Raw genomic sequence first — 461,373 nt, forward strand, 5'->3', positions numbered from 1 at the left:
GCGACAAGTACAGCCGCCGCGGCGCCCTGGTCACCGGTCTGGTGATCTTCGCGGGCGGTTCGGTGATGGGCAGCCTGGTCCACGAGACGGGGCTGGTGATCGCGGCCCGCGCCGTCATGGGCGTCGGCGCCGCCGTCGTCATGCCGGCCACGCTGTCCCTGCTGGTGGCGGTCTTCCCGAAGGGGGAGCGGGCCCGTGCCATCACGGCCTGGACGGCCACCTCCGGACTCGCCATCGCCGTCGGGCCGCTGGTCGCCGGCTGGCTCCTGGAGGACCACGCCTGGGGATCGACCTTCCTGGTCAACGTCCCCGTCGCGGTCCTCGCCGTCGTCGGCGCCCTGATCCTCGTACCGCCGTCGAAGGCGGCCGGCGCGGGCCGCATCGACTATGTCGGCGGGCTGCTCTCCATCGTCTCCGTCGGCAGCCTGGTCTACGCGACCATCGAGGGCCCGCACTTCGGCTGGGGCGCAGGTCCCGTCACCGCGGCCGTCGTCGCCGCCGTCGGCCTGACCGGCTTCGTGGCCTGGGAGCTGCGCCACCCGCACCCCATGCTGGACGTGCGCAGGTTCCTGCTGCGGCCCTTCAGCGGCTCCATGCTCGCGGTGCTGTTCTTCTTCTTCGGCACCTACGGCGCCATCTACTACGCCACGCAGTTCCTGCAGTTCGTGCTCGGCTTCGGCGCGCTGGAGACCGGCGTGCGGCTGCTGCCGCTGGCCGGTGCCGTGTTCGTCGGTGCCGCGGTGACCGGACGGCTGACCCCGAAGCTCGGTGTGCGGGCCATGGTCGGTTCCGGCATGGCGATCGGCACCGTCGGCGTCTTCCTGCTGGTCCTGATCGACCAGGGCTCCACCTACGCCGACTTCCTCGCCCCGATGCTGCTGCTCGGCCTCGCCATCGGCCTCAGCGTCTCCCCGGCCACCGACACCATCATGGGCTCCTTCCCGGAGAGCGAGCTGGGCGTGGGCGGCGGCGCCAACGACACCGCCCTGGAACTCGGCGGCTCCCTGGGCATCGCCGTCCTGGGCTCCCTCCTCGGCACCTCCTACCGGGACGAGCTGTCCGGGCTCGTCGGCGACCGGCTTCCGGCCGCCGCCCTCGACACCGCCCAGGACTCGGTCGGCGGCGGACTCGCCGTCGCCGAGCGGCTCGCCACGAACCCGGCCGCCGGACCCGAGCAGGCGCAGGCCCTCGCCGACGCCGTGAACAGGGCCTTCGCCCACGGCGTCTCGACGACCAGCCTCGTCGGCGGCGTCATCATGGCCGTCGGCACGGCCGTCGTCCTCGCCGTCCTGCCGGGTCGCCGGGCCCGCCGGGCCGCCGAGGCGACCGCTGTGGCGAGCCCGGAGCAGGGGCAGGCGGAGGGGCAGGCGCAGGAGCGGGAGCAGGACGCCGAGCTGAGCCGTCCCCGGGGCTGAGCCCCGTCCCGACGGTCCCGTCAGTCGGCCAGCGCCGCCAGCTCCTCCGCCGTACGCGGGCCGGGCGCCGAGTCGGGCAACAGCCCCCGCGCCCGCAGCAGTCCGGCCGCCGCGACGCCCCACGGCAGCCGCAGACCGGCCCGGCGGAGCAGGTCGGTACGGGCCAGCGTCGGGGCGGTCGGGCCGGTGCGGACACCGTCCGGGGTGAGCAGGGCGGCGTCGTCCGACCAGCGCAGGGCCAGGTCGACGTCGTGGGTGGCCATCACGACGGTGGTGCCGGCGGCCCGCAGCCGGTCCAGGGTGGCGAGCAGCCGCTCCTGCCCGTCCGGGTCGAGCCCGGCGGTCGGCTCGTCGAGGATCAGCACCCGGGGCCGCATCGCCACGGCCCCGGCGATCGCGGTCCGCTTGCGCTGCCCGTACGACAGCAGGTGCGTGGGCCGGTCGGCCAGCGCCGCGATGTCCAGCGCGGTCAGCGCCTCCGCCACCCGGGACCGGACCTCCGCGTCGGGCAGCCCGAGGTTCAGCGGCCCGAAGGACACGTCCTGGCCGACCGAGGCCGCGAACAACTGGTCGTCCGGGTCCTGGACCACCAACTGCACCGTGGTCCGCAGCCGGGTCAGCCCCTTGCGGTCGTACGTCACCGGCTCCCCGGCGACCGCCAACGTGCCCGCGCGCGGCCTCAGTCCGCCGCTGAGCAGCCGCATCAGCGTGGTCTTGCCACTGCCGTTGCGGCCGAGCAGCGCCAGCGCCCGCCCCTCGCGCACCGCGAAGTCCAGGCCCGCCAGCACGTCCGGACCCTCCTCGTAGGCGAACGAGGCGCCCCGCAGGGCGACCAGGTCCGGGGCCGGGTCCGGTTCGGACGGCCGCACCGGTTCGCTCACGACAGGGGTCCTTCCAGTACGAGGGTGAGGCCGGCCAGCGTCGCGAGGAGCGCGAGGCTCGCCGCCGTGAACGGCACCGAGACACGGGCCTCGGGCACCAGCACGCGCAGGGTGCCGTCGTAACCGCGCCCGGCGAGCCCCGACTGGAGCCGCGCCGCCCGGTCGAAGGCCCGTACGAACGCGGTGGCGCCGAGTCCGCCGAGCGAACGCCAGGCCGCCGCCCGCGTGGTGTGGCCCAGCCGCGCCGCCTGCGCCTGCCGGATCCGGTGCACGGAGTCCAGCAGCAGGAAACTCATCCGGTACGTCACCAGCGCCACGTCCACGACCGGCGCGGGCACCCCGGCCCGCACCAGCCGGGGCAGCAGGTCGGACATCGGCGTGGTGAACGCGAACAGCAGCACCCCCAGCGAGGCCGCCGAGGTGCGCAGCAGCAGCTCACCCGCGCGCACCGCACCGCCGTCGGCCGCCGACAGGAACCCCTCCGGGCCCCCGACCTGCACGAGGAGCGGCAGCGCCCCCGTCACGCAGAAGCCCAGCGGCACCCGGTAGGCCCGCCACAGCCGGCGCCCCGGCACGCCCGCCGGGCCGAGCAGCACCGTCAGCGCCGTCACCAGCACCAGCGCCGCGCCCGGCCAGGGCGGCAGCGAAATCGCGAGCACGGTCAGACCGAGACCGAGCACGGCCTTGTCCACGGGATGGCGGCGGCGCCAGCGACTGGCGTGCGCCGCCGCGTCGATCGGCAGCACTCAGTCCCCTTCGGGGGTGTTCCCCGGTGCCGTCGCGTCCCCGGAAGCCGTCAACGCCCGCTCCTCGCCCTGCCGCCGGCCCCGGCGCAGGCCGAAGTAGTACGCCAGCACGCCCGCGCCGAGCGCGGCCTGAAGTGCGAACAGCGCCGACTCCACCTCCCCGGACGGCGGTTCGTACAGCGGGGAGAACCACGGCTCGTAGTCCGGCTCGATCTCGGTGATCGCCGTCTCCGCCTCCGCGTCGGCCCCGGCGAACGGCTCCTCCTTGTGGTCGCCGAGCCCCAGCACCAGCGGCAGCACCGCCAGCGCGGCCACGGCGAGCAGCAGCAGGGCGTTGATCCTCGCGTTCCGGCTCATCGGGCCACCGCCCCGGACTTGGCGGCCGCGGTGGCCGACTTCGTCAGCAGCACGCCCAACCGCGTCAGTTCGCCCCTGCTGGACTGCACGAGCAGCCGCATCACGATCACCGTGAGCAGACCCTCGCTCACCGCCAGCGGGATCTGCGTGACGGCGAAGATCGACCCGAACTTGCCGAGCGCGCCCAGGAATCCGCTGCCCGGGTCGGGGAAGGCCAGCGCCAGCTGCACGCTGGTGACGCAGTACGTGGACAGGTCGGCGACGAACGCGCCGAAGAACACGGTGACCATCAGCGGCACGTCCCAGCGGCGCAGCAGCCGGTAGACGCCGTACCCGGCCCAGGGGCCGACGATCGCCATCGAGAAGACGTTGGCGCCGAGCGTGGTCAGCCCGCCGTGGGCGAGGAGCAGCGCCTGGAACAGCAGGGTGATGGTGCCCAGGACCGCCATGATCGGCGGCCGGAACAGGATCGCGCCCAGACCGGTGCCGGTCGGATGCGAGCAACTCCCGGTGACGGACGGCAGTTTCAGGGCCGACAGGACGAACGTGAAGGCCCCGGACGCGCCGAGGAGCAGTGTGCTCTCCGGGTGCTCCCTGACCTCACGGGTGAGTGACCGTACTCCGTGGACGACGAACGGCGCGGACGCGACACCCCAGGCGATCGCGTGCGCCGGTGGCAGAAAGCCCTCGGCTATGTGCATGGCTCAGCAGACCCTCTCCAGCACCTCGTGGATGGACGACGCGCCTTGGCCGGTCTCCTGGCTTACGGGTACCACCGCCCGTGCTCCGCCTTCCCGGACCGCAAGCGATCCAGTGGCTGCCCGTTAGGGCCTGTCGTCACATTCCCGCCTGCCCGGCGACGCCATGCACGCACTCTCGCCGCACCGGGCGCCGACCACGTACAACCAGTACGCCGGTCGACGCTCGGCACGCCGAGAGCACGCACCTGACGCCGCCGGGCCCGCCCTTCGGGCGGACGACGGGAATGTGACGACAGGCCCCAGGGCCGGAGCCGGACTTCCCGATTCACAGTGGCGAGGGCCGCACCGGCATCACACCGGATTTCCCGTTCACCAAGGCGTGGCGACAGTAGTGCTCCCACGGGGGTGCGCACAACCACGCCCCGGGCCCGCCCCGCACCCGGCCGGACCGTCCGGCAGGCCCCGGGGCTGCGGAAACGCCCGGCCCCGCCGGTCCGGCGGCCGCCGTCGCCCGTCCTCGCCCGGGGTGGCGAAGATCTCCCCGCGCCTGTGGTGCCGGGCACCCCGCCTCAGCGGGACCGGCCCCGCTCGGGCCGGCGGACCACCATGTCCCGCAGCCGGGTGGTCAGCGCGGTCGCCGCGGCCGTGAGGAAGACGAAGCTGTAGGCGATCTGAAGGACGGTCACCAGCCGCGCCGCCTGGCCCCGCGGGGTGATGTCCCCGTACCCGACGGTGGCGAGCGTCACGACGGTGAAGTACAGCGCGTCGAGCCGGGTGTGCAGTCCGCTGAACTCGCCCGGCTGCTTGGCGAGGGCGTAGTACGTGGCCGAGAAGACGTGCACGGACAGCACGATCAGCAGCGAGATGACCACCCCCGGCCGGCTGTCCGGACGGTCCAGGAGGACGTGCCGGATCTGCCGGAGCAGCAGTACGGCCACGACGGTCAGCAGCAGGGCGAACAGCACCCAGCTCAGCACGGGCCGCTGCGGGCCCAGGTGGTCCAGGGGGAGCAGGAAGTAGGCCACGACCACGGCGACCGCGATCCCGGCCCGTACCAGCCAGGGCCGGACGGCGTCCCAGCCGGTACGGCGGCCGGCGCGCGGGCGGGGCTCGCAGCGGGGCGCGGGGCGGCGGCCGGTCACCGTGCCGCTCCCGGCGCCGGTGCTCCGCCGGGCGCCGTCCCGCCCGTCTCCGGCACGGTCCGGCGTACCAGCTGGGCGACGACGAAGGCGACGACCGACGCCATGACGATCAGCGGCATCTGGTCGTGGGCGTCCCGGCCCATCAGCAGCACCGCCAGGACCGCGCTGGCCAGGGGCAGGCCCGTCACCGCGGCCGCCGCGGCGGAGATGCCGAGGGCGAGGGCCGGTGTCGCGCCGAACCCGGGCAGCCCGGAACAGGCCAGGGCGGTCGCCGCGCCCAGCAGCACGGACGGGAAGATCGGGCCGCCGCGCAGCGCGCCCAGCGCGATGCCCCAGGCCAGCCCCTTGCACACGACCAGGGCGACCAGGGCCCCCACCGACCAGGCGTGCGGGTGTGCGGCGAGCTGGGCGAGGGTGGCCTGGCCGGACAGCGCCGCCTCGGCCGGGGAGCGGCCGGTGATCAGCGCGTACGCGGCGACACAGACACCGACCGCGGTGGCGCAGGCGACGGTGCGGGCGGCCGTGCGGTGCCGGGTCCAGGCCACGGTCCGGTGCCCCAGGCCGCGGGCCAGCGTGACCAGTACGGCGATCAGGGCGGCGGTGGGCAGGCCCCACAGGAAGTCGCCCGCGTCCGGACCGGCCTGCGGCGGCAGCTCGGGCAGGGCCAGCGCGCCGATCTCGAGCCCCGTCCACTGCCCGAAGCCGGTGAAGACCAGGGCGCCCGTCGCGCTGGCCAGCAGACAGGGCAGCAGCAGGGCGACCAGCTGGGTGCCGGCCAGCCCGGCCCCCTCGATCAGCAGGACCGCCGCCGCGATCGGCCCCCCGAGGATGGTGGAGATCGCGGCGGTGGAGCCGGCCGTGGCGAGGATCGCGCCCGCCCGCTGGTCGCCGCCCGCGCCCGCCCGCCGCAGGGCCAGCAGGGCGAGCCCGCTGCCGACGGCCATGAGCGGAGCCTCCGGGCCCAGGACCACGCCCAGCGGCAGCGTGGCCAGCGCGGCGAGCACCGCGCCGGGCAGCGCGCGGGGGCCGACGGGCGCGCCGCCCAGACCGTTCACCGGCAGGTGGCCGCCACCGCCCGGCATCCGGGTCACGATCGGCGCCAGGACCAGCCCGGCGAGCACCAGCGCGGGCAGCGGCCACCACCACGGCGGGGTGTCGTATCCGGCCGCCTCGGGCAGCGAGGTCCACACCCAGTGCTGCAACTCGTGCTGGAGCCCTACGAAGAAGAAGCAGGCCAGCGCGATGGGAACGCCCAGCAGCACGCACAGCAGCAACAGCCGCCGGTAGCCGGGGCTGAGCAGGGTCTGCCGCAGGGACTGCTCGGCCCGTTCCGGGACGGCGTTCGCCGGCGCGGTCACGGAACCCGCCCCCGCGGGCCCCGCCGGGGCAGCCGCCGACTCGTCACACGCCCTCCTTCTTCCGCCCCGAGGTCCCTCGGTCAGCCGTGGCCCTCGGGTGCCGTTCAGTTAACGCGAGGCCGGGGACGCCCGCACGCGCACGTCCGGTGCGCGGTTCACCCGTCCGGCGGACCCACGTGGCCGGGGAGGGCGGACGCCCGCAGGCTCTGAACGACCCGTCGGTGCCGTCGGCGCAGGCGGTCAGCTGCCCCGTACGGGGGACACAGAAAGGACTCCGCTCATGAGCCAGCACGCCGAACCTTCTCCCGGCCGGCCGTCCCACGGCGGCGACGCCTCCTGGGCCCAGCGCTCGGGCGACCGCAGCAGCGGCTGGGTGACCGGCGGTGTCGTCTTCGCGGGCGTACTGCTCCTGCTGAGCGGTGCCCTCGCCGTCCTCCAGGGCATCGCGGCCATCGCCGAGGACGACGTGTACGCCCGCATCGGCACCTACGTCTACGAGATGAGCCTGACCGGCTGGGGGATCGTCCACGTCATCCTGGGCGCCCTCGTGTTCGTCACCGGGTACGGCCTGCTCAAGGACATGACGTGGGCGCGCATGGCGGGCATCGTCCTCGCCTCGCTGAGCCTGATCGCCCAGTTCCTGTTCCTGCCGTACTCGCCCGTCTGGTCCGTGATCATGATGGCGATCGACGTGTTCGTGATCTGGGCCCTGGCCAGCCGCCAGGACAGCGCCTCCCGGGCCTGAGACCTCAGCGGCGGCGCAGGCCGCGGGCCAGTGCCGCCGCCCCCGCGACGCCCGCGGCGGCGGCCACCGCCGTGCCCGCCAGGGCCAGCGCCCGTGCCCGGCGGCCCGGAGCCGCCGGCCGGGCGCCCGGCGCGGTGCCGTACGCGCTGCCCGGGACCTCCGGGCCGGCCGCGGGACCGGCCGGCAGCGCCGACGCCAGCAGCTCCGCCAGGTGCACGCCCTCGTGGCCGCCGCTGTCGAACTCGTGGATCTGGGTGCGGCAGCTGAACCCGTCCGCGAGGACGACGGTCGACTCGTCCTCCTCCCGCAGCCGAGGCAGCAGCACCCGCTCCGCGCACGCCTCGCTGACGTCCAGGTGGCCGCGCTCGAAGCCGAAGTTGCCGGCCAGCCCGCAGCAGCCGGAGTCCAGCCGCTCCGCGTCCACCCCGGCCCGGCGCAGCAGCTCCCGGTCGGCCTCCCAGCCGAGCACCGCGTGCTGGTGGCAGTGCACCTGGGCCAGCGCACGCGCGGAGCGGTCGGGGACCTGCGGCGGCTCGTAGCCGGGGGAGTGCTCGGTGAGCAGCTCCGACAGCGTCACCGTCTGCTCCGCCAGCCGCAGCACGTCCTGGTCGCCGGGGAACAGCTCCGACGCGTCCGCCCGGAACACGGCCGTGCAGCTCGGCTCCAGCGCCACCACCAGTCCGCCGGACCGCACGTGGCCGGCCAGGGCGCGCACGGTACGGGTGAGGACCCGCTCCGCCGTGCCGAGCTGCCCGGTGGAGATCCAGGTCAGCCCGCAGCACAGCGGCTCGTGCGGCAACTCCACCCGCCAGCCCGCGTGTTCGAGGACCCGTACCGCCGCCCGGCCGATGTGCGGGTGGAAGTGGTTGGTGAAGGTGTCCGGCCACAGCAGAACCGGCCCGCGGTGCCCGTCGCCCTCCGGCTCGTGGTCCGCGAACCACTGCTCGAAGGTCCGCTCCGCGAACAGCGGCACCTCCCGGTCCGCCACCCCCGCCACCAGCCGCGCCGCCTCCGACAGCAGCGGGGCGTGCGTCAGCGCGTTGACGACCGGCCCGAGCCGGGTGCGGCCCACCACCTGCGCGAGCGCCGGCAGCCAGCCCATCGACCAGTCCGAACGAGGCCTGCGCCACGGCCGGCCCGCGTAGTGGTGGGACAGGAACTCCGCCTTGTACGTGGCCATGTCCACGTCCGCCGGACAGTCTTTCTTGCAGCCCTTGCAGGCCAGGCACAGATCGAGGGCGTCCTTGACCGCCTCCGAGCGCCAGCCGTCCCGGAGCGCGCCGTCCCCGTGCCCGTCGAGCATCTCGAACAGCAGCCGCGCCCGGCCTCGCGTCGAGTGCTCCTCCTCCCGCGTCACCTGGTACGACGGGCACATCACCGTGCCGTCGCTGGTGTGCTGCCGGCACTTCCCGACGCCGACGCAGCGGTTGGCGGCCTGGGAGAACGAACCCCCGTCGTGCGGGAACCGGAAGTGCAGGTCACGCGGCTCGAACGGGGCCCAGTCACCACCGAGCCGCAGATTCTCGTCCAGCCCGTACGGTGCGACGACCTTGCCCGGGTTCATCCGGTTCCCCGGGTCGAAGACGGCCTTCAGCCGCCCGAACGCCTCGACGAGCCGGTCGCCGAACATCCGGGACAGCAGCTCCCCCCGGCTCTGCCCGTCCCCGTGCTCGCCGGAGAGCGAACCGCCGAACTCGACGACGAGGTCCGCCGCCCGCTCCATGAACCTCCGGTACGTCGCCACCCCGTCGGCGGTGTACAGGTCGAACGGGATCCGGGTGTGCACGCAGCCCTGCCCGAAGTGCCCGTACAGACTCGGACCGGTGTCGCTCAGGTACCCGAACTCGTCGAACAGGGCCCGCAGTCGCCGCAGGTAGTCGCCCAGCTTCTCCGGGGCGACCGCCGAGTCCTCCCAGCCCTCGAAGGTGTCGGGCTTGCCCGGGATGTGCGCGGTGGCGCCGAGCCCGGCCTCGCGGACCTGCCACAGGTCCTGCTCGTGCGACGGGTCGTCCAGGAACGCGCAGTCGGCGTCGTGCTCGGAGCGGTGCAGGGCCTCCAGCAGCCGGTGCGACCGCGCGTCGGCCTCGTCGACGGTGTCCCCGCCGAACTGCACCATCAGGTAGGCGTTGCCCTCGGGCATCTCGGCCAGCGCCTTCGGGTTGAGGTGCTTGATCCGCTCGTCGCGGACCAGCCGGGCGTCGACCCCCTCCAGCGCGATCGGCTCGTGCGGCAGGATGTCGGGCACCGCGTCGGCGGCCTTGTCGATGGTGTCGAAGCCCAGGACCAGCAGCGAGCGTTCCTTCACCACCGGCACCAGTTCCAGCTCCGCCCGCACCACCGTGACCAGCGTCGACTCGCTGCCCACCAGCAGCCCCGCCACGTCGAAGCCGTACTCGGGCAGCAGCGAGTCCAGGTTGTAGCCGGAGACCCGGCGGGGAACGTCCGGGAACCGGCGGCGGACCTCGTCCCCGTAGGTGTCGCGCAGCGTCCGCAGCCGCCGGTAGACGGCCGCCCGCAGATCCCCCTGCCGTTCGATCTCGGCGTACTCCTCGTCGCTCGTCTCGCCGCACCAGAAGCGGGTGCCGTCGTACAGCAGCACCTCGAGACGGGCGATGTTGTCCACCACCTTGCCGTGCGCCTGCGCGGTGGCCCCGCAGGAGTTGTTGCCGATCATCCCGCCGAGGGTGCAGTTGGGGTGGGTGGCGGGCTCGGGCCCGTAGCGCAGGCCGTACGGCGCGAGCCGCCGGTTCAGGTCGTCGAGCACGATGCCGGGCTGTACGACGCAGGTGCGGGCGTCGGGGTCGACCGACTCCAGCCGCGTGCAGTACTTGGACCAGTCGAGGACCACGCCCGCGTTGGTGCACTGCCCGGCCAGGCTCGTTCCGCCGCCGCGCGAGAGCACGGGCGCGCCGAACTCCCGAGCCACAGCCACGGCCTCTGCCCCGGCCTCCGGGGTGCGCGGGACGACCACGCCGATGGGGGTCTGGCGGAAGTTGGAGGCGTCCGTGGAGTAGGCGGCCCGGCTCCCGGCGTCGAAGCGGATCTCGCCGTCCACCCGTGCGCGCAGGGCCGCCTCGAGGGCGGCGGTGTCGACCGGCGGCGGTGCCCCTTCGCGCGTGACGGGCTCGGGCAGATCCAGCGCACCCATGGGCACTCCTCCGTGTGACGGTGTACGTCCGTCGGCACGGCGGCGGTGCCCGCCCGGGCCGACGGCGGTCGCTGAGTACCCGGCCCCGCACCGCGCAATCACCGGACACGGAGCGTCGCCAACCGTGTCGCTGTTGGGCCGAACGGGTGACTTGGCGTAAGAATTGGCTGGTGCAGGCAATGAAGGCGAGTGAAATCGGGGGAGCCGGTGAACAGCCACGACGTCACCGATGAACAGTGGGAAGGGCTCGCCCAGGTCGTTCCGTTGCGCGGGCGCGATGCCTGGCCGTCGGCGGTCGGTCACCGGGCGATGCCGGAGGCGGAGACGGAGCGGCGCCGCCGGTTCGTCGTGCTGCGGGTCAACGTGTTCGCGGACGCCCGCGAGGTCGCCGAGACCCTGATGGCGGGCATTCCGGTCCTCCTCGACCTGACCAGCGCAGAGGGCGACGTCGCCAAGCGGGTCCTGGACTTCAGTACCGGCGTCGTCTTCGGCCTGGCCAGCGGGATGCACCGGGTCGACCGCAACGTCTTCCTGCTGACCCCGGCGGGGACCGAGGTGAACGGGCTGATGGAGGGCGCGGTGGGGGTGCCGGGGATGTGACGGCCCGCGGGCGGGGAAAGAGGCGTGGCCCCGGGCCGGGAGGAGGCGTGACCGGTGAGGGCGGAGTTCCCGGGGAGTGACGGTGGCCCCCGGCCCTGACCGCCCGGTCCCCCGATCGTAGGAAAGCCGTCCGGGCAAAACGGTTCGCCGTCCCGCGGAGTTCTACGGTCCGCATATGGCAGCGTCACCTGCGTCCTTCCCGTCACCGGCGTCCGCCGGGGCCACCGCGTCCGCCGGGTCCACCGCGTCCGCCGCGTTGTTCGGGGCCGCCGCGGCGCCCGGGTCCGTCGCGTCGCCGGCGTCCGTCGCGGCGAACGCCGACCGGCCCCGTGTCACCCAGTTGAGGCTGGCGGCCTTCGCCGGGCACCGGCGCGCCGTGCTGCGGCTCGGTCCGCTCACCCTGCTCGCCGGGCCCAGCGGCAGCGGCAAGACCAGCGCGCTCAGGGCGTACGACGCGCTGGCCCGGCTCGGCGGCGGCGCGGAACTCGGCGCGGTGTTCCCGGACGCCGGTGCCTGCGTGCCCGAGCGTGCCCGGCCCGACGCCCAGCGCCGCCGGGGCTTCCGCATCGGCTGCACGGCCGACGGGGCCGAGGGACCGGTGCACCTGGACGTCGCCGTGCAGGCCGAGCCCGAGCTGCGCATCGTGGGGGAGCGGCTGTCGGCGGACGGCGTCGTGCTCCTCGAGACGGCCCTGCGCGACCCGGGCCGCCGCGCCGTGCAGGCGGCCTGGCACACCGCCGGGTCGGCGCCCGTGACCCGCGCCCCCCTGCCGGACGACCGGCTCGGCACCCCGCTGCTGCCGCTGCGGGTGGCCGGCAAGACGGACGGGCAGCGCAGGGTGCTCGCGGCGGCCGAGCAGATGGTGGTGGCCCTGCGTTCCGTCTTCGCCTGCGACCCGCGCCCGGAACGGATGCGCGAGCCCGTGCCCACCGGCTCCGGACACCTGCTCGGCGGCTGCGACAACCTCGCCGACGTGCTGTGGCGCACCCGCGCCGAGTGCGGCCGGCGGCACGCGCAGTTCGTCGCGGCGGTGCGCACCGGATGTGCGGGTCCCGTCGAGGACGTCCTGGCCGAACCGGACGCCGGCGGCGTGGTCCGCGCGCTGATCGACCGGGGCGACGGCACCCGCACCGGACTCGCCCGCCTCGGCTATGGCGAACTGCGCTACCTCGCCCTCGCGCTGGTGCTGTTCACCGGCCCCGGCGTACTGGCGGTCGACCCGGCCGGCGAGGTGCCGGCCGCTCTGCAGACGCTCACCGTCCTCGCCGACGGCTTCGACCGCGGCCTCGACGTGTGCCAGCGTGCCGAACTGCTCCGGCTGGCGGCGCGGATGTGCGACCGCGGGCACATCCGCCTCCTCGGGGCGGTCGCCGACGCGTCGTGGGCGGAGCGGGCGGCCGGGGAGGCGGGGACGGCACGGACGGGCGGGCCGGGCGGTGTCACGGTGGTACACCTGAGCCCGTGACCGATGATCCCCGTGACCTCGTGGCCCTGCGGCGCAGGCTGGCCGAGTTCGCCGCCGCGCGCGACTGGCAGCCGTACCACACCCCCAAGAACCTGGCCGCGGCCCTCAGCGTGGAGGCCTCCGAACTCCTGGAGATCTTCCAGTGGCTGACGCCCGAGCAGTCGGCCCGCGTGATGACCGACGCGGACACCGCCCACCGGGTCCGGGACGAGGTCGCCGACGTGCTGGCGTACCTCCTCCAGTTCTGCGAGGTGCTCGGCGTCGACCCGCTGGCCGCGCTGGAGGCGAAGATCGAGCGCAACGAGAGCCGCTTCCCGGTGGCGGGCGAAACGGGCGCACCGGAAGGCTGAGCCGGAGGAGTCGATGACTCCGTTATCACTCTCCGCAGTCGCGATCCGGCCAGAAATCACAAAGGTGTCCGAAGATTTCCGCCTTCCTCTAGCTTTTCGCCCCACACGCCTTCACTCTGGGTAGTGGACAACGGAGTTCGGGCGGACGCGCCGCGCGCGCGTCGGAAAAGACGGGGGCAGCGCATGGACGCTGTGCGGCTCATCGTGACGAGTGGGCGTGCCCTGGCCGCCGGCGGCGAGGTGCCGGAGGTCCTGACGGAGGTGTGGCAGGTGCAGGCACTGGCGCAGGCGATCGGCAGTCGGCTGGCGGTCCACGGACCACCCGAACTGCGCGGCGAGGCCATCGGGTTGACCGAGCTGGCGGGCCGGGGCTGCGGGGTGCTGCGCACTCCGGAGCTGGCCCCGGGTGAGCTGCGCGCCTCCCAGCTCACCGAACTGGGTGACGCCCGGCAGGCCCTGATGCGCCTGGGCACCCTGCTCGGCGAGACCGGCATCGCCCTGGTGGCCGTCGCCTGCGCCGCCGGCGACGAGGCGACGTACTGGCAGTGCATGGAGGCCATCGACGCGGCGGACGAGTCACGGGACCGCGTCCTGGAGATGCTGCGCAAACTGGCGGACCGCGACGCGCACTTACCGGAGCGGGAGGCGGGGTAGGCCCCCGCGTTCCGCGCGCCGCGACCGGAGCCTGTGCCGTACCCCCGCGCCGAGCAGGCAGGATGGGAGTCATGGATCTCCGTATCTTCACCGAGCCCCAGCAGGGGGCCACCTACGACACCTTGCTCACCGTGGCCAAGGCCACCGAGGACCTCGGCTTCGACGCCTTCTTCCGCAGCGATCACTACCTCCGCATGGGCGCCGCGGACGGCCTCCCCGGCCCCACCGACGCCTGGATCACCCTCGCCGGACTCGCCCGGGAGACCAAGCGCATCCGCCTGGGCACCCTCATGACCGCCGGCACCTTCCGGCTGCCCGGTGTCCTCGCCATCCAGGTCGCGCAGGTCGACCAGATGTCCGGCGGCCGCGTCGAGCTGGGCCTGGGCGCCGGCTGGTTCGAGGAGGAGCACAAGGCGTACGGCATCCCCTTCCCGAAGGAGAAGATCGGCCGGCTGGAGGAGCAGCTGGCGATCGTCACCGGTCTGTGGGCCACCGAGGCCGGCAAGACCTTCGACTTCCACGGGAAGTTCTACGACCTCACCGACTCGCCCGCGCTGCCCAAGCCCGCGCAGGCCAAGGTGCCCGTGCTCATCGGCGGCCACGGCGCCACCCGCACCCCGCGGCTGGCCGGTCAGTACGCCGACGAGTTCAACATGCCGTTCGCCTCCATCGAGGACACCGAGCGCCAGTTCGGCCGGGTACGGGCCGCCGCCGAGGCGGCCGGCCGCGGCGCGGACGCCCTCACCTACTCCAACGCCCTCGTCGCCTGCGTCGGCAAGGACGACGCCGAGGTCGCCCGGCGCGCCGCCGTCATCGGCCGCGAGGTCGAGGAGCTGAAGGCCAACGGCCTGGCGGGCTCCCCGGCGGAGGTCGTCGAGAAGATCGGCCGGTACGCCGAGGCCGGCGCCCAGCGGATCTACCTCCAGATCCTCGACCTCGACGACCTGGACCACCTGGAGCTGATCTCCTCCCAGGTCCAGTCGCAGCTGTCCTGAGCCCCTGCCGGACAGCCGGAGAGCCGGCCCCGACAGCCGGAGAGCCGGACCCGACAGCCGGACAGCCGACCGTCGAATAACCGAAGGCGCCGGTCACCCGCCCTGTGCGATCGTGTGACCGGCGTCCTGCCGGAGCCCTCGGGGTACCGCCCCGGGGGCTCCCGCACGTACGGCGCCGGCATTCGTCCGTCGCACCACCGACCCGGCCGGAGAGGCCCATGTTCCTGACCGTCACCACCACCGGCACCCCCGAGCACCCCGCGACCGACCTCGGTTTCCTGCTGCACAAGCATCCGGGCAAGGCGCAGGCGTTCTCCACCTCCTTCGGCACGGCCCACGTGCTCTACCCCGAGGCGGAGGAGCAGCGCTGCACGGCGGCGCTGCTGCTGGAGGTCGACGCGGTGGCGCTGGTCAGGCGCGGCAAGGGCAAGGGCCGCGGCGGCGCCCCCGACGCCGCACTCGCGCAGTACGTCAACGACCGCCCGTACGCGGCCTCGTCGCTCCTCGCCGTCGCGCTCAGCAACGTCTTCTCCAGCGCGATGCGCGGCGTGTGCAAGGCCCGCCCCGAGCGCGCCGACCGGCCGCTGCCGCTGCGCGTGGAGATTCCGGCGCTGCCCGCCCGCGGCGGCCCCGACCTCGTACGCCGCCTGTTCGAGCCGCTCGGCTGGGCGGTCGACGTCGAGTCCGTCCCGCTGGACACCGCGTTCCCCGAGTGGGGCGACTCGCGCTACGTCCGTCTCGTGCTGGAGTCCGAGACCCTCACCCTCGCGAACGCCCTGCGCCACCTGTACGTCCTCCTCCCGGTGCTCGACGACGCCAAGCACTACTGGGTCGCCCCGGACGAGGTCGACAAGCTGATGCGGGCCGGCGGTGCCTGGCTGTACTACCACCCCGAAGTGAAGCTGATCACCAGCCGGTACCTCTCCCGCCGCTGGTCCCTGACCCGCGAGGCGATGGACCGGCTGGAGCTGATCCGGCTGGCCGAGACCGACGACAGCGAGGTCGAGGAGATCGACAACGCGGTCGAGGCGGAGGCCGAGCAGGAGCCGAAGCCGACCCCGCTGGCCGTGCACCGCCGCGAGGCGATCCTCACCGCGCTGCGCGACCATGCGGCCGCCCGCGTCCTCGACCTCGGCTGCGGCGAGGGGCACCTGGTGCGCGAGCTGCTCAAGGAGCCGCGCTTCACCGAGATCGTCGGCGTGGACGTGTCGGTGCGCGCCCTCACCATCGCCTCCCGGCGGCTCAAGCTGGACCGCATGGGCGAGCGGCAGGCCGCGCGCGTCCGGCTCTTCCAGGGCTCCCTCGCCTACACCGACAAGCGTCTCAAGGGCTACGACGCCGCCGTGCTGAGCGAGGTGATCGAGCACCTCGACCTGCCGAGGCTGCCCGCCCTGGAGTACGCCGTCTTCGGCTCCGCCCGCCCCCGCACCGTCGTCGTCACCACTCCCAACGTCGAGTACAACGTGCGCTGGGAGACCCTCCCGGCCGGTCACGTCCGCCACCGCGACCACCGTTTCGAGTGGACCCGCGAGGAGTTCCGCACCTGGGCCGGGACGGTCGCCGAACGGCACGGCTACGACGTGGAGTTCCGCCCCGTCGGACCCGACGACCCCGAGGTCGGCCCGCCCACGCAGCTCGCCCTGTTCACCCTGAAGACCACGACCGGGACCCCGACCACCACCGCGACCGCGACCGCGACCGAGAAGGAGGCGAAGGCCGCATGAGCACCGCAGACACCACCGGCACCACTGGCAGCACTGAGGACACCTCCGTGCGGGCCCGCGCCCTGCCCGTCACCGACCTCTCCCTCGTCGTGCTGATCGGCGCCTCCGGCTCCGGCAAGTCCACCTTCGCCCGGCGCCACTTCAAGCCGACCGAGGTCATCTCCTCCGACTTCTGCCGGGGCCTGGTCGCCGACGACGAGAACGACCAGAGCGCCAGCCGCGACGCCTTCGACGTCCTGCACTACATCGCGGGCAAGCGGCTCGCCGCCGGCCGCCGCACCGTCGTCGACGCGACCAACGTGCAGCAGGACGCCCGGCGTCAGCTGATCGACCTGGCCCGGAAGTACGACGTGCTGCCCATCGCCGTCGTCCTCGACGTGCCCGAGCAGATCTGTGCCGAGCGCAACGCCGGCCGCACCGACCGCGCCGACATGCCCCGCCGGGTCATCCAGCGCCACACCCGCGAACTCCGCCGCTCCCTGCGTCACCTGGAGCGCGAGGGCTTCCGCAAGGTGCACGTCCTGCGCGGCGAGGCGGAGATCGAGCACGCCACCGTCGTCACCGAGAAGCGGTTCAACGACCTCACCCACCTCACCGGCCCCTTCGACATCGTCGGCGACGTCCACGGCTGCGCCGCCGAACTGGAGACCCTGCTCGGCAAGCTCGGCTACGGCACCGACGGCGTCCACCCCGAGGGCCGCACCGCCGTCTTCGTCGGCGACCTCGTCGACCGCGGCCCGGACAGCCCCGGCGTGCTGCGCCGCGTGATGTCCATGGTCAGGTCGGGCAACGCGCTGTGCGTGCCGGGCAACCACGAGAACAAGTACGGCCGCTTCCTCAAGGGCCGCAAGGTCCAGCACACCCACGGACTCGCCGAGACCGTCGAGCAGATGGACGGCGAGAGCGAGGAGTTCCGCGCCGAGGTACGGGAGTTCATCGACGGCCTGGTCAGCCACTACGTCCTCGACGGCGGCCGGCTGGTGGTCTGCCATGCCGGTCTGCCCGAGAAGTACCACGGCCGCACCTCCGGCCGGGTCCGCAGCCACGCCCTCTACGGCGACACCACCGGCGAGACCGACGAGTTCGGCCTGCCCGTGCGCTACCCGTGGGCCGAGGACTACCGGGGCCGCGCGGCCGTCGTCTACGGCCACACCCCCGTCCCGGAGGCCACCTGGCTCAACAACACCATCTGCCTGGACACCGGCGCCGTCTTCGGCGGCAGGCTCACCGCGCTGCGCTGGCCGGAGCGCGAGCTGGTCGACGTACCGGCCGAGCGGGTCTGGTACGAGCCGGCCAAGCCGCTGCGCACCGAGGCGCCCGGCGGGCACGACGGCCGCCCGCTGGACCTGGCCGACGTCCAGGGCCGCCGGACGGTGGAGACCCGGCACGCCGGGCGGATCACCGTGCGCGAGGAGAACGGCGCGGCGGCCCTGGAGGTCATGAGCCGCTTCGCCACCGACCCCCGCCTGCTGCCGTACCTCCCGCCGACCATGGCACCGACCGCGACCTCCGGCGTGGACGGCTACCTGGAGCACCCGAAGGAGGCCTTCGCGCAGTACGCGGCGGACGGCGTCGCGCGGGTGGTGTGCGAGGAGAAGCACATGGGCTCGCGGGCCGTGGCCCTGGTCTGCCGCGACGCGGAGGCCGCCCGCGCCCGGTTCGGTGGTGGGGGTACCTCCCGCTCGAGCGCAGCCGAGAGTGGGGGAGGCCCCACCGGGTCCCTCTACACCCGTACCGGCCGCCCGTTCCTGGACGACGCGTCGCTCACCGAGGAGATCCTCGACCGGCTGCGCACCGCGGTCGGCGAGGCCGGCCTGTGGGAGGAACTGGCCACCGACTGGCTGCTCCTCGACGCGGAGCTGATGCCGTGGTCGCTCAAGGCGTCCGGCCTGCTGCGCTCCCAGTACGCCGCCGTGGGCGCCGCCTCGGGCGCGGTGTTCCCGGGCGCGCTCGCCGCGCTGGAGGGCGCCGCGGCGCGCGGCGTCGACGTGGGCGACCTGCTGGCCCGCCAGCGCGACCGGTCCGCCGACGCGGCCGCGTTCACCGACGCCTACCGCCGCTACTGCTGGCCCACCGACGGCCTGGACGGCGTCCGCCTGGCGCCGTTCCAGATCCTCGCCGTCCAGGGCCGCAGCCTGGCCGCACTGCCGCACGACGAGCAGCTCGCCCTCCTCGACCGGCTCGTCGAGCACGACGGCAGCGGCCTGCTGCGGACCACCCGGCGGCTGTACGTCGACACCGGCGACCCGGAGTCGGTCGCGGCGGGCGTCGACTGGTGGCTGGAGATGACCGGCCGCGGCGGCGAGGGCATGGTCGTCAAGCCCGTCGGCGCCCTGGCGAAGGACGGGAAGGGCCGCCTGGTGCAGCCCGGCATCAAGTGCCGCGGCCGGGAGTACCTGCGGATCGTCTACGGCCCCGAGTACACCCGCCCCGACAACCTCGCCCGGCTCAGGCACCGGTTCCTGAACCACAAGCGGTCCCTGGCGGTCCGCGAGTACGCCCTCGGCCTCGAGGCCCTGGACCGCCTCGCGGACGGCGAGCCGCTGTGGCGCGTGCACGAGGCGGTGTTCGGGGTGCTGGCGCTGGAGTCGGAGCCGGTGGACCCGCGCCTGTGACGCACGTTTTCGGCCGAGTCGCCCACCAGGGGCGGCTCGGCCGGACCGACGCCGCCCGAACCCCACATGTCCCTGGTTAACCGTCAGTTCCCGTGCTAACTTCGCAGGTCGGTCAGGGACGTACCGACTCATGGGGGACAGTCGGTGGAGACAGCCACGGGATTCGGCGGAGCCGAGGGCGATTCCGGGCATGCACGCGGGCTGGCACTGCTGCTGGAGCTGACCGAGGCACTGTGCGCACTCGGCTGCACGGACGACCCGCAGGGGCGGGTCCAGTTCGCCGCGGTGCTCGGGGACCAGCTGGGCCGCACCGTCGACCTGCGCGGTGTCAAACAGCGCGAGGACGTGGTCACCCTGGTCCGCGCCGCGCTGAACGTGGCGGGCGGGGAACGCGTACTCGTCACCGTGGTGCGCCTCCTCGAAGGACCGCTCGCCGGCGACGAACTGGACCGGCTGATCACCCCCGGCCAACCCGCCGGCCCCGACGCACCGCCGGGCCCGCTGGGCAGCGACGACGAGGCCGCCGCGCGGGCCGTCCTCGCGCGGGGCGAACTGCCCGCCGGCCGGCTGCGCGACGACCTCGCCGAGGAACTCAACGGCCTCGACCTGCCGAGCGGGCTCTTACCCGAACAGCTCTTCCTCCACGTCCTCGCGTGGAACACCCAGCCGGACGGCCTGCCGCCCGCCGTCCTCCTCCTCGACCGTGCGGCCCCGCTGGCCGCCACGCGAGGCCACCGCACCGCGCTGACCGACTGGGTCGACGACTGGGTGAAACGGGCCGGTCTCCCGCGAGAGCTGGAGCGGCGCCGGCAGGCCCGCGCCCACATCGTGCAGGACCCCGACATCCCCCGCGCCCTGATCGTCGCGGTCGAGCCCGCCCGGGACGGCTCCGACGACGTCGTCGTACGGCCCTGGCTCAACACCGCTCCGGGCCGGTGGGATCCGCAGCCCGGCGCGCCGGCCGTGACCACCCTGGACGCGCTCGGCCCGGCCGTCGACGACGCGCTGCGGCAGGGCGCCCGGATGTGGACCGGACCGGGGGACCCCGGCTCCGGTGGACGCGGGCAGCCGTCGGCGTACGTGGAGTTCGTCCTTCCGTACGACCTCCTCAACCACGATGTGGCGAGCTTGACGTACCGCGTCGGCGACGGGCGGCCGTTGCCGCTCGGGCTGAAGTACGGGGTGCACCTACGCAGCCTGGAGCGGATGCGCACCGACGACGCACTGGTGCGGCACCAGTGGCAGGAGCGCTGGCACGCACTGCGCCGGCACGGGGTCGGCGTGCACGGCTGGAGCGAGCCGGACGCGCGACGGCTCGACGCGTGGCAGGCGACACTCGCGGGGGACACCAGGCACACGGCGGTGGTGCTCGACGCACCGGCCCACGACCCCGCCATGGAGGCGCTCAAGGCCGCCATAGCCGAAGGCATCGGCCTGGCGGTGTGGGACCGCAGGGGGGCCTTCCCCGAGGAGCGGCGCGAAGTGGTGACCGCCGTGTTCGCGGCGGTGCCCAGGCCCGGGCAGATCCCGCTCGCCATCCACCGCCTGCGGCAGAACGCCGAACTGAACCAGCAGGGCCCCGGCCGTCTTCTGGGCCGCCACATCGGGTTCTTCTGGGACGATCCCACCCGAGTCGTCGACATGCACACAAACGACCCCGGCGAGAGCGCCGGCGAGGAGGCACCGGCATGAACACGCAGGAACAGACGTCCCCGAACGGCTGGCGCGTGTTCCACGGCACCGGCCGGCCGCCGGCCGTCGCGCCCCCGCTGCCCGAGGCGCCGCCGTGGCGGCGTTTCCTCGGCGTACCGTCCCAGCCCGCCCCGCCGGACGAGCCGGAGGCCGCGGTGCGCCGGCTGGGTCCCGGCGACGTCACTCCCCAGCTGGGCCCCGACGAGATCGACACCGTCAACGCGGCGCTGCTGCTGCGCCGGCCGCTGCTGATCACGGGGCCGCCCGGTATCGGCAAGTCCACCCTCGCCTACGTGATCTCCAGGGAACTGGGCCTCGGCAGGGTCCTGGAGTGGAGCATCGTCAGCCGGACCACGCTGCGGGACGGGCTGTACACCCACGACGCCATGGGCCGCGCCCAGGCCATCGCCGCCTGGCAGGCCGGACCGCGCGGCACCGCGGCCCGCGAAGCGGACGCGACCGGACCGGCGGCGGCCACCCCGGAGGGTGCGGACCCCGTGGCGGGCGACGCCGACCCGTCAGTCGTATCAACACACAGTCAACTGCCGCCTGTTCTGGGGAACTTCATCACCCTCGGGCCACTGGGCACCGCGCTGCTGCCCTACGATCGGCCCCGGGTGCTCCTTGTCGACGAACTCGACAAGAGCGACATCGACCTGCCGAACGACCTGCTGCACGTACTGGAGAACGGAAGCTATGACGTCCCGGAGCTGGTGCGCGACGCCGCCGACACCGCGCGCGTCCACACCAGCGACCCCAGCGGCCAGGCGCTGGTGCGAAGCGGCCGCGTCGAGTGCCGGGAGTTCCCGGTCGTGGTGATCACCAGCAACGGAGAGCGCGAGTTCCCCGCCGCCTTCCGCCGCCGCTGCCTGCCGCTGGAGCTGCGCATCCCCGGCCGCGAGCAGCTGCTCGCCCTGGTGGAAGGGCACCTGGGAGTCCGGCCGGAGGGCACCGAGCTCCTGGTGGACGAGTTCCTGGGCCGGATCCGGTCCGGCGGCACCCACTCCCTGGACCAGTTGCTCAACGCTGTCCAGATGACTACCGCGGGTGGTTTCCAGGCGCACGGTGACGGGCGTAAGCTCGTGGAAATGCTGCTCCGCGACCTCGCGAAGGGCCGCTGAATGACCGGCTTTCCCAGGGAGCGCGCATCCGGACCGGGCGACGGTGACGCCGTATCAGGGACGTCGCCTCCGTCGGCGTTCGCCGAGTCCGTCGAAGGCGCGAGTGGGCACGGAGCGGCGCACACCTCTGCCCTGCCCGAGGGACCGGCCGTCCGCGAACAGCGGGGCGCGGACGCCCCGGAGCCGGCCGACGCGCACTGGCGGGAGGTCGCCGAGGCGGTCTGGCTCGCAGCGTACTGGGATCGCCACGGCGGCCCCGGCACGGTCCACCCGGAACCGGCGACGGGACCCGACGCCGCACCACCGGCCCACCCGGCCGCCACCGGGACGCCCACCCCGTCCGACGGCGATCCCCGGCCCGGGAGCGACGTCGGGGACGCGGCCCCACCGGTGCCGTCCCCGGCGGCGGGCGACGCGCGTGCCGCCGACGCCGCGCCGCTCCCACAACCCGACGTCCCCGGCCAGGGCCCGGGCACCCGGCCCGCACCGCCGTCCGACCTCACGGACCGGAGCACGTCCATCGGCCCGCCGACCGCGGTGGCCGTCGAACGAGCCGCCGGGCCACGGTTGTTACCCGACCACGAGGGCACCTTCACCCTGCACGCCGGGCAGCCGCTGCTGCCCCCCGAGGAGCGCCCGCAGCCCGGTCCCGGCCGCACCACCGCGCTGCTCGCCCGAGCCCTGCACCAACTCGCCCGGCGCATTCCCTCCCGTCACACGCTCGAGCTCGACGAGGAGGCCACCGCCGAGCAGGGCCTGTCGGACGGCCTGTGGCTGCCCTTCCTGCGCCCCGCCCGGGCGACCGCCTTCGACCTCGTCCTGCTGATCGACGACGCCCCGACCATGCGGATCTGGCAGGAGACCTGCGCCCGCCTCACCGAGGCCGCCGAACACAGCGGAGCCTTCCGCGGTGTCCGAGCCGTCCGGGTCCACGTACCACGCACCGGGACCGCCACCCTGCGCCGCTCCGGCGACGGAGCCGCCGCCGACCCCGCCGAACTCCTCGACGGCCGCGGTGGCCGGGTCTTCCTGGTCGTCACCGACGGACTCGCCCACGGCTGGGCGGCTCCGGCCGCGGACGACCTGCTCGGCCGCCTCGGCCACGCCGGCCCGACGGCACTCGTCCACCTCCTGCCGCCGCACCTGCGTCACCGCACCTCCCTCTACCCGTACCAGGCGGTCCTGGAGGCCGGCGGGTTCGGCGCCGCCAACGAGGGCCTCGGACACTGGGCGCCGCCCGGCGGCCCCGACCCGCTGCGCCCGCTGCCCGAAGCCGGCGACGGCTCGGTACCGGTGCCGGTGCTCTCCCTCAAACCCGGCTCCCTCGGGACCTGGGCCGATCTCGTCACCGGCGAGCGGGGCGTGCGCCGGTCCCTGCCCGTCGTCCTCGCGGGCGCCCTCGCCAAGGGCGCGCCGGCGCCCGGTCTGCGCGCCCCGCGCCTCTCGCGCGCCGCCACCGCGGCCGTACGGCGCTTCTTCACGCTCGCCACTCCCGCCGCACGACGCCTCGCCACCCAACTGGCCGCCATCCCCTTCGAGTTCGACCTGGTGGAACAGATGCGGCGGCGCACCATGCCGGAGACCGGCCCCGACCACCTCGCCGAGATCCTCATGGGCGGCCTGATCGACTGGGACAGCGGCGGCGAAGGCCGCCCCGAGTTCGCCGACGGGGTGCGCGAGGCACTGCTCGCCACCACGACCCGCAGCCAACTCGCCCGCACCGTCAGCATGGTGGGTGAACTGCCGGCGGCGGGCCGACGCGGCGTCGCCCTGCGCGCGGCGCTGCACGACCCGGCCGGGGCCGCTCTGCCCGACCCGGCCGAGCACGGCTGGGTGCGCAGTGAACTGGCCGTGATGCGCGCTCTCTCGGGGCCCTACTCCGAACGGGCCAGGCGCATCGAACCCCGAATCTCCGGGCGCCGGTCGCCCGGTGCGGCCGAACGGGTGGGCGCCGGTTTGCCCGCGGGTACACCCACTGAGGTGAACCCTGCGGGCGGCGGGGGATCATCCGGCGGCCGAGAAGGCAGTGATCCAGCGTCAGGCAACCCCGACGACCCTGGAGACCACGTGCCGCCCCTGGTAACCGACGCGACCCCACTCGAAGCCCCGGAGGCTGAGCAGCTCATGCAGAGCACCACGACTGCGACGTCCGCCCTACTGGTGAACGTTCCCCTGCGGAACACCTCGTTCGTCGGCCGGCAGGGGCTGCTGAGGGCCGTGGAGGAACAACTGAGTGACCAGGACACGGCCGCGGTCCTTCCGCACGCGCTGCACGGTCTCGGCGGCGTCGGCAAGTCCCAGCTCGCCCTCGAGTACATCTACACCCACCAGCACGACTACAAGGTGATCTGCTGGATCCCCGCCGAGCAGGAGAGCCTCATCCTGGCCGCGCTGGCCAACCTGGCCGGCCGGCTCGGCATCGCTCCGTCCGGCCACGAGCGGGGTGCCCCGGCCGCGAACACCGCGGTCCCCGCCGTGCTGGAGGCACTGAGTGCCGGCACCCCGCACGCCGACTGGCTGCTCGTCTTCGACAACGCCGAGGACATCGACGTGGTGCGCCAGTACTTCCCCGCCAACGGGCCCGGGAAGGTCATCGTCACCTCCCGCAACCGCGGCTGGGAGCGGGTCGCGAACCCGCTGCCGGTGAGCGTCTTCGAGCGGTCGGAGTCCGTCGAGCTGCTCCGCAGGCGCTCGCCCCACCTGACGACCGAGGACGCCGACCGGCTCGCCGAGGCCCTCGGCGACCTGCCGCTGGCCGTGGAGCAGGCGGGCGCCTGGCGCGCCGTCACCGGCATGCTGGTCGACGACTACCTCGACCTGCTCGCCCAGCGCAGCCCCGAAATCCTGGAACTGGACCCCAATCCCGACTACCCGGTCTCCGTCGCCGCGGCCTGGGACCTCTCCCTGGAGCGCATCCAGCAGAACAACCCGGGTGCCAGGCAGCTCCTCGACATCTGTGCCGGCATGGCCCCCGAGCCGATCCCGCGCTCGATCCTGCGCGGCAGCCGCGGCGTCAGCATCACCGCCGAGATCGACCCCCTGCTGCGCGACTCGATCAAGCTCAACCGCGCCATCCGCGACCTCAGCCAGTTCTCCCTGATCAAGGTCGACACCCGCTCCAACACCCTCCAGATGCACCGCCTGCTGCAGACCGTGCTCCTGGCCAAGCTCGGTCCGCAGGAGCGGGAGCGGATGCGGGGCGCCGCGCACCAGCTGCTGTCGGCCGCCAAGCCGGGACCCTACGGCTCTCCGCTGGAATGGGCCGAGTACCAGTCGCTGCTGCCCCACCTCCGTGCGTCGCACGCGGTGACCAGTACCGACACCTGGGTACGGGACCTCGTCGCCGACAGTGTGTGGTTCCTGTACTACTGGGGTGACCACGACGGTTCCGCGGAGTTCGCCCGGCAGACCTACAGCGCCTGGCTCGCGGCCTCCGGCGAGGAGGACATCCACGTCATCCGGATGGCCAAGTGCCTGTCGTTCCTGCTGCGGCAGACCGGGCACGTGCCGGAGTCCATCCCGCTGGTGGAGAAGGCGCTGGAGACGTCCCGCGGGCTCGGCGTCGAGCCCGAGGAGCTGATCGACTCACTGTGCGAGACGGCCGACGCCCGCCGCTACCAGGGCCGGCTCCAGGAGGCGCGGAGGCTCAGCCAGGAGGCCACCGAACTGGCCCGGTCCCTGTTCGGCCTCGACGACCCCTCCACCCTCCGCGCGACCCACTCGTGGGGGGTCGACCTGCGGCTGTGCGGAGAGTTCCGGGAAGCACTGCCGCTGGACCAGGAGAACGCCCGGCTGCGCGACGTGCACTTCGGGTCCACCAGTTTCTACACGCTCAACACCCTCAACTGCGCGACGATCAACACGCGGGAGAGCGGCGACTACCCCGGTGCCCGCGAGGCCCAGGAGGACGTGTACCGCCGGGCGTGTGCCGCGCTCGGTGACGAGCATCCGCTCGCCCTGCGCACCGCCCGCAACCTCGCCGTGTGCCGACGCCGGGACGGAGCGCTGGCAGCGGGTGCCGAGCTGGCGCAGGAAACCCTGCGGCACTTTGTCAGCCGCTACGGGGAGGATCACTTCGACTCGCTGGCCACGGCGACCAACGTCGCCGTCGACCTGCGCCTGGCCGGGGACCTGGAGGGCTCCCGGGAGCTGGCGGAGCGCACCGTGCGGCGCTATGTGCAGAGGCTCGGCGAGGACCACGTGTGCACCCTGCTGGCCAGGGTCACCCTGGCAGCGACGCTGCGGACGCTCGGAGCCCTGGACAGCGCGCAGGAGGAGGAGGACGGTGCGGCACGCCGGCTGACCGAGACGGTGGGGGAGCGGCACGTCGTCAAGCTGACCGCCGACGTGGGACGGGCCGGTACGGCCTACGCACGCCTGGACTTCGACCGGGCCCGCGACATCGACGAGGCCAATCTGCCGCTGCTCGCGGAGGTCGCCGGCGAGGACCACCCGGTCACCCTGTCCTGCATGGCCAACCTCGCCCTCGACCTGCGCGGTCTGGGCAGGGGCGCGGAGGCCGACGAGCTGCAGCGCAAGGCCGTCGAGGGCTTCACCCGCGTGGTCCGCGCCGACCACCCCTGGCTGCTGGCGGCCCGTCAGCGCCGGCGCATCGAGTGCGACATCGCGCCGGTCCCGATGTAACCGGCCGCCCGGCCGCCCGCCCGCCCGGCCGCCCGGCCGCCCGCCCGCCCGGCCGCCTGCCCGCCCGGCCGCCCGGGCAGCCGGGTTCGCTCAGTTCACGTCCGCCGCCGGCGCCGTCGACGTCCCGTCCTGGGGTCGCGGGGCCGCGGGGGACCCGTGCACGGGGTGTGCGGGCCGGCTCCGTTCGGCCAGGCGGCGGGTCAGGAGCAGAAGCGGCTGGGTGAACAGGGTGGTGGCGAGGGCCATGAAGACCAGCACCGTGTAGAACGGGGCGCTCAACAGACCCGCCTGGCGCCCCGCTTCGAGGGCGATCAGCTCAGTGAGGCCCCGGGCGCTGAGCAGTACGCCGACGGTTCGCGCGTCGTGCCGGTCCAGTCCGCTGAGCCGGGCCGCGAGCGTCCCGCTGCCGACCTTCGTCGTGACGGCGAGCACGGTCACCGCCAGCAGCACGGCCCAGCCCGTGCCGTTCATGCTGTTCAACGCCACGGACTGCCCCGAGACCACGAAGAAGAACGGCAGCAGCAGCGAGCTGACGTCGTGCAGTGGTCGCAGCAGGTCCGCCTCGAGCGTGCCGTCCTCCCCACGCGGGACCACCACCCCCGCGAGCAGGGCACCGAAGATCACATGCAGCCCGAGGGAGTGCGTGACCCACGCGGACCCGAGGGCGAAGCCGATGAGCAGAGCCAGCCGCAGCGAGGGCTCCATCCGCGTCCGCCACAGCAGCCGGCGCAGCACCGGCCGGGCCGCGAGCGCCATCACGGTGACGAAACCGACGGCGAGCGCCACCCGCCACGGCCAGTCGAGCGTCGCCTCCCCGCCGCCGCCGTGGATCAGTGCGGCGGCCAGCACGACCCAGCAGACCGCGTCGAGCACCCCGGCCGCCGCGACCGCCACCACACCCGGCACGGAGCGGGACAGTTCGTTCTCCCGCACGATGGCCGTCAGCACGGGTACCGCCGTTATCGACAGGGCGACCCCGGCGAACACCACCATGGCGGGGGAGAGGTCCCTCGGCATGCCCAGCTCGTGCAGCCGCTCGCCGAACAGCAGCGCGCCCCCGCAGCCCACGGCCATCGGCACCGCGAACGAGGCGAGGGCCACGGTCAGCGAGGCGCGGGCCCGGTCGCCGAGGATCTTGAGATCCAGCTCGTAGCCCACCGCGAACAGGAAGACCACCAGCGCGAACTGCGCGAAGCCGGTCAGCGCCGGGGCGATCTCCTCCGGGAACAACGACGCGTACGCGTCCGGCGCCACCGTGCCGAGCAGGGAGGGGCCGAGTGCGATGCCCGCCGACAACTGGCCGACGATGTACGGCTGTCTCAGCCGCCGGGCCAGCCACCCGGCGGCGTGGGCGGCCACCAGGACGAGAGCCGAGGCACCCACGAGGTGCGTGATCGTCGCGTCCGGGCTCAACTGTGCCTCCGCAGAGTTCACTTGTTCGCGGGCCAACCTCTGCCCGCTTGCGCCAACCTCCCTAGACTGAGGGAGGCGTGGTATTTCGTCGCAGGTCGTACAGCGGTCTTCACCAGGAGCACGGGGGGCACATGACGGCGGTCGTCTTCATCCACGGCACAGGAGTTCGCGAACCGGGCTTCTCTGCGCTCGCGGGGCGCTTCTCCGTTGGGGTGACGGGCCTGCGCGACGGACTGCGCGTCGTGCCGTACTACTGGGGTGGCGAGCACGGGGCGACGCTCGCCGCCGACGGGGCGAGCCTGCCGCCGGTCTCCGGTGCCGGCCGGCGCGGCCCCTCCGTACCGGGCGCCGGTGACGACGACACGGAAGCCTGGGCCGCCCTCTACGCCGACCCGTACGCCGAACTCACCCTCGCCGCCGGCTCCGGGACCGCTGCCGGAGCCGCCCCGGCGGCCGAGCTGCCACCCGGTTCCCTGCCACCGGACCAGCCCCTCAGGACCCGGCTGGCCACCCTCGCCGCCCAGGGCGACGCACCGGCCGCGGACCTGGGGCCCGGGCTGGCGCGGGCCGCCGCCGGCCTGGCCGCCCACCCGCTGCTCGGCGCCGCGGCGGCGGCCCTCGCCCCCCAGGACCTCCCCGGCCTCGCCGCCCGCTGCCTGACGGCCCAGGTCATCGCCCAGATCCTCGACGACGACCTGCCCCTCGTCCCGGCCGGCGCCACCCGGGACGCCGTCACCGACCGGCTCGCCCGGGCCCTCGGCGCACCGGCCCTCGGCACGGAGCGCGGCGTGCGCTCCCTGGCACTGCGGGTCGCCGGCTCCGCCGCCTCCCGCGCCGTCGTCCGCCGCCGCCGCGCGCTCACCGAGGCCGCGCACCCGGCCGCCGGGGACGTCCTGCGCTACCTCAGCCGCGGCGAGGCGGTCCGCGCCGGACTGCGCACCCTGCTCGCCGGGCTGGAGCCGCCCGTCGCCGTCGTCGCCCACAGCCTCGGCGGCATCATCGCCCTGGACACTCTGGTCCTCACCCCGCTGCCCCAGGTGCGGCTGCTGGTCACGGCCGGTTCCCAGGGGCCGTTCCTGTACGAGTCCGGGTCCCTGCCCTCCCTCGAACACCCCGCGCCGCTGCCGGACCACTTCCCCGACTGGCTGAACCTCTACGACCCCCGTGACCTGCTCTCCTACCTGGGCGCCGGCTTGTTCCCGGGCCGGGTGACGGACGTCGCCGTCGACAGCCGGCAGCCCTTCCCGGCCGCGCACAGCGCCTACTGGACCAACCCGGCCGTGTACCGGCACATCGTGGACCGGCTCCCGTGACCGGCCCGGTCCCCGCCCCGGACCCGGCGCGGGTGCACGCGCTCGTCGTCGGCGTCGAGACCTACGACGCCGGCACCGGCTGGGACCTGCCCGGCCCCGCCCGGGACGCGGTCCGCTTCCACCGGCTGCTGCGCGCCGCCGGCGTGCCCGGGGACAACATCCGGCTGCACCTCGCCCCGCTGCCGCCGTACGTTCCCGAAGTGCCGTACGCGCCCGCCGACCACGCCACCCTGCGCCGTGCCCTGGTCCGTGAACTCCCCGCCGTGCGGGGCGACGTGCTCTGGGTGTGGTGGGGCGGACACGGCGTCCTCGACCGGTCCGGGCAGCTGCGGCTGTTCTGCGCGGACGCCACCACCGAGGACAAGCTGGGCATCGACCTGGACTCGGCGCTCGCCCGGTACGCCGGCGACGCCGTGCCCGGCTTCGCGGACCAGCTGTGGATCGTGGACGCCTGCGAGACCTTCGAGGAGGCGCTCGCGTTCCGGGAACCGCTGCCGCCCGACGCGCTGCCGGTGGGACGGCGCAGCACCGCGCACCGGCAGACCGTGCTGCGGGCCGCCGGGCGGGGCCGGACCGCCGCCAACGACCCCGTGCGCGCCACGGGCCTGTTCTCCGACGTCCTGCTCGCCCTGCTGGCCGACCGGACCTCCGTACTGCCCGCCCCGCCCGATGCGGAGGAACTGTTTCCGGCCGTACGAACGCGTATCGCCGCCCTCAGGGACGCGGGTCGAACTCTGCAGTATCCCGAGATCCGGCTGCGCAGCCCCGAACGCACCGAGATCCTCACCCCGGTGGGGCCGGGGGAGCGGGAGCGGCAGGTCTCCCCGCTGCTGCGGGCCGTCGAGGCCCTCCTCGCGTATCCGCTGATGAGCGACCCGACCGAGCGTCAGACGGTGGTCGCCACACTGGGCCCGCGCGTCACCGGGACCCTGCCCCGCCACACCAAGGCGCGTACGGACGCCACGGGCATCCTCAACGGGCTCAGGCGGCACCATCCACGCGCGTTGTGGGAGCTGTTCGACGCGGTGGTGTCCGTCGACGACGATCCGGCACGGAAGGGGGAACTCGCCTCGGCCCTGCGGGAATTGACGGACTCCGCGGAGGGGCCGCGTACCGGCGGTTGATCGGGTGGCGTGATCGTACGGTTTTCGACATGGGTCGGAATGGTCATGATGGAAAAAGGACACGGGGCATCGAGTGCCACCGTGCGAGAAGGGGGAGCATCTTGGACCGGCCGCCCGCTCTGTGCCATGCCGAAGTCGCCACCCGTGAACAGCCGGTCGCCCCAGGGCGCGTCGACGTCTGGGAGTCGGATCTGGCGGACGTAGCGGCGCTGCCCCTGACCGCCGTGGACGGACTCGCACCGCTCCGTCCCACCGCCCGCCTTCTCGAGGAGGTCCTGCGCGCACGCGGCAGCATCAGGGGCGGCGAGGGCGGAGGTGGCGGCGCCCGGGCCGAATAGGCACCGACCGCGCCCGTCGACGGAGCCCGACGACAGAGCCCCGAAGGCACCGGAGGACGGAACCCGAGGACGCCGCCCCCGGCGGGGCCACGCGCCCGCCGGGACCCCCGCATGCCCGCCCCCGACCGGAGGTCCCCGCCCATGACCAGCGAGCCGCGCCCCGCCCCCTTCCGCGTGCCGGACCGGCTCTTCGCGGAACTGGCCGCCGGAGGCGGATCCGCGGAGGCCGTCGCCTTCCTGGAACGCGGTGAGCGGGCGCGGCGGCTGCTCCTGCTGCGGACGCTGCTGGACCGGCTCGCGGAGCTGCCCACACCGCTGACCCCGGTCGCCGAGGCCTGGGACACGTTCAAGGCGGCCGCCGAACGGGCGCCCGAGCCGGTCGACCGGCTGCTGCTCGCGCCGACGACGGGTGGCTGGATCGCCCACATGCTGCGCCGGGTGCACGGCACCGCGACGGGGCCGCCCCTGTGGGCGGAGGCAGGCCGGCTGAACGTCCTGGCGCTCACCGCGGCCCTGCGCGCCGGTACGGAGACGTCGCTCACGGTCCCCCTCACCGACGGCGCCCTGCACCTGCCGGTCCTCGGCCTGCTCCGGCTGCCGGCCGCACCACCGGGACCGACCGTCGCACGGGCCACGGCGAAGGCGGGCGAACTGACCCTCTCCGGACCCCCGGCACCCGACGGCTCCCGCGCCTCCGTGACGTGCCGCCCCACAACATCACCGGCGGACGGAGGCGAGCCGGACGGACCACGCCCGTCCGGCCCCGGTCCGTCCGGCCCGTGTCCGGCCGGAGTGCCGCCCGCTCCCCGTCCGGCCGGAGTGCCGCCCGCTCCCCGTCCGGCCGAAGCTCCGCCGGCCCCCGCGGCGGGCTCCGCCCCGGGTACGGGGGCCGCCGCAGCCGCCGCCTGGCTCCCCCTGCGCACCCTCACCCACACCACCCCCACCGGCACCGTCGCCATACCCCTCGACGACCTGGACCCCTACCGGGACCTCGACGACCCGGTGGCGCCCGCCCGGCTCGCCGCCGGTGAGGCGGCTCAGTGGCAGCGGGTCTTCGACGACGCCGTCGCGATCCTCGCCGGGGCGGGCACCGGCCAGGGTCCGGGGCGGCTGGACCCGGCGGCCGTCCGGGCCGTCGTGCCGTACGGCCGCACCGCTCTCACGCCGCCCGCCCCACCGACCGTCGCCGTCTCCGCCTCCAGCGGCGACTCCTTCGGCGCGATGGTGATATCCCGCCCCGGATCCGCCCTCGCCCTCGCCGAGACCCTCGTCCACGAGTTCCAGCACAGCAAGCTCGCCGCCCTGCTCCACCTCTTCCCGCTCCTCGACGACGACCGCGAGGAGCGCTACTACGCCCCTTGGCGGGCCGACCCGCGCCACCTCACCGGGCTGCTGCACGGCGCCTACGCCTTCACCGGCGTCGCGGGCTTCTGGCACGACCGGCTGACCGATCCGGCGCACGCCGAGGCCGCCGCGTACCACTTCGCACTGCGCCGCCTGCAGTGCCGGCTGGTCGTGCGCACCCTGCTGACCAGTGCCCGGCTCACCGCGCCCGGGCGCCGGCTCGTCGAGGGCCTCGCCCGGACGCTGGACGGCTGGCTGCGCGTACCCGTCGACCCGGTCGCCCTGCGCCGGGCCCGCACGGCCGCCGTCCTGCACCGCACCCAGTGGCGGCTGCGCAACGTCGCCGCGCCGGACGACGACCGCGCGCCGGCCGGACCGGACGACGGCGCCCTCCGCCTCCGCCCGGACCGCGGCTTCTGGTCCGACACCCGCACCCACGCCTTCGCGCTCCGCCCCGCGGCCCCCCGCACCCCCGACGAGCACCTCGCCGCCGGAGATCCGGCCACCGCGCTGGACGGCTACGCCAAGGACCTGGCCCGTGACGCCACCGACCCTCGCGCGCTGTCCGGCTGGATCGTCGCCCGCGCGGTCCTGGACCCGGGTCGGTCGACCCGCCGCCCGCTCGCCCGCCCGGAGCTGCTCCTGCCCCGGCCCGGTCGCTGACCCGGGTCGCACCGGTCTGCGAAAGCAGGGGGTGAACACCCGCCCGATTGGTCAGGATGGAGGCATGGGATTCCAAGTCGACTCCGAAGCCGGGCGGCTCACCCGCGTCATCCTGCACCGGCCGGATCTCGAGCTCAAAAGGCTCACCCCCAGCAACAAGGACGCCCTTCTCTTCGACGACGTGCTGTGGGTGCGCCGGGCGCGCGCCGAGCACGACGGGTTCGCCGACGTGCTCCGCGACCGCGGGGTGGCGGTGCACCTCTTCGGCGACCTGCTCACCGAGACCCTGGACGTCCCGGCCGCACGGCGGCTCGTCCTGGACCGGGTCTTCGACGAGAAGGAGTACGGAGTGCTGGCCACGGACCACCTCCGGGCCGCCTTCGAGACCCTGCCCGCCCACGAGCTGGCCGAGTGGCTGGTCGGCGGCATGACCAAGCGGGAGTTCCTGGACGCGCACCCGGAGCCGACCTCCGTGCGTTTCCACGCCATGGAGCTGGACGACTTCCTGCTCGGCCCGCTGCCCAACCACCTCTTCACCCGGGACACCTCGGCCTGGATCTACGACGGGGTCTCCATCAACGCCATGCGCTGGCCCGCCCGGCAGCGCGAGACGGTCCACTTCGAGGCGATCTACCGCCACCACCCGCTGTTCCGCGACGAGACCTTCCACCTCTGGTCCGAGGGGCAGGCCGACTACCCCTCCACCATCGAGGGCGGCGACGTCCTGGTCATCGGCAACGGCGCCGTGCTCATCGGCATGAGCGAGCGCACCACGCCCCAGGCCGTCGAGATGCTCGCGCACAAGCTGTTCGCCGCCGGGTCCGCCCGGACCATCGTGGCCCTGGACATGCCGAAGCGGCGCGCCTTCATGCACCTGGACACGGTGATGACGATGGTCGACGGCGACACCTTCACCCAGTACGCCGGGCTCGGCATGCTCCGCTCCTACACGATCGAGCCGGGCGCCGGCGAGAAGGACCTGAAGGTCACCGACCACCCGCCGGAGCACATGCACCGCGCGATGGCGGCCGCCCTCGGGCTCGGCGAGATCCGGGTCCTGACCGCCACCCAGGACGTGCACGCGGCCGAGCGCGAGCAGTGGGACGACGGCTGCAACGTGCTGGCCGTCGAGCCGGGCGTCGTCGTCGCCTACGAACGCAACGCCACCACCAACACCCACCTGCGCAAACAGGGCATCGAGGTGATAGAGATCCCGGGCAGCGAACTGGGCCGGGGCCGGGGCGGGCCGCGCTGCATGAGCTGCCCGGTGGAGCGAGGGCCTGTATAGAGACCCGCGCTGTATAGCGAACCGCCCTGCACGGAGACTGGCCCCGACGGAGACTGGAGCCGACGGAGACTGGCCCCGCATAGAAATTCAGAAGTTCGTATAGACTTCCAGAAGTCAGTCCCCGACCTGCACCTCTGGAGCGCCCCCATGGCGACAGTCCCGACCGTCCTCACCGGCCGCCACTTCCTCAAGGAGGTCGATTTCACCGAGGAGGAGTTCCGCGGCCTGGTCGAGCTGGCCGCGGAGCTGAAGGCCGCGAAGAAGGCCGGGGCGGAGACGCGGTACCTCCAGGGCAAGAACATCGCGCTGATCTTCGAGAAGACCTCGACGCGCACCCGCTGCGCGTTCGAGGTCGCCGCCGCCGACCAGGGCGCCTCGACCACGTACCTCGACCCGGCCGGCTCCCAGATCGGCCACAAGGAGTCCGTGAAGGACACCGCCCGCGTCCTCGGGCGCATGTTCGACGGTATCGAGTACCGCGGCGACAGCCAGACCAAGGTCGAGGAGCTGGCGGCCTTCGCCGGCGTCCCCGTCTACAACGGCCTGACCGACGACTGGCACCCCACCCAGATGCTCGCCGACGTGCTCACGATGACCGAGCACAGCGACCGCCCGCTGCGGGAGATCACCTTCGCCTACCTCGGCGACGCCCGCTTCAACATGGGCAACTCCTACCTGGTCACCGGCGCCCTGCTCGGCATGGACGTGCGCATCGTCGCCCCGAAGTCCTACTGGCCCGCCCAGGAGGTCGTCGACCGGGCGCACCGGCTCGCCGGGGCCAGCGGTGCGCGCATCACCCTCACCGAGGACGTGGCCGAGGGCGTGCGCGGCGCCGGATTCGTCGTCACCGACGTCTGGGTCTCCATGGGCGAGCCCAAGGAGGTCTGGGCGGAGCGCATCAAGGCCCTCGCGCCCTACGCCGTGACGATGGACGTCCTGCGCGCCACCGGCAACCCGGACGTCAGGTTCCTGCACTGCCTGCCCGCCTTCCACGACCTGGGCACCAAGGTCGGCCAGGAGATCTTCGAGGCCCATGGGCTGGACTCCCTGGAGGTCACCGACGAGGTCTTCGAGTCGGAGCACTCGGTCGTCTTCGACGAGGCGGAGAACCGCCTGCACACCATCAAGGCCGTCCTCGTCGCCACCCTCGCCTGAGTCTCGTCCACACCGCCTCCCCCACCAGGCCCTATGCTGACCGGCGGCTCCGGAGCCACCCCTTCCGGCGCCGCCGGCCGCGACCACCGTCGCGCCCCCCGCACCACCAGAAACGAGCACCACCCGTCATGCCCGCTTCCCGCGTCAAGTCCCCCCACCTCCTGATCGCCGAATCCGGCACCGACCGCGAGGGCCACGGCCTCAAGCGCACGATGGGCCTGTTCCAGCTCGTCTGCTTCGGCGTCGGCGCGATCGTCGGCACCGGCATCTTCGTCGGCCTGTCCGACTCGGTGGCCGAGGCCGGCCCGGCCGTCGTCGTCTCCTTCGTCCTGGCCGCGATCACCTGCGTGTTCACCGCGTTCGCCTTCGCCGAGCTGGGCGGCGCGATCCCGGTCTCCGGCTCCTCGTACTCCTTCGCCTACGCCGGACTCGGCGAGCGCACCGCCTTCCTCGTCGGCTGGTGCCTGCTCCTGGAGTACGGCGTGTCCGTCTCGGCGGTCGCGGTCGGCTGGAGCCAGTACGTCAACGAGCTGCTCGACAGCGTCCTCGGTCTCAGGCTCCCGCAGGCACTGTCCGCGGGCCCCGGCGACGGCGGCGCCGTCAACCTCCCCGCGGTGATCGTCATCGCCCTGGCCTGCGTGCTCCTGGTGCGCGGCGTGCGGGAGAGCGCCCGCGCCACGGCCGCCATGGCCGTCCTCAAGCTGGCCGTACTCCTCGCCTTCTGCGCCATCGGCTTCTACGCCTTCGAGGACGGCAACCTGACCCCCTTCTCGCCGGCGGGCCTCGGCGGCATCGGCGCCGGCACCACGGCCGCCTTCTTCTCGTACATCGGCTTCGACGCGATCACCACGGCCGGCGAGGAGGCCAAGAACCCGCGCCGGGACATCCCCGTCGCGATCCTGGTCTGCATCGGCCTGGTCACCCTGCTCTACTGCGCGGTCGCCGTCGCCGCGATCGGCGCCGTGGGCGGCGACCAGGTCGGCGACCGGCCCGCCGCGCTCTCCTACGTCGTCGACGAGGTCACCGGCTCGGCGATCGGCGGGGCCGTGGTCGCCTTCGGCGCGGTCGTCGCCATCGCCTCGGTGGTGCTCGCCGTGATGTACGGCCAGACCCGCATCCTGATGTCGATGTCCCGGGACGGCCTGATCCCGCGCGTCTTCGAGAAGGTCTCCCCGCGCACCTCGACGCCCGTCGCCGGCACCCTGATCGTCGGCGTGGTCTTCGCGCTCCCCGCGGCCTTCGCCCCGCTCGACGCGGTGGTCAACCTGTGCACCATCGGCACCCTCGCCACGATGGCCGCCGTCAACGTCTCGGTGATCACCCTGCGGCGCCGCGAACCGGGCCTCGCCCGCACCTTCCGCGTCCCGCTGTACCCGGCGACGCCCCTGCTCGGCGTCGGCTTCTGCCTGTACCTGATGTACGAGACGGGCGGGGCCACCTGGCTCCAGTTCGCGGCGTTCCTCGCGGTGGGCCTGCTGGTCTACACGGCCTACGGCCGCCGCCACTCCCGCCTGGCCCGGACGACGGCCGTCAGTGCCGACGACGCTGAGCGGGTACCGCAGGAAGCCTGAACCAGACCGCCTTGCCCGCCCCGGCGGGCCGGTGGCCGCAGGACGAGCTGAGCGCGCGGATCAGCAGCAGACCGCGCCCGCCCTCGCGCCACGGGTCGGGCGGCTCCACGTCCGTGCGGGTGAGGTCGGCCGGCGGCGCCGGGTCCGGGTCGTGCACCTCGACCTGGCAGCCGGTCGGCCGCAGCTCCACCACCAGCTCGATCGGCGTCCGCCCGACGGAGGTGTGCTCCACGGCGTTGGCGACCAGTTCCGCCGTGAGCAGCTCCGCGGTGTCGCCGTCCGCCGTGTGCTCCAGCTCGGCCAGGGCGTTGCGCACCAGGGCACGCGCCACCGGCACGGCCGCGGCGGAGTGCGGCAGCGCGATGCGCCAGGAGGCTGGAGCGGGGGAGTGATCGTGCACGGCGGGTCCGTTTCGTGGAGCAGGGGCGTCCTGTCCTGCTTTCAACCTTATGAATGGTACGGCGCCACCCGGCAGAGCCGTTCGACGGGCACCCCCAGGGACCTAAGACCCTCGACACCGACGCTCCGACGTTCTATCGCGCACCCGTGACGACAGTCACGAAAGAGTGATAACTTCGAGTGTCATGAGTCCCTTCACCGGCTCCGCCGCCCCCACTCCCGACTGGCGGCACCTGCGTGTCGAGATCACCGACGGCGTCGCCACCGTCGCCCTCGCCCGCCCCGACAAGCTCAACGCGCTCACCTTCGAGGCCTACGCAGACCTGCGCGACCTGCTCGCCGAGCTGTCCCGCGAGCGGTCCGTACGGGCGCTGGTCCTGGCCGGCGAGGGGCGCGGCTTCTGCTCCGGCGGCGACGTGGACGAGATCATCGGCGCCACCCTGTCCATGGACACCGCCCGGCTGCTCGACTTCAACCGGATGACGGGCCAGGTGGTCCGGGCGGTACGGGAGTGCCCGTTCCCGGTGATCGCCGCCCTGCACGGGGTCGCGGCCGGCGCGGGCGCGGTCCTCGCCCTGGCCGCCGACTTCCGCGTCGCCGACCCGTCCGCCCGCTTCGCCTTCCTCTTCACCCGCGTCGGCCTCTCCGGCGGTGACATGGGCGCCGCGTACCTGCTGCCCCGTGTCGTCGGCCTCGGCCACGCCACCCGGCTGCTGATGCTCGGCGACACGGTCCGCGCGCCCGAGGCCGAGCGCATCGGCCTGATCAGCGAACTGACCGAAGAGGGCCGTGCCGACGAGGCCGCCCACACCCTCGCCCACCACCTCGCCGACGGCCCGGCCCTGGCCCACGCCCAGACCAAGGCCCTCCTGACCGCCGAGCTGGACATGCCGCTGGCGGCAGCGGTGGAACTGGACGCCTCGACCCAGGCCCTGTTGATGACGGGCGAGGACTACGCCGAGTTCCACGCGGCCTTCACGGAGAAGCGCCCACCGAAGTGGCAAGGGAGGTAAGGCGATGGTGTCGACACGGGGGAGCATGGCAACCTCAGGGGCGCGGGGAACTGCGCGAGCAACCACAACAGACCCGCACTCGCCCGCGAAGACAAGCCACCCCCTGCACGCGGCGATCGTCGGCGGCGGCCCCGGCGGCCTCTACACCGCCGCCCTCCTCAAACGCCTCGCCCCCGACCGCGAGGTCACCGTCTACGAACGCAACGCCCCCGACGACACCTTCGGCTTCGGCGTCGTCCTCTCCGACGAAACCCTCGGCGGCATCGAACACGCCGACCCGACCGTCTACGAGGCCCTCAAGGCCCACTTCGTCCGCTGGGACGACATCGACATCGTCCACCGGAACACCCGCCACACCTCCGGAGGGCACCGGTTCGCCGCCCTCGGCCGCCGCCGCCTCCTCGAAATCCTCCACGACCGCTGCCGCGACCTCGGCGTGGACCTGCGCTTCCGTACCGTGGCACCGCCCCCGGACCGGCTCGCGCGGACCCACGACCTCGTCGTCGCGGCCGACGGAGTGCACAGCGCCACCCGCGAGGCCTACCGCGACGTGTTCCGGCCGCACCTCACCCCCCACCGCTGCCGCTACATCTGGCTCGCCGCCGACTTCGCCTTCGACGCCTTCCGCTTCGAGATCGCCGAGACCGAGCACGGCGTGATGCAACTGCACGGCTACCCCTACTCCCGCCCGTCGCCCGACCACCACCCCTCAACGAGGCCCTACGGGCCGCAGAACGAAGCCGCCTCCACCGTCATCGTCGAGATGCGCGAGGAGGTCTGGCAGTCGGCCGGCTTCGACGAACTCGACGAAGCGGAATCCAGCGCCCGCTGCGCCAAGATCTTCGCCGACGCCCTCGGCGGCCGCCCCCTGCGGTCCAACAAGTCCGCCTGGACCACCTTCCGCACGGTCGTCAACGAACGCTGGTCGCACGGCAACATCGTCCTGCTCGGCGACGCCGCCCACACCGCCCACTTCTCCATCGGCTCCGGCACCAAACTCGCCGTCGAGGACGCCCTCGCGCTCGCCGCCTGCCTCGAGGAACAGCCCACCCTCCCGCGGGCACTCGCCGCCTACGAGGAGGAGCGGCGCCCCGTCGTCGCCTCCACGCAGCGGGCGGCGAAGGCCAGCCTGGAGTGGTTCGAGGACCTGGACCGGTACCTCGGCCAGCCGCCGCGCCAGTTCGCCTTCAACCTGCTCAGCCGCAGCCGCCGGGTCACCCACGAGAACCTGCGGCTGCGCGACGCCGGCTTCACGGACTCCGTCGAGCGCGAGTTCGGCTGCCCGCCGGACACGCCCCCGATGTTCACCCCGTTCCGCCTGCGCGGTCTGACCCTGCGCAACCGCGTCGTCGTCTCCGCGATGGACATGTACTCGGCCACCGACGGCGTCCCCGGCGACTTCCACCTGGTCCACCTCGGGGCCAGGGCCCTGGGCGGTGCCGCCCTGGTGATGACCGAGATGGTGTGCGTCAGCGCCGAGGGCCGCATCACGCCCGGCTGCGCGGGCCTCTACACCGGCCGGCAGGGCGAGGCGTGGCGGCGGATCACGGACTTCGTGCACGCCGGCGCACCCGGCACCGCGATCGGCGTACAGCTGGGCCACAGCGGCCGCAAGGGCTCGACCCGGCTGATGTGGGAGGGCATGGACGAACCGCTGCCCGACGGCAACTGGCCCCTCGTGGCGCCGTCCCCGCTGCCGTACCGGCCCGGCAGCCAGACGCCGCGTGAGCTGTCCCGGCCCCAACTCGTCGAGGTGCGCGAGCAGTTCAGGTCGGCCGCCGAACGGGCCGCGCAGGCCGGCTTCGACCTGCTCGAACTGCACTGCGCCCACGGCTACCTGCTCTCCGGCTTCCTCTCCCCGCTCACCAACCACCGCACCGACGCCTACGGCGGCTCACTGGAGAAGCGGCTGCGTTTCCCGCTGGAGGTCTTCGACGCCGTACGCGAGGTCTGGCCCGGTGAACGGCCCATGACGGTACGGATCTCCGCCACCGACTGGGCCGAGGGCGGCACGAGCGGCGAGGAGGCGGTGGAGATCGCCCGGGCCTTCGCCGCGCACGGCGCCGACGCCGTCGACGTGTCCACGGGGCAGGTGGTGTCCGGTGAACGGCCGGAGTTCGGGCGGTCGTACCAGACGCCGTACGCCGACCGCATCCGGCACGAGGCGGGCGTCCCGGTCGTCGCCGTCGGCGCGATCTCCTCCTGGGACGACGTCAACTCGCTGATCCTGGCCGGACGCGCCGACCTGTGCGCGCTGGCCCGCCCGCACCTCTACGACCCGCACTGGACCCTGCACGCCGCCGCCGAGCAGGGCTACGACGGCCCCGGCGCCGTCTGGCCGGCGCCGTACCGGGCGGGCAGCCGGCCGCCGCGCACCGGGCGCACGGACGCGCCCAAGCCGAGGCTCACGCTGCACGGCCCGCGTCAGGACGTGTAGCCCCAGGCCGCGCACATCGCGCGCAGCCGCTCGGGGATCTCCTCCTCCCCGGGCAGCGCGCGCCCCGGCTGCACGGTGCCGGTGCGGATGTTCTCGCGCCAGTCGCCCAGGCCCCTGACCAGCTCGGCGTTGCCCTTCCTGCCGTAGCTCAGCATGGCCGGCGTGTAGTCGACGTCCAGGTACGCGCACAGGCGGCGCATCTCGCGCCCGGGGTCGTCGGTGATGTCCTCGTAGCGCACGGTGAAGCCGTCGGCGTCCGCCGTACGGGCCTCCTCGACGGCCGTCATGTAGCGCAGCACGTCCGTGACGGCCGTGTCGTGCGGCCGCTTGACCGGGTCGGTCTCGTGCCAGGAACGGGCGATCGACACGGGGTGCCGCAGGAGGAAGACGAAGCGCGCGTCGGGCCAGCAGTCCTTGAGGCGCTGGTACATGTACGCGTTGGCCGGGGTCTTCTCGACCACGAAGTCCTTGCCGGACCGGGTGAGTTCGCGGTGCAGGACGCGGTCCCACAGCAGGTGCTCCAGGTCGCCGCGCCGGAGGTCGAGGGCGCCCATCGCGCGCTCGGAGAACCAGTTGGCGCAGGTGACCTCCAGCCGGCCGATGTGCAGCTCGTGCGGGGCGTGCAGCCGCGGATGGGCGCCCAGCATCATGCGCAGCAGCGTGGAGCCGGAGCGGATGGACGAGATGATGAAGACCGGCCGCCGCAGCAGCCGCTCGGTCGGCAGTTCCTCGGCCGACGGACATCGGTACGCGGCCTCCTGCCGGGCCGCGGGCCGCGCGTCGGCCGGCCTCTTCCCCGGCCTTCCCTTCGGCTTCCCCTTCGCCGCCTGGGGGGCTCTCCGTACCTGGAGGCCGGTGGTGACGGTGAGGGCCCGGTTCAAGTTGCGCGCGAGACTCATGCGTCCGCACGGTAGGTGAGAAACCTGAGAAGAGGGTCTGAGAGAGCTGAGGGTTCGCCGATCCCGCGAAAATGTGACGCGACTCACTGTCCGGGGAGTGAGGTCGGACCCGTCTCCGGTCCCATGCCCGCGTAGCGCGCGCCCGCGTCGCGCAGCCGCTCGTGCAGCGCCCGGAAGACGGCCGCCGAGCGGGTGCCGGGCCAGTCCACGGGCAGCAGCCGGGCCGGCAGCCCCGGGTCCACGTAGGGCAGGTGGCGCCAGGAGTCCAGGGCGAGGAGATAGTCGCGGTAGGCCTCCTCGGGCGGGGTGTCCTTCCGGCGCTCCCAGTCGTGCAGCACGCGCGCGTGCCGGTCGAGGAACGCCTCGTGCTCCTTGGCGATCGCGGCCAGGTCCCACCAGCGGGCCACCGCCCCGGCGGTCGCCGTGAAGCCCAGGTGCTCGCCGCGGAAGAAGTCCACGTAGGAGTCCAGGCCCAGGCGGCCCAGCGCGTGCCGGGTCTCCTCGTACAGCCGGGCCGGGGCGATCCACACACCGGGCGCCGCGGTGCCGAAACCGAGGCCGGCCAGGCGCGAGCGCAGGACGTGCCGCTTCTGCCGCTCCGACTCGGGCACCGAGAACACGGCGAGCACCCAGCCCCCGTCCTCGTGGGGTGCGGCGGTGGCGTAGACGCGCCGGTCTCCGTCGTCCAGCAACTCGCGGGCCTCGGCGGAGAGTTCGTACCCCGCCGCGCCCTCGGCCGTACGGGCGGGCAGCAGCAGCCCGCGCCGCTTGAGCCGGGACACCGACGAGCGTACGGAGGGCGCGTCCACCCCGACCGCGGCGAGCAGCCGGATCAGCTCGGCGACGGGCACCGGGCCCGGCGCGAAACGGCCGTACGCTCCGTAGAGCGTGACGATGAGGGACCTCGGGGCGTGCTGTACGTGCTGGTCGGACACGTTGATCATCTTATGTCGTCGGCGTCAGGCCCGGCCGCCCAGGGGATCCGGACGAGCACCGGGGGCCGGGGCGGGGCCGGGGCCGGGCGGGTCGAGGAGGCGGTAGCGCTGGAGCTTGCCGGTCGCCGTGCGGGGCAGCGCGTCCAGGAAGACGATCTCGCGCGGGCACTTGTACGGCGCCAGCTCCGACCGCAGGAACTCGCGCAGCGCGTCCGCGTCCCGCCCGGCCCCCTCCCGCGGCACCACGTGGGCCACCACGACCTGCCCCCGGCGCTGGTCGGGCCGGCCCACCACGGCCGCCTCCACCACGTCCGGATGGCGCAGCAGCGCGTCCTCCACCTCGGGTCCCGCGATGTTGTACCCGGAGGAGATGATCATGTCGTCGGCGCGTGCCACGTACCGGAAGTACCCGTCGGGCTCGCGGACGTAGGTGTCCCCGGTGACGTTCCAGCCGTCGCGCACGTACTCGCGCTGGCGCGGATCGGCGAGGTAACGGCAGCCGACCGGCCCGCGCACCGCGAGCAGCCCCGGCTCCCCGTCGGGCACGGGCGCGCCGTACTCGTCCTGCACGCGCGCGTGCCACCCCGGCACCGGGACGCCCGTCGTGCCGGGCCGGATGGCGTCGTCCGCTGCGGACACGAAGATGTGCAGCAACTCGGTGGCACCGATGCCGTTGATGATGCGCAGGCCGGTGCGCTCGTGCCAGGCCCGCCAGGTGGCCGCGGGCAGGTTCTCGCCCGCCGAGACGCAGCGCCTGAGGCTGCTCACGTCGTGCGCGTCCAGCTCGTCGAGCATCGCGCGGTACGCCGTCGGCGCGGTGAACAGCACCGACACCCGGTGCTCGGCGACCGCCGGCAACAGCTGCCTGGGGCCCGCCTGCTCCAGCAGCAGGGCACTCGCCCCGGCCCGCATCGGGAAGACGACGAGACCGCCGAGCCCGAACGTGAAACCGAGCGGCGGGCTGCCCGCGAACACGTCGTCCGGCCGCGGCTTCAGCACGTGCTCGGAGAAGGTGTCCGCGATCGCCAGCACATCGCGGTGGAAGTGCATGCAGCCCTTGGGGCGCCCGGTGGTGCCGGAGGTGAAGGCGATCAGCGCCACGTCGTCGGCGGCCGTGTCGACGGCCTCGTACGGCGTGCCGGGCGCCGCGCCGGACGCCGTGCGGGCCTCCAGGTCGTCCGGCGCGTCCCCGCCGTACGTCGTGATCCGCAGGCCGTCGATCTCCGCCTTGGCGAGGTCGTCGACGGACCGGACGTCGCACAGCGCGTGCCGCACCCCCGCGATCCCGCAGATCGCGCGCAGTTCGTGCGGGCGCTGCCGGTCCAGCACGGTGACCGCCACCGCGCCCGCCTTCAGCACCGCCAGCCAGCACGCGGCCAGCCACGGGGTGGTGGGGCCGCGCAGCAGCACCCGGTTGCCCGGGACGACGCCGAGGTCGCCGGTCAGCACGTGCGCGATCCGGTCGACGCACTCCCGCAGCCCGCCGTAGCTCCAGGTGTCCCCGGACGCGGTGCGGAAGGCCGGGCGGCCGTCGGGCGGGCCGGTGAGCAGCTCGGCGGCGCAGTTCAGCCGGGCGGGGTAGCGCAGCCCGGGCAGGTCGAAGAGGAGCTCCGGCCACTGCTCGGGCGGTGGCAGGTGGTCGCGCGCGAAGGTGTCGACGTGGGCGGAGCGGTGCGGGTCCGCGTGGCGCGGATCGGCCATGGCGGTTCGCCCCCTTTGTCGTGGTGGGCTCGCGCAACGAGCGTATCGTGTTGGTGACGACAGTCAACGGGGCGCGATAACCTCGGCCGTGGCCCGAGGCCCGTCCGGTGGGCGGGGAAGCACGCAGGGGAGCAGGGGAAGGGACCGGCGATGACCTCATTCTCGCTCGAACCGGCACAACTCACCTGGTGCGAGGAGCTGCGCGCCCTCGCCGCCGGACGGCTGCGCCCGCTCGCGGAGAAGGGCGAGCCGGGCCGCGTCAACCGAGCCCTGGTCGCCGAGCTCGGCTCCCTCGGCCTGCTGCCGCGCCTGTTCACCTCGGGCGCCCTCGACCTGTGCCTGATGCGGGAGTCGCTCGCCCACGCCTGCACGGAGGCCGAGACCGCCCTCGCCCTCCAGGGCCTCGGCGCCCACCCCGTGCACGCCCACGGCACCGATGCCCAGCGCGCCCGCTGGCTCCCCCGCGTGAGCGACGGCACCGCGGTGGCCGCCTTCGCCCTCAGCGAGCCCGACGCGGGCTCGGACGCGGCGGCACTGTCGCTGCGGGCGGAGCCGGAGACCGGGCACGGCGCGGGAGCCTCCGCTTGGCGGCTCACCGGCGAGAAGTGCTGGATCTCCAACGCCCCCGAGGCCGACTTCTACACCGTGTTCGCGCGCACCACCCCCGGCGCCGGGTCCCGCGGCGTCACCGCCTTCCTCGTCCCCGCCGACCGCCCCGGCCTCACCGGCACCCCGCTCGACATGCTCTCGCCGCACCCCATCGGCGCCCTCGACTTCGACGCCGTGCCCGTCACCGCGGACGACGTCCTGGGCGAACCCGACCGCGGCTTCCGGGTCGCCATGGACACCCTCAACCTGTTCCGCCCCAGCGTCGGCGCCTTCGCCGTCGGCATGGCGCAGGCCGCCCTCGACGCGACCCTCGCGCACACCACCGCCCGCGACGCCTTCGGCGGCAAGCTGCGCGACCTCCAGGCGGTCTCCCACCAGGTCGCCGAGATGGCGCTGCGCACGGAGGCGGCCCGCCTGATGGTGTACGCGGCGGCCACGGCCTACGACGCCGGCGCCCCGGACGTCCCGAAGCGCGCCGCGATGGCGAAACTCCTCGCCACCGAGACCGCCCAGTACGTCGTCGACCGCGCCGTCCAGCTGCACGGCGCCCGCGCCCTGCGCCGCGGACACCTCCTCGAACACCTCTACCGAGAGGTGCGCGCCCCGCGCGTCTACGAGGGCGCGAGCGAGGTCCAGCGCGGCATCGTCGCCAAGGAGCTGTACCGGACGCACCAGGTGCCCCGGACGCACGAGACCGACACCACGACCGAGGAGGCCGGAGCATGACCGCCGAACGGGTGAACCCGCCCGAACTGTCCCCGCCCACCGGCTTCTCCCACGCCGTCGTCGCCACCGGCACCCGCGTCGTGTTCCTGGCCGGCCAGACCGCCCTCGACACCGACGGCAGGATCACCGGCGACACCCTCCCCGCCCAGTTCGAGCAGGCCCTGACCAACCTCCTCACCGCCCTGCGCTCGGCCGGCGGCACCCCCGCCGACCTGGCCCGCGTCACCGTCTACGCCACCGACGTCGCCGCCTACCGCACCCACGCCGCGGATCTCGGCCGCACCTGGCGCGAACTGGCCGGCCGCGACTACCCGGCGATGGCGGTCGTGGAGGTCGTACGGCTGTGGGACGAACGGGCGTTGGTGGAGATCGACGGGTTCGCCGTACTGCCGTAGGGCGCCCCCGCCTTCTCCCTTCCCGGACCTCACATGTTGATCATGTGACCCGCGAGGCCGTGGATCGCCTCCTTGACCGCTTCGCCGAGCGTGGGGTGCGCATGCACGTTGCGGGCGACCTCGTGCACGGTGAGGTCCCACTGCTGGGCCAGGGTCAGCTCGGGCAGCAGTTCGGTCACCTCGGGGCCGATGAGGTGCGCGCCGAGCAGCTCGCCGTGCCGGCGGTCGCTGATCACCTTGACGAAGCCGACCGGCTCGCCCAGGCCGTGTGCCTTGCCGTTGGCGGTGAACGGGAACTTGGCGACCTGTACGTCGAAGCCGGCCTCGCGGGCCTGGGCCTCGGTGTGGCCGAAACTCGCGATCTGCGGCTGGCAGTAGGTGGCGCGCGGGATCATCCGGAAGTCGTCGATCTCCATGGTCTCCGCCCCGCCGATGGTCTCGGCGGCGACGACGGCCATGGCCTCGGCCGCGTGCGCCAGCATCAGCTTGCCGGTGACGTCGCCGATCGCGTACACGTGCGGCACGCTGGTGCGGCCGCGGGCGTCGACCTCGATCTCGCCGCGGTCGCCGACCCGCACGCCGGTCGACTCCAGGCCGTAGCCCTCGACCCGCGGCGCGAAGCCGATGGCCTGGAGGACCTTGTCCGTCTCCAGGACCTTCTGGGTGCCCCCCTGGGTGACGGTCACCCGGACCGGGCCCGACGGGTCGGAGTCGTCGATCGCGTCGACCCGGGTGGAGGTGAGGATCTCCACGCCCAGCTTGCGGTAGTGCCGGGTGAGTTCCTTGGAGACGTCGGCGTCCTCGGCGGGCACGATCCGGTCGGCGTACTCGACGAGGGTGACCTTGACGCCGTAGTTGTGCAGCACGTAGGCGAACTCGACCCCGATGGCCCCGGCGCCCGCGACGACGATCCGCTCGGGCAGTTCCTCGGTGAGGATCTGCTCCTCGTACGTGACGACGCGGGCGCTCAGCTCGGTGCCGGGCAGCAGGCGGGTGGTGGCGCCCACCGCGATGACGCAGTGGTCGAAGGTGACCGTGGTGCTCGTGCCGTCGGACAGCGCGACCCGGAGGGTGCGGTCGTCGGTGAAGGTGCCGCGGCCGTCGTACTCGGTGATGCCGTTCTTGCGCATCAGATAGTGCACGCCGGCGACACGGCCGTCCGCCACCTCCCGGCTGCGCTTGAAGGCCGCGCCGAAGTCCAGGGTGATCGGACCGCCGCTCCGGATGCCGTAGGTGTCGGCCTGCCGGGTCAGGATGTGGGCCAGTTCCGCGTTGCGCAGCAGGGCCTTGGAGGGGATGCAGCCCACGTTCAGGCACACCCCGCCCCAGTACTTCGGCTCGACGACGGCCGTCCTCAGCCCGAGCTGCGCGCTGCGCACCGCCGCGGTGTAGCCGCCGGGGCCCGCTCCCAGTACGACGACGTCGAAGTGCTCGCTCGCTGTCATCCGTCTTCCCTCTTCCGTAGGTGAGATCGAGCTCGCCGCGCCGAACTCGTTCGGGGCGGCCATCGTCTCAAGTCTCGGCGGGGTCACTGTTCTTCCCGCGGACCGGCGACCACGGCCGGCCGGAGGAGGACGGCCGGCCGGAGGAAGACGGCATCCTCTGCTTCTCCGGGTACGGAGTGCCGAGCCGGCCGTAGAGTGCCGTCATGCCGGACATCGAACTGAGAGCGGGAACGATCGAGTACGAGGACACCGGCGGCGACGGCCCGACCGTCGTCCTCCTCCACGGCCTCGTCCACGACAGGACCGTCTGGCGCAAGGTCCTCGCGGACCTGCGCACCGACCACCGGGTGATCGCGCCGACCCTGCCCTACGGCGCCCACCGCCGCCCGATGCGCCGCCCGCCCACACCCGACCTGGTCAACGAGATGGTCGCCGAGTTCCTCGACCGCCTCGACCTCACCGACGTCACCCTCGTCGAGAACGACTGCGGACGCGCCCAGACGGTGGCCGCCCGGCACCCGGAGCGCCTCGCGCGGCTGGCCCTCGTCGCGTGCGAGGCGTTCGACAACTACCCGCCGGGCCTGCCGGGAAAGCTGATCGGCGTCGCCTGCCGGATGCCCGGCGGGGTGTCCGCACTGGTCCGCACCCTGGGCCTCAAGCCGCTGCGCCGCCTGCCCGTCGGCATCGGCGCCCTCACCAAGCGGCCCGTGCCGGACGCGGTCGTCGACGGCTGGCTGCGCCCGCTGCGCACCGACCCGGCGATCAGACGCGACTTCCGGCACTACGGCACCCACGTCCGCCGCGACGAACTCCTGGAAGCCGCCCAGGGGTTGCGGAGGTTCGACCGGCCCGCGCTGGTCGTCTGGGCGACCGAGGACCTGATGATGCCCCGCGCCCACGGCCGGCGCCTGGCCGAACTCCTCCCGCAGGGGCGGCTGGTGGAGGTGGAGGACGCCCGGACGCTGATCCCCGAGGACCAGCCGGAGCTGCTCGCCTCCCTGCTGCGGGAGTTCATCGCCGAGAAGCACTGATCCCGGGGCCGCTGCCGCGCCCGCGGGGCGGCAGCGGTCAGGCGGCCACCGCCGGGCGCCCGCCCGGCACCCGGTGCGGGGCGACGGCCAGGCCGTCGGGCCGCAGTTCGCCGGTGTCGTCGAACACGATCGTGCCGTCGCACAGCAGCTGCCACCCCTGCTCGGGGTGGGCGGCGACGACGTGCGCGCGGGTGTCGGTCGCGGGGCAGGAAGGCCGGTGGGCACACATGGCGCACCTCCACGTCGGGAGACCGTCCCGTCGTCGGGACCGTCGCGTGCACCGACCGTGCACCCGCCGGCGAGCCGCCGCCAAGACCCGGGTGGCGAGCGTGACAACACCCGGACATGCCGGCGACGGTTCCACGACGGTCGACGCGGACTCGCCACCGAAGGGGTGACGGTCACTGCCGCCCGCCCCTTCGCCCGGTACCAGTGGAACCCCTCATTCCGACCGACCGGGAGGTTCCCACCATGCGCGTACGATCCGCCGCCCTCACCGCCCTCACCGCCACCGCCGGCGCCGCCCTGCTCCTGCTCGCCGCGCCCGCCGCCCCGGCCGCGCCCGCCGCCCCCGACGACGCCCGTCTCGTCGCGGAGTCGGTGACCGTCGACCCGGTCGGCCGTATCGCCGCCGACGGCAGCGTCACCCTCTCCGGCACCTACCGCTGCACCGGCGGCAGCGGCCCGGTCTTCGTCAGCTCCACCGTGAGCCAGAGCGACCCGTCCGTCCGGTACGGCGTCGGCGGCACCCGCGCGGTCTGCGACGGACTGGAGCACCGCTGGGTCAACACGGGCACGCCCGACACGGTCGTCCTCAAGCCGGGCGCGGCCCGCGTCGAGGCCACCGTGATGGAACTGCGCCCCATGGGCATCGTGCCCCTCCCGAGCTTCCACGCCCGGCAGGCACAGGACGTGACCCTGACGGCGTCCTGACCCGCCGCGGCGGCCGCGGACCCGCCCGGAAGACGACCGAAACGACTTCCGGATTTCCTTTCCGAACGTTTTCCTTTCCGGGCAGTCGCCGGAGGGAAATGGAAGCCTGTTTCGGTCGCCCTGTTTCGTCGCCCTGCTTCGACCGCCTCGTTCCGATCCGGGTCAGATTCTTTTCCCGGGGCCCGTGCCCGGCCGCGGCGACCGCACGGGATTCTGCCGCTGCTGCGGAAGGGACACCGGGTCGGCGGCCGCTTTGCCCGACGGATCGTCACCCGGCGTGACCGCGGCACGCTGCCGGTGACGCGGCACCGCCCGCCGGGGCGGACGGGTGAGCGTGATCTGCCGGATGACCTGCTGGAAGCAGACCAGGGAGGCCAGACCGGGCAGGGCGGCCGCCGCGGCGTCGCTGACGGTCCTGGGCGCCTCCGCGACGCACAGCAGCATCGCGATGGCCGAGAACAGCAGGACCACGGCCCAGGAGTGCACCGCACGGCGCTGGTGCAGCGCGGCCCGCAGCACCGCCAGTGAGGCCACCAGCCAGGGCCCGTACACCAGCAGCGGCCACCACGACACGACACTGCCCCGGGTGCGGGTCACGGCGGCCAGGCGCAACGGCTCGTAGGCCACCATGCCGCCGAACAGGCTCACGGAGGCCGCGATGACCGCGGCGAGCGCGGCGACGAACAGGCTCGCGGCGCGCAGCCGGCTCACCTTTCTCCCTCTGCGGACCCTGCGGTGACTCGTCGGGGACTCCCTCAACGGGGGCAGCTCCGCCGTGATCTCCTGGAGATTGCTCAGCGGTGTGCCCGGGGCGGGTGCGAGCGCCGAAGTGTCCGTGGCGGAGGGAGAGGGAGAGGGGACGCCGGTCTGCTGCTCCATCGCGTCCTGGAGCAGGAACGCGAGTTCCTCGGCCGGGTCCCAGCCGGGTTCGGGCGGAACCAGGGTTTCCTGGAAGGCGTCCTGGGGAGCCCGGTGCCGGCCCGTGCCCGTGGTACGGAACGACCCTTCGCCGTACGGCATGCGGGGGTGAGTGTGATCTTCGTACACGAGGAGCCGGTCACTCCGCCCTGGTGCACGTGAGGGAGCCCTGCGCCCGGCCCCACCGTTCGGCGAGGCCGCTCTCCAACTCGGTCATGACGTCGAGGAAGCGTTGCAGGACCGGTTCGGTCACACGGAGAGGGACGGGGTGCCCGCCTCTGGTCAGAGTCCCGTCGCTCGGTGACGGACAGTGAGATCTGCCGGGCCTGTAGGTGTACGGGCCAAGCGCCGTCAATTCCCCGTGTTCCTCGGTCATATCCGAAGTAACGTCTGCCTACTCCGTCGGATGCGCGGCAGTCGAGTGAACGATTTCTGCGATACTTACCCAATCCCGAATTCACACCGGTTCGATCGTGACCGGTACGAAAAGCGTCAAAGGACCCCTTGAGGCGCCGGAGCCGAACCGCCCGGGGCGCCCCGGGCGGCGGCCGACGGAAAGGGTGCGCCCGGTGGGTCCCGGCCCCTGGGGGACCGGGCACCGGCGCGGGTGACCTAGGCTGGCCGCGACACGAACAGCGCGGGAGCGGCGATGAGGCGAGCGGTACACGGGCGGGCACACGCCCGGTTGCGTGGTGCGCTGGCTCTGCTCGTGGGCGTGGTGGCGCTGCTGTGCGTCTTCGGACACGCGGAACGCGCCGGGCAGGACACGCAGCCGCCCACCGCCGAGCGGGTACAAACCCTCGTCGTCGCCTCCACCAACGCCGTCGCCGCCGAACCGCCGGACGACGCGGCCGCCCCGTGCGGCAAGAAGGCCGTCTCGGACCACAACGTGCAGCGGGCAGAGAACCCTCCGCCGCCGTCCGCCTCGGGAGGCCGGTCAGGTCTCGCGTCCCCGCACACCGATCCCGCGCCTCTCCCGTCACAGCACTTCGGTCCGTCGGCGGGCGGCCCCGATCCGCCCCCGGCGACCCTCCACTCCGTTCTGCGGATTTAGACCGGCCCGTAGGCCGCGTCCCTCAATCCTCGGAAACGGAGTTCTTCGGCATGTCCTCTTCCCCGCGCTCCTTCAGGCGGGCGGGTGAGGCACTGCGTGGTTGGCGGTCCCGACAGTGGGCGGTGGCAGGCGCGGGTGCGCTGGCCACGGCGGTCCTGGTCGGCGCGCCCACCGACGTGGTACCCAATCCGCTGTTCGGCCGGTCGGTCCCCGTGCAGTGGTGGAACTACCCCGCCCTCGCCGTCACGGCCGTACTGGCCGGCATCGTCCTGAGCACCTATGTACGGGGGCCCGCAGTGCGCGAGCCCTCGTCCTCCCCGGAGCCGCAAGCCGCCGACGGCGGCCGTCTCGGCGCGATCGGCGGGGTGCTGTCCTTCTTCGCAGTCGGCTGCCCGGTCTGCAACAAACTCGTCCTCGTGCTCCTCGGGGCCTCCGGCGCCCTGAGCTACTGGGCTCCGCTGCAGCCGCTGCTGGCCGTCCTGTCGGCGGGTTTGCTGGCGGAAGCGGCGCTGCGTCGGCTGTCCTCCCGGACCGAGTGCCCGGTCACGCCTTCCGCCTGACCCGAGGCCCGGTCCCACACCCTTCCCCTTTCCCTCCCTCACCATCCGAGGTGCCCCATGACCGGATCCACCGGATCCACCCCCTCCCCGTCCCGCCGCAACCGCAGGCGGACCGTCGGCGCCGTGGCGGTGCTCGCCGCCGCCGCGGTGACCGCTTCCTTCGCGCTCACGCTCGACGGCTCGGACACCAGCGGGAAGAAGGCCGGCGAATCCGCGGCCGTCACCGGCTCCGCCGACCCCGCCCCCGCACCCGCCGACCCGGGCCTGCTCGCCCTCGCCCGCCGCGACGCGTCCGACCCGCTGGGGGTCGGACGCGCGGACGCCCCGGTCGTCCTGATCGAGTACTCCGACTTCCAGTGCCCCTTCTGCGGCCGGTTCGCCCGGGAGACCAAGCCCGAACTGCTGCGCTCGTACGTGGACAAGGGCGTCCTGCGCATCGAGTGGCGCAACTTCCCCATCTTCGGCGAGGAGTCCGAGCGGGCCGCGCTGGCCGGCTGGGCGGCCGGGCGGCAGAAGAAGTTCTGGGAGTTCCACGACGTCGCCTACGGCAAGCCGCGCGAACGCAACAGCGGCGCGTTCGACGCCGAGAACGTCATCGCCATGGCCCGCGAGGCGGGCGTCGCCGACATCGAGCGCTTCCAGGCCGACATGGCCTCCGAACAGGCCCGCAACGCCGTGCTCCAGGACCAGGAGGAGGGCTACAACCTCGGCGTGACCAGCACCCCGGCGTTCCTGGTCAACGGCAAACCGATCCTGGGCGCCCAGCCCACGGACACCTTCGAGGAAGCCGTCGAGAGCGCGGCGAAGACGGCGAAGGCGGCGAAGGAGGCCGGACGATGAGCGAGGCCGGCCTGGCGATGGCCTTCCTCGGCGGGCTGCTGGCCCTGCTCAGTCCGTGCAGCGCGCTGCTGCTGCCCGCCTTCTTCGCCTACTCCTTCACCAGCCGCACCCGGCTGGTGACGCGCACCGGCCTCTTCTACGTCGGGCTGTGCACGACACTCGTGCCGCTCGGCGTGGCCGGCTCGTTCGCCAGCCGCCTCTTCTACGGCCACCGGGACGCCCTGGTGACCGCGGGAGGGTGGACGGTCATCGCCCTCGGCGTGGCCCAGATCGCCGGGCTGGGCTTCGGCTCCCGCCGGATGGCACAGGCCGCGGGCGGGCGCCGCTCGGGCTCCGCGCTGTCGGTCTTCGCCCTGGGCGCGGTGTACGGGCTGGCGGGATTCTGCGCGGGACCGATCCTCGGTTCCATCCTGACCGTGGCGGCTGTGGACGGAGACCCCCTGCACGGCGGTGTGCTGCTCGCCGTCTACGCGCTCGGCATGGCGGTTCCGATGTTCGTACTCGCCCTGCTGTGGGACCGGTTCGACCTGGGCCGCAAACGCTGGCTGCGGGGCCGCACCTTCCGGGCGGGCCCGCTGACCCTGCACAGCACCGCCCTCGTCGGCGGCCTGTTCTTCGTCGCGCTCGGGGTGGCGTTCCTGGCCTTCGACGGCACCTCCGCGCTGCCGTCGCTGCTCAGTACCGACACCGAGTTCGCCCTGGAGGAACGGCTGTCCGACATCGGCGCGGCGGTCTCCGACCGGCTGGTCCTGCTGATCCTGGCCGGGGTGGCGGCCCTCGCCGCGCTGCTGGTCCTGCTCCGGCCGGCCGCGCGACGAGACGCAGCCCCGCCGCACGACGCGGAACGGGCCGGGCCGGAATAGCGGACGGGCCCGGACGACGCGATCGCGGCTGCCTGAGTCACGGAGTCGCAGGAGCCCGTGTTCCTGGACGCCGACGGGGGATGCCGACGAGTCCGTGGAGCCGATCCTCGTGGCGATGCCGGAAGCCGTGGGTGTGCGCTCCGCGTCCCTGTCCCGACCGCGGGAATGTCAGCCGATGGCGATACGGGGATGGGCGGACGGTTCGATCCAGTTCATGAAACGGTCCATGGTGGCCCGCGGGACGGAGACACAACCTGCCGTGGCACCGCTGCCGTTGACGTGAAGGAAGATGCCGGCGCCGCGGCCGGGGGTGGCGGGCCACCGGTTGAAGTTGATGACGAGGGCCTTGGCGTACTGGGTGGGGTAGCCGATGAGGTGTTCGCTGCCGCGGTCGCCGGATTCGGTCAGCGGGAAGTCCGCGCCCTGTGCGCTGTGCATGGAGTTGTAGAACTTCGACTCGGGGTCCTCCACCCACCAGTCGTCGTCCGTGACGACGTGGTACGGCATGCTCGTGCCGCTCGCCTCCACGCCGAAACCCTCGGTGATCGTGTACGTCCCGGTGGGGGTGGTCCAGGTGCCCTGCCGCCGCGTCGCCCCGTTCGTGACGCCGTTGGACCCGACCCGCCCGGAACCGGTGGAGAACTGCTCCTTCCAGCCGGCGGATCCCTTGGCCCACGCGGTGACCGTGGCGTAGGAGCCACGGGCCTCGACTGTGATCAACTGCGTGGCGTTGCCGGCCTCGACGGGGACGGGGAAGTCCGGGGCGTCTGCGCCAGGTGCCGGTTCCGGCTGAGTACCGGTGCCGGTGCCGGTGCCCGAACCGGAACCGGAACCGGGTCGAGTTCCTCCCGCCGTGTCGCCGTCCGCCGCGTCGTCGGCTTCACCGGCTTCACCGGCAACCGAAGGGGTCGCGCTGGTGGTCGGCGAGGTGCTGTCGCTCGGGGTGGCCGACGCCGAAGGGGAGGCGGACGCGGATTCGGACCCGCTGGGGGATGCCGCGGCCGTCGCGCCCGGTTCGGTCGAGCCTGGTCCCGCGTCTGCTGCCACCTGCTCCGACGCCGTGTCGCCCTCGTCCGTACCGCAGCCCGCGGTGAGGAGCAGGGCACCGCAGGCGGCGACGGCGACGGCGAGTCTGTGGGGGCGTACGGGCAGAGTGGCGTGTTCGGGCAGCACGAAGAGGTTCCTTCATCGAGGACGAGTACGGGGGCGAATACGGGAACTGGCCTATCGGGTGGTGAAGCGTGAGGCGCCGGCCGCCGTGCGGATGGCGGGCAGGGCGTCGTAGAGGGCCTGTCCGGGGCACAACGTGGCGTATCCGTCGCGGTGGCCGGAGACGGTGTGCAGGGTGGCCTTCTCGCCGGTCTCGTACACGCCGGTGTCGCCGGCCGCGGTGAGGGTGACCTCCGCCCGGGGGTCGACGCCGTGGAGATTCAGTTTCCAGGCGGCGAGGTCGGCGATGGCCTGCTTCGCCGCGGCGCTGGGGGTGCCGCCGTTCTCGTAGTCGCCGAGGAGCGAGACACCGGCCGAGTAGCCGTTGAAGCCGTAGGTGTGGGCGCCGCGGACCGGCTTGTCGACGCCGCCCGCACGGCCCTCGAAGACCGTGCCGCACTTGTCGACGAAGAAGTTGTAGCCGATGTCGTTCCACCCGTTGGTCTTCACGTGGTACGTGAGGATGGCCCGGACGACGGCCGGCGAGTCGACGCAGTCGTAGGCGTTGGTGCCCGCCGTGTGGTGGACGAAGACCGCGTCGACCTTGTCCAGGTAGGAGGGAGGGTCGGCGACGAGCGACTCGTCGGCGCCCCACTCGGCGCGGCTGACGATCGCGGGGGCGGCGGGGGCGGCCGGTGACGTGGCCCCGGTCGGCTCCGGCTGGGCGCTCGGCTCCGCGGTGGGCTCGGTGGTCGGGGCCGAGGTGGGCTCCGAGGCCGGCTCCTCGCTCGGCGCGGGGGTGGCGGCATCCTCCGTCGGCTCCTGCGTCGCCCCCTGCGTCGGCTCCTGCGTCGCCCCCTGCGTCGGCTCCTGCGTCGGTTCGGCCGAGGGCGCCGGTGTCGTCGGCTGCTCGTCCGGGCTGCTGGGCGCGGAGGCCGGCGGCTCCTCGCTCGGGGCCGGGGCGCTGGGCTCGGCCGTCGGCTCCTGGACCGGCTCCTCGGAGGGGGCGGGGGAGCCGGAAGCGGCCGGCTGTCCGGTGGCCGGGGCGTCCGTGGGCTCCCGGGTCGGCTCGGCCGACGGCTCGGGGGCGGTGGTCGGCCCGGCGTCCCCGGCGGAGGGCGGGGCACCGACCGTGGCGGAGGCGCTCTCCCCGGTGGCGGGCCCGGCGGAGGGCTTGCCCCTGCCGTTCCCGTCGCCGTTGCCGCCCTTGCCGCTGCTCCCGCCCCGGCCCTTGCCGCCCCGCTCGTCACCCGGGTCGATCATGTCGAGCCGCAGCGCGTCCGGCACGGCCGTCTCCTTGCCGTCGGCCATCACCCGGGCCTCGACCGCGTCCGACGGCCCCACCCACAGGGGTTCCGAGGCACCGCGGACGCCCGAGGCGTCGCCCTCCTCCGTCTCCGGCGCCCGGATGCCGAAGTCGAGGTCGCGCCAGCCGGTCCACGTGCCGCTCTCCGCGCTGCGGGTACGGATCTGCGCGGTGCCCTCGAAGTCGTCCGCGCCGTCCTCCCAGGAGACACCGACCAGGGAGAACAACTGCGTCTCTGTGCGCGGCAGTTCGCGCTTCTTCGCGTCCTTGCCGTCCAGCGCCAGCGTGTGCGCCCGCGCGGGCCGGGAGGTGTCGTCGGCGCCGGTGCCCCCGGAGCCTCCGGTCACGGACACCGCCGTCACTCCGGTACCTGCCAGGACGACGGTCCCGGCCGCCAGCCAGATCGTGCGCTTCGGCACCCCGGAACGCCGTGCGCGGATTCCCCTCGGGCTCATGCCCACCCCTCGTGAAGTGTGTACGCCGTGATCAGTTGCCGTCGGCGGGCAGAGCGCCCGTGCAGGTGGCACGCCCGAACTCGCCCATGGCCGTCGCCCGTTGCACGTGCCGGCCGCGGATCGCGAGCGTGCAGGCCGCCTGTCCGCCCTCCTCGCCGAGTACGACGGCCACGGTGGGGGTTTCGCCGAGCGGCACCTGGACGGTGTGCTTCCAGGGCAGTTCGGCGTCCCGTACGACGGAGGCTCTGCCGTCCTCGTCCGGGCCGAGGTAGGAGATCTCGGCCGTGCCGTCGCCGGTGACTTCGTAGGTCACGGCGGCGGTCGGGGTCGCGGCCGGCTTCGGGTCGTCCTCGGTGTCGAGCAGTCCGTAGCCGACGAGGCCGGCGCAGGCGAGGAGCAGGAAGACGGCGATCAGGACACCGGCCCGGCTGCCGTCCGCTGTGTTTACCGAGGATTCATTGGCTGACATGAACGGGGCTCAGCTTTCGATGGTCCGGATCGATGCGACTTGCAACTGAAGTTGAACCGGGCGGTTATACAACACCCGGAGTGCACAACGCGAGCGAGTGGACATAAAGGGGCGAAGCAGCAGCGTTTCGTCCTTTCAAATGCGCGGTATGTCCGGTCGCTTGACATGTCCTCAGTCACTCGGTCGATAATCCCGCCGCCATGCCCCGCGAGCCGATGTTTCGCCTGCTCGCAGGGTGCTGCACAGCTATGCACAAAGCCGGGCGGAACTCTCCGCGACGGCTCGTTCGGCGCGCCCGTTTCGCGTTCGGCGGACTGGGCCGCCGATGGCGAAAGGTATGCACGTGAAGGTGCCTTACAGGAGATATCTCTCCTGTCTGGTGGCTGCGGCGATTGCGGGCACGCTATTGCCGCAGGTCGCTTATGCGGCCCCACCGTCCAATTCCGGAAAGGATGGTGACAAGGGATTCATCGACACCGTCTCCGGCTGGCTCGGGGACGACGAGAAGGAGACCCCCGAGCCGCCGTCGTACGGCGGTCTCGGCATGGCCGACCGGCAGAAGCTTCCCAAGGGGAAGAACGCGCCGAAGGCGAAGCGGGTCAAGGAGCTGACCTCGCGCCGCACCCCGACGGCGCGTTTCTGGCAGTTGTCCGACGGGCGGGTGGAGGCGGAGCTGACGGCCGCGCCGACCTCGTACAAGGACCCGGCGGGCATGTCCTGGAAGGCGATCGACACCCGGGTGGCCGAGACCAGGGCCAAGGGGTTCGACTTCGCGAACAAGAGCAACACCGGCCGCAGCTGGTTCGGGTCCGACCCGGACCGCCTGCTGCGCTTCGAGGCCGGTGACGGGGGCCAGTCGGTCACCCTCGGCCTGGAGGGCGCGAGCGGTCGGCTGAAGCCGGAGGCCAAGGACGCCACCGTCACGTACAAGGACGCGGTCGGCGGCGCCGATCTCTCCTACGTGGTCGGTCCGGGCCGGGTGAAGGAGAACATCACCCTGTCCGAGCGGCCCGCCGGTCCCGTGACGTACACGTTCACGCTGGACACGGAGGGGCTGACACCGAAGGCCCGCGAGGACGGCTCGATCGCGTTCTTCGGGGAGCTGCCCAACACTCCGGTGCTGGTCATACCGGCCCCGTACATGACGGACGCGAAGAAGTCGGCGTCGTCGCCGTACGGGTACGCGTACAGCGCCGAGGTCACGCAGAAGCTCCGGCGGGACGGTGACGGCTGGAAGCTGACCGTCACGCCGGACGCGAAGTGGCTGGCGGCGAAGGAGCGGCAGTATCCGGTCGTGATCGACCCGACGATCACGATCGCGCCGTCACCGTCGGGTTCGCAGGACACCATGGTCCTGTCCGACCAGCCGGGGGTGAACTTCAACTCTTCCTGGAAGCTGGCGGCGGGCAAGACGTCCGCGTCGGCCACCTCCCGTTCGCTGCTGAAGTTCCCCCTGGACGAGATCCCGGACGGGGTGAAGGTCGACGGCGCCCGGCTGGGCGTCTACTTCGACCAGTCGCACACGACGAACGGCAACGACGTCACCATCGAGGCGCACCGCGCGACCGGCGCCTGGGACGAGTCGACGGCGACCTGGTCCAACACCTCCGGCCTGGTCGGCGAGTTGTCCGGCACCAGCGTCCAGGCGGACGACGGCGACGCGGGCACCACGGCCGCGAAGGGATCGTGGCCGGCCTCCGGCTCGACGCTGACGCAGTACGCGATCGGCGACGACTACCACTACAACAAGGACACGGTCGCCGGGGACACCTACACCTGGCAGCCGAAGGTCACCGACAGCGGCACCTACCGCATCGACGTGCACTACGTCGCGGCCTTCGACCGGGCGACGAACGCCCCGTACACGGTCACGCACCGGGACGGCACCCAGACCTTCACCGTCGACCAGACGGCCGGCACCAACGGCGTCTGGGCGTCGCTGAACGGCGGCGGCCAGCTGCCGTTCACCAAGGGCACGGTCGGCAAGGTCGTCCTCGGCGACGGACCGGCCTCGTCCTCGACGGCGGTGCTCGCGGACGCGGTGCGGCTGGTGAACCCGGCCCAGATCGTGAAGAACAAGGGCGAGTACAACCAGTGGCACGAGTTCCCGGTCGCCGACACGGTGCAGAAGTGGGTGAGCGGCACCGCCGCCAACCACGGCTTCGTGCTGACGGCGAAGGACGAGTCGTCCACCGGACCGCTCGGCGGCCCCCGCTACGAGGCCGGTGACGGTGCCTACGGCGGCGAGACGTCGACCGTCCCGCGGCTGACGGTGACCTACGGCAAGGTCGGCACCTCGCTGAACTCGCCGACCGTGGTGCACTCCACCGGCCCGGAGCTGTCCTGGAAGGCGTACGCCAACACCACCGGTGACGCGGGCCTGGACATCGTGGAGTACCAGCTGCACCGCTCCACGCAGCAGGCCTTCACCCCGTCCGCGGCGACCCTGATCGCGCCGATCGGCGCGTCGGAGACCACCTACACGGACACCACCGCCGTCCCGACACCCGACTCGGCCGCCAACGAGATCGACAAGTCGTACTACTACCAGATCGCGGTGAAGACGAAGAGCGGGGAACTGCTCGGCTCCCCGACCCGCATCGTCGGCATCCCCAAGGCCGGCCGGACGATGAAGATCATCCAGGGCAGCCAGGGCGGCGTCACCGACACCACCCTGTCCTCCGCCCAGCCGTCCACCAACCAGGACACCATCCGCTCCTGGGACGTCGACCAGAAGTGGCTCAGCGTCGGCAACAACTCCGGCACCTACGGCAGGACCCGGGCCGTGCTGAAGTTCCCCACCGACGACATCCCGTCCACCGCCACGGTCATCAACAACCGCATGTACATGTGGGGCGCGGAGACCACCACCGACACCGACGGCGCGATCTACGAACTCCACGCCCTCACCCGGGACTTCTCCGAAACCCAGGCCACGTGGAACAACGCGGCCTCCACCACCGCCTGGTCCAGCGCGGGCGGTGACATGTCCGCCGCCGTCTCCGACACCGTGGCGAGCGTGTCGGACGTCGGCCGCCACTGGTGGGACGCGACCGGCCTGATGCAGAGCTGGATCGACGACCCGGCCGGCAACAAGGGCGTCGCGGTGAAGCTGAAGGACGAGTCCGCCTCCGGCCCGCAGGAGCGCACCCTGTTCCTGTCCGCCGAGGCCGCCGATCCGCAGCTGCGCCCGTACATGCAGGTCATCTACGTCGACTCCACCACCGAGGACACGTACTACGCCCCGCAGACCCCGTCCCGGATGACCCCGAACACCACCTACACGGTGGACTTCACGGTCACCAACACCACCTCCGCCCAGTGGGCGGAGGGCGAGCGGGAGCTGTCCTACACCTGGAAGCTCCCCGACGGCACGGACGTCACCACCGGCGGCAACCAGCTCGCCACCCCGATCCCGGCGCTGCTGCCGGGCAAGTCGGCCACGATCCAGGCGAAGGTCTCCACACCGGTCAACTCGGACTCGGGCAACAAGCGCGGCGAGTACGCGCTCGGCTGGGACGTCCGCAAGACGGCGGACGGCAGCTGGCTGTCGGCCGGCACGAACGCCATCCCGCCGCTGAAGCAGAGCGTGGCGGTCGAGGACCCCACCTCCAACCAGCTGGGCCTGGAGAAGTTCTACTCCTACACCGGCAAGAACACCGGCGCCGGTTCCACGGTCATGAACAACCTGGCCTCCGGCAACAGCGTGTGGTCCTACAACGCGTTCACCAACCCGGGCCGCGGCCTGACGACGTTCGCGCGCTTCTCCTACAACTCGCTCGACACCTCCGACACCGTCTCGGGCGCGGGCTGGTCCGCACAACTCGCCGGTCCCGTCCGCCTGGGCGCGCCCCTGGACTTCCACCCCAACCCGAACCCGACCGAGGTGCGCCTCCCCGACGGCGACGGCACCACCCACGTCTTCCGCAAGCAGGACGACGGCACCTGGAAGGCCCCGGCGGGCGTCCACTACCGGCTGTCGGCCAAGGCCGGCCTGGACTGCAAGCCCAGCAAGGACCCCGTCCCGGACGCCTGGACCCTGCTGCGCCCGGACGGCACCCGCTTCCTCTTCGGCTGCGACGGCTATCTGACCTCGACGGTCGACAAGAACGGCAACACGCAGACGTACACGTACGAGGAACGCAAGTCCAACAACAAGCCGACCAAGTTCCTCAAGTACATCACCGACCCCGCCGGCCGGAAGTCGCTGACCGTCGCCTACTACGACAAGGCCGACGCACCCTTCCCGAAGGTCGCGGACCACGTCCGGTCCATGACCGACGTCTCGGGCCGCAAGCTGACCTTCGAGTACTCGGACAAGGCGCTGCTGACCAAGCTGACCGACGGCGCGGGCTCCGCCCAGCCGAAGGTCTTCGCCTTCACCTACGACGCCACCCAGGGCAACAAGAACGTCAAGCTGGTCACCGCCACCGACCCGCGCGGCAACGGCACCGACCTGGCGTACTACGCCCCCAAGACCGGCGACGACCCGAAGTACCACTGGTGGACGAAGACCCTCACCGACCGCCTCGGCGGTGACACGGGCTTCACCTACGCGGCGGACGCGGCGAACCCCAAGTTCACGGACGCCACCGTGACGGACGCCGAAAGCCACGCGACGAAGTACGTCACCGACGACTACGGCCGCCCCGTCCAGACCACCAACGCCAAGTCCCAGACCACGAAGATGAGCTGGGACGCGGACAACAACGTCACCTACCTGGAGGAGGCCAACGGCGCGAAGACCGCCTACTGCTACGACCAGAAGACCGGCTACCCCCTCTGGTCACGTGACGCCGAGAACAACAAGTCCGGTGTCCCGGACGCCTCGGAATGCGCTCCGGGCACGCACCCGGCGAACGCGGCCACGTACGACTACCAGACCCGCGCCGACGGCTTCGCCGCCGACCTGTGGCGCAAGACCTCGCCCGAGGGCCGCGCCTGGCAGTTCGGCTACGACACCTTCGGCAACCTGAAGACGGTCACCGACCCCAAGGGCGTCGCGACGGCCACGGCCGACGACTACACGACGACCTACGAGTACAACTCCCACGGACAGCTGACCAAGGCCGTCGACGCCAACGGCAACCCGACGACCTACAGCGCCTTCGACGCGACCGGCAACCCGGAGACGATCACCGACGCGCTGGCCCACGCCACGGACTTCGTCTACGACGAACGCGGCCAGGTCACCAAGGTGACCGACGCCTACGACAAGGTCACCACGCAGACGTACGACACCTTCGGCCGCCCCCTGGTCAGCACGGTGCCGAAGAACCAGGACGAGGGTGACCTGATCACCACGCCCGCCCCGGAGTACGACGCCAACGACAACGTCACCACGTCGACGGCGCCCAACGGAGCGGTGTCCACCGCCGTGTACGACGCCGCGGACCAGATCACCTCGGCGACCGCGCCGAAGGACACCACCACCTCGGACGAGCGCAGGACCACCTACACCTACGACAAGGCCGGCCATCTCACCGCGACCACCGAGCCCAAGGGCACGCTGACCACGTCGGACCCGGCCGACTACGTCACGACGAACCACTACGACGAGATCTACCAGCTCACCTCCGTGGTCAACGCGGACGGCGACACGATCAGTTACGGGTACGACAACGTCGGCAACACCACCGAGGTCGTCGACCCGAAGAAGAACGCCACGGCCGACACGGCCGACTACACCACCAGGACCGCCTACGACCTGAACCACCGCGTCACCTCGGTCACGGACGCCGCGGGCAACACCACCAAGCGGGCCTACGACAAGGACTCCCTGGTCACCTCGGCCACGGACGCGGAGAACAACACCACGCTCACCACCTACGACGAGCGCGGCAAGACCGCCGAGGTCAAGGTCCCGCACAGCGGCACCACGACGATCACCTACCGCACGACCCGGTACGAGTACGACGAGGTCGGCAACACCACCAAGGTGATCACCCCGCGGGCCGTCGCGGCGGACACGACCACGGCGTTCACCGCCCGCACCGAATACGACGCGCTGAACCGGCCCGTCAAGCAGTACCAGCCCTACGACCCGGCGGACGCCCGCCACAACGACCCGAACGTCTACACCGAGACCGTGTACGACAAGGTCGGCCGGGTGGCGAAGACCTCGCTGCCGCCCTCCGAGGGGCAGACGGTCCGCAACACCACGGTGTTCGACCACTTCGACAACGGCTGGGTGAGGTCCTCCACGGACCCGTGGTCCATCGCCACGACCTACGACTACAACGACCTGGGCCGGCAGACCGCCCGCACCCTCACATCGGCGGGCGGATCCTCCAACCGCACGATGACGTGGTCGTACTACCCCGACGGCAAACTCAGGTCCAAGGCGGACGACGGTGTCCCGGTGGGCAGGTCGGTGGTCCTGGTGGACAACTCCGACACCCAGAACACCGCCACCACCGGCACCTGGGCAGCGGGGGACAGCACCGGCCAGCAGGGCTACGACCACCGTACCCACGCCGCCGGCACGGGCACGGACGCGTTCACGTGGACGCTGAACGTCCCCGAGGACGGCACGTACACCGCGTACGTGAAGTATCCGGAGGTGACCGGCGCTGCCACGGCCGCCGAGTACACCCTCACCCACGGCACCACCACCGAACCGGCCGTCACCAGGAACCAGACGACCGGCCCCGGCACCTGGGTCGCCCTCGGCGACTACGCCCTCGAGCAGGGCGAGGACACCGAACTGAAGCTGGAACAGAGCGGCACGGGCACCGTGGTGGCCGACGCGGTCAAGCTGGTCCGTGACAACTCCGCCGACACGGACACCGAACAGAAGACGTTCACCTACGGCTACGACGTCAACGGCAACCTGACCTCGATCGACGACACGTCGTCCGGGACGCGGACCGACGCCTACACGGTCGCCTACACGGGCCTCAACCAGGTCCAGAAGGTAACGGAGTCCCTGTCCGGCACGGAGAAGAAGGCCACGTCGTACACGTACGACGCCAACGGGCAGCCGGAGACGGTCACCCACCCCAGCCAGTTCTCCCAGTACACCTACGACCTGCGCGAACTGGTCAAGACCGTCTCGGTCGGCAAGACGGCGACCGACACCGACCCGAAGGTGACGTCGTACACGTACACGGCCCGCGGCACGAAGCTGAAGGAGACCAAGGCCAACGACAACACCGTCGACTACACCTACTACCTCGACGGCGCCCTGAAGTCGACGACGGAGAAGAAGGCGGACGGCACCACGCTGGTCGCCTCCCACACCTACGCCTACGACCCCAACGGCAACAAGGCGCAGGACGTCGCGAAGAAGATGGACGCCGACAACCACGCGGCGTACCTCGACTCCACGACCAACTACACCTACGACCCCGCCAACCGGCTCACCGAGTCCGTCAAGACGGGCAACGGCGCGGGCACGGAAACCTACGTCCACGACGACAACGCCAACGTCGTCAGTCAGACGGTCAAGGGCACGACGACCGCCTACCACTACGACCGCAACCGCCTGCTGACCGCGACGACCTCCGGCGTCACGGCCGACTACACCTACGACCCCTTCGGCCGCCAGCAGTCGGTGACGTCGCAGGGGCAGATCATCTCCCGGAGCGTGTACGACGGCTTCGACCACGTCGTGGAGTCCCAGAAGATGGACGACACCGGCGCGATGAAGTCCACCACGTACACCTTCGACCCGCTGGACCGCACCGCCTCGAAGACGGCGGACGGCAAGACCACCGACTTCGAGTACCTCGGCCTGTCCGGTGAGGTCCTCGACGAGAAGGTCGCCGGCGAGCTGACCAAGTCCTACCAGTACAGCCCGTGGGGCCAGCGCCTGTCGCAGATCAAGCACAACACCGACGGGACGACCGAGGACGGCTACTACGGCTACAACAGCCACACCGACGTCGAAACGCTGACGGACGACAACGGCGACACGAAGGCCACCTACGGCTACACCGCCTACGGCTCCAACGACGAGTCCGAGTTCACCGGCATCGACAAGCCCGACACCACCGACCCCACCAAGGAGGACTACAACCCCTACCGCTACAACTCCAAGCGCTGGGACGCCCAGTCCGGCACCTACGACATGGGCTTCCGCGACTACAACCCGGGCCTGAACCGCTTCACCACCCGGGACATGTACAACGGTGCCCTCGCCGACATGGGCCTGGGAACGGACCCGTTCACCGGCAACCGGTACGCCTTCACCGGCGGCAACCCGGTCAGCAACGTGGAACTCGACGGCCACATGCCCGCGCCGATGGATGGCGGTGGCAGCAGCACTCCGTCGGGTGGCTGCGGGACGCCAGGATTCATCGGGCCGTGTGCCACAAACAGCGGCTCGACATCTGCAAAAGCGGCTGGGGCCGGTACGAGCATGCACAACGCGGCTCAGGACATCATGTGGCTGTACCTGGTGGGCCTCGCCGAGGCCAAGTACGGTCCGTCGGGGATCACGCGTGTCCAGATGGAGGCCCCTGTGCTGGGCGGCTCCAAGGAGGGCACCGGCGAAGACGGAGGTGCGGATATGACGTACCGAGACGGGAACACACTCTATGTGTGGGAACTCAAGCACAAGGCGCGGATGCCGTGGACGAACGACCGTTTTGCGCCGGCCGAAGGCTACGGAAAGGACGACGTGGAATGGTATATAGATTTCATGCGTCGCGATCCGCAGTACGCCGGTCTCGACATCAAGCCCGGTTTCCGGCTTCCGCATCCGCTGGTTGGGCCCGGAGTGAAGCGGGGTCAGTTCCTCGAACTGGACAATTCCGATTTCTTCGGCGGTATGGCTACTGAACATGGAGTAGTCAATTATCAAGAGTTCTACATGGCGACCTCGCGTCCGGAGCCCAAACCCGTGCGCGTGCCTGAGCCGGTGAAGGTCGGCGCAGGTGCCGCAGCTCTTGGTACCGCACTCTGGTGGGGTGCGAAGGTATTTGCGCCGCTGTGCGGGCCGGCAGCACCTGCTTGCGCGATTGCCTTCTAATAGGGCAGACTGACGGGCGGGTGCGCTTTCTGACAGGTGCGCCCGCCCGTCTTCGCAAGTCAGATTTTCCGAGAATGGAGAAATGTTTTGGGGGCGTCTCGATGGCATTACTTCATCGAAGGTTGTGACGGCGCGCAGTCCGCATTGGACGAGCTGCGGGAGCGTGAATTCGTAAAATCCTGGAGCGACTTCGACCCTTCGATTGCATCGCTTTCCGACTTGGTGAGCAGTGGTGCGCTCGAGGAGGAGGGGGCTCACTCGATCATCGACGTCGATCGTGTCATCGAATCCGATGATCCCGAATACGATGAAGACGGAACGGTTCGACTGCTCCTTCCGCAAGAGGTTGTTCAGTATTTCGGCACGGACAAGCCCACGCGGGAAATTGTGGAATCTGTCTATGCGACCGCGAGGCGGCGCCTTCCGCCAGTGCTTCGCGGGTCCGGTTGCTGCACCGCCATCTATGAACAGGGTGCACCCTGCGGATTCGCCTTCTGGGGAATGACGGGTGATTGACCAGAATTCCTGAGACCGTCAACTTCGACTCGTCGGAGGGACTGGTCGGATGACAACGACACGAGCCTCCTCCGTCATCAAGTCCTGGGGTGCTGCCGTGCTGTACGCGGTGGCGGCGGCCCTGGTGCTGTTCAGCTTCGCCATGACGGTCGAAACGGACAATCCGGCTGCGTTCCCGGGACGGCGGGACAACGACGGGGCATTCGGAGCGCTGCTGTGCGTCGGTATCGCCGCCCTTTCGGCGGCGGTGGCCGTGACGTCGCTCTCGCGACGCCCGCTGTCCAAGTCCGTCTGCGCGGCGATCATCCTCGTGTGTCTCTATCGAGTGGTCGGCGTCGCCGGACAACTCTGACGCGAAAGGTGACTGCGCCGTTTCGTGCAGTGAGGAAGCTGTCTCCGCAGGGTGACCAGAGATGGTCGCTGGGTGACCGGCTCTGTGAGGGCGCGCACAGGGCTCACGTCACACGGGACCGGAGTTAGTAGACGTCCGACGGCCGCTCGCCCCCGTAATCGTCGGCCGTCCGGACGAGTGGGGCGGCCGGTCTGCGAAGCGGCGTAGTAGGTCACACACTTGTCGCGACGCCGGAGCGTTCCGCAGTGTGTTCTGCGTACCGGGGAGCCGAGCGCCGGGACCGGACGGGAGAAGAGCCCGTCCGTGATCCAGACACCGGCCCTGATGACGCGAAGCCGCGTCCAACGCGGACACCGCGTCGCCGACCCCCCGTCGGCCTCCCCATCACGTTCCCGAATGGAGAGGTACACCCGTGCACGCCCTCATGCGCCGTCCCCACATCCGCAAGTCCGCCGTTGCCTCCCTCGCCGCCGCGGGCGCCGCCGCCGTCAGCCTCACCCTCGTCCCGAGCCCCGCGCACGCCGCCGAGCCGGCCAAGGCGTCCACCGCGCAGACCCAGGCCCAGACCGACAAGATCAAGGCCATCGTCAAGGCCGGCGAGAAGAAGCACGGCGACGACCTCGACGGCTGGATCCGCACCGCCCTGGACGTCATGGACGCGAAGAACATCCCGGGCACCTACGAGGGCCTGCACCGCAACATCATGCGCGAGTCGTCCGGCAACCCGAAGGCGCAGAACAACTGGGACGTGAACGCCCAGAACGGCATTCCTTCGAAGGGCCTGCTCCAGACGATCCAGCCCACCTTCGACGCCTACCACGTCAAGGGCACGAAGGACTCCATCACCGACCCGGTCGCCAACATCGTCGCCGCCTGCAACTACGCGGCCGACAAGTACGGCTCCATGGACAACGTCGACTCCGCCTACTGACCGGCGGACCCACCGACCGCCTGAGCCCCCGGGACAACCGGTCCCGCGCGGAGGCCGGCGGGGCCCAGGCAGCACGGCGGGGCCGGAGGGACGACACGTCCCTCCGGCCCCGCCTGCGTCGCACCCCGTGCGCCCCGGAAAAGTCGCTCTCAGATGTCCCGGGAGAGACCAGCCAGCTCGGTGACCTGTAACGTTGTGCGGGAATCGGCTGCTGACCTGGGTGAATGGTCTTGCAGCTGTTTCACGCTCGTGCCGGTTGATGGAGCTCCGAGAGGGCGTCGCCGCACATCCCGTACGACTTCTCCAGTTTCTTCAAGTTCTTCGGGACCCCCGAGAACTCCTCCTTGAAGACCGTGGCCGACTTGCCCGCCCACTCCGCGAGCGTGCTCTCTCCCGCCATGCCCTTGACCAGGCGCAGGGCGTCGGACACGTCGTCAGCGAAGTCGTGCAGGACTTTCGCCAGCCTGCGCACTCGTTGCGGATCGCCGGGGGTCGGGTCCTTGTCCAGATCAAGGACATGCCAATCGGTTGGCCGGTTTCCCACGTTCTTCCCCCGTCGCACGGCTCCACTCAAGGCACTTATGCCTCAGCAAAGTTACTTGATCTCCTGCTCGTAGACTCGGAGCGTGAGCCACAACGAAGAGACGCCCGGCGGCGCCACTTCCGAACGGCATCGTCAGGAGCGGCCCGGGCCGGAGTCGCAGCATCTGGCTGAGCTCGGGCCGGAAGGAATGTACGAGGCGGCGGAGCGGCTGTGCCGGACGGTGGCCGGCGAAGGGCCCCGTGGAGCCTCTGCGGCGCGGACCGTCGGGCGGATCGCCGAGACCCTTGCCGACACCCGTTCGCGGGACTGTGTGACGTTCGCTGCGGACCTCGTGAGCCGGCTGCTGCCCGAAGAGGCCATTCCCCCTGGCGAAGGCGATCGATTGCTGCGCTCCGTGGCCGCGAAGCTGGTCAGGACTCAGCAACTGCGGGACATCGAGCCTCTGTTCCGCGAGTTGCCGGACGGGGTCCTGGGACGTGCGGTCGAGCTGCGGGCCTGCCTCCTCGGAGAGCTGGCACTGATCGGCTCGGGGACTGGCCGGCGCTCCCTGGACGCGTACGCCGAGAAGCTGGGTGAGCTGGGGCACCCGCTGGCTCGGCTGCCCAGAACGCGACTGGACATCGAGCATCGGTTCACGACTCGTGTCCGGGGACTGGGGTCGATCAAGACCGCGAAGCAGCTCCGGTCGCGTTTCCCCGAGGCTCCCTCGACCGACGGCGGTGCGGTCGCCGGTCGCGGTGCCGTGAACACTCTGGACGACGGACGGGCGAACGCCGCTGCCCAACCCTTCAAAGCCGGGGGGTGGACCCGTGAGCCCGAGGCACGGTTCTTCACGCTGCCGAGCCCGCTCAGCTCCGACGACTTCGGCATCTCCTTCATCAAGGAACTGCCCCTGCGCTGCCTGGCGGGTGCGGGCAGCCGCCGGGGGAGCGCGCTCGCCTGCGAGACGACACCCGACGATGTACTCAACGAACTCTTCTCGGCTTCGTACGTCGGCGGAGTGAACGGCCAGGGGCAGGGCGGTGCGTACGCCAGGCTGTACGCCTGGGAGAGTCTCTACGCGCTGATGGGGTCGCCCGCCGGGGTACCTCTCCTTGAAGTGGTGCGGCGCGCGGCAGATCACCGGTGGCTGCGGTTCATGGCGTTTACGGACTGGTTCCACCACGACACCTCGGACCTGGCTTTCGCCGTGCTCGATCCCACCCGGACTCGGGTCGCGGTGCTGGCGGCGACCGATACCGATGTCCACCGCGATGCTCTCGGATAGCGGGAAGTCGTCCCTGGCACCTTCTTCGCCTTTGTCGTCAGAGTGGGCCGAGATCCTTCCGGCCCTGTGAAGAAGGACGCGGGCGTCACCAGCACCGTGCTGCGGACCCGCCGCCGGATTCCGGTCGCAGGGGCGGAGACCACGCTGCTCTGGCCGGACGTGACGCTTGGGGTCTTCGGGCGAGGCGCTCGGAGCGTCAGCTTGCTCGCGCTGGCCTGCGGCTGTATCACCTGGCCCCTGGTGAGAACCGTTCTCGATGAACGCACACGTGACGTGTATGTCCCAGAGAAGTCCCAGGGGCAACTGCGAGTTCCCCCCTGCCCTGCATCTGTGCAGGTAAGGGGGGGTTCGCGCTGCTTTTCCTCAGACCCTTCAGATGTCCCGGGAGGGACCGGCCAGCGCAATAACCTGCAGTGATAGTCGATCGCGGGACACTGACCTGCGCGAATGGGCTTTCGGTTGTTTCACGTTCGTGCCAGTTCTTGCAGCCGGAAGTCCCAGAAGAGTCCCAGGGGACTCCCCTTGCTCATGGCCGACCACCCTTCAAGGGGTCTGACCGACCACGAGCATCAGGAAGCGGACACTCGCGTCACACCCTCACCAGCCACTTGCCCACATCGGCCACGCGGGCCGAAATCTCCCTCTTTTCAACTGCTCCGAGGCGGATGGACCCTGGCGGGAAGGGACGCTCACGGACGGTGCCGAGGGGGGAACCGCGATGTCCGGACCGCTCTACGTTCCCGTTCTGCCGACGAAGCCGCATGCGGCCGGGGCCTTCCGGCGGCTCTGGCCGGACGTCCAGGTTGCGATTAGTCCGCTGTGGAACCTGCCGCCATTGCCAGGGGTGCTGCCGGAGACGCTGGCTGCGGTGGTCGGCACGTACATGGATCGGGTGAGTGCCGTGAGCCGTCGCGGCGGATGGATCGACGCTCCCTTCGGTGAGGACGCTCAAACCGCCGCTATCGCCGAAGCACTGACCGTCTACTGCGAATTGGGACGGCTGCGACCGGTCACCGGGCCGGAGAGGACCGCGGAGCAGCAGGCGGCGGCCGTGGAGACGGCCCAGCGCTGCCTGCGCGGCCTGGGCGTACGGGTGCGGGTCACGGGGGAGTGGGACGGCCGCCTCGGGGAGGGCGTCAGGGGCCTGCTGGCGCTGACCGGTCCGGAGATGCCCCTGCATCTGCTGCTCGACATGGGCGCGGTCCTCGACGACCGGCCCGACGCGGGCAAGGAGGCGCTGCGCGCCCTCGACGCGCTGACGCCCTTGGCCGTCTGGCGGAGCGCCGCCCTGCTCGGAGGCGGCTTTCCGCGAGCCACCGCCGACATGCTGGAGGAGGGATCGTGCGAGGCGCCGCGGGCGGAATGGCGCATGTGGCACGAGGTGCGCGCGACGGGCCGGGCCTACGCTCCGCTGCTTGGCTACGGCGATTACGCAGTGCAGCCCCCCGGCGCCCTCGCGCAGGCCCCGGCGCCGGGGAGGAAGGGCGGCCCACCCTGGGGGGCGCTCCGTTACACGACCGACAGCTCGTACTTCGTCGTCAAGACGCTGACCCGAGGGCCGGACCGGGTCGCCGTCAACCGCGCCGCGGCCCGCCGGGTCATCGAACTGGCTGAATTCCGGGGTTCTGGGGCCGGGCCGGGTGAGGAGTGGCTGAGTGACTGTGCGAACGGCCCGCTCACGAGCAGTGAGGGTGTGGGCGGGCCCACGGAGTGGCTGAAGGCGGGAAACCTTCAGCACATGACGCACGTCGTACGGAGCCTGTCCGACGGTTGAACGGGCCGTCGGCCAGGCTCCGAGGAAAGGTCGGCCGTCCTGTGCGCGGCTCAGTCGATCAGCGGTGCCAGCGCGTGCTCGCCCGACAGGATCCGCCAGGCGGGCACCCGCACAGTCCGGCTCACCAGGCAGGGTTGAGCGCCGTGGCCCCCGGAGGGCAGGCCGGTGAGCAGGTCACCTCGCGCGTGGAGGAGCCGGAGGCGCGGGGTCCGTGCTGGGTCTCGGTCCAGGGTCGTTGAGCACCGCCGTATCCTCGCCGGCGTCGGTGAACAGCAGGTCCACCAGGTGCCCGCCCACTTGCACGGTCCGCTCCAGATCAGTGATACCCGTCCGGTCAGGTACCGCTGCAGGTGGTCGGCCAGGTCCTCGCGGGCCTCGGCCGCAGGGTCGGGCGTGCCCGCTTCGGCCGGAGCGCCGTCGTCGCCCGCTTCCAGCGGCGCCGAGCGTGCGGGGAGGAGGGCCGGCAAGCCGCTCTGCTCCTGCCACAACGCGAGGCTGCCGACGGTGAGCAGCTGCGACTTGGCCCGGATGACCGTCACATTCCACAGGTCGACCTGGCTCGCGACCCAGTGCCTGGTCCGGGGCGGGGTGTTGAGCGCCGCGTCATTCTTCGTCGGCCGTGCCGGCGCCGTTGTCCGGCTCAGCGGTCGGAGCCGGCGTCGGCGGAGCCTGAGTCGGCTCGGGCCGATTGCCGACGGGCCGGTACCCCCTCTTCCCGTTGGGGTCCAACTGTGGTCGTGTCTCGGTCACCTGCCGTGTCCCCTTCTTCGGCCCCGGGAAGCACCTCGATGAAGTCGAGGAACTCCACATCATCCATCCGAATATAGATTCCGCCGGAACGCGGCAGTGGACGTTCGAAGGATCCGGCGCCGGACATGGCCCATGCGGTCTGCAAGTACAGGTCTGCGGCTTCCGGATAGCCAGAGCTGTAGGACCGCTCGCCGTAGTACCCGCCCACCCAGAGGCCGCTCTTCAGTCGGGCGCGTACCAGACAGTGGCTCCTGCGCTGGAAGACCTTGTCCCATGCGGTGGGGGTCGGGTCGTAGGTGGACCGGCTTCCTCGCGAGCCCAGCCATGAGGTGAGCCAGGCGGCAGCGGCCGGCACCACGATCAACAGGGTCGTCGCCGTCAGCGCGGCGACGCGAGGGTTGTCGGCCGCGCCGGTCAGCCAGCCTCGGCGACGGTCGTAGACGAGATGCACCAACCATGGGCCGGCGAGCAGGACGTAGAGGGTGTCGAGAGCGATACCCGCGGTCACGGCTCGGAGTATGCGCTCTCCGAGGTCTCTGTGACCCGGGACCGGGCCACGGGCGCGTTCGCGGACGAACTGGTAGGTCACGCCGGGGAGCACCAGAAGAAGAACGATCACTACCTGGGTGACTGTGGTGGGCGCGTGCGGCATCGTCGTATGCCCTTCCGAACAGCGGGTGCAGGATCCTGACGAACTGATGGCCCAATGTCGCCTGATCCCACGATGACTTGCAGGTACCACAGACATACTGGCGTGATGATTGCCCACTGTTGGGGAGGCTGGGACAACTGATGCAGGACCATCTGCTGCGCCTACGCACCACGTGGGTTGACAGTCTGGCAGCTCGGGTCTGCCACGGTCTCAGGCCCGAGACATGCCGGTCCGACGTGTTCCCCTCATGGGTCGCGGATGATCAACTGACACTCGCCACTGTGCTGACCCGCGTCGCGACGGACGATGTTGAGTGCCGCTCTCCGCAGACCATTAGCGATCGACTTCGATCGACCGGCCTCGTCCTCCTAGGAGTACCCGGATCGGTGGTGGCCCGCGACCTTGTCATGCCGGTCCTCCGCACGGTCCGCAAGGGCGGCGTGCCGTGGGAGCAGTGGTGGGATGTGTACGGACTGCACGCCTTGCTGATCGAGTTGTGGGCGGGACGCCGACTGTCGACACATCCACCGGAGAAGGTCCGCGACGAGCTCAAGGCAGTCTGGTGCCTTGAGGACGACCGGGTTGTAGACGCCGTCCTGGACAACACGGAGGACCCCTTCACCTTCCTGCCTACGGATCTCCTGCACGAGTCCGCCACCGGAACGGCGAGGGGGTGCACGCAGTTCCTCGTCACCAGAGGCTTGATGAAGATCACCCTCCCGGACGCCTTCCTGAGCACCAGGCCAGGGCTGGCCGACAGACCGGAGCTCACGGAGGTTCTGAACCGCTGGTACCACCGCGTCGATCTAGAAGAGACTGTGCAGCGTGTCCGGGGTCTTTCGCCAGACCTCTTGATGGGATTACGCAGAGATTTCGAAGCGTGGGATGCCCGAATGGGCCAACTGGCCTCTCACTTGACGGCACAAGAGGTCAAGCTGTTCACGCCCATGACGGAGGATGAACGGTACGGCGAGGAGTGCCTTCGGGCGGGCTGGGGCCTGCATCGAGCCGAACTGGACCCAGACGACGCTTTATTGTGGCAACCGGATTCCGGCGCCCGGGACTCCTCGGTGCCCGATTGGGCGGCCGAGGAAATCATCACGTGCGGTACCCGCTTCTTCCACAGGCAGGCAGGTCCTCACCCCGTCTGGTTGGCCACAGTGGAGACGGACGCGCATATGGCGGCCGTGCGAATGCTGATGGAGCCGCCAACACGGCACGGCTTCGAGGTCGAAGACTACGATGACGGTCTGAGACTGTGGTTCCAGTTCCCCGCACATCCGGCCGACCCCGCCCCTCCCTTCCAGGCCCCCTACACCTACTCCCTCTCCTGGGTGGAACATGCTCTGGAACTGCTCCATCTTGCGACCGTTGGGTACGCCCGTCTCAGCGTCGTCCGGCTGGTAGGCGACGGTGAGCTCAGGGCAGTGGGCAGTATCCGGCTCGGTCTTCCGGAAGAGGTGTGCGCCCGGGCAAAGGAAGCCTCGATCGCAGCGCTTCGTCGGCTGGTCGGTGACGAGACGCAGACGATAAGGCAGAGGATCGCCCTTGAGGGCCGAGACCAGGCCGCAGAGGTCGCCTTCCAGACCTGTGAAACCGCCAAGGGCGAGGACATTCATGACGAGCTGGCCCTGGAGTCCGACGCCCCTGAGTACCAGTCCTTCATCGCAGCCGCACGCCATCTCGCCTGGCTTCGCTCTCGGTATGCCGCCGACCTGCTCGACGGAAAAGGGCCGTTGGAGGGAGATACGGAACTGAAGGCCGCTGCCGAGGACAGGCAGAGAGTTCTGGAACTGCTTCGGGCGGCCACGGGGCGTGGGAAGGGCAAGCCACGATGGACTGACCGCTCCGACAGACCCTCCGTGGACGAACAGAGTGCGTTCGTCCACCTCATCAACCGGTACGGAACTCTCCAGCTTGCGGTGTGCCGGACCAGTGCGGGCCACTCGCACTTCGATCTAATTACGTGTGACGGGTTTCCCCTCGTACCTCTCGCCGGTGCGGTCGATGAATGGAGGCGGCAAGCACCGGATCACCCCCAACGTAAGTGGCACGACTACCTGGAGCACTTGGTTACTGAGTGCGGTGGGCCGGCACAAGCCATCATCGAGACGGTTACGCCCCATGAAGTCCGTCGGTTGGTGCTCAGCCCCACAGCTCCGCTGGAGCTCCTGCCCCTTCACGCAGCTCCGCTCGGCAGCGCGCGCACCCCCACCTTGATCGATGCTTTCGAGCAGGTGGTCTACGCCCCTACGGCTCGACTCGTGTCCGCCATCGAGAGTTCCCAGCGGCAAGCGGCTGTGGTCGAGGTGCTGGTAGTGGCACACGGCGGTGGTCACCTCCCCGGCCTCGAGCTGATTGGCGGCCCACTGTGCGAAGCCCATGTGATCGAAGGTCTTCACGACAGCGTGGAAGTTGTCATGGAAGAGGAGGCGACTCCGGCCCGCGCTTTGCACATGATGCCCATGGCCCGGATCGTCCACGTCGCGGCACACGGCTTGACCCACCCGAATCGCTGGGCCGCCGGACTCGCCCTGCACGGCGGTTCGCTCGGGAAGGCCATGCTCACTTCCAGTGGGATCCTCGCAGACGGAATCTTCTCCAGTGTCGACCTGGTCATCCTGAACGCTTGCAGAACAGGCACGCACGAAGGCACCGGCCGTACCGTGCAGACCTTGCGCAGCATCGAGTCCGTGTTCCTCGCCCGCGGAGCGAAAGCGGTCATCTCCACCCTGTGGGACATCACGGACCTGCAGGGTGTCGTGTTCTCCGCCGTGCTCCACGCACACCTCGGTGCTGGATTGGACTCCCACAGCGCTTACGCCGACACCATCCGCTACCTACGTGAGTATCGGTGGCACGTGCCCTCTGGGGCAGGTCCGGCGGGCGCCGCCGAATCAGCCATCGACACGATACTTCCGGACTGGCGGAGCCACCTTGACCAGCAGGTCGCCGAGAATCCGCTGTTCTGGGCCGCATTCAAGATCACTGGAGTCGTCTGAGTCACGCGCTCACGGTCGCAGCTTCGCGCGTGCTGTTCAGCACGGACAGGGAAGTCTCAAGGAGAGCGGTGTCCGGTCTGGCTGTGATGGAACTCGACCTGAGTTGCCACGGTGTGGCCGCGGTATTTCGCCTCGGTCAGGAGTTGAGCGAGCGGGCCCGGCGTCCGCACCTGGCGGCGAACGTGCAGCGCGCGGCCTTGCATAGACTGGCTGCGTTCTGGGCCGGTCCGCCTTCCATAGCAGCGGTCGCAGGTCACGCAGGGGAGGCTTTGGCGACGTGGAACCACTGAGGGACGAGGACCCGAGGGAGATCGGGGGCTTCTCGCTCGTATGCCGGATCGGGTCCGGCGGCATGGGAGAGGTGTTTCTCGGGGAGTCCGCGGCCGGCCACCAGGCCGCCGTGAAGGTCATCAAGCCGTCTGTCCTCGATGAGGACACCCGGGCGCGCTTCGTGTCCGAAGTGGACAGTCTGCGCACGGTGTACGGGCCTTTCGTCGCCGCGTTCGTGGGCGCGGACGCGGACGCGGACCAGCCTTGGCTCGCCGTGGAGTACGTCCCCGGACCGGACCTGCGCACGCTCGTCACCGGACATGGTCCGCTGCCGCTCGCCGAGACCGCCAGCCTGGGCGCGTTGCTGGCGGAAGGGCTCGGCACGGTGCACGACGCGGGGCTGCTCCACCGGGACCTGAAGCCGCCGAACATCCTGCTGTCCCCGTATGGTCCGAAGGTGATCGACTTCGGTCTCGCCGTGCTCGCGGAACGCCGTACCACCCTGACGGCGACCGGCTTCGTCGTCGGCAGCGTGCTCTGCATGCCGCCGGAGCAGGCCCGGGGCGAGCACCGGCTGGACCAGTCGGCCGACGTCTACGCACTGGGTGCGGTACTGCTGTTCGCCGCGACCGGGCACTACCCGTACGAGGGGCCGACCTGGCAGGCCGTCGCCCTGAAGATTGAGGACCCGCACACCCCGCCCAACCTCACGGGTGTCCCACCGGAGCTGGCATCGCTGATCACGGACATGCTGGCCCCGGATCCGACTGCGCGGCCGGCCCTGCCCGAGGTCATCGAGCGGTTGGTACGGGCCATCCGGGACCAGGGGCTGACCGCTCTCCAGGCCAAGCGTCGTCTGACCGACCTGACGCCCGAAACCGTCGTGCCCCACCTTCCCGCGCCGCCCCCCGGCCAGGCGTCCGGAACCGACACCCACGCCTACACGCCCGGCGCCATCGACCCGACGGCGGCCGAGGACGGGGAGCGGCCGGACGCGTCGGTGCCCGCCGGGACTGGGCGGGACGACGCCGACGCCGAAGCCGGCGAGGAAGCCGGGAACGCCGTCTCCCCCGCCCCGCGGGAGACCGTTCCCGAGGAGAGCGGGGCCCCGCCACGAAGCCGCGGGGCCATCGGCGTCCCCCCCTCGGCACCCCTGAGGATCGCCGAGCGGATCCGCGCCGCGTACGCCCGAGAGGCACGCTTCTGAGCAGCCGCGGTCCGCGCCCCGAAGCCCGTACGGACCCCTCCGCTTCCGTGACAGACTTGCCGTCGCAGGACCGCACGACGCACGGGAAGACGAAGGGGCCGCGGGTGACCGACCAGGGGGCGACACAGGAGGGGACCCGGTTCCCGCCGGGGGCGCAGATCTCCGTACGGGACGAGGAGTGGCTGGTCCGCAACACCACCACGACCGACCACGACGGGGAACGGATCGAGGCGGTCGGCGTCTCGGAGTTCGTGCGCGATGAGGAGGCCGTCTTCTTCAGCGGCATCGACGAGGTGGAACTGCTCGATCCGGAGAAGACCCGCCTGATCCCCGACACCTCTTCGTACTTCCGCAGCAGCCGCCTCTTTCTCGAAGCCGTCCTGCGCAAAACCCCGCTGCCCCAGTCGGAGCGCGGCCTCGCCCTCGCGGACGGCTTCCTGCTGGACCCGCTCGTCTACCAGCAGCGCCCCGCCGAACTGGCCCTGTCGATGCGCAATCTGCGCCCGCGGGTCCTAATCGCCGATGTAGTGGGTCTCGGCAAGACGCTCGAGATCGGCCTGACCCTCGCGGAGCTGATCCGTCGCGGTCGGGGCGAGCGCATCCTGGTCGTGACCCCGCAGAGCATCCTGGAGCAGTTCCAGCACGAGCTGTGGACCCGCTTCTCGATCCCGCTCGTGCGGCTCGACTCGCTCGGCGTCCAGCGCATCCAGCGCGAGCTGCCGGCCGGCCGGAACCCGTTCACGCACTACAAGCGCGTGATCATCTCCGTGGACACCCTCAAGAACATCGGCCAGTACCGGCACCACCTGGAGCGCATCCGCTGGGACGCCGTCGTCATCGACGAGTCCCACAACCTGATCAACCCGGGCAGCCAGCGCCGCGCCCTCGCCGAGATCCTCGCCCCGCGCACGGACGCCCTGCTGCTGGCCAGCGCCACCCCGCACAACGGTGACAAGCGGTCCTTCGCCGACCTGATCTCCTTGCTCGACCCGGCCGCCATCGCCGACCGCGACCACTATGACCCGGCCGAGGACCTCGGCCACCTCTACATCCGGCGCACCAAGATCAGCCGCGAGGTCCGGGACGAGATGGGCACCGAGTGGCCCGACCGCGGCCCCACCGTCTCCCTCCACTGTGCCGCCACCGAGGCCGAGGAGCAGGTCTTCGCCGAACTGGCCGAGCACTGGATTCCCGCTGCGCCGAAGAGCACGGAGTTCGGCACGGCGGACGAGGATCCCGCCTCGGTCGCCACCGAAGCCGTCTTCGCCTACAACCTGCTCAAGACGTTCCTTTCCTCCCACGTCGCTCTCGGCGAGACGGTCGCCAACCGCATCACCGCGCTGGGCGACAGGGTCCGCAGGGCCGAGGAGAAGGGGCTGCGCCCCGACCCGGCCATCGCCGGAGAGCAGGCCGCCCTCGCCCGGCTGCGGGAGATCGTCGCCGGTATGGGAGACGGCAGCGCGCCCGGCGACTCCGCCAAACTCGACGCGCTCGTCCAGCAGTTGCGGGAGATCGGCGTCGGCCCCCGGTCTACCACGCGGGCCGTGATCTTCTCCGAGCGCGTCCGCACGCTCAAGTGGCTGGCCGAGGTCGTCCCCGCCCGGCTGGGCTTCCCCGTCGCGGCCGACGGCACGGCGAAGGCCGTGTCCGTGATGCACGGCGGCCTCAGCGACGATGAACAGGGCGACGTCCTGGAGGCGTTCGGCCTCGCCGACACCCCGGTCCGGCTGCTGTTCACCGGCGACGTCGCCTCCGAGGGCGTCAACCTGCACCGCCAGTGCCACCACCTGATCCACTACGACATCCCGTGGTCGCTGATCCGCATCGAGCAGCGCAACGGCCGCATCGACCGGTACGGGCAGACGTACGAGCCCCAGTTCAGTGCGCTGATCCTCACCTCGGCCGTACCCGGCGCCAAGGACGACCGCACGGTCGCCGAGAAGCTGCTCCGCCGTGAGGAGGAGGCGCACAAACTGGACGGCACCGCCGAGGCCGTGTCCGGTTTCTACCGCGCCGAGGAGGAAGAGCGCCGGCTCATCAAGGAGCTGGTCCGCGGCGGCACCGTCGAGGAATTCCTGGACGACGGTCCCGGCGCCGACGACACCGCCCTGGCCGACCTGTTCGGCCAGGTGGACACGATCACCGAGCAGGAGCTGCCCGCACGCGCCGAACTGATCTCGCTCTTCGAAGGCGACACCGCCGCCTTCGTCTCCACCGCCCTCGACGAGGTCTACCAGGAGCGCGCCGAGGACGCGATCGGCCTTTCCTCCGGCACCGACGCCAAGGGCGGCGCCTATTTCTCGCTCTCTCCCGCCCAGGCCCCCGACCTGCTCCACCGCCTCAAGGCCCTCCCGCCCTCCTATCTCAAGGAGCAGCGGGTCGCCGAGCGGATGCTGGTCACCTTCGACCGTACCCTCGCGCAGCGCAAGCTCACCGAGGCCAGGGACAGCAGCACCAGCATGTGGCCGGAGGTCTCCTTCCTCACCGACATCCACCCGGTGGTGGAATGGCTGACGGACAAGGTCCTCGTCGAGTTCGGCCGCCAGGAAGCCCCGGTCATCACCACGCCGCACGTGGACAGCCCTGTCTTCCTGGTCCAGGGCATCCACTCCAACGCCCTGGGCCGCCCCACCGTGGTGCGCTGGATGGCCGTCACCGGGCTCGACGCCGACGGCACCGGCACACCCGAGGTGCGGCCCATGGCCGACGCGCTGCGCGATGCGAAGGTCGGCCCCCGGCTCGCCCGCACCGGCGGCCCGCGCGACCTGGACCGGCTCCAGACCCTCGTGCCCGCCGCCGTCGCCGCGGCCCGCCACCACCTGGACGAGGGTAGGGCCCAGTGGGAGGAGCGGATCAGCGAGCCTCTCGCCGCCTACCGCGCCCACGTCGCCCAGTGGCGCGCCGACTCCCTGCTGCCCGGAGTCACGGGCCGCCGCGAACGCGTCGTCGAGGAGACCGCCGACGAACTGGCCCGGCTCCTCGACCAACTGCACACCACCGGCCGCCCGCTGCTGCGCGTCCTCGCCGTCCTCGCCCGCCCCGGCGGCCCGGACACCCCCGAAGCCGACGAGCCCGCAGCCGACGCCCACCCGTCCGACGCCCAGGCGGAGAACTGACGTGACGTACGACTCGCTGGTCAACCACGGCGACTACCTCTCGCCCCACTATCTCGCCGAAGTCCTCCCCAAGGATCTCAAGGCGAAGGACGGCCTCCTCTCCCGCTGGGCCGCCTTCGAGGAGGACGAACGCCGCCGCCACGCCGACGCCGTCGCCGAGGCCGATCGCCAGGGCCTCGGCCGCGACTCCGTACCGCCGCGCGCCCGTACCCCCCGCGAGGGCCTGCGCGCCCTGCACGGCCCCTACTTCGCGGGCCGCGCAGCCCTCGCCAAGGACGCGGAAGCCCTCGCCGAACCCGGCGCTCCCCAGCCCGAGGGCTGGCGCAAGCGCTTGACCGAATCGCATCTGGACACCCTGCACGCCCTCGGCTATACCGCCGCGCACGAGCAGCCCGTCACCGTCCACCGCACCGATCACGCGTACGCCGTCCAGGTCGTGCACGCCGAACCGGGCCTCTACGCGGTCTCCTGCGGCTGGACCACCCAGCCCGACGCCGCCCTCGACCCGGACGGCGCCGGCCGACTGCTCCACCCCGTGACACTGGAGCAGTCGGCGCCTCCCCTCCAGGACGCCAAGGCCCTCACCGACTTCCTCTTCGCCTGCGACGCGCCTCCGCGCTACGTCCTCCTGCTCGTCGGCGGCGTCATCGTCCTCGCCGACCGCCTCGCCTGGCCAGAGGGCCGCTACCTCGCCGCCGACCTCGACGCGTCCCTCCACCGCCGTGACGACCGCCACGGCGGCGAACTCGACACACTCGCCGCCCTCTTCGGCGCCGACGCGCTGCGCGTCCCGACCGAGGGCGGCACCGCCCCCCTCGCCTCCTTCGTCGACCGGTCCGGCAAGCACGCCGTCGGCGTCTCCACCGAACTCCGCGAGGGGCTGCGCCTGAGCGTCGAGTGGATCGCGAACGCCGTCCTGGAACGCCTGCGCGACCCCGAGAACGGCATCACCCCCGCCGACCTCGACGACCCGGCGCGCCTCGCCAAGGAACTCAGCCGAGAGTCCCTGCGCTACCTCTACCGCATCCTGTTCCTGCTCTACGCGGAGGCCAGCCCCACCCTCGGCATTCTGCCCTCCGACTATCCCGAGTACGAGCAGGGCTACGGCCTCCAGCGCCTCGGCGACCTCGTCCTGCGCGACCTCGTCGGCGAGCGCTCCCGGCGCGGTTTCCACCTGTACGAGTCGCTGGACCTGCTCTTCGACAAGGTCGAGAAGGGCCACCGCCGCTACGGCACCGAGCCCGAGGACCTGGCCGCCGAGACCGCCGCCCGCGCGGCCGCCGAGGCGGAGCGGGAGGCGGCGCGGCTCCTGGCGGTCGGCGAGATCACCCCGGCCGAGCACACCGAACGCGTCCGCGAGGCCGACCGCGCCCGCCGCGCCGCCGCCCGCAGCACGAGCGCGGGCCTGCGCTTCGAGGCCCTGCACTCCGAGCTGTTCACCAAGGACGCCGTCCGTCTCATCGCCGACGACCGCATCGAGAACCGGGCCTACCGGGGCGGCGAAGGTGAGAAGCGCCTCCCGTTCCTGGACACCCGGCTGCGCAACGAGACCCTGCACAAGGTGCTGCGCCGCCTGATGCTCACCAAGGGCCGGGGCAAGGAGCGCGGCGGCTTCATCTCGTACGCCCAGCTCGGCATCAACCAGCTCGGCGCGGTGTACGAGGGCCTGATGTCCTACACCGGTTCCATCGCCGAGGAGGAGCTGTACGAAGTCGCCAAGAAGGGCGACGAGTCGGGCGGCAGCTGGACGATCCCCGCCTCCCGTGTCCAGCACTACGACGACAAGGTCTTCGTCACCCGGACGGACGAGGAGACCGGCCGCAAGGACCGCGTGGTCCACCCCACGGGTTCGTTCGTCTACCGCCTGGCAGGCCGCGACCGCCAGACCTCCGCCTCCTACTACACCCCGAAGTCCCTCACCGAGGTCACCGTCGAGCTGGCCCTCAAGCACCGGCTGGACCAGCACGGCACCGTCACCCCGGCCAGGGAGCTCCTGACCTGGACGATCTGCGAGCCGGCCCTCGGCTCCGGCGCCTTCCTCAACGAGGCCATCGACCAGGTGGCCGCCGAGTACCTGCGGCGCCGCGAACGCGAACTGGGCCGCCGAGTCGACCCCGAGCTGCGGCAGCTCGAACTCCAGAAGACCAAGGCCTACATCGCCCTGCACAACGCCTACGGTGTCGACCTCAACGCCACGGCGGTGGAACTGGCCGAGGTCTCCCTCTGGCTCAACTCCATGCATCCCGGCATGCGGGCCCCCTGGTTCGGCCTGCACCTGCGGCGCGGCAACTCACTCATCGGCGCGGGCCGCAAGATCTACAAGGCGGACGCTCTGCCGGGCGGCGGGTGGCTGGCGAAGAAGAACACTGTCCCGCCGACCGACCTGCCCTTCCGGGCCGGCCCGCTGCCCGACGGCGCGGTCCACCAGTTCCTGCTGCCCGCCATCGGCTGGGGCGCGGTCGCGGCAGAGTCCGAGGCGAAGAAGCTCGCGGAGGACGAGGCCAAGGTGCTGGGGGCGTGGCGCAAGGGCGTCCAGAAGGCTCCCAAGGCGCCGAAGCCGTTCCAGGAGCGCGGCGCCGAGACCGCCGAGGCCCGGCAGAAGCGCTACGACCGGTGGCGCAAGGCCGCGGACAAGACCGAACTGGGCCGGTTGCAGGCCCTGGCCCGCCGCGCCGAGTTCCTGTGGTCGCTCGTCGCGACGCGCCTCGAACTCTCTGAACGGGCGGTCTCCCGCCGCATCGACGTGTGGGGCGCGGACTGGCTGGAGCAGACCTCGCGGGCGGAGGCGGAGGACAAGCAGAAGGTCCTCGACGACCTCACCCGCCACGGCACGCCGTACTGGCGCCTCAAGACCGTGATGGACGCGTGGTGCGCGCTGTGGTTCTGGCCGCTGGACAAGGCCAGCGAACTCGACGGCACGGACCCGGTGTACGAGACGGGCGGCACGCTGGTCGACGAGGGGTCGGTGGCTGGGCTGCTCGCCTCCGCCGTGCGGCCGGTGGAGCCCGTGGAGCCGGTGGAGTCTCCCGTGGACCGCCGCTTGTGGCGGGCGGCCGGGCTGTTCGACCATCCGGACGGTGAACAGGGCGAGTTGGGTGCGGCGGACGAGGAGGCCGGCCTGGAGACCCGGAGCAAGCGCGGTACGACGGGCCGCGAGGCCCGGATCACCGACCCGCGCCGGCCGTGCATCCCCTTGCGGAACATGGGGGACTGGCTGGACTTCCTGGAGGCCCTGCTCGGCACCAGGGACCCGGAGGGCTCACCCCTCGAAGGCATCGAGGACATGCCGGTGGACCGGGCACTGGAGTTCCTGTCGGACATCGAGGTACGCCTCGACGGCATCCTCGGCATGGACGCGCCCGGCCGCCTGCCGTTCCGTTTCCCCTGGCTGAACACGGTCGAGGACATCGCGGGCACGACGGAGAAGGACATAAAGGCGGAGGACGGCCACGGCTTCTTCCACTGGGAGCTGCACTTCGCGCATGTGTTCCGGGGGCCGGGGGGCGGGTTCGACCTTCAGGTGGGGAATCCGCCTTGGGTGCGGCCGGACTGGAACGAGAGCGTGGTGCTCGCCGAGTTCGAACCGTGGTTCCAGCTCGTGGAGAAGTCCTCGGTCACGGCACGAAGGGAGCGCAAGACGGCGGTACTGGAGAATGCCGCTCATCGCGCGGCATACCTCCGTGACTTGACCGCGACGACGGGCACGGCCGAGTGGCTGGGGAGTGCCGTGACGTATCCGCTGATTTCGGGAACACGTCCGGACTTGTATCGAGCGTTCATGTGCCGTACGTGGGAGCACTTGTCTCGGAACGGCACGGTGGGACTTGTCCATCCAGGCTCACACTTCAGCGGCGACAAGGAAGGACGGCTGCGCGAGGCCGCGTACACCAGGCTGCGGGTACACGGCGACTTCGTGAATCAAGGGAACCGCTTCTTCCCGCCGCCCGTTGGTCACGCGAGCCACTTCGGCGTACACATTTACGGGTCGGAAGGTGAGATCGGCTTCGATCACCTTTCTTGGCTGGTGTCCGTGGACGCTCTGCGATTGTCAGCTCAGGATGACGGTACGGGACCGGACCCGGGGATCAAGTACGCCGGGCGTTGGGACGAACGTCCGCACTACAAGCGGATTGTCCGGGTGGATGAAGCGACACTGGCACGGTGGAAGAACCTGGCGGGTGAAGAAGCACAGCCCGTCCGGCAGACGAGGCTGTTGTCGCCGGTCAGTACGGCTGAGGCTGAGGCTATTGAGGCGCTCGCCGCTTATCCGGTGCGGTTGGGTGATTGGGACCCGCAGATCACGAGCGGCTACAACGAGAAGACAGCCAAGGACGACGACCTCATCGACTACAACACGCCGGATGACTCGGGCGTGATCCGACGGCCGGCCGACTGGTCCGAGGTCATCCTCAAGGGCCCGCAGATCGGCCTCGCCAACCCGATGTTCAAGCAGCCGAGCCAGGGCAGCAGCGACCTTCTGGGCCTCAACCCGATGACGCTGCCGGACGAAGCCATGCCCGAGTCCGAGTACGTCTACGTCGCGAAGCCTGAGGTGTACCGGGCCGCACAGGACGTGTGGAGCGACGGCCGGACTCTGGAGCAGCTCAAGGCGTCCGCACGTGAGGTGACACGGGCGCGGAACGCTGCCGCAGGGCGCTTCGGGGTGGCGGCGTCGGAGGTCACCGAGGAGCAGGTGGAGGCGGAGCTGCTGCGGCGGCTGCGGAGGCCGTACACGGAGTTCTACCGGGTGGCGTGGCGCAAGATGATCGCGCCCGACACGGAGAGGGCCCTTTACACAGCTTTGCTGCCCCCAGGCGCCGCACACATTGATGCGTTGCGCAGTGGCGCGCTGTCTGCCAACCGAAGCACTGCCCTGCTAGCCGGCTTCTGGGCTTCACTCCCGGTGGACTACCTGCTGCGCACAACCCGAGTAAGGAACCTTGATGTGGCTCCGGCCAGGCGGCTCCCCGCGCCGGCCGCCGACCACCCGCTGGCCTCGGCACTCTTGTTGCGAACCCTGCGCCTGAACTGCCTCACGGCTGCCTACGCGGAGTTGTGGGAGGAGCTGTACGAGTCGACTTGGCCCGGCTACGAACCCTGGGCAGTGGAATGGCCAGCCATGCAGCCTCTCCACGAGGTCGGCCCAACGTGGGAGCGGTCGACCCCGCTGCGCAGCGAGCGGGCGCGCAGAGCCGCGCTCGTGGAGATCGATGCCCTTGTCGCGGTCTGGCTCGGAGTGAGTGCAGACGCTCTCGCTGCCATGTACAAGTCCCGCTTCCCGATCATGCAGGAGTTCGATGCGGTCACCTGGTTCGACGCCAACGAGCGGAAGATTGCGGGCGCTCGGCATACGTACGGCTTCGGCCAGACCAAGGACCACTACGAGCAGTTGCTCGCCTACCAGAAGCAGGGCCGCGCCGAGCCCCCCGAGGGCTACACCGCCCCCTTCTACAAGGCCGAGCGCGAGAAGGAGATGCGAGAGGCGCACGCCTACTTCACCGCGCGGCTACAGGAAGCCACAGCCAAGGGCAAGTGAAGGGCAGCGCCCCGCGTCGGACGGCTCCGGCGCGGGGCGTGAGGGTCAGTTCTGGCCGGCGTAGGAGACGAAGTCGCTCCACGCGGCCGGGGAGAGGGCAAGTTCGGGGCTCCGCTGGTCCTTGGAGTCCCGGACGTGGATCGCGTGCGTGCCGTTCGCCACCTCGATGCAGTCGTCACCCTGCGAGCCGCTGTAACTGCTCTTGAACCAGGCCAGGTCGGACGTGTTCATAGCGCTCCTCGCAATCGCTTCAACAGGCCCAAGGAGTCCTCGGGGGTCAAGGCCTGCGAGCGCAGTTTCGCATACCGCTGCTGGAGCAGACTGATCTCTTTCGCATGGGCGATCAGCCGTCCGTTCTGCTGCCCTTCGGAGTAGGCGAACCACTGGTTGTCCGGTGTCTCGGCCAGACGCATCGGCCCGTCCGCCCCCGCATGCGACGGCTGCCGCAGCGGCATCACCTGAAACTCCACATTCCAGTTCCCCTCGACCACCCCCAGCAACCGGTCAAACTGCTCCCGCGTCACCGCCTCCCCACCCGTCCACCGCTCCAGCACCGCCTGCTCCACAATGAAGCTGAACGCTGTCGGCGGCTTCCGCGTCACCGCCAGCAGCTCCTGCCGAGCCATCCGCGCCGCGATCCGCTCCTCCAGCTCCTCCGGGTCGGGCAGCGGCGGCACGTTCAACGACACCGCCCGCGCGTACGCCTCCGTCTGCAACAGACCCGGCACCACCCGGCACTCGTAGGTGTACAGGCTGATTGCCGTCGCCTCCAGCCGAGCCCACTGCCGGAACCAGCTCGCCAGCCCCGCCTGCCGCGACAGATGCGGCGCCGCCTTCCGCAGTGCCCCCGTGTTGCCGAGGGCTTCCTCCGCGCGCTCCACGAAGTCCCGGTCCGGCATCCGGCGCCCCTGTTCAACCGAGGCGACCGTGTGTTTGGAGAAGCGGACCAGGGCGCCGAACTCCTCGCGGCTCAGGCCCGCGTGCTCCCGCAGGGCCTGGACGACCGCGCCGAAGGTGCGCAGACTGTCCGACGCCCCCGGTTCCGCGCCGCTCGCCCCGGTACCGCCGTCCGTACATTCGTAGGCCACCGTCGGCCACCTCCCGCGCACCGTCACCGCCCGTACCGCTTCTGGCTCGGCTCCATCGTCACGCGGAGTGACACGTACTGTCCACCGAATGTGTGCGTACGCTGACTCTGCGTACGCGGGTCGGCGCTGGCGAACCGCCCGAGCCCGCAGCCAGATTGGGCATATGACACCACCGCCCACCCCCGCGACCCACCAGGCGCCCGTCACCGTACGTGTGTTCACCCAGCGGTTCAGTTCCACCCCCCGTGGAGCACGCCTCGCCCGCCGGCTTGCCCTGCACCAGCTCGACACCTGGGGCGTCCCGCACGGCAGTGAGGCGTCCGACACCGCCGCTCTGCTCGTCGCGGAACTCGCCGCCAACGCCGTCACGCACGGCCGGGTGCCCGGCCGTGACTTCGAGGTCACCGTCAAGCTCCTCGGCCGGACCCTGCGCATCGAGGTCTCCGACACCCGAGGTGAGCTCCGGCCCCCGGCTCCCGGCGTCGCCCGCCCCGAAACGGAGCCGCTCGCGGAGAACGGCCGGGGCATGCTCCTCGTGGAGGCGCTCGCCGACCGGTGGGACGTACTCGACCGCGTCCCCGTCGGCAAGACGGTCGTCGCCGAGCTGGACCTGTCGCGCTGACAGACGGGAAGGCCCGTCTATAGGCTGGACCAGTACGGCATCGGGCGGCTGCGGAGGGCGACGGGGAGCATGGCGGACCTGGAGGGCAGTGCCGACGGCCGGGGCGCCGGGCGGGACCGGTCGGCGGGGAGCCGCGGGTACGCCGTCGCGGCGGACGTCGACGACCCGGACGCGCTCTTCCTACCGCTGGGCGCACCCCTCGAGATCGGGTCCGACGGCCGGCCGACCGGTGTGGAGCTTGAGCTGCCCGCCGACGAGGAGGACGAGAGCTACACCGACGCCGACGGCATCTCCGCCCCCTTCCGGCCCGACAGCATCAAGATCCACACCGAGACCACCACCGTGGACCTGCTGCTGTCCCGGCTGCGGGAGGGCATGATCGACCTGGCGCCGGACTTCCAGCGCCGGGCCGGGGTCTGGAAGGACCGAGACCAGAGCAGGCTGATCGAGTCGCTGCTGCTGCGCATCCCGATCTCCAACTTCCACATGGCCCAGGACGGCGACGACAAGTGGGCCGTGGTGGACGGAGTGCAGCGGCTCACCGCCATCGCGCGGTTCATGGAGCCTGGGCTCACCGGACTGGGGCCGCTCACCCTCCGGGGCCTGGACTACCTCTGGAACTTCCACGGCAGCACGTACCAGGACCTGACCGGCCGGCTGAAGATCCGGCTGCGCGAGACCCAGTTGACGGTCCACATCATGCAGCAGGGTACCCCGGAGGTCGTCAAGCACAACGTGTTCTCCCGGATCAACACCACGGGCCTGCCGCTGACACCGCAGGAGCTGAGGCACGCGCTGGTGCGGGGAGTGGTCCGGGAGTACCTCGCGGACCTCGCCGAAGACCCGGCGTTCGGCGAGGCCACACGGTGGAGCGTGTCCAACGAGCGGATGGCCGACCGGGAGATGGTGCTGCGCTTCCTCGCCTTCCGCCTGAGCAATCCGGCCGAGCACACGGCGAAGGACTTCGACCAGTTCCTCACCAGCACCATGTACGACGTCAACGCCCTCACGGAGGAGCGGCGGAAGCAACTGGCACGGGAGTTCCGGGTGGCCATGCGGTGCGCGCGGGAGCTGTTCGACGAGCATGCCTTCCGCAAGTGGCGTGGCGGTAAGCGCAGTTCTCCCGCCATCAACAAGGCACTGTTCGAGACGATCTCCGTCCATCTGGCACTTCTCGACGATCACGAGCGGGCCAGGCTGGTAGCGTCGCGCATGACGGTGCGCTCCAGGTTCGTCGAGCTCATGGACGACTGGGACTTTGACCGGTCGATCTCCGTGGGCACCGGGGACCCGGCGAGGATCCGCACCCGCTTCCAGCACGTGGCACGACTGTTCCGAGGGGTGGCCGAACAGTGATCGACCGACTGACGCTGCGCAACTTCAAGGCGTTCCAGGACATGTCACTGCCCCTGGGCCTCCTCACCCTCCTCACCGGACTGAATTCGTCCGGCAAGAGCAGCGTCCTCCAGTCGATCGCACTGCTGCGCCAGTCGTACGAGACGGGCAGCCTGGAGATCTCCAGGCACCGGCCTGAAGCACAGAGCCCTGACCTCCGTCTGGACCGCCCCAACCAGGGCTTCCTGCTCAACGGAGAACTCGTGGGCCTCGGCACCGGGGACGACGTTCTGCACGAGGACTTCGCGGGAGACAAGGCGCGGATCGGTCTCGGCGTCGACGAGGGACCGTACCGCTACGGCTGGACCGTCGGATACGAACTCGAGCAGAACCTGCTGCCCCTGTTGGACGTGGACCTGCCGTCCACCTCGGAGGGAGTCGCCGCGCCCACAGGGCCCGAGGCTGTGGCTCCCTCGTTCCTCACCGCGCCCTTCCAGTACCTGCACGCCGACCGAATCTCGCCCGCCGAGTTCTACCCGCGCGACCATTACGCGGTCATCGGCCGCGGCTTCCTCGGCGTACGCGGCGAACACACCGTCAACTTCCTGCGCCATCACGCCCGGGACGAGGTGCCCGAGGGACCCCTGCATCACCCGAAGGCCGCATCCGACCTCCTGATCGACCAGGCCACCGCCTGGATGGGCGACCTGTGCCCGGGCGTGGACATCCAGGCGCACGCCATCGAGGGCGCCGACGCCGTGCGCCTCTCGTACGGCTTCCAGGGCGCGCTCGGCCCCACCCGGCGCCGCCGTCCCAGCAACGTCGGCTTCGGCCTCACCTACGTCCTGCCGATCGTGGTGGCCTGCCTCTCGGCCCGTCCCGGCTCCCTGGTGCTCCTGGAGAACCCCGAGGCGCACCTGCATCCGCAGGGTCAGACGCAGATGGCCACGCTGGCCGCAGCGACCGCCGCGCAGGGCGCGCAAGTGATCATGGAGTCGCACAGCGACCACGTCATCAACGGCGTGCGGCTCGCCGTCAAGCAGGGACGGATCACCCCTGCGCAGGCGGTGTTCCACTACTTCCGCGGCGACGGAACCGGCGTGGAGGTCGTCACCCCTCGGGTCGACTCGGACGGCATGCTCGACCAGTGGCCCACTGGGTTCTTCGACGAGCTGGAGAACACGCTCGACCAGCTCATCGGCTGACACACCCGCCTGGGGAGGCGGGGCAGCGCACACCATCGCGGAGGGGGAGACGTGCCGCAGCTGTTCCTGAACGAGAAGTCCTGCGAGACGACGGCGGACCCGGACCGGGTCAACCGCGCCATGACCGAGCTGGTGAAGGCTATCGTCGCGGTCGCGAGGGTGGACCGGCCAGGCACGGTGCTGGTAGCCCGGGAGCCCGTGAACGCCTTACGGCTGGCGAAGGATCATCCCATCGCCAAGTGGGTCGGGAGTCCGGGGGCCAAGGAGCTGTGGCAGCGGCTGCTGCTGATGCAGACCAAGTACCCGCACGAGGACGTCTACCCCGACGGGGAGACCTTCTCCGACGTCGCCTACAGCCACGAGGGCGTACCGGTGACCGGACTCGGCGCCGCGCACCTGATGGGCGGCGCCGGTGTGTCCCTGCTGCTGGAGCCCCGCTGGAACGCGGACCGGGTTTTCCTCCGACGGGAAGAGCTCCTCGACGAGGAGGACGGCGGATCGGCGTTCTCTGAGGTCGAGGTCCCGCACGCCGCCACCCGCGAGCACGTCGACACGCACCTGCCCTGGATCCGAGAGGAGACGCAGGCCGCACTGCGCGACAACCTGAGCGGCATCCGCACCGGAGCCGAGCTGTGGGAACAGTGCCCGGACCTCTTCCCTCACCTGTCTTTCCTGCCGCACGTCGAAGAGCAGCTGCGGGGCCTGAAACAGTACTGGGTCCACCCGGTCCGCAAGCGCCTCGCGGAGATGGACCGCGCGATCCAGCTCTGGGACGCCGCGGGCGGCCTCGACGAGCCGCAGTGGGGTTCGTTCGTGACACCGGAACACCCGACCCGCAAGCGTGACTACTGCGAGTTCACCGACATCGACGGCACGCAGCAGTACTTCGACACCCACCTGCGCTTCACGCCCGGCGCGGGGCGGCTGCACTTCCGGTTCCTGAAGGCCACCCGCAGGGTGCACATCGCCCATATCGGACACAAGCTCGGCAGCTGAGGCGGCCGGAGCCCGCCCGGCCGCCCCGGCTAACGTAGGCCCCTGACCGGCCGCCCGCCGGAACCATCCGCACCAAGGAGGACCGCGCGTGCGTCCCACTCTCGCCGCCGACCAGGTACGGGCCAGCCTGAGCCAGTACCTCGCGACGACGTACGCGCTGGCCGACGAGAGCACCCGCCGCGCCCTGGAGAACTTCCTGGGCGACCCCGAGGACGGCATCTTCCGCGGCCCCTACCTCCGCGTCCGTACCCCCTTCCGCACCGCCGTCGGCACGGACTGGAAGCGGCATCTGACCTGGCACCCCGAGCTGACCCCGTACCGGCACCAGGAAGCCGCCTGGGAGCGGCTGTCTACCCTGCACGGCACGGCCCGGCCCACCCTCGTCACCACCGGCACCGGATCCGGCAAGACCGAGTCGTTCCTGGTCCCGATCCTCGACCACTGCTACCGCCAGCGGCTGGCCGGGCAGGAGGGCGTCAAGGCGATCCTGCTCTACCCGATGAACGCCCTGGCCACCGACCAGGCCCACCGCATCGGCAAGCGGCTGAACGACCCGAAGGACACCCGGCTGCGGGAGGCCGGGGTGGGCGCCGGGCTCTACATCGGGGACCGGCCGTCGCAGGAGTTCAAGCAGGCCAATCCGGCGATCACCGTGGACCGGGACGAGATCCGGCGGACCATGCCGGACATCCTGATCACCAACTACAAGATGCTCGACCTGCTCCTGCAACGGCCCGAGGACCAGCGGCTGTGGCAGGACTCGGCGCTCGCCTACGTCGTCCTCGACGAGTTCCACACCTACGACGGCGCCCAGGGCACGGACGTCGCCATGCTGCTGCGCCGCCTCGGCTCGGTCACCGGGCTCGCCGAACCCGGACGGCCACTGGGGCCGGTCTGCCCCGTCGCCACGTCGGCCACCCTCGGCGAGAACGGCACCGGCGCCACCGACAGCGGCGCGCGGGGCGCGGCGGCCCGCCCCGGCGGCGGCCCCGGCATGCTGGAAGTCGCCGAGCAGGTCTTCGGCGTGCCGTTCCCGCCCGACGCGGTCGTCGGGGAGGACCGGCGCTCCACCAAGGACTTCACCGGCGAGAGCGACTTCAGCCTGCCGTTCCCCTCGCCCCAAGAGGTCGCCGGACTCGGCGACCCCACCCGCGACGCGGGCGCGATGGACGACCTCGTCACCGCCTTCACCGGGCTGAGCGGGCCGAGCCCGGAGGATCTCGGGGCCGTGCTGCGCCGGCACCGGCTGACCGCCGCCGTCCTCGAGATTCTCGACGGCACGCCCAGGACGATCGCCGAGATCACCGAGGTGCTGCCCCGCTACGCCTACCACTGGGGCATGGCCGTGCAGCAGCAGCCGCGGGTCGCCGCCCAGGGCCTGGCCCGGTACATCGCCCTCCTCTCGTACGCCCGAGACCCGGACCACCCCGGACGGCCGCTGCTGTCCATCGAGATCCACCACTGGGTACGCTCGGTCTCCCGTGTGCTGCGGGGCATCAGCGCCGCCCGCGCCGAGTTCCGCTGGGACGACGAACGGGTGACCTCCGGCGGTGCGCTGACCCGCAAGGACCCCGGCCCGGCCGCCCAGCCGTCCCCGTACGACGGGGAGGGACCCGCCGTACCCCTCGACGCCGCCGAGCAGGCCGCCGTACCGGCCGACGACAGCGCGCCCCCGCCCGCCGAGGTTTTTCTGCCGGCCGTGTTCTGCCGCGAGTGCGGACGGTCCGGCTGGGCCGCGTACTCGCCCGAGGTAGACCCCGCCGAGCTCGAACTGAACGCCACGAAGATCCGCCGCGCCTCCGTCGGCCGGGACAAGCGTCGGGTGCGCAACATGATCGCCGCGACTTCGCGAGAGGTGCACGAGGCCGCCTTCGGGGCGGGGGCGGAGCGTCGGCGCGGCGGCCCCTCCGTCATGGTGCTGGAGGGCCACGGCGGGCGGCTTCGGCCCCTGTCACCCGACGCCGACTTCACCGCCCCGACGGACGGCGAGGGACCGCGCCGACCACGCACCCTTCACAACGCCGCGTTCGTCCACGCCGACCTCGACGGCGACCGGGCCGCCGAACGCGACCAGTGCCCCGCCTGCCGCACCTTCAACTCCGTCCGCTACCTCGGCACCGGCCTCGCCGCGCTCGCCGCCGCCGCCGTCACCCAGCTCTTCACCGGCGGCGAACTCGACAAGAACCTGGGGGAGGACAAGACCCTCCTCTTCAACGACTCCGTACAGGACGCCGCCCACCGCGCCGGATACGTCGCCAGCCGCTCGTACACCTTCTCGCTCCGTGCTCTGCTCGCCAGCCGCATCGACGAGGACGAGCCGATCACGCTGAACGACCTGGCCGCCGACCTGATGGCGGACGTCGTCGACAGCAAGGCCGTACAGGCCGCCGTCATCCCACCCGACCTGCACCTGGTCAGGGGTGTGGACACGCTGCTCTCCGGCCGCAGCCGCGGCTCCCGGCCCACCTGGGAACTGATCGCGCAACGCCTGGCGTTCGCCACCGTGATGGAGTTCGGCCTGCGCTCCAGGCAGGGCCGCACCCTGGAACTGACCCGCACCGTCGCCGCCGACGTGCCCCTCCAGGACCCCGACGCCGTGGCGGAACTCGTACGGGAGACACTCCTCACCACGCCGGGAGAGATCGCCCTGCCCGACGGGTCCGTGCCCGGATACAACCGGCATATCGGCTTCGTCCGGGGTCTGTTGGAGCGCATGCGCATCCGGGGAGCTGTCCGGCACGCCTGGCTGGACCCCTGGCTGGACCAGGCCGGGGTCCGTCGATGGGCGATCTGGGGCGGACGCGAGAACGGGATGCCCGCCTTCCCCCGGGGGGTCTCCGCGCCCGCCTTCCTGCTGGGCAGCCCCAAGCAGGGCAGCGAGGATTTCGACGTCCTCACCGGACGGCTCGGCTGGTACCAGGACTGGGCCGTACGCTCCCTGGGCCTGCGCCCGGAGGCCGCCGCCACGTTCCTGAGTCGGCTGCTGCCTGCGCTCGCCGAGGTCGGTGTCGTCTCCGCGCGCACCGCGCTCGACGGTGCCACCCGCGTCTACGGACTCCAGCCCGGCCACATCCGGGTGCGCAGACTCGCCGACGACACGCTGCCCGACGCCACCGCGCACTGCCCGCGCTGCTTCTGGGAACAGACCATCCACCCCGACCTGGCCGGCCAGTGGCACGGTCAGCCCTGCCCCCGCTACCGCTGCGGCGGCACTCTCGGCACCGGCCGCGACCTGGACAGCGGACTGAGGCAACGGGACTACACCGACGACTTCTACCGGCGCATGTACCGCGAGGCCGGCGTCTTCACCATCAACACCGCCGAACACACCGGCACCCTCAGCCGCGCCCGGCGCGAGGCGGTCGAGAAGGCCTTCCGCGACGGCACCCGCGTCCACTACGCCAACCCGCAGGTCCTGTCCTGCACCCCCACCCTCGAACTCGGCATCGATATCGGCGACCTCTCGGCGGTCGTCCTCGCCTCACTGCCCAAGGGACCGGCCAACTACATCCAGCGGGTGGGCCGCGCGGGCCGCTCCACCGGCAACGCCTACCTGCTCACCATGGTCGACCGGGGGCCGCGCGACCGCTACTACCTCGAAGAACCCCGCCTCATGATCGCCGGGGAGGTCCGGCCGCCCGGCTGCTACCTGTCCGCGGCCGAGATCCTGCGCCGACAGTACCTTGCCCACCTCCTCGACCTCGCCGGCGCCGGACGGCTGACCGCCCCCGACGGGACACCGCTGCGCCCGCTGCCCGGGCGGGCCACCGAACTGTTCGGCGCCTCCGCCTGGCAGGCCGACTTCACCGAGGCCGCGCTGGCCGACGGCGAACGACTCGTCCGGGGCTTCCTGGACCTGTTCCCCCCGTACGACGAGAGCCGCGGCACGGGCGTCAGCCCGCAGGCCCGTACCGCCCTCACCGCCTACGCCACCGACCCCGGCGAGGAGGGACTGGCCGGCGCTCTGGTCGCCGCGTGCAGGCGCTGGGAGGAGCGCCGCGCGGACCTCCAGCGCCGCACCGAGGCCATCGACCGGGCGCACGGGCTGCTCGTCGCCGGCGACCCCGACCACGCACGGCAGGGGCGCGAGTTGCGGGCCGAGCGGCGCGAGGTAGGCCGCATCTCCCGGGAGATCAGCCGTACCACCGCGCACGGCGCCCTGGTCGACCTCGGCCTGCTGCCGAACTACAGCCTCATCGACTCGGCCACCGAGCTGGAGGCCACCCTCACCTGGACCGAGAAGACCGCCGACGGCGGCCGAGAGAACCACAGCAAGACCCTCCGCCACAGCCGCCCCGCCCGCCTCGCCCTCACCGAGTTCGCGCCCGGCAACCACTACTACGTCCAGGGTTACAAGCACCGCGTCACCGGAGTGGACATCGGCGGGCCCGGCCGTCCCGCCTGGCTCTGGTGGCGGGTGTGCCCCGACTGCGGCCACGTCCGCACCCACCTTGCCGAGGACGACGCGTCCTCCTGCCCCCGCTGCCGGTCCGCGGCCATCGGCGACGTCGGCTGCCTGCACAAGGTGCTCGTGCCGCGCCGCGTCACCTCCCGGGACGAACGCGACGACGTCCGCGTCCGCGACGACAGAGACGAACGGGAGCGGCGCCACTACACCGTCGTCCCCGCCGTGGACATCGACGCCGACGACGTCGAACAGGCCTGGAAACACGAACACGCCACCTTCGGCTGGGAGTTCACCCGGCAGGCGCACGTCCGGCACCTCAATGTCGGCGCCGCCCGCGTGGACGGCGGTGCGGACACCGCCTTCGCCGGACAGGAGGTCCGCCTCAACCCCTTCTGGGTCTGCGACGCCTGCGGCTACGCCGACCCGGACGGCGGACCCGCCGCGCACGACGCCGGCGACTCCTCGGCACACGCCAAGTACCACCGGCCGTGGTGCCCCAGACGGCGCGCCGGAGCCGACGCCGTACGACGCGGCGAGCGGGTGCTGCTCGCCTACGAACTGCGCACCGACGCACTGCGCATCCTCATCCCCGCCGTCACCGCCCACACCCGGGAACGGCTCGCGTCCTTCAAGGCGCTGCTGCTGGCCGGCATCGCCCGCAGCTACGGCGGCGACCCCGACCATCTCGCGGTCGTCACCGACTCCATGCCCGAGGAACGCGGTGAGACCCCGCTCCGCCGCCACTTCCTCGTCCTGTACGACACGCTCCCCGGCGGCACCGGCTACCTGCACCGCCTCGCCGGCCGGGAGGGCCTCAAGGGCGTCCTGGACGAAGCCCGGCAGGTCATCGAGACGTGCGTGTGCGTCGGCCAGGGCCGGCCCGCGTGCCACCGCTGCCTGCTGCGGCACGTCACCGACGGCGAGTACGAACTCGTCTCCCGCGAGCACGCCCTCGACATGCTCGGCGACCTGTTCGGTCGCACCGCGGACCACTGGAGCGTCGGACCGGTGGCCACCGCTCGAGACATCACCCTGGTGCACCAGGTGGAGAGCGAGCTGGAGGCACTCTTCCGGCGCGGGCTGCTCGAATGGGCTGAGCGCGTGGACGACGTCAGCGTCCGCACCGCTCTCACCCCCGACGGCACCCGGGACACGACCCTGCGCTTCACCGCGCCCGACGGCACCGTCCGCGGCTGGCAGATGGAAACCCAGACCCCGCTCGACTACACCCGGCCGGACGTGGTCTTCCGCAGCACCGACGACGACCACCGGGTAGCCGTCTACCTCGACGGCTACCGCTACCACGCGAGTCCCGAGCACCTCACCGCCGAGGTCGACGCCGTCAAGCGCGCCAGGTTGCGCGCGGAGGGCTGGCAGGTCTTCCAGCTCACCTGGGACGACGTACAGGCCTGGACCGGCCGGACCACGCCCCGGGCCGACCCGCCGTGGAAGCCGTATCCGAACACCGCGCAGCAGACAGCCATGGACGTCCACCGGCGCATGCACGCCGGAGACACCCGCGACCTGCCGAGGCTGGTGTGGGCCAACCCGGTCGAGACGCTCATCGGCTACCTCACCGACCCCGACCCCGACGCCTGGCGGCGCCGCACCCAGAGCGCCCTCGCGGGCTTCGCCGCCGTGTCGGCGACCAGCAGGGCCCTGGCCGCCGGCAAGGAGACCGGGCGCAGGATCAGCGAGGCGCTGCACGGTCACCGGCTGGCCCAGGGACAGGGCGCCGTCCAGGTCATGGCGACGCGGGACGCCTCGGGGTGCCCGCTCACCATCGCGCTCGACCTGCGCGGGGGCCAGAGCGCGGCTGCCTGGACGGCGCTGACCGTCCTCGACGACAGCGCGGACACGGTCAACGCCGACGAGACCGCCCACCGCAGACGCTGGCAGGCGTGGCTTTACTGGAGCAACCTGCTTCAGTTCCTCGACGCCGGGGAGGGCGACGGGGTCCAGCTCACGACCGGCATGCTCCCCGCGTTCGACCCGGCCGAGCTGGCGGTCACCGGCGGCGCTGGATGGCTCAGCTCACGGCGGCACCGGCAGGAATCTGTTCCGGATGGACGGCAGCCGATCGCCGGATCGCAGTCGGTCCTCGGGCGGCAGCCGGTCGCGGAGGGGCAGGGCTCCGAGGAGGCTCCGGCCGCCGTGCGCGACCCCGCCTGGGACGAAGTCATCGAGTACCTCGTCGACGAGCCGGGCCTGCTGGCCCTCACCAGGGCGCTCGCCGACCGGGGCCTGCCCGCCCCGGAGGCCGGCTACGAACTGGGAACGGCCGCCTGGCCCGCCGAACTCGCCTGGCCCGGCCCCCGCGTGGGCATCGTCCTCGCGCACCGACCGGACCCCGCCACCCGACGCGACATCGACGCCGAACAACGGGACCGGGCCTACCGGGACGCGGGCTGGCAGGTCCGTACCGCGGTGGAATGGGACCTCGACGAACTCGCCGCGCTGGCCGGCCACGACGCGGACAGAGCAACGCACGACCACGAGGAGAACGAGCGATGACGGTCACCGGCGCGCCGAGGACGGGCGTGACGCTGCGCCTGCTGGACAAGGCCGACAAGGAGATCGTCAAACTGGACCGCGCGGTCCTCGGGGCGTTCTACAAGTTCCAGCACGACTTCCGCCGCAACCCCGACGCCGGCGGATTCAACCTCAAGCAGCTGGAAGGCCACGACCGTCTCTGGTCGGCACGCGTCAACCGCGAGTGGCGGGCCCTGATGATTCGCCTCGGCGGTGACGACTGGCTGCTCGTCTCGGTCAAGCACCGCAGCCACGTCCACAAGAACCTGGACCGGCTCAACTACGGCATCAACCACATCACCGGCGCCATCGAATACGTCGACCTCCAGGTCGTCGAGGAGAGCGTGCTGCGCCGCGGACTCACCCCGCCCGCCGCTCCAGTCCCGGCTCCGACGCCCGTGCCCGCTCCCGAACCGGCCCCTCCGAAGCCGTTGGAGGAGCCGGAAGAACCCCTCTTCGGGACTTACACCGACGAGCAGCTCGCCGATCTCGGCGTCGCCGAACCGCTCATCCCCATCGTCCGGAAACTCACCACGGACGACGAACTGCTCGGCCTCGCCGAGTACGCGCCCCGCCACACCGGGGAGGTCCTCCTCCGGCTGCGCGACGGTGCTTCCTACGAAACGGTCATGGACGAGGTTACCGCGCCCGTCGCGGTCGAAGAGCCGGAGAGCAACCTCGACCCCGCCGACTGGCAGGCAGCCGTCGACCGCTCACAGACCGTGGCGATCACCGACGACGAGTTCCTGCAGAGCATCCTGGAGGAAGGCGACTTCGGGCGCTGGAAGATCTTCCTCCACCCCACCCAGGAGAAGCTGGTCCACCGGCGCTACTCCGGCCCGGCCCGGGTCGGTGGTGGCCCGGGAACGGGCAAGACCATCGTCGCCCTCCACCGTGTCTGCCATCTGGTGCGACAGCTCCCACCAGGCCACACCAAGCCTGTCCTGTTCACCACGTTCAATCGGAACCTTGCCGCCGACCTCCGCTCCCGGCTCCTCTCCCTCGGCGGACCCGACGTACTGGCCAGGGTCGACATCGCGCACGTCGACCAACTCGCCACCCGCATCGTCAGCGAGGCCGACCCGGGCAACGCAAAGCGGCGCATCGACGACACGGCGGCGCTCCGCGAGTGGCGAGACCTGCTGGTGGAGGCGGGAGAGACCCGCTGGAGCGCCGAGTTCCTCAGCGACGAATGGAACCAGGTCATCCTCGGCCAGGCCGTGGCCTCCCGGAGCGACTACTTCACCGTGCGGCGCGCCGGCAGGGGGCGCAGCGTCACCCGCGCCGAGCGCGCCGGCATCTGGCAACTCGCCGAACGCTTCACGCAACGGCTGGAGACCAAGGGGCTGGAGACCCACCGCCAGGTCGCCGAACGGGCGGCGCGCCTGGAGATGGCCCGCAGGGCGAGGATCGACAGACGGTCACAGGAACGCGAGGACCGCGGCGGCCTGGACAACCTCCACGTCGAGGCCGGCTCCGGCGCCCGACTGCGCCATCGGTACCGGCACATCGTGGTCGACGAGGCCCAGGACCTCAGCGCCGCCCACTGGAAGATGCTGCGCTCCATGGCGCCGTCCGAGGCCGACGACATCTTCCTCGTGGGCGACACGCACCAGCGGATCTACGACAACCAGGTCACCCTCGGCAGCCTCGGTGTCCACATCCGCGGCCGGTCCTCCCGGCTGACCCTCAGCTATCGCACGACCCGGGAGATCCTCCGCGACGCGATCCGGGTGCTGGGCGACGCCGACTACGACGACCTGGACGGTGACAGCGACACCCTCGCCGGGTACCGCTCGGTCCTGCACGGCCCGGCTCCGTCGTTGCGCGGTGCGCGGAGCTGGGACGAGGAGATGGACCTCGTCGTGGAACAGCTGCGGGCCTGGCAAGACGTGCCCCGCGAGTCCACGGCGATCTGCGTCCCGACCAACGACATGGTCACCCAGCTCGCCGAACGCCTCACCCGGCGCGGCATCACCCCGACCGAGATCACGCAGGACGGGCCGCGCGGTGATCAGGGCGTCCACATTGGCACCATGTACCGCTTCAAGGGACTGGAGTACCGCTGCCTGATCATCGCCGGGGTGGCCGAGGGCCTCGTCCCCCGCACCTCCGTGGACACGTGGGAGCACACCGACCCGAGCCGCCATCGGCGAGAGCTGCACCGGGCGCGCTCGCTGCTCTTCGTCGCGGCCACCCGCGCCCGTGACGCCCTTGCCATCACCTGGCACGGAGAACCGAGTCGCTTCCTGGCGCCGTTGCTCCCGCATCGAAACGGTACCTGAGGCGCACGCTCGACCAGGCGCGGCCGCTGTAGCTACATCCGGTGGCTGGCTGAGGTCCTGGATCTGGAGATTACGAGAAGCCTGCTGTATGAGGCTGACTTCGATTTCCGATGCAGGCAGCCTGACGCCCGGGGCCGAGGCTCGGGAACGCGAAAAGTACCGTCGACGGTACAGACGTTCACCCTCTGTGCGGAGACTCTGATACTCGATGCGAGGAGGCGGCTCGATGGGATGGATAGCCGTGGGGTGCGGGGCCATCTTGGCGTTGGGCGTGATGGCTCTCGTCCGTGCCTGGAGTTCGTGACTGTTGTGAGAGGCGCGAGGCGGGCCACTCGCCGTTGAGACCCGTGCATGTGCGCGTGTTCCGGGCAGTCGCGAGTTGGGGCCTGGGCGCCAACTATGCCCATGTCTCGCAGTCCTCACCAGTGGCACGCCTTGCGGTCACACCACCTCGTGAATCGCCCTCACAGTCATCCAACGAAAGATCGCGATCACATCTGCCGGAGCCGCGTGTGCAGCCCCGGCATGTGCCGTGCAACTCGTCCGCCTCCGGCAGACGTCGTCGGAGCTTCTCCGGTACAGCGCGAGACCCTCGGCAACCGCGTCCGCATTTCCTCGGCCCGGCCCGAAAGTCCCTGAGAAGTCCCACAGACGAAGCGGAGACCCTTCCCGTCCCGCATTTCTGCAGTTCAGGGCGGGTTCAACGCTACTCTCTTCTCAGAGTTTTCAGATGTCCCGGAAGATCTCGATCTGCGCCCCGATCGAGTTCAGCCGCTCCGCGAGGTCCTCGTAACCGCGGTTGATGACGTACACGTTGCGCAGTACCGACGTGCCCTCGGCCGCCATCATCGCCAGGAGGACGACCACGGCGGGGCGCAGGGCCGGCGGGCACATCATCTCGGCGGCGCGCCAGCGGGTGGGGCCCTCGACCAGGACGCGGTGGGGGTCCAGGAGCTGGAGGCGGCCGCCCAGGCGGTTCAGGTCGGTGAGGTAGATGGCGCGGTTGTCGTAGACCCAGTCGTGGATGAGGGTCTGACCCTGGGCCGAGGCCGCGATGGCCGCGAAGAAGGGGACGTTGTCGATGTTCAGGCCCGGGAAGGGCATCGGGTGGATCTTGTCGATCGGCGCTTCGAGCTTGGAGGGGCGGACGGTCAGGTCCACCAGGCGGGTTCGGCCGTTGTCGGCGAAGTACTCCGGCGTGCGGTCGTGGTCGAGGCCCATCTCCTCCAGGACCGCCAGCTCGATCTCCAGGAACTCGATCGGGACCCGGCGCACCGTCAGCTCCGACTCCGTGACCACCGCGGCGGCCAGCAGGCTCATCGCCTCGACCGGGTCCTCGGAGGGGGAGTAGTCCACGTCGGCGTCGATGACCGGCATGCCGTGCACGGTGAGGGTGGTGGTGCCGATGCCCTCGACGCGGACGCCCAGGGCCTCGAGGAAGAAGCAGAGGTCCTGGACCATGTAGTTGGACGAGGCGTTGCGGATGACGGTGACGCCGTCGTGGCGGGCGGCGGCCAGGAGGGCGTTCTCCGTCACCGTGTCGCCGCGCTCGGTCAGGACGATCGGGCGGTCCGGGCGCACCGTGCGGTCGACCACCGCGTGGTAGTGGCCCTCGGTCGCGGCGACGTCCAGGCCGAAGCGGCGCAGCGCGATCATGTGCGGCTCGATGGTGCGGGTGCCGAGGTCGCAGCCGCCGGCGTAGGGCAGCCGGAAGCGGTCCATGCGGTGCAGCAGCGGGCCGAGGAACATGATGATGGAGCGGGTGCGGACGGCGGCCTCGGCGTCGATGGCCTCCATGTCCAGCTCGGACGGCGGCACGATCTCCAGGTCGGTGCCGTCGTTGATCCAGCGGGTGCGCACGCCGATGGAGTTGAGCACCTCCAGGAGGCGGTAGACCTCCTCGATGCGGGCGACCCGGCGCAGCACCGTGCGCCCCTTGTTGAGCAGCGAGGCGCACAGCAGGGCCACGCAGGCGTTCTTGCTGGTCTTGACGTCGATGGCGCCGGACAGGCGACGGCCGCCGACCACGCGCAGGTGCATCGGACCCGCGTACCCCAGGGAGACGATCTCGCTGTCCAGCGCTTCGCCGATACGGGCGATCATCTCAAGGCTGATGTTCTGGTTGCCGCGCTCGATGCGGTTGACGGCGCTCTGACTGGTGTTGAGCGCCTCCGCAAGCTGTGACTGCGTCCAGCCGCGGTGCTGCCGGGCGTCACGGATGAGTCGGCCGATGCGTACGAGGTAGTCGTCTGCCATGGGGTTGAGGCTATCTCAGATATGAGATCGCACATCTCGGGGGGTCCGTTCGGGTGACGCGGGGTCAAACCTCCCTCGTCGGAGGTTCGGAGAATCGGCGGTGCCGGTTCGCCGTGGTGCGGCGTCGGCCGAAAGGTCCCGGCAAATCCATCGATGTCGTACGACGTCCGGCTTGCTGTCGGTGAGGGCGCCGCATCGGATACCCCCGTCCGGCGTAGTCATGGCCGTACGGGTCACCCGGGGTGGGGCGTACGCCACACGGCGCCCGGACATGACCGGGCCGCCCCTATGTACTAGAGTTATCTCGACATCGAGATATCTGCCGAGGCGTGCCGCAGCCACACGCTGCTGTCGGTCCGACGGTAAGGGTTACCTAACTTAGCCTTACCTTAGCGGATCGGCCAAGAGGGCGTGGCGGCGGGATGCGGTGGTACGCGCACATAAATGAAGGAGACTGTCGTGTCGGCGAACAGCTTCGACGCCCGCAGCACACTGCAGGTGGGCGACGAGTCGTACGAGATCTTCCGGCTGGACAAGGTCGAGGGCTCCGCGCGCCTTCCCTACAGCCTGAAGGTGCTGCTGGAAAACCTGCTCCGCACCGAGGACGGCGCGAACATCACCGCCGACCACATCCGCGCCCTCGGGGGCTGGGACTCGCAGGCCCAGCCGTCGCAGGAGATCCAGTTCACGCCGGCCCGCGTGATCATGCAGGACTTCACCGGTGTGCCCTGTGTCGTCGACCTCGCCACCATGCGTGAGGCCGTCAAGGAGCTCGGCGGCGACGCGAACAAGATCAACCCGCTCTCTCCGGCCGAGATGGTCATCGACCACTCCGTCATCGCCGACAAGTTCGGCACCAACGACGCCTTCAAGCAGAACGTCGACCTGGAGTACGGCCGCAACCGCGAGCGCTACCAGTTCCTGCGCTGGGGCCAGACCGCCTTCGACGACTTCAAGGTCGTCCCGCCGGGCACCGGCATCGTCCACCAGGTGAACATCGAGCACCTGGCCCGCGTCGTCATGACCCGTGACGGCAAGGCCTACCCCGACACCCTGGTCGGCACCGACTCGCACACCACCATGGTCAACGGCCTCGGCGTCCTCGGCTGGGGCGTCGGCGGCATCGAGGCCGAGGCCGCGATGCTCGGCCAGCCGGTCTCCATGCTGATCCCGCGCGTCGTCGGCTTCAAGCTCACCGGCGAGCTGACCCCCGGCACCACCGCCACCGACCTGGTGCTGACCATCACCGAAATGCTGCGCAAGCACGGTGTCGTCGGCAAGTTCGTCGAGTTCTACGGCGAGGGCGTGGCCGCCACCAGCCTCGCCAACCGCGCCACCATCGGCAACATGTCGCCGGAGTTCGGCTCCACCGCCGCGATCTTCCCGATCGACGACGAGACGCTGAACTACATGCGCCTGACCGGCCGCAGCGAGCAGCAGGTCGCCCTGGTCGAGGCGTACGCCAAGGAGCAGGGCCTCTGGCTGGACCCGAAGGCCGAGCCGGACTTCTCCGAGAAGCTGGAGCTGGACCTCTCCACGGTCGTCCCCTCCATCGCCGGCCCGAAGCGCCCGCAGGACCGCATCGTCCTCGCGAACGCCGCCCAGCAGTTCAAGTCGGACGTCCTCAACTACGTGGACGTCGTCGACGAGGCGGGCAAGGAGTCCTTCCCGGCCTCCGACTCCCCGGCCGTCACCCCGAACGGCGCCCCGTCCAACCCGGTCCCGGTGACCGCCCCCGACGGCACGACCTACGAGCTGGACCACGGTGCGGTGACCGTCGCGGCCATCACCTCCTGCACCAACACCTCCAACCCGTACGTCATGGTCGCCGCCGCCCTGGTGGCCAAGAAGGCGGTCGAGAAGGGCCTGACCCGCAAGCCGTGGGTCAAGACCACCCTCGCCCCGGGCTCCAAGGTCGTCACCGACTACTTCGAGAAGGCGGGCCTGACCCCCTACCTCGACAAGGTCGGCTTCAACCTGGTCGGCTACGGCTGCACCACCTGCATCGGCAACTCCGGCCCGCTGCCGGACGAGGTCTCCAAGGCCGTCAACGACCACGACCTCGCCGTCACCTCGGTGCTCTCCGGCAACCGCAACTTCGAGGGCCGGATCAACCCCGACGTCAAGATGAACTACCTGGCGTCTCCGCCGCTGGTCGTCGCGTACGCGCTCGCGGGCTCCATGAAGGTGGACATCACCAAGGACGCCCTGGGCGCCGACCAGGACGGCAACCCGGTCTTCCTCAAGGACATCTGGCCCTCCGAGGCCGAGGTGAACGACGTCGTCGCCAACGCCATCGGCGAGGACATGTTCTCCAAGTCCTACAGCGACGTCTTCGCGGGCGACGCCCAGTGGCAGGCGCTGTCCATCCCGACCGGCGACACCTTCGAGTGGGACGCCGAGTCCACCTACGTGCGCAAGCCCCCGTACTTCGAGGGCATGGGCATGGAGCCGGCCCCGGTCGAGGACATCTCCGGTGCCCGGGTGCTCGCCAAGCTGGGCGACTCGGTGACGACGGACCACATCTCGCCCGCCGGTGCCATCAAGGCCGACACCCCGGCCGGCAAGTACCTGACGGAGCACGGCGTCGAGCGCCGCGACTTCAACAGCTACGGCTCGCGCCGCGGCAACCACGAGATCATGATCCGCGGCACCTTCGCCAACATCCGCCTGCGCAACCAGATCGCGCCGGGCACCGAGGGCGGCTACACCCGCGACTTCACGCAGGACGGCGGCCCGGTGTCGTTCATCTACGACGCCTCCCGCAACTACATCGAGCAGAACATCCCGCTCGTCGTCCTGGCCGGCAAGGAGTACGGCTCCGGCTCGTCCCGCGACTGGGCCGCCAAGGGCACCGCGCTCCTCGGCGTCAAGGCCGTCATCGCCGAGTCGTACGAGCGCATCCACCGCTCGAACCTCATCGGCATGGGCGTCCTGCCGCTGCAGTTCCCGGAGGGCCGCACCGCCGAGTCCCTCGGCCTGACCGGCGAGGAGTCCTTCTCCGTCTCCGGCGTGACCGAGCTGAACGACGGCACCACCCCGCGCACGGTGAAGGTCACCACCGACACCGGCGTCGAGTTCGACGCGGTCGTCCGCATCGACACCCCGGGTGAGGCGGACTACTACCGCAACGGCGGCATCCTGCAGTACGTGCTGCGCAGCCTGATCCGCAAGTAGGCGGCGGCGCACAACGGTTGAGGGCCGCATCCCCGGTGACGGGGGTGCGGCCCTCGCGCTTGCCTTCTAGAAGGCAGTGCTCACGGCTTTAGAACAGGATGCGGTACGTGTTCCAGCCGCCGCTGCCGATCTTCACCCGGGACTTGTACGGGGAGGCGGCGTTGCCGGTGCCCTTGTACAGGTACAGCGCGCCGTTCTTGTCGCGCGCGACCAGGTCCGTGATGCCGTCGATGTCGATGTCGCCGACAGAGAGGATGTTGTTGTACGTGTTCCAGCCCCCGCCGATGCGGGTGCGGGACGTGAACGGCGCCTTGTAGTTGCCGGTGCCCTTGTAGAGCCACAGCACGCCGGACGAGTCCTTGGCGACGATGTCGTTCTTGCCGTCACCGGTCAGGTCTCCCTGTCCGGCGATGTGGGTGTAGGCGTTCCACCCGCCGCCGACCCGGTAGCGCTGGGTCAGCTTGCCGTTGCCGTAGCCGAGGTACAGCCACAGCACGCCGGACTTGTCCCGCGCCAGCAGGTCGTCGGCGGCGGCGCCACCGAGGTCGCCGGTCGAGAGGAGCCGGTCGTAGATGTTCCAGCCGTTGCCGACGAGAAGCTGCTGGTCGGTGCCCCACTGGGTGTAGTAGAGCTGGCTGCCGGTGACGTCCCAGATACCGTCCGAGAAGCCGTCGGCGTCGTGGTCGACCTGGGTGATGAAGCGCGAGTTCTGCCAGCCGTAGCCGTTGTCGACGCGGGACTCCAGGCCGCCATCACCGTTGGGCACGTAGGCCCACATGTCGCCGGCCGAGTCCACGCCGTACAGGCCGTTGATCGGTGCGTAGTCCTCCTCGGCGGAGGTGCTGAACTTCGAGGCGTCGGACGCCTTCACATCGACGGGAGCCTTCGACGCGGAACGTCCAGGTCCGTCCGCGGCGACGGCGCTGCTCGCACCGGTCGCCACCAGTGCGGCGGTGAGCGCCGCAGCCGTGGCACGCGCCAGGGCGCGACGCGTGTTCAGGCCGGAGCTTTTGGCCACGTGGGTCCTCCATATGGTCATGCGGAAGGGATCGGGTGCCGGGATCGGGCACAGCATGATCCCGATAACTCCGTGATCCTTACACATGGCTTTTACATGTCAATCGGATTACATGAAATTGATACGGGAAGGAGCCGCAAACGCACCGAAAGGGCAAGGAAGTTGCCTTAGTCGGTCGCCCAGACCCCTGCCAGCCACCCCAGTTGACGCCGCACATGTACCGCGTCCCCGCCCTCGTGCCCGTTGAAGGGGTAGGCGTGGATCTCCTTGCGGGGCTCCGCGCCGGACAGCTCTCCGTACCGGTTGAAGGCGGCGTACGCCCCGCTCGGCGGGCACACCGTGTCGCGCAGGCCCACGCCGAAGTGGGCCGGCGCCTGGGCGCGGCGGGCGAAGGAGGCGCCCTCCAGGTAGGAGAGGGTGCGGTAGGCGGCGCGCTCGGCGCCCCGGTGCACCGACAGGTACGCGGCGATCTCGCCGTAGGGCCCCGCGTCCGTGAGGTCGAGGGCGCGTCGGATGCCGCACAGCAGGGGCGCGGAGACCAGGACGGCCGCCAGGTCCGGCACCAGGCCCGCGACCGCCAGCGCCAGCCCGCCCCCCTGGCTGTTGCCGACGGCCGCGACGCGCGCCGGGTCCACGCCGGGCAGTGCCCGCACCGCGGCGACCGCGCGTACGGCGTCGGTGATCAGACGTCGGTAGTGGTGGTCGTGCGGGTCGAGCAGCCCCCGTGCCGCCGGGCCGGGGCCGCCGGGTGCGTCCGCGTGCGGGTCCGGGGTGTCGCCGCCGCAGCCGTACTGGTCGCCCTGGCCCCGGTTGTCCATCAGCAGATGCGCGTACCCGGCGGCCACCCAGGTCAGCCGCTCGTGGGGCAGGCCGCGTCCGCGCCCGTACCCGGCGTACTCGACGACCGCGGGCAGGGGCTCTTCCGGCCCGCCCGCCCCGGCGGGTCTGCTGAACCAGGCGCGCACCGGGTCGCCCCCGAAGCCCCGGAAGGTCACGTCCCAGGTCCGCGTCAGCCGCAGTCCCGTCTCCACCGGGTGCGCCGACACCAGGAATTCGCCGGGCGGTGACCCGGTGAGGGTGGCGTGCCAGAAGGCGTCGAAGTCCTCGGGTTCGTCGAGGTCCGGACGGTGGTGTGCCAGTTCCGTCGGCGGCAGGTCGAAGGCGGGCACGGCGGCACCTCGCAGCGGGCTCGGGAAGGACGGGACAGCGATCGGACGACCGATCGTTGCGGTGCAGGTCCAGAAAGGTGCGGTCGACGGTAACAGCTCCGCGCGACTCTTCCCAGGTGTCGACCGGCCGTCCCGCCCAGGGTTCACCGTGCCCTGCGCGGTCTGCGAATCAGGCATGCACAGGTCATTGACACCGCTTTCTTCGTAGCTCTAGGTTGCCGCGAAGTTACCGACGGAGGACCGAATGTTTCGGTCTTCCGTATCCCACGGGGAGGCCGACTCATGAGCACCTCCACCGCGCCGCCCGGCTGGCGGCGTGCGCTGCGCCGCGACTGGCAGCTGTACTCACTGGCCCTGCTGCCGCTGCTGTTCTTCCTGGTCTTCCGCTATCTGCCGATGATCGGCAACGTGATCGCGTTCCGCCGCTTCGAACCCGGCGGGTCGATCCTGGGGGAGCAGTGGGTCGGGCTGCGCTACGTGGAGATGTTCCTCAGCGACCCCACCTTCTGGCAGGTCTTCCGCAACACCCTGTGGATCGGCGGCCTCACCCTCGTCTTCTGCTTCCCCATCCCCATCGTGCTCGCGCTGCTCCTCAACGAGGTGCGCACGCGGGCGCTGAAGCGGTTCGTGCAGTCGGTGTCGTACCTGCCGCACTTCCTGTCGATCGTGATCGTCGCCGGCATCACCCTGCAGATGCTCGCCACCGACGGCCCGGTCAACCACGTGCTCGGCTGGTTCGGTCAGGACCCGGTCCGGTTCATCCAGGAACCCGAGTGGTTCCGCACCATCTACGTGGGCTCGGAGATCTGGCAGACCGCCGGCTGGGGCACCATCCTCTACCTGACCGCGCTCACCACGATCGACGACGACCTCTACGAGGCGGCCCGCATCGACGGCGCGAACCGCTGGCGGCAGATCTGGCACGTCACCCTGCCCGGCATCCGGCCCACCATGATCACGCTGCTGATCCTCAACATCGGCACCTTCCTGGCGGTCGGCTTCGAGAAGATCCTGCTCCTCTACAACCCGCTGACCTACGAGACGGGTGACGTGATCTCCACCTACCTCTACCGCACCGGCGTGGAGTCCAACAGCTTCAGCTACGCCGCCGCCATCGGTCTGTTCGAGGCCGTCATCGGCCTGGTGCTGATCACCACGGCCAACCTGCTCTCGCGCCGCACGGTGGGGACCAGCCTGTGGTGAGCGTCGACCGGCCCACCCGCGGCTACCGCGTCTTCCAGGGCGTCAACGGGCTGATCCTCACCGGCGTCGTGGTGGTGACCCTCTACCCGTTCCTCAACATCGTCGCCCGCTCCTTCAGCGGGGAGCGGCAGATCCGGGCCGGCGAGGTGACGCTGTGGCCCAAGGGCTTCAACCTCACCACGTACGAGATCGTCTTCCAGGACGGCACCTTCTGGCGCAACTACGGCAACACCGTCTTCTACACGGTCGTCTCCACCGCCATCGCCATGGTCCTGACGACCTGCTACGCCTACGTCCTGTCCAAGAAGCACCTCAAGGGGCGCGGAGTCCTCGTCGGCATCGCCGTGTTCACCATGTTCTTCTCCGGCGGGCTCATCCCCACCTACGTGCTGATCACCAGCCTCGACCTGAAGAACACCGTGTGGGCGCTGGCCCTCCCGAACGCGATCAGTGTCTTCAACCTGCTGGTGATGAAGGCCTTCTTCGAGAGCCTGCCGGACGAACTCGAGGAGGCCGCCCAGATCGACGGCCTGAACACGTACGGCATCCTGTTCCGGATCGTGCTGCCGCTGTCCAAGGCGGTCGTCGCGACCATGGTGCTGTTCTACTCGGTGTCCTTCTGGAACTCCTGGTTCGGCGCCTTCCTCTACATGGACCGCATCGAGCTGATGCCGGTCACCGTCTATCTGCGCAACCTCATCGCGGGCGCCACCGGGGGCACCGCCGCCGGCGCGGGCACCGAGCAGCTCACCCAGGTCGCGGCCAACATCCAGGCCGTCACCATCGTGCTCACCGCCCTGCCCATCCTCTGCGTGTACCCGTTCGTCCAGCGCTACTTCGTGTCGGGCGTGATGCTCGGCGCCGTCAAGGGCTGAGTCCCAGCCACACCGAGGGAGCAACCGTGAAGAACGCAGCACCCCTTTCCCGGCGGCAGGTCCTGGCGGCCGCGGGCTTCGCCGGTCTCGCCGCGCTGACCGGCTGCGGCAGCGGCGACGACGGCGGGGACTCCAAGGACCTGTCGAAGAAGCGAGACGGTGCGATGAAGGAGTACCGGACCGGCCAGCGGTTCAAGGCCGCCAAGCCGCTCAGCTTCTCGCTGCTGCACCTCAGCAACCCCAACTACCCGCCGAAGGACGACTGGCTGCTCTGGAAGGAGCTCGACAAGCGCACCGGCGTCACCTTCGAGCGCACCGACGTGCCGCTCAGCGACTACGAGAAGAAGCGCAGCCTGCTCATCGGCGCGGGCGACGCCCCGCTGCTCCTGCCCAAGACCTACCCCGGGCAGGAGACCCCCTTCGTGGCGTCGGGTTCCGTCCTCGCCGTCAGCGACTACGTGGAACTGATGCCCAACTTCCGCGACAAGGTGCGCCGATGGAAGCTGACGCCGGAGGTGGACTCCCTGCGCCAGTCCGACGGCAAGTACTACCTGCTGCCCGGGATGCACGAGCGGGCCAAGGCCAACTACTCCCTCGCGCTGCGCACCGACGTCCTCGGCAGGCTGGGCCTGAAGCCGCCCTCCACCCTGGAGGAGACGGCCGAGGTCTTCCGGGCGCTCAAGTCGGAGTACCCCGGCAGCCACCCCTTCTCCGACCGCTGGAACCAGCCCGAGCCGGGCGGCGCCCTGCTCGGCTACATCGGCCAGGCCCACGGCGTCCGGGCCGGCTGGTCGTACCTGAACACCAGTTGGGACGCGAAGGCCGGGGCGTTCGTCTTCACCGGCGCGACGGACGGCTACCGGCAGATGATCGAGTACCTGCGCGGGCTCGTCGACGAGAAGCTGGTGGACCCCGAGGGCTTCACCCAGAGCGACGACGAGGCGGTCAAGAAGCTGCTCTCCGAGAAGTCCTTCGCGATCAGCGCCAACCCGCAGGAGCTGGTGCAGAACTACCGGTACAACCTCCAGCGGCAGGTCGAGGGCGCGAAGATCGAGATGGTCCCCGTCCCGCTCGGACCGGCGGGCCCCGTGGTGCTCGGCGGCTCCCGCCTGGAGAACGGCATGATGATCTCCAGCGACGCCCTGGACCGCGACGACTTCGTCGCCCTGATGCAGTTCGTGGACTGGCTCTGGTACTCCGACGAGGGCCAGAAGTTCACCAAGTGGGGTGTCGAGGGCGTCACCTACAGCGAGTCCGGCGGCGGCTACCGGGTCGCCGACGGCATCAGCCTCATGGGCTCCGACCCGGACGCACCCAAGGACCTCCAGAAGGACTACGGCTTCTACAACGGCGTCTTCTCCTACGGCGGCAGCTGGGAGCTGGTCTCCTCCGCCTTCAGTCCCGACGAGAAGAAGTTCCAGGAGGTCATGTCGCGGCGCGAACAACTCCCCGTCGACCCGGCCCACCCCCTCCAGTCCGTGGAGCAGGAACAGGCCACCCTCTGGGACACGCCCCTCAAGGACCACGTCCGGCAGAACACCCTCCGGTTCATCCTCGGCAAGCGCCCCATGTCGGAATGGGACGCCTACCTGACCGAGCTGAAGGCCAAGAACATGGACCGGCTGGTCGACGTGCACAACAAGGCCCACGAGCGGTTCAGGAAGGAGCAGGGGTGACCCGCGTCCACGTCCCCGCCGAGGCGGCCGGAGCCCTTCCCGACGCCTGGCGCACCTGCGTCGGCACCGGCCGCCTCGACCTCGCCCTGCGCCGCGACCACCAGGACTCCCTCGCCCTGCTCCAGCACGAGATCGGCTTCCGGTACGTCCGCGGCCACGGCCTGTTCAGCGACGGCATGGCCGTCCACCGCCCCTACACCCACCGGGGCACCCGGTACGTCCACCACTCCTTCACTCACGTCGACCAGGTCGTCGACGCGTGGCTGGCGGCAGGCGTCCGTCCCTTCCTCGAACTCGGCTTCATGCCGGGCGGCCTGGCGAGCGGCGAGCAGACGGTCTTCTGGTGGCGCGGCAACGTCACCCCGCCCCGCGACCTCGCCGAGTGGACGGCGCTCGTCCAGGCGACGCTCGCCCACCTCGTCGACCGCTACGGCCTCGACGAGGTGCGCACCTGGCCCGTCGAGGTCTGGAACGAACCCGACCTGCCCGACTTCTGGCAGCACGCGGACCAGGACGCCTACCACCGCCTCTACGAGGCCACCGCGCACGCCGTGAAGGAGGTGGACGCTGAACTCCAGGTGGGTGGCCCGGCGGTGTCGCCCGGGGCCGGGCCCGACTGGCTGGAGCGGTTCGCCGCGTTCACCGAACGCCGGGACGTCCCCGTCGACTTCGTCTCCCGCCACGCCTACAGCTCCGGGCCCGCCCAGCACGTCCCCTTCGGCGTGCACCAGACGCTCGCCCCGGCCGGGAAGCTGCTCGACCAGTTCGCCGAGCCCCGCCGCACCCTCAAGGGCACCCGGCTCGCGGACGCGCCCGTGCACATCACCGAGTTCAACTCCTCCTACCGGCCCGACAACCACGTCCACGACACCGCCTTCCACGCCGCCTACCTCGCCCCGGTCCTGGCGGGCGGCGGCGACCTCGTCGACTCCTTCTCGTACTGGACGTTCAGCGACGTCTTCGAGGAGGCCGGCGTCCCCACCGCCCTGTTCCACGGCGGCTTCGGGCTGCTCACCCACCGGCAGGTCAGGAAGCCCACCTTCCACCTGTACGCCTTCCTGGCCCGGATGGGCCCCGACCTGCTGACCCGCGGCGACGACCACCTCGTCACCCGGCACCCGGACGGCCGGGTCACCGTGCTGGCCTGGGCGCCCGTCGACCCGACCGGCGCCGCCCCCGGGCCGGAGGCGCACGTACTGCGGCTGTCCGTGCCGGTCGGCGCACAGGACGCGGCCGGTGGACGGGGCGAGGCGTTCGTCCGGCGCCTGAGCGTGGACGAGGAGCACGGCAACGCGTACACCGCCTGGCGCCGCATGGGCAGCCCGCGCTCGCCCCACCCCCACCGGCTCGACGTCCTCCACGAGGCCGCCGAGCCCGCCCGCACCCACCGGAGGCTGCCGATCGAGGACGGCCGGGTCGACCTGCCCCTCACCCTCGCCCGGCACGAGGTCACCTTCGCCGAACTGAGCCCCGTCGAGGACGAGACCCCCACCTGGTGGGACGAGCGCCGCCTGCTCGGCCGGGACCCGCAGCTCGGCCGGAACCCGGAGCCGGGCCGGAACCCGGAGCCGGGCCGGGACCCGCAGCCGGGCCGGGACCCGGAGCCGGGCCAGGACCCGGAGTGAGCACCGCGCGCACCGCCGGCTTCGGCACCGGCGTCCTCTCCCGCGCCGCCGCCCTGGTCCACACCCTGCTCACCGTCGAGGCCCTGCTGCTCCTCGCCTCCGCACCCGGCCTCGCCGGTCTCCTCCTGCTCGCCCCCGACCCCGCCAACCTCCCCCTGGCCGCCCTGTGCCTGCTGCCGCTGGGCCCCGCCCTCTCCGCCGCCGTCTACGCCCTGCACCACCGCAGCGCCGACCTCACCGAACTCCACCCGGCCCGCGCCTACACGCGCGGCTGGCGGCTGGGCGCCCTCCCGGCGCTGCGGCTGTGGGCGCCGCTGCTGGCCTGGCTCACCGTCATCGCCTTCACGCTCACCCACTTCGGCGCCACCGGCCTGCCCGGCTGGTGGGCGGCACTGCTCGCACTGGTGGGCGCCGGGTCCCTCCTGTGGGGCGCGCACGCCCTCGTCCTGACCTCCCTGTTCACCTTCCGCGCCCGCGACACCGCCCGCCTCTCCGCGTACTTCCTGCTCCGGCACCCCCGCGCCACCCTCGGCGCGGCCTCGCTGCTGCTCCTGGCCGCCGCCCTGACCGCCCTGCTGACCGAGGCCCTGCCCGCCCTGCTGGCCGCGCCCCTGCTGCTCTCCCTGCTGCACAGCAGCCGGCCGGTGATCGACGAGACCCGGGAGGAGTTCACGGCATGACCGTCAGGCGCGGCGGGGAACTAGGGCCGCCGCCAGTTCCTCTGCTAGTTCCTCTGCAGGACGCGGGTGACACCCGCGACGACCGCGGTCGTCAGCACCCAGCCGAGGGCGATCAGCAGGTAGGCCAGCCACTGGAGGCCGCTGTCCGGCCAGTACCAGGCCGTGCGCTGGCCCAGGCCGCCGATGGGGATCAGGAGGTCGAGTGTGTAGACGAGGGGCTGGAACGGGGCGCCTTCGCCCCGTTTGACCGGAACGGGGGAGTGAGCGCCGAAGACCAGCGTGCCCAGCGAGGTCAGTGCGAGGAGCCAGACACCGGCCAGCCAGGGGCGGTAGCCGTAGCCGACCGTGGCGTCGAGCAGGTGGCCCCAGACTCGGGCGGCCCGGGGCAGCGTACGACGCCGATGGCGCTGTCTGGCCAGGAGGACGCGGCGGGCGTCGTCGTCGTGGCCGGCCTTCCGGTACCAGCCCGCCAACTGCTCGTAGGGCTGGGGGTGGTAGCCGGGGCTGCGGCGGATCCACGCCACCCGGCGGGCCACGGAGTCCCGCCGCCCCACCGCCTCCCGTCGCTCCCCGGCCTCGTCCACCGTGACGGAGCCGTAGACGAAGCCGTCCAGCTCCACCACGTCCGGCCAGCTGTGCTCGCCGTCGTGGAGGCTGGACACCTGTGCGCCCCGCAGGTCCACGGCGCCGGACGGAACGCGGGCGAGGGTGAGGTCGACATCGGCGGCCTGCATCGAGGGGGCGGCCAGGGACGGGCCGCGGCCGTCACCCGGCCCGCTCAGGACGGCGCGTGCGAAGGTCAGGCTGTCCGAGATCCGGGCGCCCCGCAGCCGGACGGTCCCGTTCGCCACGAACCCGTCGGAGAAGTCGAACGTCGAGCCCACGGCGTTGTCCAGGGTGAGAGCCGCCCCGGTCGGGCCGGGGCTCAGCAGCTGGGCCCCTCGCATGAACAGTCCGCCCGGCAACTGCGCCCCCGGCAACCGCACTTCCCCCCGCACGGCGAACCCGCCCCGGCAGGTCAGGCCCCCTTCCATGACGAGGCCGCCGGCCGCCACGGCCCACCCTCCGGGTGCGCTGATCTCCGCCCCGTCGAGGAGCAGGCCGCCGGTCACCCGGGCGTCGCTCAGGGACAGGGCGGTGCTCACGTGGTTGAAGGGCGAGGAGCCGAGACGTTCCACCACGGAGCGCCGCAGGTCGAGCGTTCCCTCGATGCGGGCCGCATAGGCTTCGACGCCCGGTATGCGGCTGCCCGTGATCACGAGCGTGCGCGTCGAGGCCCCGAGCAGGTCCACCGACTCCTCGAACCAGCAGTCCTCGAGCCAGAGGGCGTGACCGACCTCCGCGCCGGCCAGGTCGAGGCGCCCCGTCAACCGCGCCCCGGCCAGCCTGAGACCCGCGACGGCCCCCGGCTGTGCGGCGTTCGCGCCCAGCAGGAGCGCCACGACCACGGCGGCCCGGACCGTCCTCCCGGGGCCCCACCGGACGCCCCCGGCGGCACGGTCGTCAGCGGCCACTCCCGTGCGCAGGTCCACGCGGCGCCCCTGCGGGAACGCGTCCCACAACTCGCGCTCCGGCGAGGTCAACCCGTCGTATGAGAACACTCGGGCAGCCTAGTGAGGGAGCATCACCGGCACCGGCCGCTCACGGCGCCGAGCCCTCAGTGGATCGTCCGCCCCCGCTCGTCCGGCACCCCGGACTTGCGCAGGAAGTAGCTGTTGACCTGGTCGCGCCACTCCCGGGCGGAGCGGACCTGCTCCTCGTACCGCTCCGCCACCCGCGCGTGCCGGGCGGGCTCGACCAGGTCCGCGAGGCCCGCCCACACCCGGCGGGCCTCCTCGGCCTCCTCGACGCCCTCGAAGTGGGTGTCGTAGATGTGCTGGATCACGGTCTTCCCGCTGTGCAGCACATGGCCGTAGGGCACGTGGTGGAAGAACAGCAGCAGTTCGTCGGGGCAGGTCCCGGGCGACTCGAACAGCTTCGCCCAGGGCTCCGCGTACTGCGCCGCGTACCCCGTGCCGGTTGCCGCGCCGCGGTTTACGCCGACGCCGTCGCGGTCGGCGAAGTGGTAGGTGCCCCAGGGGCTGTACTCGTAGCCGTCCACGCTCGGCCCGTAGTGGTGCCCGGGCTGCACCATGAAGCCGACGCCCAGCGGGGCGGTGTACTTCTCGTAGGCCGCCCAGGAGCCGTCGAGGACGGCGTGCAGGCCCTCGGTCAGCCGCCGCCCGGCGCCCGGATGGGTCAGCGCGATCCACTCGTCCAGGACGGCGCGGGGGTCCGCCGCCGGGTCCCAGGCGAGCCGTCCGAAGGTGTACAGGTTGGCCTGCGCGAGCGGGTGGCCGGTCCAGAACGGGTCGTCGCCCACGTTGGACACCGCCACCAGGGCGTCCGCCAGCCGCCCGACGGCCACCTCGCCGTCCGGCCGGAAGCGCAGGACCTCGCTCCACATCGGGCCCAGCCAGCACACGTGCCGCTGCTGCCCCGTGTACTCCTGCGTGGCCTGCATCTCCACCGCGAGCCGGGTGCCCGGCATCGCGCCGATCAGCGGCGACACCGGCTCGCGCACCTGGAAGTCCATCGGGCCGTGCTTGACCTGGAGCACCGCGTTCGCGGCGAACTCGCCGTCCAGCGGCACGAAGTGGTCGTACGCGGCCCGGGCGCGGTCCGTCGACCGGTCCCGCCAGTCCTGCCGGTGGTCGTAGACGAAGGCCCGCCAGTGCACGGTGCCGCCGTACGGGGCGAGTGCGGCGGCCAGCAGGTTGGCGCCGTCCGCGTGGGTGCGGCCGTACGCGAACGGGCCGGGCTGTCCCTCCGAGTCGGCCTTCACCACGTACCCGCCGAAGTCGGGGACCGCCTCGTACACCCGCTCCGTCACCCCGGCCCACCAGTCCCGCACCCGCGCGTCCAGCGGGTCGGCGGTGGGCAGCGGGCCGAGGACGGCCGGCGCGGCGAAGGTGACCGACAGGTGCGTGCGCACGCCGTAGGGCCGCAGCGCGGCGGCGATCGCCGCCACCTCGCCGATCCGGTCGGTGAGCAGGTGCGCCTCGGTCTCGTGGACGTTGACGTTGTTGACGCAGACCGCGTTGATCCCGCAGGCCGCGAGCAGCCTGCCGTACGCCCGTACGCGGTCCAGGGCGTCCCGGGCCCGGCCGTCGGACCAGAACAGCGAGCCGCCCGCGTAACCCCGCTCGACCTGGCCCATCACCGGGTGGACGGCCACGTTGTCCCAGTGGTCCAGCATCCGCAGCGCGAGAGCGGGGCGGTGCTCCTCACGGACCGGACCGCCCAGGAACGCGGCCTCGCCGAGCCGCACGACGTGGAACAGGCCGTACAGCAGGCCGCGCCCGCCGGACGCCGTGACGGTGGCCCGGCCGTCCGCACGGGCGTAGCCGAAGCCCTCGTCGCCGAAGTCCCCGACGCCCCCGGGCCCGACTCCGGAGGCGCCCCCGTCGGTCAGCTCCAGCACGAGGCCGGCCGGGGCGCCCTCGTCCACGAGGGCGCCCCCGAACCGCGCACAGGCCGCCGCCACTTCACCGCGCACGGTGTCGGCGAGCGGTCCGGTGCCGCGCACGAGCGTGCGCCGGGTGCCGACCGCGCGGAAGGCGTCGTCCGGCAGCCAGGCCGGGTCGAGGGCGTCGGTCATGCCGTCAGGCGACCGCCCCGCCGGTGCCGCGCGCGGCGGCGATGTAGTCGGAGCGGCCGGAACCGTCGTAGACCGTGAGGTCCACGGACGCGCCGTCCGGGATGCTGAAGTTCTTGACCGTCATGTCCACGGTGGCCGAGGTGCCCGGCGCCGAGTACGTGCCCAGATCGTGGTACGAACCGCCCGACGAGTAGCCGATCGCCACGTAGAACCCGTCGCCGTCGTTCTTGGTGTCGTACACCCACAGCTTCTCGCCGTCGGGGTGGAACTCGACCTTGCCGATGAACCAGCCCGCGTCGTTCAGCTCCATCTTGACGGCCGTGCCGCCCGCGTCGTGCGCGAAGTAGGTGCCGTCGAACGGGTCGCTGAGGCTGCCGCCGCTGCACGGGCAGCTGCTCGTCTGGCGGTAGTACGTCGAGACGCTGGGGTCCGGGCTGTAGGCCTGGGCCGGCGCGGCGGTCGCGAAGAGCGCCCCCGCCGCCAGCAGTGCGCCCGTGACCAGCCCCGTGACGCGTGTGCCGATGGATGTCCGCATGTGCTCCCCCTGACGATGCGTGACGCGCCCCGGCGGCCGCCGACGGCGCCCGCTCATCCTGGTGCATGCACCGGCTCAGGGGAATGGGGCGGCACGAGCGGGCGGCGGATTCAGGCCGAAGCCCGGACCCGCCGCCCGCCCGTCCGTCCGTTCACCGGCCGGGTGTGCCGGCTACGCCAGCAGCTCCACCTCCGCCAGCGTGTGCTCGCCGTCCAGCACCAGCCGGTACTTGGCGTACGAGCCCGGGGACTTCACCGAGAACGCCCGCGTCTGCCGGTCCCAGGCGAAGGACTCGCCCGAGCGCTCGTCCAGCGTCCGCCAGGTGGTGCCGTCGGCCGAGCCCTGGAGCTTCCAGCCGGTCGGCGCCTGCGCACGGTCCGCCGACGAGGTGAGCGTGTACTGGACCGCCTCGACGCCCTTGTCGGACACGGGCAGGTCCACGGACGTCACGCTCGCGTCCGTCCCCGACGTGTTGTCGAACAGGGCGCCTGCGCCGGTGATCGCGTCGGCGCGCGGGGTCGCCACCTCGTCGTCCTTGGTGATCGACGGCGGCGCCGCGTTCTCACCGGTGCCCCACGAGGAGGGCTTCGCGCCCATGTCGAACTCCAGGACGCCGCCCTTGGCGAGCAGCGAGTGGGGGAGCGAAGTGGATTTCCAGCGCTTGCCGTTGACCTTCAGGCCCTGCACGTAGACGTTCTTCGTGCTGTTCTTCGGCGCCTTGACGACCAGCTCGCGGCCGTTCTCCAGGTGCACCGTGGCCTTGGTGAACAGCGGGGACCCGACGGCGTACTCGCCGCTGCCCATCACCAGCGGGTAGAAGCCGAGCGAGGAGAAGAGGAACCAGGCCGACTGCTCGCCGTTGTCCTCGTCGCCGTGGTAGCCCTGGCCGATGTCGCTGCCGGTGTACAGCCGCTGGAGCACCTCGCGGATGTTCTTCTGCGTCTTGTACGGCTGCCCGGCCGCGTCGTACATGTACAGGGCGTGGTGGGCGACCTGGTTGGAGTGCCCGTACATGCCCATGCGGACGTCGCGCGCCTCGACCATCTCGTGGATGACGCCGCCGTAGGAGCCCTTCAGCTCCGGGGAGGCCGTCTCCGGGGTGGAGAGGTACTCGTCGAGCTTGTCGCCGAGGCCGTCGCGGCCGCCGTACAGGTTGGCGAGACCCCGGCTGTCCTGGGGGGCGGTGAAGGCGTAGCCCCAGCCGTTGGTCTCCGTGTAGTCGTAGCCCCACACGCGCGGGTCGTACTTCTCGGAGTCCACGCGCCAGTTGCCCTTGGCGTCCTTGCCCTGGAAGAAGCCGGCCTTGGCGTCGAAGAGGTTGACGTAGTCCTGGGCGCGGTTGAGGAAGTACGCGGACTCGTCCTTGTACCGCTTCTCGCCGGTCTCCTTGTAGAGCGTTTCGCCCATCTTCGCGATGCCGTAGTCGTTGAGGTAGCCCTCCAGCGCCCACGACAGGCCCTCGTGGGTCTCGGTGCTGGTGTAGCCGAGGAAGGGCGAGGTCTCCATGCCCTTGCGGCCCACGCCGGAGGACGGCGGCACCACGGTGGCGTTCTTGACCGCCGCGTCGTACGCGGCCTTCGCGTCGAAGTCGACGCCCTTGACGTAGGCGTCGGCGAAGGCCACGTCGGAGGAGGTGCCGGTCATCAGGTCGGCGTAGCCGGGGGAGGACCAGCGCGAGGTCCAGCCGCCGTCCTTGTAGTGCTGCACGAAGCCGTCGACCAGCTCACCGGCCTGGGAGGGGGTCAGGAACGAGTACGCGGGCCAGGTGGTCCGGTACGTGTCCCAGAAGCCGTTGTTGACGTAGACCTTGCCGTCCACGATCTTCGAGCCGGTCTCGGTCGGGGTGTCGTCCTTGACCGCCTTGGAGAACGGGGAGGCGTACTTGTACTTCCCGTCGACCTTCTCGTGGCCCGCGTTCGGGTACAGGTAGAGGCGGTAGAGGCTGGAGTACAGCGTGGTCAGCTGGTCCTGCGTGGCGCCCTCCACCTCGACCTTGCCGAGGATCCGGTCCCACTGCTTCTGGGCGTCGCGCTTGACCTTGTCGAAGGAGGCGCGCTTCGGGATCTCCTGGCGCAGGTTGTCCTTCGCCTGGTCCACGCTCAGCAGTGAGGTCGCGATGCGCAGCGTCACGGCGTGGTCCCGGCCGGCGTCGAAGCGCAGGTGGCCCTTGACGCCGCTGGAGTCGCCGCCGGTCACCCTGCTGTCGAACTCGCCGTAGACGAAGAGGCGGGTGGCGCCGGTGGACAGCCCGGACTTGACGTCCGAGTAGCCCGAGAAGGTGCCGTTCTCCTTGTCCAGGGTCAGGCCGGCGCTGTTCTCCACGTTGTCGAAGATCACGCTCGCGTCGTCACCGGGATAGGTGAAGCGCATCATCGCCGCGTGGTCGGTCGGCGTCATCTCGGCCTTGACGCCGTTCTCGAACCGCACCCCGTAGTAGTACGGCTTGGCGGTCTCGTTCTCGTGCCGGAAGGCCAGCTCGCGGGCGTCGCGGCCGGTGTCCGGGGTGCCGGAGGCGGCCGACGGCATCACCTGGAAGGTCTGCCGGTCGCCCATCCACGGGCTCGGCTCGTGGCTCGCGCTGAACGCCTGGAGGGTGGGCAGGTTGGCGTCGTTGTTGCCGCGCGCGTACTCGTAGAGCCAGCTGAGCGAACCGGCGTTGGTCACCGGCGTCCAGAAGTTGAAACCGTGCGGCACGGCGGTCGCGGGGAAGTTGTTGCCGCGCGAGAAGCTGCCGCTGGAGTTGGTGCCGCGGGTGGTGAGCGCGTAGTCGGACAGATGGGCCTTGGGACGCTCGGGCTTGGCCCGCTTGATCTCCACGTCGTCCAGCCAGCCCCGGAACTTCGCCGGGCCCTTGGGGGAGTCGTACGCCACCAGGATCCGGTCGACGGTCTTGCCCGCCGCGACCGTGCCGATGCCCGACTCGACGCTGTTCCACTGGTTCACGTAGAGGATCTTGGCGTCGCCCTGACCGCGCGGCGTCAATGGGAACCCGTGCTGGTCGGTGGCCTTGAGGTCGCTCAGGTAGGTGCCGTCGGTGAAGGCGAGGTCGACCGAGACGTTCGTGGCGTCGTAGTCGAGGTCGCCGTCCGCCATCGACGGGAAGATCTTGTACGACAGCTCGGTGCGCCGGTCGACGCGCACGTCGACGTCGAAGACCTTGTTGTACGAGTAGGCCCGGCCGTCCGCCGTGTGGCGGCCGGCGTAGCGCAGTGCGTGGGTGCCGGTGAAGCCGGCGTTCGCCTTCGCGGTGGGCGAGCCCGCCGGGCCGTCGTCCACCCCCGAGAGCATGTTCTCGGGGGCGGGGACCTCGGTGTCGGCGGTGGCCAGCTGGACGTCGGCGAGCTGGAGGGCGTCGCCGGCCCCGTTGTTCCTGGTGATCTCCAGCCGGAAGTGCTGGAACTCTCCGGTTTCGGACAGTTCGTACGTCTTCGTCTGGAAACGCTCGCCGAAGCTCTCCCCGGAGCGGGTGTCCAGCGTCTGCCAGTTCTCGCCGTCCGACGAGCCCTTCAGCGTCCAGTCCACCGGGTCGCGTTCGTCGTGGTCGTTGGCCGAGGTGAGCGCGTACTTGGCGATCTTCTGCGGGGCGTCCAGGTCGAACTCGACCCAGCCGGTCGGGGCGAAGGTCAGCCACTTGGTGCCCGGCTCGTTGTCGACGAGGTTCTCCTTCACCTCCCCGCCGCCCGTGTTCTCGGCGCTGGCCCGCACCCCGGTGACGTGCTCCGTGACGTTGCCCGGTATGCCGGTGCTGAACCCGCCGTCCACACCGGAGGCCCGCTTGCCGCCGTCCGCCCCGGTGTCCACGGTGTCGGTCCAGTCCGGGGCCGGGTCGCCCTTCTCGAAGGACGACGAGAACTCCCGGTCGGCCTTCGCGGGCGCGCCGGGCAGGGCGACCGCGGCCCCCTGCGAGCCCACCGCCAAGGCGAAGGCGGTCGCCGTCACGACCGCCGGACCCCATCTGTGCCGAACTCTGTACTGCATGTCCTGGCCACCCTCCCAGCGCTGGGGACAACGTTGTCAATTCAACTGCGCAAGGACCAGTAGGGGTCAAGTGGCAAGTGATGTCAAGGGTGTTGGATGTGGCGTTCGGGGGTTATGGCGGGGATTCCTACGGCATGCGATGCACGGGGCACTCATATTTCCGGGAGGTCTCAACTCGGAAAAGACGTACCGGGAACCTTGCATTCGATCTTGCTCCGCCGACGGAAAGTGGACTATACCTGTCGCCCATCGGGGGATACGGGGGGAACCGCGACGAGGAACCGCCCAAGCGCCCGAACAGCGGTGACGGTATCCGTGACCGCATCGAAGAACCTGCGTTTCCAGTACGGCCCAGCAAGAATCAGCACGACCCAGCGTGACCCGATCGCGGTGCCGGGGAGGATCCGGTTCACCGCCTGAGTCCTGGAGAAGGCGAGGACTTGAGCATGGGATCCACTTCCGCCGAGAACAACGGTACGGGCGTCGGCCGCCGCGATCTGATCAAGCGGTCCGCCGCGCTCGGCCTGGTCTCCGTACCGGCCATGGGCTTCCTGTCCGCCTGCGCGAGCGGCGGCGGGGACGACCAGAAGAAGGCCGAGGCGGGCGAGAAGTCGGCGAAGAACCCGCTGGCGGTCAACGAGAGCGCCAAGATGGAGTTCGTCCTCTTCGACGGAGGCTTCGGCAAGGAGTACGCCGAGGACGCCGTCAAGCTGTACGAGAAGGCCTTCCCGAAGGCCGAGGTGAAGTTCTCCGCCACCCAGAAGATCCAGTCGACCCTCCAGCCGCGCTTCAACGGCGGCAACCCGCCCGACCTCGTCGACAACTCCGGTGCCGAGCAGATGGACATGGGCGTCCTGGTCGGCAAGAAGCAGCTCGCCGACCTCACCCCGCTGCTCGACGCCCCGTCCTACGACGACCCGAACAAGAAGGTCCGCGACACGCTGCGCCCCGGCATCGTGGAGATGGGCCAGTTCGACGGCGACCCGGTCTGGATCCTGTACTACGCCTACACGGTGTACGGGAACTGGTACTCGCAGAAGGCCCTGGACTCCCTGGACGCGGAGTACCCCAAGACCTGGGACGAGATGCTCGCGGTCTGCGCCAAGGCCAAGAAGAAGGGCATGGCCGGCTGGACCTACGCCGGCAAGTACCCGTACTACATCCCCTTCTCGATGTCCCCGATGATCGCCAAGGTCGGCGGCGTCGAGGTGCTGAACGCCATCGACAACCTCGAGCCGAACGCCTGGAAGCACCCGGCGGTCAAGACGGTCTTCGAGGCCTGGTACGAGCTGTTCAAGAAGGGCTACGTCCTCAAGGGCACCCCGGGCCTGGACCACATCCAGTCGCAGACCGCGTGGGCCAAGGGCGACGCCCTCTTCATCCCCAACGGCTCCTGGGTGGAGAACGAGTCGGCCAAGGTCATCCCCGCCGACTTCGACCTCGCCGTGTCCGCGCCGCCCGGCATCGACGACTCCGACAAGATGCCCTTCGGCACCATGTGGGCCTCGGGCGGCGAGCCCTTCATCGTCCCCGCCAAGGCGGCCAACGGGTCCGGTGGCATGGAGCAGCTGCGCATCATGCTCAGCGAGGCGTCCTCCAAGAACTTCACCAGCAAGGTGAAGTCGCTGAGCGCCTACAACGGCGGCACCGACGGCATCGAGCTCACCCCGGGCCTCAAGTCCGGTGTCGCGGCCCTGGAGCTGGCCGGCGACAACGTGGTGAACCCCCGCATGCAGGACTGGTACGTGCAGCTCCAGAAGGAGAAGATCGGCGTCGGCTGCCTCGGCGAGATGATGGCGGGCCGGATGACCCCGGCCGAGACCATCAAGAAGATCCAGGGCTACGCCGACGAGGCCGCCAAGGACTCGTCGATCAAGCACTACAAGCACCAGTGAGGACGCGTCACCAGGGCCTGTCCGGCGCCACCGCGCCGGGCGGGCCCTGGCGGCGCCGCCCGCACGCAGATCGGGGTCGGTAGCAATGCAGCACGGCAAGTACCGGTTCATCGTGGGGTTCCTGGCGGTTCCCCTGGGGCTGTACGCGCTCTTCGTCATCTGGCCGTTCATCCAGTCCATCTACTACTCGTTCACGGACTGGACGGGGCTGAGTCCCGAGTACAAGATGGTCGGCTTCGACAACTACTCGCGGATGCTCGACGACGACATCTTCTGGAAGTCGTTGCAGCACAGCGTGATGTTCGCGCTGCTGGTGCCGCTGGTGACACTCAGCCTGGCGCTCTTCTTCGCCTTCATGATCAACGTGGGCGGACGGCGCCGCCGCGGCGGCCCGGCGATCACCGGTGTGCGCGGCTCCGGCTTCTACAAGATCGTGTACTTCTTCCCGCAGGTCCTGTCCATCGCGATCGTCGCCCTGCTGTTCCAGTTCGCCTACAACCCGGACAGCGGCGCGATCAACTCCCTGCTGCGCGGAATCGGCCTGGACTCCCTCCAGCCGCTGTGGCTCGGCGACCCCAACATCGCCCTGTGGTGCGTGATGGCGGTGCTGGTCTGGTCGACGGTCGGCTTCTTCGTGGTCCTCTTCTCCGCGGGCATGGCCTCCATCCCGGCGGAGCTGTACGAGGCCGCGCTGCTGGACGGGGCGGACCGCGCCACCACCTTCTTCAAGGTGACCCTGCCGCTGCTCTGGGACACCGTGCAGTCCGGCTGGGTCTACATGGGCATCCTCGCGCTGGGCGCCGAGTCCTTCGCCGTCGTGCAGATCATGACGACCGGCCCCGGCGGACCCGACTACTCGACCACCGTCATGGTCCTGTACGTGTACCAGAAGGCGTTCCGTGACGGTCAGGCCGCCTACGCCACCACCATCGGCGTCGCCCTGCTCCTCGTCACGCTGGCCTTCGCCGCCGTCGTGATGCGACTGGGCCGGCGCGAGCGGCTGGAGTACTGATCAATGAAGACGACCGAGACCCCCGCCCCCGTGCCCGCCGAGCCCGGCACGCCCGTCCTGAAGACCGAGGCCGCCCCCGGCGGACTCAAGGAGGGGAAGAAGGAGGGCACCACCCTCAACGTCTTCTCCCACGGCGTCCTCGTCATCTGGGCGATCATGGTCGGCATGCCGCTGGTGTGGGCGGTGATGACCTCCTTCAAGGACGACGCCTCCATCTTCGGCTCGCCCTGGTCGCTGCCCGACAAGCTGAACTTCGACAACTGGTCGCGGGCCTGGTCCCAGGCGCACATGAGCGACTACTTCCTCAACACCGTCCTGGTGGTGGGCGGTTCGCTCGTCGGCACCCTGGTACTGGGTTCCATGGCGGCCTACGTACTGGCCCGGTTCGACTTTCCCGGCAACCGGTTCATCTATTACTTGTTCATCGCCGGCATGAGTTTCCCGATCATGCTCGCCCTGGTCCCGTTGTTCTACGTCGTGGACAACATGGGAATGCTGAACACCATCCACGGGCTGATCCTGGTCTACATCGCCTATTCGCTGCCCTTCACGGTGTTCTTCCTGACCGGGTTCTTCAGAACCCTGCCCAGTTCGGTGGCCGAGGCCGCCTTCGTGGACGGGGCCTCGCACACCCGGACGTTCTTCCAGGTCATGCTGCCCATGGCCAAGCCCGGCCTGATCAGCGTGGGGATCTTCAACTTCCTGGGCCAGTGGAACCAGTACATGCTGCCGACCGTGCTGAACACGGACCCGGACAAGCACGTCCTCACCCAGGGCCTGGTGCAGCTGGCGGTCAGCCAGGGGTACAAGGGCGACTGGTCGGGCCTGTTCGCTGGCCTCGTCATGGCGATGCTGCCGGTGCTGGCCGCGTACATCGTCTTCCAGCGCCAGGTGGTCCAGGGGCTCACCGCGGGTGCGCTGAAGTAGCGCCTCCGGCCCCGGGAAAACCCCGGAAACCTCCTCCGCATGCCGCTCCCGGAACCCCGGGGGCGGCATGCTCGTATGTGCGGTGCCGCCCACATGGGATACCCGGATGCGGTTCAACCTCTTGACGGTAGGTGACCCGAACGGCTCTGCTTAGGGTTCACTAGTTGCACATGGAAGGGGCCTCATCGAAGCGGCCCCGCGCGCAGGAGGTCGTCGTGGAGACTCCGGGGTCGCAGTCGTCGCTGCACCGAGCCAACCTGGAACGCGTCGTACGGGCGGTACGGCTCGCCGGTTCGCTCACGCAGGCGGAGATCGCGAGGACGACGGGCCTGTCCGCGGCCACGGTCTCGAACATCGTCCGGGAGCTGAAGGACGGCGGGACGGTGGAGGTCACCCCCACCTCGGCGGGCGGCCGGCGGGCCCGCAGCGTCTCGCTGAGCGGCGACGCGGGCATCGTCATCGGCGTGGACTTCGGGCACACCCACCTGCGCGTCGCGATCGGCAACCTCGCCCACCAGGTGCTCGCGGAGGAGTCCGAGCCCCTGGACGTCGACGCGTCCGCGGCCCAGGGCTTCGACCGGGCGGAGCAGCTGGTCAGCCGGTTGATCGCGGCCACCGGCGTGGACCGCGCCAAGATCGCCGGAGTGGGGCTCGGTGTACCGGGCCCGATCGACGTGGAGTCCGGCACGCTGGGCTCGACCGCGATCCTGCCCGGCTGGGGCGGCACCCGGCCCGCCGAGGAGCTGCGGGGGCGGCTCGGCGTGCCGGTGCACGTGGACAACGACGCCAACCTCGGCGCCCTGGGCGAGCTGGTCTGGGGCAGCGGCCGGGGGGTGCGGGACCTGGCGTACATCAAGGTCGCCAGCGGTGTCGGCGCCGGTCTGGTGATCAACGGGAAGATCTACCGCGGTCCCGGCGGCACGGCGGGAGAAATCGGGCATATCACCCTCGATGAGGCCGGCCCCGTCTGCCGGTGCGGAAACCGGGGTTGCCTCGAGACCTTCGCGGCAGCACGCTATGTGCTTCCGCTCCTCCAGCCCGGCCACGGCCCCGATCTGACGATGGAGGGCGTGGTGCGGCTGGCCCGGGACGGTGACCCCGGTTGCCGTCGGGTGATCGCCGACGTCGGCCGCCACATCGGCAGTGGAGTCGCCAACCTCTGCAACCTGCTCAACCCGAGCCGGGTCGTCCTCGGCGGCGATCTCGCCGAGGCCGGCGAGCTGGTGCTCGGGCCGATAAGAGAGTCCGTCGGGCGGTACGCCATCCCCAGCGCGGCGCGCCAACTCTCCGTGCTCCCCGGGGCCCTCGGGGGCCGTGCGGAGGTGCTCGGGGCGCTCGCCCTGGCGCTGAGCGAGATGGGCGATTCGACGCTCTTGGACGGGTCTGCGACCGGCGCTCTGCCGGCGGCCACGCCTGCCTTCACTTAGAGCACGGATGGCACCGTTGTCATCTCGTTAAGGATTTACTTCTTGACGTCGCACGTGTGGCCGAGTTGACTTCCAGCCACCTCGGCCGCAACGTCGCGGCCTCGTCAGGGAGGTTTGTGAAGTGAACACGCGTATGCGTCGTGCCGCCGTTGCCGTTGCCACCACCGCGATGGCCGTCTCGCTCGCCGCCTGTGGCAGCGCCAAGGAATCGGACGGCGGCAGCGACTCGTCCGACTCGGCGGCGAAGAAGGGCGACGACATCAAGGTCGGTCTGCTCCTTCCGGAGAACCAGACCGCGCGGTACGAGAAGTTCGACAAGCCCATGATCGAGAAGAAGGTCAAGGAGCTCACGAACAACAAGGGCGAGGTCGTCTACGCCAACGCCAAGCAGGACGCCAGCCTGCAGAACCAGCAGGTCGACACGATGGTGACCAACAAGGTCGACGTGCTGATCATCGACGCGGTGGACTACAAGGCCATCGCGGGCTCGGTGAAGAAGGCCCACGACGCCGGCATCAAGGTCGTCGCCTTCGACCGCCTGGCCGAGGGCCCGATCGACGCCTACACCTCGTTCGACAACGTCACCGTCGGCAAGACGCAGGGCGAGGCGCTCCTGAAGGCGCTGGGCGACAAGGCCAAGGACAGCCAGATCGTCATGATGAACGGCTCCTCCACGGACCCGAACGCCGCCCAGTTCAAGGAGGGCGCCCACTCCGTCCTCGACGGCAAGGTCAAGATCGGCCGCGAGTACGACACCAAGGAGTGGAAGCCGGAGAACGCCAACGCCAACATGCAGGCGGCCATCTCCGCGCTCGGCAAGGACAACATCGACGGCGTCTACTCCGCCAACGACGGCATGGCGGGCGGCTCCATCACCGCCCTCAAGCGCGCCGGCATCAAGAACATCCCGGTCACCGGCCAGGACGCCGAACTGGCGGGCGTGCAGCGCATCGTCACCGGTGAGCAGTACATGAGCGTCTTCAAGTCCTACCCGAAGGAGGCCGAGACCGCGGCCGAGATGGCCGTCGCGCTGGCCAAGGGCGAGTCGCTCGACTCCATCGCCAACGACAAGGTCGACAGCGCCACCACCAAGGGCGTTCCCGCGGTCATCGTCCCGGTCGTCTCGCTGACCCAGGAGAACATCAAGGAGACCGTCATCAAGGACGGCTTCTACACGATCGACGAGATCTGCACCGACAAGTACAAGGCCGCCTGCGACAAGATCGGCCTCAAGTAAGCGGATCCGCGTCCCGTGCCGCGTGAGCGGCCCGGACCGCCCGCCCCGGCTCCTCCGGCGCCCCGCACTCATCAGCCCCGCAAGCTACGCGGGGCGCCGGACGGAACACCCCCCCCAACAAACTTCTGCACAACCTCCCGCCGGGTCAGGCGGCGAAGGAGATGGTTCACGTGTCCGCTACGCCCGTGCTGGCGTTGCGCGGGGTCTCCAAGCGATTCGGTGCCGTCCAGGCGCTCACCGACGTAGAGCTTGAGGTCCACGCCGGTGAGGTGGTCGCCCTGGTGGGCGACAACGGAGCCGGAAAGTCCACGCTGGTCAAGACGATCGCCGGCGTGCACCCCATCGATGAGGGCGCCATCGAGTGGGACGGCAGGGCCGTCTCGATCAACAGGCCGCACGACGCCCAGAACCTCGGCATCGCGACCGTCTACCAGGACCTCGCGCTGTGCGACAACATCGACGTCGTCGGCAACCTCTACCTGGGCCGGGAGATCCGCAGGCGCGGCGTCCTGGACGAGGTGGAGATGGAGCGCCGCTCCCGCGAGCTCCTGGACACGCTGTCCATCCGCATCCCCAGCGTGCGCATCCCGATCGCCTCGCTCTCCGGCGGTCAGCGCCAGGTGGTGGCGATCGCCCGGTCCATGCTCGGCGAGCCCAAGCTGGTCATCCTCGACGAGCCCACCGCCGCCCTCGGCGTCGAGCAGACCGCGCAGGTCCTCGACCTCGTGGAGCGGCTGCGCGAGCGCGGCCACGCCGTCATCCTCATCAGCCACAACATGGCCGACGTCAAGGCGGTCGCCGACAAGGTCGCCGTCCTGCGCCTCGGGCGCAACAACGGCGTCTTCGAGGTCAAGTCGACCTCGCAGGAAGAGATCATCTCCGCCATCACGGGCGCCACGGAGAACGCCGTGACCCGTCGTGCGGCGCGCACCAATGGGGAGATCAAGAAGTGAGCATCGACAAGACCTCCACTCCCGCCGAGGACCAGGCGGTCGAGAACCCCGCCGCGGCCTCCGGCGCGGCCACCGCGGTCGACCCGCGGCTGCTGGTGCGCGAGCAGGGCTTCGCGGGCTACATAGGCGAGTTCAAGCGGAAGATGAAGGCCGGTGACCTCGGGTCCATCCCGGTCGTCGTCGGACTGCTGGTCATCTGGGCCATCTTCACCAGCCTGAACTCCAACTTCCTCACCGCCGGCAACTTCTCCGACATGTCGGTCGCCATGGTCGGCACCGGCATGATCGCCGTCGGTATCGTCTTCGTCCTGCTGCTCGGCGAGATCGACCTGTCGGTCGGCTCGGTCAGCGGTGTCGCGGGCGCCACCTTCGCGGTGCTGAGCGTCACGCACGGGATGAACGAGTGGCTCGCCCTGCTGCTCTCGATCCTCACCGGCACCGTGGCCGGTGCCATCCACGGCTTCTTCTTCGCCCGCATCGGTGTGCCGGCCTTCGCCGTGACACTGGCCGGACTGCTGTTCTGGCAGGGCTTCATGCTGCAGATCCTGGGCAGCAACGGCACGGTGAACCTCGACTCCGAGGGCATCGTCGTCAAGATGACCAGCTACTTCTTCAGCGACGTGGCCGCCGCCTACGGCCTGGCGATCGTCGTGACCGCGGGGTACTTCCTCACCGCGTTCTTCGACAACCGCCGCCGTGCGGCCGCCGGGGTGCCGTCCCGGCCGCTGAACGAGATCATCGTGCGCACGGTGCTGCTCGCGGTCCTGGCCTTCGTCGTGGCGTTCGTCTTCAACCAGTACAAGGGCCTGCCGCTGGCCGTGGTCATCTTCCTGGCGTTCCTGCTGCTCACGGACTTCGTCCTGCGCCGCACCGCCTACGGTCGCATGATCTTCGCCCTCGGTGGCAGCGTCGAGGCGTCCCGCCGTGCCGGTATCAACGTGGAACTGGTCCGGATCTCGGTCTTCGCGATCGCCGGCGGTTTCGCGGCGCTGGGCGGTCTCTTCGTGGCCTCGAAGATCGCCGCCGCCAACCAGGGCGCGGGCACCGGTGAGTTCCTGATGAACGTCATCGCCGCGGCCGTGATCGGCGGTACGTCCCTGTTCGGCGGCCGCGGCCGCACCTGGAACGCGCTGCTCGGTGTGATGGTCATCGTCTCGATCCAGTACGGCCTCGCCCTGGAGGGCGTCGGCTCGCCGGTCCAGTACATGATCACCGGTGGCGTGCTGCTGGCGACCGTCGTCATCGACGCGGTCACCCGCAAGACGCAGAAGACGGCCGGTCGCGCGTAGCAAGCCGCCGCACGGCCGACGACGGTCCGCCCGCCCAGCTGAGCCCTGGACGGGCGGACCGCTTCGTTTGCGTCTCCGCCGGCTCTCCTGTCGCCGGTGTGCCGCTCAGCAGGCGCCGAGGTCCTGCCAGACGCCCCACTGGCCCGTCGTCCCCGGCTCCTCGCCGGTCGTCCACCACTTGGCCTTCCAGGTGTGCCCCTCGTGGGACACCTGCTGCCCGCCGGTGTAGATCGCGCCCGAGTCCCACGGGGCGGCCGTGCACTGGCTGCCGTTGCCGCCGGTGACGGTCAGGGAGTACGTGGTGCTGTGGCTGCCGGACGGGCTGGTCCCGGTGACGGTGACGGGGTACGTCCCGGAAACCGCCCGGTCGGTGGTGGCCAGGGTGAGCGTCGACTGCCCGCCCGCCGTGACCGAGGCGGGGCTGAAGGACGTGGTGACGCCCGCCGGGACCCCGCTCGCGCTGAGCCGCACCGTCTCCGCCTCGCCGGACTTCACCGCGGTCTTCACGGTGGTGGTGGCCGAGGCGCCCGCGGTCACCGTGCCGGAGGCCGGGCCGGCGGAGAGGGAGAAGTCGTTCGCCGGGGCGGTGCTGCCGCCGGTGAACGGCGCGAAGATGTGCGAGAAGTCCCAGGTGTTCTGCTGGATGCCGGAGCAGTTGTCGGCCGCGCCGCCGCCCGCGCAGCTCCCGTTGTCCCGCTGGAGCGCCCAGAAGGAGAGGGTGTTGATGCCCTGCTTCAGGGCCCAGTCGTAGACCGTGCGGGCGTTGTCCAGGGTGAAGGTCTCCGCCGGTCCGAAGTCGTCGACGCCGATCATCTCGATGACGCCGATCATGTGCCACAGCTCGGCGGAGGACTTGTCCGGGTGGAGCCGGGCCAGGACGTCGTGCAGGCCCTGGGTGGCCGTCTGGGTGTCCTTGGCCATGTCGTGGGGCTGGTTGTCGTAGTAGTCGAACGTCATGAGGTTCACGACGTCGACCTTCGTGCCGTTGCGCACGGCGTTCTCGAGCAGGGCGACGCCGTTGCTCGCGAGGCCGCGGGTGGTCGTGGGGAGCGTGTAGGAGATCTCGAGCTCACGGCCGTTCGCGGCGGCCCAGTCCTGGACCAGCTTGATGGCCTTGTTGCGGCGGTCGATGCCCGCGGTGTTGTCCAGCGCGTCGATCTCGATGTCCATGTCGAGCCGGGAGACGTCGTAGGTCGTGATGACCTTCTCGTAGGCCGCGGCGATCTGCTGGACGTCGGTGCAGCTGTCGGCGATCTCGGTGCCGGTGGTGTCGGCCGTGTAGCCGCCGAACGAGGGGATGACGTCGCCCCCGTTCGCCTGGATGGTGTCGAAGTCGGCGCCGAAGGTCGACTGCGCGATCGGCATCGACGTGTCGCCGTTCCAGTACGGCGTGCAGGAGCCCGGGGTCGCCGTCTGGAGGAAGGCCATGGTGAGGTGCTTGGCACCCGACTGGGCGGCCAGCGCGGCCGGGCTCTCGCCGGTCCAGGCCTCGAAGTACGGCGCGAAGACCCGGTCCGGCAGCGGGGTCGCCGCCTGGGCCGGGCCGGTGCCGGACAGGGCGAGGCCCATCGCGGCCACGGCGGTGGCGGCCGCGGTGAGGGCCGCGCGGATGGAACGCATGCGTCTCATGTCAGTCCCGGTGTGTGTGGGGGTGGAGCGTCGATACCCGTGCTGTGCAGGGGTGTTGCCGGATACGGGGATATCGCCGGAGCGCCGGGGGACGCAATGGTCTGGACCAGAATGGGACTAGACCAATATGCCGGGGCGGGCGTCGCCGGGCCTGGACACCGTGCGTCCGGCCCACTGGACCATCCGGGTAAAGGTGTCCCCAAGCCGGAGCCGTCGGCGGAGAGCCGGACACCGCAGGCCGGGATGAGGTGCGGCGGACCGGGGACACGTAGAACCGTCCGCCGCTGGGTAAGGCCGAACGCGTGACGTACGACGCACCGCCCGGACACGTTCCGCCGGAGCGGAACATTAGACTCGACGAGCCCGGCAACAGCTCTACTGCAAGGAGGCACGGGTGCCGCTGCTGACCCGCATCACGGGACCGCGCGATCTGGACCGGCTCAGCCTGGAAGAGCTGACTCAGCTGGCCGAGGAGATCCGTACCTTCCTCGTCGACGCCGTCTCCAAGACCGGCGGCCACCTCGGCCCCAACCTCGGCGTGGTGGAACTCACCCTCGCCCTGCACCGGGTCTTCGACTCGCCGAAGGACAAGGTGCTCTGGGACACCGGCCACCAGTCCTACGTGCACAAGCTGCTCACCGGCCGCCAGGACTTCTCCAAGCTGAAGATGAAGGGCGGCCTGTCCGGCTACCCCTCGCAAGGAGAGTCCGAGCACGACGTCATCGAGAACAGCCACGCCTCCACCGTCCTCGGCTGGGCCGACGGCATCGCCAAGGCCAACCAGGTCCTCGACCGTGACGACCACGTCGTCGCCGTCATCGGCGACGGGGCCCTCACCGGCGGTATGGCCTGGGAGGCGCTGAACAACATCGCCGCCGCCAAGGACCGCCCGCTGGTCATCGTCGTCAACGACAACGAGCGCTCCTACGCCCCCACCATCGGCGGCCTCGCCAACCACCTGGCGACCCTGCGCACCACCGACGGCTACGAGCGCTTCCTGGCCCGCACCAAGGAGGTCCTGGAGCGCACCCCGGTCGTCGGCCGCCCGCTCTACGACACCCTGCACGGCGCCAAGAAGGGCCTGAAGGACTTCATCGCCCCGCAGGGCATGTTCGAGGACCTCGGCCTCAAGTACGTCGGCCCGATCGACGGCCACGACCTCGAGGCCCTGGAGTCCGCCCTCACCCGCGCCAAGCGCTTCGGCGGCCCGGTGATCGTGCACTGCCTCACCGAGAAGGGCCGCGGCTACCAGCCCGCCCTCCAGGACGAGGCCGACCGCTTCCACGCCGTCGGCAAGATCCACCCCGACACCGGCCTGCCCATCTCCACCTCCGGCGCCGACTGGACGTCGGTCTTCGGCGACGAGATGCTCAAGCTCGGCAAGGAGCGCCAGGACGTCGTCGCCATCACGGCCGCGATGCTCCAGCCGGTCGGCCTCGACAAGTTCGCCAAGGCCTTCCCCGACCGCGTCTACGACGTCGGCATCGCCGAGCAGCACGGCGCGGTCTCCGCGGCCGGCCTCGCCCACGGCGGCGTCCACCCGGTCTTCGCCGTGTACGCCACCTTCCTCAACCGCGCCTTCGACCAGGTCCTGATGGACGTGGCCCTGCACAAGTGCGGCGTGACGTTCGTGCTGGACCGGGCCGGCGTCACCGGCACCGACGGGGCCTCCCACAACGGCATGTGGGACATGTCGATCCTCCAGGTCGTCCCCGGGCTCAGGCTCGCCGCCCCGCGCGACGCCGACCAGGTCCGCGCCCAGCTCCGCGAGGCCGTCGAGGTGGACGACGCGCCGACCGTGGTCCGCTTCTCCAAGGGCGCCGTCGGCCCCGCCGTACCCGCCGTCGGCCGCGTCGGCGGCATGGACGTCCTGCGCGCCCCCGGCACCGACACCCCCGACGTGCTCCTGGTCTCCGTCGGCGCCCTCGCGCCGATGTGCCTGGAGGTCGCCGGCCTGCTGGACAAACAGGGCATCTCCACCACCGTGGTCGACCCGCGCTGGGTCAAGCCCGTCGACGAGGCCATGGCCCCGCTCGCCGAGCGCCACCGCGTGGTCGTCACCGTCGAGGACAACTCCCGCGTCGGCGGCGTCGGCTCCGCCGTCGCCCAGGCCCTGCGCGACGCCGGCGTCGACGTGCCGCTGCGCGACTTCGGCATCCCGCCGCGCTTCCTCGACCACGCCTCCCGCGCCGAGGTCCTCGCCGAGATCGGGCTCACCGCGCCCGACATCGCCCGCCAGGTCACCGGCCTCGTCGCCAAGCTCGACGGCCGGTACGACCGTGCGAGCGCCGGGGTGGACCAGGTGGAGGCCGCCCGCGACTGACGCCGCGGACCGCGCGACCGACACCGCGCACCCGGAAAGTCTCCGCGTTCCGCCGGATGGGCCGGTCGCGCCACTCGTTGCAGTGGCGCAACCGGCCCATCCGCGTGAAATCGCCCACGCCGGGGCATACGCAGTACGCCCCCTCTCGATCATGTCGAGGACGACAAGCGTGGGAGGTCCCCGTGAGCAACACCCTCTTCAGGACCAAGAAGATCGAGCAGTCCATCCGGGACACGGAGGAACCGGAGCACGCGCTCAAGAAATCCCTCTCGGCGCTGGACCTGACCGTCTTCGGTATCGGCGTCGTCATCGGCACCGGCATCTTCGTACTGACCGGCACCGTCGCCAAGGACAACGCCGGCCCCGCCACGGCCCTGGCGTTCGTCGTCGCCGGAGTCGTCTGCGCGCTCGCCGCGCTGTGCTACGCCGAGTTCGCCTCCACCGTCCCGGTGGCTGGCTCCGCGTACACCTTCTCCTACGCCTCACTGGGCGAACTGCCCGCCTGGATCATCGGCTGGGACCTGGTCCTGGAGTTCGCGCTCGGCACGGCGGTGGTGGCCGTCGGCTGGTCCGGCTACATCCGCTCGCTGATGGACAACGCGGGCTGGCACATGCCGGCCGAGCTGGGCGGCAGGGACGGCGCCGAGGGCTTCGGCTTCGACATCCTCGCCGCCGCCCTGGTGCTGGTGCTCACCGCCGTCCTCGTGCTCGGCATGAAGCTGTCGGCGCGGATCACCTCGGTCGTCGTCGCCATCAAGGTGGGGGTCGTCCTCATCGTGATCATCGCGGGTGCCTTCTTCGTCAAGGGCGCCAACTACGACCCCTTCATCCCGAAGTCGCAGCCCGTCGAGGCGGGCGGGGGACTGCACTCACCACTGATCCAGCTGATGTTCGGATGGGCGCCGTCCAACTTCGGGGTGATGGGCATCTTCACGGCCGCCTCGGTCGTCTTCTTCGCCTTCATCGGCTTCGACATCGTCGCCACCGCCGCCGAGGAGACCCGGAACCCGCAGCGCGACATGCCCCGCGGCATCCTCGGCTCCCTGATCATCTGCACCCTGCTGTACGTCGGCGTCTCGATCGTCGTCACCGGCATGCAGCACTACACCGAGCTCTCCGTGGACGCCCCGCTCGCCGACGCGTTCAAGGCCACCGGGCATCCGTTCTTCTCCGGCGTCATCAGCTTCGGCGCCGCGGTCGGCCTGACCACGGTCTGCATGATCCTGCTGCTCGGCCAGACCCGCGTGTTCTTCGCGATGAGCCGGGACGGACTGCTGCCGCGCTTCTTCTCCCACGTCCACCCGAAGTTCCGCACCCCCTACCGGCCGACCATCCTGCTCGGCGTGATCATCGCGATCGTCGCCGGCTTCACCAGCCTGAGCGAGCTGGCCGAACTGGTGAACATCGGCACGCTCTTCGCCTTCGTCGTCGTCGCGATCAGCGTGATCATCCTGCGCCGGACCCGGCCGGACCTGCCCCGCGCCTTCCGCACCCCGCTGGTCCCGCTGCTGCCCATCGTGTCCGTGGCCGCCTCGCTGTGGCTGATGCTGAACCTGCCCGCCGAGACCTGGGTCCGGTTCGCCATCTGGATGGCGATCGGCTTCGTCGTGTACTTCTTCTACGGCCGCACCCACAGCCGCCTGGCCCGGGGCGAGGAGGCACCGGCCGAGCCGTCGGGCCCGAAGGGCACGTAGCGTCGCCGACCCCTCGCACCACCGCCGGGGGCGGGGCCCCGGCGCCGTGCGCGACCGGTTCTCACCTTGGCCGCACCGTCCTGGGCCCCGCCACCTCCGCGCCCAGCTCCGTCACCCGGCGGCGCAGCTCGCGGTCGGCCGTGACGACCAGGACGGCGCGGTCGTCCGCCGCCCGCGCGACCAGCTCGACCATGTGGTCGTCCCCGCTGCCGGGCGCCGACTCCACCCGTACGCCGGGCACGGACTCCACCCCGCGGGCCGCGCCCTCGACCACGAGCACGACCTCCACCGGCCCGGCCCGCCCCGGCACCCCGTCCGCCGCCAGCCGGTCCCGCAACCGCTCGGCGGCCCCGCGCCGGTCCCGCCACCAGCCGTCGGGCACCGAGCCGACGACGTTCGCGGCGTCGACGATCACGAGCAGGGGTGCGTTGCCTTCCATCCCGTCAGGGTCGCACGCCCCGCCGTCGTCCCCTCCGCGCACGGGGACGGCGGCACCCGACCGACACGGAGCCGACGGCCCCGCTTAGAGTGATGCGGTGAATGGCGACTGGCTTCTTACCGGCCGCGACGGCCGCCTCAGTGTGTACCTCCCGTCGAACGACGCCGCCCTGTGGCGTGCCGAACGCGCCCCGGCCGGGCCGTGGGAGCCCCCGCGCCGCATCGGCGGCGACCAGGAACTGCGCCCGGACGGCGGCATCGCGGTCGGCCGGGGACCGGACGGCTACACCCATCTGGTCGCCTGGCGCCCCACCGGCGCCGGCCGCTGCGCCCTCGTGCACACCACGCACTTCCGGCCGCTGCTCGCGCCCCTGGACTGGCAGCCCGCCGGTCACCCCAACAAGCAGGGCGACCGCACCGGAACCCCCGCCGTCGCGGTCGACGCACAGGGCCGCGCCCACGTCTTCGTCCGCAACGGGGGCGGTGGCCTGAGCATGGTGGCCCAGCAGGAGAAGGGCGGCTGGGAGCCCTGGCGGGACCTGAAGGGCCGCGGCGTCAAGGAGGCACCGGCGGCCGTGACGGCCGACTCCGGCCTGGTCGAGGTGTACGCGCCCGTCGAGGGCGGCATCCTGCACTGGCGCCAGGACAAGCCGGGCGCGCGACCGGTGCCGGGGGAGCGCCTCGACGCGGCGGTCCGCCCGGGCACCCTGCGCGCCCTGGCGACCTCCGCGGAGCACACCACGGTCTTCTACACCGACGACGGCACCGGTGAGCTGTGCGCCTGGCGCCCCGGCGGAAAGCCCGTACCCCTGGTGTCCGCCGCCGGCCCCGGCCCCGTGTCCGCCGTCCGCACCGTCATAGACGGTCACGACTGCACGCTGGTCGCCCAGCGCGCGGCGGCCGGCGGCCGCGTCGCCTTCGCCGCGTACCCCTCGGAAATGGAGGAGATGGGCGCGGCCTGGACCGAGTCGGGCCCCGCCCTGCCGTCCGACGCGACCGTCTCCCTGACCCTGGACATCGACGGCCGCCTGGTGGCCGCGACCCTGTCCCCGTCGAGCGGACAGCTGCTGCTGAGCCGGCGGAAGGACGAGGCGGGGCTGGCACTGGGGGCTTGGGAGGCGGTCTGACCGCCTGGCGACGGCCTCGTGACCAGCCCATGGGGAACTGGTGAACGAACGGCATATGATGTTCGGCGTTCGACGGTCCCTGTCCGAGATGGGGCGGGCTTCAGGAAGGTGCAGCAGGCCATGCGGAGAAGGTCGGCAGGCCCCGTCGGCGCCGCCCGCCGGACCGGTCCCGGTGACGAGGAGCGGACACGCGGTGCCGCGCCGACACCGGCCGGTGACTGGCTCACCCTGGGCAGGGACGGGCGGCTCAGCCTCTACGTGCCCACGGACGGCGGCCTGGTGCGCTGGACCGAGACCGCGGTGGGCGGCCCGGAATGGAGCGGACCGCACTTCGTCCCGGTGAAGGGACTGACCCATCTGACGGTGGTTCAGGGGTCGGACACCTACGTTCACTTCCTCGGCCGCAGAGAGCGCGAGCGGTCCGACGGCCGCACCGGCGTGGACGTCGTGCACGCCATCCAGTACCAGACCGGACTGGCCTTCACCGAGTGGCGCTCGCTCGGCAACCCCCATCGCGACCCGGAACAGGGCCGGGACCTCGGACGGCCCCTCGGTGCCGTCGCGGCCGACGGCACCGTGCACGTCTTCGTGCCGAACGCGCACGGAGGTCTGGCGCTGCGCCGTGAGGCCCCGAACGGCAAGTGGCGGGCCTGGGAGGATCTGCGGGGCGCCGGCGTGGACGCCCCGCCCGCGTGCGTCTCCCTTGCCGGGGGGCGGCTGGAGGTCTGTGCCGCCACGGAGTCGGGCGTACTCCTGTGGCGCCAGACCGCGCCCGGCGGCGACTTCGAAGGTCCCCAGGGTCTGGCGCTGCGACCGGTGCCGGGCACGGTCACCGCGCTGGAGACCGCACCGGAGCGCGCCACGTACTTCTGGACCGACACCGGCAACGGCGGTGTGGGCGCCTGGCGGGAGGGCGACTGGCCCGTCTCGCTGGGCGGCGCGCCGACCGGAGAGCCCTGCGCCCGCCTGCGCACGGTGGTGGACGGCTACGACAGTGTCGTCCTCGCCGGCCGGGACCGCGACGGCTCCGCCGTGCTCGGCGTGGGCGGTACCGAGAACGAGGCGGCCGGGTTCTGGTGGTACGCACTGGGGGAACCCTGCCAGGGCGTGCCCGCGCTGGCCCGGGACGGACACGGGCGGGTGGTGATGGCGCTGGTCGGAGACGACGGCGCGCCCAGGGTGGCCCGTCAGGACGCCGCCGGGGGCCTGTCCCTCGGCCGGTGGGAGTCCCTCGGGCACTGAGCGGGAGCACCCGGGCACTGAGCGGGAGCCCCCGGGCACTGAGCGGGAGTCACCGCATCCCCGGCACGCAGCGCGCGACGGGCCCGCGGGTCGATCCCGCGGGCCCGTCCTGGCGAGGTCCGGGGGGTCAGCCGCCGGTCGCGGGCGACTTCTTGGCGGACTCGGGGATCTCGGAGTCCGAGCGCACGGCCTTCCACAGGTCGCCCGCCTGAGGTTCGGCGGCCACGACCCGGTTCGGATCGATCTTGTCGTAGGCCACCGGAAGCATGATCGTCTCCATGGTCGCCGGGTCGACCCCGTTCATGCTGCGGGCGAAGTCCGCCAGGCTGGTCAGCGAGGCCAGGTCGGAATCCGTGGTGAGTGCCGCGGTGAGCGTGTCGGCGATCTTGTAGGTCTTCGTGGGGCTGCCGAACAGGTCCTGCTTCTTGACCTCGCTCAGCAGCGCGATCAGGAACTGCTGCTGGAGCCCGATGCGGCCGAGGTCGCTGCCGTCGCCGACCCCGTGCCGGGTCCGCACGAAGGCCAGGGCCTCGGTGCCGTCCAGGGTGTGGGTGCCGGCACTCAGGTCGAGGCCGCTGGAAGTGTCCTTGATGGGTTCGTCGATGGTGACGGGCACCCCGCCGATGGCGTCGACCAGTCCCTTGAAGCCGGCGAAGTCGATCTCCATGTAGTGGTCCATCCGCACCCCGGACATCTTCTCCACCGTCTTGACCACGCAGGCGGGTCCGGCCAGCGAGTACACGGAGTTGAACATGACCCGCTTCGCCTCCGGGAGGGCGGAGCCGTCGGACTTGGTGCATTCCGGGCGGGTGACGAGGGTGTCGCGCGGAATGCTCACGGCGACGGCCTGCTTGCGGCCCTCGGGTATGTGCACCACCAGGGCGGTGTCCGAACGCGCCCCGGAGACCTTGCCGGTGCCGAGCGACGCGTTGTCCCCGGACCGCGAGTCCGAACCGAGGACCAGGAGGTTCTGTCCCGACGTCGGCAGCTTCTCGGGGCGGTCGTCGCCGAGGGCCTTGTCCAGGTCCACTCCGTCGATGTTGCCGTTCAGGCTGCTGTAGAGCCAGTAGCCGGTGCCGCCGACGGCGAGCAACAGCACCACCAGCGACAGCAGGACGATCCGGCCCCAGCGCCTTCGGCGGCGTGGTGTACGACGGCCGCCGTCCGGCGCGGCCCGGCGGGCACGCCGGGGCTCCGTCGTGGCGCTGTGCGACATGGTGTTCGGTTCCTCTCCTCACGGGCTCCGCGGAGGCGGAGTCGCAGGGCCCGGGTGGGGGGAGGCCGGCCCGCTATGCGGTCTGTCAGTGCGAGAACTATATGCGCCCACACTCAGGGATTTTTACGAACGGGGAACCATAGCGGGTAACAGCGATGTACGCCACATTAACTGGCCTTGACCGTCCTTAAGAGTGACATAAGATGTGGCGGACCTGTGACGGCCGTGAAGGGGGGCTTTCCGGCCGTCAGGGGTTTTGCCGGTGGCGCACGAGGCGGTGCAGGGGGCCCGCGAGCCGCCACCGGCCAGGGGTGGGGATGTCCAGTGTGGACCGGCAACAGCCCGCTGGGCGCGAAATGTCTTGGTAGGAGTACGAGTTGGTGGATCATCCGCGTCTGAGCATTGTCGTGCCCTTCCAGGACGTCGAGAGCTATCTCGCCGAGTGCCTGGAATCGATCGCACGGCAGTCCTTCCGCGACTTCGAGGTGATCCTCGTCGATGACGGCTCCACCGACGGCTCGACACGCATCGCCGCCGACTTCTGCGCCGCCGACCCGCGCTTCCGTCTGATCCGCCAGCACTCGCAGGGTCCCGGACACGCGCGCAACACCGGGCTGCGGGCCATGCACCCCCGGGGCGAGTTCCTGGCCTTCGTGGACGGCGACGACGTCATCCCCGAGTACGCCTACGGCCTGCTGGTCCGCACCCTCGAGGGATCCGAGTCGGACTTCGTGTCGGGCAACGTGCAGATGATGAACTCCACCAAGAAGTGGCAGTCACCGCTGCACAAGGGCCCGATGCAGAAGAACCGGCGCGGCACCCACATCACCAGGTTCGAGGCGCTGATCTACGACCGGACGGTCTGGAACAAGATGTTCCGCCGGTCGTTCTGGGACTACCACTACATCGCCTTCCCCGAGGGCGTCATGTACGAGGACTCCTGGGTCAACATGTACGCCCATTTCCGGGCCGCCAAGGTCGACGTCATCACCGACATCGTCTACTTCTGGCGCCGGCGCGAGGGCGGGGCGGCACCGTCCATCACCCAGCGCCACACGGAGCTGTCCAACCTGCGCGACCGGGTCGCGGCGGTGCAGTCGGTCAGCCGCTTCCTCGCGGACCGGCGCTCGCGCCAGTACGAGGAGAGCAAGCGCAAGTACGACATGGCCTGCCTGAAGTCCGACCTGATGCTGCACCTCAAGGTGCTGCCGGACGCGGACGACGAGTACCGCCAGTCGTTCATGCAGTGGGCCAACGACTTCCTCGACGAGGCCGACCTCACCATCATCGACGAACTGCCCGCGGACGCCCGGGTCAAGTGGCTGCTGGTGCGCGAGTGGCGGCTGACCGAGCTCCTGGAGGTCATCGAGTTCGAGCGCCGCGGCGGTCCGATGCCGGTCCAGCGCCGCTTCCACCGCTACCTGAAGTACCCCTACCTCGGCGACCGCGGTGTCGGACTGGACAAGAAGGCGTTCCGGCTCGACAAGGAACTCTCCCTGCACGGTTCGCTCGGCGAGGCCCGCTGGAGCACCAACGGCCACCTGCTGACCCTGAGCGGGACCGCGTACGTGCGCTTCATCAACGTGCACAAGCGGCACATGTCGGTGAAGGCGATCGCCCTGCGGAACAAGAAGCAGGGACGCATGGTGATCACCACGGCGAAGACCACCTACGCGCCCCAGGCCACCGAGCGCTCCAACCAGAATCGTTACTGCTACGACTGGGCCGGCTTCGAGGCCCGGATCGACACGACCCGCCTGAAGCGCAAGGGGGAGTGGGTCGAGGGAACCTGGGACGTGGCCACCGGCGTCCTCAGCCGCGGGCTGTTCCGGTACCGCGGCATCGACCGGGGCGGGGCCGGAACCGCGGCCAACCCGCCGTACCGCTACGTCGACAAGAACACCCGTATCCTCCCGGTCTTCCTCCAGGGCAAGCTGAAGCTCCGGGTGGAGATCGTCCGCTGCCGGATCACCGCGCACCGCGTCGTCGGCGACCAGCTGGAGCTGCGCGGCGTGTACCTCGGTCCCCGCGTGCCCGAGTGGGGCAAGCTGCGCGTCACCAGTCTGAGCGGCTCGGGCCAGCACGACGGCAAGGTCTACTTCACGGCGGGCGGCGACGGCTGGTGCACCTTCGCGGCCAGGCTTCCGCTGCGCTCACTGGTGCCGTCCTTCCGGGCCGACGCCGACGCGGGCACGGACATTCCGCAGTCCTGGAGCATGGGCAGCAACGGCTGGAAGACGACCCTTCACGTGGAGGGCCGCAAGACGGCCATCTACCCGGTCATGGCCGAGGAGACGCCGGACGGGCACTACCGCATGCCCGACTCCCTCCAGACCCGGGAAGGCGACCGCGAGGTCGTGGTCCACCGCAACGGCTCCGGCTACCTGGTGCTCTTCGAGCGGGCCACCCTGCCCACGGCGAAGGCGTTCTCCTGGCGCGCCGACGGCGTGCTGGAGATCCACGGCCAGTACCTGGCCGCCGACCGCCTGTCGCCGCGGGAGTACCAGGACGCGCACCTGGTGGTCCGCTCCCGCGCGCACGGCGCGGAGCGCGAGGTCCCGGTGGAGTGGAACGGCAACGAGTTCCGGTGCCTGCTCAGCCCCGCCGCCATGCGGACCCTGGCCGGGGACATCCCGCTCGCGGCCGGCCGCTGGGACTTCTTCCTGCGCCGCCAGGACCTGTCGTCCGTGGCCAGGGAAGACCGCCTCGAAGACCTCATGGTCAAGATCGAGCAGGACCTCATCCCGGCCTTCCCCGAGGACTACGAGGCGAACGAGCGGCGCTACGAACTGGAGGCCGAGGCCTACGACCGGCTGTCCCTGCTGGTCCACTCGGCCATGCCCGACCATGCCCGCGGCCCCTACCGGCAGAAGCTGCTGCGCACCAAGGCGTACCCGGCGGCCCGCCGGCAGCGGGTGCGCCCCGCCGTCCTCTTCGACGCCTTCAAGGGCACCCAGTACTCGGACAGCCCCCGTGCCCTGCACGAGGAACTGCTGCGGCGCGGCACCGACCTCGAACACCTGTGGGTGGTGCGCGACGACCAGGTGGACGTGCCGCACACCGCGATCCCGATCCGCATGTGGTCGCCCGAATGGTACGAGGCCCTCGCCACCAGCAGGTACGTCGTCGCCAACAACCACCTCCCGGACTGGTTCCAGAAGCGGGAGGGGCAGATCGTCGTCCAGACGTGGCACGGCACCCCGTTGAAGAAGATCGGCCACGACATCGAGTCCATCCACTTCGCGGACCAGCGCTACCTGGAGCGGGTCGAGAAGGAGGTGCAGAACTGGGACATGCTGGTGTCGCCCAACAGCTTCTCCACCCCCATCCTCCAGCGCGCCTTCGGCTTCCCCGGCGAGATGGTGGAGTCGGGCTACCCGCGCAACGACATCCTGCGGCTGTCCGGTACCGAGCAGCGGGAGCAGGAGATCCGGCGCCGGATCGGCCTGCCCGAGGGCAAGCGGGTCGTCATGTACGCCCCCACGTGGCGCGACGACCAGTACTACGCGCCGGGCAAGTACAAGCTGGACTTCCGCATCGACCTCGCCGACGCCCGCGCGAGGCTGGGCGACGAACACGTCCTGCTGGTCCGCCGCCACCCCAACGTCGTGGACCCGGTGCCGGGCGCGGGCGACGGGTTCGTCTTCGACGTCTCCGACTACCCGGACATGGCCGACCTCTCCCTGATCACCGACATCATGATCACGGACTACTCGTCGCTCATGTTCGACTTCGTCAACACCGGCCGGCCCATCCTCTTCTTCACCTACGACCTGGAGCACTACCGGGACACCCTGCGCGGCTTCTACTTCGACTTCGCGGGCAGCGCCCCCGGACCCCTGCTGGACACCTCCGAGGTCCTGGTGTCGGCGGTGGAACAGATCGACCGGGTCCAGGAGGCCTACGCCGAGCGGTACCGCTGGTTCCAGCGGGAGTTCTGCGACCTGGACGACGGCTACGCCTCGGCCCGGCTCGCCGACCGGATGCTCGTGGCGGGCGGGGACCTCGCGGCCGGTCAGGCCCACGCGCCGGCCGTCGGCACCGTCGACACCAGGCACTCGGGGCGCCCCATGACCCCGGTGCGGGGGCACACGAGCAACTGGTTCTCCGCACCGCGCCGGCCGGTGCCCGCCGGAACCGGTCCGGACCGGGCCGTGAGTGCCCTGCCCGCGCTGCCCGCACCGCCCGGCCCGGAACACACCTCCGAGGCGTGGACCGGCCCGGCGAGGACCGGGCAGCCGGCCTGCACCCCATGACCACGCCGTCGTCCACGCGTCCGGCGCCCGGCCCCGCCCTCCGAGGCGGGGCCGGGCGCCGCTCCGGCGTCGCCTCAGCGGGTCGCCACACGCATCAGCAGCGCCCGGTGGTCGGAGACGCCGGTGTCGCGCACCGTGCAGGCCGACTTGGGCAACCCGGTGAAGAGGTAGTCGAGTTTGTGGCCCGACACGTGCGTCGGCCTGGCCGACCGGTCCGGCGCGGCGCTCTGGTCGCACTCCCGGTACGTGTCGTAGGCGACGGACGGCCACACCCAGCCGGAGGCGTTGCGGGCCCCCGGCGGGTTCAGGTTGAAGTCGCCGCCGAACACGGAGCGCCGCCCCGGCACCGCCGCGACCAGCGCCCTCAACTGGTCGTCCCGGTACTCCCACGTGGGGTGCGCCCGGTCGGCGTCGGGAACGCTCAGGTGCGCGTTGCACACCCGGACGTCGACGGCCGCGACGCTCGCGCACAGGATGCCGCGTCCCACCCCGGCCACGGGCTGACGCGAGGGCACCGACCGCACCGAGGACAGCGGGCGGGCCGAGAGGATCGCGATGCCGGCGGAACCCAGGCCCTGCCCCTCGCAGCGGACCGTTCCCCCGTGCCCGGCGCCGGTGCGCCAGGTGTAGGAGCGGAAGGCCAGCTGCCAGGAGTCACCGAGCGCGGCGCGCACCGACTCGGCGTGCGTGGCGCAGGCCTCCTGGAGCAGTACGACGTCGGCGCCCGCCCGCACCAGCCGCTCCACCGCCCGCCGCTTGGCCGCATCGCTGCCGGTGTCCGCGCAACCCCACTGCCGGACGCCGCACATGTTCCAGGTGGCGACCGTCAGGGTGCCGTCGGAGAGCCGCGGCCGCGCACGGTGCGCGCCGTCCGGGCTCAGCACCGCCGCCAGGAGGCCCGACACCGCGAGCACCGACGCCAGGGCGAACAGGCCGAGGCGTCGGCGACGGCGAGGCGTGAGCGGGGAAGCCGTGGGAGGCATCCCGACATCATGTCCGATCAGATGATTCGGAGCCAATCCGACGATCTGCCCCTGAGAGTGGAGTTCCGTACATGTCCAAAGCACCCTCGAGCGGCCGCAAGCTGTTCAACGGGATCGAGGCGTCGGGGGCGTTCCCGGTCGAGTACCGGTTCTCGTACGCCAAGAGCGGCAACCGTCACCTCGTCGTCGTGTTCGCCAACTTCTCGGCGCCCGAGGACTACGGCTGGTCCAACGGCGTCTTCGACAACGTGCGCGCCAACATCCTGTGGATTCGCGACCGCTTCGACGGCATGAACGCCTACTACCTGTGCCGGAACATGGACTTCGGCCTGGCGGACTCGGTACAGAACCTCATCTCGAACGTCATGCGGTCGCTGGGCCTCACGCCGGACCAGGTCACGCTGTGGGGCGGCTCCAAGGGCGGCAGCGCGGCGTTCTACTTCGGGCTGCGCTACGGCTACCGGAACGTCGTGGCGATCGTCCCGCAGTTCCTCATCGGCGACGCCCTGGAGAAGCGGCATCCCAAGGTCTCCGCGTACATGCTCGGCGAGGGGGCCCAGGCGCCGCACAACGCCCGGGTCCTGGACGCCCTCCTGCCCGACCTGGTGCGCGGCGGGGCGAACCCCGGGGCCAACATCTACGTGCTCTCCTCGCCGCAGGACGAGCACTACACCGTGCAGGTGGAGCCCTTCCTCGGGATGTTCCAGGGCTACGAGAACTTCAACTTCATGTACAGCGAGTCGCCGACGATCACCGGCCACGCCACGGTGACACGACGGAACGTCCCCGCGCTGGTCGGTCTGCTGAACCTGCTGGCCGACGGTTACGCCCCGCGCCTCGGGTTCGTGCGGCACGCGGCCGAGGAGTTCGACCGCGACCAGTCGGACATCGCCGCCTACCTCTCCGCCACCTCGAAGGTCCAGGACACCGACGCGTTCGCGCCCCCGGTGGTGACCGCGCCGGCCTTCAACGGCCAGGTCCCGGACACCGGCGTCCGCTTCGAGGGGCTCGCCCCGGGAGCGGTCCGGGTGAGCATGTGGAAGAACGGCAAGTTCGTGGCGTCGCCGGACGTGGCGGCCGACGGTACCTGGTCCTGGCAGGCGGCCAAGCCGTGGGCCGCGGGCAAGCACCTGGTCAAGATCTTCGCGGTGGACCCGGCCGGTTTCCACTCCGGCCGGATCGAGGTGCCCTTCACGGTGGTGTCCGGTCCCGCCGCGGGCCCGGCCGCGCCCGCCGCGCCGGTCGTCTCCGTCCCCGCGCCGCAGCAGCAGGTGGGGGCGTCGGTCGCGTTCCACGGCACCGCGCCCGGCGCGGTACAGGTGGGTTTCCGGGAGAACGGCGTGTTCCTGGGCGCGGTGGCGGTCGCGCCGGACGGGATCTGGGGCTGGGACGCGGGCCGGCCGTGGCCGCAGGGGCCGCACCTGGTCGAGGTCGTGGCGGTGGACGCGTACGGCAGCCAGTCCCCGCCCGCAGCGGCCGGCTTCACCGTGGTGAACGCCTCCGCACCCGCCGGGCACTACCCGCCGCCGTACTGACCCGCACGGCCGCCGAACCGGATCAACCTCACGAGTGGAAGCCGCACATGCCCAAAGCAGCGTCGAAGGGGCGCCAGATCATCACCGGGATCGACACCTCCGGTGCACACCCCGTCGAGTACAGGTTCGCCCACGCCAAGAAGGGCAACCGTCACCTGACCGTGGTCTTCGCCAACCTGGCGGCTCCGGACGACTACGGCTGGTCCACCGGTGTCCTCGACGACCTGCGGTCCAACATCCTGTGGATCCGTGACCGTTTCGACGGCGGGCTCACCTACTACCTGTGCCGCGAGATGGACTTCTCCGTCGAGCGGTCCGTCGCCGATCTCATCGCCAAGGTGATGCGCGCCCTCGAGCTCACCCCGAACGACGTCACGCTCTGGGGCAGTTCGAAGGGCGGCAGCGCGGCTCTCTACTTCGGGTTGCGCTACGGGTTCCGCAACGTGGTCGCCTGCGTCCCGCAGTTCCTCATCGGCACCTTCGTGCGCGAGACCTATCCGAAGGTCGGCCGGTCCATGCTGGGAGAGGGCCTGCCGGCGGAGAACGCCCGGGTCCTGGACTCGGTCCTGCCCGACCTGCTGGCGTCGGGGGCCGGCCTCGAGTGCCACATCTACCTGGTGTCGTCACCGCAGGACGAGCAGTACCGCAGCCAGGTCGAGCCCTTCCTCGAACCGCTGCGCCGATACCCGAACTTCAACTACCTCCACAGCGAGTCCCCCTTCATCCGGGAACACAACCAGGTGACGGTGCGGAACGTGCCGCCTCTCCTGGGGCTCGCCTACCTCCTGGTCGAGGGGATCACCCCACGCCTCGGACTGACCCGCCACGGCTACGAGGAGCCCGACCGGGACACCTCCGCCATCGACGACTTCCTCGGTGCGACCGCCAAGGTCAAGGAGCAGGGAGCCTTCGGGCCTCCGCTGGTGACCGTGCCGGCGGCCGGCGGGCAGCTGCCCCGGACGGGCTGGCGGTTCACCGGTACCGCCCACGGAGCGGTGCGGGTGAGCCTGTGGGAGAAGGGCAAGTTCCTGGGCTCTCCGCAGGTCGCCGCCGACGGCAGCTGGCTGTGGGAGCGCGGCGGGCCGTGGACCGAGGGAGAGCACCGCGTCAAGGTCTTCGCGGTCGATGCGTCGGGTTTCCACTCGCCGACGACGGAACTGGCCTTCACCACCACGGACGGGGTGGCGGTCCCGGGGATGCTGCCGCCCGTCGTCTCCGTGCCCGCGGCGCATCAGGAGGTCGCGGACACGGCGGTCGGCTTCCGCGGCATCGCGCCCGGAGCGGTGGAGATCCGGTTCTACGAGAACGGCGCACTGCTCGGCGCCAACGGGACCCTGCCCGACGGGACCTGGGCCTGGAACCCCGGCGTGGTGTGGCCGCAAGGGCAGCATCTGGTAGTGGTCGTCGCGCTCGGCCCGGACGGCACGGAGTCCGCTCCCGCCCAGGTCCCCTTCACCGTCACCCCCTCCTCAGCACCGGCCGGGTACGTCATGCCGCGGTACTGACCGTCCGAGCGACCCATGCCGAACAACTCATGAGTGGAAGCCGCACATGCCCAAAGCACCGTCGAAAGCAAGAGAGCTGATCAGCGGGATCGACACCTCCGGGACCCATCCCGTCGAGTACCGGTTCACGCACGCGAAGGGGGGCAACCGCCACCTCGTCGTCGTGTTCGCCAACTTCGCGGTCACCGACGACTACGGATGGTCGAACGGTGTCCTGGACCCGGTACGGGCCAACATCCTCTGGATCCGTGACCGCTTCCACGGCATGAACAGCTACTACCTGTGCGAGGGCATGGACTTCGGCCTGGAGCAGTCCGTGGTCGGGGTCATCTCCAAGGTGATGAACGCCCTGGGGCTGACCCCCGACCGCGTCACCATGTGGGGCGGCTCCAAGGGCGGCAGCGCGGCCCTCTACTTCGGCATGCGGTACGGCTTCGGCAACATCGTCGCCCTCGTGCCGCAGTTCCTGGTCGGCACCTACGTCAGGACGGTGCACCCCAAGGTCGCCCGCTTCATGCTGGGCGAGGGGGTGCCCGAGGAGAACGTCCGTGCCGTCGACGCGATCCTGCCCGACCTGGCGCGCTCCGGGGCGGGCCGGCACTCCAACATCTACGTCCTGTCCTCGCCGCAGGACGAGCAGTACGCGGAGCAGGTCGAGCCGTTCCTCGGCCTCTTCCAGGGGCACGACAACTTCAACTTCATCTTCAGCGAGTCCCCCTACATCACCGGCCACGCCCAGGTCACCCGGCGCAACGTCCCCTTCCTGATGGGGCTGCTGAACATGCTCGCCGACGGGCTCCCGCCGCGGCTCGGGATGGTGCGCAACGGCTTCGAGGAGCCGGACCGGGACACGTCGGCGATCGAGGCGTACCTGTCCGACACCTCGCGGGACAAGCCCACCGGCATCGCCCCGCCCACGGTGACGCATCCGCTTCCGGGTACCGAACTGCCCGTCAACGGCGTGTACTTCAGTGGCGTTGCCCGTGGAGCCGTGCGCGTGAGCCTGTGGGAGCACGGCAAGTTCCTCGGCTCGCCGTCGGTGGCGACCGACGGCACGTGGTCCTGGCAGCTGAGCAAGCCGTGGAGCAAGGGCAGGCACCAGGTGAAGGCCGTCGCCTGGGACGCCGACGGGGGCCACACCAAGGGCGTCGTCGTAGCGTTCACCACGGTGGACGCCGCCGTGGGCGGTGCCGCCCCGGCAGCGGCCCCCGCGTCCGCCGGAGCGCCCCTCATGGAGGGGCAGGGACAGGGACAGCTGCCGGCCCCGACGGTGCACTCCCCGGTGGCGTACGAGCAGATCGCCGGGACGGCGGTGCGCTTCACCGGCCTCGCCCGGGGCGCGGCGCAGGTGGGCTTCCGAGCCGCCGGCACGCTCCTGGGCGGGGGCCCGGTCGCGGTCGACGGCCGCTGGACCTGGGACTCCGGGTGGCCCTGGCAGGAGGGCAGGCACAGCGTCGAGGTGTTCGCCGTGGACGCCGTCGGGACCGAGTCCCCGGCCACCTTGGTGCCCTTCGCCGTCGCCCACGCCACGACGGGTGCCGCGCCCTACGGGTACTGAGCGGCGCCACGGCACGCGAAGGGGCCCCACCGGTCTTCCGGTGGGGCCCCTCCCGGGCTGCGAGCAGTGTGCCTACGCCGGCACGCTCGCCACCCCCGCCTCCAGGAACCGCTTCCCGTTCACCCGCTCGGCGACGCCCTCGCGGTCCAGGTACGGCGTGATGCCGCCCAGGTGGAAGGGCCAGCCGGCGCCGGTGATCAGGCAGAGGTCGATGTCCTGGGCCTCGGCGACGACGCCCTCGTCGAGCATCAGGCCGATCTCCTGGGCCACCGCGTCCAGGACGCGGTCGCGGACCTGCTCCTCGGTCAGGACGGAGTCGCCCTGCTTGAGGAGGGCGGCGACCTCCGGGTCCAGCTCCGGCTTGCCGCTGTCGTAGACGTAGAAGCCGCGCTTGCCCGCCTCCACGACCGCCTTCAGGTTCGGGGAGACCGTGAAGCGCTCCGGGAAGGCCCGGTTGAGGGTCTCCGAGACGTGCAGGCCGATGGCCGGGCCGACCAGCTCCAGGAGGACCAGCGGGGACATCGGCAGGCCGAGGGGCTCCACCGCCTTCTCCGCCACCGCGACCGGCGTGCCCTCGTCGATGACGTTCTGGATCTCGCCCATGAAGCGGGTCAGGATGCGGTTGACCACGAACGCCGGGGCGTCCTTGACCAGGACCGCGGTCTTCTTCAGCTTCTTGGCGACGCCGAACGCCGTGGCCAGCGAGGCCTCGTCGGTCTGCTCGCCGCGCACGATCTCCAGCAGGGGGAGGATCGCGACCGGGTTGAAGAAGTGGAAGCCGACGACCCGCTCGGGGTGCTTCAGCTTCGACGCCATCTCGGAGACGGAGAGGGAGGAGGTGTTCGTGGCCAGGATCGCGTGCGCGGGGGCCACCGCCTCGACCTCGGCGAAGACCTTCTGCTTGACGCCCATCTCCTCGAAGACGGCCTCGATGACGAAGTCCGCGTCCGCGAAGCCCTCGGCCTTGTCCAGGACGCCGGTCACCAGGGCCTTGAGGCGGTTCGCCTTGTCCTGGTTGATACGGCCCTTGCCGAGCAGCTTGTCGATCTCGGCGTGGACGTAGCCCACACCCTTGTCGACGCGCTCCTGGTCGATGTCCGTGAGGACGACCGGCACCTCCAGGCGGCGCAGGAAGAGCAGCGCCAGCTGCGAGGCCATCAGGCCGGCGCCGACGACGCCCACCTTGGTGACCGGGCGGGCCAGCGACTTGTCCGGGGCGCCCGCGGGGCGCTTGCCGCGCTTCTGGACCAGGTTGAAGGCGTAGATGCCGGAGCGCAGTTCGCCGCCCATGATCAGGTCGGCGAGGGCCTGGTCCTCGGCGTCGTAGCCCTGCTGGAGGTCGCCGTTCTTGGCGGCGGCGATGATGTCCAGGGCGCGGTAGGCGGCCGGGGCGGCGCCGTGCACCTTGCCGTCGGCGATGAAGCGGCCCTTGGCGACGGCCTGGTCCCAGGCCTCGCCGCGGTCGATCAGCGGACGCTCGACGGTGATCTCGCCCTTGAGGACGGACGCCGTCCACAGCAGCGACTGCTCCAGGAAGTCCGCACCCTCGAAGATCGCGTCCGCGATGCCGAGTTCGTGGACCTGCTTGCCCTTGAGCTGCTTGTTCTGGTTGAGGCTGTTCTCGATGATCACCGAGACGGCCTTGTCGGCGCCGATCAGGTTCGGCAGTAGCGTGCAGCCGCCCCAGCCGGGGACCAGGCCGAGGAAGACCTCGGGGAGGGAGAAGGCGGGGAGCGCCGCGGACACCGTGCGGTAGGTGCAGTGCAGGCCGATCTCCACGCCGCCGCCCATGGCCGCGCCGTTGTAGTACGCGAAGGACGGCACCGCGAGGTTCGCCAGGCGCTTGAGGACGTCGTGGCCGCCCTTGCCGATGGCCAGCGCGTCCTCGTGCCGCTTGAGCAGCTCGACGCCCTTGAGGTCGGCGCCCACCGCGAAGATGAACGGCTTGCCGGTGACGCCGACGCCGACGATGTCGCCGTCCGCGGCCTCCTTCTCGACCTGGTCGAGCGCGGCGTCGATGTTCGCCAGCGACTGCGGGCCGAGCGTGGTCGGCTTGGTGTGGTCGTGGCCGTTGTCCAGGGTGACGAGGGCGAAGCGCCCGGCGCCCAGGGGCAGGTCGAAGTGGCGTACGTGCGCCTGCGTGACGACCTCGCCGGGGAACAGCTCGGCCGCACCCTTCAGCAGCTCTGCGGTGGTGCTCACTTGTCCCCCTCGAAGTGCGGGTTCTCCCAGATGACCGTCGCGCCCATGCCGAAGCCGACGCACATGGTGGTCAGGCCGTAGCGGACGTGCGGCTGCTCCTCGAACTGCCGGGCCAGCTGCGTCATCAGCCGGACGCCGGAGGAGGCCAGCGGGTGGCCGAAGGCGATGGCGCCGCCGTACTGGTTGACGCGCGCGTCGTCGTCGGCGATGCCGTAGTGCTCCAGGAAGGCGAGGACCTGGACGGCGAAGGCCTCGTTGATCTCGAACAGGCCGATGTCGTCGATGGACAGCCCGGCCTGGGCCAGGGCCTTCTCCGTGGCCGGGATCGGGCCGTAGCCCATGACCTCCGGCTCGACGCCCGCGAAGGAGTACGCGACCAGGCGCATCTTCACGGGGAGGTTGTTCTCGCGGGCGAAGTCCTCGCTCGCGATGAGGGAGGCGGTGGCGCCGTCGTTCAGACCGGCCGCGTTGCCCGCGGTGACCCGGCCGTGCACGCGGAACGGCGTCTTCAGGCCCGCCAGGTTCTCCAGCGTGGTGCCGGGGCGCATCGGCTCGTCGGCGGTGACCAGGCCCCAGCCCGTCTCGCCAGCCTCTTCGTTGGTGCGGCGCACCGAGACCGGCACCAGGTCGGCCTGGATCTGGCCGTTGGCGTAGGCCTTGGCGGCCTTCTCCTGCGAGCGCACGGCGTACTCGTCGGCGCGCTGCTTGGTGATCGACGGGTAGCGGTCGTGCAGGTTCTCGGCGGTCATGCCCATGAACAGGGCGGACTCGTCGACCAGCTTCTCGCTGACGAACCGCGGGTTCGGGTCCACGCCCTCGCCCATCGGGTGGCGGCCCATGTGCTCGACACCGCCCGCGATCGCGACGTCGTACGCGCCGAAGGCGACCGAGCCGGCCACCGAGGTGACGGCGGTCAGGGCGCCCGCGCACATGCGGTCGATGGAGTAGCCCGGGACCGAGGTGGGCAGGCCCGCCAGGATGCCGGCGGTGCGGCCGATGGTCAGGCCCTGGTCGCCGATCTGCGTGGTCGCGGCGACGGCGACCTCGTCGATCTTCTTGGGGTCGAGACCGGGGTTGCGGCGCAGCAGCTCCCGGATCGCCTTCACGACCAGGTCGTCGGCGCGGGTCTCGTGGTAGACGCCCTTCGGGCCCGCCTTGCCGAACGGGGTGCGGACGCCGTCGACGAAGACGACGTCCCTGACGGTACGAGGCACGATGGCTCTCCTCCAGGGTGCGGGATGGCACTGCTGCGGCACGCATGCACTGAGCGCGCGCTCAGCCCCATGCTACTTATGAGTAACGTAGCTGCCCAGTCCCCCCGGCGGGAGCGGCGAAGGTCACACCGCCCGTCACACCACCGGAGGACGTGCCGCACCCCGACCTTGGCCGGAATCCGCCGGTCCGGCTACGAGGTCTCCCCGCTCAGCGCCGCCACCAGTACGGGCGTCACCTGCTCCACCTGCCAGGGACGGGCCCCGTGCCCGGCGAGGGCCGCGCCCACCGACTCGGCGTCGACCGTCGCGGGCGGCTCCCAGCAGACCCGGCGCACGGTGTCCGGCGTGATCAGGTTCTCCTGGGGCATGCTCAGCCGCTCGGCCAGCGCCGTCACGCCCGCGCGCGCCGCGGTCAGCCGGGCCGCGGCGGCCGGGTCCTTGTCGGCCCAGGCACGCGGCGGCGGCGGGCCGGTCACCGGCTGGCCGGGCTGCGGCAGCTGCGACTCGGACAGCACCCTGGCCCGGTCGACCGACACCTGCCACTGCTCCAGCTGCCGGCGGTTCACCCGCCCGAAGCCGTTCAGCGCGGCCAGTGCGTGCGCGTTGGGCGGCAGCGCGAGTGCCGCCTCGACGATGGCCGCGTCCCCGAGCACCTTGCCGGGGGAGACGTCCCGGCGCTGCGCGATCCGGTCCCGGGTCTGCCACAGCTCCCGCACCACGGCGAGCTGACGGCGCCGGCGCACCTTGTGCATGCCGGACGTGCGGCGCCACGGGTCCTTGCGCGGCTCGGGCGGCGGGGCCGAGGCGATGGCGTGGAACTCCTGCCGGGCCCACTCCAGCTTGCCCTGCCGGTCCAGCTCCTTCTCCAGGGCGTCCCGCAGGTCGACCAGCAGCTCGACGTCGAGCGCGGCGTAGCGCAGCCAGGGCTCGGGCAGCGGGCGCGTCGACCAGTCGACGGCCGAGTGGCCCTTCTCCAGGACGAAGCCCAGGACGTTCTCCACCATCGCGCCGAGGCCGACACGCGGGAACCCGGCGAGCCGCCCGGCCAGCTCGGTGTCGAAGAGGCGGGTGGGCACCATCCCTATTTCGCGCAGGCACGGCAGGTCCTGGGTGGCCGCGTGCAGCACCCACTCCGTGTCGGCGATCGCGGCGCCGAGACCGGAGAGGTCGGGGCAGGCCACCGGGTCGATCAGCGCCGTCCCGGCGCCCGCGCGGCGCAGCTGCACCAGGTACGCGCGCTGGCCGTAGCGGTACCCGGAGGCGCGCTCGGCGTCGACGGCGACGGGGCCGCTCCCGGCGGCGAAGGCGGCGGTCACCTCGGCGAGGGCGTCCGCGTCGGCGATCACCGGTGGAATGCCCTCGCGTGGTTCGAGCAAGGGGATCGGCGCCCGGCCCACAGAAGATCCGGCGTCTTCCGGAGGGGCGCCTCCGGTGGTGCGCTGTGGACGGTCTGCTGCGGTTTCGTGGGCGTCGGTCACCTGTCAAGGGTATCGGTGGATCGACGGCGCCCGCCGACGGAACGTTCCGTCGGCGGGCGCCGGGGGGTCGTAAACCAGTCAGGTCAGTGAAAGATCGGCTTCACCGGACGTCGTCGGGGGAGCGGGGGGCGGGGAGCGGGGAGTGTCAGGACGGGGGTCGGAGCGGTCAGTGGATGATGCCCGTGCGCAGGGCCACCGCGACCATCCCGGCGCGGTCGCCCGTGCCGAGCTTGCGGGCGATGCGGGCCAGGTGGCTCTTGACGGTCAGTGCGGACAGGCCCATCGAGACGCCGATCGCCTTGTTCGACTGGCCCTCCGCGACCAGGCGCAGCACCTCGACCTCGCGGCCGGAGAGCTCGCGGTAGCCGCCCGGGTGGCTCGGGGCGCCCGGGGGGCGGCGGTGCAGACGGGCGGCGGCGGCGCCGATGGGGGCGGCGCCCGGCCGGGTGGGGAGCCCGACGTTGGTACGGGTGCCGGTGACGACGTAGCCCTTGACGCCGCCGGCGAGGGCGTTGCGGACGGCGCCGATGTCGTCGGCCGCGGACAGGGCGAGCCCGTTGGGCCAGCCCGCGGCGCGGGTCTCCGACAGCAGGGTCAGGCCGGAGCCGTCGGGGAGGTGGACGTCGGCGACGCAGATGTCGCGGGGGTTGCCGATGCGGGGACGAGCCTCCGCGACGGACGAGGCCTCGATGACGTCGCGCACACCGAGCGCCCACAGATGGCGGGTGACGGTGGAACGGACGCGCGGGTCGGCCACGACCACCATGGCGGTCGGCTTGTTCGGGCGGTAGGCGACCAGGCTTGCAGGCTGCTCGAGGAGAACGGACACCAGGCCTCCTGGGGTGCGGGGACGGAGCCGGCTCATGGGGGTGAAGCCGGGATGAACCGTGCTTTCAAGGTCACAGTCGTCTTCGGCACCGAACGCGTCCGCCTTTAGAGAATGATCACGATCTGGTGAGTAACAATCCGAGCAATTCGGACACGCTGTCGATCATTCGAAGATCGAACGGTTTCACACTTTGTCGATACGAGGCCGAAAGTGGCCGTGTCGACAAAGTGACGGAACCTCCTCCGGGCGTGCGCACCCCACGCCCGGAACGATGAACGCCCGCTGGTGGAGTGTCAGCGCGACTGCGGGCCGCGCCGCTGCGGCAGCGTCACGACCGAGGCGTCGCCCGGCGCGGCCGGCGGCAGGCCCGCGACCTGGGCCAGCAGGTCGCACCACGAGGAGAGGTGCGCCGCGGTGTCCGGGACGCCGCCCAGACCCTCGCGCGGCGTCCAGGACGCCCGGATCTCGATCTGCGAGGCGGACGGCCGGGCCGAGAGCCCTCCGAAGTAGTGGGAACTCGCACGCGTGACCGTGCCGCTGGGCTCCCCGTACGTCAGCCCGCGCGCCTGGAGCGCGCCGGTCAGCCAGGACCAGCACACGTCCGGCAGCAGCGGGTCCGCCGCCATCTCCGGCTCGAGTTCGGCCCGCACCAGCGTCACCAGCCGGAAGGTCCCGTGCCAGGCCTCGTGCCCGGCCGGGTCGTGCAGGAGCACCAGCCGCCCGTCGGCCAGGTCCTCGTCGCCGTCGACGACGGCGGCTTCGAGCGCGTACGCGTGCGGGGCGAGCCGCTGCGGTGCGCGGGTCGCCTCCACCTCGATCTGCGGCCGCAGCCGCGCGGCCCTGAGTGCCTCCACGGCGGCCGCGAAGGCCGGCGGCGCCGTACTCCCGCCACTCCCGCCACTCTTGCCGTTCCCGCCACTCGCGCCACTCGGGTCGTTCCCGTTGTGACTCCCCTTGTGCCGGGCCTCTTCCTCGGTCCCCTTCGCGTCGTCCATTCCGCCAGCGCCGTCCGACAGTCGTCCCTGAGCCGCAGCCATGCGGGGAACATTAAGCGGAACGGCGGCCCGGCGCAGGGAGGGACACCCGCGTGCGGGCGCGATGTCCGGATCACGCGGTCCCGCGGGGGCGCGGGAGCCGTCCCACCCACGGTCCGGCGCCGTGCGGGGGACATGCGAGACTTGCCCGTGTGAGTGCCAACCAGAGCCCCGCGGGCAAGCAGCCGACCGCCACGTACGACTCCGCGTTCCTCAAGGCGTGCAGGCGTGAGCCGGTGCCGCACACGCCCGTGTGGTTCATGCGGCAGGCCGGGCGCTCACTGCCGGAGTACCTCAAGGTGCGCGAGGGCATCCCGATGCTCGAGTCGTGCATGCGGCCGGAACTGGTCGCCGAGATCACCCTCCAGCCGGTGCGCAGGCACGGCGTGGACGCGGCGATCTACTTCAGCGACATCGTGGTCCCGCTCAAGGCCATCGGCATCGACCTCGACATCAAGCCGGGCGTCGGCCCGGTCGTCGCCGACCCGATCCGCACCCGCGCGGACCTGGCGCGGCTGCGCGAGCTCACCCCCGAGGACGTCGCCTACGTCACCGAGGCCTTCGGCCTGCTCACCCGCGAGCTGGGCGCCACCCCGCTGATCGGCTTCGCGGGCGCGCCGTTCACCCTCGCGAGCTACCTCGTGGAGGGCGGCCCGTCCCGCAACCACGAGCACACCAAGGCCCTCATGTACGGCGACCCGCAGCTGTGGGCCGACCTGCTCGACCGCCTCGCCGGCATCACGGCCGCCTTCCTCAAGGTGCAGATCGAGGCGGGCGCGAGCGCCGTCCAGCTCTTCGACTCCTGGGTCGGCGCGCTGTCCCCCGCGGACTACCGCCGCTCGGTGCTGCCCGCCTCCCGCAAGGTCTTCGAGGCCGTCTCCGGGTACGGCGTGCCGCGCATCCACTTCGGCGTCGGCACCGGGGAGCTGCTGGGCCTCCTCGGCGAGGCGGGCGCGGACGTCGTCGGCGTCGACTGGCGCGTCCCGCTGGACGAGGCCGCCCGGCGCGTCGGCCCCGGCAAGGCGCTCCAGGGCAACCTGGACCCGGCCGTCCTCTTCGCCGGGCGGGAAGCGGTCGAGACCAAGACCCGCGAGATCCTGGACGCGGCGGCGGGGCTCGAGGGCCACGTCTTCAACCTCGGCCACGGCGTCCTGCCGACCACCGACCCGGACGCCCTGACCCGCCTCGTGGAGTACGTCCACACGCAGACCGCGCGCTGACGCACTCCGTGCCGGGGCCCCGTACAGAAGGGCTGCGACTCAGCCCGCGGACCCGTCCGTGAGCACCTCCGCCGCGGCCACCCCCGAGGCCGCGCTCGCGCCGTGGGTGAAGACCTGGGCGGCCGCGGCGGGCGTGGTGCCCGGCAGGCCCATCTCCACCACGATCGCGTCCGGACGGGCGGCGGTCAGACCGGTCACGGCACGGCTCATCCACGCGTGCCGGGCCGCGTCGCGGGCCACGATCACCAGCGGGCGCCCCGCGGCCGGTGCGAGGGCACAGCTCTCCAGCGCCACCGTCCCCTCCTCCAGCTCCTGTCCGCGCACCCGCACGGAGGTCGTGCCGGGCAGCCGCTCGCGCAGCGGTTCCGCCACGCCCCACGGGGTCTCCTTGCCGATGGCCATGTTGGTCACCGGCGCCAGCTCGACCACGTGCGGCGCGGCCGTCAGCGGCAGGGCGGCCCGCGCGGCGCCGGTGAGCCGCACGGCCCGGCGTGCGGCGACGTGCCCGATGCCGTCGCCGGCCGGTTCGCCCGCGGACCCGGCCGCCCGCAGCCCGGCCGACCAGCGGGCGAACTCCCGTACCCGGCCCGCCGCTTCGGCCAGCCGCTCCTCGGGCAGCTCCCCGCCGGTCAACGCGGCCGTCAGCGCCTTGGCCAGCAGTGCGACCGTGGCCTCCTCGGCGCTCTCGCCGCCCACGCAGACGGCGTCCACCCCGGCGGCGACCGCCTTCACCGTGGCGCCGTCGATGCCGTGGCGGCGGGTGACGGCGCCCATCTCGATGGCGTCGCTGACGACCAGGCCGTCGAAGCCCAGCTCCTCGCGGAGCAGGCCGTGGAGGATGGCCCGGCTCAGCGTGGCCGGGAGGCCGGGGTCGTAGGCGGGCACCAGCAGATGGCCGCTCATGACCGCGCGCACCCCGGCCGCGACGGCGGCCCGGAACGGGGGCAGCGCCTGGGCGGCGATCTCGTCCCGCCCGGCCGGGTAGGACGGCAGGTCGTGGTGGGAGTCGACGGCGACGTCCCCGTGGCCGGGGAAGTGCTTGGCGCAGGCGGCGACGCCGGACGACTGGAGGCCGCGGACCCACGCGGCGGTGTGCCGGGCGACCACGTCCGGGTCCGAACCGAAGGAGCGCACGCCGATGATCGGGTTGTCCGGGTTGGAGTTGACGTCCGCGCTCGGCGCGTAGTCGAGGCTCACCCCGGCGGTGCGCAGCTGCCGGCCGAGGTCGGCGGCGACGGCCTCGGTCAGCTCCGCGTCGTCGACGGTGCCGAGGGCGAAGTTGCCCGGCCGGGACGAGCCCGTGGCGGACTCGATGCGGGTGACGTCTCCCGCCTCCTCGTCGATCGCGACGATCAGGTCGGGGTTCTCGGCGCGCAGCTGAGCGGTCAGCCGGGCGACCTGCTCGGTGGAGACGATGTTGCGGGAGAAGAGCACGACGGAGGCCAGTCCGTCGCCGATGTCGCGCAGGATCCAGTCGGGGGCCTCGGTGCCCACGAAACCCGGTTGAAGGACGGAGAGCGCGAGCCGACGCAACTCGCTGCTGTGCTTGCTGGAGGACATCGACCGCGCCTTTCGGATGACTTCTTGGTATAGACCAAGGGGGTGCGCGTTCAGGTTAACCAGACGTGTCAAGGGTGCCGTCGCCCAACTCGGAAGTAACAACTTGCCTAGTCCGGAGGGGTGTTGACACCTTCCCTTGGTCTAGTCCATTGTGAGGCGCAAGTTCGGCGAGGGGCCCATGTGACTCCAGTTACCGCGCCGGACATCAGCCTCGGCCGGACTGCGCAACCGCTGCCGTGGCGACGACTTCCGTGACGACCACCCCGGACGAGACGACCATTCCGGACGAGGGCGCGGACCGGGGACCACCCCGTCCGAGCCGCCCCGTCGCCCCGCTCCCGCCCCCGTGCCGCGAGCGGGCTCCCGCTGCCACCACCGACCTCATGTGCGACGGCCGACCACCGTCGTGCGCACCGCCGTCGCCCGCACGGGGCGACGGCGAGGATCTGGAGCACCCCATGGCGACGCCCGATTCCTACCTCCACCGAGCACCGTCGGACCTGCCCTACTTCAGCGCGGACGCCGACACCTACCTGGCCCGCACCCAGCTCCGCGACCTCGACAAGACCCGTCCGCTGCGGGTGCTGTCCGAGGAGGACTTCGCCCACTGGCAGACATACGGCTACGTCGTCGTGAAGGAGGCGATACCCGCCGGCTCCGCGCGCCGGCTGCTCGACTTCGCCTGGGAGTTCCAGGGCCTGGACCCCGAACGCCCCGACACCTGGTACCAGGACCGCGAATACCGCTCCGACCTCGACCGGGAACTGCACATCTACGGCTTCGTCGAGGCGTACCAGCACCAGCTCATCTGGGACAGCCGCCAGACGCAGCGCGTCTACGACGCCTTCGTCGACGTGTGGGACTGCGAGGAGCTGTGGGTCACCCTGGACCGGCTCAACCTCAACCCGCCCAACACGGGCAACCGCGACCGCGCCCTGATCGACAAGCCGGACCGCGGCTTCGACATCGAGCTGCACTGGGACGTCGACACCACGCTCGGCGTCCTGCCCCAGCGCGTCCAGGGCATCATCGCGCTCAACGACACCAAGCCCGACCACGGCGGCTTCCAGTGCTGCCCCGAGCTGTTCCGCCGCTTCGACCGCTGGAAGGCCCTCCAGCCCGAGGACCGCGACCCGATCCGGCCCGCGATCGACCGCGAGGACATGCCCGTCGTACGGCCCGACCTGGAGGCCGGCGACCTGCTCATCTGGAACGGCCTGCTGGCCCACGGAGTCGCCCCCAACGTCTCCGGCGAGGGCGTCCGGGCGGTCCAGTACCTGTCGATGATGCCCGCGCTGGAGACCCACCGCACCCTGCGCGACTCCCGCGTCGACTCCTGGCGCACCCTCGCCACCCCCGACTGGAACGCCACCCTCCTCGGTGACGCCCACCGGCACGAGTCCGAACGCTACGGTCCCGCCGAACTGACCGAACTGGGCGCGAAACTGCTGGGCCTGACCTCCTGGCACGGGGACGCCGGCACCGACGGCGACCGCACGGACGAGGCGACCGACGAGGCCACCGGGGACGCCGCATGCGCAGCATCTGCCTGACCCTCCCCACCAACCGGCACTGCCCGGACACGATCACGGCCCTGGGCGCGGAAGCCGCCCACGCCGCCGACCACTTCGACATCGATGTCCACCTGCTGGTCCTCGACTCCTGCCCGGCCGAGGACCGCGCCGCCCACGCCGACGCCTTGCGGCTCCTGCCGGACCACCCCCGGATCACCGTCCACCACCTCGACGAGGCCGCCCAGCGCGACTTCCTCACCCGGGTGACGGCACGCTCCGGCAGCACCAAGCCCGGACTGCTCCTCGACCTGATGCTCCCCGACGGGCTGTCCTACGGTGCCTGCACCAACCGCGCCTTCCTGATCGCGGCCGCGCTCGGCTGCGAGTCCGTCCACCGCAGGGACTCCGACAGCCGCTACCAGAGCGTGGACGGCCGTCCGGTCTTCCCCGTCCACCACGAGCTGCTGTCCCTCGGCGCACGCGCCGCCGACGCCGTGCCCCACGTCACCGAGTCGACCCTGACCGGCGCCCTGCTGGAGCGGCGGGTCGCCATGGTGGGCAGCTCCTTCGTGGGGGAACTCTCCGTCGACATCGCGCGGATACGGGACGCCGACCCCGACGTCTACCGCGACGTCGTCTCCCTCTGGGCGCCCGAGGGCTGGTCCGCCGAGCGGAAGCACGCACTGGTCGAGGAGTCCTTCACCGGCGCCGGCACCGAACCCTTCGCGGCCGACCACGCGCTGCTGACGGTGGTCGACCCGATGCGCGTGGACATGTGCAACATCGCCTTCCACGGCGCGACGGTCGCCGAACGCGTTCCGCTGCCGCCCGCCCGGGACACCATCGGCAGCGACTACTTCCTCATCCACCTCGTGCACGACGCCCGGCTGCCCGGTGTGCTGCACAACCGCAACATCGTCAACTACCACACCGGCGAACGCAGGACCGGCCCCGGCTTCCTCGCCTACCAGACCCGCTTCGCCAAGTTCCTGCTGTCGATGCTCTACTTCCACTTCGTCTACGACCGCATGGCCGAAGCCGGCGACGCGCTGCTGGACGAGCACGGCCGGGCCCGCCCCGGCGCCGTCGCCGCCCTGGCCCGCGAGAGCACCGGCCTGGACACCGGGGAGAACGTCCGCAGGCTCGACGCCCTCGACACCGCCTACCGGCGGCTCGGCGGCAGATACGCCGACGTCGCCGACCACCTGGCCGGCCGCCGCGCCCACCTCCTCGACGAGGCGCGCGACGACATGGCGGACTTCGCGCTGCTCACGGAGGCGTGGGAGGGGATGGTGACCGCCGCCAGGGCCACCCCCGTCGAGCTGCCCGAGGGACAGCCGCGGTGAGCGCGCCGACGGCCGCGGGCCTCAGCGCGCCCCTCGCCGCCGCCCTCGCCGCCGCCACCGAGGACCGGCTCGTGTACGACCTGGCCGGCATCGAGGAGCGCCACGACGCGCTCCTGCGTGAACTGCCCGGCGTACGGGTGCGGTTCGCGATGAAGGCCTGCCCGGTCGACGAGGTCCTCGCCGCCCTGGCCCGCCGGGGCGCCGGGGCCGACGCGGCCGGACCCGGCGAGGTGGAGCAGGCGCTGCGGGCCGGCATGCCGGTCGGACGCGTGCACTACGGCAACACCGTCAAGTCCGACCGGAACATCGCCGAGGCGTACCGGCTGGGCGTGCGCACCTTCGCCACCGACAGCCTCCAGGACGTGGCCGCCCTCGCCGAACACGCCCCCGGCGCACGCGTGTTCTGCCGGGTGGCGACCGGCGGGGCGGGCGCGGTGTGGGGACTGAGCAACAAGTTCGGCTGCCCGCCCCGCGACGCCGTCCGGGTACTGGAGGCGGCCCGGGACGCCGGGCTGGTGCCGGCGGGCCTGTCCGTCCACGTCGGCTCCCAGCAGATGACGGGCGAGGCGTGGCACGGCGCCGTCGAGGACCTGGGCGAGGTCCTCGGCACCCTCGGCCGGCGCGGCATCCGCGTCGACCACGTCAACCTCGGCGGCGGACTGCCCGCGCTCGGCTACCGGGACCGGCGCGGCACCCCTCTCGACCCACCGCTGGACAAGATCTTCGCGGTGATCCGGGAGGGCATGGACGAACTGCGCCGGATCCACGGCGGTCCCCTGGACTTCGTCGTCGAACCGGGACGGCACCTCGTCGCCGACCACGGGGCGATCCGCGCCCACGTCGCCCGGCTCACCGAACGCCGGGCCGCGGACGGCGAACGGCAGCACTGGCTCTACCTGAGCTGCGGCAAGTTCAACGGCCTGTACGAGATGGACGCCCTCCAGTACCGGCTGGTCTTCCCGGGCCACCCCGACGGCCCGTACGTCCCGGCCGTGGTCGCGGGACCCACCTGCGACAGCGACGACGCCTACTCCCACCAGGAGGGACTGGTCCCGGTGCCCCGGGCGCTGGCCTCGGGCGACCCGGTCTGGGTGCTGTCCTGCGGCGCCTACGCGACCAGCTACACCACCCTCGGCTTCAACGGCTTCGCCCCGCTGCCGTACGCCTGGGCGGGCGGCCAGGAGGGGACCGGCGCCGATGGCTGACACCGTACGCGTACGCACCCTGGCCGACGGGGACTGGGACGCGGTCGTCACGCTGGAGCGGGACGCCTACACCGGCCTCGGCCTGTCGGAGGGCCGGGCCGCGCTCCAGTCCAGGGCGGCGGCGTCCCCGGACACCTGCTTCGTCGTGGACGTCGGCGCCCGCACGGCCGGCTACCTGCTCGCCCTGCCGTATCCGCCGCACCGCTACCCGGACCTGGCGCGGGGCGAGCAGCGGACCGCGACCGCGTGTCCACCCGGGAACCTCCACCTCCACGACATCGTCGTCGCCCCCGGCCTGCGCCGCACGGGACTCGCACGGCACCTCCTGCACCACCTCACCGGCACCGCACGGGCGCGCGGCGACGAGCGGATCTCCCTGGTCGCCGTGGGCGGCACCGAGCCCTTCTGGACGGCGCGCGGCTTCGTGCCCGAGCCGGGCGTCGTGCCGGCCGGCGAGTACGGCGGCGAAGCCGTCTACATGTCCAGGCCGGTGGCGGCCGCCCGGCAGACCCGGCCCCGCCCGTCCCTCTCCCCGCCCCCGCCCGCCCCCACCCTGCGCGAAGTGAGCTGATTGCGCGTGTCCCGTCTCCACGATCCGTTCCGGCGCGGCCAGCTGGCGATCGCCGCACTGTTCCTGTCCCTCGGCTTCCAGTACGCCACCTGGGCCGCGCGGATTCCCGCGATCAAATCCGACCTCGGCCTGAGCGCGGCCGAGGTGGGGGTCCTCCTCATGGCCGCGGGCGTCGGCGCGGCGGTGTCCTTCCCCGCGGTCGCCTGGCTGATGCGCCGCATGGGCTCGCGCCGGCTGTCCCTGCTGTCCCAGCTCGGCCTCGCCCTGCTGCTGCTCGCCCTGGCGGCGGCGCCGAACTACCCGGTGGCCCTGCTGGTGATGTGTGCCGACGGCGTCCTCGTCGGCTGCCTGAACGTGGCCATGAACGCGCAGGGGGCGGCCCTGGAGGCACGGCACGAACGCAACACGATGGCGAGGCTGCACGCCGTCTTCAGCGCCGGCTCCCTGCTCGCGGCCCTGCTCGCCTCCGGCATGACCGCCGCCACCGGATCGGTCGCGGCGCACTTCGGGGTCGCCGTCGCGCTGCTCGTCGCCCTCGGTGCCACGGCCCGCACCGGACTGCTCGACGACGCGACCACGCCCGACGGGACGGAACCGGCCGCCGCGGAAGCCCCCGCCGACCCGGAGCCCGCCCGCCGTCGCTGGACCCTCCCCTCCCGCCCGACCCTGTGGATGTGCTGCGCCATGGTCTTCGGCACCGTCGCCGAGGGCGCCATGAACGACTGGTCCGCCCTCTACCTGAAGGACGTCGCCGAGGCGTCGGCGGAACTCGCCCCGCTCGGCATCGCCGTGGTGTCCGGGATGATGGTCGTCGCCCGCCTCTTCGCCGACGGCTGGCGCAGCCGCTTCGGCGACGGACGGGTCGTCCTCCTCGGCAGCGCCGTGGCCGCCACCGGCCTCGCCGCCGCCCTGGTCAGCGGCGGCGTCGCCCCGGCCCTGGCGGGCTTCGCCTGCATGGGCCTGGGCATCGCGGCCGTGACCCCCTGCGTCTACGCGGCCGCCGCCCGGCAGGGCTCGGACGCGCTGACGCTGGTCGCCGCCATGGGCACCACGGGACTGCTGGCCGGACCGCCGCTCATCGGCTTCGTCGCCGGTGCGAGCAGCCTGGCCTGGGGCATGGGCGCCGTGGCCGCCTCTGCGGGCGCCGTCGCGCTGTGCGGCACCCGCATCCGCTGGACCGCCCCCACCGCCCCCGTCGCGCGGAGCGAGGCGACCCCGGCCTGACCCCACGGGGGCATGCCGTGCCCGCCACTCACCACCCCGGTCGCGCCCGCCTGCCGAACAGCAGCCCGCGCGGCTCGGGCGGGGGACGGGTGCCCCGCCGCAGCGGCCAGGCGATCAGCATGCCGACGACGAAGCCGACGACGTGGGCCACGTACGCCACCGTGCCCGCGTCGGACACGGCCCCGCCGGAGGAGTAGACCGCCTGGAGCCCGAACCAGAAGCCCAGCACCAGCCAGGCCGGCAGCCGCAGCGGCAGGAAGATCAGGAAGGGCACCAGGACCCAGACGCGGGCCCTCGGATACAGCACCAGATAGGCGCCGAGCACCCCGGCGATCGCGCCCGACGCGCCGATCAGCGGAGCGCCCGAGCCGGAGTTGAGGAGGGCGAAGCCGTAGGTCGCCGCGTAGCCGCAGACGCCGTAGAAGAGCAGGAAGGGGACGTGGCCCATCCGGTCCTCGACGTTGTTGCCGAAGATCCACAGGAACAGCATGTTGCCCAGCAGGTGCAGCCAGCCGCCGTGCAGGAACATCGCCGTCAGGACGCTCAGCTCCGGCGACTTGTCGTAGCCGGGCGGCGCGACCACGCAGCCCGGCCCCTGCGGGCCGACCCCGACGGCGCCGGTGGGCACCAGGCGCGGCATCCGGTGCTGGAGCAGCTCCTGCGGCACCGCCGCCCAGTGGTCCAGAAACGCCTGGAGGTCGCACATCTGCGCGAGGCTGCCGTCGCCCGTCGCCGACCCGGTCATGCCGGGGGTGAACAGGAACACCAGGACGTTCGCGAGGATCAGGGCGTACGTCACCCACGGGGTGCGGCGCGCCGGGTTCACGTCATGGACGGGGATGACCACGAGACACTTCTGCCCGCCCGGCGGACGGCGAACCGGTTCGCCCGTTGAACGCCCCCGTCCGTGTGTACGTATGCCCTCTCAACCGCCCGCGGCCCGGGGAAGGCGGGGCGCGGGGACGACGTGAGGAAACAGGCGATGAACGAACGGGTCACACCGGCTCCCGCGCTGCACGCCCTGCCCGACGGCGAGGCCGAGGTCGCCCTCGTGCTCCGGCTGCCCTGGGAGGACGTCGCCCGGCTCGGCCAGGAGGCGGGGCGGCTGGCCGCGCAGACGCAGCGGCCGGTGACACTGGACGAGGCGGTGAGCCACCGGCTGCGCTCCACGCGGGCCGCGTCCCACGCCAGGCCGGCCGGTGAGCAGCCGCCCGCGGTGGGCTCCCCGGTGCCGGCGACCGCGCCGGCCTCGGTGTCCTCCCTGCCGGCCCGGCCCCCGGCCGAGCAGGCGCGGCAGGCCATCGACCGGATCAACGGAACGGCGTAGCGCCCGGCACGGTCGCTCGGCTGCGTCACTCAGCCCTGCTGTTCGGCTGAGCCGCTCCCGCGCTCCCGCGCTGCCGCTCGGCTACGCCGCTCAGCCCTGCTGCTCGACCGCCCGCACCGTCTTGCGGGCGGCCACCAGCACCGGGTCCCACACCGGGGAGAAGGGCGGTGCGTAACCGAGGTCCAGGGCGGTCATCTGCTCGACCGTCATCCCGGCCGTGAGGGCCACCGCGGCGATGTCGACCCGCTTGCCCGCGCCCTCACGGCCGACGATCTGCACGCCGAGCAGCCGCCCGGTGCGCCGCTCCGCCAGCATCTTCACCGTCATCGGGGAGGCGTTCGGGTAGTAGCCCGCGCGGCTGGTGGACTCGATGGTCGCCGTCACGAACCGCAGCCCCGCCCGCAGCGCGTCCTTCTCCCTGAGGCCGGTCCGCGCGATCTCCAGGTCGCACACCTTGCTGACCGCCGTACCGACCACGCCCGGGAAGGTGGCGTAGCCGCCGCCGGCGTTGGTGCCGATGACCTGCCCGTGCTTGTTGGCGTGCGTACCCAGCGGGATGTGCCGCTCCTGCCCGGAGACCAGGTCGAGCACCTCCACGCAGTCGCCGCCCGCCCAGATGTTCTCGTGGCCGCGCACCCGCATCGCCAGGTCCGTCAGCAGCCCGCCGTGCGCGCCGAGCGGCAGCCCCGCCGCCGCGGCGAGCCCGGTCTCGGGACGGACCCCGATGCCGAGCACCACCACGTCCGCCGGGTACTCGGCGTCCTTGGTCGCCACCGCCCGGACCCGGCCGTCGTCCCCGGTCAGCACCTCGGTGACCTCGGCGCCGTTCACCATGGTGATGCCCAGACCCTCCATGGCCGTGCGCACCATGCGGCCCATGTCGGGGTCGAGCGTGGCCATCGGCTCCCGGCCGCGGTTGACGACCGTCACCTCGTAGCCGCGGTTGATCAGCGCCTCGGCCATCTCCACGCCGATGTACCCGGCGCCGACGACCACCGCGCGACGGCCGCGCGTGCGGGCCAGCGTGTCGAGCAGCGCCTGCCCGTCGTCCAGCGTCTGCACCCCGTGCACGCCGGCCGCGTCGACGCCCGGCAGCTCGGGCCGGACCGGCCGCGCCCCGGTCCCGATCACCAGCTTGTCGTACGACGTCCAGGACTCGGCCCCGGAATCGACGTCACGCGCGCGTACCCGCCCGCCGGCCACGTCGATCTCCGTGACCTCGGTGCGCATCCTGAGGTCGATGTCCCGGGCGCGGTGCTCCTCGGGCGTGCGCGCGATCAGCGCGTCCCGTTCGGCCACGTCGCCGCCGACCCAGTACGGGATGCCGCACGCCGAGAACGAGCTGAAGTGACCGCGTTCGAACGCCACGATCTCCAGCTCGTCCGGGCCCTTCAGCCGACGCGCCTGCGACGCCGCGGACATCCCCGCGGCGTCGCCGCCGATCACGACCAGCCGTTCCCTCTTCCCGCCGCCAGCGCTCATGTTCATGCGAACACGCTACGTGGGCGGGATCCTTCAGTCCCCCGCCCCGGGTTCTTGCCCGCTCGGCGCCTGCGGACGGCGCGGCAGCCGGGGGCGCACGACCCGCAGCCACAGCAGCGCGAGCAGCGCCGCCACCATCGCGAACGGCAGCACCGCGCCGAGCACCACCGCCAGCCAGCGCAGCATCGTCACGAAGGCGTCCCAGCCGCCGGCCAGCGCGTCCAGGAACCCGGGGTCCTCGTCCTCCTTCTTCTCGACGTGCTTCACCGGCGTCTCCGACAGGGAGAGGGTGACGGTGGCCAGGCTCGTGCGGTCCTTCAGGGAGGCCTGCCGGGCGAGCAGTGCCTCCAGCTCCGCCTGACGGGTGCTCAGCTCGCCCTCCAGGGTCACCACGTCGTCCAGCTCCGTCGCCCGGTCCATCAGCTCGCGGACGCGGGCCACGCTGGCGCGCTGCGACTTGACGCGGCTGTCCACGTCCACCACCTGGTCGGTGACGTCCTCGGCCTTCGCCTCGCGCCGCAGCAGCTTCCCGGCGCCCTCCAGCTCGTCGAGGACGTCCTCGTATCGCTCCACGGGCACGCGGAGCGTCACCTCGGTGCGCTCGTGGCCCTCGGCGTCCCGGCTGGTGCTCTCGTCACCGACGTAACCGCCGGCGTTCTCGGTCGCGGTGCGGGCCGCGTCGAGTGCCTTGGACGTGTCCTTGACCTGAACGCTCAGGGAGACGGTGCGGATGAGGTGGGCCGCGGCGAGCTCGGGCGGCGCGCTCTCCCCGGCACGGCCGGACCCGGCCTCACCGGCCGCGCCTGCCTTGCCGTCGGCCTGCGAGCCCTCCGCCTGCGAGCCCTGCTGCGGCGCGGCGGCCTTGCCGCCCCCGTCGGAGCCGGCGTCCGAGGCGCTGCATCCGGTGAGGGCGAGCGCCGTCACCAGCAGCAGGCCGGCCAGGGCCCGGGCGGGCGGCGCGGACCTCCTCGTGGTCGCTCGTCGTGCCTGCATCGCGGGTACCCCCCGGGGTCGTAGCGGCTGATGTCTCTACGACGCGCGCGGAGGGTCGTGCGACGGCGCGGAACGGTCCCGAAGAGATCACGGTCCGGACTCGCGGCCGGACTCGCGGCCGGACTCGCGGCCGGAAGGGCGCCGGACGGGCGAACGGGTCGCGCGGGAACCTGTGGGCCCGGGGCCTGGGCCGTCCGGCCCCGGGGCGGTGTCGGTGGCGTCTGAGACGCTGGGGGCATGAGCGCAAGTGAGACCCCGGCGGGCGAGTTCCCCCCGGAACAGGGCCCCGGACACGTAGTCGTCGTAGGAGCCGGCATCGCCGGACTGGCCGCCGCCCACCGCCTCCTGGAGGCCGGCGCCCGGGTGACCGTCCTGGAGGCGTCCGACCGCGTCGGCGGCAAGCTGCTGCCCGGCGAGATCGCCGGCGTACGCGTCGACCTCGGCGCCGAGTCGATGCTGGCCCGCCGCCCCGAGGCCGTCGGCCTGGCCCGCGCGGCCGGACTCGCCGACCGCCTCCAGCCGCCGTCCACCGCGACCGCCTCCCTGTGGACCCGCGGCGCGCTGCGCCCCATGCCCAAGGGCCACGTCATGGGCGTCCCCGGCACCGCCGCCGCCCTGTCCGGCGTGCTCTCCGCGGAGGGCCTCGCCCGCATCGGACGCGACGCCGAACTGCCCCGCACCGAGGTCGGCGACGACGTGGCCGTGGGGGAATACGTCGCCGCGCGCCTGGGCCGCGAGGTCGTCGACCGCCTCGTCGAGCCGCTGCTGGGCGGCGTCTACGCGGGCGACGCCTACCGCATCTCGCTCCGCTCGGCCGTGCCCCAGCTCTTCGAGGCCGCCCGCACCCACACCTCCCTCACCGAGGCCGTCCGCGCCCTCCAGGGCCGCACGGCCACCTCACCGCCGAGCGGCCCGGTGTTCATGGGCATCGAGGGCGGCATCGGCACCCTGCCGCCCGCCGTCGCCGACTCGGTCCGCGCGCGCGGCGGCGAGATCCTCACGCGGGCGCCCGTCACCGAGCTGCGCCGCACCGCGTCCGACGGCTGGCGGATCGTCGCCGGCGACCGGGTGCTGCACGCCGGCGCGGTCGTCGTCGCCGTCCCGGCCGGTCCCGCCGCCGAGCTGCTGCGCGCCGAGGCGCCCGCCGCCGCGGCCGAGCTGTCCGCGGTGGAGTACGCCTCGATGGCCCTGGTCACCCTCGCCTACCGCCGCTCGGACGCCGCCGCGCTCCCCGAGGGCAGCGGCTTCCTCGTACCGCCGGTCGACGGGCACACCATCAAGGCGTCCACCTTCGCCTCCCGCAAGTGGGGCTGGATCGCCGACGAGGACCCGGACCTGGTCGTCCTGCGCACCTCGGTGGGCCGGTACGGCGACACGGAGATCCTCGGCCGCGACGACGAAGGCCTCGTCGCCGTCTCCCGGCACGACCTGGGCGAGGCCACCGGCCTGACCGCCGCGCCGGTCGCCACCCGTGTCACCCGCTGGCAGGACGGCCTGCCGCAGTACCCCGTCGGCCACCACGCGCGCGTGGCCCGCGTCCGCGAACACGTCGCGAAACTCCCGGGCCTCGCGGTGTGCGGCGCGGCGTACGACGGCGTCGGCATCCCGGCGAGCATCGCGAGCGCGTACGCCGCCGCCGACCAGATCCGGGGCGACCTGCGCGGTGTGGAGGAGCTCACGGCCCACCCGGTGCGGAGTCTGCACGGCGGAGCGGGAGAATAGGGCCATGAGTGACGACGCCTCCACCCCCGCCGCCGAGCGGATCCCGAACAAGGGCAAGCTGGCCAAGGACCTCAACGAGGTCATCCGGTACACCCTCTGGTCCGTGTTCAAGCTCAAGGACGGCCTCCCCGAGGACCGCGCCGGGTACGCCGACGAGGTCCAGGAGCTGTTCGACCAGCTCGCCGCGAAGGACGTGACGATCCGCGGCACCTACGACCTGTCCGGTCTGCGCGCGGACGCCGATCTGATGATCTGGTGGCACGCCGAGACCGCCGACCAGCTCCAGGAGGCGTACAACCTCTTCCGCCGCACGAAGCTCGGCCGTGCGCTGGAGCCGGTCTGGTCGAACATGGCGCTGCACCGCCCCGCCGAGTTCAACCGCTCGCACATCCCGGCCTTCCTGGCCGACGAGACGCCGCGCAACTACATCAGCGTCTACCCGTTCGTGCGCTCGTACGACTGGTACCTGCTGCCCGACGAGGACCGCCGCCGCATGCTCGCCGACCACGGCAAGATGGCCCGCGGCTACCCGGACGTGCGTGCCAACACGGTCGCCTCCTTCTCGCTGGGCGACTACGAGTGGATCCTCGCCTTCGAGGCCGACGAGCTGCACCGCATCGTCGACCTCATGCGCCACCTGCGCGGCTCCGAGGCCCGCCGCCACGTCCGCGAGGAGATCCCGTTCTTCACGGGTCGTCGGAAGGACATCGGCGAGCTGGTCGCCGGGCTGGCCTAGTCAGGCCTTCGGCGCCGCGGCCTGCCTCGGCTCCGGTTCCGGGCGCGGGGCGCACGACGTGTCCCGCGCCGGGAGGCGGCCGTCGAGGAGGTACGCCTCCAGGTGGCCGTTGACGCAGTCGTTCGGCCCGCCCGCGATGCCGTGCGTCCCCGCGTCCCGCTCGGTCACCAGCACCGAGCCCGACAGCCGCCGCCGCAGCTCCAGCGCGCCCTCGTACGGCGTCGCCGCGTCCCGTTCCGCGGCCAGGACCAGCGTCGGCGGCAGCTCACCCGGCGCGGTGCGCACGTCGAGGGGCTGCTGCCGGGGCACCCGCCAGTAGGCGCACGGCAGGTTCGTCCACACGTTGTCCCAGGTCTCGAACGGCGCCCGGCGGGCCAGCCGGGTGTTGTCCCGGTCCCAGACCTCGAAGTCGGCCGGCCAGGGCGCGTCGTTGCACTCGACGGCCGTGTACACGGCGTTGGAGTTCTCCGCCGCGACGGCGCCCTCCTCGGTCCGCGTCCCCGCCTGGTCGATCAGCGGCTGCGGGTCGCCCTTCAGATAGGCCGACAGCGCCTCGGCACGGTGCGGCCAGTAGTCGTCGTAGTACCCGGCCTTCAGCATCGCGCCCTGCAACTGCGCGGGCCCCACCGTCCCGCCCGCGGGCTCCGCCGCCAGCCGTGCGCTCGCCTCCTCGTAGGCGTCCTGCACCTGCCGCGCCGTGTCCCCGAGCCCGTACACGGCGTCGTGCCCGGCGACCCACTCCTTGAAGTCGTCCCAGCGGTCCTCGAACGCCTCCGACTGCTCCAGGTTGTTCCGGTACCAGACCTGCTCCGGGTCCGGGTTCACCACCGCGTCGAACACCATCCGCCGTACGTGCGAGGGGAACAGCTCGGCGTACAGCGCGCCGAGGTAGGTGCCGTACGACGCGCCCATGAAGGTGAGCCGCCGCTCGCCCAGCGCGGCGCGGACGACCTCCAGGTCACGGGCGTTGTTGAGCGAGTGGTAGTGCCGCAGCGCGTCCCCGCCCCGTTCCGCGCAGTCGCGCGCGTACGCCTCGGCCTCGGCGGCCCGCTGCTCCTTGTACGCGTCCGAAGGCCGCGTCGGGGCGGGGCGCGGCCCCTTGAAGAAGTCGCCGGGGTCCTGGCAGGACAGCGGCGCGGAGGGCGCGACGCCGCGCGGGGCGTAGCCGACGAGGTCGTAGGCGGCGGCGATCCGCTTCCACTCGGGCACCATGCCGACCAGCGGGAAGTACAGCCCGGAGGCGCCGGGGCCGCCCGGGTTGTAGAGGAGGGCCCCCTGTCCGTCCACCCGGCGTCCGCCGCCCTCGGGGTCCTTGTGGGTGGCCCGCACCCGGCTCACGGTCAGCTCGATCCGCTTCCCGTCGGGGTGGGCGTAGTCCAGGGGCACGGACACCGTGCCGCAGCGGATGCCGTCCGGCAGCTTCTCCGCCCTCGGGCACGCCCCGAACTCGATCCCGGCCGCCGCCGCGCGCCGGGCGGCCACGGCGGTCCCGCTCGCCTCGGCGGACCCGGGCCCGGCCGCGGGCGCCGGGGTGGCCTCCGCGGGCACGGCGGCGAGGGTGGTCAGCAGCAAGGACCCGGCGGCCGAGTAGAGGGCGGCAGCTCGCATCGCGTATCCCTTCGGTGCACGGTGTGACACAAGGGATGTTTGGTGCGGCGGCCCGGCGGGGCAAGCACCGCCCGCGGGTGTCGCCGCCGAGTGCCCCCCGCACGCCCCCGGCGCGTCAGGCCCGGCGCTCCCAGTGGTCCCCGGCGTACTTCTCGCGATGGGCGAAGGCCGCCCGCAGGTCCGGCTCGCCGATCGCGTGCACGCCCCGCACGGCGACCGAGGTGAGGAAGGTCCGGTCGTCCGCCGTGCCGTCCGCCTGCCGGACGAGGGCGCCGACCAGCCGTTGCCCGGCCGGGGAGGCCCAGCGCGCCTGCGGGTGGATCTCCATGCGCGTGATGGCGAGGCACCCGAGCGTCAGGGCGAGCGGCAGCGCGAACCAGAGGGCGATGAGCGGGCGTGGCTCGGTGGCGGGCAGCGGCAGCGCCAGAGCGGCCAGGCCGAGCGCGCACACGGCCACCGCGGCGACCCGCACCCGCCGCACCCCGGCCGTGACACCGCCGGTGCCGCCGTCGGGTACGGCGAGGCCCGCGCCGACCAGCCGGTCGGCCAGGCCCCGTACCGCGTCGGCGGCGGCCGCGGCGGCCCGTACCGGCGCTATCCGGGACTGTCCCCCGGGGCCTATCGCCCCTATGACCGACCGCTCCATGTCGTCCCGGCCGCACGGGTCCACGACCGTCGCCCAGCCGGTGTGCGCGAGCAGCAGCCGCCGCTGGCGTGCCATGGAGACGAGGGTCAGGTCGGCCACCCGCCGCGGGCCGCCGGACAGGAACGCCGCCTCGTACAGGGTCAGCGTGTGCTCGGGAGCCGCGGCGCGCGGGCCGACGGCGGCCGCGCGTACGGCGGCCAGGCACAGCCGCAGACAGGCGAGGCCGGCGACGGCCCAGGCCGACAGGAGGAAAAGGACCCAGAACATGCCGTATATCTATGCCAAGGCTTTCGCCGGCGCCACGCCCTGTTCACATTCCGGGACACGGTGTTGTGGGTATGTGACGTTCCGTTTGGTGATGTCCCCCGAGGCCGTCCCCCGGCTCAGCGGCGCAGCAGAACCCGCCTGGTCGCACGGGCCAGCCGGGCCCCGGGACGCCTGGAACGCGGCACCGGCCCCGACCGGTCCAGCCACCACTCCCGCAACGCCCTCCGCACGGCCGGGTCCTCGTCCCCCGGCGCCGTCCGCAGCACGTGCGCGGCGAAGTCGAGGGCGTCCCGCCGGTAGCCGCCGGTCAGCGGGGACCCCTGCGCGTAGGCGAGGAAGGCCGGCCGGTACCGCGCGCCCAGGATCACCGGCAGCTCCGGCGCGACCTTCCCGACCACGTCGGCCCGCTTCCCGGCGAGTGCCCGGGCCTGCACTCCCAGCCGCACCCGGTCGAACCCCTCGGGCACCGGCGTCCCCGCGACCAGCGCGGACAGCAGCGCGGCCTGCGCGAGCCCGAGCCGCTGGCGTACGGCGTCGCCGGCAGACCCGGACCCGGACCCGGACCCGGCGCCAGAGGAGGTGCGTGGCGCCGCCCCGCCCGTCACGGCCGCGCAACTCCCCGCCCGCCCCTTCGCGACGGCGGTGCGGATCGCCTCCACCTCACCGCTCAGCCCGTCGCCGTCGGGGAAGTTCTCGTCCCGCTCCAGCAGGACGCCCGGCGGTGCGACACGCGAGGCGAGGTCGGTCAGGATGTCGAGCACCGGCTGCGCGACGGGGTGGGCGTGGCTGTCGTGCCAGACGCCGTCCCGCTCGAAGCCGCCCGCGACATGGACGTAGGCGAGGGCCTCCAGGGGCAGTTCGGCGAGCGCCTCGGCCGGGTCCGCGCCGAGGTTGACGTGGTTGGTGTGCAGGTTGGCCACGTCGATCAGCAGCCGCACCCCCGTCCGGTCGGCCAGCTCGTAGAGGAACTGGCCCTCCGTCAGCTCCTCGTCCGGCCAGGCGACGAGCGCCGCGATGTTCTCCACGGCGAGCGGTACGGGCAGCGCGTCCTGCGCGATGCGCACGTTCTCGCACAGCACGTCGAGGGCGTCACGGGTGCGCGGCACGGGCAGCAGGTGCCCCGCCTCCAGCGCCGGTGAGGCGGTCAGCGCGCCGCCCGCCCGGACGAACGCGATGTGCTCGGTGACCAGCGGCGCCCCCAGGACCTCCGCCCGCTCGGCCAGCGCCGCCAGCCGCCCCGCGTCCGGCCGCTCCGCGCCGCCGAGCCCGAGGGAGACCCCGTGCGGTACGACGGTGACCCCGCGCTCGCGCAGCCGCAGCAGCGAGTCGGGCAGATGCCCGGGACACAGGTTCTCGGACACCGCCTCGACCCAGTCGATGCCGGGCATCCGCTCGACGGCGTCCGCGATCTCCGGCCGCCATCCGATTCCGGTGCCCAGTCGCGCCGTTCGCCCCATGATCGCGTCCCCCTTCGCCGCACACATGCCGGGGATATCGCCCGCCCGGCCCGGGCCGAACCACGGGCGGGGCTTGTTCAGAGCAACATCTGAGGTTCCTACCGCCGCAGCGCCGGATGGTCCGCGACCACCGTGCACGAGCCCGGCGCGATCTCCGTGAAGCCGGCGTCGCGCACCACCGGCAGGCCGCCGGTGGTGAGGCCGCCCCAGCGGGCCGGGTCCGCGGTGCGTACCGACAGCGGGAAGCCCGCCTCGCGCCACGCCGACCGCTCGCCGTCGGACAGCGCCCACCAGGCGAGCTGCGCCCCGTGGCCGGCCTGGGCCATCGCCTTGCCCGCCGACATGTCCAGGTCCGGGTTCATCCAGAGCACCGGCGCGGCGGGGTCGGCGGCGGCCGGCGGCTCCGGGTCGTCGAGGTCGGTGCCGGAGACCTGGAGGCGGGCCAGGTCCTTGGGCCAGCCGTCCAGCGGGACCGGCGGGAAGACCCGCACCTCGGCGCTCTTGCCGGTGACCGTGATGCCGGGCAGTGCCTCGGCCCGCCGCCACTCCGCGCCCCGGGCCCGGCGTACGACCTTGCGGATGCGCGCGTCCTGCCAGTCCCGCATCGCCCGCGCCCACGCGCCGTCACCGGTCGACCGCTCGTCGCCGAGCATCACCAGCACCGCGCGCGCCGCGGTCTCCAGCGCGTCGGTACGGGGTGGCGGCGCCGCCCGCTCGATGCGCACGACGAGCGGGAGCACGAACTGCGGCGCGAGGTCGCGGTCGCCGGGCTCGGCGCGGAAGGGACTGTCGGGGGTCGGCGCCGCGGCCGGGGCCGCGGCTGGGACGGAGGCGGGGACGGGCGTCGTCGGGTCGTTGCTCACGCCCTACAGTCTGCCAAGTCGCCCGACCGGGGCCGCCGGGCCTCCCGCCCGCGAGAGTATGAGCCCCATGCAGAGCGAGCTACGGCTGGACGGCGTGGGCCGCCGGTACGGCATCCGCGGCCCCTGGGTGCTGCGCGGCGTCGACCTCGGCGTGCCGCCAGGAACCCTCGTCCGCGTCGAGGGCACCAACGGCACCGGCAAGTCCACGCTGCTGCGGCTGCTCGCCGGGATCGACGCCCCCACCGAGGGCAGGGTCACCGGCCGCCCCCGTACCGCCTACGTCCCCGAACGCTTCCCGCCCGCCCTGCCCTTCACCGCCGCCGGGTACCTCACCCACCTCGGCACCGTCCACGGGCTGTCCCGCCGGGCGGCGGCCCGTGCGGCGGGGCAGTGGCTGGAGCGGCTGGGGGCCGCCGGGTACGCCGGCACACGGCTCTCCCGGCTGTCCAAGGGCGGCAGCCAGAAGGTGGCGGTGGCGCAGGCGCTGGTCGCCGAGCCGGAACTGCTGGTCCTCGACGAGGCCTGGACCGGGCTCGACGCGGGCGCGCGGGGCGAGCTGGAACGGGCGGTCGCCGAACGGGTGGCGGGGGGCGGTGCCGTGGTCTTCGTCGACCACGATCCGGGCCGCCTGGCCGGGGCGCCCGACGCCGTGTACACCGTGCGCGACGGCACGCTGCACCGCCGTACCGGTCCCGCCCCGGCGGCCGCCGGACCGCGGGTCGTCGTCCGGGTACAGGGGCCGCCGGGCGCCGCACTGCCCGCCGACGCGTACCGGACGGCCGCCTCGACGGAGGAGACCGGCCCCGGGTCCCACACGATCGGTGTCCCCGCCTCGCACTCCGACGTCCTGCTGCGCACGCTCCTGACCGCCCGTCCGCCCTGGCACGTGGTGAGCGTGCACGCCCCGGAGGACCCCCGATGACCGCTCTCCTGCGCTACCAGGCGGCCCTCCTGCTGCGCTCCCAGCGCTGGCTGCCGCCCGTCGTCCTGTATGCCGCCGCGCTCGGCGTCGGAGTACAGGGAGGGCAGCCGGTGCTCGACTCGCTGGGCTGGGCGGCGGCCGTGCTGCTGCCGGTCGCGGCCTGGCTGGTGCGGATCTGCGTCACCGGTGAGCCGCCCGCCGCGCGGGGGTGCGTGTCCGCGGCCCGCGGTCCCGCGCGGGCCCATCTGGCCTCCGTGCTCGTGGCGCTGGCCGCCGCGACCGTCCTCGGCGCGGTGGCGACCGTCGTCGTGACGCTGATCAGCGACCCGGTCAGCACCGGTCACGGCACGCGCGTACCGCTGCTCCCCGCCGGCGGCGCCGGACTGCTCGCCGCGCTGGTGTGCGCCCTGCTCGGCACCGCCGTCGGCGCGCTCACCGCCTGGCCGGTGCTGCGCTCGCCAAGCCGCGCGGTGCCCGCGCTGCTGCTGGCGGCCCTGCTGGCGCTGGTGGCGTCGGGGTCCCCGGCACGGGCGGCGGTCGGCGGCCTGGTCACCGGGTCGAAGTCGGGCGCGGTCCCGCTGCCGCTGCTGCCGCTGGCCGGGGCGGCGGTCGTCGCCGCGGCCGCGACCGCCGCGGCCTGTGCGCTCAGCTCGCGCAGGACGTCAGCCTGAACAGGCGGTCCGCTGGGCCTCCTGCCACTCGCAGACCGGGCAGAGCGTGATCCCCTTGTACGACTCCGGGTACTCCGTCGGCTCCCGGCACACGACGCAGTCCGCGTACGGCGGGCCGTCGGCCCTGGGCGGCCGGGGCGCCGAGTCGATCAGGGAGTAACCGCCGGGCTCGCAGCCGGAGCCGGAGCCGTCCGGGCCTTGGTCGTGGTCGCTGGTCATGTCTCCAGCGTAGGACGTCGGCGCGGGACGTCAGCCGCGCCCGTTCGCGGCGCCGATCAGTTCGGAGACCTTGACGAAGCGGTAGCCCCGGCGGCGCAGCTCGGGCACGACCGCCCGCACCACCTTTTCGGTCACCGGGGCGGCGCTGCGCGTGCAGTGCATGACGACGACCGACCCCGGCCGCACCCCGTCGAGGACCTGCCGGGTCACCGCGTCGGCGTCCGTCGCGAACGCGTCCCCGCTCACCACGTCCCACTGCACGGCGGTGACACCCGTTGCCGACAGCTCCTTGAGGGCCGCCTTGTCGTAACAGCCGCCGGGGAAGCGGAAGTACGGCATCGGATTCGGCACTCCGGCCTTCTCGAAGGCGGCGTACGCGCGCTCCAGGTCGGCGCGCATGTCGTCCTTGGAGACCGTCGGCAGGCCGTAGCAGTCGTCGGTGTAGGCGTAGTGGCTGTAGGAGTGGTTGGCGATCTCGAACCCCGGGTCCCGGCCGAGGGAGCGGGCCTGGTCCGGGTACTCCTCGGCCCAGCGGCCGGTCATGAAGACCGTGGCCGGCACCCTCAGCCTCCGCAGCGTCGCGATCAGTTGCGGGTTGTCGAACCGTTCGCCCGATGCCGCTCGCGGCCCCTGGTCGGCGGTCATGTCGGCGTCGAAGGTGAGGGCGACCGTTTTGCCGTTCTTCCTGCCGTCCTTCGCGCCGTCGGTGCGGGGCCCGTGCTCGAAGACGGGGGTGAGGCCGGCGGGGCCCGGGGCGAGGGTGGGCGTCCGGGAGGCGGACGGGGAGGAGGAGGGGGCGGGGGCCGAGGGTGCGGGACGGGGGGTCTGACCGGTGCCGGAGGTGCCGCAGGCGGCGAGGGCGGCGCCGAGGACGCAGAGTGCGGTGGTACGTCGTACGAGACTGATCACCGCACGAACGTAGAAGTGAGATGTTCGGTTCGTATGACTATGTGGGTCGACGTGCCGACCCGGTCACCCACCCGGCTCAGACCCCCGGCGTCAGATGTCCCGCTGCTCCAGCGGCTTCGTCGCCGGGCCCTCGGTCACCTTGCCGTCCGTGTCGAAGCGGGAGCCGTGGCAGGGGCACTCCCAGGCACGCTCGGCCGCGTTGAAGCCGACCAGGCAGCCCAGGTGGGTGCAGCGCGCCGAGACGGCGTGCAGCGTGCCCGCCTCGTCCCGGTAGACCGCCAGCCGGTCACCGCCCGCCCGGACCACCGCGCCCTCGCCCGGCGGCAGCGCCTCCACCGGCGGGGTGGGCCGCAGCCGGTCGCCGACGAAGTGCCGGGCTACCTCGGCCTGCGTCTTGAGCAGCGCCGGCGCCTCGCGCACCGCCGTGCGCAGCCGGCGCGGGTCGTACAGCCCGCTCCACGCGCACTCCTCGCCGGTGATCTGCGCGGTCAGCAGCCGGCCCGCCATGATGCCGCCGCTCAGCCCCCAGCCGCCGAAGCCGGTGGCGACGTACGTGTGGTGTGCGCCCGGGTGCAGCGGGCCCGCCATCGCCACGGTGTCGGTGGGGTCGATGTCCTGCGTGGCCCAGGCGTGGGTGCGCTCGACGCCGGGGAAGTGCTCGTCCGCCCAGGCGGCCAGGGTCGCGAAGCGCTCGCGGGTGTCGCCCGTGCCCGGCGTGAAGTGCTCCCCGGTGACGAGGAGCAGGCGGCGGCCCGCGTCGTCCAGGGGTGCCGTGCGCACCGAGCGGGTGTTCTCCTCCGGGGTGATGTACATGCCGTCCACGTCGCGGTCCGCCTCGACGGTCCCGGCGACGACCAGCTCGCGGCGCGGGGAGAGGCGGGCGAAGAGCAGGGCACGGTCGAAGACCGGGTAGTGGGTGGCGACCACGACGTCCCGGGCGGTGACCGTCGCCCCCGCCTCCGTCCTCACCCGGCAGGGCTCGCCCTCGTCCAGGCCCTGGACGGTGGTGTCCTCGAAGATCCGCCCGCCGTGCGCCTCCAGGTCCGCGGCGAGCGCCCGCAGGTACTTGAGGGGGTGGAACTGCGCCTGCCCGGTCACCTTCACGGCGCCCGCCACCGGGAACGGCAGCCCGGTCTCCGTCACGAAGGACGCCGGCAGCCCCGCCTCCTTCGCGGCGGCCGCCTCGGCCCGCACCTCGTCGACGCGGCCCGGGTCGCGCACGTACGTGTACGCGTCGCGCGCCTCCCACTCGCAGTCGATGCCCAGCTCGGCGACGATCCCGGCGGCGCGCTCGATCGCCTCGGACTGCGAGCGGGCGTACAGCCGGGCGCCCTCGGGGCCGCGGGTGCGGCGCAGCCTGTCGTAGACCAGGGTGTGCTGCACGGTCAGCTTGGCGCTGGTGTACCCGGTGACGCCGGCGGCGACCCGCCCGGCCTCCAGGACCGCCACGCTCCGCCCGGCCCGGGCCAGCTCCCAGGCCGTACTGAGCCCGGCGACACCCGCGCCGATCACGGCGACATCGACGTCGAGATCCTCGGCGAGCGCGGCACGGGGCGCACCGCCCGGTGCCGTCTGAAGCCAGTACGAGCCGTTGACCTGCACGTTCTGAGTCATGCGGCCCGGGTACCCCGGGGTGGCGGCTTCAGTGACCGGACGGCGCGCCCTGCCTGTGCCCCGCCGCTACCCGCGCCAGGGGCCGGTCACCGCGAAGGTGGTGCCGGGCGTGTAGCAGTTGACGTACATCGTGTCGCCGTCGGGGGAGAAGGTGACGCCGGCGAACTCACCCCACTCGGGCTCCTCCTCCGTGCCGATGTTCTGCGCGCCCCGGGCCATGGCGTACACCTCGCCGCGCCGGGTCACACCGAAGACGTGCTGCGCCCCGTTGCCGTCCTCGCAGACCATCAGGCCACCGCTGGGCGCGAGGCAGATGTTGTCGGGGGACTCGCCCGGCAGTTGCACGTCGGTGTCCGGGCCGAAGACGATCACCAGGGTGAGCCGGCGCCGCTCGGGGTCGTAGCGCCAGATCTGCCCGTAGTGGTCGGCGGCCGAGCCCTCGTCGCTGTGGGCGAAGGACGACACGAAGTACACGCTCCGCCCGCCCCAGTAGCAGCCCTCCAGCTTCTGCGCGTGGGTGATGCCGCCCCGGCCGAAGTCCTGGAAGCGGATCGGCGTCCCGTCGGCCAGTGGGTCGGGCACGTCCACCCACTCGATGCGGTCGAAGGTGGCGCCCGTCTCCTGGATCGAGGACAGGTCGGGCACGCCCGGCACGCGCATCGCCTGGAGCCTGCCGCCCGCCCGCAGTGAGCCCCGGCCGCCCAGCGGCTTCTCGGGCAGGAAGCGGTAGAACAGTCCGAAGGGCCGGTCGAAGGCGTCCTCCGTCTCGTAGACGACCCCGCGTCGCGGGTCCACGGCGATCGCCTCGTGCTGGAAGCGGCCCATCGCGGTCAGCGGCACCGCGCCGGTGCGGTGCGGTTCGACCGGGTCGACCTCGAAGATGAAGCCGTGGTCCTTCGTGTAGCCGTTGGTGCCGGCCCGGTCCTCGGTCTCCTCGCAGGTCAGCCACGTGTGCCAGGGCGTGGGTCCGCCCGCGCAGTTGACGGCCGTGCCGGCGATCGCGACCCGCTCGGACAGGACGTGGTTGCGGGAGTCCAGCTCCAGCGCCGTACAGCCGCCCTTGCCCTCCGGGTCGTACGTCAGGCCCTTGACGGTGGGGACGGGGACGCGGCCGTCGGCGCGGTTCTCGTGGTTGCGGACCAGGTGGGTGCGGCCGTGTCTGCCCGGGAAGGCCGACATGCCGTCGTGGTTGGACGGCACCGGGCCCTCCCCGGAGCGCAGTTCGTCGCCCTCCCGGGACAGCACGCGGTAGCGGAAGCCCCTGGGCAGGTCGAGCAGACCGTCGGGGTCGGGGACGAGGGGGCCGTAGCCGGTGTGGCCCAGGGACTGGGCGGCAGCGGTGCCGGTGAAGAGCTCCGAGAGGGCGCCGGTGAAGGCGATGCCTGCGCCCAGGGCTCCGGTACGGGCGAGCACCTGGCGTCGGGTTGCGGACATGACGGTGACCTTCCTGCTGGCGGACAGGATTGTGACCCCGCCGTGTCTATCACCTGCCAGGAGCCCCGGGAACCACGCGTGTCGCTCGTGTCACCGCTCGACCGGGTGGGGACCGGACGGGGAAGCCGCCCGGCACTTCCCTGCGGGGGCGCGCGGGAAGTGCCGGGCGGGGTCGTCGCGCTACACCCCCGCCTTCTCCGGTTCCGTGACCTTCACCGGGTCCGTGCCGGCGGCGCTGTGCCGTTCGGCCCAGTTCTCCAGGGCCGTGCGGCAGGCGTGGTCCAGGTGGTGCAGACCCGACAGGTCCAGCTCGACCGGGCGGTCCTGGGGCAGGGCCTCCAGGCTCTCCAGCAGCTTCGGCAGCCGCAGGAAGGTCGCGTTGCCCGTGAGGTGGACCTGGACGGGTCCCGCGCCCTTGTCGACGGTCTCCATCCTGAGGTGCGAGGTCTCCCAGGCGGTCTTGACCACGGACAGGGCCAGACCGATCAGCACGCCCTCGAACATGTTGACCGCGACGATCGAGACGGCCGTGACCACCAGGATCAGCGCCTCGCCCCGGTGCCCGCGCCACAGCGACACGAGCCCGCGGAACGGGATCAGCTTCCAGCCCGCGTGCACCAGGATCCCCGCCAGCGCGGGCAGCGGTATCAGGGCCAGCGTGGACGGCAGCAGCGCCGCGAACAGCAGCAGCCACACGCCGTGCAGCACCCGGGACGCCTTGGTCCGGGCGCCGGCCCCGACGTTCGCCGAGCTGCGCACGATGACCGCGGTCATCGGCAGGGCGCCGAGCACACCGCAGACCGTGTTGCCCGCGCCCTGCGCCATCAGCTCCTTGTCGTACTCGGTGCGCGGCCCGTCGTGCAGCCGGTCCACCGCCGCGGCGCTGAACAGGCTCTCGGCGGAGGCGATCAGGGTGAAGGCGACGATCGTGCCGAGGAAGCCCACGTTCGCCAGCTCACCGAAGGCGTCGGTGCCGGGCGGCTGGACGACGTCCAGCAGGCCGCTCACCTCGACGGTCGCGACCGACAGGCCGAACGCCGCCGTGACCGCCGTGGCCAGGCCGACCGCGGCCAGAGCGCCCGGCACGGTCTGCGCCCGCTTCGGCAGCCGCTTCCACAGCACCAGCACGGCGACGGTGCCCGCGCCGAGGGCGAGCGAGGTGAGCGCCTCCGTGCTGCCGAGCACGTCGGCGGCGGCCCCGGGCAGGCCGGTGAGCTTGTCGATGCCGGAGGCGGGGGCCTCCAGACCGGCGGCCGAGTAGAGCTGACCGGCGATGAGCACCAGGCCGATGCCGGCCAGCATGCCCTCGACGACCGACAGGGAGATCGCCCGGAACCAGCGCCCCAGCCTCAGGGCGCCCATCACGAGCTGGACGACCCCGGCGGCGAGCACGATCACGCCGAGCGCGGGCAGTCCGTACTGGTCGACAGCGCCGAAGACCAGCACGGTCAGTCCGGCGGCCGGGCCGGAGACCTGGAGGCTGCTGCCCGGCAGGAATCCGGTGACCAGGCCGCCCACGATGCCGGTGACCAGGCCCAGTTCGGCCGGGACACCGGAGGCGACGGCCACACCCACGCACAGCGGGAGCGCGACCAGGAACACGACGAGGGAGGCGGTGAGGTCCTGCCGCCAGTGCGGGAACTTCCGGTTCCGGTCGGACACGAGTGACATGCCGGCGCTCACAGGGTCTCGAACGTGTCGGTGTCCGCGCGGTGTTGCCGCACGAGACCGGTGTGGACCTCGTAGTACCAGCCGTGCATCCGCAGCCGGCCCTCAGCCAGCCGCCTCTCGACGCAGGGGTAGGAGCGCAGGCGCAGCAGCTGCGCCAGTACGTGGTGCTGTACGGCCTCCGCGACCGTCGGGTCGGCGGGATCGCCCGGCCTCGGCTCGTCGGCCGCGTGCGCCAGCCAGTCGCGCACGGCGGGTACGGCGGTCAGGTCGTCGCCGCGGACGAGTGCGCCGACGGCGCCGCAGTGCGAGTGGCCGCAGACCACGATGTCGCCGACGCCGAGGACCTGGACGGCGTACTCGACGGTGGCCGCCTCACCGGAGGGGCGCTCGGAGTCGTGGGGCGGGACGATGTTGCCCGCGGTGCGCAGCTCGAAGAGCCGGCCGGGCCGGGCGCCCGTGATCAGGGCCGGGACGACCCGGGAGTCGGAGCAGGTGATGAACAGGACTTCGGGCGACTGGCCTTGGGCGTGCCCGGCGAACTCCTCAGGGCGCTGTCCGAACGTACGGGCGTTGTCGATGAGGGGTTGCATGATTCGGTTTCCTCCTGGCGCGCGTGGGGGCGCGTCGGACGGGCGGGACAGAGACGGGGGTGTGCCGTCCGTCCGTCAGCAGCGGAAGACCTGGAGTGCCGCGGGGGAGTGGTCCGGCGCGGGTCTGGACCGGTGGTGGGCCGCCGCGCCGGACGCGAGGGGTTCGCCGGTGGCCGGGGTGTGCCGGTGCGAGAGCGGGCGCTCGGGCGGCTCGGGCTGGGGCGCGGCGGCGGTGCGGTGCCGGTCGCGGACGCGCGCGGGTCCGTGGGGGTGGCCCGGCCGGCCGGTGTGGTGGCACGTGACCCGTTCTTCGTGCGACGCCGGGCCGGAGAGGATGATTCCGGGCTGGGTGTTGGCCATGACGTCACGGCCCGTGTGCGCTAATGCGAAGGATGCCGACGGAGCGAAGAACTGGAGGGCCACCAGGAGGACGGCGAGGAGCGGGAGTCGTGTCCGCGTCGTCGCGCGCAGGAACATGTGGCCCCCCTCCAGGAACTTCACGCCTCAACCGTGGGCCGGTGCATGGTCGGCGCACCGTCATGACTCGACCAGCGCGTGGTCAATGAATGGTCAACGCACGGTCAAGAAACACGTTAACCCTGCAATGGGCTTTGCAGGGTTAACGTGATGTTACGGGCGGAAGAGAGCCTGAAAATCGCGGGTGGGTTGGCGCGAACGGACTGTTCTCAGGCCGAGTCGACGAGCCGCGCCGCGTCCCGGGCCAGCGCGGTGAGCCGGGAGATCGCCCGGAAGTACTTCTTGCGGTACCCGCCCTTCAGCATCTCCTCGCTGAAGAGCCGGTCGAAGGGCAGCCCGGAGGCCAGGACGGGCACCTCACGGTCGTAGAGCCGGTCCGCGAGCACCACCAGCCGCAGCGCCGTCGACTGGTCCGGCACCGGGCGCACCCCGGTGAGGCACACGGCCGTGAGACCGTCGGTCAGGGCGCCGTAGCGGCTGGGGTGGACGCGGGCGAGGTGGTCGAGGAGGGCGGGGAAGTCGTCCAAGGAGGCGCCTTCCGTGGCTTGTGCCGCGCGGGTCACCTGGTCGTCGGAGTACGGCGCCGGAGCCTCGGGCAGACCGCGGTGGCGGTAGTCCTCGCCGTCGATGCGCAGGGCGCGGAAGTGGGCGGACAGGCCCTGGATCTCGCGCAGGAAGTCGGCCGCCGCGAAGCGGCCCTCGCCGAGCTTGCCGGGCAGCGTGTTGGAGGTGGCGGCGAGCGCCACACCCGCCTCCACGAGCCGGGCGAGCAGGCTGGAGACGAGGACGGTGTCGCCGGGGTCGTCCAGTTCGAACTCGTCGATGCACAGGAGACGGTGCCCGGACAGGGTCCGCACGGTCTGCTGGAAGCCGAGGGCGCCGACGAGGTTGGTCAGCTCCACGAAGGTGCCGAAGGCCTTGCGGGAGGGCTCGGCGGGGGTGGCGTGCCACAGGGAGGCCAGCAGGTGCGTCTTGCCGACGCCGTAGCCGCCGTCGAGATACACACCGCGGGGGCCGGCCGGGGCCTTCGGCGTCTTGCCGCGGCCGAACCCGAAGAACCCGCGCCTGCCGCCGGACGCCGCGCCGGGGGCCTCGCCGAGTCCGCCCGCGAAGCCCTCCAGGACCCGCACGGCCTCGGTCTGGCTGGGCTGGTTCGGGTCCGGGATGTACGTGCCGAAGCGGACCGAGTCGAAGCGGGGCGGGGGCACCATCTCGGCGACCAGGCGGTCCGCGGGGACGTGGGGCTCGCGGGCGCACAGGGACAGCGGGGCGGACTCGGACGCCGCCCCGGCTATGAGGGGGCGGCCGGAGGGGGTGGAACCGGGGGCGGGGGAGGAGGAGGACACGGGGGTCCATGGTAGGCCCTGCTCGGGGGCGGGTGTCGCTGTGACGGGGCGCTGCGCGGAGGTGTGGGGGTGGGGGTGCGGTGGCCGGGGGTGGTGTGTGGGCGTCCGGCGTCGCTGCGGAGCGGGGGTGGGGCGCGTGACCCGGCGTTGCGGGGTGCCGCCGCGCCCACCCGTGCCGCCCCTGGCGGCACGATTGCCCGCGGCTGGGCGGCTGGGCGGCTGCGGGCAGCTCCGCGGTTGCGCGGCTGGGCGGCTGCGCAGCGGTGCAGCTAGGACGGCGGTGCAGCTAGGACGGCTGCACGGCTGGGGAGGCTGGGCGGCGGCGGGACGGCGGGACGGCGGGGTGGTGGGACGGCGGGGTGGTGGGACGGCGCGCAGCTGGGGCGGCTCGGTTGGCTGGGCGGCGGGGCGGCGGGGCGGCGCGGCTGGGGCGGCTCGGTCGGCTGGGCGGCTGCGCGGCGGTGCAGCTAGGACGGCTGCGCAGCTAGGACGGCTGCGCGGCTGGGGCGGCTGTGCGGCCGGGTGCGTGGAACACTGCACGGCATGCGACGCCTGTTCCCTGCGCCCCCCGTGCCCCCTGTGACCGACCGGACAGCCGGCCCGGGCCTCGACGGTACCGACCGGGAGTGGAGCCTCGCCGAGCTGGCCGCGGCCTACGCCTACCCCGAGCCGGACGGGCGGCGGGGGGCGTGGCTGCGGGCCAACATGGTCTCCACCCTCGACGGCGCCGCCCAGCACGACGGCCGCTCCCAGCCCATCTCCAGCGCGGCCGACATGCGGATCTTCGGCACCCTGCGCGCGCTGGCGGACGTGGTGGTCGCCGGCGCCGAGACCGTACGCCAGGAGGGGTACCGTCCGGCACGCGCTCGGGCGGACTTCGCCGAGGCGCGGCGCGCGGCCGGCCAGGCACCCGTGCCGGCGATCGCGGTGGTCAGCGCGAGCCTGGAGCTGGACTTCTCCCTGCCGCTGTTCACCTCCCCCCTCGTACCCACCCTGATCCTGACCGGCGCCGCCGCGGCCCCCGACCGGATCGCGGCCGCCGAGAAGGCCGGGGCCCGGGTGGTGATCGCCGGGGACGGCGTCGGCGTCGACCCGGCCCGTGCCGTCACGGCGCTCGCCGGGCTGGGGCACACCCGGCTGCTGACCGAGGGCGGACCGCGGCTGCTGGGGCAGTTCGTCACGGCCGGTGTGCTCGACGAGCTGTGCCTGACCGTCTCCCCGATGATGACGGCGGGGGACGCGCAGCGGATCGCGGGCGGACCGGCGGTCGAGGTCCCGCGGCGGTTCGCACTGGCGTCCCTGCTGGAGGAGGAAGGTTTCCTCTTCAGCCGGTACCGGCGTGACTAGGACGATCCCGGGCATGCGTGGGCGGCGACGACCGGACAGCCGTTCGGTCGTTACCGCACATCCGGGAATCGGCGGAATCTTCCGTTCCGTTTAGTCCGCGCCGGGCACACTGAATCCGGCAGTACCCGTGCGATGGCGGGGCAGGATGGTTTCCGCAGGGTCCGGTACGGCCTACGGAGGGTGGGCCCACGGGCCCTCGAAGGAGAAGGGGCGCCTGGTGTTCACAAGCGTTTTGATGATCGAGAAGGCCCTGACGTCCGCCGACGTGGAGTTCGTCACGACCTTGCACGGGGACGAGCAGGTCGCCTTCCACGTGCTGCTCCAGCCGCGCGGCGATCAGGCCGACCGGCTGCTGCGGGCCATCGACGACGTCGCGCTCGGCGAGCTCGACGACGCCGTACGGGAGGGGGAGACCCCGGAGGGGCGCGAGGCGCAGAGTGTGGGGGAGCGTGCCCTGGAGGTGTCCCTCGCCGCCCTGCGCGCGTCCGGCGCCCGGGCCGAGGGCCGGCTGATCGAGAACCACCCGCTGGAGGAGCTCAAGGCCCTGGTCATGGAGATCGCGGCGGACGAAGTGATCGTCCTGACCGATCCCCACTACGTGGAGGAGTTCTTCCATCGGGACTGGGCCTCCCGGGCCCGGCACAAGGTCGGCGTACCGGTCCTGAAACTCTTCTCCCACAGCAAGGCATAGGCTGGTGCCGCGCCCCCGCCGAGGGGGCGCGCCCGTCAACGGATCACGCACGGATCACCCTGGGAGAACAGCGCATGGCACCCGGCCTTCCTACCGCCATGGACCGACCGCACTTCATCGGCATCGGCGGCGCCGGAATGTCGGGCATCGCCAAGATCCTCGCCCAGCGCGGCGCCGCCGTGGCGGGCAGCGACGCCAAGGAGTCCGCGACCGCCGAGGCGCTGCGCGCGCTGGGCGCCACCGTGCACATCGGGCACGCGGCGGACCACCTCGCCGACGACGCGAGCTGCGTGGTCGTGTCCTCGGCCATCCGCGAGGACAATCCGGAGCTGGCCCGCGCCGCCGAGCTGGGCATCCCGGTCGTGCACCGCTCCGACGCCCTGGCCGCCCTGATGAACGGCCTGCGCCCGATCGCCGTGGCCGGCACCCACGGCAAGACCACCACCACCTCGATGCTGGCGGTCTCCCTGTCCGCGCTGGGCCTGGAGCCCTCGTACGCGATCGGCGGCGACCTGGACGCCCCCGGCTCCAACGCCCTGCACGGCGACGGCGAGATCTTCGTCGCCGAGGCGGACGAAAGCGACCGGAGCTTCCACAAGTACGCGCCCCAGGTCGCCATCGTCCTCAACGTCGAGCTGGACCACCACGCCAACTACGCCTCGATGGACGAGATCTACGAGTCCTTCGAGACCTTCGCCGACCGGATCGTCCCCGGCGGCACCCTGGTGATCGCCGCCGACCACGACGGCGCCCGGGAGCTGACCCGGCGGCTGGCCGGCCGGGTACGGACGGTGACGTACGGGGAGTCGGAGGACGCCGACGTGCGCATCCTGTCCGTCGTCCCGCAGGGCCTGAAGAGCGAGGTCACCGTCGTCATCGACGGGGCCGAGCTGACCTTCGCCGTCTCCGTCCCCGGCCGCCACTACGCCCACAACGCGGTCGCCGCCCTCGCCGCGGGCGCGGCCCTCGGCGTCCCCGCCGCCGAGCTGGCCCCCGCGCTGGCCGCCTACACCGGCGTCAAGCGGCGCCTCCAGCTCAAGGGCGAGGCGGCCGGCGTCCAGGTCGTCGACTCCTACGCCCACCACCCCACCGAGATGACCGCCGACCTGGAGGCCATGCGCGCCGCGGTCGGCGACGCCCGCATCCTGGTCCTCTTCCAGCCGCACCTCTTCTCCCGCACCCAGGAGCTGGGCAAGGAGATGGGCCAGGCGCTGAACCTCGCCGACGCCTCGGTCGTCCTCGACATCTACCCGGCCCGCGAGGACCCGATCCCGGGCATCACCAGCGAGCTGATCATCGAGGCGGCCCGCGCCGCGGGCGCGGACGTCACGCCGGTCCACGACAAGGACGCGGCGCCCGCCCTGGTCGCGGGAATGGCGAAGGCCGGTGATCTCGTTCTCACCATGGGCGCGGGCGACGTCACCGACCTCGGACCGCGCATCCTCGACGAGCTGTCGAGCAAGCCGAAGCAAGAAGTAAGGGGCTGAGGACTCATGTCGTACGACGTCGAGAAGCCGGACGAGCAGTGGCGGGCGGAGCTGGCCCCGGCCGAGTACGCCGTGCTGCGCCAGGCCGGCACGGAGCCGGCCTTCACCGGTGAGTACACCGACACCAAGACCGAGGGCGTCTACTCCTGCCGCGCCTGCGGTGCGGAGCTGTTCACCTCCACGACCAAGTTCGAGTCGCACTGCGGCTGGCCGTCCTTCTACGACCCGAGCGACACCGACGCGGTCGAGCTGATCGAGGACCGCTCCCACGGCATGGTCCGCACCGAGGTGCGCTGCGCCAGGTGCGGTTCGCACCTCGGGCACGTCTTCAAGGGCGAGGGCTACCCGACCCCGACCGACCAGCGGTACTGCATCAACAGCATCTCGCTGCGGCTCGCGCCCACGGAGGGCTAGGGCCTGTCGTCCGGGTCACCGCCGGCCGGCCGGGAGCGTCACCGTGAACACCGTCGCTCCCGGCCCGTCGGCCAGCTCGATCGTGCCGCCGTGCGCCCGCACCAGTGAGGCGGCGACGGACAGGCCCAGGCCGCTGCCGCCCCGGTCGCGGCTGCGGGCCTTGTCCACGCGGTAGAAGCGGTCGAAGATCCGGTCGCGGTCGGCCGCCGGGACACCGGGGCCCGTGTCGGCGACCGACACCCGGGCCGTCCCCGGCGCGCCGGAGACCGTGACCGAGACCTTGGTGCCGGGCGGGGTGTGCACGGCCGCGTTGGTGAGCAGGTTGTCCAGCACCTGCCGGATCCGCTGCGGGTCCAGGCGCAGCAGCGGCGCCTGCGGCCCGGACGCCACCGTCACCGTGAGCGGACGGTCGGGCCGGGCGGCGCGGAAGGCCTCGGCCGCCTGCCGCACCAGCTCCGCCAGGTCCGCCTCCTCCCACCGCAGCGGCGCCTCCACCTCGTCCGCGTCCAGCCGGGCGAGCAGCAGCAGGTCGTCCAGGAGCGTCCCCATCCGGGCCGCCTCGGCGCGCAGCCGGGCCAGGTGCCGCTCCCGCTCCCCGGGGGCGTTGGCCGGCGCGTACTGGAAGAGGTCGGCGTAACCCCGTACGGACATCAGCGGGGTGCGCAGCTCGTGGGAGGCGTCCGCGACGAACCGGCGCAGCCGCTGCTCGGCCCGCGCACGCACCGCCAGTGACGCGTCGATGTGCTCCAGCATCGTGTTGAACGCGGTCCGCAGCTCCGCCACCTCCTGGCCGCCGTCCCGCCCGTCGGCCCGCAGCGAGAGCCGGGCGGCCGACTCGGTCAGGTCGTGCGAGGCGATGCCGTGGGCGGTGCTCGCCATGTCGCTCAGCGGCTTCAGACCGCGCCGCAGCATCCGCCGGCCGAACACCACCAGGGCCGCCAGCGCCAGCCCGAAGACGACTACCTGCACCGTGATCAGCTGCTCCACGGTGTCCTCGACGTCGCCCAGGGGCGCCGCGCTCACCAGCACCACCCCCGGTTCGACCTCGCAGGCCCGCAGCAGATAGGGGCCGTGCCCGCCGATGCGCACGGTACGGGTGAGGTCCTCGTCCGAGCGGGCCATGGTCCGCGCCAGGGCGGCCAGCGCCCCGCTGTCGGCCGGCACCTCGGCGGGCGTGCGCAGGTCCGCCGAGCCGCCGGACACGTCGTACACGGCCGTGTACCAGCCGTAGTACGGCTTGCGCTCGACCGTGCCGTGCGCCGCCGCGTCCTTGGACTGCACCACCTGCACCAGCTTCATCTGGTCGGCGAGCTGGCGTTCCAGGTACTCCCGCATGTAGGTCGTCAGCACCGTGCCGACCACGGCGAACACCACCAGCGACAGCACCCCGAGCCCCAGCGCCAGCCGGGTGCCGAGCCGCGAGCCGCGGTAGGCGCGCCACCACCGGCGTATCACCCGGCCGCCTGCCGGATCACATAGCCGAAGCCCCGCACCGTCTGGATCAGCGGCTCACCCGAGCCGGCGGTGCCGTGGGCACCGTCCAGCTTGCGGCGCAGCCGGCTGACGACCAGCTCCACGACGTTGGACCGGCCGCCGAAGCCGTACTCCCACACGTGGTCGAGGATCTGTGCCTTGGTCAGCACCGCCGGCGACTTGCGCATCAGGTAGCGCAGCACCTCGTACTCGGTCGGCGTCAGCGCCAGCCGCCGTTCGCCGCGGCGCACCTCACGGGAGTCCTCGTCCATCACCAGGTCCGCCACCTTCAGCACCGAGCGCCGGAAACCCGGCCCGGTGCTGCGCCGCAGCACGGTGCGCAGCCGGGCCATCAACTCCTCCACCGCGAACGGCTTGACCAGGTAGTCGTCGCCGCCGCGGGTCAGCCCCGCCACCCGGTCGGCCACCCCGTCGCGTGCGGTGAGGAAGACCACCGGCACCATCGTCCCGGCGCCGCGCAGCCGGTCCAGGACCCCGAAGCCGTCGACGTCGGGCAGCATCAGGTCGAGCACCACGATGTCCGGCCGGAACCCGGCGGCCAGGCGCAGCGCCTGTTCGCCCGAGTTGGCCGTGACCGCCTCCCAGCCCTCGTAGCGGGCGACGGTGGCCACGAGGTCGGCGATGGGCGGGTCGTCGTCCACCACGAGCAGGCGTACTTTCTCCACCCGCTCATACTGCGCCACCGGCCGCCCGCGTCCCAGGGCGTGGGGACCGTCCTCGCCCGATCGACAGCAGACCGACAGGTGACCGACAGCTGACCGGAAGGCGGCCGCCGGGCCGGGAAGCGCCCGCGGATTCCGGTGTGAACCCCCGGGCAGCGGGAAGGAGTCGCCCCGGAGCAACGGGGGCCCCGCGGATCAGCCGTCTACACTCGACCGGCGACGGCCCCGCAGACCGCGGCCGGAGCGGGCAGCTTCTGCCAGTCCCGAAGGGTTTTCGGCGTTTTGATACGGATGGACTCAGTCACCAAGCGGTACCCGGACGGCACCGTGGCGGTCGACCGGCTGACGCTGGAGATACCCGACCGCTCGATCACGGTCCTCGTCGGACCCTCGGGCTGCGGCAAGACCACCACCCTGCGGATGATCAACAGGATGGTCGAACCGAGCGAGGGAACGATCCTGCTCGACGGCGAGGACCTCCAGCGGCAACCGGTCACCACGCTGCGCCGGTCGATGGGGTACGTCATCCAGAACGCGGGGCTCTTCCAGCACCGCACGATCCTCGACAACATCGCCACCGTGCCCCGCATGCTCGGCCGGGGCAAGCAGAAGTCCCGCGAGCGGGCGGCTGAGCTGATGGAACGCGTGGGGCTCGACGCCTCCCTCGGCAAGCGCTACCCGTACCAGCTCTCCGGCGGCCAGCAGCAGCGGGTGGGCGTGGCCCGGGCGCTCGCCGCCGATCCGCCGGTGCTGCTCATGGACGAGCCGTTCTCCGCCGTCGACCCCGTGGTCCGCAAGGGACTCCAGGACGAACTCCTGCGCATCCAGGACGAACTGGGCAAGACCATCGTCTTCGTCACCCACGACATCGACGAGGCCATCAAACTGGGCACCATGGTCGCGGTGATGCGCACCGGCGGCCGGCTCGCCCAGTTCGCACCGCCCGCCGAGCTGCTGTCCGACCCCGCGGACGACTTCGTCGAGGATTTCCTCGGCGCCGACCGCGGCATCCGGCGGCTCTCCTTCTTCCCCTCCGCCGCCCTGGAGCTGACCACGGGACCGGTCGTGCGCGCCGACGCCGGCGCCGAGCAGCTCGCCGCCGCCGACGGAGCCGCGCACCTGCTGGTGACCGACGCGGACGACCGGCCGCTGGGCTGGGCCGCACCGGACGACCTGAGCGCCGGGGACCTCGCGGCCGGCCGGCTGCTGCCCTACGGGCGGCCGTTCGTGCCCGGCACCGACTCGCTGCGGGCCGCCCTGGACTGCGCGGTGCTCTCCCCGACCGGCTGGGCCGTCGCCGTGGACACCGACGGGCGGGTCACCGGCGTCGTCTCCCAGCAGGCCATCGGCGAGGCGATCCGCACCGCCCACGGAGCCGGGAACCCCGGCGACGCGCGGGCCGAGGAGCCCGCCGACATCACGAAGGTCGCCCCGTGAACGGCTTCTTCGACATCCCGAGCGACCTCGACAACACCTACTTCGGACTGATCGGCCTGCACCTGCGCGAGGCACTGCTGCCGGTCCTGGCCGGCCTGCTCGCCGCGCTGCCCCTCGCCCAGCTCTGTGTGCGCTTCCGCTGGCTGTACCCGCCCGTGCTCGGCGTGACGACCGTCTTCTACGCCATCCCGTCGCTGGCCGTCTTCGTCGTCCTCATCGACTACACCGGCCAGACCGAACTGACGGTGATGATCCCGCTGGCCGTGTACAGCCTGGTGGTGCTCGTCCCGGCGATCGTCGACGGAGTGCGGTCGGTGCCCGAGGAGACCCTGGCCGCGTCCACGGCCATGGGCTTCGGGCCGCTGCGCCGGTACCTCCAGGTGCAGTTGCCGATCGCGGTGCCCGCGATCCTGGCCGGACTGCGGGTCGCCGTCGCCTCCAGCATCTCGCTGGTCAGCGTCGGCGCCCTCATCGGCAACCAGGGCGCCCTCGGCAACCTGCTCGCGGACGCCCAGAAGTACGGCCGGCCGGAACTGGCGGTCAACTCCGTCCTCACCACCGCCGTACTGGCCATCCTGTGCGACGCGGTCCTCGTCCTGGTCCGCAACCTGCTGACCCCGTGGATGCCGCGGGGCAGGCGGCAACGCCCCAAGGAGGCCGCCGCGCGGCCCGAGCCCCGGGAGGCGGCCGCCAAGTGAACGTCCTGAACTTCGTCAACGCCTTCTTCAGCGACAGCGCCCACTGGCACGGCTACGACGGCATCCCCACGCGCCTGGTGGAGCACGTCCAGTACACGCTGATGGCCCTCGGCCTCGCCGCCGCGATCGGGCTGCCCGTCGGGCTGCTCACCGGCCACACCGGACGCGGCGGCAACGCCGTCGCCTTCGTCGCCACCGCCGCCCGCGCCCTGCCCAGCTTCGGTCTGCTGGTGCTGATCGCCGTCGTCGTCGGCATCGGTCTGCTGCCCGTGATGGTCCCCCTGGTCGTGCTCGCGATCCCGCCGATCCTGGTGACCACCTACGAGGCGGTCCGCTCCGTGGATCCCGCCCCGGTGGACGCGGCGCGCGGCATGGGCATGCACGAGACCGGCATCCTCTTCCGGGTCGAACTGCCCGTCGCCCTCCCGCTGGTCCTCAGCGGACTGCGCTCGGCCGCCATCCAGGTCGTGTCGACGGCGACCATCGCCGCGTACGTCAGTCTCGGCGGGCTCGGCCGGTACATCATCGACGGGCTCTACCAGCGCGACTACGAGAAGGTGGTCGGCGGCGCCACGCTGACCGCCCTGCTCGCACTCGTCACCCTCGCCGTGTTCTGGGCGGCCGGGCGGCTGGCCGTGTCGCCGGGAGTGCGCCGGCGCTGACCACGCACCCGGTGGCCGGGAAACCGTAACCAGGCCGTTCTTGACTGATCGGCAAGTGGCTCGTTTGGATCGACGGATGACTTTCACCGCCAAGAGCAGCAGGTCCAGGACGAGGCACACCGGCGCGGCCGCCGTCGCGCTCACCGCCGCGGCGGCGCTGCTCGCGGGCTGTTCCTCCGACTCCGACGACACGTCCGACAATCCGCTGGCGGGAGAGAAGGCGGAGGCCGGCACCGTCGTCGTCGGCTCGAACAACTTCGCCGAGAGCACCCTGCTCGCCGACATCTACGGAGAGGCCCTCAAGGCCAAGGGACTCAAGGTCACCTACAAGCACAACATCGGCAGCCGCGAGACCACGTACGGCCTGATGAAGAACGGGTCCGTCACGGTGCTGCCGGAGTACAACGGCTCGCTCCTCGCCTACCTCGATCCGAAGGCCGAGCAGGAGTCCGCCGACGCGGTCAACGAGGCGGCGAAGGCGAAGCTCGACAAGAAGCTGACGCTGCTGGAGTCCTCACCGGCCGAGAACAAGGACTCGGTGAGCGTCAACGCCGAGACGGCGAAGAAGCACGGACTCACCGCCGAGTCGACCCTCGCCGACCTCAAGGACGTCGCACCGGACCTGGTGATCGGCGGCTCCCCCGAGTTCCAGACCCGGCAGCAGGGCCTCAAGGGGCTGGAGTCGGTGTACGGGCTGAAGTTCAAGTCGTTCAAGGCGCTCGACGCGGGCGGTCCGCTGACCCAGTCGGCGCTGACCAAGAACACCGTGCAGGCGGCGGACGTCTTCACCACCGACCCGACCATCATCAAGGAGAAGTTCGTCGTCCTGAAGGACCCGGAGAACCTCTTCGGCTACGCGAACGTCACCCCGCTGGTCAACAAGGAGGGGCTGTCCGAGGAGGGCGTGGCCACGCTCAACGCGGTCTCCGCCAAGCTGGACACCAAGACGCTCCTCGACCTCGACGCCCAGGTCCAGCTGGACAAGAAGGACCCGCTGGACGTGGCCAAGGAATGGCTCAAGTCCGCGGGCCTCGGCTGACCGCAGCCGCTGCCGGAGCCGTCGCCGGGGCCGCCGTCACGACGCCGCGGTCCCGGCCGCGGCGTCGATCAGCTGGTCGATCAGGGCGATGAGGACGTCCCGGCTGGAGGTCCGCTCCCGCGCGTCGCACAGCAGCACCTGCACGTGCTCCGGCAGCGCGAGGGCCTCGCGGATCTCCGCGGCCGGGTACGGGTGCCGGCCGTGGAAGCCGTTGACGGCGACGACGAACGGGATGCCCCGCCGCTCGAAGAAGTCGATCGCGGCGAAACTCGACTCCGGCCTGCGCACGTCCACCAGGACCACCGCACCGAGCGCCCCGATCGCCAGGTCGTTCCACATGAACCAGAACCGCTGCTGACCGGGCGTACCGAAGAGGTACAGCACCAGGTCCCGGCCGATGGATATCCGGCCGAAGTCCAGCGCCACGGTGGTGGCCCGCTTCTCCTCGATGCCGGCGAGGTCGTCGACGCCCAGGCCCGCCGCGGTCAGCGGTTCCTCGGTGCGCAGCGGGGCGATCTCGCTGACCGATCCGACCATCGTGGTCTTGCCGACGCCGAAACCGCCCGCGACGAGGATCTTCACCGCGTCCGGCGCGGCGGAGCGTGCGGGTGCCGTGGACGCCGTCTCGGCGACGCGCTCAGAGCCGGCCAAGGCCGTCCCTCACTTTCTGCAGCAGGTCCAGGTCGGGAGTGGCACGGGAGACGAGGTGCGGCGGCCGGGCGGTGATCCGGCCGGCCTCCAGCAGGTCCGAGAGCAGGATGACGACCACGCTCACCGGCAGGTCGAGACGGGCCGCGACCTCCGCCACCGCGAGGGGCTCGGCGCACAGCCGCAGGATCCGCAGGTGCTCGGGCTGCGGCCGCGCCGCCCGGACGGGCTGCGGTTCGACGGCGGTCACCGTCGTGATGAGGGTGAAGTCGGCGCGGCTGGGCCGGGTCCGGCCGCCGGTCAGGGTGAACGGCCGCACGAGCCGGCCCCCCGCGTCGCCTCCGGTCACGTCACTCGCCGGGTCCCGCGGTGGCCCGCGGTGCCGCGCTCAGGTGCTCGCCGATCTTCTTCACCAGCATGTTCATCTGGTAGGCCACCACGCCGACGTCGGCGTTCGGCCCGGTGAGCACGACCAGGTGCGCGCCGGGGCCCGCGGAGGTGAGTATCAGGTAGCCGTTGGCCATCTCGATGAGCGCCTGGCGCACCGGACCGCCCCGGAAGTCCATGCTGACGCCCTTGCTGAGGCTCATCAGGCCGGACGCGGTCGCCGCCAGCCGCTCGGCGTCGTCGCGCAGGAACCCGGTGGACTTGCTGACGACGAGTCCGTCCTCGGAGAGCACCACGGCCTGGTTCACGTCGGCGACCCGCTCCACGAGTCCGGTGAGCAACTGGTCCAGCTCGGTGTGCGTGGCGGGGGAGGGTCGGGTCATCGCGAGTCCTTCGTCGGCGGTCGGCGGTCGGCGGGGGGAGTCGAGGGGGCGGCGGAGGCGGCGGAGGGCGCGGGCCCGTCGGCATCGGTGCGGATGCCGGGGTCCGTGGCGTCCGTGTCGGCCGTGTCGTCGTCGGTGTGGGCCCGCAGCGTGCCGCGCTGGAAACCCGCGAGGGACGAGGCGGCGCGCTCGGCCGTGAAGTCGGCGTAGTCGTCGCCGGACGGACCGTGCGCGCCGTCCCGCCGGCCGTCGTGGTCCTCGTCGCGCAGCTCGGCGGCGAGGCTGGTCTGCGGCACCCGGCGGGGCAACGGCGTCAGGCCGCCGCGCTCCTCGGCGGTGCCGCCCGGCGAAGCGTCGCGGGAGCCGCCCGGGGCGCCGGCCAGGACCGCGGACCGGCTCGGCGGCGCCGGCCGGGACGACCGTACCGGCCGCGCACCGCCGGCCGGGACGACCGCCGGCACCGGGCCCGCGTCCGGCACCGGCTCCGCGCCCCGCACCGGCTCCGCGCCCCGCACCGGCTCCGTGCCCGGTTCCGACGAGGACGGGGCCGACGCCGGAGACGGGTCGGCCGGGGCGGGTGCGGGGACGTGCGGGAACCCGGCGGTCCGCGGCGTGCCGCCGCCGTTCGCCGGAGTGCCGGTGCCGTCCGTCCCGCGCACCACGATGTCGTGCGGGATCAGCACGATCGCCGTGGTCCCGCCGTACGGGGAGGGGCGCAGCGTGACGGTGATGCCGTGCCGGTGCGCCAGGCGGGCGACGACGAACATGCCGAGCCGCAGGTCGTCGGCGAGCGCCACCACGTCGAACTGGGGAGCCACCGCCAACTGGGCGTTGAACGAGGCGTAGTCCTCCTCCGACAGGCCGAGCCCGCGGTCCTCGATCTCGACGGCCAGGCCCTTGGCCACCAGCGCCGCGCGCACCCCGACCGGGTTGGGCGCCGGCGAGTAGGAGGTGGCGTTGTCGATCAGCTCGGCCAGCAGGTGGATCACGTCGGCCACCGCGGGCGGGGCGAGGGCCACCTCCTCGTCGGCGTGCAGCTCCACCCGCTGGTACTCGGCGACCTCGCCCACGGCGCTGCGCAGGATGTCCACCAGCGACACCGGCTCGCGCCACGTACGCCGGGGCTGCTCACCGCTGATGATGACGAGGTTCTCCTCGTAGCGCCGCAACTGACTGGCCGTGGAGTCCAGTTCGTACAGGCCCCTGAGGATGTCGGGGTCCGTGTGCTCGCGCTCCAGGGCGTCCAGCTTGCCGAGCTGCATGTTGACGAGGTTCTGGCTCTGCCGCGCGATGCCCAGGATCACCTTCTGGAAGCCGCGCCTGGTGTCGGCGAGTTCGACGGCGGTGTGCACGGCGGTGCGCTGCGCGGTGTTGAACGCCTGCGCCACCTGGCCGAGTTCGTCCTGCCCGTAGTCCAGCGGCGGCGTCGCCGACTCCACGTCGACCTTCTCGCCGCGCTCCAGCCTCGCCACCACGTCGGGCAGCCGTTCCTCGGCCAGGCTCAGGGTGGCCAGCCGCAGACCGCGCAGCCGCCGGGACAGCGAGCGCGTGATGCGCCAGGACATGACGATGCAGAGCAGCAGCGCGATCAGCCCGCCCGCGCTGAGGATGCCGGCCTTGATCAGCAGGCCCCTCGCTTCCTCGGCGCTGCGGTCGAGGAGGCCGTCCGTCTGCTGCCGGACGAGCTGGGTGTACTGGGCGGAGATCGCGTCGAAGGCCGTGTTCCAGCGCTGCCGCGCGTCCGGCAGGTCGATCCGCCCGTGCTCGTCCCCGTCCGCCGCACGGGCCTCGAGCACCTGGTCCTCGACGTCCTGGAGGGACTTCCACTCGGAGCTCGCGAGGATGCGTTCGGTCTGTGTCTTCGCGGAGCCGGTCAACGACGGCAGGATCTGGTCCCGCACCAGCCAGCGGCGGGTGTGCACCAGTTGAGTGAAGGCGGTCCACTGCTCCTGGTCCATCCGGTCGGACGGCCAGGCGAGGGTGAGCCGGGCGTCCTCCTGGGAGGCCAGCTCGGCGGCGTGCTCCAGGGCGACCAGCGGGCCCGCCCGGGAGGTGAGGTCTCCGTCGTCGACCTGGGACAGCTCCTGGAAGGCGTGGATCTGCTCGTCGACGATCGAGGTGTACTGGTCGAGTGCCTGGTCGGGGGTGATGTCGGTGGGGTCGTCCACCTGGTTGCGGTAGTACTCCAGGCTGCCCACCGAGCCGAGTACCGAGTACATCCGGTCCGAGATCCGGTCGGGAGCGCTCTCGATCGCGTCCGACTGGCCCACGAGCTGGGCGACCGCCTCGTCCGTCTTCTTGCGCTGCGCGTCCAGCGCCGCCCGGTCGCCGCCCGGTGAGGCGAGCCAGGCGGCCGACAGACTGCGCTCCTTCTGCAGGGCGAGGGCCGCCTCGGTGCCCATGGCCCCGGTGTCGCGGCTCAACTCGGTCTGCGCACGCAGCCGCAGCCCCTCCGAGAACATCTGGGTCGTCGTGACGCCCCACACGGCCGCGAGGGTGACGCCGGGCACCAGGGCGAGGAGGATCAGGGAGAGACGTATGGAGCCGAGGCGGCGCCGGGCACCTTTCCGTACAGACATCGTCGTCCTAGGCGATCAGTGGGGGAGGGGAGCGGAGGCGGGCGCGTGCCGTCGGCCGTGGGACCTGGGGGGTGTCGTTTGGATCTTGCCGGGGTCGCGGGGCCTGGCACGCACATCTGCGGCGTTGTCGTCGGTTGCCAACTCCCCCGCGCTCGACTGCGCTCGCGCGGGGGGACCCCCGTCGCGTTGCCGCCCTCCTCCGCCTTGCGGCTGCACGCACCAGCCCCCGCTCGGGTAGGCAGCAAGGCACCGCTGCCTGGAGCCGACCTGATCCGAACGACACCCCCTGGTCGCCCCGGTCACCGGGTGCCGCCCGCGGCGAACTCCGCGACCGAGTCGGCGTTGGTGCGGGTCACGAACGCCGGGCCGGTCAGCACGGGGGCCACCCCGCCGCCGCTGACGTTGCCGTTGGTGCGGTACAGCCAGAGCGCGTCGACGGCGAGGTAGCCCTGGAGGTACGGCTGCTGGTCCACCGCGAACTGGACGTCCCCGCGTTTGACCGCGGCGACCAGGTCGTTGTCGAGGTCGAAGGTGGCGACGTGCGCCTTGCTGCCCGCCTCGTCGACCGACTCGACCGCGGTGAGGGCGAACGCCGCGCCGTTCATGACGACTTCGTCGATGCTCGTGTCCTGGCGCAGCCGCGCCGTGACGGCCGCGCCGACCGCCTTCATGTCGGTGCCCTCGACGTAGAGCATCTCGGTCTCGCCCTCGAAGGTCTTCTTCACCCCGGCGCAGCGGGCCTCCAGGGCCACGTTGCCGCGCTCGTGGATGACGCACAGGGCGTGCTTGGCCCTGAGGTCGTTCAGCTTGTCGCCGACGGCCCGGCCCGCGACGCTCTCGTCCTGCCCGAAGTACTCCAGGAGCCCCGTGGAACGCCAGGCGTCGATGCCGGAGTTGAGGCCGACCACCGGGATCCCGGCCGCCTTGGCCTCGGCGACCACCGCCTTCATCGCCTGCGGTTTGGCCAGGGTCACGGCGATGCCGTCGGCCTTGTCGCGGACGGCGTCCCGCACCAGGTCGGCCTGGTCGGCGGTGTCGGCGTCCCCGGCGTAGGTCAGCTCGACGCCGTCCTTGGCGGCCGCCGCCTCGGCGCCCTTGCGCACCCGGTCCCAGAAGGCGTCCCCCTCACCGCCGTGGGTGACCATGACGATCTTCATCCGGTCGCCGCCCGGACCGCCCGCGGCGTCGGCCGCCGGGCCGTCCTCGTCCCCGCCCAGGGCGGAGCAGCCGGCCGCCAGCAGACAGACGGCGGCGGCGAGGGCCGCGGTGCGCAGGGGGGCGGGGGAGCGGGTGGGCGGGGGAGCTGTACTCATGGGGGCGGGGGCACCTCGCTGTGCGGCCGAGCAGGAGGAACGGGACGAGGTGGCCCGGAGCCGCGGGTCAGTGCGCCAACCGGGTGAACTCGCCTGGCCGGAGCAAACCGTGTGTGACGGCTGGTAGTCAAGTGACCAGCGAACCGTTGCCAGTTGTCGGTGCCGCATCGTGATGATCGGGACGGCGAAAGCGGGCGGAAGCGGAATCCCGGACGGTACGGAGGCCGATCTGATGGGCAGTTAGTCAGTGAGTTATCGTGTACAGGGGGTAAAGACAGGCGGCACGGTCTGTCGAGTTCCAGCCCAGGAGAGTTCAGCCGATGGCGAGGCAGCTACGCGCCGAGCAGACCCGCGCGACGATCATCGGTGCCGCGGCCGACCTGTTCGACCGTCACGGCTACGAGTCGACCAGCCTCAGTGAGATCGTCACCCACGCGGGGGTCACCAAGGGCGCCCTGTACTTCCACTTCGCGGCGAAGGAAGACCTCGCCCACGCCATCATGGAGATACAGTCCCGCACCTCCCGCCGGCTGGCGAGGGACCTGGACGGGCGGGGCTACTCCTCGCTGGAGGCCCTGATGCGCCTCACGTTCGGCATGGCCAGGCTCTGCGAGGAGGGCCCCGTGCTGCGGGCCGGGCTGCGGCTCGCCACCGCGGGGGTGCCGGTCCGGCCGCCGCTGCCGCACCCCTTCACCGAGTGGCGGGAGATCGCCATGTCCCGGCTGCTCGACGCCGTGCGGCAGTCCGACGTGCACCCGGACATCGACGTCGACTCCGTCGCCCACACCCTCGTCTGCTCCGTCGTCGGCACCCGCGTGGTGAGCGGCACCCTCGAACCGGCCGGGCGCCAGCCCCGCCGCCTCGCCCAGATGTGGTACATCCTGATCCGGGGCATGGTCCCGGTGACCCGGCGCGCCCGCTACCTCACCCTCGCGTCCCGTCTGGAACGGGAGACCGGCGCGCCCTGACCGCCCGCGGCCCAACCGTCCGGGAACGCGGAGGCGCGCGGTCCGGCCGGTACGGTGACGTGCATGCCCGACACCCCGTCCGTGCCCGCCCCCGTCATCCTCGGCGACGAACCCGGATCCTTCCCGCACGGCGTGCTCGCCGAGCGGCACCCCGCCATCGTGCGGCAGGTGCGGGACGCCTTCCCCCTCGACCCCGAACGGCGCCACACACTCGACGCGCTGCTCGCGAGCTGCGCCGACGGCGTGGTCGAGCCGCTGCCCGCCGACGCCGACCCCACCGGCCGCGACCGGGACCGCTGGGCCGCCTGGGGCATGGACGCGTACGCCGGCCGCTCCTGGTACGACGTGCCCTGGCTGTGGGCCGAGAGCCACTTCTACCGCCGCCTCCTCGACGCCGTCGGCTACTTCGGCCCCGGCCCGTGGCAGGGCGTCGACCCGTTCCGGCCCGCCAAGCTCGCCGAACTCGACGCGCCGGAGACGGACGAGGAACTCGCCGCGCTCGACGGCCTGGACGGGCTGCCCGCCGACGAGCGGAACCGGGCCCTGCTGCACGGCTCGCTCTGGGGCAACCGCGCCGACCTCGGCTTCCGCCTCTCCGACCGCGGCGCCGCCACCGGGACCGACACGGAACCACTCGTCGCCGACGACAGCGACACCCTGTGGTCCCTGCTCCCGGCCCCCGGTACGGGCGCCCCGCGGCAGGACCCGGTCTCCCTGTGCCTCGTCGCCGACAACGCCGGCCGCGAACTCGTCCCCGACCTGCTCCTCGTCTCGCACCTCCTCGCCGAGGGCCGCGTGGACCGGGCCGTCCTGCACGTCAAGCCGTATCCGTACTACGTCTCCGACGCCACGCCCACCGACGTGCTCGACGCCCTGCGACGGCTCGTCGGAGCGGGCGGTACGGCGGCCGCGTACGGCGAGCGGCTCTGGACCGCGCTCACCGACGGCAGCGTCACCGTCCGCGCCCACCCCTTCTCCTGCGCCCCGCTGCCGTACGCGGACATGCCCGCCGACCTGCGGGAGGACTTCGCCTCGGCCACCGTGACCGTCCTCAAGGGCGACCTGAACTACCGGCGCCTGGTGGGTGACCGGTGGTGGCCGCCGACCACCTCCTTCGCGGACGTCACCGCGTACTTCCCCGGCCCGGTCGCCGCGCTGCGCACGCTCAAGTCCGACGTGATCACCGGGCTCGACGCGAAGACCGTGGCCGCGCTGGACGAGAGCGGTGAACGGCGCTGGCGGACGAGCGGAACGCACGCGCTGATCCAGGTCAGGCGCTGAGGCAGCACTGCGGGAGTACTGCGGGGCTGCCGAGGGCGGTACTGCGGGAGAAGTTCCCGCATTCCGGGCCGATTCACGCGATGGTGTGATCATGTGCCGCCCGGTGGATGCCCCCGGAGGGCCGTGGGTAGTGCCCGGCCATGACGCAACAGCCCTTCCAGCTCCCGCACTTCTACCTGCCACATCCCGCGCGGCTCAACCCGCATCTCGACGAGGCCCGCGCCCACTCGACGACGTGGGCGCGCGAGATGGGCATGCTGGAGGGCTCCGGGGTCTGGGAGCAGTCCGACCTCGACGCCCACGACTACGGACTGCTCTGCGCCTACACCCACCCCGACTGCGACGGGCCGGCGCTCTCCCTCATCACCGACTGGTACGTGTGGGTCTTCTTCTTCGACGACCACTTCCTGGAGAAGTTCAAGCGCAGCCAGGACCGCCTCGCGGGCAAGGCCCACCTGGACCGGCTCCCGCTGTTCATGCCGCTCGACGACGCCACCGGGATGCCCGAGCCGGAGAACCCGGTCGAGGCCGGTCTCGCCGACCTGTGGACCCGCACGGTGCCCGCGATGTCGGCCGACTGGCGCCGCCGCTTCGCCGTCGCCACCGAGCACCTGCTCAACGAGTCGATGTGGGAGCTGTCCAACATCAACGAGGGGCGCGTCGCCAACCCCGTCGAGTACATCGAGATGCGCCGCAAGGTCGGCGGCGCCCCCTGGTCGGCAGGGCTCGTGGAGTACGCGACCGCCGAGGTGCCCGCCGCCGTCGCCGGGACCAGGCCGCTCAGGGTGCTCATGGAGACGTTCTCCGACGCCGTGCACCTGCGCAACGACCTGTTCTCCTACCAGCGGGAGGTCGAGGACGAGGGCGAGCTGAGCAACGGGGTGCTGGTCCTGGAGACCTTCTTCGGCTGCACCACCCAGGAGGCCGCCGAGCTGGTCAACGACGTCCTCACCTCCCGGCTGCACCAGTTCGAGCACACCGCGTTCACCGAAGTGCCCGCCGTCGCCCTGGAGAACGGCCTGACCCCGCCGGAGCTGGCGGCGATCGCCGCGTACACGAAGGGTTTGCAGGACTGGCAGTCCGGCGGCCACGAATGGCACATGCGCTCCAGCCGCTACATGAACAAGGGCGAGCGTCCGGTGGCGGGCTGGGAGTCGCTGACCGGACCCGGCACCTCCGCCGCGGACGTCGGCGCGCTGCTCGCCGCGGCGGCCACCCGGCGGGCCCGCCCCTACACCCACGTGCCCTACCGCGAGGTCGGCCCGTCCGTCATCCCCGACATCCGCATGCCCTACCCGCTGGAGCTGAGCCCCGCCCTGGAGGGCGCCCGGCGGCACCTGTCCCAGTGGTGCCTGAGCATGGGCATCCTCAGCGAGGGCGTCTGGGACGAGGACAAGCTCGAGAGCTGCGACCTCCCCCTGTGCGCCGCCGGCCTCGACCCGGACGCCACCCAGGACCAGCTCGACCTCGCCTCCGGCTGGCTGGCCTTCGGCACCTACGGCGACGACTACTACCCACTCGTCTACGGCCACCGCCGGGACCTCGCCGCCGCCCGGCTGACCACCGCCCGCCTGTCGGCCTGCATGCCGCTCGACGGCGAGCCCGTCCCCCCGCCCGCCAACGCCATGGAACGCTCCCTGGCCGACCTGTGGGCGCGCACGACGGCCGGCATGACGCCCGAGGAGCGGCGCCCGCTGAGGACGGCCGTCGACACGATGACCGAGTCCTGGGTGTGGGAGCTGTCCAACCAGATCCAGAACCGCGTCCCCGACCCCGTGGACTACCTGGAGATGCGGCGCGCCACCTTCGGCTCCGACCTCACCCTGGGACTGTGCCGCGCCGGGCACGGCCCGGCGGTGCCGCCCGAGGTCTACCGCAGCGGTCCCGTCCGCTCCCTGGAGAACGCGGCGATCGACTACGCATGCCTGCTCAACGACGTCTTCTCCTACCAGAAGGAGATCCAGTACGAGGGCGAGATCCACAACGCGGTCCTCGTCGTGCAGAACTTCTTCGGCGTCGACTACCCGGCCGCCCTCAACGTGGTGCAGGACCTGATGAACCAGCGCATGCGCCAGTTCGAGCACGTCGTCGCGCACGAACTCCCCGTGGTCTACGACGACTTCCAGCTGTCCGACGAGGCGCGCGCCATCATGCACGGGTACGTCACCGACCTCCAGAACTGGATGGCGGGCATCCTCAACTGGCACCGGAGCGTCCCGCGCTACAAGGCCGAGTACCTGGCGGGGCGCACCCACGGCTTCCTCCCGGACCGGATCCCGGCCGCGCCCGTGCCCAGGCCGTTCCCCGCGCCGGTCACCGTGCCGGGGAGCAGCCCCGTTCCGACGCCCTGACCGGCGTTCAGTCTCACTCTTTCGTGGCTCGTCACGCGCCGGTGCGCCGGGTAGAGCACCTGCCGGAGGCGATCCATGGAACAGACAGCGTTGCGTCCCAAGCCGATGCCCGGCCGGGACCCCGGGCCCGGCACCGGACCCGACACGACCGGACCCTGCCGTGCCGGGCGCCGGCGACGGCCGGTCACCCTGCTGCTCGGCGTGCTGGCCGCGGCCACCCTCGTCCTCGCGGGCGTGGGGCTCGGCACGGTGGGTGCCACGGTGATCGGCATGAGCAAGCTGGCCGAGATGAGGCAGCAGGCCGGGGCACCGGGGCCGGACGGAGCAGGAGGCGGCACGCGGGCCGCGCCCGCGGACCCGTCGCCCGGGGCGTCCCCGTCCGCCGCACCGGCCGGCGCGACCCTGGGCGTGGAGGCCGTGGACGACGAGAAGCCCGGGGCCCGGGTGGTGGGCGTCCACGTGCCGGGCCCCGGGTACGCGGCGGGCCTGGTGCGGGGCGACGTCCTGCTGACGGTCGGCACGATGCGCGTCGACTCGGCCGCCGACCTCGCCCGCGCGGTGGCCCGTGCCGAGCCCGGCGAGGAGGTCGAGCTCACCGTGCGCCACCGGAGCGGCGGCTACCAGCAGCTGACCGCCGTACCCGGTGTCGTCACGTGAGCGTGCCGTCAGGCGACCGTACGAAAGTGGCTCGTGAGCCGTCCGGTGTCGTCCAGCACGTGGTAGGCCAGCCCGACCGGCGCGTCCCGGTCCGCGACCTGCTCGCCCTCCCAGGGCAGCCGCAGCGTCCACGTCACCCCCGGGCCCACCGCCAGCGGCCGCCCGGCGAACACGGTGGCGGCGGGGGTGTGGGCGTGACCGGTGATCAGCCCGGCGACCCCCGGCCTCCGTTCCAGCAGCGCGGCCAGGCGCTCGGGGCGGCGCAGCGGGTAGGAGTCGGGCAGCGGGTGGTGCAGGGGAACGGGCGGGTGGTGGAAGGCGAGCAGGGCCGGAAGGCCGGCGTCGAGTCCGTCGAGCGACGCCTCGATCCAGCCGTACGTCTCCTCGTCCAGCTCGCCCTCGTCGCTGCCCGGGACGCTGGAGTCGCACATCAGGACCGCGCCGCCGTCGAAGGCGTGCAGGGCGTTGACCGGCCCGTCGGCGGCGGGACGGCCGAGCAGCGCCTTGCGGTAGGGGGCGCGGCTGTCGTGGTTGCCCGGGCAGGTCAGCACGGGGAACGGCGCGGAGCCGTCGCGCAGCCCCAGGATGCCGGCCGCCTCCTCGTACTCCGCCTCCGTGCCGTGGTCCGCGATGTCCCCGGTGACCAGGAGCGCGTCCACCCGCCCCGGCAGCCGCCACAGCCGGTCGCGCACCCGCTCGGCGCGCTCCGTGGCCCGCGGGCTTCCGTCCAGGTGCAGATCGCTGATGTGGGCGAGTACGAGCACGGTGCCGGCCTCCTCCGGGCGCCCGGACCGCGTGACGGCCGCGACGCCCCCGATGTTAATGCTTGGCTGGCATCCAACCATTAGCCGGGCGGGCCGGGCAATGCCAATCGGCTCGCGTCGCAGGCGTCCTGAGGGCAGGATGCTGCCCGTGGTCCCTTCACTCTTGTGCCCCGGGAGGCCCGGATGACCGGCAGCAGGCCCGCCGCTTCCTTCACCGCCGACGACTACCGGGCCCGCATGGAGCGCGCCGCGCGTGCGGCCGCCGATGCCGGCCTGGCCGGGCTGCTTGTGGCCCCGGGCCCCGACCTGGTGTGGCTCACCGGCTACGCGCCGACGGCGGACACCGAGCGGCTCACCCTGCTCGTCCTCGCCCCGGACCGCGACCCCGTGCTCGTCGTCCCGACGCTCGAGGCACCCGACGCGGCGAAGGCGGCCGGCGCGCCCGCCCTGACCCTGCGCGACTGGACCGACGGCAAGGACCCCTACGAGGCCACCGCCGCCCTCCTCGACGGGTCCGGACGGTTCGGCATCAGCGACAACGCCTGGGCGATGCACCTGCTGGCCTTCCAGCGCACCCTGCCCGACACGTCGTACGCCTCCCTGACCGAGGCGCTGCCCATGCTGCGTGCCGTGAAGGACACGGCGGAGCTGGAGCTGCTGGCGGCGGCGGGCGCGGCCGCGGACGCCGCCTTCGAGGAGATCCGGAAGGTCCGCTTCGGTGGACGCCGGGAGTCCGAGGTGGCCGACGACCTCGCCGGCCTGCTGCGCCGGTTCGGGCACTCCCAGGTCGACTTCACCATCGTCGCCTCGGGACCCAACGGCGCCAACCCGCACCACGAGGTCGGGGACCGCGTCATCGAGGTCGGCGACATGATCGTCCTCGACTTCGGCGGCCTGAAGGACGGCTACGGCTCCGACACCTCCCGCACCGTCCACGTGGGTGAACCCACGGACGAGGAACGCCGGGTGCACGACCTGGTCCGCGAGGCGCAGGAGGCCGGTTTCCGGGCGGTGCGGCCGGGCGCCGCCTGCCAGGACGTCGACCGCGCCGCCCGCGCGGTCATCGCGGACGCCGGATACGGCGAGTACTTCATCCACCGCACCGGACACGGCATCGGCGTCACCACGCACGAACCGCCGTACATGATCGAGGGCGAGGAGCGGCCCCTGGTGCCCGGCATGTGCTTCTCCGTCGAGCCCGGCATCTATCTTCCCGGGCGGTTCGGGGTACGCATCGAGGACATCGTCACCGTCACCGAGGACGGTGGCCGGCGGTTCAACGACACCAGCCGGGAGATGGTCATGGTCGAGTGAGAGCGACCGACGGACCCCGAACGCCCCGGCAGACCCGGAAGACGACGGCGCGAGATGACCCAGGCACCGACACCCACCGCGGACACCGTCCGCCGGCTCGTCCGCTCCCTGCTGGGCGGGAACACGGAACCCGACGTCCGGCCGGTCACCGACGGAGTCGGACCCGGCACGTGGTGGGTCGGCACCCGGCACGTCCTGCGGCTGGCCCCCGACCGGGAGACCAGCGTGTGCAGACGCCGCGAACTGCGCCTGCGCGAACTGGTCCGGCCGTACGTCCCGGTCGCGGTGCCCGCCAGCGTGGCGCACGGCGAGTGGGCACCGGGCCTCGCCTACACGCTGGACGCCAAGGTGGCCGGCGGCTCGGGCGAGGACCACGACGTGTCCGCCCTGGGCGAGGCGGACCTCGCGGCGCTGCTCACCGGCCTGCGCGAAGTGCCTCTGCGCCAGGCCGAGACGCTCGGGGTGCCGCGGGCGGCCCCGCGCTCCCTGGAGACCCTGCGGCAGTCCGCCGAACGCGCCACCCGCCGCCTCGCCGCCGCGGACGAGTTCGACGCCGCGCGTCCGGAGCGGCTCACCCGGGAGGCGGCGGCCCAGCTCGGCGTCCAGCCGGGCGCGGCGGTCCTCGTCCACCACGGGCTCACCGGGTCGCACCTCGTGGTCGGCGCCGACGGCCGGGTACGCGGCGTCCTCGGCTGGAGCGACGCGGTACTCGGCGACCCGGCCGAGGACATCGCCGGCCTCGCCCTGTCCGTCGGCTCACCGGCCGCGGTCCGCGCCGCCACCCTCGCCGGTTACGGCGCCCGGCCCTGCCTGCGCGGCCTGTGGCTGGCCCGCTGCGACGCGGTCGTCCACCTCGCGGAGGCACTCGGCGGCCACTCCGGCGGGCCGCTGCCCGCGACCGTGCCCCTGCTCAGGACCCGCTTGCGGCACGCCTGGGAACCGATCCTCCTGGAACGCGTGACGGAGCTGCGCGAAGAGGGCCGGGACGAGACCGCCTGACGGCCCGGCCCCCGGCTCACTCCTGCACCAGCACCACGCTCGACTCGCCCGGCACACGCAGTATCCCGTTCGACCCCGGGCCCTCCACCGGTTCCCACGCCGCGAGCACCCGCGCGGGGCGGTTGCCCAGGGGGATCACCGCCGGTTCGGTGCCCAGGTTGACGGCCACCCGGATGTCGCCGCGCCGGAAGGCCAGCCAGCGCGCCGTGCCGTCGTACGCCACCCTGGTGTCGGCCAGGTCCGGGTCAGTCAGGTCCGGCTGCTCGGCGCGCAGGGCGATCAGCCGCCGGTACCAGTCCAGGACGCGCGCGTGGGGCTCCCGCTCCGGCTCCGACCAGTCCAGGCAGGAGCGCTCGCGCGTCGCCGGGTCCTGCGGGTCGGGCACGTCCTCCTCGCGCCAGCCGTGCGCGGCGAACTCCCGCCGCCTGCCGCGCCGTACCGCCTCCGCGAGCTCGGGGTCGGTGTGGTCGGTGAAGAACTGCCACGGAGTGCCCGCCGCCCACTCCTCACCCATGAACAGCATCGGCGTGAACGGCGCGGTCAGCGTCAGCGTGGCCGCGCAGGCGGCGAGCCCGGGGGAGACCAGGGACGCCAGGCGGTCCCCCTGGGCGCGGTTGCCGACCTGGTCGTGGGTCTGGCTGTAGCCGGTCAGCCGGTGCGCGGCGACCCGGCCGCGGTCCAGCGGGCGGCCGTGCGAGCGGCCCCGGAAGCCGGAGTAGGTGCCGTCGTGGAAGTACCCCCGGGTCAGCGTCTTGGCGAGTGCCGCCAGCGGATCGCGCGCGAAGTCGGCGTAGTAGCCCTGCGACTCCCCGGTCAGCGCGGCGTGCAGCGCGTGGTGGAAGTCGTCGTTCCACTGCGCGTGCACCCCCAGACCGCCCTCCGCGCGCGGGGTGATGAACCGAGGGTCGTTCAGGTCGGACTCGGCGATCAGGAAGAGCGGCCGGTCCAGGTCGGCCGCCAGGGCGTCCACGGCGGCCGACAACTCCTCCAGGAAGTGGCACGCGCGCGTGTCCACCAGGGCGTGCACCGCGTCCAGGCGCAGCCCGTCGATCCGGTAGTCCCGCAGCCACGCGAGCGCGCTGTCCACCAGGTACGCCCGCACCTCGTCGGAGCCGGGCGCGTCCAGGTTGACGGCCACGCCCCACGGTGTGTGGTGGGTGTCGGTGAAGTACGGGCCGAAGGCGGGCAGGTAGTTGCCGGACGGGCCCAGGTGGTTGTGCACCACGTCCAGGACCACGCCGAGACCGAGGTCGTGCGCCCGGTCGACGAACCGTTTCAGCGCCTCGGGCCCGCCGTACGGTTCGTGCACCGCCCACGGCGAGACCCCCTCGTACCCCCAGCCGTGCCGCCCGGGGAAGGGACACAGCGGCATCAGCTCGACGTGCGTGACGCCCAGCCGCACCAGGTGGTCGAGACGCGCGGCGGCGGCGTCGAGCGTCCCCTCGGGCGTGTACGTCCCCACGTGCAGCTCGTACAGCACGCCACCGGGCAGCGGACGCCCGGCCCAGTCGGCACGCCACGCGTACCGCCCGTGGTCGACGACCGCGCTCAGCCCGTCGGGACCGTCCGGCTGGCGCCGCGAACGCGGGTCCGGCAGTACCGGCCCGTCGTCCACCGCGAAGCCGTACCGCGAGCCGTCCCGCGCCCGGGCCTCGCCGCTCCACCACCCCGGCCGTTCCGGATCGCGCTCCAGCGCGCGCGTGGCGCCGTCGCACTGCAACGTCACCCGGCCGGCCTGCGGTGCCCACACCTCGAACTGCACGGACGGTTCCCCTTCGTCTGCGGCCCTGACCCGTCCATGGTCCTCCACCGTGGATCATTCCGCTGGGGATTCCCTCCGTGCGGCGGTGCTCGCGCGCCGCGGTGCCCGGCCCGGCCGTCCGCCACCGGACCGCACCGGAACCGGGCACCGGCACCGGGGTCAGGCCGTACGGAGCAACGGGGCTCCGGTGCCCGGGACGGTCCGGAGGGCGGGGATGTCCGCCCAGGCGAGGCCGAGGGCGCGACCAGGACCCGCCCGCCCGCGTCGGCAATCACCTGGATCTCCGCGCGGCCGCCCACGACCGCGAACACCGCGTCCCCCACCTCTGCTTCAACCTCATGTACTACCTCCCCATCGAGGACGCCCACGCCCACGGCACGACCGCCCTGCACGCGGGCACGACCACGATCGGGGCCAAGCGGCGCCGCGGCGCCCGGGTGTCCCCGCTGTACGCCCTGGCAGACGGGCCGTCTGCTGGACACCCCGGCCCCCGCTGACCGACAATCAGCTGTGTGACGTCGTCCTTCGAGTTCAACACGTATCCCGCCCGGGTGTCGGACGCGGAGCGCGACAAGGCGCTGAGTGTGCTCCGGGACGGCGTCGCCATGGGACGCCTGTCGCACGACACGTTCATCCGCCGGATGGAGCTGGCGCTCGCCGCCCGCCGCCTCGAGGAGCTGGCCGTGCTCACCGCCGACCTGCACAGCGAGGGCCGGCTGTCGCGGATGGTGTTCGGCACCGTCGAGGCCGTGTCCGGGTTCGGCGCACGGCTCGGCCGGGCGTGGCGGGCCGAGCGGCTGCCCAAGCTGCTGCTGCCCCACCCCGGCTCCGGCCACCCCCTGCGCATAGGGCGCGACCCGGCGAGCGGGCTGCGGCTGAGCCACGAGACGGTGTCCCGGGTGCACGCCGAGCTGAGCCGCCAGGGCGGCATGTGGGTGCTGCGGGACCTGGGCTCCACCAACGGCACCACGGTCAACGGGCGTCGGGTCATCGGCGCGGCCGTCGTCCGCGAGGGCGATCAGATCGGCTTCGGCCGGATGGCCTTCCGCCTCGCGGCGAACTGACGCGCCCGGATCCTCTTTGCTTTTCGCGGTGTTGACGTACCCCCCAAGTCGTGACTGACTGTGCGTACACCACGCACACCAGGTGAACCGACGGCCCGCTTCGTGGAGGTGTGCTCTGCCGCCCCTCCTGCGCTACCCGACCGTGGACGAACTGGGCGCCCGGGCCGCCGCATTCGTCGCCCGGCATCCCCGGCACGCCCGCTTGCGCCGTGTCGGCACCTCCCGCGCGGGTCACCCACTGCTGCTGCTCTCCGTCGGCCACGGCAGCCGTCAGGTCCTCGTCGTCGCCGGACCGCACGCGAACGAACCGGTGGGCGGCGCCACCACCCTGCGGCTGGCCGAGCGGGCCGTGGCCGACCCCCGGCTCACCGAGGGCGCCGACGCCACCTGGAACCTGCTGCTGTGCGTCGACCCCGACGGACTGCGCCGCAACGAGGGCTGGCTGACCGGCCCCTACACCCTCGGCCGCTACGCGCGGAACTTCTTCCGGCCCGGCTTCCTGGAACAGCCCGAGTGGCTGCCCGACGGCCCGGACCGCGCCACGCTGCCGGAGACCCGCACCCTGCTCGCACTCCAGGAGGAACTGCGGCCCTTCCTCCAGTGCTCCCTGCACGGCGTGGACGTCGGCGGCGGCTTCGTCGAGCTGACCCACGACCTGCCGGGCCTCGCCCAGCGCGTCTCCCACACCGCCGCCCGGCTCGGCGTACCCCGTGAACTCGGCGCCTACGACACCCTGTACTGGCCCGACCTCGGCCCCGCCGTCTACCGCATCCCACCGCCCCGCCGCGGCGACTTCACCGCCGCCATCACCGAGGCCGCCGTCGACTCGACGTGGTGCCACCCGCGCCGCTACGGCACCGTCACCGCGGTCGTCGAGGCACCCATGTGGGGGGTGGCGGCCGTGTCGGACGGCTCGCCCCCGGCCGACCGAGACGCCGTGCTGCGCGCCGTGAGCCGCACCCTGCGCCACGACACCCGGCGCCTGCACCGCGTCCTCGCCCGCCTGCGGCCCCACCTCGCCACGGTGCCGGAGGCGGCCCACCTGCTCGCGCCGGTCGACGACTACCTGCTGGTCTGTCCCCGGCTCGCCGACGCCTGGGACCCCGACACCGACGACGGGACGGGCCGCTCGCTGCCGCCGATGAACACGTCCCACCTCGCCGCGCTGCGGCTGGCCGGACGGCGCCTGTCCCTGCGGACCGCGGGGCTGCTGCACCAGCTGGTCACCCGCACCGGGGGCGATCCGGCGGGCGTCCTGCCCGAACTGGACCGGCTCGTCGACGAGGGCTGCGCCGACTACCGCGACGGCTGCGCGGCGCACTGGATACCGGTCGGGCGGCAGGTGGAGTACCAGACACGGGTCGTGCTCGCCGCGTTCGAACTGGCCGGCCGGCGCTCCGCCGCGGGCTCCCGCACGGGCGACCCCGGCCGGGGGCCCGAGGCCGCGGTCCCGATGCACCGCGACTGACCCCCGCGACCCCGACCCACCCCGACCCACCCCGAACTCCGTCCGGGCCCGCCCGCCCGTCTCCGTCCCCGGCGGTCCTCAGCCGCCGTGCTCCTCCGTTTCCTCCACGCGCTCCAGCAGTGCCACCGGCGTGTCCGCGAAGAGGTCCGCCACGCGCGCGTGCCCCGTGAAGTGCCGCCCCGGCGCCAGCGTGTCGGCCCACCGGCCGGGTGGCAGCGGCAGCGTCGTGCCGCGCCAGCCTCCCGCCTCGGCCAGCCGCAGCGACAGCCGGGTCACGGCCGTCACGGCCCCGCCGGAGCGGGCGAACGCCACGCAGTGCGCCGCCGCCGGGCCTTCGGCGGGCAGCGGTTCGTACGTCGCGGCGTCACCGAACGTGCCGGGCCGCCGAGCCCGCAGCGCCAGCGCCGCCCGTGTCACCGCCGCCTTCTCCCCGGCTTCTCCGTGCCCGGCCCCGGCGGCCGGGAAGTCCACCGCGCGGCGGTTGTCCGGGTCCACCAGCGCCAGGTACTCGTGCTCGGTGCCCTGGTAGAGGTCCGGCACGCCCGGCATCGTCAGATGGACCAGCGCCGTGCCGAGGACGTTGGCCCGGATGTGCGGCTCGAGCGCTTTGCGGAGGGCGGCCACCCGGGCGCCCGGCGCGCCGCACGGCCCCGACGCCACGAACCGGGCCACCGCCTCCTCGTAGGAGGGGTCCGGCTCCGTCCAGCTGGTGTGCACGCCCGCCTCGCGCACATGCTTCAGCAGCGCCTCCCGCACGCGCTCCTCGTCCGCCGGGCCCAGCCCGAACACCGTCTGCCACGCCGCCCACGCCGCCTGGCCGTCCGGCAGGCCCCCGCCCGCACGGGCGACCTCCGCCAGGACGTACGCCCACCGCTCGGGGCACTCGGTGAGCACCGCGAGCGCGGCGCGGACGTCCGCGCTCCGCTTGGTGTCGTGGGTCGAGACCACCGTGCCCGTCGCGGGCCAGTCGCGCTGCACGCGCGCGCAGTACCCGTGGAACTCCTCCGGGGACACGGCCGGACGGCCGGGGTCGCCGCCCACCTCGGTGGCCGACAGCAGCGGCACGTAGCGGTAGAAGGCCGTGTCCTCGACGGACTTGGCCCGCAGCGCCGACGCGGTCTGCGCGAACCGGGTCCGGAACTCCACGGGACCGGGACCGTCCCCGTACCGCCCCAGCACCAGGTCCCGTACGACGTCCACCGCCCCGGCCTCCTCGGGCACCGCGAATGCGAGCCGCGCCTCGGCCGCCGCCTCCTCGGTGACGACCGTCGCCGGGTCCACCGACGCGTACGGCCGGTACACCTCCATACGGACCAGCAGTTCCCGCAGCGCCGTGCGCAGCGCCCAGGGCGCCCGGTCGCGCAGGGCGGGTTCCGGCGCGTCCACGCACAGGCGGTGCGCCACCCGGGTCAGCCGGTCCAGCTCGGCGGCCAGCTCGTGCCCGAGCACCTCGTACGCCGCGCACCGCACCGTCGCCGCCCAGTCCCCGCCCCGGTCCGCCCGGGGGGCGGCGAACCCGCGGTACCGCTCGAGCAGTCCCCCGTACCCCTCGGGGTCCGTGAACAGCCCGTCGACGTGCCGCAGAGCGTCGTACCCCGTGGTGCCGGCGACGGGCCAGGCGGCGGGCAGCCGCTCACCGTCCGCGAGGATCTTCTCCACCACCGTCCACCGGCCACCACTGGCCTCGTGCAGCCGCTCCAGGTACCCGTCGGGGTCGGCCAGGCCGTCGGGGTGGTCGACGCGCAGGCCGTCGACCACGCCCTCGCGCAGCAGCCGCAGGACCGTGCCGTGGGTGGCGTCGAACACCTCCGGGTCCTCCACGCGGACGCCGATCAGCTCCGAGATGCTGAAGAAGCGCCGGTAGTTCAGCTCGGTGCGGGCCAGCCGCCACCACACCGGGCGGTACCACTGCGCGTCGAGGAGCCGCGGCAGCGGCAGGCCCGCGGTGCCCTCCCGCAGCGGGAAGGCGTGCTCGTGGTAGCGCAGTACGTCCCCGTCGACCCGGAGGTCGTCCAGCACCTCGCCGACCGGGGCGCCCAGCACCGGCAGCAGCAGCCGGCCGCCCTGCGCCCGCCAGTCGATGTCGAACCACCGCGCGTACGGCGACCCGGGCCCCTCGCGCAGCACCTCCCACAGGGCGTGGTTGTGGCGCGGCGACATCGCCATGTGGTTGGGCACGATGTCCAGCACCAGGCCCAGACCGTGCTCCCGCGCGGTGCGCGACAACGCGCGCAGCCCCTCCTCGCCGCCCAGTTCGGCGCGCACGCGCGCGTGGTCGACGACGTCGTATCCGTGCCGCGAGCCGGGGACCGCCTCCAGGACGGGGGACAGGTGCAGGTGCGACACGCCGAGCGAGGCCAGAGACGGCACGGCCGCCGCCGCGGCCCCGAACGGGAAGTCCGGCTGGAGCTGGAGCCGGTAGGTGGCCGAGGGGACGGGGGAAGAAGGAGAGACGGCGGAGGCGGGAGAGACGGCGGAGGCGGCGGAGGCGGGGGAGGCGGGGGAGGCCGGGGACGGCACCGGGTCGGGTCGCTCAGGTGTCATGGAAACCTACGTACCCGCCCCGATGCCTTTCCTGTCACCGGCCCCCCTGCACGGGTGCAGGGGGGCCGGACCGGGGCAGGGTCCCTACACGGGTCGCTGGAGCACCGTCAGGCTGCGGTCCAGCAGGGTCAGCCGGTCCCCGGCCTGCACCTTCGGACCGGTGCCCGCGGGCACCCCCTCCGTCAGCGCGGTGTCGACGACCACCTCCCACTGCCGGCCGTGGTCGACCGGCACCACGAAGTCGAGCGGCTTCGGCGAGGCGTTGAACATCAGCAGGAACGAATCGTCGGCGATGCGTTCCCCGCGGGGGCCGGGCTCGGAGATCGCGTTGCCGTTCAGGAACACCGTGAGCGCGGAGGCTCGCGCCGAGTTCCAGTCCCGCTGGGTCATCTCGGCGCCCTCCGGGGTGAACCAGGCGATGTCCGACAGCTCGTCGTGCGTGCCCTGCACGGGACGCCCGTGGAAGAAGCGGCGCCTGCGGAGGACCGGGTGGTCCTTGCGCAGCCACACCATCGCGCGGGTGAACTCCAGGAGGTCGTGGCCGTTCTCGGGCCAGGCCACCCATGCCAGTTCGTTGTCCTGGCAGTAGGCGTTGTTGTTGCCCCGCTGGGTGCGGGCGAACTCGTCGCCGTGGCTGATCATCGGGACGCCCTGGGAGAGCAGCAGGGTGGCGGTGAAGTTGCGCATCTGCCGGGCCCGCAGCTCCCGCACCGCCGGGTCGTCGGTGTCGCCCTCGACGCCGCAGTTCCAGGAGCGGTTGTGGCTCTCGCCGTCCCGGTTGTCCTCGCCGTTGGCGTGGTTGTGCTTGTCGTTGTAGGCCACCATGTCGTGCAGGGTGAAGCCGTCGTGGCAGGTCACGAAGTTGATCGAGGCCAGCGGGCGGCGCCCGTCGTCCTGGTAGAGGTCGGACGAACCGGTCAGCCGGGAGGCGAACTCCGCCAGCGTGCGCGGCTCCCCGCGCCACAGGTCCCGCACCGTGTCCCGGTACTTGCCGTTCCACTCGGTCCACAGCGGCGGGAAGTTGCCCACCTGGTAGCCGCCCTCGCCCACGTCCCACGGCTCGGCGATCAGCTTCACCTGCGAGACCACCGGGTCCTGCTGCACCAGGTCGAAGAACGACGAGAGCCGGTCCACCTCGTGGAACTGCCGGGCCAGGGTGGCCGCGAGGTCGAAACGGAAGCCGTCGACGTGCATCTCGGTGACCCAGTACCGCAGCGAGTCCATGATCATCTGTAGGACGTGCGGGGACCGCATGAGCAGGGAGTTCCCGGTGCCCGTGGTGTCCATGTAGTAACGGGGATCGTCGGCCAGCCGGTAGTACGAGGGGTTGTCGAGGCCCTTGAAGGAGAGCGTCGGGCCCAGGTGGTTGCCCTCGGCCGTGTGGTTGTAGACGACGTCGAGGATGACCTCGATCCCGGCCTCGTGCAGCGCCTTGACCGCCGACTTGAACTCCAGCACCTGCTGGCCGCGGTCGCCCCACGAGGCGTAGGCGTTGTGCGGGGCGAAGAACCCGACCGTGTTGTAGCCCCAGTAGTTGTTGAGGCCCATGTCCACCAGCCGGTGGTCGTTGACGAACTGATGCACCGGCATCAGCTCCAGCGCGGTCACCCCGAGTCCCGTGAGGTGCTCGATGAGCGCCGGGTGCGCGAGGGCCGCGTAGGTGCCCCGCAGCTCTTCGGGCAGGCCCGGGTGCCGCATGGTCAGACCCTTCACATGGGCCTCGTAGATCACCGTGTGGTGGTACTCCGTACGAGGACGGCGGTCGTCGCCCCAGTCGAAGTACGGGTTGACCACGACCGACGTCATGGTGTGCGGGGCCGAGTCGAGGTCGTTGCGCCGTTCGGGTGCGCCGAAGTGGTAGCCGTACACCTCCTCGCCCCACTGGACCTCCCCGCTGATCGCACGCGCGTACGGATCGAGGAGCAGCTTGGCGCTGTTGCAGCGCAGCCCGCGCTCCGGGGCGTACGGGCCGTGCACGCGGTACCCGTACCGCTGGCCCGGCATCACGCCCGGCACGTACGCGTGCCGCACGAACGCGTCGCTCTCCCGCAGCTCGATCGCCGTCTCCGAGCCGTCGTCGTGCAGCAGACACAGCTCTACTCGGTCGGCGGCCTCCGTGAAGACCGCGAAGTTGGTGCCGGCGCCGTCGTACGTGGCACCCAGTGGATACGCCTCTCCAGGCCAGACCTGCATGAACACGACTCTTTCAGGTGTGGGGCGCCGGTGCGGACGCCTTGGCTCCGAGTCCCCCGGAAGTCTCCCCGAAAGTGAGGCGACCACCTAGCACGTACGTCCTCCTACCCACCCGGGAGGCGTTCCCTCGGTCCGCTCCCATGGCGGGCGCGGAGCCGCCGTTCCGGCACCCGGCCACGTCACCGCTATGAATCCGCTCACTCCCCGGTGTGAGCGCCGGAGGAACACGCCTGTGGATCAAGGAGGTTGGTGAAAACCGGCCCGTCCATCGGGCTGCACCGCGGACCGCTGGCGGAGTACCCTTCCTTGATCGTTGGGACGGGGTGTCCCCGGCAGTGACCGGGGGAGCGGAAGGCGGTACTCGGGTGGGCTCGGGAGGGCTGGAGCTGCCGCCTGGTGACGAGGGTCATCAGGGGGACTCCGCGGACGTCCCGCCCGGTGCGGTGTCCCTGGCGCGGCCGATGAGCGCGGGCGCGATCGGTCCGGAGCTGGACTGGGACTCCGACGCCTGGCACGAGGTGCGCACCCGCGCCCAGCGGGCGGGCCGGGCCTACATCTGGCTGAACCTCGTCGAGCAGCGGCTGCGCGCGGTGGTGGCCGCCGTCCTGCGGCCGGTCTACGAACCGGTGCACGGCGACGACTGGGTGGTCGCCGCCGCCGGACCCGCCGGCCAGGAGTGGGTGCAGCGCGCGGTCGCGGTGCGCGAGGTCAGCCGCCGCAAGGGCTATCTCCTCGACCCGGCCGACGACAACGTCCTCAGCTTCCTCACCCTGCCCCAGCTGCGCGAGCTGATGGTGCAGCACTGGCCCTGCTTCGAGCCCTACGTGGACGAGCGCCGCGACGTCGAACTGGCCCTGGACGAGCTGGAGGTCACCCGCAACGTCGTCTCCCGCAACCGGGCCCTGTCCGAGGCGGTCCTGAACCAGGCCGAACGGGCCTCCGCGCGACTGCTCGAGGTGCTCGGCGCGGGCAGCGACGTGCCGTCCGCGCGCCGGCTCCCGGTGGACGCGGTGGAGGACCTGGTCGGGGACCGCTACGCCGACGTGGTCGCCGTGCACTCGGACCGGGTGCGGCTGCTGCGCCAGTTCCCGGCCGAGGACCTGTTCGGCAGCGCGCGCCGCGTGGACGCCCTCGGCATCGGCCTCAACCTGCTCGTGCAGAACTTCTCCGGCCGCCGCCTGCTGCGGATGGCCGAGGCAGGCGGCCGGGTGCGGCTGCTCTTCCTGAACCCGGCCTCCAGCGCCATCAAGCGCCGCGAGCGCGAACTGGGCATCAAGCGGGGCGAGCTGAGCCGCGCCGTGGAGATGAACATCCTGCACATGCGCCGGGTGCGGGCACGGCTGCGGGACCCGGGCGCCTTCGAGATCCAGGTCTTCGACGAGACACCCCGCTTCACGGCCTACCTCGTCGACGGGGACGGCGCCGACGGCGTCGCGGTCGTGCAGTCCTACCTGCGCCGCACCCGGGGCATGGAGGCGCCGGTCCTCGTCCTGCGCAACGGACGCAACGGCGGAAAGGTGGTGAAGTCGGACCGGCTGGACGAAGGCGGACTCTTCCCCACCTATCGCGAGGAGTTCGAGCTGATGTGGGCGGATTCGCGCCCGGTGTCGTGAACGCCGTCCGTTCCGGGGCCGACACGGGGCCGGGCGGGCACAAGCGGAATGCGGTCCTCTGATTGTCAGTGGCCCGTGCGAAGGTGGAGACCACTGGGGGAACGCACCACCAAGAAGGGGGACCGCCCATGGGCTGGCACCGGGAGCTGCTGATCGGCTTCGACCTGGAGACGACGGGCACCGATCCGCGCGAGGCGCGCATCGTCACGGGGGCCGTGATAGAGGTCAGGGACTCGGAGCCGCTCGGCCGCCGGGAGTGGCTGGCCGACCCCGGCGTGGAGATCCCGGCGGACGCGGTGGCGGTCCACGGCATCAGCAACGAACGCGCGGCCAGTGAGGGCCGCCCCGCCGACCAGGTCGCGGACGCCATCGCCGGCGTCCTCACGGACCACTGGAAGGCCGGCGTCCCGGTCGTCGCGTACAACGCGGCCTTCGACCTCACCCTGCTCTCCGCCGAACTGCGGCGCCACGGACTGCCGTCCCTGCGCGAGCGCCTGGGCGGCCTGGACCCCGCCCCCGTCATCGACCCGTACACCATCGACCGTTCCGTCGACCGCTACCGCCGGGGCAAGCGCAACCTGGAAGCGGTCTGCCGGGAGTACGGCGTCCCGCTCGACGCCGCCCACGACGCCACGGCCGACGCCCTCGCCGCCGCCCGGCTGGCCCGCGCGATAGCCGGCCGCCACCCCAAGGTCGCGGCCCTCGGCCCGGCGGACCTGCACCGCCGCCAGATCGAGTGGTACGCCGAGTGGGCGGCGGACTTCCAGAGCTTCCTGCGCCGCAAGGGCGATGCCACGGCCGTCGTCGACGGGACCTGGCCGCTGCGCGAGCCGGCCGAGGAGCCCGCCGACCAGCGGGTGTGACCCCGGCCCCGCACACACCCACGGGTCAGACGCGCACACCCACGGGTCAGAAGGGGTACCAGCGGACTCCGGGGTCCTCGTTCCGCAGCGACGCCACCCTGCGTTCGAACTCGGCCAGCGCCTTCGGGTTGCTCGGCGCGTGCTGGGCCACCCAGGCACAGCTCGCGGTCTCCCGGGCGCCGCGCAGGACCGCACAGCCGTCCCACTCGCGCACGTCCCAGCCGTAGGTCGCGGTGAAGGCGTCGTACGCCTCGGCGGGCAGCCCGTAGCGGTCCCGGCTCAGCGCCATCACCACGAGGTCGTGCTCGCGCAGGTCGGCGGAGAAGGTCTCCAGGTCGATCAGGACCGGCCCGTCGGGACCGACGTGCACGTTGCGGGGCAGTGCGTCCCCGTGGATGGGTCCCGGCGTCAGCCGCGGGGTGAGCGCGGCGGCGGCCGACGCGAAGCCGTCCCGGCGCTCGCGCAGATACGCGGCGTCCGCCGGGTCGATCACGTCGCCCGCCAGGCGCAGCCAGCGTTCCACACCGCCCAGCAGTTCGCGGGGCGGCAGCTCGAAGGAGGAGGGGAGGGGCAGCTCGTGGACCAGCCGGAGCAGCGCGGCCACGTCCCGGGGCTCGGTGGGCCGCACGGGGTCGGGCAGCCGCCGCCACACGGTCACCGGGTGCCCGTCGACGATCAGCGCCGTCGGCTCGGCCGCCCGCACCGCCGGCACGCCCGCCTCCTCCAGCCAGAGCGCGACGGCCAGTTCCCGGCGCGCCCGTGCGAGGAGTTCGGCGTCGCGGCCCACCTTGACCGCCAGGCCGCCGGCGGCGAACACCGCGTTCTCGCCGAGGGCCAGCAGCCGCGCCTCCCGCGCCGGCCCGGGCAGCACGTCCGCCGCGGCCAGCACCTCCCGCGCCCGTGCCTCGTCCATCGTCTCGCGCCTCCGTGCCCTCGGTGTGCTCTGTGTCCCGCCGGTCGCGGTGTTCCCGCCGTCCGTCGGTCAGTGTCGCATTCGCACAGGTGGGAGCGTGTACGCGGGCCCTTGACGGGACACGGTCACTTCACGACCATGGCCAGGCCCGTCCGGCCCGCGCAAAGGGGTTGATTACGTGACATTGGTGACCGAGTCGAGGAGACCGGCGCGCAGTGCGCCCGGCCCGGACCGTCCACGGGGCGGACCGGACCACAGTGCCTGGTTCCTGGTGCTGCCCGCGCTGATCCCGATTCTGGTCCTCAGCGTCGGGCCGCTGCTCTACGGCATCCTGCTGGCCTTCACCGACGCCCAGTCGGGCCGCACGGAGCCCACCGAGTGGATCGGCGCCCTGAACTTCCGGGACCTGCTGCACGACACGCTGTTCTGGGAGTCGTTCCGGATCGGCCTGGTGTGGGCCGTCGGGGTGACGGTCCCGCAGTTCCTGCTCGCACTCGGCCTCGCCCTGCTGCTCAACCAGAACCTCCGGCTGCGCTGGGCGGCCCGCGCCCTCGCGATCATCCCCTGGGCGATGCCCGAGGTCGTCGTCGGCATCATGTGGCGGCTGGTCTACAACCCGGACGCCGGCATCCTCAACGAGACCCTGCGCGACCTCGGCCTCGGCAACGGCCACGACTGGCTCAGCGGCCTCGGCACCGCCCTGCCCGCCGTCGTCGTCGTCGGCGTCTGGGCCGGCATGCCGCAGACCACGGTCGCCCTGCTCGCCGGACTCCAGAACACCCCGCGCGAACTGCACGAGGCGGCCGCCGTGGACGGCGCGGGCGCCTGGCGCCGCTTCCGCACGGTCACCTGGCCCGCCCTCAGACCCGTCGCGCTCGCCATCACCGCGCTCAACCTCATCTGGAACTTCAACTCCTTCGCCCTGGTCTACGTGCTGACCAACGGAGGCCCCGGCGGCCGCACCCGCCTGCCCATGCTCTTTGCGTACGAAGAGGCCTTCCGCTACGGCCAGTTCGGCTACGCGGCGGCGATGGGCTGCGTCATGGTCGCCGTGATCTCGATCCTGCTGGCCGTCTTCCTCGTCGGCCGGCTCCGCGGCGGAACCAAGGGAGGTGACGAGGCGTGAGAACCTCGACCGGGGCCCGCGTGGGCCAGTACGCCGCGCTGCTCGCGTATCTGGTCTTCCTGGCCTTCCCGTTCCTCTGGCTGATCTCCATCGCGTTCAAACCGCCGCGCGAGCTGGCCAGTCTGCACCCCACCTGGATCCCGGAGCACCCCACCCTCGACAACTTCCGGCAGGCCTTCGACGAGCAGCCGCTGCTGCGCGCGGGGCTCAACTCCCTGCTCGCCGCGCTCGGCGCCGCCGTGATCGCGGTGCTGATCGCCACCCCGATGGCGTACGTCATGGCCCGCCGTCGCGGCCGGCTCACCAAGGCCGCCACCGGGTGGGTCGTGGTCAGCCAGGCCTTCCCCTTCGTCCTGCTGATCATCCCGCTGTTCCTGGTCCTCAAGAACCTCGGCCTGATCAACTCGGTCCCCGGCCTGGTGATGGTGTACGTCGTCTGGTCGCTGCCGTTCGCCCTGTGGATGCTCGCCGGATACGTCCGCGCCGTGCCGCGCGAGCTGGAGGAGGCGGCCGCCGTCGACGGCGCCGGACGGCTGCGGACCCTCGTCTCGGTGACCGCGCCGCTGCTCGCCCCGGGGATCGTGGCGACGGCCCTGTTCGCCTTCATCACCGCGTGGAACGAGTTCTTCTTCGCACTGGTGCTGCTGAAGACCCCGGAGAAACAGACGCTGCCCGTGATCCTCACCCACTTCATCGGCGCCGAGGGCGTCGCCGACCTCGGACCGCTCGCCGCGGCGGCCTTCCTCGCCACGCTGCCCTCGCTGCTCGTCTTCGCCCTCATCCAGCGGCGGATCACGGGCGGCATGCTCGCCGGGGCGGTGAAGAGCTGATGACGCGGACGCGTACGAGGATCCTCACCCTGTTCGCCTGTGCCGTCCTGCTGCTCGCGGGCTGCTCGGGCGGCGGCGACGGGGCGGACGACGGCCGGATCACCCTCCGCTTCCAGTCCCTGGCCTGGCAGGACGAGTCGGTGAAGGCCAACAAGGAACTGGTGCGGGAGTGGAACGCCGGCCACCCCGACGTGCGCGTCGAGTACGTCCAGGGCAGCTGGGACAGCGTCCACGACCAGCTCCTCACCTCCTTCGAGGGCGGCGAGGCGCCCGACATCATCCACGACGCCTCCGACGACCTCGCCGACTTCGCCTACGGCGGCTACCTCGCCGACCTCACCGAACTGCTGCCCGCGCGGCTGAAGTCGGACATACCGGAGCGCAGCTGGGAGACGGTCGCCTTCGGCGACGGCATCTACGGCGTGCCGTTCCTCCAGGAGCCGCGGGTGCTGATCGCCAACGCGACCCTGCTGAAGGAGTCGGGCGTGCGGATACCGACGCCGGAACACCCCTGGACCTGGCCGGAGTTCCGGCAGGTGACGAAGGAGCTGAGCGGCGACGGGACGTACGGGGTGGCCTGGCCGCTCAAGGAGCCCGTGTCCGCCACGCTCAACCTCTCCCTGTCCACCGGCGGAAAGCTCTTCCACCGCGGCGCCGACGGCAAGGTGACCGTCCGCTTCGAGACGGGTGACCAGGTGGTGCCCCGCACCGTCCACGACCAGGTCGACACCGACCACAGCGCCTCGCCCACCACCCTGGGCAGCGGCGGCTCCGACACGCTGCCCGGCTTCTTCGCGGGCAAGTACGCGATGGTGCCGCTCGGCTTCTCCTACCGCCAGCAGATCGAGCAGCAGGCCCCCGAGGGCTTCGACTGGCAGGTGCTGCCCGCCCCGGCCGGTGCCGACGGGCTCGCCCAGGGCGTCAGCCCGCAGACCCTGTCGATCGCCGAGGACAGCCCGCACAAGAAGGAGGCCGCCGCGTTCGTCGACTTCCTCCTCCAGCCGGACAACATGGTGCGCCTCGCGCTCGGCGACTGGATGCTGCCCACCGGTGAGCAGGCCCTGAAGGATCCCGCCCTGCACACCGACGAGCACGGCTGGGCCACCGGCACCGCCCTCGCCGAGCACCTGCGCCCGGCGCCCGCGCAGTCCGTACGGGGCTACGCCGAGTGGAAGGACAAGGTGGCGACCCCGGCGCTCCAGGAGTACTACAGCGGGGCGATCGGCATGGAGGACCTGCGCCACAGACTCGAGGAGGACGGCAATCTCGTCCTCGCCCGCTACCAGCGCTGACGCCGCCCGCGGGCGGTCCGCCGAGGGCCGCCCGCGCGAAAACCGGTTGCCCGCCGGGCGCCCGCCCGCCTAGCGTCGCGTCCGTGGCAGCTTTCAACGCGATCTTCAACTCCGGTCTCGGCCGGGGCTGCACGTACTCCATCAGGATGCGGCGCGGACCCGGAGCCCTGACCGGCCCGGGGTCCCCCCGCCGCTGACGCACCCGACGCGCCCGACGCGTCCCCTGCGCGTGCGGCGGGGCTGAGCCTCCGCGTTCCTTTTTGCCTTCGTCTTCCGGTCAGGGCCTTCGGCTGCCCTTTTCCCCTCCTGTCACGGAAGACAAGGACCGCAGGCCATGGCCCGCCCCACCCAGCGTGCCCGCACGCTCTCGCAGAACTTCCTCGCCGACCGCTCCACCGCCGAGCACGTCGCCCGGCTCGCCGCCGCCGACCGCTCACGCCCTCCCCTCGTGCTCGAGGTGGGCGCGGGCAAGGGCGCGCTCACCGAGCCGCTCGCCCGCCGCAGCCGCGAGCTGCACGCCTACGAGATCGACCCACGGCTCGTCCCCGGACTCCGCGCACGTTTCGCGCGCAGCCCGCACGTCCGCGTCGTTCCGGGTGACTTCCTCGCCGCCCGGCCACCGCGCACACCGTTCTCGGTCGCCGGGAACGTGCCCTTCTCACGCACGGCCGACATCGTCGACTGGTGCCTGACCGCGCCCGGCCTCACCGACGCGACCCTCATCACCCAGCTCGAGTACGCCCGCAAACGCACCGGCGACTACGGCCGCTGGACCCTGCTCACGGTCCTGACCTGGCCACGGCACGAGTGGCGGCTGGTGGGCCGGGTGGGCCGCCTCCGCTTCCGCCCGGCGCCGCGCGTCGACGCCGGCATCCTCCGCATCGAACGCCGTCCCGTCCCCCTGATCGGCGCCGCCGCCGGACACGGCTGGGCGGACCTGGTCGAGCTGGGGTTCTCGGGCGTCGGCGGCTCACTGCACGCCTCCCTGCGGCGCGCCCACCCACGGCGCCGGGTGGACGCGGCCTTCCGTGCCGCGCGGCTCGACCCCGGCGCACTCGTCGGCGAGGTCGCGCCCGAGCGGTGGCTGCGGCTGCACGAGGAACTGGCGCCGTGAACCGAAAGGAGTCCCACGAGATGAATCCGAAGGAGCCGCACGGGATGAACCCGAAGGAGTCCCACGGGATGAACCCGAAGGAGTCGTGCGAGATGGACCCGAAGGAGCCGCACGAGATGAACACCGAGGAGCCGCACGAGATGAACCGAAAAGAGTTGCACGAGACGTCTCGTCTCGCGTACGGTCGTGGCATGACCAGTCGCCCCGCGCACATCGCCATGTTCTCCATCGCCGCCCACGGCCACGTGAACCCCAGCCTGGAGGTGATCCGCGAGCTCGTCGCACGAGGGCACCGGGTGACGTACGCGATCCCGCCGCTCCTCGCGGACAAGGTCGCCGAGACGGGCGCCGAACCCAAGCTCTGGAACAGCATCCTGCCCGGCCCCGACGCCGACCCGGAGGCGTGGGGGAGCACCCTGCTGGACAACGTCGAGCCCTTCCTCGACGACGCGATCCAGGCACTCCCGCAGATCGCCGAGGCCTACGAGGGCGACGAGCCGGACCTGATCCTGCACGACATCGGCTCCTACCCCGCCCGCGTCCTCGGCCGCCGCTGGAACGTGCCCGTGATCTCCCTGTCGCCCTGCATGGTCGCCTGGGAGGGGTACGAGCAGGAGGTCGGCGAGCCGATGTGGGAGGAGCCGCTGAAGACCGAGCGCGGGCAGGCGTACTACGCCCGCTTCCACGCCTGGCTGGAGGAGAACGGGATCACCGACCACCCCGACCCGTTCGTCGGCCGCCCCGACCGCTCCCTGGTGCTGATCCCCAAGGCGCTCCAGCCCAACGCCGAGCGGGTGGACGAGAAGGCGTACACCTTCGTCGGCGCCTGCCAGGGGGACCGCAGCGCCGAGGGCGAGTGGACGCGTCCCGAGGGCGCGGAGAAGGTCGTCCTCGTCTCCCTCGGGTCGGCCTTCACCAAGCAGCCCGCGTTCTACCGGGAGTGCGTCAAGGCCTTCGGCGAGCTGCCCGGCTGGCACACCGTGCTCCAGGTCGGCCGGCACGTCGGCGCCGCCGAGCTGGGCGACGTACCGGACAACGTGGAAGTGCGTTCCTGGGTACCGCAGTTGGCGGTCCTCCAGCAGGCCGACCTGTTCGTCACCCACGCGGGCGCGGGCGGCAGCCAGGAGGGACTGGCGACCGCCACCCCGATGATCGCCGTACCGCAGGCCGCGGACCAGTTCGGCAACGCCGGCATGCTCGAGGGCCTCGGCGTCGCCCGTACCCTCGCCACCGAGGAGGCCACCGCCGAGGCGCTGCGCACCGCCGCCCTCGCCCTGGTCGACGACCCGGAAGCGGCGGGGCGGCTGAAGGAGATCCAGGCGCAGATGGCCCAGGAGGGCGGCACCCGGCGGGCCGCCGACCTCATCGAGGCGGAGCTGGCCGCGGCGCGCGTCTGACCCGGCACAACAAGGCCGGAGGGCCCGTCGGTTCCCCCGGAACCGACGGGCCCTCCGGCCTTGGCGGCGAACCGGTCAGACCCCGACCGGTTCGCCCCGCTCCCCGCGCTCGCCCTGGCCGTCCCGGACCGTCGGCGCGATCGCCTCGGGCGACTCGTCGTGGGTCAGGTCGGGCAGCCGGTGCAGCCACTTCGGCAGGTACCAGTTGCGCTCGCCGAGCAGCGACATCACGGCCGGCAGCAGGACGCCCCGGATGATCGTCGCGTCGATCAGGACCGCCGCCGCCAGGCCCACGCCCATCTGCTTCATCGACTGCATGGACAGCGTGCCGAAGATGGCGAACACCGCGACCATGATGACGGCGGCACTGGTGACGACGCCCGCCGTGGTGACCACACCGTGCTGGATCGCGTCCCGGGTGCTCCGCCCGCGCAGCCGCGCCTCGCGGATCCGGGAGACCACGAATACGTGGTAGTCCATCGACAGGCCGAACAGGATCACGAAGAGGAACAGCGGCAGCCACGTGATGATGGCGCCCACGCCCTCGGCGCCCACCAGCGAGGCGCCCCAGCCGTGCTGGAAGACGGCGACCAGGATGCCGTACGCCGCGCCCACCGACAGCAGGTTGAGCACGATCGAGGTGAGCGCGACCGTCAGCGAGCGGAAGGACAGCAGCATCAGCAGGAAGGCGAAGACCACGACGAAGGCGAAGACCGGCAGGACCGACCCGACGAGCTGGTCGTTGAAGTCCTTGTTGCCCGCCACCTGACCGGTGATCGGTGCCTCGACGCCGTCGACCTTCCCCAGCGTCGCGGGCCGTACCTCGTCGCGCAGCTTGTCCAGGCTCTCGCCCGCCTTGTCCTGGTCGGAGCCGCCCACCAGCGGGACGTACACCAGCGCGACGTTCTGCTCGTCGTGCATCGTGATGTCCACCGGGCCGCGCGACGCACCCGAACTGACCGCCCGCTCCCGGAAGTCGGCGAGCGCCGCCCGCACCTCGGGCGCGTTGATGTCGTCGGCCTTCACCACCACCTCGGCCGGGTCGGAACCACCCGGGAAGGCCTCGTTGACCCGGTTGTACGTCTGCACGATGGGCAGCGAGTCGCCGAACTCCTGGTCCAGTGTGAGGTTCTGCGTCTTCATGCCCAGCGCGGGCGCGGCGACGGCCAGCAGCGCGCCGACGGCGACCACGGCGGCGAGGAGCGGCTTGGCCAGTACGCGCTTGAGCACCGCCGTCCAGAACCGGCTGCCCTCACTGGTGCCGCCGCTCGGCCGGCGCCGGCGCAGGAACGGCACGCGGCCCTTCTCCACCCGCTCGCCCAGCAGGGACAGCAGCGCCGGCAGGACCGTCACCGAGCCGACCATGGCCACCGCGACCACCATCAGCGAGGCCAGGCCCATCGCCTCGAACTCGGCGATGCCGGTGAACAGCATGCCCGCCATCGCCACGCACACCGTGACACCGGAGACGACGATCGCCCGGCCACTGGTGGCGGCGGCGATCCTGAGCGCCGTCTGCGCGTCCCGGCCGGCGGCCCGCTCCTCGCGCTCGCGGCGCAGGTAGAACAGGCAGTAGTCGACGCCGACGGCCAGACCGACCAGCAGCATCACGGAGTTGGCGGTCTCGCTCATCGGCTGGACGTGGCTGACCAGGCCCATCAGGCCCATCGTCGCGACGATCGCGGTGATCGCCAGCGCCACCGGGACCAGCGCCGCCACCAGCGCGCCGAACGCGACGAGCAGGATGCCGAGCGCCACCGGCACCGCCGAGTACTCGGCCTTCTTGAAGTCGTCGCCGAACGCGTCGTCGAACGTCTTCATCATGCTGGCGCCGCCGATCTCCTCGATCCGCAGCGCGTCGTGCTCCTTCTGGACGCCCTCGACCGCCTTCAGCACCGGCTCGACCCGCTCGCCCGCGGTGTCCGCCTCGCCGCGCATGTCGAACTGCACCAGCGCGCTGCGGCCGTCCTTCGAGATCGTCTTGGCGTCGTAGGGCGAGGTGACGCCCGTGACCTTCCCGGTCTCCTCCACCGCCGCGACGACCGCGTCGACCGCGGCCCGGAACTCGGCGTCCGTGGCCTTGACGCCGCCGTCCTTCGCCTGGATCAGGACGGTCTCGCCGGCCGGCTCGTCGATCCCGGCGTCCTCGACGATCCTGGCGGCGGTGTGCGTCTCGCCGCCCATCTGGTCGCTGTCCTTGACGTCGACCCGGCCGGCCGCCGAACCGAGCCCCATCGCCAGGACGACGAACAGCACCCAGATCCCGACGGCGGCCCACCGGTGCCGGGCGCTCCAGCCGCCCGCCCGGGCGGCTATGCCCCGCACCCGTGTCTCTCGGTTCCGCATGACCGGCCTGCCCCCTCATGAGCGGTGCCGGCCCCCTGCCGCCACCTTGCGTTTCGAAGGTATGGGCCGCATAAGGCCGTCGCGTCGTGCTCTCCGGTGACGTGCGGCGGCGTCGCACTCATCCCTCCGTACCGCCGCACTCACCGCTGAGGAGGATCCCGGCCCCTTACATCTACCGGGCGATCCCAGGGGCGTTGATCAGGGTGCGGTGGCGTGCCGGAGCCTTTTGGAAGAGTTGTTGATTAAGTCACAGGCGTGTGTAGTGGTTGAACCCCGCGCACCGCATCGGCGAGAGTGACGCGCACGTGCGCCCGGCGCGCGGACCCGGCCGTCGTGCCCGCCCCCACGGGGCACGACGGCCGTTCTATGGTGTGCGGATGACGACCATGTACGCGGCCCTGCTGCGCGGGATCAACGTGGGCGGCAGCCGGAAAGTCCCGATGGCCGACCTCCGCGCGCTGCTGACCTCCCTCGGCCACGACGCCGTACGCACCCATCTGCAGAGCGGACAGGCCGTCTTCGCGTCCGGCCACGGCGACGAGGACACCCTGGCCGCGGAACTGGCGGAGGCGATCGAGAAGCGGTTCGGCTTCCCCGTGGACGTGATCGTGCGCGACCACGCCTATCTGAAGGGGATCGTCGAGGCGTGCCCGTTCCCGGCCGCCGAGCTGGAGGGCAAGCAGCTGCACGTCACCTACTTCTCCGCGCCCGTCGACGCGGACCGCTTCGCGGCGATCGACGCCCCGGCCTTCCACCCCGAGGAGTTCCGCCTCGGCGACCGCGCCCTGTACCTCTACGCACCGGACGGCCTGGGCCGCTCCAAACTGGCCGAGGCCCTCGCCAAACCCCGCGTCAACAAGGGCCTGATCGCCACCAGCCGCAACTGGAACACGGTCACCAAGCTGGTGGAGCTGACGGGCGCCTGACGAGTTCCCGGTCTCAGGCCCCGACCGCCAGCGCCACCGGCACCCGCGCCGCGTCGTACCGCTCCAGCAGGACCCGCGCCACCTCCGGCGCGGGACCCAGGACGTCCGCCAGCACGTCCGCACCGGCCGCGCCCCGGGCGATACGGTCCGGCAGGAAACCCGGCGCCAGGACGTACGGGGCGACGGCGACGCGGGCACAGCCCAGCTCGCGCAACCGCCGTACCGCGTCCTCGGTGCGCGGAAGGGATGCGGAGGCGAACGCAGGCCGCACGGCGCACCAACCGGTGTGCCGCCACTCCCGCGCGATTTCAGCGATCACTGCGATCGCCTCCGGGTCGGAGGACCCCGCCGAGGCCAGCACGACCCCGGTCGAGGACTTGTCGGCGGGCGTCAGGCCCGCCTCGTACAGGCGCCGTTCCAGCGCCGAGACCAGCAGCGGCGAGGGGCCGAGCACCTCCGCCTGCCGGATCCGGAGCCGCGGCGGCGCCGCCGCCAGCACCGCCGGGATGTCCGACTTGGCGTGGAAGGCGCGCGTCAGCAGCAGCGGGAGCGCCACGACATCCCGCACCCCCTCCGTCTCCAAGGACTCCAGCACGCCCTGCACCGAGGGCACGTTGAAGTCCAGGAAGCCGGTCTCCACCCGTACGTCCGGACGCAACGCCCTGACCCGGCGGACCAGGGCGTGCACGGTCGCGGCGTGCCGCGGGTCGCGGCTGCCGTGGGCGATGACGAGAAGCACCGGCGTGGACATGGCGTACCTCAGCCCTTCACCAGCAGGCCGCGGCTGCGCAGGACCCAGCGCTCGAGCGGGCTGAAGATGAGCAGGTCGATGGCGATGCCGACGGTCAGGATGAGGAGGATGGCTTCGAAGACCATGGCCATGTCGCTGGCGTTGCGGCCGTTCTCGAGGAGTTGTCCCAGGCCGACGCCGAGGTCGGGGAAGGAGGCGATGATCTCGGCGGCCATCAGGGAGCGCCAGGAGAAGGCCCAGCCCTGTTTGAGGCCGGCGACGTAGCCGGGGAGTGCGGCGGGCAGCACGATGTGCCAGGTTCCCTTGAGTCCGGTGGCGCCGAGGGTGCGGCCGGCGCGGAGGAAGATCGGGGAGACCTGGTCGACGCCGGAGACGAGGCCGTTGGCGATGGAGGGCACGGCGCCGAGGAGGATGACGGCGTACATCATCGTGTTGTTCAGGCCCAGCCAGATCACGGCGGGCGGCACCCAGGCCACCGACGGCAGGGACTGGAGGCCGGAGAGGATGGGGCCGATGGCCGCGCGGACGAACTTCACGCGGGCGACGAGGAGTCCCAGCGGGGTGCCGATGAGGAGGGCGAAGCAGAAGCCGAGCAGGCCGCGGGAGACGCTGGTCCAGATGTAGCCGAGCAACTCGCCCTGGAGCCAGGCCTGGTGGACCACGTCCCACACGTCGGAGGGGGCGGGCAGCTTGGTCGGATCGTCGACGATCTCGAAAGAGACCAGGCCCTGCCACACCGCCAGCACGAGGAGCACGGCGACGGTGGGCGGCAGGACCTTCTCGACCAGGGTCTGCCGCAGTGGGGTGCGTCCCTGCTGCACCGACTCCAGTGCGTCCAGGCCCGCCTCCAGACCGGCGAGGTCGCCGTTCTCCTTCGCGGGACGCGTCGTGTCAGTGCTGGCCATGGCGGCGGATCTCCCCACGCAGTTCTTCGGTGATCTCGACGGACAGCTCGGCCACGGCGGTGTCCTCGATGCGGCGCGGCTGCGGGATGCCGACCGTCCACTCGCGCGCGACGCGTCCGGGGCGGGAGGACAGCAGGACGACCCGTTCGGCCAGGCGTACGGCCTCGCGGACGTTGTGGGTGACGAAGAGGACGGACAGCTGCGTCTCGCGCCAGATGCGGGTGAGCTCGTCGTGCAGGACGTCGCGGGTGATGGCGTCCAGTGCGGCGAAGGGCTCGTCCATCAGCAGCAGCTTGCTCTCCTGGGCGAGCGCGCGGGCCATCGCGACGCGCTGGCGCATACCGCCGGACAGCTCGTGCACCCGCTTGCCGTATGCGCCCTTGAGGCGGACGAGTTCGAGCAGTTCCTCGGCCTTGTCGCGGCGGTCCGTCTTGGGCACGCCGCGCAGTTTCAGGGCGAGTTCGATGTTCTTGCCCGCGGTCAGCCAGGGGAACAGGGCGTGCTCCTGGAACATCAGGGCCGGTCGCCCGTCCGTGGTGATGCCGCCCGCGCTGGGCTTGTCCAGGCCGGCCACCAGGTTGAGCAGCGTTGACTTGCCGCAGCCGGAGGCGCCCAGGAGGGTGACGAACTCGCCGGGGGCGACATCGAGGGTGATGTCGTCCAGGACGAGCTGCTGCCCGGCGGGGCCCGCGAAGGACTTCGAGACGTGCTCGATCCGGGCGGCGTACGTGGCCGGCTCGATGCCGTCGGCGGCCTTGGCGAGGGTCGTGGTCGTGGCCATGGTCGTCACCTCCTGGGTGGTCGGGTTCCGGGTGGGTGCTCTACTCGACGCCGAGTCCGGCGTCGTCGACCGGGGGCTTGCCCTTGGCCTTGAGGACCTTGTTGAGCAGGGTGAGGTCGTAGATGCCGTTCAGGTCGGGCTGCTCGAGGAGGCCGGCCTTCACGGCGTGGTCCGCCTCGGCGTCGAGGGTGGCGGCCAGCGGGTCGTCGGTGACCCTGATCGATTCCCACGCCGGGTCCAGGACGTCGGCGGGCAGGGCCTTGCCGGAGTCCTTCTCCAGCTGGGCGTTGGCCGCGGCCTTCGCCTCGTCGGGGTGGGTGGTGATCCAGGCGTTGGTGTCGACCGACGCCTGGAGGACTGCTTCCACGGCCTTGGGGTGCTCGTTGAGGAACTTCTGCGACACGATGATGTTCGTGATCACGAACTTCTCGTCCGGCCACAGTGCCGACTCGTCGAGCAGGACCTTGCCGCCCTCGGCGACCAGCCGGGACGCGGTCGGCTCGGGCACCCAGGCACCGTCGACGGAGCCGGACCTGTAGGCGTTCGGGGTGACCTTGTTGTCGCTGCGGACGACGGTGACGTCGCCCTTGCCGCTCTGCGCGTCGACCTTCCAGCCCTGCTCGGCGATCCAGTTGAGGAACGCGACGTCCTGGGTGTTGCCCAGCTGCGGGGTGGCGATGCGCTTGCCCTTGACGTCCTCGAGGGTCTTGATCTTGTCCGGGTTGACCACCAGCTTCACGCCGCCCGAGGCGGAGCCGCCGACGATGCGCAGGTTCCTGCCGCCGGACTTGGTGTAGCCGTTGATCGCCGGGGACGGGCCGATCCAGCCGATGTCGATGGAACCGGAGTTCAGCGCCTCGATCTCGGACGGACCCGCGTTGAAGACCGCGTACTTGGCCTCGGTGCCGCCCAGCGCTTTTTGGAAGAAGCCCTTCTGGTTCGCGACCAGCGGGGTGGCGTGCGTGATGTTGCCGAAGTACCCGATCCGGACGGAGTCGAGACCGTCGGTCTTCTCGGCGCCCGCGGCGATCTTCGCCGTGTCGTCGTCCTTCGCCTGCGAGCCGTAGCCGCAGGCGGCCAGCGTCAGCAGGGGAAGGGCGGCTATGACCGCCAGCGTGCGGCGCAGGGCGGAGGTGGCAGGCACGGGAGGGGTTCCTCTCGTTGGTCCGGCACGCACGCCTGTCGGTTCGTCCGAGGTGTCAGGTCGTGGCCGGGAGGTCGGCAGGTCTTCGGCTGTGGAGGGTGAGGGCGCGCGAGCGGTGCGCGTACGTCAGCGCGCACATCGCGCCACTCCGCCCTGCCCGCTGCCGAGGAAGCCGCTGCCGACGCGGCCGCCCTCCTTGGCGAACGTGGAGTAGAAATCGGGGGAACCCATGCTCAGAAGTCCCACCCGTCGGCTTCGGCCGCGTCCTTGACCGGTTCCGGCGCGGCGAAGGACTCCCCGGCCATGCCTGCGGTGAGGGTGGTGCCGTCGGCGGGGTCGATGAGGATGAAGGAGCCGGTGCGTCGGGAGTCGGCGTAGGAGTCGGCGGGCAGGGGTTCGGCGGTGCGGATCTTCACCCGGCCGATGTCGTTGGCGACGAGCTGCCCGGGGTGCGGGTGCAGGGAGAGGTCGTCCAGGGTGAGCCGGGCGGGGATGTCCTTGACGATGGCCTTCACCGTGCGGGTGCCGTGTTTGAGCAGGACCCGGTGGCCGACGGTGAGGGGCGCGTCGGCGACGTGGCAGACGGTGGCTTCGACGTCCTGGCTGGTGGCCGGGGCGTCCTCGCGGGGCACGATCAGGTCGCCGCGGGAGATGTCGATGTCGTCCTCGAGCAGCAGTGTCACCGACTGCGGTGTCCAGGCGGCCTCGACGGGGGTGCCGAGGAGGTCGATGCCGGACACGGTCGAGGTGCGGCCGGAGGGCAGCACGGTGACCTCGTCGCCGACACGGAAGGTACCGGCGGCGATCTGGCCCGCGTAGCCGCGGTAGTCGGGATGCTCGGCGGTGCGCGGCCGGATCACGTACTGCACCGGCAGCCGGGCGTGGCAGTGCGCCAGGTCGTGGCTGACCGGCACGGTCTCCAGGTGTTCGAGGACGGTGGGGCCGCCGTACCAGTCCATGACCGACGACGCCTCCACCACGTTGTCCCCGGCGAGTGCGGAGATGGGGATGGCGGTGACCTCGGGGACGCCCAGTTCGGTGGCGTAGGCGGTGAACTCCTCGGCGATGGCCGCGAACACGGACTCCTGGTAGTCGACCAGGTCCATCTTGTTGACGGCGAGGACGACGTGGGGGACGCGCAGCAGGGCGGCGATCGCGGCGTGGCGGCGGGTCTGCTCGACGACGCCGTTGCGGGCGTCGACCAGGATGACGGTGAGTTCGGCGGTGGAGGCGCCGGTGACCATGTTCCGCGTGTACTGCACGTGCCCGGGGGTGTCGGCGAGGATGAAGCGGCGGCGGGGGGTGGCGAAGTAGCGGTAGGCCACGTCGATGGTGATGCCCTGCTCGCGCTCGGCCCGCAGGCCGTCGGTGAGCAGCGCGAGGTCCGGGGCGTCCTGGCCGCGGCCGGCGGAGGCCCGCTCGACGGCCTCGAGCTGGTCGGTGAGGACCGACTTGGAGTCGTGCAGCAGCCGGCCGACCAGCGTGGACTTGCCGTCGTCGACCGACCCGGCGGTGGCGAACCGCAGCAGCGTCGACTCCGACAACTGCCACACCGACACCGGCTCGACGGGCTCTTGGGTGCTGGTCATGGTTAGAAGTACCCCTCGCGCTTGCGGTCTTCCATCGCGGCCTCGGACATCTTGTCGTCGGCCCGCGTCGCACCGCGCTCGGTGAGCCGGGTGACGGCGATCTCCGCGATGACCTTCTCGATGGTGTCGGCGCCGGAGTCGACGGCGCCGGTGCAGGACATGTCACCGACCGTGCGATAACGCACCCGCCGCTTCTCGATCGTCTCGCCGTCCTTCGGCCCGCCCCACTCACCCGCGGTCAGCCACATCCCGGAGCGGGCGAAGACCTCGCGCTCGTGGGCGTAGTAGATCTGCGGCAGCTCGATGCCCTCCCGGGCGATGTACTGCCACACGTCCAGCTCGGTCCAGTTCGACAGCGGAAAGACCCGGACGTGCTCGCCGGGGGCGTGCCGGCCGTTGTAGAGGTTCCACAGCTCGGGGCGCTGGCGGCGCGGGTCCCACTGGGAGAACTCGTCCCGCAGCGAGAACACCCGCTCCTTGGCCCGCGCCTTCTCCTCGTCGCGGCGCCCGCCGCCGAAGACCGCGTCGAACTTCTCCGCCTGGATCCGCTCCGTCAGCGGCAGCGTCTGCAACGGATTACGGGTCCCGTCGGGGCGCTCGCGCAGCACCCCGCGGTCGATGTAGTCCTGCACGGAGGCGACGTGCAGCCGCAACCCGTGCCGCTCGACCGTGCGGTCGCGGTACTCCAGGACCTCGGGGAAGTTGTGCCCGGTGTCCACGTGCAGCAGCGAGAACGGCACCGCCGCCGGCGCGAACGCCTTCAGCGCCAGGTGCAGCATCAGGATCGAGTCCTTGCCGCCGGAGAACAGGATCACCGGCCGCTCGAACTCGCCCGCCACCTCCCGGAAGATGTGCACCGCCTCCGATTCGAGGGCGTCCAGGTGGGAGAGGGCGTACGGACCCGCCGTGCCCTCCCGCGCCGCTTCGGCGGTCGTCGTCATGCCAGTCCCCTTTCGGTGAGCAGGGCGTGGACCGCCGCGGCGGACTCCTGAACGGTCTGGTCCTGCGACTCGATGCGCAGGTCGGGCTTGACGGGCTCCTCGTAGGGGTCGTCGACCCCGGTGAGGCCGGTCAGCTCGCCCGCGGCCTGCTTGGCGTACAGGCCCTTCACGTCGCGCACCGAGCACACCTCCACGGGCGTGGCCACGTGCACCTCGACGTACGCCGTGCCGTTCGCCTCGTGACGCCCGCGCACCGCCTCCCGGCTGTCCGCGTACGGCGCGATCACCGGGACCAGCGCCGTCACACCGTTGCGGGCGAGCAGTTCGGCGACGAAACCGATGCGCTGCACGTTGGTGTGCCGGTCCGCGCGGTCGAAGCCGAGGCCCGCGGAGAGGAACTCGCGGATCTCGTCGCCGTCGAGCAGTTCGACGCGCCGGCCCTCCTCACGGAGGCGGTCGGCCAGCTCGCGGGCGATCGTGGTCTTGCCGGCGCTGGGCAGCCCCGTGAGCCAGACGGTGGCTCCGGTCGTCACGTGGTTCTCCCTGGATCTCGATGGTCCGGTGGTCGTCGGCCCAGTGGCCGTCGGTCCCTTGGTGGTCGTCATGTCAGCCGTGCAGCCCGCACTCGGTCTTCGAGCGGCCCGCCCAGCGTCCGGCTCGGGCGTCCTCGCCCTCCAGCACACGACGGGTGCAGGGCGCGCAGCCCACGGAGGCATAGCCGTCCATCAGCAACGGGTTGGTGAGGACGCCGTGCTCGGTGACGTACGTTTGCACATCTTCCTGTGACCACTTGGCGATGGGCGAGATCTTCACCTTGCCCCGCTTCTCGTCCCAGCCGACGACCGGCGTGTTCGCCCGGGTCTCCGACTCGTCGCGGCGCAGCCCGGTCGCCCAGGCCAGGTAGCCCCTGAGCCCTTCTTCCAGCGGCTTCACCTTGCGCAGCGCGCAGCACAGGTCGGGGTCGCGGTCGTGCAGCCGCGGGCCGTACTGGGCGTCCTGCTCGGCGACCGTCTGGCGCGGGGTGAGCGTGATGACGTTCACGTCCATCACGGCCTCGACCGCGTCGCGGGTGCCGATGGTCTCCGGGAAGTGGTAACCCGTGTCGAGGAACACCACGTCCACGCCGGGCAGGGCGCGGGAGGCGAGGTGGGCGACGACCGCGTCCTCCATGGACGAGGTCACGCAGAACCGGTTGCCGAACGTTTCTGCCGCCCACCGGAGGATCTCCAGCGCGGAGGCGTCCTCCAGCTCGCGGCCCGCCCGCTCGGCGAGTGCCTTGAGTTCCTCGGTCGTACGTTCTTCCTGAACCGCGGTCATGCCGGTTCCCCTCCCGTGGAGTTGGGCTGAAGGCCCCGGGCGAGCAGCCCGAGGAACTTCACCTGGAATGCGCGGTTGCAGGCCCCGCATTCCCAGGCGCCGTGGCCCTGCTCACCGGGACGCAGGTCCTCGTCGCCGCAGTAGGGGCAGTAGAAGGGCGCGGCGCGCTCGCTCACGACAGGGCCTCCTCGGAGGCCCGGGCCGCCCAGGCGGCGAAGCGCTCGCCGTCCTCGCGCTCGGCCTGGAAGCGGGTGAGGACACGCTCGATGTAGTCCGGCAGCTCGTCCGAGGTCACCTTCAGGCCGCGCACCTTGCGGCCGAAGCTCGGCTCCAGGCCGAGGGCGCCGCCCAGGTGCACCTGGTAGCCGCCGACCTGCCGGCCCTCGGCGTCGGTCATCAGCTGGCCCTTGAGGCCGATGTCCGCGGTCTGGATGCGGGCGCAGGCGTTCGGGCAGCCGTTGATGTTGATGGTGATGGGCTCGTCGAACTCGGGCATCCGGCGCTCGAGTTCGTCCATCAGGTCGCTGCCGCGTTCCTTGGTCTCCACGATGGCGAGCTTGCAGAACTCGATGCCGGTGCAGGCCATCGTGCCGCGCCGGAACGGCGAGGGGTTGACCCGCAGGTCGAGCGCCTCCAGGGACTCCACGAGCGAGTCGACCCGGTCGCCGGGCACGTCGAGGACGATCATCTTCTGCTCGACGGTGGTGGAGACCCGGCCCGAGCCGTGGTTCTCGGCCAGCTCGGCGACCTTGGTGAGCACGGAACCGTCCATGCGTCCCACGCGCGGCGCGAAGCCGACGTAGAAGCGGCCGTCCTTCTGGCGGTGCACACCGATGTGGTCGCGCCACTGCTGCGCGGGCATCTCGGGCGCCGGGCCGTCGATCAGCCTGCGGCCCAGGTAGTCGTCCTCGAGCACCTGGCGGAACTTCTCCGGGCCCCAGTCGGCGACCAGGAACTTCAGGCGGGCGCGGTTGCGCAGCCGCCGGTACCCGTGGTCGCGGAAGATCGAGGTGACGCCCTCCCAGACGTCCGGGACCTCGGCCTCCGGCACCCAGGCGCCCAGCCGCACACCGAACTTGGGGTTGGTGGACAGTCCGCCGCCGACCCACAGGTCGAAGCCGGGGCCGTGCTCGGGGTGGACCACGCCGACGAAGGAGATGTCGTTGATCTCGTGGGCGACGTCGAGCAGCGGGGAACCGGAGACCGCGGTCTTGTACTTGCGCGGCAGGTTGGAGAAGCGCGGGTCGCCGAGGTAGCGGCGGGCGATCTCGTCCAGGGCGGCCGTGCCGTCGATGATCTCGTCCTCGGCGACGCCGGCCACCGGGGAGCCGAGCATGCCGCGCGGGCAGTCGCCGCAGGCCTCGGTGGTGGACAGGCCGACGGCCTCGAGACGTTCCCAGATGCTGGGCACGTCCTCGATGCGGACCCAGTGGAACTGGATGTTCTGCCGGTCGGTGATGTCGGCGGTGCCGCGGGCGTAGGTCTCGGAGAGCTCGCCGATGGTCCGCAGCTGCTCGGTGGTGAGCCGGCCGCCGGTGACGCGGACGCGCAGCATGAAGTACTCGTCCTCGAGCTCCTCCGGCTCCAGCAGGCCGGTGCGGCCGCCGTCGATGCCGGGGCGGCGCTGCGTGTACAGGCCCCACCAGCGGAAGCGTCCGCGCAGGTCGTTGGGGTCGATCGAGTCGAAACCGCGCTTGGAGTAGATCGTCTCAATACGTGTCCGAACGTTGAGACCGTCGTCGTCCTTCTTGAACTGCTCGGCACCGTTGAGCGGGGTGAAGTGTCCGGCCGCCCACTGGCCCTCGCCGCGGTGACGGCTCACCTTGCGGCGGGGGCTCGCGGCAGCAGGCTTCGGCGGAGTGGCGGCCATGGTTGACACGTCCTTCGGGAACAGCATCGAGTGGGGGTCGGCGCGCAGCGCCGTCGATGAGGGGCGGTGGTCGGGTGGCGGGTGGGAGGCTCTGACCTGCGCGCATGGCGCATGGCACTACGTGGGCGTACGTAGGGATACGTGGGACACGCGTGCGCGTCATTGCGCGGGAGCGAGGTGAATGCGGGGGATCCGGAGGTGCTGGAGGGTGCTCTCAGCGGCCCGGACAGATGGCGCTGGACATGCGGCCGAGGTCGACGTGCCGCCGACTCACCAAGGCAATTCCAGTTCCAGGCATGACGGAAGATTGGCACGGCGATCTGGACCAGGTCCAGCTTAATCCAAAATGTGGACACCCTTGTCTCGTACAGCGAGACAAGGGTGTCGTTGGTCACACGAGCGGCGGCCCGTCGGCCGGACGGCCGAAAACAGACGTGTCGGCGCAGGTCAGGCGGGGAAGGCCCCGGGCCACGGACCCGGAGTGGCCACGTCCGCCTCCTCCTCCACCTTGGTGTCGAACAGGCGGAAGCCGCGGCGCTGGTAGTTGTCCATGGCGTACTCGCCGTCCTTGCTGCACGTGTGCAGCCAGACCCGCTTGGTGGTGGCCAGCCCCGGCCAGCGCTCCGCGAGGTCCCAGGCGCGGGCGGTGCCGTACGAGAGGAGATGGCCGCCGATGCGCCGGCCGCGGAAGGCCGCGATCAGGCCGAAGTACTCGATCTCCACCACCCCGTCGTCGCCGGGCGTCAGCTCCACGTATCCGGCGGGCGTGCCGCGGTCGTGGGCGACCCAGGTCTCCACGCCCGGCCGCTCCAGATGCTCCCGCCACCGCGCGTGGCTCCAGCCGAGCCGGTCCGTCCAGCGGATGTCGCCGCCGACCGAGGCGTACAGGAAGCGGCTGAACTCGGGGGAGGGCACCTCGGCGCGGACGATCCGCACGTCCCCCTCCGGGGCGGCGGCCGGCAGCAGATCGGTGGGCGCCGTCTGCTCCAGGGACCACGTGGTCACGGCGATGTTGGTCATGCCGGTCAGGGAATCATCCGCTCCGCGGATCTGTCGATTCCCGCCCGCGCGGGCCGGTGCGCCGCCCGCACCCGCGACGGCGGGTCAGTCGAGCGCGTCCTCGATCGACGACAGCGGCAGTGCGAACAGCATGCGGCCGGACTGGGACCAGACCTCGCCGGTCCGCTCCGAGTAGGACAGCGAGCCCGCCGGTCCGCTCCAGCACTGCTGCGACCGGTCCGCGCCGCACTCCGAGGCCCGCGCGCCCTCCCGGTCCTGGCGCCACAGCGTCCCGCGTCCGTCCTGCCCGCCGGCCGCGCGTCCCAGGTACCAGTCGGTCCGGGCCGTGCCCGGCGGGTGGTACGACAGCACGCCGCCGACCTCGGCCGCCCCGGTCTCGTACGCCTCCACCGCGTTCACGTGCCCGGTGGGGTCGGTGACGGGCAGCCCGCCGCGCTCGACGTCGGTGGTGGGGCGCAGCGCGTAGCGCCACAGCCGGGTGGGCCGGTCGCCGTCCGCGTCGACGTGCTCGCTCGCCACCAGGCTGTCGGGGGTCGTGCCGCGGTCCAGGGAGATCGCGCCGGGGCGGGCCGCGTCGTCGGTGTCGGGGAGCCGGTAGGAGGCGATGGCGGGGAGCACGTACCGGTGGCCGCCCGCCGCCCAGCCGCCGGGCACCCGGCCGACGGCGTCCGCCGCGGTGGTGGCGCGCTGGATGCGCTGCACGTCGTACACGTAGAGCGCGTCGCGGTCCCCGGCGCCCGCGGTGACCAGCAGCTTGTCCTGGTACCAGACCATGCCGGTGACGGGGGAGGCGAGCCCCCGGTAGTCGTGGCCGCCGTCGACCGGGACGGCGAGGAGTGCCGAGGTGTAGCCGAGCCGGCCGGGGTCGTCGGCGTTGACGAAGGAGACCCGGGCGAGACCGCCCTGGGGCGTGCCGTCGTCGAGGGACCAGGCGGAGAGGATGACCCGGTGGCCGGCCCAGCGGCCGTCCTCCTCGGCCTCTCCCGAGGTGGTGACCGCGCCGGGGCGCCAGCCGTCGGTGTCGGCCTCGTCCCAGCAGTAGGCGCGGGTGGCGGCGGGGGAGACCGGCAGCGACTCGCGCTCCCCGGCCGTGCAGTCGGCCCCGTCGCGCAGCGTGCGGTCGGCGGAGTCCAGGACGGTGTCGACGCCCACCGGGTCGCCCATCGCGGCGGAGAGCCGGTCGAGCCATTCCGCCGGCACCCGGCGCTCGGTCAGCCGCAGCGCGTCGGTGTCGGCGGCGGAGGTGAGGGGCTTGAGGGTGCCGGGGTCGTCGGCGACCGTGGCCTGCGAGGCGCTGATCAGCGTGGCGGCACCCGTCAGCGCGAGGGCCGCGCCGGTCAGGGCGGCGCGCAGCGCCCTGCCCCGTCTGCGCCGGCGGTGTCTGCCGCGCTGCTTCATAGAACCTCCACGGACACCGGACCAACTGTGCTCGACGGTGGTCGCGTTGACCGAGGAGCGGATGAGGCGGTCCGTGGACGATGCTACGGCAGACGGGCGGCCCGGTGGACGCAGACGATGCAAATATGCGAAATCGACCCGTCTTTACAGTCGAACGGCCCGCCCCTCCACCACCGCCGGCGCCGTGGAGTGCGGGAGCAGGTCACGGGGGTCGGCCGGGAGCAGGACCTTGACCTCCGCGTCCTCGCAGAAACGATACGGCCGGTGCTCCAGGTAGGCCCCGAGGTACCTCCGCACCCGCGACATCTCGGCCCGAACCGTCACCGTGCGGGCCGGGTCGCCGAACATGTCCTCGGCCAGCCCGGCGGCACTGCGCCCACTGCGGTGCACCGCCAGCAGGTAGAGCAACTCCGCGTGCCGCGGGCTCAGTTCCCGCGCCCAGTCCTCCGCGCCCCCCAGTACCCGCACCGACCAGCGGCGCGGCTGCCCGAGGTCGATGACGATCCGGGTGGCGCCCTGCGGCACCGGCCCCGCCGTGGCCCGCACCAGCCAGCCCTCCGCCAGCGGCTCCACCGTGCACGCCCCGAACGCCGGCAGCCACCGCGCCCCCGCCTCCGGCGACTTGGGCAGCACCACCCGGTCCAGGTACGGCATCCCCGTCACCGCCGCCGTCCAGCCGTCCCGGTCCGCCACCAGCGCCCGCCCCTCCAGCCGGGCCAGCACCGGCGCCGCCACCGCCCGCAACCGCTCCAGGGACCGGGTGTGCAACTCCCGCAGCCGGGCCTCCGCCAGCTTGGCCACGGAGTCCACCCAGGCCAGCGTGGCCGGATGCATCGTCTCCAGCGGCCCGCTCACGTCGACCACACCGAGCAGCCGCCCGCTGCGCGGGTCGGTGATCGGCGCCCCGGCGCAGGTCCAGGTGGCCTGGGACCGGACGAAGTGCTCGGAGGCGAAGACCTGTACGGGCCGCCGGGTGACCGCGGGCGTCCCCACGCCGTTGGTGCCGACCACCTCCTCCCGCCAGTCCGCCCCGAGCTCGAAGCCGAGCCCGTCCGCCCGGCGCAGCACCCGCGCGCTGCCCTCCCGCCACAGCACCCGGCCGTCCTCGTCCGCGACCACCATGATGTGGTGGGCCACGTCCGCGACCGGCAGCAGCGCCTCCCGCAGCACCGGCAGGACGTGCCGCAGCTCCGAGGACGCGCGCCGCCGCCGTACCTCGTCCGGCGCCAGCAGCCCGGAGCGGAAGTCGTGCTCCGGATCGACGCCGCTGCGCAGCATCCGGTCCCAGGACTGCTCGATCACCGGCCGCGGCGCCACCGGAGCCCGCCCGCCGGAGAGTCTCGCGGAGCGGACCTCGCTGAGCATCCGGGCCGCGCGCGCCGTGTCGACGGCGGCGAACTGCGTCACGTCCATGGGCGAGAGCGCCACGGGACCTCGTCCTTCCGGAAGCCGAATGTTCGTCTCATAGTGACCGGTTGCCCATGCCCGGCGGGCACGGTCCGCACACAGCCGACCGCAAGTTGCAACCCCCTGCAACCCTGGTGGACCGCCTCGCGGGTGTCCAAACTTGAACCACGCCGTCCCGAGCGGCGTACGCGGCCTGATCGGGCCCGTGTGGCGGGGGTGGTGCCGTGTCGGCGCAGCACCACCCCCGCGCCACGCGGCCGGGATCAGGCCACCGGCCGGGCCCGCTCCACCACCGCCGCCAGGTCGAGCGTGGGCGGCAGCGTGCCGAAGGCCGCGCCCCCGTCGCCGCCCAGCCGCGAGGCGCAGAACGCGTCGGCGACCTCGGCCGGCGCGTACCGCACCAGCAGCGCGCCCTGGAGCACCAGCGCCAGCCGCTCCGCCAGCAGCCGCGCCCGCCCCTCGGCGGCCGCGAGGTCGGCCAGCTCCGTCAGCAGCCCCCGGATCGCCGCGTCCAGCCGGTGATCGGCCCCGCGCGCGGCGCCCACCTCCGTCAGATACGCGTCCAGTGCCGCGGGCTCCCGCTCCAGCGCCCGCAGCACCTCCAGTGCCTGCACGTTCCCGGCGCCCTCCCAGACCGAGTTCAACGGCGACTCGCGCACCAGGCGGGGCATCCCGGACTCCTCGACGTACCCGTTGCCGCCCAGGCACTCGGCCGCCTCCACCACGACCGGCGCACACCGCTTGGCCACCCAGTACTTGGCCGCGGGCACCGCGAGCCGCAGCAGCGCCCGCTCCCGCTCGTCCCCGGCCTCCGCGGCGTCGCAGGCCGCCGCGAGCCGCATCCCGAGCACCGTGGCCGCCTCCGACTCGAGCGCGAGATCCGCCAGGACGTTGCGCATCAGCGGCTTGTCGGCGAGCTTCCCGCCGAAGGCCTCCCGGTAGGCGCAGTGGTGCACCGCCTGCGCCACCGCCTGCCGCATCAGCCCCGCCGACCCCAGCACGCAGTCCAGCCGCGTCGCCTCCGCCATCCCGGCGACGGCGGCCGTCCCGCGCCCCTCCTCGCCGACCCGGCGCGCCCAGGTCCCGGCGAACTCGACCTCCGCCGAGGCGTTGGACCGGTTGCCCAGCTTGTCCTTGAGCCGCTGGATCAGGAACGCGTTGCGGGTGCCGTCCGCCAGCACGCGCGGCACCAGGAAGCAGGTCGGCCCTCCACGAGCCCGGGCCAGCACCAGGAAGCCGTCCGACATCGGCGCCGAGCAGAACCACTTGTGCCCGGTCAGCTCGTACGTCCCGTCCTCGGCCAGCGGCCGCGCCGACGTGGTGTTCGCCCGCAGGTCGCTGCCGCCCTGCTTCTCCGTCAGGCCCGTCCCGAACAGCACCCCGGCCTTCAGCCGGGCCGGCCGCAGCCCCCGGTCGTAGACCCGGGAGGTCAGCAGGGGCTCCCACTCGGCGGCCAGCCCCGGGTCGGCGCGCAGGACGGGCACCGCCGCGTGGGTCGTGGACAGGGGGCCGCAGACGCCCGCCTCCACCTGGGTCCACAGGACGAACCCCGCCGCACGCCGTACGTGCCCGCCCGGCCGCGACCGGGCGTCGGTCAGCCCCGCCGAGACGCCCTTGCCGAGCAGCCGGTGCCAGGAGGGGTGGAAGTCGACCTCGTCGACGCGGTGGCCGTACCGGTCGTGGGTGCGCAGCACCGGGGGATGCGCGTCGGCCTGCGCACCCCACTCCTGGGTCTGCGGCGCCCCGCAGCCGCGGCCCGTCCCGGACAGCTCCGCGACCGCCTCCTCGCGCAGCTCCGCCGCCAGATGCCGCTCGACGGCCTCCGTCAGGGCCCGGTCGGCGGCGAACACGTCGTAGCCGGTCAGCGGCGGCGCCTGATTCGTCACGGTGTGGGTACTGCCTGCCATGGACGTGAACCTACCCTGCCCCGGGGCCGCGGCGGACCCGGTCCGGGATCACCGGGCGTCCGTGGATGAGTGCCACCCCGAGCGCCGGATACCTTTAGGGCGTGCAGCCAGCAAGTGACTCCCCCGAACGGCCCTCGGGCCGGCTCCACCGTGCCCGAGTTCTGTACCGGAACGTCTCCAAACGCAGGACCGCCTGGCTGCTGCTCAAGGACACGGTCAACTCGTGCATGGAGTACCGCATCCTCGGCCTCGCCGCCGAAGCCGCGTTCTTCACCCTGCTCTCGGTGCCGCCCCTGCTGCTGAGCCTCCTCGGGCTGCTCGGCTACGTCGACTCCTGGATCGGCGCCGACACCACCGAGAGCCTGCGCACCAACATCCTGGACGCCTCCCGCGCGGTGCTCTCCGAGAAGGGCGTCAAGCAGATCACCGAGCCGATCCTGGACGACGTGATGAAGGGCGGCCGGCCCGACGTCATCTCCATCGGCTTCCTGTTCGCCCTGTGGTCGGGCTCCCGAGCGGTGAACGTCTTCATCGACACCATCACCGTGATGTACGGCCTCGACGGCGTCCGGGGCATCGTCAGGACCCGCCTGATGGCCTTCCTCCTCTTCATCGTCGCCCTGCTGATCGGGTCGATCGCGCTGCCGCTGATGGTGGCGGGACCGGACGCCGTGGTGCGGGTGGTGCCCTGGTCGACGACGGTCGTGCAGGTCCTGTACTGGCCGGTCGTCATCATCCTGTCCGTGGCCTTCCTGACCACGCTGTACCACGTGTCCGTGCCCGTGCGTTCCCCGTGGATCGAGGACGTCCCCGGCGCGCTGGTCGCCCTCGCCATGTGGGTGCTGGGCAGCTTCCTGCTGCGCATCTACCTCACCAGCACCGTCGAGGGCCCCACCATCTACGGCTCCCTGGCCGCGCCCGTCGCCGTACTGCTGTGGATCGGCGTGTCCGCGTTCGCGGTGCTCGTCGGCGCGGCGGTCAACGCGGCCATCGACCGGGTGTGGCCGGCCGCCGCCACCGCGGCCGCCCGCGAGGCCAACGAGCGGCTGCGCCAGGCCCAGGTCGCCGAATACGTGGCCCGCACCTCCGCGAACGGCGAGGGCGACCCGGACATGCCCTCCGAGTTCCCGGAACGCTGGTCCCGCTTCCTGCCGCCCGAGGACGTCACGGCCCGCCTGCGCACCCACCCGAAGAGCGCGCCGCCCGCGCACCACAACCACCATGACGGCGGTCACGGGCACGGGCACGGCCACGGCCACGACAAGCCCGAGGCCTCCTAGTACGCCTGTCGAGGGGCGGGCTCAGCGGCCGGTCAGCTCGTGGCGCGCCCGGGCCGCCGCGCCCAGCGGCACGGCGTCGTTGCCCAGAGCCGCCCGCAGCAGTTTGACGGGGTGCCCGCTGATCGGCGGTTCCGCGGCGAGCCGTTCCTGGATCAGCGGTTCGAGCAGTGTCCAGGCGCCGCTGACGCCGCCCCCGACCACGACCGTGCCGATGTCGACGAGGCCGGCGGTCATCACGATCGCGCGCGCGATCCCGGCCCCCGCCGCCGCGTACACGGCACGGGCGTCCGCGTCCCCGGCCCGGGCCGCGTCGGCCACCTCGCGTGCGGTCAGCTCCCGCCCGGTGCGCTCGCCGTAGCGCGCCCGCAGGGACCGGGCGGAGGCCAGCGTCTCCAGGTGGCCCCGGCCCCCGCAGGTGCACGGCAGGTCGCCGAAACCGGGGACGTGGCCGATCTCGCCGGCCGCGCCGTGGGCTCCGGTGCGCAGCTCTCCGCCCGTCCACAGCGCCCCGCCGACGCCGGTGCCCAGGGTCATGCCGAGGACGTCCTCCTCGCCCGCCGCCGCGCCGCACGCGATCTCGCCGCGCAGGAACGCGTTGACGTCGTTGTCGAGGAAGGCGGGCACACCCAGCGCGGTCCGCAGGGCGGCGGTCACGGGGAAGCCGGCCCAGTCGGTGAAGGAGTCGCTCGCCACCAGGACGTGACCGGAGGCGGCGTCCACCACTCCGGCGGCGCCGACCCCCACGGCGGCCAGCCGTCCCGGCGTGCGCGCCCGTACGACGGCGAGCGCGTCGAGTGCGGCGGCGATCATCGCCCGGCCGCCGCGGCCGGCCGGAGTGGCCGTCTCCGCACGGTCGAGCACCGTCAGTTCCCCGTCGCAGAGCACCACCTGGGTGCTGGTGCCGCCGATGTCCACCCCGGCGAAGACCGGCGTGTCGTGCCTGCTCACCCCTGCTCCTCCGTCCGCCCGGCGGCGAGGGTCGCCAGCCGCTCGGCCCGGCGGCCGCGCTGGACGACCGGGTCGGGCACGGGCACCGCCGCCAGCAGGCGCCGGGTGTAGTCGGTCTCCGGGTGGAGAAGGGTGGCCGACGTGAGTCCCTGTTCCTCGGCCCGCCCGGCCCGCATCACGACCACCCGGCGCGCGAACTGCTGTACGACGGCCAGGTCGTGGGAGACGAACAGGCAGGCGAAGCCCAGCTCCTCCTGGAGTTCGCGGATCACTTCGAGGACCGCTTCCTGCACGCTCACGTCCAGGGCGCTGGTGGGCTCGTCCGCCACCAGCAGCCGGGGTTCGAGGACCAGCGCACGCGCGAGGCTCACGCGCTGGCGCTGGCCGCCGGACAGTTCGCGCGGAGCGCGCCGGGCCATCTCCCGCGGCAGCCGGACCCGGTCGAGGACGTCGGCGACCAGCGCCTCCCGTTCCCTCCGGGACAGTCTCCGGCGGTGCACCCGCAGCGGTTCCGCGACGCATTCGCCGACCGTCATCCGGGGGTCCAGCGAGGCGACCGGGTCCTGGAGGACGACGCCGATGCCGGCGCGCAGCGCCCGCCGGGCCCGCGCACGGGTGGCGGCCAGGTCGGCGCCGAACAGGGTGACGGAGCCCGCCGTGGGGCCGATCAGGCCGAGCGCCACCCGGGAGGCGGTGGACTTGCCGGAGCCCGACTCGCCCACCAGGCCCAGGGTTTCCCCGGGGTGGACGGCGAAGGAGACGCCCTTCAGGGCGTGCACCGCGTGCTTCCCGCGGCCGAAGACCACGGAGACGTCCTTCAGTTCCACCGCCGGTTCTCCGGCGGCCGCGGCGTCGGGCTCCGGCGCCGGCCGCTCACCGGGCCCGTCGGCCTCGGCGACCGAGAGCCGCGGCACGGCGGACAGCAGCCGCTTGGTGTAGTCGTGCGAGGGACGCAGCAGTACGTCCTCGACGGACCCCGTCTCCACGAGGGCGCCCTGGTACATCACCGCGACCCGGTCGGCGAAGTCCGCGACGACGCCCATGTTGTGGGTGACCAGCAGGACCCCGGTGCCGGTCTCCGCCGCCAGCCGCCGCAGCAGGTCGAGGATCTCGGCCTGCACCGTCACGTCGAGCGCGGTGGTGGGCTCGTCGGCGATCAGCAGCGCCGGTTCGTTGGCGATGGCCATGGCGATGACGACGCGCTGACGCTGGCCGCCGGAGAGCTGGAAGGGGTAGGAACGGGCCCGCTGCTCGGGCTCCGGGATGCCGACCCGGCGGAGCAGTTCGACGGCGCGCTCGGCGGCGTCCGCCGCGGAGATCCGCCGGTGGTTGCGGATGACCTCGGCGATCTGCTTGCCGACCCGGCTGAGCGGGTCGAGCGCGGTGGCCGGCTCCTGGAACACCATGGAGACGGTCGAGCCGCGCAGCCCGGACAGCCGCTCCTCGTCGGCGCCGACGATGTCGGTGCCGTCCACGACGGCCCTTCCGGTGGCGCGGGCGTTGCCGGACAGCAGTCCCATGGCGGCCAGCGCGACGGTGGACTTGCCCGAGCCCGACTCGCCGACCAGGGCGAGCGTCTCGCCGGGCGCGACGTGCAGGGACACGCCGCGCACGGCCCGTACCGTGCCGGTCTCCGTGGTGAACTCGACGCCCAGGTCGTCGAGGTCGAGGATGTGCTCCCCGGCGACGGGAGCGGCCGGTCGTCGAACGGCGCTCATGCGCGCCCCCTCACGTCGAATGCGTCCCGGAGTCCGTCTCCGATCGCGTTGAACGCCCACACCACCAGGATGATGGCGAGGCCGGGTGGCACGATCAGCCACCAGTAGCCCGAGTAGGCGGCGGTCATTCCCGTGGAGAGCATGCCGCCCCAGTCGGTGGACGGGGGCTGGACGCCCAGACCGAGGTAGGAGACGTAGGCCACCAGCAGGATCGCGTCGGCGATCTGGAAGGTGGCCGCCACGATGACGGTCGACACCGAGTTCGGCAGGATGTGCCGGACGATGGCCCGCCCGTGGCCGCCGCCGATCGCGCGGAGGGTGAGGACGAAGTCCCGGTTCTTCAGCGTCAGGGTCTCCGCCCGCACCAGCCGCGAGGGCACCAGCCAGGAGATGAGGCCGAGGATGAGGACCAGGCCGGTCAGGTCCGGGGTGGTGATCGCGGAGACCACCAGCAGGATGAACAGGGCGGGGATGGCGATGCCCGCGTCCACCACGCGCATCATCACCGCGTCGATCCAGCCGCCCGCGTATCCGGCCGCGGCGCCCCACAGGGTGCCGATGACCGTGGCGAGGACACCGGCCGACAGACCGACGATCAGGGACACCTTGCCGCCGTACATCAGCCGGCCCAGCTCGTCGTGGCCGACCGCGTCGGTGCCGAGCCAGTGGGCGCCGCTCGGCGACTGGTTGACCTGCTGGAGCAGCGTGTGCGTCTGGTCGGTCTCGTAGACCAGCGGGCCCACGAAGCAGAACAGCACGAAGAACACCACCACGCCGAGCCCCACCACGGCGAGGCGGTTGCGCAGGAAGCGGCGGACCGCGAGCCGGGTGCCGGAGACGGCGGGCGCGGGCTTCGACTCGAGCCCGTCCAGGGAGGCGAGGGAGCTCATGACCGGCCTGCCTTCACTCGGGGGTCGATGACGCGCTGCAGGATGTCGGCCAGGAGGGTGCCGGTCACCGTGGCGATCGAGATGACCAGGACGCATCCCAGCAGCACGGGATAGTCGGAGGACTGGGCGGCGGTCCAGAACAGCAGGCCCATCCCGGGGTAGTTGAAGAGCTGCTCCACCACCAGCGCGCCGCCGAAGAGGACCGGTACGTAGTAGCCGAGCATGGCCACCACGGGGGTCAGCGAGTTGCGGAAGACGTGCCGCGTCAGGATGGCCCGGGGGCGGGTGCCGCCGGCCCGCGCCGTGCGCACGTAGTCCTCGGTCAGGTTCTCCAGCGTGGCCGAGCGCATGTAGCGGCTGAAGACGGCGACCATCGTGGCCGCGCCCGCCACCACCGGCAGCACCAGTCCCTGGGGCTGGGCGAGGATGTCGGCGACGCTGTTGCCCTGGGGTGCCTGGGCCGGGAACCAGGGCAGGACCTGGCTGAAGACGAGGACCAGGATCAGCCCGAGGAAGTACACGGGGGTGGAGTAGGCGATGAAGCTGAGCGTGGTGATGACGTAGTCGGCCGGCTTGTTGCGGCGGACCGCCTGCCACACGCCGAGCGGCACCGCGAACAGCAGGCCGATGACGGCCGACAGGACGGTCAGCAGCAGCGTCTTCGGCAGCCGCTCGGTGATCAGCTGGGAGACGGGTTCGTTGAGGGTGTAGGACATGCCGAGGTCGCCGTGGACCAGCTGGTTCAGGAAGTACAGGTACTGAACCGGCAGCGGCTTGTCGAGCCCCTGTTCGTGGTTGAAGGCGGCGATCTGCGAGGCGGTGGCCTGCGGGCCGAGGATGCCGCGGGCCGGCCCCCCGGGCAGGGCGTGCAGCAGGCAGAACACCACGACGGTCACGAGGAGGACCACCGCCAGGGCCTGGAGGACCCGCCTGATCAGGAAGGAGTAAGTGCTCATGGTTTTCCGGGTGGCTGGATGCGGACGGGGCGGCTGCGGGTGAGGCGGACCGGGCCCGGGCTCACTTCGTCCACGCCCACATGGCGGGATGGAAGTTGGCGAGGGAGTCCTGGGCGAACCCGCCGAGCCCGTCCCTGATCACGGAGACCTGGTAGTCGGGCTCGGGGAGCCAGATCACGGGCAGGTCCTCGGCGAGGGCCTTGCTGTAGGCGAGCATGGCGTCGGACGACGAGGAGGTCGTCGTCCGGTCGATCAGCCGGTCCACTTCGGGGTTGGAGTAGTTGCCGAAGTTGGAGCCGCCGCCGCTCGCGAAGAGCGCGTCACCGCTGGGGTAGGCGGGGAAGTACCAGCTGCCCGCGCTGCCGAAGAAGGAGAGCTGCCACTTGCAGGCGGGGTCGTCCGGCTCGCACTGCCCGGTCTGCGAGAGGACCGAGTTGACCGGCGCGGTCTTGATCTCGAAGTCGATGCCGGTCTCCTCGAAGGAGGACTGGAGGGCGCTCATCATGTTGTCCGTCTCCGTGGAGCCGGACTGGGCGAGCACCCGCATCCTGAACTCGGTGCCCTCCTCGACCCCCTCGCCGCAGTGCCCCGCGCCCTCGCCCGGAGAGGTGCACACCATGGTGCCGTCCTGCTCGGTCCAGCCGTGGTCCGTCAGCAGCTTGCGCGCCTCGGAGTTGGAGAACGGGTACGGCTCCGCCTTCTGCTCCTCGGAGAGGAAGGCGGACGGCTGCCCCTGCGGGACGGGACCGTACGTGGGGACCGCGGTGCCGTTGTAGAGCACCTCGGACAGGGTCTTCTGGTCGACCGACTTCTGGATGGCCTGCCGGGCGTACAACTGCTTGAAGACCGGGCCCATCTCCGGGTTGTTGAAGTTGTACGGCATGTAGGTGACGGCCCAGCCGGACCAGCGTTCGACGTGGTAGCCGAGGTCCGTGAAGGACTTCTTGATGCCGAGGTCGGAGGCCCGGATGTAGCCGTAGTCGACGGTGCCGGCCCGCAGCGCGTTCTCCTCGGCGGCCACGGTGGTGAAGGAGAGCAGGTTGATCTGCTTCACGTGGGCCGCGCCCCCGCCGTCGTACTTCTCGTTCTCGATCAACTCGACCCGGCCGGAGGTGGAGAAGGACTTGAGCCGGTACGGTCCGCTGACCTTCTTCCACAGCGGGTCGCTCGCGTAGTGGGAGATCTTCTTGCCGGCGTCGATCAGGTACGTCCAGACCTTCTTGGCGCCGGCCGCGGTGCGGTCGAGGTCGGAGACGGGCCCCGAGTCGCTGGTCTTGTCCCACGCGTGCTGGGGCATCACACGGATCATGCTCAGCTCGTCGGCGAGCATCCACTGCCGGTTGTAGGCACGGTCGAACTCGAGGGTGAAGTGCCGGTCGTCGAGGGTCTTGAAAGAGGTCCAGACGTCCGGTGCCTTGCCCGGACTGTAGCTGGCCCACGCCTTCTTGTTCGCCCTGACCAGGTTGTACCAGAACTCGACGTCCCGGGAGGTGACCGGTTCGCCGTCGCTCCAGTGGCGGTCGCCGAGGGTGATGGTGACGCTCTTGTTGTCCGCGGCGAATTCCGCGTCCGTCGCCAGGGAGTTGTCCTTGTTCCAGCCGATCTCGCCGGCGGAGCCGTCGTAGGCGATCAAGGGCTCCCACATGGCCTGGGATATGGAGGAGTTGTTGGTGTTGAGGTGCCCCGGCGTTCCGATCGGGACGATCCAGTTGGGGGTGAAGTTCGCCGGGAGGGCGTAGTTGATCTCGTTCTTCGAGCCCGACGGGGCGGAGACACCGCCCGTGCAGCCGCTGAGCAGCACACCCACGGCCGCGCATGCGCCGGCGACGAGCGCCCGGCGTCGGCGTGTCGCTGTGCGAGCAGGGGACATGTATCTCCTCCAGGTGAATGGCGTGGAGGTCAGCTAACGCCTGCCTCGGCGCAGGTACAAACAAAGTTGGGTAACAACTAAGTATCTCCGGTTCTGAAAAAAGTCCGGACGCTGTCACCGTGGCGATTTACTGGGCGAATACCCATTCACGGGACGGCGTTTCAGGCGTACTGTCTGCATCGGACCGACCGTGGGGAAGTAAGTACGTACATGAATGAAATAAGTACGCGGAGCCGGAAGACGGCCGGCACCTCGGCGCTGGCGGCGCGCGCCCTCGAACTCGTCGCCTCCGGCCGGGCGACCTCCCGGGCCCAGCTCGCCGAGCTGCTCGGTGCCGCGGCCTCCAGCGTCTCGGTGGCCGTGGCCCAGCTCGTCGAGCACGGCCTGGTCGCCGAGGAGGGGACCCAGTCCTCCACCGGCGGACGCCCGCGCAAGGTGCTCAGACTCGGCGGCCAGGACGAGTTCGCCGTCGCCGCCGACCTGGGCGGCAGACACGCCCGCGTCGGAGTGGTCCTGCCGGGCGGCGAGCTGCGTGACGTCTCCACCGTGCCGCTGGTGATCGCCGAGGGCCCGCAGGCTGCCCTGACCGGCCTCGCCGCCACCCTGGAAGAGCTGGTCGAACGCCACGGCAGGGCGCGGCTGCGGGGCGTCGGACTCTCCCTGCCCGGCCCGGTCGACACCGCCACGGGACGCGTCGTGCAGCCCTCCCGCATGCCCGGCTGGAACCGCTTCCCCGTCGAGTCCTGGCTCCGGGAGCGCTTCGCGGTCCCCGCAGTCGCCGACAACGACGCGAACTGCATGGCCGTCGGCGAGCACACCGCCCGCGAGGGCCGCCACCAGCAGGTGATCATGGTGAAGACGGGCACCGCGATCGGCGCCGCCGCCCTCGTCGACGGCCGGCTCTACCGCGGCGGCACGGGTGCCGCCGGGGAGATCACCCACATCCGCATCGCCCGCGGCGACCACGTGCCCTGTTCCTGCGGCAACACCGACTGCCTGGAGACGGTCGCCTCAGGTGCCGCCCTCGTCCGGGTGCTGCGGGAGGAGGGCGTCGATGTCAGCAGCGCCGAGGACGTGGTGCGGCTGGCCACCGACGCGCACCCGGAGGCCAACCGGGCGGTGCGCAGGGCGGGGGACTACCTGGGCCAGGTGCTCGCCGCCAACGTCAACTTCTTCAACCCGGACGCCGTCTACCTGGGCGGCATCCTCTCCACCGTCGAGCCGTTCGTCGCCGCCGTCCGCAGCCAGCTGTACGAGAGCTGCCACCCGCTGGTCACCGAACACCTCGCCATCGAACGCGCCGTCCTCGGCGCCGACGCCGGCCTGCTGGGCGCCGGACAGTTCGCCCTCCAGCGGGCGCTCGCGCAGGCGCTGCGCGAGGTCGGCGGAGCCCAGCTCGACCCGGACCGGTTCCAGACCCCCGCCACTCCCTGAGCGATCCCCGCACCACCCGTACGAGCACCACTCGCACGAGCATCACCAGCACGAGCATCACTCGCACGAGCACCACCCGCACGAACGAGGAGCCATGTCCCACCCCAGCACCCCCGCCTCCGCCCCCTCCCGCCGCCCGGTCGTCGCCATCGCCGGACTCGGCATCGAGTCGTCCACCTTCTCGCCCGCCCGCACCCAGGCCCCCGCCTTCCACCCCTCCCGCGGCCAGGAGGTCCTGGACCGCTACCCCTTCCTCGCCGCCGGCGAGGAGCTGCGCGAGGCGGCCGACTGGCACGGCGCCCTGGTCGGCAAGTCGCTGCCCGGCGGCACCGTCACCGCCGCGGCCTGGGAGGAACTCACCGGGGAACTCCTCACCCGGCTCGCCGCCCTGCCCCCGCTGGACGGCCTCTGGTTCGACATCCACGGCGCCATGACCGTCGAGGGCGTCGACGACGCCGAGGCCGTGCTCCTCGAGAGGGTGCGCGCCGTCGTCGGCGACGACGTGATCGTCTCCACCTCCATGGACCTGCACGGCAACGTCTCCCGCGCCCTCGTCCACCGCAGCGACCTCATCACGTGCTACCGGATGGCCCCGCACGAGGACCACATGGAGACCAAGGAACGAGCCGTCCGCAACCTGCTGACCCACCTCGCCTCGGGCGCCCCCCGCCCGCTGAAGGCGTGGGTGCCGGTCCCCGTCCTGCTGGCCGGTGAGCAGACCTCCACCCGGATCGAGCCCGCGAAGAGCGTGTACGGGGCCGTTCCCGAGGTCGAGGCCGACGAGGGCGTGATCGACGCGGCGATCTGGGTCGGCTACGCCTGGGCGGACGAACCCCGCAACCGGGCCGCGGTCGTCGTCACGGGCCACGACGAGCGGGCCGTGTCCGCGGGCGCCGAACGGCTCGCCCGCGGCTTCTGGGACGCCCGCCACGACTTCGACTTCGTCGCCCCCACCGGCACCTTCGACGACATCCTCGACGAGGCCCTGGCCGGCGAGCGACGCCCGTACTACGTCAGCGACACCGGCGACAACCCGACCGCGGGCGGCGCCGGCGACGTCACCTGGGGCCTGGCACGCCTGCTCGCCCGCCCCGAGTTCCAGAAGGAGGACGGGCCGACCGTCCTGTACGCCTCGGTGCCGGGCCCCGAGGCCGTCCGGCACGCCGCCGAAGCGGGCGTCGGCGCCACGGTGACGGTGACGGCGGGCGCCGAGGTCGACGACCGCCACGCCGGACCCGTCACCCTCACCGGTGTCGTGCACGCCGTCCGGCTCGGCGACCGCGACGCCCGCACCGAGGTCGTCGTACGCGTCGGCAGCGCCTACGTGATCCTCACCGAGCTGCGCAAGCCCTACCACCACGAGCACGACTTCACCGGCCTGGACCTCGACCCGCGCGGCGCCGACGTCGTCGTCGTGAAGATCGGCTACCTGGAGCCCGAGCTGTTCGCCATGGCCGCCGACTGGAAGATGGCCCTCACCCCGGGAGGCGTCGACCAGGACCTGGTCCGCCTCGGCCACCACCGCGTCCGCCGGCCCCTGTTCCCCTTCGACCCCGCCATGGCCGACCCGGACCTGACCGCCCGCCTGATCCCGGCCGCCGACCGGCCGCTGACCGGGGACGACGAATGAGCCCCCGACCCAGCCTCGAGATCGCCGTCGTCTCCCCGGCCGGCGCCCGCACCGCCCGCGAGAACGGGGCGGACCGCGTCGAGCTGTGCACCGCACTGGAACTCGGCGGCCTGACCCCCTCGACCGCGACGGTCGAGGCGGCCGTCGAGTCCGGGCCGCCCGTCCACGTCCTCGTCCGCTGCCGCCCCGGCGACTTCGTGTACGACGCCGAGGAGATCGCCCTGATGGCCGCCGAGGTGCGCAGCGCCCTGCGCGCGGGCGCCCGCGGCGTCGTCGTCGGGGCGCTGACCGCGGACGGCGGTCTCGACACCAGCGCCCTCACCGCCCTCGCCGACGCGGCTCGGGACACCGACCCCGCCGCTCAGGTCACGCTGCATCGCGCGGTCGACCAGGCGAGCGATCCCGTGGCCGCCGTCGCGGCGCTGCCGGGGCTCGGCATCACCCGCGTCCTCACCTCCGGCGGCGCGCCCACCGCGATCGGGGGAAGCACGGTGCTGGGCGCCATGGCCGCGGCAGCTCCCGGGACCGACGTGGCCGCCGGGGGCGGAGTACGGACGGACGACATCGCCGCTCTGCTGGCGGCGGGCGCCACCTCGGTGCACCTCTCCGCCAAGACCCGGGCGACCCCCCGGCGCGCGGCCGGCTGGGTGCCCCTCGGCGCCGGCGGCACCTCGGCCGACGACGACACCCACTTCCTCACCGACGGCACCGTCGTCGCGGCGGCCAGGAGAGCGCTCGACGACGCCGCCGCACGGAGTGAGGAGGTCCCGGGCACCCCTCGGTGACGCCCGGCGCGCCGAACCGGGACACTGGCACCGTGGACGCACTCGCCGGACTGCTGGAGGGCCCCAGGGCCCGTGGAGCCTTCATGATCCGCGCCTGCTTCGACCCGCCCTGGGCCGTGCGCGTCGAGGACGGGGCGCCGCTGACCGTGATGCTGATGGTCCGCGGCGACGCCTGGATCGTGCCGGACACGGGGGAGCGGCTGCGCCTGCGGGCCGGGGACCTGGCCGTCGCGCGCGGCCCCGACCCGTACGTCTGCGCCGACGACCCCGCCACCGCACCGCAGGCGGTGATCCTGCCCGGCGGTGCGTGCAGCTACCCCGACGGACGCCCCCTCAACGGCTCGATGGACCTCGGCGTACGCACCTGGGGCGACCGCGCCGACGGCGAGGCGGTCCTGCTCATCGGCACCTACCTCGTCCGCGGCGAGATCGGCGGCCGGCTCCTCGACGCGCTGCCGCCGCTGTTGTCCCTCACCTCAGAGGCGTGGGACAACCCCCTCACACCGCTGCTGATGAACGAGGTCACGCGGGACGAACCGGGCCAGGAGGTCGTCCTGGACCGGCTTCTGGACCTGCTGGTGATCGCCGCGCTGCGGGCCTGGTTCGCCCGGCCCTCGGCCGCGGCACCCGCCTGGTACCGGGCGCTGGGCGACCCGGTCGTCGGCCGGGCACTGCGGCTGCTCCAGGACGACCCGGCACACCCCTGGACCGTCGCGACCCTGGCCGAGCGGACCGGCGTCTCCCGCGCCGCGCTCGCCCGCCGCTTCACCGACCTGGTCGGCGAACCGCCCATGGGATACCTCACCGGCTGGCGCCTCGCCCTGGCCGCCGACCGGCTGCGCGACAGCGAGGACACCCTCGGCGCGATCGCCCGCCGGGTCGGCTACGGCAGCGCCTTCGCCCTGTCCACCGCCTTCAAGCGGGTGTACGGCGTCAGCCCGCAGGAGTACCGGGTCCCGACTCCGTCTCCGTCTGCCGCTCCCGCTCAGGCCCCGGCTCAGACCCCGGCCCCGGCGTAACCTGGCAGGCGTGTACGCGGAGCGGGCGTCCCGGCTGACCGGCGCGGTGGTGTGGACCAACATGCCGTCCGGGTCCGGTCCCGGACGGGTCCTCCCCGACGGCTGCATGGACCTGCTCTGGTACGACGGCCGGCTCCTGGTCGCGGGCCCCGACACCCGCGCCCATGTCACCGGGAGCGCCCAGGGACCGTGGGCCGGCGTCCGCTTCTACCCCGGCACCGCACCCGCCCTGCTCGGCGTCCCCGCCGACGCCCTGCGCGACCGCCGCGTCGACCTCACCGACCTCTGGCCGGCCGACCGCGCGCGGCGCCTGACCGACCGGGTGAACGCGGCCCCCGACCCGGCGACCGGCCTGGAGGAGGCCGCCCTGTCCCGGGCCGCCGACACCGCACCCCCGGACCCGCTTCTCGGCCGGATCGTCGCCGCCCTCGACGCGGGCCGCCCGGTCGCCGCCACCGCCGACGCGCTCGGCATCGGAGCCCGGCGCCTGCACCGCCGCTCCCTCGCGGCCTTCGGCTACGGTCCCAAGACGCTGGCCCGCGTCCTGCGTCTGCAACGTGCCCTCGCCCTGGCCAGGAACGGCACGCCCCTCGCCGAGACGGCCGCCCGGACCGGCTACGCGGACCAGGCCCATCTGGCGCGGGACGTACGCGAGTTGGCGCGTGCGACCCCCGGCGAGCTACTGCGCGGCTAGCGGCGCGAACAGGTCGACGCCGTGGCCGTCGGGGTCGTTGACGACGGCGTACCGCTGCCCCCAGGGAGCGTCCCAGGGCTCGCGCTCGCCCTTGCACCCGGCTCCGGTCAGTTCGTCGTAGAAGGCGTCCACCTCGGCGGGCGTGTCGCACAGCAGGGCGAGCGAGTGCCGCCCGCCCCCGGCCGGCGGCTGCCACCCCGGCGTGAAGGAACGGACGGACTCCTCGGTGTCCAGCAGCAGCCGGATCCCGCCCGGCAACCCGGCCTCGGCGTGCGGCTGCTCCTCGCAGCCCGGCGGGAAGGCGAAGCCGAGCCGGCGGTAGAAGGTCACGGAGGCGGCCATGTCGGAGACGACGAGGCCGATGGCGTTGAATCGTGCGGTCATGACGTCACCGTAGGCGGGGACGCGGCACCGGTCTTGAAGAAAACGGACGCCGGACCGGCCCGTCACGACGGCCGCCGGCCGCGGACCCGTACGGGGGACCGCGGCCGGCGGCCGGTCGCAGGCGCGGAGCTACGCTGCCGGCGTCACAGGGTCGTCTCTCCGGCGAGGCCGAAGAAGTCGTGCCACTTGCGGCCGTCGACGAACCCGTCCCGGCCGTTGGACACGTTCACGTACACGTCGGCTAGGTCGTTGTGGGTGAACGTGACGATGTCGGCGTTGCCGTCGCCGTCGTAGTCGCCGACGTACGGGAACTCGCCGTCGGGCGCGAAGAAGTCCGCCCACTTCTGGCCGCCGCCGAACACGGCGCCGTCCGACAGCGCCACGTAGACGTCCGCGGCCTCGCCTCCGGTGAAGGTGACGACGTCGTCGAAGCCGTCTCCGTTCACGTCGGCGACCCTGGGCCGCTCGCCCTCCGGCGCGAAGTGGTCGTGCGCCTTGTACGGGGCGCCGAACTTCCCGCCCTCGTTCAGGGCGACGTACACGTCGTTACTGGCGTCCTGGGTGAAGGCGACGATGTCGTCCAGGCCGTCACCGTCGACGTCGCCGACGGCCGGGAACTGGGCCCACGGCGCGAAGTCGTCGTGCCACTTCTGACCTGCGCCGAAGGCGCCGCCGTCCGAGAGGGCGACGTACACGTCGGCCGTGTCCTCGCGGCTGAACGTGATGATGTCGTCGATGCCGTCACCGTCGAAGTCGCCCACCGCGGGCACCTCGCGGCCGGGGGCGAAGTGGTCGTGCCACTTCTGGCCCGTGCCGAAGGACTTGCCGTCGGAGGCGGCGACGTACACGTCCGCGTTCGCGCCGTGGGTGAAGGTGACGACGTCGTCCTTCCGGTCGCCGTTGAAGTCGCCGGTCAACGGTGTCTCCCCGCCGGGCGCGAAGTGGTCGTTCCACTTCACCTCCCGGCCGTCGAACCCGTCGCCCGTGGACCTCGCGACATAGACGTCCGCCCGGTCGTCCTGGGTGAAGGTGACGACGTCGTCCTTCTGGTCGCCGTCGAAGTCGGCCGGGGAACCGCCCGCCATGCCGCCGCCGGTGAGCCGCACCCGCATCAGGAAGACGTTGTAGGGCTGCCACTGCGACATCGCGAAGTACAGGTAGGGACTGTTGGAGTCGGCCGACCAGGGGTGGATGAACGATCCGTACAGCTGGGGGTAGTCGGCGCCCGACGCGACCACCTGCTTGCCGCTCCACGGCCCCCACGGGGTCGCCGAGGTCCGCATCACGACCGAGCCGCCCGGGTCGTCCAGGTACATCATCACGAACCGGCCGAGATAGCGGCTGTACTGCACGGACAGTTCACCGACCGGACCACCGGCGACCGGCGTCGCGGCGTACGAGTCGGTCACCCAGTCACCGCCCGTCCAGTACCGGTAGGCACCGGGCTCCAGAAGCTGCCCCTCGGGGACACGGGACAGGTACGCGTCGCCGAAGCGGCCGTTCTTGGTGCCGTACAGGTAGACGTAGCCGCCCTGCTTGAGCATGGCCGCCATCTGGAACTTGTTGCCGAAGCCCGCGTCGTTCTGCCAGCGGGCGTCGGCGTCCTTCACCCAGTTCTCGCCGTTGTCGTCCGAGTAGGCGATGCCCGAGTAGTTGGTGAACCACTCGCCGCCCTTCGCGCTCCAGCGGCGCACCGACATGTAGTGCATGTACTGCCGGTCGCCGACCGAGATGCCGGCCGTGGGGATGGTGGTCAGCTCGTCGTTGTCGACGCGCTTGCACGGCAGGACCTGCTTGGCGTGGCCAGGACGGTCCGTCGCCATGCTGTCGATGTTCATGCCGTCGGCCAGATTGTGGTCCCCGCTGCGCGCCACCAGGTTGCAACGCCAGTCGAGGGTGGCCGGGTCGCCGACTGCGGCACCCGGTCCCGTCCAGCCGTTGCCGTACGAGTCACCGAACGCGGTGAGGATCTCGCCCTTGCCGTTGTCCCACATGATGCCGAGGTCGGTCGCCTTCAGCTGCCAGCGGGCATCGGTGGCGCTGGTGGAGCCGGGCCCGGTCAGCTTGGCCACTCGCTCGGCGCGCGACAGCACACCGGCGGCCTTGACGTCGGCGGTGGTGACTGCCTCGGTGGTCACGCCCGGTGCCTTGTCGTGGCCGGGCAGTTGTGCGGACGACGCGGTACCCGCGCCGGCGAACAGCGAGCCGACGACCAGCGAGGCCAGCGACAGTGCGGCCGGGAGGAGTCTCCCGGGTCTGCGATTCACAGAGGTTCCTTTCGTACTGGTCAGAGGCTGGTTTCGCCGGGGGTGCCGAAGAAGTCGTGCCATTTGCGGCCGTCGACGAAGGCGTCGGTGCCGTTGGAGACGGACACGTAGACGTCGGCGTCGGTGTTGTGGGTGAAGGTGACGATGTCGTCCTTGCCGTCGCCGTCGTAGTCGCCGACGTAGGGGAACTCGCCGGTGGGGGAGAAGAAGTCGTTCCAGCGGACGCCGGGGCCGTACTTGTTTCCGTCGGACAGGGCGACGTAGACATCCGACTCGGTGCCTTGGGTGAAGGCGAGGATGTCGTCCTTCTTGTCGCCGTTCACGTCGCCGATGCGGGGCAGTTCACCGGCCGGGGCGAAGTGGTCGTGCACGAGTTGGCCGGTGCCGAAGGCGTCCTTGCCGTTGGAGAGGGCGGCGTAGACGTCGGCGGTGGTGCCCTGGGTGAAGGTGATGAGGTCGTCGTCTCCGTCCCCGTCGATGTCACCGAGGGCGGGGAACTCTCCGGCGGGGGCGAAGAAGTCGTGCCAGACCGTGGCGGTGTGGAAGCCGTCCTTGCCGTTGGACAGGGCGACGTAGACCTTGGCGTCGGCGTCGTGGGTGAAGGTGACGATGTCGTCGAAGCCGTCGCCGTTGACGTCACCGACCGCCGGGACTTCGCCGCCGGGTGCGAAGTGGTCGTGCCAGACGGTCGCGGTTCCGAAGGTGTTGCCGTTGGAGAGGGCGACGTATACGTCGGAGTCGGGGCCCTTGGTGAAGGTGACGACGTCGTCCTTGTGGTCGCCGTTGAAGTCGCCGGTGAGAGGGATCTCGCCGCCGGGGGCGAAGAAGTCGTGCCACTCCTTGGCCTCGCCGAATCCCGCACGGGTGGACGGCGCGACGTAGACGTCCGCCTCCGGGTTCTGGGTGAACGTCACGATGTCGTCGACACCGTCACCCGTGAAGTCCGTCGGCGAGCCGCCGAACAGGCCGGGGCCGCCACCGCTGGTGACGAGCTGCATGTAGTAGTCCCAGTTCCAGTGCGGTCCGGGATCGGTGTGGTCGTTGCCCGGCAGTTCGTTGTGGCCGAGGATGTGCGCGCGGTCCTTCGGGATGCCGTGCCGGTCGCACAGGTGGCGGGTCAGCGCGGCGGAGGAGCGATACATGGAGTCGGTGAACCACGAGGGGTTGTCGACGTACCCCTCGTGCTCGATGCCCAGCGACGAGGGGTTGGCGCTGCGGGCGTGGTACGCGGTGTCGGCGTCGCGCACCATCTGCGTGACGTCGCCGTCCGAGGAACGGACCACATAGTGCGAACTCACACCCGCGGAACCGTTCTGGAACCAGCTGATGGACCCCGCGTACGAGCCCTGGGTGACGTGGATGACGACCTTGTCGATCGGCGCCGAACGCCCCGGCTGGTAGTTGTTCGGGTGCGCGGCGACCCAGTGGGCCGGTCCGTAGTCGCTGCTCAGCACGGACACTTCGGCCTGCTCGCCGTCACCGGTGGAGACTCCGGGCGGGCGTGCCTTCTCGTACTCGCCCCGGTCGGGTTCGACCTTCCGCGGCTCCACGCCGACGCGCTCGCCGCCGGCTGCCCGACGGTTCAGTCCCTGGTTGAGGAGGCCGTAGACGGTGTCGGCGTACAGCCGTGCCGTGCCGGCCCGATCCGCACCGCCGTACTCGGCGACCACCGGGTACCACTCGCCGATACGGTCCCGCTCACCGGCGTCGAGACCGAGGGAGTCGGCGTAGGAGCGCAGAACGGCGGCGCCGCCCCGGATGTTGGACGGGGTGTCGCGCTTCAGCGCGGCGGCCGGAAGACCGGTCAGCTCGGCCGCCCTCTCCAGCGTCCGGCGCTCCGGGTTGCTGACGAGGTGCATCACGCCGTAGCCGCCGGCCGCGCTGGGCTCGCCCGCGTGGCCGTCGAGGTGGGTCTCGCCGTAGCCGACGGCGACCAGGAGATCGCGCGGGACGTCGAACTCCTCACTCGCGGCGGCGAAGGCGTCGTTCATGGTGGAGCCGTCGGCCGAGGCGGCACTCGCGCTGCCGGCCAGGCTGAGCGAGGCCGAGACGAGCGCGGCGGCCAGGAGGGCGGCGCCGGTTCTCAACTGTCTGCGATGGGACAAGGGTTCCCCCTGAGGTAGGAGCTAGAGGCTGGTTTCGCCGGGGGTGCCGAAGAAGTCGTGCCATTTGCGGCCGTCGACGAAGGCGTCGGTGCCGTTGGATACGGACACGTAGACGTCGGCGTCGGTGTTGTGGGTGAAGGTGACGATGTCGTCCTTGCCGTCGCCGTCGTAGTCGCCGACGTAGGGGAATTCGCCGGTGGGGGAGAAGAAGTCGTTCCAGCGGGTGCCGGGGCCGTACTTGTTTCCGTCGGAGAGGGCGACGTAGACGTCGGATTCGGTGCCTTGGGTGAAGGCGAGGATGTCGTCCTTCTTGTCGCCGTTCACGTCGCCGATGCGGGGGAGTTCTCCGGCGGGGGCGAAGTGGTCGTGGACCAACTTGCCGGTGCCGAAGGCGTCTTTGCCGTTGGAGAGGGCGGCGTAGACGTCGGCGGTGGTGCCCTGGGTGAAGGTGATGAGGTCGTCGTCTCCGTCGCCGTCGATGTCACCGAGGGCGGGGAACTCTCCGGCGGGGGCGAAGAAGTCGTGCCAGACCGTGGCGGTGTGGAAGCCGTCCTTGCCGTTGGACAGGGCGACGAAGACCTTGGCGTCGGCGTCGTGGGTGAAGGTGACGATGTCGTCGAAGCCGTCGCCGTTGACGTCACCGACCGCCGGGACCTCGTGCCGCTGCGCGAAGAAGTCGTGCCAGACCGTCGCCGGACCGAACCCGTCCCCGTTGGACAGCGACACGTACACGTCGGCCTCGGGACCGTGCGCGAAGGTGACGATGTCCGCCTTCTGGTCGCCGTTGAAGTCGCCGGTCAGCGGGGTCTCCCCGCCCGGGGCGAAGAACTGCTGCCACACCTTCGCCTCGCCGAACACATCACCCGTGGACGATGCGACGTAGACGTCCGCCTCCGCGTTCTGGGAGAAGGTGACGATGTCGGCCTTGGCGTCACCGGTGAAGTCGGTGGGGCCTCCGCCGAAGAGGGCGGTGCCGCGCTCCGCCTCGGCCAGCAGTGCGCGGGCCTTGGCCTCCGCCTCGTCGTAGCGGGAGGGGAAGGCGGAGCCCTGGACGAGTTGTGCGAGCTGGCCGGCCGTGGCGCCGGGGTTCGCCCGGTCCTTGACGATGGCGCGGGTGACGAACTGCGTCGCCGCGTACCAGGGGTCCATGATCTGCTCGACGGTTCCCCAGCCGTAGCTGGGACGCTGCTGGAAGACGCCGATGGAGTCCTTGTCGCCGCAGGGCAGGTTGTTCATGTGCGACTCGACCCAGCCTGCCTCGAAGGCCGCCAGGGTGACCTTCGGGTTGGCGTTGTGGGCGCGGGCGACGCGCAGGACGTTCACGAGGACGCTCGGGTCGTGGGTCGGCGGCACATAGCAGGAGGCGTCCAGGACCTCGGCGTTGGCCAGGTTCTTGGGCGGCTTCGGCGTCGGATCGGCGGCCTGGGCGGGTGCGGCGCCGACGGCTATCAGGAGGCCTGCCGGGGCGAATCCCGCGGCGCAGGCGGACAGACGTCTGGGACGGGGCATGGGTGTGCCCTTTCGATGTGGGTACGGGTGGTGGCTAGAGGCTGGTTTCGCCGGGGGTGCCGAAGAAGTCGTGCCATTTGCGGCCGTCGACGAAGGCGTCGGTGCCGTTGGAGACGGACACGTAGACGTCGGCGTCGGTGTTGTGGGTGAAGGTGACGATGTCGTCCTTGCCGTCGCCGTCGTAGTCGCCGACGTAGGGGAATTCGCCGGTGGGGGAGAAGAAGTCGTTCCAGCGGGTGCCGGGGCCGTACTTGTTTCCGTCGGAGAGGGCGACGTAGACGTCGGATTCGGTGCCTTGGGTGAAGGCGAGGATGTCGTCCTTCTTGTCGCCGTTCACGTCGCCGATGCGGGGGAGTTCTCCGGCGGGGGCGAAGTGGTCGTGGACCAACTTGCCGGTGCCGAAGGCGTCCTTGCCGTTGGAGAGGGCGGCGTAGACGTCGGCGGTGGTGCCCTGGGTGAAGGTGATGAGGTCGTCGTCTCCGTCGCCGTCGATGTCACCGAGGGCGGGGAACTCTCCGGCGGGGGCGAAGAAGTCGTGCCAGACCGTGGCGGTGTGGAAGCCGTCCTTGCCGTTGGACAGGGCGACGTAGACCTTGGCGTCGGCGTCGTGGGTGAAGGTGACGATGTCGTCGTAGCCGTCGCCGTTGACGTCACCGACTGCCGGGACTTCGCTGCCGGGTGCGAAGTGGTCGTGCCAGACGGTCGCGGTTCCGAAGTTGTTGCCGTTGGAGAGGGCGACGTAGACGTCGGAGTCGGGGCCCTTGGTGAAGGTGACGACGTCGTCCTTGTGGTCGCCGTTGAAGTCGCCGGTGAGAGGGGTCTCGCCGCCGGGGGCGAAGAAGTCGTGCCACTCCTTGGCCTCGCCGAATCCCGCGCGGGTGGACGGCGCGACGTAGACGTCCGCCTCCGCGTTCTGGGTGAACGTCACGATGTCGTCGACACCGTCACCCGTGAAGTCCGTCGGCGACCCGGCCAGCAACGGCTGGGGTGTGCCGCAGTTGCCGCTGGTGTGGCGGGCGGCCGTGGCGCTGTAGCGCAGTGCCACGCGGTCGACCACAATGGGCATGTTCTGGCCGTCGGCCTCCTGCTCGTAGTGCAGGTGGGCCCCGAACGACTCGCCCGTGTTGCCGACCTTGCCCAGCTCGTCGCCGGTGCGGACGTACTGGCCCTTGGCGACGGAGATGCGGTCCAGATGGGCGACCAGGCTGGTCCAGCCGCCCCCGTGGTCGACGCGCACGTAGTTGCCGTACCCGGAGCTGTTGGGCATGGGCACCGCGTCGATCACGGTGCCGGACGCCGAGGCCAGGGCCGGGGTGCCGAGGTCGGCCGAGCCCGCGATGTTGAAGTCGATCGCGTTGTGGACCTCGGAGGAGTGGTGGTAGTAGTCCCGTCCCTCTCCGCACGGCCAGGGCGCGCGGAAGTCCGGGCGGGGGCCGGCGGCCGAGGCCGGCTGGGCGGGAAGCAGGAGGGAGCCCAGGGCCAGCACGGCGGTGCCGGCCAGGCCCAGACTGAGCTGCCGTCTTCGCACTTCGGAAGTCCTTCCTCGGGAACGGCGGTCGCCGTCGGTCGGTGTGGGCGCACGACTGACCGGAGCGCGCGCCCGAGCAGGGGCGCGCGTCCGGAAGCCGTGGGTACGGGGGAGAGGGTTGGGGTCAGGGAGAGCGTCGGGGCGTTCAGAGAGAGGTCTCGCCGGGGAGGCCGAAGAAGTCGTTCCACTTCCTCGACGCCCCGAAGGCGGTGCCGGTGGAGAGCGCCACGTGCACGTCGGCCCCGGGAGTGTGGTCGAAGGAGACCACGTCGTCGCGGCCGTCCTCGTCGAAGTCACCGACGTACGGGAAGGCGCCGGGACCCGAGAACGCCTCGTGCCACACGCCCTTGGTGACGAAGCCCTCGCCGTCGGACAGGGCGACGCGGACCTCGGCGTCGGCGTCGGCGGTGAAGGAGGCGATGTCGTCGCGGCCGTCCCCGTCGAAGTCGCCCACGCGCGGCAGTTCGGCGCCGGTGGAGAAGCCGGTGAGGACCTTGCGCGCGGGCCCGAAGGACTCGCCGTCGGAGAAGGCGACGTAGACGGCGGCCTCGGTGCCCTTGGTGAAGGTGATGACGTCGTCCTTCCTGTCGCCGTTCACGTCGCCCACGGCCGGGAACTCGCCGCGCGGCGCGAAGTGGTCGTGCCATTTCCCGCCGGTGCCGAAGGTCGTGCCGTTGGAGAGGGACACGTAGACGCCGGCGGTGTCGCCCTGGGTGAAGGTGACGATGTCGTCGGTGCCGTCGCCGTCGAAGTCGCCCACGGCCGGGACCTCGTCGCCGGGTGCGAAGTGGTCGCTCCACTTCTCCCCGGTGGCGAACGAGGTGCCGGTGGAGGGCGCGACGTAGACGTCGGCGGTCGACCCCTGGGTGAAGGTGATCGCGTCGTCCTTGTCGTCCCCGTTGAAGTCACCGGTGAGCGGTGTCTCCCCGGCGGGCGCGAAGTGGTCGTTCCACTTGCCGCCGCCGGTGAACGCGGTGCCGTCCGAGGGCGCCGCGTAGACCTCGGCGCCGCTGCCGCGGGTGAACGTGACGACGTCGTCCTTGCCGTCACCCGTCACGTCGGTCGGTGAGCCGCCGAGCATCAGCCCGCCCGCGTCGCCGTAGTGGACCTCGAGTTCCGCGATCGAGGTGAAGGTCCGGTCGCCGCCCGGCCGTCCGACGATCCGCACGCCGTCGCCCGCCGTCGGGTCGAAGGAGAACGTGTAGGTCCGGTGCGGGCCCGCGGAGCTGCCGTACGGGTAGTCGGGACCCACGCGCTGCCCGGAGACGTCCACCCACCGGTTGTCCCGCCGTACCTGCACCCTCAGGTCGGCCGCGAACCAGCCGCCGTCGGCGAACATGTCACCGGTGGTGTAGGTGACCCTGTTCATCATGTACTGGCGCGGCCAGGTGTAGCCCCACCAGCTCTCCGTCTTGCGCTCGTCGTTCCAGTCGTCCTCGCTCTGGTCGCGGTTGCCGTCGGCGTAGTACCCGTCCTTGCCGAAGTGGGTGGCCCGCTGGACGGGCACGGTGCCGGGCTCGCGGGCGAGGTTGCGGTTCGGGTCGGCGGCGTTGTCGGGGACGGTGTCGCGGCGCGGTTCCAGACTCAGTTTCCGCAGGGAGAAGGTGTACGCCCAGTGGTCGCCGGCCGGGTAACCGCCGCCGCAGGGGCAGACGTTGGACTGGAGCCACATCGACTTGCCGTCGGCGCTGATGTACTTGGAGGGGATGGTGGTCGCGTAGCCGCCGTGCTTGGTGTGGGTCCAGGGGTAGCCGCCGAAGTCCTTGGACGCGAAGTGCTTCCAGGGCCCCCAGGGGGTCGGGGACTCGTAGAACTCGAAGGTGTACTCGGTCCACGAGGTGTAGACGTACCGGTCGAGCGGCTTGTTGTAGACCACGCCGCCCTGCCCGAGGACGGTCATGTTCCGCGCCCGGCCGGGAGTGAACACGTCCTGGTAGACGCGGCGGTCGTCGTGCAGGACCGGCTGCCGCCGGGCGATGTCCGCGGACCAGACCGGGTTGCCGGAGGCGTCCGTACCGGAGGCGTACTGCCAGGCGTTCTCGTCCATGACGGAGTTCTTGTACACGCGGGCCAGGTACAGGTCGACCGGGTCGGGGACGGTGTCGTCGAAGGAGTCCCGCCAGTTGTGGTCCAGGCCGTACGCGTAGACGTAGTCGTCGGGGGCGTTGGCGTAGTTCTTGCCGTAGTCCAGGAACATCACCGTGGTGAAGACACCGCCGCCGAACATGGGGCGGCTGCGGTCCCAGGTCCAGGTGCGGCCCTTGTCGGTGGACCTGGCGATCGTCGCGGCGGGGGCGTCGTTGAAGTCGTGCGCCAGGTCCTGCACCGCGAGGTAGAGGTCGCCGTTCACGCAGGCCATGCCGGTGGGCTTGCGGTTGTGGCCGGCGTTCCATATCTGGCCGACGTCCGTGGAGAGCTGGGTGCCGCTCAGCCCGCCGGGCATGCCGGAGATCTTCGCCACGCCGATGTCGCTGCCGACCGTGCCGAAGCCGACCCCGTCGCCGTACGCGGTGTACACGTTGTCGTCGTCGGCCCAGCAGTTGGGCCAGAGGTCACCGTGGGCCTGGTTGTCGCCGGCCGCGGGGGCGCCCACGGAGGCGGCGGGGTCCACCGCGACGGTCGAGAAGAAGTCGCCGGCCGGAGGGGAGCCGGCGGCGAGGGCGGAGGCCCGTACGACGGGTGGCTCCGGGGCCGGAGCATCCGCTGCCGTGCTCGACGGCAGGGCGGTCAGCATCATGCCGAGGGCGACGGAGGCCGTGGCCAGGGCACGGCTCAGGACTCTCGCGGGTCTGCGAGGCGGGGCGGATCTGGGCATGGGTCTCTGCTCCCGGTGCGACTCGGGTCGGCCAGCTTAGAAATCGATTTCAGCGGACGGTACTAGGGCGCTGTGGGCACGTCAACTGGGCTGCTGAGCACCAATGTTGGACGCAAATCGGGAGGAAGGGTCGCTTTGGCCCGGCGTGTGGTGCGGGACCACCGGAGCCTGCATCGCCCGCGGGGAATCGCCGATGTGGTCTGGTGAGGTATACGTGAAATGGATTTCTCGAACACCGGAAGTCACCCGGAACCGAAGTGACCGGGACTCCACGGCGTGGAACGCCGGTGCGGCAGGATGGCCGCATGATCCGTCATGCGCGCGTCCTGCCGGTGCTGTTGCTGGCCCCGCTGCTTCTCACCGCCTGCGGCTCCGAGAAGGCGGACGCGGGCGCACCGTCCGGGGCCGCCTCGGCGACGGTCGTGGAGGAGACCCCGGACGAGTCCCCGGCCGAGGCACCGGGTGAAGGGGAACTGACCGTCCGCGCCCAGGCGATGGGCGTGGCCCCCGAACTGGTCTACGTCACCGAGGCCCCCGGCTTCACCCTCGCCGAGCAGTCCGTCGGCGTCCTCGGCGACGACGGGTTCTCCGCCACCTGGGTCGACGGCGACACCAACGCGCTACTGCGCCTGGCCGTCGACCGGGGCTCGATCACCGCCGGTACCTGCCCCGGCCAGCCCGTCGGCGACATGTCCGGCGAGCACACCACCTGCGAGCGCGACGGTGACGCCTGGTACCGCACCGGCGCCGGACGGCACGAGTACGCGCTGCCCGAGGAGGGGCACGTCGTACGCGTCTCGGCCGAGCAGGACGCCGTACCGCGCGACGTCCTGCGCGCGGCCGCCCTCGCCGCCCAGCGCCCCGACGCCGCCGAGACCGACCGCCTCCTGCCCTCCGCCGAACCCGCGCCCGCCACGCCGGTCGAGCGCGGCGACCTGCCGCCGTTCGGCGACGGAGCCCCCGACAACCGCGTGGACGAGGGCGGCTGATCGGGCGCCCCGGTGGATGCGGTGGATGCGGCTACGCCGTGAAGGTCGCCACCGTGTCCAGACCGGCCTGCCGCAGCGTTCGGTGGACGGCCGGGCGGGCGCCCCGGACGGTGAGGGCGACCGGTTCCGGCGTGCGCGTCACCGTCCGCAGCAGCGCGTAGGCGCAGGCCAGGTCGATGTGGTCCAGGCCGCTCATCTCCAGCGTCCAGGCCCCCGGCTCGCGCAGCCGCGGGTCGAGGAGCAGCTCCTCCAGCACGCCCAGCGCGGGCGCGTCCAGGTCTCCGGAAAAGGCCAGTACCGCGTGCTGCCCGTCGGCCTCGGCGATCCTTACGGGTGCGTCCGTCACGGCAGCCTCCTCGGTCGCGCATCGCGTGCGTGGTCTCCATTGTCCCCCAGCCGTGGCGACCGGGGCCTCCCGGAATAGATCCCCGGTCGCGTGGCGCTATGCCTTGAGCGGTACGAGAGTGCGGCGAAGGGCTGGTGGGCGCATGCGGTCAGGCCAGACGAACCCCGTGGTCAGGACGGTTCACGGCGCGGTACGCGGCAGGTACGAGCACGGTGTCGCCGTCTTTCGCGGCATCCCCTACGCGGCACCCCCCTTCGGGCCGGGCCGTTTCCGCCCGCCCGTACCCCCCGAGCCCTGGGACGGCGTCCGCGACGCGGGGTCCTTCGGCCCCACGGCCCCGAAACCGCCGTACTCCGAGGCCTTCGCCCGGTACCTGTCCGACCCGGCGATCGCCGGCGACGACTGCCTCAACCTCAACGTCTGGACCCCCGAGCCCGGGCCCGGCGCCCGCCTGCCGGTCCTGTTCTGGCTGCACGGCGGCGCGCTGACCAGGGGTTCCTCGGCCGTACCGGTCTACGACGGCCACACCTTCGCCCGCGACGGCGTCGTCTGCGTCTCGATCAACTACCGACTGGGTGTGGAGGGCTACGGCCTGTTCCCGGACGCCCCCGCCAACGCCGGCCTGCGCGACCAGATCGCCGCCCTCCGGTGGGTGCGGGACAACGTCGCGGCCTTCGGCGGCGACCCCGACCGGGTCACCGTCGCCGGACAGTCCGCGGGCGCCATCAGCACCGGCGCGCTGCTCGCCGCGCCCGCGGCCCAGGGGCTCTTCCGGCGCGCCGTGCTCCAGAGCGGCGCACCCGAGGCCGCCGACCGCGACAAGGTGCGGCGCATGGTCCGGCGCATGGCCGCCCGCCTGAAGATCCCCGCCACCGCCGAGGCCTTCGCCGCCGCCGACCGCGGGCAGCTGCTGCGGGCCCAGGCCGAGGTGGGCCGGTTCAGCAGCCCCGTGCTCGGCGGCCCCGGGTTCGGCCTCGTCGTCGACGGCGACGTGCTGCCCCGCGACCCTCTGGAGGCGCTCGTCGACGGCGACGCGGCACCGGGCGTCGACCTCATGCTGGGCTGGACCCGCGACGAGTACCGGCTCTGGCTGGTCCCCGGCGGCCTCGTCGAACGCGTCGACCGTCTCGGCGCGGTGGCCCTCGCGGGCGCCCGCGCCCGCTGCCACTGCGGCAACGAGGTGATCCGCGGCTACCGCGCGGCACGCCCTGACGCGGGGACCGCCGAAATCGTGGGCCAGCTGGTCACCGACCACCTGCTGCGCATCCCGATGCACCGCGTGGCCGACGCGCGGCCCGGGTCCTCGTACGTCTACGAGTTCGCCTGGCCGTCCAGCCTGCCCGGCCTCGGCGCCTGCCACGCCCTGGAGCTGGGCTTCGTCTTCGACTCCGGCGACGGCCCCGACGCGCGCAGACTCGCGGGCGAGGGGGCGCCGCAGGAGCTGGCCGACGCGATGCACGGGGCGTGGGTGCGGTTCGTGGAGTCCGGCGACCCCGGGTGGGAGGCGTGGGACGCCGCGCATCCCGTACGGGTCTTCGGCGACGGCGCCCCGCACACGGCCTACGGCCCGCTCGACCCCGAGTACGACCTGTGGAAGGCCGACGTCACCGGGCCCCGAGGAACGCGGCCCAGGCGTCTGGTCCGACGGTGACGTGTCCCTGCGGGGCTTTGGAGTCGCGGATGTGGATGGCGGTGGGTTCGACGGCCACCTCGACGCAGTTGCCGCCCTCGTCGCCGCTGTAGCTGGACCTGTGCCACTCGTAGGCGACTTCGATGCAGTTGCCGCCCTCGCTGCCGCTGTAGCTCGACTTGAACCACCGAAGTGCGGTGCTGCTCATTGCTCTCCCAGGAGACGGTCCAGTAGATCCCTCGTGTCCTCGGGGGTGAGGGCCTGAGACCGCAGCATCGCACATTTCTGCGTAAGGATCGCCACCTCATCCGGGTCGGCGATGAGTTGGCTGCCGCGCTGGTTCTCCGTGTAGGCGAGCCGCTGGTGTTCGGGGGTTTCGAGCAGGACGAACGGGCCGTCGAGAGACGCGTGACTGGCGCGGTCCAAGGGCAGCACCTGGAACATGAGCCCGGGTAGCTCGGAACACACGCGAAGGTGACGGAGCTGCTCTGCCCACACCTGTCGCCCGCCAAAGGGCGCGTGCACGACCGGCTCCCACACCACGAAGCACGTGATCGGCGGCTCCTTGCCCTGAAGGATTCCCTGCCGCTCGATACGTGCCGCCGCCAGCCGGGCGATCGTGTCTTCGTCGTAGAAGGGCACGCGGCTGCGGAACACCGCCCACGCGTACGCCTCCGTCTGGAGCAGACCCGGCAACACCTGGTTCTCGTACGACGAGATGGCGATGGCCTCCCGCTCCCGGTCCAGGAACTCCTCCGCCCACAACGGGACCAGATCCACCTCCGGCATCTTGCTCAGCGCGATCGACAACGCCCCCTTGGTCTGGAGGAGTTCGTCGAGCTGCTCGGCGAGATCCGGCTTCAGCGGGCGTCGGCCCTGTTCGATCGAGGCGATCTGCTGCTCGCCGATGACGAAGCGATCGCCCAGGGACCGTTGGGTGTGCCCGGCCGCCTGCCGGTAGAGGGCGAGCAGCGCGCCCACCATCTTCATCGCGGAGGCGTTCCTCCGTGTCGTCGTGCCCATGAGGTCGAACTCCCCACCCGCGCGCGTACGTTCACCAACGCGCACCCGTACAACCCGGATGTACGGCCATGCGCACTGTCCCATCATGGCCACGGAGCGTGACCCTCGTCACGTGAACAGTGAAACTCCACCCCCGTCCCCACGTGAGCGCCTCTACCGCCGTGAGCGCCGGTCCGTTCCCGCCGCGCGGGCGTTCGCGAGGGAGACGCTCGCGGACTGGGGCGTGCGCGGGCGCGCGGACGACGTGGTGCTGTGCGTCAGCGAACTGGCGACCAACGCCCTGCTGCACGGCGTACCGCCCGGCCGGGGCTTCCTGCTGCGGCTGTGGCTGCTGCCCTGCGGGGACGGCGTGCGCGTCGAGGTCCACGACAGCGGGGACGGTGTGCCGGCCGTGCCCCTGGACTCCGGTGGGTCGGACGAGGGCGGACGCGGGCTGCTGCTGGTGTCGGAGCTGGCGGACAAGTGGGGCGTGACGGAGCGGGAGCCCGGCAAGGCCGTGTGGTTCGAGTGCGGTGTCCCGGCGGACTGACGGGGCACGCCCGCCTGCCCCCGGGGGCCTTCACCGGATCTCCACGCTCCGTCACGTGCGACGCGTCAGGCCCAGCAGCCGTTCACGGTCGCGGCGAGGCCGTCCATGGCGTCCTTGATGTCGCTCGGGTCGGCCGTCGAGTTGTTCTCGATGAAGGAGAAGATCCGCCAGTCGCCGTCGTCGGTCCGGGTGACGCCGCTCAGGGCGATGGCGCCCGTCAGCGTGCCGGTCTTCGCGTGCACCTTGCCGACGGCGCACTCGGAGTTGGGGTCGTCGAAGCGGCCCCACTCCGGGCCGAGGCTGGCACCGGCCTCGCCGGAGACCGGCAGGCCCTCGAGGATCGAGCCGAGGGCGGGGGACTCCGTGATCGCGTCGAGGAGCTGCGCGAGGGTCGCCGCCGGGATGCGGTCGGCGCGGGAGAGGCCGCTGCCGTCGTGCATCTCGAAGTTGTCGAGGGAGATGCCGTACGAGCTGAGCACCTGGCGGACCAGCGCGGTGCCCGCCTCGAAGGTCCCCGGCTTGCCCAGCTCCACGGCCGACATGCGGAGCAGGGTCTCGGCGATGTTGTTGTCGCTGGTCTTGAGCATCTTCTTGACGATGTCCGACAGCGGCGCCGACTTGTGCTGGGCCACCGGCACGTCGGACTGCTTGGCCGTCGTGCGGGACACCTCGCCGTCGACCGTGATGCCCTGCGCGGCGAGCTTCTTCGCGAAGACCTTGCCCGCGTCGATCGAGGTGTCCTGGACGGCGGCACCGTCGACGACGAGGGAGCGGACCGGCGCGACCTCGGTGGGGTAGTAGCCCTCGTTCCAGCCCTCGGCGAGGCTCGGGTCGGCGAACAGGCTGTCGTCCACCCGGACCTGGACGTCGGTGCGGCCGGCTGCCTTGAGGCCGTCGGCGGCGGTCCTGGCCAGCTCGGCGACGTCGTCGCCCGTGAGGGTGCGGTCACCGCCGCCGACGAGGGTGAGGGTGCCCTCGCCGTACACGACCTTGGTGGTGAACTCGTGGTTGGCGCCCAGCAGCGTCAGGGCCGTGGTGGCCGTGGCGAGCTTGGCGTTGGAGGCGGGCATGAGGGCAGTGGAGCCGTTGTGGTCCCACAGGGCGGTGTCCGAGTCGGCGTCGAGCACGACGCCGCTGACGTCGGTGCCCAGACGCTCGTCGGCGAGGCGCTCGTTGAGGTTCTCGACCAACTGCGCGTCCTCGGCGGCGAGGTCGTCGACCGAGATGCCCTGCTGCTGCGGGGCGTTGCCGTCGGCGGCGAAGGCGGAGGTCCCGGCCAGCGTGGCGGAGGCCACGGGCACGGCCATCGCGAGCACGAGGGCCCGGCGTGCGCCGACGCGGCTCACTCTCGCTTTGCGGTGCCTGCGCCGTCCGCCGGGGGTGAAGGTGTGCGTGGGGGTCTCGTCCGGCGTACCAGTCATGAAGTGAAATCCAAAGATCGGTTACTTCGTTCTGTGGGGGTGAAGCGCTGGGCACGCTACCAGCGCCATATGAAGGGCGCGGACGGAAATTGACGGGGTGTGAAAGTCCTGCGACCGAATCGCGGAACGGCTGTCCGGGGGATTGCGTGAAAGGGGATCTCCCGGCGCCGAACGGGCAATGCCGCTGCCCTTCAGGGCGCCGGGACACCGGATTCCGGGGCATCGCCGCGCCACCGCGCCCGCACCGCCCGGCCACCGGCCACCGCGAGGGCCGCCACCGCCCCGGCGGCGATCAGCCGTCCGAGCCCGGAGCCGGTCCCGCTCACCGGCACCGCGGCGGCGGCCGCCACGACTCCCGCTCCCGCGCAGGCCGCCAGCGCCTCGACCCACGCACGTGCGGTCCCGCGGCCCCACCGCCACGGCCACGTCTCACTCGTCACCAGGTAGGCGACCAGCAGTACGACCACGCAGCCGGCCTCCCACCAGGCCGGGTCGCCGAACGCCGCGATCACCACCACGCCCGCCGCGAGCAGCGTCGTCCGGTGGCGCAGCAGCCGGGCGGACCAGCCGGCCGCCACCGACGGCCGCCGGTCGAGCGAAGGCGCCGCCCACGCCGCGAAGGCGATCGCGCCGACGAGCGGCACCGCCTGACCCGCCGTGGTCACCGTCGCCCACGGCCGCCACGCCAGCACCACGGCAGCCACCGCGATCACCCGCACCGGCACGGTGCCGATCCAGTACCCCAGGTACTCCCGAAGGCCCACCCGGGACTCCAGCGCCGTCATCCCGCGCGCCCCCTTCCGCCGACCCGCCCCGACCGCAGCGGCGCCAGCGCCAGATCCAACGACTCGCCCGCCGTGTGGCGGAGCACCGGCACCCCGCTGTCCCGCAGGGCGAACCGCATCGCGTCGCGCTCCGCGCGCCACAGCCGCAGGCCCAGCTCGCCCGTCTCGTCCCCGGGTTCGACCTGCGGGTCGCCGCTCGGGATCTCCACGACGACCGGGCGGCGCCCGCGCGCCTGGACGTCCCGCAGCACCGACAGGATCCGTGCGTCGCTGAGCGGGGTGAACACGTACACGAGGGCACCCTCCGGCAGCGCGGGCGGCGGGACCCGCTCCAGCCCGTCACCGCCGAAGGTGCGGTCCTTGCGGACGTCGAGGACGCTCTCGACGATGCGGTAGAACGCCGCGTCCCCGGTGCCCGGCGTCAGCCAGCGGGTGGTGCCGCCGGTCGAGACGACCCCCACCCGGTCATGGGTGCGCAGATAGGCCCGGGTGAGTCCGGCGGCGGCGCGTACCGTCTCGTCCAGGGAGGACAGCCCGGTCACCGGGTCGACGACGTCCCCGAACGCGTCGAGCAGCATCACGGTGTCGGCGGCCCGCTCGGCGGCGAACCGGTGCAGCTGCACGGCGTCGCGCCGGGTCGTCGACGGCCAGTGGATGCGCCGCTGCCGCTCCCCGGGAACCCAGGGCCCCACCCCGATGACCTCGACGCCCTCCCCGGGCTGCGGCGAGGCGTGCTCGCCGAGCCGCTGCGGCAGCCGTACCGGGATCGGGGTGAACCTCGCCTGTGCGGCGTGCGGGAACACCGACACCTCGGGGACCTCGACCCGCACGGTGCGGCGCACGGTGCCGCCCAAGTCGTACACGTCGAGGTCCACCGGGCCGAGCGACCAGCGGCCCCAGGTCGACGCCGTATGACGCAACGTCACCGAGGACCGGCCGACGGCCACCTCGTCGAGGCGCAGGCCGGGACCGAGCGTGACGCCCGGGTCGAGGCGTACGGCGTCGCCGTCGTGGGCCACCTCGACGCGGACGGTGACCGTGTCACCCTCGAAGCAGCGCCTCGGCTCGACGGTCACCGACGTCTCGACGCGGCGGGCGGGGGTGCGGGGCAGCGCCAGCGCGAGCAGGACCAGCGGCGCCGCCGCGAGCGCGAGCAGCCAGCCCCGGCCGGTGAGCAGGGCGGCGGCCAGCGCCACGGCGGCCACGGTCAGCAGGCGCAGCGTCCGCTCGCCCGGACGCGGACCTCCGGGCGGCCGGGGCGGCGGGGGCGCCGGCGCGGTGCGGCCCTCCAGGGCGCGGTCCACCAGCGCGTCCGGCCGGGGCCCCGCGGCCGGTACCGCGTCCGGTACCGCGTCCGGTGCGGACGGAGTCACGACGGCACCGCGGACGTACGCCGCGTCGTCGGCGTACCGACGCTGTCGACCAGCTCGCGCAGCACGTCGTCCGTGGACAGCTCGCGCACCCACAACTCGGGCCGCAGCGACACCCGGTGGGCCAGCGCGGGCACCGCGAGGTCCTTGATGTCCTCCGGGACGACGTAGTCGCGGCCGTCCAGCACGGCGCGGGCGCGGGCGAGCTGGACCAGGGCGAGTCCGCCGCGCGGCGAGGAGCCGATGCTGATCTGGGGGTGGCCGCGGGTCGCGCCGACGAGCGCGACGGCGTACTCCAGCAGGTCGTCGTCGATCTCCACCCCCTCGACGACCGCCCGCCACGCCAGCACGTCCTCCGGCCCCGCCAGCCTTTCGAGTACGGCCTCGGGCGCGGCCCGGTCGATGCGGGCCCGCAGCATCGCCAGCTCCTCCGGGGCGGTCAGGTACCCCATCCGCACCCGCAGCTGGAACCGGTCGAGCTGGGCCTCGGGCAGCGAGTAGGTGCCCTCGTACTCCACCGGGTTGGCGGTCGCGATCACCAGGAACGGGTCGGCGAGCGGCCGGGTCTCGCCGTCCACGGTCACCTGCGACTCGGCCATCGCCTCCAGCAGCGCGGCCTGCGTCTTGGGCGGCGTCCGGTTGATCTCGTCGGCGAGCAGGAGGTGGGTGAAGACCGGGCCCGGGTGGAACACCATCTCGCCGGTGCGCTGGTCGTACAGCGGCGTCCCGGTGACGTCGGAGGGCAGCAGGTCGGGGGTGAACTGGATGCGGCGGAAGTCCAGACCGAGCGTGGTGGCGAAGGAGCGGGCGAGGAGCGTCTTGCCGAGACCGGGCAGGTCCTCGACGAGGACGTGGCCGCCCGCCAGCACGGCCAGCATCACCTGCTCGAGGGCGTCCTGCTTGCCGACGACGGCACGGCCGATCTCGCGCAGTACGGCACCGGCCTGCTCGCCGACCTGCTCGGCGGTGCGGAGCGGGGGCGTGGAGGTAGTCGTCACTTCGCTTGGTCCTTACCGGTACGGGGAGTGCGGGTGCGGGTACGGGTACGGCTGCTGGTGCGGGCCGGCGCGTGGTCGTGGTCGCGGTCGCTGTCGCGGGGTGCGCCGAGGGCTTCGAGGCGGTCGACGAGGCGGCGCAGTACGTCGGCGGGCACCTCGCCCTCGGGCCCGGTGTCCGGCGGTACGGGGCCCAGCCACGGCCACAGTTCGGGGCCGATCAACTCGGCGGCCCGCTCGGGCTGGTGTTCCAGGGACACGTGGTGGTGCTCGGCGAGCGCGGCGGCGTACAGGCGCCGCAGTTCGATCCGGAGCACCGCGCGGTAGTACAGGGCGCCGTCGGGTCCGGTGGAGGTCTTCACGTTGCGCCGCCACTCGCCCATGCCCGGGGCCCGGGTCCGCAACAGCCGCACCTCGTCCCGGTACGCGGAGTCGACCGCGTCCGCCCCGGTGACGTACCGGGCGACGAGCACGGCCACGGCGACGATCAGCGCCACCAGCGCACCGGCGGCCTCGGGGCCGTCGAGGAGCAGGACGAGCAGCAGGCCCGAGCCGGCGACCGCGCCGCCCAGCAGTCCGAGCCGGGACAGCGTCAGCATGTCCTGCCCCGGACCGTCCTCCAGGAACCGGTTCACCGCTCGGCCTCCCCGTCCCGGACCGGGTCGGGTGCCCGGTCCCCGAGCAGGGACGCGATCTCCTCCAGCGCGGCGGCCGCGGCCGCCCGGTGCGCGCCGTCCATCGGGTGCGAGGAGTAACGGGCCTCGCGGAAGAGGGCGGTGAGGCGCGGCCCGGCCGGGCCCGGGGCGAAGCCCGCGTCGGCGGCGCGGGTGAGCAGGTCGGCCGGGCTGTCGGAGGCCTGTCTCCGCACACCGGACGCGGCGAGGGCGTCCTCCATCGCGGCGTAACAGGCGATGACGGCGGCCCGGGCGTCGTCGTCGGTGCCGGCCAGGGCACGGCGGCCCGAGTGCACGGCGGACAGCAGCAGTCGCGCGTCGTCGTCCTGCGGCGCCGTGCTCCGCAACGGGCCCGGACGGTACGGCAGGCTCAGCCGGTACCTGCGCAGCCGCCGTACGACGGCCACCACGACGAGCACGACGACGACCGCGGCCAGCACGACGAGCACGAGATGCAGCGGCAGGGAGGAGTGGTCCCCCGGACCGGGCGGGCGCTCCTGGGGCGGGGGAGTGGCGAACGTCGGCTCGGGGACCGGCTCCGTCGCCAGGGGCGGCGGCGGGCCGGGCGTGCCGTCGCCGGTGGAGAACCGGTGCAGGACCAGGGCCAGTACGCCGATGACGGCCGTCGCGGAGAGCAGCAGCGGCGCGGCGGCCTCCCGCAGCCTCTCCTGGACCGGCGGCAGCTCCATGCGCTCGGCGCCGAACCGGGGGCGAAGGCGCCGGACGGCCGTCCAGACCCCGATCGTCCAGACGGCGGACGCCCCGATCGCGACGATGCCCCACTGGCCGAGCGGCCCCCGGCCCGAGTGCAGCAGCTCCTCCGCGGGCCGCAGCGCGAGCGCGGCGACCGCCAGGGCGCCGACGACTCCGACGGCGACCACCGCCCCCGGCGCCGCGCGGTGTCCGGTCCGCCCGCCCCGATCCATGCCGTTCGCTCCCCCCGTCGAACCCCTCGAAGCCGTCGCCCCGTCGAAGCCGTTGCCCCCGAACGCCTGTTCAGCGCCATCTTGGCACATGCCGTACCGGCCTCCCCAGGGCAGCGCCACCGCGCCCGAGGCGGCCGAGCGCGGGCGCTCCCGGCGTCGGCCCGTGCCGATCAGCCCCGGTAGCGGGCGCGGCCCGCGGCGGCGGCCACCGTCAGCGGGACGGTGAGCACCGCCGCGGTGAGGAACAGGCCGTGGTAGGCGTGGTGTTCCGCGGGACCGGCGGCGAGGGCGCTGGCCAGGGCGCTGCCGACGTAGAGGGCCACCCCGAACATCGCGACCCCGGTCGCACGGGCCGCCGGGGACAGCGCGGTGGCCCAGGACTGGATCGTGGAGTGCATGAATGACCAGCCGCCGCCGAGCAGCAGGGCGCACACCACCAGCGCGGGCACCGACCGGTCGGCCGCGGCACAGCCGAACGCCACCGTCATCTGCACCCCGCCGGCCACGATCAGCCGGACCGGCGTCCACCGCCCGACCAGCCGCTTGACCAGCTGCGCCGCGGCCATCGAGCCCACGCCGTACAGCGCGGTCACCGCACCGGCCAGGGCGGCCGAGGCGCCCTGGGCCTCCAGCGCAGGCGCGATGTACGTGAGGAAGCCCAGCAGCACGGCGCCCTCGAACAGCGCGACGGCCATGACGTACCACTGCCAGCGGGAGCGCAGGACGATCGCGAAGGGGGCGAAGAGCGCGCCGGGTTCCGCGCGGGGCGGTTCCGGCAGCCGGCGCAGGGCGACGACCAGGTAGGCGGCGATCAGGCCCGGCAGGGCGAAGACCACGCGCCAGCTCGCGTAGTGGGCCAGTACCCCGGCGACGACGGTGGCCACGGCGGTGCCCAGCGCGAAGGCCGTCATCAGCTCGCTGAGCGGCCGCTGGCGGACCGCGGCGGGCACCGTGTCGCCGACGTAGGTGATGGACGCGGCGATGGACGCGGCGAAGCACGCCCCCGCCACGACGCGCGCCACGATCAGCACCGTCGCGCCGGGCGCGAGCACCGAGGCGAGCGCGGCGACGGCGGCCCCGGCCAGGGAGATCCGCATGACCCGCACCCGGCCCAGCCGGTCGCTGGCCAGTCCCCAGACCGGCTGCATCAGGCCGTAGGCGAGGAAGTAGCCGCTGGCGGCGAGCATGACCGTGGTCAGCGGGACGCCGAGCCGGGTGCCGATGACCAGCAGCATGGGGGTGATGCAGAACCGGTCGAAGTTGCTGACGAATCCGGCCGTGCGCAGCAGTCGCAGGGTGGCCGCGGGCATGGGCGTCGCCGGAGGCACGGCGGCCGGGTCGGCCGGGTCGGCGGGGTCGGCGGGAGGCGGTGCGGAGGTGGTCGGTGACGAGTCGGCCGGGTCCATGAAAGTGCTCCTCGAGTGGTGTTCGCCGGACGGTCCGACCGGCCTGTCCAGCTCATCACCGCGGCCGGCCCGCCCGGCCCCGCAGCCGATTACCCTTGCTCACAGCCTGGGGCGCGGTGCGTCGCGCCGGCCCGGGCCGGTGGCGCGGGGAGAACCGAGGAGGACCGAGGACGTGAACGGCGGGGGAGCCGGCGACCCGCGGCGCGAGCTGGGAGCCTTCCTGCGCTCCCGCCGGGAGCGGCTCGGGCCGGCCGACGTGGGGCTGCCCGGCTCACCGCGACGGCGCACCCCGGGACTGCGGCGCGAGGAGGTCGCCGAGCTGGCCGGCGTCAGCGCGTCCTGGTACGCCTGGCTGGAGCAGGGCCGGGTCCGTACGTCGGAGCAGGTGCTGCGGTCGTTGGCGCGAGCCCTGCGGCTGAACGCCGACGAAACCGCGCACGTGCTGTCCTTCGTCGAACGGGCCGCGCCGGCCGGGCCGCCGCCGGGATGGGTGTCGCCGAACCTGCTGTCGCTGGTGGAGTCGCTGGCACCGCATCCGGCCGCGGTGCTCGACCCGCACTGGGACCTGCTGGCCTGGAACGCGGGCTACTCGGGGCTGCTGACCGACCTGGCACGGCTCGCGCCCAAGCAGCGCAACCTGCTGTGGCTGGTGTTCCGCTGGCCGCCCGCCCGTACGCTGCTGGCCAGTTGGGAGTCCGAGGCGCGGAGTCTGCTCGGCCAGTTCCGGGCGAAGGCGGCCCGGCACCCGCAGGACGGCCGGTACGCCGAGATCACCGGGGAACTGCTGCACGACCCGGACGCCGCCCGCTGGTACGGCCGCCGGGAGACGGCGGCGTTCCACCCCGCCGTCCGCCATTTCCGGCACCCGGTGGCCGGCGATCTCCGCCTGCGGTACGTCAAACTCGCCGCCGTGGACGAGCCCGGCCACCACCTGCTGGCCTACCTGCCCGACGACCGGGCGACGGAGGAGGGGCTGGAGCTGCTCGCCGGGCAGCGGTGACGGCCCGGCCGCGCGGGGGGCGGCTGCCGGGCCGTCGGGTGCACCGGGACGGGCGGCGTCAGGACGTGAGTACGGCCTTGATCACCGACCCGTCGGCGACCGCGTCGAGCGCGTCGGCATGCCGTTCCAGCGGGAACGGCGTCACCAGGCCCGCCAGGCCGAACCGGCCGGTGAGGGCGGGCAGCAGCCGCACGTACTCGACGAGATGGGCACCGGTGAAGGCCCAGGAACCGACCACGTCGAGTTGCCGGTGGACGATCTGGTGCGGGTTGAGCGTGGTGTCCCCGGCGTCGGTGTACTGGCCGATGACGAGGTAACTGCCGCCCCGGCGCGCCAGGCCCAGGCCCTGGCCGACGGCGGCCGGCACACCGGCGCACTCGATCACCAGGTCTGCGCCGTCCCCGCCGACCGCGGCCCGCGCCCGGCGCAGGACGTCCGCGGGATCGTCGGCACCGGCGATGTCCAGGTGGACGTCACCGATACCGGCGTCGGCGGCCCGCTCCAGCCGGCCGGCCGGGCCGCCGACGATCACCACCTTGGCGGCCCCGGCCAGCTGCGCGAAGGCGGCGGCCGCCAGCCCCACCGGACCGCTGCCCTGCACCACCACGGTCTCGCCGAGCCGCACCGGCCGCCTCTCGTGCAGCGCGTGCGCCACGGTGGGCCCGGCGCAGGCCAGCGACATGGCGGCGAGCGGGTCCGTGCCGTCGGGCACCTTGATCACGGCGGTGCCCGGCTGGAGCACGATGTGGTCGGCCCAGGCCCCGGACAGCTCCGGCCCGTCGGCGAGGGCCCGGTTGACGCCGTAGGTGCGGCGCCGCTCGCACAGGGTCGGCTCGCGGTGCAGCCGGCAGGGCGGGCAGACCCCGCAGGAGATGGAGGACGCCCACATCACCGTGTCACCGGCCGCCAGTGGTGTCCCGGCGGCGTCCCGGTGGGTGCCGGCACCCAGCTCCCGTACGACGCCCAGCCCCTCGTGGCCCAGGACGAGGGGGACCGGGATGTCCAGGTGGCCCTGGCACAGGTGCAGGTCGGTCCCGCAGACACCGCCGTAGCCGCAGGCCACGACCATGCCGCCGGCGGGCGGCCCGGGCAGCGGGAACGTCCGCAGCGACAGCGGCTTGCCGAACTCCTCCAGGACGACGGCGCGTCCGGTGGCGGCGGCCGTCGCGGCGCGGGCGGTCACGACGCCACCGCGCACGGTACCTGGGAGAACGGGGCCGCCAGCGGGCGCAGCGGCGCGGTGTCCCGGCACACCACGTACTCCGGACGGGGCTCGCCCTCCGGCCGCGGAAGGTTCGCGGTGTCGTTGTAGGTGGCGATCAGCAGCCGGCGTGCGAACGGCGACATGTTGGGGGAGGAGCCGTGCACGATCTCCGGGGAGAACAGCACGACGGAGCCGGCGGGACCCTTGGGGCTGGTCATGCCGTGGCGGTCCACGTACTCCGCGAGCTGCCCCGGCGACAGCGATATGTCGTCCGGGTCGAGGTGCTGCTCGGACCTGGCGGACGCCGACCGGCCCTCCCGGACCAGTCCGCGCCGGTGCGAGCCGGGCAGGAAGATGACCGGGCCGTTGAACTCGGTGACGTCGTCCAGGAAGACGCCGATGTTGACCTGGCGCGGGGCGGGCAGACCGTCGGCGATGCGCCACGCCAGGAAGTCCTGGTGCCAGGCCCACTTGTCGCCGCCGAAGGGCGGTTTGGCATTGATCTTGAACTGGTAGACGTAGACGTCGTCGCAGAGCAGTTGACGCACCGGTGCCAGGATCCGCGGGTCGCGGACCAGTCCGGCGTACTCCTGCTGCCGTTGGTGCGAGGAGTAGACGGCGCGGACCTCCGTGCCGCCGTCCTCGGTCACCACCTGCGGCCCGGGGACCTTCGCGTCGCGCTCGAAGGCGGCGCGCAGTGTCTCCACCTCCTGAGCGTCGAGGAGGGATTCGAGCATGAGGAAGCCGCGCTCGTGGTATTCGACGGCCTGTTGCTGGGTCAGTCGCATGCGCTTCTTCTCCTGGTTGGTCGGGGGACGGGGGGACAGGGGACGGGGACGGGGGACAATGCGGAGGTCATCCCATGAAGTGGCCGCCGTCGACGACGAGTTGCTGCCCGCTGACGTAGCCGCTGCGCGCGCTCACCAGGAACTCCAGGGCGTCGGCCATGTCCTCGGCCGTGCCGAGCCTGCCGCGCGGAATGGCGTCCAGGACGGCGCCGAGCCGCTCCGGGTCGTCCAGGCGGTAGCGCTCGGTCACCTCCTCGGTGTCGGTGAACCCGGGCAGCAGGGCGTTGACCCGGACGTGCGGAGCGAGTTCGAGGGCCAGGCACCTGGTGAGCTGGAGCAGGCCCGCCTTGCTCGCGCAGTAGTTGGCGCCGTCGGCGCGCGGCCGGATCGCCGTGGTGGAGGCGACGTTGACGACGCAGCCCCCGCCGGCCTCCACCATCGCGGGGGCCAGTGCGTGGGTCAGGTGGAAGGGACCGGAGAGGTTGGTGGCCAGGACCGTGTCCCAGTCCCGGTCGGTCATCGACAGGAACGGCCGGTCGCGGTTGACACCGGCGTTGTTGACGAGCACGGAGGGTGCCCCGTGGCGGGCGGTGAGCGACGCGCAGACCGCCCGGACCTCCTCCGGCCGGGCCAGGTCGCAGCGCAGCGCCTCGATCCGGCCGTCACCGGCCTTCTCGGTCCGCCGCGCGGCGTCGTCGTCACCGCGGTAGAGGGCGACCACCCGGTGCCCGAGGGCGGCGAGCCGGAGACTCAGGGCTCGTCCGATGCCGCGGGTGCCGCCGCTGACCACGGCGAGGGTCATGACACCTCGGCGACGAGGTCGCCGCGCTTGAGACCCGAGCCCGCGGGTACCTCGGCCGGGTCCGAGCCCAGGCCGGCGACGGCGTTGTGCTCGTCGACGAACACGACGTCGGGAACGAAGGAGGCGGCCTCCTCGTCGGTCATGGCGGCGTAGGCGATGAGGATGACGAGGTCGCCGGGGCTGATGAGCCGGGCCGCGGCTCCGTTGATGCCGAGGACGCCGGTGCCGGCCGGGCCCTCGATGACGTACGTGGACAGCCGGGCGCCGTTGTCGATGTCGACGATGTCGACCTTCTCGCCGGGGAGCAGGCCGGCGGCGTGCATGAGGTCGGAGTCGACGGTGACCGAGCCGACGTAGTGCAGGTCGGCCTGGGTGACGGTGGCGCGGTGGATCTTCGACTTCATCAGGGTGCGGTACATGCGGACTCCTTCACGGGGCGGGGAGATGGACGGAACGGTGCGGGCCGGGGCGGCCGGGTCAGACCGGCCAGGTCGCGTAGCGGCGCATGCCGTACAGCAGGGGCGCGGCCTCGGCGGCCGGGACGTGTGTCTCGGTGTGCAGGACCTCGCCGATCACGATGGTGTGGTCGCCGGCCGGGACCGTCCGCGCGACTCGGCACTCGGCGGTGGCGTGGGAGTCCTGCGGCAGTACCGGCAGTCCGGTGAGGTGCCCGGGCCGCCAGGGGACTGTGGTGAACCGCTCGGCGGCCGGACCGGCGAACGCCTGGGCGGCGCGTCGCCCGCTGCCGTGCAGGAGGTTCACGGTGAAGGCCCCGCGGGCCGCGAGGACGGGCAGGGTGCTTCCGCCGGCTGCCGCGCACACCAGCAACTGCGGCGGATCGAGGGAGACGGAGCACAGTGCGGTGCAGGTGAAGCCGTACGGTGTGCCCCGCGCGTCGGCCGTGGTGACGACGGCGACACCGCCGGGGTGCGAGCCCATCAGGGCCCGGAAGGCGTCGTGCGGCACGGCGTGTTCGTCCCCGGCGTGGGGCGCGGGGGTCATCGAGGCGGTGGTGCTCGCGGGGGTCACCACGAGAAGGTCCGGGCGTCGTAGAGGTTGACGCCGGTCGCGGCCTTTCCGAGGTACTCCAGGCACTCGTGCGGCTTGGCCGGCATCACGTGCGCGAACTGGACCTCGCGGATCAGCCGTTCCAGCGTCTGACCGCGGCTGACGGCGGCCGAGCCGCACAGCCGCAGCGCGTCCTGGGCGAGTCGCGGGCCGGTCTCGCCCACGACGTACTTGGCGGCGTGCACCATGGCGTTGGCCTCCAGGCTGCCGCGTTCCGCGGTGACCAGGTCACCGGCTTCGTGAACGAGGGCGCGGGCGGCCCGCAGACGGGCGGACATCCGGCCCAGTTCCTGCTGCACGACGGGCGAGCCGGCGCGGCCGGGGGCGGCGGTGACACGGTCCACGGTGTGCCGGTAGAGGGCCTCCGCCATGCCCAGGTAGGCGCCGGTGTAGCCGGCGAACATCCAGTGGGGCTCGCGCACCACCTTGAACAGGGACATGCCCTCGACGCCGAGGTAGAGGCGGGAGCGGGGCACCGCCACCTCGTCCAGCGTCATCGGCGCGGTGCTGGTGCCGTACATCGCCGACATGTGCCGCACCGGGCCGAAGCCGACGCCCGGGTCGTCGGCGGCGACGACGAAGTGCGAGACCTCGGCGGTCCCCTCGTCGTCCCCGTCGGCGGCGGCCACGACGTAGTAGTCGGCGGCGCCGGCCAGGGACACGAAGTCCTTCCTGCCGTTGAGGACGTAGTGCGTGCCGTCCTCGGAGCGGCGGTAGCGGGTCCGCATGCCGCGGAGCTTCGCGCCGCGTCCCGCCTCTGAGGTGGCGGAGGCGAACATCTTGCGCCCGTCCACCACCTCGCCCAGCATCCAGGTCCGGAAGGCGTCGGCGGCAGGGGACAGCCGGGTCCCGGCGGCTTCGGCGAGCGCGCCGATCACGACGTGGTGCATGTTGAAGCCGAGGGCCGCGGCGCCGTGGTGCGCGCCGAGTTCGGCCAGCACCCGCCAGTAGTCGCCGAAGCCGAGGCCGGCGCCGCCGGCTTCCCGGGGCACGAGCAGGGCGAGCAGCCCGGACTCGCGCAGGACGCGGTAGGCCTCGTGGCCGTCGTCGTCCGCGGCGTCGGTGCCGGCGGCGAGCGGGGCGATCACGGAGCCGGTGTCCGCGGCGAGTTTGAGGAGATCGTCGAAGTGGGTCGGCAGCGTCATCGAAGTCCTTGGGGGTCGGTGCCAGGCCGGTGGGTGGGTCGTCTGCCGACCGGGTCTCGATCGGTCGGTTCTCGGCCGGTCGGATGCCGGCCGGTCGCGGTGTCGATCGGCCGGTTGACGGGTGAGGGGCCGTCGGCCCGTCAGTTCTCGACGGGCAGCCCGAGTTGCCGTGCCACGGCCACCCGGAGCAGGTCGTTCGGACCGGCGTAGGTGAGGGCCGCCATGGGGCTCGACAGGTCCGCGGCGAGGTCGAAGCCGGGCAGGAAGGCCCGGACTCCGGACAACGCGGTGGCGTGCTCGGTCATCCGCACGTAGTCCTCGGACACGGAGATCTTGGTGAGGGCGGCCTCGGCGGCCAGCTGCCGGGCGGGTGTGCCGGCGTCGAGCCGGGCGGCCATCGCGTAGAGCTGGACGCGGGAGCGGTGCAGCGCCAGGGCCATGTCACTGACGCGTGCGGCGACCTGGTGACTGGCGCCCATGCGCCGGCCGAAGTGGTCCCGTCCGGCGGCCCACTCGACGGTGCGCGTCAGCAGACGGTGCATCGGGCCGAGGGCGTACCCGAGGACGACGGAGCGCTCCCAGGCGGTGGTCGAGGCCATCACCGCCAGCCCGGAACCCTCCTCGCCGAGCAGCGCGCCCGCGGGCAGCCGGGCGCCCTCGAAGACCAGCTCTCCCATCGGCACGGTCGGCAGCGCGGTCTTGGCGAAGGTCTCGCCGCGCCGGACCCCCGGAAGATCGAGGGGGAGGAGGAAGGCGGACAGCGCGAACGGTGAGCGCCCCGGGGCGGTACGGGCGAAGACGATCGCCCGGTCGGCCACGGGCGCCGCGGTGATGAACGTCTTCGCGCCGTCGAGCACGAAGCCGTCGGCGTCGCGCACGGCGCGGGTCTCCATGGAGAACGGGTCGCTGCCGCCCCCGCGTTCGGTCAGCGCGTGGCAGAGCAGGGTCCGGCCGTCCTGGACGTCGGCGACCGCGTCCCAGGCCGCTGCCGGGAGCGTGGCCCGCAGCGGGAACTGCATCCCGAAGACCTGGGAGGCCAGCGCGTAGCACAGGCCCGGGTCGACGCCCGCCAGCCCGATGCCCTCGATCATGGCGAGCGCGCGGGTGACCGGTCCGGGCGCCGCGGCGTCGGGCGGGGCGAGGCGGAGCACACCGAGGTCGGCCATCGCCCTCCACCCGGCGGTGAAGTCCGCGTCCCGGATCCGCTCCGCCACCGGCGCGGCCAGGTCCCGGTGGGCGTCGACGATCTCTTCGGTCTCCGGTGCGCACGAGCGCGGTGCCGCGGTGGTCGTCGCGCTCATGGGCGGCCCTCGACGGCGAGGCTCTCGATCGCGGCCCACAACGCCTTGGGGCTGCGGAAATTGGCGGCGACGATCTCGGTGTCGGGCAGGGTGACGCCGGCCTCCTTGTCGAGCGCCGCGACGATCTCCATGATCGCCAGCGAGTCGACCAGGCCCATCTCGAGGAGCGGGGTGTCGGCGGTCAGGGAGCTCGCGTCCTCGCCGGGGCCCCAGGTGATGCGGCTGCCGATCAGGACGCAGAGTTCTTCGACGCTGTTCATACGGTGACGTCCTCCGGGTGCGCGGGGCCGGCCGTGCCGCTCAGGGCGCGGCGGTCGACCTTTCCGCTGGTGGTGGTGGGCAGGGTGGTGAGCGGTACGACGCGGTCGGGCAGCATCCGCTTGGGCAGTACGCCGCGCAGCGCGGCCAGGACCTCGTGCTCGGTGGCATCCGTCTGCGCGTAGGCCCAGATCTCGACGGTGCGGGAGCCGTCCGGGCCGCGGGGGCCCTCCTTGGCGACGACGGCGGCGGTGCCCACCTGCTTCAGCTCCAGGACGGCGTGTTCCACGTCCATCAGATCGATGCGGTGGCCGCGCCGCTTGACCTGGTGGTCGCGCCGGCCGCGCAGCAGCACCTGTCCGTCGGGCCGCATCCGGCCGAGGTCACCGCTGGCATAGGCGCGGCGGGCGACGCCGTCGCGGAAGACGGCGGTGACGGTGGGGTCTTCGGGCGCCCCGCCGCGCAGGTAGCCCTGGAAGACGACGGGGCCCGCGATGTGGATCTCGCCCTCACCGTCCGTGGGCCGGCCCTCGTCGTCGAGCACGTCGACGTGGACGCCGCCGATGCCCCGGCCGATGGGCAGTTCCCGGCCGGCCGTCCAGTCGGCCGGCACCCGGTAGTAGGTGCAGGCGTTGGTCTCGGTGGGCCCGTACAGGTTGTAGAACGGCACCCCGTCGAACAACCTCAGGTACCGCTCGAGCAGTTCGGGGGCGAACGGCTCCCCGCCGAAGGCCGCGATCCTCAGGGTGGCCGGCGGGGCGTCCGCGACACCGCCCTGCTGGAGCATGGCGTGGTAGAGGGACGGCACGGCCATGAAGGCGGTGACGCGCTGTTCGGTCAGCCACGCGACGACGTCCCGCGGGAAGACCCGCAAGGGGTCCGGCATCAGGACCGTACAGGCTCCCGCGGCGGCGGCGCTGAACAGGTCGAAGGTGGTCAGGTCGAAAGTGAGGGCGGCCTGCGAGCCGATCCGGTCGTCCGGGGTGAGCCCGAACTCCCGCGCGGCCCACAGCGCGTAGTGCGCGACGTTCTCGTGCGAGAGCAGGACGCCCTTGGGCCAGCCGGTGCTGCCGGAGGTGAACAGGATGTAGCCGCCCTGGTCGGTCGGCGGAGGCAGTGGCGCCGGCCGCTCGTCGGGGCCGAGGCAACGCAGCAGGTGCAGGCCGTGGTCGAGGGCCTCCGCGGTGGCCGGCGCGTCGTCGCAGGGGCGGCCGTCGCGGGCGCGGGCGACGGCCCGGCGGGCCCCGGTCAGGGTGCGGTCGACGGTCAGCAGCGCCGACAGACCCGCGTTGCGGATCATCCGGGCGGTTCGCTCCGGTGGGTCCGCGGTGTCCAGCGGTGCGGCCACCGCGCCGGCCCGCAGCACCGCGTACAGGGCGACGACGGTGGCGGGGGACTTGGGCGCGTGGACGCCGATCCGGTCGCCGGGGGCGACGCCGGTGGCGGCCAGCCGGGCGGCCAGCGCGTCGACGGCCCGCTCCAGCCGGGCGTACGTCCAGCTCTCGCCGGCGCCCTCCAAAGCGGTGCGCCCGGGGTGGTCGCGTGCGGCGCGGGCCAGCAGGGCGTCGAGGCGGGGCGTGGTCGTCGCGGTCACCGGCCGGCTCCCGCGGACGGTATCCGATCGGTGTGCGCCGCGTGCGCCGCGTGTGCGGCGTGTGCGGCGTGTGCGGCGGAGGTGGCGGGTTCGGCGAGGAACCCGCGGACGGCGTCGACGACGAGTCCGGGCCGGACCAGATGGGGGTAGTGGTCGCAGCCTTCGGGGACCAGGCGTACGAACGGGCCGTCCACCGCGCGTTCGACCGCGTCGACCTGGGCCAGGGTGCCGTACTCGTCCGCGTCGCCCTGGATCGCCAGCACCGGTGCGGTGACGTCGAGTTCGCCCTCGATGGACCAGTCGCGGAAGGCGGGCGAGAGCCAGACCCCGCTCCAGCGGTCGAACACCCCTCGGGGGTCGTCGTGCACCATGGCCAGCTTCCGGGCGAGCGGACCCGCCGCGTAGGAGGCGCGGGCGTTCTCGATGCCCCGGCGGTTCTCCTCCTCGAAGTACAGGTGCGGGCCCATCCCGACGACGGCCCGTACCGGGTGCGCCGACGCGTGCAGCAGCGCCATGGAGGCGCCGTCGCTGTGGCCGACCAGGACGGGGCGGCGCATGCCCAGCGCGTCGAGCAGTTCCGGCAGCACCTCGTGGGCGTGCTCGTGCATGTAGCGGACGGTGCGGGGGAGCGGGTCGGGTCCGCTGCCGCCGTGGCCGTTGCGGGAGTAGACGAGGGCACGGCGTCCGGTGGCGGCGGCGAGCCGGGCGGGGAATCGTCCCCAGGCCGCGAGGCAGCCGAGTCCGCCGTGCAGAAAGACCAGGGGGGAGAGGTCGGGATCGCCGTCGATGACGACGTGTTCCAAGGGACCGTTGCGCATGGTGATGACCGGCACAGCACAATCCTTCTCAGTGTTTACGGTGGCGGAGCGGGCATTCGGGCAGGGCGAACGGACGGCGCGCCGTGCCGGTATCCGGTGACGCGGCCGAGGCCCCGGCAATGCGCCGGGAAGCCGAACGGAAATAGTTGAGGGAATAACCATCGGGGGTGGGCGGACATCGCGTCCGCGGGACGGCCGGAAGCCGGCGCCTTTGCTCGCCCTTTGGTCGATCTTTGCGCCATGTCGATTGACGGTGCACGTCAATATCGCTGCACAGTAACCCCGTTGCCGTCGAGCGCACGGTCCGCCCGGCGGCACCACGAAGACTAGACGCCGCGCAAGGTGTGGGAGAAATGACGTTACCGAACCACCTATACGCTCAACGAATGAATGTCGAACTGCGTCACCTCCGTTGCTTCCTGGCCGTTGCCGAGGAGGGGGGTTTCACGGCCGCCGCACACCGGCTGCATCTCGCCCAGCCGACCCTGACGCGCAATATCAGGACACTTGAGGAGTCTTTGGGCGTGCGGCTTTTCGAGCGCACCACCCGCAGAACGGAACTCACCGGCAAAGGAGAGGCCCTGCGGGAAGCCGTCGTCCCGCTTCTGCGCCAACTCGACTGCGCGCTGACCGACCTGCGCAACGGGGACACACTGCGCGTCGGGTTCAGCTGGGGACTGCCCGAGGGCCTGTCGCGGCTCGCCGCCCGGTTCACGGAGGCGACCGGCACCGGGGTCGAGTTCATCCGCTGCGACACCCCCCGGGCCGGACTCGACACCGGCCGGGCGGACGTGGCCCTGCTGCGCAGCGCGCCGCTGCCGAAGGGGCTGCGGGGTGTCCTCCTCTACGAGGAGCCGCGCAGTGCGGCCGTCCCCGCCGGCTGGAAGCTGGCCGAGCGCAGCGAACTCGACTGGGCGGAGCTGGCCGGGCTGCCGCTGATCGTCAACATCGTCAGCGGCACCACCTTTCCCGACATGTGGCCGGCCGGCAGCCGGCCCGTGGTCGGCTCCGAGTGCCGCAACTTCGACGAATGGCTGGAGCAGGTCGCCGTGGGCCTCGGCGTGGGCACCGCACCCGTCTCCGCCGCCCGCCGCTACACGCACCCCTCGGTGCGCATCATGCCGCTGACCGGCGCACCCACCGTGCCCGCCTACCTCACCTATCCCTCGCACGGTGCCCACCCCCAGGCCGCCCGCTTCACCGACCACGCCTGGCGCGCCGCCGAGGAGTTGCAGCCCGCCTGACCGGCGGCCGGGACACGGGGCCGCGTCCGCGGCCCCCGAGCGGCGTCTCATCACGATTCGTGATCGTGGCCAGAGCGGACTGCGTCTTGGACGGCCCCACGCCCGGTGCTGGACTTGGACCACAGCGACACCCCGGCCCACGGCGCCGGGGCGTAAGCCGTTGTGTCCGCAGTCCAGAACGAACCCCGGAGCACGTCATGCCCCTGATCCACGTGCAGCAGACCCCCGGCAAGACCGCCGAGCAGAAGAGCGAGCTGGTGCGCGCCCTGACCGACGCCTATGTGAACGCCACCGGCAGCAAGCCGGAGAGCGTGTGGGTGACCGTGCAGGAGATCGCCACCGACAGCTGGTCGATCGGCGGGGACACCCTCGCCGCCCGCGCCGCCAGGAGCTGACGGCCCGCAGCCGCCGTTCCCGCCGGGAACCCGTCCCCCTCGTTCCCGCCGGGGACGGCATCCCCCTTCGCAGAGAGTCGCCATGAGAACCGCATCGACACCGGTACCGAGACCCGCGCGGACGTCCTACGGGCTGCTGCTGGCCGTGCTGTGCTCGCTGAACGCCGGTGGTCTGTTCGCCTCCGACATCAACCTGCCGGGCGTGCCCGACACCGCGCAGGCCTTCGGTGCCCAGGTCGCGTCCGTGCAGTGGACGTTCAGCGCGTTCATGATCGGCATTGCCGTCTCGCAGGCGGTCTACGGTCCGATCTCGGACGCGTACGGGCGTAAACCCGTCATCGTCTTCGGGCTCGGCCTGTTCGTCGCCGCCTCCCTGGTCTGCGCGGCGGCCCCCACCATCGAGGTCTTCGGGGCGGGGCGCCTGCTCCAGGCGCTCGGCGCCGGGTCCGGCATGGTGCTCGGACGGGCCGTGATCAGCGACCTGTACGAGGAGAAGGACGCGGCGAGGACCTTCGCCACGGTCATGCCGATCGTGGGTGTCTCCCCGTCCGTCGCGCCGTTGATCGGCGGCTATCTGACCTCGTACGTCTCCTGGCGGGCCCCGTTCGCGGTGACCGCGCTGATCGGGCTGGCGACGCTGGTCGTCATGGTCGCGCGCATCCCGGAGAGCCTGCCGCCGCAGCGGCGCAGCAAGCACCTGGCGGCCACGCTCAAGGGCTACCCCGGCCTGCTGACCCGCCCGCTGTTCTGGGCCTACACCGTCAACCTCGCGGTCGCCTACGGCGGTTACTTCGGCTACCTGGCCGCCTCGCCGCTGGTCTTCCAGAAGATGGGCCTGGCGACCGAGACGACCAGTTACTGCTACATCACCGTCTCGGTCGCCTACGTGGCGGGGAACCTGACCTCGCGCTCCCTGGTCCGCAGGCGTCGCATCGACGAACTGCTGTGGGTCGGTCACGGGTTCTTCCTGGCCGGCGCGCTGCTGATGCTCGGGCTGGGACTGAGCGGTGCGGGCGGGCGGTGGGGCCTGCTGGTGCTGGTCTTCATGCCGGTGATGACCTTCGGCAACGGCTTCCTGCTGCCGCTGTCGATGAGCGCCGGGGTGACGGCCTTCCGTACGACGGCCGGCTCGGCGTCCGGGCTGATGGGCGCGCTGCAACTGCTCGGCGCCTCGCTCGGCATCTACCTGACCAGCAGGCTGCCCGCCGGTGACCTCCTCGCGCTGGGCTGGTTCGTGCTGGCCGCGTCGATGGTGGGCGTCGTCCTGTTCGCCCTCTTCCTGTGGCTCGCGGCCCGGCGACGCGCGACCGGGAGCCCCCGGTCCGACGATGCCGCGACCGTGGTGACCGCCGCGACCGCCGCGACCGACTCGGGCGAGCGTCCCAAGGAGGTTCAGGAGGCCGTCGCCGAGTAAAAGGACCGGACCGGTTCCGTCGCGGCATCGGCGAAATCCTCACCGAACCGCCACCCGAAGAACCCGTCGTGTCGCTGCCCGCCGTGAGCGGCCCTCCCCCGGGAGGTGCCGCTCCGCGGTATGCGAGGATTTCCCTCGCGGCGCCCCCACCCGCCTGTGTTCGGCATATTCCGTAAAGGGGTCGCCGGCCGCAGAGGGGGACACCGTGGAACTGCGTCAGATTCAATACTTCGTCGCGGTCGCCGAAGACCTGCATTTCGGCCGCGCGGCCGAACGCCTGCATATCGGTCAGCCCGCGGTCAGCCAGCAGGTGCGCCGCCTGGAGCGCGAGCTGAGCGCCGAACTCTTCGACCGTTCGGGCCGCACCGTCACCCTCACGCCCGCCGGCCGGGCACTGCTGCCCGAGGGCCGTGAGGTGCTCAGGGCGATGGACTCCTTCGCCGCGACGGCCCGGCGGCTGGCCGCCCAGGGCGACGCCACCTTCCGCGTCGGCATCAGCTCCGCCCTCGGGCAGCGGCTCGACGACTTCCTGGACGCGCTGCCCGACCGGGGCGCCGGGACCCGCTTCGAGTTCCAGACCCTGGACGCCCACACCCGGCTGGAAGAGGTGCGTGCCGGACGCCTCGACGCGGCCTTCGTCCGCGGCCTCGAAAGCGCTCCTGGCCTGCTGCTTCTCAGCCTCTGGCAGGACCCGCTCGTGGTGGCGCTGCCCGCCGCGCACGAGTTGGCCGGCCGGGACCGGCTGCGCCTGGCCGACTTGGCCCGCCTGCCGCTGCGCATCGCCCCCCGCGCCGAGAACCCCGTGCTCTTCGACACGGTGGTCCTCGCCTGCCGCAAGGCGGGTTTCGAGCCCGCCCTCGGCCCGCCCTCGACCGGTCTTCAGGAGACCCTCGCCGAGATCGGCGCGGGGGCGGGCGGCTGGATTCCGATGTACCCGGCGGCGGCCGGCACCGTCTCCTCGCGCCGCGTCGCGGTGCTGCCCCTCGACGGCGAGCCCGTCGCCATTCGCATGTCCCTGGCCCTGCGGGCGGACGCGGATCCCGAACGGCTGAAACTGCTGACCGAAACCAGTGCACGCGTGCATGGGAAGTCCGCGGGTAAAGAGACCTCCGTCTGATTCTTTACCCGGGCATTAAGGTCGCGCTCGCATCGTGGGATAGCGTGTCCCGTGTCGAAGAACTTCCTTCAGTGCAACGCTGGTTGAATATCGAAGTTCTTCGCGGTTTATCAACGGGGTGATGCGGAGCGGGTCCATCGGGACCCCCCGCAACAGAATGAACGGTTTCCCAATTCTTTGTCGGCCCGTGCGGAAAGCCGCGCGGGCCGTCGCCCCGCCTGTTGCATGCGCCATTCATGGAGGGGTAGAAATGGTCATCAATCTTGATGTGACGTTGCGCGACGGCGGCTACCGCAACAACTTCGACTTCCCGCTCGACTACGCACGCCACCACGTCCGGGAGAGCGTCGCGGCCGGCATCGAGTGGATCGAGATCGGCTACCGCAACGGCTCGTTCAAGCCGCGGCCGGGCATCGGCCGGACCGGACTGGGCGCGGACGACTACATACGCGCCCTCGCCGAGGTCGTCCCGCCGGAGCACCTGTGCATGATCGTGCACCCGAAGAACATCACCGAGGACGACCTGCCACGCATGTACGAGGCGGGCGCGCGCATGGTGCGCTTCTGCCTGCCCTCCGGTACGCCCGAGGCCGGACTCGCCCTGCTCGCCCGGGCCGTGGACCTCGGGTTCACCACCACCGTCAACATCACCCGCGTCAGCCAGCTCGACGGCCGCCGCCTGGCCGAACTGGCGGCCATGTCGGGCGACTCGGGCGCCGACGTCGTCTACCTGGCCGACTCCAACGGCAGCATGCTGCCGCGCGAGGTCTCCCGGCTGGTGACCCTGGTCCGTTCGGTGACCGACGCGGCTATCGGCCTGCACGCCCACAACAACCTCGGACTGGCCCTGGCCAACGCCATCGCCGCCGTGGAAGCGGGGGCGACGTGGATCGACTCCTCCGTCCTGGGCATGGGCAAGGGGCCGGGCAACCTCGTCACCGAACAGTGGCTGGCCTACCTCGGCCGGGGCGGGCGCACCGAGGGCCACGACCTGGGCCGGATCCTCGCCCTCGCCCACCGCATGGAGGGCGAGTTCGCGGAAGCCGCACCCTCCCTGCCCCTGCCCGACCTGGTCCTGGGCCACTTCGACCTGTCCGTCGAGGAGCGCGCCAAGCTCCCCCAGGGCCGTATCTCGGACGCCTTCTCGGCGGCCCGCGAACTCACCGCCACCGGCGCCCGGTGACCCGGCCCGGTCCACCGTCCGAGCCCACGCACGACACGGCGCCGGTCCCGGCCCACGCCGTGCTGGGTCCGGCCGGCGCCCCGCGCCACGCGATCGTCCTCGCCCCCGTCCTCGCTCGGTGGGACCACGGCGCGTTCTTCCGGCGGATCGCCGGCCCGTTCCTCGACTCGGGCCACCGGGTCACGATCTACGACACCCTGTCCCTGCTGCGCGACGGCGACGACCTGGGGAGCCTCGTGCACCGCTGGGTCCGGTACCTCGCACCGCGGGAGGACCCGGGCCCGGCGTCCGGCGTGCACGGTCCGTCGGGGCACGCGCCCCCGGACGTCCTCGTCGGCAACGCCCTGGGCGGCGCCGTCGTCCAGGGCATGCTCGGCGAGGAGTGGACCCACCGGGCCAAGGTGCTGCTGCTCTCCGGACCCACGGTCGCCGACCACCGGCTGAACACCACACTCGAACGCATCGCCGCGACGGCCGACGCCGAGGGCCTGCCGGCGGCCACCCGCCTGCTGGAGGACGTGGTGCGCGGACCCGACGGACCGGCCGCCGCCGCTCACCAGCGGCCCGCCGCGCCGGACGCCCCCGCCCACACCCCCGCGCCGGACGCCCCCGCCCACACCCCCGCGCCGGACGCCCCCGCCCGCACCCCCGCGGCCGACGAACCGGCGGCGGCCCGCCGGCTGGCCGCCGGACTGCGCCTGCTGCACGACGCCGACGCCCGGCTCCCCGTACGGGACTTCCCCGGGCCGCTGCGGCACGTGTACGGCGAACGGTCCCGGCTCGTCGGGCGCGAACACCTGGCGACGGGACCGCTGCCGCACCACCGCCTCGTCGCCGTACCGCGGGCCGGGATGCGCCCGCACGCCGACCGGCCGGACCTCGTCCGGCACACCCTCACCCGCTTCCTGGGAGCTGAACTCACATGAACCGCAAGACCGTCGCCGTCCTCCCCGGCGACGGAATCGGACCGGAGGTGCTGGACGCCGCGTTGCCGGTGATCGACGCCCTCGACCTCCCCCTCGACCTCGAATTCGGCGACATCGGCTGGGAGTGCTGGCGCGCCGAGGGCACCCCCGTCCCGGACCGCACCTGGGACCTGATCGACCGCAGCGACGCCGTACTGCTCGGCGCCACCACCACCAAACCGCGCGGCGAGGCACTGGCGGAACTCGCCCCCGAACTGCGCGCGAGCGCCCCGCGGTACGTCTCACCGATCATCCAGCTCCGCCGCCGCCTGGACCTGTTCGCCAACCTGCGCCCGGTGGAGAACTACCTCGGCGGCACCACCCCGTACCGCTACTGCGTGGTGCGGGAGAACACCGAGGGCCTGTACGCGGGCCTGGACTTCAGCCCCGTGCCGGACGCGCTGTGGCCGCTGGTCGCCGACCACCCCAACGTCCGCCGCTCCACCCGCACCGGGGCGGCCGCCTCCGTGCGCCTCCAGACCGCGCACGGCCTGGACCGCATCCTGCGCTTCGCCTTCGAGACCGCCCGGACCCACGGCTACGGGCGGGTCACCCTCGCCGACAAGCCCAACGTCCTGCGCGACTCCAGCGCGTACGTCCTGAACCGCCTCGAAGACATCGCCGGCGACTACCCGGAGATCCCGTACGAGGTGCTCAACGTGGACGCGGTCGCCCTGTGGATGACCCGGCGCCCGGAGCGGTTCGGCGTGATCGTCGCCGAGAACATGTTCGGCGACATCCTCTCCGACCTCGGCGGCGGCGTCATGGGCGGACTCGGCCTGGCGCCCAGCGCCAACATCGGCGAGAACGGCAACTACTTCGAACCGGTGCACGGCAGCGCCCCCGCCCTGGCGGGCCGGCAGCGCGCCAACCCCACGGCCGCGTTCCTCACCGTCGGACTGATGCTCGACCACCTCGGGTTCACCGAGGAGGCGGGCGCGGTCAAGGACGCCGTACGGCACGTCACCCGCCGGCGCGACCGGGTCACCTACGACCTGGGCGGCTCGGCCACCACCGCCGAGGCGGCCGAGGCGGTCGTCGACGCCTGCCGCGCGCTCCCGCACGCCCCGACCGCCGCCGTCGTCACCGTCGGCGACGAACTCCTGCGCGGCGACCTGGAGGACTCCAACGCGGGCCACGCCTCCCGCCTGCTGGCCGAACGCGGCATCCCGGTCCGCGCCCGGCACACCGTGGGCGACGACGAGGCCGGCATCGCCGACGCGGTCCGCTCCTGCCTGGGCCGGGACGACGTCGTCGTGGTCATGGGCGGACTCGGCCCCACCTCCGACGACGTGACCCGCGCCGCCGTGGCCCGGGCGCTCGGCCGGCCGCTGGAACACCGGGAGGACGCCTGGCAGTCCGTCGTGGCCCGCCTCACCCGCTTCGGCGTCGCCGTCCACGACGACAACCGCCGCCAGGCGCTGTTCGCCGAGGACGCCGAACTGCTGCCCAACCCCAACGGCACCGCCTGGGGCTGCCGCGCCGAGACGCAGGGCAGCACCGTCCTCATGCTCCCCGGCCCGCCGCGCGAATGCCTGCCCATGCTGGAGGAGTCGCTGCGCGACGGCCTGCCCCACATCCCCCGCCCGCCCGAGACCACCACCCTCTTCCGCCGCACCCTCGGCGTCATCGAGGCGGACGCGGCCGCCCTGGTCGACGCCCTGGTCAAGGAGTACGGCGGCCCGGCCAGGACCGCCTACCGCTGGCACTACCCCTACGTCGACATCCGCGTCACCTGCCCGCCCGAGGACGCCGCGGACCTCGCGCGGCGCCTCGACGCCACGCTGGCCCGCCACGTCGTCACCGACCGAGATCGCACCGCCGTCCAGGAACTGGCGGCCGTGCTGGACGAGCACGACGTCGTCCTGGACGTGGACGACCGGCTGACCGGGGGCCTCTTCGCCGCCGAACTGGCCCGCGCCCGCGCCACCGGCGACGGCTCGCGCTCCCTGCGGGTCACCCTGTCCGGCCGGTGGGACGGCGGGGACCGGACGACCTACACCGGCACCGTCGCCCTGGACTGCACGGTGCGCGACGGGACGGACGAGCGGACGGACACCCTGACCGTCCCCAACCGGGGCGCCGAAGTCACCGCCTGCGCCGCCCAGTACGCCGCCTGGACCCTCACCCGGCACCTCACCGGCCACCCCCACCCGAAGGACCCAGCATGACCACCGCCACCGCACCTTCCGGCGACACCGGCGAGCTGCGCCGGAGGCTGGCGCGGCTGGACACCGCCGCCCTCTCCGACGCCATGGACAGCCTGCGCACCCCGCCGTGCGTCCTGCCGGGCATCCGCCCGCGCACTCCGGGCACCCTCGCCTGCGGCCCGGCCTTCACCGTCCGCTACCGCCCGCTGGACCCCGACGCCCGGGGCTTTCGCAACGCGGCCGACTACATCGACGAGGTACCGGCCGGCTCCGTCGTCGTCGTCGACAACGGCGGCAGCCTCACCTGCACCAACTGGGGCTCCCTGCTCAGCTCCGTCGCCCTGCACCGCGGCGTCTCGGGCACCGTCGTCCACGGCTCCGTGCGCGACGTGGCGGAGAGCCGCGCCGCCGGCTACCCCCTGTTCAGCACCGGCGTCACCATGGTCAGCGGCAAGAACCGGGTGGTCCTGGACCGGACGGGCGTGAGCGTGGACGTGGCGGGCACCACGGTCGACCCCGGGGACTGGATCGTCGCCGACGACAACGGCGCGCTGCGCGTGCCCGCCGCGCTGGCCGGAGAAGTCCTGCGCCGTGCCGAGGCGGTCGACCGCACCGAGGCGCGCATCCGCGCCGCCGTGCTCGACGGCGACCGGCTCGACGGGGCCCGCGCCCGCTTCGGCTACGCGCGCCCGTGGGAGGACGGGGGCCGCCATGACGGCCGCTGACGGCGGGGCGCGGACCGCCCGCTTCATCGACGTCCACTACCACTGCGGCCCCGACGCGTACGTGCGGCGCCACACCGCGACCACCGCGGCCGCGCGCTACGCCGAGCACGGCGGCTGGGTGGTGCTCAAGAACCACCTGGGATCCACCGCCGCCCAGGCATGGGAGGCCCGGCAGCAGGGCCTGCCGGTCTCGGGTTCGATCGTCCTCAACGACCTGGCCGGCGGCTTCGACCCCAGGGCGGTGGAACAGGCCGTCGTCCAGCACGGCGAGGACAGCGGCCTGCGGCTGATCGTCCACCTGCCCACCGTCACCGGCCGGGCGCACCGCAGCCGCCTGGCCCGCACCCCCTCCCACCCCCTGCTCGCCGGCGGCCAGCGTCCGCTCACCGTCACCGACGACAGCGGCACGCTCCGCCCCGACGTCCGTGAACTCCTGCGCGCCGCCCGGGACCTCCCCGTGGTCGTCTCCACCGGACACGCCGACGGCCACGAGGTGCGACTGCTGATCGAGGAGGCCGTACGGCTCGACCTGCCCCGCCTGATGCTCAACCAGCCCGCCAACCCCATGACCGGGCTGACCTGCAAGGACCTCGCCGATCTCGTCGGCGCGGAACAGGTCTTCACCGAACAGACCGCCCTGACCCACCTCCTCGGCTACCAGCCCTGGAGCGATCTCGCCGACGTCCTGACCCTGCTGCCGAGGGTCGTCTACAGCTCCGACCTGGGCCAGCCGTCCCAGCCGGACATCACCCCCTGGCTGACCCGGAGCGCCGAGTGGTTCGACCGGGCCGGCCTGACCCCGCGACGCGTCGAGGAGGTCACCCGGGACACGCCCCTGGCGATGCTCTCGCTGTGAGTCAGGACGAATCCGAGGAGGGCGCCGACGCGATCGACCTGATCGCGTCGGGCCCCACCCGGCAGCACCCCCCGACCAGCCGGGCCCCGGCCGCCCGCCACTCCCGCACCAGCCGGGGCGCGAACAGCGAACGCCCCCGCCAGGCCCGCGCCCGCGCGTCCCAGACCTCCCCGCTGTTGGGGTAGGCGACGACCGGCTTCCCGGTGACCCGGGCGGCGGTCCGGACCGCGCCGGACACGTCCCCGGGAGCACAGCAGTTGACGCCGACCGCGACCACCTCCTCCGCCTCGGCGGCCAGGCCGAAGGCCTCCTCCAGCGGCTGGCCCGCCCGGGTACGGTCCCCGTCGACGGTGTACGACAGCCAGGCGGGCACGCCCAGACCGCGCACCGCCCGCAGCAGCGCCACCGCCTCGACGGTGTCCGGGACCGTCTCCAGCGCGAGGACGTCCGGCCGTGCGGCGGCCAGGACCTCCAGACGGGGCCGGTGGAAGCGCTCCAGCTCGCCCACGTCGAGGCCGTACCGACCCCGGTACTCGGAACCGTCCGCGAGCATCGCCCCGTACGGGCCCGCCGACGCAGCCACCCACAGTCGGCGGCCCGCTCCGCCCGCCGGGCCCACCCGCGCCCGGCGGGCCGCCTCCCGGGCCGACTCCACACTGAGCGCCAGCAGTTCGGCCGCCCGCTGCCCGCCGATGCCGCGCCGGGCGAAGCCCTCGAAGGTGGCCTGGTAGCTGGACGTGATCACCACGTCGGCGCCCGCCTCGAAGTAGGCGAGATGGGCCCGCGTGATCGCCTCCGGGTCGTCGGCGAGCAGCCGCGCCGACCACAGCGCGTCGCCGAGGTCGTGCCCGGCCGCCTCCAGTTGGTTGGACAGCCCGCCGTCGAGCACGAGCGGGCCCGAGGCGAGGGCGTCGGCGAAGTCGCTGGTCATGGCACGAGGCTACGACGAGCCCACCCGGGTTCCGGGCCCTTGTCCCCCGTGCGAGCTACACACAGGTGTCCACCGTGAGGTGACGATCTCCGGCCGCCGGATCCGTAGCGTCCATGGCAGCCCGCGGCACTCGAGTCACGGGCCCTACCAAGGAGTTCCCGTGAGATTCGTGTGGCAGTTCCTGGCCGTGCTGGCGGCGTACGCCCTCGGCGGCATCGCCGTCCAGGCGGTGAAGGACAACGACTGGCTCACGCTGGTGGTCGGTCTCACGTCGGCCGCGCTGGTGGTGTTCGTGTACGCCTGGGTGGTGCGGCGGACCGAGCGCCGGCAGGCCCTGGACGTGGCCCGGGAGGGCGCCGCGGCCAAGACCGGCTGGGGAGCACTGATCGGCTTCGGACTGTTCGGGGCCGTCATCACGAACCTCTTCGCCTCCGGGTACTACGAGGTCGACGGACTCGGTTCGGTGCAGGGCGCGATCGGGCTCGTCGGGTTCATGGCCGCCGCCGCCGCGACCGAGGAGGTCGTGTTCCGCGGGGTCCTGTTCCGGATTATCGAGGAGCACATCGGCACGTACCTCTCGCTGGGCCTGACCGGCATCGTGTTCGGCCTCATGCACCTGCTCAACGAGGACGCCACCCTGTGGGGCGCCCTGGCCATCGCCGTCGAGGCCGGCTTCATGCTCGCCGCCGCCTACGCCGCCACCCGCAACCTCTGGCTGGTGATCGGCGTGCACTTCGGCTGGAACTTCGCCGCGGGCGGCGTCTTCAGCACCGTGGTCTCCGGCAACGGCGACAGCGAGGGCCTGCTCGACGCCACGGTGTCGGGCCCGAAGCTGCTCACCGGCGGGGACTTCGGCCCGGAGGGCAGCGTGTACTCGGTGGGCTTCGGGGTGCTGCTCACCCTGGTCTTCCTGTGGCTGGCGCACCGGCGCGGGAACATCGTGGCGTTCGGCTCGCGACGGCGTGCCGCGGGCGTCGACTCCGCCGCTACACTGCCCCGGTGATCGATCGCCGAGGGATCGTGGAGCGGTGGCACCGGCTCGACGTCACGGTCCGGGACCTCCCGCTCGGGATGCTGCTGCTCCTCGCGTCGCTGGTGCCCTCGCTCCAGGGACAGGGCACGGAGATCGGCGGCCTGCCGACCCGCCCCGCCGACGCGCTGGCCGGGGTGGCGGCCGTCCTCCAGTCCATCCCCCTGGCCGTGCGGCGCCGGTGGACACTCGTCTGCCTCGCCCTGGTCTCGGTCGGCTTCGCCCTCGACCAACTCCGCGGCTACCACCTGTTCGCGGGCGCCGCGCTCCCCATCGTGCTGATCAACGCCGGCTCCCACCAGGAGAAGTACCGGCGTGCCACGCAGATCGCCGGCACCCTGGCCTACGTGGCCATGGCCGTCGGGCTGAACGCGCGCGGCGGCGACGAGACGCTGGTCGAGTACGTGACCTTCTACCTGATCCTCGCCCTGGCATGGGGCATCGGCGCGTGGATGCGCTCCGCGCGCGCCGCGGAGGACGAACGCCGCAGGCGGGTCGCCGAGGACGCCCGCACCGCCGAACGCACCCGCATCGCCCGCGAGTTGCACGACGTCGTGACCCACCACGTCACGGCGATGGTCGTCCAGTCCGAGGCGGCCCGCTACCTGACCGCCGCACCCGACCGGCTCGACGAGACGCTGGCCGCCGTCAGCGACACCGGCCGCCGCGCCATCACCGACCTGCGGCACCTGCTCGACCTCCTCAACCCCGACCACGGCACCGCCGAGCCCAGGACGCCACCCGTCGGCCGGGTGCTCACCCTGGTCGAGCAGACGCGCCGGGCCGGGCAGCCGGTCGAGTTCACCGAGGAGGGCACCCCGGCGGCGGCCACCGGCAGCTCCGACCTCGTGGCCTACCGCGTCGTGCAGGAGGCCCTGACCAACGCCCTCAAGTACGACCACGGCGCCCAGACCTCCGTCCTGGTGCGCCACGGAGAAAGAGAGATCACGGTGGAAGTGGGCACGGACGGCTCCGGCACGGGGGCCGCGTCCCCCGGCGGCAGCGGGCGGGGCCTGGCCGGCCTGCGGGAACGCGTCGACGTACTGGGCGGCGAGTTCAGCACGGACCGTCCGGGAGGCGGCGGATTCGTCGTCCGGGCCCGGATACCCGGGGGGAGCACGGCATGAGCGCGCCGGTCCGGGTCGTGATCTGCGACGACCAGGCACTGATCCGCACCGGCCTGGCGACGATCGTCGACGCCCAGCCCGACCTGGAGGTGGTCGGAGAGTGCGGGGACGGGCAGGCCGGGGTCGACCTGGCACGCGAACTGCGCCCGGACGTCGTGGTGATGGACATCCGCATGCCGGTCCTCGACGGCCTCGAAGCGACCCGGCTGCTGGCCGGCGCCGGGGTGCAGCACCCCGTCAAGGTGCTCGTGGTCACGACGTTCAACCTCGACGAGTACGTCTACGAGGCGCTGCGCGCGGGCGCGAGCGGCTTCCTGCTCAAGGACGCGCCCCCGGACCGGCTGCTGCACGGCATCCGCACCGTGGCCATGGGCGCCGCGCTCCTCGACCCCGACGTGACACGCCGCCTCGTGGGCCGCTACGCCGCCCGGATCCGGCCCGCCGAGGGCAGCACCACCCGCGACCTCCCGCTCACCCCGCGGGAGACGGAGGTCCTGCGCCTGATCGCGGACGGGCTCTCCAACAGCGAGATCGCCGCGACCCTCGTGATCAGCCCCGAGACCGTCAAGACCTTCGTCTCCCGCATCCTCACCAAGCTCGACCTGCGCGACCGCGTCCAGGCGGTCGTCTTCGCCTACCGGCACGGGCTGGTGACCTGAGCCGTCGCACGGGAGCCGCCGCACCCCCCCCCGACGGCAGTCCGGCGCCGGATGCGAACAGCCCGGCGCGCTCCGCCAACCGCGGGCCGCGGGCCATCGTGGCCCGCGGCGGGCGCGGTCGGACAGCGTGTTGTGAGCCATCGGCCGCGGACGGGGGCGGGGCCGTTCGAGAAGGGGCCGGAACACTTCGGCCGGCGCCGAAACAACCGGCCCATAGCGTGCGGGACATGAACCACACGCCAACCGCCACGACCTCCCGCACGCCCGCCGCCGCGGTCACCGGCATGGTCGACCACGTCCTCGCCCTGGCCGCCACCTGGACCCGCTGGGACGGCCGGCCCGCGCACGCCGACGGGCGCGTCCACACCCCGCACAAGGCGATCCGCCGGGTGGCCGACCACATGATCGACCACCTCGCGGAACTGGAGGCCCGGCTGGCGGGGGAGGAGACGCAGCCCGACCACTGGCACGCCTCCGCGGTCACCACGGACGCCGACCGCGCCCGCTTCACCGGCGAGGACCTCGACGAGGCCCGCAGCCGCCTCACCCGGCTCGCCCGGATCTGGGCCAACCGCCTCGACGCGCTCACCGACGAGCAGCTCGACCACTCGCCCGGCGAGGGCTGGAGCTTCCGCGAACTCGCCCTCCACCTGGCGGAGTCCGTGTACTACGCCGACGCGGTGGGTGACCTGTCGTGACCGCGTTCGCCCAGCTCCACCGCCCCGGCGAGCCGTTGCTCCTCCCGTGCGCCTGGGACCACGCCTCCGCGCTCGCCCTCGCCGGGCACGGCTTCTGCGCCGTCGGCACGACCAGCCTCGGCGTCGCGGCGGCGGCCGGGCTGCCCGACGGGGCGGCGGCCACCCGCGACGAGACCCTGCGGCTGGCCCTCACCCTCGGCTCGGCCCCCCTCCTGCTCTCCGTCGACGCGGAGGACGGGTTCAGCGAAGACCCCGACGAGGTGGGGGAGCTGGCGCGGCAGCTGGCCGCGGTCGGCGCCGTCGGCATCAACCTGGAGGACACCCTCGGGCCCGCCGCCCGGCACGCCGCGAAGATCACCGCGGTCCGCCGGGCCGCCCCCGGCCTGTTCGTCAACGCCCGTACGGACACGTACTGGTCGGGCGACGGCGACTGGTCCGAGACCCTGCGGCGCCTGGACGCCTACCGTGAGGCCGGAGCCGACGGCGTCTTCGTCCCCGGCCTCACCGACCCCGCCCGCATCGCGTCCCTCACCGCCCGCTTCGACGTCCCCCTCAACATCCTGTACACACCCGCCGGCCCCTCCCTCGCGCACCTCGCCGACCTCGGCGTGGCCCGCGTCAGCCTCGGCTCGCTGCTCTACCGGCGGGCACTGGGCGCCGCCCTGGAGACGGCCGCCGGCCTCCGGGCGGGCCGGGATCCGGGCGGTCCGGCGCCGACGTACGACGAGGTGCGGGCGCTGACCGGCTAACCGGCGGCCCCCACACACTCCCCGTCCCGGTCCGCCCGCGGCCAGTTCTCCAGCGCCACGTGCAGGGCGTCGACCGCCTTGTCCCAGGACGCCCGCACGTCGCGCGGGGCGCCGAAGCCCCCGGAGGCCTCCAGCGCGCAGTAACCGTGGAAGGTGGAGCGCAGCAGGCGTACGGCATCGGTGAGGTCGGGTTCGGTCAGGCCGTAGGCGCGCAGCATGCCGTAGGTGATCTCGGCGGTGCGGCGCAGGGCGGGGGAGTCGGCCACCAGGGCCTGGTCGACGCGGATCTGGGTGGCGGCGTAGCGGCCGGGGTGGCGCAGGGCGTACGCCCGGTAGGCGCCGGCGAAGGCGGCCAGCGCCTCCTTCCCGGCCCGGCCGGCCACCGCCTGCGCGATCTCCTCGATCAGCTCCCCGCCGGCCAGCAGCGCGACCCGGACCCGCAGGTCCTGGAGGTTCCTGACGTGCGTGTACAGGCTGGCGTCGCGCACTCCGAAGCGCCGGGCCAGGGCGGAGACGGTGACCGCTTCGAACCCGGTCTCGTCGGCCAGGTCGGCTGCCGCGGCGACGACGCGGTCCGTGGTAAGACCCACTCGGGGCATGGGCCACCTTCCTGCAACCTGGGATTCCTAGGTTTCATGCTAGGTCAGGGCGGGCGGCAGTCGCGGCTCACCCGTACGTCGTTCAACGTTCACCTTCCGCGCCGATTCTCCTCGGAGCCGCGCACGGCGGCGGTAATCAGGAGGAACACGCATGGGGCACGGACACGGACACGGACACGCGCACGGCCACCACCACGGACACCCGCACGGCCACGAGCACGACGCCCCGTCGGCCCTGCCCGCCGCCTTCGACACCAGCGTCCCCGACGAGGCACTGAGTCCCGAACAGCAGTCCCGCCGCGGGCTGCTCCGTCGCGCGGGGCTGCTCGGCGCCGGACTGGCCGCCGGATCCGTCCTCGCCCAGACCGCCACCGCCGCCCCGGCGCGGGCCGCGGGCAACGGCCGCCGCGGCAAGGGTTTCCTCTGGCTGGCCGGCGACCACCACATCCACACCCAGTACAGCAGCGACGGCAAGTACCGCGTCGTCGACCAGGTCCGCCAGGGCGCCCGGCACGGCATGGACTGGCTGGTCATCACCGACCACGGCAGCGCCACCCACGCGAAGATCGGCGTGGAGAAGGTCAACCCGGACATCCGCGAGGCCCGCGACGCCCACGAGGACACCCTCGTCTTCCAGGGCCTGGAGTGGAACATCCCGGCCGCCGAGCACGGCACCGTCTTCGTCCACCCCGGCAAGCACGAGGTCTCCGTCCTCAAGCAGTTCGAGACCGACTACGACGGCGGCGTCAAGGGCGCGGGCGACTCCACCCCCGCCAACGAGGCCCTCGCCATCGCCGGACTCTCCTTCCTCGCCGACCAGGTCAAGCGGCGCAAGGTCAAGGACGCCCTGATGCTCGCCAACCACCCGGCGCGCAAGGGCATCGACTCCCCGCACGAGATCCGCGCCTGGCGCGACGCCACCTCCCGCGGCCACCAGATCGCCGTCGGCTTCGAGGGCGCCCCGGGCCACCAGGCGGGCGGCCTGCCGAAGCCGCTGGGCCCGGGCGGCGCCCGCGGCATCTACGACGGCAGCCCGGGCGCCAACTCCTTCGCCGGCTACCCGCTGGAGAGCTACCGCACCTGGGGCGGCTTCGACTGGATGACCGCCACCGTCGGCGGCCTGTGGGACAGCCTCATCGCCGAGGGCCGCCCCTGGTGGATCACCGCCAACTCCGACTCCCACCAGGTCTACGCCGACACCGGAGCCCGCGGCGGCGGCGACTTCAACGCCAACGGCCGCTACGACGACCCGGTCTACGCCGGGCAGATCGACATCACCCAGAACGACTTCTGGCCCGGCCAGTACAGCCGCACCCACGTCGGCTCCGACGGCTTCTCCTACGCCGCCGTCATGGACGGCATCCGCGCCGGCCGCGTCTGGGTCGACCACGGGCAGCTCATCAGCGGCCTCGACGTCCGCGTCTCCGGCGGCGGCCGCTGGGCCACGCTCGGCGGCGCCCTGCACGTCCGCAGGGGCACCCGGGTCACCCTGTCCGTCGACGTCGCCCTGGCCGGCGGCCCCAACTGGGCGGGATTCGTACCCAAGCTGGCCCGCGTGGACGTCATCCAGGGCGACGTGACCGGACCGGCCGCCGACAAGGACACCTTCACCGCGCCGTCCGCGCGGGTCGTCAAGTCGTACGAGGTCAACAAGGACAGCGGCACCGTCCGCCTCACCTACGACCTCGGCCGCGTCGACCGCCCCGTCTACGTCCGCACCCGCGGCACCGACGGCAACCGGTCCGCCGTCGGCGCGCTGGGCGCCAAGGTCGACCCGGCGGGCCCCGCCATCGACGTCGTCGGCGACGCCGACCCGTGGCGCGACCTGTGGTTCTACTCCAACCCGGTGTGGGTCCTCCCGTCGTGACACCCGCCGCCTCCGTGCCGTACGTCCTCGGCCTCGACACGGGCACGACGACCCTGCGCGAGGCCGACCACCTGCTCCGGGCGCTCGCCGCCGAACTCGCTCTTCCGGAGGGCGTCTTCGGCTGCACACACCTGGTGCGGGACGGTCGTCCGCGCGTCTCCCTGTCCCTTGCCGCCGAGGCGGAGCCGGTCCTGCGCACCGTCCGGGACCGGCTCACCGAGCAGGGCTACGAGGTGAGTGAGGGCGCTCCCGACGAAACCGGCCGTGCCGTCCTCTTCCCGGGTGCCGACGTCCTCACCGGCACGCTCACGCTCGCCGAACTGCTGGCACGCTCCGCGATCGACCGGGTGACGGTGCTGGGCACGCCGGGCGAACCGGCCCCGGAAACCCGGCTGGTGACCCGGGAGCACGTCCGGCCGCACTGGCAGGACGGCCGCCTCGTCCTGGCCGCCATGCCCGCCACGGGCGGCATTCTCGTGCCCTTCGAGGACCCAAACCCGACACCGTGCTGCGCGGACCACTGACAGGGTCCGGGACCGCGGTGCGCGGACCGACGACAGGTCCGTAACCGCCGTGCGCGGACCACCGACGGCTCCGTAAGGTGGCCGCGGACCTGACAGCGGGCGGCGGGGGAGGCGACCGGCATGCGGCGGCGGGGGAGAGCGGCGGCGGGCCGGTGACCCAGGAGGCACGGGACACGGGGCGAGCGCCCGACCGTTCCTCCGGGGAGCGCCGGCCGCTGTGGCGGCAACGGGACTTCGGCGTCTTCTGGGCTGCGCAGACCCTCTCCGTCCTCGGCGACTCCTTCGCGCTGATCGCCCTGCCCCTGCTGGTGCTGGAGGCGACCGGGTCGATCGCGCGGATGGGGCTGCTGACCGCCGTCGGCGGCGCGGCGGCCGTCCTCGCCGCCGTCTTCGCAGGTACGGTCGTCGACCGCGTCGACCGCCGTGGACTGCTCATCGGCTGCGACCTCGCGCGCATGGTCCTGTACGGGCTGATTCCCCTGGTGTGGCTGCTCGGCCCGCAGGTCTGGCTCCTGTACGCCGTCCTGCCGCTGTGCGAGGCCGTCGGCATGTTCTTCGCCGTCGGCTACGTCACCGTCGTGCGCGGCCTGGTCGGCACCGAACAGCTCACCGAGGCCAACGCACGCCTCAACGCCACCGCGGCGGCGGCCGGGGTCCTCGGGCCGCTGTGCGCCGGCGTGGTGGCCGCCTGGTCCGGACCGGCCGCGGCCGTCGGCGTGGACGCCGCCAGCTTCGGCGTCTCGGCCGGCCTCGTCGCCGCCGTCCGGTTCCGGCCCCGCCCCGCCGACGACCCGGAAAAGGGAGAGCGCCCCGGACTGTGGCAGGACCTGCGCACCGGCGTCGCCTTCCTGCGCGGCCAGCCCGTGCTGCGCGCGCTCACCGTGCTGTTGTGCTGCTTCAGCTTCCTCACCCTCGGTCTGAACGACCTGGTGATCTACCACCTCAAGCACGACCTCGGCCACGACGACGGCACGGTCGGCACCGTCATGGCCGTCGGTGCCCTCGGCACCATCACCGGCGCGCTGTTGGTGGCCCCGGTGCGCCGGACGCTCGGCTTCGGACGGACCTGGACCGGCGCCGTGGCCGTGTGCGGCCTGGCTTTCGCGTGCCTGGGCCGGGCCGGTGGCGTGCCCGCCGTCGCCCTGCTCAGCGCCGCCTTCCTGGCCTGCGTGGGCATGGCGGGCACCTGCTCCATGTCCCTGCGGCAGGAGGTGACCCCGGAGTACCTGCTCGGCCGGGTCACCTCCGCCTACTGGACCCTCCAGTACTCCGCCGCCCCCGTCGGCGCGGCGGTGCTCACCTGGGCGGCGGAGGAGCACGGCACCACACCGGTCGCCCTGGTGGCCGGAACCTGCTGCGTCCTCATCGCCGTGGCCGCGCTGTTCACCCCGGTCCGCAGGGCCGGGCGGGCCTGAGCCCGCCGGTGCGGTTCAGTCGCCCAACACCCCGCGCACGAACGCGTTGGTGAACTTCCCCGCCGGATCCAGCTCCCCGGCCAGCGCCCGGAAGTCGCCCAGCCGCGGGTACAGCGCACGCAGCCCGTCCGCCGGAGTCGCGAACACCTTCCCCCAGTGCGGACGGGCCGCGAAGGGCGCGAGCGCCTCCTCCAGCCGCCGCACCACCGGCAGCACCGCCGCCGTGTCCTCGACCCAGGTGAAGTGCGCGGCCACCGTGTCCCGCCCGTAGGCCGGGCTCAGCCACTGGTCGTCGGCGGCGACCGTGCGGATCTCGCAGGTCTGGAGCACCGGCGCGAGCACGTCGCGTATCGCGTCCGTCGCGTGCAGCGCGGCCAGAGCGTGTTCCCGGGGCATCAGGTACTCCGACTGCAACTCGGCACCGCTGCTGGGCGTGAACTCGGCCCGGAAGTGCGGCAGCCGCTCGTGCCAAGGGCCCGGCACCCCGAACTGCTCCGTGCAGTTGACCGCGGGCATGCCCGGTACCGGATGCATCTTCTCGGCGGCGGCCTCCGCGTACGGGAACTCGTCCAGCGGCTGGTCGGTGCGCCGCTTCAGCCACACCTGCCGGAACCCGGGCGCCCGCCAGTCCGTGAACAGGCTGACGCTGTACGCCGCCGCCATCACGGTCTCGAACGTCGCCGTGTCCAGGCCGTCCAGCGGCAGCTCGGTGAAGACGTGCTGTTCCACCTCGTAGGCCGGTTCCAGGCCGAGGGTGAGCGAGGTCACCACGCCCAGGGCGCCCAGTGAGGTCACCGCCCCGCCGAACCGCTCGTCACCGCGGGCGATCACCACGGTCGAACCGTCCGCCGCGACCAGTTCCACCTCGCGCACCACCGACGCCAGCGGGCCGTTGCCCACCCCGGAGCCGTGGGTTCCGGTCGCCACCGACCCGGCGACCGAGATGTGCGGCAGCGACGCCATGTTCGGCAGGGCCAGCCCCCACGCGTGCACCAGCCGGGCCAGCTCCGCGTACCGCACACCGCCGCCGACCCGCACCGTACGGGCCGCCGTGTCCACGTCCACCTCGGACGGCAGGTCCGCCAGCGACAGCAGGACGCCCTCCGCGCCCGGCTCGGCGATCTCGTTGAAGGAGTGCCCGCTGCCCAGCACCCGCACCCGCTCGCTCCCGGCCACCAGGGACCGCAGGGTGTCCAGTGAGTGCGGCCGGAGCAGTTCCTTGGCCGTGTACGTGATGTTGCCGGCCCAGTTGGTCACCGTGATGTCGCTCATAGCGTGGAAACCTACCCGGCGGGCCTGGAAGGGGCCCCGCGCGGGAAGCCGCACCCGCGGGGGCATACCGTGAGAAGTCGAACGCCGCAGCTGGGAGGAGACACGGGATGGACAGCCGTACCGCGCTGGTCGAGGATCTGATGGAGCGGTTCCCGAACGTACCGCGCGAGGCCGTCTTCAAGGAGGACCTGCTGCGCGGCGGCGTCGCCTTCGACCCCTCCGCACTCAGTGACAACGAGAGCGGCGAGGTCAAGCCGAAGTCGTACTTCATCTTCTCCTTCGACCACGGCACCCTGCCCGAACTGGGCGAGGCCGCCCTGCGCCGCCCGCCCGAGGAGATCATCCTCACCGGCGGCCCCTACGACCTGCGCCGCACCGTCGTCTCGGTCCGCGTGAACCCGGCCTCCCCCTACCGCGTCGCCGCGAACGAGGACGGGGTCCTCGGCCTCTACCTGGACGGCAAGCGGATCGCCGACGTCGGTGTGCCGCCCATGCCCGAGTACTACCGGCACAAGCTGTCCAACGGGAAGTCGGTCATGGAGGTGGCCCCGACCATCCAGTGGGGCTACCTGATCTACCTGACCGCCTTCCGTGTCTGCCAGTACTTCGGCGCCAAGGAGGAGTGCCAGTACTGCGACATCAACCACAACTGGCGCCAGCACAAGGCGGCCGGGCGGCCGTACACGGGCGTGAAGGACGTCGACGAGGTCCTCGAGGCGCTGGAGATCATCGACAAGTACGACACCGCCAAGATCTCCACCGCGTACACGCTCACCGGCGGCGCGATCACCTCGAAGGTCCAGGGACTCGACGAGGCCGACTTCTACGGGCGGTACGCCAAGGCCATCGAGGAGCACTTCCCCGGCCGCTGGATCGGCAAGGTCGTCGCCCAGGCCCTGCCCAAGCCGGACGTCCAGCGCTTCAAGGACTACGGCGTGCAGATCTACCACCCCAACTTCGAGGTGTGGGACGAGTACCTCTTCAAGATGTACTGCCCCGGCAAGGAGCGCTACGTCGGCCGCGACGAGTGGCACCGGCGCATCCTCGACTCCACCGAGGTCTTCGGCGCGCGCAACGTCATCCCCAACTTCGTCGCGGGCGTGGAGATGGCCGAGCCCTTCGGCTTCAAGACCGTCGACGAGGCCATCGATTCCACCACCGAGGGCCTGCGCTTCTTCATGTCGCACGGCATCACGCCCCGCTTCACCACCTGGTGCCCCGAGCCCACCACCCCGCTGGGCAAGACCAACCCCGACGGCGCTCCGCTCGAGTACCACATCCGCCTGCTCCAGGCCTACCGCCAGACGATGGAGGACTTCGGCCTCTCCTCGCCCCCCGGCTACGGCCCGCCCGGCGCCGGCAACGCGGTCTTCTCGGTCAGCTCCTTCATGGACAGCCTGCCGGCGGACGCGCCCGTGGAGGTCTGAGCCACGGACGCGCCCCGCGGCGGCCCGTCGGTCAGGGGTTGGCCTGCATCTGCACGGCGACCCGGTCGAAGCGGCGGGCGGCGAGGTCCTGGCGGGTGATGGTCCAGTACAGGATCGACATGGGGAAGCCCGCCCACTGCGCGAGCAGCACCCAGGCGTCGCGGTCCGAGAGCGGAGCCTCGTCGTCCGGCTCGGCGGAGCCGGCCACCGGGTCGCCGTAGTCGTCGAAGTTGGCGGCGTGACCGCCGAGCTGCCAGCCCCCGCCGCCGTCCCGCTGGTCGGACCACACCTCCCGCAGCGTCTCGGCGTGGGGGTGCCGGGCGAGCGTCGCGGCGTCGGGCGGTGTGGTCGGCAGGGACACCCCGGGCACGAGCCGCAGGTCGCCGACGTCGCGCAACTCGGCGTCCAGTTCCTCCGGGGTGTCGTACTCGTAGACCTCGTAGTCGGGGGACGACTCCCGTTCCTCCACCGGGACCCCGGCCGGCACGTACACGGCGCCGCCCTCGGGCCAGGGCTCCAGATCGGCGTTGACGAACAGGAGCAGGGAGCCGTCCGGCGGGAGCGGCAGGTCGGTCGCCCCCGGGGGCACCGCGGAGAGGTCGAGCGTCGCGATGAGCTGGTGGTCCGACGCGTACTCGTCCTCCGCGCCGGCCGCCCCGTGGCGGTCGCCGGGGGTGGGGACGTCCGGCGGGAGCATCAGCGGGCCGCCGAGCCTGCCCACCACCGGGCCGTTCCCGTCGGCCGCCATCCGCAGCATCGGGCGGGCGAGGCCGAGCCACCGGTCCACGTCGGGCGCCGGAACGCCCCGCTCCAGGGCCTGCTCCCGGAAGCGGTCGAGCCACCACAGCGTCGCGGGCGGCAGGGTCCGCGCGGCCGGGGCCAGCACCCCCTCGCCGAACTCCCAGCCCGGTTCCGGCGCCACGACGCCCGGCTCGCCCCGACCGGCGAGCCACTCCGCCGCCGACCGGCGCGCCGTCTCGGACCCGCCGTCCAGCGCCGTCCGCGCCGCGTCCCGGGCGCCCGCGTGGTCGCCGAGCACCCGGCGCGCGGCCAGGCGGTGCCGCGAGGCGCCGAGCGCGATCGACGTCAGCCGGGGGACCAGTGTCCCGGGCACCTCGGGGAAGCACTCGAGGACGGTCAGCATCAGGTGGATGGTGTCGACGGCCTCCTGATCGGGGTGCGTCCTGGTGTCGAAGCCGTCCAGGTACTCGGCCACCAGGTCCGGCCGCTCGGCGAACAGCGGCCACCACCGCACGGCGTCCCCGGGGGTCAGGACCGCCCCGACGGGCCGGCCGAACGCCCCGGTGGTGCGGGTGGTCAGGAGCGCCGCTACCCGCCGGTCGGCGTCGGTCGCCCCGGCCTGCCGCAGGGCGTCCCGCAGCACGCGGACGTCGGACGTCCGCGCCAGCCACCGCTCGACGCCGGGCCAGAAGGAGGCGCCCTCCAGGCGGGCGGCGGCGACCCGGGTGTCCAGCTCCGCGAGGAGTTCGGCGTCGCCCGGCGGCACCGTCCGCGGGACGGGGACCGCGGCCCCGGGCCCACTCGCCAGGGCCGCCCGGTCGGCCGTCCGGCGCAGCTGCCTCGCGCGCTCCGCGTCCAGCGGCCGCCCTTCCGGCGCTTCCAGCGCGTCCTCGATCGCCGCGCAACCGCCGTCGAGGTCGGCCAGACGTCCCAGGACACCGGCGAGCCGGTCCGGGGCCGCGGCCGGCAGGTGCGGGCGCAGCACCGCCACCTGGCGGGGCCCCTCCAGCCAGGCCAGCGAGGCGAGTGCGTCGGCCCGCACCCCAGCGTCCTCGTCCACGGCCAGCGCGGCGAGCAGGGCGGCGTGCCGTTCGACGTTCGAAGCGCACCGGACCGCCGCGAACCGGCGGTGGTCGGTGTCCGCCGCGGCGACGACCTCGGCGACGGCCTCGGCGTGCCGGGCGAGGAACGCGTCGCCGGCCTCGTTCGCCAGGAGCGTGCGCCGGGGCGGCCAGCGTCTGTCCGGGCGTATGCGGAGCAGCGTCGTCAGTGTCGTGTGCACGGGCGTGCGCCCGCCCGCGCCGCCGACGCGGGCGACTTCGGCCAGGAGGGCGGGCGTCCACCGCGCCCGCACCTCCTGGGACTCGGCGGACCGCGCCCAGACGGCGTCCACCACGTCGTCGGCCAGCGTGCCGAGCCAGGCGGCGGAATCCGACCGGTCGGATCCGGCGACCGCGTGCAGCAGCCGCCCGAACCGGGCGAGGACGCCGGCCGGCGCGTCCCGGTGGACCACGAGCCGAGCGGCGTCGGCGGCCTCCGGGTCCGCCTCCGGCCGCCGGTCCGCGACGCCGTCGCCCTCGTCGCCGCCGTCGCCCGGTGCGTCCAGGACCTCCGGCCCCGTGCCGTGCAGGACGTACGCGACCGCGCCGTCGAGGACACGCCCCGGCGTCAGCGGTGCCAGGCGGGTGCGCAGCGCGGCCGCGAGGCCGGCCGGCGCACCCGTCACGAGCCGGACGCCGCCGGTGTTCTCTGTCTCTTCCTGTGCCATGCGGAAATCCTAGGGAGCACCCGGAGGTAAATCGGTGGTGCGCTCCCGCGGACGGTGGTTAGAGTGGTCAGCGTTCAGGTGGCCGCTTCGCCGCGCCACTCACTCCTACGGGATCTCGGAGGTGTTGACCGATGGCTGTCGTTGAGCCGGGCACTGCCCGCATCCGGAAGTTCGTCAAGTCCACCTCCGTGGCCGCCGGCTGACACCACCTCACTTCCCGCGTACGCACGCGGACGCCGGGGCCGCCCTGTGAAGGGTTTCCCTTGAACCTCGCTTCGTCTCTCTCCTCTTCCGCCTTCTCCTCCTCGCACCCGCTCGCCCCGTACGGCTGGGACGCGGACTGGGAGTCGGAGTTCGCCCCCTACGCCGCCGAAGGGCTGCTGCCGGGCCGGGTCGTCCGGGTCGACCGCGGGCAGTGCGACGTCGTCACCGCGGACGGCCTCGTGCGGGCCGACACCGCGTTCGTCACCCCCAACGACCCGCTGCGCGTGGTCTGCACCGGCGACTGGGTCGCCGTCGACCCCGAGGGCGGCACCCCGCGCTACGCACGGACGTGTCTGCCGCGGCGTACCGCCTTCGTGCGCTCCACCTCCTCCAAGCGGTCCGAGGGGCAGATCCTCGCGGCCAACGTCGACCACGCGATCGTCGCGGTGTCGCTCGCGGCCGAGCTGGACCTCGCCCGCATCGAACGGTTCCTCGCCCTCGCCTGGGAGTCCGGGGCGCAGCCCCTGGTCGTCCTCACCAAGGCCGACCTCGTGCCCGACCCGGTGACCCTGGCGTACCTCGTCCAGGACGTGGAGACCGCCGCGCCCGGCGTGCCGGTGCTGTCCGTCAGCGCCGAGCAGGGGGAGGGGCTCGACGTGCTCGCCGCCATCGTCTCCGGCGGCACCGCCGTGCTGCTCGGACAGTCCGGCGCCGGCAAGTCCACCCTCGCCAACGCGCTGCTCGGCGAGGACGTCATGGGCGTCCAGGCCATCCGCGACGTCGACGGCAAGGGACGGCACACCACCACCACCCGCAACCTCCTCGCCCTGCCCGGCGGGGGCGTACTGATCGACACCCCCGGGCTGCGGGGCGTCGGGCTGTGGGACGCGGGCAGCGGCGTGGACCAGGTGTTCGCCGAGATCGCGGAGCTGGCCGAGGAGTGCCGGTTCCACGACTGCGCCCACGAGAGCGAGCCGGGCTGCGCCGTCCTCGCCGCCATCGACAGCGGCGCACTGCCCGAACGGCGGCTGGAGAGCTACCGCAAGCTCATGCGGGAGAACCAGCGCATCGTCGCCAAGACCGACGCCCGCATGAGGGCCGAGATCCGAAAGGAGTGGAAGCGCCGGGGCGCCATCGGCAAGGCGGCGATGGAGGCCAAGAGGGGCGGCCTGCGGTAGCCGACAGGCCCTCCGGACCCCTCCAGCGCGATGTCCGATTTCCGCCAGCCCGGATTTCCGGTCTGGCGGAGACTGGAGGGCGTGACACCGACAGCGGAGTACGAGAAGACACGCGAAGACGGCAGGTACGAGGCCGTGCGGAGCCGGGACGCCCGATTCGACGGCGCGTTCTTCTTCGCCGTCGAGACCACCGGCATCTACTGCCGGCCCAGCTGCCCCGCGGTCACCCCGAAGCGGCACAACGTGCGGTTCTTCGCGACGGCCGCCGCCGCGCAGGGCTCCGGTTTCCGGGCCTGCCGGCGGTGCCGTCCCGACGCCGTGCCGGGCTCCGCCGACTGGAACGTCCGCGCCGACGTCGTCGGCCGGGCCATGCGGCTGATCGGCGACGGTGTCGTCGACCGCGAGGGCGTCGCCGGACTCGCCGGACGGCTCGGCTACAGCGCCCGCCAGGTGCAGCGCCAGCTCACCGCCGAGGTGGGCGCGGGGCCCGTGGCCCTGGCCCGCGCCCAGCGGGCGCACACCGCGCGCGTCCTGTTGCAGACCACCGGACTGCCCGTGACCGAGATCGCCTTCGCGTCCGGCTTCGCCAGCGTGCGGCAGTTCAACGACACGATCCGGGCCGTGTACGCGGCCACCCCGAGCGAGCTGCGCGCCGCCGCCCCGGCCCGCGACCGGGCCGCCCGGCGCACGGCCACCCCCACCGCCGGCGTCCCGCTGCGCCTCGCCCACCGGGGCCCCTACCAGCCCGGCCCGGTCTTCGACCTGCTCCAGCGGGAGGCCGTCGCCGGGGTGGAGGAGGTGAGCGGCGAAAGCGGCCGACGCGTCTACCGGCGCACCCTGCGCCTGCCGTACGGCACCGGGATCGTCGCCGTCCAGGAACGGACGGGGCGGGCCGGGCGGCCCGGCACCGGCACCGGCGGCTGGCTGGAGGCCCGCCTCCACCTCACCGACCTGCGCGACCTGACCACCTCCGTACAGCGGCTGCGGCGGCTGTTCGACCTCGACGCCGACCCGTACGCCGTCGACGAGCGGCTCGGCGCCGACCCCCGGCTCGCCCCGCTGGTCGCCGCCCGCCCGGGACTGCGCTCACCGGGCACCGCCGACCCCGACGAACTGGCGGTACGGGCCCTGGTGGGGCGCGCGGAGGCCGAGCGGCTCGTCCAGCGGTACGGCAAGGTGCTCGACGCACCCTGCGGCACCCTCACCCACCTCTTCCCCGAACCGGCCGTCCTCGCCGAGGCCGCGCCGGACGGCACCGCGGGCGCCCTCGCCGCCGCCCTCGCCGACGGCGCCGTACGCCTGGACCCGGGCGCCGACCGGGACGACGCCGAGCGCGCCCTGCTCGCCGTGCCCGGCGTGGACGCCCGTACCGTCGCCGTCGTGCGCACCCGCGCCCTCGGCGACCCGGACGTCGCCCCGCCCGGCACCGACGTGCCCGACACCTGGCGCCCCTGGCGCTCGTACGCACTGAACCACCTGCGCGCAGCAGGAGACTGGGAGAACGACCGATGACCACCCCGACCTACTGGTACGAGACCGACAGTCCCGTCGGGCGGCTGCTCCTCACCGCCGGCCCCGACGGGGCGCTCACCTCCCTCTCCGTGCCCGGGCAGAAGGGCGGCCGGAGCGTCCAGGACGGCTGGCTGCGCGACGCCGGGCCCTTCCGGGCGGCAGCGGAGCAGCTCGCGGCCTACTTCGCCGGGGAGCTGACGGAGTTCCGGCTGCCGCTGCGCGCCGAGGGCACCGCCTTCCGGGAGCGCGTGTGGGCCGCCCTGGACGACGTGCCCTACGGGGCGACGACGACGTACGGCGAGATCGCCGCCCGCATCGGCGCCTCGCGGCCGGCGGTACGCGCCGTCGGCGGCGCGATCGGCGCCAACCCGCTGCTGATCCTCCGCCCCTGCCACCGGGTGATCGGCGCCGACGGCTCCCTGACCGGGTACGCGGGCGGTCTGGAACGCAAGACGCGGCTGCTGACGCTGGAGGGCGCCCCGGTCAGCCGGCCAGCACCGCTCCCAGCCACGCCCCGGTGATCAGCAGACACGCGAACAGCTCCGTCAGCAGATCGGCGCCGCCGTGGCGCATCGCGGTCCGCAGCGACGCCATCGCCTCGCCGTGCCGCCCGAGCCGCAGCCGCTCGGCGAGGTAGATGCCGCCCAGGAAGCCGGGGATCGCGCCCAGCACGGGGACGACCACGAAGCCGAGGACGGCGCCCGCACCCCCGTACGAGGTCAGCCGGCGCATGGCCTCGTCCCGGCGTCTGCGGCGGGTTGGCAGCGCCCAGCGCACCGCACGGGAGAGCAGCAGGACGACGGTGGCGCCGACGAGGACCGCCCACGCCAGCGGCCGGGGATCCTTCAGCGCCCACCACAGGACCCCGGCCCACACCAGCCACGACCCGGGTACGCCGGGGAGCAGGATGCCGCACAGCCCGAGCAGAATGACCAGGCCGGTCAGGAGGAGGTCCCACGCTCCCATCTGTCCAGGGTGCCGGAGTCCGGCCCGGCCCGCAGAAGTCCGGCACGGCGTCCGGGGCTCCTCCGCCTCCTCTCGACCGCTCCTGGCTCCTTCAGCGCTCTCCGTGCTCCCTGGGCTCTCTGGCCACCCACTCCCGCTCGTAGGCGTGCCAGCCCAGCTGGAGCCGGGTGGTGACCCCGGTCAGCTCCATCAGGCGCTTCACCCGCCGCTGTACCGTGCGCAGGCCCAGGTCGAGCTGCTTGGCGACGCTCGCGTCGGTCAGACCGGCGAGCAGCAGGGAGAGGATCTCGAGGTCGGTGCCGTCCGGGCCGTCCGGGCCGTGCTCGGTCACGCCGGCGGTGCCCAGGCGCAGCGGGAGGGCGTCCCGCCACACCGCCTCGAAGAGGCCCGACAGCAGCTCGAGCAGTCCGCTCGCGTGCACGACCAGCGCGGCGGGCTCCGAGGAGTGCGCGGTGAGCGGCACCAGGGCCAGGGAGCGGTCGGCGACGACCAGTTTGGTCGGCACCCGGTCCACGACCCGGACCTGCTCGTCGCGGGCCAGCGCGGCGGTCAGCTCCGTGACGCCGGTCGGCAGGTCGAGCACCGACCGCTCGACCACCACGCGGTAGCGGACACCGCGTCCGGTGGCCTGCTCCTCCGCGTCGTTCTCCATGCCGGTCACGGCGACCGGCCGGTCGGTGACCAGCGCGCAGACCTCGTCGTTCGCGCCGAGTTGCAGCTGGAGGAAGCGCCGGGCGACGGCCGCGGCGCCGGTCACCACCTCCACCAGGTCGTGCACGGCGGGCTCGGCCGCCGCCGCCCGGTACTCCTCCGCCAGCAGGGCCGCCGCCAGCTCCGCCCGGTCCAGTTCGTGCCGCTGTTGGGTCAGCAGGGCGCCCAGCGCGACGCCCGGCGGAGCCGCGACCCAGCGTCCCGGGCGGGCCGAGGACTGGGCGGCGAGCCCGTTCTGCTCCAGCCTGCGCAGCGCGCGCTCGGTGTCCTGCTCGCCGAGCTCCAGCCGCCGCGCCAGGTCGGACACGTCGGCCGCCCCCACCGACACCAGCGCGCGGTACGCCGACTCCTGCGCGTCCTCCAGCCCCAGCACTCCCAGCATCAGGCGTCGCCCCTCCCCGGAACCATGATCATCTCTGCCGGCGGGGACGTCCATGGCGGAAAACGGCCACGGCACAAACCCGCCCGCGGACATCATCGCCGTACCGCCGGTCACTCTGCCAAGGTGGCGTCGCCGAGCGGTCCTCCCGTGGGGGGTGGGGCCGCTCGGCCACCCCACCTCGCAGAACCGTTCGACGCGTCCCCCGACACGCCGCCCGGCGCGCGACGGTCCGCCCGAATTTCCCGATGCCCCGTTTTCATCCGGCTCCCTCGGTGGACAATCAGGAGCATGAGTCAGCAGGGGGGAAGGCCCACCGGTCCCACCGGTCCCACCGGTCCTGAGGACGACTGGTGGGGGCAGCTGTACGACGACTCCACCGACGACACCGGCCCCACGGCCGCACCCGATTCCCTGGACGACCGCTTCGCCTCGGCGTCCGGAACGGTGGCCCGCCGTCCCGGCCCCGGCCCCGACGACCCGGCGGCACCGCCCCCCGCCCCGCCCGAACCCAGGACCCCTCGGTGGGCCCCGGCGAAGCCCCCGGGCGTCCCCGGCCCCCGCACGGCGGGACCGGCGCCGGGGCCCGCACGGCCCGGCACCCCACCGCCCGCAGCGCCCCCGCCGGCGTCCGGGACCGCAGAGCCCTCGCCGCCCCCGCCCCCGCCCCCGCCGTCCCCGGCGTCCGGCGGCCGGAGCCGGGGTGGTGATCCGCGAGGGCTCACCACCTCGGGGAGCGGCGCCGCCGACCTCACCGAACCGCCCGCCGCCGTTCCGCCGCCCCGGACCGCGTCCGGCCTGCCCCCGCTGCCGTCCTCGTTCGCCCCCTCGCCGCCCGCCGGACCGGACGGCGCCGACCGCGACTATGTCGGCAGCGGGCCGCCCACCTACGACGCCGAGCCCACCGCGCTGCCGCCCGCCGATCCGGACGGACTCGACGGGCTGGTCCCCGACACCGTGCTGGAAGGCGCCCGGTACGGGGCGTGCACGCTGCGGGCCGTCTCCGTGCGCGGGGACTCCGCCCGGTACCGGGGGGAGCCGCGGCGCGACGCGCTGCTCGTCGCCCGGTTCGGTACCGGCGAGCAGGCGCTGGTCCTGGTGGCGATGGCGACCGGCGCCCGCGCGACCGCGGGGGCGCACCGGGCGGCCGCCGAGGTGTGCCGGTGGATCGGGCGGGCCGTGGGGCGCAGTCACGCGCGGCTCGCCGAGGACCTGCGGGCCGCCCGGCGCGGCGACCTGAAGTCCGGCCTGCACCGGCTCACCGACCGCAGCCTCGGCCGACTCCGCGCCGGCGCCGCCGAACAGGGCCTCGCTCCGGACGAGTACGCGGCCACCCTGCGCTGCCTGCTGCTGCCCGCCGACCCGGAGTGCCGCACCCGGGTGTTCTTCGGCGTCGGCGCGGGCGGACTGCTGCGACTGCGCGACGGCATCTGGCGGGAAATGGAGCCGGACGCCGGTGACGTCACCGGCGAGCCCGTCCTCGGCTTCGGCTCCACGCCCGGAGGAACGCCCGGGAGCACCACCCCGGGCGGCGCCCTCTACGACGCGCCCAGCGAGACACCCGAGGGCGACCGGCTCACCATGGACCTCGGCATCACCCCGGCCCCGGGGCCGTACGACGGCCCGCCCGCGGAACCGCCCCGCGCGCCCTTCCGCTTCCGGGCCTCCGTAGCCCGCCCGGGTGATGTGCTCCTGATGTGCACCGCGGGCCTCGCCGAGCCGCTGCTGAACGAGCCCGGGCTGGGTGAACTCCTCGCGCGGAGGTGGGCGGGCCGCCCGGCGCCCGGACTCGGGGAGTTCCTCGCCGACAGCGGCGTGCGGGTCAAGGGATACGCGGACGACCGTACGGCCGCCGCCGTTTGGGAGGCGTGAGGCCGCTCGCTGTGGCATAGCTGGAGCCATGGCCAAACAGAACGTCGCGGAACAGTTCGTCGACATCCTCACCCGCGCCGGGGTGGAGCGCCTCTACGGAGTCGTCGGGGACAGCCTCAACCCGATCGTGGACGCCGTGCGCCGCCATTCCGGCATCGAATGGGTGCATGTGCGGCACGAGGAGACCGCCGCCTTCGCCGCCGGCGCGGAGGCCCAGATCACCGGGAAGCTGGCCGCGTGCGCCGGCTCCTGCGGCCCCGGCAACCTCCACCTCATCAACGGGCTCTACGACGCCCACCGCTCCATGGCCCCCGTCCTCGCCCTGGCCTCGCAGATCCCGTCGAGCGAGATCGGCCTGGGCTTCTTCCAGGAAACCCACCCCGACCAGCTGTTCCGCGAGTGCAGCCACTACAGCGAGCTGATCTCCAGCCCCAAGCAGATGCCCAGGCTGCTCCAGACCGCCATCCAGCACGCCGTCGGCCAGGGCGGCGTCAGCGTCGTCTCCCTGCCCGGCGACATCGCCGACGAGCCCGCCCCGGAGAAGGCCGCCGAGACGGCCCTCGTCACCTCCCGGCCCACCGTCCGGCCCGGCGACGAGGAGATCGACCGCCTGGTGCGGATGATCGACGACGCCGAGCGGGTCACCCTGTTCTGCGGCAGCGGCACGGCGGGCGCGCACGCCGAGGTCATGGAGTTCGCCGGGAAGCTCAAGGCCCCGGTGGGACACGCCCTGCGGGGCAAGGAGTTCATCCAGTACGACAACCCCTACGACGTCGGCATGAGCGGACTCCTCGGCTACGGCGCCGCCTACGAGGCGACCCACGAGTGCGACCTGCTGCTCCTGATCGGCACCGACTTCCCGTACAACGCCTTCCTCCCCGACGACGTGAAGATCGCCCAGATCGACGTCCGGCCCGAGCACCTGGGCCGGCGTTCCAAACTGGACCTCGCGGTGTGGGGCGACGCCCGGGAGACGCTGCGCTGCCTGATCCCGCGGGTGAAGGAGAAGAAGAACCGCCGCTTCCTCGACCGGATGCTGAAGAAGCACGCGGACGCCCTGGAGGGGGTGGTCAAGGCGTACACCCGCAAGGTCGACAAGCACGTCCCGATCCACCCCGAGTACGTGGCCGCCGTGCTGGACGACATGGCCGACGACGACGCGGTGTTCACCGTCGACACCGGGATGTGCAACGTCTGGGCGGCCCGTTACATCTCGCCCAACGGCCGTCGCCGCATCATCGGTTCCTTCTCCCACGGCTCGATGGCCAACGCCCTGCCGATGGCGATCGGCGCCCAGTTCACCGACCGGCGCCGGCAGGTCGTGTCGATGTCCGGCGACGGCGGCTTCACCATGCTGATGGGCGACTTCCTCACCCTCGTCCAGCACGATCTGCCGGTGAAGGTCGTGCTGTTCAACAACTCGTCGCTGAGCATGGTCGAGTTGGAGATGCTGGTCGCCGGCCTGCCCTCGCACGGCGTGGCCAACAAGAACCCGGACTTCGCCGCCGTCGCCGAGGCCTGCGGCGCCTTCGGGGTGCGGGTGGAGAAGCCCAAGGACCTGGCGGGGGCGCTGAAGGCGGCGTTCAAGCACAAGGGTCCCGCCCTCGTCGACGTCGTCACCGACCCCAACGCCCTGTCCATCCCGCCGAAGATCAGCGCCGACATGGTCACCGGCTTCGCCCTGTCCGCCTCGAAGATCGTCCTGGACGGCGGCGTCGGACGCATGGTCCAGATGGCCCGCTCCAACCTGCGCAACATGCCCCGGCCGTGACCGTACGGACCCCCGGCCCGAAACTCGATGACTGCCGGGGGCCCGAACGGGCAAGGCTTTCCCCGTGAAGATGTTCGACCCGGACGGGACGGACCGGACAGACAGGGGGAAGCGACATCAGCGCGCCGACGGGGGACATGAAGGAGGAGGCGGTGTCACAGCTCAGGCGATTGCTCGGCCGGGCCGACCTGCGGGCGGTGCCCGAGGCCCGGCGGGCCCTGCGTGAGCTGCTGCGGCACTGGGGCGGGCCCGGACAGTCGGAGGTCGCGGAGCTGCTCACCAGCGAGCTGGTCACCAACGCGCTCGTCCACACCGACGAGGGCGCCGTCCTGACCGCGACGGTCGGGCCGCGTGCCCTGCGGGTCGAGGTCCGGGACTTCGTGGGCCGGGGCGGACAGCCCCGGCCGCGCGCCCCGCAGGAGGGGAGCACCAACGGCAGGGGGCTGGTCCTGGTCGAGTCGCTCGCCGACGCCTGGGGCGTACGGCCCTGCGAGGTGGGCAAGTCGGTCTGGTTCGAACTGGGCGCGGAACCGGGCGAGGAGGCAGGCGCCGAAGCGGCCTGAGGCGCCGGGGTGACCCGGCGCCTCAGCGTATCGGTGCGGTGCGCCCGTCCTAGCCGAACTGCTGCTCCAGATCCTTGAGCTTGCGCTCCAGGGAGTCCAGGCGGGGCAGGGCCTGGGTGTCGTCCTCCGCGGTGAGGTCCACGGTCTCCACGGCCATCTGCTCAGACCCGCTCCGCACGGGCTGGAGGGAGGGACGCCGGGTTCCTGCGGGCAGTTGCTCCGGGGTCGATATGGCAGGCTCCGCGGTGGCGCGTTCCGAGCCCCGCTCGACCTGCTGCACCTCGACCTCGACCTGACGGCCGCCACGGCCCGGGAAACCGCGGTGGCCGTGGCCCCGGCTGATCGCCTTGAGCTGCGCCCGCTCCAGCCGCTCCTGCTCGCGCCGCCGCAGCTTCTTCTCCTCCTTCTCGCGCCGGTCGTCGCGCACCTCCTCGACCGCCTCGTCCAGGCTGCGCACGCCCTCCAGGAGCATCAGCGACCAGGCGCGGTACGTCTCGCGGGGCGCGCGCAGCCAGCGGACCATGCGGATCTGCGGCAGCGGACGCGGCACCAGGCCCTGCTCGCGCAGGGCGGCCCGGCGGGTCTGCTTCAGCGCCCGGTCGAACAGCACCGCCGCCGACAGGGACATGCCCGCGAAGAAGTGCGGGGCACCCGCGTGACCCAGGCCGCGCGGCGCGTGCACCCAGTTGAACCAGGCCGCGGCGAACGCGAAGGCCCACACGAGTATCCGCGAGCCGAGCGCCGCGTCACCGTGGCTGGCCTCGCGCACCGCGAGGACGGAGCAGAACATCGCCGCACCGTCGAGGCCGAACGGGACCAGGTACTGCCAGCCGTCGCTCAGGCCGAGGTTCTGCTCGCCGAAGCCGACCAGACCGTGGAAGGAGAGCGCCGCGGCGACCGCGGCACAGCAGAAGAGCAGGACGTAGGAGAAGGTGCCGTAGAGGGCCTCCTTGCGCCGGCGGCGCTCCTCCATGCGCTCCCACGAGTCGTCCGCGCCCGCGTCCTTCCCCGAGGAACGCTTGCCGCGCGCGAGCACCGCCACCGCCGCCAGCATGCCCAGGAGCAGCACGGCGCCCGGAAGCAGCCAGTTCAGCGATATGTCGGTCAATCTCATCTGGGGTCCCTTGCAGTGGGATAGGGCGTAACGCCCGCCATGGTGGCCCAAACCCAGCGGCCCTCAGGGGGTTTCGGGGCAAGAGGCCGCCAAGGGAGTGCAGAGGGGGTGCCCAGGGCGGCGTTCTGCTCGAACTGCCGCGTGAGGGGCGGGAGTTGAGTTCGATTAAGACTACCCGTACGGGTGGTTCCACGGAAAGTTCCCGCCACGCGTGGGGGAGTTGTGGAACAACGTGGACGATCTTAGCTGACGGGCACTCAGCCCGCCGCGGCGAGCAGCTTGTCGACGCGGTCGGCGTCGCAGGTCCGCGGGCAGGTGGCGCAGGTGTCCTCGGGGCGCAGGGTGTAGAACATGCAGCAGCTCGCCCGGTCCCGGGTGTGCAGCGGGGTGCCGTCCGGCCCCTTGAGCTCGCGGAAGGCCGCGTCCCCGACGTAGGGCTTGGTGGCGCCCGGCAGCAGCAGCTCCAGCTCGTGCCGTGCCCGCTCCTGCTCGCCGAGCAGGTGGGCGACGTACCACAGGCCCTCGACGATCTCGTCGGTCGCCATGCCCCACAGGGCGCGTCCGCGCCGCCGCATCCGGGGGCCGAATCCGGCCAGGACCGGCTCCAGGTGCTCGGCAACCGCGGCCCGTACCTCGGCGCGCAGCGCCTCCTCGTCGGCGACCACACGGGCGCCGGGCAGGGCGGCGGCCGGATCGCTGGGCAGGCAGGCGAACGAGGTGGCCCGTACGGCCATCCGGCCGAGGGGGAGACCGGCGGCCGTGCGGTCGTAGGCCACGTCGGCCGCGGGGTGGCGGGGCACCCGGCGGTGCAGGAACCAGGGCACGGTGATCAGCAGGCAGGCCGGCCACGCGTACCGGTGCAGGCCGAAGCTCGCGATCACGTCCGGCCGGGCCCGCTGCCCGTAGTCCCGCAGCACCTGCGCCTCGTCCCGGGCGAGGAACGCGGCCAGCTCCGGACCGCCCGCGGCGAGCGAGGCGGCCGTGACCCAGCCGTCGCCGCCCGGGACCCCGTCGGCCGCGGTCAGTTCGGTCACGCCCAGCCCGGGCAGGACCTCGGACAGGCGCGCGTAGGCGTCCGTGAAGGCCGTACGGGCGACAGGCATGCGGGACCACCGATCCACGTCGGAACAACGGGCTGCTTAAAGGTAAGCCTTACCTTACCCATGATCCTTCGGATTTGAACTGACGCCCCCTGCGCTTATGGTGCTTGACGGACAGGTGACAAGCCGCCGTAATGACCTCAAGTACCGACACGTCCCGCAGGAGGACCCGTGGAGCACAGCGCGCAGGGCGCCGCAGGAACGGGTACGGGTGCGGGTACGGCCGACGAGGCGGTGCGGATCCCGGTGCAGCCGGGAGCGGCGGACCGGGCACGGGACCGGGCCCCGGGCACCGGGGAGCCGGACGGCCCGGCGCGCGGCGAGCACACCCACGGCGAACCCCCGGCGCCCCCCGCGCGCGCCCCGGTCCGGCGTTCCTCCGTGCGCGGGCAGATCCTCGACGCCCTGCGCACCGCGCTGGTCACCGGCGAGCTGCGGCCCGGCGAGGTCTACTCGGCGCCCGTGCTCGGCGAGCGGTTCGGCGTCTCGGCCACCCCCGTACGGGAGGCCATGCAGCAGCTCGCCCTGGAGGGCGCCGTCGAGGTCGTGCCCAACCGCGGCTTCCGCGTCGTCGAACGCGGCGACCGCGAACTGGCCGAGCTGGCCGAGGTCCGGGCCCTCATCGAGGCCCCGGTGTGGCTCCGCCTGGCCCGTACGGTGCCCGCCGGACACTGGGCGCGGCTGCGTCCCCTCGCCGAGGCCACCGTCCGCGCCGCCTCGTCGGGCTGCCCGGCCACCTACGCCGAGGCCGACCGCGCCTTCCACCGCGCGGTGCTCGCGCTGGCCGGCAACGAGCAGCTCGTCCGGATCGCCGGTGACGTGCACCGCCGCGCCCAGTGGCCGCCGGCCGACTCGCCCTCCGTGCGCGGCCGCGCCGACCTGGTCGCCGACGCGCACGAGCACACCGCGCTCCTCGACGCGCTGATCGCCGGCGACCAGGGCGTGGTGCGGAGCCTCGTCGGGCAGCACTTCACCAACGCCCGCTGAACGCGGACGCCCGGCAGCGCGGGCGCCCCCCTGAGCGAGGACACCCGCACTGCCGGGCCGGGCGGGTCCTGGAGAACCTCCCGCCGTTCCGTGCGGGTCCTAGAGAACCTCCTGCCGTTCCGTGCGGCTCGCCGGCACCTGCTTCCCGGTCTTGCCGGACTTCGCCGCGCCGCGCCCCTTGCCGCCCTTGCGGCGCGCGGAAGAGGACCCGGCGTCGCGGTTGTACAGCTCGATGGCGAGCGGGGAGGCGGTGAAGACCGAGGAGTACGTCCCGACTCCCACGCCGATCAGCAGCGCGAGCGCGAAGTCGGTGAGCGAGTCGTCGGCCAGGACCGCCAGCGAGGCGAGGATGAGCACCGCGCCCATGCCCGTGTTGACCGTGCGGGGCAGGGTCTGGAGGATCGCGTCGTTGGTGAGCCGGCCGAACGGCGTCTTGCGTTCCTTGCCCATCAGCTCCCGGACGCGGTCGAAGAGCACCACCGAGTCGTTGACCGAGTAGCCGATCACGGTCAGCAGCGCGGCCAGGAACACCCCGTCGATCGGCTTGCCCTGCCAGGCGAACACACCCACCAGGATGACCACGTCGTGGGCGAGCGCACTGACCGCCGCCGTGCCGAACAGCATGCGGAAGCGGACCGCGAGGTACGCCAGCTGGGCGGCCAGGGCGAGGCCGAGGGCGATCAGGGCGTCCCGGCGCAGCTCCTCGCCGAGGCTCGGGCCGATCAGCTCGTCGCGGAGCTTCTCCGTCTCGCCGCCCAGCTCGGAGACGGCCTTGGTGACGGTCGCCGCCTCGGCGTCGGTCAGCTCCTCGGTGCGCACCGTGAGGTCGCCGTCCCCGGAGGACTGGACGACGGCGCGCGGGAAGCCGGCGTCGGCGAGGGCGTCCCGGGCCCGGTCGGGATCGACCTGGTCGGCGGTGGAGTACTCGATGAGCCGGCCCCCGGTGAACTCGATGCCGAAGTTCAGGCCGCGCACCAGGATGCCGGAGCCCGCCACCACCATGACGATCAGGGAGGCCGCCAGCCAGCGGCGCGGCCGGCTCATCAGGAACGGGTTGCGGCGCAGCAGGGCGTCCCGGACCGGTCCGGTGGTCGAGATGCCGGTGATGCCGGGACGGCGGAAGACCGCCGGGCGGCTCGCGGCGAACTCGGCCAGCACCCGGGTGATCACCAGGGCGCTGACCATCGAGGCCAGCACGCCGATGCCGAGCGTGACGCCGAAGCCCTTCACCGGGCCGGAGGCCAGGAAGAACAGCAGGGCCGCGGCGATCAGGGTGGTGACGTTGGAGTCCGCGATCGCGCTGAAGGCGCTGCGGAAACCGGCGGTCAGCGCCGACCGGGTGCTCGGCCGGGTCCGGGCCGCCTGTTCCTCCCGGGCCCGTTCGAAGACGAGGACGTTGGCGTCCACCGCCATGCCGATCGCCAGGACGAAACCGGCGAGGCCGGGCAGCGTCAGGGTCGCGCCGACCGCGGCCAGGGCGGCGTAGGAGATCAGGCCGTAGCAGAGCAGGGCCACGGTCGCCAGGGCGCCCATCAGGCGGTAGACGAAGATGATGAACAGCGCGGTCAGCGCGGTGCCGATGACGGCGGCCCAGGCGCCGGCCGAGATGGCCTCGTCGCCCAGGGTGGCGCCGATGGTCCGCTGCTCGATGGTCTCGACCGGCACGGGCAGGGCGCCGCCCTTGATGAGCAGGGCCAGGTCGCGGGCCTCGGCGGCATCGAAGGAGCCGGTGATCTGCGTGGAGCCGCCGGTGATGCCCCCGCCGCAGGACACGGAGGGGTCGACCTGCGGCGAGGAGATGATCTTGTTGTCGAGGACGATGGCGACCCTGCGCTGGGGATCGCCGGCCGGGTGACAGGCCGCCTCGCCGGTCACCTTGGCCCACCGGTCGCTGCCGGCGTCCTTGAAGTCGACGGTGACGGTCCAGCCCGCGCCGTTCTGCTGGTCGAAGCGGGCGTCGGCGCCCTTGACGTCCTGCCCGGTCAGCGTGGCGTCCTTCAGCCGCAGGGACTGCCCGGACTCGTCCGGCAGCACCCGCTCGCCGTCCTTGGCGGCCCGGCCGTCCTCGCCCTCCTTGCCGGTCTCGCCTTCCTTGCCGGTCTCGCCGGGCGGGGTCTCCGTCGCGCCGAGCACCGAGTGGACGGTGAGCTGGGCGGTGCGGCCCAGCACGTCGGCCGCCTTCTTCGGGTCCTGTACGCCCGGCAGCTCGACGACGACGCGGTTCTCGCCGGAGCGGACGATGGTCGGCTCGGCGACACCGAGGGCGTCGATGCGGCCGCGCAGCACCTCCACGGTGCGGTCGGTGGCCTCCCGGTCGGCCTTGGTGGTCTCGGTGGACTGGGTCTCCAGCACGATCTGGGTGCCGCCGCGCAGGTCGAGCCCCAGGCGGACCGGCATGGTCAGGGCGATGGCCACGGACGCGGCCAGCACGGCGAGTGCGAGGAGCGCGCGGACGTTCAGGGAGCGGGAACGCGAGCGCGAACGGGTGCGGGAAGGGGGACGGGAGCGTTTCAACACGGGCCTCCGGCGGGCACACCGCGGCGGCGGCCGAGCGCGGCCGCGGCGGAAGAAGGGGAAGGGTCGGGTGTGGTGTCTCAGATGCCGGAGGAGACGGGTGGCGCCCGGCCGCTGTCGTGGCTCGTGCGGCCGGGGGAGGCGGGCACCGGGCCGGGCGCGAACGACGTCCGTGCGTGGCCGCCGGGGGCGGCGCAGCCCTCGGGGTGCGCGGTGGTCGCCGGATGCTGGTCCGGTGCCGTCGGACGACCGGCCGGCAGGTCGTGCCGGGCCCGGGGCTGGGCGGCGCAGACCGGTGTGCAGCCGTCGTCGGCGTGGAGGTCGAGGGCCGGATGCGGCACGGCCGTGGCGGCGGCCGCCGCGAGGGGGCCGCGGGCACCGGCGTGCGAGCCGGCCGCGGGCCAGGCGGGGACCAGGGGCAGCAGGACGGTCAGCAGGACGGTGAGCACGGTCGCGAGCCGTCGGCGCATGCACCGTCCCCTTTCGTGGTGGATGAGCGGGCCTGGGGTGGGGGAAGCCCGGGGCTCCGGCCGGGGAGTGGGCGGCCAGAGCCACGGGCGGTTCATGGGGTCCGTCAGGGCTCGATCAGCCCGGCCCGGATGGCGTACCGGGTCAGCTCCAGGCGGTCGCGCAGCCCGAGCTTCTGGAGCAGGTTCGCGCGATGCCGCTGGACGGTCTTGATGCTGATGAAGAGGATCTCGGCGATCTCCTTCGACGAGTGGCCCTCGGCGACGAGTTTGAGGACCTCCTCCTCGCGCGGGGTGAGGATGTGGTCGGAGGTCTCCTCGCCGTGCCGCACCCGGTCGAGGTAGTTGCGGATGAGCGCCGTCACCGCACCCGGGTACAGGAACGGCTCGTCGCGCATCGCGGCCCGGCAGGCGGCCACGAGGTCCCGGTCGGCGACGGACTTGAGCACGTAGCCGCAGGCACCCGACTTCAGCGCCTGGAACAGGTACTGCTCGTTGTCGTGCATCGTCAGCATCAGGATGCGCAGTCCCGGCTTCAGCGCGGCCAGTTCGCGGGCCGCCTGGAGGCCGGTGAGGCGGGGCATCGCGATGTCCAGCACCGCGAGGTCGGCCTCGTGGGTCCGCGCCATGTCGATGGCCTCCGCGCCGTCGCCGGCCTCGGCGACCACCTCGAGGTCCGGCTCCCGGTCGAGGATGAGGCGCACCCCGCGGCGCACCAGCGCGTGGTCGTCGGCGAGCAGGATGCGGATCTTCGCCGGGGCGGACGCCTGGGACGGGCCGTACGCGGACGCCGACGTCGCGGAGGTCGCGGAGGTCGCGGACGTCGCGGAAGCCGCGGACGCCGACGTCGCCGAGGCCGGGGAGGAGGCCGGCGTCGTGGCGGCGGGGCGGCCGGAGGCGGACGGCTCGGGCAGGGACGGGTCGGACATGGTCGGGAGCTACTTCCTGGGAAGGGGTGCGGTGAGCCGGATGCGGGTGCCGGCGCCGGACGCCGACGTGATGTCGAGGGCGGCCCCGATGAGCAGGGCCCGTTCACGCATGCCACGGATGCCGGCGCCCTCGTGCGCCGCCTCGATCCCGCGGCCGTCGTCGGTGATGGTGAGCGTCACCGCGCCGTCCGCGTGGGCCAGACCCACCTCCAGCCGTTCGGCGTCCGCGTGGCGGGCCGCGTTGGTCAGGCTCTCCTGCGCCACACGGTAGAGGACCAGCTCGGTCTCGTGGTCCAGGGCCGGCAGATCGGCGTCGAAGCGGCGCACCACCCGCAGACCGGTGTGGGTGGCGAAGTCGTGCGTGAGCGAGGACAGCGCGCTGATCAGACCGAGGTCGTCCAGGACGCCCGGACGCAGCCGGCGCACCAGGCGGCGGACCTCGTCCAGGCTCTCCCGGGTGATCTCCTGCGCCTGGTGCAGCTCGTCGCGCAACGGCTCGTCGGCGTCGTCCGCCGCACGGCCCAGGACCAGCAGGATCGCCGTCATGCTCTGCCCGACCTCGTCGTGCAGCTCCTGCGCGATACGGCGCCGCTCCGCCTCCTGGGCGAGCAGCACACGGGCACTGCTCGTGGCCCGCTCCGCCTCCAGCCGGTCCAGCATCGCGTTGAAGGTGCGGATCAGCTCCGGGACCTCGCCACCGCCGGAGATCGGCAGCCGCTGGCCGGGACGGAGCAGGTCGACGGTGGTCATCAGCTTGGTGAGCCGCTCCAGCGGCGCCAGGCCCCACCGCAGCAGGGCGCCGTTGGCCACCAGCATGACGCCCATGCCGAGCACGAGGACGACGGCCTCGGTCAGCAGGATCGGCACGGAGACGGTCACCGGAGCCCACAGCAGCAGCGCCGTGGCGAAGCCCAGCACCACCGCGTTGAGCCCGAAGATCCGCCAGAACAGGGACACCGGGGGTACGCCTCCTTCAGCGACGTGTCGACTTGGTACGCCTCTACTGTCGGTCATCGCGCACCCTCGGTGGGAGCTGCGGCCCAGGTAGCGACCGAGCAAGCGACCAGCGTGCCCCTCCGGGACCCGTCCGGTCGATGGGGCCCGACCCCCATTTCCGGCTCGCGGCATACCCATACGGCCGCACCGGCGCACCGTCGAGTGGATCCCGCGCCCCCACGCAAATGGGTCCTGCGCCCGATGGGTTTCCCGGCACGGCCCGGCCAGGGTTGAGGATGACCGGGCCCCATCGGCCCGGCGCTCGGCATACCCGCGGAACCTTCGCGATGCCGCAGAAGCTCGCGATTGCGCAGAACCTTCCGAGAACCCGCAGAACCTTCCGAGAAAAGGACCCTTCACCGTGTCGCTCGACGCCTCCCGCATCGAACCCCGCCCCGAGCGGCTGACCGCTCACGAGGCGCGCCAGCGTCTCGAACACGCCCGCAACACCCGCGTCACCCAGTTGCAGGCCCTCGCCGAGAGCGGCCAGGCGGACGACCAGCTCATGTCCGCGCAGAAGACCGCGATCGAGCGGGTGCTCAAGGAGATCGACGAGGCCTTCGCCCGGGTCGAGGACGGCACCTACGGCACCTGCCTGGGCTGCGGCAAGCCCGTACCGGGGGAGCGGCTGGAAATCCTCCCCTACACGCGGTACTGCGTCGCCTGCCAGCGCCGCGCCGCCACCTGAGCACGCCCTTCCGTCCCGTACCAGTCCCTCCCGCCCTGCCCAAGGGGTGAAGTGGTGAACAACCAGATCATCGACGACCGCGACACACGTCTGTCGCCCCTGTCGCCCGAGGACCTCGCCGCGCTCCGGGACAACCTCCAGGAGCAGCGGCTGTTCCGCGAGGACCAGCTGCGGCAGATGGCGGCGGTCCCGTCCCGCACCGACGCGCTGATCCAGCGGCGGTCCGCCGCGCAGACCGAGGTCCGGGTCAAGCTGGCGGCCTCCGCGCGCATGGTCCTCGCCGACGTCGAGGCGGCCCTCGACCGCATGGACGAGGGCCGCTACGGCCGTTGTCACCTGTGCCGGCGCACCATCGACCGCGACCGGCTGATGATCGTGCCGCAGGCCCGCTACTGCTCCCGCTGCCAGCAGGTGCGGGAGGCCGGACGATGACCCTGCTCCGGCGGCCCCGCGCCGTGCTGTCCCGGCACCGGCCCTGGCCGCTGTGCCGGCAGTGCAGCGGCGTCGCCCTCGACATGGGCAGCGCCCGTACCCGCGCCTGGGTCTCCGGACGCGGGATGATCCTCGACGTGCCGACGGTGACCTTCCCCGGCGCGGGCGCGGTGTACCCCATCCAGCGGGGCTCCATCGTCGACACCCAGGGCACCGCCCGGATGCTCGACCGGCTGCTGGGCCACCGGCTGCCCCGCTTCACCCGCCCGGTGGTCGTGGTCACCGCGCCGGTGCTGGGCGGGCCGGCCTACCGGACCGAGGCCCGTTCGGCCGTGGAGGTGCTGCGCCCGCGCAGTGTGCTGACCGTTCCCAGCGCGCGGGCGGTGGCCCTCGGAGCGGGCGCCGACCTGTCCCGGCCGCTGCTCGTCATGGACATCGGTGCCCATCTCACGGAGGTGGTGCTCCTGGTCGACGGCGCCGTCTTCGACGCCCGTCGCACCGCGCTCGGCACCGGGGACATCGACGACACCACCCCGTCCGCGCGGATCGGGGAGGCGCTGGCCGACATGACGACCTCGATGCTGCGGCAGGACGGCACGTCGCTCACCCTCGACGCGCTGAGCCGGGGGCCGCTGCTGGCGGGCGGCGGCGCGCTGCGCCCCGAGATCACCTGCCGGCTCGCCGACCGGCTGCACGTACCGCTGCGCGCGGTGCCCGCGCCCCACACGGCCGCCGTGCGCGGCGCCGCGAAGCTCCTGGAGGCCGCCCACACCCACCCGTCGACCACGGGCACGGACCCACCGGAGGGCCACCCGCACTGATCCGGCGCGGGCCGGCCCCGGTACGCCTTGCGGTCCACCGGAGCACGGGGGCCGGGCACCCCGGTGCCGGCCGTCCACCCGGAGGGCGGACACGGACCCGCCGGGTCCACCGGAACCGGGACGGTCCACCGCCCGGCCCGGTGCCGGTGCCGGTACGTGGGCCGAGCACCGTGGTCGGTCCGTGCCCGGCCGCTCGGAGGGCGGACACGGGCCCGGCGGAGGGTCACCCGCGCCGGTCCACCGCCCGGTCCCGGTTCGTGTCCAGTACGCCGGTACGCGGGTCGGGCGCCCCGGGGCGGCCGACCCCCTCCGGAGGCCGGGCGCGGACCCACCGGGGGTCCACCCGCGCCGGGCCGGTCCGCCGCCCGGTCCCGGTACGTCCCCCGGTGGAACGCCGGCGGGCGGGCCCGGGCTCCGGGGCCAGTCCCACCGGCACCGGAGCCGGCACCGGAGCCGGCACCGGAGCCGGATGCCCGGCCGGCCGGGCGCGGCCTCCGGGACCCGGGAGTCCGCCGCCCCTCCGGCGGACCGGCGGTCCGGTGATCCGGCGGTCACCGGGGCGCCGCTCGCCCCGGCCCGGCCTACCGGAAACGCCGCACCCACATCTCCCACACGCCGCCCCCGTCCCCCGCCCCGCCCGCGTCCCCCGCCCCGCCCCGCCCGCGTCCCCCGCCCCGCCCGCCCGCGTCCCCCGATCCCCGCCCCCGTTCGTACGGCCGGCGCCCGCCCCGGTGCCGGCCGTACCCCGCGTCCCGCGCGCGACCTCGTGGCCTCGACCCGACAGGCCGCCCCGCCCCAGGAAGGAGACACACCATGGCCGGAGAGATTCCTCCCGCCCAGCCACCGCCCGCCGGCCCCGACCCCGCGCCGCACCCGTACCTCCTGATGTGGCGGTGGCGGCGCAACCCCCTGCGGCGGTCCAGCGACCGGCTGCGGGCGTGGATCTCGCTCGGGATCCTGCTCGCCGTGCTGGTGGCCGCCCCGGCGTCGATGTTCGGAGTCGGCGACAGCGCCTACCGGCACTACCGGAGCACCGCCGAGCACGAGGAGCGGACCCGGGACCACCGCCCCGCCGTCCTGACCCACGACGCCCCGCGCCACCCCGAGCCGGGCTCCGACGAGGCGAAGGAGACCCGCTACCCGGTCCCGGTGCGCTTCACCGGCCCCGACGGGGTGAGCAGGACCGGGACGACCGAGGTCGAACCGGGGCTGCCGGCCGACAGCACCGTCCTGGTCTGGGTCGACGACGAGGGCCGGATCACCGAGCCGCCGCTGTCCGCGGAGCAGATCCGCAGCCGCACGATGGGCTGGGCGATCCTCGCCTTCCTCGGCGTCGTCATCACCGGTCTCGCCGCCCACGCCGCCACGGGACTCGTGCTGTACCGGCGCAACCTCGCCCAGTGGGACGCGGCCTGGGCCAACACGGCCCCGCGCTGGAGCAGACTCCCGTGACGCCCGTCCGGGGGCGTGCCCCTCACGCCGTCGCCGCACCCGCCGCCGGCGGCGCCAACTGCCGGGCCAGCCACGTCGGGACACCGCCGAGGAGCCGGAACAGCCGCCGCGCCTCCTCCCGCAGCCGGGACGCCTCCGGCTCCGACTCCGCGTCCGCCAGCGAGGCCAGCGCGGGCGCCGTACCGACGAGGTACCCCAGCTCCTCGCGGATCCGCAGCGACTCGGCGAAACCGTGCCGCGCCTCGGTCAACTCCCCCTCGCGCAGGGCCAGACCCGCCAGATGCCGCCAGGTGAAGGACAGGAGCAGCGGCTCGGCGTGCGCCGTCGCGCCGGCGTGTGCGCGCCGGTACGCCGCGCGGGCCGCCTGGGGGGACCGGGTCAGGTTCTCCGCGAGCAGTCCGCGCCGGAAGTCGAGCAGCGCCCGCCCCTCCGCGCCCGGCGCGATCAGCGCCGCCGCCCGGCCCAGCGCGGCCCGCGCCTCGTCGGCCCGGTCGCGCACCCCGTGCACCGTGGCGGCGTACGCGAGTTGACCCCGTTCACAGGCGGCGGCCCCACGTTCGTCGTCGCTGTGGGCGAGGGCCTCCGCGGTGCGCAGCGCGTCCTCGGCCTCGGCCCAGCCCTGCTCCGTGTACAGGCACCGCTCCACCAGCAGCGCGGTCCGCTGCAAGGCGGTGTCCGCGGTGACCGGCTCCAGCAGGGCCGCAGCGTCGGCCCAGCAGCCGCGCGAGCGCAGCCGCCATACCGCGGTCTGGAGCGGATCGTCACCTTCGGTCGTTCCCCAGCCAGAACCAGCCATGGCGGAATGCGCCACGTCGCCCTCCCCTTAGCACGCCATCGAGCTCTCGAGTGGTGGCCGCATCTCAGCACGGATCCGGCGGCCCGGCCAAGAGGATGGGTGAAACTTTTCACAAAGTCGTGGTCTTCGTGCCGTCGAGGTTTGGAACCGCCCCGGACCGCTCCGGGCCCCGACGCGGCCGCCGCGCGCCCCGGGCCTCAGCTCATGCGCAGGGCCAGGAAGAAGTCGAGCTTGTCCTCCAGCCGCGACAGGTCACGCCCCGTCAACTGCTCGATCCGCCCGACGCGGTAGCGCAGCGTGTTGACGTGGAGGTGCAGCCGGTTCGCACAGCGCGTCCAGGAGCCGTCGCTGTCGAGGAACGCCTCCAGCGTCGGGATCAGCTCGGCGCGGTGCCGGCGGTCGTAGTCCCGCAGCGGGTCGAGCAGCCGGGCGGTGAAGGCCCGCCGCACGTCGTCCGGGACGAAGGGGAGCAGCAGCACGTGCGAGGCCAGCTCCTGGTGGCCCGCCGCGCAGACCCGGCCGGGGCGCGCCGCGGCGACCCGGCGCGCGTGCCGGGCCTCCTCCAGCGCCCCGCGCAACCCCTCCGCCGAGTGCACGGCCGCGCTGACGCCGAGCGTGACGCGCCCGTCCCCGTCGAGACCGGCCGACAGCGGTTCCCGTACGGACTCGAGCAGCGCGTCCGCGAGGACCCCCGCCTCGGAGCCGTCGTGCTCGCTGGAGACCGCCGGCAGCGGTACGAGGGCGACCGCCTCCTCGCCGGTGTGCGCCACGGCGATGCGGTCCGACTGCTCGGGGCCGGTGGCGTGCGGGTCGACGAGGATCTCCTCGAGCAGGGTCTGCGAGATGCGGCCGGTCTGCCCGTCGCCGTCCGCCCACTCCACCCGGGCCACCACGACCTGCCAGTGCGGTGCCGCGCCGAGGCCGGGCAGCAGCACCGGCGCCGCCACCCGCAGCCGGGCCGCGATCTCGGCCGGCGCGGCGCCCGTCTGCACCAGCTCCAGCACCTCCTGGGCGAGCCGCCGCCGCACCGTGCGCGCCGCGTCCCGCCGGTCCCGCTCGACCGCGATCAGCTGGGTGACGCCGTACAGCAGGTCGAGCCGTTCCTCGGCCCACTCCCCGGCGTCCGCCTCCACCACGAGCAGCCAGTCGGACAGCACCGTCTCGCGCACCTCCCGGCCGCCCGCCGCCGCGCCCTGCGGGACACGCGGCGCCGCGGCCGCCGACGGGAGCTGCCCCCGGCCGCGCACCGGGAAGAGGCTGTACGTCGTGGCGCCCACGGACACCCGGTGCGGCGCGCGCCGGCCCGCGCGGGTGGCCGCGAGGTGTTCCGCCGCGAGCTTGGCGCACACCTCGGCCGGGAGGGCGGGCTCCGCGTCCTTCGGTCCCGCGACCTGCCGTCCGGTGGGGGAGAGGACCCAGGCGCGCAGGTCGAGGTCGGAGCCGAGCAGGTCCAGGACCACGTCGGGGCCGCCGCCCGCCGGTCCCGAGGTCATCATCCGGCGGTGCCGGTCCACCACGGCCGCGAGGTCCCCGGCCCGTTCGCCGGACACCTGGCGCACGACGTGCTCGGTGATCGTCGCGAAGGCCACCGCCTCGTGCACCGCGAAGAGCGGCAGCCGGTGCCGGGCGCAGGCCACCACCAGGTCCTCCGGCACGCTCCCCAGCTCCGCCTCACCGGCGGCCAGCGCGGCCACCTGGGCCTGCACCAGGAGACGCACGAACGGCTCGGAGTCGGCGGCGCCCCGGCGCCAGGCCAGGCCGGTGAGGACCAGCTCGCCGCCCGAGAGGTAGCGGCTGGGGTCCCGCAGGTCGGTGGTCATCACGCCGCGGACCGTACGGTCCAGCTCGTCCTCGCCGCCGAGCAGCTTGAGGCCCAGCGCGTCGGTGTCCAGCAGTGCGCGCAGCCGCATTCTCGTCGCCGCCGTTCTTTGTCTCGAAGTGTTCCAGGTCACGCGGCTGTGTCGCCCGATTCCGGAGAAGAACAGGGAGGCTCCCGAGCACCTCCGTTCATACGAATCTACAAGATGCCCGCCCTGGCCAGCCAACTCCTTCATGGTTTCTGCGACTGACCCCGGTGGAGCACACGACGGTGTACTGAGGCCATTCCACGTGAACAGCACATGAACGAGCCGGGCCTCCCGTACCCGCATGTGGCTCGATCCGTACGCCCCCGATCGACCCCGTACCCCCGATCAGACGAGGAAGAGAGCCGGTCATGGACTTCCTTCGCCCCGCCAGCTGGGAGGAGGCGCTCGCCGCGAAGGCCGAGCACCCCACCGCTGTGCCGATCGCGGGCGGTACCGACGTGATGGTCGAGATCAACTTCGACCATCGCAGGCCCGAGTACCTCATGGACCTGAACCGCGTCGCCGACCTGACCGAGTGGGAGGTCGGCGAGGACTTCGTACGGCTCGGTGCCTCCGTGCCCTACACCCGGATCATGGAGGACCTCCGCACCGAGCTGCCGGGGCTCGCCCTCGCCTCGCACACGGTCGCCTCCCCGCAGATCCGCAACCGCGGCGGCGTGGGCGGGAACCTCGGCACCGCGTCCCCGGCCGGCGACGCCCACCCGGCCCTGCTCGCCGCCGGCGCCGAGGTCGAGGCCGAGTCGGTGCGCGGCACCCGCCGCATCCCGATCGACGCGTTCTACACCGGCGTGAAGCGCAACGCGCTGGCGCCCGACGAGCTGATCCGCGCCGTGCACGTCAGGAAGGCCGACGGACCGCAGCAGTTCTCCAAGGTCGGCACCCGCAACGCCATGGTCATCGCCGTGTGCGCCTTCGGCCTCGCCGTGCACCCGGACACGCGTACCGTCCGCACCGGCATCGGCTCGGCCGCGCCCACCCCGATCCGCGCCACGGCCGCCGAGGAGTTCCTGAACGCGGCGCTCGAGGAGGGCGGCTTCTGGGACAACGGGAAGGTCGTCACCCCCTCGGCCGTCAAGCGGTTCGCGGACCTGTGCGCGGCCGCCTGCGACCCGATCGACGACGTCCGCGGCACCGCCGCCTACCGCCGCCACGCGGTCGGTGTCATGGCGCGCCGGACGCTCACCTGGACCTGGGAGTCGTACCGCGGCGCCCGCCGCACCACGGAAGGAGCCGCGTGATGCGCGTCAACCTCACCGTCAACGGACGCCCCCAGGAGGCCGACGACGTCTGGGAGGGCGAGTCCCTGCTGTACGTGCTGCGCGAGCGGATGGGCCTGCCCGGCTCCAAGAACGCCTGCGAGCAGGGCGAGTGCGGCTCGTGCACGGTCCGCCTGGACTGCGTGCCGGTGTGCTCCTGCCTCGTCGCCGCCGGCCAGGCCGAGGGCCGCGAGGTCGTCACCGTCGAGGGCCTCGCCGAGTACGCCCGGCAGCGTGCCGAGGGCGGCGCCACCGGTGCCCGCGGAGCCACCGGTGTCCGCGGCGGGGAGAGCGCCTCGCTGGACGCGGCCCGGCGGTGGCAGGCCCGGGGCACCGACTCGCAGACCGGCGAGAACATCGAACTGGCCCCCGTACAGCAGGCGTTCATCGAAGCTGGCGCCGTCCAGTGCGGCTTCTGCACCCCCGGACTGCTGGTCGCCGCCGACGAGCTGCTGGAGCACCACCCGGACCCGACCGACGAGGACATCCGCGAGGCGCTGTCCGGCAACCTGTGCCGCTGCACCGGCTACGAGAAGATCATGGACGCGGTCCGCCTGGCCGCGGCCCGCCGTTCCGAGGGGGCCGGAGCATGACCGCCAACGGCGCACCCACCGGCCTCACCCAGGGCTCCACGACCAGGGGCGGCATCGGCGAGTCCACGCTCCGCCCGGACGGCGTCCTCAAGGTCACCGGCGAGTTCGCGTACGCCTCCGACATGTGGCACGAGGACATGCTCTGGGGGCAGATCCTGCGCTCCACCGTCGCGCACGCCGAGATCGTCTCCATCGACACGAGCGAGGCGCTGGCCACGGCGGGCGTGTACGCCGTCATGACGTACGACGACCTGCCGACGGACGTGCGCCACTACGGACTGGAAATCCGGGACACGCCCGTTCTCGCCCACGGCAAGGTCCGCCACCACGGGGAGCCGGTCGCGATCGTCGCCGCCGACCATCCGGAGACCGCGCGCCGCGCCGCCGCGAAGATCAGGGTGGAGTACCGGGAGCTGCCCCTCGTCACCGACGAGGCCTCCGCGACCGCCCCCGACGCGGTCCTCGTCCACGAGCACCGCACCGACCACCACAGCGGCCACGTCCCGCACCCCAACATCGTGCACCGCCAGCCGATCGTGCGCGGCGACGCCGACGCGGCGGCCGGGCGCGCCGACGTGATCGTCGAGGGCGACTACTGCTTCGGCATGCAGGACCAGGCCTTCCTCGGCCCCGAGTCGGGTCTCGCGGTGCCCGGCGAGGACGGCGGCGTCGACCTCTACATCGCCACCCAGTGGCTCCACTCCGACCTGCGCCAGATCGCCCCCGTGCTCGGCCTGCCCGAGGACAAGGTGCGGATGACGCTGTCCGGCGTCGGCGGGGCCTTCGGCGGACGCGAGGACCTGTCGATGCAGATCCACGCCTGCCTCCTCGCGCTGCGCACCGGCAAACCCGTCAAGATCGTCTACAACCGCTTCGAGTCCTTCTTCGGCCATGTCCACCGCCACCCGGCCCGGCTCCACTACGAGCACGGCGCCACCCGCGACGGCCGGCTCACCCACGTGAAGTGCCGCATCGTCCTGGACGGCGGCGCCTACGCCTCCGCCTCCCCGGCGGTCGTCGGCAACGCCGCCTCGCTGTCGGTCGGGCCGTACGTGTGCGAGGACGTGGACATCGAGGCCCTCGCCCTCTACTCCAACAACCCGCCCTGCGGTGCCATGCGCGGCTTCGGCGCGGTCCAGGCGTGCTTCGCCTACGAGGCCCAGATGGACAAGGTGGCGGCCGAACTGGGCCTGGACCCGGTGGAGTTCCGCCGGATCAACGCCATGGAGCAGGGCACGCTCATGCCCACGGGACAGCGCGTCGACTCCCCGGCGCCGGTCGCCGAACTCCTGCGCCGCGTCAAGGCGATGCCGATGCCGCCGGAGCGCCAGTGGGAGTCCAGCGAGGGCGCCGACGTGCGGCAGCTGCCCGGCGGCCTGTCCAACACCACCCACGGCGAGGGCGTCGTACGCGGCGTCGGCTACGCGGTCGGCATCAAGAACGTCGGCTTCTCCGAGGGCTTCGACGACTACTCCACCGCCCGGGTCCGCCTGGAGGTCGCGGGCGGCCGCCCCGTCGTCACCGTGCACACCGCGATGGCGGAGGTCGGCCAGGGCGGCGTCACCGTCCACGCGCAGATCGCCCGCACCGAACTGGGCGTCGCCGAGGTCACCATCCGGCCCGCCGACACGCAGGTGGGCTCGGCCGGCTCCACCTCGGCCTCCCGGCAGACCTACGTCACCGGCGGCGCCGTCAGGAACGCCTGCGAGCTGGTGCGCGAGAAGGTCCTGGAGATCGGCCGCCGCAGGCTCGGCCCGTACCACCCCGCCTGGGCCACCGCCGAACTGCTCCTGGAGGGCGGCAAGGTCGTCACCGACGGCGGCGAGGTCCTCGCCGACCTCGTGGACGTCCTGGAGGACGAGGTGGTCGAGGTCGAGGAGGAGTGGCGGCACCGGCCGACCGAACCCTTCGACCCGCGCACCGGCCAGGGCAACGGCCACGTCCAGTACTCCTTCGCCGCGCACCGCGCCGTCGTCGAGGTCGACACCGAGCTGGGCCTGGTCAAGGTGATCGAGCTGGCCTGCGCCCAGGACGTCGGCAAGGCGCTGAACCCGCTCTCCGTGGTCGGCCAGATCCAGGGCGGCACCGTCCAGGGCCTGGGCATCGCGGTGATGGAGGAGATCGTCGTCGACCCCGTGACCGCGAAGGTGCGGAACCCCTCCTTCACGGACTATCTCCTCCCCACGATCCTCGACACGCCGGCCCTACCGGTCGACGTGCTCGAACTCGCCGACGACCACGCGCCCTACGGGCTGCGCGGAGTCGGCGAGGCACCCACCCTGTCGTCCACCCCGGCGGTCCTCGCGGCCATCAGGGACGCGACCGGGCTGGCGCTCGACCGCACGCCGGTACGGCCGGAACACCTCACCGGCACGGCGGCGGACCAAGACCCTCCGGGCGGCGCACGGAACGTCACACCCTCCGCGCCGCCCGGAGCACTCACCAAGTCCCACACCGCTCGCGGTACTTGACGTACCACCGTTCTGCGTAACACCACATGCGTTCGTCTCGGGCCGTCCCCCGGGTCGTGCATATCCCAAATCCCGCGGCCGCCCCAGCGGCCGGACGGGTGCACCTATGAACCTTGGGAGACGGCCCCATGACCCAGCAGTCAGTGGAGCCCAAGATCACCGCCGAAGACGCGGGCGCGGGTTCCCGCGTCCCCGGCGGACGGTCTTGGCTCGACCGGTACTTTCACATATCCCACCGGGGATCGACGGTCGCGCGTGAGGTGCGCGGCGGCATCACCACCTTCATGGCGATGGCGTACATCGTCCTGCTCAACCCCGTGATCCTGTCCGGCAAGGACGCGGCGGGCGACACCCTGGGCCAGAAGGCCCTGATCACCGCGACGGCGTTCGCCGCGGCGCTCACCACGCTCCTGATGGGCTTCGTCGGCAAGGTGCCGCTCGCCCTGGCCGCCGGGCTCTCGGTCTCCGGCGTGATCGCCGGGCAGGTCGTCCCGCAGATGACCTGGCCGCAGGCCATGGGCATGTGTGTGATGTACGGCGTGGTGATCATGCTGCTCGTGGTCACCGGGCTCCGCGAGATGATCATGAACGCGATCCCGCTCGCCCTCAAGCACGGCATCACCATGGGCATCGGCCTGTTCATCGCCATCATCGGCCTGGTCAAGGGCGGCTTCGTCCACGCGGGCAAGGCGACCCCGCTCACCCTCGGCCCCGCGGGCGAACTCGCCGGCTGGCCCGTCCTGCTCTTCGCGGGCACCCTGCTCCTGATCTTCATGCTCCAGGCCCGCAACATGCCCGGCGCCATCCTGATCGGCATCGTCACCGGCACGATCGTCGCCGCGATCCTGAACGCCACCGGGGTCATCGACCCCAAGCAGTGGGCCAACGGCGCCCCCGAGCTGCACGGCAGCGCGGTCTCCATGCCGGACTTCTCGCTCTTCGGCAGCCTGGAGTTCGGCGGCTGGGGCGACGTCGGCGTGATGACGGTCGGCATGATCGTGTTCACGCTGGTGCTCGCCGGGTTCTTCGACGCGATGGCCACCATCATCGGCGTCGGCACCGAGGCCAAGCTCGCCGACGACAAGGGCCGCATGCCGGGTCTGTCGAAGGCGCTCTTCATCGACGGCGCCGGCGGTGCCATCGGCGGTGTGGCGGGCGGCTCCGGCCAGACCGTCTTCGTCGAGTCCGCGACCGGCGTCGGCGAGGGCGCCCGCACCGGGCTCGCCTCGGTCGTCACCGGCCTGTTCTTCGCGGCCTGCCTCTTCTTCACGCCGATCACCGCGATCGTGCCGCAGGAGGTCGCCTCGGCCGCCCTGGTGGTCATCGGCGCGATGATGATGATGAACGCCCGGCACGTGGACTGGGCCGACCGGGCCACCGCGATCCCGGTCTTCCTGACCGTCGTCCTGATGCCGTTCACGTACTCCATCACGGCCGGTGTCGCCGCTGGCGTCATCTCCTACGTCGCCATCAAGGTCGCGCAGGGCAAGGCGCGGGAGATCGGCGCGTTCATGTGGGGCCTGACGGTGATCTTCATCGTCTACTTCGCCCTCAACCCGATCGAGAGCTGGATGGGCGTGCACTAGCCGCCACGACGGGAACCCTTCACGTACCCGTTGTCCGAGGAGGCCGGAAGGTTCGAGGAGGCCGGAAGGTTCGAGGAGGCCGGAAGGTTCGAGGAGGACCGGAGGACCGGAGGACCGTAAGGACCGAGGAGGACCGACAAATGCTGGACATCGCCGACGAGCTGCACCGGTGGGTCGAGCAGGGACGCGACTTCGCCGTGGCCACCGTGGTGGCCGTCGGCGGCAGCGCCCCCCGGCCGACCGGCGCCGCCCTCGCGGTGGACGCCGACGGCACGGTGGTCGGCTCGGTCTCCGGCGGGTGCGTGGAGGGCGCCGTGTACGAGCTGTGCCGGCAGGCCCTCCAGGACGGCGGAACCGTCGTGGAGCGCTTCGGGTACAGCGACGAGGACGCCTTCGCCGTGGGTCTGACCTGCGGCGGGGTCATCGACGTCCTCGTCGCCCCGGTACGGACGGGCGACCCCGTCCGTCCGGCCCTGACCACGGCCCTCGCCGCCGCGGCACGCGGCGAGACGGCGGCCCTGGCACGCGTCGTGAGCGGCCCGGCGCAGCTGCTGGGCCGCGCGCTGGCCGTCCGGGCGGACGGCTCCCGCACCGGCGGCTTCGGCGGCCACCCCGAGCTGGACCGCACGGCGGCCGCCGAGGCGGGCGCCTTCCTGGACGCCGGGCGCACCGGCACGCTGGAGATCGGTGAGCAGGGCTCGCGCTGCGGTGCACCGCTCACCCTGCTGGTCGAGTCCTCCGTCCCGGCGCCCCGCATGATCGTCTTCGGTGCGATCGACTTCGCGTCGGCGCTGGCGCGGGTCGGCACGTTCCTCGGCTACCACGTGACGGTGTGCGACGCCCGCCCCGTCTTCGCCACCCCGGCCCGCTTCCCGGACGCGGACGAGGTCGTCGCCGAGTGGCCCCACGAGTACCTGGCGCGCACCGAGGTCGACGCGCGCACCGTGCTGTGCGTCCTGACCCACGACGCCAAGTTCGACATCCCGCTGCTCCGGCTGGCGCTGCGCCTCCCGGTGGCCTACGTCGGCGCGATGGGCTCCCGCCGCACCCACCTGGACCGCGAGGCCCGGCTGCGCGAGGCCGGCGTGAGCGACCTGGAGCTGGCCCGCCTCAGGTCGCCCATCGGCCTCGACCTCGGCGCCCGCACCCCCGAGGAGACGGCCCTGTCCATCGCGGCCGAGATCGTCGCGGCCCGCCACGGCGGCACGGGCGCCGCCCTGACCGGCGCCCACACCCCCATCCACCACGACGGCCCGGCGGTGCCGACGGGGCGCATCGGGTCGGTGGCGTAGCGCCCCGGAGGCCCGGGTGCCGGGTGGTGCGTTCCGCGTGTGCCTCGGGACCACTGGCTGGTGCTGCGGACGCTCGGGGCCATCCCCGCGGGTGCGGGGAGCAGACGAAGCACCAAAAGTTCCAGTCCGGCTGTTCGGGGCCATCCCCGCGGATGCGGGGAGCAGGTACGCGAAGACGTTGAAGGAGCCCCAGGTGAGGGGCCATCCCCGCGGGTGCGGGGAGCAGGCTCGCCGTCGCCGTACCCAGCCACCGCCAGGGGGGCCATCCCCGCGGGTGCGGGGAGCAATCCGACTCGGACACCACCACGGTGAAGCCGAAGGGGCCATCCCCGCGGGTGCGGGGAGCAGCGGCTGTGGACCAGCGACCCCTTCGACATGCCGGGGCCATCCCCGCGGGTGCGGGGAGCAGACGAGGTCCCGCTTGAGCGCGGACTCACCGATGGGGCCATCCCCGCGGGTGCGGGGAGCAGCCCGGCACGCTCGTCAACGCGAACGGCAACCCGGGGCCATCCCCGCGGGTGCGGGGAGCAGTCCGCCTCCGGGCAGTAGAAGCCCCTCTGGAAGGGGCCATCCCCGCGGGTGCGGGGAGCAGGACGACCACGCCAGCCATCTTGGCCAGTCCCAGGGGCCATCCCCGCGGGTGCGGGGAGCAGGGGTGGCACCTCGGGCAGGACGGGCACGCGGAGGGGCCATCCCCGCGGGTGCAGGGAGCAGCAGGGCCGCAGTTCCTCCAGCGACGCGGCCGCGGGGCCATCCCCGCGGGTGCGGGGAGCAGGGTGAGTGCCCGGTCGGCGACGACCCACGCGAGGGGCCATCCCCGCGGGTGCGGGGAGCAGATCGTGATCGCGGTCCGGGCGCGGTGCTCCCAGGGGCCATCCCCGCGGGTGCGGGGAGCAGGCCTTCTACGGCCTGCTGAAGAAGGACGACCGGGGGCCATCCCCGCGGGTGCGGGGAGCAGTGGCCACCCTCGCCGGGTGCTCGCAGGAGACCGGGGCCATCCCCGCGGGTGCGGGGAGCAGCCCATCTGGGCAGCCGAGTCGCCCAGCGCGCTCGGGCCATCCCCGCGGGTGCGGGGAGCAGTGCCTCCTTGGCGTTGCGTTGGCACGACGTCCGGGGCCATCCCCGCGGGTGCGGGGAGCAGCGTCGCCCGGTGGTACCGCTCGCGGTGCTCACGGGGCCATCCCCGCGGGTGCGGGGAGCAGCTCGTCGCCGCCCTCACCAAACTCGCCGACCACGGGCCATCCCCGCGGGTGCGGGGAGCAGACTGGATGACCTGCACCTTTATAGACGCTGGAGGCGGTTCTCGAGCATCTTCATTGGTCCCGGCAAATCAGCCGTAAGTTACTCAATATGCATCAGCCTCTGCCGAAGCGTCGGCGTTTGGCGGCTCTGCTCCAGCCGGATGGTGGCCCGTTCTGAGGAGCCGGTCCACGGGAAGGGGCGTTGAGGTCGGGCCGGCGGATCAGGGTGATGCCTTCGTGGTCGGTCGGGTGCCAGGCGTGGTCGTGGGTGCGGAAGGTGAAGCCCTGCTCGTTGTTCGTGGTGTGGGCCAGCAGGGCGCGGCCCTGGCCCGCGTACTGCTGGACTTCTTCCCAGAGTGCGTCGCGGATGCGGGCGGAGGGGTTGCCGACGAATACCCCGGCGGAGATCTCCATCAGCCAGCGTGTGAGGAAACCGCGCAGGCCGGCCGGGCAGTTGGTAAGGACGATGACGGTCACCAGAGCTCGTCCCCGTAGTCCTCGGGGCCGTCGTAGTTGGTGCCGGAGGCGACCTGGTGACCGTGATCGCTTTGGAGCGTGACCACGTCCCGGTCGTCGGCGGAACCGCTGGAGCCGACTGCTTCCGGGAGCAGGAGGCGCCTGATGTCGTCGACGCAGCGGTTCAGGAGGGATGTTTCGTTGATGCGGTCTCGTAGCGCGCGGCGGGTGCGGGGGACCGTGTCCTCCTCGTCCTGTGCGGCTATGTCGAAGGCGAGGGGAATGCCGATTTCCGTCTTGTAGAGGTCGGCGATGTCCAGGACGAAGGACAGTTCGTGGCCGGAGTGGATGAAGCCGAGGGCCGGGCTGCATCCCAGGGAGGTGACGACGGCGTGGGCGATGCCGTACATGCACTGGGCGGCTGCGGTGATGGCCTGGTTGACGGCGTCGCCGCTGGTGAAGTCGCCGGGGGTGTAGCGGCGGCCCAGCCAGGGGACGCCGGTGCGGGTAGCTTCGGTGCGGTAGCAGTCTTTGACCCGTTTGCCCTCGCGGCCAAGGAGTTCGTGCCGGGTGAGACCCGTGGGGTCCTCGTCCGGGAAACGCAGCCGGTACATCGCCCGGGCCACGGCGAGGCGGCTGCGCTGGTTGGCCCACTGGCGGGCCTGGGCCTCCATGAGAGCGGCGGAGCGACTGAGAGCGCGGCCTGAGGCGTAGTAGCGCACACCGTGCTCGCCGACCCAGCAGACCGCCGCACCGGTCTCCCCGAGCACGCTCATGGCCTGGTGGGTGACGCGTGTTCCGGGGCCGAGAAGGAGCGTGCCGATGGTCGCCGACGGGATGTGCGTGGTGCCTTCCGCGTCCTGTGCCGTGATGGCGTTGGCGTCGCGGTGGACCGTGCAGCGTTCCAGGTAGACGAAGGAGAGGCGTTCGCCGGTGCGGGTGAGCTGCCGTGGCGTGAGTGCCGTGCGTTGGGAGACCGTGCTCATGCCGTTGGCCGTGTCGGCTCGGTGAGGGGGGCCAGGGTGAGGAGGCCGCAGCCGTACGCACGGGCCCGGCCGATGCCCTGGGTGAGGGAGCGGCGCAGTGCGGCGGGATCGGTGACCTCCAGTCGCCCTTCGAAGGTGACGGTGATGACGGTGACCGGCTTGTCGCGGCGGCTGCCGGAGCCGTGGGACTTGTCGAAGGCGAGGGAGCGGGTGTCCCGTATGGCCAGTTCGTACCGGTCGCCGGAGTGGGGCCGCTTCTGGTGGGTGTTTCCCTCGGGCAGGAGACGTCGGTCTGCCGGCTTCTCGCAGATCCGGAAGCCGAGGCGCTTTTGCCGTTCCTCGTCGAGCAGCCAGCCCATCTGGTGAACGGGCGTGAGGTGGGCGGTGAGCTTGCGGGGCTCGCCCTCCTTGCGACGGACGGTGTGCACGGGGTTCGCGGTCAGGCGGAACGCCCAGCGGTCGCCGACAGCCAGACGGTCGAGGAGCGGGGCATACGGGCGCGTCTGCCAGCCGGGGTCCTCCGGGCCGGCGACGGCGGGCCATCCGGCCTGCTCGACCAGATGCGTCAGGTCGGGACGGTCCGGACTGACGACGTACAGCAGCACCTCGGCGCGGCCCCGCTGGTCCAGGCGCCACAGCACGCGCGGTGCGTCGGGCTCCGGACTGTCCGAAGGCAGGATGTGGGGGAAGGAGGACATGACCGCCGCGTGCATGGCCTGGGGCGAGGACAGCAGGCGGCGAGCGCCGGGCCGCGCGGTGTTGACGCGGAAGCGGGAGAGGAACATCAGGCGCTCTCATTCTCCAGAGCATCGAGGGCGGCGAACGGGTCGTGCGGCCCCTGCGGGCTGCCGCCGCCGGCAGGGATCGGAGTGGGTACGGCGGTGGTGACGACGGTCCGCAGTGCGTGCCGCCGGTGGGCGGCGTCGAAACTGACCGGCTGGTCGCGCAGGACGTCGGCCGGCTCGGCGGGCCCGTCGGTGGCCCTCTCGTGCAGAACGGTCAGGGACTGCGGGGTCCGGTGGCGCCTGCGGTACCAGGCGGAGGCCTGCCACGGCACGTTTGTCAGCGCGGTCTCGAGTGTCGTGTCCTCGTACCGCCCGAGGTCGACCGGTTCGGAGGGCGGACACGAACGCCGGCCGAGATACGGCAGGTAGACAGGGCCGCGCAGGGCGTCGTGCAGGCCGGTGAGCAGTGCCGGGTCGCCCTCGACGGCGGCGACGAAGACGGCGTCGGCGAGGTAGAACCGCTCGGACAGCGGCATGGACGCCCCGGTGACGCCGTGGTGCGCGGTGTGGAAGTCCCGGATGCGGGTGCCGGGCTGGTCGATGCGGACTCCGAAGCGGAGTGCTGCCAGGGGAGCCAGGTTCGTGTCGTCGCCGCGTTCGATGCCGGCTGCCGAGGCGAGCAGGCCGATGACGCCGCTCTTGGTCGGTGCGGATTCGGTGGTGCGGCGGGTGAAGCGGGAGGAGGCACCCCAGGACTGCAGGGGGCCCGCCAGGCGAAGGACGAGTACGCCGGTGCTGCTCATGCGGGCTTGTCCAGCCGTTCGGTGACGGCCTGTCCGACGGCGGCGGCCAGCTCCCGCAGCGTGCCCGTCTCGGTGCCGAGGTCGGCGAGCTTCCGCGTGGCGGGGCCGACCCGCAGGACCCAGGTGCGGGTGGTGTCGGAGTCGCCGTAGGCGCGCTCGACGTCCGAGGCGTAGGCGGCGAGCCGGTCGGCGGCCTCGCGCAGGTGTCCGCCGCCGTCGCTGCGGACCGGGTCCTCGAAGGCGGCGACGTAGCTGATGGGCCGGGTGGTACGGAGCTTGACGACCACGGCGTCGGGCTCGGTGTGGTGACCGAAGGTGTTGATCTTTCCGGTGGGGAGGGACTCCACGAAGGCCTGTACGAAGGCTTCTACGGCCCGGCGCACCGGCTCGGTGCGTGGTTCTTCCTCACGCAGACCCTGGCCGAGGTTGTCGGCGAGCAGGTGCACGCCGAGGGCGGCGTAGCGGTAGAGCGTGGCGGAGTTGAAGTCGACGGTGCCGATCATTCCGGCGCCGGTCTCCTCGTCGGTGTTCTCGTCGTCGACGGCCGTGTAGTAGTCGGACTCGTTGTCGACGCGGTGGACGCTCAGGGCGTGCGCGACCTGGACGGCGGCGTCGACGTTGATGTCGGCGACATCGGCGACCATTCGGCCGAACAGCGCGATGTCCACGGAGTGCCGGGTGTCCGCGAGTTCCTTGGCCCGGGCCTTGTTCTCCTTGGTCCTGAGGAACGACGTGATGTCGGCGGCGCCTTCCAGTGCGAGACGGGCCAAGCCGTCCAGCTGCCGAGAGCTGAGGAAGACCAGGTACTTGCTCTCCGGAGCGGGGGCGGGGCTCCCGTCCTTTTTCGCCTGGTCGGCCTTTCGCTTGGGGATCTCGGTCTTGAAGCCCGCGGCCTTGACCGTCTCGTCGGCGAGCTGCAGCGCCGTCTCCCGTTCGACGGACTCGTCGAGTCCGGTGATCCGGTCGGCCAGGAGCTCCACGATCTTCTTCGTCCGCACGCCCAGCTCGGCGGGGTCGAGCAGGTGCTCGTCCGCGAAGCAGGTCCGGATGGCACGCTTCCACGCCTGGCTCGAGACACGGGCGCGCGGGACTCCGCCGTAGACGGCCGTCTTGGGGGCGCCCGTGTCGTCCCGGTTGAGGTTGCTGGGCGGGACGGTCTGCAGAGCGTGCACGTCCAGGAAGATGCGGTTCACGAGGCGTCCTTGTCGGTGTCCGGGGTGGCGTTCTCGTCGGAGGCAGGGGTGGTGTTCTGTTCGCCGTCCGGTCGGGTTCGCAGCTGCTCGTGGAAGGAGCGGCCCCACCGCCGTCGCACGGCGGCGGGCCCGTCGGGGCACTGCCAGAGGTAGAGCTGACCGGCGAGGAGCGCGTAGTCGAGCGGGATCGGGGCCTTGGCGCTGCGCAGCAGGGCGACGATGTCGCGCAGCCGCTGGGTGAGCGTGGGGAGGTCGGGGGCAGTGCCCGCGCGGACCAGTCGCTTGCGGACGGGGGCGTCGGTGCCGTCGGTCGGCATCAGGCGCCGGACTGCCGCGCCCAGGCCGCCCGGCCGCTCACGGGTGTGTCGGCGGTGCATGGGAACGCCGCGCGACTGCTGGTGGAACGCCCACAGGGTGAGGGCCGCGTGCAGCGCGTTCTCCGCGTACACCAGCTCCTCTTCGCCCAGCGGCCGTTCTCCTTCGGCCGTGGTGTGGAGTGGGCCGGTGTCGATCAGGCTCCACAGGTCGGGTGTCTCGCCCGCCTCACGACCCGCACCGCGGCGCAGTCGGGCTAGAGCGCCGACGGCGTGGGACCTGTCCTTGAGGTACCCCTCCTGCCAGGACCCGATGAGCGCGGCGGCGAGGTCCGCGACCTGCTGCTGAACGGGGACTGCGGCGTGTGGGGCGGACGTGGATGCGAACGCGGTCATACGTGCACCTCCGGATCGATCGCGGCGTATTCGGTTCCCGTCGGACCGGTGGGCCCAGGCCCGGGTGGGACGTCCTCCGCCGAAACGGTGCCCTTCCCGCCGGAGTCTGGGGCTTGGGAAGGGCTTGAAGAACCCGAGGCGCCGCGAGAGTCGGGGTCGCCCACCGCCTTGGCCAGCCGCCCCCGGAACCACACGTCGGCCAGGCCCGCGTTCAGCCAGTGAGTGCCGCCCTTTTGGTCGGTGTGGATCCGTCCCTCCCAGGCCGCGTCACCCGCGGCGGAGATGAGACGGTCGCCGAGGCGGCCCACCGTATGCCGCACTTGACGCTGCCACGTGTGCCGGTGCTCGAACGGGTCGGTCGCCGTCGCCATGCCGGACAGCCAGCCGCGGTACGCATGGTCCAGCGCGTCGAATCCCTCAGCACGGGCAACGTCCTTCGGACCCTCCTGCTCGGATCCACGCGCCCGAGCCAGATCGGCCGCGAGGTCCCCCAGGATCCGCACCGCCCGGTCGGCGTCCTCGGCCGCGGCGATGGCCTGCGCGGCGTAGGCAGGGTCCTGCGCGTGCAGCAGGACGACCGGCATCTCCAGGCGGTCGTCGACGACCTCGTCGATCACGGACTGCTGGGTCCCGTACCGGACACCCACCACCCGGGTACGGACGAGGAAGCGTCGGGAGAGGTGGCCTTCGGTCACGAGCCGTGCGACCCATTCGAGGATCCGCGGCCGCAGCCGGGAGGGCCCCTCGGCGCCGCCGGTGCTCTCCAGCCGGTCGGCGAGGAGTGCGGCGATGCCCCGCCAGGCCCCACGGGCCGGATCGTGTTCCAGCGGCAGAAACACGGGGGACTGTCCCAGCTTCCTCTCCTGCGCAGGGCTGCGCCGCCACGCAGTCATCGGCTCGCCGCGGTGCATGTTCCGGGAGACGAGCGGATCGCCGTAGCCGAGGACGACACCGTGGACGCCGTCCGCATCATGGTGCAGACGCACCCGGCGCGACTGCCAGGTGTACAAGTCGCGCAGACCGGTCGCGGACCGCCCGTCGGACCCCGGTCCGCAGGGTTCACGGCGCCAGGCCGGCCGGTCGTCGGCGGCGAATTCCAGCAGCTCTGTGTCTGCCGCCACCAGATTGAGCAGCAGCGTCTCGCGCAGCGTGGCACCCTCCACGAAGACGCCACCCAGGCCTCCCGCCCAGCCGGTGCCGAGCGGGTACACCCTGCCGCCCTTGACCCGGTCGTCGCCGACCATGCCGGACTTGATGCCGGAGGTGTCGTACGCGTGGACGTGAACGACCCAACGGGCGGCCTCGGCGAAGGACAGGCGCCGCACGTCCGGCATCCGCGCGCTGAAGAACGGCTCCCCGGCAGGCACGTCGGCCACGATCCGGTTGAGGGAGAACACCTCGTCCTTCCCCGTACGCAGCCCGGCCGCCTGCCCGAACGGCGCGACCGGATGCAGAAGGTCGAACCGATCACGCTGTCCGTCCAGATACGCCTGGACCGGAGCGAAGCAGTCCGGGTCCTCCCACAGATCCGCCCACTCCTCGATGCCACCGGGGCCGTCCAGTGCGTCATGCGCGACGGCCAACAGGAGACGGAGCAAGGAGAACTCCTGGGTGGCCAGTTCACCCACGACGCAGCGCAGACCATCGGCCTGGCCGAAGACCTGGCGGAGCGACAGCTCATCCTGGAACCCGTCGCACCGCAGCACACCGATCCAGGGCTGGCTCGTCAGATCGAAGGACAGCACCTCACCCCCCTCTACACCGGCACCGGAGGGTTCAGTCGTCTTCGTCACGGGTCACCTCAAGACCGTCACTTGGGCTGTAGCGGAGTACGAACCCTGCCAGGTGGGTCTGACAGTCCGCGTCGAGAGCGAGAATCAGCTGGTCGGCGAGCCAAGGGCTGTCTTTACCCTGCCAGTTGGGGAGATACAGCTGTTCCAGCTCCTCGATGGCCAGGTCCATGGTCTCGCCGGAGAATTGCAGGGGGAGCCGCAGTCCGCAGCTCGCGGCCGTACGGGCCGCGAACCTTGTGGGCGTCGCGCCCTGCGCCAGCTCGAGGCCTGCCCGTTGCCGACCCTTCCGGTCCGGCTCGAGCCACGGAAGGGTGGCGAGGCTGCCGTCGCCGCGTCGCTGCACGACGACGACCTCCAAGCTGTCCCGGCTGTCGCGGACCTGGGCGCGCCCGGTGGGGGTGTCGTCGGTGTCACCCACGCCGGCGCCGACCCAGCCGAACAGCGGCCGCCCCGGTTTGCCGACGTCCCCCAGACGGAAGACTGCGGCGCGCAGGGCCTGGTCGTCGCGGTGCTGCTCGAACCGCTCAGCCGCCGTCTTCATCGCGTCCTGCCAGCCGTTCGGCCCGACCGACTCGTCCCCATACGCGCTCTGTACGAGAGGACTGATGTCCTCCGGGAGGCGCACCGGCCGCCGGGGCCCGCCGTCCAGGTGGGGGAGGAGCACTGCGGCCGACTGCAGCAGGGCGTGCCGCCCGTACACCGCGACGGATCCCCGCACCGGTGCGGGCACCTCCGCGTCCCAGTCGGCTCCCGTCACCAGACAACGCGCGGTGCGCAAGCGTACGGGGCGGTCCCGCTGTTCCGCTCCGCGTCGGTGGCGGTGCAGACGGCCCATGCGCTGCAGCAGCAGGTCGACCGGGCACAGGTCGCTGACCAGCAGGTCGAAGTCGACGTCCAGGGACTGTTCCGCGACCTGGCTGGCCACCACGATGTGCCGGCCCGCAGGCCGGCCGTCCGTCTTCTCCGGGGGCCCGAAGAGGCGGAGCAGTTCCTTGTCCCTGCCCGCTCGGTCGAGGTCGACGAAACGGGAATGGGCCACCATCACGTTCTCGGCACCGAACCTGTCGCGCAGCGCGTCAGCCGTTTCGAGCACCCGTGTGACGGTGTTCCGGATCACCAGAGCACACCCACCGTTGATCAGCTCTTCCTCCAGCCGGTCGGCGAGGACGTCCAGGCCGTCGGCCAGTCGCTCGACCCGTACCCGCGTCGATCGGGCCGACGCCTGCGGGCGCAGGACCAGCGGAACGCCGCCCGGAGCTACGGCGGTCAGCAACGGGTACGCGTCCGCCGCGACCTCCTCCCCAGAAGCAGCGGTCGCATCGGCACAGCCGGAGTACGCCGCTACGAGCTCGCGTCTGCGTGAGGCAGGCAGGGTCGCGGACAGCACCACGACCGGAACCCGGTACGCACCCAGCCAGGACAGTACCCGGTCCAGGTAGACGCTCATGTAGGTGTCGTAGGCGTGCGCCTCGTCGATGACGACGACCTTCCCGGCCACGGCAAGGTGACGCAGCACCAGGTGCCGGCTCTTCAGGCCGGCGAACAGCAGCTGGTCGATGGTGCCCGCGACGAACGACGCCAGCATGGCCTTCTTACGGCCGCGCAGCCAGGCATGCGCCACCAGCTCGGCTCCCGCACGGCGCTGTTCGTTCTGTCCCGGCCGGGATGCGAGCGCCACTTCGTCCACGTCGACGGCCGCGACGCCTCCCGTACGGGCCATCAGGCCGGCGAAGTCCTCGTTGAGGGCCGCCTTGGAATGGGCCAGGTGCACCGAACGGCGTGAGCCTGCCACCCCCGGTACCCGGTCCAGCCAGTCGAGCAGGCGGGGGAACATCGCATTGCCGGTGGCCATGGTCGGCAGGGCGAAGAACACCCCGCCGGCACCCGAGCGTGCGGCGAAGACCTCGGCTGCGGCGAGGGCCGCCTCGGTCTTCCCTTCGCCCATCGGCGCTTCGACGATCATCAGCCCGGGCGTCTCCAGCTCCCGGGCGAGTTCCAAGGCGGCTTCCTGGACGGGGCGTACCTCGGCTCCAGCGGGCAAGTCGAAGCGGGCGGCGAACAGCTCCCGAGCGCTGCCGTCCGGCTCCTCGGCCCGCCAGGGCTCCGGCAGATCCAGTCCCTGCCAGGCGCCGGCAAGGCGTTCCTCGTCCTTATGGGATGCGCCCTCGGGGAAGTACGGGAAGAGGTCCGGATTACTGGCGATCCAGTCGGAGACGATGACCAGCGCGGTGAGCAGCACCTGGACCGGCTGCGGCAACTTGACCCTGTGCCATCCACCCAGCAGTTCGGCCACACTGAACTCCTCGGCACAGGCATCGAGCAGTTCCGTCTGCGCCTGCCGCCAGACGCGGCTGCTCGTACCCGGCGTACGCAGTAACTCCTCTTGCTCGTAGAGGGCCTTGATCTGCCCATGCTCGGGCGGCACACCGTGGTGCCCGCCCACAGCAACCGTGAACTGCCCAGTTCGGGCGGGCGCCCAACCATGCCGTTCCTCCAGCCATTCCCCCAGCAACACCTGCCCGGCCAGACCGTGTGGCGCGACCCGTCGGTCCGGTCCCAGGGCCCTCGCCGAACGCATCTCCAGCCCTTTACCGCGCATCGCGTCGGCGAGCTGGTCGACCTGACACGCGAACGCCGGCGTGGCCTTGCCGATGTCGTGCACGCCAGCGAGCCACACGGCGAGGGCACGCGCGTCCGACTCCCCCCGAGGCAACGCCTCAGCTATCAGCCGCCGCACTCCCACAGGCAGCCACCGGTCCCACAACAGCCCCGCCACTGCGGCGCTGTCCTCCATGTGCCGCCACAGCGGAAGCCACCCATCGGTGGTTCGATCATGCTTGGCCCACACCACCCTGGCCGGCTCCCCAAGCCGACGCAACAGGCTGGAACGGGCGTTCCCCCCATCACTCATGAGTGATTCATACAGGGAAAATCCGACTCACCCCACCAGAACCAGGAAAGAGGAGAATTCATTGAGAGACGGCACTTCCTAGTCATAGGGTGATCGGCTAACCATGGCCACGCGTAAGGAACCACTTGTTGCCTCATGTCTTGTTTGCCGGAATCTTTGAAGGTTGCTGAAAACACGCCTCCGCGGCCGTAAACTCGCAGGTCAAAAAGTCTGCTCCCCGCACCCGCGGGGATGGTCCCCGGTACGCGCCGTGGCGGTCCACTGCGGTGGGCTGCTCCCCGCACCCGCGGGGATGGTCCCTGCACTAGGGCGTCCATCGGTTCTCACCTCGTCTGCTCCCCGCACCCGCGGGGATGGTCCCGTCAGCGAACTGCAGAAGGTCGCAGCCAAGGCCTGCTCCCCGCACCCGCGGGGATGGTCCCACCCGCACCGCCCTGCATCTGATCGGCCACGCCTGCTCCCCGCACCCGCGGGGATGGTCCTCGATCTGGGCCGTGATCCTCGCCTTCTTCTTCCTGCTCCCCGCACCCGCGGGGATGGTCCCATTTCACCCTGGTAGTTCGGTGTGGCGATCTCCTGCTCCCCGCACCCGCGGGGATGGTCCCATGAGCGGAAGGCTGTCGGGGAGCGCGTACTCCTGCTCCCCGCACCCGCGGGGATGGTCCCACCAGCTACGTGTGCAGCGCCATCGACTACACCTGCTCCCCGCACCCGCGGGGATGGTCCCGTCCCCACCGGGGAGAGACGGGTGTCCTCGCGCTGCTCCCCGCACCCGCGGGGATGGTCCCCGCATGCTGACCGTGCCCAGACGACACTGCCTCTGCTCCCCGCACCCGCGGGGATGGTCCCGTCTCCCGGATGTAGGCCAGCTGGTCGGCGTGCTGCTCCCCGCACCCGCGGGGATGGTCCCGGGGCGGGCCAGAGACCCGCGCTATCGAGTCTCTGCTCCCCGCACCCGCGGGGATGGTCCCGAGGAGATCGACGGGATCATGTCCGGCCTGGTCTGCTCCCCGCACCCGCGGGGATGGTCCCCTGCGCAACGTCTCCAACGCGCTGAAGGCGGACTGCTCCCCGCACCCGCGGGGATGGTCCCACCAAGACCTCACCGTCACCGACGTCACCGACCTGCTCCCCGCACCAGCGGGGATGGTCCCCTCGGCAACGGCCGCGACGAGTACCCGGCCGTCTGCTCCCCGCACCCGCGGGGATGGTCCCGGCCACCGCTGCTCGGGCGGGATGTTTTTGCCCTGCTCCCCGCACCCGCGGGGATGGTCCCCACCTGCGTCACGACCACCTCGCCCGCGGTCACTGCTCCCCGCACCCGCGGGGATGGTCCCGCCCATGTCAGCGTGCAGCCGGTAGCGGTCCACTGCTCCCCGCACCCGCGGGGATGGTCCCTTCGTCGTGACCGGAGCGGTCACACCTCAGGCCTGCTCCCCGCACCCGCGGGGATGGTCCCCCCGCGCGCCAACCGCGCCGGGGCGGCTAACTCTGCTCCCCGCACCCGCGGGGATGGTCCCCACGACGACCTGAACTGGCGCGAGATCGCCCACTGCTCCCCGCACCCGCGGGGATGGTCCCGACGGGTCGATCGGTGTGGACTCCCGCACCACCTGCTCCCCGCACCCGCGGGGATGGTCCCGCGTCGAGCTGGGCGGCGGGCGCCTGCTCGATCTGCTCCCCGCACCCGCGGGGATGGTCCCCCCGCGCGCCAACCGCGCCGGGGCGGCTAACTCTGCTCCCCGCACCCGCGGGGATGGTCCCTCGGCGGATCGGTGGTCCGGATCGGCGACGGCCTGCTCCCCGCACCCGCGGGGATGGTCCCCGCGTCCCTGCCACGCCCACCGGGTTGGCCCGCTGCTCCCCGCACCCGCGGGGATGGTCCCCGCGCGCCAAGATGCCCGGCTAGGCGGAAGTACTGCTCCCCGCACCCGCGGGGATGGTCCCAGGGGGAAGTCGATGCGGCGCTGTGCGGCGAGCTGCTCCCCGTATCCGCGGGGATGGTCCCTGCCTCATGGACCCGCGCACCGGAGCGCTCCCCTGCTCCCCGCACCCGCGGGGATGGTCCCGTCACGGACCAGGACCGGCGGTTGATGTTGATCTGCTCCCCGCACCCGCGGGGATGGTCCCAACGCGAGGCCGAACGGCAGCACGGCGAACGCCTGCTCCCCGCGCCCGCGAGGATGGTCCCTCGCCGAACAGTGCCGTCGCATGGTCGGCTACCTGCTCTCCGCAAGACGCGGGGACTTCCACGTATGAAGGTTCGTCGGGCGGTGTCCCCGTTCATACAGGTGGGGACGCCGTCGGGGTCGGCTCAGTAGGTGAGCGTGACCCGGCTCTCCGGCTTGCTGATCATGTGGCCCGGCGCGGCTTGGGTTGCGGAGGGAGTGATGGTCATCTGCGGTACGGCCAGGCGGGCGACGCCCCACGTGTCGATGTGGGCGATGAGATCGTGGGCCAGCTCCTCGCCGCGTGGCCCGTACGCCGCCGCACCGAGCCGGAATTGGCGCTCCGGGTCGACGTCTTCACGGGTTACGGTCAGGTAGGCCAGCGAGTCGTCTTCGACCAGGACAGGGCTGCGGCCTGGTGTGGCAGGCCTGCGGACAAGGTCCTGCTCCATGGCCTCCTGGGTGACTTCGAGTCGGCACACGCGGTTGTCGTCGGCTGTGGCACGCAGCCACACGCCGTCGAACGACTCCTCACCGCCGATCCGCTGCGCGGAGAGGAATTGGCCGACGGGTGCGTCCGCCGTCAGGGTGTTGGCGAGAGCGTTGGCGTCGACCATCTGGTCCTGGTCGTAGTGGACGCGGATCGTGTCGGCGGCGTTGAGGGGAGCCGCCTTCTCGCCGTTCTGCCCGATGATCGGAACGAAGCCGCACAGCTCCATGCCGTCGGAGACCAGCTCGTCCCCGTGACGGGTCAGGGCGACTGACCGAGTCTGTCCGCGCCATCGCAGCGGCAGGACGAGGCGTCCGCCGTCCACCAACTGGTCCCACCAGGTGGCCGGGATGTCCCAGACGCCCACCGTGGCGATGATCCGGTCGTACGGCGCGTTCTCGCGGACGCCGAGCAGGCCATTGCGCTCGATCACCGTGACGCTCTCGTAGCCGGCGGCGTTGAGAGTGGACCGCGCATGCAGGGCGACGTCGGAGTCGATGTCGACCGTGGTGACATTGCGGCCGCTGGTGAGTTCGGCGAGAAGGGCGGCGTTGTACCCGGTACCGGCACCGACTTCGAGGACCTTGTCGCCGGGGCGGGCGCCGAGTTGGTCAAGCATCATCGCCACGACGGACGGCACCGATGCGCAGGACAGCGGGAGGGGCTTGCCGGGGTTGTCCTTGATGGTCACGGCCTGGTCCGTGTACGCGTTCTCAAGCTCGATGCCTGGCAGGAACGCGTCCCGGGGCACGGTCCGCATGGCTCGCTCCACGTCGGAGGGGACAGCGCGTTCGCTGAGGATGGCGTCGACGAGCCGGTTGCGGAGTCGGGCGGCGGTGGGGGTCTGGCTCACAGTCGCTTCGCTTTCAGTTGAGGAGGAGGCACGTCTCCCACCCCTGGGCGAGGGGGTGGGCGGTGTTGAGGGTGTGCTTGGCGAGGAGGACGCCGGCGTTGCCGGTGAGTAGACCGGCGTCCTCGGGTGCTTCGTTGCGCGCCACGGCGGAGTCGAGGCGTGCGTGCAGTGTTGGCAGTACGCCGGTGAGGTCGTGGAGCGCGGCGTCGGAGGCGATCCGGGCCGTGGCCAGGAGGAGCCCGGCCCAGCCGTGGCAGACCGATGCGTCTGTGATTTGGCCAGTCTGCCGGGGGTCGGTGACGGACTGGAATGCTGCACGTTCAGCGAGGTGGCGGGCCGCGTCGTCGTGGAGGGCGAACGCGGCGAGTTGCAGGGCACGCGCGATGCCAGGGGTGCCGTAGCACCACGAGGGCCGGCCCGGTGCGGCTCCGGGCTCGGGACCTTTCCGGTAGGCGTTCAGGGTCAGGAGTTCGGGCCAGCCGATGCTGCCGTTGTCGAAGGGCTGAGTCCATGCGGTGAGGTGGGTGATGGCCTCGGCCAGGGCGTGGTCCTGCCCGTCGACGGTGTGGCCGGTGCGGTGGGCCAGGGCGAGGAGGGCGAGCGGGCCGGTGACACCGTGCGCTATCCCGAAGTTCGCGTGGCCGTGCGCGAACCGTCCGGTGCCGACGGCATCGCGCGGGTCGGTTGCTGCCCACCATCCGGGGACCTGGTGGCCGTCGACGGTGAGAGGCTCGGTGATCAGCCGCACCAGGTAGCGCAGCACGCGCTCGAGGACGTTGTCGCGGCCACGGAGAAGGAGGTACGCGCCGAGTCCGGTGAGACCACTGATCAGGTCGTACTCCCGCAGGCGCGGCGGACGTCCGCCGCCCATGCGGCGGTGCGCGGCGTCCAGGCGGTCCGTGACGATCGCGACCGTCTCTGCGTCGAGCTTGGCGAGGGACCGCGCGTAGGCCGGGTGCCCCGCGGTGTGCAGGATGTACGCGACCGCGGGTACGCCTCGGTAGAGATTCGCGTGTGCCGGGTGAGCAGCGACGGGGCGGGAGCTGATCGCCTTCGCCGCGGCATGGGCCGCCGCCCAGTCGCCTCGCTCGCGGGCGATCACCATCTCGTACAGGGCGTTTCCGGCGAGGCCGCCGCCGAGGTCGTCGTGGTTCATGGGGTCCTCCTCAGCACCAAGGACCGGCAGGCCTGCCGTGCTGCGTGGCGGGACGCCGCCTCACTGTCCCGGTCGGGCCCGATCAGCCGGTTGTGGTGCATGTGGAGCAGGGATTCGAGGGACCGCCCCAGACGGCTCGCGTCGGCCTGCGACCGGTAGGTCCCCAGCGCGGCCCGCCGCTGGGCGACGGCCCGGGCGAGGCGGGGCGTCGAGTTCAGCAAGGGGTCGGTTTTCACCTGGTCGACGGTCTGCCGTGTGATGTCGAGGCGGACCGTGCCACGCGCCGGAGTCCATGCCGGAGTTCGTGCCGTCCAGGCCCGGCCGTCTTCAGTGCCGAGGAACCCCTCCGCCATGTCGACCATGTTCAGGGCGCAGACCGCTTCCTTCTCCAGGGCGGGCACGTCGGTGAGAGCGTAGCGAGCTACGAGGCTGTCGGCGACGAACACGTCCTCGGCCGCCTCCATCGCGGCCCCGGTGCCGTAGCGGCCGGTCTCGGGCCGGTAGCCGTCGAGCACGAGCTGCGAGGCGAGGCGGTCCTCGGTGAGCCGCTTCGTCCAGTCGGACAGGGCGCGCAGGCGCAGGGCAGCCTCGCAGCCGTCCGGTTCACCGGTCGGCACACGGATCCGGAGATGGTCGGTCTCCTGCAAGGACCTGTACCGCACGAACCACACGTCGGAGGTCCCGAGCGCGTCGAGTAGACGCGGCAGCCACAGCGTCAGGATCTGGTCCATGGCGATGGGGTGGGTGAACACCTTTGCCTGAGTCCACCGCTGCTCAGCGTCTCCGGCGTGGGCCAGGTCTTGATTTGTCACCACGGGGGCGTGGGTGAGATTCGGGTGCGACGCCTGCGGGCGGGTCGTGGCCAGCGGGACGGTGAGCTCGTGGGCGTGGCCCAACCAGCCGAGTTCGTCGTCGTTCACGGCCTCGGCGAGCACCGCGTGCGTGTTGCGGCGAAGGTGCTGGTGGATGAGGCGTGCGTGGAGGGGTTCGGTCCGGTCCACGTTCATGCTGCGGTCGTCGTCCAGCAGTTGCACCCGTGCGGGGCATCGCCAGGTGGCCGCCCATGCGTCCAGCGCCTTGTGCCAGGCCGGCCCGCACGGACCGGCCGGCAAGTCCGCGGCAGACAGCTGCCACCGCGCCGGGGTCAGCACGGTGCGACGGTGGCGGACACGCGGCAGATAAGGGAGCGCGGAAGCGACCGGGCCCCAGTCGAACGCGGTCCACGCCGTCGTGAAGCCACGCCCCAGTTGGGCCAGGAACCGGACCAACGGAGGAGCCTGCTTCTCCATGGCGAGGGGGTGAAGGACGTGCGGCTCGACGATGCGCCGCCGGGACATGCTGACGAGGTGCAGATGCTCGCCGGTGGAGAGCACGGCGAGGTCGTCGATGCCGATGAGTCCGTTCGACGTCGTCCGGGTCTCGCCCACGGGGATGACGTACGGCAGCAAGGCGGGGATACGGGAAACGTTCTGGGCGTGCGGGAAGTCGGGCACGAAGGAGAGCTGTGCGGGCAGGGCCCCTCGGGTCCTGGTGGGCAGTGTCCGGTACAAGTCCGACAGTCGGCGTCCCAGGACGGAGGCGAAGCGGCCGGACAGGACTCCGGCCGTCCACGCCGGTCGCACGTCGAGTGCGAAGTTTCCGCTGCCTACGGCTTCCCTGCTGACGGCCCGAATCCTGAAACCGATCTCCACGTGCGGCGCTGTCGGCTGCTCCGGCCCGCTGCCGGCGAGATCGTCGATGTCCTGCTCCGAGAGGACGATCTCGCGCTCCCCGGTCATGGCCGCCTGCATGGCCCGTGCCGCCAGCCGTTCGTCGCGCGGCAACACCCTGAGCGGCGCCTCGCTCCACACCGACATCGGGTAGTCGGCGGGCAACCCGATGCCCGCGGCCAGGTCGGCAGCGTCACGGACTGGGACCAGGGTCCCGGCGCCGTAGCGCTCCCAGAATTGCGTCTGGTAGGCAGCCCATGCTGGTGATTCCCCCTGAGCCCGGGTCAGGCGTACGAGCGCGTGCGCGGCATGTTCCACCTCGTTCAGGACCTGGGGCGGCACGGTGACTTGAGCGTCGACGCACAGGTCCAGGCTGATCCTGCTCCGGCAGTCGACCGGCTCGATCTCCTGCATCCCTTTGTCGGCCAGGGCGCGCAGTCCGGGGGCCGCCTCGGCTTCAGCCCGATTGTGCAGGGCGAGAACCCGTCCCATCTCCCCGAGGCGGTCGATGATCCGGACCGTGTCCGGGGCGAGCGTGTCCACGTGCGGCCGCAGTGTGCACACGATGTGCCGGGCGGGGTCCTCGTCCGTCATGGGAGCGGTGAGATCGCTGGTCAGGTACCCGTCTTCCAGAGCCTGCCCGATCAGGCGGACGGCCTGCTCGGGCGTGCCGCCCGCCTCGGCCAGCGCATCGAGGAGGCGGCGGCCCGGCGCCGGTGTGGCCGCTGACTTCAAGAGGACTGCCAGGGGGCGGGTCACCGGCGCGCTCGCCAGGCGTCCGCCCGGCCGGGGTGTGCAGATGGTGTTGCCACGCCGGAAGGGCAGGGTGTCCACCTGGATGGTCAGATGCGGAAGCACGTCGGCACGACGCTGCAGCGTACGGCGCACGTGATCCACCCACAGGGTGTCAGGGCGCGCCACGGCCCGGTGACCGGTACCGAGGTTCGCGGACACCGGCCCGACGTCGGCGAGCGCCACACCGGCGAAGAGACCGAAGGGCGTCGCTCGGGCCGATGCCCGCAGAAGGTAACCGGCGACGGACAGGGTCGCGCTGCGGACACGCTTCCGCGGGACTTCGTCGCCGTCCAGGACCCGCTCGACGAAGCCGGCCAGCCGCGGAGACGCCGCGCGCAGCGGAACGACGAAAGCGTCGTCGGACCAGACCCGGGTGAGCCACTCGCGGCAACTGTCGGGCGAATCGACATCGGGCCAGTCGTCCGGGCGGGCCCGCACCGGCAGAACAGCGGCACGCAGGACCAGGACGTCACCGTGCCTGCGGAAGATGGAGCGCGTCGTCATCGGCGATTCCTCGGTGGGCGGTGCTTCGGTACGGCGGTGCGGGCGCGGGAAGGTATCCCCGCACCGCCGCAAGGGGCATGGGCGTCAGCTGGACGCGCAGGACGAGGCGCAGGTCTTGGCGCAGCCGTCACCGGTGCCGCATGCCTCGACGATCGGAGTCGGAGCCCGGGTGACGGTGGTGTCCAGCTCCCACTCCTCGACGGGCACGGGCTCGGCAACGGCGTCGGCCGGCTGTGCAGGCTGGTAGGTCGGGATCGACATTGATGCTCCTTGGTAGTAGGTCCGCCCTGGCACGGGCGGGGACGGGGGATCTCAGGCCCCCAGGTGCGGGCTGCCATGCCGTGCGGGTGCAGCCTGCAACTGGGGCACTGCTTGGCACAGGGGAGTGAGGTCGGATCCGCGGCCTGGCCCACGCCGTCCGGTCCGGCGGGCAGGGCCCAGGACGGTGCTGGGCATGGCCGGCTATGCGCCGGCCTGCTGTCCGGCGGTATCACTGTCTCTGCCCGGCGGGTACGCGAAGGCTGCACCAGGTCGCCGAGCCGTCCTCGCTGGTGCCCCAGGTGCCGCCGCTCTGCTCGGCCAGGACCTCAACGAGTCCCAGCCCGCGCCCTGTCTCGGCCTCGTCGTCGACCTTCCTGCGCTCCGCTCGACCCGGCATGCCGTCGATGACAGTGATGCGAAGGCATCCGCCCCGGACGGCGAGGTTCAGCATGATCTCCGTCGTCCCGCTGTGCAGCAGGGCGTTCGTCAGTAGTTCGGAGGAAATGAGCAGGACGTCGTCGATCAGCGCGTCGAGCCCGCGGTGCCTGAGCTTGGCGGCGGTGATCCGACGCAGCACGCCCATTTGCGCCGCATCTCGTCGGCGGGGCATGCCGTTACGGCGGTGAGGGGCCACAACGATCCGCTCGTTCATCACTTCCCCGTCGACAGGCGGGGCTGCGCGTTGCGTTCGGACCGCTGTTGTTGCTCCGGCAGGCCTGGGGGACATGGGAAGACTCCTTGATCCATGAATGCACACGTCCGGCCCCTCTCAGCGAGGGCCGCGGCTGTACGGAGCTGTGGAAGAACAGCTGGAGACGGCGGGGGAGGAGGGCTGAGCGCGGGCGTGGTGGCCAGGTTGGGGTTCAAGGCCGGGGGCGGGCCGCGTGAGTCCGTAGAAGGCCATGCGCTCGTTGTCGTCGAGCCATGTGGCCGGAGGACGGTCCCCCCACTCGACGACGTACGACGAGCGCGGTGTGCACTGCCACGTGATGCGGGCGCCGGGGAAGCCTTTGAGGGGCGCCAGGACATCACGGACGGCCAGCGCCACGGCAAGGCTGTCGACACCGAACCAGCCGCCGCGTCTGACTCCGCCCACCGGTACGGCGAGGAGGGGCATGCGGAACACGCGGATGGCGATGCTCTGCGAGAGCAGTCCGGCATCCACTCGGGCACGGAAGTACTCGAAGTCGTACGCCTCGGCCGGGGGCATGATGACGACGTCGGGCTCCGCCGGTGGTGGAGTCAGACCGGACACGGCGCCGTCTCCGGGTCGTCGGGCAGCAGCAACAACTCCAGGAGGTCCTGTGCGGCGAGAGCGAGCCTGCGAAGGTGACTGAGCCGTGTCATGCCGTCCGAACGCGCCGACGACCCCAGGGCATCGTCCGCCCTAGCGATGAGCCGCGCCCTGAATTCCGGTTCGCCCGACTGCTTTTCGTTCGCGGCGTCGACCAGGGCCGCGAGGTGGCCCTGTACTTCCCCGGTTCCGCGGAAGCGCTCGACGAGGACAGGGATGTCGTCCTCGGCCGGGCCGGCTTCGTCGCTGAAGACCGCTGCCACGTCATCGAACGCCCGGTCAACCGGGAGGCCGGTCCGGAGCATGACGACGATGCGCTCGAGGTCCTCCCTGCGCTGCGTCCAGGGCGGAACGGGTGAAACGGGCGTGACGAGCTGGACGCGCGGGTGAGTGGGCGGAGATTTCACGGCGGTTGTGGCAGGCGCCATGGGACGGTTTCCTTTGATGCTCTGGGAGTGGGGGAAGGGGAGGCGGCGGTGTGATGCGCTCGGCAAGGGCTATCGCTGTCGGCCCCCTTCGTCTGTCGACTGTGCTCGGACGTGCACTTTCAGTGACGATCGGCGATCATCGTTCACTCACTGCGCGTGGCCCCGCCATGGCTTGGACCATGGCTCCTGCGGCTCCTACGGGTGACACACCTGGCCTCGGGATAGCTTTGAAGTGGCTTCCGTACGAGGTGTATTGCCGCCCGACGGAAAGCCGGGGTCCCCTTCAGCGGAAGGGATCCATCCGCAGGCCGTGAGGCGTGGCGCCGCAGAGTTGGAGGCGGAATGAGAAGCGAGCCGAGGACACTGCTCGCCAAGCTGTGCGACCGGGACAAGCTCACCTACCGCCGGTTCGACAAGAGGTTCAACGAGACCGGCGTTCGCCTCTTCGGGCACAGCCCCAACAACCCGACGTGCGGAGAGACGCAGTTCCGGCGCTGGACCGGCGGCAAACTCACCGGGTTACCGGGGCCGGAAACCTGCCACGTCCTGGAGGCCATGTGGCCCGGGCACACGGCAGCGCAACTGTTCGCGGCGCCTCTGGCGGACGATCCCCAGGTACCCGTGTTCGACCTGGAAGAGCGAGTTCATATGACCGCACGTGAAGCCCACGACGGCGCCGGCGCGACCGCCGCGGCGTCCATCTCCGACAACACCATCGACGAACTCCGTGACCAGGTGGTGAGCCTCGCCCGGCGCTATCACGGCCTGGCGGCCGCAGGCGCCTACGAAGCGGCCGACACTCTACGCCGAGAGATCGAGCGACACCGGGACCGCACGCAGGTTCCGTTCCAGCAGCAGACCCTGATGATCCTCAACGGGCAGACGGCCGCGCTTCTGTCGGTCGCGGCGTTCGACCTGGGCTATTTCCCCAGCGCCCGTACCCTGGCCCGCACCACGGCCGTATACGGGGAGAGCACGCGCTTCGCACCATTGCAGGCCTACGCGGACGGCACTCTGGCCTATGTCGCCTACCACTCGGGCCAGTCGAGCGAGGCCCTGGCGAAGGCCCGGCGAGCACTGTCGTACGGCGGACTTGGCGACGTCGCCCGACGGCGCCTGCACGCCATCGCCGCTCGCGCGTATGCCCACCTCGGCGACATCGCGTCGGCACGTCGCACGATCCGGCTCTCCGAGGACCGCGGCCAGGACACGCGCGACGAGCTGCACGACGAGGTGGGCGGTGAGTTCGGCTTTTCCGAGGAGCGGCTGGCCATGTCCAACAGCACGACGGCGCTGCTCATGGGGGACGCGGAGCAAGCCGAGGCCGAGGCCGACCGCGCCATCGTCCTGCTCGGGCAGCGGGCGCAGGATGAGCAGTCTCCCCACGTCCTGGCGGGCGCGGCAGCGGACCTGGCGTACGCCCGTCTCCTGTCCGACAACGTGGAAGGCGCGGCCGAGGCCCTGTCGCCGCTCTGGGACGTGCCGGCCGAGCAGCGCAAAACGGGCGTCGTTGTCCGGACGGCCCGGATCGGCAGGCACCTGGCTCGGCCGCACTACCACGGCTCGCAACTCCCGTCGCAGCTACGCGAACAGGTCGAGGAGTTCACCCGGGTCTCCCCGCCCTACCGACTCGGCCCGTCCATGGCTCTCCTGGCGATCGCGCCCTGACCAGAGAGACCAACAGGGGACGTTGAGGGCCCGGAGCAGAGGAACCGGGTCACATGGTCACAGGGAGGCGAGGACGCGCGCCTCCTTCTCCACCCCGATCCCGTGCTCCGCCCATCGCGGGTGGTCCACGGGACGCCCGTCTCCCGCCCACCACTCCCAGGTGTCCCGCACCGTGTCGGCGATCGATCGACAGCGAAGTCCCGCCTCGACCGCACGCGCGGAGTCGACCGCCCAGACACCGGCGTGGGTGCGCCACAGGGGCACCTCGGTCCACTGCTTCACGCCGTGCTTCGTCAGCACGGCCGGGTCGACCCAGACCGGCGTCCCGTCGCTCCCGGTGACCCGCAAGCACTCGGTGAGGAAGTCGCCGAACGAGATCCCGTCGGGATGTGTCACGTTGAAGGCACCGTTGCCGGTACCGGCGGCCAGGTGCACGGCGAAGGCGGCGACGTCCCGGACGTCCACCGGCTGGATCCGCTGCTCCGAGGGCGCGGGCGCGAGCATTCGGCCACCACGCTTCGCGCGCTCCAGCCACCAAGGCAGGCGGCCCACGTATTCGCCGGGCCCCAGAATGACCCCTGGCCGGAGGAAGACCGCTGCGTCGCCGAAGGCTTCGGCCACGGCACGTTCTCCTCCGGCCTTCTGGAAGCCGTACCTAGTGGGGCTGCCGTCCTCCCCGGTGTAGCCGAACGCTCCGTCGGCATCGGCCGGACACCGCAGCAGGGGAGAGCTCTCCGTCAACGGCTCGTGGGGCCAGCCTTTGTAGACGGAGACGGTGGAGAGGTGCACCCAACGGCGGGCATGCCTGGCCAGCGTGGTGGTGGCCAGGCGGACCTCGCGGGGAGGCAGCTCCGAGCTGGACGTGTCGACGACGGCGTCCCACGGGCCGCGCTGCGCGAGCTTTCGCAGATCCTCCTGGACCGTGCGGTCACCGTGTACCGCCTCCACACCGGGCACGTCCACGCCGGACCGACCGCGGTTGAAGGTGGTGATGTCCCACCCCCGGGACAGCGTGGCCTCCGCAATCGCCTTGCCCAAAAACCACGTTCCGCCCATGACGAGAATCCTCATGCACTGATCCTGCCCTGCCTGAGACCCGGGCGACAGGGCGGGCTACGCCGCCGGCAGGCGCCGCGAGTGCAGGGGCTCGGTGATCCCTTGGAACATGCTGGACACCGAGCCGAGTCCTGCACGCCAGTTGGGCCGCCGAGATCACCAGGTATGAGCTCGAGCTGACGTGCGAGCACTCCCGGCTCGGACGGACGGCCACGGCCGCCCGGCGTCGTCGAGCGCCCACCGGGCTGCTGTCCTGCTGCCGGAGGAGGACCTCAAGCTGCGCAAGTGGGTGGTCAAACAGCTTGGTCTGCTTCCGGAATCTGTGCGGGAGGGGCGGTGGCAGCCAGCACGGCGCTCGGCCAGCCCCGAGGTCCCTCCCTGTGGATCGGCACCACCCCATGTCGCATTTGCCGGAATCTGTGAAAGTCGCTGAGAATAAGCCCCTGCGCCCATAAACTTGCAGGTCAATCAGTCTGCTCCCCGCACCCGCGGGGATGGTCCCGGTTCGTGGGAGTTGCCGCGTCCGTCGAAGGCCTGCTCCCCGCACCCGCGGGGATGGTCCCTGCGCGCCCTTGACCGGCGAACACGAGACACGCTGCTCCCCGCACCCGCGGGGATGGTCCCCGCTTTTGGTTGTCGGCTCCCGTACGTCACCCGGCCGGGGACTCCGAAGAGCCGGCCTCAGCCCCGGCCGGGCGCCTTCCTGGCCAGCGACACCTCCGCGACCACCGGCCGGTGGTCCGAGGCCGTGGGCTCCTCCGGCACCGCGACGTCGTGCACCCGTACGCCCTCGCCCACGGCCACGTAGTCGATCCGCTTCACCGGTGCCTCGGCGGGATACGTGTCCGGGGTCCCGGTGCCCGCGTCCCGCAGCTCCTTCCACAGCGGTGCCAGCTCGGGGGCCGAGGGCTCGGCGTTGAAGTCGCCGAGCAGGAACTGGCGGGCACCCGGAAGCTCCGCCCGCTCGCGGGCCATGATGCGCCGGGTGTCGGCGACCTGGGCCTCGCGCACCGCCGGGTCCGCCCGGTAGTCGAGGTGGGTCACGAACACCTGCACCGGCACGCCGCGCACCTTGAGCGTCACCTCGCCGAACCCGGGCGCGGGGGCCGGCACCGGGTTCTCGTCCTGCGTGGACAGGCGCGTGATCTCGTGGTTCGTCGCGGAACGGACCGGGAAGCGGGACAGCACCGCCACGCCGTACTCGCGCCGGGGCTCCCCGGCCGTCACCGGGTCGAGGCTGTAGATCGGCGCGAACGACACCCGCATGCCGAGCCGTCGCGCCAGCTCCCCGGCCACGTCGAGCCCCTGGCTGCGGGCTCCCCAGTGCACGTCGACCTCCTGGAGGCCGATCACGTCCGCGTCGAGGGCGCGCAGCGCGGTGGCCTGCCGGTCGAGGTCGAAGACGCCGTCCGAGCCCGCCCCGGCGTGGATGTTGTAGGTGGCGATGCGCAACGGGACCGAGTGGCCCCGGTCGGCGGCGGAGGCGGGCGGGGCCGCCACGGCCAGGGTCAACAGGGCGCCGGTGACGGACAGTTGGATGAAGGTGCGCGCTCTCGGAGACATGTCGGCACGGTACGCGGGAAACGGCGCCCGCGAGGCCCGCGGCGCGAACTCGTCCGCGACCCGTACTCCGTCCGCAATCCCCGGTTCACGGGCGCCGCAGCAGATGGTCGACCGTGCGGCCGAAGACGAGGCGCCCCGAGCGGGCCAGGACGCCGTCGAGGAGGGCCGGGAGGAGCCGGACGTCCAGCTCCTCGCGCCACACCACCCGCGTCCGGCCGCCGGGGTCCGTCCGGACCTCGATCTCCGCCCAGCCCCGGACCACCCGGCCGCGCTTCTCCAGCCGGCACCGGCCGGGGGCCCCTCCCCGGGGCGGCTGCCAGACCGTCACCTCCATCGCGTCGTCGAAGGCGAGCGGTCCGGCGCCCGTGCGGGCCACGACCAGCGTGCCCCGGCGGCCGGGTCCGGGCGGGCGGGCGGTGACCCGGGTCAGCGGCACGGTGTCGCCGTGCCGCTCCCACCGGGTGAGCCGGCGCCAGGCCTCGTCCGGGGCGAGCGGCACGGTGCGGTCGATCGAGAAGGTGGCCACCGGACGATCGTGGCACGTCCGTCAGCGGTACACCTTGCCCGGCTCGGCCTTCCCGGGGGCCATCAGCTGGGGGACCGTCACGAAGACGTAGCCGCGCTTCTTGAGCGCGTCGATGATGCCGGGCACGGCGGGCACGGTGCCGTCGTAGATGTCGTGCAGCAGGATGATGCCGTCCCGGGACGACTGGTCCAGGACCCGCTCGGTGATCAGGTCGGAGTCGTTCGTCTTGTAGTCCTTGGCGGTCACGCTCCACAGCACCTCGGCGAGACCCAGCTCGCGGCAGATGTCGTGCACCGTGCCGTCCGTGCGGCCCTGCGGCGGGCGCATCAGCGTGGGGCGCTTGCCCGTGAGGCGCTCTATCTCCTTGTTCGGGCGCTCCAGCTCGTCCCGTATCTCGTCCGGGCCGGCATCCGTGAGGATCTTGTGCGTCCAGGTGTGGCTGGCCACCTCGTGGCCTTCGTCGGCCATGCGCTCGACAAGTTCGGGATAGGTGTCGATGTGGCGCTTGCCCAGCAGGAAGAAGGTCGCCGGGACCTGCTTCTCCTTGAGTATGTCGAGCAGCCGGGCGGAGTTCTCGCTCGGTCCGGCGTCGAAGGTGAGTGCGATGCACTTGGTGTGCGCGCAGTCGACGGTGCCGAGCGAGGCCGGCCGGGCCTGGGTGTCGGCGGCGTTCCGGACGGAGCTGGGAGATTCGGTCTCCAGCTTGGTGCAACCGCTCAGCGCGAGCGTCAGCGAGGCTGCGGCAGTGAAGGTCGCGAGCGCGCGCAACCTGGTCCCCGTTCTGGTCATCTTCCTGGTCAGCGAAAGCATGCGAGGACTATACGCAGCGAGTATATACGCGGTTTATAGTGCCCCCCGGGGTGCGCTTGCGAATGACTGTTCGAGGTAGTGGCGGGTCGGCCGGGCTACTCAAACCGACACATGCGTGACGTTTTGAGAGCGAGGAGGACCCCGTGAGCGAGACCCCCGTGAGCGTGCGCCCCGTGAACGGTCGCGTCTGGCGCCGGGCCCTGGTGACCGGCGGAGCCGGATTCGTGGGATCCCACCTGTGCGGCCGCCTGCTCGACTCCGGCACCGACGTCGTCTGCCTCGACAACCTGGCCACCGGGTCCCGCGCCAACCTGGCCGACCTGGAACGGCGGCGCGGATTCCGGTTCGTCCGGGCCGACGCCACCGACCCGGCGGCCCTGCGCGGCCTGCCCGGCCGGTTCGACCTGGTCCTGCACTTCGCCTGCCCCGCCTCGCCCGCCGACTACCTCCGGCTGCCCCTGGAGACCCTCGACGTCGGCAGCACCGGCACCCGCAACGCCCTGGAGCGGGCCCACGCCGACGGCGCCCGCTTCCTGCTCGCGTCCACCTCCGAGGTCTACGGCGACCCGCTGGAGCACCCGCAGCGCGAGACGTACTGGGGCAACGTCAACCCGGTCGGCCCGCGCAGCGTCTACGACGAGTCCAAGCGCTTCGCCGAGGCCCTGGTCACCGCGCACCGCCAGGTGCACGGCACCGACGCCGCCATCGTCCGGATCTTCAACACCTACGGCCCCCGCATGCGCACCGGCGACGGCCGGGCCGTCCCGAACTTCATCGCGCAGGCCCTGGACGGCATGCCGCTCACCGTCGCCGGAGACGGCGGCCAGACCCGCTCCCTGTGCTACGTCGACGACACCGTGGCGGGCGTCCTGGCCCTCGCCGCGTCCGGGGAGAGCGGGCCGATGAACATCGGCGGCGACGACGAGATCACCATGCTGGAACTGGCCCGCCGGGTCGTGGACCTCACCGGCTCGGGCTCCCGCATCCGCTTCGTCGAACGCCCTGTCGACGACCCCGGCCGGCGAAAGCCCGACACCACCCTTGCCCGGGAGCGGCTGGGCTGGCGGCCGGTCGTGAGCTGGACCGAGGGGCTGGAGCGGACCATCGGCTGGTTCGCGCACGCCGTCGCCGCCTGAGGCAGGTCCCGAAAGGTCGCCAAGAGTGACAAAGCGTCCTTTGTCCGGAAGTGACCCGTCTTCAAGTGTTTGAGGCAACCGCCCCGCGGCACCCGCGTCGCCGAGAGAGGAGCCCGCCCCATGCGCATCCTTGGTGTCAACGCCCTGTTCCACGACCCGGCCGCCGCGCTCGTCGTCGACGGCCGGACCGTCGCGGCCGCCGAGGAGGAGCGGTTCAGCCGGCGCAAGCACGGCAAGCGCCCGGTGCCGTTCTCCGCCTGGGAGGTCCCGGAGCTGTCGGCGCGGTGGTGCCTGGAGCACGCCGGGGTGCGGCCGGGGGAACTGGACGCCGTCGCGTACTCCTTCGACCCCAAGCTCGCCCGGCCCGCCCGCGACCTGGGCCTGAACGACCCCTGGGACCCGCTGCGACTCGAATACGCCCGCCGCGCCCCCGAGTTCCTCGCCGAGGCGCTGCCCGGCCTCGACCCCGACCGGGTCGTCTTCGTCCCGCACCACGTGGCGCACGCCGCCTCCGCAGGACCGGCCTCACCGCACCCCGACAACGACGTCCTCGTCCTCGACGGCCGCGGCGAGTCCGCCTCCCACCTGGCCGGCCGCTACCGCGACGGCAAGCTCGACGTCCTCGCCACGCAGGCACTGCCGCACTCGCTCGGCCTGGTCTACGAGGAACTGACCGAGCACCTCGGCTTCCTGCGCAGCAGCGACGAGTACAAGGTGATGGCCCTCGCCTCCTACGGCACCCCCCGCCACCTCGACCGGCTCCGTGAGCACATCCACGCCACCGGCGACGGCGGCTTCCGCGCCCACGGCGTCGACTGGGCGGCCCTCGCCCCGCCGCGCGCCAAGGGCGAGGACTGGACGAAGGACCACGCCGACCTCGCGGCGAGCACCCAGGCCGTCCTCGAGGAACTGCTCCTCGAACTCGTCCACTGGCTGCACGGCGAGGCCGGCGGCGAGGCCCTGACCATGGCGGGCGGCGTCGCGCTGAACTGCGTCGCCAACTCCGAGATCGCGGCCCGCGGTCCGTACCGGCACGTGTGGGTGCAGCCCGCCGCCGGTGACGCGGGCACCGCCCTCGGCGGAGCCCTGCACGTGGCCGCCGCCCAAGAGGGCGCGGCGCCCGAACCGATGCCCGGCGCCGACCTCGGCCGCGGCTGGAGCGACGACGAGATCCGCGCCTGGCTGGAGACGGCCGCGATCCCCTACGAGGAGCCGGACGACATCGCCGAGACCGTCGCCGAGGAACTGGCCCGGGACGGCGTCGTCGCCTGGTTCCAGGGCCGCAGCGAGTTCGGGCCGCGCGCCCTCGGGCACCGCTCCCTGATGGCCCACCCCGGCCGCGCGGAGAACCTCGAACGCCTCAACCACGTCAAGGGCCGCGAGGAGTTCCGCCCCGTCGCCCCCATGGTGCTCGCCGACCGCGCCGCCGACATCTTCACCGGGCCGATGCCCAGCCCGTACATGCTCTTCGTGCACGACGTCGACCCCGCCTGGCGGGACCGCATCCCCGCCGTCGTGCACGTCGACGGCACCGCCCGCATCCAGACCGTCGAGGAGCGCCGCGAGCCGCTCGTCGCGCGGATGCTGGCCGCCTTCGAACGGCGCACCGGGCTGCCGGTCGTCGTCAACACCAGCCTCAACACCGCCGGGCGGCCCATGGTCGACGACCCGCGCGACGCGCTGGAGTGCTTCGGCTCGGCACCCGTCGACCTGCTGGCCATCGGCCCCTTCGCGGTGCGCCGGGGACGGGCGTTCGGATGAGCGCCGACCCCGGGACCGGCGGCCCGCGCACCGGGTACGCCGTCGTCGTCCCCACCCTCGTACGCGACACGCTGGCCGACTGCCTGGCCGCGCTGGTCGCCGCGCACGGGCCCGACCCCGACGAGATCGTCCTGGTCGACGACCGGCCCGACCCCGACGCCGACCCGGACGCGCTGGAGCACGCCCTGACCGTCCTCGGCGACCTGCGCGAACGCACGGTGGTGCTGCGCAGCGGGGGACGCGGTCCCGCCGCCGCCCGCAACACCGGTGCCCGCGCGGTCACCTCGCCCTGGACCGCCTTCCTCGACGACGACGTCCAGGTCGGCCCGCACTGGTGCGACCAGCTGATCCAGGACCTCGCCGAGGCGGCCCCCGACACCGGCGCCGTACAGGGCGTGATCGCCGTACCGCTGCCGGGCGAGCGCCGCCCCACCGACTGGGAGCGCGGCACCGCGGGCCTCGCGCGGGCCCGGTGGATCACCGCCGACATGGCCTACCGCACCGACGTGCTCAAACAGGTCGACGGCTTCGACGAACGCTTCACCCGCGCCTTCCGCGAGGACGCCGACCTCGCGCTGCGCGTCCTCGACGCGGGCTGGCGCATCCGGCGGGGCCGCCGCACCACCCGCCACCCCGTACGCCCCGCCGCGCGCTGGGTCTCCCTGAAGCAGCAGCGCGGCAACGCCGACGACGCCCTGATGCGGCGTCTGCACGGCCCCGACTGGTGGGCCAAGGCGGTCGCGCCCCGGGGCCGCATCCGGCGCCACGCCGCGATCACCGCCGCCGGGGCAGCGGCCCTCGCCCTCGCCGCGGCCGGGCGCCCCCGGGCCGCCGCCCTCGCCGGGGCCGGCTGGGCCGCGGGCACCGCCGAGTTCGCCTGGGCCCGCATCGCGCCCGGACCGCGCACCCGGCACGAGATCACGACCATGCTGGTCACCAGCGCGCTCATCCCGCCCGCCGCGACCTGGCACCGGCTCAGCGGGCTCTGGCGCCACCGGGCCGCGCCCGCCTGGCGGGAGGTGGCCGCATGAGCCCCGCCGGAAACCGGGTGAAGGCCGTCCTCTTCGACCGCGACGGCACGCTCGTCCACGACGTCCCCCACAACGGCGACCCGGACCTGGTCCGCCCCGTCGAGGGCGCCCGCGAGGCGGTGGCGCTGCTGCGCGAGCACGGCATCAGCGTCGGCGTCGTCACCAACCAGTCCGGCGTGGCCCGCGGCCTGATCAGCGACGGCGACGTCCGGCGCGTCAACCGCCGCGTCGACGAGCTGATCGGCCCCTTCGACGTCTGGGCGGTCTGCCCGCACGGCCCCGACGACGGCTGCCACTGCCGCAAGCCGCAGCCCGGCATGGTCCTGTGGGCCGCCGGCCGCGTCTGCGCCGGCCCCGCCGACTGCGTCGTCGTCGGCGACATCGGCGCGGACATGGAGGCCGCCGAACGCGCCGGCGCCCACGGCATCCTCGTCCCCAACGACCGCACCCGCCCCGAGGAGACGGCCGCCGCGGCCCACGTCGCCCCGGACCTCCTCACCGCCGTACGGGCCGTCCTCGACGGCCCGGTCGCCGACCGCGCACGCCGCGGGCCGGCGCGGACGCCGACCGCCGACGACAGCCCCGGGAGGCCGGTATGAAGGCGCTCGTCACCCGGCTCGACAGCTTCGGCGACGTCCTGCTCGCCGGACCCGCCGTACGCGCCGTCGCCGCCCGGGCCGACCACGTCACCATGCTGTGCGGGTCGCGCGGCGCGCCCGCCGCCCGGCTGCTGCCCGGCGTGGACGAGGTGCTGGTGTGGGAGGCGCCCTGGGGCGGGTTCGCGCCGCCCGACGTCAGCCGCGAGGACATCGACGCGCTCGTGGACCGGATCGACGCGGACGCGGCCCTCGTCCTCACCTCCTTCCACCAGTCCCCGCTGCCCACCGCCCTGGTGCTGCGCCTGGCCGGCGTCCGGTACATCGCCGCGGACAGTGTGGACTACCCCGGCTCGCTCCTCGACCTGCGCCACCGGCGCGCCCCGCACGCCCACGAGGCCGAGGCCGCGCTCGACCTCGCCGGGGCGGCCGGGTTCCCCCGCCCCGACGACGGACGGCTGCGCGTGCACCCGCCGCCGCCCGCCGACGCCCTCACCGGCCCCGGCCCCTACGTCGTCCTGCACCCCGGCGCCAGCGTCCCCGCCCGCGCCTGGAGCCCCGGGCGCGCCGCCGAGGCCGTACGCGAACTCGCCGCCGCCGGACACCGCGTGCTGGTCACCGGCGGCCCCGGCGAGCGCGACCTCACCGCACACGTCGCCGGCCGGCACGGCACCGACCTCGGCGGCCGCACCGACGCCCCCGGACTGGCCGGCGTCCTCGCGGGCGCCCGGGCGGTCGTCACCGGCAACACGGCGCCCGCCCACCTCGCCGCCGCCGTCGGCACCCCCGTCGTCTCCCTGTTCGCCCCCGTCGTCCCCGCCGAGCGCTGGCGGCCGTACGGCGTCCCCTACGTCCTGCTCGGCGACCAGGACGCGCCCTGCGCCGGCAGCAGGGCCCGGGACTGCCCCGTCCCCGGGCACCCCTGCCTGGACACCGTCACGGCCACCGACGTGGCCGCCGCCGTCGAGAAGCTGATGGCCGTCGAGAACCCGATGGGGGAGACATGAGGATCCTGATCTGGCACGTGCACGGGTCGTGGACCACCGCCTTCGTGCAGGGCCCGCACACCTACCTCGTCCCCGTCACCCCCGACCGCGGCCCCGACGGCCTCGGCCGCGCCCGCACCTGGGACTGGCCCGGCTCCGTGGTCGAAGTACCGCCGGAGCGGCTGCGGGACGAGCACATCGACCTCGTGATCCTCCAGCGCCCGCACGAACTCGGCCTCGTCGACCGCTGGCTGGGCCGCCGCCCGCCGCTGGTGTACCTGGAGCACAACGCCCCCGACGGCGACGTCCCCCGCACCCGCCACCCGGCCGCCGACATCCCGGGCGTCACCCTCGTCCACGTCACCCACTTCAACCGGCTGATGTGGGACGCGGGCCCGACGGACACCGCCGTCGTCGAACACGGCATCGTCGACCCCGGCCACCGCTGGACCGGCGAACTGGAACGCGCCGCCGTCGTCGTCAACGAGCCGATCAGGCGCGGCCGCACGACCGGCACCGACCTGCTCCCCGTCTTCTCCCGGGCCGCCCCGCTCGACGTGTTCGGCATGCGCACCGAAGGCCTCGCCGAACACATCGGCGTCGCCCCCGACCGCTGCCGAACCCAGGACGTCCCGCAGAGCGACCTGCACACCGAACTGGCCCGCCGCCGCGTCTACGTCCACCCCGTCCGCTGGACCTCCCTCGGCCTGTCCCTGCTGGAGGCCATGCACCTGGGCATGCCCGTGGTCGCCCTCGCCACCACCGAGGTCGCCGAGGCCGTGCCCCCCGGCGCCGGGGTGGTCTCCAACCGCATCGACGTACTGACCGACGCCGTACGCGACTTCCTCGCCGACCCGCTGCACGCGCGGACCGTCGGCGACGGGGCCCGTGCGGCGGCCCTCGCCCACTACGGGCTGCCCCGCTTCCTGGACGACTGGGAGCGGCTGCTCAAGGAGGTGACCCGATGAGGATCGCCATGGTGTCCGAGCACGCGAGCCCCCTCGCCGCGCTCGGCGGCGTCGACGCCGGTGGACAGAACGTCTACGTGGCCCGTCTCGCCGAGGAGTTGGCGGGGCGCGGCCACGACGTCACCGTCTACACCCGCCGGGACGCCATCGACCTGCCCGCCCGGGTGCCGCTGCCCGGCGGGGCGGTCGTCGAACACGTGCCGGCCGGACCGCCCGTGCCCGTCCCCAAGGACGACCTCTTCCCGCACATGCCCGCCTTCGGCGCCCACCTGGCCCGCTCCTGGGCCCGCGAGCGGCCCGACGTGGTGCACGCCCACTTCTGGATGTCCGGCATGGCCTCGCAAATCGGCGCCGGCCCGCACGGCGTCCCGCTCGTCCAGACCTTCCACGCCCTCGGCACCGTCAAGCGGCGCCACCAGGGCATGCGGGACACCAGCCCGTACGAGCGCATCGGCATCGAGCGGCAACTCGGCCGCGGCTGCGCACGGGTCCTGGCCACCTGCACCGACGAGGTCGTCGAACTCGGTGACATGGGCGTCCCGCCCCGCCAGGTGTCCGTCGTGCCCTGCGGTGTGGACGCCGAGCACTTCCACCCCGCCGCCGACACCGGCCGCACCCCCGAACGGCGCCTGCCGCACCGGCTCCTCGCCTGCGGCCGGCTCGTCCCCCGCAAGGGCTACGACCAGGCCATCCGCGCCCTCGCCCACATCCCCGGCACCGAACTCCTCATCGCCGGGGGCCCGCCCGCCGGCGCCGTGGAGGCCGAACCCGAGGCACGGCGCCTGACCGGCGTCGCCCGCCGCGCCGGCGTCGCCGACCGGGTCCGACTGCTCGGCGCGGTCGACCCGGACGACATGCCCGCCCTGCTCCGCAGCTCCGACCTGGTGCTGTGCACCCCGGTGTACGAGCCGTTCGGCATCGTGCCGCTGGAGGCCATGGCGTGCGGCGTACCCGTCCTCGCCACCGACGTCGGCGGCCACCGCGACTCCGTCGCCGACGGCGTCACCGGCCGGCTGGTCGCCCCGCAGGACCCCGAGGCGGTGGCCGGGGCCGCCCGCGCGCTCCTCTCCGACGAGCGGCTGCGCCGCCAGTACGGCAGGAACGGCCGCGAACGCGTCCTGCGGCACTACACCTGGGCGCGCGTCGCCGACGGCGCGGAACAGGTGTACCGCCTGACCCGCTCCGAACACGCCGTGTCCACGGAGGTGGCGTCATGACCGTGCACCCGCCCGTCGTCGGGCACTGCGACGAACTCCAGCACGCGCTGGGGGCGTTCCGCGCCTCCGCGCACACCACCCAGCGCTGGGGCGAGCGGCTCGCGGCCGTGCTGGGCGGCGGCGGCCGGCTGCTCGCCGCGGGCAACGGCGGCAGCGCCGCCCAGGCCCAGCACCTCACCGCCGAACTCGTCGGCCGCTACCGCGACGACCGCCCGCCGTTCTCCGCCATCGCCCTGCACGCCGACACCTCCTCCACCACCGCCATCGCCAACGACTACGGCGTCGACGAGGTGTTCGCCCGCCAGGTCCGTGCCCACGGCCGCGACGGCGACGTCCTGATGCTGCTGTCCACGTCCGGCGCCAGCGCCAACCTGCTCTCCGCGGCCGACGCCGCCCGCGCGGCGGGCGTACGGGTCTGGGCGCTCACCGGCTGCGCCCCCAACCCGCTCATGGCGGGCAGCGACGAATCCCTGTGCGTCGAGGCCCCGTCGACGGCCACCGTGCAGGAGATCCACCTCGTCGCCGTCCACATGATCTGCGCGGCCTTCGACGGGGCCCTGGAGCGGGGCGTACGGAGCACACGGGCCGCCGGGCGCGCCGGGCGCGCGGCGCAGCGGAAGCGGAGGTGACGGGACGGATGGCTGCCACCAAGGCTCACAGGACCCCGCTCGTGGTGGTCGGCGACGCGCTGCTCGACCGCGACCTGACCGGCTCCGCCGACCGGCTCGCACCGGACGCGCCGGTCCCGGTCGTCTCGGAGTGCGCCGAACGGATCCGCCCCGGCGGTGCCGCCCTCGCCGCGTACCTCGCCGCCCGCGACGGCCGCGAGGTCACGCTGATCACGGGTGTCGGCGACGACCCGGCCGGCCGTGCCCTGCGCGAACTGCTCGCACCCTGGCTGAGGTTGGTCCCGCTGCCGCTGTCGGGCACGCTGCCGGAGAAGACCCGCGTCCTCGCGCAGGACCGCCCCGTCGTCCGCCTCGACCGCGGCGGCGGCCGGGTCCGCGAAGCCACCGACGAGGCCCGGGACGCGCTGCGCTCCGCCCGGGCCGTCCTGGTCTCCGACTACGGCCGGGGCGCGGCGGACGCCCTGCGCGACGTGCTCGCCGCCCGCCCGCCCCTGGTCTGGGACCCGCACCCGCGCGGGGGCGCACCGGTCCCTGGCACCCGCCTGGTGACACCCGCCGAGAAGGAGGCCCACGGCTTCGCGCCGGACCGGGGCCGGCCGGGCGGCGGACTGCGCGCCGCCGCGCTCGACGCCGGAACCCTCGTACGGGACTGGCGGGTGGCCGCGGTGGCGGTCACCCTCGGCCCGCGCGGCGCGCTCCTCTCCTACGGCGAACACCCCCTCCTCGTCCCCGCGCCCGCCGCCCACCACGGCGACTCCTGCGGCGCGGGGGACCGGTTCGCGGCCACCGCGGCCGGGCTGCTCGCCGACGGGGCACTGGTCGGGGAGGCCGTCGAGGGCGCGGTGAGCGCCGCCACGGCCTTCGTCGCGGCGGGCGGCGCGGCCGCCGTACCGCCGGCCGGCTCCGACCGGGCGCTCGCCGCCCTGCCCGACACCGACGACCCCGGCGCCCTGGCCGCCCGGATCCGCGCCGAGCACGGCACGGTCGTCGCCGCCGGCGGCTGCTTCGACCTCCTGCACGCCGGACACGTCGGCCTCCTCCAGGCCGCCCGGCGGCTCGGCGACTGCCTGGTCGTCTGCGTCAACTCCGACGCCTCGGTACGGCGCCGCAAGGGCGGCGGCCGCCCCGTCAACCCGCTCGCCGACCGCGTCCGCGTCCTGCGCGCCCTCGCCTGCGTCGACGCGGTCGCCGTCTTCGACGAGGACACCCCCGAACGCCTCCTCGGCGCACTGCGCCCCGACGTCTGGGTCAAGGGCGGCGACTACGCCGGCGCCGACCTCCCCGAGGCGGCGCTCCTCCAGGAGTGGGGCGGTCAGGCGGTCCTCCTGCCCTACCTCGACGGCCGCTCCTCCACCGCCCTGCTGGCCCGCGCGGCGGAGGGGCCCCGATGAGGCGCGAAGCCCCGGCGCCCGCCGGCGTCGTGCCGGTGACCACACCGCCCCCGGCCCCCGCGCTCCCCTCGCCGGGGGCGGAGCCGGCCGGCCGCGGGACACGGCCCGCCACGGCGATGCCGGTGACCGGCCGAGCGTCCGGCGACGGGCCGCCCGCCGTCACGGGAGGGCGCGCGAACGGCGGGGGAACGGCGGCGGCACCGACGGGACCGGCCCATGGAGGACCGGACGCCGCGGACGGCCCGGCCGGGGTGGTCGGGGTGGCGGGCGGCGGGATCGTCGGTGTCGGACGGCCGGGCGGGGACCGGGCCGGAGCCGGCCGGGAGCACGCCGCCCGCGCCGCCGCCCGCGCCGCCGCCCGTGCTGCCGCCCGTGCTGCCGCCCGTGCTGCCGCCCGCGCCGCGGCCCGCGCCGCCGCCCGCGGCGACGAGGGCCGCGGTGGTGCGGTGACCCCGGTCCGGCCGGTGGGCGGCGGTCCTGCCGGACCCCCGGGTGGCCGGCCGGACGGCGCGGGCGCGCCGGCGGCAGCCCGGCTCGGACCGGGGCCGGGGGAGGGCGGCTTCGCGTCCCCCGGGTCGGCCGGTGGGCCGGTGACCGGGGACCCCGTGCATCCGCCGGGCGCCGGAGCGGGGCGCCCGGACGGGGCCGGGGCGCCGAGGAGCGGCCCGGAGGCGGTGCGGGGCGAGGGCGGGGACGGGCCCCGTGTGCTGGTCCTGCGCGCCCTCGGACTCGGCGACCTGCTGGCCGCAGTACCCGCCCTGCGGGCGCTGCGACGGGCGTACCCCGGGCACGAGCTGGTGCTGGCCGGCCCCGCCGAGCTGGCCCCCGTGGCGGCCGCGACCGGTGCCGTGGACCGGGTGCTGCCCGCCGCCGCACCCGGACGGGCCGTGCCGCGCACCCTCGACTGGGCCGGACCGCCCCCCGACGTCGCCGTCGACCTGCACGGCAACGGACCGCCCAGTCACCGCCTCCTGACGCGCCTGCGGCCGCGCAGGCTGCTGGCGTTCGCACACCCCGGAACACCCGAGGTGGACGGCCCGGTCTGGTACGCCGAGGAGCACGAGCGGGAGAGGTGGTGCCGACTGCTGCGCGCGTACGGCATCGACGCCGACCCCGCCGACCTGCGGCTGCCCCGCCCGGACGCACCGTCCCCCGCCCCCGGCGCCGTCGTCCTGCACCCCGGCGCCGGCGCCCCCTCCCGCTGCTGGCCCGTGGAACGGTACGCGGCCGTCGCCGGGACGCTGCGCGCACGCGGGCACCGGGTCGTCGTCACCGGGGGAGCGGACGAGGCGGACCTCGTGGCCCGGCTGGCCAAGCTCGCCGACCTGCCCGACACGGACCTGTTCGGCGGCGGCCTGCCCTACGACCGGCTCTCCGCCCTCGTCGCCGGGGCCCGCGCCGTCGTCAGCGGCGACACCGGCGTCGCCCACCTCGCCGTCGCCCACGCCACGCCCTCCGTCACCCTCTTCGGCCCGGTCCCGCCCAGCCGCTGGGGCCCGCCTCCCCACCCCCGTCACCGCGCCCTGTGGCACCCCGGCCCGGACGGCGACCCGCACGGCCACGCGACCGACCCCGCGCTGCTGCGGATCACCCCCGGCGCCGTACTCGAAGCGCTGGACGCGCTGGACGCACCCGGCGCCGCCCCGGACCTCCCGCACACCCCGGACGCCCCGGAAGAGGCACCATGAACCACGCCGCGCCCCACGGCCCGACGACCACCCGCGAACGGCCCCGCCCCGACCACCCCACGCGGCCCGCCCCCGTCGGCATCGTCATCGCCACCCGGGACCGGCGCGCGAGCCTCGCCGTGACCGTGCGCCACCTGCTCGCCCTGCCCGAGCGGCCCGAGGTGCTCGTCGTCGACAACGCCTCCACCGACGGCACCCGCGCCATGCTGGCCCGCGACTTCCCCCAGGTCCGTGTGCTCGCCCTGCCGTTCAACCGGGGCGCCCTCGCCCGCACCCACGGGGTCCGCGCCCTGGACACCCCGTACGTGGCGTTCAGCGACGACGACTCCTGGTGGGCCCCCGGCTCCCTGGGCGCCGCCGCCCGGCACCTCGACGCGCATCCCCGGCTCGGCCTGCTCTCCGCCCGCACCCTCGTCGGGCCCGCCGGCACCGCGGACCCCCTCAACGACCTGCTCGCCGACTCCCCGCTCGGCACCGCCACCGACCTCCCCGGCACCCAGGTGCTCGGCTTCCTCGGCTGCGCCGCCGTCGCCCGCCGCACCGCCTACCTCGACGCGGGCGGCTACCACCCGCTGCTGTTCTTCGGCGCCGAGGAAACCCTGCTCGCCTACGACCTGGCGGCCCGCGGCTGGGGCGTCACGCACTGCCCCGACGTGGTCGCCCACCACCACCCGGACCCGCGCCCCCGCACCGGCCGCCCGGCCGTCGTACGCCGCAACGAACTCCTCACCGCCTGGCTGCGCCGCCCCCTCCCGTACGCCCTGGCCCGCACCCGTGCCCTCACCGCCGACGCCCGCCGCGACCCGCACGCCCGGCACGCCCTGCGCGAGACGCTCGTCCGCCTGCCCGCCGCCCTGCGCGCCCGCAGGCCCCTGCCCCCGCACGTGGAACGGGCCGCCCGCCTCCTCGACGCGGCGGCCGGAGCCGACGGAGCCGCCTCATGACGGACACCCGGACCACCGTCGTCGTCATCACCCACAACCGGTGCCCCGAACTCCTGCGCACCCTGGACCGGCTCGCCGAACTCCCCGAGCGGCCGGAGGTCGTCGTCACCGACAACGGCTCCACCGACGGCACCGCCGCCGCCGTCACCCGCCACCACCCCGGCGTACGGCTCCTGCGCCCCGGCCGCAACCTCGGCGCCGTCGGCCGCAACCTGGCGATCCGTCAGGTCCGCACCCCCTACGTCGCGTTCTGCGACGACGACTCCTGGTGGGCGCCCGGCTCCCTGTCCGGGGCCGCGGACCTGCTCGACCGGTACCCGGCGGTCGGCACCGTCACCGCCCGCATCCTGGTCGAACCGGACGGCACCGAGGACCCGATCGTCGAGGAACTGCGCGACTCGCCCGTGCCCCGCCCCGGCTGGCTCCCGGGACCGGCGCTCGGCTCCTTCCTGGCCGCCGCGACCGTCCTGCGCACCGACGCCTTCCGCGCCGCGGGCGGCTTCCACCCCCGGCTGTGGCTCGGGGGCGAGGAGGAGCTGCTCGCCGCCGACCTGGCCGCCGACGGCTGGTGGCTGACGTACGCCGACCACCTGACGGTCCATCACCACCCGTCCCGGGCCAGGGACTCGACGGTCCGGCGGTCGCACGGCATCCGCAACACCCTGTGGTTCACCTGGCTGCGCCGACCGCTCGGTGTCGCCCTGCGCCGCACCGTCCACCTCGCCCGCACCGTCCCCCGCGACACCGCGTCCCTGCGCGCCTTCGCCGAGGCGACCGCCGCGCTGCCGTGGGTGCTGCGTGAACGCCGGGTGCTGCCGCCGGAGGTCGAGGCCCGGCTCCGTGCGCTGGAACCCGCCCAGCGCGACTCGACGGCGCGCAGCTACACCGGCTGAACCGGAACCGGAACCGGAAGCTGACCTGGAACCCGTACGACGTACGAGACCCTAACCCTCCGTCCGCCGGCACAACAGCCGGAACACCGCGAACAGCGTCACCGGCCACACGCCGGCGAACGCCCAGATCACGCCGGGCGCGGAGGTGACGATGCCGACGACCATCAGCGTCACCGCCACGGCGAGCAGCAGAAGCACGGTCGGGGTGCGCGGGCGGTACGCCGCCACGCGGGCGATGTCGGGGCAGCGGCGCAGCCGCAGCGTGCGCAGGCGCCGGTCGAGGCGGCGGTCGCGGCGCAGGGCTCGTTCGACCTCGTCGAGTATGCGTTGCTCGTGATCGGGGAGCCGGCCGATGGACACGATGTTTCCTCCCGGGGGCGGACCGACCACCGCCGAGTGCCCCCGCCGTCCCGTGACTAACCGTCCGCCCGGGCCGTCATCGCCCCGCCCCGGCCTCCGCAGCCGCCCGCAACACCGCGACCAGGCCGTCCGCCGCGTCCGGTACCGCGTCCGCCGCGCGGAACCCGGCGCCGATCCGCGCCGCCTCCGCCCGCCCGTCGGTCAGGCACCAGTCCCACCAGCGTCCCAGCAGCCCCTCCGCCGCCGCCCCGGCCGCCGCCGTGAGGCGTTCCGCGGGTACGAGCGCCGGCCAGCCGCAGGCGCGGGCCTGCGCCGTCACCTTCGCGCCGCCCTCGACCGGATCCGCCGCCAGCACCGGCACACCGGCCCGCAGCGCGAGGACCAGCCCGTGCAGCCGGTCGGTGACGACCAGATCGAGCCGGGACAGCACGGCCTCCAGCTGGGCCGGCGTGCCGCACAGCCGCCAGTCGTGCGCGTCGAGCCGGGTCTCCAGCTCCAGCCGGGCACAGTCCCGGCCGGCCAGCCAGCGCGTCAGCACGGCGGCGACCTCCTCGTGCCGCCGCCGTCCCCCGTACTCGTGCTGCCCGTGGGTGAGCACCACCCCGACGACGGGCACCGGGGGGAGCGCCGGAGCGCGGGCCGCGAGATCCGGCCCCGGGCCGCTTCCGGCGGCGTCCCGGGCCAGCACCCGGTGGAAACCGGTGACGGCGGGGGACTCCGGGTCGACCACGGAGACGCCGACGGCGATCCGCACGCAGTGCGCGAACCGCCGGTGCAACTCCTCGACCTGCGTCCCGTGCACCGGCCCGCACACGAACACCAGCCGGGAGTGCGCCGCCGGGTCCACGTCGGCGAAGTGCGTGCCGTCGGCGCGGAACCCGGGGCTCCACACCACGTCGTACGCCAGCCCCGCGTCCCGCAGCACCCGCTCCACCCGGGCCAGCGCCAGCACGTCCCCGGCCGTCGCCTCCCCGTGCAGGAAGCTGAACCAGCCGGTCACCAGGATCCTGTCGCGCTCCCGTTCGTACACAGTGACCCCGGGTGCCCCGCCCGCGCCCGGGCAACCACCGGTACGGCGACCGCGGCGGCCGGTCAGCGCCCCACCACCGGCCCGAAGGCGTCGCGCACGTCCGCGTTCGACGGCGTGACGGCCATCCGCGACGGCAGCGAGCCGAAGTACCCGAGGGTGCCGGGGCAGCTCTCGCCGCCGATCTGCACGGTGCGGTCGGTCACGAGCTTCCCGGTCCGCAGCGCGTAGGCCTTCACCCGGACCGCCAGCTTGTTGAACCTGACACTGCCGATGCGGCCCTTGTGGTCCCGGTACCGGCACGTCTCGACGACCTTCCCCGCATCGGCCTCGTCCGCGCACACCACCAGCGCGGCATCGGGTGCGTCGGCACGCCACGCCTCCGGGAGCTTGTCCGTGTACTCGGTGTCGCCGACGAACACGGCACCGCTCTCGCCCCTGCGGTAGGCCGGGGCCGCCGAGTACTTCGCCGGTTCCCGGCAGTATCCCGAGCCCATCCCGTCCGCCGCTTCGACCAGGCTCCTGACCCGGACCAGTTCGATCGCCAGGCCCGCCTTCCTGATCCCCTCGCGGGCGTCGTCCGCACGGCTGTCGCCCGGATGCTCGTCGAGCAGCCGCCGGTAGCTCTCCCGGGCGTCCGCCCACTCCTCGTCGCCCATGAGGGCGTCGCCGCACTCCGCGAGCGCCCCGGGGGCGATCCGGGCCGAGGCGGCCGAGGCGGGGCCGGTCAGGTCCTTCGGGCCGGTCCTCCGGTCCCGCAGCCAGTCCGCGATACGTACGTTCAGGCAGCCGTCGTCCGTGGGCAGCCGTCCGAGGTAGCGCTCCAGGGTGGCCTCGACCGTCCGCTCGTTGCCGGGCTCGCCGAGCACCGCCCCGAGCGTGTCGAAGGCGGACCCCAGCAGGTCCAGGTCGCCGGCCAGCCCGCCGCTCAGACGGCCCGCGGCCGTGTCCAGGCGCTCGCACGCCCCGACCACCGTGTCGCCCCGGGCGGCCACCGGCGCGGCGAGGAGCCGGTGCCGGAACGCCACCTCCTCCTGGGCGTCCACCGCGGCCCGGCAACTCCCGTCCGCGCGGGCCCGGGTGACGCGGTCCTCGATGCCGTACGCGTCGAACCGCACCCATCCGGCGGCCGCGAGCACCGGCACCGTGAGGGCGAGCGCGAGCACCCGCTGCCCGCGCCGCGGCCCCGCCGCCGGGTGCCGCCGCGCCAGCCACCAGCCGTGCGCGACGAGCGCCGCCCACCACAGCGCCACGACCAGCTCGCACCACGTCCGGGAGGTCGTGTACGTCAGCCACAGCAGCGACGCCGTCACCGCCGCGGCGGCCCAGAACAGCGCCCGGCGCCCCAGGAGCAGGTAACCCGCCCCGAGCAGCGAGGCGTTGCCGACGGCCACGGCGAGCGGATCGGGCTCGCGCGGCCCGGTCATTCCTCGTACTCCACGTCGTCGTCCCCGCTGCGGGCCCGCACGTACGCCTCGGCGGCCGGCCGGTACAGCAGGACCACGCCCGGGACGGCGAGCAGCGCGGCAACCAGCAGCGTCGTGCCGCCGTACAGCGGATCGTCGAGGGCGAACGGCGTGGCGACGACGAGGAGCGCCGCGGTCAGACCACTCGCCGCGGTCCGGGCGGTGCGCCGGCCGCGACCCGCCCGGACCGCGAACCAGAAGCAGACCGCCAGCAGCAGGAGCACCAGGGTGGCCGGCCCCTGCGGGCCGGTCGCCGTGGTCGCCGCGACCAGCGCCCCCAGCATCAGCAGCACCACTGCCAGCGTCACACTCCGCGGCCGGCGGGTCGCGTCGGTGGTCATCGGATCACTTCCTTCACGTGCCTTCGGCTGCCGCCGGCCGTCCCCGGCGGGCGGGGGAGCGGACGGAGACACGGGTGCGGGGTGGCGCGACCGCGACGGACCCGCCGGTCGTGCCGCCCCGCACTCCCCCGGCCACCGATTCCACCGCGCCGCGCCGTTGTTCAGCAGCCCGCGCTCCGCACTGAACAATGCGGAATCCGCCGCGGAGCGAGCGGGAAGCTGCGGACCTCGCGTGAAGGCGCCGTGAACTCCCCGTGCGCCACCCCCCGGTGAGCAGCCCCGCGCTTGCCGCCCGCTCCCGCGGCTCCCTACCGTGGGCGCCCGGACGGGTACCGGGAGCGACGGCGAGAGCGACGGCGGGACGGGAACACGTGGGCGGAAACGGAGTGGGGCGCCGGGAGCGACGGCTCGACCCGGAGGCCGGACCGGTGCAGCGGTTCGCCGCCGAACTCCGCGCCCTGCGGGAGTCGGTGGGGCGCCCGACGTACCGGACGATGGCGGACAAGGTCCCGTTCTCGGTGACCGCCCTGTCGCAGGCGGCCGCCGGACGGCAGCTGCCCACCCTCGCGGTGACCCTCGCCTACGTCGACGTCTGCGGCGGCGACCCGGGGGAGTGGGAGCGGCGCTGGCGGGCGGCGAGCGCGGAGGCCGCCGCACTCACCGGCGCCGACGACGGGACGCGCCCGCCCTACCGGGGCCTGACCCGCTACGAGCCCGACGACGCCGCCCTGTTCTTCGGCCGCGACCGGCTGGTGGAGCGGCTGGACGGACTGACCCGCGCGCACCGCTTCACCGCCGTCTTCGGCCCCTCGGGCAGCGGCAAGTCCTCCCTGCTGCGGGCCGGACTGATCCCGCGCCTGCGCGCCCCCGGCGCCGGAGCCGGTGCCGACGCGGCCGCCGCCCCCGCGGCCGTACGCGTCCTCACCCCGGGCGCCGCACCGATGACCACCCACGCGGACCGCCTGGACCCCGTGCCGGACACGGAGGCGGACACCTGGCTGATCGTCGACCAGTTCGAGGAGCTGTACACCCTCTGCGCCGACCCGGCCGAGCGGAACGCCTTCGTCGACCGGCTCCTCACCGCCACCGCCGCCGACAGCCGGCTGCGCGTCGTGGTCGCCGTGCGCGCCGACTTCCTGGGACGTTGCGCCGAACACCCCGGCCTCACGGCCGCGTTGCAGGACGCGACCCTGCTGGCCGGCCCGATGAGCCGGGAGGAGCTGCGGGAGGCCGTGGTCCGGCCGGCCGCCGCGTCCTCACTCGTCGTCGAACGCGCCCTGACCACCCGGCTGCTCGACGAGGTCGAGGACGCGCCGGGCGGGCTGCCGCTGATGTCCCACGCGCTGCTGGAGACCTGGCGGCACCGCACCGGCCGCACCCTGACCGTCACCGGCTACGAGGCGGCCGGGGGGCTGCGCGGCGCCGTCGTCCGCACCGCCGAGGAGGTGTACGGCGAACTCACCGCCCCCCAGGCCGGCCTGGCCCGCCGGATCCTGCTGCGGCTGGTCGCCCCGGGCGACGGCACCCCCGACACCCGGCGCCCCGCCGGGCACGCGGAACTCGACCTCGGCGACCCCGACGGCACCCGCGCCGTACTGGACCGGCTGGTCGCCGCCCGGCTGCTCACCCTCGACGACGGCACCGTCGAACTCGCCCACGAGGCCCTCATCACGGCGTGGCCCCGGCTGCGCGGCTGGATCGACGCCGAACGCGACCGGCTCCGCGTCCACCGCGCCCTCTCCGAGGCCGCCCGCACCTGGCTGGCCCTCGGCCGGGAGAACGCGGCGCTCTACGCGGGCTCGCGGCTGGCCGCCGCCCGCGAGGCCTTCGCCGACGAGCCCCGCGGCGGGGAGCCGGCGCCGGGGGAGCTGACGCCGTCGGAGCGCGACTTCCTGGCCGCCTCGATTCAGCGGCGGCGGCGCGCGGTGCGGCTGCGGCGGGGGCTGTCGGCCGTCCTCGCCCTGCTGGTCCTGGTCGCCTCGGGCACCGCCGTCGTCGCGCTCAGGGCACGGGCCACCGCCCAGGCCGAGCGGGACGACGCCGTCTTCGGCCGGATCACCGCGGAGGCCGACCGGGTGCGCGGGACCAACGCCGCCCTCTCCGCCCGGCTCGACGTCGCCGCGCTGGGCATGCGCACCACCCCCGAACTGCGCACCGCGCTCACCACGGACGCGGGCCGGGTCCTGTCCACCCGGCTGCCCGGACACGACGACATCGGCAGCGCCGTCGCCTTCGCCCCGGACGGCCGCACCCTCGTCAGCGGCGGCCACGACGGCACCGTACGGCTGTGGGACACGGCCGGCTCCGGCGGGCAGCTCGGCGAGCCGCTGCGGATCACCGGCGCACCGGTGGGCGCCGTGGCGTACGCGCCGGACGGCACCGTACTGGTGGCGGCCGGGCACGGCGGCGGCATCCGGCTGTGGGACACCCGGGACCGCACCCGGCCCCGGCCCCTGGGCGACCCCCTCGTCAGCCACGCGGGCGAGTCCGTCACGTCCGTCGCCTTCGCCCCCGACGGCCGCACCCTCGCCACCGTCGGCGACGACGGCACCCTGCGCCTGTGGGACCTCACCGACCCGGCCCGGCCCGCACCGGTCGGCGCACCGGCCCGCGCCGACGCGCGCAGCGTCCGGGACGTCGCCTTCGCCCCGGACGGCCGCACCCTGGCCACCGCCGGGCACACCGGGACCGTACGGCTGTGGCGCCCGGACGGCACCGACGGACCCGTCCCGCTCGGTGCGCCCCGGCACGCGCACGACGCGGCGGTCTGGTCGGTGACGTTCTCCCCGGACGGCGACACCCTCGCCACCGCCGGCTACGACGACACGGTGCGCCTGTGGGAGGTGGCGGACACGGACGGGAGGGACACGGACGGGGCGGGTACGGACGGGGCGGGCCCGGGCGGGCCGGCCGCCGGTGGTCTGCGCCCGCTGGGCGAGCCGCTGACCGCGCACACCGCCGCCGTGTGGTCGGTGGAGTTCAGCCCGGACGGGCACACCCTGGCCAGTGCCGCGCAGGACGACACCGTCGTCCTGTGGAACGTGGCCGACCCCGCCCGTCCGCACCGGATCGGCGAACCGCTCACCGGGCACACCGAGGGCCTGTGGGACCTGGCCTACGGCCCGGACGGCCGCACCCTCGCCACCACCGGCGCCGACCACAGTGTCCGCGTGTGGCACCTGCCGGACAGCGTCCTGACCGACTTCACCAACCCGCTCACCTCCGTGGCCTACGACCCCCGAGGCAGGCTGCTCGCCGCCGCCAGCACCGACGACGCCCTGGTCCGGCTCTGGGACGTCGGTCGTCCGGGGGCGCCGCGCCCGCTGCCGCGCCCCCTCTCCGGCCACGGGGCACCCGTCCTGGCCACGGCCTTCGCGCCCGACGGCCGCACCGTCGCGTCCGGCGCCGAGGACGGCACCCTCCGGCTGTGGGACGTCTCCGACCCGGCCCGGCCCGCCCCCGCGGCGACCGTCCCGGACGCCCACCCCGGCGGCGTCCTCGCCGTGGCCTTCTCCCCGGACGGCGGCACCCTCGCCACCGGCGGCGTCGACGGGCGGGTCCGCCTGTGGGACGTGCGCGAGCCCGACGGCGTACGCCCCGTGGGCACGCCCCTGACCGGCCACACCGACTGGGTCGGCTCCGTGGCCTTCTCCCCGGACGGCCGCACCCTCGCCACCGGCAGCCAGGACAAGACGGCCCGGCTGTGGGACGTACGCGACCGCGACCGGCCCCGCGCCGTCGGCAAGCCCCTCACCGCCCACGGCGACTGGGTCAACGCGGTGGCCTTCGCCCCGAAGGGTCACGTCCTCGCCACCGGCGGCCGGGACCGCACGGTGCGGCTCTGGGACGTCACCGACCCCGGCCGGGCCCGCCCGCTGGGCGGCGAGCTGACCGGTCATCGCGGCGGCGTCACCTCGGTGTCCTTCGCGCCGGACGGCCGCACCCTCGCCAGTGGCGGAGAGGACCACGCGGTACGGCTGTGGAACGTGGCCGACCCCGCCCGTGCCGAGGCCTTCGGCGACGCGCTCACCGGCCACCTGGACACCGTCACGTCGGTCGCCTTCGCCCCCGGCGGAGACACCCTCGCCTCGGTGGGACACGACCTGACGGCCAGGATCTGGACACTGGACACCGACCGGGCGCTCGGCCGGGTCTGCGACCGCACCGGCGGCGACCTCACCCCCGCCCGCTGGCGGGAGCTCCTGCCCCGGCTGCCCTACCGGCCCACCTGCTGACCGGGCCGCCCGCCGGGACCCCGCCCGCTCCTCACACCGCGTTGGTCACGGTCACCGTCACCTGCGCGCCGGGCGCCGCCCCGGACAGCGCGGCGGTCACCGCGTCGCGCACCGCGCGGGCGACGGCCACCGCGCGGTGACCGCGGTGGACGACGATCTGCACGTCCACCTCCCACGGCCCCGCTTCCGAGGCCCGGCTCACCCGCACACCCGCGGGCGTGTCCCCCGCGGCGGCCCGCGACGCGGTGCGGGCGGAGGAGCGGAACAGGTCCGCGAGGCCCGGCCGCAGGAAGGCGACGCCGGGGACGCCGGCGGCGACCCGCGCGACGGTGCCGGCGACGGCGTCACGGCCGGTGGCGGCTGCGGTCACGGCTGGTTCCCTTCTTCCGTACCGGCCGGATGCTCCGGGTCCGTCCCGGCCGGTTCCGTCACGTCGGTGATGTGGACGTCCACGTGGTCCACCGGCAGTCCCAGGGCGTCGTCCGCGGCCCCGTGCACCCGCCGCCGCACCTCCTCCGCGAGGTCGCGCAGCCGCGGCGCGAGCGGTACGACGACCTCCAGCCGTACGCGGACGGGTCCCCGCGAGGGGGAGCCGCCGGACTCGGCGGGCCGGATCAGGCACGAGCCCGCCCGCACCCCCGGCACGGTCTCCGCGGCGGCCCGCAACGCCTTGGCGGCCATCGCCTCGCGCACCCACAGGTCCTCCTCGCGCTCCCCGAGCGGCAGCGGCCTGCCGGGCCGCAGCTCCAGCCGCACGACGTCCATGACCCGTTCGGTCAGCGCCCCGGTGTCCCACTCCGGTTCCCGGCCGCCGCCCGCCTCGCGCACCGCGACGCCGAGCAGGTCCAACTGCCGAACGGCCGCCGAGCAGTGCGGGCAGGCGCGCAGGTGCGGATCCCGGTCCGGAGCACCCGCACCGTCCTCCCACGCCTCCCACACCTCGGACAGCAGCCGCCCGCAGGCCAGCCGTTCGTCGTCGGCGGACCCGTCCGCACCGCCGGATCCGGGTCCGGTCGCGGGACCGGTGCCGGTGCCGGGCCCGGGCAGCTCCGCGCCGCTGTTCATCGCCATGCGGTCATCGCCTCCGTCAGGCAGCGTCGTGCACGGAACACCCGGCCGCGGGCAGCCTCCGGGCTGATCCCGACCGTCTCCGCGATCGTCTCGTACGACTGGCCCTCCAGCTCTCTGAGCACCCAGCACACCCGCTGCTCGGGGGAGAGCTCGGACAGCGACCGGCCCAGCGCCACCGCGGCGGCGTGCGACTCGGCGGCCCGGGCCGGGGAGACGGCGTGGTCCGGCGCCTCGGGTTCGGGCACGCTGTCGAGGTCGGTCACCGGACGCCGGGAACGCAGCATGTTCAGGCACCGGTTGACGACGATGCGGTGCATCCAGGTGGCGAAGGCCGACTGCCCGCGGAACCCGGGGATCCTGCGCCACGCGCTGACGAACGCGTCCTGCACCGCGTCCTCCGCCTCCGAAGGGCTGCCCAGCATGCTCGCCGCGAGCCGCAGCAGCCCCGGCGCGTGCCGCCGCACGAGCACCTCGAAGGCCTCCTCGTCGCCCTCGGCGGCCCGCACCGCGAGCAGTCCGTCGTCTCCCGGCACGCGCGCTCCTCTCCACTCCACTCCACGTCGTTCCCATCGTGGGACACACCGACGGCCCCCGGCGTTACGCGAGCACCCGGAGAAAAGAAATTCCCGCAGCGGCGTAACGACCGGACGGCCGTCCGTGTCCAACGCCCAGAGAACCGAACGACCACGGTTGACGGAGGACACCATGACGACCGCAGCACAGACGGCCACCATCGAGACGAAGTCCGAGAAGAAGAACGGGACCACGGGCACGGCCGGCGGCACCGGACGGGGCACGCAGGGCGGCGCGACGACCGTCAGCGGCGGCTCCGCCGGCGCCGCCGAACCGGCCGCGACGCGGGGCCGCACGTCCATCGCCGACGTCGTGGTCGTCAAGATCGCGGGCATGGCGGCGCGCGAGATCCCCGGCGTGTACGACATGGGCGGCGGCCTGTCCCGCACCATCGGCGCGGTCCGCGACCGGGTGCCCGGCGGCCGGCCGAACGTCGGCCGCGGCGTCAAGGTCGAGGTCGGCGAGCGGCAGACCGCGATCGACCTGGACCTCGTCGTCGAGTACGGCGTGCCCATCGCCGACCTCGCCCGGGACGTCCGGGAGAACGTGATCGACGCGGTCGAGCGGATCTCCGGCCTGGAGGTCGTCGAGGTCAACATCACGGTCAACGACGTCCACCTGCCGGACGAGGAGGACCCGGAGCGCCCGGCGGAGGCGCGCGTGGAGTGACGGACGGTTTCCGGAGCCGGTTCCTAGGCGGAGGTGAGTGATGAGCAGAGCGGTGATCGGCATGCTGGTGGGCATGGCGCTGGCCTTCGCCGGCTGGTTCGGCGGCTTCGGCGCGTTCCTGCTGGTGGCCGCGCTGGGCGCGGTCGGCGGGGTGCTGGGGCGCCTGGTGGACAACGGCACGGACTGGCGCGAGTTCCTGGCCGCCGGCGACCGGAGGCCCCGATGACGGGCACGCCGGACGCCGGGGAACCCACCCGCACGGTGTCGGGTTCCGCGGGGCCCGTCCGGACGGCAGCGGCCGCCGGGGGAGCGGCCCGCACGGCGGCGGGTGTCCGCGGACCCGCCCGTACGGCACCGGCCGAGCGCGGCCGGACCGTCGTCGCCGACCGTGCCGTGCGCCGGATCGCGGAGCGGGCCGCCACCGAGACCGACCTCGCCGGGCGGCGCGCCCGGGTCACCCACGGCACGGCCACGGTGCACGGACGCCGCGCCGACGTCTCGGTCGACGTGCGGCTCCCGTACCCGGCGGTGCTCGGGGAGGCCGGGGAACGGGTCCGGGGCCGGATGGCGGACCGGGTGGCAGAACTGAGCGGCCTCACGGTGCGGGCGGCGACCGTCCGCGTCCACTCCCTGTCCCCGGACCGGGCGGCCCCGCAGCCGCCCCCGGCCCACGAGGACGCCCCGGCAGGCCGCCGGACGGCCCGGCGCCCCTGGTCGGCCCGCCGGACCCCGGCCGCACTCGTGGCCCTGGCGGCGGCGGCAGCGTGCGCGTTCCTCCTGTACGACGTCCTGTCGGTGCACCTGGCCGGCCGGCGTCCGGCGGGCCCGCGCGCGGGGGCGGTCGACTGGCTGGCGACGCACGGCCCCGGTGACACCGCCGTCGTCGCGGGCGGCGCCGTCGCCGCCGTTCTGGGCGCCTGGCTGCTCTGCCTCGCCCTCACCCCGGGCCTGCGCGGCGTCCTCCCCATGGCGCCGGTACCCGGCCGGCACGCTCAACGGGCGGTCCTGGACCGCGCCGCCGCGGCGGAACTCGTGCGGGACGCCGTGTCGGCCGTCCCCGGCGTGGCCCACGTCCGCGTGCGCTGCGGCCGACGCCGCGTGCGCGTACGGGCCCGCCTGGCCTTCGGCGACCGCCTAACGACCCGCACCGCCCTGCGCACCACGACCGAGGCCACCCTCACCACCCTGGGCCTGCCCCGACGCCTGACGCCCCGCATCACCCTCCGCCCCGACCCGCACTGGCGCCCACCCGGCGCGGAGCCCGCGGGCGGGGGGCCGTCCACGGCCGGGGTGGCGGGGCCGGAGCCGACCGCGGCGGACGGTGACGGTGGGCGCGGTGCCGGTGCCGTTGAGGGTGCCGGTGAGGGCCGGCCGGCCGGGTGGGACACGGCGAAGGAGAGGGAATCGTGAACCCGTTGCGCAACGCGGTCAACCGCACGCTGCTCGCGCTGACCGGGGCGGCCCTGCTGGCCGGCGGCGCCTGGCTGGCGCTCACCCCGGACGCGCTCGCCCGGCGGCTGCCCGGATGGTGGCCCGCCCCGGACACGGGGACGGTGCTGCTCGACCGCGCCGGCCTCGCCGGCCTGCGCGGGCACGGCTGGTGGACGCCGGTCGTCGTCGCGGGCACGGCGTGCGCCCTGCTGCTGTGCCTCGCCTGGTTCCTCGCCCAGTTCCGCCGCGGCGGCGGGCGCCGGCTGCCGCTGGCCGGGCCGCCCCTCACCCTGCGTTCCCGCGCGCTGGCCGACGTCGTGGCGCGGCGCGCGGAGGCGGCCGACGGCGTCCGCCGCGCCCACGTGAGCCTGCCCGCAGGGAAGAAGCGCTCCCGAGCCCAGGTACGGGTGCTGCTCGAACCCGGAGCCGAGCCGGGCCCCGTCCTGCGCCGGCTCACCCACGGCGCCCTCGACGAGGCCCGTGCCTCCCTGGCTCCGCACCCGCTGGCGGTCCGGGTCCGCATGAGCGTACGGACCGCCCGCGAGCGACGGGCACGCTGACGGGCGGCACCACGGGCGGCATCACGGGCGGCATCACGGACACCATGGCGGACAGCATCTGTCCGCATTCCCCGCTAACGTGCCCCGCATGACGACCAAGGCAGCGACGACCGCCCCCGTCCTCGGCATCCGGGCCCTCAACCGCGCCACCCTCGCCCGGCAGTTGCTCCTGCGCCGCGCCGCGACGACCGCCGAGGCCGCCGTCGCGCACCTGCTCGGACTACAGGCGCAGAACGTGAAGCCCCCGTACTACGCGCTCGCCGCCCGCCTCGACGGCTTCACACCCGAGGACCTGTCCGCGCCGATGGCCGACCGCCGCGTCGCCCGGCTCGTCACCATGCGCTCGACCATCCACACCCACACCGCCGACGACTGCCTCACCCTGCGGCCCCTGGTCCAGGCCGCCAGGGAACGGGAGTTGCACGCCTTCCGCAACGGGCTGACCGGCGTCGACCTGGACCGGCTCGCGGTCCTCGCCCGTGAACTGGTCGAGGCCGAGCCGCGCACCATGGGGCAGTTGCGCGAGGCACTCCTCGCCGAGTGGCCCGACGCCGACCCGCAGTCCCTGTCGGTCGCCGCCCGCTGCCGGCTCCCGCTCGTCCAGGTGACGCCCCGCGGACTGTGGGGCAGGAGCGGCCAGGTCACGCTCACCACCGCCGAGCACTGGCTCGGACGGCCCGCACGTCCGGCGCCGGCACCGGACGACACCGTGCTGCGCTACCTCGCCGCGTTCGGGCCCGCGTCCGTGAAGGACATGCAGACCTGGGCGGGCCTGACCCGGCTCCGGGACGCCTTCGAACGGCTCCGCCCCCGCCTCGTCGTCTTCCGGGACCCGAACGGCACCGAACTCTTCGACCTCCCCGACGCGCCGCGCCCCGATCCCGACACCCCGGCCCCGCCGCGCTTCCTGCCCGAGTTCGACAACCTGCTCCTCTCCCACGCCGACCGCACCCGCCTCGTCCCGCCCGAACACAAGGGCCGCACCTGGCGGAAGAACCAGGCCTACCGCGTCCTCCTCGTCGACGGCTTCGTGGCCGGAGTGTGGAAGCTCGAGGAGGGCGCCCTCGTCGTCGAGCCCTTCGGCCGGCTCGCGAAGAAGCAGCGGGACGAGATCGTGGCCGAGGGCGGGCGGACGCTCGCGACGATGCACGCCGGGGCCGCGTACGACGTCCGCTTCGGGACCGTACGCGACTGACACACCGAGACGGAGAACGAGACCGGGACCGGGACGGAGAACCGGGACCGACGCGGGGCAGAGATGGAGAGGGGGCGTTGCGGGCCGCTCGTGGAGGCCCGCAGCGCCCCCCGGTCTTGCACCTGAGGGATACTCAGGAGATCGGTGAACCTGCCAGGGCGCCCCCGGGAAGCAGGGGTCCGCCGCACTCACCCTGGCAGGGGTTCATGCCGCCGGCGACGGCCGTGGCGGCGACCGGTCTGGAACGGGTGGGCCCGGACATGAGTCTCCTCAAGTGGTCGCCGGTGGGGGGCGCCCGGTGTGGGGGGTTGGGACGGGGGTCTCGGGACAGACCCCCGTATGCCCGGGCTGGCGGCACGTGTTCACGCTAGAACCGGCGGTCCGGACCACCCAATGAGGGAACCCCCTAAGGGCGGCGGGCAGGGAAAACCCTCGGTGCACCGCCGGTAAACCCGACCGTGTTCAGTCGGGGCGCCGGCCGGCCGCCAGTCGGACGATGTCGACCCGGGAACGGATCCCGAGTTTGCGGTAGACCCTGGTCAACGTCGCCTCGACGGTCTTGACGCTGACGAACAGCCGCGCGGCGATCTCCCGGTTGGTCGCGCCCTCCATGACGAGCGCGGCCACCTGGCGTTCCATCGAGGCGAGCCCCGCCAGCCCGTCCGGCTCGGCGGACGGCACCGGGGCCGGTCCGGCCGCCCGCGCCGCGACGGCCGCCTCCACCCGGCGCAGCCAGGGCAGCGCCCGGCACCGCCGGAACAGCCGCGCCGCCTCGTCGTACGACGCCGGCTCCGGGGTCCGCCCCGGCCGTTCGGCGTGCAGCTCGGCCAGGGCGAACACCGCCCGTGCCTCCTCCAGGCCGAACCCGAGGCCGGCCAGCCGTTCCCGCGCCGACGTCAGCCGGGCGACGGCCGCCCGGTGCTCGCCCCGCGCCGCCCGCACCAGCGCCTCGGACCGGTCCAGGACGGCGAGCACGCTCCCGCGCCCCAGCCGCAGCGCGTGCGACCGGGTGACTTCGATGACGTCCATCGCCTCGGCCGGCTCCCCGGTGCGCACCAGCGCCTCCGCCAGGTCCCCCTGCCAGCGGCCGCGCGCCGGGTCGGTGATGCCCGCCCCCGCCTCCAGCTCCCGCACCCGGCGCAGGGTCCGTACGGCCGCCGCCGCGTCGCCCGCCACCAGTTGCGCGTGGCCGAGTGCGGCCATCGCCCGCGACAGGTACACGGCGTCGCCGTCCTCCTCGGTGCGCCGCACCGCCTCCCGCGCCAGCTCCAGCGCCCGGTCCGGGTCGCCGCCCGCGGCCTCGGCGAGCGCGGCCTGCATCACGCCGGCGCCCTCCCCGATGCCCGCGTCGCGCGCCAGGGTCAGGCTCTCCCGGGAGAGTTCGAGGGCCCGGCCGCAGTGGCCCGAATGCAGTTCGGTCTCCGAGAGGAAGCGCAGGTAGTGGACCTCGCTCTCGGCCATGCCGCGCCGGCGCACCTCGCGCAGCAGCGCGGTGACGGCGGTCCGCGCCTCGGCCAGCCGGTCGTTGATCACCAGCCACCGGAACCGGGAGGAGCCCGCACCGTTGTGATGGCACGCCACCCGCGGGTCCTGCGGTTCCTCGAGCGCCCGCTGGATGGTCGCCGCGGCGTCCGGGTGGCCCATCAGGGTCTCCGACTGCGCCTGGAAGGCGAGCGCCAGCAGCTCGGTGCGCCGGTCCCCGCCCCGCGCCGCCAGCCGGGCCGCGTGCGCGGCGTCCTCCCGGCCCTGGGCGAAGTCGCCCTGCACCACCAGGGAGCGCCAGGCCAACTGGTAGTGGACCAGGGCGAGCAGCCTCGGGTCGTCGCCCGCGTCGGCCAGCGCCTGCGGGAAGACGGCGTCGACCTCGCCGATGGCCTGCCCGGCCGCCTCGATCACCACCATCCACGCCCGTACCCGCTCACCGGGCGCGGTGGCCCGGGTGAGCACCTCGCGGGCGATGTCCCGGGCGAGGTCCGGCTCACCCGCGGTGATGGCGTCCTCGGCCGCCGTGAGCCGGCGCCCGTCCGGGCCGGGGGCGCCGTCCGCCGGGGTGTGGCGGGCGGCGAGCAGCCCCAGCGAGGCGGCCACCGACGGCGCCCCGCGGTCCCGGGCCAGCGCCGCGGCCTCCGCCAGCCGGGCCGCCACCCGCGGGTCGGTGCCGGTGGTGGCCAGCGCCAGGTGCCGGGCACGTTCGATGGGGTCGGAGGCTGCCGTGGACAACGCCGCGTGCGCGGCCCGCCGTTCCGGCGCCGGGGCCTCGGCGTACAGCGCGGCCGAGATCAGCGGATGCGCGAACCGTACGGTCGGACCCTCCGGGTCGGGTGCCAGCAGTCCCAGCGCCGCCGCCTGCGCGGTCTCCGCCTCGGCGTCGTCCCGGCCGGCCGCGTGCAGCAGGGCCGGGGTGGGGCGGGCGCCGGCGCTGGCCACCAGGAGGGTGCGGCGCGCCTCGTCCGACAGCATCTCCAGGCGGGACAGGACCAGGGCGCGCAGCGAGGTCGGCACCGGCAGCGGCTCGCCCGGGCGCGGGGCGGCCGGGCTCTCGGCCAGGGCCCGGCCCAACTCCAGGGCGAACAGCGGATTGCCGCCGCTGGTGCGGTGGATGTCGCGGACCGTGGCACGGTGCAGGCCCGCGTAGCCGCGTTCGTCCAGGAGCGCCGACACCTGGGCGCGGGTCAGCGGCCCCAGGCGCACCGCGCGGGTGTCCGGCGGGGAGGCGCGCAGATGGCGGTCGTACTCCGCGTCCTGCGTCTCGGGTCCCTCGGTGCGCACCGCGCACAGCAGCCGAACCGGGGTGTCGCCCAGTCGGCGGGCGGCGAAGCCGAGCAGTTCCGCGCTGGCGGGATCCAGCCACTGGAGGTCGTCGGCGACGACGAGCGCGGGCCCCGCGACGGCGAGGGCGCGCAGCGCGGACAGGACGGCCAGGCGCAGCGCGAGACCGTCGCGCTGGAGGGTGGACTCGCCGCGGCCGGTGAGCGCCGACTCCAGTGCGGTGCGCTGGGCGGCGGGCAGGACGGGGGACACCTCGTCGAGGACCGGGCCGAGGAGGTCGGCGAGGGCCAGGAACGGGAGATGGGATTCGGACTCGGTGGCCGAACAGCGCAACACGGTGCGGGCCGTACGGGCATATTCGGCGGCCAGGGTGCGCAGCACCGTCGACTTTCCAATTCCGGCGGGACCGTGCAGCAACACACTGCCGCCCCGGGTGAGTTGCTCACGCGCCGCCTCGAACGAGTCCTCCCGCCCGATGACCAGGTCGGAGCGGCAACCGGCAGCCTCCGCGAAGTCCCGTGGCACGGTGACCGCTCCCCTCCGTGTGTCGTGTCCGGGCCAATATTAGGCAACGCGGCATTGCATTACGGGGGGTCGGCCAGGTGAGCCGAATAACAAAATCCCAAAGCGTCGAAAGCAATCACCGCGGGAAATCCCCGGCCGGCCCGGACGCACGGGGCTCCCGTCCGGGCCCGCGCGCAGCGCCGGACATCCCGTCCCACGGCGGCCACCGTCCTGCGGCAGCCACCGTCCCACGGCGACCACCGCCCTGCGGCAGCCGGCGTCCTACGGCAGCCACCCCGTCCGGCGGGCGGCCGCGACGGCCTCCGTGCGGGTGCGGGCGCCCAGCTTGCGCATCGCCGAGCGCAGATAGCTCTTGACGGTCTCGGGTCCCACCCCGAGCCGCTCCGCCGCCGCCCCGTTCGTCGCGCCCGCCGCCACGCAGGCCAGCACGTCCACCTCGCGCGGCGCCAGCCGGGGCCCCGGGACGGGCCCGCTCCCCGCCGCCAGCAGCCCGCACGCGTCCAGCAGCTCGTCCCGCAGCGCCGGGTCCGTGATCCTCGGCGCCAGCGCCCGCAGCGCCGCGTGCGCCTCCCGCACCTGCTCCCAGGCCGCGCCGTCCGCCGGCCCGGGCCCGGCCGTCCGCGCCGGCGGGGGCGAGGCCGCCGCCAGCAGCTCGTCCGCCTCGTCGCGCAGCACCAGCGCCTGCTCCGCGTCCCGCGCCGCCGCCACCGCCGCGCCGAGCGTGCGGTCCCCCAGCGGCTGGGCCGTGCGCAGGGCGCCGTACAGCACGCCGCGCACCCGGCGCCGTACGACCACCGGCACCGCGAGGACCGAGCGCAGGCCCTCGGCGGCGACGGGCAGGTCGTACTCGTGGCTGATCTGCCGGGAGACGGAGTAGTCCGTCACCGCGCACGGCCGCGACAGCGCCACCGCCCGGCCGCCCAGCCCGTTGCCCGCCGTCACCGCCAGCGCGCTGAGCGCCGCCGTGGCCGTGCCGCTCAGCTCGCTGATGCGCACCTGGCGCTGCCCGGACTCGACCAGCCCGCCGAAGGCGACGGGCAGCCCGGTCGTGCGCCGCAGCCGCACCAGCGCGCTGCGGATCTGAGCCGCCTGAGCCGCGTCCACCGCCACTCGTCCGTCCTCCCTCGCGACCACGTCCCGGGACGCACACGCCCCGTCCAGGGTCGCCGTCCCGGGACGCACACCCCCGTTCGGGGGTAGTGAGACCCACATCACGGATTAGACGATGGCACAGAGCCGCCCGGCAAGGTCCGGCACCGAGGAGGACAGATGACGACGGCCACGGAGCAGTTCCGCAGCGCACGGGACTACCTGCTGGAACACCGCGAGGACTACACCGCCGCCTACGAGGGGTTCCGCTGGCCCCGCCCCGAGCACTTCAACTGGGCGCTGGACTGGTTCGACGTCATCGCCGACGGCAACGACCGTCCCGCGCTGCACATCGTCGAGGAGGACGGGCGCGAGGTCCGGGTCTCCTTCGCCGAGATGTCCGCCCGCTCCCACCGCGTCGCGAACCGCCTGCGCGAGTGGGGCGTCGGCCCCGAGGACCGCATCCTGGTGATGCTCGGCAACCAGGTGGAGCTGTGGGAGACCGCGCTGGCCGCGATGAAGCTGCGCGCGGTCGTCATCCCGGCCACCACCCTGCTCGGCCCCGCCGACCTGCGCGACCGCGTCGACCGCGGCCGGGTCAAGCACGTGATCGTGCGCGCCGAGGACACCGGCAAGTTCGACGACGTGCCCGGCGACTACACCCGCGTCGCCGTCGGCGGCAGCGCGACGACGGCGCCCGGCTGGCGGGCCTACGAGGACGTGTACACGGCCTCCGACGCCTTCACCCCGGACGGCCCGACCGCCGCCGACGACCCGATCATGCTGTACTTCACCTCCGGCACCACCGCCCGCCCCAAGCTCGTCGAGCACACCCACGTGTCGTATCCCGTCGGGCACCTGGCGACCATGTACTGGATCGGGCTCAAGCCCGGCGACGTGCACCTCAACATCTCCTCGCCCGGCTGGGCCAAGCACGCCTGGTCGAACCTGTTCGCACCGTGGAACGCCGAGGCGACCGTCTTCCTGTACAACTACACCCGCTTCGACGCGACCCGGCTGATGACCGAGATGGACCGGGCCGGGGTGACCACCTTCTGCGCCCCGCCGACCGTGTGGCGCATGCTCATCCAGGCCGACCTCACCCGCCTCGCCACCCCGCCGCGCGAGGTCGTCGCCGCGGGTGAGCCGCTCAACCCCGAGGTGATCGAGCAGGTCCGCCGCCTGTGGGGACGCACCATCCGGGACGGCTTCGGGCAGACCGAGACCGCCGTCCAGGTCTCCAACAGCCCCGGCCAGGTGCTGAAGACCGGCTCGATGGGCCGCCCCAGCCCCGGCTACCGCGTCGAACTCCTCGACCCGGTCACCGGCGCGCCCGGCGCCGACGAGGGCGAGATCGCCCTGGACCTGTCCGCGCGCCCCGTCGGCCTGATGACCGGCTACCACGGCGACCCCGACCGCACCGCCGAGGCGATGGCCGGCGGCTACTACCGCACCGGCGACATCGGCGCGCGCGACGAGGACGGCTACCTCACCTACGTCGGCCGGGCCGACGACGTGTTCAAGGCCTCCGACTACAAGATCAGCCCTTTCGAGCTGGAGAGCGCCCTGCTGGAGCACGAGGCGGTCGCCGAGGCCGCGGTCGTGCCCGCCCCGGACGAGCTGCGGCTCGCCGTGCCGAAGGCGTACATCGTGCTCGCGGCCGGATGGGAGCCAGGCCCGGACACCGCGAAGGTGCTCTTCGAGCACTCCCGCGACACCCTCGCCCCCTACAAGCGGGTGCGCCGCCTGGAGTTCGGCGAACTGCCCAAGACCGTCTCCGGCAAGATCCGCCGCATCGAACTGCGCGAGGCCACCGCGGCGGGCTCCGCGAACGAGTACCGCGAGGAGGACTTCCGGTGACCGAACTCTCCTACGCCCACGGCACCGGCACCACCCCGCTGCTCGGGGACACCATCGGCGCCAACCTCGACCGCGCGATCGCCGCCCACCCCGACCGAGAGGCCCTCGTCGACGTCCCGTCCGGACGGCGCTGGACCTACGCCGAGTTCGGCGCCGCCGTCGACGAGGTGGCGCGCGGGCTGCTGGCGAAGGGCGTCACCAAGGGCGACCGGGTCGGCATCTGGGCGGTCAACTGCCCCGAGTGGGTCCTCGTCCAGTACGCCACCGCCCGCATCGGCGTCATCATGGTCAACGTCAACCCGGCCTACCGGGCGCACGAGCTGGAGTACGTCCTCAAGCAGTCCGGCATCACCCTGCTGGTCGCCTCCCTCGCCCACAAGAGCAGCGACTACCGGGCGATCGTGGAGCAGGTCCGCGGCCGGTGCCCCGCGCTGCGCGAGACCGTCTACATCGGCGACCCGTCCTGGGACGCGCTCACCGCGGCCGCCGCCTCGGTGCCGCGGGAGCGGGCCGACGCCCTCGCCGCCGAGCTGAGCTGCGACGACCCGGTCAACATCCAGTACACCTCCGGCACCACCGGCTTCCCCAAGGGGGCCACTCTCTCCCACCACAACATCCTCAACAACGGCTACTGGGTGGGCCGCACGGTCGGCTACACGGAGCAGGACCGGGTGTGCCTGCCGGTGCCCTTCTACCACTGCTTCGGCATGGTCATGGGGAACCTGGGCGTCACCACCCACGGCGCGTGCATCGTCATCCCCGCCCCGTCCTTCGACCCGGCGGCCACGCTGGAGGCGGTGCAGCGGGAGCGGTGCACGTCCCTGTACGGCGTCCCGACGATGTTCATCGCCGAGCTGAACCTGCCGGACTTCGCCTCCTACGACCTCACCTCCCTGCGCACCGGCATCATGGCGGGCTCCCCGTGCCCGGTGGAGGTGATGAAGCGGGTGGTCGCCGAGATGCACATGGAGCAGGTCTCCATCTGCTACGGCATGACCGAGACCTCCCCGGTCTCCCTGCAGACCCGCATGGACGACGACCTCGAACACCGCACCGGCACCGTCGGCCGCGTCCTTCCCCACATCGAGGTCAAGGTCGTCGACCCGGTCACCGGCGTGACGGTGCCCCGCGGCGCGGCGGGCGAACTGCGCACCCGCGGCTACAGCGTGATGCTCGGCTACTGGGAGGAGCCCGGGAAGACCGCCGAGGCCATCGACCCGGGCCGCTGGATGCACACCGGGGACCTCGCCGTGATGCGCGAGGACGGATACGTGGAGATCGTCGGCCGGATCAAGGACATGATCATCCGGGGCGGCGAGAACATCTACCCGCGCGAGGTGGAGGAGTTCCTGTACGCCCACCCGAAGATCGCGGACGTCCAGGTGGTCGGCGTACCGCACGAGCGCTACGGCGAGGAGGTGCTGGCCTGCGTCGTCCCGCGCGACGCCGCCGACCCGCTCACCCTGGAGGAGCTGCGCGCCTACTGCGACGGGCAGTTGGCCCACTACAAGGTGCCCAGCCGCCTCCAGCTCGTCGACTCCTTCCCGATGACCGTCTCGGGCAAGGTGCGCAAGGTGGAGTTGCGGGAGCGCTACGCCCGCCCGTAGCGCCGTGACGTGATCCCTCGACGACTCAGCCGGCCGTGGCGTCCAGCGTCACGGCCGGCGCGTTGACCGGGCGCGGTACCCCCGACGGGTCCAGCACGAAGAGCGGCAGGTCCAGGAGGTCCGCGCGGGCGCGGGCGTCCTCGGCGTACCCGGCCAGCGAGAAGTAGACGCCCCGCGCCGACTCCGCCATCGCCGTCAGCCACAGGCACTCCACGTCCCGCACCGAGGCCGGGCCCACCGTCGGATCCACCTGGACGACGATGCCGGGCGCGGCCAGCCCGATGCCGGACAGGGGCCGCTGGTCGGCGCGGCGCACGTCCCGGTGGCCGAGGCCGCGCAGGTACAGGACGGCCGCGGTGACCGCGTCGCGGGCGGTGCGGATCGGCACCGCCCGGTGCGCCGGGACCCGTGACCCGGGGGTGCGCCCGGACCGGCCCGTCGCCGCCGGGTCCACCGGTACGCACAGCACCGTCCCGCAGGGGCAGCCCAGCTCCGGCCGCGGCCACCGGCTCTCCGCCCCGCAGGCCGCACAGCGCACCCCGACCCACTCCTCGTCCCACGACCGGTGGGTGACCGCGGTCACCGCCCCGCGCGGGTCCAACTCGGGGGCGACGGGCGCCCCGCAGGCACAGGGATAGGACGGTGCCGTGTAGCGGTGCCGGCGCCCGCAGGCGGTGCAGCACACCGAGATGGTCTCGGACATGACCCCCATCGTCCTCTCTTGACGGCCTCCGGCTGCCCACTTACATTACTTCCAGATCGTAGAAAACAAATTTCGCTATACGGAAGTTGCTACGGAAGAAGCTCACCGCGGGGCGCGACGGGAGTGTGAATCCGACAGCCGGAGCAGGAGTACTCGATGGCTCGTATGACCGCTGCCCGAGCGGCAGTTGAGATTCTCAAGCGCGAGGGCGTCACCGACGCGTTCGGTGTGCCGGGCGCGGCGATCAACCCCTTCTACGCGGCGCTCAAGGCGTCCGGCGGTGTCCAGCACACCCTCGCCCGCCACGTCGAGGGTGCCTCGCACATGGCGGAGGGCTACACCCGCACCCACCCCGGCAACATCGGCGTCTGCATCGGCACCTCGGGCCCGGCCGGCACCGACATGATCACCGGCCTGTACTCGGCGATCGGCGACTCGATCCCGATCCTGTGCATCACCGGCCAGGCGCCGACCGCGGTGATCCACAAGGAGGACTTCCAGGCCGTCGACATCGCCTCGATCGCCAAGCCGGTGACGAAGATGGCGGTCACCGTCCTGGAGGCCGCGCAGGTCCCCGGGGTCTTCCAGCAGGCGTTCCACCTGATGCGCTCCGGCCGTCCCGGCCCGGTCCTGATCGACCTGCCGATCGACGTCCAGACGACCGAGATCGAGTTCGACCCGGAGACCTACGAGCCGCTCCCCGTCTACCGGCCCGTCGCCACCCGCGCCCAGATCGAGAAGGCGATCGGCCTGCTCAACGCCGCCGAGCGCCCGCTGCTCGTGGCCGGCGGCGGGGTCATCAACGCCGACGCCGCCGACCTGCTGGTGGAGTTCGCCGAGCTGACCGGCACCCCGGTCGTGCCGACCCTGATGGGCTGGGGCATCCTGCCCGACGACCACGACCTGAACGCCGGCATGGTCGGCCTCCAGACCTCGCACCGCTACGGCAACGCGACCTTCCTGGAGTCCGACTTCGTCCTCGGCATCGGCAACCGCTGGGCCAACCGCCACACCGGCAAGCTGGACGTCTACACGGCCGGCCGGAAGTTCGTCCACGTCGACGTCGAGCCGACCCAGATCGGCAAGATCTTCGCCCCGGACTACGGCATCGCCTCCGACGCCAAGGCCGCCCTGGAGCTGTTCGTCGAGGTCGCGCGCGAGCTGAAGGCGGCCGGGAAGCTGCCCGACCGCTCCGCCTGGGCCGCCTCCGCGCAGGAGCGCAAGGCCACCCTCCAGCGCCGCACGCACTTCGACGACATCCCGATCAAGCCGCAGCGCGTCTACGAGGAGATGAACAAGGCCTTCGGCCCGGAGACCCGGTACGTCTCCACCATCGGCCTCTCCCAGATCGCCGGCGCCCAGATGCTGCACGTCTACCGCCCGCGGCACTGGATCAACTGCGGCCAGGCGGGACCGCTCGGCTGGACCGTCCCGGCCGCCCTCGGCGTCGCCAAGGCCGACCCGGACGCTCAGGTCGTGGCGCTCTCCGGCGACTACGACTTCCAGTTCATGCTGGAGGAGCTGGCCGTCGGCGCGCAGCACAAGATCCCGTACGTGCACGTCCTGGTCAACAACTCCTACCTGGGCCTGATCCGCCAGGCGCAGCGGGCGTTCGACATCGACTTCCAGGTCAACCTGGAGTTCGAGAACATCAACTCGCCCGAGCTGGGCGTCTACGGCGTCGACCACGTCAAGGTCGCCGAGGGCCTGGGCTGCAAGGCGATCCGGGTGACGGACCCCGCCGAGCTGGGCGCGGCCCTGGAGCAGGCCAAGAAGCTGGCCGCCGAGCACCGGGTGCCGGTCGTCGTCGAGGCGATCCTGGAGCGCGTCACCAACATCTCCATGTCGGGCACGAACGACATCTCCAACGTGGTGGAGTTCGAGGAGGTGGCCACGGAGCCGGGGCACGCGCCGACCGCGGTCAGGACGCTGAAGGTCTGACGGACCCGGCGCCGAGTGCCGAGAACGGCCCGTCCCTCTCCTCGGGGGGACGGGCCGTTCTCACGTGTGTGCGGTCCCTGTACGGACGCGGCCCCTGTGCGCGCGGGACCCCTGGGTCCACGCTCAGTCCGAGCCGCCACCGCCCCCGGAGCCGCAGCCGCCCGCATGGTCCCCGTGGTGGCCGGTGCCGCCCCAGTCGCCCGAGATCGAGTCCTCGTACTCGTCGCGCCACCTCAGGAACCTGCCCCGGCCCAGCGAGAAGCGCACCGAGCCGGCCGCGGCGCCCGGGGCCGTCAGCCCGGTCCGCAACGCGAAGCGCGGCAGCAGCAGGCGCAGGGCGGCATCGCCGTGCAGGGCGACCGCGAGCAGCGTGTCCTCGTCCGTCAGCCCGTGCCTGACCGCAGGCAGCGGGTGCCGCTCCCGCCAGAACTCCACGCGCCGACGGGCACCGCGGGTCGGCCTGAGCCAGGGATGGCCGAGCAACCCGTCCTCGGCGAGCGGGATGCGCGTCAGGGCCACGGCGAGGCGCACGTCCGGGTGGCGGACCAGCTCACGAGCGGTGAGCGGCTCGTGCAGACAGTCCAGGACCGTCCCCTCGAACGGCCCGAGGCCCTCCGGCTCGGGTCCCGCCGCGCACAGCGTCCTGCGCGGTCCGGTCTCGACGGCCCCCAGCAGGTGCAGGGCGACCAAGGCCACCGTGACGGCCGCCGGCGGCCCGCCGCCCAGCAGCGCGATCTGGTGCGGCTCCCACCCGATCTCCGTGACACCGTCCACGACCCCACCCCCGTGCGCCTCGTGTCGTGCCGGAGTTGTGCCCGCTGCGGGGAACTCCTACGCGCGTTCAGCCACCGGGGTGCTCGTGCAGTCCCGGCCAGTCCTCCGGGCCGCCGCCCTGCCACTCGACCAGGTCGCTGTCCTCGACGTCGGTGACGTAGAGGTCGGCCAGCCGCAGCAGTTCGGCGACGTCGTCGACGTGCGAGGCGACGCCCAGGGGCTCGTCCCCGGAGGTGACGCGCCGGGAGCCGTCCAGGGCGGGGGAGTGGACGACGATGTGCGGGTGCTCGGGTGGGTGTGCCGTAGCCATGCCTCCAGGCTGCTGCGCGGGCGGGCGATCCGCACGCCGGAGCACGTAGGAGCACCTCGGCAAACGCCGAGAAGCGCCGGATGCGGGACCGTCCGCATCCGGCGCTTCTCGGCCGGTGAGGGTTCTCGGTGAGGGTTCTGGCCGAAGGTTTCTTCACGTGGAACCCGTCCGGCGGCGCGAGGCTGGGCGCGACAGGTCGTTCGCGTCGCCGGACGGAGTGTGTGGCGCCTCTGGAGCACGAGAGGCGGGTGGCTGGGACCGCGGCGGTGCGACGGGCCGGAACCGCTCCTCCCCTCAGGTCGTAGGAGAAGCGTCCGTGCCCTTCACCACCGCACTGGCTCGCTGGCCGCCGCGGTCCTCGCCCTGCCCGCGCCGGCACTTGGCGGTCACCCCTCATCCGGGCCGCCTGCGCGGGCCGCGCACACGGCCCCGGCCTCCCCGCCGGGTTCCGTGCGCGAGCCGGTGGGTCAGTCCTCGCGCAGGGCGCGGACCGCCTCCTCCACGCGCTTGCCGTACTCGGGGTCGGCCGCGTGGAAGTGCGCGAGGTTCTTCTCCACGACGTCGTTGCGCGAGACCTGGGACAGGCCGCCGGCGATGTTCGCCACTAGGCGCTGCTTCTCGTCCTCGCTCATCAGCCGGTACAGCGCACCGGCCTGCACGAAGTGGTCGTCCTTGGTGTGCAGCGGCGCCTCGTGCGTGCCGGTGTGGCCGGACACGGGGAGCGGGGCGGCCAGCGGGGTGCCGGTCTCGGCCGGGCCGTCGTAGGAGTTCGGCTCGTAGTTCTTGGCGTACCGGCCCTGCGGGTTGGCCGCCATCAGGCCGTCGCGGCCGTAGTTGGCGGCGCCGCCGGGCACGGCCTTCGGGGCGTTCACCGCGAGCTGGGTGTGGTTGACGCCCAGGCGGTAGCGGTGCGCGTCCGCGTAGGCGAACAGGCGGCCCTGGAGCATCTTGTCGGGGGAGGGACCGATGCCCGGGACGAAGTTGTTCGGGGAGAACGCGGCCTGCTCGACCTCCGCGAAGACGTTGTCCGGGTTGCGGTCGAGCACCAGCCGGCCGACCCGCTTGAGCGGGTAGTCGGCGTGCGGCCACACCTTGGTCACGTCGAACGGGTTGAAGCGGTAGTTCGCCGCCTCGGCCACCGGCATCAGCTGCACGTGCAGCGTCCAGGACGGGTACACGCCCCGCTCGATCGCCTGCACCAGGTCCGTCTGGTGCGAGGTCGGGTCCTCGCCCGCGAGCTTCGCGGCCTCGTCGGCGGTCAGGCAGCGGATGCCCTGGTCCGTCTTGAAGTGGTACTTGACGAAGAAGGACTCGCCCTTGGCGTTCGTCCACTGGTAGGTGTGCGAGCCGAAGCCGTCCATGTGCCGGTACGACGCCGGAATGCCGCGGTCGCCCATCAGCCAGGTGATCTGGTGCGTGGCCTCGGGGGAGTGGGCCCAGAAGTCGAAGACGTTGTCCGGCTCCTGACGGCCCGTGAACGGGTCGCGCTTCTGCGAGTGGATGAAGTCCGGGAACTTGATCGGGTCCTTGATGAAGAACACCGGGGTGTTGTTGCCGACGAGGTCGTAGTTGCCCTCCTCGGTGTAGAACTTCAGCGCGAAGCCGCGCGGGTCGCGGACCGCGTCCGCGCCGCCGAGCGAGTCGGCCACCGTGGAGAAGCGCAGGAAGACCTCGGTGCGCCTGCCGACCGTGCTCAGGAAGTCGGCGTGCGTGAAGCCGGTGACGTCGTCGGTCACCTCGAAGTGGCCGTACGCGCCGGAGCCGCGGGCGTGCACCACGCGCTCCGGGATGCGCTCGCGGTTGAAGCGGGCGAGCTTCTCGATGAGGTGCTGGTCCTGGATCAGGAGGGGGCCGCCGATGCCGGCGGAAGCGGAGTTCTGGTTGTCGGCGACCGGGGCGCCGGACTCGGTGGTGAGCACGCGCTGCGACATCGTGGACCTTCCGTGGCCTTGCAGACGAGGGATCAGCGGAAACATGCGGGGTGACCTGGAGTGGAAAGGTGTTTCCGCTTCGTGGAGCCTAGATTTGGGGCGGAGGCACGTCAACAGTTTGTTGAAGTGGGTTCCGGGCGGCGCCGCCGCTCGGGCGCGACAGGACAGGTGTCAGCGGCGGCGCCACCCGGAGGTCATGAGGTGCTGCGTACGGCGGTCAGACCTGGGCGCCGGACAGGCGCTCCACGGCCCGCAGCAGGGCCGAGTGGTCCAGGCCGCCGTCGCCCTGGGCGCGCAGCGACGCGACCAGCTGGGCCACCACGGCGCCGACCGGCAGCGCGGCGCCGACGTTGCGGGCGGCGTCGGTGACGATGCCCATGTCCTTGTGGTGCAGGTCGATGCGGAAGCCCGGCTTGAAGTCGCGGCCGAGGAAGTTGTCCTTCTTGCGCGTCAGCACCGTCGAGCCGGCCAGGCCGCCGTTGAGGACGTCCAGGGCGGCCTTCAGGTCCACGCCGGACTTCTCCAGGAAGACCACGGCCTCGGCGCACGCCTGGATGTTCACGGCGACGATCAGCTGGTTGGCCGCCTTCACGGTCTGGCCCGAGCCGTGCGGACCGCACAGCACGATGGTCTTGCCGAGCGCCTCCAGGAGCGGCTTGGCCTCGTCGAAGTCGGCCTGCTCGCCGCCGACCATGATGGACAGCACGGCCTCGATCGCACCGGCCTCGCCGCCGGAGACGGGGGCGTCCAGGACGCGGACGCCCTTGTCCTTGGCGGCCTTCGCGAGGTCCACCGAGGTCTGCGGGGTGATCGAGGACATGTCGACGAGGAGCGCGCCGGACTTCGCGTTCTCCAGGATGCCGTCGGGGCCGTAGGCGATGGCCTCGACCTGCGGCGACGCGGGCACCATGGTGACGATCACGTCGGCGTCGCGCACGGCGTCGGCGATCGAGCCGGCCGCGGTGCCGCCGGCGGCGGACAGGCGGTCCAGCTTCTCCTGCTCCAGGGTGAAGCCGGTGACCTGGTAACCCGCCTTGATCAGGTTCTCGGACATGGGCGAGCCCATGATGCCGAGACCGACCCAGGCGACCTTGGGGAGCGTGCTCATGATGGGTACCTCTCTGGAAAATCTGTGAAGAGTTCTGCGGGGGGCGCTCAGCGGGCCGCGCGGGCCCCGGCCGGCAGCCAGGAGAAGGACTGGGCGCTGGGGTCGTCGCCCGGCTTGTACTCCAGACCGACCCAGCCGTCGTACCCGGCCTTCGCCAGCCGGTCGAGCAGGTCCTCCAGGGGGAGGGAGCCCGTGCCGGGGGCGCCGCGGCCCGGGTTGTCGGCGATCTGGACGTGGCCGGTCTTCGCGGCGTACGCGTCGATCACCTGCGCCAGGTCCTCGCCGTTCATGGACAGGTGGTAGAGGTCCATGAGGAACTTGGCGTTGCCGAGCCCGGTGGCCTCGTTGACCTTGTCCACGACCTCGATCGCGGCCGGCGCCGACACCAGCGGGTACAGCGGCGACTCCGGCTTGTTGAGCGCCTCGACCAGCAGGATCGCGCCGATCCGGTCGGCCGCGCGGGCGGCGAGGACCAGGTTCTCCAGCGCGAGCCGGTCCTGCTCGGCCGGGTCCACGCCCTCGACGCGGTTGCCGTACAGGGCGTTGAGCGCCGTGCAGCCCAGCGACTTGGCGAAGTCGGCGGCCACGTCGATGTTGGCGCGGAATCGGTCCGACTCCTCGCCGGGGATCGACAGCGCGCCGCGGTCGGGTCCGGGCAGCTGCCCGGCGTAGAAGTTCAGACCGGTGAGCTGGACGCCGGCGTCCTCGATGGCCGCCTTGAGCGCGTCGAGCTCGGACTGCTCGGGGGTGGGCGAGTCGATCCAGGGCCACCACAGCTCGACCGCGGTGAAGCCGGCCGCGGCGGCGGCCGCGGGACGCTCCAGGAGCGGGAGTTCCGTGAAGAGGATCGACAGGTTGACGTTGAAGCGCTGGTCTGCGAATCCCATCGGGTGCCGCGCTCCCTTCCGCTCGAGGGTGTGTTTCCGTATTACGGAAGTTCGTTTCTGCTTGATGGAAGGTTGCCCGGGGAGTGCGGCTGTTGTCAAGAGGGGGCGGCGCAAAGCGGTCACCCCGCGTTAGGTTGACCGCGTGCGATTGAGAGTGGAGTTCACGACCGAACCCTTCGACCTGGACGAGGCGCCCGCCCACGCGGTGGTGGCCCGGGAGGTCGTCGAGGCCGCCGAGCTGGACGCGGTCGACGTCGGCCCCTTCGGCAACACCGCCGAAGGCGGCGCCGACCAGGTGCTCACCGCCGTGGACGCGCTGCTGCGCCGCTCCCTGGAGGCGGGCGCCACCCGCATCTCGCTCCAGGTCAACGTGGTCGGAGAGGGTGCCGAAGCGGAGGGCGAGCGGTGACCGGCCCGGCCGAGGAGCCGTTCATCGCGGCCGTCAAGCCCCTGGTCGACGCCATGGGCGGCGAGATGCTGCCGCCGGACGAGGCCGGCCGGGAGGACGTCGTGCTCTCCTGGGAGGGTGCCGACGTCGTCGCCGTGCGCCTGCCCCAGCTCGCCGACTCCCTCGACCACATCCTGGCCGCCATGGAGCGCCGGCAGGGCAGGCCGCTGGCCGACCTGGACCGCAGGGCCAAGCAGGAGGTCGTACGGGCCCTGGAGGCGCGTGGTGCCTTCGCCGTACGCCACGGCGTGGAGACCGTCGCGGGCGCCCTCGGCGTCAGCCGTTTCACGGTGTACAACTACCTCAACCGCGAGAAGAGCACCTGACCTGCACGGTTCCCGCGCGCCCGAAGCCGTCGTCCGGTAACCGGACGGCGGCTTTTCTGACCCCGAATTTTCAACAAAGTGTTGACGGCTTGTTTCCGAGGGCGTTAGCTATCGGCACGCCCGCCCAGCACAAGGCCACGGAGGCTCCCGTGACGTCCACTTCCGCGACGGGCCTGGCCCGCTTCAACACCCTCGAGGAGTCCTCGGCACGCGCCGAGCTCCTCGAGGCGTGCGCCGCCACGGCGTGGGCCCGGCACCTGCTCACCGCCCGCCCCTTCGCCACCCCCGAGGACCTGTACGCCGCCAGCGACGCCGCCATGGCCGGGCTGACCGCCGAGGACCTCGCGGAGGCGATGGCCGGGCACCCGCCGATCGGCCGGCCCAAGCCGGGCGACCCGACCTCGTCCCGCGAACAGGCGGGCATGGCCGGCGCCGCCGAGGAACTCAAGGCGGAGATGCTCGAACTGAACCTGGCCTACCAGGAGAAGTTCGGCCACGTCTTCCTGATCTGCGCCACCGGCAGGACCGGCGAGCAGATGCGGGACGCGGTCAAGGAGCGGATCGGCAACTCGCCCGAGCAGGAGCGCGAGATCGTCCGCACCGAACTGGGGAAGATCAACCGCATCCGCCTGACCCGACTCGTCGAACAGGACGCCCGACCATGAGCACCAGCACCACCGCCTCCGTGTCCACGCACATCCTGGACACCAGCGTCGGCCGCCCCGCCGGGGACGTCGCCGTCCGCCTCGCCGCCCGTGCGGGCCGCGAAGCGGACTGGCAGGCGCTCGGCGGCTCCGCGACCGACGCCGACGGCCGGTGCAAGGACCTCCCGGCCCTGCCGGAGGGCACCACCCACGTACGGCTCGACTTCGACACCGAGACGTACTTCGCCAAGAAACAAGCCGCGGCCCAGCAGGACGCCCCCGCGCTCCGGGACAGCGAGAACGGCCGGCCCGTGTTCTTCCCCGAGGTCACCATCACCTTCGCGGTGGTGCCCGGCGAGCACTACCACGTTCCGCTGCTGCTCAACCCGTTCGGCTACTCCGTTTACCGAGGGAGCTGACCGAATCATGACCCGTTTCGTCCTGGGACAGAACCAGTACGGCAAGGCAGAGAACCGCGTCGTCAAGATCACGCGTGACGGCGACACGCACCACATCAAGGACCTGAACGTCTCCGTCGCCCTGTCCGGCGACATGGAGGAGGTCCACCGCAGCGGTTCCAACGCCAACGTCCTGCCGACCGACACCACCAAGAACACGGTGTTCGCCTTCGCCAAGGAGCACGGGATCGAGAGCGCCGAGGACCTCGGCGTCGCGCTCGCCCGCCACTTCGTGGACAACAACGAGCCGATCCACCGGGCCCGCATCCGCGTCGAGGAGTACGGCTGGGAGCGGATCGAGACCTCCAAGGGCGGCGCCCGCTTCGTCGGCGCGGAGGAGATCGCGCACTCCTTCGTCCGCACCGGCCAGGAGACCCGCGTCGCGCAGATCACCTACGACGGCCACGGCATCCAGGTGCTCTCCGGGTTCAAGGACCTGACCGTCCTGAACTCGACCAACTCCGAGTTCTTCGGCTTCCTCAAGGACAAGTACACGACCCTCCAGGAGGACCACGACCGCATTCTCGCCACCACCGTCTCCACCTGGTGGCGGCACAACTGGGACGGCATCGACTCGCACGCCCCCGACTGGGACCGCTCCTACAGCGGGGTGCGCAAGCACGCGCTCCAGGCGTTCGCCGAGACCTACTCGTACTCGCTCCAGCAGACCCTCTTCGAGATGGGTGTGCGGGTGCTCAACTCCCGCGACGAGGTCGACGAGATCCGCTTCTCGATGCCCAACAAGCACCACTTCCGCTCGGACCTGTCGCCCTTCGGGATCGACAACGACGCCAAGGACGGCGCGGTGTACTACGCCGCCGACCGCCCGTACGGCCTGATCGAGGCCACCATCCTGCGCGACGGCGCCGAGCAACTCATCCCGGTCGACATGACCAACCTCTGACGCGGGACGCGCGCCACCCGCCCCGCCCCCCGGGGCGGGTGGCGCGCCACACCGGAGGAAACACCATGGCACAGCCTGCAACGGAGCCGGCGAAAGGCTCACGTCCCACCCCGCCACCGGTGCACACCGAGGACGCCGTCACGTCCGTGCACCCGGTCGACGAGAAGCTCCACCCCTCGCGGCTCGTCCCCGCAGCGCTCCAGCACATCGCCGCCATGTACGCGGGCGTCGTCACTCCTCCGCTCATCATCGGCCAGGCCTGCGGACTCGACCTCGAGGGCCGCACCCGGCTGATCGCGGCCTCGCTGCTCATCGCGGGCGTCGCCACCCTGCTCCAGACCCTCGGCGTCAAGGGCTTCGTCGGCAACCGCCTGCCGTTCGTCAACGCCGCCTCCTCGGCCGGTATCGCGCCCATCCTCGCCATCGTCGAGACCAACACCGAGGGCAGCCAACTCCCCGCCGTCTACGGCGCGGTGATGGTCGCCGGTGTCTTCTGCCTCGCCGTCGGCCCCTTCTTCGGCCGACTGCTCCGCTTCTTCCCACCGCTGGTCACGGGCGTGGTCATCACCCTCATCGGCGTCACGCTGATGCCGGTCCCGGTCGGCTGGGCCCAGGGCGGCGACAAGACCGCCGCCGACTTCGGCTCGATGCGCAACCTCGCGCTCGCCGCCTTCACCCTCGCGGTGATCCTGGTCATCCAGCGCTTCGGCAAGGGCTTCGTCAAACAAGTGGCCCTGCTGTTCGGCCTGTTGATCGGCACCCTGGCCGCCATCCCCTTCGGCATGGCCGACTTCGGCGCCCTGGACTCCGCGCCGGTCGCCGCCCTGCCGACCCCCTTCGCCTTCGGCGCCCCCGAGTTCCAGCCCGCCGCCATCCTGCCGCTGTGCATCGTCATGCTGGTCCTGATGACGGAGTCGTCCGCGGGCATGCTCGCCCTCGGTGAGATCTGCGACCGCCGCGCCGACGCCAAGGTCATCACCCGCGGCCTGCGCACCGACGGCCTCGCCACCCTGGTCGGCCCCGTCTTCGGCGGCTTCCCCACCTCCGCCTTCGCGCAGAACGTCGGCGTCGTCTCCCTCACCCGGGTGCGCAGCCGCTACGTCGTCGCCGTCGCCGGCGCCACCCTGCTCGTCCTCGGCGCCTTCCCGGTCCTCGGCGCGGTCGTCTCACTGGTCCCGATGCCGGTCCTGGGCGGCGCGGGCATCGTGCTCTTCGGCTCGATCGCGGTCAGCGGCATCCGTACGCTGTCCGAGGCCGGACTCGACGACAGCTCCAACATCATCCTGGTCGCCGTGGCGCTCGGCGCGGGCATCATCCCGCTCGCCGCGCCGACCTTCTACGCCGAGTTCCCCGCCTGGGCACAGACCGTGCTCGGCTCCGGCATCAGCGCGGGGGCGATCGTCGCGGTCGCCCTCAACCTGTTCTTCCACCACCTCGGCACCCGGAGCCGTCACCCGGCCCCGGCACTCAAATCCTCCTAGGGTCCTGCCGTGCCCTCCCCGTGGGTACTCGACTCCCCGTCCACGGGCCGCACCGAGAGAGAAGGAAGCAGCATGGCAGCATCAGCGGCAGCCGATCGCTTCGCCGCCCCCGCGGCAGCCGATCGCATCGTCATCGAGAACTGCGCCATCGCGACCGTCGACGCGGACGACACCGAGTACGCCTCGGGCCACGTCGTGCTCGCCGGCCACCGGATCGAGGCGGTCGGCGCGGGGCGGGCACCCGAGGACCTGGACAACGTCGTACGCCGGATCGACGCGACCGGACACCTGGTCACCCCCGGCCTGGTCAACACCCACCACCACTTCTACCAGTGGCTCACCCGGGGCCTGGCCACCGACCACAACCTGTTCGACTGGCTGGTCGCCCTGTACCCGACCTGGGCGCGCCTCGACGAGCCGATGGCCCACGCGGCGGCCCAGGGCTCGCTCGCGATGATGGCCCGCGGCGGCGTCACCACCGCCGCCGACCACCACTACATCCACCCGCGCGGCGCCGGCGACCTGTCCGGCGCGATCGTCCGCGCAGCCCGCGACATGGGTGTGCGCTTCACCCTCGCCCGCGGCTCCATGGACCGCGGCGAGTCCGACGGCGGGCTGCCGCCGGACTTCGCGGTGGAGAGCCTGGACGACGCGCTCGCCGCCACCGAGGCCACCGTCCGCGAGCACCACGACCCCTCCTTCGACGCGATGACCCAGGTCGCCGTCGCCCCCTGCTCACCCTTCTCCGTCTCCACCGAACTGATGCGCCAGGGCGCCGAGCTGGCCCGCCGGCTCGGGGTGCGGCTGCACACCCACGGCTCGGAGACCGTGGAGGAGGAGAAGTTCTGCCACGAGCTGTTCGGCATGGGTCCCACCGACTACTTCGAGTCCACCGGCTGGCTCGGCGAGGACGTGTGGATGGCGCACTGCGTCCACATGAACGACTCCGACATCGCCGCCTTCGCCCGCACCGGCACCGGCGTCGCCCACTGCCCCTCCTCCAACGCCCGCCTGGCCGCCGGCATCGCCCGGGTCCCCGACCTGCTCGCCGCCGGCGTCCCGGTCGGCCTCGGCGTCGACGGCACCGCCTCCAACGAGTCCGGCGAACTCCACACCGAACTGCGCAACGCCCTGCTGATCAACCGCCTCGGCGCCCACCGCGAGGCCGCGCTGAACGCCCGCAGGGCGCTGCGCCTGGGCACCCACGGCGGCGCCCGGGTCCTCGGGCGGGCCGCCGAGACCGGCTCCCTGGAGGCGGGCAAGCTCGCCGACCTGGTGCTGTGGCGGATGGACACCCTCGCCCACTCCTCGATCACCGACCCGGTGACCGCCCTGGTCCTCGGCGCCCCCGCACCGGTCACGGCGTCGTTCGTGAACGGCCGGCAGATCGTCGAGGACGGCAGGCTGCTCACGGTCGACGAGGACGCCGTAGCCCGCTCCACCCGGGACGAGGCACGGCGCCTGGCGCGGATCGCCGCGCAGGACTGAGCCGAACACCGCACAACAGAACACCACTTGATCTCCGGCCGGGAGGGACGGCTCCCGGCCGGTAACCGTGGACCCGAGCGGGGTCCACGGTGGCCTACTCCGGGGTGTGCGCCCCTGCGCGCACGCCCCGGAGCGGTCGCCCGTTCCCCCGAACGGTCCGTCCCGGTCCCGCACGACCAGCACCCGCACCACCTCCCTGACACCCACGTCAGAGCCGACGTGTAACCGACCGGAGGAACGCCGCCGTGGCCGACCACCCTGTTGACGAGAAACTCCCGCCACTGAAGATGGCGACGACCGGCCTGCAACACGTGGCCGCCATGTACGCCGGGGTCGTCGCCCCGCCCCTGATCGTCGGCGCGGCCATCGGCCTGAGCGCCACCGAGCTGACCTTCCTCACCGGCGCCTGCCTGTTCACCGCGGGCCTGGCGACCTTCCTCCAGACCCTGGGCATCTGGAAGATCGGAGCCCGGCTGCCCTTCGTCAACGGTGTCACCTTCGCCGGTGTCGCCCCCATGACCGCGGTCGTCGCCTCCACCGACGACAAGTCCGACGCCCTGCCGATCATCTTCGGCGCGGTCATCGTCGCCGGACTCCTCGGTTTCCTCGCGGCCCCCTTCTTCAGCAAGGCGATCCGCTTCTTCCCGCCGGTCGTCACCGGCACCGTCATCACCCTGATCGGCATATCCCTGCTCCCGGTGGCCTTCGGCTGGGCGCAGGGTCCCGCTCCGGCGGCGGACGACTACGGCTCGGCGACCAACCTGGGCCTGGCCGCCCTCACCCTCGTCATCGTCCTGGTCCTGCGCCGCTTCACCCGCGGCTTCGTCAAGCAGATCGCCGTGCTGCTCGGTCTGGTCGCGGGCACGCTCATCGCGATCCCGTTCGGCGTCACGGACTTCGGCCCGGTCGCGGACGCGGACATCGTCGGCTTCCCCACCCCCTTCCACTTCGGCGCCCCGCAGTTCCAGATCGCCGCGATCCTGTCCATGTGCGTGGTGATGGTCGTCTCGATGACCGAGTCCACGGCCGACATGCTCGCCCTCGGAGAGATCGTGGAGCGCCCGGCCGACGAGAAGACCATTGCGGCCGGCCTGCGTGCCGACACGCTGGGCTCCGCCCTCAGCCCGTTCTTCAACGGCTTCATGTGCAGCGCCTTCGCCCAGAACATCGGCCTGGTCGCCATGACGAAGATCCGCAGCCGCTACGTCGTCGCGGTCGGCGGCGGCTTCCTGGTCCTGATGGGCCTGTGCCCGATGGCGGCGTCGCTGATCGCCGTCGTCCCGCGTCCGGTCCTGGGCGGCGCCGGCGTGGTCCTCTTCGGCTCCGTCGCCGCCAGTGGCATCCAGACCCTGGTCCGGGCGAGCCTGGACAAGGACAACAACGTCCTGATCGTGGCGGTCTCCCTGGCGGTCGGCATCATCCCGATCGCCGCGCCGGAGTTCTACCACTCGTTCCCGGAGAACGCGCGGATCATCCTCGACTCGGGCATCTCCACCGGCTGTGTGGCCGCCGTCCTGCTCAACCTGGTCTTCAACCACATCGGCGGCCGGGAGCGCGAGGCGGAGGACGTCACCCACCCGATGGAGGCGGGCGACGAGATCACCGAGGCGTCCCGGGCGGCGGCGATGCCGTGACGCCGGGAGCTGCGCGGCGGGGCCGGGGCTACAGCCCGAACAGCTCCGGCTCCGCCGCCAGTTCCTTGAAGCGCTGCCGCGGATCGGGCACCAGCCTGCGCTCGGTCAGGTCCATCAGCCCGCCGACGGCGTCGATCTCGGCGGCGACGGTGCCGTCGGCCTTGGTGACGACCTGACGGATCCGGAAGGTCTTGCCCCCGCCCCACTCGAACACGCAGCTCACCGCGACCTCGTCACCGGCGAGCAGCTCCCGCCGGAACCGGATGGTCGTCTCCAGGGCCACCGGTCCGACCCCGCTCGCGACCAGCCCGGCCTGGCTGATCCCGGCCGCCCGGAGCAGCGACCAGCGGGCGTGCTCCGCGTAGTTCAGGTACACGGACTGGTTCAGATGGCCCTGGGTGTCGGTCTCGTACCCGCGGACGGTCACCGGGACGGAAAACGGCTCGCTCACCGCTGCTGCCTCTCTTCGCACCTGTAGGGACGGACCGATCCTGACATGCGGGCGTCACACCTTCCGCGGGGAGGCCAGCAGGTAACGGGCCCGCGTGCGCGGCTCGGTGTGCTCCCCGACGTGCCAGCCGGCCCGCTCCAGCGTCTCCGCGCAGCCCCGCAGCGCGGCGCCGTCCGGCTCGTACACGGCGACGGCCTCCGGCTGCGGCGTCGCCCGCACCCGGTACCCGTCCCCGCCGTCCGGGCCCGCGGGGCGGTGCCCGGCCGCCTCAAGGGCGAGCGCGGCGGCCCGCACCAGGTGCGACCGCTCCCAGGCGCACGGCCGGTCGGTGCTCCCGTCGGGGTGCGTCATCCGGCGCAGCTCCAGCAGCCCCTGCCAGGCGCCGCGCACCTCCCGCAGCCGCGCGGTCCCCGTGCCGCCGGGCGCGGTGTCCTCCCCGCCGACCCGCGCGGCGAACACACCCGCGGCGTCCGGTGGGGCGGGCGTCCCGTGCGCCGCCGTCACTCCGTCCGGCTCGCTGCCCGCCTCCCGTGTCCGGTGCCCGGCCGGGGTCAGGAAGTGGTCGTGCGGGGGCCGCGGATGCCGGAAGGCGAGCCCGCGCTTCACCAGCGCCGCGAGCTGGGCCGGCGTCCCCCGCAACCGCCCGGTGGCGGGATCGGCGGCGTCGATGATCCGCCGCTGCGCGGCGGTGGGAGACAGGGCCACGGCGCGTCCCCCTTCTCTCTTCGGCTCACCGGTGACGCCTTCGAAGACTACGACGGAGGTCTGACATTCCAGGCGGCGATCACCGGCCGCCCGTGCTCCGTGCCCAGCCGGCACAGCGTGCCCGTGCCCAACTGGAACAGCGACCCGTGGGACGCGGGAAGGCCCAGGTGCCGGGCGGTCAGCACCCGCAGGAAGTGCCCGTGCGCCACCAGCACCACGCACCCCTCGGTGTTGGCGAAGGCCGCCTCCACCGTGGCCAGCACCCGGTCGGCCCGCTCGCCCACCTGCTCGGGCGTCTCCCCGGGGTGGTCCGGCGGTCCGGGCGCGACCCCGTCCGTGAACAGGAACCAGTCCGGCCGGCTCCGGTGGATCTCGACGGTCGTGATCCCCTCGTAGCCGCCGTAGTCCCACTCGTGCAGGTCCGGCTCGATGCGCATCTCGTGCAGCCCGATCAGCTCGGCCGTCTCCCGGGCCCGCTGGAAGGGGCTGACGAAGGCGGCCCCGATCCGGTGCGACCGGATCAACGGCACCAGGCTCCGCGCCTGCTCCCGCCCCTTCTCGGTCAGCGGGACGTCCGTCAGCCCGGTGTGCCGCCCGGAGCGCGACCACTCGGTCTCACCGTGCCGGACCAGAAAAAGATCACCCATGCCACCAGGCTACGGCGAGTCCGTCGGCCCGGCCGTTTCCGGTGGCGTCTGCCGCCTACTGCCGGTACCCGCTCAGGAACCGCCCGATGCGGCCGATCGCAGCCTCCAGGTCGTCCGCGTGGGGGAGGGTCAGAATGCGGAAGTGGTCGGGGGAGGGCCAGTTGAAGCCCGTCCCCTGCACCACCTGGATCTTCTCCCTGAGCAGCAGGTCCAGGACGAAGCGCTCGTCGTCGTGGATCCTGTGGACGGCCGGGTCGATGCGCGGGAAGGCGTACAGGGCGCCCTTGGGCTTGACGCAGGTGACGCCGGGGATCTCGTTCAGTTTCTCCCAGACCACGTCCCGCTGTTCGCGCAGCCGCCCGCCGGGGGCGGTCAGCTCGTGGATGGACTGGCGGCCGCCGAGCGCGGCCTGGATGGCGTACTGGGCGGGCGCGTTGGCGCACAGGCGCATGGAGGCCAGCATGGTCAGGCCCTCCAGGTAGTCCTTCGCGTGCTGCTTCGGCCCCGTCACCACCAGCCAGCCGGAGCGGAAGCCCGCCACCCGGTAGGTCTTGGACAGGCCGCAGAAGGTCAGCACCACCAGGTCGGGGGCGAGGGCGGCGGCCGAGTGGTGCACGGCGTCGTCGTACAGGATCTGGTCGTAGATCTCGTCGGCGAGGACCATCAGGCCGTGCCGGCGGGCGAGGTCGAGGATGCCCTCGACGATCTCCTTGGGGTAGACGGCGCCGGTGGGGTTGTTGGGGTTGATGATGACGACCGCCTTGGTGCGGTCGGTGATCTTCGACTCCATGTCGGCCAGGTCCGGGTACCAGTCGGCCTGCTCGTCGCAGAGGTAGTGCACCGCCTTGCCGCCCGCGAGGGTGGTCACCGCCGTCCAGAGGGGGAAGTCGGGGGCGGGGATCAGGACCTCGTCGCCGTCCTCGAGCAGGGCCTGTACGGCCATGGAGATCAGCTCGGAGACGCCGTTGCCCAGGTAGACGTCGTCCACGTCGACCTCCAGGCCGAGCGCCTGGTAGCGCTGGGCGACGGCCCGGCGGGCGGAGAGGATGCCGCGCGAGTCCGTGTAGCCGTGCGCCTGCGGCAGCATCCGGATCATGTCCTGGACGATCTCCTCCGGCGCCTCGAAGCCGAAGAGGGCCGGGTTGCCGGTGTTCAGGCGCAGGACGCTGTGGCCCGCCTCCTCCAGCGCGTTGGCCTGCTCGATGACCGGGCCGCGGATCTCGTAGCAGACCTCGCTGAGCTTGTTCGACTGCCGGAACTCCATGCGCGGCTTCCCCTCCGGAATCTGGTGTTGCTTGGTTTTACCAAGTAGCAGCTTGGAAAGTCCAACAACTTGTCTACACTGCGTCGCATGTCACCACGTCCTCGCCGTAGCTACGACCAGTACTGTTCCGCCGCCCGCGCCCTCGACGCCGTCGGCGACCGCTGGACCCTGCTGATCGTCCGGGAGCTCCTCGCCGGTCCGCGGCGCTACACCGACCTGCACGCCGACCTCCCCGGCGTCAGCACGGACGTACTCGCCTCGCGGCTCAAGGACATGGAGCGCGACGGGCTGACGACCAGGCGCCGGCTGCCCCCGCCCGGCGCGGCGTACGTCTACGAACTCACCGCGCGGGGGCGGGACCTGCTGCCCGTCCTCGAGGCCCTCGGCGCGTGGGGCGCCGGGGAGCTGGGGGAGCGGCGGCCCACGGACGCCGTACGGGCGCACTGGTTCGCGCTGCCGCTGCTGCGGGCCCTGCGGGCGGCCGGGGCGGCGGAGGGACTGGTCGAAGTGCGGCTGGAGGAGGGCGACTTCCACCTGTACGCCGACGGCCCTGCCGACGGTGCGGGCGGTCCCGTGTACGGCGACGGGCCCGCGCCCGGGGAACCCGACGCCCGGCTCGTGCTGGACGCGGTGACGTGCGCGGCCCTCGGACGCGGCGAGACCGGTCTGCGGGACGCGGTGCGCGACGGCCGCGTCGAGGTCACCGGCGACGGCCCGGCGGCCAAGGCGCTGCGGGAGGGCTGAAAGGCGCTGCGGGAGGATTGAAAGGCGCTGCGGGAGGGTGAAACGGCAGAAGGCCCGCCGCGGGCGGGCCTTCTGAGGAGAGGTCGGGGAGGTCGGAGAGGTCAGGCGCCCGGCGGCACCCGGGACGGCCGACCCGAACCGCGGGTCAGCGCGTAACCGCCGATGCCCGCGAGCGCGGCCAGTACGGCCCCGATCCCGCTCCACACCCAGCGGTCCGACCACCAGCCCGACGACCAGCCGTCCTCCGGCTCGATGGCGGACAGGACGGCGCTCTTGCCGTCCTCGTCGTCCTCGCCGGTGCCGGACGTCACCGCGATGCCCGGCACCAGCGGCTCGGCCAGCGAACCGTCCACCGCCGCGGCGCCGCCGACGTCCTTCGACTCCACCCGGACCTCGGCGGAGACCGGCACGCCGAGGTCGGAGGCCGGCACGTTCACCGCCGTCAGCCGGAGGTAGTACGTGCCCGGCAGCGGGTCGTTGGCCCACGGCTCGGACCAGGCGCGCACGGTGCGCAGGACGCAGGCCAGCTCCAGGGAGGAGGTGCCCGCGTCCGCGGTGCGGGTCTGGGCGCCCCACTGGCAGGCCTGGCGGCGGCGCAGCCCGTCGTACACGTCGATCCGCCAGGTCTGGGCGGCGTGCGTCTCGGGCAGCTTCACCGTGGCCTTCACGGTGGGACGCTGTTCCGCGTCGGCGGGGAACGACCAGTACAGGTAGTCGCCGGCGGCGCCGTCGGCCGTGGCGACCTGCCCCTGCTCGAACTCGGCCGCCGTACGGAAGGACGTGCCCGCCGTGGTCGGCGCGTCACCGCCCTCGGACGGACTCGCGGAGGGCGAGGAGTCGGCCGCCGCGGGTGCCGCGGCGAGGCCGAGCAGCACGAAGGCCGCGGTCAACGCTCGGGTGAATCGCATCAGTTGGTCCTCCAGACCGCGAACCGCCAGCGCGAGAGCCAGCCCCACAGCAGACCGGCGACGAAGCCGACCAGCACCAGCAGGCCGAGCAGCCACCAGCCGCGCCCGAGGCCGAAGGCGGCCACGTCGTCGGAGTCGCCCGGACCGTCCACGACGTCGACGGTCAGCTCCAGCGGCAGACCCGGCGTGGTCTTCACGCCGGAGGCGACGGAGAAGGAGTTGGTGACCTGGAGGCACACGGCCTCGGCCGGGGCGTCCTCCTCGTCGCTCTCCGCCTTCGGGTAGCGCAGTCCCGTCGAGAGCACGTCGGTACGGCCGTTGCCCGCCGCCTCGCCGCGCACGATCTCCCGGCCGTGCACGGTCACCGCGCGCAGCAGCACGCCGTAGGACGGGTTCACGGCCCGGTCGGCGCCCACGCTCACGGAGGCGCGCAGCTCCTGGCCCGGCTCCACGTCCACGCGGTACCAGCGCTGCTGCCCGAACTCCTCGCGGTCGGTGTACAGCCCCGACTTGAGCGTCGGCGCCTTCGCGCACGCGTCCGCCCCCTCGGTGGCCACCGGCGTCACCACCGGGTCGGCCGCGCGGTCCACCAACTGGTTGACCTTGTCGGTCAGTTCGTCGGTGTGCTCGACCGAGGTGTACGTGCCGCCGGTCGCCTCGGCGATGCAGCTGAGCTGCTTGCGCAGCTTCGTGTTGGGGACCAGGCCCAGCGTGTCGATCGTGACCCCGATGCCCTTGGCGGAGATCTCGCGGGCCACCTCGCACGGGTCGAGCGGGGCGCAGGTGTCCTCGCCGTCGCTGATCAGCACGATGCGCTTGGAGCCGTTGCCGCCCTCGAGGTCGTCGGCCGCCTTCAGCAGCGCGGGGCCGATCGGCGTCCAGCCGGTGGGCGAGAGGGTCGCCACCGCCGTCTTCGCCTCGGTGCGGTCCAGCGGGCCCACCGGGTAGAGCTGCGCGGTGTCCTTGCAGCCGGTCTTCCGGTCGTCGCCCGGGTAGTCGGCACCCAGCGTGCGGATGCCCAGTTGCACCTCTTCCGGCGTCGCGTCGAGCACCTCGTTGAACGCCTGCTTCGCCGCGGCCATGCGCGTACCGCCGTCGATGTCCCGCGTCCGCATCGAACCGCTGACGTCGAGCACGAGGTCGACCTTCGGCGCGTCCTCACCCGTGGGTTCACCGGCGACCGCCCCGGCCGGGAACGCCATCCCCGCCGCCAGCGCGGCGAGCAGGGCACAGGCACCCGCCGCCAGCCGTGTTCTTGTGATCATCGGCGGATCCTATTGATCAGGGGTGCCGCGTTCCAAAACGAGACCGCGCCGATGCCGCGACTTCACCCGCCCCGACGGCGCGACTTCACGCGCCCCGACGCGGTGACTTCACGCGCCCCGCAGGGGATTGGGCAGCTCCGCCCACAGATCGCCCGACCCCGCCGGTGAAGTCCGCATCAGCGTCAGCGCCTTCACCGGCAGCGGCTCCTCGCGCAGGGCCACGAGGTCATCGGTGCGCGGCAGTTCGGGCATCACCGCCTCCAGGGCCTTCCGCAGCGCCGGTCCCGAGCCGGCCGTGGCGGCCAGCGCGCCGCCCACCAACGAGCCGAACAACTTGCGGCGCAGCGCCGCGGGTTCGTCCGTGAGCACCCGGGCGGGGAGGCCGGACACGGCGATGCCGTGCCGGGCCAGCCGGGACGGGGAGACACGGATGTCGGCCAGGTCGCGGTAGACCAGGCGCAGCGGCTCGCCCGTGGGCGACAGCACGACGAGGAGGTTCTGACCGTGTGCCTCCAGAGCCACGCCCAGCTCCAGCGCACGCAGCCCGACGACGAGGGTGAGCCGGACGAAGGACGCCAACCACGCGGGCGAGTACGGCAGTTCCGTGGTCGCGAGAGCGGCCACCGGGACGACGTGCTCGCCCGGTGCGGCGTACACCCGCGGCGACTCGCGCAGTACGGCGGCCAGGTCGGGGGAGTGGGCGGTGGCCGCGCCCAGCGTGCGGGTCACGTGGAGCAGGCCGTCCATGCGCGCCGCCAGCTCCTCCCCGAACGACGACAGGTCCGCCGAAGCGGCGATCGAGGCGACCGAGATGTCCCGCACCGAGGACGTCAGCCGGGCACTCAGCGCGGTCTTGACGTGCACCGATCCCGGCACGGCGAGGGTCCGCAGGGACATCAGCGGATGCGCGGCGGGCCCCGGCGCGAAGGGCGTCCTGAGCACATGCGCGGCCTGCCACGGATGCACCGGGACCAGCAACCGCGCCCCGTCCCGCAGCTCCGTGGGCCACACCCCCGTCACCAGGCACTCCGCCGCCGGGACCGGTACCAGGCCCAGCCCCACCACCGGCCCGTGCTCGGGCCCGTACGCGAGCTGCTCCGCCACCGAGAAGCCCGGCCGCGCGCGGCAGCCGGGGTGGTACGGATGACCGTCGACGACCCGCCGCTCCCAGCTCCAGTCGCTGTCCGGCCACGCGTCGTCCGGCCACGCGTTGTCCGGCCACTCGTCCGGGTGATTCTCCCGCGCCCCCGCTGCCCCCGCCGCCACCGTCCTGGGCTGAGCCGCCCGCGACAGCGCCAACGACGCCACGCTGTGACCGAGTTCGGCGGCGAACTCCGCCGAGTGCGGTACGGCGAGGTCGGTCATCAGCCGCTCCGGGTCGTCGTACGCGGCCTCGCCCAGGCGTACGACCGCGACGTACGCGTCCGTGCGGTACGGGTCGGCGGCCGGACCGGTCAGCCGGCGGCCGTCCCGGAGGCGCAGGACGAGCCTCTCCCCGGACCGCCCCCGCCCCTCGATCCACGGCAGCGGTTCGAAGGCGAGGGCACGCCACAGCCGGGTCAGCACGGCCGCGCGGGCGCCGGGCAGCTCGGCGGTGAGGCCCGGGAGCAGACCGGGCCGCACGGCCGCCACTTCGCGGGCGACCCCGGCCTCGGCGGTGGAAGAACGATGCACGGGCGGGCTCCTCGGGGTACGAGTCGGGTACGAGTCGGATACGACTGGGAGGACACGGCACGACACGGCACAGGTACGACGCCAGACATACTGATCGTCTCCGCCTCTCCGCCATGGACAGACCGTAGGGAACGAGTGGAACGCGTGGATTTCCTCCCCCCGCACATCGGCGCCGACGCCGCCCCGCAGAGCGCGGCCGAACGCGCCGACGCCTACGCGGCGGTGCCGCTGCTCAACTGCCTGCTGCGCGAGGTGGCCGAACCCCTGCCGGACCCGGGCCCCCGCCCGGTCTACCGGCTGCCCGGCGGCAGACTGCTGCGGGTCCGCCCCGGCCGCCGCCCCGCCGGGCCCGAGGTCGGCACGGCGGCGGGCGGCTGGCACCCGGTCGGCCACACCGAACTGGTGAAGCTCGTCGCCGAGGAACTGCGCCGCCACACCGGCCTGCCCAACCACGAACTGCCCATCGAGATGACCGACAGCCGGGACGCCGTCGCCGCGCTGCTGGCGGTCCGCGCCCGCGCCACCCCGCCCGCGGACCCGTACCTGCGCTCCGAACAGGCCCTCGTCACCGGCCACACCCACCACCCCGCCCCCAAGGCCCGCGGCGGCGGCCCGCAGGCGGGCTGGCTGCCGTACGCGCCCGAGGCCTACGCCCGTTTCCCGCTGACGCTGCTCGCCGTGCGCGAGGACACGGTCGTCGACGAGGGCGACACCGCGGCCCTGGACGCCCTGGCCGGCGCCCCGCCCGGCTACCGGGTGCTCCCGGCCCACCCCTGGCAGCTCGACCTGGCCGCGGGCACCCTCGCCCCGGCCTTCGCCGACGGCCGGCTCCTGCGCCTCGGCACGACCGGCTTCTTCGTGTGGCCCACCGCCGCGATCCGCACGCTGTACGCTCCCGACCCCGACCTCTTCCTCAAGTTCAGCCTCGACGTGCGGATCACCAACGACATCCGGCGCCTGTGGCGGCACGACCTGCTGAGGCTGCGCCGCACCGACACCGCCGTCACCGAGGCCTTCGACGCCATCGGCCCCCCGGCGGTCTGGCTTGCCGACCGCGGCTACCGCACCGCGGACTTCGCCTTCGAGGAACTGGCCGTCGTCGTCCGGGACGGACTGCGGGGCCGCGTCCTGCCGGGCGCCACCCCGCTGCTCGCCGCCGCCCTCGTGGAGGGCTTCGAGGGCAGCCCCCTTCAGGACACCACCTCTCCCGGTGCCTGGTGGGAGGCGTACCTCGCCGCCGTCGTGCCGCCCGTCCTGACCGCCTTCGACGACGACGGCGTGGTCCTCGAGGCGCACCTCCAGAACACCCTGGTCGCCGTCGACGCCGCCGGAATGCCGGTACAGGCCCTCTTCCGGGACGCGGAGGGCGTCAAACTGCTGCCGGACACGCCCCGGGCGGCCGGCTGGGAGCGCCTGGTCTACTGTCTGGTCGTCAACCACCTGTACGAGATCGCCGCCGCGCTCACCGAACACCACCCCGGCCTCGACCCCTGGCCCGCCGTCCGCCGCGCCCTGGCCCGCCACGACCTCCCCGAGATCCCGGCCCTGCTCGCCGCCCCCACCCTCCCCGCCAAGACCAACCTCCTGCTCCGCTGGACCGGCGCGGACGGTGCCGACGCCCGCTACCGGCCGCTGCCCAACCCGCTGTGCGAGGCATGAGCGGCCCGGCCCCGGTCAGCACCTCCCGGGGCCGGACCGGCGTCACACCGCGGTGAAGCCGCCGTCGGCGGTGTACGCGTCCGGCAGCGCGGTGATGTCGGGCGCAGGCCGACGGCGACGACGCGGGCGCCGCGGGCGTGGAGCAGCGCCACGGCCGCTCTGCCCACGCCGCGCGCGGCCCCGCCCTGGCCGACGCCCTCTACGCCCCGTTCGACCCGGCGGACAACCTGGCCCGTATGACGTTCCTCGACCCCGTGGGCCGCAGCTTCAAGACCCAGGACGCCAAGCACCTCCTCCACCCGGACGTCGGCCCCCTGACCCTGACCTACCAGGCGTTCGAGAGGAAGCGGGTCCAGGCCGCCGGGGACACGGCGAGCTGGTCTCCCTGCCGCACCTTGGAGTCACGGACGTGGACCGTGCCGGGGCAGGAGGCCACCTCGACGCAGTCGCCGTCGCCGCTGCTGCTGTAGCTGGACTTGTGCCAGGACAGGGCCACCTCGACGCAGTCGCCGTCGCCGCCGCTGCTGTACGAGCTTTTGAACCAGACCAGTTCCATAGTGCTCATGAGGCTCCTCGCATCTGCTGCAACAGGCTCAGGGAGTCGTCGAGGGAGAGAGCCTGTGACCGCATCCTGGCATACCTCATCTGGAGGACGCTGATCTCCTTCCGCTCGGGGACGAACATCCCCCCGCGCTGACCCTCGTTGTACGCGAACCAGCGTGCGTCGGGCGTCTCCAGGAGCTGCATCGGGCCATCCAAACCGGCGTGGGCGTTGCGCACCAAGGGCATCACCTGCACCTCGACGTTCCGCAACTCGGCCAGTCCCAACACGTGGTCGATCAGCTCCCGTGTGACCTCCGCACCGCCCATGCGCCGCAGAAACAAGTGCTCCTCCAGAATGAAGCTGAACGCCGTGTTCGGCCGCTCCCTCAACAGGCGCTGTCGTTCCGCCCGTGCCACCCACTGCGCCTCGATCTGATCGTCACCGAGTGGCGGCAGTTGGTTCGTGAAGAGCGTGCGCGCGTACGCCTCGGTCTGCAACAGGCCCGGAACGAGGCGGCATTCGTACGTGTACAGACTCACCGCCTCCGCCTCGAACCGCGCCCACTGCCGGAACCAGCTCGCCAGCCCCGGTTGCCGCGACAGGTGCCGTGCCGCACCCCGCAGCGCGCCGAAGGCGTCGAGGGTCTGCTCCGCGCGCTCCACGAAGTCGACCGGTGGGAACCTCCGCCCCTGCTCGATGGACGCCACCGTCGGCACCGAGTACCGCACCTGCGGCGCGAACTCCTCCTGGGTCAGCCCCGCCCGTTTGCGGAACGCCTTGACGACCTCGCCGAACGCCTTGAGGCTGTCCGAGGCCTCCGGCTCACCCGCCCCGCCCGTACCGTCCGTCATCCGGGACACCTCCCACCCGTCACGCCCACTCAACGGGCCCATGCTCACGGACGGTTACTCCTACTGTCCACCGTCCGCACCCGTACGCTCACCCTGCGTACCGGTCGCCGATCTGGTGGGGAGGCGTCGTCGCAGGTGGGATGGGCGGCATGAGACCAGCCCCCGCTCCCCGACTTCCCGTCACCGCGCGTATGTTCGTGCAACGGTCGGACCGGTGGGGCGTGTTCGACCGCGTACCCGTAGGCAAAACGGTGCGCGCGGAGCTGGATCTGGTGCCTCGTGGCGAAACATCACTCGCGGGCGATGACTTCGCGCGGGGATGAGAGTCTCCTCCACGATCACCACCCTCGCACGCCGACGACAGGAGACCCTCCCGCATGACTGATCCGGAGCTGACCGCGGAACGCGGCCACGGGAGTGGCATCTGGGCGTCGATCCGTACGGAGCGGGCGGCGCTGGCCGCCGATCTCGCGGAGCTGACCGAGGCGCAGTGGGCGACGCCGTCGCTGTGCGCCGGTCTGACGGTGCGCGAGGTGCTGGCGCATCTCACGGCGGGTGCGAGCCTCAACACCGTCCGCTGGCTGGCCGGGGTGATCCGCTGCCGGTTCGACTTCGACAAGCAGGTGGCCGTGAGGCTGGCGGAGCAGCTCGGCGCGGATCCGGCCGAGACCCTCGCGCGGTTCCGGCACATCGTCCCGAGCACGACCAAGCCGCCGCTGCCCGCCATCGCCATGCTGGGCGAGACGCTCGTCCACGGAGAGGACATACGGCGTCCGCTGGGCATCCGTCACGCCTACCCGATCGACGTCGTCACACGGGTGGCCGAGTACTACCAGGGCTCGGACATGGTGGTGGTCGCCAAGAAGCGCGTCGCGGGGTTGCGACTCGCCGCGGACGACGGCACGTTCACGACCGGCTCCGGGCCCGTGGTGTCCGGCCCCACCCTGGCGCTGGTGATGGCCATGACCGGACGGGCGACGTACTGCGACGAACTGGATGGCGACGGGGTGGAACTCCTCCGCGGTCGCTGCCGGCACGACGACGAGCACGGCTCCCGCGGATGAACGGCGGGAAGATGGAGAGGGCTCGGCTTCGCCGAGAACGCTGGGGTCGCCGGTCGTGAGCTCAGGGGTTGGGCGCAGGTGACGGCACCAGGCTGAGCGCTGCCTCGCTGAAGGCGCGAGCGCGGGCTGTCGCACCGTCGGCGGTCCATACCAGGCCCCAGTCCACCGGCGCGGCGTCCTCGAAGGGGACGTAGACGACGTCGGGGCGGACGGAGTAGCGCCTTGTGTGGGCGCCGACGGCGAAGACCCCTTCCCCGGCGCCCACGAGCGTCAGCGTCTCGTTGAACGTCGAGGCCGACGGGCCGAGTGCGATCGGTCTCCCGGCGGGGGTCCGGCGCGGTGCCCGGTCCTGGCGCAGGGACTCCGGCAGCGTCTCGGGCATCTGCAGCACGGTCACCCGGGCCAGGTCTTCCACGGAGACGGTGACACGGCGGGCGAACGGGTGTCCTGCCGGCACGGCGAGCATGCGAGCCTCCCGCACCAGGACCGGCCCCATGACGATGCCCTCCTCGTGCATCGGATGGCAGGTCAGCGCGAGGTCCACCTCACCGCTGCGCAGCCACGGCAGGACCTGCGGCAGGTGCGCCTCTTTGATCTGGACCTCGCAGTCGGGGTGCCCGGTGCGGAACGCCTGCGTGGCCCCGGCCAACAGCTGGCCCGCCGCCGGCCCGGTGAAGGCGACCCGCAGCAGCCCGGTCAGCCCCCGCCCGGCGTCGACGGCCCGCTCGTAGGCGTCGGTGATCCGGGCCCAGGCGGGGCGTATCTCGTCATACAGCTGCCGTCCCGTCCGGGACAGCTCTACCCGGCGGCTGGTGCGGTTGAACAACGGGACGCCGATGCGGCGTTCCAGTTTGGCGACGGTCTGGCTGACCCGGGCAGTGGAGACGTGCAGGCGCTCGGCGGTGCGGCCGAAGTGCAGCTCCTCGGCGAGCGTCAGGAACGCCTCCAGCTCGTGCCGCTCCAGCATCCCGCGCCCTCCCATCGTTAATCGAGGCTCAACGGCCGTTGCGCAGACGTGCATTGATGCCCCATCCGGACCGCAGCAGGATCGGAGGCATTGAAAGGCCACCTCGCCCGCACAGGAGAACATCATGTACGTCACTCACGACCGAGCCCTGACCGCCCCCGCGCACGACGCCGCCGCGACCGTCGCGGAACTCAGGGACCGGGCGGAGATCACCGACGCGCTCCACCGCTTCGGCCTGGGCCAGGACCTGAAGGACAAGGAGCTGTTCGCCTCGGCCTTCGCCGCCGACGCCGAGCTGGACTTCCGCCCGGCCGCCTCCAAGTGGGGGGCCGAGCCACCGCTGATGTCCGGGCGCGACACCATCGTCACCACCATTCTGGCCATGTTCACCGGCCGGGTGGACACCACGCACCAGATCACCAACACGCGGATCACCATCGACGGCGACACCGCCCGGCTCACCGCCCTGGTGGAAGCCCAGCACCTGCTCATCGCCGACCCCGCCACACACGCGCTGCTGAAGAACCCCTACGACGTCGACCTGGTCCGCGACGGCGACCGCTGGGTCATCCGCCGGCTTCGCATCGACAACTCCTGGTACACCGGCGAACCCACTGTGATCTTCGGTTGACACCTGCTCCACCGCACCAGGGCGGCCTCCCGACCCGGAGACCTCATGCCCCTCTCGACTCCCCGCACAACTCCCCTTACACCGGACTGGAAAGGACGCGACATGAAGATCACAGAGGCCGGCGGACGGCCGGTGCTGACCCGTCACGCCGAGGCCGAGACCTGTGCCGACCCCAGCAGTGTGATGACGCTGCTGGCCGACTCCGACAGCACCGCCGGCGGCTTCACCAGCTACCGGTCCACGTTCGCCAAGGGAGCCGTGGGGGCACCCGCCCACTTCCACACCAAGGCGACGGAGCTGTTCTTCGTGATCAGCGGGTCCCTCCAGGTACTGGTGGGCGAGGAGGTCACCGTCCTGGAGGCGGGCGACTTCCTGGCCGTGCCGCCCCACACCCCGCACGCCTTCGCCGCAGCGCCGGGCTGTGAGGCGGACGTGTTGTTCGTGTTCACGCCGGGCATGGGCCGGTTCGACTACCTGCGCCTGCTCGGCCGGGTGATGCGTGGCGAGGCCGACGCCAAGGAGATCGCCGCCTCCGCGCTGCGGTTCGACAACCACTACGTCGACAGTCCCGTCTGGCGGGCCGCCCTGGACGTCTCTGCGTGACCGACCTCCCCGTCCCGGGAGCCGAGCCCGACGGTGACGCCCTCTCGCATCTGCTGCGACAGGCTCAGGGAGTCGTGGCGCGGACTCCTCCTGGGTCAGCCCGACCCGTACCGTCCGCACCCGTACGCTCACCGTGCGTACGGGTCGCCGATCTGGTGGGGAGGCGTCGTCGCAGGTGGGATGGGCGGCATGAGACCAGCCTCCACCCCCCGACTCCCGGTCACCGCGCGTGTGTTCGTCCAGCGGTTCAGCTCCACCCCGAGAGGTGCCCGCCTGGCCCGGCATCTCGTCGTGCACCGTCTGGACGCGTGGGGCGTCCCGTACGGCTCGGCGGTGTCCGACACGGCCGCGCTGCTCGTCGCGGAGCTGGCGGCGAACGCCGTGACCCACGGGCGGGTGCCGGGGCGCGACATCGAGGTGCTGCTGCGGCTCGACGCGTACACGCTGCGGATCGACGTGTCGGACAGTCGCGGGGAGCGTCGGCCGTGCGGACCGGAGAGTACGGCCGCGCCGGAGGCCGAGCACGGCCGGGGGCTGCTGCTCGTGGACGCGCTCGCCGACCGGTGAGGTGTGTTCGACCGGTCGCCCGTCGGCAAGACGGTCCGCGCGGAACTGGACCTGCCGGCCCGGGCGTCCGGCCGGACGGTGGCGACCGGTCTCACGGGTGGCCCAGTGCCACCGGCAGGTCGGAGCGGCCGTTGACGCCCAGGGCGCGGTAGGTGTGCGTCAGGTGGAGTTCCACCGTGCGGACACCGACGGACAGTTCCCGGGAGATGGCCGTGTTCGACCACCCCTCCGCCGCCAGCAGGGCGACCCGCAGCTGGGCCGGGCTCAGCCGGGACCGGTTCGAGTGACGTGGTGCGGCGAGGCGGGCGGCGACCTCCGCCGTGAGCGGGAAGGCACGGTCCCGCCCGACCGCCTCGTCGAGCAGGCGACGCGCCTCCTGCGGCAGTCCGGTGTCGAACGGGCCGGAGGCCAGGGCCGCCACCGCACGGGCGTACAGGCGCCGGGGCGGCATGTCGGCCAGCAGACGCAGCGCGGTCCGTATGTGGACGAGTGCCGCACGGCCGGACAGGGCGAGCCCCGCCCACAGGTGCACCGCCCCGACCGTACCCGGCGCACCCCAGGACCGGGCGGCCGTGAGGCTCTCGGCGACCAGGTGTGCGGCGGTGTCCGGGGCCGCGCAGGCCACTTCCGCGACGGCCAGGTGCGAAGCCCAGGGAAGGACGGCCGGGTTGACGCAGCCCAGCGCCCGTGCCATCCGGCCGCACTCGCGCAGGTAGGCCCTCGCCTCGGACGGACGGCCGGTGCGCAGGCACAGGAAGCCCCGCGCGAACAACAACTGGGCGGAGCCCAGACCGTGTTCGTCGCGGCCGGGCGGGCAGCCCGAGCGGGCCAGGACCGATTCCGCCAGGTCCGTCCTTCCGGTCTCCACGGCGACGAGCACCTCCACCGCGGTCAGCCGGGACAGCGTCCGCGGATGCCAGTCCCGCCGGGGCACCTCGCCGGTCGCCTCCGCCAGCCACTGACCGGCCCGCTCGGGCTCGCCGGTGCGCAGGGCGAGTTCGGCGAGGTCCAGCAGAGCGTGCCCGGCCACGGGAGGCATGCCGCGCCGCCGGGCCTCGGCCGCGATCCGCAGCGACTCGGCGCGGGCCGGTGCCACGTCCTCGGTGGCGGCCAGCACACGCGAGGCGACCAGCCGGGGGGTGAGCAGCCCGCCCCTGCCCGCCCGGATCACCACGGCTCCGGCCAGTCGCCGGGCCTCGCCGATCCGCCGGCCGGCCAGACAGTGCCGCCACGCCCCGGCCGCGGCGCGGGGCGCGTCGAAGCCCGGTGCCTCCCCGGCCTCCCACGGGCCCGGGGACGGGAGGTCCGGTACGCGGGCCGACCCCGTCGGACTGGCCTCCACCGCCAGCACGTGCAGGCCGCGCAGCGTCCGCCGTTCCACTCCCGTCCTCGCGCGGGCGGCCGCCGCGCCGAGCGCCGCGGTCGTGTCGTCCCCGCCGTGCATCGCCAGCACGTCGGCGGCGAACGGCACCGCCCCGGAGGGGTCCGGGCCCCCGGCCTCCAGCAGGATCCGACGGAACGCGCGCTCGGCCGCCGCGGGCCGCCGCGCCCACTGCGCCTTCGCCAGTTCCAGCAGCGTCTCCGTACGCGGGCGGGCCGCGGCGGCGTGGCCGAGTGCGCGGTCCAGGAGGACCACCGCCGCGTCGTGGTCGCCGGACCGTCGCGCGGCCGCCCCCGCCGCGTGGAGCGCGTCGGCCACCCAGGGTTCGTCCAGCGAGATCCGGGAGACCAGCAGCCCGAGCACCTCCGGTGCGAAGCCCTCCTCGCGCGCCAGCCGCACGGCACGCTCGTGGAGCGCCCGGCGCCGGCCGGCGTCCAGCAGGCCGAGCAGCCGTTCCGCCACCAGCGGGTCGTACACCCGGGGACGGACGAGTGGGCCGAGCAGGCCGGCGACCGCCGGTTCGGTGCGGGCGCGTTCGCCTTCCGGCAGGGTGAGCCCGGCCAGTTCGCAGACCTGGCGGAACGAGAAGTGGCCCGCGGCCACCGCGCTCGCCGTGACGAACGCGGACGCCTGTCCGGAGGACCGTGCCAGGACCGTCCGCAGATGGTGCCGTCCCACCTGGTCGGCGAGCGCGGCGAACGCGGCCGCGTCGGGCGGTGTGCCCGGCCACCGCCGGAGCGCGGCGCACAGGACCGCCGGGTTGCCGCCGGTCGCCGCGGTCGCGGCCGTACGCAGGCCGCCGACCGCGTCCCGGCCGTACGCGCGGACGAGCAGCGCGCCCACGCCGTCGTCGGTCAGCGGTCCCAGGGACAGTTCGTACCGGCGGCCCCGCTGGGCGTCGAGCGGTAGCGGGAGCGCGACGTCGCACCCCCCGGTGAGCGCCCGGAGCACGGGCCCCGGCCGGGAGGAGGCTCCGGGTGAGGACCAGGCCGCCTCCGCCCCGGCAGCGGCGGACGCGTCGTCGGTGAACAGCGCCCACGGTCCGGTGTCCGGGGCGGCCTGCGAGGGCTCCGTCACGACGTGCAGGCCGGATCGCCGGGCGAGTTCGGCGCCCGCCGACAGCAGGGCGCTGCGACCCGTACCCGGGCGCCCGCGGACCACCACGGTCGTGGTCCCGCCGTCCACGGCCCGGCGCACGGCCCGCTCCCACACGGCCAGTTCGTCGGACCGCTCCACGAGGTCGGAGACGGATCCGGTCGAACAAGGGGTGACGGCAGCCGTGTTCACGAGACGCCGCCGGGCGCCCGGGCGGAAGCGGGCTGCGACCGGTGGGCCGCGAACCATTTCGTCAGGCCCGCGCGACCCGTGACGCCGAGCTTGCGGTAGACGTTCGTCAGGTGGTACTCGACCGTGCGGGCGGTCAGGCACAGGCTGTCCGCGATCGCCCGGTTCGACTTCCCGGCGGCCGCCAGCTCCGCCACCGGGCGTTCGGCCTGGCTGAGCGCGGCCGGGGCGTGCCGGTCCGCCGCCGAGCGGAGCGCCCGCCGGGCCTCGTCCGCGACGGTGACCAGGCCGCACCGTGCCGCGGTCGCCAGGGCGGCGCGCAGCCGGGGTTGCGCGCCCCGGTCCGACCGCCGCAGCAACTCCTTGCCGAGGTGGAGTTCGGCCAGGGCGTGGGCATGCCGGTCGGAGCTCTGGGCGAGAACGCGCGCGCTCTCGGTGAACAGCTCCACGCGGTCGCGGGGACCGGCCGCCATGCCCCGGGCCAGCAGGCCCAGGCCCATGCTGCGTGGTGTCAGCCAGCGCTCGGCCAGCTCCTGTCCGTGCTCCGCCCGTCGTGCGGCGTCGCCCGGCCGGTCCAGCAGCATGAGCAACTCGGTGCTGTGCAGCCACCAGAGGGTGAGCACGGGGTTGCGCACCCCGGCCGCGTCGAGACTCGCACCGCACCGCTCCAGCAGACGCAGGGCCTGTTCGGGCCGGCCGCGGCCGCGTTCGAACAGGGCCAGAGCCGTCAGGTGGTGGTGGTGTTCCCAGACGCAGTCGTCGAGGCGCCGGCCGTCGATCCGGCGCAGCGCCTCCTGCGCCCGGTCGAGGTCGCCCCGGGCAACCAGTGCGCGGACGAGGGCGATCGTGGCCAGCGGGCCTCCCCCCGTCGTGCCCTCCGCCTCGGCGAGACGGGACGCGGCCGCCGCGGCCTCGGCGGCTTCGGCCGCCCGGCCCGCTTCGACCAGTACCTGGGCACGCACCGAGGCGGCGTGCGACTCCGCCCACAACTCCTCGCGTTCGGCGCTGTCCGCGACGATCCGCTGCAAGTGGTCGAGTGCGGTCGCGGTGTCGTCGGCCAGGGTGAGGACCCGCGCCGCGGCGACCACCGCCCAGGCCGTGTGCGGACGTCCGGACCAGATGACGCGGCGGGCGTCGGCGACCGCCGCCTCCCGTGCCTCGTGCCCGTCGGCGGTCAGCGCGGTGCGCAGGGCGCGTGCCGCGAGGAGCAGGTGCTCGGTCGGGCGGGTCAGCTCCCGGTCGGTGGCCGAAAGGGGCGTGGCGGGGACGGGCGTCGAGGACGAGGGGCCCGCGGCGGCGGCGGTGGTGCCCGTGTCCCGCGCGGCCGGCCCGGCCGGTGGTACGTCCGGTCCTCCGGCGGCCGTCCGCCGCAGCAGGGTGCCGAGCGCGGCGGGGCCGTCGGGGGATTCGTGCAGCATGAGGGCGACGAGCCGGAGCAGGCCGGCCGCGTGTTCCCGGACCGGCGGGTCCACCGTGCCCGAGGGCGCGTCCGCGAGGTGGGCGAGGTGACCGCGGGCCGCCGACGGATCGATGTCGACCAGTGCCTCGGCCAGATCCAGGCGGACGGAGGCGTCCTCGGTGCCGGCGGCGTGGAGCCGCGTGAGGTACGCGACAGCGGCGGCCGGACGGTGGTGCCGGGAAGCCGCCGCCGCCTCCCTGAGGACGGTACGCATCCAGGGACGGTCCAGCCTGCTCTGCTCCAGCAGCAGGTCGGCGACCTGTTCCACGGGTGCGGCCGCGTCGTTGAGGATCTCCGCGGCCTGGGCGTACCACCGCTGCCGTTCGCTCTCCGAGAGGGTGTCCCACAGAAGGCGGGTCCCGTGGGCGGGCAGGGGGCCGGGGAGGAGGCCGCGTGTCCCGGCCTCCTCCAGGAGGCGGTCGGCCGTCTGGGACGGGAGGCCGGCCAGGGCGCCGACGAGGTCGGGCTCGGTGCTGTGGAGCGCCGCCGCGGCCCGCGCGACGGCGAGCAGCCGGGGCTCGCGGCGGGCCAGTTCGGCCACGTCCTCGGAGGCCGGCGCGGTCGTACCGGCCGGCCGCGGGCTGCCCGGGTCGACGACCGTGCAGTAGTCCCGTGTCGCCAGTTCGTGGAAGGCCGCCGCCGCGGGGGTGGGCACTCCGCGCGGAAGGTGCAGCAGTACGGTCAGCGTCTCGTGGTGGGAGGAGCGCATCAACTCGTCGATGAAACGGAGCGTGCCCTCGTCGCACCACTGCGCGTCGTCGATGGCGAGGACCAGCGGCCCCCGCGCCAGCAGACCGCAGACCACCGTGTGCGGCGCGTACCGTGCGCCGTGGCCGGCGGGCGGCGCTCCGAGCAGGCGTCGCAGCACCGCGTGCTCCGTGCCGGCCGCTTCGGGCAGGCAGCCCACCCGCCGCACATTCGCCTCCCGTCCGTACGCGGTGCTGACGTGGTGGGTGACGGTGGCCATCGAGGAGTGGCCGGGCGGATCGAGCACCACCACACAGCGCGCGCCGCGGTGTTGGCCCCGGACCGGGCAGGCCGACGGCCCGTGCGGCGCGGTCGGCCCCGCGAAAGCCCCGGTCCGGGAAGAGCGGAACACTGGTAACGAGGGATACGGATGCGCCGGGTTCGATCGTCTCGACCACATAATCCTTACGATATGACAGCGATGTGCGTTGTTGTTGGCGCTCCCGTGCCCATGTGTCCAGACGGCTCGCCGGGGCCGACCGGGTGGCGCCCCACGACCGACCGGCTCGGCCGGTGAACGGAGGCTCCGTGCGGCTCCTGGAGCGGGAACAGGGCCTCGACACGGTCCGGCGTGCGCTGGACGGCATGGGGGCGGACGGGACGGTGCTCACGGCGGTCACCGGGACGCCGGGTACGGGACGGTCGGCCTTCCTCGACGCGGTCGCCGCCCACGCCGAACAGGCCGGCTGCGTCGTACGCCGGGCCCGAGGCAGCCGGCTGGCCCGCGGACTGTCCCTCGGCGACCCGGCCGCACCCCTTCCCGACCCCACCGTCCGTCCGCTCGTGCTGCTCGTCGACGACCTGCAGTGGGCGGGGGAGCACGCCCTGGCCGCGCTGTCCGCGCTGCTCGACGACCCGGGGCAGGGCCGGCTGTTCCTGGTGGCCGCCGTGTGCGAGGGCGAGTTCGCCACCGAGACGTCCGGGGTGCAGGACGTCCTGCACCGCGCCGACCACGTGGTCCGCACGGGACCGCTCGGCCCGGAGGGCGTGGGAGCGCTGCTCGGCGGGCACGGTCATGTGCTCTCCGACGGCCAGGTCCGCGCCTGGCACCGCGCCACCGAGGGCAACCCGGCCCTCGTCGCTTCCCTGCTGGAGCGGCTGGACCACGCGGAACGCCCCGCCCGCGCACGCCTGCTCGACCTCGCCCGCGCCCGGCCCGCGCCGTGGCGGCTGCGTTCCCGCGTGGCCGCGGCCCTGACCGGGCACCCGGACTCCGTCGGCCGTCTCGCCGCCTGCGCCGCACTCCTCGGCGGCCGGGCACAGACGCACGTGCTCGCCCGCCTGGCGGAGCTGGACCCGGGAGAGGCGGACCGGGCGGCCGGAGCCCTGGCCTCGCTCGGCTGGGCCGCCGACCGCTGGACACCGCCCGTACTGTGGGACTGCGTCCGGGAGGCCGCGGAGGAGGGCGTCGGGCTCACCGACCGGGTCCGACTGCACCGCCGGGCGGCCGAGTTGCTGTACGTCGCGGGAGAACCGGCCGAGCGCGTGGTCCGCCACGTCATGGAGGTCGGCCCCGGCGACTGGACCGGTGCCGCGGGACTGCTGCGGGACACCGCCTGCGAGTTGTGGCGTCTCGGCGACGACGCGCTCGCCGTCCGGGGCCTGCGCCGCGCCCTGCGCGAGTTCCCGCCCGACAGTCCGCGGCGCGGCGACCTGCTGACCGCCCTCGCCGACGTGGAACGCGAGGCCGACACCTCCGCGATGCTGCGGCACGTGGGCCAGGCCCTGCCCCTGCTGGGCACGGTGGAGGAGCGCGCCGCGGTCGTCTCCTGCGTACCGCTCACCCTGTTCCTCTCCGCCCCGCACGCCGTCCCCGAGCTGCTGGAACCGGCCGGTGCCGGGCACGCGCGGCGGATACCGGCCGCGGCCGGCACGGGCGTCGGGGCCGGGGAGCAGGCGCCGGCCGCGGCCGGCAAGGGAGCCGGTACCGCCGCCGCGACGGCCCCCGGCACGCCGCGGGCACGGCACCTCGGGCCGCGGCTGGAAGCCCGGGTACGGCTGGCGGGCCCGGGAGACCCGGCGGCCCACGACGAGGCCGCCGAACGGCTGCGGAGCCTCGCCCCGGACCCGGACGCCGGGCCCGACGAAGCGGCCCTGCGGGAACTCACGGCGGTCCTGGTCTTCGCGGGAACACACAGCGGACGGCTCCGGTCCGACGAGGTCGCCCGGCGCACCCGGTGGCTGCTGGAGCACGAACCGGCCTCGGCGGTCTCCCGGTACGCCGCCTGTGCGCTGACGATCGCCTGCGCGGCCGTCGCGGAGACCGGCGAACCGGCCGACTGCTGGCTGGACATGGCACTCGAGACGGCGCGAGGGCGCGGCGACCGGCGGCTGCGCACGGCGGTGCTGAGCTGGCGCGCGCTCACCGCCCTGCACGCGGGCCGGTCCGCCGACGCACGGGCGGACGCGCGCAGGGCCTGCGCGGCCTCCCGCGACCCGGGCCAGGACCCGTCGGTGGACGCACTGGAGGATCACGACTGGCTGTCGGTGCTCGGCCTGACCTCCGTGGCAGTCGAGACGGGTGACGCCTGGCTGGCGGAACGGCTGCGCGACCGGCTGGTCCAGGGACCGGGCGCCGGGCAGCCGGTGTGCCGGCTCGCCCTGCGGGTGCTGCGCATTCCCCTGACCCCGGAACGCGAACTGCCCGTCGTGCTGGCCGACCTGCAGGACGCGGCACGTCGCGCGGAGGCCGCGGGCTGGTGCAACCCGGTCCTGTTCCCGGTCGACCTGTGGTGCGTGCCCCTGCTGCTCCGCCTCGGCGATCCGGAGGCCGCGCTCCGCCTCCTGGCCGACGCCTGCGACCGGGCGCGGCGCTTCGGCGCCCCGGGCGCGCTCGGCCGGATCCTGCGCATGTGGGGCACCGTGGTGCGCGGCCGCTACGCCCTGTCCCTGCTCTCCGAGTCCGTCGCCGTACTCAGGACGAGCCGCAACCAGCTGGAACTGGGGCGGTCGTTGACGGCGTACGGCAACCGGATGCGGGCGGCCGGGCGCCCGGGAGCCGACGAGGTCCTCGCGGAGGCGGACCGGATCGCGGAGGCGACGGGCGAGGCGGTGCTGGGGCGCTGGACCGAGGTGCGGCAGCCGCTGCCGCCCGGCGCACCGGTGGCCTGCGGGAATCTGAGCGACACCGAGTGGCGGGTCGCCTCGCTGGTCGCTCTCGGTCACACCAACCAGGACGCCGCCGACGCGCTCGGAGTCACCCGCCGCGCGGTGGAGAAGATCCTCACGAGGCTGTACCAGCGGCTCGAAGTGGACGGCAGGTCCGGGCTGGTCCCGGCGGTGCGCCGCATGGCGGGCAGGGCGGCCTTCGGCACGGGTGTGCTCGCCGACCGACTGTGACCGGTGGCCGGCGGGACCGGACGGGTGCACCGAACGGGCTACTCGCGGGTAAACCGGCTCCCGCCGCGGCCTTCCCGGAAAATGTGGGCCGAAATGCCGGAAAAGCATGGTGGGACGGCGGGTGTCGATTGCTCCCACGGGCCGTTTCCCGCCCTTTGCCGGTGCCCGGTGACGGTCTCTCCGAACCCGTGCGGAGGCGACCACAGTCTTTCGTCGGGGGCCCCTGGTCCGATTGCACGCCGACGTCCCTGCTCCGTAGCCTGGCTCGCAGCCAGTGAACGCTCGGAAGAGGGGAGGAGGGCTTGTATGGCCCACGCGAAGACCGGCACAGTGGAGGGGCCCTTTCGTGTGACGGAGGCGTGTGCTACGCTCCGCGGCGAAAGTCCGGGCCCCGTCGAAACACTTCAGGAAATAGACGCTTCCCGGTGCGACGCGGAAATAGGAACTGAGAAGTACCGCGACGCCTTCCAGTCCTTTTTCGAGCATTCCGGAATCGCCCTCGCCGTCCTCGACGCGAATCTGCGGGTGCGTTCCGTCAACAATCCCCTGATGCCCCGGTGCACCCAGCGGCCGGACGAACTGCGCGGACGTGAACTCGTCGAGTTCCTGCACCCGAGCGTGCGCCAGCACACGCTGCGTCAGTTCGGGCGGCTCGTGCAGGGCCACCGTTCCCGTCTCGTCGGGCACTCCCTCGTCCTGTCCGTCCACGGGACCGTGGTGTCCGGCAGGATCACGGCGTTCCCGGTGACCGGTGACGCCGGCCGGGTCGAGATGATCGTCGTCCAGTTCATGCCCGAGACGACGACCGACGAACGCGCGGCGCGGGACGGCTCCCGGTGGAAGCTGGCCCCCCTCAGCGCGAAGGTCCTCGAGGGCGTCGCGGCGGGCGACCCGACGGTGCGCCTGGCCGCCAAGCTGTTCCTGAGCCGGCAGGGCATCGAGTACCACGTCGGCATGCTGCTGCGGCAGTTCGACGTGCCCAACCGGACGGCGCTGGCGGCGAAGGCGTACTCGATGGGGCTGTTCAGCCTCGGCGCCTGGCCGCCGAGGGTGCTCCCCGACTGCATCCGCTCGGACCAGCAGACGGCAGAGGCCGGATGCGGCGGGGGCACCCGCCCCCGGTCGCAGCGCCAGACCTCGGGACGCTGAGCACACCAGGACGCCGGACAACCCCCACACCGAGCACGCCAGAACGAGGATGATGTGAAACTACTGGTCGTTGAGCCCAACGAACGGGTGTCGGTGGCCCTCGGCGCGGCTCTCGAGGAGCAGGGACTGGAGGCGGTGTCCGCGTCCACCGGCGCGGCCGCCCTGAGCCTGCTGGACCGGACCCGGCCGGACGCGGTCCTGCTCGACCTCGCCCTCGCCGACTGCGACAGCTTCTGGCTGTGCGGCGCGATACGTGCCACCGGCTCGGTCCCGATCCTCGTGACCAGCGCGCGGGACGATCACCAGTCGTGCGTGCGAGCGCTCGACCTGGGAGCCGACGACTACCTCGTCAAGCCCTACAACCTGGCCGAACTCCTCGCCCGCACCCGTGCCGTCGTACGCCGCAACGGGCCGGCCGATCCCTCCGTCACCGAGGGCGCCTCCCGGCCCGGCCCCACCGCGGACACCGCCGAGGAGACCCTCGAGGACACCGCCGAGGAGCCACTGCCGGACCTGTTGCTGGCCGGGCGGGTCAGGGTCGACCTGCGCGAACGGGCCGTCCTGGTCGACGGAGCCCCGACCGAACTGCCCGACGAGGAGTTCGACATCCTCGCCGCACTGGCCCGGCGGCCGGGCGAGGCGCTGAGTGCCGACCGGATCGTCGAGGAGATCGTGCGGGCCCATCGGGTGTCCCTGCGGGCGACGGTGCCGGCCCGGCTCGCCGCCCTGCGGGACCGGCTCGCGCCCGCCCGCCTCGTGGACTCCCCCGAGGACGGGCTCTACTCGATACGCCAGGCCCAGCCCTTCGCCTGACGCCGTGCGGATCGCGCTGCTTCCACCGCTGTCGCGCGCGCCGCGACGCCGTGCGGCCGGGGCAAGCCGGGGCCCGCAGGTCTGGGAATTCTTTCAGTGATCGGGGCCGGACCCGGCGCGTTGCCGCCCGCGCGGGGGAACGTGGTCGGCGAAGTCCGGCGGCGCGTCCGCGACGCGTTCGGAACTGGTCCACCGGGAGCGCACCGCGCTGCCCTGCCAAGTGAAAACGTTTCTCTCGAGGGGACAGAAATGTCGTCAGAACGGCTCGCCCGTCGCCGTCCAGCACCGATGGCCGCCCTGGCTCTGGGCACTCTGCTCTGCGTGGGCGCGACGGCGGCCCCGGGACACGCGACCGACGCCGCGACCGTCGCCAACGCGGGCAGCGACCGGGCGGTGGACGGGAGCTACCTCGTCGTCTTCGAGGACGGAGCGGAGCCCGACCTCGCCGACGCCTACGGGGTGCGGGTGCGCGACACGTTCGACCACGCGCTGCGAGGCGCGCTGATCGAGGGGAGCGCGAGGCAGGCCCGGCGCCTGGCCGCCGACCCCGGTGTACGCCTGGTCGAGCAGAACACCGTGGTGCACCGTGCCCGTTCCCCGAAGGCGGTCCAGTCGTCCCCGCCGTCCTGCGGGCTCGACCGGATCGACCAGCGGGCGCTGCCCCTCGACGGCTCGTACGGCTACCCCCGTTCGGCGGGACGGGGCGTCGACGTGTACGTCATCGACACCGGCATCGACTACGACCACCCGGAGCTGAGGCCCCGCGCCGGGTTCGGCTTCGACGCCTTCGGCGGCGACGGCGGCGACGAGCACGGCAACGGCACCCACATGGCCGGCGTCATCGGCGGCACGGAGCACGGCGTCGCCAAGAAGGCACGGCTGATCTCGGTGAAGGTGCTCGACGCGCAGGGCGGCGGCACCCTCGCCGGGGTGGTGGCCGGAATCGACTGGGTCACCGAGCACGCCGACGGGCCCTCGGTCGCCAACTTCGTCATCGGGGCCCCGCCGAGCGACGTCCTCGACGACGCGGTGCGCCGCTCCATCGACGCCGGGGTCACCTACGCGATGTCGGCCGGCGCCGACGGCGTCGACCTCGCGAACTCCTCGCCCGCCCGGGTGGCCGAGGGCCTCACCGTCGGCGCCTCCGACTGCGCCGACCGGGTCGCCCCGTTCAGCAACCACGGCAAGGGGCTGGACCTCTACGCCCCCGGTGTGGACATCCCCTCCGCCCGGCCGGGCGGAGGCACGGCCACCGAGTCCGGCACCTCGGTCGCGGCCGCGCACGCGTCCGGCGCCGCCGCGCTCCTGCTGGGCGAGCGGCCGCACGCCTCACCGCGGGCCGTGAACAAGGCCCTGAAGAACCGGGCCGTGAAGAACACGCTCACCGGCGTACCGGCCGGCACCGCCAACAAGCTGCTGCGGACCGCACGATGACCCCGAGACTGGGCGGCGCCCCGCCGTCGCCACGTCCCACTCGCACCCCTCCACAGCACCGGGCGGAATCTTGCTGACCATCCGAGAACTCGTGAAGCGCTACCGCGACGGCACCCGCGCCAACGACGGCATCAGCCTGAGCGTCGAGGCCGGTGAGGTGGTCGGTCTGCTGGGGCACAACGGAGCCGGGAAGACCACGCTGATCAACCAGGTGGCCGGGCTCGTGGTGCCCACCTCCGGAACCATCCGCGTCGACGGCTGCGACCCGGTCGCCGAACCCGCCCGGGCCCGCCGGGTGGTCTCCGTGATGCCCCAGGGCCACGCCCCGCTGACCGGGGTGACCCCGAGGCAGGCCATCAGGACGATGGCCCGGATCCGCGGCCTGGACAAGCGGGCCGCCGCCGAGCGGACCGGGGAGCTGATCGACGCGCTGGACCTCGGGAAGTGGGCCGACACCACCGGGGAGCGGCTGTCCGGCGGCATCCGCCGCCTGACCGCCTACGGCATGGCGGCGGCCGAGCCCGGCCGCGTCGCCATGCTCGACGAACCGACCAACGACGTGGACCCCGTGCGCCGCAGGCTGCTGTGGCGGCAGATCCGCGAACTCGCGGACCGTGGTCACGCCGTGCTCCTCGTCACGCACAACGTGGTGGAGGCCGAACGGAGCGTGGACCGCATCGTCGTGATGGGTGCCGGAAAGGTGATGGCGGAGGGCACCGCCGCCCAGTTGCGGTCCCGGGCGCCCGGCGACCTCAGGCTGGAACTGACCGCGGCCCTCCCGGACCGTCTGCCGGAGCTGCCGGCCCACCTCCCCGTCGAGGGGCCGCCCCTGCTCACCTCCAGGCGGATGGCGGTGCCCATCGCCTCCGGCGCGGCCTCGACGGCCCTCGCCTGGGCCCAGGAGCTGCGTGACGCCGGGCACATCGACGAGTTCGCCCTGCTGCCGGTCGGTCTGGAGGACGTGTACCTGCAACTCGTGGGCGGCGAGGACACGCCGGGCGGACCGGGGACGGAAGAGGGGGAGAAGGATGACTCACTGGTTGCGTAGTTACGGCCTGTTGCTGGGATGGACCGCGTTGCGCAGCCGCGCGACCCTGCCCCTCAACCTCGTCATCCAGACCTGTCTCGCCGTGGGCATCATCGTCGGATTCGCCTACCTCGTGCCGGAGATGGACGACGCCACCGCGCTCTACCTGGCGACCGGTGCCCCGGTGCTCGGCCTCATCACCGTGGGCATGGTGATCGGCCCCCAGGAGGTGGCGTCCTCCAAGCAGGAGGGGATCTTCGACTTCAACCGCTCCCTGCCGGTGCCCAGAAGCGCCCTGATCGCCTCGGACGCCACGATCGCGCTGCTCACCGCGCTGCCCGGCATGGTGGCCGCGCTCGTCGTCGCGGGGTTGCGCTTCGACCTGGACCTCGACATCAGCCCGCTGGTGCTCCCCGCCGTCCTGCTGACCGCCTTCACGGCCATCGGGCTGGGGTACGGCATCGGGTACGGGATGGCTCCGCCGGTCGCCCGGCTGATGTCCCAACTCGTGGTCTTCGTGGCGCTGATGTTCTCACCGATCACCTTCCCGGCCTCCCGGCTGCCGGACTGGTTCGAGTCCGTGCACACGGTGCTCCCGTTCCAGTACATGGCCGAGGCGGTCCGGGACACGCTCGCCACCCCGGCGGACGGTGTCTCGGGGCTTCCCTTCGCCGTCCTGGCGGCCTGGACGCTCGGCGGGTTCCTGCTGACCCACCGGGTGATCACCCGCAGGCCCTGACCCCGCGCGGACGGGGCGCCGGGCGACGACGTTCCCGCCCGGCGCCCCGTCCGCCGTCCCCGGCGCCCCGTCCGCCGTCCCCGGCGTTCCGACCGCCGTACCCGCCCCCCCCCGGACGCCGGCCGCCGGGGGTGTCCTCAGAACGGCTCCACGACGGACTCCTCGCGCGGCGCGGTCCCCTCGACGACACGGAACCCGCCGCCCGGCCCCCGGCTCCATTCCCGGTACGCCGGGAAGCGCATCGGCAGCCCACGGGCCACGGAGAGGTCGGCGCTGTCCATGGCCTGGACGTGCACGTGCGGCTGGGTCGAGTTGCCGGAGTTGCCGCAGTCCGCGATGTGCTGGCCCACGACCACCGTGTCGCCGACGGCGACGCGGACCGAACCGGCCTTGAAGTGCACCAGGGCGACGAACGGACCGCTCGGGGAGAGCGCGATGATCACGTGGTTCCCGGCGATGGCGCGCACCCCCTCGCGCAGCCGAGCCCCCTGCCCCAGCATGTACGGCACCAGTGCCAGCTGCGACCGCCGCGCCTCGTGGTCCGGCTCGGCGTCGTGGGCGGCGACGATCCGCCCGTCGACGGGGGCGAGCACCGGCAGGCCGAAGGCGTGGAACAGCTCCGGCGGCTCGGTGGCGAGGAAGGTCCGCCAGGACCGGCTCCCCGCCGTGCGGTGCCGCTCGTCCACGGCGACGAAGTCGATGGCGTGACTGCTGCCGAGGAGACTGGTGCCGTGGCTGGGGACCCGCCGGGCCGGACTGTTCCTCACCCGCCACGGGCCGGTGAAGGGCAGCGCGATCGTCACCCCCTCCGCCCGTGGATCCTGTCCGGCCGGCTCGCCCGACCGGGCCAGCACGACGGACGCGGTGCCCGTGGCGAGGGCGGAGGCGCCGATCGCGACGGTGCGCGCCACGAAGAGCCTGCGCGCGGGATCGTCGTCGGCAGCCCGGGGAGCAGCCGCGCCCGTGGCAGCCCCGCCTTCCCCCTCCCGCGGGGACGCGTCCGGAGCGGGGGCGGCCCGACGGGCCGCGAGACGCCGGACCAGCGGGCGGACGGCCTCGCCGAGGAGCAGCGCGACGGTGAGGCACAGCAGCAGCGTCGGCCACACGGCGGCGACGCGCTCGGCGATCCGCCGGACGCCGGGGGAGGGCTCGGCGGGTCCCGCGGTCAGCAGGAGCAGGGTGAGCGCGGCCGACAGCCACACCAGCGCCGCGCCGAGGCGCCGTCCCCGGCCGCCCGGGACCGTCACGTCCTTGACGAGCCGTCGGTACAGGTACCGGTGGACGGCCACCAGGAGGCAGAGGAGCAGGGCCGAGGTCAGCAGTGCAAGGGCCATGGACGGGGCTCCCGGAGAGGTAGGAACGCGATGCGGCGGACGCCCGTGGGGGCCGCGGGAGGCCGGAATGCGGGCTTCTGACGGGTCGGGCGGGTGGCGCGTGGCCGGTCGAGCGGGTGGCGCGTGGCCGGACCACGTATGGCTTTCCCACCTCACCCCGGGGCACACCCGGGCGTCCCCCGGTGAAACCAATGAATGGACTTTCTCCTAGTTCCGCGACGCGTGGTCCGGCCCGGCCCGCGCGAATCAGGGTGGTGCAATGTTGAATCGGTGCAGGTCAGTGGTGACGATGCAGCAGAAAAGCCGCTCGGGCGGTGGTGCCGGGCCGCGGATCGGATCTGTTGACAGCGTTCGTTCGAGTCGACGAACATGCACACCGATGTGGAACGAGTGAAACCACCACCGCCGCTCCCCGTGAGGGAGCGGGTGAGTGTCTTTCGAATTGCTAGTGAACTCAGGGAAACAGTGCAGGTACGGGGGCTTCGGGAATGAAGATGCATGATGCATTGATTCTTGTGTCGCCTGCCCGCCACGACGTCCCGACGCGGTCGCCGCTGTCGGGTCCGGGCGGGTGGAAGGTCAGGTCGGAGCGGGTCCAGCGCTCCTGACACCGGGACAACCGACGCCGTCGGACGCCGGCCGAAAGGACGCGCCGACGCGATTTTCGGACCGGGAAGAACGGATTCACCATCGCGTGTCCCGGCCCGCACGGGGTCCAGTGCGGCGCCCGGCGGAACATCGGGATTCGGTACTGATTCGGGTCTTTCTCCGCCGGGGGCGCACCCCTCGTTCGGGGCCGGATCGTCGGCGCGCACCATCGTTCATGACTCCAGGGGATTGTGGTCTTGAGTACTTCTCGTAACTCGGCAGAAAACCTCCCTGTCTTCCCGGAAGGCCGGCGGGCGGAGACTTCCTTCCCGGCGTCCCCCACCGAGCAGGGGATTCTCTTCCAATCCCGCCACGGAGAAGGAGCCGGCCTTTACCACACGCAGGTCCTGCTCGACGTCGTTCAGGAAATCGACCCCGACCTCTTCCGCCGCTCCTGGGCGGCGGTGGCGGCCCGGCACGCGGCGCTGCGGACCTGCTTCCCCGACCCCACCGGCGAGCAGCCGTCGCGCACCGTGCTGGAGCGCGTGGAGGTGCCCCTGGTCCACGAGGACTGGCGCGGACTGGACGAGGAGCAGCGGGCCGAACGGCGCGGCGCCCTGCTGCGCGAGGATCACGAGCGGGGATTCGCCCTGGACCGGGCGCCGTTGTGGCGGCTGCACGTGGCCCGCCTCGAGCAGGCGCGCTACCAGGTCCTGTGGAGCCTGCACTACCTGCTGACGGACGGCCGCGGCCAGGAGACGGTACTGCGCGAGGTGGAGCGGACCTACGGGGCGCTGCTCGCGGGAACACCCCTCGACCTCCCGGCGCCCACCCCGTTCGAGGAGTACGCCGACTGGCGGAGGGCGCAGGACACCGGCCGGGCCGAGGCCTTCTGGCGCGAGGAGCTGCGGGGGGCCGCGGCGGCCGATCCGCTGCCCGTCGAGTCCCCGGCCCCGGTTCCGGCCCCGGCCTCTGCCTCTGCCGGAGACGGACCGGCCGGAGACGGACCGGCCGGCGAGCCGGACGGTGCGCCGGTGACGGTCCGGTACGAACAGGTGGCCTTCGTCCTGGACGAGCGCGAGACCACCGCCCTGCGTGCCGCGGGCCGTGACCACGGCCTCTCCCTCACCACCCTCGTCCAGGGCGCCTGGGCCTTCCTGCTGAGCCGCTACACCACCTCCGAGGACGTCGTCCTGGGCGTGACGACCCCCGGCCGCCCGGCCGAACTGCCCGGCGCGCAGGACCTGGTGGGGCTCCTCGTCAACACCCTCCCGCTGCGCGTCCACATGCCGCCCGGGGCGCACTGGGCGGAGTGGATGCGGGAGCTGCAGGAGACGTACGCCCGCGTCCGGGAGCACGAGTACCACCCCCTGGTGCGCATCCAGCAGTGCGGCGGCATCGGCTCGGGCGATTCGCTCTTCGAGACCGTCGTCCTGGTGGAGGACTGGGCGGACACCGGGGACGGGACGGGTGCCGAGGACGGGACGGACACCGAGGACGGCGCCGCCGCCGGACCCGGCCCCGCCCTGCGGATGAACCGGGTCCGTGAGGAGAGCCACGCCCCCTACCCGCTGAGCCTGGTCGCCACCCCCGGCCGGCGCCTCGCGCTCACCCTCCACTACGACACCCGGCGCCTCGCGGCGGCGACCGTCGAGCGGGCCGCGGGCCACCTGCGCCGCGTCCTCGCCGAATTCACCGCCCGGCCCCACGCCCGCACCGGCGAGCTGGCCCTGCTCACCCCCGCGGAGTTCGACCGGCTGGTCCACGAGTGGAACGACACCGACACGCCCTACTCGCGGGACCTGTGCATCCACGAGCTCTTCGAGCGGCAGGCTCGGCGCACGCCCGACGCCCCGGCCCTGCTCTTCCAGGACGAGCGATGGACGTACCGGGAGGTCGACGAGCGGGCCAACCAGATCGCCCACCTCCTCACCCGTCTCGGGGTGAGGCGCGGCGACCACGTCGCGATCCTCCTGGAACGCCGCGCGGAGATGGTCCCCGCCCTGCTGGGCATCCTCAAGGCCGGCGCCGTCTACGTCCCGCTGGACGTCAACGCCCCCGTCAAGCGCTGGCACTGGATCGTCAACGCGCTGAAGACCACCTGCGTCCTCACCCAGCACTCCCTCGTGCCCCGCCTGCTGTCCGAGGACGGCCTGCCGGACCTCGCGCACCTCCTGTGCCTCGACCCCGCCGACGACGCACCGGACCTCCCGGCCGACGGGGCCCCCGCCCTGCACCGCGCCGAGGCGCTCGCCGGCATGCCCCGCGACGGTCTTCCCCGCCGGGCCACCGCCGACGACCTGGCCTACGTCATCTTCACCTCCGGCTCCACGGGCACGCCGAAGGGCGTCACGGTGGCCCACGCCCCGGCGGTGAACCTGATCGAATGGGTCAACACCACCTTCGGCGTCGGCCCCGACGACCGGGTCCTGTTCGTGACGGCGCTCACCTTCGACCTCTCCGTCTACGACGTCTTCGGCATCCTCGCCGCCGGCGGGTCGATCCGGATCGCCACCGGTGAGGAGATCCAGGAACCGGCCGCCCTGCTGCGCCGCCTCGCCGACGAACCCATCACCTTCTGGGACTCGGCCCCCGCGGCCCTGATGCAACTGGTCCCCCTGCTCCCCACCGACGGCGACGGCGCCCACCGGATCGTCTCCCGCACCCTGCGCCTGATCTTCATGAGCGGGGACTGGATCCCGGTCCACTCGCCGGACCTGATGCGGACGGTGTTCCCCAACGTGCGGGTCGTCGGCCTCGGCGGCGCCACCGAGGCGACCGTCTGGTCGAACTTCTTCCCCGTCACGGACGTCGACCCCGAGTGGAAGAGCATCCCCTACGGCAAGCCCATCCAGAACGCCCGCTACCACGTCCTCGACGAGAGCCTGCGCCCCTGCCCGCTCGACGTGCCGGGCGACCTGTACATCGGCGGCCCCTGCCTCAGCTCCGGATACGCGAACGAACCCGGCCTGACGGCGTCCAAGTACCTCCCGTCGCCGTTCGCCGGCGCCCCCGGAGAACGCCTCTACAAGACGGGCGACATGGCGCGCTGGCGCCCGGACGGCAACCTGGAGTTCCTCGGACGCACCGACTCCCAGGTCAAGATCCGCGGCTACCGCATCGAACTGGGCGAGATCGACAGCACCCTGAACGAACACCCCGTGGTCCGGGACGCGGCCACGATCGTCCGCGAGGACCGGTCCGGCGACAGGTCGCTGGTGAGCTACGTCGTGCTGGACCCGAGCGGCGCCCGCTCCCTCGTGCGCGAACTGGAGAACGACGGCCACCGCGACGGCGACGACCCGCTCGCCGGCAAGCGGGTCGAACGCTGGCGCGAGGTCTACGACTCCTTCGACGCCGACGCGGCGAAGGAGTCCGCGGACGGCAACGACTTCTCCGGCTGGAACAGCAGCTTCACCGGGCTGCCCATCCCCCCGCAGGAGATGCGCGACTGGCAGGAGGACACGGTCCGGCTGATCCGCGCCCACCAGCCGCGCGCCGTGCTGGAGATCGGGTGCGGTACCGGCCTGCTGCTCTTCCCGCTCGCCGGGGAATGCCGGCGGTACTACGGCACGGACTTCTCCACCACCGCCCTCGCCTCCGTCCGCGGCCGCCTCGGCTCCCGCCCGGAACTCGAGGACGCGGTCGTCCTGCACCGGTGCGAGGCCGACGCCGTCGGCGACCTCCCCCTGGAACCGGTCGACACCGTCGTCGTCAACTCCGTCGTCCAGTACTTCCCCGACGTGGACTACCTGGTCCGCGTCCTGGACCAGGCCCTGTCACGGGTCGACGACGGCGGACGGATCATCGTCGGCGACGTACGGAGCCTCCCGCTGCTCGACGCCTTCCACGCGGCCGTCGAGACGGAGCGCGCCCCGGACACCACCACCCGGGCGGAGCTGTGGCAGCGGGTCCAGCAGCGCGTGCGGCAGGAGGAGGAGCTGACGCTCGACCCGGCCTTCTTCCACGCGTGGGCGGCCCGCACCGGCCGGATCCACCGCGTGGAGGTACGGCCCAAGGGCGCCCGCCACCTCAACGAGATGTCGATGTTCCGCTACCAGGTGGTCCTGCACGTCGGGGAGCCCGTCCCGGACGCCGCCACCGAGGCACCCGACTGCCCCGAGCACGACTGGACCGCCGACCGCCTCGGTACCGCGGCCCTGCGGGAACTGCTCGCCGCCGGCGCCGACCGGATGTGGCTGCGCAACGTGCCCAACGCACGCGTCGAAGAGGCCGTACGCACCCTGCGCTGGCTGAAGAGCGGGGCCGGCCTGGAAACCGTCGAGGCCTGGCGCGCCCAGGACCGGCCCGCCGACGGCGCCGACCCGGAGGAACTGCGCGAACTCGCCGAGCAGGCCGGCTACCTGGCCGCGCCCGACTGGAGCCGCCACGGCACCGACGGAGGCTACGACGTCCTGCTGACCCGCGTCGGCACGGAACCGGCCCCGGACGCCGCGCGGTTCGTGGTCCCGACGGCACCGGACAGCGGACCGGAGCACGAGGAAGACGACTGGTCGCGGTACGCCAACCAGCCCCTCAAGGCGGAGATCCAGTACCTCCTGGTACCGCGGCTGCATGCCCACCTCGCCGAGCGGCTGCCCGGCTACATGGTGCCCTCCGACCTGGTGCCGCTCGACGCCCTCCCCGTCACCTCCAGCGGCAAGCTGGACCGGCGCGCGCTGCTGCTCCCGCAGGCGTCCGGGACCGCAGGGCCGACCTCGGCGCTCCCGGCCCGCAACACCACCGAGGCGCTCCTCGTCTCGATGTGGGAGCAGATCCTCGACCGCTCACCCGTCGGCGTCCTCGACGACTTCTTCGAGCTGGGCGGGCACTCGCTGCTCGCCGTGCAGATCGCGGCCCGCGTCCGGCAGGTGTTCTCGCTGGAGGTGCCGGTCCGCCTCTTCTTCGACATCCCGACCATCGCCGGGGTGGCCCGCGAGATACGGCGGCGCCAGGAGGAGCGGCAGCCGCAGCCCGCCCGCCCCCTCGTCCCCGTCCCCCGGGACGGTGAACTGCCCGCCACCTTCGACCAGCAACGGCTGTGGTTCATCGACCGGATGAGCCCCGGAACCACCTCCTACACCGTCAACTGGCTCGTCCCCCTGCCCGCGTCCCTCGGCGTCCCGGTGATCGGCGAGGCGCTCGGACACATGCTGCGCCGGCACGAACCCCTGCGGACGACCTTCCGCGAACGGGACGGCCGGGTCTGGCAGGTCGTCGGCGACGGGTTCGCCGTCGAGGTGCCGACGCTGGACCTGTCCGGACTCCCCGAGGACCGGAGCGAACAGCGCACCCGGGACGAGATCCGCCGGTGGTGGGACCAGCCGTTCGACCTGGTCGAGGGGCCCCTGCTGCGGGCCCTGCTCGTCAAGTGGTCGCCGACGGAGCAGCTCCTGGCGCTCAGCGCCCACCACCTGGTCTTCGACGGCTACTCGATCGGCGTCTTCGGCCAGGAGTTCCTGGAGATCTGCCGGGCCCTCGACGCGGGCGAACCGAGCCCGCTGCCCGATCTCGCCGTCCAGTACGCCGACTACGCGGTGTGGCAGCAGGGCCTGCTGGAGGAGGACCGGCTCCGGCACCAGCTGGAGCACTGGCGCCGGCAGCTCACCGGAGCGCCCGAACTCCTCACCCTGCCCACGGACTTCCCCCGGCCCGAGGTGCAGAGCCTGCGCGGCGAATTCCTCAGGCGGCAGCTGACACCGGAGGCGACCCGCCGGATCGCGGAACTGAGCCGTGACTACCAGGTCACCAACTACATCACCACGCTCAGCGCCTACGCGGTCCTCCTGGCGCGGCACAGCGGCCAAGACGACCTGGTCATCGGCGTGCCGATCGCCAACCGCAACCGCGTCGAACTGGAATCCATGATCGGGTTCCTGGTCAACACGATCGCCCTCCGGGTGGACCTGCGCGGCAACCCGACCTTCGAGGACGTCCTGCTCCAGGTCCGCAAGAGCCTGTTCGACGCCCAGAGCCACCAGGAGGTCCCCTTCGAGCGGCTGGTCGACGCGATCCGGCCGACCCGCAGCCTGAGCCACAACCCGGTCTTCCAGGTGATGTTCGCCGACGAGAGCCTGCCCCTCCTGGACCACCCGTCGGCCCTCGTCCAGCCCAAGCCGTGGATGCACAGCCTGATCGCCGAGGGCATGAGCGTCGGCGTCTCCCGCTTCGACCTCACCCTCATGGTCCAGTCGGCACCGGAGGGCATGCACTACGGATTCGAGTACTCCACCGACCTGTTCACCGCCGAGACGGTCGCGCGCATGGCCGACCACTTCGAGGTGCTCGTCCACTCGGCGCTGGCCGACCCCGGACAGCGCGTCGGGGACCTGCCGCTCGTCGACGCCGCAGAACGCGACCGGATCGTCGAGCGGAGCCGCGGACCCCGCAACCCGGCGGCCCTCGCGCCGGTGTCCCTCCCGGAGCGGTTCCGCGAGCAGGCGCGGCGGACCCCCGAACGGCCGGCCGTCGTGGACGGCGAGCGCCGGGCCACCTACCGCGAGCTCGACCTGCGGTCGAACCGCCTCGCCGCGCTGCTGCGGGACCAGGGTGTCGGGCGCGGGAGCCTCGTCGGGCTGTGCCTGTCGCGCTCCGTCGAGAGCGTCGTCGCCCTGCTGGCGATCGTGAAGGCGGGCGGGGCGTACGTGCCGCTGGACCCCACGTATCCGCGCGAGCGCCTGGCCCACATGGCCGAGGACGCCGGGCTCCGGCTCGTCCTCACCGAGCGCTCGGCGGCCGGCGCGCTGCCGGAGACCGGTGCGCGGGTGCTGGTCGTGGAGGACCTGTGGCCCGAGCTGGACCGGTGGTCCGACGGTGGGCCCGCCCCGGACGTGACGGCGGACGACCTGGCCTACGTCATCTACACCTCCGGTTCCACGGGCCGGCCCAAGGGCGTGGCCGTGACCCACGCCGACGTGGTCGCCCTGGCGCTGGACAGCCGCTTCGCCCAGGGGCACGAGTGCGTCCTCATGCACTCCCCGCAGGCCTTCGACGCCTCCACCCACGAGGTCTGGACGCCGCTCCTGTCCGGCGGCCGGACCGTGGTCGCCCCGCAGACCGCGCTGACCGCCGAGGCGCTGCGCGAGCTGGTCACCCGGCACCGGGTCACGGCCGTGTTCCTCACGGCGGCGCTGTTCCACCTCTTCGCCGACCAGGACCCGGGCTGCTTCGCGGGCCTGACGGAGGTGTGGACCGGCGGGGAAGCGGTACGGACGGAAGCGGTGCGCCGGGTCCGCGAGGCGTGCCCCGCACTGGTGGTCGTGGACGTCTACGGGCCCACGGAGACCACGACCTTCGCCACCTGCCACCGCGTCGAACCGCAGGACCCCACGCCCGCCGTGCTGCCCATCGGCAGGCCGCTGGACAACACCCAGACCTACGTACTGGACGGTCTGCTCCAGCCGGTCCCGGTGGGTGTGGCGGGGGAGTTGTTTGTGGGTGGGGCGGGTTTGGCGCGTGGTTATCTGGGGCGGCCGGATTTGACGGCTGAGGCGTTTGTGGCGAATCCGTTCGGTGGGGCGGGGAGTCGTCTGTATCGGACGGGGGATCTGGCGCGTTTTCTGCCGGACGGGAATGTCGAGTTTTTGGGGCGGGTGGATGGTCAGGTGAAGATCCGGGGTTTCCGGATCGAGTTGGGTGAGGTGGAGGAGGTGGTGGCGCGGCATTCCGGGGTGCGGGGTGTTGCGGTGGTGGTTCAGGAGGAGGGTGCGGTCAAGCGGTTGGCGGCGTTTGTGGTGACGGATGGTGTGGTGGGGGGTGATGAGCTGCGGTTGTTTGCGGGGGAGCGGTTGCCGGCGTACATGGTGCCGGGTGTGTTCGTGGTGGTGGACGAGTTGCCTTTGGGTCCGAGTGGGAAGGTGGACCGGGGGGCGTTGTCGGGGTTGCTGGGTGAGGGTTTGGCGGCGGGTGAGGGTGGTTTTGTGGCGCCGCGGTCGGAGGTGGAGGAGAAGCTGGCGCTGGTGTGGGGTGAGGTGTTGGGGACGGGTGTGCCGGTGGGGGTGCACGACAATTTCTTTGCTCTGGGTGGGGATTCGATTCTGAGTCTCCAGGTGATTTTCCGGGCGAAGCAATTGGGTTTGTTTTTCACGGTGAAGCAGTTGTTCGAGTTCCAGTCGGTTGCTGCGTTGGCGCCGGTGGTGGAGTCGCGTGGTGGGGCTCGGGTGGTGGCCGAGCAGGGTGTGGTGACGGGCCGGGTGGAGTTGACGCCGGTGCAGCGGTGGTTCTTCGCTCAGGACTTCGCTGTTGCCGGGCATGTCAATCAGTCGGTGCTGGTGGAGGTGGACGCGGGGCTGTCGCCGGAGCAGTGGCGGACGGTGGTGCGCCGGGTGCTGGAGCAGCACGACGGACTGCGTACCCGCTTCTTCCAGGAGGACGGCACCTGGTGTGCCGAGCTGACCGGGATGCCCGAGGAGACGCCGCTGCGGGTCGAGGACCTGTCGGGGTGCCCGGAGGGTGAGCGCGAGGCGCGGTTGCTGGAGGTGGCCGGTGCCGTTCAGGCGGGCCTGGACCTGTCCCGGTCCCCGCTGCTGCACGCCGTCCTGTTCACCGGCCTGGAGGA

General features: G+C 72.7%; 362 protein-coding genes, 4 pseudogenes, 2 CRISPR repeat arrays and 1 riboswitch (2 of these 369 cut by a window edge). Of the genes and pseudogenes, 191 read left to right on the forward strand and 175 right to left on the reverse strand.

Translation table 11 applies throughout. From position 1 onward, the window contains the following. Positions 1-1,415 carry the 3' portion of an MFS transporter gene (locus tag Sco07f_RS09515; protein ID WP_167468058.1) on the forward strand. The gene continues 238 nt to the left of window position 1, outside the view, so 1,415 of the gene's 1,653 nt are visible here — the last part of the coding sequence; the start codon falls outside the window, past its left edge; it ends in the stop codon at positions 1,413-1,415. 20 nt (positions 1,416-1,435) lie between these two features. On the opposite strand, the gene Sco07f_RS09520 is transcribed toward Sco07f_RS09515, so the two are convergent. The 6 genes from Sco07f_RS09520 to Sco07f_RS09555 form a co-directional block, all read right to left on the reverse strand. Continuing rightward, positions 1,436-2,296 (reverse strand): ATP-binding cassette domain-containing protein, encoded by an 861-nt coding sequence (locus tag Sco07f_RS09520; RefSeq protein ID WP_108987548.1) that lies wholly within the window; start codon positions 2,294-2,296, stop codon positions 1,436-1,438. Beyond that, a complete protein-coding gene (gene cbiQ / locus Sco07f_RS09525; protein WP_087789243.1) occupies positions 2,293-3,042 on the reverse strand; it encodes a cobalt ECF transporter T component CbiQ in 750 nt (249 codons plus the stop codon). Before cbiQ ends, Sco07f_RS09520 begins: the two co-directional genes overlap by 4 nt. Continuing rightward, positions 3,043-3,399, reverse strand: a complete 357-nt coding sequence (locus tag Sco07f_RS09530; RefSeq protein ID WP_108987549.1) for an energy-coupling factor ABC transporter substrate-binding protein — start codon at positions 3,397-3,399, stop codon at positions 3,043-3,045. It lies immediately after the preceding gene. After that, on the reverse strand, positions 3,396-4,100 hold the full coding sequence (locus Sco07f_RS09535; protein WP_087789242.1) for an energy-coupling factor ABC transporter permease: 705 nt from the start codon (positions 4,098-4,100) through the stop codon (positions 3,396-3,398). Before Sco07f_RS09535 ends, Sco07f_RS09530 begins: the two co-directional genes overlap by 4 nt. 286 nt (positions 4,101-4,386) lie before the next feature. Continuing rightward, positions 4,387-4,516, reverse strand: a riboswitch (cobalamin riboswitch). Between the two features lie 153 nt (positions 4,517-4,669). Further along, positions 4,670-5,242: a potassium channel family protein gene (locus Sco07f_RS09550; protein WP_108987550.1), complete on the reverse strand. Its 573-nt coding sequence runs from the start codon at positions 5,240-5,242 to the stop codon at positions 4,670-4,672. After that, the gene (locus tag Sco07f_RS09555; protein WP_087789240.1) at positions 5,239-6,600 is read right to left on the reverse strand and encodes a chloride channel protein; all 1,362 of its coding nucleotides are present in this window, start codon (positions 6,598-6,600) and stop codon (positions 5,239-5,241) included. The genes Sco07f_RS09550 and Sco07f_RS09555 overlap by 4 nt, the downstream gene beginning before the upstream one ends. Before the next feature lie 280 nt (positions 6,601-6,880). Between Sco07f_RS09555 and Sco07f_RS09560 the strand changes: the two genes are divergently transcribed. After that, positions 6,881-7,345, forward strand: coding sequence for a DUF7144 family membrane protein (locus tag Sco07f_RS09560; protein ID WP_007390148.1), 465 nt, complete (start codon positions 6,881-6,883; stop codon positions 7,343-7,345). 4 nt (positions 7,346-7,349) lie between these two features. Here Sco07f_RS09560 and Sco07f_RS09565 read toward each other — a convergent pair whose 3' ends face one another. Continuing rightward, positions 7,350-10,493 (reverse strand): FAD-binding and (Fe-S)-binding domain-containing protein, encoded by a 3,144-nt coding sequence (locus tag Sco07f_RS09565; protein WP_108987551.1) that lies wholly within the window; start codon positions 10,491-10,493, stop codon positions 7,350-7,352. A 207-nt stretch (positions 10,494-10,700) separates the two neighbouring features. Between Sco07f_RS09565 and Sco07f_RS09570 the strand changes: the two genes are divergently transcribed. From Sco07f_RS09570 to fxsT, 10 genes are all read left to right on the forward strand, one after another. Then, a complete protein-coding gene (locus Sco07f_RS09570) occupies positions 10,701-11,093 on the forward strand; it encodes a cell division protein SepF (RefSeq protein WP_042825382.1) in 393 nt (130 codons plus the stop codon). A gap of 175 nt (positions 11,094-11,268) precedes the next feature. Then, positions 11,269-12,558 carry an AAA family ATPase gene (locus Sco07f_RS09575; RefSeq protein ID WP_244942017.1) on the forward strand — a complete coding sequence of 430 codons (1,290 nt, stop codon included), beginning with the start codon at positions 11,269-11,271 and terminating at the stop codon, positions 12,556-12,558. After that, a complete protein-coding gene (locus Sco07f_RS09580) occupies positions 12,555-12,908 on the forward strand; it encodes a nucleotide pyrophosphohydrolase (RefSeq protein ID WP_108987552.1) in 354 nt (117 codons plus the stop codon). The genes Sco07f_RS09575 and Sco07f_RS09580 overlap by 4 nt, the downstream gene beginning before the upstream one ends. 183 nt (positions 12,909-13,091) lie before the next feature. Then, positions 13,092-13,562 (forward strand): DUF6099 family protein, encoded by a 471-nt coding sequence (locus tag Sco07f_RS09585; RefSeq protein ID WP_007445172.1) that lies wholly within the window; start codon positions 13,092-13,094, stop codon positions 13,560-13,562. A 71-nt stretch (positions 13,563-13,633) separates the two neighbouring features. After that, complete coding sequence (locus tag Sco07f_RS09590) at positions 13,634-14,557, forward strand: LLM class F420-dependent oxidoreductase (protein ID WP_042825389.1); 924 nt, start codon at positions 13,634-13,636, stop codon at positions 14,555-14,557. A 218-nt stretch (positions 14,558-14,775) separates the two neighbouring features. After that, positions 14,776-16,281: a 3' terminal RNA ribose 2'-O-methyltransferase Hen1 gene (locus Sco07f_RS09595; RefSeq protein WP_054102280.1), complete on the forward strand. Its 1,506-nt coding sequence runs from the start codon at positions 14,776-14,778 to the stop codon at positions 16,279-16,281. Beyond that, complete coding sequence (locus Sco07f_RS09600) at positions 16,278-18,896, forward strand: polynucleotide kinase-phosphatase (RefSeq protein WP_244942018.1); 2,619 nt, start codon at positions 16,278-16,280, stop codon at positions 18,894-18,896. The genes Sco07f_RS09595 and Sco07f_RS09600 overlap by 4 nt, the downstream gene beginning before the upstream one ends. A gap of 144 nt (positions 18,897-19,040) precedes the next feature. Then, complete coding sequence (locus Sco07f_RS09605; RefSeq protein WP_108987553.1) at positions 19,041-20,588, forward strand: VMAP-C domain-containing protein; 1,548 nt, start codon at positions 19,041-19,043, stop codon at positions 20,586-20,588. After that, on the forward strand, positions 20,585-21,709 hold the full coding sequence (locus tag Sco07f_RS09610) for an AAA family ATPase (protein WP_108987554.1): 1,125 nt from the start codon (positions 20,585-20,587) through the stop codon (positions 21,707-21,709). The genes Sco07f_RS09605 and Sco07f_RS09610 overlap by 4 nt, the downstream gene beginning before the upstream one ends. Next, positions 21,710-26,353, forward strand: a complete 4,644-nt coding sequence (fxsT, locus tag Sco07f_RS09615; RefSeq protein ID WP_108987555.1) for an FxSxx-COOH system tetratricopeptide repeat protein — start codon at positions 21,710-21,712, stop codon at positions 26,351-26,353. It abuts the gene before it with no gap. Between the two features lie 90 nt (positions 26,354-26,443). Here fxsT and Sco07f_RS09620 read toward each other — a convergent pair whose 3' ends face one another. Beyond that, complete coding sequence (locus Sco07f_RS09620; protein WP_108987556.1) at positions 26,444-27,766, reverse strand: cation:proton antiporter; 1,323 nt, start codon at positions 27,764-27,766, stop codon at positions 26,444-26,446. A gap of 131 nt (positions 27,767-27,897) precedes the next feature. On the opposite strand from Sco07f_RS09620, the gene Sco07f_RS09625 reads away from it, so the two are divergent. The 7 genes from Sco07f_RS09625 (at position 27,898) to Sco07f_RS09655 (ending at position 36,562) form a co-directional block, all read left to right on the forward strand. Further along, the gene (locus Sco07f_RS09625; RefSeq protein ID WP_108987557.1) at positions 27,898-29,079 is read left to right on the forward strand and encodes a hypothetical protein; all 1,182 of its coding nucleotides are present in this window, start codon (positions 27,898-27,900) and stop codon (positions 29,077-29,079) included. After that, positions 29,076-30,203 (forward strand): effector-associated domain 2-containing protein, encoded by a 1,128-nt coding sequence (locus tag Sco07f_RS09630; RefSeq protein WP_108987558.1) that lies wholly within the window; start codon positions 29,076-29,078, stop codon positions 30,201-30,203. Before Sco07f_RS09625 ends, Sco07f_RS09630 begins: the two co-directional genes overlap by 4 nt. A gap of 101 nt (positions 30,204-30,304) precedes the next feature. Beyond that, positions 30,305-30,541 carry a hypothetical protein gene (locus Sco07f_RS09635; RefSeq protein WP_007442535.1) on the forward strand — a complete coding sequence of 79 codons (237 nt, stop codon included), beginning with the start codon at positions 30,305-30,307 and terminating at the stop codon, positions 30,539-30,541. Between the two features lie 141 nt (positions 30,542-30,682). Further along, complete coding sequence (locus Sco07f_RS09640) at positions 30,683-32,548, forward strand: aKG-HExxH-type peptide beta-hydroxylase (protein WP_108987559.1); 1,866 nt, start codon at positions 30,683-30,685, stop codon at positions 32,546-32,548. A gap of 64 nt (positions 32,549-32,612) precedes the next feature. Then, complete coding sequence (locus tag Sco07f_RS09645) at positions 32,613-33,836, forward strand: arginine deiminase (protein ID WP_007445225.1); 1,224 nt, start codon at positions 32,613-32,615, stop codon at positions 33,834-33,836. A 147-nt stretch (positions 33,837-33,983) separates the two neighbouring features. After that, positions 33,984-34,991, forward strand: a complete 1,008-nt coding sequence (gene argF / locus Sco07f_RS09650; protein ID WP_108987560.1) for an ornithine carbamoyltransferase — start codon at positions 33,984-33,986, stop codon at positions 34,989-34,991. Positions 34,992-35,119: 128 nt separating this feature from the next. Further along, positions 35,120-36,562, forward strand: coding sequence for an amino acid permease (locus Sco07f_RS09655; RefSeq protein WP_108987561.1), 1,443 nt, complete (start codon positions 35,120-35,122; stop codon positions 36,560-36,562). Here Sco07f_RS09655 and Sco07f_RS09660 read toward each other — a convergent pair. After that, on the reverse strand, positions 36,522-36,962 hold the full coding sequence (locus Sco07f_RS09660; protein WP_007445220.1) for an ATP-binding protein: 441 nt from the start codon (positions 36,960-36,962) through the stop codon (positions 36,522-36,524). The two genes, Sco07f_RS09655 and Sco07f_RS09660, sit on opposite strands and share 41 nt — an antisense overlap. 184 nt (positions 36,963-37,146) lie before the next feature. Here Sco07f_RS09660 and Sco07f_RS09665 point away from each other — a divergent pair, with 184 nt between their 5' ends. Further along, on the forward strand, positions 37,147-37,974 hold the full coding sequence (locus Sco07f_RS09665) for an enoyl-CoA hydratase family protein (RefSeq protein WP_007445228.1): 828 nt from the start codon (positions 37,147-37,149) through the stop codon (positions 37,972-37,974). Between the two features lie 4 nt (positions 37,975-37,978). After that, on the forward strand, positions 37,979-40,411 hold the full coding sequence (locus Sco07f_RS09670; RefSeq protein ID WP_108987562.1) for a bifunctional salicylyl-CoA 5-hydroxylase/oxidoreductase: 2,433 nt from the start codon (positions 37,979-37,981) through the stop codon (positions 40,409-40,411). Here Sco07f_RS09670 and Sco07f_RS09675 read toward each other — a convergent pair. From Sco07f_RS09675 to Sco07f_RS09685, 3 genes are all read right to left on the reverse strand, one after another. Then, positions 40,399-41,310 (reverse strand): sulfotransferase family protein, encoded by a 912-nt coding sequence (locus tag Sco07f_RS09675; RefSeq protein ID WP_054102290.1) that lies wholly within the window; start codon positions 41,308-41,310, stop codon positions 40,399-40,401. The genes Sco07f_RS09670 and Sco07f_RS09675 overlap by 13 nt on opposite strands. Positions 41,311-41,393: 83 nt before the next feature. Next, complete coding sequence (locus tag Sco07f_RS09680; RefSeq protein WP_007445222.1) at positions 41,394-42,254, reverse strand: PaaX family transcriptional regulator; 861 nt, start codon at positions 42,252-42,254, stop codon at positions 41,394-41,396. 15 nt (positions 42,255-42,269) lie between these two features. Then, on the reverse strand, positions 42,270-43,946 hold the full coding sequence (locus tag Sco07f_RS09685; RefSeq protein ID WP_108987563.1) for an AMP-binding protein: 1,677 nt from the start codon (positions 43,944-43,946) through the stop codon (positions 42,270-42,272). A 150-nt stretch (positions 43,947-44,096) separates the two neighbouring features. Between Sco07f_RS09685 and Sco07f_RS09690 the strand changes: the two genes are divergently transcribed. Further along, the gene (locus tag Sco07f_RS09690; protein ID WP_007445230.1) at positions 44,097-45,281 is read left to right on the forward strand and encodes an acyl-CoA dehydrogenase family protein; all 1,185 of its coding nucleotides are present in this window, start codon (positions 44,097-44,099) and stop codon (positions 45,279-45,281) included. After that, complete coding sequence (locus Sco07f_RS09695; protein WP_108987564.1) at positions 45,278-45,676, forward strand: RidA family protein; 399 nt, start codon at positions 45,278-45,280, stop codon at positions 45,674-45,676. Before Sco07f_RS09690 ends, Sco07f_RS09695 begins: the two co-directional genes overlap by 4 nt. 29 nt (positions 45,677-45,705) lie before the next feature. On the opposite strand, the gene lpdA is transcribed toward Sco07f_RS09695, so the two are convergent. After that, on the reverse strand, positions 45,706-47,121 hold the full coding sequence (gene lpdA, locus Sco07f_RS09700) for a dihydrolipoyl dehydrogenase (protein ID WP_108987565.1): 1,416 nt from the start codon (positions 47,119-47,121) through the stop codon (positions 45,706-45,708). A gap of 203 nt (positions 47,122-47,324) precedes the next feature. Between lpdA and Sco07f_RS09705 the strand changes: the two genes are divergently transcribed. Next, positions 47,325-48,152, forward strand: coding sequence for an alpha/beta fold hydrolase (locus Sco07f_RS09705; protein ID WP_108987566.1), 828 nt, complete (start codon positions 47,325-47,327; stop codon positions 48,150-48,152). A gap of 37 nt (positions 48,153-48,189) precedes the next feature. On the opposite strand, the gene Sco07f_RS09710 is transcribed toward Sco07f_RS09705, so the two are convergent. After that, complete coding sequence (locus Sco07f_RS09710; RefSeq protein ID WP_054102297.1) at positions 48,190-48,381, reverse strand: DUF5999 family protein; 192 nt, start codon at positions 48,379-48,381, stop codon at positions 48,190-48,192. Between the two features lie 242 nt (positions 48,382-48,623). Here Sco07f_RS09710 and Sco07f_RS09715 point away from each other — a divergent pair, with 242 nt between their 5' ends. After that, on the forward strand, positions 48,624-49,085 hold the full coding sequence (locus Sco07f_RS09715; RefSeq protein ID WP_108987793.1) for a DUF6299 family protein: 462 nt from the start codon (positions 48,624-48,626) through the stop codon (positions 49,083-49,085). A gap of 162 nt (positions 49,086-49,247) precedes the next feature. Here the strand turns inward: Sco07f_RS09715 and Sco07f_RS09720 are convergent, their stop codons facing one another. After that, positions 49,248-50,105: a DUF2637 domain-containing protein gene (locus Sco07f_RS09720; RefSeq protein WP_007445156.1), complete on the reverse strand. Its 858-nt coding sequence runs from the start codon at positions 50,103-50,105 to the stop codon at positions 49,248-49,250. Positions 50,106-50,652: 547 nt separating this feature from the next. Here Sco07f_RS09720 and Sco07f_RS09730 point away from each other — a divergent pair. The 4 genes from Sco07f_RS09730 to Sco07f_RS09745 are packed head-to-tail and all read left to right on the forward strand — an operon-like array spanning position 50,653 to position 53,320. Then, positions 50,653-51,057, forward strand: coding sequence for a hypothetical protein (locus tag Sco07f_RS09730; RefSeq protein WP_108987567.1), 405 nt, complete (start codon positions 50,653-50,655; stop codon positions 51,055-51,057). Between the two features lie 50 nt (positions 51,058-51,107). Continuing rightward, entirely contained in the window at positions 51,108-51,617 is a 510-nt protein-coding gene (locus Sco07f_RS09735; RefSeq protein ID WP_007445159.1) for a hypothetical protein, read from the forward strand. A gap of 57 nt (positions 51,618-51,674) precedes the next feature. Next, positions 51,675-52,457: a DsbA family protein gene (locus Sco07f_RS09740; RefSeq protein WP_108987568.1), complete on the forward strand. Its 783-nt coding sequence runs from the start codon at positions 51,675-51,677 to the stop codon at positions 52,455-52,457. After that, entirely contained in the window at positions 52,454-53,320 is an 867-nt protein-coding gene (locus Sco07f_RS09745; protein ID WP_108987569.1) for a cytochrome c biogenesis CcdA family protein, read from the forward strand. Before Sco07f_RS09740 ends, Sco07f_RS09745 begins: the two co-directional genes overlap by 4 nt. A 168-nt stretch (positions 53,321-53,488) precedes the next feature. Here Sco07f_RS09745 and Sco07f_RS09750 read toward each other — a convergent pair whose 3' ends face one another. Genes Sco07f_RS09750 through Sco07f_RS09760 form a run of 3 tightly spaced genes read right to left on the reverse strand, consistent with a single transcriptional unit; the run spans position 53,489 to position 56,699 of the window. Next, entirely contained in the window at positions 53,489-54,493 is a 1,005-nt protein-coding gene (locus Sco07f_RS09750; protein ID WP_108987570.1) for a L,D-transpeptidase family protein, read from the reverse strand. A 51-nt stretch (positions 54,494-54,544) separates the two neighbouring features. Beyond that, the gene (locus tag Sco07f_RS09755) at positions 54,545-56,230 is read right to left on the reverse strand and encodes an N-acetylmuramoyl-L-alanine amidase (RefSeq protein ID WP_244942019.1); all 1,686 of its coding nucleotides are present in this window, start codon (positions 56,228-56,230) and stop codon (positions 54,545-54,547) included. Between the two features lie 31 nt (positions 56,231-56,261). Beyond that, positions 56,262-56,699, reverse strand: a complete 438-nt coding sequence (locus Sco07f_RS09760) for an MmpS family transport accessory protein (RefSeq protein WP_007445261.1) — start codon at positions 56,697-56,699, stop codon at positions 56,262-56,264. Positions 56,700-57,036: 337 nt separating this feature from the next. On the opposite strand from Sco07f_RS09760, the gene Sco07f_RS09765 reads away from it, so the two are divergent. The 4 genes from Sco07f_RS09765 to Sco07f_RS09775 all read left to right on the forward strand — a co-directional run bounded on the left by Sco07f_RS09765 (position 57,037) and on the right by Sco07f_RS09775 (position 67,472). Next, positions 57,037-65,673 carry a golvesin C-terminal-like domain-containing protein gene (locus tag Sco07f_RS09765; protein WP_244942020.1) on the forward strand — a complete coding sequence of 2,879 codons (8,637 nt, stop codon included), beginning with the start codon at positions 57,037-57,039 and terminating at the stop codon, positions 65,671-65,673. A gap of 87 nt (positions 65,674-65,760) precedes the next feature. Next, a complete protein-coding gene (locus Sco07f_RS39730) occupies positions 65,761-66,189 on the forward strand; it encodes a hypothetical protein (protein WP_159106935.1) in 429 nt (142 codons plus the stop codon). Between the two features lie 49 nt (positions 66,190-66,238). Beyond that, positions 66,239-66,541: a hypothetical protein gene (locus Sco07f_RS09770; RefSeq protein ID WP_159106936.1), complete on the forward strand. Its 303-nt coding sequence runs from the start codon at positions 66,239-66,241 to the stop codon at positions 66,539-66,541. 412 nt (positions 66,542-66,953) lie between these two features. After that, a complete protein-coding gene (locus Sco07f_RS09775) occupies positions 66,954-67,472 on the forward strand; it encodes a transglycosylase SLT domain-containing protein (RefSeq protein WP_007445267.1) in 519 nt (172 codons plus the stop codon). A gap of 268 nt (positions 67,473-67,740) precedes the next feature. Here the strand turns inward: Sco07f_RS09775 and Sco07f_RS09780 are convergent. Further along, a pseudogene (locus Sco07f_RS09780) lies at positions 67,741-68,016 on the reverse strand (WXG100 family type VII secretion target); the annotation flags it as partial. A gap of 82 nt (positions 68,017-68,098) precedes the next feature. Between Sco07f_RS09780 and Sco07f_RS09785 the strand changes: the two are divergent. Further along, positions 68,099-69,283 carry a DUF6183 family protein gene (locus Sco07f_RS09785; RefSeq protein WP_108987573.1) on the forward strand — a complete coding sequence of 395 codons (1,185 nt, stop codon included), beginning with the start codon at positions 68,099-68,101 and terminating at the stop codon, positions 69,281-69,283. A gap of 718 nt (positions 69,284-70,001) precedes the next feature. After that, the gene (locus tag Sco07f_RS09790) at positions 70,002-71,057 is read left to right on the forward strand and encodes a beta family protein (RefSeq protein ID WP_108987574.1); all 1,056 of its coding nucleotides are present in this window, start codon (positions 70,002-70,004) and stop codon (positions 71,055-71,057) included. A 50-nt stretch (positions 71,058-71,107) separates the two neighbouring features. Here Sco07f_RS09790 and Sco07f_RS09795 read toward each other — a convergent pair whose 3' ends face one another. Both Sco07f_RS09795 and Sco07f_RS09800 read right to left on the reverse strand, forming a co-directional pair. Continuing rightward, positions 71,108-71,596: a hypothetical protein gene (locus tag Sco07f_RS09795; RefSeq protein WP_244942021.1), complete on the reverse strand. Its 489-nt coding sequence runs from the start codon at positions 71,594-71,596 to the stop codon at positions 71,108-71,110. Positions 71,597-71,697: 101 nt separating this feature from the next. Beyond that, complete coding sequence (locus tag Sco07f_RS09800; RefSeq protein WP_108987575.1) at positions 71,698-72,459, reverse strand: DUF6338 family protein; 762 nt, start codon at positions 72,457-72,459, stop codon at positions 71,698-71,700. Positions 72,460-72,740: 281 nt separating this feature from the next. Here Sco07f_RS09800 and Sco07f_RS09805 point away from each other — a divergent pair, with 281 nt between their 5' ends. The 4 genes from Sco07f_RS09805 to Sco07f_RS09820 all read left to right on the forward strand — a co-directional run bounded on the left by Sco07f_RS09805 (position 72,741) and on the right by Sco07f_RS09820 (position 85,590). Then, complete coding sequence (locus Sco07f_RS09805; RefSeq protein WP_159106937.1) at positions 72,741-75,461, forward strand: CHAT domain-containing protein; 2,721 nt, start codon at positions 72,741-72,743, stop codon at positions 75,459-75,461. A 277-nt stretch (positions 75,462-75,738) separates the two neighbouring features. Then, positions 75,739-76,938, forward strand: coding sequence for a serine/threonine-protein kinase (locus Sco07f_RS09810; protein WP_108987577.1), 1,200 nt, complete (start codon positions 75,739-75,741; stop codon positions 76,936-76,938). Positions 76,939-77,042: 104 nt separating this feature from the next. After that, the gene (locus tag Sco07f_RS09815) at positions 77,043-80,054 is read left to right on the forward strand and encodes an SNF2-related protein (RefSeq protein ID WP_108987578.1); all 3,012 of its coding nucleotides are present in this window, start codon (positions 77,043-77,045) and stop codon (positions 80,052-80,054) included. A gap of 1 nt (position 80,055) precedes the next feature. Further along, the gene (locus Sco07f_RS09820; protein WP_108987579.1) at positions 80,056-85,590 is read left to right on the forward strand and encodes a hypothetical protein; all 5,535 of its coding nucleotides are present in this window, start codon (positions 80,056-80,058) and stop codon (positions 85,588-85,590) included. Between the two features lie 45 nt (positions 85,591-85,635). Here Sco07f_RS09820 and Sco07f_RS09825 read toward each other — a convergent pair whose 3' ends face one another. Both Sco07f_RS09825 and Sco07f_RS09830 read right to left on the reverse strand, forming a co-directional pair. Then, positions 85,636-85,821 (reverse strand): DUF397 domain-containing protein, encoded by a 186-nt coding sequence (locus Sco07f_RS09825; protein ID WP_108987580.1) that lies wholly within the window; start codon positions 85,819-85,821, stop codon positions 85,636-85,638. Continuing rightward, positions 85,818-86,678, reverse strand: a complete 861-nt coding sequence (locus tag Sco07f_RS09830; protein ID WP_108987794.1) for a helix-turn-helix domain-containing protein — start codon at positions 86,676-86,678, stop codon at positions 85,818-85,820. Before Sco07f_RS09830 ends, Sco07f_RS09825 begins: the two co-directional genes overlap by 4 nt. Before the next feature lie 163 nt (positions 86,679-86,841). On the opposite strand from Sco07f_RS09830, the gene Sco07f_RS09835 reads away from it, so the two are divergent. The 6 genes from Sco07f_RS09835 to Sco07f_RS09860 all read left to right on the forward strand — a co-directional run bounded on the left by Sco07f_RS09835 (position 86,842) and on the right by Sco07f_RS09860 (position 100,061). Beyond that, the gene (locus Sco07f_RS09835; protein ID WP_108987581.1) at positions 86,842-87,300 is read left to right on the forward strand and encodes an ATP-binding protein; all 459 of its coding nucleotides are present in this window, start codon (positions 86,842-86,844) and stop codon (positions 87,298-87,300) included. A gap of 69 nt (positions 87,301-87,369) precedes the next feature. Further along, on the forward strand, positions 87,370-88,656 hold the full coding sequence (locus Sco07f_RS09840) for a DUF262 domain-containing protein (protein WP_108987582.1): 1,287 nt from the start codon (positions 87,370-87,372) through the stop codon (positions 88,654-88,656). Beyond that, complete coding sequence (locus Sco07f_RS09845; protein WP_108987583.1) at positions 88,653-89,840, forward strand: AAA family ATPase; 1,188 nt, start codon at positions 88,653-88,655, stop codon at positions 89,838-89,840. The genes Sco07f_RS09840 and Sco07f_RS09845 overlap by 4 nt, the downstream gene beginning before the upstream one ends. 51 nt (positions 89,841-89,891) lie before the next feature. After that, positions 89,892-90,836, forward strand: a complete 945-nt coding sequence (locus Sco07f_RS09850) for a hypothetical protein (protein ID WP_108987584.1) — start codon at positions 89,892-89,894, stop codon at positions 90,834-90,836. An 88-nt stretch (positions 90,837-90,924) separates the two neighbouring features. After that, positions 90,925-97,758, forward strand: coding sequence for a DEAD/DEAH box helicase (locus Sco07f_RS09855; protein ID WP_108987585.1), 6,834 nt, complete (start codon positions 90,925-90,927; stop codon positions 97,756-97,758). Beyond that, positions 97,755-100,061 (forward strand): UvrD-helicase domain-containing protein, encoded by a 2,307-nt coding sequence (locus Sco07f_RS09860; protein ID WP_108987586.1) that lies wholly within the window; start codon positions 97,755-97,757, stop codon positions 100,059-100,061. Before Sco07f_RS09855 ends, Sco07f_RS09860 begins: the two co-directional genes overlap by 4 nt. A gap of 726 nt (positions 100,062-100,787) precedes the next feature. Here Sco07f_RS09860 and Sco07f_RS09865 read toward each other — a convergent pair. Then, positions 100,788-102,317: a helix-turn-helix domain-containing protein gene (locus tag Sco07f_RS09865; RefSeq protein ID WP_007445262.1), complete on the reverse strand. Its 1,530-nt coding sequence runs from the start codon at positions 102,315-102,317 to the stop codon at positions 100,788-100,790. A gap of 459 nt (positions 102,318-102,776) precedes the next feature. On the opposite strand from Sco07f_RS09865, the gene acnA reads away from it, so the two are divergent. Continuing rightward, positions 102,777-105,494, forward strand: a complete 2,718-nt coding sequence (gene acnA / locus Sco07f_RS09870) for an aconitate hydratase AcnA (RefSeq protein WP_087789217.1) — start codon at positions 102,777-102,779, stop codon at positions 105,492-105,494. Between the two features lie 88 nt (positions 105,495-105,582). Here acnA and Sco07f_RS09875 read toward each other — a convergent pair whose 3' ends face one another. Together Sco07f_RS09875 and Sco07f_RS09880 are read right to left on the reverse strand one after the other, a co-directional pair. Beyond that, positions 105,583-106,512, reverse strand: a complete 930-nt coding sequence (locus Sco07f_RS09875) for an FG-GAP repeat domain-containing protein (RefSeq protein ID WP_244942022.1) — start codon at positions 106,510-106,512, stop codon at positions 105,583-105,585. Between the two features lie 167 nt (positions 106,513-106,679). Further along, positions 106,680-107,681: an acetylxylan esterase gene (locus tag Sco07f_RS09880; RefSeq protein ID WP_108987587.1), complete on the reverse strand. Its 1,002-nt coding sequence runs from the start codon at positions 107,679-107,681 to the stop codon at positions 106,680-106,682. Between the two features lie 282 nt (positions 107,682-107,963). Here Sco07f_RS09880 and Sco07f_RS09885 point away from each other — a divergent pair, with 282 nt between their 5' ends. From Sco07f_RS09885 to Sco07f_RS09905, 5 genes are read left to right on the forward strand one after another with little or no spacing between them, the layout of a single operon-like run. Then, positions 107,964-108,884: an ABC transporter permease gene (locus tag Sco07f_RS09885; protein ID WP_007445269.1), complete on the forward strand. Its 921-nt coding sequence runs from the start codon at positions 107,964-107,966 to the stop codon at positions 108,882-108,884. After that, positions 108,878-109,759 carry a carbohydrate ABC transporter permease gene (locus Sco07f_RS09890; RefSeq protein WP_007445270.1) on the forward strand — a complete coding sequence of 294 codons (882 nt, stop codon included), beginning with the start codon at positions 108,878-108,880 and terminating at the stop codon, positions 109,757-109,759. Before Sco07f_RS09885 ends, Sco07f_RS09890 begins: the two co-directional genes overlap by 7 nt. A gap of 26 nt (positions 109,760-109,785) precedes the next feature. Continuing rightward, complete coding sequence (locus Sco07f_RS09895; RefSeq protein WP_108987588.1) at positions 109,786-111,435, forward strand: ABC transporter substrate-binding protein; 1,650 nt, start codon at positions 109,786-109,788, stop codon at positions 111,433-111,435. Continuing rightward, positions 111,432-113,060, forward strand: coding sequence for a GH39 family glycosyl hydrolase (locus Sco07f_RS09900; RefSeq protein ID WP_244942023.1), 1,629 nt, complete (start codon positions 111,432-111,434; stop codon positions 113,058-113,060). Before Sco07f_RS09895 ends, Sco07f_RS09900 begins: the two co-directional genes overlap by 4 nt. After that, positions 113,057-113,740, forward strand: coding sequence for a hypothetical protein (locus tag Sco07f_RS09905; RefSeq protein ID WP_108987589.1), 684 nt, complete (start codon positions 113,057-113,059; stop codon positions 113,738-113,740). Before Sco07f_RS09900 ends, Sco07f_RS09905 begins: the two co-directional genes overlap by 4 nt. A gap of 44 nt (positions 113,741-113,784) precedes the next feature. On the opposite strand, the gene Sco07f_RS09910 is transcribed toward Sco07f_RS09905, so the two are convergent. From Sco07f_RS09910 to Sco07f_RS09925, 4 genes are all read right to left on the reverse strand, one after another. Continuing rightward, complete coding sequence (locus tag Sco07f_RS09910; protein ID WP_108987590.1) at positions 113,785-115,341, reverse strand: oxidoreductase; 1,557 nt, start codon at positions 115,339-115,341, stop codon at positions 113,785-113,787. 56 nt (positions 115,342-115,397) lie between these two features. Further along, complete coding sequence (locus Sco07f_RS09915) at positions 115,398-117,380, reverse strand: alpha-glucuronidase (protein WP_108987591.1); 1,983 nt, start codon at positions 117,378-117,380, stop codon at positions 115,398-115,400. Between the two features lie 4 nt (positions 117,381-117,384). Continuing rightward, a complete protein-coding gene (locus Sco07f_RS09920) occupies positions 117,385-117,915 on the reverse strand; it encodes a hypothetical protein (protein ID WP_007445295.1) in 531 nt (176 codons plus the stop codon). A 171-nt stretch (positions 117,916-118,086) separates the two neighbouring features. Further along, positions 118,087-121,893, reverse strand: coding sequence for a GH92 family glycosyl hydrolase (locus tag Sco07f_RS09925; protein ID WP_108987592.1), 3,807 nt, complete (start codon positions 121,891-121,893; stop codon positions 118,087-118,089). Between the two features lie 446 nt (positions 121,894-122,339). On the opposite strand from Sco07f_RS09925, the gene ngcE reads away from it, so the two are divergent. The 7 genes from ngcE to Sco07f_RS09960 all read left to right on the forward strand — a co-directional run bounded on the left by ngcE (position 122,340) and on the right by Sco07f_RS09960 (position 130,633). Then, positions 122,340-123,788: an N-acetylglucosamine/diacetylchitobiose ABC transporter substrate-binding protein gene (ngcE, locus tag Sco07f_RS09930; RefSeq protein WP_007445304.1), complete on the forward strand. Its 1,449-nt coding sequence runs from the start codon at positions 122,340-122,342 to the stop codon at positions 123,786-123,788. A gap of 85 nt (positions 123,789-123,873) precedes the next feature. Further along, entirely contained in the window at positions 123,874-124,800 is a 927-nt protein-coding gene (locus tag Sco07f_RS09935; RefSeq protein WP_007445306.1) for a carbohydrate ABC transporter permease, read from the forward strand. 3 nt (positions 124,801-124,803) lie between these two features. Then, entirely contained in the window at positions 124,804-125,727 is a 924-nt protein-coding gene (locus Sco07f_RS09940; protein WP_087789208.1) for a carbohydrate ABC transporter permease, read from the forward strand. A gap of 215 nt (positions 125,728-125,942) precedes the next feature. After that, the gene (locus Sco07f_RS09945) at positions 125,943-127,154 is read left to right on the forward strand and encodes an ROK family transcriptional regulator (protein WP_007445308.1); all 1,212 of its coding nucleotides are present in this window, start codon (positions 125,943-125,945) and stop codon (positions 127,152-127,154) included. A 133-nt stretch (positions 127,155-127,287) separates the two neighbouring features. Beyond that, positions 127,288-128,391, forward strand: a complete 1,104-nt coding sequence (locus tag Sco07f_RS09950) for an ABC transporter substrate-binding protein (protein ID WP_164143518.1) — start codon at positions 127,288-127,290, stop codon at positions 128,389-128,391. Between the two features lie 161 nt (positions 128,392-128,552). Then, positions 128,553-129,344 carry an ATP-binding cassette domain-containing protein gene (locus tag Sco07f_RS09955; protein ID WP_007445310.1) on the forward strand — a complete coding sequence of 264 codons (792 nt, stop codon included), beginning with the start codon at positions 128,553-128,555 and terminating at the stop codon, positions 129,342-129,344. After that, positions 129,341-130,633 (forward strand): sugar ABC transporter permease, encoded by a 1,293-nt coding sequence (locus Sco07f_RS09960; RefSeq protein ID WP_087789206.1) that lies wholly within the window; start codon positions 129,341-129,343, stop codon positions 130,631-130,633. The genes Sco07f_RS09955 and Sco07f_RS09960 overlap by 4 nt, the downstream gene beginning before the upstream one ends. Positions 130,634-130,738: 105 nt before the next feature. Here the strand turns inward: Sco07f_RS09960 and Sco07f_RS09965 are convergent, their stop codons facing one another. Beyond that, on the reverse strand, positions 130,739-132,262 hold the full coding sequence (locus Sco07f_RS09965; protein ID WP_108987593.1) for a chitinase: 1,524 nt from the start codon (positions 132,260-132,262) through the stop codon (positions 130,739-130,741). 394 nt (positions 132,263-132,656) lie between these two features. Here Sco07f_RS09965 and dxs point away from each other — a divergent pair, with 394 nt between their 5' ends. Next, entirely contained in the window at positions 132,657-134,585 is a 1,929-nt protein-coding gene (gene dxs / locus Sco07f_RS09975; RefSeq protein WP_087789204.1) for a 1-deoxy-D-xylulose-5-phosphate synthase, read from the forward strand. Positions 134,586-134,767: 182 nt separating this feature from the next. Then, positions 134,768-136,279, forward strand: coding sequence for an amino acid permease (locus Sco07f_RS09980; RefSeq protein ID WP_087789203.1), 1,512 nt, complete (start codon positions 134,768-134,770; stop codon positions 136,277-136,279). A gap of 61 nt (positions 136,280-136,340) precedes the next feature. On the opposite strand, the gene Sco07f_RS09985 is transcribed toward Sco07f_RS09980, so the two are convergent. After that, a complete protein-coding gene (locus Sco07f_RS09985; protein ID WP_042825459.1) occupies positions 136,341-136,718 on the reverse strand; it encodes a PIN domain-containing protein in 378 nt (125 codons plus the stop codon). 97 nt (positions 136,719-136,815) lie between these two features. Between Sco07f_RS09985 and Sco07f_RS09990 the strand changes: the two genes are divergently transcribed. Together Sco07f_RS09990 and Sco07f_RS09995 are read left to right on the forward strand one after the other, a co-directional pair. Next, positions 136,816-137,844 (forward strand): DUF8189 domain-containing protein, encoded by a 1,029-nt coding sequence (locus Sco07f_RS09990; RefSeq protein WP_108987594.1) that lies wholly within the window; start codon positions 136,816-136,818, stop codon positions 137,842-137,844. 120 nt (positions 137,845-137,964) lie between these two features. Further along, on the forward strand, positions 137,965-139,086 hold the full coding sequence (locus tag Sco07f_RS09995; protein ID WP_108987595.1) for a PLL family lectin: 1,122 nt from the start codon (positions 137,965-137,967) through the stop codon (positions 139,084-139,086). 127 nt (positions 139,087-139,213) lie between these two features. Here the strand turns inward: Sco07f_RS09995 and Sco07f_RS10000 are convergent, their stop codons facing one another. Further along, a complete protein-coding gene (locus Sco07f_RS10000) occupies positions 139,214-140,302 on the reverse strand; it encodes an LCP family protein (RefSeq protein WP_087789201.1) in 1,089 nt (362 codons plus the stop codon). A gap of 380 nt (positions 140,303-140,682) precedes the next feature. Between Sco07f_RS10000 and Sco07f_RS10005 the strand changes: the two genes are divergently transcribed. After that, positions 140,683-144,558: a bifunctional glycosyltransferase/CDP-glycerol:glycerophosphate glycerophosphotransferase gene (locus tag Sco07f_RS10005; RefSeq protein ID WP_108987796.1), complete on the forward strand. Its 3,876-nt coding sequence runs from the start codon at positions 140,683-140,685 to the stop codon at positions 144,556-144,558. A gap of 74 nt (positions 144,559-144,632) precedes the next feature. Here Sco07f_RS10005 and Sco07f_RS10010 read toward each other — a convergent pair whose 3' ends face one another. Continuing rightward, positions 144,633-145,541 (reverse strand): endonuclease/exonuclease/phosphatase family protein, encoded by a 909-nt coding sequence (locus Sco07f_RS10010; protein ID WP_108987596.1) that lies wholly within the window; start codon positions 145,539-145,541, stop codon positions 144,633-144,635. Between the two features lie 71 nt (positions 145,542-145,612). On the opposite strand from Sco07f_RS10010, the gene Sco07f_RS10015 reads away from it, so the two are divergent. The 3 genes from Sco07f_RS10015 to Sco07f_RS10025 are packed head-to-tail and all read left to right on the forward strand — an operon-like array spanning position 145,613 to position 150,139. After that, positions 145,613-147,076 (forward strand): Ig-like domain-containing protein, encoded by a 1,464-nt coding sequence (locus Sco07f_RS10015; RefSeq protein WP_108987597.1) that lies wholly within the window; start codon positions 145,613-145,615, stop codon positions 147,074-147,076. Positions 147,077-147,123: 47 nt separating this feature from the next. After that, positions 147,124-148,581: a hypothetical protein gene (locus tag Sco07f_RS10020; protein WP_007445319.1), complete on the forward strand. Its 1,458-nt coding sequence runs from the start codon at positions 147,124-147,126 to the stop codon at positions 148,579-148,581. A gap of 46 nt (positions 148,582-148,627) precedes the next feature. Further along, positions 148,628-150,139 carry a hypothetical protein gene (locus Sco07f_RS10025; RefSeq protein ID WP_007445321.1) on the forward strand — a complete coding sequence of 504 codons (1,512 nt, stop codon included), beginning with the start codon at positions 148,628-148,630 and terminating at the stop codon, positions 150,137-150,139. Between the two features lie 72 nt (positions 150,140-150,211). Here the strand turns inward: Sco07f_RS10025 and Sco07f_RS10030 are convergent, their stop codons facing one another. From Sco07f_RS10030 to Sco07f_RS10050, 5 genes are all read right to left on the reverse strand, one after another. After that, positions 150,212-152,341: a 3-hydroxyacyl-CoA dehydrogenase NAD-binding domain-containing protein gene (locus Sco07f_RS10030; protein WP_054102314.1), complete on the reverse strand. Its 2,130-nt coding sequence runs from the start codon at positions 152,339-152,341 to the stop codon at positions 150,212-150,214. Continuing rightward, positions 152,338-153,555, reverse strand: coding sequence for a thiolase family protein (locus Sco07f_RS10035; protein ID WP_007445303.1), 1,218 nt, complete (start codon positions 153,553-153,555; stop codon positions 152,338-152,340). Before Sco07f_RS10035 ends, Sco07f_RS10030 begins: the two co-directional genes overlap by 4 nt. Positions 153,556-153,746: 191 nt before the next feature. Then, the gene (locus tag Sco07f_RS10040; RefSeq protein ID WP_164138673.1) at positions 153,747-155,033 is read right to left on the reverse strand and encodes a ribonuclease D; all 1,287 of its coding nucleotides are present in this window, start codon (positions 155,031-155,033) and stop codon (positions 153,747-153,749) included. A gap of 166 nt (positions 155,034-155,199) precedes the next feature. Beyond that, positions 155,200-155,862, reverse strand: a complete 663-nt coding sequence (locus Sco07f_RS10045) for a response regulator transcription factor (protein ID WP_003972894.1) — start codon at positions 155,860-155,862, stop codon at positions 155,200-155,202. Between the two features lie 293 nt (positions 155,863-156,155). Continuing rightward, positions 156,156-156,899, reverse strand: coding sequence for a DUF3000 domain-containing protein (locus Sco07f_RS10050; RefSeq protein WP_042825429.1), 744 nt, complete (start codon positions 156,897-156,899; stop codon positions 156,156-156,158). 149 nt (positions 156,900-157,048) lie between these two features. On the opposite strand from Sco07f_RS10050, the gene hemE reads away from it, so the two are divergent. Continuing rightward, complete coding sequence (gene hemE / locus Sco07f_RS10055; RefSeq protein ID WP_007445256.1) at positions 157,049-158,116, forward strand: uroporphyrinogen decarboxylase; 1,068 nt, start codon at positions 157,049-157,051, stop codon at positions 158,114-158,116. Between the two features lie 39 nt (positions 158,117-158,155). Here hemE and Sco07f_RS10060 read toward each other — a convergent pair whose 3' ends face one another. After that, complete coding sequence (locus Sco07f_RS10060) at positions 158,156-159,676, reverse strand: glycoside hydrolase family 3 protein (protein ID WP_108987598.1); 1,521 nt, start codon at positions 159,674-159,676, stop codon at positions 158,156-158,158. A 458-nt stretch (positions 159,677-160,134) separates the two neighbouring features. Here Sco07f_RS10060 and Sco07f_RS10065 point away from each other — a divergent pair, with 458 nt between their 5' ends. The 5 genes from Sco07f_RS10065 to Sco07f_RS10085 are packed head-to-tail and all read left to right on the forward strand — an operon-like array spanning position 160,135 to position 165,536. Beyond that, positions 160,135-161,229: a phytanoyl-CoA dioxygenase family protein gene (locus tag Sco07f_RS10065; RefSeq protein ID WP_087789193.1), complete on the forward strand. Its 1,095-nt coding sequence runs from the start codon at positions 160,135-160,137 to the stop codon at positions 161,227-161,229. Beyond that, positions 161,211-162,536, forward strand: coding sequence for a DUF6271 family protein (locus Sco07f_RS10070; protein WP_108987599.1), 1,326 nt, complete (start codon positions 161,211-161,213; stop codon positions 162,534-162,536). The genes Sco07f_RS10065 and Sco07f_RS10070 overlap by 19 nt, the downstream gene beginning before the upstream one ends. After that, positions 162,533-163,741, forward strand: a complete 1,209-nt coding sequence (locus Sco07f_RS10075; RefSeq protein WP_108987600.1) for a type III PLP-dependent enzyme domain-containing protein — start codon at positions 162,533-162,535, stop codon at positions 163,739-163,741. Before Sco07f_RS10070 ends, Sco07f_RS10075 begins: the two co-directional genes overlap by 4 nt. Continuing rightward, entirely contained in the window at positions 163,734-164,312 is a 579-nt protein-coding gene (locus tag Sco07f_RS10080; RefSeq protein WP_108987601.1) for a GNAT family N-acetyltransferase, read from the forward strand. Before Sco07f_RS10075 ends, Sco07f_RS10080 begins: the two co-directional genes overlap by 8 nt. A 6-nt stretch (positions 164,313-164,318) precedes the next feature. Then, complete coding sequence (locus Sco07f_RS10085; protein ID WP_108987602.1) at positions 164,319-165,536, forward strand: MFS transporter; 1,218 nt, start codon at positions 164,319-164,321, stop codon at positions 165,534-165,536. A 28-nt stretch (positions 165,537-165,564) separates the two neighbouring features. On the opposite strand, the gene Sco07f_RS10090 is transcribed toward Sco07f_RS10085, so the two are convergent. Next, positions 165,565-166,383 (reverse strand): rhomboid family intramembrane serine protease, encoded by an 819-nt coding sequence (locus Sco07f_RS10090; RefSeq protein WP_108987603.1) that lies wholly within the window; start codon positions 166,381-166,383, stop codon positions 165,565-165,567. Positions 166,384-166,518: 135 nt separating this feature from the next. On the opposite strand from Sco07f_RS10090, the gene Sco07f_RS10095 reads away from it, so the two are divergent. Next, entirely contained in the window at positions 166,519-166,863 is a 345-nt protein-coding gene (locus Sco07f_RS10095) for a hypothetical protein (RefSeq protein WP_087789188.1), read from the forward strand. Between the two features lie 90 nt (positions 166,864-166,953). Here the strand turns inward: Sco07f_RS10095 and Sco07f_RS10100 are convergent, their stop codons facing one another. Both Sco07f_RS10100 and Sco07f_RS10105 read right to left on the reverse strand, forming a co-directional pair. Then, positions 166,954-168,351, reverse strand: coding sequence for an FAD-dependent oxidoreductase (locus Sco07f_RS10100; RefSeq protein WP_108987604.1), 1,398 nt, complete (start codon positions 168,349-168,351; stop codon positions 166,954-166,956). A gap of 27 nt (positions 168,352-168,378) precedes the next feature. Further along, positions 168,379-169,338 carry a DUF4349 domain-containing protein gene (locus Sco07f_RS10105; protein WP_087789186.1) on the reverse strand — a complete coding sequence of 320 codons (960 nt, stop codon included), beginning with the start codon at positions 169,336-169,338 and terminating at the stop codon, positions 168,379-168,381. 237 nt (positions 169,339-169,575) lie between these two features. Between Sco07f_RS10105 and hemG the strand changes: the two genes are divergently transcribed. After that, entirely contained in the window at positions 169,576-171,060 is a 1,485-nt protein-coding gene (hemG, locus tag Sco07f_RS10110) for a protoporphyrinogen oxidase (RefSeq protein ID WP_087789185.1), read from the forward strand. A gap of 4 nt (positions 171,061-171,064) precedes the next feature. Then, positions 171,065-171,796: a hydrogen peroxide-dependent heme synthase gene (gene hemQ, locus Sco07f_RS10115; RefSeq protein WP_007445291.1), complete on the forward strand. Its 732-nt coding sequence runs from the start codon at positions 171,065-171,067 to the stop codon at positions 171,794-171,796. On the opposite strand, the gene Sco07f_RS10120 is transcribed toward hemQ, so the two are convergent. The 4 genes from Sco07f_RS10120 to Sco07f_RS10135 all read right to left on the reverse strand — a co-directional run bounded on the left by Sco07f_RS10120 (position 171,797) and on the right by Sco07f_RS10135 (position 176,637). Continuing rightward, positions 171,797-173,404 (reverse strand): alpha/beta hydrolase, encoded by a 1,608-nt coding sequence (locus Sco07f_RS10120; RefSeq protein ID WP_167468060.1) that lies wholly within the window; start codon positions 173,402-173,404, stop codon positions 171,797-171,799. Positions 173,405-173,519: 115 nt separating this feature from the next. Continuing rightward, positions 173,520-174,317, reverse strand: coding sequence for a TIGR04222 domain-containing membrane protein (locus Sco07f_RS10125; protein ID WP_108987606.1), 798 nt, complete (start codon positions 174,315-174,317; stop codon positions 173,520-173,522). Positions 174,318-174,433: 116 nt separating this feature from the next. Beyond that, complete coding sequence (locus Sco07f_RS10130) at positions 174,434-175,774, reverse strand: MbnB/TglH/ChrH family RiPP precursor modification enzyme (RefSeq protein ID WP_108987607.1); 1,341 nt, start codon at positions 175,772-175,774, stop codon at positions 174,434-174,436. Between the two features lie 98 nt (positions 175,775-175,872). Beyond that, entirely contained in the window at positions 175,873-176,637 is a 765-nt protein-coding gene (locus Sco07f_RS10135) for an aminoacyl-tRNA hydrolase (protein WP_108987608.1), read from the reverse strand. Between the two features lie 67 nt (positions 176,638-176,704). Here Sco07f_RS10135 and Sco07f_RS10140 point away from each other — a divergent pair, with 67 nt between their 5' ends. Then, on the forward strand, positions 176,705-177,559 hold the full coding sequence (locus tag Sco07f_RS10140) for an ABC transporter ATP-binding protein (protein WP_108987609.1): 855 nt from the start codon (positions 176,705-176,707) through the stop codon (positions 177,557-177,559). Further along, positions 177,556-178,230 (forward strand): ABC transporter, encoded by a 675-nt coding sequence (locus Sco07f_RS10145; RefSeq protein ID WP_108987610.1) that lies wholly within the window; start codon positions 177,556-177,558, stop codon positions 178,228-178,230. Before Sco07f_RS10140 ends, Sco07f_RS10145 begins: the two co-directional genes overlap by 4 nt. On the opposite strand, the gene Sco07f_RS10150 is transcribed toward Sco07f_RS10145, so the two are convergent. From Sco07f_RS10150 to zapE, 8 genes are all read right to left on the reverse strand, one after another. Beyond that, on the reverse strand, positions 178,222-178,449 hold the full coding sequence (locus Sco07f_RS10150) for a hypothetical protein (RefSeq protein WP_108987611.1): 228 nt from the start codon (positions 178,447-178,449) through the stop codon (positions 178,222-178,224). The two genes, Sco07f_RS10145 and Sco07f_RS10150, sit on opposite strands and share 9 nt — an antisense overlap. Positions 178,450-178,479: 30 nt before the next feature. Then, entirely contained in the window at positions 178,480-179,358 is an 879-nt protein-coding gene (locus Sco07f_RS10155) for a polysaccharide deacetylase family protein (RefSeq protein WP_108987612.1), read from the reverse strand. Between the two features lie 90 nt (positions 179,359-179,448). After that, positions 179,449-180,972: an FAD-dependent oxidoreductase gene (locus Sco07f_RS10160; protein ID WP_108987613.1), complete on the reverse strand. Its 1,524-nt coding sequence runs from the start codon at positions 180,970-180,972 to the stop codon at positions 179,449-179,451. 66 nt (positions 180,973-181,038) lie between these two features. After that, positions 181,039-182,406 (reverse strand): PhoX family protein, encoded by a 1,368-nt coding sequence (locus Sco07f_RS10165; protein WP_108987614.1) that lies wholly within the window; start codon positions 182,404-182,406, stop codon positions 181,039-181,041. 180 nt (positions 182,407-182,586) lie between these two features. After that, a complete protein-coding gene (locus Sco07f_RS10170; RefSeq protein ID WP_108987798.1) occupies positions 182,587-184,077 on the reverse strand; it encodes a SulP family inorganic anion transporter in 1,491 nt (496 codons plus the stop codon). 8 nt (positions 184,078-184,085) lie between these two features. After that, a complete protein-coding gene (locus Sco07f_RS10175; RefSeq protein WP_108987615.1) occupies positions 184,086-184,667 on the reverse strand; it encodes a carbonic anhydrase in 582 nt (193 codons plus the stop codon). A gap of 75 nt (positions 184,668-184,742) precedes the next feature. Then, positions 184,743-185,027, reverse strand: coding sequence for a hypothetical protein (locus Sco07f_RS10180; protein WP_244942024.1), 285 nt, complete (start codon positions 185,025-185,027; stop codon positions 184,743-184,745). Positions 185,028-185,353: 326 nt separating this feature from the next. Beyond that, the gene (gene zapE / locus Sco07f_RS10185; protein WP_244942025.1) at positions 185,354-186,490 is read right to left on the reverse strand and encodes a cell division protein ZapE; all 1,137 of its coding nucleotides are present in this window, start codon (positions 186,488-186,490) and stop codon (positions 185,354-185,356) included. A 543-nt stretch (positions 186,491-187,033) separates the two neighbouring features. Here zapE and Sco07f_RS10195 point away from each other — a divergent pair. The 4 genes from Sco07f_RS10195 to msrB all read left to right on the forward strand — a co-directional run bounded on the left by Sco07f_RS10195 (position 187,034) and on the right by msrB (position 190,429). Next, on the forward strand, positions 187,034-187,837 hold the full coding sequence (locus tag Sco07f_RS10195; protein WP_108987617.1) for a pyrimidine reductase family protein: 804 nt from the start codon (positions 187,034-187,036) through the stop codon (positions 187,835-187,837). Between the two features lie 217 nt (positions 187,838-188,054). Next, positions 188,055-188,528, forward strand: a complete 474-nt coding sequence (locus Sco07f_RS10200) for a hypothetical protein (RefSeq protein ID WP_007445345.1) — start codon at positions 188,055-188,057, stop codon at positions 188,526-188,528. 74 nt (positions 188,529-188,602) lie between these two features. Beyond that, positions 188,603-190,015: a UDP-N-acetylmuramate--L-alanine ligase gene (murC, locus tag Sco07f_RS10205; RefSeq protein ID WP_108987618.1), complete on the forward strand. Its 1,413-nt coding sequence runs from the start codon at positions 188,603-188,605 to the stop codon at positions 190,013-190,015. A 6-nt stretch (positions 190,016-190,021) separates the two neighbouring features. Further along, positions 190,022-190,429 carry a peptide-methionine (R)-S-oxide reductase MsrB gene (gene msrB, locus Sco07f_RS10210; protein ID WP_054102334.1) on the forward strand — a complete coding sequence of 136 codons (408 nt, stop codon included), beginning with the start codon at positions 190,022-190,024 and terminating at the stop codon, positions 190,427-190,429. A gap of 15 nt (positions 190,430-190,444) precedes the next feature. Here msrB and Sco07f_RS10215 read toward each other — a convergent pair whose 3' ends face one another. Continuing rightward, entirely contained in the window at positions 190,445-191,884 is a 1,440-nt protein-coding gene (locus Sco07f_RS10215) for a sensor histidine kinase (protein ID WP_108987619.1), read from the reverse strand. Continuing rightward, entirely contained in the window at positions 191,881-192,588 is a 708-nt protein-coding gene (locus tag Sco07f_RS10220) for a response regulator transcription factor (RefSeq protein ID WP_244942026.1), read from the reverse strand. Before Sco07f_RS10220 ends, Sco07f_RS10215 begins: the two co-directional genes overlap by 4 nt. Positions 192,589-192,867: 279 nt before the next feature. On the opposite strand from Sco07f_RS10220, the gene Sco07f_RS10225 reads away from it, so the two are divergent. The 4 genes from Sco07f_RS10225 to Sco07f_RS10240 all read left to right on the forward strand — a co-directional run bounded on the left by Sco07f_RS10225 (position 192,868) and on the right by Sco07f_RS10240 (position 196,421). Further along, positions 192,868-194,022, forward strand: a complete 1,155-nt coding sequence (locus Sco07f_RS10225; RefSeq protein WP_174855332.1) for an ABC transporter ATP-binding protein — start codon at positions 192,868-192,870, stop codon at positions 194,020-194,022. After that, a complete protein-coding gene (locus Sco07f_RS10230) occupies positions 194,019-194,720 on the forward strand; it encodes an ABC transporter permease (RefSeq protein ID WP_007445351.1) in 702 nt (233 codons plus the stop codon). Before Sco07f_RS10225 ends, Sco07f_RS10230 begins: the two co-directional genes overlap by 4 nt. Continuing rightward, positions 194,717-195,382 carry an ABC transporter permease gene (locus Sco07f_RS10235; RefSeq protein WP_007445352.1) on the forward strand — a complete coding sequence of 222 codons (666 nt, stop codon included), beginning with the start codon at positions 194,717-194,719 and terminating at the stop codon, positions 195,380-195,382. The genes Sco07f_RS10230 and Sco07f_RS10235 overlap by 4 nt, the downstream gene beginning before the upstream one ends. Before the next feature lie 76 nt (positions 195,383-195,458). Beyond that, the gene (locus Sco07f_RS10240) at positions 195,459-196,421 is read left to right on the forward strand and encodes an ABC transporter substrate-binding protein (protein ID WP_087789170.1); all 963 of its coding nucleotides are present in this window, start codon (positions 195,459-195,461) and stop codon (positions 196,419-196,421) included. A gap of 36 nt (positions 196,422-196,457) precedes the next feature. On the opposite strand, the gene Sco07f_RS10245 is transcribed toward Sco07f_RS10240, so the two are convergent. The 5 genes from Sco07f_RS10245 to Sco07f_RS10270 form a co-directional block, all read right to left on the reverse strand. Continuing rightward, the gene (locus Sco07f_RS10245; protein ID WP_007445341.1) at positions 196,458-197,072 is read right to left on the reverse strand and encodes a GTP-binding protein; all 615 of its coding nucleotides are present in this window, start codon (positions 197,070-197,072) and stop codon (positions 196,458-196,460) included. After that, positions 197,059-197,418 (reverse strand): DUF742 domain-containing protein, encoded by a 360-nt coding sequence (locus Sco07f_RS10250; protein ID WP_007445342.1) that lies wholly within the window; start codon positions 197,416-197,418, stop codon positions 197,059-197,061. The genes Sco07f_RS10245 and Sco07f_RS10250 overlap by 14 nt, the downstream gene beginning before the upstream one ends. 1 nt (position 197,419) lies before the next feature. Next, positions 197,420-197,839, reverse strand: a complete 420-nt coding sequence (locus Sco07f_RS10255; protein WP_007445343.1) for a roadblock/LC7 domain-containing protein — start codon at positions 197,837-197,839, stop codon at positions 197,420-197,422. Then, positions 197,836-200,418 carry a sensor histidine kinase gene (locus tag Sco07f_RS10260; protein ID WP_108987622.1) on the reverse strand — a complete coding sequence of 861 codons (2,583 nt, stop codon included), beginning with the start codon at positions 200,416-200,418 and terminating at the stop codon, positions 197,836-197,838. The genes Sco07f_RS10255 and Sco07f_RS10260 overlap by 4 nt, the downstream gene beginning before the upstream one ends. A 299-nt stretch (positions 200,419-200,717) precedes the next feature. Beyond that, on the reverse strand, positions 200,718-201,731 hold the full coding sequence (locus Sco07f_RS10270) for a substrate-binding domain-containing protein (protein ID WP_108987623.1): 1,014 nt from the start codon (positions 201,729-201,731) through the stop codon (positions 200,718-200,720). 320 nt (positions 201,732-202,051) lie between these two features. Here Sco07f_RS10270 and Sco07f_RS10275 point away from each other — a divergent pair, with 320 nt between their 5' ends. The 4 genes from Sco07f_RS10275 to Sco07f_RS10290 all read left to right on the forward strand — a co-directional run bounded on the left by Sco07f_RS10275 (position 202,052) and on the right by Sco07f_RS10290 (position 206,988). Beyond that, the gene (locus Sco07f_RS10275) at positions 202,052-202,699 is read left to right on the forward strand and encodes a ScbR family autoregulator-binding transcription factor (protein ID WP_007445376.1); all 648 of its coding nucleotides are present in this window, start codon (positions 202,052-202,054) and stop codon (positions 202,697-202,699) included. A 63-nt stretch (positions 202,700-202,762) separates the two neighbouring features. Continuing rightward, a complete protein-coding gene (locus Sco07f_RS10280) occupies positions 202,763-203,980 on the forward strand; it encodes a damage-control phosphatase ARMT1 family protein (protein WP_108987624.1) in 1,218 nt (405 codons plus the stop codon). 140 nt (positions 203,981-204,120) lie between these two features. Further along, a complete protein-coding gene (gene cyc2 / locus Sco07f_RS10285; RefSeq protein WP_108987625.1) occupies positions 204,121-206,331 on the forward strand; it encodes a germacradienol/geosmin synthase Cyc2 in 2,211 nt (736 codons plus the stop codon). A gap of 75 nt (positions 206,332-206,406) precedes the next feature. Then, a complete protein-coding gene (locus Sco07f_RS10290) occupies positions 206,407-206,988 on the forward strand; it encodes a PDZ domain-containing protein (RefSeq protein WP_167468061.1) in 582 nt (193 codons plus the stop codon). 8 nt (positions 206,989-206,996) lie between these two features. On the opposite strand, the gene Sco07f_RS10295 is transcribed toward Sco07f_RS10290, so the two are convergent. Then, on the reverse strand, positions 206,997-207,752 hold the full coding sequence (locus Sco07f_RS10295; RefSeq protein WP_108987627.1) for a metallophosphoesterase: 756 nt from the start codon (positions 207,750-207,752) through the stop codon (positions 206,997-206,999). Positions 207,753-207,935: 183 nt separating this feature from the next. Between Sco07f_RS10295 and Sco07f_RS10300 the strand changes: the two genes are divergently transcribed. Together Sco07f_RS10300 and Sco07f_RS10305 are read left to right on the forward strand one after the other, a co-directional pair. After that, positions 207,936-209,066 carry an aminopeptidase P family protein gene (locus tag Sco07f_RS10300; RefSeq protein WP_108987628.1) on the forward strand — a complete coding sequence of 377 codons (1,131 nt, stop codon included), beginning with the start codon at positions 207,936-207,938 and terminating at the stop codon, positions 209,064-209,066. A 54-nt stretch (positions 209,067-209,120) separates the two neighbouring features. Next, on the forward strand, positions 209,121-210,065 hold the full coding sequence (locus tag Sco07f_RS10305; RefSeq protein ID WP_108987629.1) for an aminoglycoside phosphotransferase family protein: 945 nt from the start codon (positions 209,121-209,123) through the stop codon (positions 210,063-210,065). A 16-nt stretch (positions 210,066-210,081) separates the two neighbouring features. Here the strand turns inward: Sco07f_RS10305 and treZ are convergent, their stop codons facing one another. Next, entirely contained in the window at positions 210,082-211,827 is a 1,746-nt protein-coding gene (gene treZ, locus Sco07f_RS10310; protein ID WP_108987630.1) for a malto-oligosyltrehalose trehalohydrolase, read from the reverse strand. A gap of 338 nt (positions 211,828-212,165) precedes the next feature. Here treZ and Sco07f_RS39735 point away from each other — a divergent pair, with 338 nt between their 5' ends. The 3 genes from Sco07f_RS39735 (at position 212,166) to Sco07f_RS10320 (ending at position 214,359) form a co-directional block, all read left to right on the forward strand. Next, positions 212,166-212,324, forward strand: a complete 159-nt coding sequence (locus tag Sco07f_RS39735) for a hypothetical protein (RefSeq protein WP_159106938.1) — start codon at positions 212,166-212,168, stop codon at positions 212,322-212,324. Between the two features lie 15 nt (positions 212,325-212,339). Next, positions 212,340-212,891, forward strand: a complete 552-nt coding sequence (locus tag Sco07f_RS10315; RefSeq protein WP_007445381.1) for an FHA domain-containing protein — start codon at positions 212,340-212,342, stop codon at positions 212,889-212,891. A gap of 142 nt (positions 212,892-213,033) precedes the next feature. After that, on the forward strand, positions 213,034-214,359 hold the full coding sequence (locus Sco07f_RS10320; RefSeq protein WP_108987631.1) for a M14 family zinc carboxypeptidase: 1,326 nt from the start codon (positions 213,034-213,036) through the stop codon (positions 214,357-214,359). A 78-nt stretch (positions 214,360-214,437) separates the two neighbouring features. On the opposite strand, the gene treY is transcribed toward Sco07f_RS10320, so the two are convergent. After that, positions 214,438-216,903: a malto-oligosyltrehalose synthase gene (gene treY / locus Sco07f_RS10325; protein ID WP_108987632.1), complete on the reverse strand. Its 2,466-nt coding sequence runs from the start codon at positions 216,901-216,903 to the stop codon at positions 214,438-214,440. 84 nt (positions 216,904-216,987) lie between these two features. Continuing rightward, positions 216,988-219,096 carry a glycogen debranching protein GlgX gene (gene glgX / locus Sco07f_RS10330; RefSeq protein ID WP_087792810.1) on the reverse strand — a complete coding sequence of 703 codons (2,109 nt, stop codon included), beginning with the start codon at positions 219,094-219,096 and terminating at the stop codon, positions 216,988-216,990. A 365-nt stretch (positions 219,097-219,461) separates the two neighbouring features. Between glgX and Sco07f_RS10335 the strand changes: the two genes are divergently transcribed. Together Sco07f_RS10335 and Sco07f_RS10340 are read left to right on the forward strand one after the other, a co-directional pair. Then, positions 219,462-220,709 (forward strand): DUF5919 domain-containing protein, encoded by a 1,248-nt coding sequence (locus tag Sco07f_RS10335; protein WP_007445384.1) that lies wholly within the window; start codon positions 219,462-219,464, stop codon positions 220,707-220,709. A gap of 128 nt (positions 220,710-220,837) precedes the next feature. After that, entirely contained in the window at positions 220,838-221,572 is a 735-nt protein-coding gene (locus tag Sco07f_RS10340) for a 3'-5' exonuclease (protein WP_054102346.1), read from the forward strand. A gap of 46 nt (positions 221,573-221,618) precedes the next feature. On the opposite strand, the gene Sco07f_RS10345 is transcribed toward Sco07f_RS10340, so the two are convergent. Next, entirely contained in the window at positions 221,619-222,485 is an 867-nt protein-coding gene (locus Sco07f_RS10345; protein ID WP_108987633.1) for a phosphotransferase enzyme family protein, read from the reverse strand. Positions 222,486-222,663: 178 nt separating this feature from the next. Between Sco07f_RS10345 and Sco07f_RS10350 the strand changes: the two genes are divergently transcribed. From Sco07f_RS10350 to Sco07f_RS10370, 5 genes are all read left to right on the forward strand, one after another. Beyond that, a complete protein-coding gene (locus tag Sco07f_RS10350; RefSeq protein WP_108987634.1) occupies positions 222,664-223,611 on the forward strand; it encodes a carbohydrate ABC transporter permease in 948 nt (315 codons plus the stop codon). Next, complete coding sequence (locus Sco07f_RS10355) at positions 223,608-224,441, forward strand: carbohydrate ABC transporter permease (protein WP_042821841.1); 834 nt, start codon at positions 223,608-223,610, stop codon at positions 224,439-224,441. Before Sco07f_RS10350 ends, Sco07f_RS10355 begins: the two co-directional genes overlap by 4 nt. Continuing rightward, the gene (locus tag Sco07f_RS10360) at positions 224,441-225,733 is read left to right on the forward strand and encodes an ABC transporter substrate-binding protein (protein WP_108987635.1); all 1,293 of its coding nucleotides are present in this window, start codon (positions 224,441-224,443) and stop codon (positions 225,731-225,733) included. Before Sco07f_RS10355 ends, Sco07f_RS10360 begins: the two co-directional genes overlap by 1 nt. A 334-nt stretch (positions 225,734-226,067) precedes the next feature. Then, the gene (gene erm(O) / locus Sco07f_RS10365) at positions 226,068-226,847 is read left to right on the forward strand and encodes a 23S rRNA (adenine(2058)-N(6))-methyltransferase Erm(O) (protein ID WP_108987636.1); all 780 of its coding nucleotides are present in this window, start codon (positions 226,068-226,070) and stop codon (positions 226,845-226,847) included. A 140-nt stretch (positions 226,848-226,987) separates the two neighbouring features. Continuing rightward, complete coding sequence (locus Sco07f_RS10370; protein WP_108987801.1) at positions 226,988-228,244, forward strand: glycosyltransferase; 1,257 nt, start codon at positions 226,988-226,990, stop codon at positions 228,242-228,244. 75 nt (positions 228,245-228,319) lie between these two features. Here the strand turns inward: Sco07f_RS10370 and Sco07f_RS10375 are convergent, their stop codons facing one another. Continuing rightward, entirely contained in the window at positions 228,320-230,590 is a 2,271-nt protein-coding gene (locus Sco07f_RS10375) for an MMPL family transporter (RefSeq protein ID WP_087789156.1), read from the reverse strand. A 377-nt stretch (positions 230,591-230,967) separates the two neighbouring features. Between Sco07f_RS10375 and Sco07f_RS10380 the strand changes: the two genes are divergently transcribed. Continuing rightward, complete coding sequence (locus Sco07f_RS10380) at positions 230,968-231,516, forward strand: DUF1697 domain-containing protein (RefSeq protein WP_042821843.1); 549 nt, start codon at positions 230,968-230,970, stop codon at positions 231,514-231,516. Positions 231,517-231,529: 13 nt separating this feature from the next. Here the strand turns inward: Sco07f_RS10380 and Sco07f_RS10385 are convergent, their stop codons facing one another. From Sco07f_RS10385 to Sco07f_RS10455, 15 genes are all read right to left on the reverse strand, one after another. Continuing rightward, a complete protein-coding gene (locus tag Sco07f_RS10385; protein WP_007387808.1) occupies positions 231,530-232,267 on the reverse strand; it encodes a sirohydrochlorin chelatase in 738 nt (245 codons plus the stop codon). Positions 232,268-232,275: 8 nt separating this feature from the next. Next, positions 232,276-233,172 carry an ABC transporter permease gene (locus Sco07f_RS10390; RefSeq protein WP_108987637.1) on the reverse strand — a complete coding sequence of 299 codons (897 nt, stop codon included), beginning with the start codon at positions 233,170-233,172 and terminating at the stop codon, positions 232,276-232,278. After that, entirely contained in the window at positions 233,159-233,953 is a 795-nt protein-coding gene (locus Sco07f_RS10395; protein WP_108987638.1) for an ABC transporter ATP-binding protein, read from the reverse strand. The genes Sco07f_RS10390 and Sco07f_RS10395 overlap by 14 nt, the downstream gene beginning before the upstream one ends. Before the next feature lie 40 nt (positions 233,954-233,993). Further along, positions 233,994-235,097, reverse strand: a complete 1,104-nt coding sequence (locus Sco07f_RS10400; protein WP_108987639.1) for an aliphatic sulfonate ABC transporter substrate-binding protein — start codon at positions 235,095-235,097, stop codon at positions 233,994-233,996. A 233-nt stretch (positions 235,098-235,330) separates the two neighbouring features. Continuing rightward, a complete protein-coding gene (locus Sco07f_RS10410) occupies positions 235,331-236,686 on the reverse strand; it encodes a sulfate adenylyltransferase subunit 1 (RefSeq protein WP_108987640.1) in 1,356 nt (451 codons plus the stop codon). A gap of 2 nt (positions 236,687-236,688) precedes the next feature. Then, a complete protein-coding gene (cysD, locus tag Sco07f_RS10415; RefSeq protein ID WP_007387814.1) occupies positions 236,689-237,627 on the reverse strand; it encodes a sulfate adenylyltransferase subunit CysD in 939 nt (312 codons plus the stop codon). Beyond that, on the reverse strand, positions 237,624-238,232 hold the full coding sequence (gene cysC / locus Sco07f_RS10420) for an adenylyl-sulfate kinase (RefSeq protein ID WP_167468062.1): 609 nt from the start codon (positions 238,230-238,232) through the stop codon (positions 237,624-237,626). Before cysC ends, cysD begins: the two co-directional genes overlap by 4 nt. A gap of 1 nt (position 238,233) precedes the next feature. Continuing rightward, positions 238,234-238,944 carry a phosphoadenylyl-sulfate reductase gene (locus tag Sco07f_RS10425; protein ID WP_108987642.1) on the reverse strand — a complete coding sequence of 237 codons (711 nt, stop codon included), beginning with the start codon at positions 238,942-238,944 and terminating at the stop codon, positions 238,234-238,236. Then, positions 238,941-239,120, reverse strand: a complete 180-nt coding sequence (locus tag Sco07f_RS10430; protein ID WP_007387817.1) for a hypothetical protein — start codon at positions 239,118-239,120, stop codon at positions 238,941-238,943. The genes Sco07f_RS10425 and Sco07f_RS10430 overlap by 4 nt, the downstream gene beginning before the upstream one ends. Beyond that, positions 239,117-240,814, reverse strand: coding sequence for a nitrite/sulfite reductase (locus tag Sco07f_RS10435; RefSeq protein ID WP_007387818.1), 1,698 nt, complete (start codon positions 240,812-240,814; stop codon positions 239,117-239,119). The genes Sco07f_RS10430 and Sco07f_RS10435 overlap by 4 nt, the downstream gene beginning before the upstream one ends. Positions 240,815-241,028: 214 nt before the next feature. Next, positions 241,029-241,112 carry a putative leader peptide gene (locus tag Sco07f_RS41225; protein WP_309475039.1) on the reverse strand — a complete coding sequence of 28 codons (84 nt, stop codon included), beginning with the start codon at positions 241,110-241,112 and terminating at the stop codon, positions 241,029-241,031. Between the two features lie 149 nt (positions 241,113-241,261). Further along, complete coding sequence (locus Sco07f_RS10440) at positions 241,262-241,834, reverse strand: GNAT family N-acetyltransferase (protein WP_007387819.1); 573 nt, start codon at positions 241,832-241,834, stop codon at positions 241,262-241,264. Positions 241,835-241,918: 84 nt separating this feature from the next. Beyond that, positions 241,919-243,232 carry a hypothetical protein gene (locus Sco07f_RS10445; protein WP_108987643.1) on the reverse strand — a complete coding sequence of 438 codons (1,314 nt, stop codon included), beginning with the start codon at positions 243,230-243,232 and terminating at the stop codon, positions 241,919-241,921. Between the two features lie 144 nt (positions 243,233-243,376). Then, positions 243,377-244,660: a GAF domain-containing protein gene (locus Sco07f_RS10450; protein ID WP_108987644.1), complete on the reverse strand. Its 1,284-nt coding sequence runs from the start codon at positions 244,658-244,660 to the stop codon at positions 243,377-243,379. Between the two features lie 242 nt (positions 244,661-244,902). Next, on the reverse strand, positions 244,903-246,546 hold the full coding sequence (locus Sco07f_RS10455; RefSeq protein WP_108987645.1) for an acyl-CoA dehydrogenase family protein: 1,644 nt from the start codon (positions 246,544-246,546) through the stop codon (positions 244,903-244,905). Positions 246,547-246,647: 101 nt separating this feature from the next. Here Sco07f_RS10455 and Sco07f_RS10460 point away from each other — a divergent pair, with 101 nt between their 5' ends. Beyond that, the gene (locus Sco07f_RS10460; RefSeq protein WP_174855333.1) at positions 246,648-247,826 is read left to right on the forward strand and encodes a YihY/virulence factor BrkB family protein; all 1,179 of its coding nucleotides are present in this window, start codon (positions 246,648-246,650) and stop codon (positions 247,824-247,826) included. Positions 247,827-247,847: 21 nt separating this feature from the next. On the opposite strand, the gene Sco07f_RS10465 is transcribed toward Sco07f_RS10460, so the two are convergent. From Sco07f_RS10465 to Sco07f_RS10485, 5 genes are all read right to left on the reverse strand, one after another. Continuing rightward, positions 247,848-248,774: an ROK family protein gene (locus Sco07f_RS10465; RefSeq protein WP_054099768.1), complete on the reverse strand. Its 927-nt coding sequence runs from the start codon at positions 248,772-248,774 to the stop codon at positions 247,848-247,850. After that, on the reverse strand, positions 248,771-250,492 hold the full coding sequence (locus Sco07f_RS10470) for a dipeptide ABC transporter ATP-binding protein (protein WP_108987646.1): 1,722 nt from the start codon (positions 250,490-250,492) through the stop codon (positions 248,771-248,773). The genes Sco07f_RS10465 and Sco07f_RS10470 overlap by 4 nt, the downstream gene beginning before the upstream one ends. Beyond that, the gene (locus Sco07f_RS10475) at positions 250,489-251,382 is read right to left on the reverse strand and encodes an ABC transporter permease (RefSeq protein ID WP_007445362.1); all 894 of its coding nucleotides are present in this window, start codon (positions 251,380-251,382) and stop codon (positions 250,489-250,491) included. The genes Sco07f_RS10470 and Sco07f_RS10475 overlap by 4 nt, the downstream gene beginning before the upstream one ends. Then, positions 251,379-252,338: an ABC transporter permease gene (locus Sco07f_RS10480; protein ID WP_108987647.1), complete on the reverse strand. Its 960-nt coding sequence runs from the start codon at positions 252,336-252,338 to the stop codon at positions 251,379-251,381. The genes Sco07f_RS10475 and Sco07f_RS10480 overlap by 4 nt, the downstream gene beginning before the upstream one ends. A 61-nt stretch (positions 252,339-252,399) precedes the next feature. Continuing rightward, positions 252,400-254,208, reverse strand: a complete 1,809-nt coding sequence (locus Sco07f_RS10485; protein WP_108987648.1) for a peptide ABC transporter substrate-binding protein — start codon at positions 254,206-254,208, stop codon at positions 252,400-252,402. Positions 254,209-254,418: 210 nt separating this feature from the next. On the opposite strand from Sco07f_RS10485, the gene Sco07f_RS10490 reads away from it, so the two are divergent. The 5 genes from Sco07f_RS10490 to Sco07f_RS10510 all read left to right on the forward strand — a co-directional run bounded on the left by Sco07f_RS10490 (position 254,419) and on the right by Sco07f_RS10510 (position 259,770). Further along, positions 254,419-255,642, forward strand: coding sequence for an ROK family protein (locus Sco07f_RS10490; protein ID WP_007445365.1), 1,224 nt, complete (start codon positions 254,419-254,421; stop codon positions 255,640-255,642). A gap of 94 nt (positions 255,643-255,736) precedes the next feature. Next, complete coding sequence (locus Sco07f_RS10495) at positions 255,737-257,272, forward strand: M81 family metallopeptidase (protein ID WP_108987649.1); 1,536 nt, start codon at positions 255,737-255,739, stop codon at positions 257,270-257,272. Beyond that, on the forward strand, positions 257,269-258,057 hold the full coding sequence (locus Sco07f_RS10500) for a copper homeostasis protein CutC (RefSeq protein ID WP_108987650.1): 789 nt from the start codon (positions 257,269-257,271) through the stop codon (positions 258,055-258,057). The genes Sco07f_RS10495 and Sco07f_RS10500 overlap by 4 nt, the downstream gene beginning before the upstream one ends. 32 nt (positions 258,058-258,089) lie before the next feature. Then, positions 258,090-259,076, forward strand: coding sequence for an AraC family transcriptional regulator (locus Sco07f_RS10505; RefSeq protein ID WP_164138951.1), 987 nt, complete (start codon positions 258,090-258,092; stop codon positions 259,074-259,076). Between the two features lie 10 nt (positions 259,077-259,086). Next, positions 259,087-259,770, forward strand: coding sequence for a helix-turn-helix transcriptional regulator (locus tag Sco07f_RS10510; RefSeq protein ID WP_108987652.1), 684 nt, complete (start codon positions 259,087-259,089; stop codon positions 259,768-259,770). Here Sco07f_RS10510 and Sco07f_RS10515 read toward each other — a convergent pair. From Sco07f_RS10515 to Sco07f_RS10540, 6 genes are all read right to left on the reverse strand, one after another. Further along, positions 259,756-260,154: a VOC family protein gene (locus tag Sco07f_RS10515; protein WP_087789139.1), complete on the reverse strand. Its 399-nt coding sequence runs from the start codon at positions 260,152-260,154 to the stop codon at positions 259,756-259,758. The genes Sco07f_RS10510 and Sco07f_RS10515 overlap by 15 nt on opposite strands. Before the next feature lie 143 nt (positions 260,155-260,297). Next, a complete protein-coding gene (locus tag Sco07f_RS40355) occupies positions 260,298-262,421 on the reverse strand; it encodes a DUF5005 domain-containing protein (protein ID WP_244942027.1) in 2,124 nt (707 codons plus the stop codon). A 20-nt stretch (positions 262,422-262,441) separates the two neighbouring features. Then, positions 262,442-264,526 (reverse strand): N-acetylmuramoyl-L-alanine amidase, encoded by a 2,085-nt coding sequence (locus tag Sco07f_RS41340; protein WP_108987654.1) that lies wholly within the window; start codon positions 264,524-264,526, stop codon positions 262,442-262,444. Between the two features lie 21 nt (positions 264,527-264,547). Then, complete coding sequence (locus tag Sco07f_RS10530; RefSeq protein ID WP_108987655.1) at positions 264,548-266,035, reverse strand: FG-GAP repeat domain-containing protein; 1,488 nt, start codon at positions 266,033-266,035, stop codon at positions 264,548-264,550. A 34-nt stretch (positions 266,036-266,069) separates the two neighbouring features. Next, positions 266,070-267,563: a peptidoglycan DD-metalloendopeptidase family protein gene (locus tag Sco07f_RS10535; protein ID WP_108987656.1), complete on the reverse strand. Its 1,494-nt coding sequence runs from the start codon at positions 267,561-267,563 to the stop codon at positions 266,070-266,072. A 145-nt stretch (positions 267,564-267,708) separates the two neighbouring features. Next, on the reverse strand, positions 267,709-270,378 hold the full coding sequence (locus tag Sco07f_RS10540) for an FG-GAP-like repeat-containing protein (protein WP_108987657.1): 2,670 nt from the start codon (positions 270,376-270,378) through the stop codon (positions 267,709-267,711). A 305-nt stretch (positions 270,379-270,683) separates the two neighbouring features. Between Sco07f_RS10540 and Sco07f_RS10545 the strand changes: the two genes are divergently transcribed. Further along, complete coding sequence (locus Sco07f_RS10545; protein WP_108987658.1) at positions 270,684-271,367, forward strand: hypothetical protein; 684 nt, start codon at positions 270,684-270,686, stop codon at positions 271,365-271,367. 31 nt (positions 271,368-271,398) lie between these two features. On the opposite strand, the gene Sco07f_RS10550 is transcribed toward Sco07f_RS10545, so the two are convergent. After that, on the reverse strand, positions 271,399-271,713 hold the full coding sequence (locus tag Sco07f_RS10550; protein ID WP_054099758.1) for an STAS domain-containing protein: 315 nt from the start codon (positions 271,711-271,713) through the stop codon (positions 271,399-271,401). Positions 271,714-271,855: 142 nt separating this feature from the next. On the opposite strand from Sco07f_RS10550, the gene Sco07f_RS10555 reads away from it, so the two are divergent. Beyond that, the gene (locus Sco07f_RS10555; RefSeq protein WP_108987659.1) at positions 271,856-273,364 is read left to right on the forward strand and encodes a carboxylesterase/lipase family protein; all 1,509 of its coding nucleotides are present in this window, start codon (positions 271,856-271,858) and stop codon (positions 273,362-273,364) included. Here the strand turns inward: Sco07f_RS10555 and Sco07f_RS10560 are convergent. Further along, positions 273,318-273,551 (reverse strand): DUF397 domain-containing protein, encoded by a 234-nt coding sequence (locus tag Sco07f_RS10560; RefSeq protein WP_108987660.1) that lies wholly within the window; start codon positions 273,549-273,551, stop codon positions 273,318-273,320. The two genes, Sco07f_RS10555 and Sco07f_RS10560, sit on opposite strands and share 47 nt — an antisense overlap. Further along, on the reverse strand, positions 273,548-274,366 hold the full coding sequence (locus tag Sco07f_RS10565; protein WP_167468063.1) for a helix-turn-helix domain-containing protein: 819 nt from the start codon (positions 274,364-274,366) through the stop codon (positions 273,548-273,550). Before Sco07f_RS10565 ends, Sco07f_RS10560 begins: the two co-directional genes overlap by 4 nt. An 85-nt stretch (positions 274,367-274,451) precedes the next feature. Between Sco07f_RS10565 and Sco07f_RS10570 the strand changes: the two genes are divergently transcribed. Beyond that, positions 274,452-274,895, forward strand: coding sequence for an ATP-binding protein (locus tag Sco07f_RS10570; RefSeq protein ID WP_167468064.1), 444 nt, complete (start codon positions 274,452-274,454; stop codon positions 274,893-274,895). A 65-nt stretch (positions 274,896-274,960) separates the two neighbouring features. On the opposite strand, the gene dacB is transcribed toward Sco07f_RS10570, so the two are convergent. The 7 genes from dacB to Sco07f_RS10605 all read right to left on the reverse strand — a co-directional run bounded on the left by dacB (position 274,961) and on the right by Sco07f_RS10605 (position 282,472). Next, on the reverse strand, positions 274,961-276,316 hold the full coding sequence (gene dacB, locus Sco07f_RS10575; RefSeq protein WP_108987663.1) for a D-alanyl-D-alanine carboxypeptidase/D-alanyl-D-alanine endopeptidase: 1,356 nt from the start codon (positions 276,314-276,316) through the stop codon (positions 274,961-274,963). A gap of 191 nt (positions 276,317-276,507) precedes the next feature. Continuing rightward, on the reverse strand, positions 276,508-277,101 hold the full coding sequence (locus tag Sco07f_RS10580; protein WP_108987664.1) for a hypothetical protein: 594 nt from the start codon (positions 277,099-277,101) through the stop codon (positions 276,508-276,510). Further along, positions 277,098-278,474, reverse strand: coding sequence for a DUF58 domain-containing protein (locus tag Sco07f_RS10585; RefSeq protein WP_108987665.1), 1,377 nt, complete (start codon positions 278,472-278,474; stop codon positions 277,098-277,100). The genes Sco07f_RS10580 and Sco07f_RS10585 overlap by 4 nt, the downstream gene beginning before the upstream one ends. Beyond that, on the reverse strand, positions 278,471-279,469 hold the full coding sequence (locus Sco07f_RS10590) for an AAA family ATPase (RefSeq protein WP_054099752.1): 999 nt from the start codon (positions 279,467-279,469) through the stop codon (positions 278,471-278,473). The genes Sco07f_RS10585 and Sco07f_RS10590 overlap by 4 nt, the downstream gene beginning before the upstream one ends. After that, a complete protein-coding gene (locus Sco07f_RS10595; RefSeq protein WP_108987666.1) occupies positions 279,466-280,101 on the reverse strand; it encodes a hypothetical protein in 636 nt (211 codons plus the stop codon). Before Sco07f_RS10595 ends, Sco07f_RS10590 begins: the two co-directional genes overlap by 4 nt. After that, a complete protein-coding gene (locus Sco07f_RS10600; RefSeq protein WP_244942028.1) occupies positions 280,098-281,066 on the reverse strand; it encodes a DUF4129 domain-containing protein in 969 nt (322 codons plus the stop codon). Before Sco07f_RS10600 ends, Sco07f_RS10595 begins: the two co-directional genes overlap by 4 nt. A 170-nt stretch (positions 281,067-281,236) precedes the next feature. Then, positions 281,237-282,472 carry an MFS transporter gene (locus tag Sco07f_RS10605; RefSeq protein WP_108987668.1) on the reverse strand — a complete coding sequence of 412 codons (1,236 nt, stop codon included), beginning with the start codon at positions 282,470-282,472 and terminating at the stop codon, positions 281,237-281,239. Between the two features lie 172 nt (positions 282,473-282,644). Between Sco07f_RS10605 and Sco07f_RS10610 the strand changes: the two genes are divergently transcribed. After that, the gene (locus tag Sco07f_RS10610) at positions 282,645-283,472 is read left to right on the forward strand and encodes a helix-turn-helix domain-containing protein (RefSeq protein ID WP_244942029.1); all 828 of its coding nucleotides are present in this window, start codon (positions 282,645-282,647) and stop codon (positions 283,470-283,472) included. 58 nt (positions 283,473-283,530) lie between these two features. Here the strand turns inward: Sco07f_RS10610 and Sco07f_RS10615 are convergent, their stop codons facing one another. From Sco07f_RS10615 to Sco07f_RS10660, 10 genes are all read right to left on the reverse strand, one after another. Next, on the reverse strand, positions 283,531-284,655 hold the full coding sequence (locus tag Sco07f_RS10615) for a zinc-binding dehydrogenase (protein WP_218030731.1): 1,125 nt from the start codon (positions 284,653-284,655) through the stop codon (positions 283,531-283,533). Beyond that, positions 284,652-285,464 carry a phytanoyl-CoA dioxygenase family protein gene (locus Sco07f_RS10620; RefSeq protein ID WP_108987669.1) on the reverse strand — a complete coding sequence of 271 codons (813 nt, stop codon included), beginning with the start codon at positions 285,462-285,464 and terminating at the stop codon, positions 284,652-284,654. Before Sco07f_RS10620 ends, Sco07f_RS10615 begins: the two co-directional genes overlap by 4 nt. A 67-nt stretch (positions 285,465-285,531) precedes the next feature. Further along, on the reverse strand, positions 285,532-286,266 hold the full coding sequence (locus Sco07f_RS10625; RefSeq protein WP_108987670.1) for an SDR family NAD(P)-dependent oxidoreductase: 735 nt from the start codon (positions 286,264-286,266) through the stop codon (positions 285,532-285,534). Next, a complete protein-coding gene (gene panD, locus Sco07f_RS10630; protein WP_087789120.1) occupies positions 286,263-286,685 on the reverse strand; it encodes an aspartate 1-decarboxylase in 423 nt (140 codons plus the stop codon). Before panD ends, Sco07f_RS10625 begins: the two co-directional genes overlap by 4 nt. 58 nt (positions 286,686-286,743) lie before the next feature. Beyond that, a complete protein-coding gene (locus tag Sco07f_RS10635; RefSeq protein ID WP_159106939.1) occupies positions 286,744-287,295 on the reverse strand; it encodes a flavin reductase family protein in 552 nt (183 codons plus the stop codon). After that, positions 287,292-288,479 carry an acyl-CoA dehydrogenase family protein gene (locus tag Sco07f_RS10640; RefSeq protein ID WP_108987672.1) on the reverse strand — a complete coding sequence of 396 codons (1,188 nt, stop codon included), beginning with the start codon at positions 288,477-288,479 and terminating at the stop codon, positions 287,292-287,294. Before Sco07f_RS10640 ends, Sco07f_RS10635 begins: the two co-directional genes overlap by 4 nt. Positions 288,480-288,619: 140 nt before the next feature. After that, on the reverse strand, positions 288,620-289,780 hold the full coding sequence (locus Sco07f_RS10645) for an acyl-CoA dehydrogenase family protein (RefSeq protein WP_108987673.1): 1,161 nt from the start codon (positions 289,778-289,780) through the stop codon (positions 288,620-288,622). Then, a complete protein-coding gene (locus Sco07f_RS10650) occupies positions 289,777-290,040 on the reverse strand; it encodes an acyl carrier protein (protein WP_108987674.1) in 264 nt (87 codons plus the stop codon). The genes Sco07f_RS10645 and Sco07f_RS10650 overlap by 4 nt, the downstream gene beginning before the upstream one ends. Further along, the gene (locus tag Sco07f_RS10655) at positions 290,037-291,632 is read right to left on the reverse strand and encodes an amino acid adenylation domain-containing protein (protein ID WP_159106940.1); all 1,596 of its coding nucleotides are present in this window, start codon (positions 291,630-291,632) and stop codon (positions 290,037-290,039) included. The genes Sco07f_RS10650 and Sco07f_RS10655 overlap by 4 nt, the downstream gene beginning before the upstream one ends. Further along, positions 291,629-292,465: an alpha/beta fold hydrolase gene (locus tag Sco07f_RS10660; RefSeq protein ID WP_159106941.1), complete on the reverse strand. Its 837-nt coding sequence runs from the start codon at positions 292,463-292,465 to the stop codon at positions 291,629-291,631. Before Sco07f_RS10660 ends, Sco07f_RS10655 begins: the two co-directional genes overlap by 4 nt. Positions 292,466-292,836: 371 nt before the next feature. On the opposite strand from Sco07f_RS10660, the gene Sco07f_RS10665 reads away from it, so the two are divergent. The 9 genes from Sco07f_RS10665 (at position 292,837) to Sco07f_RS10705 (ending at position 302,499) form a co-directional block, all read left to right on the forward strand. Beyond that, entirely contained in the window at positions 292,837-293,694 is an 858-nt protein-coding gene (locus tag Sco07f_RS10665; RefSeq protein WP_239108937.1) for a LysR family transcriptional regulator, read from the forward strand. Between the two features lie 197 nt (positions 293,695-293,891). Next, the gene (locus Sco07f_RS10670) at positions 293,892-294,089 is read left to right on the forward strand and encodes a tautomerase family protein (RefSeq protein WP_007387912.1); all 198 of its coding nucleotides are present in this window, start codon (positions 293,892-293,894) and stop codon (positions 294,087-294,089) included. Between the two features lie 82 nt (positions 294,090-294,171). After that, a complete protein-coding gene (locus tag Sco07f_RS10675) occupies positions 294,172-295,503 on the forward strand; it encodes a multidrug effflux MFS transporter (protein WP_108987677.1) in 1,332 nt (443 codons plus the stop codon). Between the two features lie 205 nt (positions 295,504-295,708). Continuing rightward, positions 295,709-296,620 (forward strand): LysR family transcriptional regulator, encoded by a 912-nt coding sequence (locus tag Sco07f_RS10680; protein ID WP_007387914.1) that lies wholly within the window; start codon positions 295,709-295,711, stop codon positions 296,618-296,620. Positions 296,621-296,870: 250 nt separating this feature from the next. Continuing rightward, a complete protein-coding gene (locus Sco07f_RS10685; RefSeq protein ID WP_159106942.1) occupies positions 296,871-297,803 on the forward strand; it encodes a hydroxymethylglutaryl-CoA lyase-like TIM-barrel protein in 933 nt (310 codons plus the stop codon). Beyond that, a complete protein-coding gene (locus tag Sco07f_RS10690; RefSeq protein ID WP_108987679.1) occupies positions 297,800-298,729 on the forward strand; it encodes a hypothetical protein in 930 nt (309 codons plus the stop codon). Before Sco07f_RS10685 ends, Sco07f_RS10690 begins: the two co-directional genes overlap by 4 nt. Next, a complete protein-coding gene (locus Sco07f_RS10695) occupies positions 298,726-300,939 on the forward strand; it encodes an isocitrate/isopropylmalate family dehydrogenase (RefSeq protein ID WP_108987680.1) in 2,214 nt (737 codons plus the stop codon). The genes Sco07f_RS10690 and Sco07f_RS10695 overlap by 4 nt, the downstream gene beginning before the upstream one ends. Next, on the forward strand, positions 300,936-301,643 hold the full coding sequence (locus tag Sco07f_RS10700; protein ID WP_108987681.1) for an RraA family protein: 708 nt from the start codon (positions 300,936-300,938) through the stop codon (positions 301,641-301,643). The genes Sco07f_RS10695 and Sco07f_RS10700 overlap by 4 nt, the downstream gene beginning before the upstream one ends. Further along, positions 301,630-302,499: a DUF6282 family protein gene (locus tag Sco07f_RS10705; protein ID WP_108987682.1), complete on the forward strand. Its 870-nt coding sequence runs from the start codon at positions 301,630-301,632 to the stop codon at positions 302,497-302,499. The genes Sco07f_RS10700 and Sco07f_RS10705 overlap by 14 nt, the downstream gene beginning before the upstream one ends. Position 302,500: 1 nt before the next feature. On the opposite strand, the gene mmuM is transcribed toward Sco07f_RS10705, so the two are convergent. Next, positions 302,501-303,430: a homocysteine S-methyltransferase gene (mmuM, locus tag Sco07f_RS10710; RefSeq protein ID WP_108987683.1), complete on the reverse strand. Its 930-nt coding sequence runs from the start codon at positions 303,428-303,430 to the stop codon at positions 302,501-302,503. A 160-nt stretch (positions 303,431-303,590) separates the two neighbouring features. Between mmuM and Sco07f_RS10715 the strand changes: the two genes are divergently transcribed. The 5 genes from Sco07f_RS10715 (at position 303,591) to Sco07f_RS10735 (ending at position 307,693) form a co-directional block, all read left to right on the forward strand. After that, the gene (locus tag Sco07f_RS10715) at positions 303,591-304,433 is read left to right on the forward strand and encodes a CPBP family intramembrane glutamic endopeptidase (protein WP_007445399.1); all 843 of its coding nucleotides are present in this window, start codon (positions 303,591-303,593) and stop codon (positions 304,431-304,433) included. Continuing rightward, positions 304,430-305,587 carry a sensor histidine kinase gene (locus tag Sco07f_RS10720; protein WP_042825470.1) on the forward strand — a complete coding sequence of 386 codons (1,158 nt, stop codon included), beginning with the start codon at positions 304,430-304,432 and terminating at the stop codon, positions 305,585-305,587. The genes Sco07f_RS10715 and Sco07f_RS10720 overlap by 4 nt, the downstream gene beginning before the upstream one ends. After that, entirely contained in the window at positions 305,584-306,246 is a 663-nt protein-coding gene (locus tag Sco07f_RS10725; RefSeq protein WP_108987684.1) for a response regulator, read from the forward strand. Before Sco07f_RS10720 ends, Sco07f_RS10725 begins: the two co-directional genes overlap by 4 nt. 227 nt (positions 306,247-306,473) lie before the next feature. Further along, complete coding sequence (locus Sco07f_RS10730; protein WP_164143489.1) at positions 306,474-306,944, forward strand: hypothetical protein; 471 nt, start codon at positions 306,474-306,476, stop codon at positions 306,942-306,944. Further along, on the forward strand, positions 306,941-307,693 hold the full coding sequence (locus tag Sco07f_RS10735; protein ID WP_087789105.1) for an isocitrate lyase/PEP mutase family protein: 753 nt from the start codon (positions 306,941-306,943) through the stop codon (positions 307,691-307,693). The genes Sco07f_RS10730 and Sco07f_RS10735 overlap by 4 nt, the downstream gene beginning before the upstream one ends. Here Sco07f_RS10735 and Sco07f_RS10740 read toward each other — a convergent pair. Continuing rightward, positions 307,690-308,292 carry a TetR-like C-terminal domain-containing protein gene (locus Sco07f_RS10740; RefSeq protein ID WP_087789104.1) on the reverse strand — a complete coding sequence of 201 codons (603 nt, stop codon included), beginning with the start codon at positions 308,290-308,292 and terminating at the stop codon, positions 307,690-307,692. The genes Sco07f_RS10735 and Sco07f_RS10740 overlap by 4 nt on opposite strands. Positions 308,293-308,443: 151 nt before the next feature. On the opposite strand from Sco07f_RS10740, the gene Sco07f_RS10745 reads away from it, so the two are divergent. The 3 genes from Sco07f_RS10745 (at position 308,444) to Sco07f_RS10755 (ending at position 312,098) form a co-directional block, all read left to right on the forward strand. Continuing rightward, positions 308,444-310,159, forward strand: coding sequence for a PHP domain-containing protein (locus Sco07f_RS10745; protein WP_108987685.1), 1,716 nt, complete (start codon positions 308,444-308,446; stop codon positions 310,157-310,159). After that, positions 310,156-310,683 (forward strand): hypothetical protein, encoded by a 528-nt coding sequence (locus Sco07f_RS10750; RefSeq protein WP_108987686.1) that lies wholly within the window; start codon positions 310,156-310,158, stop codon positions 310,681-310,683. Before Sco07f_RS10745 ends, Sco07f_RS10750 begins: the two co-directional genes overlap by 4 nt. A 152-nt stretch (positions 310,684-310,835) precedes the next feature. Beyond that, entirely contained in the window at positions 310,836-312,098 is a 1,263-nt protein-coding gene (locus Sco07f_RS10755) for an MFS transporter (RefSeq protein ID WP_087789102.1), read from the forward strand. Between the two features lie 15 nt (positions 312,099-312,113). Here Sco07f_RS10755 and Sco07f_RS10760 read toward each other — a convergent pair whose 3' ends face one another. Beyond that, positions 312,114-313,370: an FAD-binding protein gene (locus tag Sco07f_RS10760; protein ID WP_108987687.1), complete on the reverse strand. Its 1,257-nt coding sequence runs from the start codon at positions 313,368-313,370 to the stop codon at positions 312,114-312,116. Positions 313,371-313,477: 107 nt separating this feature from the next. On the opposite strand from Sco07f_RS10760, the gene Sco07f_RS10765 reads away from it, so the two are divergent. Beyond that, positions 313,478-314,797, forward strand: coding sequence for a radical SAM protein (locus Sco07f_RS10765; RefSeq protein ID WP_087789100.1), 1,320 nt, complete (start codon positions 313,478-313,480; stop codon positions 314,795-314,797). A gap of 31 nt (positions 314,798-314,828) precedes the next feature. On the opposite strand, the gene Sco07f_RS40550 is transcribed toward Sco07f_RS10765, so the two are convergent. Next, positions 314,829-317,306, reverse strand: a complete 2,478-nt coding sequence (locus Sco07f_RS40550; RefSeq protein ID WP_108987688.1) for a DUF1963 domain-containing protein — start codon at positions 317,304-317,306, stop codon at positions 314,829-314,831. Positions 317,307-317,569: 263 nt separating this feature from the next. Here Sco07f_RS40550 and rsgA point away from each other — a divergent pair, with 263 nt between their 5' ends. Genes rsgA through Sco07f_RS10785 form a run of 3 tightly spaced genes read left to right on the forward strand, consistent with a single transcriptional unit; the run spans position 317,570 to position 320,721 of the window. Next, a complete protein-coding gene (rsgA, locus tag Sco07f_RS10775) occupies positions 317,570-318,688 on the forward strand; it encodes a ribosome small subunit-dependent GTPase A (protein WP_108987689.1) in 1,119 nt (372 codons plus the stop codon). Between the two features lie 30 nt (positions 318,689-318,718). Next, positions 318,719-320,200 (forward strand): DNA-3-methyladenine glycosylase 2 family protein, encoded by a 1,482-nt coding sequence (locus Sco07f_RS10780; protein WP_244942030.1) that lies wholly within the window; start codon positions 318,719-318,721, stop codon positions 320,198-320,200. Next, positions 320,197-320,721 carry a methylated-DNA--[protein]-cysteine S-methyltransferase gene (locus Sco07f_RS10785; protein WP_108987690.1) on the forward strand — a complete coding sequence of 175 codons (525 nt, stop codon included), beginning with the start codon at positions 320,197-320,199 and terminating at the stop codon, positions 320,719-320,721. The genes Sco07f_RS10780 and Sco07f_RS10785 overlap by 4 nt, the downstream gene beginning before the upstream one ends. Here the strand turns inward: Sco07f_RS10785 and Sco07f_RS10790 are convergent. Both Sco07f_RS10790 and Sco07f_RS10795 read right to left on the reverse strand, forming a co-directional pair. Next, a complete protein-coding gene (locus tag Sco07f_RS10790) occupies positions 320,684-321,166 on the reverse strand; it encodes a DUF456 domain-containing protein (RefSeq protein ID WP_007442045.1) in 483 nt (160 codons plus the stop codon). The two genes, Sco07f_RS10785 and Sco07f_RS10790, sit on opposite strands and share 38 nt — an antisense overlap. 91 nt (positions 321,167-321,257) lie before the next feature. Beyond that, entirely contained in the window at positions 321,258-322,259 is a 1,002-nt protein-coding gene (locus tag Sco07f_RS10795; RefSeq protein WP_087789097.1) for a helix-turn-helix transcriptional regulator, read from the reverse strand. 288 nt (positions 322,260-322,547) lie between these two features. Between Sco07f_RS10795 and Sco07f_RS10800 the strand changes: the two genes are divergently transcribed. The 3 genes from Sco07f_RS10800 to Sco07f_RS10810 all read left to right on the forward strand — a co-directional run bounded on the left by Sco07f_RS10800 (position 322,548) and on the right by Sco07f_RS10810 (position 326,462). Then, positions 322,548-324,128 (forward strand): protein phosphatase 2C domain-containing protein, encoded by a 1,581-nt coding sequence (locus Sco07f_RS10800; RefSeq protein ID WP_108987691.1) that lies wholly within the window; start codon positions 322,548-322,550, stop codon positions 324,126-324,128. A gap of 28 nt (positions 324,129-324,156) precedes the next feature. Further along, complete coding sequence (locus tag Sco07f_RS10805; RefSeq protein WP_108987692.1) at positions 324,157-325,899, forward strand: pyruvate dehydrogenase; 1,743 nt, start codon at positions 324,157-324,159, stop codon at positions 325,897-325,899. 152 nt (positions 325,900-326,051) lie between these two features. Further along, the gene (locus Sco07f_RS10810) at positions 326,052-326,462 is read left to right on the forward strand and encodes an ATP-binding protein (protein ID WP_108987804.1); all 411 of its coding nucleotides are present in this window, start codon (positions 326,052-326,054) and stop codon (positions 326,460-326,462) included. A gap of 49 nt (positions 326,463-326,511) precedes the next feature. On the opposite strand, the gene Sco07f_RS10815 is transcribed toward Sco07f_RS10810, so the two are convergent. Both Sco07f_RS10815 and Sco07f_RS10820 read right to left on the reverse strand, forming a co-directional pair. Further along, positions 326,512-327,576, reverse strand: a complete 1,065-nt coding sequence (locus tag Sco07f_RS10815; RefSeq protein ID WP_007445451.1) for a DUF2637 domain-containing protein — start codon at positions 327,574-327,576, stop codon at positions 326,512-326,514. 257 nt (positions 327,577-327,833) lie between these two features. Next, on the reverse strand, positions 327,834-328,679 hold the full coding sequence (locus tag Sco07f_RS10820) for a (2Fe-2S)-binding protein (RefSeq protein WP_108987693.1): 846 nt from the start codon (positions 328,677-328,679) through the stop codon (positions 327,834-327,836). A 168-nt stretch (positions 328,680-328,847) separates the two neighbouring features. On the opposite strand from Sco07f_RS10820, the gene Sco07f_RS10825 reads away from it, so the two are divergent. Continuing rightward, the gene (locus Sco07f_RS10825) at positions 328,848-329,663 is read left to right on the forward strand and encodes a GntR family transcriptional regulator (RefSeq protein ID WP_108987694.1); all 816 of its coding nucleotides are present in this window, start codon (positions 328,848-328,850) and stop codon (positions 329,661-329,663) included. Positions 329,664-329,762: 99 nt separating this feature from the next. Here the strand turns inward: Sco07f_RS10825 and secD are convergent, their stop codons facing one another. The 4 genes from secD to Sco07f_RS10845 form a co-directional block, all read right to left on the reverse strand. Next, positions 329,763-332,177 (reverse strand): protein translocase subunit SecD, encoded by a 2,415-nt coding sequence (gene secD / locus Sco07f_RS10830; RefSeq protein WP_108987695.1) that lies wholly within the window; start codon positions 332,175-332,177, stop codon positions 329,763-329,765. Between the two features lie 80 nt (positions 332,178-332,257). After that, a complete protein-coding gene (locus Sco07f_RS10835) occupies positions 332,258-332,647 on the reverse strand; it encodes a hypothetical protein (RefSeq protein WP_054099721.1) in 390 nt (129 codons plus the stop codon). 104 nt (positions 332,648-332,751) lie between these two features. Further along, a complete protein-coding gene (locus Sco07f_RS10840) occupies positions 332,752-333,573 on the reverse strand; it encodes a response regulator (RefSeq protein WP_239109660.1) in 822 nt (273 codons plus the stop codon). A gap of 9 nt (positions 333,574-333,582) precedes the next feature. Beyond that, positions 333,583-334,530 (reverse strand): HAMP domain-containing sensor histidine kinase, encoded by a 948-nt coding sequence (locus tag Sco07f_RS10845; RefSeq protein ID WP_007445458.1) that lies wholly within the window; start codon positions 334,528-334,530, stop codon positions 333,583-333,585. Positions 334,531-334,930: 400 nt separating this feature from the next. Here Sco07f_RS10845 and Sco07f_RS10850 point away from each other — a divergent pair, with 400 nt between their 5' ends. From Sco07f_RS10850 to Sco07f_RS10865, 4 genes are all read left to right on the forward strand, one after another. After that, complete coding sequence (locus tag Sco07f_RS10850; RefSeq protein ID WP_054099719.1) at positions 334,931-335,257, forward strand: TraR/DksA C4-type zinc finger protein; 327 nt, start codon at positions 334,931-334,933, stop codon at positions 335,255-335,257. Between the two features lie 51 nt (positions 335,258-335,308). Further along, on the forward strand, positions 335,309-335,689 hold the full coding sequence (locus Sco07f_RS10855) for a TraR/DksA family transcriptional regulator (RefSeq protein WP_007445460.1): 381 nt from the start codon (positions 335,309-335,311) through the stop codon (positions 335,687-335,689). Beyond that, complete coding sequence (locus tag Sco07f_RS10860) at positions 335,686-336,510, forward strand: rod shape-determining protein (protein WP_167468066.1); 825 nt, start codon at positions 335,686-335,688, stop codon at positions 336,508-336,510. The genes Sco07f_RS10855 and Sco07f_RS10860 overlap by 4 nt, the downstream gene beginning before the upstream one ends. Before the next feature lie 813 nt (positions 336,511-337,323). Then, complete coding sequence (locus tag Sco07f_RS10865; RefSeq protein ID WP_108987696.1) at positions 337,324-337,962, forward strand: Rv1733c family protein; 639 nt, start codon at positions 337,324-337,326, stop codon at positions 337,960-337,962. A 22-nt stretch (positions 337,963-337,984) separates the two neighbouring features. Here Sco07f_RS10865 and Sco07f_RS10870 read toward each other — a convergent pair whose 3' ends face one another. Both Sco07f_RS10870 and Sco07f_RS10875 read right to left on the reverse strand, forming a co-directional pair. After that, positions 337,985-338,773, reverse strand: a complete 789-nt coding sequence (locus tag Sco07f_RS10870; protein WP_054099717.1) for a hypothetical protein — start codon at positions 338,771-338,773, stop codon at positions 337,985-337,987. A gap of 182 nt (positions 338,774-338,955) precedes the next feature. Then, positions 338,956-340,668 (reverse strand): PucR family transcriptional regulator, encoded by a 1,713-nt coding sequence (locus tag Sco07f_RS10875; RefSeq protein WP_108987697.1) that lies wholly within the window; start codon positions 340,666-340,668, stop codon positions 338,956-338,958. Positions 340,669-340,973: 305 nt separating this feature from the next. Between Sco07f_RS10875 and Sco07f_RS10885 the strand changes: the two genes are divergently transcribed. The 5 genes from Sco07f_RS10885 to Sco07f_RS10905 all read left to right on the forward strand — a co-directional run bounded on the left by Sco07f_RS10885 (position 340,974) and on the right by Sco07f_RS10905 (position 347,824). After that, on the forward strand, positions 340,974-341,864 hold the full coding sequence (locus tag Sco07f_RS10885) for an FAD binding domain-containing protein (protein ID WP_108987698.1): 891 nt from the start codon (positions 340,974-340,976) through the stop codon (positions 341,862-341,864). Then, positions 341,864-342,475, forward strand: a complete 612-nt coding sequence (locus Sco07f_RS10890) for a (2Fe-2S)-binding protein (protein ID WP_108987699.1) — start codon at positions 341,864-341,866, stop codon at positions 342,473-342,475. The genes Sco07f_RS10885 and Sco07f_RS10890 overlap by 1 nt, the downstream gene beginning before the upstream one ends. Continuing rightward, entirely contained in the window at positions 342,472-344,946 is a 2,475-nt protein-coding gene (locus tag Sco07f_RS10895) for a xanthine dehydrogenase family protein molybdopterin-binding subunit (protein ID WP_108987700.1), read from the forward strand. Before Sco07f_RS10890 ends, Sco07f_RS10895 begins: the two co-directional genes overlap by 4 nt. A gap of 128 nt (positions 344,947-345,074) precedes the next feature. Then, positions 345,075-346,532 carry an NCS2 family permease gene (locus Sco07f_RS10900; RefSeq protein ID WP_007445472.1) on the forward strand — a complete coding sequence of 486 codons (1,458 nt, stop codon included), beginning with the start codon at positions 345,075-345,077 and terminating at the stop codon, positions 346,530-346,532. A 140-nt stretch (positions 346,533-346,672) separates the two neighbouring features. Further along, a complete protein-coding gene (locus tag Sco07f_RS10905; RefSeq protein WP_108987701.1) occupies positions 346,673-347,824 on the forward strand; it encodes an XdhC family protein in 1,152 nt (383 codons plus the stop codon). 75 nt (positions 347,825-347,899) lie between these two features. Then, positions 347,900-349,087: a CRISPR direct-repeat array (repeat unit 29 nt; unit sequence GGGGCCATCCCCGCGGGTGCGGGGAGCAG). A 92-nt stretch (positions 349,088-349,179) separates the two neighbouring features. Here Sco07f_RS10905 and cas2e read toward each other — a convergent pair. From cas2e to Sco07f_RS10975, 15 genes are all read right to left on the reverse strand, one after another. Further along, the gene (gene cas2e, locus Sco07f_RS10910; RefSeq protein ID WP_108987702.1) at positions 349,180-349,542 is read right to left on the reverse strand and encodes a type I-E CRISPR-associated endoribonuclease Cas2e; all 363 of its coding nucleotides are present in this window, start codon (positions 349,540-349,542) and stop codon (positions 349,180-349,182) included. Beyond that, positions 349,539-350,507, reverse strand: a complete 969-nt coding sequence (gene cas1e / locus Sco07f_RS10915) for a type I-E CRISPR-associated endonuclease Cas1e (RefSeq protein WP_108987703.1) — start codon at positions 350,505-350,507, stop codon at positions 349,539-349,541. The genes cas2e and cas1e overlap by 4 nt, the downstream gene beginning before the upstream one ends. Beyond that, the gene (gene cas6e / locus Sco07f_RS10920; protein WP_108987704.1) at positions 350,504-351,292 is read right to left on the reverse strand and encodes a type I-E CRISPR-associated protein Cas6/Cse3/CasE; all 789 of its coding nucleotides are present in this window, start codon (positions 351,290-351,292) and stop codon (positions 350,504-350,506) included. Before cas6e ends, cas1e begins: the two co-directional genes overlap by 4 nt. Beyond that, positions 351,292-352,035, reverse strand: a complete 744-nt coding sequence (gene cas5e, locus Sco07f_RS10925; RefSeq protein WP_108987705.1) for a type I-E CRISPR-associated protein Cas5/CasD — start codon at positions 352,033-352,035, stop codon at positions 351,292-351,294. Before cas5e ends, cas6e begins: the two co-directional genes overlap by 1 nt. Beyond that, positions 352,032-353,228, reverse strand: a complete 1,197-nt coding sequence (gene cas7e / locus Sco07f_RS10930; RefSeq protein WP_108987706.1) for a type I-E CRISPR-associated protein Cas7/Cse4/CasC — start codon at positions 353,226-353,228, stop codon at positions 352,032-352,034. The genes cas5e and cas7e overlap by 4 nt, the downstream gene beginning before the upstream one ends. Beyond that, complete coding sequence (casB, locus tag Sco07f_RS10935; RefSeq protein WP_108987707.1) at positions 353,225-353,938, reverse strand: type I-E CRISPR-associated protein Cse2/CasB; 714 nt, start codon at positions 353,936-353,938, stop codon at positions 353,225-353,227. Before casB ends, cas7e begins: the two co-directional genes overlap by 4 nt. Then, positions 353,935-355,731 (reverse strand): type I-E CRISPR-associated protein Cse1/CasA, encoded by a 1,797-nt coding sequence (casA, locus tag Sco07f_RS40095; RefSeq protein ID WP_174855335.1) that lies wholly within the window; start codon positions 355,729-355,731, stop codon positions 353,935-353,937. Before casA ends, casB begins: the two co-directional genes overlap by 4 nt. Beyond that, positions 355,715-358,642, reverse strand: coding sequence for a CRISPR-associated helicase Cas3' (cas3, locus tag Sco07f_RS40100; RefSeq protein ID WP_167468067.1), 2,928 nt, complete (start codon positions 358,640-358,642; stop codon positions 355,715-355,717). Before cas3 ends, casA begins: the two co-directional genes overlap by 17 nt. Positions 358,643-358,852: 210 nt before the next feature. Then, positions 358,853-360,833: direct repeats of the CRISPR family, unit length 29 nt; unit sequence CTGCTCCCCGCACCCGCGGGGATGGTCCC. Positions 360,834-360,956: 123 nt separating this feature from the next. After that, positions 360,957-362,153: a methyltransferase, FxLD system gene (gene fxlM, locus Sco07f_RS10945; RefSeq protein ID WP_108987708.1), complete on the reverse strand. Its 1,197-nt coding sequence runs from the start codon at positions 362,151-362,153 to the stop codon at positions 360,957-360,959. A gap of 13 nt (positions 362,154-362,166) precedes the next feature. Next, positions 362,167-363,309, reverse strand: a complete 1,143-nt coding sequence (locus tag Sco07f_RS10950; RefSeq protein ID WP_108987709.1) for a lanthionine synthetase C family protein — start codon at positions 363,307-363,309, stop codon at positions 362,167-362,169. Further along, positions 363,306-366,317, reverse strand: a complete 3,012-nt coding sequence (locus Sco07f_RS10955) for a lantibiotic dehydratase (RefSeq protein ID WP_108987710.1) — start codon at positions 366,315-366,317, stop codon at positions 363,306-363,308. The genes Sco07f_RS10950 and Sco07f_RS10955 overlap by 4 nt, the downstream gene beginning before the upstream one ends. Positions 366,318-366,401: 84 nt before the next feature. Then, complete coding sequence (gene fxlA, locus Sco07f_RS10960) at positions 366,402-366,578, reverse strand: FxLD family lanthipeptide (RefSeq protein WP_108987711.1); 177 nt, start codon at positions 366,576-366,578, stop codon at positions 366,402-366,404. A gap of 229 nt (positions 366,579-366,807) precedes the next feature. After that, on the reverse strand, positions 366,808-367,161 hold the full coding sequence (locus tag Sco07f_RS10965; protein WP_244942032.1) for an ATP-binding protein: 354 nt from the start codon (positions 367,159-367,161) through the stop codon (positions 366,808-366,810). A gap of 186 nt (positions 367,162-367,347) precedes the next feature. Then, complete coding sequence (locus Sco07f_RS10970; RefSeq protein WP_108987713.1) at positions 367,348-367,833, reverse strand: DUF6302 family protein; 486 nt, start codon at positions 367,831-367,833, stop codon at positions 367,348-367,350. Next, positions 367,821-368,177, reverse strand: a complete 357-nt coding sequence (locus Sco07f_RS10975) for a DUF6415 family natural product biosynthesis protein (protein WP_159106943.1) — start codon at positions 368,175-368,177, stop codon at positions 367,821-367,823. The genes Sco07f_RS10970 and Sco07f_RS10975 overlap by 13 nt, the downstream gene beginning before the upstream one ends. 465 nt (positions 368,178-368,642) lie before the next feature. Between Sco07f_RS10975 and Sco07f_RS40300 the strand changes: the two genes are divergently transcribed. After that, positions 368,643-369,968: a DNA-binding protein gene (locus Sco07f_RS40300; RefSeq protein ID WP_174855336.1), complete on the forward strand. Its 1,326-nt coding sequence runs from the start codon at positions 368,643-368,645 to the stop codon at positions 369,966-369,968. Between the two features lie 57 nt (positions 369,969-370,025). Here Sco07f_RS40300 and Sco07f_RS10985 read toward each other — a convergent pair whose 3' ends face one another. From Sco07f_RS10985 to Sco07f_RS11000, 4 genes are all read right to left on the reverse strand, one after another. After that, complete coding sequence (locus Sco07f_RS10985; RefSeq protein WP_167468068.1) at positions 370,026-371,039, reverse strand: NAD-dependent epimerase/dehydratase family protein; 1,014 nt, start codon at positions 371,037-371,039, stop codon at positions 370,026-370,028. Between the two features lie 666 nt (positions 371,040-371,705). Beyond that, complete coding sequence (locus Sco07f_RS10990; protein ID WP_174855337.1) at positions 371,706-372,587, reverse strand: endonuclease/exonuclease/phosphatase family protein; 882 nt, start codon at positions 372,585-372,587, stop codon at positions 371,706-371,708. A gap of 85 nt (positions 372,588-372,672) precedes the next feature. Beyond that, positions 372,673-373,113, reverse strand: coding sequence for an SRPBCC family protein (locus Sco07f_RS10995; RefSeq protein ID WP_087789082.1), 441 nt, complete (start codon positions 373,111-373,113; stop codon positions 372,673-372,675). A gap of 21 nt (positions 373,114-373,134) precedes the next feature. Continuing rightward, the gene (locus Sco07f_RS11000) at positions 373,135-373,923 is read right to left on the reverse strand and encodes a polysaccharide deacetylase family protein (RefSeq protein WP_167468069.1); all 789 of its coding nucleotides are present in this window, start codon (positions 373,921-373,923) and stop codon (positions 373,135-373,137) included. A 143-nt stretch (positions 373,924-374,066) separates the two neighbouring features. Between Sco07f_RS11000 and Sco07f_RS11005 the strand changes: the two genes are divergently transcribed. From Sco07f_RS11005 to Sco07f_RS11060, 12 genes are all read left to right on the forward strand, one after another. Then, positions 374,067-375,059 carry an NAD-dependent epimerase/dehydratase family protein gene (locus Sco07f_RS11005; RefSeq protein ID WP_108987717.1) on the forward strand — a complete coding sequence of 331 codons (993 nt, stop codon included), beginning with the start codon at positions 374,067-374,069 and terminating at the stop codon, positions 375,057-375,059. Positions 375,060-375,179: 120 nt separating this feature from the next. Beyond that, positions 375,180-376,820 carry a carbamoyltransferase family protein gene (locus tag Sco07f_RS11010; RefSeq protein WP_108987718.1) on the forward strand — a complete coding sequence of 547 codons (1,641 nt, stop codon included), beginning with the start codon at positions 375,180-375,182 and terminating at the stop codon, positions 376,818-376,820. Then, complete coding sequence (locus tag Sco07f_RS11015) at positions 376,817-377,851, forward strand: glycosyltransferase family 2 protein (RefSeq protein ID WP_087789078.1); 1,035 nt, start codon at positions 376,817-376,819, stop codon at positions 377,849-377,851. Before Sco07f_RS11010 ends, Sco07f_RS11015 begins: the two co-directional genes overlap by 4 nt. Next, the gene (locus Sco07f_RS11020; protein WP_007390033.1) at positions 377,848-378,450 is read left to right on the forward strand and encodes a D-glycero-alpha-D-manno-heptose-1,7-bisphosphate 7-phosphatase; all 603 of its coding nucleotides are present in this window, start codon (positions 377,848-377,850) and stop codon (positions 378,448-378,450) included. The genes Sco07f_RS11015 and Sco07f_RS11020 overlap by 4 nt, the downstream gene beginning before the upstream one ends. Then, positions 378,447-379,454 carry a glycosyltransferase family 9 protein gene (locus Sco07f_RS11025; protein WP_087789076.1) on the forward strand — a complete coding sequence of 336 codons (1,008 nt, stop codon included), beginning with the start codon at positions 378,447-378,449 and terminating at the stop codon, positions 379,452-379,454. Before Sco07f_RS11020 ends, Sco07f_RS11025 begins: the two co-directional genes overlap by 4 nt. After that, on the forward strand, positions 379,451-380,401 hold the full coding sequence (locus tag Sco07f_RS11030) for a glycosyltransferase (RefSeq protein WP_108987719.1): 951 nt from the start codon (positions 379,451-379,453) through the stop codon (positions 380,399-380,401). The genes Sco07f_RS11025 and Sco07f_RS11030 overlap by 4 nt, the downstream gene beginning before the upstream one ends. After that, positions 380,398-381,618: a glycosyltransferase gene (locus Sco07f_RS11035; RefSeq protein WP_108987720.1), complete on the forward strand. Its 1,221-nt coding sequence runs from the start codon at positions 380,398-380,400 to the stop codon at positions 381,616-381,618. Before Sco07f_RS11030 ends, Sco07f_RS11035 begins: the two co-directional genes overlap by 4 nt. Further along, a complete protein-coding gene (locus Sco07f_RS11040; RefSeq protein ID WP_007445467.1) occupies positions 381,615-382,247 on the forward strand; it encodes a D-sedoheptulose-7-phosphate isomerase in 633 nt (210 codons plus the stop codon). The genes Sco07f_RS11035 and Sco07f_RS11040 overlap by 4 nt, the downstream gene beginning before the upstream one ends. Before the next feature lie 8 nt (positions 382,248-382,255). After that, complete coding sequence (gene rfaE2, locus Sco07f_RS11045) at positions 382,256-383,638, forward strand: D-glycero-beta-D-manno-heptose 1-phosphate adenylyltransferase (protein WP_167468070.1); 1,383 nt, start codon at positions 382,256-382,258, stop codon at positions 383,636-383,638. Positions 383,639-384,312: 674 nt separating this feature from the next. Continuing rightward, complete coding sequence (locus tag Sco07f_RS40105) at positions 384,313-385,326, forward strand: glycosyltransferase family 9 protein (protein ID WP_167468078.1); 1,014 nt, start codon at positions 384,313-384,315, stop codon at positions 385,324-385,326. Further along, complete coding sequence (locus Sco07f_RS11055) at positions 385,323-386,270, forward strand: glycosyltransferase family 2 protein (protein ID WP_108987723.1); 948 nt, start codon at positions 385,323-385,325, stop codon at positions 386,268-386,270. Before Sco07f_RS40105 ends, Sco07f_RS11055 begins: the two co-directional genes overlap by 4 nt. Further along, positions 386,267-387,163, forward strand: coding sequence for a glycosyltransferase family 2 protein (locus Sco07f_RS11060; protein ID WP_108987724.1), 897 nt, complete (start codon positions 386,267-386,269; stop codon positions 387,161-387,163). The genes Sco07f_RS11055 and Sco07f_RS11060 overlap by 4 nt, the downstream gene beginning before the upstream one ends. Positions 387,164-387,214: 51 nt before the next feature. Here Sco07f_RS11060 and Sco07f_RS11065 read toward each other — a convergent pair whose 3' ends face one another. From Sco07f_RS11065 to Sco07f_RS11080, 4 genes are all read right to left on the reverse strand, one after another. Next, entirely contained in the window at positions 387,215-387,523 is a 309-nt protein-coding gene (locus tag Sco07f_RS11065; protein ID WP_108987725.1) for a DUF3040 domain-containing protein, read from the reverse strand. Positions 387,524-387,599: 76 nt separating this feature from the next. Beyond that, positions 387,600-388,553 (reverse strand): polysaccharide pyruvyl transferase family protein, encoded by a 954-nt coding sequence (locus tag Sco07f_RS11070; RefSeq protein ID WP_244942033.1) that lies wholly within the window; start codon positions 388,551-388,553, stop codon positions 387,600-387,602. A gap of 62 nt (positions 388,554-388,615) precedes the next feature. Beyond that, complete coding sequence (locus tag Sco07f_RS11075; RefSeq protein WP_108987726.1) at positions 388,616-389,977, reverse strand: hypothetical protein; 1,362 nt, start codon at positions 389,975-389,977, stop codon at positions 388,616-388,618. Then, on the reverse strand, positions 389,974-390,357 hold the full coding sequence (locus tag Sco07f_RS11080) for a hypothetical protein (RefSeq protein ID WP_007445481.1): 384 nt from the start codon (positions 390,355-390,357) through the stop codon (positions 389,974-389,976). The genes Sco07f_RS11075 and Sco07f_RS11080 overlap by 4 nt, the downstream gene beginning before the upstream one ends. 371 nt (positions 390,358-390,728) lie before the next feature. Here Sco07f_RS11080 and Sco07f_RS11085 point away from each other — a divergent pair, with 371 nt between their 5' ends. Then, a complete protein-coding gene (locus Sco07f_RS11085; RefSeq protein WP_108987727.1) occupies positions 390,729-394,592 on the forward strand; it encodes an nSTAND1 domain-containing NTPase in 3,864 nt (1,287 codons plus the stop codon). A 31-nt stretch (positions 394,593-394,623) separates the two neighbouring features. On the opposite strand, the gene Sco07f_RS11090 is transcribed toward Sco07f_RS11085, so the two are convergent. The 3 genes from Sco07f_RS11090 to Sco07f_RS11100 are packed head-to-tail and all read right to left on the reverse strand — an operon-like array spanning position 394,624 to position 396,196. Beyond that, positions 394,624-394,962, reverse strand: coding sequence for a hypothetical protein (locus Sco07f_RS11090; protein ID WP_108987728.1), 339 nt, complete (start codon positions 394,960-394,962; stop codon positions 394,624-394,626). Further along, positions 394,959-395,663, reverse strand: a complete 705-nt coding sequence (locus Sco07f_RS11095) for an Asp23/Gls24 family envelope stress response protein (RefSeq protein WP_007445486.1) — start codon at positions 395,661-395,663, stop codon at positions 394,959-394,961. Before Sco07f_RS11095 ends, Sco07f_RS11090 begins: the two co-directional genes overlap by 4 nt. Further along, complete coding sequence (locus Sco07f_RS11100; protein WP_108987729.1) at positions 395,654-396,196, reverse strand: RNA polymerase sigma factor; 543 nt, start codon at positions 396,194-396,196, stop codon at positions 395,654-395,656. The genes Sco07f_RS11095 and Sco07f_RS11100 overlap by 10 nt, the downstream gene beginning before the upstream one ends. 172 nt (positions 396,197-396,368) lie before the next feature. Here Sco07f_RS11100 and Sco07f_RS11105 point away from each other — a divergent pair, with 172 nt between their 5' ends. The 5 genes from Sco07f_RS11105 to Sco07f_RS11125 all read left to right on the forward strand — a co-directional run bounded on the left by Sco07f_RS11105 (position 396,369) and on the right by Sco07f_RS11125 (position 400,091). Then, positions 396,369-396,905 carry an Asp23/Gls24 family envelope stress response protein gene (locus Sco07f_RS11105; RefSeq protein ID WP_007445488.1) on the forward strand — a complete coding sequence of 179 codons (537 nt, stop codon included), beginning with the start codon at positions 396,369-396,371 and terminating at the stop codon, positions 396,903-396,905. A 40-nt stretch (positions 396,906-396,945) separates the two neighbouring features. After that, positions 396,946-397,131 carry a hypothetical protein gene (locus tag Sco07f_RS11110; RefSeq protein WP_108987730.1) on the forward strand — a complete coding sequence of 62 codons (186 nt, stop codon included), beginning with the start codon at positions 396,946-396,948 and terminating at the stop codon, positions 397,129-397,131. Continuing rightward, complete coding sequence (locus tag Sco07f_RS11115; RefSeq protein WP_108987731.1) at positions 397,128-398,315, forward strand: DUF6286 domain-containing Asp23/Gls24 family envelope stress response protein; 1,188 nt, start codon at positions 397,128-397,130, stop codon at positions 398,313-398,315. The genes Sco07f_RS11110 and Sco07f_RS11115 overlap by 4 nt, the downstream gene beginning before the upstream one ends. Continuing rightward, the gene (locus Sco07f_RS11120; protein WP_108987732.1) at positions 398,312-398,896 is read left to right on the forward strand and encodes an Asp23/Gls24 family envelope stress response protein; all 585 of its coding nucleotides are present in this window, start codon (positions 398,312-398,314) and stop codon (positions 398,894-398,896) included. The genes Sco07f_RS11115 and Sco07f_RS11120 overlap by 4 nt, the downstream gene beginning before the upstream one ends. Before the next feature lie 88 nt (positions 398,897-398,984). Further along, positions 398,985-400,091 (forward strand): winged helix DNA-binding domain-containing protein, encoded by a 1,107-nt coding sequence (locus Sco07f_RS11125; protein ID WP_108987733.1) that lies wholly within the window; start codon positions 398,985-398,987, stop codon positions 400,089-400,091. A gap of 462 nt (positions 400,092-400,553) precedes the next feature. On the opposite strand, the gene Sco07f_RS11130 is transcribed toward Sco07f_RS11125, so the two are convergent. Next, positions 400,554-403,385 (reverse strand): ATP-binding protein, encoded by a 2,832-nt coding sequence (locus Sco07f_RS11130; RefSeq protein WP_087789064.1) that lies wholly within the window; start codon positions 403,383-403,385, stop codon positions 400,554-400,556. Positions 403,386-403,646: 261 nt separating this feature from the next. Then, on the reverse strand, positions 403,647-404,495 hold the full coding sequence (locus Sco07f_RS11135) for a helix-turn-helix transcriptional regulator (protein ID WP_108987734.1): 849 nt from the start codon (positions 404,493-404,495) through the stop codon (positions 403,647-403,649). A gap of 159 nt (positions 404,496-404,654) precedes the next feature. Here Sco07f_RS11135 and ibuL point away from each other — a divergent pair, with 159 nt between their 5' ends. Then, positions 404,655-406,334, forward strand: a complete 1,680-nt coding sequence (gene ibuL, locus Sco07f_RS11140) for an isobutyrate:CoA ligase IbuL (RefSeq protein WP_054099693.1) — start codon at positions 404,655-404,657, stop codon at positions 406,332-406,334. After that, on the forward strand, positions 406,331-407,941 hold the full coding sequence (gene lbuL / locus Sco07f_RS11145; protein ID WP_108987735.1) for a linear/branched/unsaturated fatty acid:CoA ligase LbuL: 1,611 nt from the start codon (positions 406,331-406,333) through the stop codon (positions 407,939-407,941). The genes ibuL and lbuL overlap by 4 nt, the downstream gene beginning before the upstream one ends. 25 nt (positions 407,942-407,966) lie before the next feature. Here lbuL and Sco07f_RS11150 read toward each other — a convergent pair whose 3' ends face one another. Further along, complete coding sequence (locus Sco07f_RS11150; RefSeq protein WP_054099691.1) at positions 407,967-408,653, reverse strand: hypothetical protein; 687 nt, start codon at positions 408,651-408,653, stop codon at positions 407,967-407,969. 147 nt (positions 408,654-408,800) lie between these two features. Between Sco07f_RS11150 and gcl the strand changes: the two genes are divergently transcribed. After that, positions 408,801-410,585: a glyoxylate carboligase gene (gcl, locus tag Sco07f_RS11155; RefSeq protein WP_087789059.1), complete on the forward strand. Its 1,785-nt coding sequence runs from the start codon at positions 408,801-408,803 to the stop codon at positions 410,583-410,585. A gap of 123 nt (positions 410,586-410,708) precedes the next feature. On the opposite strand, the gene Sco07f_RS11160 is transcribed toward gcl, so the two are convergent. The 5 genes from Sco07f_RS11160 to Sco07f_RS11180 form a co-directional block, all read right to left on the reverse strand. Then, a complete protein-coding gene (locus Sco07f_RS11160) occupies positions 410,709-411,359 on the reverse strand; it encodes a TIGR04222 domain-containing membrane protein (protein ID WP_108987736.1) in 651 nt (216 codons plus the stop codon). A gap of 67 nt (positions 411,360-411,426) precedes the next feature. Then, a complete protein-coding gene (locus Sco07f_RS11165) occupies positions 411,427-411,669 on the reverse strand; it encodes a hypothetical protein (protein ID WP_108987737.1) in 243 nt (80 codons plus the stop codon). Between the two features lie 467 nt (positions 411,670-412,136). Beyond that, on the reverse strand, positions 412,137-413,600 hold the full coding sequence (locus Sco07f_RS11170; RefSeq protein WP_007445514.1) for a catalase: 1,464 nt from the start codon (positions 413,598-413,600) through the stop codon (positions 412,137-412,139). 217 nt (positions 413,601-413,817) lie between these two features. Further along, a complete protein-coding gene (locus Sco07f_RS11175; protein WP_054099688.1) occupies positions 413,818-414,708 on the reverse strand; it encodes a 2-hydroxy-3-oxopropionate reductase in 891 nt (296 codons plus the stop codon). Positions 414,709-414,755: 47 nt separating this feature from the next. Further along, positions 414,756-415,595, reverse strand: coding sequence for a TIM barrel protein (locus Sco07f_RS11180; protein WP_054099687.1), 840 nt, complete (start codon positions 415,593-415,595; stop codon positions 414,756-414,758). A gap of 142 nt (positions 415,596-415,737) precedes the next feature. On the opposite strand from Sco07f_RS11180, the gene Sco07f_RS11185 reads away from it, so the two are divergent. The 8 genes from Sco07f_RS11185 (at position 415,738) to Sco07f_RS11220 (ending at position 422,978) form a co-directional block, all read left to right on the forward strand. After that, on the forward strand, positions 415,738-416,004 hold the full coding sequence (locus Sco07f_RS11185; protein WP_007445522.1) for a YkoF family thiamine-binding protein: 267 nt from the start codon (positions 415,738-415,740) through the stop codon (positions 416,002-416,004). Next, on the forward strand, positions 416,001-416,369 hold the full coding sequence (locus tag Sco07f_RS11190) for a helix-turn-helix domain-containing protein (RefSeq protein WP_007445524.1): 369 nt from the start codon (positions 416,001-416,003) through the stop codon (positions 416,367-416,369). Before Sco07f_RS11185 ends, Sco07f_RS11190 begins: the two co-directional genes overlap by 4 nt. 149 nt (positions 416,370-416,518) lie before the next feature. Then, positions 416,519-417,034 carry a 2-oxo-4-hydroxy-4-carboxy-5-ureidoimidazoline decarboxylase gene (gene uraD, locus Sco07f_RS11195; protein ID WP_054099686.1) on the forward strand — a complete coding sequence of 172 codons (516 nt, stop codon included), beginning with the start codon at positions 416,519-416,521 and terminating at the stop codon, positions 417,032-417,034. Further along, the gene (gene uraH, locus Sco07f_RS11200; protein ID WP_003972717.1) at positions 417,031-417,432 is read left to right on the forward strand and encodes a hydroxyisourate hydrolase; all 402 of its coding nucleotides are present in this window, start codon (positions 417,031-417,033) and stop codon (positions 417,430-417,432) included. Before uraD ends, uraH begins: the two co-directional genes overlap by 4 nt. A gap of 7 nt (positions 417,433-417,439) precedes the next feature. Next, positions 417,440-418,375, forward strand: coding sequence for a factor-independent urate hydroxylase (pucL, locus tag Sco07f_RS11205; RefSeq protein ID WP_007445526.1), 936 nt, complete (start codon positions 417,440-417,442; stop codon positions 418,373-418,375). Between the two features lie 65 nt (positions 418,376-418,440). Continuing rightward, the gene (locus Sco07f_RS11210) at positions 418,441-419,856 is read left to right on the forward strand and encodes a nucleobase:cation symporter-2 family protein (protein ID WP_108987739.1); all 1,416 of its coding nucleotides are present in this window, start codon (positions 418,441-418,443) and stop codon (positions 419,854-419,856) included. 72 nt (positions 419,857-419,928) lie between these two features. Beyond that, positions 419,929-421,344 carry an 8-oxoguanine deaminase gene (locus Sco07f_RS11215; protein WP_007445528.1) on the forward strand — a complete coding sequence of 472 codons (1,416 nt, stop codon included), beginning with the start codon at positions 419,929-419,931 and terminating at the stop codon, positions 421,342-421,344. Positions 421,345-421,589: 245 nt separating this feature from the next. Continuing rightward, positions 421,590-422,978 carry a nucleobase:cation symporter-2 family protein gene (locus tag Sco07f_RS11220; RefSeq protein ID WP_007445529.1) on the forward strand — a complete coding sequence of 463 codons (1,389 nt, stop codon included), beginning with the start codon at positions 421,590-421,592 and terminating at the stop codon, positions 422,976-422,978. A 28-nt stretch (positions 422,979-423,006) separates the two neighbouring features. On the opposite strand, the gene Sco07f_RS11225 is transcribed toward Sco07f_RS11220, so the two are convergent. The 4 genes from Sco07f_RS11225 to Sco07f_RS11240 are packed head-to-tail and all read right to left on the reverse strand — an operon-like array spanning position 423,007 to position 426,045. Further along, entirely contained in the window at positions 423,007-423,429 is a 423-nt protein-coding gene (locus Sco07f_RS11225) for an acyl-CoA thioesterase (RefSeq protein ID WP_007445517.1), read from the reverse strand. 54 nt (positions 423,430-423,483) lie between these two features. Continuing rightward, on the reverse strand, positions 423,484-424,134 hold the full coding sequence (locus Sco07f_RS11230) for a hypothetical protein (RefSeq protein WP_087789054.1): 651 nt from the start codon (positions 424,132-424,134) through the stop codon (positions 423,484-423,486). A 47-nt stretch (positions 424,135-424,181) separates the two neighbouring features. Then, complete coding sequence (locus tag Sco07f_RS11235) at positions 424,182-424,781, reverse strand: histidine phosphatase family protein (protein ID WP_007390029.1); 600 nt, start codon at positions 424,779-424,781, stop codon at positions 424,182-424,184. A gap of 55 nt (positions 424,782-424,836) precedes the next feature. Further along, on the reverse strand, positions 424,837-426,045 hold the full coding sequence (locus Sco07f_RS11240; protein ID WP_007390030.1) for a pyridoxal phosphate-dependent aminotransferase: 1,209 nt from the start codon (positions 426,043-426,045) through the stop codon (positions 424,837-424,839). Between the two features lie 87 nt (positions 426,046-426,132). Between Sco07f_RS11240 and Sco07f_RS11245 the strand changes: the two genes are divergently transcribed. Further along, positions 426,133-426,789: a winged helix-turn-helix transcriptional regulator gene (locus Sco07f_RS11245; protein WP_108987740.1), complete on the forward strand. Its 657-nt coding sequence runs from the start codon at positions 426,133-426,135 to the stop codon at positions 426,787-426,789. Positions 426,790-426,890: 101 nt separating this feature from the next. Here Sco07f_RS11245 and Sco07f_RS11250 read toward each other — a convergent pair whose 3' ends face one another. The 3 genes from Sco07f_RS11250 to Sco07f_RS11260 all read right to left on the reverse strand — a co-directional run bounded on the left by Sco07f_RS11250 (position 426,891) and on the right by Sco07f_RS11260 (position 430,636). Further along, entirely contained in the window at positions 426,891-427,697 is an 807-nt protein-coding gene (locus Sco07f_RS11250; protein ID WP_108987741.1) for a hypothetical protein, read from the reverse strand. Further along, entirely contained in the window at positions 427,697-428,962 is a 1,266-nt protein-coding gene (locus Sco07f_RS11255; protein WP_042825510.1) for a VWA domain-containing protein, read from the reverse strand. The genes Sco07f_RS11250 and Sco07f_RS11255 overlap by 1 nt, the downstream gene beginning before the upstream one ends. A gap of 108 nt (positions 428,963-429,070) precedes the next feature. Further along, positions 429,071-430,636: an IucA/IucC family protein gene (locus Sco07f_RS11260; protein ID WP_108987742.1), complete on the reverse strand. Its 1,566-nt coding sequence runs from the start codon at positions 430,634-430,636 to the stop codon at positions 429,071-429,073. Positions 430,637-430,771: 135 nt separating this feature from the next. Here Sco07f_RS11260 and Sco07f_RS11265 point away from each other — a divergent pair, with 135 nt between their 5' ends. Both Sco07f_RS11265 and Sco07f_RS40555 read left to right on the forward strand, forming a co-directional pair. Next, complete coding sequence (locus tag Sco07f_RS11265) at positions 430,772-432,295, forward strand: IucA/IucC family protein (RefSeq protein ID WP_087789049.1); 1,524 nt, start codon at positions 430,772-430,774, stop codon at positions 432,293-432,295. A gap of 182 nt (positions 432,296-432,477) precedes the next feature. Further along, positions 432,478-432,636 (forward strand): annotated as a pseudogene (locus Sco07f_RS40555) (transcriptional regulator); the annotation flags it as partial. Here the strand turns inward: Sco07f_RS40555 and Sco07f_RS11280 are convergent. Further along, entirely contained in the window at positions 432,621-432,860 is a 240-nt protein-coding gene (locus Sco07f_RS11280) for a DUF397 domain-containing protein (protein ID WP_087789048.1), read from the reverse strand. The pseudogene Sco07f_RS40555 and the gene Sco07f_RS11280 sit on opposite strands and share 16 nt — an antisense overlap. Next, a complete protein-coding gene (locus tag Sco07f_RS11285; RefSeq protein WP_218030732.1) occupies positions 432,857-433,690 on the reverse strand; it encodes a helix-turn-helix domain-containing protein in 834 nt (277 codons plus the stop codon). Before Sco07f_RS11285 ends, Sco07f_RS11280 begins: the two co-directional genes overlap by 4 nt. Before the next feature lie 206 nt (positions 433,691-433,896). Here Sco07f_RS11285 and Sco07f_RS40560 point away from each other — a divergent pair. Continuing rightward, positions 433,897-434,013: pseudogene (locus Sco07f_RS40560) on the forward strand (ATP-binding protein); the annotation flags it as partial. A 54-nt stretch (positions 434,014-434,067) separates the two neighbouring features. Further along, a complete protein-coding gene (locus Sco07f_RS11290) occupies positions 434,068-434,754 on the forward strand; it encodes a maleylpyruvate isomerase family mycothiol-dependent enzyme (RefSeq protein ID WP_108987745.1) in 687 nt (228 codons plus the stop codon). Positions 434,755-434,815: 61 nt separating this feature from the next. Here Sco07f_RS11290 and Sco07f_RS11295 read toward each other — a convergent pair whose 3' ends face one another. After that, entirely contained in the window at positions 434,816-435,721 is a 906-nt protein-coding gene (locus Sco07f_RS11295; RefSeq protein WP_108987746.1) for a LysR family transcriptional regulator, read from the reverse strand. 124 nt (positions 435,722-435,845) lie between these two features. Between Sco07f_RS11295 and Sco07f_RS11300 the strand changes: the two genes are divergently transcribed. The 3 genes and pseudogenes from Sco07f_RS11300 (at position 435,846) to Sco07f_RS11310 (ending at position 437,657) form a co-directional block, all read left to right on the forward strand. Beyond that, a complete protein-coding gene (locus Sco07f_RS11300) occupies positions 435,846-436,352 on the forward strand; it encodes a nuclear transport factor 2 family protein (protein ID WP_087789044.1) in 507 nt (168 codons plus the stop codon). A 102-nt stretch (positions 436,353-436,454) separates the two neighbouring features. Next, complete coding sequence (locus Sco07f_RS11305; protein WP_108987747.1) at positions 436,455-436,955, forward strand: cupin domain-containing protein; 501 nt, start codon at positions 436,455-436,457, stop codon at positions 436,953-436,955. A 189-nt stretch (positions 436,956-437,144) separates the two neighbouring features. Beyond that, positions 437,145-437,657, forward strand: a pseudogene (locus tag Sco07f_RS11310) (ATP-binding protein). Here Sco07f_RS11310 and Sco07f_RS11315 read toward each other — a convergent pair. Then, positions 437,614-440,190 carry a helix-turn-helix transcriptional regulator gene (locus tag Sco07f_RS11315; protein ID WP_159106944.1) on the reverse strand — a complete coding sequence of 859 codons (2,577 nt, stop codon included), beginning with the start codon at positions 440,188-440,190 and terminating at the stop codon, positions 437,614-437,616. The pseudogene Sco07f_RS11310 and the gene Sco07f_RS11315 overlap by 44 nt on opposite strands. After that, positions 440,187-442,640, reverse strand: coding sequence for a helix-turn-helix transcriptional regulator (locus Sco07f_RS11320; RefSeq protein WP_159106945.1), 2,454 nt, complete (start codon positions 442,638-442,640; stop codon positions 440,187-440,189). The genes Sco07f_RS11315 and Sco07f_RS11320 overlap by 4 nt, the downstream gene beginning before the upstream one ends. A gap of 281 nt (positions 442,641-442,921) precedes the next feature. Between Sco07f_RS11320 and Sco07f_RS11325 the strand changes: the two genes are divergently transcribed. From Sco07f_RS11325 to Sco07f_RS11350, 6 genes are all read left to right on the forward strand, one after another. Beyond that, on the forward strand, positions 442,922-445,732 hold the full coding sequence (locus Sco07f_RS11325; RefSeq protein ID WP_108987750.1) for a LuxR C-terminal-related transcriptional regulator: 2,811 nt from the start codon (positions 442,922-442,924) through the stop codon (positions 445,730-445,732). 306 nt (positions 445,733-446,038) lie between these two features. After that, entirely contained in the window at positions 446,039-446,881 is an 843-nt protein-coding gene (locus Sco07f_RS11330; RefSeq protein WP_007445536.1) for a helix-turn-helix transcriptional regulator, read from the forward strand. A gap of 54 nt (positions 446,882-446,935) precedes the next feature. Beyond that, on the forward strand, positions 446,936-447,694 hold the full coding sequence (locus Sco07f_RS11335; protein WP_108987751.1) for a response regulator transcription factor: 759 nt from the start codon (positions 446,936-446,938) through the stop codon (positions 447,692-447,694). A 249-nt stretch (positions 447,695-447,943) separates the two neighbouring features. Beyond that, positions 447,944-449,128 carry a S8 family peptidase gene (locus tag Sco07f_RS11340; RefSeq protein ID WP_108987752.1) on the forward strand — a complete coding sequence of 395 codons (1,185 nt, stop codon included), beginning with the start codon at positions 447,944-447,946 and terminating at the stop codon, positions 449,126-449,128. A gap of 70 nt (positions 449,129-449,198) precedes the next feature. Beyond that, positions 449,199-450,176 carry an ABC transporter ATP-binding protein gene (locus Sco07f_RS11345; protein ID WP_108987753.1) on the forward strand — a complete coding sequence of 326 codons (978 nt, stop codon included), beginning with the start codon at positions 449,199-449,201 and terminating at the stop codon, positions 450,174-450,176. After that, positions 450,157-450,894, forward strand: coding sequence for an ABC transporter permease (locus tag Sco07f_RS11350; RefSeq protein WP_007445540.1), 738 nt, complete (start codon positions 450,157-450,159; stop codon positions 450,892-450,894). Before Sco07f_RS11345 ends, Sco07f_RS11350 begins: the two co-directional genes overlap by 20 nt. A 137-nt stretch (positions 450,895-451,031) precedes the next feature. Here Sco07f_RS11350 and Sco07f_RS39745 read toward each other — a convergent pair whose 3' ends face one another. Continuing rightward, a complete protein-coding gene (locus Sco07f_RS39745) occupies positions 451,032-452,228 on the reverse strand; it encodes a M23 family metallopeptidase (RefSeq protein WP_159106946.1) in 1,197 nt (398 codons plus the stop codon). Positions 452,229-453,073: 845 nt separating this feature from the next. On the opposite strand from Sco07f_RS39745, the gene Sco07f_RS11360 reads away from it, so the two are divergent. Continuing rightward, positions 453,074-461,373 carry the 5' portion of a non-ribosomal peptide synthetase gene (locus Sco07f_RS11360; protein WP_159106947.1) on the forward strand. It continues 2,608 nt past the right edge of the window, so the window shows 8,300 of its 10,908 coding nt (coding positions 1-8,300); it begins with the start codon at positions 453,074-453,076; the stop codon falls past the right edge of the window.

The sequence above is a fragment of the Streptomyces coelicoflavus genome (genome assembly GCF_003112555.1).
Taxonomy (GTDB): domain Bacteria; phylum Actinomycetota; class Actinomycetes; order Streptomycetales; family Streptomycetaceae; genus Streptomyces; species Streptomyces coelicoflavus.

Excerpts from the sequence above, each read along its gene's own strand:
- Sco07f_RS10300 (WP_108987628.1), top strand. The coding sequence starts at position 207,936 with ATGACCGGCAGCAGGCCCGCCGCTTCCTTCACCGCCGACGACTACCGG.
- Sco07f_RS09610 (WP_108987554.1), top strand. The coding sequence starts at position 20,585 with ATGAACACGCAGGAACAGACGTCCCCGAACGGCTGGCGCGTGTTCCAC.
- Sco07f_RS09585 (WP_007445172.1), top strand. The coding sequence starts at position 13,092 with ATGGACGCTGTGCGGCTCATCGTGACGAGTGGGCGTGCCCTGGCCGCC.
- Sco07f_RS09885 (WP_007445269.1), top strand. The coding sequence starts at position 107,964 with ATGAGCACCTCCACCGCGCCGCCCGGCTGGCGGCGTGCGCTGCGCCGC.
- Sco07f_RS09625 (WP_108987557.1), top strand. The coding sequence starts at position 27,898 with ATGACGGCGGTCGTCTTCATCCACGGCACAGGAGTTCGCGAACCGGGC.
- casB (WP_108987707.1), bottom strand. The coding sequence starts at position 353,938 with ATGACCGCGTTCGCATCCACGTCCGCCCCACACGCCGCAGTCCCCGTT.
- Sco07f_RS39735 (WP_159106938.1), top strand. The coding sequence starts at position 212,166 with ATGTACTACCTCCCCATCGAGGACGCCCACGCCCACGGCACGACCGCC.
- Sco07f_RS11245 (WP_108987740.1), top strand. The coding sequence starts at position 426,133 with ATGTCACCACGTCCTCGCCGTAGCTACGACCAGTACTGTTCCGCCGCC.
- Sco07f_RS10140 (WP_108987609.1), top strand. The coding sequence starts at position 176,705 with ATGCAGAGCGAGCTACGGCTGGACGGCGTGGGCCGCCGGTACGGCATC.
- Sco07f_RS10890 (WP_108987699.1), top strand. The coding sequence starts at position 341,864 with ATGCGCGTCAACCTCACCGTCAACGGACGCCCCCAGGAGGCCGACGAC.
- Sco07f_RS10540 (WP_108987657.1), bottom strand. The coding sequence starts at position 270,378 with ATGCCCAGATCCGCCCCGCCTCGCAGACCCGCGAGAGTCCTGAGCCGT.
- Sco07f_RS10375 (WP_087789156.1), bottom strand. The coding sequence starts at position 230,590 with ATGCGGAACCGAGAGACACGGGTGCGGGGCATAGCCGCCCGGGCGGGC.
- Sco07f_RS11300 (WP_087789044.1), top strand. The coding sequence starts at position 435,846 with ATGTACGTCACTCACGACCGAGCCCTGACCGCCCCCGCGCACGACGCC.
- Sco07f_RS10900 (WP_007445472.1), top strand. The coding sequence starts at position 345,075 with ATGACCCAGCAGTCAGTGGAGCCCAAGATCACCGCCGAAGACGCGGGC.
- Sco07f_RS10485 (WP_108987648.1), bottom strand. The coding sequence starts at position 254,208 with ATGTCCCCTGCTCGCACAGCGACACGCCGACGCCGGGCGCTCGTCGCC.
- Sco07f_RS10905 (WP_108987701.1), top strand. The coding sequence starts at position 346,673 with ATGCTGGACATCGCCGACGAGCTGCACCGGTGGGTCGAGCAGGGACGC.
- Sco07f_RS11165 (WP_108987737.1), bottom strand. The coding sequence starts at position 411,669 with ATGGCTACGGCACACCCACCCGAGCACCCGCACATCGTCGTCCACTCC.
- Sco07f_RS11215 (WP_007445528.1), top strand. The coding sequence starts at position 419,929 with ATGGCAGCATCAGCGGCAGCCGATCGCTTCGCCGCCCCCGCGGCAGCC.
- Sco07f_RS11055 (WP_108987723.1), top strand. The coding sequence starts at position 385,323 with ATGAACCACGCCGCGCCCCACGGCCCGACGACCACCCGCGAACGGCCC.
- Sco07f_RS10990 (WP_174855337.1), bottom strand. The coding sequence starts at position 372,587 with ATGTCTCCGAGAGCGCGCACCTTCATCCAACTGTCCGTCACCGGCGCC.
- Sco07f_RS10010 (WP_108987596.1), bottom strand. The coding sequence starts at position 145,541 with ATGCCTCCCACGGCTTCCCCGCTCACGCCTCGCCGTCGCCGACGCCTC.
- Sco07f_RS11015 (WP_087789078.1), top strand. The coding sequence starts at position 376,817 with ATGAGCGCCGACCCCGGGACCGGCGGCCCGCGCACCGGGTACGCCGTC.
- Sco07f_RS10495 (WP_108987649.1), top strand. The coding sequence starts at position 255,737 with ATGTCCCACCCCAGCACCCCCGCCTCCGCCCCCTCCCGCCGCCCGGTC.
- Sco07f_RS09715 (WP_108987793.1), top strand. The coding sequence starts at position 48,624 with ATGCGCGTACGATCCGCCGCCCTCACCGCCCTCACCGCCACCGCCGGC.
- cyc2 (WP_108987625.1), top strand. The coding sequence starts at position 204,121 with ATGACGCAACAGCCCTTCCAGCTCCCGCACTTCTACCTGCCACATCCC.
- Sco07f_RS10560 (WP_108987660.1), bottom strand. The coding sequence starts at position 273,551 with ATGAGCAGCACCGCACTTCGGTGGTTCAAGTCGAGCTACAGCGGCAGC.
- Sco07f_RS10145 (WP_108987610.1), top strand. The coding sequence starts at position 177,556 with ATGACCGCTCTCCTGCGCTACCAGGCGGCCCTCCTGCTGCGCTCCCAG.
- Sco07f_RS09670 (WP_108987562.1), top strand. The coding sequence starts at position 37,979 with ATGGTGTCGACACGGGGGAGCATGGCAACCTCAGGGGCGCGGGGAACT.
- Sco07f_RS09950 (WP_164143518.1), top strand. The coding sequence starts at position 127,288 with ATGCGTCGTGCCGCCGTTGCCGTTGCCACCACCGCGATGGCCGTCTCG.
- Sco07f_RS10270 (WP_108987623.1), bottom strand. The coding sequence starts at position 201,731 with ATGAGTACAGCTCCCCCGCCCACCCGCTCCCCCGCCCCCCTGCGCACC.
- Sco07f_RS10665 (WP_239108937.1), top strand. The coding sequence starts at position 292,837 with ATGAATGTCGAACTGCGTCACCTCCGTTGCTTCCTGGCCGTTGCCGAG.
- Sco07f_RS10100 (WP_108987604.1), bottom strand. The coding sequence starts at position 168,351 with ATGAACATGAGCGCTGGCGGCGGGAAGAGGGAACGGCTGGTCGTGATC.
- Sco07f_RS10385 (WP_007387808.1), bottom strand. The coding sequence starts at position 232,267 with ATGTCCACGCCGGTGCTTCTCGTCATCGCCCACGGCAGCCGCGACCCG.
- Sco07f_RS10280 (WP_108987624.1), top strand. The coding sequence starts at position 202,763 with ATGCCCGACACCCCGTCCGTGCCCGCCCCCGTCATCCTCGGCGACGAA.
- Sco07f_RS10165 (WP_108987614.1), bottom strand. The coding sequence starts at position 182,406 with ATGTCCGCAACCCGACGCCAGGTGCTCGCCCGTACCGGAGCCCTGGGC.
- Sco07f_RS09705 (WP_108987566.1), top strand. The coding sequence starts at position 47,325 with ATGCCGGACATCGAACTGAGAGCGGGAACGATCGAGTACGAGGACACC.
- Sco07f_RS10800 (WP_108987691.1), top strand. The coding sequence starts at position 322,548 with ATGAGTCAGCAGGGGGGAAGGCCCACCGGTCCCACCGGTCCCACCGGT.
- Sco07f_RS10260 (WP_108987622.1), bottom strand. The coding sequence starts at position 200,418 with ATGTCTGTACGGAAAGGTGCCCGGCGCCGCCTCGGCTCCATACGTCTC.
- Sco07f_RS10195 (WP_108987617.1), top strand. The coding sequence starts at position 187,034 with ATGCGACGCCTGTTCCCTGCGCCCCCCGTGCCCCCTGTGACCGACCGG.
- cas3 (WP_167468067.1), bottom strand. The coding sequence starts at position 358,642 with ATGAGTGATGGGGGGAACGCCCGTTCCAGCCTGTTGCGTCGGCTTGGG.
- Sco07f_RS10160 (WP_108987613.1), bottom strand. The coding sequence starts at position 180,972 with ATGACTCAGAACGTGCAGGTCAACGGCTCGTACTGGCTTCAGACGGCA.
- Sco07f_RS09790 (WP_108987574.1), top strand. The coding sequence starts at position 70,002 with ATGTCCGGACCGCTCTACGTTCCCGTTCTGCCGACGAAGCCGCATGCG.
- Sco07f_RS11340 (WP_108987752.1), top strand. The coding sequence starts at position 447,944 with ATGTCGTCAGAACGGCTCGCCCGTCGCCGTCCAGCACCGATGGCCGCC.
- Sco07f_RS09735 (WP_007445159.1), top strand. The coding sequence starts at position 51,108 with ATGTCCTCTTCCCCGCGCTCCTTCAGGCGGGCGGGTGAGGCACTGCGT.
- Sco07f_RS11175 (WP_054099688.1), bottom strand. The coding sequence starts at position 414,708 with ATGAGCACGCTCCCCAAGGTCGCCTGGGTCGGTCTCGGCATCATGGGC.
- Sco07f_RS11115 (WP_108987731.1), top strand. The coding sequence starts at position 397,128 with ATGACGGGCACGCCGGACGCCGGGGAACCCACCCGCACGGTGTCGGGT.
- Sco07f_RS10515 (WP_087789139.1), bottom strand. The coding sequence starts at position 260,154 with ATGACCGCACGATTCAACGCCATCGGCCTCGTCGTCTCCGACATGGCC.
- Sco07f_RS09965 (WP_108987593.1), bottom strand. The coding sequence starts at position 132,262 with ATGAGACGCATGCGTTCCATCCGCGCGGCCCTCACCGCGGCCGCCACC.
- Sco07f_RS10785 (WP_108987690.1), top strand. The coding sequence starts at position 320,197 with ATGACCACCCCGACCTACTGGTACGAGACCGACAGTCCCGTCGGGCGG.
- Sco07f_RS10120 (WP_167468060.1), bottom strand. The coding sequence starts at position 173,404 with ATGCGAGCTGCCGCCCTCTACTCGGCCGCCGGGTCCTTGCTGCTGACC.
- Sco07f_RS10130 (WP_108987607.1), bottom strand. The coding sequence starts at position 175,774 with ATGGGGCGAACGGCGCGACTGGGCACCGGAATCGGATGGCGGCCGGAG.
- Sco07f_RS11280 (WP_087789048.1), bottom strand. The coding sequence starts at position 432,860 with ATGAGCACTATGGAACTGGTCTGGTTCAAAAGCTCGTACAGCAGCGGC.
- treY (WP_108987632.1), bottom strand. The coding sequence starts at position 216,903 with ATGACACCTGAGCGACCCGACCCGGTGCCGTCCCCGGCCTCCCCCGCC.
- Sco07f_RS09865 (WP_007445262.1), bottom strand. The coding sequence starts at position 102,317 with ATGGCAGACGACTACCTCGTACGCATCGGCCGACTCATCCGTGACGCC.
- Sco07f_RS09680 (WP_007445222.1), bottom strand. The coding sequence starts at position 42,254 with ATGATCAACGTGTCCGACCAGCACGTACAGCACGCCCCGAGGTCCCTC.
- Sco07f_RS10170 (WP_108987798.1), bottom strand. The coding sequence starts at position 184,077 with ATGTCACTCGTGTCCGACCGGAACCGGAAGTTCCCGCACTGGCGGCAG.
- panD (WP_087789120.1), bottom strand. The coding sequence starts at position 286,685 with ATGTACCGCACCCTGATGAAGTCGAAGATCCACCGCGCCACCGTCACC.
- Sco07f_RS10965 (WP_244942032.1), bottom strand. The coding sequence starts at position 367,161 with ATGGGCGTGCTGCGTCGGATCACCGCCGCCAAGCTCAGGCACCGCGGG.
- Sco07f_RS10255 (WP_007445343.1), bottom strand. The coding sequence starts at position 197,839 with ATGACCCGACCCTCCCCCGCCACGCACACCGAGCTGGACCAGTTGCTC.
- cysC (WP_167468062.1), bottom strand. The coding sequence starts at position 238,232 with ATGACGACCACCAAGGGACCGACGGCCACTGGGCCGACGACCACCGGA.
- Sco07f_RS10080 (WP_108987601.1), top strand. The coding sequence starts at position 163,734 with ATGGCTGACACCGTACGCGTACGCACCCTGGCCGACGGGGACTGGGAC.
- Sco07f_RS10345 (WP_108987633.1), bottom strand. The coding sequence starts at position 222,485 with ATGGACGAGGCACGGGCGCGGGAGGTGCTGGCCGCGGCGGACGTGCTG.
- Sco07f_RS10555 (WP_108987659.1), top strand. The coding sequence starts at position 271,856 with ATGCGGTCAGGCCAGACGAACCCCGTGGTCAGGACGGTTCACGGCGCG.
- Sco07f_RS09730 (WP_108987567.1), top strand. The coding sequence starts at position 50,653 with ATGAGGCGAGCGGTACACGGGCGGGCACACGCCCGGTTGCGTGGTGCG.
- Sco07f_RS11025 (WP_087789076.1), top strand. The coding sequence starts at position 378,447 with ATGAAGGCGCTCGTCACCCGGCTCGACAGCTTCGGCGACGTCCTGCTC.
- Sco07f_RS11295 (WP_108987746.1), bottom strand. The coding sequence starts at position 435,721 with ATGCTGGAGCGGCACGAGCTGGAGGCGTTCCTGACGCTCGCCGAGGAG.
- Sco07f_RS40550 (WP_108987688.1), bottom strand. The coding sequence starts at position 317,306 with ATGGCACAGGAAGAGACAGAGAACACCGGCGGCGTCCGGCTCGTGACG.
- Sco07f_RS11235 (WP_007390029.1), bottom strand. The coding sequence starts at position 424,781 with ATGGGTGATCTTTTTCTGGTCCGGCACGGTGAGACCGAGTGGTCGCGC.
- Sco07f_RS10150 (WP_108987611.1), bottom strand. The coding sequence starts at position 178,449 with ATGACCAGCGACCACGACCAAGGCCCGGACGGCTCCGGCTCCGGCTGC.
- Sco07f_RS09760 (WP_007445261.1), bottom strand. The coding sequence starts at position 56,699 with ATGTCAGCCAATGAATCCTCGGTAAACACAGCGGACGGCAGCCGGGCC.
- Sco07f_RS10025 (WP_007445321.1), top strand. The coding sequence starts at position 148,628 with ATGCCCAAAGCACCGTCGAAAGCAAGAGAGCTGATCAGCGGGATCGAC.
- Sco07f_RS11035 (WP_108987720.1), top strand. The coding sequence starts at position 380,398 with ATGAGGATCGCCATGGTGTCCGAGCACGCGAGCCCCCTCGCCGCGCTC.
- Sco07f_RS10015 (WP_108987597.1), top strand. The coding sequence starts at position 145,613 with ATGTCCAAAGCACCCTCGAGCGGCCGCAAGCTGTTCAACGGGATCGAG.
- Sco07f_RS10305 (WP_108987629.1), top strand. The coding sequence starts at position 209,121 with ATGACCCAGGCACCGACACCCACCGCGGACACCGTCCGCCGGCTCGTC.
- Sco07f_RS10440 (WP_007387819.1), bottom strand. The coding sequence starts at position 241,834 with ATGACCAACATCGCCGTGACCACGTGGTCCCTGGAGCAGACGGCGCCC.
- Sco07f_RS10065 (WP_087789193.1), top strand. The coding sequence starts at position 160,135 with ATGGCGACGCCCGATTCCTACCTCCACCGAGCACCGTCGGACCTGCCC.
- Sco07f_RS11105 (WP_007445488.1), top strand. The coding sequence starts at position 396,369 with ATGACGACCGCAGCACAGACGGCCACCATCGAGACGAAGTCCGAGAAG.
- Sco07f_RS11250 (WP_108987741.1), bottom strand. The coding sequence starts at position 427,697 with ATGCGATTCACCCGAGCGTTGACCGCGGCCTTCGTGCTGCTCGGCCTC.
- Sco07f_RS10835 (WP_054099721.1), bottom strand. The coding sequence starts at position 332,647 with ATGCGCCGACGGCTCGCGACCGTGCTCACCGTCCTGCTGACCGTCCTG.
- Sco07f_RS10695 (WP_108987680.1), top strand. The coding sequence starts at position 298,726 with ATGAACCGCAAGACCGTCGCCGTCCTCCCCGGCGACGGAATCGGACCG.
- Sco07f_RS10445 (WP_108987643.1), bottom strand. The coding sequence starts at position 243,232 with ATGAAGCAGCGCGGCAGACACCGCCGGCGCAGACGGGGCAGGGCGCTG.
- Sco07f_RS10605 (WP_108987668.1), bottom strand. The coding sequence starts at position 282,472 with ATGGACCCGGCCGACTCGTCACCGACCACCTCCGCACCGCCTCCCGCC.
- Sco07f_RS09695 (WP_108987564.1), top strand. The coding sequence starts at position 45,278 with ATGACCGCCGAACGGGTGAACCCGCCCGAACTGTCCCCGCCCACCGGC.
- Sco07f_RS11075 (WP_108987726.1), bottom strand. The coding sequence starts at position 389,977 with ATGACCGGGCCGCGCGAGCCCGATCCGCTCGCCGTGGCCGTCGGCAAC.
- Sco07f_RS11170 (WP_007445514.1), bottom strand. The coding sequence starts at position 413,600 with ATGTCGCAGCGCGTGCTCACCACCGAGTCCGGCGCCCCGGTCGCCGAC.
- Sco07f_RS11350 (WP_007445540.1), top strand. The coding sequence starts at position 450,157 with ATGACTCACTGGTTGCGTAGTTACGGCCTGTTGCTGGGATGGACCGCG.
- Sco07f_RS10860 (WP_167468066.1), top strand. The coding sequence starts at position 335,686 with ATGACCCTGCTCCGGCGGCCCCGCGCCGTGCTGTCCCGGCACCGGCCC.
- Sco07f_RS09645 (WP_007445225.1), top strand. The coding sequence starts at position 32,613 with ATGGGATTCCAAGTCGACTCCGAAGCCGGGCGGCTCACCCGCGTCATC.
- Sco07f_RS11030 (WP_108987719.1), top strand. The coding sequence starts at position 379,451 with ATGAGGATCCTGATCTGGCACGTGCACGGGTCGTGGACCACCGCCTTC.
- Sco07f_RS40300 (WP_174855336.1), top strand. The coding sequence starts at position 368,643 with ATGAGAAGCGAGCCGAGGACACTGCTCGCCAAGCTGTGCGACCGGGAC.
- Sco07f_RS10640 (WP_108987672.1), bottom strand. The coding sequence starts at position 288,479 with ATGACGCTGCCGACCCACTTCGACGATCTCCTCAAACTCGCCGCGGAC.
- Sco07f_RS10125 (WP_108987606.1), bottom strand. The coding sequence starts at position 174,317 with ATGTTCTGGGTCCTTTTCCTCCTGTCGGCCTGGGCCGTCGCCGGCCTC.
- Sco07f_RS11125 (WP_108987733.1), top strand. The coding sequence starts at position 398,985 with ATGACGACCAAGGCAGCGACGACCGCCCCCGTCCTCGGCATCCGGGCC.
- Sco07f_RS10480 (WP_108987647.1), bottom strand. The coding sequence starts at position 252,338 with ATGAGCACTTACTCCTTCCTGATCAGGCGGGTCCTCCAGGCCCTGGCG.
- Sco07f_RS09755 (WP_244942019.1), bottom strand. The coding sequence starts at position 56,230 with ATGAGCCCGAGGGGAATCCGCGCACGGCGTTCCGGGGTGCCGAAGCGC.
- Sco07f_RS11080 (WP_007445481.1), bottom strand. The coding sequence starts at position 390,357 with ATGACCACCGACGCGACCCGCCGGCCGCGGAGTGTGACGCTGGCAGTG.
- Sco07f_RS09765 (WP_244942020.1), top strand. The coding sequence starts at position 57,037 with ATGCACGTGAAGGTGCCTTACAGGAGATATCTCTCCTGTCTGGTGGCT.
- Sco07f_RS09985 (WP_042825459.1), bottom strand. The coding sequence starts at position 136,718 with ATGGAAGGCAACGCACCCCTGCTCGTGATCGTCGACGCCGCGAACGTC.
- Sco07f_RS10580 (WP_108987664.1), bottom strand. The coding sequence starts at position 277,101 with ATGACGGCGCTGGAGTCCCGGGTGGGCCTTCGGGAGTACCTGGGGTAC.
- Sco07f_RS10815 (WP_007445451.1), bottom strand. The coding sequence starts at position 327,576 with ATGAGATTGACCGACATATCGCTGAACTGGCTGCTTCCGGGCGCCGTG.
- Sco07f_RS10730 (WP_164143489.1), top strand. The coding sequence starts at position 306,474 with ATGAACCACACGCCAACCGCCACGACCTCCCGCACGCCCGCCGCCGCG.
- Sco07f_RS11290 (WP_108987745.1), top strand. The coding sequence starts at position 434,068 with ATGACTGATCCGGAGCTGACCGCGGAACGCGGCCACGGGAGTGGCATC.
- Sco07f_RS10180 (WP_244942024.1), bottom strand. The coding sequence starts at position 185,027 with ATGGCCAACACCCAGCCCGGAATCATCCTCTCCGGCCCGGCGTCGCAC.
- Sco07f_RS10875 (WP_108987697.1), bottom strand. The coding sequence starts at position 340,668 with ATGCGGCTGCGCGCACTGCTGGACACCGACGCGCTGGGCCTCAAGCTG.
- Sco07f_RS09955 (WP_007445310.1), top strand. The coding sequence starts at position 128,553 with ATGGTTCACGTGTCCGCTACGCCCGTGCTGGCGTTGCGCGGGGTCTCC.
- Sco07f_RS11210 (WP_108987739.1), top strand. The coding sequence starts at position 418,441 with ATGGCACAGCCTGCAACGGAGCCGGCGAAAGGCTCACGTCCCACCCCG.
- Sco07f_RS09915 (WP_108987591.1), bottom strand. The coding sequence starts at position 117,380 with ATGACCGACGCCCTCGACCCGGCCTGGCTGCCGGACGACGCCTTCCGC.
- Sco07f_RS41225 (WP_309475039.1), bottom strand. The coding sequence starts at position 241,112 with ATGCCTGGAACTGGAATTGCCTTGGTGAGTCGGCGGCACGTCGACCTC.
- hemG (WP_087789185.1), top strand. The coding sequence starts at position 169,576 with ATGAGCGCAAGTGAGACCCCGGCGGGCGAGTTCCCCCCGGAACAGGGC.
- Sco07f_RS11305 (WP_108987747.1), top strand. The coding sequence starts at position 436,455 with ATGAAGATCACAGAGGCCGGCGGACGGCCGGTGCTGACCCGTCACGCC.
- Sco07f_RS09595 (WP_054102280.1), top strand. The coding sequence starts at position 14,776 with ATGTTCCTGACCGTCACCACCACCGGCACCCCCGAGCACCCCGCGACC.
- Sco07f_RS10740 (WP_087789104.1), bottom strand. The coding sequence starts at position 308,292 with ATGCCCCGAGTGGGTCTTACCACGGACCGCGTCGTCGCCGCGGCAGCC.
- Sco07f_RS10745 (WP_108987685.1), top strand. The coding sequence starts at position 308,444 with ATGGGGCACGGACACGGACACGGACACGCGCACGGCCACCACCACGGA.
- Sco07f_RS09590 (WP_042825389.1), top strand. The coding sequence starts at position 13,634 with ATGGATCTCCGTATCTTCACCGAGCCCCAGCAGGGGGCCACCTACGAC.
- Sco07f_RS11285 (WP_218030732.1), bottom strand. The coding sequence starts at position 433,690 with ATGACGGACGGTACGGGCGGGGCGGGTGAGCCGGAGGCCTCGGACAGC.
- Sco07f_RS10380 (WP_042821843.1), top strand. The coding sequence starts at position 230,968 with ATGACGACCATGTACGCGGCCCTGCTGCGCGGGATCAACGTGGGCGGC.
- Sco07f_RS10105 (WP_087789186.1), bottom strand. The coding sequence starts at position 169,338 with ATGCAGGCACGACGAGCGACCACGAGGAGGTCCGCGCCGCCCGCCCGG.
- Sco07f_RS10985 (WP_167468068.1), bottom strand. The coding sequence starts at position 371,039 with ATGAGGATTCTCGTCATGGGCGGAACGTGGTTTTTGGGCAAGGCGATT.
- Sco07f_RS10765 (WP_087789100.1), top strand. The coding sequence starts at position 313,478 with ATGGACAGCCGTACCGCGCTGGTCGAGGATCTGATGGAGCGGTTCCCG.
- Sco07f_RS10275 (WP_007445376.1), top strand. The coding sequence starts at position 202,052 with ATGGCGAGGCAGCTACGCGCCGAGCAGACCCGCGCGACGATCATCGGT.
- msrB (WP_054102334.1), top strand. The coding sequence starts at position 190,022 with ATGTCGTACGACGTCGAGAAGCCGGACGAGCAGTGGCGGGCGGAGCTG.
- Sco07f_RS09565 (WP_108987551.1), bottom strand. The coding sequence starts at position 10,493 with ATGGGTGCGCTGGATCTGCCCGAGCCCGTCACGCGCGAAGGGGCACCG.
- Sco07f_RS10790 (WP_007442045.1), bottom strand. The coding sequence starts at position 321,166 with ATGGGAGCGTGGGACCTCCTCCTGACCGGCCTGGTCATTCTGCTCGGG.
- Sco07f_RS09835 (WP_108987581.1), top strand. The coding sequence starts at position 86,842 with ATGACACCACCGCCCACCCCCGCGACCCACCAGGCGCCCGTCACCGTA.
- Sco07f_RS11240 (WP_007390030.1), bottom strand. The coding sequence starts at position 426,045 with ATGGAGTTCCGGCAGTCGAACAAGCTCAGCGAGGTCTGCTACGAGATC.
- Sco07f_RS11000 (WP_167468069.1), bottom strand. The coding sequence starts at position 373,923 with ATGCTTTCGCTGACCAGGAAGATGACCAGAACGGGGACCAGGTTGCGC.
- glgX (WP_087792810.1), bottom strand. The coding sequence starts at position 219,096 with ATGCAGGTCTGGCCTGGAGAGGCGTATCCACTGGGTGCCACGTACGAC.
- fxlA (WP_108987711.1), bottom strand. The coding sequence starts at position 366,578 with ATGTCGATCCCGACCTACCAGCCTGCACAGCCGGCCGACGCCGTTGCC.
- Sco07f_RS11180 (WP_054099687.1), bottom strand. The coding sequence starts at position 415,595 with ATGGGATTCGCAGACCAGCGCTTCAACGTCAACCTGTCGATCCTCTTC.
- Sco07f_RS10885 (WP_108987698.1), top strand. The coding sequence starts at position 340,974 with ATGGACTTCCTTCGCCCCGCCAGCTGGGAGGAGGCGCTCGCCGCGAAG.
- Sco07f_RS11330 (WP_007445536.1), top strand. The coding sequence starts at position 446,039 with ATGGCCCACGCGAAGACCGGCACAGTGGAGGGGCCCTTTCGTGTGACG.
- Sco07f_RS09535 (WP_087789242.1), bottom strand. The coding sequence starts at position 4,100 with ATGCACATAGCCGAGGGCTTTCTGCCACCGGCGCACGCGATCGCCTGG.
- Sco07f_RS09600 (WP_244942018.1), top strand. The coding sequence starts at position 16,278 with ATGAGCACCGCAGACACCACCGGCACCACTGGCAGCACTGAGGACACC.
- Sco07f_RS11060 (WP_108987724.1), top strand. The coding sequence starts at position 386,267 with ATGACGGACACCCGGACCACCGTCGTCGTCATCACCCACAACCGGTGC.
- Sco07f_RS10670 (WP_007387912.1), top strand. The coding sequence starts at position 293,892 with ATGCCCCTGATCCACGTGCAGCAGACCCCCGGCAAGACCGCCGAGCAG.
- Sco07f_RS09745 (WP_108987569.1), top strand. The coding sequence starts at position 52,454 with ATGAGCGAGGCCGGCCTGGCGATGGCCTTCCTCGGCGGGCTGCTGGCC.
- Sco07f_RS09690 (WP_007445230.1), top strand. The coding sequence starts at position 44,097 with ATGACCTCATTCTCGCTCGAACCGGCACAACTCACCTGGTGCGAGGAG.
- rfaE2 (WP_167468070.1), top strand. The coding sequence starts at position 382,256 with ATGGCTGCCACCAAGGCTCACAGGACCCCGCTCGTGGTGGTCGGCGAC.
- Sco07f_RS09860 (WP_108987586.1), top strand. The coding sequence starts at position 97,755 with ATGACGGTCACCGGCGCGCCGAGGACGGGCGTGACGCTGCGCCTGCTG.
- Sco07f_RS10070 (WP_108987599.1), top strand. The coding sequence starts at position 161,211 with ATGCGCAGCATCTGCCTGACCCTCCCCACCAACCGGCACTGCCCGGAC.
- Sco07f_RS10625 (WP_108987670.1), bottom strand. The coding sequence starts at position 286,266 with ATGACCCTCGCCGTGGTCAGCGGCGGCACCCGCGGCATCGGACGAGCC.
- Sco07f_RS10955 (WP_108987710.1), bottom strand. The coding sequence starts at position 366,317 with ATGACGACGCGCTCCATCTTCCGCAGGCACGGTGACGTCCTGGTCCTG.
- Sco07f_RS10685 (WP_159106942.1), top strand. The coding sequence starts at position 296,871 with ATGGTCATCAATCTTGATGTGACGTTGCGCGACGGCGGCTACCGCAAC.
- Sco07f_RS10570 (WP_167468064.1), top strand. The coding sequence starts at position 274,452 with ATGGCCACGGAGCGTGACCCTCGTCACGTGAACAGTGAAACTCCACCC.
- Sco07f_RS11150 (WP_054099691.1), bottom strand. The coding sequence starts at position 408,653 with ATGGGGGTCATGTCCGAGACCATCTCGGTGTGCTGCACCGCCTGCGGG.
- Sco07f_RS09935 (WP_007445306.1), top strand. The coding sequence starts at position 123,874 with ATGCAGCACGGCAAGTACCGGTTCATCGTGGGGTTCCTGGCGGTTCCC.
- Sco07f_RS10675 (WP_108987677.1), top strand. The coding sequence starts at position 294,172 with ATGAGAACCGCATCGACACCGGTACCGAGACCCGCGCGGACGTCCTAC.
- Sco07f_RS10060 (WP_108987598.1), bottom strand. The coding sequence starts at position 159,676 with ATGTCCTCCAGCAAGCACAGCAGCGAGTTGCGTCGGCTCGCGCTCTCC.
- Sco07f_RS10895 (WP_108987700.1), top strand. The coding sequence starts at position 342,472 with ATGACCGCCAACGGCGCACCCACCGGCCTCACCCAGGGCTCCACGACC.
- pucL (WP_007445526.1), top strand. The coding sequence starts at position 417,440 with ATGACCCGTTTCGTCCTGGGACAGAACCAGTACGGCAAGGCAGAGAAC.
- Sco07f_RS09920 (WP_007445295.1), bottom strand. The coding sequence starts at position 117,915 with ATGCGGACATCCATCGGCACACGCGTCACGGGGCTGGTCACGGGCGCA.
- Sco07f_RS10760 (WP_108987687.1), bottom strand. The coding sequence starts at position 313,370 with ATGAGCGACATCACGGTGACCAACTGGGCCGGCAACATCACGTACACG.
- cas6e (WP_108987704.1), bottom strand. The coding sequence starts at position 351,292 with ATGTTCCTCTCCCGCTTCCGCGTCAACACCGCGCGGCCCGGCGCTCGC.
- Sco07f_RS10455 (WP_108987645.1), bottom strand. The coding sequence starts at position 246,546 with ATGGCAGGCAGTACCCACACCGTGACGAATCAGGCGCCGCCGCTGACC.
- Sco07f_RS10565 (WP_167468063.1), bottom strand. The coding sequence starts at position 274,366 with ATGGGCACGACGACACGGAGGAACGCCTCCGCGATGAAGATGGTGGGC.
- Sco07f_RS09675 (WP_054102290.1), bottom strand. The coding sequence starts at position 41,310 with ATGAGTCTCGCGCGCAACTTGAACCGGGCCCTCACCGTCACCACCGGC.
- Sco07f_RS10650 (WP_108987674.1), bottom strand. The coding sequence starts at position 290,040 with ATGAACAGCGTCGAAGAACTCTGCGTCCTGATCGGCAGCCGCATCACC.
- Sco07f_RS10435 (WP_007387818.1), bottom strand. The coding sequence starts at position 240,814 with ATGGCCGCCACTCCGCCGAAGCCTGCTGCCGCGAGCCCCCGCCGCAAG.
- Sco07f_RS09995 (WP_108987595.1), top strand. The coding sequence starts at position 137,965 with ATGCGGAGAAGGTCGGCAGGCCCCGTCGGCGCCGCCCGCCGGACCGGT.
- Sco07f_RS09710 (WP_054102297.1), bottom strand. The coding sequence starts at position 48,381 with ATGTGTGCCCACCGGCCTTCCTGCCCCGCGACCGACACCCGCGCGCAC.
- Sco07f_RS10530 (WP_108987655.1), bottom strand. The coding sequence starts at position 266,035 with ATGCCCCGTCCCAGACGTCTGTCCGCCTGCGCCGCGGGATTCGCCCCG.
- Sco07f_RS11020 (WP_007390033.1), top strand. The coding sequence starts at position 377,848 with ATGAGCCCCGCCGGAAACCGGGTGAAGGCCGTCCTCTTCGACCGCGAC.
- Sco07f_RS10290 (WP_167468061.1), top strand. The coding sequence starts at position 206,407 with ATGGAACAGACAGCGTTGCGTCCCAAGCCGATGCCCGGCCGGGACCCC.
- fxsT (WP_108987555.1), top strand. The coding sequence starts at position 21,710 with ATGACCGGCTTTCCCAGGGAGCGCGCATCCGGACCGGGCGACGGTGAC.
- Sco07f_RS09655 (WP_108987561.1), top strand. The coding sequence starts at position 35,120 with ATGCCCGCTTCCCGCGTCAAGTCCCCCCACCTCCTGATCGCCGAATCC.
- Sco07f_RS10395 (WP_108987638.1), bottom strand. The coding sequence starts at position 233,953 with ATGGCCACGACCACGACCCTCGCCAAGGCCGCCGACGGCATCGAGCCG.
- ngcE (WP_007445304.1), top strand. The coding sequence starts at position 122,340 with ATGGGATCCACTTCCGCCGAGAACAACGGTACGGGCGTCGGCCGCCGC.
- hemQ (WP_007445291.1), top strand. The coding sequence starts at position 171,065 with ATGAGTGACGACGCCTCCACCCCCGCCGCCGAGCGGATCCCGAACAAG.
- Sco07f_RS11095 (WP_007445486.1), bottom strand. The coding sequence starts at position 395,663 with ATGGCGATGAACAGCGGCGCGGAGCTGCCCGGGCCCGGCACCGGCACC.
- Sco07f_RS10500 (WP_108987650.1), top strand. The coding sequence starts at position 257,269 with ATGAGCCCCCGACCCAGCCTCGAGATCGCCGTCGTCTCCCCGGCCGGC.
- Sco07f_RS10000 (WP_087789201.1), bottom strand. The coding sequence starts at position 140,302 with ATGTCGCACAGCGCCACGACGGAGCCCCGGCGTGCCCGCCGGGCCGCG.
- Sco07f_RS10700 (WP_108987681.1), top strand. The coding sequence starts at position 300,936 with ATGACCACCGCCACCGCACCTTCCGGCGACACCGGCGAGCTGCGCCGG.
- dacB (WP_108987663.1), bottom strand. The coding sequence starts at position 276,316 with ATGACTGGTACGCCGGACGAGACCCCCACGCACACCTTCACCCCCGGC.
- Sco07f_RS09685 (WP_108987563.1), bottom strand. The coding sequence starts at position 43,946 with ATGGCCGATCCGCGCCACGCGGACCCGCACCGCTCCGCCCACGTCGAC.
- Sco07f_RS09825 (WP_108987580.1), bottom strand. The coding sequence starts at position 85,821 with ATGAACACGTCCGACCTGGCCTGGTTCAAGAGCAGTTACAGCGGCTCG.
- murC (WP_108987618.1), top strand. The coding sequence starts at position 188,603 with ATGGCACCCGGCCTTCCTACCGCCATGGACCGACCGCACTTCATCGGC.
- Sco07f_RS09640 (WP_108987559.1), top strand. The coding sequence starts at position 30,683 with ATGACCAGCGAGCCGCGCCCCGCCCCCTTCCGCGTGCCGGACCGGCTC.
- Sco07f_RS10950 (WP_108987709.1), bottom strand. The coding sequence starts at position 363,309 with ATGAACCACGACGACCTCGGCGGCGGCCTCGCCGGAAACGCCCTGTAC.
- Sco07f_RS10620 (WP_108987669.1), bottom strand. The coding sequence starts at position 285,464 with ATGCGACTGACCCAGCAACAGGCCGTCGAATACCACGAGCGCGGCTTC.
- Sco07f_RS39745 (WP_159106946.1), bottom strand. The coding sequence starts at position 452,228 with ATGGCCCTTGCACTGCTGACCTCGGCCCTGCTCCTCTGCCTCCTGGTG.
- Sco07f_RS09800 (WP_108987575.1), bottom strand. The coding sequence starts at position 72,459 with ATGCCGCACGCGCCCACCACAGTCACCCAGGTAGTGATCGTTCTTCTT.
- Sco07f_RS10425 (WP_108987642.1), bottom strand. The coding sequence starts at position 238,944 with ATGACCGCGGTTCAGGAAGAACGTACGACCGAGGAACTCAAGGCACTC.
- Sco07f_RS10050 (WP_042825429.1), bottom strand. The coding sequence starts at position 156,899 with ATGGCTGCGGCTCAGGGACGACTGTCGGACGGCGCTGGCGGAATGGAC.
- Sco07f_RS10975 (WP_159106943.1), bottom strand. The coding sequence starts at position 368,177 with ATGCTCCGGACCGGCCTCCCGGTTGACCGGGCGTTCGATGACGTGGCA.
- Sco07f_RS10865 (WP_108987696.1), top strand. The coding sequence starts at position 337,324 with ATGGCCGGAGAGATTCCTCCCGCCCAGCCACCGCCCGCCGGCCCCGAC.
- Sco07f_RS09560 (WP_007390148.1), top strand. The coding sequence starts at position 6,881 with ATGAGCCAGCACGCCGAACCTTCTCCCGGCCGGCCGTCCCACGGCGGC.
- Sco07f_RS09740 (WP_108987568.1), top strand. The coding sequence starts at position 51,675 with ATGACCGGATCCACCGGATCCACCCCCTCCCCGTCCCGCCGCAACCGC.
- Sco07f_RS10360 (WP_108987635.1), top strand. The coding sequence starts at position 224,441 with ATGACGCGGACGCGTACGAGGATCCTCACCCTGTTCGCCTGTGCCGTC.
- Sco07f_RS10780 (WP_244942030.1), top strand. The coding sequence starts at position 318,719 with ATGTCCGATTTCCGCCAGCCCGGATTTCCGGTCTGGCGGAGACTGGAG.
- Sco07f_RS10705 (WP_108987682.1), top strand. The coding sequence starts at position 301,630 with ATGACGGCCGCTGACGGCGGGGCGCGGACCGCCCGCTTCATCGACGTC.
- Sco07f_RS10370 (WP_108987801.1), top strand. The coding sequence starts at position 226,988 with ATGAACCGAAAAGAGTTGCACGAGACGTCTCGTCTCGCGTACGGTCGT.
- Sco07f_RS10645 (WP_108987673.1), bottom strand. The coding sequence starts at position 289,780 with ATGAGCGCGACGACCACCGCGGCACCGCGCTCGTGCGCACCGGAGACC.
- Sco07f_RS09720 (WP_007445156.1), bottom strand. The coding sequence starts at position 50,105 with ATGCCGTACGGCGAAGGGTCGTTCCGTACCACGGGCACGGGCCGGCAC.
- Sco07f_RS10475 (WP_007445362.1), bottom strand. The coding sequence starts at position 251,382 with ATGAGCTCCCTCGCCTCCCTGGACGGGCTCGAGTCGAAGCCCGCGCCC.
- Sco07f_RS10725 (WP_108987684.1), top strand. The coding sequence starts at position 305,584 with ATGAGCGCGCCGGTCCGGGTCGTGATCTGCGACGACCAGGCACTGATC.
- ibuL (WP_054099693.1), top strand. The coding sequence starts at position 404,655 with ATGACGACGGCCACGGAGCAGTTCCGCAGCGCACGGGACTACCTGCTG.
- cysD (WP_007387814.1), bottom strand. The coding sequence starts at position 237,627 with ATGACGACGACCGCCGAAGCGGCGCGGGAGGGCACGGCGGGTCCGTAC.
- Sco07f_RS10095 (WP_087789188.1), top strand. The coding sequence starts at position 166,519 with ATGAACGAACGGGTCACACCGGCTCCCGCGCTGCACGCCCTGCCCGAC.
- Sco07f_RS09665 (WP_007445228.1), top strand. The coding sequence starts at position 37,147 with ATGAGTCCCTTCACCGGCTCCGCCGCCCCCACTCCCGACTGGCGGCAC.
- Sco07f_RS11010 (WP_108987718.1), top strand. The coding sequence starts at position 375,180 with ATGCGCATCCTTGGTGTCAACGCCCTGTTCCACGACCCGGCCGCCGCG.
- Sco07f_RS09840 (WP_108987582.1), top strand. The coding sequence starts at position 87,370 with ATGGCGGACCTGGAGGGCAGTGCCGACGGCCGGGGCGCCGGGCGGGAC.
- Sco07f_RS10020 (WP_007445319.1), top strand. The coding sequence starts at position 147,124 with ATGCCCAAAGCAGCGTCGAAGGGGCGCCAGATCATCACCGGGATCGAC.
- Sco07f_RS10240 (WP_087789170.1), top strand. The coding sequence starts at position 195,459 with ATGACTTTCACCGCCAAGAGCAGCAGGTCCAGGACGAGGCACACCGGC.
- Sco07f_RS09770 (WP_159106936.1), top strand. The coding sequence starts at position 66,239 with ATGACAACGACACGAGCCTCCTCCGTCATCAAGTCCTGGGGTGCTGCC.
- Sco07f_RS10490 (WP_007445365.1), top strand. The coding sequence starts at position 254,419 with ATGAATGAAATAAGTACGCGGAGCCGGAAGACGGCCGGCACCTCGGCG.
- Sco07f_RS10410 (WP_108987640.1), bottom strand. The coding sequence starts at position 236,686 with ATGACCAGCACCCAAGAGCCCGTCGAGCCGGTGTCGGTGTGGCAGTTG.
- Sco07f_RS09925 (WP_108987592.1), bottom strand. The coding sequence starts at position 121,893 with ATGCAGTACAGAGTTCGGCACAGATGGGGTCCGGCGGTCGTGACGGCG.
- Sco07f_RS11255 (WP_042825510.1), bottom strand. The coding sequence starts at position 428,962 with ATGATCACAAGAACACGGCTGGCGGCGGGTGCCTGTGCCCTGCTCGCC.
- Sco07f_RS10545 (WP_108987658.1), top strand. The coding sequence starts at position 270,684 with ATGATCCGTCATGCGCGCGTCCTGCCGGTGCTGTTGCTGGCCCCGCTG.
- Sco07f_RS10470 (WP_108987646.1), bottom strand. The coding sequence starts at position 250,492 with ATGAGCGCCGTTCGACGACCGGCCGCTCCCGTCGCCGGGGAGCACATC.
- Sco07f_RS10340 (WP_054102346.1), top strand. The coding sequence starts at position 220,838 with ATGGGCTGGCACCGGGAGCTGCTGATCGGCTTCGACCTGGAGACGACG.
- argF (WP_108987560.1), top strand. The coding sequence starts at position 33,984 with ATGGCGACAGTCCCGACCGTCCTCACCGGCCGCCACTTCCTCAAGGAG.
- Sco07f_RS09530 (WP_108987549.1), bottom strand. The coding sequence starts at position 3,399 with ATGAGCCGGAACGCGAGGATCAACGCCCTGCTGCTGCTCGCCGTGGCC.
- mmuM (WP_108987683.1), bottom strand. The coding sequence starts at position 303,430 with ATGACCAGCGACTTCGCCGACGCCCTCGCCTCGGGCCCGCTCGTGCTC.
- lpdA (WP_108987565.1), bottom strand. The coding sequence starts at position 47,121 with ATGACAGCGAGCGAGCACTTCGACGTCGTCGTACTGGGAGCGGGCCCC.
- uraH (WP_003972717.1), top strand. The coding sequence starts at position 417,031 with ATGAGCACCAGCACCACCGCCTCCGTGTCCACGCACATCCTGGACACC.
- cas5e (WP_108987705.1), bottom strand. The coding sequence starts at position 352,035 with ATGAGCAGCACCGGCGTACTCGTCCTTCGCCTGGCGGGCCCCCTGCAG.
- Sco07f_RS10805 (WP_108987692.1), top strand. The coding sequence starts at position 324,157 with ATGGCCAAACAGAACGTCGCGGAACAGTTCGTCGACATCCTCACCCGC.
- Sco07f_RS09940 (WP_087789208.1), top strand. The coding sequence starts at position 124,804 with ATGAAGACGACCGAGACCCCCGCCCCCGTGCCCGCCGAGCCCGGCACG.
- Sco07f_RS10600 (WP_244942028.1), bottom strand. The coding sequence starts at position 281,066 with ATGGATCGGGGCGGGCGGACCGGACACCGCGCGGCGCCGGGGGCGGTG.
- Sco07f_RS10840 (WP_239109660.1), bottom strand. The coding sequence starts at position 333,573 with ATGTCCGACCCGTCCCTGCCCGAGCCGTCCGCCTCCGGCCGCCCCGCC.
- cas1e (WP_108987703.1), bottom strand. The coding sequence starts at position 350,507 with ATGAGCACGGTCTCCCAACGCACGGCACTCACGCCACGGCAGCTCACC.
- Sco07f_RS11040 (WP_007445467.1), top strand. The coding sequence starts at position 381,615 with ATGACCGTGCACCCGCCCGTCGTCGGGCACTGCGACGAACTCCAGCAC.
- Sco07f_RS09575 (WP_244942017.1), top strand. The coding sequence starts at position 11,269 with ATGGCAGCGTCACCTGCGTCCTTCCCGTCACCGGCGTCCGCCGGGGCC.
- gcl (WP_087789059.1), top strand. The coding sequence starts at position 408,801 with ATGGCTCGTATGACCGCTGCCCGAGCGGCAGTTGAGATTCTCAAGCGC.
- Sco07f_RS11110 (WP_108987730.1), top strand. The coding sequence starts at position 396,946 with ATGAGCAGAGCGGTGATCGGCATGCTGGTGGGCATGGCGCTGGCCTTC.
- Sco07f_RS10820 (WP_108987693.1), bottom strand. The coding sequence starts at position 328,679 with ATGCCTGTCGCCCGTACGGCCTTCACGGACGCCTACGCGCGCCTGTCC.
- Sco07f_RS10390 (WP_108987637.1), bottom strand. The coding sequence starts at position 233,172 with ATGGCCAGCACTGACACGACGCGTCCCGCGAAGGAGAACGGCGACCTC.
- Sco07f_RS10175 (WP_108987615.1), bottom strand. The coding sequence starts at position 184,667 with ATGCAACCCCTCATCGACAACGCCCGTACGTTCGGACAGCGCCCTGAG.
- Sco07f_RS10795 (WP_087789097.1), bottom strand. The coding sequence starts at position 322,259 with ATGCTGGGAGTGCTGGGGCTGGAGGACGCGCAGGAGTCGGCGTACCGC.